This window comes from Pseudomonas sp. CBC3 (assembly GCF_037967085.1).
In the GTDB taxonomy this organism is placed as follows: Bacteria; Pseudomonadota; Gammaproteobacteria; order Pseudomonadales; family Pseudomonadaceae; genus Stutzerimonas.
On the sequence record NZ_JBANEO010000001.1, the window covers coordinates 688,292 to 1,144,983 of the forward strand.

Genomic DNA, 456,692 nt, shown 5'->3' on the forward strand with positions numbered 1-456,692 from the left:
CGTACGCGGCTATGCCTGGCCAGTGCTGGAGCGCCGTTCGGGCCTCAGCCGCGCAGCGATGGAAGCCGCCGCCACCGCCTACGCCAGCTGCCAGCGCGTGATCGTGGCCTACGGCATGGGCATCACCCAGCACCGCCATGGCGTGGAGGCGGTGCAGATGCTGGTCAACCTGCTTTTGCTGCGCGGCAATATGGGCAAGGAAGGCGCCGGCATCCTGCCGGTGCGGGGGCATTCCAACGTGCAGGGCCAGCGCACCGTGGGCATCACCGAAAAGGCGGCGAAGGTGCCCGCCGATAATCTGCGCCGGCAGTTCGGCTTCGAGTCGCCGAGCGAGGATGGCGTGAATACGGTGGAAGCCTGCGAAGGCATCCTCGACGGCAGCATCAAGGGTTTCATCGCCCTGGGCGGCAATTTCACCCGCGCGGTGCCCGATACTTCGCAGATCGAACCGGCCTGGCGCAGGCTGCGCCTGTCGGTGCAGGTGTCGACCAAGCTCAACCGCAATCACCTGATCACCGGCGAGGTGTCATACATCCTGCCGTGCCTGGGCCGTACCGAGATCGACCGCCAGGCCACCGGCGAGCAGCGCAACACCACCGAAGACAGCACCGGCTGCATTCGGGCCTGGCGCGGGGCAGCCGAGCCCGCTGGTGAGTTGCTGCTGTCCGAGCCGGCCATCGTTGCGCGGCTGGCCAAGGCCGCGCTGGTGGATAATCCAAATCTCGATTGGAACGCCTGGGTCGGTAACTACGATCTGATCCGCAATGCCATCGCCGAGAGCTATCCCGATATATTCCATGACTTCAACGTGCGCATGATGGAGCCGGGCGGCTTCCATCGGCCTCTAGGCGCCAGCCAGCGCCAGTGGGACACCGAAACCGGCAAAGCCAACTTCATCAACCCGCCGGAGCTGGCGGCAGACCCCGATACCGAAGAAGGCGGCCATGAGCGGCACGACGTGCTGCAACTGATGACGCTGCGCAGCAACGATCAGTTCAACACCACCGTCTACGGCTACAACGACCGCTTTCGCGGTATCCACGGCACGCGCGCGGTGATCATGATGAACCGCAACGACATCGCCCGCCTGGGCCTGGCCGAAGGTGATCAGATCGAGGCAGTGACCGAGGTGGACGATGGCGTGCATCGCGCGGTTGGACCATTGCGCGTAACGCCCTACGACATTCCCGAAGGCTGCTGCGCCGGCTACTACCCCGAGTGCAACGTGCTGCTGCCGGTCTGGCACCACGCCAAGCGCAGCAAGGTGCCGGCGGCGAAATCGATTCCGGTGCGTTTGCGCAAGGTCATCGCCGCGACTCGAGCTTCCAGCGTGCCCGTCGAGCCCAACCCACCGACAGGGGTTGGCGCAGCCTGACTTGAGCGAGATTCGGGCCGCCTCCCTTCGCCGCAGCCGCGCCTCTTGGTTGTCTTGATGGTGCCCGTGCTCCTGCGTGGGCACCTCTGAAGATGCTCAGCGTCACGACGCTCCCACGCTTGGAGCATGGGAGCGATCAACGACACCTCCACCGCAGCAGCGGACCGCTCCCACGATAGAAGCTTTACGATTCCTGGCCGCCGGACGGAAACATGGCCGGTTGAAAAGCGCGTTGCCCTCCCCCATATCAACCGCATTCGGGCATTCATCGCCCCGCCGCGTGGAGAATTTTCCTTGACCACCATCGTTTCAGTGCGCCGCAACGGCAAAGTCGTCATGGGCGGCGACGGCCAGGTTTCCCTGGGCAATACCGTCATGAAGGGCAACGCCAAGAAAGTCCGCCGCCTCTACCACGGCCAGGTGCTGGCCGGTTTCGCCGGTGCCACCGCCGACGCCTTCACCCTTTTCGAGCGCTTCGAGGGCCAGTTGGAAAAACACCAGGGCCATCTGGTGCGCGCCGCCGTCGAGCTGGCCAAGGACTGGCGCACCGACCGTTCCCTGAGCCGCCTGGAAGCCATGCTCGCCGTGGCCAACAAGGACGCATCCCTGATCATCACCGGCAACGGCGACGTGGTGCAGCCCGAGGACGACCTGATCGCCATGGGCTCCGGCGGCGGCTTCGCCCAGGCGGCGGCCATGGCGCTGCTGCGCAAGGGCGGCGACGAAATGTCCGCCCAGGATATTGCTGAGACCGCGCTGAACATCGCCGGCAGCATCTGCGTCTTCACCAATCAGAATCTGACTATTGAGGAATTGGATAGCGCCGTCTGAGCGCACCCGATTCCGGAGTACTGAAATATGTCCATGACGCCCCGCGAAATCGTCCACGAACTCAACCGCCACATCATCGGCCAGGACGACGCCAAGCGTGCCGTCGCCATCGCCCTGCGCAACCGCTGGCGGCGCATGCAGCTCTCCGCCGAACTGCGTCCGGAAGTCACGCCGAAGAACATCCTGATGATCGGCCCGACCGGCGTCGGCAAGACCGAGATCGCCCGTCGCCTGGCCAAGCTGGCCAACGCGCCCTTCATCAAGGTGGAAGCGACCAAATTCACCGAAGTTGGCTATGTGGGCCGCGACGTTGAGTCGATCATCCGCGATCTTGCCGATGCTGCATTGAAGATGCTGCGCGAGCAGGAAGTGCAGAAGATGCAGCACCGCGCCGAAGACGCCGCAGAGGAGCGCATCCTCGACGCCCTGCTGCCACCGGCCCGCCCCGGCTTCAACGAAGATCCGGCGCCAAGCAGCGATTCCAACACCCGCCAGCTATTCCGCAAGCGTCTGCGCGAGGGCCAGCTGGACGACAAGGAAATCGACATCGAAGTCGCCGACAGCCCGGCGGGCGTTGAGATCATGGCCCCGCCCGGCATGGAGGAAATGACCAGCCAGTTGCAGAACCTGTTCTCCAATATGGGTAAGGGCAAGAAGAAAAGCCGCAAGCTGAAGATCAAGGACGCGTTCAAGCTGGTGCGGGACGAGGAAGCGGCGCGCCTAGTCAACGAGGAAGAACTCAAGGCCCGCGCGCTGGAAGCGGTGGAGCAGAACGGCATCGTCTTCATCGACGAAATCGACAAGGTGGCCAAGCGCGGTAACACCAGCGGCGCCGATGTCTCTCGCGAAGGCGTGCAGCGCGATCTGTTGCCGCTGATCGAGGGCAGCACGGTCAACACCAAATTGGGCATGGTCAAGACCGACCACATTCTTTTCATCGCCAGCGGCGCCTTCCACCTGTCCAAGCCCAGCGATCTGGTGCCGGAGCTGCAGGGTCGCTTGCCGATCCGCGTGGAGCTCAAGGCGCTGTCCCCGGAAGACTTCGAGCGCATCCTTACCGAGCCGCACGCCTCGCTCACCGAGCAGTACCGTGAGCTGCTGAAGACCGAAGGGCTGCATATCGAATTCGCCGAGGACGGCATCAAGCGACTGGCCGAGATCGCCTGGCAGGTCAATGAGAAGACCGAGAACATCGGCGCCCGCCGCCTGCATACCCTGCTCGAACGCTTGCTGGAAGAAGTTTCCTTCAGCGCCGGCGACTTGGCCGGGCAGCAGAACGGCGAGCCGATCCGCATCGATACCGCCTACGTCAACGAGCATCTCGGCGAGCTGGCGGAAGACGAAGATCTGTCGCGGTATATCCTTTAAAAACAGCAGGGAGCTGGGAGCCAGAAGCTGGAAGAAGGGTGCGGCACGACCTGTTCAGCAGCAGACAGGCTTCCGGCTTTGGCTTTCGGCTTCAAGCTCATACGGAGTATGCCCATGCGCATCCCCACTCAGATCAAACTCCGCAAGGCTTCGAAAACCCTGGAGCTGGAATACGGCACCGACGAGCGCTACAGCCTGCCGGCCGAATTCCTACGGGTGAATTCGCCGTCCGCCGAAGTCCAAGGCCATGGCAATCCGATCCTGCAGACCGGCAAGATCAACGTTGCGCTGGAAGGTGTGGAACCTGCCGGACAGTACGCGCTGAAGCTGACTTTCAGCGACGGCCACGACAGCGGCCTTTACAGCTGGGAATACCTCGACCATCTGTCGCGCAACCAGCAGCAACTTTGGGACGAATACCTCCAGGCGCTGGCCGCAGCTGGTAAATCCCGCGACCCGGATATCTCGCCGGTCAAGCTGATGCTTTGAAAGGCTGATTGGCTGCGTTGCGCTGCAGCCAACTGCCGAAGTAACACTCGCTCGCCGGGTTTCAACCCACCCGCTTTCTCCAGCTGCGCCCCCCCACGGCAGCCACTTAGCCGTGTTCGTGGCCACCCAACCTTCCCGCCCAATGGCAGCACAACTGATGAGCCCGCCGACGCGCGCGCGGTCAAAGCTCAGGTTCGAACGTAGTCAACAGACCCGCCACATACGACTACCGGGAGCCTTCGCCATGCCTGCCCACCGTGTTACCCACCACCATCTCGACCTAGACGGTATCGACGTCTTCTACCGCGCCGCCGGGCCGCAGGACGCACCTGTGGTTCTACTGCCTCACGGTTACCCTTGCTCGTCCTACGAATTCAGGGCCTATATGCCGTTGCTTGCCGACCGCTGGCGGCTGCTCGCGCCGGATTTCCCAGGCTGCGGTTACAGCGCGACGCCGAACGACTTCGCCTACGATTTCGACGGCTACGCCGACTTCCTCGATCGCTTCACCCGCCGCCTGGGCGTAGAGCGCTTCGCACTCTATCTGCACGACTTCGGTTCGCAGATCGGTCTGCGCCTGGCCATCGCCCAGCCGCAGCGCATTGCCGCGCTGATCCTGCAGAACGGCGACATCTACGAGGACCAACTGGGCCCCAAGTACGCCGCGCTGCAAAGCTTCTTCGCCAACCCGACCCCGCAGGCGCGCGCCGGGCTGGCCGACGCCGTCAGCTTCGAAGGCTTCAAGGAAGAATTTCTCAACGAGGTGGAGCCGGAGCTAGCCAAATGCATCCCGCCGGATCTGTGGCACCTGCATTGGGCACTGATGACACCGCGTCGCAAGGAAATCACGGTGCAGGTGATCGCCGGGCTCAAGGAGAACCTAGCCTGGTTTCCCCGTTATCAGGCCTACCTGCGCGACCATCAGCCGCCCACTCTGATCGTCTGGGGTCCTCGCGACGGCTACATGCCCGAGGGGTCGGCAAAAGCCTACCTGCGCGACTTACCGAACGCCGAGCTGCACCTGTTCGAGGATGGCGGTCATTGGCTGCTGGAAACCCACCTCGATGAAGTCGCGCGCCTGTCGCGGGCGTTCCTGGAGCGGAGTCACCACTGAGCGCAGACGGTCATCGTCGGCGAGGCCGGCAAGCTGCACAGCGACCGAGCCCATCGGACAAATCTTTTGAGGCTTGCCGCTTGAAGCTCACCGCAGCCTTTTAGGTTTAGAATGCCCCGCACATTCTTCCGGTGACAGTGACATGACCGATCCCCGCAAAGAGCATGACGCAGAGCCCATCACCCACTTCGGCTACAAGAACGTGCCGGAGAGCGAGAAAGCGCACAAGGTGGCCGAGGTTTTCCATTCCGTGGCCGCCAAGTACGACCTGATGAACGACCTGATGTCCGGCGGCGTGCATCGCCTCTGGAAGCGCTTCACCATCGAGTTGTCCGGCGTACGCCCTGGCAATCGCGTGCTGGATATCGCCGGTGGTACAGGTGACTTGACCCGGCAGTTCTCGCGCCTCGTCGGCACCACCGGCGAAGTGGTACTGGCCGACATCAACGCCTCGATGCTCAAAGTCGGACGCGACAAGCTGCTGGACAAGGGCGTGGCCGGCAACGTCAAGTTCGTTCAGGCCGACGCCGAGAAGCTGCCCTTCCCGGACAACCACTTCGACGTGGTCACCATCGCTTTTGGCCTGCGCAACGTCACCCATAAGGAAGACGCCATCGCCTCGATGCTGCGGGTGCTCAAGCCCGGCGGGCGGCTGCTGGTGCTGGAGTTCTCCAAACCCACCAACCAGCTGTTCTCCAAGGCCTACGACGCCTACTCGTTCAGCCTGCTACCGATGATGGGCAAGCTGATCACCAATGACTCAGAGAGTTACCGCTACCTGGCCGAATCCATCCGCATGCACCCGGACCAGGAAACCCTGAAGGGCATGATGGCCAACGCCGGATTCGAGCGCGTGACCTATCACAACATGACCGGCGGCATCGTCGCCCTGCATCGCGGCATCAAGCCCTGATGTTGCGCGCTGCCCTGCTGGCCGCGGCCGAGCGCGGCATCAACCGCGTCCTGCGCCTGGACCCTACCGCATTGCCGCGGTTGGCCCGACTGAGCGGTCGCGTCATCGAAATCGACTGCACGACGCCCGCCTGGCGCCTGTTCGTGCTGGCCGATGGCGAAGGGCTGCGGCTGGCTGGCGACTGGGGCCGCGAGGCCGATTGCCGTCTGCGCGCGCCTGCCGCGAGCCTGCTGCGACTGGCGACCAGCCGCAACAAGACCGCGATCCTGCACGGCCCGGACGTCGAGATCGAGGGCGACAGTGCGCTGCTAATGAGCCTTGCCGAAGTGTTGCAGGATCTCGAGCTGGACTGGGAATACGAAGTCTCACGCTGGCTCGGTCCGGTCGGCGCTCAGCTTCTTGGCTCCGGCGTGCGCGGCCAGACCGCCTGGGCACGGCAAAGCGCTGAAAGTCTGCGCCAGAACCTCGCCGACTACCTCAGCGAAGAGTCCCGAACGCTGGTCGGCATGGCCGAGGCCGAAGCCCGCTTCGCTGAACTCGACCAACTCAAACTCGTCCTCGACCGACTCGAAGCCCGAGTCGAGCGGCTCAACCAATCTCTGAAACCAGACCAAGCCGAATGAAGCTGCTCGCCGCCACCCGCCGCCTGTTCCGCATCCTGCTGGTGGTGATCCGCTACCGCCTGGACGACATCATCCTCGACCTGCCGATGCCTTGGTGGCTACGCACCTCCAGCTATCTGCTGCCCTGGCGCTGGCTGCCACGGCGCCGCAGCGTGCTGTCCCGCGGCGCGCGCCTGCGCCTGGCGCTGGAAGGCCTGGGGCCGATCTTCATCAAGTTCGGCCAGATTCTCTCGACCCGCCGCGACCTGTTGCCGCTGGATATCGCCGAGGAACTGGCGATGCTGCAGGACCGCGTCCCACCCTTCGATTCGGCCGTCGCCACCGCCCTGATCGAGCGACAGCTGGGCGCATCGGTTGGCGAGATATTTGCGCGATTCGACAGCAAACCGCTGGCCTCCGCCTCGGTCGCGCAGGTCCATGCCGCCAAGCTGCGCAGCGGCGAAGAAGTGGTCGTCAAGGTGGTCCGGCCGAATCTGCGGCCGATCATCAGCCAAGACATTGCCTGGTTGTTCCTGCTGGCCAAGACTGCCGAGCGCGCGTCTACCGAGGCTCGCCGCCTGCACCTGGTGGAAGTGGTCGACGACTACGCCAAGACCATCTACGACGAACTCGACCTGCTGCGCGAAGCGGCCAATGCCAGCCAGCTCAAGCGCAACTTCCAGGGCTCACCGCTGCTTTACATACCGCAGGTCTACTGGGACCTGTGCCGCCCGCAGGTGCTGGTCATGGAGCGCATCTACGGTGTGCCGGTGACCGATATGAAGCGCCTGGCCGAACAGCGCACGGACATGAAACAGCTGGCCGAGCGCGGCGTGGAAATCTTCTTCACCCAAGTCTTTCGTGACAGCTTCTTCCACGCCGACATGCACCCCGGCAACATTTTCGTCAGCACTCATCAGCCGTGGAACCCGCAGTACATCGCGGTGGACTTCGGCATCGTCGGCAGCCTGACGCCTGAAGATCAGGATTACCTGGCACGCAACCTGATGGCTTTCTTCAAGCGCGACTACCGCAAGGTCGCGCAGCTGCACATCGATTCGGGCTGGGTGCCGGCGGAAACCAAGGTCAACGAGTTCGAAGCAGCGATCCGTACCGTCTGCGAGCCGATCTTCGAGAAGCCGCTGAAGGACATCTCCTTCGGTCAGTTGCTGGTGCGCCTGTTCCAGGTGGCGCGGCGCTTCAATATGGAGGTCCAGCCGCAGCTGGTGCTGTTGCAGAAGACCCTGCTGAACATCGAAGGGCTGGGCCGCGAGCTGTATCCCGAACTGGACCTGTGGTCCACCGGCCAGCCTTACCTCGAGCGCTGGATGCGCGAACGCATGAGTCCCATGCAGTTGCTGAAAAACGCACACGCGCAGATAGAGCAATTGCCGCACCTGGCCGGCATGACCCGCGAGCTGCTTGAGCACATGTCGCAGCCCCATGCCAACAATCCCGCACCGCCCTGGCGCGAACGTCACCACGGCTGGCCGCTGCGACTGATTGGCGCATCGCTGCTGGCTGGCGGCGCGGTACTGGCAGCCGGAGCCGAGACTTTCACAGCCGCCGCTGCTTGGCCGGCCTGGCTGATGCTGGCGGCCGGCCTGTTCATCGTCGTACGCCGATAGCCAGCGGTCGGCGAGGCTGGCAAACTTGACGCATTGCACGGAGACGCCGATGAACTGGCTGGACGAAATCAACTGGAATGCCGATGGCCTGGTCCCGGCGATTGCACAGGACTACAGGACCGGGCGCATCCTGATGATGGCCTGGATGAATCGCGAGGCCCTGACGCTGACCGCGACGGAGAACCGCGCCATCTACTGGTCACGTTCGCGTGGCAAGCTGTGGCGCAAGGGCGAGGAGTCCGGTCATGTGCAGAAACTGCATGAACTGCGCCTGGACTGCGATGCCGACGTCATCGTGCTGATGGTCGAGCAGATCGGTGGCATCGCCTGCCATACCGGACGTGAAAGCTGCTTTTATCGGGTCTTCGAGAACGGCGACTGGAAAACCGTCGAACCGGTCCTCAAGGATCCCCACGCGATCTATGCGGAGCACCGACATGAGTGACACCCTTGCCCGCCTGGCCGAGGTGCTGGAAGCCCGCAAGGGTGCGGCGGCGGACAGCTCCTATGTGGCCAGCCTCTACCACAAGGGTCTGAACAAGATTCTCGAGAAAGTCGGCGAAGAGTCGGTGGAAACCATCCTGGCCGCCAAGGATGCCGCCATCAGCGGCGACGCCAGCGAGCTGATCTATGAAACCGCTGATCTGTGGTTTCACAGTCTGGTGATGCTGGCCGCGCTGGATCAGCATCCACAGGCGGTACTGGACGAACTCGACCGGCGATTCGGTCTCTCCGGGCATGCGGAAAAAGCCGCGCGCCCACAATCCTGATAGTCAACTTCGGAGTACTGCAGCATGGGTTTTGGTGGAATCAGCATCTGGCAACTCCTGATCGTTCTGCTCATTGTGGTCATGCTCTTCGGCACCAAGCGCCTCAAGGGCCTGGGGTCGGATCTGGGTGACGCCATCAAGGGCTTCCGCAAATCGATGGGCACCGATGAGGAAAAGCCCAGCGTCGAAGAAAAGCAGAGCCACACCATCGATGCCGAGGCCCGCAAAGTCGAAGATCCGACGAAGAAGAACTAAGGCATGTTCGATATCGGCTTCACCGAACTGCTGCTGGTCGGCCTGGTAGCGCTGTTCGTCCTGGGTCCAGAGCGCCTGCCCGGCGCGGTGCGCACCGCCGGTCTTTGGATCGGCCGGGCCAAGCGCAGCTTCGCCAATATCAAGGCCGAGGTCGAACGCGAAATTGGCGCCGACGAGATTCGCCGTCAGCTGCACAACGAGCGCATTCTCGATCTCGAACGCGAGATGAAGCAGAGCATCATGCCGAGCCCACCCAGCGTCCCGGCCAAGCCCAGTCCACAATCGGCAACGCCACCGCCTGACGCCAACGCGATCGACGCACCAACGGCCGAGCCCAAACCCGCCGAAACCACCCCCGCACCACGACCGGACCGACCCGCCGAGCCATGAGCAATACCTCCATCGATGATCAGGAAATGCCGCTAGTTGCCCACCTGACGGAACTGCGCAAGCGCCTGCTTCGCTGCGTGGTGGCGATCCTGCTGCTGTTCGGCGCTTTGTTCTACTTTTCCCAGCAGATCTACTCTCTGGTTGCCGCACCGTTACGCGCCTATCTGCCGGAAGGGGCGACCATGATCGCCACCGGCGTGGCCTCGCCATTCCTCACGCCCTTCAAGCTGACGATGATGGTGGCGCTTTTCCTCTCGATGCCGGTGATCCTGCATCAGATCTGGGGGTTCATCGCCCCCGGCCTGTACAAACACGAAAAGCGCATCGCCATCCCACTGCTGATTTCCAGCATCTTCCTGTTCTACGGCGGCATGGCTTTCGCCTACTTCGTGGTGTTTCCGATCATGTTCGGCTTCTTCGCCAGCGTGACGCCCGAGGGCGTGGCGATGATGACCGACATCGGCCAGTACCTGGATTTCGTGCTGACGCTGTTCTTCGCCTTTGGCGTGGCCTTCGAGATTCCGGTGGCAACCTTCCTGCTGATCTGGGTCGGCATCGTCGACGTTGCCACCTTGCGCAAAAGCCGTCCCTACGTGATCGTCGGCTGCTTCGTCGTTGGGATGGTGCTGACGCCGCCCGACGTGTTTTCCCAAGCGCTACTTGCCATACCGATGTGGCTGCTGTTCGAGGCTGGGCTGATTTGCGGCAGCATGGTCAAGAAGCGTGAAGAGTTTCGCGGCGATGCCGAAGACGACCAACCGCACCCCAGCGACCAATCGCCTACGCCTCGTCCATGAACCTGCTGCTGCTGGAGGCGGCCGATTTCGTGGCCGCCAATCGTGTGGTCCTGCATGATCGCCGTCTCACGCATATTCGAGAGGTGCACCGTGCCGAGGCAGGTGAGCATCTGCGCGTTGGCCTGCTCGGCGGCGAAATGGGCCAGGGCCGCTTGCTGCGGCTGGATGCCAATGAGGCGGAGCTCGAGGTCGAGCTGAATCAACCGCCGCCGGCCAAACTGCCGATCACCCTGCTGCTGGCGCTGCCAAGACCGAAGATGCTCCGCCGTGTACTGCAGACCGTCGCCTGCATGGGCGTACCGCGGTTGGTGCTGCTCAACAGCTATCGCGTGGAAAAGAGTTTCTGGCAAACCCCTTTCCTTGAACCGGCCGCCATTCGCGAGCAGCTGCTGCTCGGGCTGGAGCAAGCACGCGATACCGTGCTTCCGGATGTGAGTATCGAGAAGCGCTTCAAGCCCTTCGTCGAGGATCGATTGCCACAACTGGCCGCCGGTACTCGCGGTCTGGTCGGGCATCCGGGCAACTATCCGGACTGTCCACGCGCCATCACCGAATCGGTTACGCTGGCCATCGGTCCGGAAGGCGGCTGGATACCCTATGAAATCGACAAGCTCAGCGAAGCAGGTCTGCAACCTGTTCAGCTGGGCGCGCGCATCCTGCGAGTGGAAACCGCCGTCAGTGCGCTGCTGGCGCGCCTGTTCTGACAAAGCCGGCACGTACGTCGCGTGGCGATGCAGTACCGATGAACGTAATGCACGCATCCGGAGCATGTGGGTCAGAGCTACTGAACCCCAAAAGCAGTAGCTGCCATGCGCCCTTTGACCATCGATCTTCACCGGCTGGAATACGCGCTGGATAACCGCGACGCCAGCGAACATTACCTCGATCTGGAGTCCGGCCAAATCCGCGCGGTATTTCCCGGCGAAGCCGCGCCGGGCGTGAACGAAAAATACGAAGTGCAGGAGGACCGCTTTCTGCATATCGAACCCCTCGGGCTTGCCGAGTCGATCGCGATGCGCGAAGCGTTTCTGTTCACTCAGCATGACCCCATCGCTCATGCGATGCTCAGCGACGCATTGACAGGCCGCAAGCCTTTGCGAACCTTCGATTTCAAACTGGAGGATTTCCCCGCGGTGCGCCAGGCCTGGCTGGACTATCAGGCCGTTCAGCTACGCGAATACGCCATCACCTGGCTGCACGACAACGGACTGGAGCCCTCGGGGCGCTAGCCTTTTCTCGGTACCAGCTGGTATGGCCGCTCCCTCACCAAGCTTCTTCCAAAGGAAGAGTGGCTGCTGCGATGTGGGCATGCCCTTACAGCGCTTGCCACCCGGCTTGTCTCCCTCTCCCCGCCGGGGAGAGGGTTGGGGTGAGGGGCGGAGCGAAGTGAAGCACAGAGGGCCGCCTCATCCACGAGCCAGCTTTCCGACACTCAGCTCTCCAACAGAAAGGTCACCGGCCCATCGTTTAGCAGATGGACCTGCATATCGGCCCCGAAACGCCCGCTGGCGACCGGCGAATGCTGACGCCGTGCCTGCGCTAGCAGGTAGTCGTAGAGCTCTTCGCCGAGCTGCGGCGATGCCGCGCTGGAAAAACTGGGCCGAAGACCGCTACCGGTATCCGCAGCCAGGGTGAACTGGGAGACCATCAGCAGACCGCCACCAATGTCCGTCAACGAGCGATTCATCCGGCCCTGCTCGTCGCTGAAAACGCGATAGCGCAGCAGCTTGTGCAACAGCTTGTCGGCCCGAGCATGGTCATCTTCACGTTCGACGCCGACCAGCGCCAGCAGGCCCAGGTCGATGGCGCCGACCACTTCGCCCGCCACCTCGACCCGCGCCTGCCGCACGCGCTGGATCAATGCCTTCATCAGGCTTCCTCGGGCGGCAGATCGAGCAAGCGGTGGGCGATGTCCGCGGCGGCACGCACCAGAGCATCACAGATACCCGACTCCGCTGCAGAGTGACCCGCTTCGCGAATGATCTGCAACTCGCTGTTCGGCCATGCTTCGTGCAGTTCCCAGGCGTTTTCCAGCGGGCAGATGACGTCATAGCGTCCATGCACGATGATCCCCGGAAGATGGGCAATCTTGTGCATGTCACGCAGCAGTTGATCGGGCTCGAGGAAAGCATCGTTGACGAAGTAATGGCACTCGATGCGCGCCATCGCCAGCGCCCGATGGGTGTCGGAGAAACGATCGACGACCTGGGTGTTGGGCCTCAGCGTGGCGGTACGGCCTTCCCAGCAGGACCAGGCCTTGGCGGCGTGCATCTGGGCGATCTGGTCGCTGCCCGTCAAACGCCTGTAGTAAGCCTGCATCAGATCGCCCCGCTCTTCCGGCGGGATCGGCGCAAGAAAATCCTGCCAGTAGTCCGGAAACAATCGGCTGGCGCCTTCCTGGTAGAACCAGTGGAACTCCTTCGGCCGGCAGAGGAAAATGCCGCGCAGGATCAGCGCGTGCACATGTTCGGGAAATGCCTGAGCGTAGGCCAGCGACAAGGTTGAGCCCCAGGACCCACCGAACAGCACCCATTTGTCGATGCCGAGATGTTCACGAATCCGATCCATGTCGGCGATAAGGTGTGCGGTGGTGTTGTTTTCCAGGCTCGCATGTGGAGTCGAGCGGCCACAGCCACGCTGATCGAAGGTGATGATGCGGTACAGGTTGGGATCGAAGAAACGTCGGCTCAGGGCATCACAGCCACCGCCTGGGCCGCCATGCACGAATACCACGGGCAGGCCCTCCGGTGATCCACTCTCGTCCACGTAAAGCACATGCGGTTGGTCGACCGCCAGCTCGTGCCGGGCGTAGGGTTTGATCTCCGGATACAAGGTCTGCATGGCACACTCCATGATCGGTGCGCGGGCTTAGACCCGCCTGACGTTTCCGGCATCATAACGAGGTTCGAGAGGTTCGGCATGCCCGTATGGAAATTAGCCATCGCTATCGCGGCGCTGGCCCTGCTGCTGGCCGGTTGCGGCCGCGACGATCCGCAGGCGGCGCTTGAAATGGCCGCGCAATCGCTACAGGAAAGCATCGAAAACAAGGACAACGGCGACCTGATGGCGCGGATACATCCGGAGTTTCGCGCCAACCAGAACCTCGACCGGGACTGGGTTCGGCGCACGGCCGGCCTGATGTTCCTGCGTCACACCAACGTGCGGGTGATAGCGCTGAATCCCCAGAGCTGGATCGATCCGATCTATTCGGACAAAGGCTACAGCGAAGCCCAGGTAGCACTGACCGGTGCCGAGCGTTGGCTGCCCCAACGCGTCGGGCATTACCACGTCAGACTCGAATGGTGGCGCGAGGACGGCGAGTGGCTGCTAGCGCGGCTGGACTGGGAATAACCGAGTCAGGACGACTCGCCGCGCCATATCAATTCGCCGACGTCATAACCACGCTCGCGGGCCTCGGCGAGCAGCCTGTCGCGCGTTGTCGCGTCGACTTCTTTTTCGCGCGAGAGCAGCCACAGGTAATCGCGATCCGGACTGCCCACCAGCGCCACGTCGTAGCCCTCGTCGAGGTAGAGAATCCAGTAATGCCCTTTGGTCAGTCCCGGAAACAGATTGCTGAACCAGTTATCGAAGCGCACCCAGAGCTTGTCAGTCTTGCCAGCCTGCTGGGGCACTGCCTGACCCTGGACCTGCTGCCACTCGCCTTCAGCGGTTTCGCAGCGGTTGGTCACCGCCACGCTGCCGTCATCTTGCAACCGATATTCAGCCTCGGAACGCACACAGTTGCGCTGGAAAAACATCGGCAGCCGCGCCAGCTCATACCAGGTTCCCTGATAGCGCTGCAGGTCGACCTGCCCGACCGTCTCCGGCCCTTCGACATTCCGCGAACCCGCGCATCCTGTGACTAACAACGCGCAACACAGAGCTATGAGGTAACGCATAGGTGCTCCTTATTTCAGGCCTTGGCCGGAAAACATCATCACCTTGTCGCCGGCAAACTGAATGCTGATGAAACGGTTCTTCTGCCCCCAGGTGCAGCTGGACATGCCCAGCGCTCCAGCACACTCACCGGGCTTGCCGAGTAATTCTTCAACTTCCGCGCGGGGCATGCCGGCTTTCAGCTTGGCGAAATTCTCCTGGGTGACCGGACTGCAGGCCGTCAGCAATACGACCAGAGCAAGCAACGACAAATGACGCAACGACATGACAGTTTTCCTTGATTCAGACGGTGCCTGGCCGCGCCCGGCTGATAGAGGTTAGGGAGCGAACAGCCGGGGAGGTTCCTCGCTGCCGCTAGAAACGTGAGCCGGGCTCGGCCAGAAAGGCCTGCTCGGCCTCGGTGGTTTGGCGATAGAGCGTATCGTTGCGATGGGGAAAGCGTCCGAACCGGGCAATCACATCACGATGGCGTTCCGCAAAATCGAGGAAGTCGGCGAACAGCTTTCGGTCTTCGGGCGCGACGAGCCCGTGGAGCATCTGGAATTGCGCAACGGCCTGCTCCTGTGTCTGCAGGCTTTCCGCGTGTTCGAGAACCAGATAGATGAATACCCGCTGAATCGGCGTAAGCAGTACGTCGCCGCCATGCGCCATGCCCTCGCGAACTAACTGCAGGGCTCGCTCGTCCCCGGCGAATGCACGCGGCGTCCCGCGGTAGATCATGCGGGGGAGCTGATCGAGCAGCAGCACCAGCGCGAGCCAACCGTGTGGCGATTCTGCCCAGTGGCCCAGCCCGCCGGCCAGCGCCTGCTCGGTGAGGTCGCCGAAGCGATCACGCGCCTCGGCGTCCTGTTCGGGCTTGTAGCCGAACCACAGTCCGTGCTTCTGCCGGGCGATTTCGCCAACGGTGGCGCCCTGGCCGAACCACCAGTTCAGCAAATCCAGCCAGGGCGCCTTCACCGATCAGTCCTGGTGGTAGCCGGTGGCGCGCTCGACCTCTTCCTTGGAGCCGAGGAAGACAGGGACGCGCTGGTGCAGCGAAGTCGGCTGGACATCGAGGATGCGCTGCGTGCCTGTGGTGGCGGCACCGCCGGCCTGCTCGATGATGAAGGACATTGGATTGGCTTCGTACATCAGGCGCAGCTTGCCCGCCTTGCCCGGCTCACGGGCATCACGCGGGTACATGAAGATGCCGCCGCGGGTCAGGATACGATGCACGTCGGCCACCATCGAGGCGATCCAGCGCATGTTGTAGTTCTTGCCCAGCGGGCCTTCGGCCCCGGCCAGCAACTCGCTGACGTAGCGCTGCACCGGCGGCTCCCAGTGACGCTGGTTGGACATGTTGATGGCGAATTCGGCCGTCGACTCGGGTACGCGCAGGTTCTCGTGGGACAGGACGAAGCTGCCCAGTTCGCGGTCCAGGGTAAAGCCCATGACACCGTTGCCCAGCGTCAGGATCAGCATGGTCTGCGGGCCGTAGATGGCATAGCCGGCAGCGACCTGCTTGGTGCCGGGCTGGAGGAACGCTTCTTCGCCGAGCGCATCGTTCTGCGTGAAACATTCGCCCGGGCAGCGCAGCACCGAGAAGATGGTGCCAACCGAAACGTTGACGTCAATGTTGCTGGAGCCGTCCAGCGGGTCGAAGACCAACAGGTAGGCGCCCTTGGGGTATTTGCCGGGAATCTGGTAGGCGTTGTCCATTTCTTCCGACGCCATGCCGGCCAGGTGGCCGCCCCACTCGTTGGCCTCGAGCAGGATTTCGTTAGACAGCACGTCGAGCTTCTTCTGCACTTCGCCCTGGATGTTCTCGCTGTCAGCGCTGCCGAGCACGCCGCCTAGCGCGCCCTTGGACACGGCGTGGCTGATTTCTTTGCACGCTCGGGCCACTACCTCAATTAGGAAGCGCAGGTCCGCCGGGGTGTTGTTGCTGCGGGTCTGCTCGATCAGGTAGCGACTCAGGGTTACGCGTGACATGGAATGGCTCCGGAGGATGAAAAACCCGCGCAGTTTAGCAGGCCGAGGGGAAACTAACCCTGCCTCAGACCTGCCCTGAGACCACAGAGTTCAGCGCAACGGCAAAGTGCCCGCAGACGCCGCCTCTCAGCCGCTCTGGCGCGGGTTTGGCGACCCTTCGATCGCCTTCGACCAAGCACTAGTGCTCAGAGCACCTTCCAGATCTCCTCGGCATACTCACGAATGGTCCGATCCGAGGAGAACCAGCCCGTACGCGCTGTATTGAGCACGGCGGAACGCCACCAGCTGTCGGCATCGCTCCAACGCGCTTCGACTTCCAGCTGCGCCTGCCAATAGGCCTCGAAGTCGGCGCAAACCATGAAGGTGTCGTGCCATTTCAGACCGTCGATCAGCGCTGTGTAACGACCGGGGTCGTCAGCCGAGAATGCGCCGTTGCGAATCGCCATGAGCACTTCGTTAAGGCGCGGAGAGTCGATGATGATCGCCTCGGCGTTGTACTCGTTGGCCTGCTTGCGCGCCTCGACCTCCTGCGCGGTCATGCCGAAGATGAACATGTGCTCGCGTCCGATCTGCTCAGACATTTCGACGTTCGCGCCATCGAGCGTGCCGATGGTCAGCGCGCCGTTGAGGGCGAACTTCATGTTGCTGGTGCCCGAAGCCTCCAGTCCCGCAGTGGAAATCTGCTCGGATAAGTCGGCGGCCGGAATGATGCGTTCGGCCAGGCTGACGTTGTAGTTGGGCAGGAACACCACCTTGAGCAAGCCGCGCACCGTCGGGTCATCGTTGATGGTCCGCGCGATGTCGTTGGTCAATTTGATGATCAATTTGGCCGTGTGATAACTCGCCGCCGCCTTGCCCGCGAAAATCTTCACCCGTGGTACCCAGTTGCGGCCCGGATCGGAGCGGATCGCCTGGTACAGCGCCACGGTGTGCAGCAGATTGAGCAACTGTCGCTTGTACTCGTGGATGCGCTTGACGTGCACGTCGAACAGCGCGTTCGGGTCGACGCTGATGCCCAGCCGCTCCTGGATCATGCGCGCCAGCAGCTGCTTGTTGTTCAGCCGCTGGGCGGCAAAGCGCGCGCGGAAACCCGGTTGATCGGCATAGGGCTCAAGCTGGCGCAGCACCGTTTCCGGCGCATCGAGCAATTCTTCGCCGACATGCTCGACGAGCAGCCGGGTCAATTGCGGATTGGACTGGTACAGCCAGCGGCGGAAGGTGATGCCGTTGGTCTTGTTGCTGATCCGCTCGGGGTACAGCGAATGCAGATCGGTGAACACCGTCTCGCGCATCAACCCGGTGTGCAGCGCCGACACGCCATTGATGCAGTGCGAACCGAGGAACGCGAGGTTACCCATGCGCACCCGGCGGCCATGCCCTTCTTCGATCAACGAGACCGAACGCAGCAGGTCCAGGTCATGAATACCGCGCTCGCGCAACGCATCGAGGTGCTGGGCATTGATCAGGTAGATGATTTGCATATGTCGCGGCAGCAGGCGCTCCATCAACCCCACCGGCCAGGTTTCCAGCGCCTCCGGCAGCAGGGTGTGGTTGGTATAGGACAGCGTATTGACGGTCAGCTCCCACGCCTTGCGCCAAGGGATATCGTGCACATCGACCAGCAGCCGCATCAGCTCCGCCACGGCGATGGCCGGATGGGTATCGTTGAGCTGGATGGCGGCGAATTCCGGCAGATTCATCAAGGTGCCACGCTGATCCAGATGACGCCGCAGCAGGTCCTGCAGCGAGGCCGCCACGAAGAAATATTCCTGGCGCAGACGCAGCTCCTGGCCCGCCTCGGTGCTATCGGCCGGATACAGCACGCGCGAGATGCTTTCGGCGCGGGCTTCTTCGGCGACGGCACCGATATGGTCGCCGGCATTGAAGCGCTCCAGATGGAAATCCGCCTCGGCGCGGGCGCGCCACAGGCGCAGCGTATTGACGCTTGCCCCGCGCCAGCCGACCACCGGCGTGTCGTAGGCAATCGCGCGCACGCCTTCGGCCCAGTGCCAGAAATGCTTGGGCTGCTCCTGCCCGGCGGCGTCGTGCGGCATGGCCGTAACGCTACCGCCAAAGCCGATCAGATAACCGACCTCGGGCCGTTCGAACTCCCAGGGGTTGCCGAAATTCAGCCAGGTTTCGGTCTGCTCGTGCTGCCAGCCATCGACGATGGCCTGGCGGAACAGGCCGTGATCGTAGCGAATCCCGTAACCATGGGCGGCAATGCCCAGCGTCGCCATACTCTCCATGAAGCAGGCCGCCAGCCGGCCAAGACCGCCGTTGCCCAACGCCGCATCCGGCTCGGTCAGGCGGATGTGGTCGAAATCCACATCGACATCCGCCAGGGCTTCGCGCGCAACGTCGAGCAGGCCGAGGTTGCTCAGGCTGTCGGTGAGCAAACGTCCGATGAGAAATTCCAGCGAGAGGTAATAAACCCGCTTCTTGCCCTCCCGATAACTCTCGCGCGTACGGTCCATCCATTGATCGATCATGCGATCGCGCGTAGCCAGCGCGACCGCTTCGAACCAGTCGTGATCGGACGCATGCTCCGGGTCTTTGCCGATCGAATAGGTCAGCTTGCTGATGATCGAATTGCGGAAGGCTGCGACAGCATCGGCGTCAGGAGCAGTGGGTTCTTGCGACATGGACAGACCTCATGGAGCTGGGAAGGGGTTCATGGCAGCACAGGCCACCTCGGCAAAGGGCAATGCAGACAGGTTTGCAGGTTTCAGTTGAATCTGCGCGACCGTCTGTCCGGCGTTCGACTCGTCGGATTCGCTGGAAATTCAACCCAGGGTCGTTATGATCGCGCGCCGCCATTACCGATACCGCCTCCGTGAAGACACGCCTGATCGCCTCCGCCGACCCCGACCGCCTGGAAACCTGGGCCCGCTACAGCAACGGGCTGTGTCGCGACTGCCACGCCACTTGCTGCACGCTACCGGTCGAAGTGCGCATCGACGACCTGATTCGCCTGGAAGTAGTCGATGCCTTCGAACGTGACGAGCCGCTGAAGAACGTCGCCAAGCGCCTGAGCAAAGCGGGCATCGTCGAGCACTTCAATCAGAAGCATGGCATCTTCACCCTGACCCGGCTGGCCAATGGCGACTGCCTGTATCTGGACCGCAAGACGCGCCTGTGCACCGTCTACGCCAAGCGTCCGGACACCTGCCGCAACCATCCCAGAATCGGCCCGCGCCCCGGTTACTGTGCTTACCAGCAGAAAAGCGCGGCGCGCTGAAGCAAACCGTCGAATGGCATCCTGACAGCGGCAAAAAGCGCGTGTGGAAACTGGCAATATCGTGACTCAGCGGTCATGCTTGGCGTCTGCCTGTATCTGCAAACGTTTAGGAATCCACCCGGCATGAGCCGCGATAGCCGCTATCTGGAAGCCATTCTGCATCACGACATCCCTCTGACCCGGGCGATGGGCCTGCGTGTCGATCAGTGGGAAAACCATGAGTTGCGTCTGAAGGTCCCGCTGCAAGCGAACATCAACCACAAGAGCAGCATGTTCGGCGGCAGCCTGTATTGCGCGTCGGTGCTGGCTGGCTGGGGTTGGTTGCACCTGCGCTTGCGCGAGGCCGGCATCGAAGACGGCCATATCGTCATTCACGAAGGCCAGATCGACTATCCGCTACCGGTGGTAGATGACGCGACGGCGATCTGCTCGGCGCCAGACGACGGCGCGTGGGAGCGCTTCGAGACGATCTACCGGCGTCGCGGCCGCTCACGTCTCACGCTGCACAGCCGCATTCTCGCAGCCGATGGCCGCGACGCCGTGCGCTTCACCGGCCAGTTCGTCTTGCATAAATAGCGCTGGCGCCGTTGGGCTTCGTTGCGAAGCCCAATCCGTACCCTCTCAGACGTAACGCGATTTGGGCGTCGCCATCGGCAGCGGGCCGTCGCCGATTAGGCGAAACTCGCCGCGCGCCGCATCGTAGGCGCGGATTTCACTGGTGCCGATGTTGTAGAGCCAGCCGTGAATGAACAGCTGGCCGCTGGCCAGTCGCGCCGCTACCGAAGGGTGCGTGCGCAGGTGTTCGAGCTGCGCCAGCACGTTTTCCTCGGTGAGGATGCGCAAAGTGCTGTCATCGGCACAGCCGCAATTCTCTTCTACCACGGTCCTGGCCACCTCGGCATGACGCAGCCAGCCCCTGACCGTCGGCATGCGGTCCAGCCCGGACGGGTCGAGCACCGCTTTCATTGCGCCGCAATCCGAATGTCCACAGATGATGATGTGCTTGACGCCCAGCGCCATCACGGCGAACTCGATCGCCGTCGACACGCCACCGTTCATCTGGCCGTAAGGCGGCACGATGTTGCCAACATTGCGGGTCACGAACAGATCGCCCGGCGAACTCTGGGTGATCAGCTCCGGGAGAATCCGTGAATCGGCGCAGGTGATGAACATCGCCCGCGGCGTCTGCTCGTGGGCAAGTTTGGAGAACAACTCGCGCTGCTGCGGATAGACATCCTCGCGAAAGCGCATGACGCCCGCGACCAGGTTGTCGAGCGCTTCCTGCGCCGTTTCGCTCGTCTTGTCTTCGAGGCTCATGTACGACATCTCTTTCTGTATGGGTTGAGCCCGCGCCGGCAGGTCGTGCCGAAGCGGGCGCCGAGACCCGACCGGACCGGCGCTCACGCGCCAGTTGCGGGTTTAATTATTCGCCGCGAATGTACTGTTCGAGATGCTGGATCAAACTTTCTTTCTCGGCGACGAGCTCTTTGACCACGTCGCCGATGGAAAGCATGCCGACCAGCTTGCCCGCTTCGAGTACCGGCAGGTGGCGCAAGTGCCGATCGGTCATCAGCTGCATGCATTCTTCCAGTCCTTGGTGCGGTTCGACGGTCACCAGGTTGACGCTCATGATCGTGCTTACAGGAGTCGCGAACGACGAACGCCCGTTGAGGACGCATTTGCGCGCATAGTCGCGCTCACTGACGATGCCGACCAAGCGACCATCAGCTTCGGCCACCGGCAGTGCACCGACGTTCTTTTCCGCCAGCACCTGCAGCGCCGTGAATATCGTGTCGGTCGGCGCGATGGTATGCACGCTCAAGTTCGACTTGCTGCTGACGACCTGTCCTACCGTTTTCATGGTTTCATCTCCTTCCATGCCGCCCCCAAGCCGGACGCCGTTCGTAGCATCATCCGCAGGCACGGGTGGGTAAAGCTTTTTTCCGCGCTTGAAACACACCGTTCCAAAAGACGCATGCACCGGCAAGGAAGACACCTATGCCGTGCCTGGGCGTATCCAGGCACGGCTCGGGCTCAGGCGATCTCGATCAGCAGGTCGCCGGGCGTCACGCGGTCGCCCTTGGCCACATGCACAGCCTTCACAGTACCGGCAATGGGCGCCTGAATTTCGGTTTCCATCTTCATCGCCTCGCTGATCAGCACCGGCTGGCCGGCCTTGACCACATCGCCTTCCTTGACCAGTACGTCGACCACATTGCCCGGCATGCTGGTGCTGACATCGCCCGGACCGCTGGCCTGTTTGCGCTGACCACCAGCGCCGCCGCCGACGAAGTTGTTCAATGGCTCGAACACCACTTCTTCCGGCATGCCGTCGATGGAGAGGAAGAAATGCCGCTTGCCTTCGCCCTTGACGCCGACACCCGTGATATCGACGCGATAGGTCTCGCCGTGTACGTCGATGACGAACTCGGTCGGCACGCCCTCCCCGCCTGCAGTACCCACCGCGTTGCCGTCCGGAATCGGTAGCAGTACTTCAGGCTGCAACGTGCCGGCCTCGCGTTCCTCGAGGAACTTGCGGCCGATGTCCGGGAACATGGCGTAGGTCAGCACGTCCTCTTCGGATTTCGCCAGCGCACCGATCTCCGTGCGCAGCTTGTCCAGCTCCGGCTTGATCAAATCGGCCGGACGCACCTCGACGATCTCCTCGCCGCCGATGGCCTGGCGCTGCAGCTTGGCATCGATGGTGCCCGGCGCCTTGCCGTAGCGGCCTTGCAGGTAGAGCTTCACTTCATTGGTGATGGTCTTGTAACGCTCGCCGGCCAGCACGTTGAAGAATGCTTGGGTGCCGACGATCTGCGAGGTCGGCGTGACCAGCGGCGGATAGCCGAGGTCCTTGCGCACGCGGGGGATCTCGGCGAGCACTTCGTCCATGCGGTTGAGCGCGCCCTGCTCCTTGAGCTGGTTGGCCAGGTTGGAAATCATCCCGCCGGGCACCTGATTGACCTGCACCCGGGTGTCGACCCCGGTGAATTCACTCTCGAACTGGTGGTACTTCTTGCGCACCGCATAGAAGTACAGGCCGATCTCCTGAATCAGTTCCAAATCCAGACCGGTGTCATAGGGTGTGCCACGCAGGGCAGCGACCATCGACTCGGTCCCCGGATGGCTGGTGCCCCATGCCATGGAGGATATAGCGGTGTCGATGTGATCGGCGCCGTTCTCGATAGCCTTGAGCTGGCACATGCTGGCGACGCCGGCGGTGTCGTGGGAATGGATGAACACCGGCAGGTCGATTTCTGCCTTCAACGCACGCACCAGATCGCCGGTGGCGAACGGCGTCAGCAGGCCAGCCATGTCCTTGATGGCGATCGAATCGACGCCCATGTCGCGCATTGCCCGACCCTGCTCGACGAACAGCTCGATGGTGTGTACCGGGCTGGTGGTGTAGGCGATGGTGCCCTGGGCATGCTTGCCAGTCTTTTTCACCGCACGGATGGCGGTTTCCAGGTTCCGTACGTCGTTCATCGCATCGAAGATGCGGAATACGTCGATGCCGTTATCCGCCGCCTTGGCACAGAAGGCCTCGACCACATCGTCGGCGTAGTGCCGATAGCCAAGCAGGTTCTGCCCACGCAGGAGCATCTGCAGGCGGGTATTGGGCAGCGCAGCCTTGAGCTGGCGCAGGCGCTCCCAAGGGTCTTCCTTGAGGAAACGCACGCAGGCGTCGAAGGTGGCGCCGCCCCAAACTTCGAGCGACCAATAGCCGACCCGATCGAGCTTCTCGCAGATCGGCAGCATGTCCTCGGTGCGCATGCGGGTAGCGATCAGCGACTGGTGGGCGTCGCGCAGGATGGTGTCGGTAACGGTGATTTTTTTCTGAGCAGTCATGGTTCGTTCCTCACAGTCCTGCGTGGGCAGCGATGGCGGCGGCAATGGCCAGGGCCAGTTCGCTCGGCTTGCGCTTGATCGAGTAGGTCATCAATTCCGGGTGGTTGTCGACAAAGCTGGTGTTGAACTGCCCGCTGCGAAAATCCGGATTTTCGAGAATCTTCTGGTAGTAGAAGGCGGTGGTCTTCACACCCTGCACGCGCATGTCGTCCAGCGCGCGGGAACCCCGGGCCAGCGCCTCTTCCCAGGTCAGCGCCCAGACGATCAACTTCAGGCACATCGAGTCGTAGTACGGCGGAATGGTGTAACCGGTGTAGATCGCCGTGTCGGTACGCACGCCCGGGCCGCCAGGCGCGTAGTAACGGGTGATCTTGCCGAAACAAGGCAGGAAGTTGTTGCGCGGATCCTCGGCGTTGATGCGGAACTGCAGGGCGAAGCCGCGATACTGGATGTCTTCCTGCTTGAACGAGAGCGGCAAGCCCGAAGCGATGCGGATCTGCTCGCGGACGATGTCGATGCCGGTGATCTCCTCGGTGATGGTGTGCTCCACCTGCACCCGAGTATTCATTTCCATGAAGTACACCTCGCCATCGGCGAGCAGGAACTCCACGGTGCCGGCATTCTCATAGCCCACCGCCTTGGCCGCACGCACTGCCAGATCGCCAATATAGGCGCGCTGCTCCGGAGTCAGCTGAGGGCTGGGCGCGATCTCGATGAGCTTCTGGTTACGGCGCTGGATCGAGCAGTCGCGCTCGAACAGATGCACGGTGCTGCCGAAGGAGTCGGCCAGGATCTGCGCCTCGATGTGCTTGGGCTCAACGATGCATTTCTCGAGGAACACATCGGCCGAACCGAATGCCTTGGTCGCTTCGGAGATCACCCGTGGGTAGGCCTGGGCCAGTTCCTCGCGAGAGTTGCAGCGGCGAATGCCGCGCCCGCCCCCGCCGGAAGTCGCCTTGAGCATCACCGGGTAGCCGATGCGCTCGGCCTCGGCCAGCGCTTGCTCGACATCGGCGACGTTGCCTTCGGTGCCGGGCGTGACCGGTACACCGGCCTTGATCATGCTGCGCCGGGCTTCGGTCTTGTCGCCCATGCGGCGAATGACTTCGGCGCTTGGACCGACGAACTTGATGCCGCGCTCGGCGCAGATTTCCGCCAGCTCGGCATTCTCCGAGAGAAAGCCGTAACCCGGATGCAACGCATCGCAGCCGGTCTCGACGGCCAGGTTCACCAGCTTGCGCGGGTTCAGGTAGCCGGCCAGTGGGTCGTCACCGATGAAATACGCCTCGTCGGCGCGCTTGACGTGCAGCGCATGGCGGTCAGGCTCGGCGAATACCGCCACCGAGCGCACGCCCATTTCGGCACAGGCCCGCACGATGCGGACGGCAATTTCACCGCGGTTGGCGATCAGCAGCTTCTTGATCACGCTGTCATTCCCTCGGTCGATTAGCAGGCGGCCACCTCGTGGGGCCGTGTGGCGCTTGCACTCAATGCAAGCGTTTAAACCCTACGCCCACCGGCATGATTACCGAAAATAAATAATTGTTTGACGTTGAATAAGCAATTACTTATAGCTTGCGTTTAAGCGCGCTAGATCGCGCCCTCGGCGGGGTCAGTTCTCGTGATCGAAGGTACAAAAACAAGCAAGAGCGGTGAAATATGCGAAAAACCATGATGCGCATAACACTGCGCCAGCTTCAGCTATTCCGGGCGGTGTGCGAAAGCCGTTCGTACAGCCGAGCGGCCGAGGAGATGGCCCTGACGCAGCCAGCGGTGAGTTTGCAGATCCGCCAACTCGAAGACCTGATTGGCCAGCCGCTATTCGAATACCTGGGTAAAAAGCTCCATCTCACCCCGGCGGCCGAAGCGCTGCAGCGTGCCAGCACCGACATTTTCGGCCGCCTGGACAGTCTGGACATGCAGCTCTCGGATTTGCAGGGCTCGCTACACGGGCAGCTGAACCTTGCCGTGGAATCGAGCGCCAAGTACATCACCCCGCACCTGTTCGCCGCCTTCAAGCGGCAGCATCCGGAAGTCAATCTGGAGCTGGTCGTGGTCAACCATGCGCAGGCGGTCAAGCGGTTGTCGATCAGCCGCGACGATCTGTTGATCATTTCCCAGGTCCCGACCGACATGGATCTGGAATTCCTGCCGTTTCTGAATAACCCGATCGTCGCCGTCGCGCCAGCCGATCATCCGCTGAGCCAGGCGGCCGAGCTGACCCTGCAGGACCTGACCGCCTACCCGCTGCTCGTACGCGAACCGGGATCGGGTACGCGCAAGGCAGGCGAGGACTATCTGCGCCAAAAGCGCGCGCATTTTGCCCAGACGATTCAAGTCGCCTCGCTGGATGCGCTGCGCGAAAGCGTAGTGGCTGGACTTGGTGTGGCGCTGATGCCGCGCCACGCCGTGCACCTTGAACTGACGCACGGTCTGCTACGCGAGCTGCCGGTTCAGGAACTGCCGCTGTACCGCAGCTGGTGCGTGGTGCACCCGAGGGCAAAGCGGCTCAGCCCGGTCGCCCAAGCTTTCCTCGCATTCATCCGTGAAGAACGTGCGCAGATCAGCGCATTGGCGACGCGTTTTGCCGGCGTTCCGACCCAGCCTCCAGCAACGGGCTGACCATCAGCAGATCGGGGAACTCCATCAGCTGCGCATGCAATTGGCGCTGCTCATCGTAGCTTTCAATGGCGCGACGGAAATACATGCGGCGCTCGTCCTGCAGCTTGCGGCGGGCACGGGCATCGAGGTTGACGTAGGTTTCACGGTGCTGAGACATGGGGTTCTCCCGAGAAAGGTACTGGGAGGTTCAGCATCGGAGCTATGGGTGACGCTATGAGGTCAGGTCGATGACGTTTCGAAGACGATCAATCTTCGTGCGGCTTCACCGACTTGGGTGACAGGCGCAAGCTGCGCAGGCTGCGCTTTACGCTCTTGAGGTGGTTAACCAAGCTCGGCCCGCGCGCCATGGCAACGCCCATCGCCAGCACGTCGATCACCACCAGATGAGCGATGCGCGAGGTCAGCGGCGTATAGATTTCGGTGTCTTCCTGGACATCAATGGCCAGATTGATGGTCGCCAGCTCCGCCAGCGGCGTCTGGCTCGGGCAGAGGGTGATCAGCGTGGCGCCGGACTCGCGCACCACATTGGCGGTGATCAGCAAATCCTTGGAGCGTCCCGACTGGGAAATGCAGATGGCCACGTCGGTGGGCTTCAGCGTGACCGCCGACATCGCCTGCATATGCGGATCGGAATACGCCGCCGCGCTGAGCAGCAGGCGGAAGAATTTGTGCTGGGCATCGGTCGCGACCGCACCGGACGCGCCGAATCCGTAGAACTCCACCCGTTCGGCCTTGGCCATGGCGGCCACGGCACGCTCCAGCGCGTCGGAGTCGAGGCGTTCGCGCACGTCCATCAGGGTATGCAGGGTGGTGTCGAAAATCTTCAGCGCGAAGTCGGTGACCGAATCGTTCTCGCTGATGGCGAACTGGCCGAAGCTGGCGCCAGCGGCGAGACTCTGCGCCAGTTTGAGCTTGAGATCCTGAAAGCCGAGGCAACCGATGGCGCGACAGAAGCGCACGATGGTCGGCTCGCTGACGCCCACTGCATGAGCCAGATCCGCCATGGAGCTGTGCATCACCGCAGCCGGATCGAGCAGTACATGGTCGGCCACCTTGAGCTCCGACTTGCGCAGCGAACTTCTCGATTGGGCGATGTGTTGCAGCAGGTTCACGTTCCGGACTCGCTATGATCAATACCGGGCAAGGAAGGTCAAACGCAGCGATGCGCTCGCAGCTACCTTGCCGGCTGGCTGTAGTGGGCTTGTAGTTATACTACAAGGCCTGCAGCATCGCCCACCTATTGAGTTCACCTTCTAGCTAGGAGCGACGCTGTGTCCATTTCCTGCGACATGCTGGTATTTGGCGGTACCGGCGATCTGGCGCTACACAAACTCATCCCTGCGCTTTACCACCTGCACCGTGAGCGGCGACTGCACGATGACGTGCGCATCCTTGCCATCGCTCGCCAGGAGATCGACCGCGACGCCTTCCTGTCCCTGGCCGAGCGCCACTGCCGCGCCGGAATCGCACGCACCGATTTCGAGGTCGACATCTGGCAAGCGTTCAGTCGACGCCTCGATTACTTCGCCATGGATGCCTCCCAGCGTGGCGAATTCCTCGGTCTCGCGCATCACCTCGGCCCATCCGAAGGACGCGTGCGGGTGCATTACCTGGCGACCGCGCCGAGGCTGTTCGTGCCCATCGCGTCCAATCTCGAAAGCGCCGGACTGGCCGGCGAGGACGCACGCATCGTGCTGGAGAAACCCATCGGCCACTCGCTGGATTCGGCGCTCGAGATCAACGAAGCGATCGGCGCGGTCTTCCCCGAGTCGCGGATCTACCGGATCGATCACTACCTGGGCAAGGAGACGGTGCAGAACCTCATGGCACTGCGTTTCGCCAACGCCCTGTTCGAGCCGATCTGGCGCAGCGGTCACATCGACCATGTGCAGATCACCGTGGCCGAAACCCTCGGCGTCGAGAATCGCGGCAGCTATTACGACCACGCCGGCGCCATGCGCGACATGCTGCAGAACCATCTGCTGCAGCTGCTCTGCCTGGTGGCAATGGAGGCGCCGGTGCGTTTCGACGCCAAATCGATACGCGGCGAGAAGGTCAAGATCCTGGAGGCGCTCAAACCCATCACCGGCAACGACGTGCAGGACAAGACCGTGCGCGGCCAGTACAGCGCCGGGCGCATCGGCGGCCACGATGTGCAGGCCTACTACTTCGAACAGGATGTCGATAACGACAGCGATACCGAAACCTTCGTCGCGGTAAAGGCCGAGATCAACAACTGGCGCTGGGCCGGCGTGCCCTTCTACCTGCGCACCGGCAAGCGCATGGCTCGCAAGCGCTCGGAAATCATCGTCACCTTCAAGCAGGTGCCACACATGCTGTTCACCAAAGGCGAGGTCAACCGCCTGGTGATCAGCCTGCAACCCGAAGAAAGCATCAGCCTGCAACTGATGGCCAAGGCACCCGGCAAAGGCATGCAGCTGGAGCCGGTGGAACTGGATCTGAACCTGGCCAACGCCTTCAGCAGCACGCGTCGCTGGGAGGCGTACGAGCGTCTGCTGCTGGATGTGATCGAAGGCGATTCGACGCTGTTCATGCGCCGCGATGAGGTGGAAGCGGCGTGGAACTGGGTCGATCCGATCCTGCGCGGCTGGCAGAACCATTACCGCAAACCGAGGCCATATCCGGCCGGCACCGATGGCCCGGAGCAGGCCCGTCAGCTGATCGAGCATCAAGGTCGGCAATGGTGGCGCTGAGCTGCCGAACGGTGCGATTTTCGACACACCGATGTTCATTTCAGCCATTGGGACAGAGCGGTTCGCACAAGTAATGGCAACTAACGCATCAGGCGCTCTATAACTAAGGATTAAGTTCGTATTCATCGCCGCTCAGTCGAGCGACCACAAAAAATTCATCAATGCGATGAAGTCGCCATCTCCCTGGAAACGGATCGCCGATATCCAGCAACGATATCGGCGGCTCGACCCTTAGTTCTGCCACCTCATTTCCCCTAGTTGCCAGCGCAAGCTCGGTTAATTCAACCGCCGTGAAAAGCGGCCGCGATCCGTCGCCGGATCCGCACAACCGGAATCCGCCTCAAGCCCCGCCCCATGAGGGTTTCACCGGAGCCTTCGACGGCGGCGCATGGTCTCTGAATACAGTCGTAATCCAGGCCTCTGAATCGGCCTATTTCTTCGCGGCTGGTCCCGCCAATATCCAGCAAGATATTCAACTCGGATCAAAGCGAATTCCAAGCTGTCACCGGCTAGTTCAACTTTCGCGATAAAACACGAACTTCGGAGATATCAGCGGCGATCCGCTACCCATGATCGGCGACTTGGGTTGAGATTAATTTTTTGATGTGTTTATTCTAATAAAGGATTTCAATCAGCAACCCCAAAGGTCTTGTTTTGAGTGTTCCTACCGTAACGCTCCGTCGCCCCACCGACGGCGACGGTTATCCCCTCCATGAGCTGGTAGCGCGCTGCCAACCTCTGGACACCAATTCGGTGTACTGCAACCTGCTGCAATGCTCCGATTTCGCCGATACCTCCATTGCCGCCGCCGATGCGGATGGCCGATTGGTAGGTTTCATTTCCGGTTACCGCCCGCCTTCCCGCCCGGACACATTGTTCGTCTGGCAGGTCGCGGTTGACGCGTCGATGCGCGGCCAAGGTCTGGCTCTGCGCATGCTGATGGCCCTGATCGCACGGGTCGCCAGAGAACAGGACGTGCGCTATCTGGAAACCACCATCTCGCCGGACAACGGGGCATCACAGGCGCTGTTCAAGAAGGCTTTCGCCAAGCTCGAAGTCGACTACAGCACCCGCACCTTGTTCGCTCGCGACGAACATTTCGCCGGCAAGCATGAAGACGAAGTGCTCTATCGCGCCGGCCCGTTCGCCGCACCCCATTCAGAAGAAGAATTAGAGGAAAACGCATGAAAACTTTCGAACTGCACGAATCCGGCGTTCGCAGCTACTGCCGATCCTTTCCCGTGGTTTTCAAACAGGCGCGTGGCGCCGAGCTGATCACCCGCGACGGCAAGTCTTACATCGACTTTCTCGCTGGTGCCGGCACGCTCAACTACGGCCACAACCATCCGGTGCTCAAGCAGGCGCTGCTCGACTACATCAGCGACGACGGCATCACTCATGGCCTGGACATGTACTCCGATGCCAAGGAGCGTTTCCTCGAGACCTTCAGTCGCCTGATTCTCAAGCCGCGCAACATGGACTACGTCATGCAGTTCACCGGACCGACCGGTACTAACGCGGTTGAAGCCGCGTTGAAGCTGGCGCGCAAGGTGACCGGTCGCAACAACGTCATCAGCTTCACCAATGGCTTCCACGGCTGCAGCATCGGCGCCCTGGCGGCGACCGGCAACAAGCATCACCGCGGCGCCGCTGGCGTACCGCTGACCGACGTCAGCCGCATGCCTTACGCCAACTACTTCGGCGACAAGGTCAACACCATCGCGATGATGGACAAGCTGCTCGCCGACCCGTCCAGCGGCATCGACAAGCCGGCTGCGGTGATCGTCGAGGTGGTTCAGGGCGAAGGCGGCCTGAACGCCGCGTCCGCTGAGTGGGTGCGCAAGCTGGAAAAACTCTGCCGCAAGCACGAGATGCTGCTAATCATCGATGACATCCAGGCCGGTTGCGGCCGCACCGGCAGCTTCTTCAGCTTCGAGGAAATGGGCATCAAGCCGGACATGATCACCCTCTCCAAGTCGCTGTCGGGCTTCGGCCTGCCGTTCGCCATGGTGCTACTGCGCAAGGAGCTGGACCAGTGGAACCCCGGCGAGCACAACGGCACTTTCCGCGGCAACAACCACGCCTTCGTCACCGCAGCCGCCGCCCTTGAGCATTTCTGGCAGGACGACGAGTTCGCTAAAAGTGTTCAGGCCAAGGGCAAGCGCATCGCCGATGGCATGCACAAGATCGTCCGCCGCTATGGCCCCGATTCCCTGTTCGTCAAAGGCCGCGGAATGATGATCGGCATCAGCTGCCCGGATGGCGACACCGCCGCCGCGGTCTGCCGCCACGCCTTCGAGAACGGTCTGGTGATCGAGACCAGCGGCGCTCACAGCGAAGTGGTCAAGTGCCTCTGCCCGCTGGTGATCAGCGAAGAGCAGATCGACAAGGCCATGAGCATTCTAGACAAGGCTTTTGCCGCCGTGATGTCCGACCAGGACACCAATCAAGCTGCTTCTTGAGGATTGAAAAAATGATCGTACGTACTCTTGCCGAATGCGAGCAGTCCAACCGCAAGATCGTCACCGAAACCTGGGACAGCACCCGCATGCTGCTCAAGGACGACAAGATGGGCTTCTCCTTCCACATCACCACCATCTTCGCTAACACCGAGACGCACATTCACTACCAGAACCATCTGGAATCGGTGTACTGCATCAGCGGCAACGGTGAGATCGAGACCGTTGCCGACGGCAAGATCTACAAGATCGAGGCCGGCACCTTGTACATCCTCGACAAGCACGACGAGCACCTGCTGCGCGGCGGCAGCGAGGACATGAAGATGGCCTGCGTCTTCAACCCGCCGCTTAACGGCAAGGAAGTTCATGACGACAGCGGTGTCTATCCGCTGGAGGCCGAAACCGTCGTCTAACGTAAACCGTAGTACGGGTGCATCCGCCAGCACGGCGTTTCCCGCCGGCATTGAATGGCGGCTGCACCCGCCCTACGACTGCACCGCATTGTCCACCGCAATTTACCGCGACCATAACAAGTAATCGCGGAACAAGGGAGGAAGACATGAGCACCCCGCAAGCTGACCTGTATCCCTCGCGCCAGGAGGATCAGCCCAGCTGGCAAGAACGGCTGGACCCGGTCGTCTACCGTAACGACATGACTAATGCGCCGGTCCCGGCCGAGTTGATCGAACGCTTCGAGCGTGACGGTTATCTGGTCATCCCCAATCTATTCAGTGCCGAGGAAGTCGCGTTTTTCCGCGAAGAACTCGAGCGCATGCGCCAGGATCCAGCCGTTGCCGAATCCGGCAAGACCATCAAGGAACCCGACAGCGGGGCGATCCGCTCGGTGTTCGCCATTCATAAAGACAACGCGCTGTTTGCCCGAATCGCTGCCGACGAGCGGACCGCCGGGATTGCGCGCTTCATTCTCGGCGGCGACATCTATGTGCATCAGTCGCGGATGAATTTCAAACCGGGCTTCACCGGCAAGGAGTTCTACTGGCATTCGGATTTCGAAACCTGGCACACCGAGGACGGCCTGCCGCGCATGCGCACCCTCAGCTGCTCGATCCTGCTGACCGACAACGAGCCGCATAACGGCCCGCTGATGCTGGTCCCCGGTTCGCACAAGCACTTCGTCCGCTGCGTGGGCACGACGCCGGAAAACCACTACGAAAAGTCCCTGCGCAAGCAGGAGTTCGGCGTACCGGATCACGACAGCCTCACCCGGCTGGCCGAGCAGCATGGCATCGACACCGCCACCGGCCCGGCGGGCAGTGCGCTGTTCTTCGACTGCAACACCATGCACGGTTCGAACAGCAACATCACACCCAGCGCGCGCAGCAATCTGTTCTATGTCTACAACCATGTGGATAATGCTGCCCAGGCGCCGTTCTGCGGGCTTGCACCACGCCCCGACTTCGTTGCCGAGCGTGAGGATTTCACGCCGCTGCAGATCCAGCCACAACGCTATCTCTGACCTTTATGAACCATTCCCGTCAGCACGGGGATGGTTTCCGCTTGGCCTGCAAAGCCGGCCCAGGGATGAAAATTCACCCCAAGACGGGACGTTGAATCGATGCATACCGTAGAAAAGATCGGCGGCACCTCCATGAGCCGCTTCGACGAGCTACTCGACAACATTTTTATTGGCCAGCGTGAAGGCACCCAGCTGTATCAGCGGGTCTTCGTCGTTTCGGCCTACAGCGGCATGACCAATCTGTTGCTGGAGCATAAGAAAACCGGCGAGCCGGGCGTCTACCAGCGCTTCGCCGACGCTCAGAATGAAGGCGCCTGGCTCGATGCGCTACAGAGCGTTCGCCAGCGCATGCTGGAGAAGAACGCCGAGCTGTTCCTCGGCGACTTCGAGCGCCACGCCGCCGACCAGTTCATCAACTCGCGCATCGACGATGCCCGCGAATGCATGAGCAGCCTGCAGCGTCTGTGCGCTTACGGCCACTTCCAACTCGGCGAACACCTGATGAAAGTGCGCGAAATGCTCGCCTCGCTGGGCGAAGCGCACAGCGCCTTCAACGCCGTGCTGGCACTCAAGCACCGCGGCATCAACGGGCGCATGGTCGACCTGACCGGCTGGCACTGCGACTCGCCGTTGCCCTTCGAGGAGATGGTGCGCGAGAGCTTCGAAGGCGTCGACCTGAGCCGCGAGCTGGTCATCGCCACCGGCTACACCCATTGCAGCGAAGGCCTGATGAACACCTTCGACCGCGGCTACAGCGAGATCACCTTCGCCCAGATCGCCGCCGCCACCGGCGCGCGCGAGGCGATCATCCACAAGGAATTCCACCTGTCTTCCGCCGACCCGAACCTTGTCGGCGCCGACAAGGTGGTGACCATCGGCCGCACCAACTATGACGTGGCTGACCAGCTGTCCAATCTCGGCATGGAGGCGATCCATCCGCGCGCCGCCAAGACCCTGCGCCGCGCCGGCATCGAGCTGCGCATCAAGAATGCCTTCGAGCCGCAGCACGCCGGCACGCTGATCAGCCAGGACTACAAGAGCGAGCGGCCCTGCGTCGAGATCATCGCCGGACGCAAGGACGTCTTCGGCATCGAGGTGTTCGATCAGGACATGCTCGGCGACGTGGCCTACGACATCGAGATCACCAAGCTGCTCAAGCAGCTCAAGCTCTACGTCGTCAACAAGGACTCGGACGCCAACAGCATCACCTACTACGCCTCCGGCTCGCGCAAGCTGATCAATCGCGCGGCCAACTTGATCGAGGAGCGCTATCCGGCGGCGGAAGTCACGGTGCACAACGTCGCCATCGTCTCGGCCATCGGTTCGGATCTCAAAGTCAAAGGCATCCTCGCCAAGACCGTTGCGGCGCTGGCCGGTGCCGGCATCAGCATCCAGGCGATCCACCAGTCGATTCGCCAGGTGGAGATGCAGTGCGTGGTCAACGAGGAAGATTACGACGCCGCCATCGCCGCCCTGCACCGCGCGCTGATCGAGCCGGAAAACCACGGCGACGTGATCGCTGCGGCGTAACGTCAGCCGTTGCGTGCCCGGCGAAGCAGCCTTTGCCGGGCACGTTCCATTAATGGCCCTGGTTCAGAATGAATCGACCAATCTGATCCAGGCCGACGACATGAGCGGCACCGCCCCGAACGATGGCTTCCTTCGGCATGCCGAACACCACGCAACTGGCTTCATCCTGCGCGGCAGTCAGCGCGCCGGCTTCGCGCATTTCCAGCAGCCCGCGGGCGCCGTCGTCGCCCATGCCGGTCATGATCACGCCGATGGCGTTCTTGCCCGCTTCCCGCGCCACCGAGCGAAACAGCACATCGACCGAAGGCTTGTGCCGGTTCACCGGCGGGCCGTCGAGGATGTTCACGCAGTATTGGGCTCCGCTGCGTTTGAGCTGCATGTGGCGCCCGCCCGGCGCGATCAGCACCCTGCCCGGCAGCACGCGATCACCATTGGCGGCCTCCTTCACCTCGCAACGGCAAAGGCGGTTGAGCCGTTCGGCAAAGGCGGCGGTGAACTTCTCCGGCATGTGCTGAACAATCACAATCCCGGGACAGTCCTCCAGCAGGCCCGTCAATACCGTCTGCAATGCCTGCGTGCCGCCGGTCGAGGTGCCCAGCGCGATGACGCGCTCGGTCGTCTTGGTCATCGCACGCTGGACAGGCGTGGTTGCCGGCACCTCATCCGCAACCCGAACCGTAGCCGTACCCACCCGAGCCCGGGCGGCCGCCTTGACTGCGCGGATCAGGGCGCTGGAAGACTCGTTCAGAAAATCCTTCAGCCCAACCTTGGGCTTGGTGATGATCTCCACCGCACCGGCGGCCAGCGCATCCACACTGGTTTGCGCGCCTTTGTCGGTCAGCGTGGAGCAGATCACCACCGGCGTTGGGCGTTCGCTCATGATCTTTTTCAGGAAGGTGATGCCGTCCATGCGCGGCATTTCGACGTCGAGCAGGATCACGTCGGGCCATTGCGCCTGCATCTTCTGCTGGGCAAAAAGCGGATCGGCTGCCGAGCCGATCACCTCTATCGATTGATCCTGCCCCAACACTGCCGCGGCGACCTGACGGACCACCGCCGAATCGTCGACGATAAAGACGCTGATTTTCTTACTCACAGCTGAATCCCTTATCGAGTCCGGGAGAATTAACGTACGACATTGACGTGACGGACCCAAACGTTTCCGCTGGCTATCTCGAAAATCACATTTCGATAACCCACACCGCCCAAACTTTCGGAAGTGATACGCAGCCCATGCGCTGCGATCAAACCGCGCACGGCTTCGATGTTACGACCTGCCACCGTTCGCCCGCCTTTTTTATAGTTAGGGAACATATCGCCACCGCCAAATAGCTTGACCTCGTATTGCTCGGTTCTGGTGCCCAATATGCGAGCCTCACGGAGCATCAGCTCAAGTGCTTCGTTGGCGTACTTGCCATTGAGCGCCTGCCCGACGCGCCGCTCCCGGCGTGGCAGCATGTAATGGCACATCCCGCCGAGTCGCCGTTCTCGGTGCCACAGCACGATGGACACACAGGAGCCGAGCGTTGTGCGAATGCAGAAGTTTTCATCGGCGAATTCGTATTCACCGGGATGAATGAACAGATCAATTGCCAAGGCTGCGTATCACGCCGGCTTGCGGTAGATCGAAGGCCGCACCGCCTCAAGGCCGTCTGCAATGCCATTGAGGCTTTCGGAATGACCGATGAAGAAGTGGCCGCCGGGCTTGAGCAGTCCGAGAACACGCCGCACGATCTGGGCCTTGGTCTCCTGCGAAAAGTAAATCATGACATTGCGCAGGAATATCACGTCGAACTGCTCGAGCTTCGGAAGGTTCGTGTTCAGATTGATCTGGCGAAACTCAAGACGCTCACGCAGCGGCCGGCCTACTAGAAAGGTTCCAGCCTGGCTTCCCTTGCCTTTCAGGCAGTACCGCTCCAGCGAAGAACGAGGGATACCCTCGGTACGCGCCATGCCGTAGTGACCGCTGCGCGCCTTGGCCAACACTTGTGTATTGAGATCCGAGCCCATCACGGACCAGCCATCTCCACCAAGCGTGTCGGCCAGCACCATCGCGATGCTGTATGTCTCCTCCCCACTGGAGCAGGCCGCACTCCATACACGAAAGGGCCGCCCACTGACGTGGGCTGGCAGTACCTTCTCACGTAGGTAGTCGAAATGCTTGGGCTCGCGAAAGAAATAGGTTTCGTTGGTCGTCAGCAAATCGATCGCCCATTGCCACTCTTCCGCATCCTGGCCCAGCAAGTCGTAATAGGCCCTGAAGCTCGCACAACCTCGCGCTTTCAGGCGCTTGGACAGCCTGCCGTTTACCAACGCCTTCTTCGAAGAGGCCAAGGTCACCCCAGCCTCGTTGAACATCAATTGCTGGAAGAGCCGGAATTCCGAGTCGCTGATGGAAAAAATGCCGCGCCCTGCAACAGCGGCGTCACTCACGACCGGCATCCCGATCGACCAGCTCCGACAACGTCGCCATCTCTTCGACCGCGAGCACGCGATCGACATTGAGCAAAATGACGAACCGCCCGCCGACCTTGCCCATACCGCTGATGAAATCGGCACGAATCCTGGCCCCAAAGGCTGGTGCCGGCTCGATTTCCGATTGCGGGATATCCAGCACTTCAGAAACTGCGTCGACAACTACTCCCAGCTCTTGCTTCGCACCTTCGTGCTCAATCTCGACGATAACGACGCAGGTGCGCCGATGGATATCGCTGACCCCGCGGCCGAAACGCGCGGACAGGTCGATTACCGGTACCACGCTGCCCCTCAGGTTGATAACACCTCGGACGAAGCGGGGCATCATCGGCACGGTGGTGACATTGCCGTACTCGATGATTTCACGTACCCGCTGGATACCCACTGCGAACATTTCGTCGGCGAGCAGGAAGGTCAGATACTGCTGGTTGTCGGCAGCCGCAGCACGCTGCGGCCGCTCCACGTTAGTCAACTCGCCCATAGTCCCTTCTCCTAGAAGCGCTCGAATTCGGCTTCATCAGGCTCGGCGACGAGCTTTCTCTTTGTCTGCACGCTGGCGTTTGCCTTGCCCCAGCCATTGGAGCCCTGCTTGGTCGCACCAGCCCGAACCGCCTTTGCGGGACCAGAAACTGCCTGGCTTTCCAGCTTGAAGAAGCTCATCAGATCCTGCAGCTGCTCAGCCTGCGCGCTCATCTCCTCAGCGGTCGCTGAAAGCTCTTCGGAAGAAGAGGCATTCTGCTGCGTCAGCTGATTGAGCTGCTCCATGGCATCGTTGATTTGACCGACGCCGGAGGATTGTTCCTCGGAGCCGGCAGAAATTTCCTGCACGAGGTCGGCTGCTTTCTTGATCGAGGGCACGATGGTGCCCAGCAGCTCTCCAGCCTTCTCGGCGAGTTCCACGGAAGAGCCCGCCACTTCGCCGATTTCACGAGCGGCCACCTGAGAGCGCTCTGCCAGCTTGCGCACCTCGGCGGCGACCACTGCGAAGCCCTTACCGTGCTCGCCAGCACGCGCCGCTTCGATCGCCGCGTTGAGCGCCAATAGGTTTGTCTGGTAGGCAATATCGTCGATAATCGAAATCTTGGCGGCGATGTTTCTCATGGCTGCCACGGTTTTCTCCACCGCTTCGCCGCCCTCGACGGCATCTTTCGAGGCCTTGGTGGCAATACCGTCAGTGACCTTGGCGTTTTCGGTGTTCTGCTGGATCGAGGCGGTCATCTGCTCCATCGACGCGGACGTTTCTTCGACCGAGGCAGCCTGCTCGCTGGAGGCCTGAGAAAGGCCCTGGCTGGTCGCACTCACTTCTTCAGAAGCGGAGGCCAAGCTGTCAGCGGCAGAGCGAACTTCACCGATGGTCTGCGTCAGACGATCGACCATGGTCTGCATGGCAAGCAGTAACTGGCCTGTTTCGTCCTTAGATGTCGCATCGAGTTTCACCGTCATGTCGCCCTCAGCCAACTGGCCAGCCGCCCTCACTGCCTCTCCGAGAGGCCGAGTAATGCTGCGGGTCACGACCCAGGCTGAAAAAACCGCTATCAGGAAAGCACCGGCACCCAGCGAGACCATGAGCATCCAGCTGCTTGCATAGTCCTCAGCGGCCTCGCTACCTGCCTTCTGCATTTGCTCACGCTGGAAGCCGAGCAGGGCATCAATGGCAGCGAAGTACTCCGTCTGTGCAGACCGCAGCGCGCCGCGCAATACGGCAATGGCAGCTTCCCTCATGCCCTGATCCACGTACCCGAGGAACTCGTCCTGGGCCACGATATAAGCTTCGCGCGCATGTGTGACGCCCGCGAACAATCGTTTCCCTTCGTCAGTATTGAGAGTCGCTGCGAGCTTTTCCAAGGCCTCGCTGATCTGTACGCGCTGACGCTGGACTCGCTCGCGCTCTTCAATCAATGCCTGGCCTTCGAACAGCAGAAGATTACGCGATGCGCGTGCCGACTCATTGAGATTGTTCTTTACATTGTTCGACGCCATTGTCTTGGGATAGCGATCGTCGATGAGCGTCCTGATGCTGTCGTTCAGCGAGCCGAGCGAGCCAAGGCCAACCACGATAATCATTATCAACAGCACGATCACCAAGCCGAAGCCCAGTCCCATTTTCATGCCAATTTTCAGATTCTTAAGCACGTTATTTACCCCATGACCGGACAGCACTGTCCGAAGTGACCGATTTGTACCGCTCGCCCGCGAACTGGGCCGAGCGGGTTTCCTGTTCTACTGCCCGCTGCACAAGCGCGGGTACATCGAGAATCAGCGCCACCTCACCACTGCCGAGAATGGTGGAGCCGCTAATACCGCTTAAATTGGCGAAGAGCCGCCCGAGAGGCTTGATCACGGTCTGGTATTCACCCAGCAACGCATCCACGATCAACCCCGCCTTGTGGCCGCCATAACTCACCACCACGATGTTCTCGCGGCGCCCAACTTGCCCATCAAGATCGAAGTAGTCGCGCAGGCGAATGAAGGGCAGCACTTCGCCGCGCAGGTTGATGAAGCTGCACCGGCGCGTTTCCTTGTGCTGCTCTGCCGTGAGCTCTACACACTCGACCACGCTCTTGAGCGGCACCACATAGCTCGCATCGCCCACGCCGGTGAGAAAGCCATCGATGATGGCGAGGGTCAGCGGCAGGCGGATGCGCAGCGTCGTGCCGCGACCCTCCACTGACTCGACATCCACGGTGCCCCGGAGCGCTTCGATGTTGCGCTTCACCACATCCATGCCCACGCCGCGACCGGAAAGGTTGGTAACTGCCTCGGCCGTGGAGAAACCCGGCTCGAAGATCAGCTGGAAGATCTCGCTTTCCGTGAGGCCTTCGCTGCTCTGGATAACGCCACGTTCCAGCGCCTTGGCCAGGATCTTTCCGCGGTTGAGTCCGCCACCATCGTCGCCAACCTCGATGACGATGCTGCCGGCTTCGTGGAAGGCGTTGAGCCGCACGGTGCCCTGGCTGGGCTTGCCCGATTGCAATCGACAGTCGGCCGATTCGATGCCATGGTCCATGGCATTGCGCACCAGATGCATGAGCGGATCGGCAATCTTTTCCACGACGGTCTTGTCGAGCTCGGTATCGGCACCGCTGATATGCAGTTGGATGTCTTTGCCCAGCTCCTGGGAAACGTCCCGCACCACGCGCTGGAAGCGCTGGAAGGTCTCGCCTATCGGCACCATCCGAAGCTCCAGCGAGCCGTCCCGAATCTCTTCGACCAAGCCGGCAACCACCGCCACGGCTTCCTGGGTGGCGGTATCGCCGTTGCGCTGGGCGCAGAGCCCAGCGGCCGCGCTGGCAATAACCAGCTCGCCGACCAGGTTGATCAAGGCATCCAGCTTGTCTGCTTGCACCCGAACGTATTGGCTCGCCTGAGTGCGCGTCTCGCGGGCTTGCTGTTGCTTGCCCAAGGCGGCGCCCACTACTTCGGGCAGCACGACCCCATTTTCCACGAGAACCTGGCCAATACGTGGCGCGTGCTCGGCCGTACCGTCGGGCGCTTGCTGGCATGCCAGGCCCGCTTCGAGTTCGGCGCGGGTCAACGCGCCGCTGGCCACCAGTATTTCGCCCAGCCTCGCGTCATCTTCCGGTAGCTGTTGAATAAGCGTCATGTAACGTTCAATTTCGCTGCCCGGCGGCAGAATACGGAGCTGGCAATCCTCCCGCACGAACTCGAACACCGCCTCGATCGCGGCTTTATCGGTATCGGCGCGAAGATCGATCTCAAAGCCCAGATAGCAGCTCTCAGGGTCCATTTCTTCGGCGGCCGGCAGCGCATCGGTGACCGTCGCGACACCGATAATTTCGCCGAGTGTCTCCAGATAGCGGATAAACCCCATCGGATCCATGCCGTGGCGCAGCACGTCAGGGCCGAAGCGCACGGAGATGTGCCAACTCTCATTGCCGCCGCTGCAGCCCGAAGCGAAAGCGACAGGCGCGTCATTCACGGCAGGGGCAGGCACGTCCGCTACCGCATCCTGATAATCGGCGAGGGCGAGCAGCAAGATATGGCCCGCCGCCGTCAACGCAGGGGGAACGCTGTCAGCATCGCAGTCGATGAGCGACGCGATGTGGTCCCGTGACTTGAGCAGCAGTGCCGCCAGGTCATGATCGAGGGCAATTTCGCCTTCGCGCAGTCGGTCCAGCACGTTCTCGACTACATGAGTGAATGCCACCACATGGTCGAGAGCGAAGAGCCCGGCCGAGCCCTTGATGGTGTGCACACAGCGGAACAGTGCATTGAGCTGTTCCGAGTCCTGGGCGCCCGCCTCGATTTCCAGCAGGTAGCGCTCCATTTCCTCGAGCATTTCGCGGCTTTCGGCGAGGAACGTATGGAACACCTCGTCCAGGTTCATCGTGCCGCCCCTTGATCGACTGGCATCAACAACGGGTCGCCGAAATCAGGCGCGAGGTTGAGAAGCGCCAGGGCTTCCAGCACTGGATCGCTGTGATTGACGTAGGACAGCCGGCCACCTGCGCGTGCCGCCTCACGCTTGGCGAGCAGCAGGAGCTGGACGCCGGCGGTATCCACTTCGCTCACCTGGGCAAGATCGATTTCCTGATCGGAATCGGTCGTGGCGATTGTGAGCAACCGAGGCTTGAGCTCTGCGGCATGGAACACGCAGAGTTCTCCGACGAGGCTTGAGCGTCCCTCGCCCATGACGCTGATTTCGCAGCTCATGGTCAGGGCATGATCAGTTTGGATACCGCAGCAAGCATCTGCTGCGGCTGGAACGGCTTGACCACCCAGGCCTTGGCGCCCGCAGCCTGGCCCTGGGCCTTCTTGCCCTCGGCCGATTCGGTAGTAAGCATGATGACGGGCGTGAACTTGTATTCTGGCCGCGTCTTGACCTGCTTGAGGAACGTGATGCCATCCATTACCGGCATGTTCACGTCCGAAATGATCAAATGGACCCGTTGACCGGTGAGCTTATTGAGCGCGTTTTGCCCGTCCGTGGCTTCGATGACGTCGTAACCCGCACCTTTCAAGGCGATCCCAACGACCTGCCTGATGGACGCCGAGTCATCGACGATGAGTATTGTCTTGGCCATGCCGGTTCCACCTCGTTAACAGTTATTCAAGCTTTCGCTTGGGATGCCCTAGAAAAATGTAATGCCGTCCGAATCGCCGCCGGCCGCCTTGCCACTGTGAGCGCTGTGCTCGTCCGCCATGGCGTAAGAGCTTTCGATCTCCGCAAGCAATGCCTCGACATCCACCGCTGTGGGCTCGACATCTGAATCCGCCTGGGCGCGAGCGGCATGCGTGGCACTGCCGATGTTGTCGCGCACATGGCTAAGGATTTGGCTGGTGCGGTCCTGGAACTGGAGCGCCATCAGCGCCTGGCTTACTCCGGCCTGGATTTGCGCGTTGGTTTCCTGCAGATGCTGCCCCGAACTGGCAAGGCTCTCGGCCATATGGCGGAAGTCTTCGAGGACCTTGCTGATAGCGGTCTCTGAGAGCTGAACCGATTGGTCGCGCGCTTCGGCTTCGAGGGCCGCCTCACAAGTGCTGCGGATCGCCTCGTTGATTGCGGCGATCTTCACGCCGATGTTTTTGCCCGTCTCGCCTGAGCGGCGCGACAGCTCGCGCACCTCGGTCGCCACCACTGCGAAGCCACGCCCCTGCTCGCCAGCGCGCGCCGCCTCGATCGAAGCGTTGAGGGCTAGCAGATTGGTCTGCGACGCGACAGCCGCCACATCGCCGGCCATCTTGTTGAGCTCATCGATGAAAGAACTCAGATGCTGGATCTGCTCGAGCTGCGACTGCTTCTCGGCGAGCGCGGTCTTGAGTGCCTGCACGACATTGAGCAGCCGCTCTTCACTGCGCTCGAAGAGCGCGCCCATACCGCGCTCATCCAGCGCCATGCCGGAGAAGAGCTGCGTGGCCTGGTCGAGCTCGACGCTCATTCGCGCAAACTGTCCCGAGAGTTCAACGACCGAGTCTTCCGTCTGGGTGCGGGCGTTCTCGATCTGCCGCTCCCAGACCGGAAACAGCTGCTCGGCAAAGCCCGAAAGAGTTGGGCGGTACAAGCGATCCAAGACGTCTCGAACCGCATCGGCACTGTGCTGTTGCGATTGCTCAGCAATGGCGAGCAGGCGCTGGGAACGGTGCCTTTTCCGTTCAGCCACGATTGCGATCAGCCACAAAAAGGCTGACACCGGGGCGGCAACGGCGAGCGGGGCGGCAGCAATCAGCGCGCCCGAGCCTACGCATGCACCGATGTAGGGAGATAACAGCCAGGACCCGATCTGGCTCGCTAGCGCCGGGCTCTCCGTCGCACAGCCCAGACGCGAAAGCACGTCTGTTTGGGAGTAGGAATGCGGCTTTCCCTGCGAGGGACGCCCAATGTTTTCAGTCATACGTCCTCGATTGCCGAGAGGGTAGATATACCGAGCCAAGCAGCTCGACGATATCCATAACGACTGTAAGGACGAGAACCTTAAGAAAATATTGACGCCATTCGTCTGACTCCTAAACCAGCAAAGGGCAGACGTTAACGCGCGGGGTACCGCGTTAAGCATAGCGTCGGGTCAGGATTAGCTGACTCGACTCTGTCAGTGCTATCGTTGCGCCAGCCGATTTTCAAGAGTCCCGGCAGGCCGTAGCACAGCTTCCATTTGGATGACCGTCTGCGCTGGCTGGATACTGCGCTTCGTTGCCGATAGACAAGCGTTGCCGCCCACCCCGCCGATACCAGGCGGCAAAGAACACGATGGCTAGCAGCAGCTCGGCGAAGTCGCCGCCGTAATACATCAATTGCGCGGCTGCTTCGATTTCTGCCAGGTCGTGGCCGGCATTCCGTGGAAAACCGTAGGCATACATCAGCTTGCCGAGCACGGCGTGAGCGGCCGTGGCGACGAACAGTACGGCCAGCCGCACCCGCATGTCTGGCCGATATGGCGTGGGATCAGGCCCGGCGATCGACCAGCTGAAGAGGTAACCAGCCAGCACGAAATGCACATGCAACCACAGGTGCAACAGCGGCTCGCTGAAGCTCAGCCGGTAGAGCGGTGTGAGATACAACAGATAGAGCGCGCCAATATCCAATAGCAGCGCGGCAATCGGATGAGTCAGGCAGCGCACCGGTAGGGTACTGGCAATTTCCATGATGCGCCGCGCAGCCGTCGCCGGCACGCTACGCAGCAGCAAGGTGCCCGGCGCACCGAGCATCAGCGCGATAGGCGCGAACATCCCAAGCAGCAGGTGCTGCGACATGTGCCCGCGCAGGTCGGCATGACCCCACTCGAGCATAGGCGGCGAAAGCGCGAAGACCAGCAAAGCACAGCCGAACGTGAAGCTGACCAGCCGCGAGCAACTCCAGACCTTGCGGCGCCTGCGCTGGCGATACACACCGAGGACATAGGCGAACCACAGGTTCAGCGTCAGCATCACCAGTACGAAGGCACCCGCCAGTGTCAGTAGATGGGCGTCGTGCGCCATCGGCTAGGCGCCCGGCCTGGGAGTCGGTCGGCTAGCGCCGGCGCGTCGCCAGATCACCACGCCAATCAACAATAACAAAATGCCAAAGCCATTCCAGGCCAGATCGTACGGCAAGAGATTGTCGACATACCGCACCTGATGCAGCCGCAACAGCTTGTGATCGACGATGCCATCGAACAGCTGGAAGCCGCCTGCGCCAAAGAACAAACCGGCCCAGGCATGGAGGCGCGAGACAGCTCGTTCGCGACTCAGCTTGACGAACAGATAGAACCCGGCCGCTAGCATCAGCAGCTCGGCTGCGTGTAACAGACCATCGGACAGCAGCGAGATGGCAGGCGTCGAGCGATCGAAGAAGTGGTGCCAGGCGAGGATCTGATGAAAGACGATCTCATCGACCGCTGCCATCAAGCCGATCCCGAGAAGGAACGTTGCGATCAGACTGCCCCTGGCATCGACAGGCTTGGCACTCACGATGGCCTCCGGATATGGGCGGTTTGGCTCGCATCGGAACGTGTGGCAGTCGACCCAAGCCCTGTTTATGAGTGACTGAGGTTCGGCGGCTGAGTTCGCCACGTTCTTGATCTGGCTCAGTGAAAGCACCGGGCAGATCCTTAGAATCCGCACGTTTTTATCGGTATAGAGTCACCCCACCATGCCCCGCTCGCACCCTGAACTGCTGTCGCCCGCCGGCACCCTGAAATCCATGCGCTACGCCTTGGCCTACGGCGCCGACGCGGTGTATGCCGGGCAGCCACGCTACAGCCTGCGGGTGCGCAACAACGAGTTCGACCATGCCAACCTCAAGCTCGGCATCGACGAGGCGCATGCGCTGGGCAAGCAGTTCTACGTGGTGGTCAACATCGCGCCACACAACGCCAAGCTGAAGACCTTCATCAAGGACCTGGAGCCGGTGGTGGCGATGGGCCCGGATGCGCTGATCATGTCCGATCCCGGCCTGATCATGCTGGTGCGCGAGCGCTTTCCGCAGATGACCATCCACCTCTCGGTGCAGGCCAACGCGGTGAACTGGGCCACGGTGAAGTTCTGGCACGCGCAGGGGGTAAGCCGGGTGATCCTCTCGCGCGAATTGTCGCTGGATGAAATCGGCGAGATCCGCCAGCAGGTACCGGGCATGGAGCTGGAGGTCTTCGTCCACGGCGCGCTGTGCATGGCCTATTCCGGTCGTTGCCTGCTATCGGGCTATATCAACAAGCGCGACCCCAACCAGGGCAGCTGCACCAACGCCTGCCGCTGGGAATACAAGACCCACGAAGCCAAGGAGAACGAACTCGGCGAAGTGGTGCACCAATATGAGCCGATTGCCGTGCAACGAACCGAGCCCACTCTTGGCATAGGCAAGCCCACCGATGCGCTGTTCCTGCTGGAGGATTCCAGCCGCCTCGGCGAGTTCATGGAAGTCAGCGAGGACGAGCACGGCACCTACATCATGAACTCCAAGGACCTGCGCGCCGTGCAGCACGTCGAGCGTCTGGTGCAGATGGGCGTGCATTCGCTGAAGATCGAAGGCCGCACCAAATCGCACTATTACGTGGCGCGCACCGCCCAAGTCTACCGCAAGGCCATCGACGACGCGCTGGCCGGCAAGCCGTTCGACAAGTCGCTGATGGACACCCTCGAATCCCTCGCCCACCGCGGCTACACCGAGGGCTTTCTGCGCCGTCACGTGCACCACGAATACCAGAACTACGAACGCGGCTTCTCGCTCTCCGAACGCCAGCAGTTCGTCGGCGAACTGACCGGCGAACGGCGCAACGGCCTGGTCGAAGTGAAGGTGAAGAACCGCTTCGCCGTCGGCGATAAGCTGGAACTGATGACACCACAAGGCAACCTCAACCTGCGCCTGGAAGCACTGGAGAACAAGCGCGGCGAAGCCATCGACGTCGCCCCAGGCGACGGCCACACCGTCTATCTGCCAGTGCCGGAAGATATGGATCTGCGATATGGGCTATTGATGCGTGAGTTGCAGGGTGGGACGACGAGAGGGTGAGGCAGCGAAAGTAGGAGCTTGCGCGGGTAAACCGCTACTGAACCTTGCTGGCTCCTAACGGCACCCTTCGCAACCTTTTGGTAGGCAAAAGCCGCTATCTGGCTGAGCGCCAAGTTCAGTCTGGCGAACTGGCCTCGTTGTAGGGCGCGCGGTGTCATGCGAATGAAGGCTTGGGAACGGTTTGAAGTTTCGCCAACTTCGAGGCATTGCGATTCGCATCCAAGGCGAGCCATTCGGCCATCAGGTTCGGCAAATCCTCTCTCCGCCAGAGATCACCGAAAATGTCTCGTCCGGTCAGCTTGCGATCTGCCTCGTTCAATAACCTATCCCTGGCGCGCGCCAACGCCATACGTTGCTGGTCGCTCAGTTTGTGCGCAATAGCGATACCTTCGCTGTACAGCTGCATCAATTCCGTGTCGGTCTTCTTGTAGAAGCGCCTGTCGTGACGTTTCCTAACTTCATGACGAAACTCGGCGAAGTTTCGTGGCTGCCAACTGGCCAGTTCCTCTTCGGCGCGCCGTATTAGCGCCTGGATATCCTGGATTTCAGACGGGGTGAAAAGGGCACCGTCGCGCTCCGCAACGCTTGAGTGCCACCGTAGCAGGGTAGTGAGCATGGCACGGCTGTAACCGCTGTCGCTGGAATGATTCTTCAGGAGGAGGTCTTTCAAGATGTCTCGCTCCGGCATGTCGCCCTGCAAATTTATAGCACCAGCATAGCGAGCACAGGCTTGCTCATCGATAACAGCGCAGCCAGGCTGCCAGAGCACCGCTGTCTCGCTGCCGCTGTTAAGTTTTCGTGGCAGAAAATGACGCTGTTCGCCATGGTGCTCATAAGGGTCGCCCTGCAGATTCAGCAAGCCACCCAGAAGCAGGGATATGCCCAGCGCGGGAGAACTGAATAGCGCCACGACACCGGCGGTAGCAAGCTTCCATTCGGCATCCATCCAGACGAAGGGAACGCCAGGGATCGGATCGTTGTGGTTAACCAAGCGATGATGGGTAAGAGCCGTAGCACTCTGAACGAACGTACGATCAGCAGCGCGGGGTGAGCCGAAGGTATAAAGCTGAATGTCCTTTGACCAGTTTTCCTTCAACCATACCGATAGAAGCAAGGCAATCGCTCCCCCAAGGCTATGGCCGCAGATGATTAATGTTTGGTTCGAATAAAACGATTCGAGATAGCGTTCGACGAATACCTTGGCCGCGGCGAATCCTTTATAGAACGCGCGATGCGCCTGACCGTCCCCTTCTTCGAACGGCACTTGGCGAGCGTCGAGATCTGCCATGAAGTCCCATAGTTCCTGGGTGCCGCGCACGGATATCAGCACAAACTTATCGCTATGGGTGATGAAAGCCTGGGTCTCGGTTTCGTCATAAAGAAAGTGAACGTCTTCCGGATTATTCCAACCTGCGGCGGCCTCTTCTATATACCGGCTTGGGTCGTACGGCATGACTTCCAGCCTCTTCGAATATGGAACCTCTTCGTACAGCAGGTCATATCGCGCGGTATCGAATACAAGAGCTTTCTGCAGACGAGCTAGCTGTTCACGCAGCACTTGGCCGATCGAGCCAGGATGATTATAAGGAGGCGGACTGGAAGAGTAAGAAGCTCCGAAACCTTTGGGTTTGCTAAAAGGCGCATAGGCTAGGACGCTCATGGCAGCCAGATGATAGGCGTTTATCGCACAGAAGGCTTTATCGGCAGAGAGCAGTGGGTTGTAGGCGCGCAGCGCTTTGACTTCGAGCACATGATGATTGTTCGACGGCAGGGCTACCCCCGGCTGGCTTTGCGCAACTCCTGCATTTAGTTTGAGCATAGTTGAAGGGCGCGGGTCCCATGCCGTGTCGGGTTCAGGCAGATGGGCCTTGGCTTCGGCGAAGTCGCTAACTTCCACGCGAAAGAGTTGAGCGTTTTCGTGTGCCGCGCGAGCTTCCGCAAGATAGGTTTTGCCATCGGCACGGCGAGGACCAGACGGAGACTGTTCGGCTGCGATCTGCAAAGCTGTAAGTGGAAGGGGAAAGGCCTCTCTGATGGAAAGCTCCTCATACCAAGGATCGAGGTATTGCGACGCTTTCTCGGAAAAGTCGAGGACTAGAGGACCGCAATGGGTATTTAGGACTTGCGCAAATCCCTCACTGTCCAAGGTTCCCTCAAACGTCTGGCCTTGACTGTCGTGCAGCCTGTAAGGCAGATGAGCATAGGGACGACCGTTCCCATATTCGTCTACCAGGCGAAAGCTAACCTTATGGTTTCGCAGTGGGCAGGCAAGCGCCTCCATGGCTTTTCTGTTCATCCCTAATCATTCCTTGCAATTTGGGTACACGGTGCACTCTTGGTCGTTCATTTTGAATTTGTCGAATACGGGTGGCTCTTGGCACCGCTGCCATCCCGCTTTCGGCACACAGGGCTTCCAGCCCCCGGGAGTGTTAATCCACGTGTTATTTCTCGACGGCCGCTCTTCCTGCTCAACTCGAAATGACAGCCCAACAAGCTTTCCTGGCAGCTCTTGACCGACAACGTAAGCACCAGCATTTTTGCAAGTGAGCAATTTGCTAATCTCTCCTTTTCTGGAATACGCCTTGCTGAGCTGAAACAACCAACTGCATTCAGCCGTCTTGCTCAGCCTTCCGTTTGCATCGAACCCTGACGCACCTTCAGGCAGAGCGTCGACCAGCACCAGGCCTCCATTGTCGTAGGTGCGCTGCCAGTCCTTTTCACCGTAGCGGCCGTGAATAAACAGGCCCACGCGAGCCAAGCGCATCTCGCAGAGGCCGTCGCGATAGTTAACTGGAATCCTGAAGCGATACTCATGGGCGTCGTGTTCGAAGTCGCTCTCGAAGGAACGTGTTCGGCTGGAGCCATTGCAGTCGTTGGCGACACCGTAATGAGCCTGAGCCTTGAGGGCGAAATTCGGCGGCAGCTGGCCTTGCAGTGTGAAGTTTTCGCCTGCAAACGGGACCAGGGAGCCACAAGCGGTCAGAAGACTGGTGGCCAGACCGATCGCCAGTTGTGGGATATGGCGAATCATGCGCGAGGGCACTCCAAGTTAGTGAAGAAAGCCTGGCAACGGAGGAAGTGCTGCTCAGGTGACTCGACGGGACGGGGAGTCCAGAACGAATGCGCTACCAGCACCAGATTCAGACGATACTGCAGCAAAAAGCGCTGTTGCTCCGGCGAGTGCCATTGCCAGAGCTCGGCCTGGTTGAGCTGCTCATTGAGCCAGGCGTCCAGCACGACGCGCTCCGCCAGCTTGGCGGTGAGGGTTGGATGCTGCTGCCACAACCAAAGCGTCAGGTTATGGCGCTGGATTTCCCGCACCACGGTATCCGGCTCAGGCAAGGTCAGCCAGGCTGCTTCGAATGGAGCGGGGTATTGTCCCGGTCGTGCATTATCGAAGCACTGCCAACACTCACCATCCCAGCAAAGAGCGCTGTTCAGGGGGCCGAGCAGCAACGGCTGCTGTGCCGGTGCAAGTTCGGCAAGATGGCGAGCGATAACGCGGCTGTCCTGAAATCGGTAAAGCGAGCGCTGCCCTTTCTCATCGACCTGCATGCGTTCCCGCCAGTGCTGCGCAAGGGCAGTTAGATCGATGCGGTCGGCACTTGCCAGCCAGCCCCAGTTGCGCTCAGGCGCATCAAGCATTGGCTGAATCTGCGCAACCTCGGAGGCGCTTACGGCAACCAGCCATGGACCGATATCCGCCAAATCGGCGAATTCGGTTCCGTGATAGAGATTGATGTAATCCTGCATCAGGTCGCTGACAAACAGCTCCTGAATGGGGCTGGGTTCGGCCAGGCTGTCGATGATGAGCAGCAGTTGCCGTTGTTGCGCCTGCTGTTCATCGAGCCACTGTCGCACTTGATCATTCATGTGGCCGCACCGATGCCGCAGACGCCCTCTCTGCAGGCTTCGCAGATGGGGCAGCGGCTGGCTCCGATCTGCCTTGCTTTACGGGCCACCTGTAGCTGAGTGTTGGCCAGGGCCAGTTTTGGCTTGGCGCCGGCCTGGTCCTTGTCCGCCTCGTTAGGTAGCACTGACGCCAGCACCTTCAACCCCGAACCCTTGCCCGGCGCCCCTCCCGAATTCATTTTTATGGCAGCGCCGTTCAGCGTGACACCACTGGGGTCGAGTTTGAGGAAGCTGCCGCCGCCTGAGGCGGTGAGTTCCATGCCGGCGTCGATGACGACTTTACTGCCAGCGTAGTAATGGATTTCATTGCCGGCTTCGACGAACTGGCCGCTGCCGATCCTGACGTGCTGGCTGTCGCCTACGGTGAGGTGGTCGCTGGCTCTGACTTCGGTCTTGCGATCGCCGTGAGTAGTGCGGTGTTCTTCGGCCTGGAATTCGCTGTAGGCGCTGGCCTCGACGGTATCGTGGCGTTCGTGGCCGACGCGGATCTTCTGGTCGTGCTGGATGTTCTGGTCCCAGTCGCGCTGGGCATGCACGTAGATCTGTTCGGCGCCCTTACGGTCTTCGATGCGCAGTTCGTTGTAGCCCTCGCCACCGGGTGAGCTGAGGGTTTTGAAGACGGTGCGGGTCTTGTGGGCCGGCAGTTCATAAGGCACGACATGTTCGGCGTGGTACAGGCAGCCGGTAATCAATGGCTGGTCGGGATCGCCTTCGAGGAAGGTCACCAGTACCTCCATGCCGACTCGCGGGATGGCGATGCCGCCATAGCGATCGCCAGCCCAACTGCTGGAGACGCGCAGCCAGCAACTTGCCTTGTCGTTGGCCTGGCCCTGGCGGTCCCAATGGAACTGTACTTTCACTCGGCCGTATTGGTCGCAGTGGATTTCTTCGCCGGCAGGGCCGGTGACGACGGCGGTTTGGCTGCCTAAGACTTTGGGTTTGAGGTGGTCGAGCTGGGGGCGGTAGAAGATGTCCCAAGGAGTGGCGGTGAAATGGTTGCGGTAGCCTTGTTGGAAGTCGGTGTGGCCTTTCCCCCCAAGCCGGGCGCCCCAGCGGGGAGAGGGGGCAGGACGGAGCGCATCCGAAACATCATTAATCGACTCTTCCAGCACCTGTGGCTGCTTACCCTGATGGAACACTTCGGTGAGCAGCCAGAGGTCGTTCCACTGTTGCCGGGGATGGTCGGTGAGGGCGAGAAAATGGCCGCACGCCAGGTAAGCGTCGCTGAGGCCTTCGGCCAGTTCGTAGTCTGCGCGCAGGCGCTCCAGGCTGCGTTTAGCCAAGTGCTTGCCACGGACGCGGGTGGTGAAGCGGCCGGGGTAGTCGTAGACCTCCAGCGTCGGCGCGAACTCGCTGCCGTAGCCGGTTTCCATCTGAAGCCTGGGCTGTTCGAAGTCGTAGTCGCGGAAGGTGGCATGGCTGCTTCGGGTTTCCAGGCGCACGCCGAAACGCTTGACGACTGCCCGGTCGGCGACCAGGCCGGAATCCTGCTGGTAGGCCACCGGCGCCAGCTTCGGAAACACCGTCTGATCGTCGCCGAACACCAGGACGTGGCCGGCTTCGCTGTGCTGGAAGTGGAAGCTGATGCCTTCCTCCTCGCATAGCCGCTGAATGAAATGCAGGTCGGATTCGTCGTACTGCACGCAGTAGGCGCGCTCGGGATAAGCGTGACCAAGCTGGAAGCGGTAGGCGTCGGCCTGGATGCCGTGGGCTTCCAGCACCTGGGCGATGATCTGCGGCGCGCTGAGGTGCTGGAAAATGCGCTGATCATGGCTGTGACCCAGATAGGCCAGTTGCGGACGAAGATTCAGGGTATAGCGGGTCAGACGCTTGCCGGAGTCACCCTGGCCGATGCTATGGATCACGCCGTGCACGCCCCTGCCAGCGGGGCCGAAAGCGAGATAGGCAGGGCGGTTGATCAGAGTCTCGAGATCGAGGTCAGGCCGTTCGCTGACCACTTCGATATCGAAGCGGTAGGTTTGGTTGAGCTTTTCATGGCCTTCGAAACCCAGTACCTGCAGATCGGTTTCGGCGCCGGTAATGGCGAGGGTGATATGCGCTTGATTGGCATCCAGCATGCCTTGGCCTCCATCCTTGAGTCAGGCGAAGGCCGGAGGTTGACCGACGAGGACGCCCGTTTCAATGATGGCAAGGCCGCAGCATGACTCGAATCACGTTTCGGGCGGCCCCGGCAAGGCCAGTCGCGCTCGAATCCGAATTCGCATCGTGGTGCCGGCCAGACGGCGCTCAGCTGCAGCCTGCCCTACGCCAACAACTCGGCAAACTGCCCGGCCGGCACCGGGCGGCTGATCAGGTAGCCCTGGATTTCGTCGCAGCCCTGTTCCTTGAGGAAATCCATCTGCGCCTGGGTTTCCACGCCCTCGGCGACCACTTTCAACTCCAGGCTGTGGACCATCGCGATGATGGCCCGAACGATGGCAGAGTCCTCGCCGACCTGATCCAACTCCGAGATGAACGAGCGGTCGATCTTGACGTAGTTCACCGGGAAACGCTTCAGGTAGCTGAGCGACGAATAGCCGGTACCGAAATCATCGATGGCGAGTTTCACGCCGAGCGCACGCAACTGATGGCTGATGCTGGCAGCATTGTCGATGTCGTCGAGCAGCTGGCTCTCGGTCAGCTCCAGCTCCAGCAACTCTGCCGGCAGTCCTGTTTCCACCAGCACCTGCCGCACCAGGCTGACAAAATTGCCCTGGCGCAGCTGTTTGACCGAGAGATTCACCGAAACCCGGATCGTCGCGAGCCCGTCCAGTTGCCATTGGCGGGCCTGCCGGCAAGCCTCGCGCAGGACGAACTCGCCCACCTGGACGATCAGACCGGTCTCTTCGGCCAGCGGAATGAAGTGACCCGCCGCCATCAGCCCCTGCTGCGGATGACGCCAGCGCACCAGCGCTTCGGCTGCGTCGAGGCGATCCTCCGCCACGTTCAAGCGCGGCTGATAGAAGACTTCCAGCTGCCCCTCTTCGAGTGCCTGGCGCAACTGGTTTTCAAGCTTCAGATTTTCCAGACTGGTGCTTTGCAAGCGCTCGGTGAAGAACTGCACGGTGTTACCGCCCAGGTGTTTGGCATGTTGCATCGCCATATTGGCCTGCAGCAGCAGGGACGTGGCATCGCGCGCATTGTCGGGCATCAGGCTGACACCGATGGATGCGCTGATCACCAGTTCCTGATCACCGATCAACACGGGCTTGCTGATGCGTGACAGCAGACGGCCGCCACTATGCGCAAGGTTCGACAGGCTGCCGTAGCCTTCGAGCACTACCACGAACTCGTCGCCCGACAGCCGCGCGATAGTGTCCGCATCGGAAAAGGTATGCGACAGCCGCCGAGACATTTCGCGCAGCAGCTGGTCGGCCGCTTCGTGTCCCAGGCTCTGGTTGAGGATCTTGAAACGGTCTAGGTCGATATAAAGCACCGCCAGACCGCGGCTATTGGCGTGCGTCCGCTCGCAGGCATCGTGCAGGCGGGTCTTGAGCAGGCTGCGATTGGCCAGCCCGGTTAGCTCGTCGAAGTGCGTGAGATAGCGTAGACGCTCTTCCACCTGCCGCCGAACACTGAGGTCGAATACGAACGCCACGACATTGCTGACCTTGCCCTCATTGTCGCGAACCGCATGCAACTGCGCCCATTGAGGATAAACTTCACCATTCTTGCGGGTTTCGATCAGCTCACCCTGCCAGCTTCCCTCCCGCTCCAGGCATTCTCGAATCGCCGCATACTGCTGCCGACTGTCTTCGGAACTGGCCAGCCGCGCGACGCTACGCCCGATGAGTTCCTCTCGCGCATAGCCGGACAGTGCACAACAGGCATCGTTGACCGCCAGCAGGCGGAAGTCAGCATCCATGATCGCCATGCCCTCGCCGGCCGCGTCGAATACCGTGGCCGCCAGACGCTGCTGCTCGGTCTGTCGATGAGCCTCGCTGATATCGCGACGAGTACCGATCATCCGCTGCGCACGGCCATTGGCATCACGCTTGATGACCCGCCCGCAATCTTCCATCCACAGCCAGCTGCCGTCCGCTTTCACCGCACGATAGCGCGCCGTGTATAGCTCGGTTTCACCTTTGAGGTGGGCGATGACGGCGTTTCGCACCTGCGACAGGTCATCAGGATGAACCTTGGGCCGTAGCGGGTCGGCCAGCAATAACCGGGCGCTTTGGCCAATGCCGAACACCACTTCCATACGCGAATGATGGACCTCGTCATGCTCGAGATCCCAATCCCACAACCCCAGACCGCTGGCTTCGAGCGCTAGGTTCAATCGCGCCTCGCTTTCGCTCAGCTCCGCCGTGCGTTCGGTCACACGCTGTTCGAGCCCGTCAAGCGTTTCGCGCAGCAGGCCTTCGGCGTGTCGCCGTTGCTCGACCTCGCCTGCCAGCTCGTCGTTCAGCTGAGTGGCCTCACTGTGCATGAGCTGCAGGCGCGCGATCAGCTGCTGGTTGTGATAGCGCTGGCGCAAGCTCGCAGTCAGCAGGTGATTGGTCTGCCAGGCAATCATGCAGAGCGTCAGCAGCACCACGACGGTCAACACGCCCCAGCCCAGCTGTTGTAACTGGTCGCTGCTCAACAGCACGACGGCGGAGGGCAGCAGGCTGGGTATGGTGAAGATGAAGAAGGCACGAAGCGATACGCCACTGGTCACGGCGCCGGTAACGACCACCGACCCGGTCGCGCCGTAGAGCAGGGTTTGCTGGATGAAACTGTCGTCAGGCACCAGTGCCACGATCGCATAGCACAGCGTGATCGCTGTCATACCGCTGCCCAGCAAGAATGTCCGGTGCCAATACGGTCGTTGCTGATCTTGCGCAGCGGCCCTGTCGAATGCGCTCGCTTGCTGCAACCGCCACAGCGCCAGCAACAGGGTGCAGCCCGACCACAACGTCAATTCCAGTAGCGGGGCCTTGTTCCAGAGCAGGCCGAGGAACACCGCAACGGCGACCAGCAATAGCACGAGCGATATCCGGGAACTCTGATAAAGCAACCGTGTACGCTCGGTTCGCTGCTCGACATCAGCGCAGGCGAGAACTGCCTGGTCGTCCTGGGTCAGTAACGCCGATTGGGTTGCCTGTGCAGAATCGATCATCGAGCACTCTTGTTATAGGTGTCTGAAAGGCATTGCGCGCCGCAGCTGATGGTCCGGATGATGGCATGTTGCCGGCCAAAGACAACAGTGCGTTCCGACCAACGAACGAGAACCCTTATGCATTCTTGGCGTGGCGTCAGGCACGGCAAACCCGACCCGGTGGCGCGCGAGTCAACGCGCCCGTCCGTTGCGCGAGCGAGCCGAACCGGTTTGCGGATAGAATGGCGCCCATGCATGACGATCTCTCTCTCCTCCTGAACTCCCTCAACGACGCCCAGCGCCAGGCCGTGGCCGCGCCGCTGGGTCGCCAACTGGTCCTCGCTGGCGCCGGCTCGGGCAAGACCCGCGTATTGGTGCATCGCATCGCCTGGCTGCACCAGGTCGAGCGCGCCTCGCTGCATTCGATTCTGTCGGTGACCTTCACCAACAAGGCCGCCGCCGAGATGCGCCAGCGTATCGAACAGCTGATGCAGGTCAACCCGCAGGGCATGTGGGTCGGCACCTTTCACGGGCTGGCGCACCGCCTGCTCCGCGCGCATTGGCAGGAAGCCAAGCTGGCACAGAACTTTCAGATCCTCGATTCCGACGACCAGCAGCGGCTGGTCAAGCGGGTGATCCGCGAACTGGGGCTCGACGAACAGCGCTGGCCGGCGCGCCAGGCCCAATGGTGGATAAACGGGCAGAAGGATGAAGGGCTGCGGCCGAAGCACATCCAGCCCAGCGGCGACTTATTCCTGGCAACGATGCTGAGCATCTACCAGGCGTACGAAGAGGCCTGCGCGCGCGCAGGCGTCATCGATTTTTCCGAGCTGCTGCTGCGCGCCCTGGATCTGTGGCGCGACAACCCGGGGCTGCTCGACCACTATCAGCGGCGCTTCCGCCACATTCTGGTGGACGAGTTCCAAGACACCAACGCCGTGCAGTACGCCTGGCTGCGCCTGCTGGCCAAGGGTGGCGAGAGCCTGATGGTGGTGGGCGACGACGATCAGTCCATCTACGGCTGGCGCGGCGCGCGGGTCGAAAACCTGCACCAGTTCAGCGAAGACTTCCAAGACGCCGAAACCATCCGCCTGGAGCAGAACTACCGCTCCACCGCTTGCATCCTCAAGGCCGCCAACGCTTTGATCGCCAACAACCATGGGCGGTTGGGCAAGGAGCTCTGGACCGAAGGCTGCGAAGGCGAGCCGATCAGCCTTTATGCCGCGTTCAACGAACACGACGAAGCGCGGTATGTGGTCGAGAGCATCGAAAGCGCGATCAAGAAAGAAGGCCTGGCGCGCAGCGAAATCGCCATCCTCTATCGCTCCAACGCCCAGTCGCGGGTGCTGGAAGAGGCGTTGCTGCGCGAGAAGATTCCCTACCGCATCTACGGCGGCCAACGCTTCTTCGAGCGCGCCGAGATCAAGAACGCCATGGCCTACCTGCGCCTGATCCAAACCCGCGATAACGACGCGGCGCTGGAGCGGGTGATCAACGTGCCGGCACGCGGTATCGGCGAGAAAACCGTCGAGGCGCTGCGCCAGCTGGCCCGCGCGCAAGGGTTGTCGCTGTGGGCCGCGCTGCACCAAGCGGTCGGCACCAAGGTGGTCTCGGGCCGCGCGGCCAGTGCGCTGAACGCCTTCGTCGAGCTGATCGATAGCCTCGCGCTCAAAGTCGAAGGCATGCAGCTGCACAACATGGCGCAGTTGGTCATCGAGCAATCCGGTCTGCTCGCCTATCACCGCGACGAAAAAGGCGAGAAAGCCCAGGCGCGGGTGGAAAACCTTGAGGAACTGGTGTCCGCCGCACGCGCCTTCGACAACTACAGCGAAGAGGAAGAAGACGAGCAGACACCGCTGGCCGCCTTCCTCGACCACGCTTCGCTGGAAGCCGGCGAGCAGCAGGCAGGCGATCACGAGGACAGCGTGCAGTTGATGACACTGCACAGCGCCAAGGGCCTGGAGTTTCCGCTGGTGTTCCTGGTGGGCATGGAGGAAGGGCTGTTCCCGCACAAGATGAGCCTGGAAGAACCGGGCCGTCTCGAAGAGGAACGCCGCCTCGCCTACGTCGGCATCACCCGCGCCATGCAGCAGCTGATCGTCACTTACGCCGAAACACGCCGGCTATATGGCAGCGAGACCTATAACAAGATCTCGCGCTTCATCCGCGAAGTGCCGCCCGCGCTGATCAGCGAAGTCCGCCTGAGCAATACCGTGAGTCGTAGCTTCAACAGCCGGGGCATGAGCGGCGGCTCCCTGTTCGACGGCGCCAATGTGCCGGAAACGCCATTCAATCTTGGCCAACGCGTCTCGCACTCGCTATTTGGCGAGGGCACCATCCTGAACTTCGAGGGCTCCGGCGCACAAGCTCGCGTTCAGGTGAATTTCGAAAGCGAAGGCAGCAAGTGGTTGATGCTCAGTTATGCCAAACTCCAAACGCTATGACGTGCACGTCAACCGATACTAATAAAATCGTCAAAGGAAAACCTCACTCATGAAACGCCGTCACTTGTTTGGCGCCGCCGCTGCCCTGCTTGCAACGCTCGGCCTTGCAGGCTGTAACGATGAGAAGAAAGTCGAATCCACCGCTGAGTCGCAACCGGCCACCAGCGAAGCGCCTAAAACCTACAACTGGAAGATGGTCACCGCCTGGCCGAAGAACTATCCAGGCTTGGGCACTTCAGCCGAACGGTTGGCTGAGCGCGTCAATGCCATGAGCAATGGGCGGCTGACCATCAAGGTCTATGCCGCCGGCGAGCTGGTGCCTGCCCTCGAGGTATTCGACGCGGTCTCGCGCGGCACCGCCGAAGTCGGCCACGGCGCCGCCTATTACTGGAAGGGCAAAGTGCCCACGGCGCAATTCTTCACCTCGGTTCCCTTCGGCCTCTCGACCAGCGAAATGAATGCCTGGCTGACCCGTGGCGGCGGCCAAGCGTTCTGGGACGAAGCCTACGCACCGCACGGCGTCAAGCCGTTCGTCGTGGGTAACACCGGCATGCAGATGGGCGGCTGGTTCAACAAGGAAATCAACTCGCTGCAGGATCTTCAAGGTTTGAAGATTCGCACCCCCGGCCTGGGCGGCGAAGTGCTGAGCCGGCTCGGCGCGACCACCGTCAACATGCCGGGCGGCGAAGTCTTCACAGCGCTGCAGACCGGCGCGATTGATGCCACCGACTGGGTCAGCCCCTACAACGACCTAGCTTTCGGCCTGCACAAGGCGGCGAAGTACTACTACTACCCCGGCTGGCAGGAGCCGCAGGCGGTGCTGGAGTTGCTGGTCAATCAAAAAGCGCTCGACAGCCTGCCGGACGATCTGCGCGCCATTCTCACCGAGGCCGCCGGCGCAGCAAGCCGTGACATGATCGACGACTATGTCTACAACAACGCCCTCGCGCTCGATCAGTTGAAGCAGCAGGGCACTGAGCTCAAGCGCTTCCCCGACGAGGTGCTGGCCGCCATGCGTGAGCAGTCCGATGCCGTCCTAGGCGAGCTGGCCGCACAAAGCGAGCTGAACGGCCGTATCTGGGCGTCGATGAAGGCGTTCCAGGCGCAGGTCAAACCCATGCATGAAATTTCCGAAAAAGAGCTGTACAACTGGCGATGAGCCAAAGACTCGCTGCGCTTGTCGTCTATCCAACAAGCGCAGCGAGCAAAAACCCGAAACACTCTCCAACTGGCGCGGCCCGAGCGGGCCGTGCAACATCAGCCTGTAATTTCACCCATACCAGGAATACCAAATGCAACGTGTGCTCAGCATTTTCATAGCGCTGTGTATCGGCCTGACTCTCAGTCTCGACGTGCACGCCAAGCGTTTCGGCGGCGGCAAGAGCTTTGGCTCGGCGCCCAGCCACCAGACCCGTCAGGCGCAGCCTCAACAACGCAATGACGCAGCCGCGCAGCAAGCAGGACGCCAACAGCCGGCCGCAGCCAGCGGTGCTTCACGCTGGCTCGGCCCGCTGGCCGGCCTCGCCGCTGGCGGTCTGCTCGCCTCGATGTTCATGGGCGACGGCTTCGAGGGTATTCAGTTCATGGATATCCTGATCTTCGGCCTGATCGCTTTCCTGCTGTTCCGCTTCCTGGCTGCCCGCCGTCGCCAGCAGCAGCCAGCCGTGGCAGGGCATGCACCGATGCAGCGCGAAATGCCGCAGCAACCGTCCATTTTCGGCGGCAGCAGCGCAGCTGTAGCCAAGGCACCGGTAATCAACGCGCCCGCCTGGTTCAACGAGCAGAGTTTCGTCGGTGCGGCTCGCGAGCATTTCCTGTCGCTGCAGCAGCACTGGGATGCCAACGAAATGGACAAGATCGCCGAGTTCGTCACGCCGCAGCTGCTCGAGTTCCTCAAGCGCGAACGCGCCGAGATTGGTGATGCCTACCAGTCGACCTATGTCGACGATCTGCATATCCAGCTCGACGGCGTGGACGACAATGCCGAGAAAACCACCGCCACGCTGACCTTCACCGGCGTCGCGAAAAACTCGCGCTTCGATCAGGGCGAGCCCTTCAGCGAAAGCTGGCGCATGGAGCGTGCACAGGGCGAGAACCAGCCGTGGCTGGTCGCGGGTATCCGTCAGAACGCCTGATACACCCAGGCGTAACCGAGAGCCCCGGCTTAATTGGGTTCAGTTAGATAACGAACCCCGCTGAATGCGGGGTTTCGTTTTTAAGGCGAATCGTTGTATTGCGGTTCGTCATGCCGCCGATCCCACCAACCATGAGCCTACAGCTCAGCAAAAAGGGTCAGCGAAGCGACTTAAGACCCACCCTCCGAGCGGCGCTGTTTCCTTTAACTTCATTTTGAGCCCGGCTTGCCCGGGTTTTTTTTGTTTTTTGGCGGCAAGAAGCGCGCCGCTCGGCTGAACCCTGTGAAGAATTAAGCGTCTATGCTGCTCGGAAAATACTAAAAAGAATGGAGTCCTGCGTGTCAGGCAACCTCATGACAGGGTTTTACGTCGTCAGCACGACGAGCACTCCCACCGCCGCTTTCGTACCGAGCCACCGACCGGATAATCAGCCATGAGCAGCGTTCGCCTGCCCTCGGTGGACCGTCTGTTGCGCGCGCCTGCTTGCGCGCCCCTGCAGCAGCGCTACGGCCGCGAAGCGCTGCTCGGCACGCTACGCGATCTGCTCGATGAGTTACGCGAGCCGGCCCGCCACGGTCAGCTCGCCGCGCTGGAGCTGTCAGAGGCCGTGCTTGCCGGGCGCGCCGGAGAGCGCCTCGCCAGCCAGCACCGCAGCCGCATACGTCGCGTATTCAACCTTACCGGCACGGTGCTGCACACCAACCTCGGCCGCGCGCTGCTGCCCGACGAAGCCATCGAGGCGATCACCCTCGCAGCTCGCTACCCGTTGAACCTGGAATTCGATCTGGCCAGCGGCAAGCGCGGCGACCGCGACGACCTGATCGAAGGGTTGATCCGCGAGCTGACCGGTGCCGAAGACGTCACCGTAGTCAACAACAATGCCGCCGCCGTTCTGCTGGCCCTCAACAGCCTAGGTGCACGCAAGGAAGGCATCCTTTCCCGTGGCGAGCTAATCGAAATCGGCGGCGCCTTCCGCATTCCCGACATCATGGCGCGTGCCGGGGTAAAGCTGCATGAAGTAGGCACCACCAACCGCACCCACGTGCGCGACTACGAAAACGCCATCGGCCCGCGCAGCGGCCTGCTGATGCGTGTACATACCAGCAATTACAGCGTGCAGGGCTTCACCGCCAGCGTCGCCACAGCTGAGCTGGCGTCCATCGCCCGAGCGCATGGCTTGCCGCTGCTGGAGGACCTAGGCAGTGGCAGCCTGGTCGACCTGTCGCGCTGGGGCCTACCGAAGGAGCCGACCGTGCAGGAAGCCCTGCGCGACGGCGCCGATATCGTCACCTTCAGTGGCGACAAACTGCTCGGCGGCCCCCAGGCCGGGCTGATCGTAGGCAGTCGCGAGCTGATCCAGAAGATCAAGAAAAACCCGCTCAAACGCGCCCTGCGGGTAGACAAACTGACCCTGGCTGCGCTGGAAGCGGTGCTCAATCTTTATCGCGACCCTGATCGCCTCGCCGAACGCCTGATCAGCCTGCGCCTGCTCAGCCGCCCGCAGGAGCAGATCCGTGCACAAGCCGAACGAATTGCGCCGGCAATCGCCACGGCGCTCGGTGAAAACTGGCAGGTTGCCGTCCGCGACGCGCTGGGCATGATCGGCAGCGGCGCACAGCCGGTGGCACGACTGCCAAGTGCCGCGGTTTGTATCAGCCCGCTGCAACCCAAGCGGCTGCGCGGTCGCAGCCTGCGCCAGCTGGAAGAAGCCTTACGTTACCTACCGATCCCGGTCCTTGGCCGGCTCGCCGAAGATGCCCTCTGGCTCGACCTTCGGCAACTGGACGACGAGGCGGCACTGCTGGAACAGCTGCCGCACCTGCAGCGGAAGCTGATGTCATGATCATCGGTACCGCCGGCCACATCGACCACGGCAAGACGGCTTTACTCAAGGCTCTGACCGGGCAAGAGGGCGATCGTCGTCGCGAGGAACGCCTGCGCGGCATCACCATCGACCTCGGTTACCTGTACGCCTCGCTTGGCAATTCAGAAAACCTCACCGGTTTCATCGACGTACCCGGTCACGAGCGCTTCGTGCACAACATGCTGGCCGGTGCTTGCGGCATCGACTGCGTGCTGCTGGTGGTCGCTGCCGATGACGGCGTGATGCCGCAGACACGCGAGCATCTGGCCATCATCGAACTACTGGGCATTCGCCGCGCGCTGGTGGCGCTGACCAAGATCGACCGGGTCGACCCAGCGCGCACTGACCAAGCGCGCCAGGAAGTCGAAGCGCTGCTACAGGCCGGTCCGCTGGCCGGCGCGCCGATCTTCCCGGTGTCCAGCATCAGCGGCGAAGGGATCGATGCGCTCCGTTCGGCGCTGATCGAGCAGACCGCAGAGGTACGCTCGGGTTGCGGCAACGGTTATTTCCGCCTGGCCATTGACCGCGCATTCAGCGTCGTCGGTGCCGGCGTCGTCGTCACCGGCACGGCCTTCGCGGGCCGGGTGCGCGTGGGGGACGAACTGACCCTGAGCCCAGCCGGACGAACCGTTCGGGTACGCGGACTGCATGCGCAGAACCAGGCGTCCGACGAGGCCCATGCAGGTCAGCGGGTCGCCCTGAACCTCGCCGGCGAACGCCTTGCGACAGAGCAAATCAGCCGGGGCGACTGGCTGCTGAAACCCGAGCTACAGGCCGCAACCCAGCGCATCGATATCGAATTCACCCTGTTGCCCAGCGAAGTTCGCGAACTGCGCCATTGGACGCCGGTACACATTCACCTTGGTGCGCAGGACGTCACCGGCCGGATTGCCCTGCTGGAAGGCGAATACCTGGCGCCCGGCGGCCGCGTGCATGCGCAGCTGTTGCTGAATGCGCCGGCTCATGCGGTACACGGCGATCGCGTGATACTGCGCGACCAATCCGCACAGCGAACCCTGGGCGGCGGACGGGTGCTCGATCCCTTCGCTCCGCCGCGCAATCGGCACCGCCAGGCACGCCTAGCGGTATTGCGCGCACTGGACGGCGAAACACTGGAACACATCCTGCCGGGGCTGCTGCCCAGCGCGATCAACGGTCTGGAGCCGGCGTTGCTGGAACGGCAGTTCAACCGTCCGCGACACACCTGGAAGCTGCCGGACGAAGCCCTGGAAATTACCACACGGCTTGGCCCGCGCTTGTTCGACCGCGACACCTGGGACTACCTCGGCCAAAGTCTTGTGGCGGCATTGCAGCGCTTCCACGAAGCCCAACCGGACGAGCTGGGTCCGGATCGCGACCGCCTGCGCCGCTACGCGCTGCCTCAGCTGGAGCGGCCGATATATTTAGCGTTGCTGGAACAAACGCTGGCGGCCGGAAAGATCGAAGCCAGCGGTCCCTGGCTGCACCTGCCTGGGCACCGCGTTCGGCTGAGCGACGAGGAGGAAGCGCTGAAAGCCCGGCTATGGCCGCTGCTGGAATCCGCCCGTTTCGATCCACCCTGGGTCCGCGATCTGGCCGGCGAACTGCGCATCGACGAGGACAAGGTTCGTCATCTGTTGCGCAAGCTGTCCCGCATAGGAATGCTGCAACAGGTCGTCAAAGACCTGTTCTACACCGACTCCACCATCCGCCAGCTGGCCAATCGGGTAGTGGATATGGAACGGCAACACGGCGTGATCCGCGCTGCCGCGTTCCGCGACCAGATTCAGCTCGGCCGCAAGCGCAGCATCCAGCTGCTCGAGCACTTCGACCGCATCGGCCTCACCCGGCGCTTCGGCAACGAACGCAAGGTGCGACCCGACAGCGCCTTGGCCTCGGAGGCTGAGGTCGGGTAGGCTGCAGCACGTCCAGATTCCAGCCCCGTTCGGGCACGTCTCTGGAAGGCAATCGCACCCGGTGGTGCGGCCGGGCTTCAAACCCGGTTGGGGGCGGCAGCCGTTCCCGGGTGGGTTCGACTCCCACTGCCTTCCGCCATTTCACTCTGGAAGCCGTGACCTAAGAAGCTGCTTCTTCAACATGAAGATTCTCCAACTGTCCATTGAGCTGGGTTCTCTTCTTTGGCAGTAGAACGAAAGGAACTCATCTTAGGGAAGATAAGCTTATAGGGTTGCTGCCAGACTGTATTAAGTCATCAAACTATTTTGAATCTACTAGGCTTACTCTGCGATGCAGAATGATTCTTCCCCGTTAGCAATCTGCGAGAAAAACCATACCCCAAGCCCACAACCCAAAAAAAGGTGTTCGGTCCAGCCTTCAATGAGCTTGGCTGGCTTATTATCTTCGAACTCTACTTTGGTGTAGCTTCTGCACACAGGCATTATTAACGGGACCGGAGCTATTAGCCATAAGGTAACTCCGCACCATCTGCGCTCTGCATCTAAAGTTATACTGCCGTTCTCTGGATGGTCACTATTACTCCAAGATTTCCAAGCTCCATCTGCATAGTACATATTCGGAGCTTTCGATAGTTTTGATTTTGGGATGACCGCTTGCATTCCTACGCACCCACCGATACTCATTAATAAAATAATAAAAGTTACAATCTTCATGCGACACCTAACCGATAGAAAAAGGCCGCAGCACACGCCTTCAAGAACTGAGATATTTCAAATATCAGCTATACAGGGTTGAAATTGATGTGGACCGAAGAATAGCCCGCTAGCGTAGTCTAAGACACCAACAGGAACACAATTTGACGTGTCGATCAGCCGGCAAGACGAGCGATGCGCCAGGCACAGCGGCAACGCCTCGACAGATGAGGAATGGTTTCTGCGACGTTAAGAAATGAGTTCAGTTCGCGGTGCATCCGCCATCTTCCAGACCGGAGCGAACTTCGCCGACCTCCGCTATTAACGAAGTTACTTCAGACTGAGCGTCGCAAGCGTAGCTTGTGAACATCTCGGCGAACGGTGCGGGGCAGCCCTTAGCTGCTACCTCGGCGGCAGCTTCGGCACCAATTAGCGAGCCAGACCAGTCTCGATGACGAAAGCGAACAGCCTAGCTCTATGAGTTCGACATTCACCCCCTTTGTTGAAATGTACAGGCAGCCCTCGGCTTTCTGCGTCAGAAACGTCCAGCACTTAAGATCCCTCACGCACCCCGGCCATGCATTACTGTCACCGGGACACAGCGCAAGCATCCGAACTCGCTATCAGCCTCATAGACGGAAAATCGCCATTCTCGACCTATAGTCCATGGCTGTTGGTCTAGGATTCTTTGATATGGAATGAAGGAGATCAGGCATGTTGGCTACCTTGTTACCCGCATTGCGTGAACTATCGCTACCATTGCGTCTTCAGTTGTGGGACGGCAAGGCGATTGATCTTGGCCCATCGCCCAGTGTGACGCTGGCCATCAATGATCCCGAGATGGTGGCCGAACTCACCCACCCCAGCCTCGACACCCTGGGTGCTGCCTATGTCGAAGGGCGCGTCGATCTGGAGGGCCCTCTGGAAGAAGTCATCCGTATCGGCGACGAGCTGAGCCGCGCGTTGGGTAAGGACAAAGCCGCGCCGCCGACGCGCGAATCCCACGATAAGACCACCGATGCCGAGGCCATTTCCTATCACTACGACCTGTCCAACGAGTTCTATCAGCTCTGGCTGGACCGCGACATGGTTTACTCATGCGCCTATTTCGAGACCGGCACGGAAGATCTCGACCAGGCCCAGCAGGCCAAACTGCGTCATCTGTGCCGCAAGCTGCGGCTGAAGCCCGGCGACCGCCTGCTGGACGTCGGCTGTGGCTGGGGTGGGCTGGCGCGCTTTGCCGCGCGGGAGTTCGGCGCAGAAGTGCTCGGCATCACCCTCAGTCGCGAGCAGCTCAAACTTGGGCGTGAGCGCGTCGCCGCCGAAGGACTGGAAGGCCGAGTGCAGCTGGAACTGATGGACTACCGCGACCTGCCCAAAAACGGCCAGTTCGACAAGGTGGTCAGTGTCGGCATGTTCGAGCATGTCGGCCACGCCAACCTCCCTCTGTACTGCCAGCAACTGTCGGAAGTGGTGCGCCCCGGTGGTCTGGTGATGAACCATGGCATCACCTCGCGGCACATCGATGGGCGACCGGTGGGGCATGGCGCCGGCGAGTTCATCGACCGTTACGTGTTCCCCCACGGCGAGCTGCCACATCTGGTGAAGATCGGTGCCTGCATCAGCGAATCGGGGCTGGAAATCGTCGACGTGGAGAGCCTGCGCCTGCATTACGCACGTACGCTGGATTTCTGGAGCCAGCGCCTGGAAGCGAGTCTGGCCGAGGCCCGGCAGATGATTCCCGAGCGTGCGTTGCGCATCTGGCGTGTCTATCTGGCCGGCTGTGCCTATGGTTTCCGTCGCAACTGGATCAACCTGCACCAGATCCTGGCGAGCAAACCGCTACCGGATGGCTCCCATGAGGTGCCCTGGTCGCGGGCCGATCTGTACCGATAGGCGCCAGACACTTGCCTGGCGCGTACGCGATCAATGGCTCATCAGCGTATCGGTGGTTTCAGGCTTATCGTGGGTGCCGAAGCGGTCGACGATGGTCGCGCTGGCTTCGTTCATGCCCAGCACCTCGACCTCAGCGCCCTCGCGGCGGAACTTGAGCACCACCTTGTCCAGCGCCGAGACGGCGGTGATGTCCCAGAAATGCGCATGGCTGAGGTCAATGACGACCCTGGCGAGGGCTTCCTTGCAGTCGAAGGCCGTGGTGAATTTCTCCGACGAGCTAAAGAACACCTGGCCAACCACACGATAGGTTCGCTGCCCGCCTTCGGCATCCAGCTCCGAGTCGATATGCAGGTAATGGCCGACCTTGTTGGCGAAGAACATCGCCGCCAGCAGCACGCCGGCCAGCACGCCATAGGCCAGGTTGTGGGTGAAGACCACGACCGCCACGGTGACCACCATGACGATATTGGTGGAAAGCGGGTAGCGCCGGAGGTTGCGGATCGAATCCCAGCTGAAGGTGCCGATGGAGACCATAATCATCACCGCCACCAGCGCCGCCATGGGGATCTGGCTGACCCAGTCGCTGAGGAACACCACCAACAGCAACAGCACCACGCCGGCGATCAGGGTCGACAGCCGCGTGCGGCCGCCTGATTTCACGTTGATCACCGACTGGCCGATCATCGCGCAGCCAGCCATCCCGCCGAACAGACCGGAGGCGATATTGGCAACGCCCTGGCCCTTGCATTCGCGGTTCTTGTCGCTGCCGGTGTCGGTCATCTCATCGACGATGGTCGCGGTCATCAGCGATTCCAGCAGGCCGACCACCGCCAGCGCGGCGGAGTACGGGAAGATGATCTGCAGGGTCTCGAAGGTCAGCGGCACCTCGGGCCAGAGGAAAATCGGCAGGGTGTCGGGCAACTCGCCCATGTCGCCGACGGTGCGGATATCCAGGCCGAGATAGATGGCCACGGCCGTCAGCAGGAGGATGCACACCAACGGCGACGGGATCACCCGGCCGATCTTCGGCACGTAGGGGAACAGGTAGATGATGCCCAGGCCCGCCGCCGTCATCGCGTAGACGTGCCAGGTGACGTTGGTCAGCTCCGGCAGCTGCGCCATGAAGATCAGGATCGCCAGCGCATTGACGAAGCCGGTCACCACCGAGCGCGAGACGAAGCGCATCAGCGAGCCCAGGCGCAGGTAGCCGGCGGCGATCTGTAGCACGCCGCAGAGCAGCGTCGCCGCCAGCAGATACTGCAGGCCGTGCTCGCGCACCAGGGTCACCATCAGCAGCGCCATGGCGCCGGTGGCGGCGGAAATCATCGCCGGCCGGCCGCCGACGAACGCGATCACCACCGCGATGCAGAAGGACGCATAGAGGCCGACGCGCGGGTCGACGCCGGCGATGATCGAGAAGGCGATGGCCTCGGGAATCAGTGCCAGGGCGACGACGAGGCCGGAAAGCACGTCGCCACGAATATTGCTGAACCAGTTTTGCTTGATCGAGTGGAGCATGGGCTATCCAGGGGAAAAAGCGGCAGCTGCAGACCGACGCGATGCGCCGGCTGACAGAGCCGTTCCAGTTTCGAATGTAGGGCGAACCGCGCTAATCGAAGCGCGGGGAATGCAGATTGATCGCGCCGAGCTGCTGCTCAGGCGGAGAGTCGCTGCAAGGGCGGCGAAGGATAGCGGATCACGCCGCAACCGGCGATGGCCACCTGATAGCCTGCATCGCTAGCGCCAGAAATCATCCAGATTGGCGAAGCCCCAGGTAGCCGGGTCTTCACGGCTGACGATGCGGTCTTCACCGTGGCGGCGCGACAGGTCCAGTTCCTCCGGGGCGATGGGCATCTTCGTTCTGGTTGAATAGAACAGGCGCAGCACCGGCTCCGTCAGCTTGCCGGGGTTCTGGTCGACAACCACGCCCAGCCGACCGGATTCCAGCCGGACCAACGTACCGAGCGGATAGATGCCCACCGATTTGACGAACGCGTGAAACACGCCGGTATCGAAATGCCCCTTCCACTGCGCCATTCGCGAGAGCGAACCGGCGGCATCCCAGGCCTCCTTGTAGGGGCGCCTGGAGGTGATCGCATCGTACACATCGCACACCGCGCCCATGCGCGCGAACAGGCTGATCTGTTCACCCTTCAGCCCGTGCGGGTAACCGCTGCCATCGACCTTTTCATGATGGTGCAAGCACACGTCCAGTACCGCCTCGGGCATCGTGCCGCTGTGCACAAGCATCGCGTGGCCACGCTCGGGATGAGCACGCATGATGTCGAACTCAGCATCGGTCAGCTTGCCGGGTTTATTGAGCACCTGCGGTGGCATCGCCATCTTGCCGACGTCGTGCAGCAGCCCCGCCAGGCCGGCCTCGCGAGTGAGGCTTTCATTCAGTCCAAGCTGGCGAGCAAGCGACACCATCAAGGCGCAGACGCTGACCGAGTGCATGTAGGTGTACTCGTCACGGTCCTTCAGCCTGGCCAGACCGATCAACGCCGAGGCATTACGCGCAATGGATTCACTGATTTCCTCGACCACCGGCAGGCACGCCTGCGCGTCCACGGCATTGCCCAGACGCGCCTCGTTGAACAACGAAGCCACTGCCTGCTTCGAGCGGTCGAGCACGCGAGAGGCCCGCTGCATTTCATCACGGGCGCTGCAGGTTGCGGCCCGCGCGGGTAACTCGTTGATAGGGGCCTCGACGGCGGGATGGGGTTCGGTTGTCGCCTCAGCTGCATCGGCGATATCCACACCTTGCTCGGTATCGATCCAGACAGCCGGTACCCCGCTACTGCGCAGCGCCTGCAGATCCGATGGATCGTTGAGGACGAAGCGGGTTCGCCAGAACGGATGCGAAAACCAGCTCCCGTCGATGGCCTGAATGTACATCCCGAACCGGAGCTGGTTTGTGGAGATTTTCCTGAGCACTCAATACCTCTGCAGGGGATAACCGCAGTGGCAATCATAGCCATCGACGCCGTCCGGTTATGCGCGGTTAACGGCAAAACGGACCATCGGCGGTGATTGGCAATCCGCCGCTCTGGCTTAACATAGCCGTTCTTACAAATAGAGCCGCTCATGTCCGCCCACGCCAACCGCTACCGCGTCGTCCTGATCGTGCTGCTGATCCTCGCCGGCCTGCTGCTGAGCATGTACGGGGCCGGGCGGCTCGCCGAACAGCGCGCCTGGGCCGAGCGCAGCCAGGAAGCCCGCGAGCAGCTGGAACTCTACGCCCAGACGATCCACACGCAGGTCGAGCGCTTTCGCTCGGTGCCAGCTTTACTGGCGCTGGACAGCGACATCCGCAGCCTGCTGGCCAATCCCGATGACCGGCAACTGCGCGCCCGCCTCAATCGCCGCCTGGAGCAGCAGAACCAGGCCGCCGGCTCGTCGGTGCTGTACCTGATCGACCGTCATGGCGACACCCTGGCCGCCAGCAACTGGCGCGAATGGAGCAGCTTCGTCGGCTACAACTATGGCTTTCGCCCTTACTTTCGCGATGCGCTGACCCAGGACAGCGGCCGCTATTTCGCAGTGGGCGTGACCACCGGAGTACCTGGTTATTTCCTCTCCAGCTCTGTAAAGAACGCCGCCGGCGAGGTGCTCGGCGTACTGGTGGTCAAGCTGGAACTGGAAGACATGCAGCGCGAATGGGCCGGCCAGTCCGGCATTCTGCTGATCACCGACTCGCTCGATATCGTCATCCTAAGCAATCGACCGGCCTGGCGCTTCCGCTACCTGCAACCGCTCAGCGACGAGATACGCGACCGCCTGGTCGCTGCCCGCCGCTACGCCGAACAGAATCTGCAGCCGCTGCACAGCAGACGCCTACAACGCATCGACGAAAACAGCGAGCGCCGCCAAGTCGAAGGACCGGACGGCCGCCACACCTATTTCTGGCAGCGCCTGCCGCTGCCCGAGGAAGACTGGACGCTGCACCTGCTGCAAGAGCCGCAACTGGTGGCCGCCAGCATACGCAGCTATCGCCTGGCCGCGGCGGGCGTGTGGATGACGCTGGCCTTCCTGCTGCTCTACCTGGCCCAGCGGCGCAAAACCCGTCGGGTCGAGCAGCGCAGCCGCAACGAGCTGGAACGGCTGGTCGAAGCCCGCACCCGCGAGCTGCATACCGCACAAGACGGCCTGGTGCACGCCGCGCGGATGGCCGCCCTGGGGCAGATGTCCGCCGCCCTCGCCCACGAGATCAACCAGCCGCTGACCGCCCTGCGTATGCAGCTGGCCAGCCAGCGCCTGCTGCTCGACAGCGGCCGCAGCGAGGCAGTGCGCGAAGGTCTGGGTCAGGTCGAGGGCCTGATCGAACGCATGGCGGCACTGACCAGCCACCTGAAGACCTTTGCCCGTAAGAATCCCGCCGGGCTGCCGCAGCGCGTACGTTTGGACGAGGTGCTGGAACAGGCGCTACAGCTACTCGGTCCGCGTATCCGCGGCGAAGACGTCGAAGTCGTGCGTCAGGTATCCGCCGATGCCTGGGTCAATGCCGATGCGATCCGCCTGGAGCAAGTCTTGATCAACCTGCTGAACAATGCGCTGGATGCCATGCAGGACAGCGCCGTCCGGCAGTTGCGCATCGACTGCCGCCGCGATGCGAACCATTGGCGACTGAGCGTCGCCGACAGCGGTGGCGGCATCGCCCGCGAACATCTGGATCAGGTATTCGAGCCCTTCTTCACCACCAAGCCGGTCGGCCAGGGCCTCGGGCTGGGACTGGCGGTTTCCTACGGTATCGTGCGCGATCTGGGCGGTAATCTCGACGTGAGCAACGATGCGCAGGGTGCAGTATTCGAGATTCGGCTGCCGGCAGCCGACGAGCACCTCACCGAGTAGACTGGCACCGGCAAAGGAGCGAAACATGAGCGGTCAGGTCATCTTCATCGACGACGAAGCGGCGATCCGCCAAGCGGTCCAGCAATGGCTGGAACTGTCCGGCTTCAGCGTGCGCACCTGCGCCAGCGCGCACGAGGCGCTGGGCCTGATTGACCGTGACTTTCCGGGCGTACTGATCAGCGACGTACGCATGCCGGACCTGGACGGCCTCGGCCTGCTGGAGAAGCTGGTCGCGCTGGATCCTGAACTGCCAATCATCATGGTCACCGGCCATGGCGACGTGCCGATGGCGGTGCAGGCGCTGCGCCAGGGCGCCTATGACTTCATCGAAAAGCCCTTCACCCCCGAACGCCTGCTCGACAGCGTGCGCCGCGCCCAGGACAAGCGCCGACTGGTCTGCGAAAACCGCCAGCTGCGTGAGCAGTTCACCCGCAAGGGCCGTATCGAATCGATGCTGCTGGGGGTTTCGCGCGCCGTGGACAACCTGCGCCGGCAGGTCCTGGAACTGGCCGGCACGGACGTCAACGTGCTGATTCGCGGCGACACCGGCAGCGGCAAGGAACAGGTGGCGCGCTGCCTGCACGATTTCAGCCCGCGCGCACGCCATCCATTCGTGGCGCTGAACTGCGCGGCCATCCCCGAAAGCATTTTCGAGAGCGAGCTGTTCGGCCATGAAAGCGGCGCCTTCACTGGCGCCCAGGGCAAGCGCATCGGCCGCATCGAGCATGCCCATGGCGGCACCCTGTTCCTCGACGAAATCGAAAGCATGCCGCTGGCCCAGCAGGTCAAGCTGCTGCGCGTGCTGCAGGAAAGAACCCTGGAGAGGCTGGGCTCCAACCGCAGCATCGAAGTCGATCTGCGAGTGATCAGCGCGGCCAAGCCTGACCTGCTCGAAGAAGTGCGCGGCGGACGTTTCCGCGAAGACTTGCTGTATCGCCTGAACGTTGCCGAGCTGCATATCCCGCCGCTGCGCGAGCGTCGTGAAGACATCCCGCTGCTGTTCGACCACTTCGTCAGCCAGGCCGCCCAGCGCCACGGCCGCGAGCCCCTGCCGGTCGGCCCCGCCGAACTGGCGCAGCTGCTGAGCCACGACTGGCCAGGCAACGTCCGCGAACTGATCAACGCCGCCGAACGCCACGCCCTCGGGCTGAACCCGCCGCCGCCCAACGCCCCGAGCGACAACACCGGCAGATCGCTGGCCGAGCAGATGGAAGCCTTCGAGGCGCAATGCCTGCACAACGCTCTGCAGCAATGCAAAGGCAACATCGCCGAGGTCATGGCCCAACTGCAGCTGCCCCGCCGCACCCTCAACGAGAAGATGCAGCGCCACGGTTTGAGTCGTGGTGACTATCTGCCAGCGGGCAGCAGCGATAGCTGATTCTGCTCAGGCGAACCCTCCATGCTCCGGGTGGGGGCGTTACTGCGACGCTCCGCGTCGATGGACGCAGAACGTCCAACACATCGGTCCCACATGGTGAGCATGGAAAACCATCAATGAACTGGTGGGTGGGCCGAGCGGCGTTGCGCTCCAGCCCGTAGGGTGGGCTTCAGCCCACCAGAGCTCGGCGCCGGCTGCACAGGCCAGGCGAGGCGTTTATGAAGGCGGTGCCAGAGCAAATGGTGGGCTGAAGCCCACCCTACAAGCTGAAGGGGTGAGCCGGGCGGCGTTCCCTCAATCGAGCCCGTTCAGCTTGTCCAGTCGTTGCTGCAGAAAACGCCGCTCCGGCTCCAGCTGCGCCAATGCCAGTGCGCTGCGGTAGGCGGTTCGTGCTTCGTCCAGGCGGCCGAGGCGGCGGCAGAAATCGGCACGGGCCGAATGCAGCAGGTGATAGTCGCGCAGCAGTCCGCGGGCCGATAGATCGTCGATCAGCGCCAGCCCTGCTTCCGGCCCGTCGCGCATGGCAACCGCCACAGCGCGGTTCAGCTCGATCACCGGAGACGGGCTGACTCGCAGCAATACGTCATAGAGCCCGACGATCTGCGTCCAATCGGTCAGCGCGGCACTGGGCGCCTCGGCATGCACGGCGACGATCGCCGCCTGCAAGGTGTAAGGACCAAAACGTCGCGAAACCAGGGCTCGCTGCACCAACGCCGAGCCTTCTTCTATCTGCGCCCGGTCCCACAGACTGCGGTCCTGTTCGTCGAGGCGCACCAGTTCGCCCGAGCCATCGGTACGCGCGACGCGGCGCGAGTCGTGCAGCAACATCAGCGCCAGCAGCCCCATCAGTTCCGGGTCTGGCAGCAATTCGAGCAGCAGCCGGCCCAGCCGGATCGCTTCGGCGCTGAGATCGGTGCGGGTCAGTTCGGTGCCGCTGGAGGCTGAATAGCCCTCGTTGAACACCAGATAGATCACCCGCAGCACGTTATCCAGACGTGCCGGCAGCTCCTCGCGCGAAGGCACACGGTAGGGAATCGCGGCATCGCGGATCTTCTGCTTGGCGCGCACGATGCGCTGGGCGATGGTGCTGGGCGAGGCGAGAAAGGCGCGTGCGATTTCCTCGGTCTTCAGGTCGCAGACTTCACGCAGGGTCAGCGCCACTTGCGCGTCGGCCGGCAGCGCCGGGTGGCAGCAGGTAAAGACCAGCCGCAGGCGATCGTCTTCCAGCATGTCGCGGTCCCAGTCCGGCTCTTCGGCGCTGTCCAGCTGATCGGCCAGCACATTCAGCGAGGCGTTGAAGCGTGCCCGCCGACGCAGGCCGTCGATGGCCTTGAAACGCCCGGCCGAGACCAGCCAGGCGCGCGGGTTGTCCGGCATTCCGTCGCGCGGCCACTGCTGCACCGCGGCGAAGAAGGCGTCCTGCAGCGCCTCTTCGGCCAGCTCGAAGTCGCCCAGCAGACGGATAAGGGTCGCCAGCACCCGCCGCGACTCGTTGCGGTAGAGGGTGTCGATCTCCGCCCGCGTCGGCCCACTGGTTAGGTCGGACGAGGGCGGCCTGCCCCGTTCATGCATCGATCAGCGATCGGGCAGCTGGCGCAACGGGCGAACCTCGATGCTGCCCAATTGCGCCGGCGGGATCTTCGCAGCCAGGCGCAGCGCCTCGTCCAGGTCCTGGGCTTCCAGCAGGTAGAAACCTGCCAGCTGCTCGCGGGTTTCGGCGAACGGGCCGTCGACCACGGACACCGCGCCCTCGCGCACTCGCACCGTCTTGGCGGTACGCACCGATTGCAGCGGCTCGCCAGCGATGAAGTGCCCACTCTCCTGCAGGCGCTCACCATTGGCGATGCATTGCTCGACCAACGCGGCCCACTGCTCGTCGGTCATCGAGTCGACGCGCTGTTCGTCGTAGTAGACCAGGCACAGGTATTTCATTTCAGTCTCCGGTGGTGCCCCGCCGGCTGCCGCTATGGCAGCCGCGAGACGGTTCGAGTATTGCGGTTCAGCCGACAGCTCCCGTCTGGGAGGGCTCGATCCCGAAGTCGATTTGCCCACTGGCCATGTCGAACGGCATCGAGAAGTGCTCGTGGACGACCTTCCAGTCGTTGCCCTGGCGACGCCAGCAGCGGCTGCCGCGCATCCAGCCGGTCTGCATTTCGCCTTTTTCGTTGGTACCGCCGCAATGGTTCAGGAAATGACTATAGGCCAGGTCTGCGCTGGCGTGGATGCCCAGCTCGCTGATCTCGAAAAAGCCTTCGCCCTGACAGAATTCGAAGCAGTTCTGCCAGTGCTGGCGGTACGCCTCGGCGCCCTTGAATTGCAGCGGGCCTACCGCATCGAAGGCCAGCACGTCGGTGGCGTACTGGGCCATGATGCGGTCGAGGTCCTTGGCGCAGACCGCGCGCTCCCACTCGTTGGTGAGTTCGCGGATACGGGCTTCGCCGGTCTGGTTTTCAGTTGAGTTGTTCATGCGAGTTGCCTCTTGGTTGATGGCTGACGGTCGTTGCGGCACGGGTCAGGGTGGCGCCCTTGGGTGCAGGGCGCGGACCTCGACGCAGCCCAGCCGCCCCGGGGGAATGCGCGATGCCAGCCGGATCACGTCGTTGAGGTCGCTTGCCTCGAACAGATAGAACGCCGCAGGCTGCTCACGGCTGTCGACCACCGGCCCGTCGTGCAAGCAAAGGGTGTCGCCCTGCAGACGCACAGTCGTGGTGCTGAGGACTGGCTGCAGCGCTTCGCCAATGATCAGCTGGCCGCTGCGCTGAAGCCGCTCGCGATAGTCGCGGCATTCGGCATCCATCGCCGCCTGCGCGCCAGGCGACAGGCTGGCCAAAACCTGCTCATCCAGATACACCAGGCACAGATAACGCATTGCGGCGCCCCCGAGATGGTTGCTGTTACCTGATAGTCGAGGTGGAAAGGGAAAAATCGACAGCGCCGACAAATCTTTTTCGCCTGCGGTGCTCAAAGTCAGTCCGGGACTAAACAAACTCAGCGAGACAGGAGCGAGGCATGGTCGGTCCACTGCGCGGTCTATCCCATCACTACCGTCGCCTCGGCCTCGCCGTGGCTCTTCTGGCATTCAGCACTTCGGGAGTGGCGGCACCCATGTATCAATTACTGATCGGCACCTACACCAGCGTGCGCAGCGGCGAGGGCGGTAGCGAAGGAATCTACCGCATGCAGTTCGATGCCGAGCGCGGCTATATCGAGCCTCAGCCATTGCAGGTGGTGCGCACCCACAACCCGTCCTGGCTGACGCTGGATCTAAATCGCAACCGGCTGTACGCGGCGAACGAGAACGGACCGGGACATCCGGACCCGGTAGGCCGGGTGAGCGCGTTCACCATGGCGCCGGCCAGCGGGCAACTGTCGCCGCTGGCCCAGCAGATCACCCTCGGCGATGAGCCCACGCACCTGAGCCAGAGTCGTGACGGGCGCTATCTGTTCGTCTCCAACTATGGCTCGGCGCCCAACCCCGGCGGCAGCCTGGCGGTAATTCCCACGGCAGAGGATGGCACCCTGTCGCCTGTGACCCAACTCGCCACGCACAAGGCCAGCGAGAAACATCCTCAGCGCCAGAAGTCGGCGCACGTGCACTCGGCGGTGATGTCGCCGAACGGCAAACGGTTGTTCGTCAGCGACCTAGGCGCCGACAAAATCTTTGTCTACGAATACAACCCGGCCAATGCCGAACGCCCGCTGTCGCCCGCCAAGCCGACCTTCATCGGCCTGCCCGACGGCAGCGGCCCACGTCACTTGGTATTCAGCCCGGACGGCAGCCAGGCCTACGCGACCCTGGAGCTGAGCGCGCAGGTCGCGCGTTTCGATCATGTCGACGGCAGCCTGATACAACGCCAGCTGGTCGATCTGGCCGAGAACGGCAAGGTCGACGCGCATTCGCCAGGCGCCATTCATCCCTCGCGGGATGGCCGCTTTCTCTACGTCAGCGACCGCGCCGAGGCGAACCGCATCTTGGTATATGCCATCGAGGAAACCGGCAGCCTGCGCGAAATCCAGCAGCGCGCTAGCGAGGGGCGGGAGCCACGCGAATTCGCCATCGACCCGAGCGGGCGCTTCATGCTCATCGCCAATCAGAAGAGCGATCAGCTGGTGGTGCTGCAACGCGACCCCGACAGCGGGCTGCTCGGTGACACACTGCAGATATTGCCGATGAGTCGACCATCGGATGTGAAATTCATCGACCGTACCGGCCTTTGAGCGCCGCAGCCGGATGATCAGGACAGCAGGCTGACCACCGCGAAGCGGCTGATTGTGGCCTGGGCCACCACCGTCTGGGTAACAGCGGCGTAGCTGGAGGGGCTACGCTGCATCAGATTGAACACCGAACGCGAGAAGTCCATCGCCCATTGCTTCTCGTCGGCATGCGCCTGGCGCGCCAGGAACTCGCGGATTTCCTGCTGGCGGTTGCTCAGTTGTTCGCGCAGCGCGGTGACCTTGTCGAGCCCGGCCACCACCGAGTCGAGCAGGCGCCGCAGCTCGCGGAAGGAATCGAGCTGCAGCTCCTCAGGGAAACTCAGCAGCTGCTCCTCCTGATGCTGTACGCGGACGTACTTGCCCTTGTCGAACAGCTTGCCCTCGCCCTGCACCGCCAGCTGGTCCTTGAGCTTCTGCCAATCGCCTTCACGAGCGGAGAATTTCAGCTCGCCATTCTGATCCAGCTCGGCGCGGATACCGGCCTGGCCCAGACTCCCATTGAAACGTCGCAGGATCTGCTCGTCGCTCATCTCGTCATCGAGCACCACCGCTACCGGCTCGGCCAGCTGGCGGCCGCCGCTGAACAGCAGCGTTTCGCGCCCCGACTGGCGAATCTTCTCCAGCGACTCCAACCCCTGCAGGCTGAAGCGGCTGCGTACCGGCTCGGTCAGGCGCAGCTTGAAATTGGCGTCCAGCGAGTTGGCAGAGCGCTTGCTGCGCTCCTTGAGCAGAGCGTTGACCTCTTGCACCGCCTGCTGAATGGATTCTTCGCCGTTGGGCGGCGGCGAGCTGATCTGGCGGCTGAGAGTCAGTTTGAGTTGTGACAAATGGGTCTGCAGATCGCCGAGGTAGCTGTCGGCCGACTGCATCGAGGATAGCTGCTGGTTGAGCTGTAGGCTGAAGCTGGTGCTCTTGCTTGTCGTCGGTTCCGAGTGCGACGTTTCACTCGGTGTCCCGACACGCAGCGGCGCGGGTGCATTGCGCAGCAAGGCCTCACGGCGCTCCTGCGGATTTATGACGGCGACACCCGGTAGCTGTCTACCAATCTTCATTTCACGGCTACCTCGGTCAGAGCATGCCGAAGAGCGACAGCCCGTTGATCTTCAAATAGGTCTTCTGCGTCGCCTGCAGCGACAGCTGATAGTTGTTCAGATCGATGCTGGCCGCAGCGTAGTCGAGCTGGGACAGCTCGCCTTCGATCTTCTGGTTCACCAGCGACACGTCTTCGTTACTGCTCGACAACAACGTCAGGGTGTTCTGCCGGCCGCCCAGTTCGGTAACCGCGCCGAGCAATTGACTATGAGTGGCGTCCAGGCTGGCCAGGGTCTCGCTGATCTGCGCGCTGGAATCGACTGTCGGGTCGGCGAGACTCTTCACCAGTGCATGCAATTGATTGAGCATGTCGGCATCGGCACCGAAAACTTGCGCGGCGGTAACATTTTCCTCGACCAGCACGCCGTTGGCGACAGCCGCCTGGCGGTATTGATCGTTGCCGGTCAGGCTGTAGGTCTCGGTCGCCTCATCGAAGGTGATCGCCGCACGGTCGCTCAGCGTGCCGGAAAAAAGATAGCGGCCTTCCTCGTCGCGCACATTGGCAAAGCTGAGAATGGTCTTTTCCAGGCTCCCCAGCTCGTTGGCAATGGCCGCCAGATCTTCGCTGGTATTACTGCCGTTGGCCGCCCACAACAGCATGTCGCGCACGTTGAGCATGGTGTCCGAAGCGGCCTTGAGGTTGGCCTCCTGCTTGGACAGGTTGCCCGAGACGTTTGCGATGTTGGTGCGGTACTGCGTCAGTGTGGCTTCCTCACGCTGGATACGCAGCACGCGCACCGCAGAAATCGGATCGTCCGACGGCATCAACATGCGCTCGCCGGTCGCCATCTGCTGCATCAGCTTGCCGAGCTTCTCGGAGCTGGTATTCATCGAGCCATGCATCATGGCGGTGATCTGGGCGTTGGAGATGCGCATGTATTTTTACTCGTCAGTCGAATCGGCTTGCGCCGGCTCAGAACATCGCCAGTACGGCGTTGAACAGCTCGTTGGAGGTGCTGATGACCTTCATGTTGGCCTGGTAGGCCTGCTCGTAGGCCATCAGGTTGACGGCTTCCTCGTCCAGGTTCACGGCGCTTACGCTGTCGCGCTGGGCTTGCGCCTGCTCGGCGACAGTGGTCGCGGCGCTGCGGTCCGCCTGATTCTGTCGGCTGGCGCTGGCGACGCGTCCGACCAGACCGGCGTAGGCGTCGTTGAGCGGCACGGTGTTGCCGGCGACAGTGATGCCTTGCGACTTCAAGTCGAGTAGCGCGAGCAGGTTCTTGTTGTTACCCACTTCGCCCGGTATCGAGGAAAACGCTAACTCGGTCGCCCCCAGTGGATTGACCGCGAGCATGCCGCTGGTGCTGCCAGGGTTGTGGACGAACAGCGGCTGGCCAGGATTGCCGTCGAGGTCGAAGCCGCCTGCGAGCGTGTCGTTGACCATCGTCGCCAGCGCCGACGCCATGTCGTGCAGATCCTGCTGGGCCGGACGCAACGCGCCGTATTCCATGTCATGGAGGCTGCCCAGAGAGCCGCCGAGTCCCTGCTGATCGAGTGGAAAGGTGGTCTTGGCGAAGACCAGCGACATTTCCTGCTCACCAGCGATGTTTTCGCTGATTTTCAGCTGCCCTGCCGTGATCCCGGCCACCAGCGGCTGACCATTGGCTAGAGACACATCGAGGGTGCCGTCCGAGGATTCCTGGACGCGGATGCCAGCGTATTGGCTCAGATCCTTGACCAGATTCTCGCGGTAGTCACGCAGGGTCGCGGTGTCGCGCCCGGTCGATTCCATCTCGCGAATCTGAGCATTCAGTTCGGCGAGGTTGCCGGACAGTCCGTTGATCTCGCTGACCATCGCCACGCGCTGGCCCTGGAGGGCGTTGAGCTGGGTGCCGATGTTGCTGTTCAGGCCGTTGAAACGCTGCGCCAGCTGCTTCGACTCGCCGATGATCTGCTGGCGCAGGGCGATGGATTCGGGCGTCGAGCTGGCCTCGCTGAGGGCGGCAAAGAAATTGTCCAGGCCGACGCTGACGCTGGAGCCCTCGCTGTCAATCAGGCCTTCGAGGGCGGTCAGGTACTGTTGATTGGTGCTGAAGTACTGCTTGTCGGTCGTCGCGCGCCACAGCTGCTGGTTCTGGAAGTCGTTGGACAACCGGCGAATGCTGCTGACCTGAACACCGCCGCCAATGCTGACCGAGGTCTGCCCGCCGAGCGAATGCAGCTCCGGCGTCAGACGGCTGAAACCGGGTGTGTTGACGTTGGCGATGTTCTGCCCGGTCGCCGTCAGGGCGATCTGCGTGGCGCGAACGCCGCTGTAGCCAATTTGACCAAGAATACTCACGACACAATTTCCTTCGACTCGATCCGGATCGACTGAGCGAACGCCACGGAAAGGTGGCTGCCGCCGATGACACTACGCTGCTGACTGGAAAGAGCGACCGCATCGGCCGCGGAATTAAGCGCCGGCTGCAGCGGGTGGGCGGCCGGCTGGATCTGCGCGCGCGGCTCGACCGGACTCGGTACCGCCGCACGCAGATCGTTGAGGATGTTGCGGGTGTAATTCCGAGTTTCCGCGTATGGAATCTTCTGCACCCAGGCAGTCATGCCGATCTCGCCCTTGCGCGGGTCGCCATGGCTCTTCAGCCACTCGTCCACCTTGCCAGGGCCGGCGTTGTAGGCGGCCAGCGCCAGCGCCTGATGGCCATCGTAACGGTCGAGCATCTTGCTCAGATAGGCGCTGCCCAGGCGCTTGTTGTATTCGGCATCGGTCGTCAGCCGCGCTTCGCTGAACGGCAGGCCGAGCTCGGCCGCCATATCGCGTGCAGTACCTGGCATCAGCTGCATCAGGCCGCGCGCACCCTTGGACGAGACCGCCGCGATGTTGCCGCTCGATTCATGCTTGATCACGCTGTCGACCAGCGACTTGAAGCCTGCCTTGCCGCTTTCCCAGGCACTATCAAGCGCCTCGACGCCGCGCTGCCAGGTGCCACGCAGTGCGTGCAGACCGCCCGCCTGCAGGCCGCTACCGGCGTGGCCAGCCAGGGCAGTCGGCGCGGGCGCCGTGCCGGGTGCATCGCCGCTCAACTGCTGCACCAGCATATCGGCGATCCCCGTCTGCCGCTTGCCGGCCAGTGTGTCGGCCAGCACCTCGTCGTAGAAGTCGCGCATGGTGTCCAGCTCGCGGCTGCGCATCGGGTTGCCCGCGCCGAGCACGTCGCCGGCCTTGCGCATCTGCTTGAGGATCTGCTGCAGGAACATCGCTTCGAACTGCTCGGCAACGACTTCCAGTTGCTGACGCCGCGCCGCGTTCGGGCCGTCGGCGCGCTGGCGCAGGGTATTGAGGTGCTGTGGGAGGGAAACGATGCTCATGGTCGCCTTGGAACCTGTTCAAATCTGCTGCGCGTCGGGCCTGTCCGGTCAAGGACAAGCGCTTACATCACGATCAGTTCCGCATTCAATGCGCCGGCGCGTTCCAGCGACTGCAGGATGCTCATCACGTCGTCCGGCGTGGCGCCGAGACTGTTGATGGTGTTGATGATGCTTTCCAGGCTGGCGCCTTCCGGCCACTTGAACATGGCCTTGCGGTCCTGCTCGATGGCGACATCGGACTGCGGCGTGACCACGGTTTCGCCGCCAGCAAACGCATTCGGCTGGCTGACCTGAGGGCGCTCGCTGATGGTCACCGTCAGGCTGCCGTGGGCGACAGCCGCGGCTTTCACCCGCACGCCCTGGCCGACAACCACGGTCCCGGTGCGGCTGTTGAACACCACCTTCGGCCGGGTCCGCCCCTCTTCCACTTCCAGCCGTTCGAGCATGGCCATGAAGCTCATGCGCTGGGTGCTGGTGACCGGCGCACGGATCGAAATCTTGGTGGCATTGAGGGCCGTGGCGGTGCCCTTGCCAAAGTAGGCGTCGACCGCATCGACCACGCGAGTGACGGTCTGGAAGCTCGGCTGACGTACGTTAAGCATCACGTCCGGGCGCTCGGTGAAGTCGCTGGGAATCATCCGCTCGACCGTCGCGCCGTTGGGAATCAGCCCGCTGTTGGAGGTATTGATCGCGACCTTGGAGCCGCTGGCGCCCTCGGCGTTCACGCCACCGACGATCACCGCGCCCTGGGCAAGTGCATAGATCTCGCCATCGACACCCTGCAGCGGGGTCATCAGCAACTGGCCGCCGCGCAGACTCTTGGCGTCGCCCAATGAAGAGACGGTGACATCCACGGTCTGGCCGGCGCTGTAGGACGGCGGCACGGTAGCGGTAATGGTCACCGCAGCGACGTTCTTCAGCTTCGGGTCGACATTCGGCGGCAGGTTCACGCCGAATTGCTTGATCATGTTCGTCACCGACTGGCTGGTGAACTTGACCTGGTTCTTGTCGCCGGTGCCATCGAGCCCGACCACCAGACCGTAGCCGATCAGCTGGTTGCCGCGGATGCCCTCGACATCCACCAGATCCATCAGCGGCACGGCTTGCGCGGGAAATTGCCAGCACAGCGCGACGGCGGCGAAAAACAGCTTCAGGGATCGCTTCGGGCTAGTCATATCAGGGGCTATCACTTAAAGAGGGAACAGCGGCGACGTGAAGAAACGCGTCAACCAGCCGGCCGAGTTGCTGTCGTTCAGCACGCCGCGCCCGGCATAGGAAATCTTCGCGTTGGCCACGCTTTGGGACGACACCTGGTTGTAGCGGTTGATGTCATCGACACGAACCAGCCCGGCGAGACGAATGAATTCGTCACCCTGGTTCAACCGCAGGGTCTTCTCACCCTTGATCAGCAGCGTGCCGTTGGGCAGCACGCGATGGACGGTTACGGCGATGGCGCCGCGCAGGGTGTTCTGCTGCGAACTTTTCGCCGAGCCGTCGAACTCGCGCTCGGCACCGGCCGATGTTTCAACGTCGGGATAGGTCTTGCCAAGAATCGTCGGAATGCCGATACCGACGCTCGATTCCTTGCCGAAGCTGGTGCCGGCGCTCTTGCTCGACTGAGTGGACTCGTCGAGCACCACGGTGAGAATGTCGCCGACGCGCACCGCGCGGTTGTCGCTGATCAACGAGCCTCTGTAGCCGGAACGGAACAGCCCCCCGCCAGTGGTCGGCGGCAGGCTGTAGTCCAGTTCCAGCGGTTCGAACTCGGTCGATGGCTCTTCCGGCAGCATCTCGTTGAAGCTGGCGCAGCCGCCGAGAAGGGTCAGCGCGACGAGCAGAGCGGGGGTACGCATCATCGGTCTCAGACGGTCTGGTTGAGGAACTGCTGCATGCCGCTGGCGGCATCGAGCACCTTGGCGTTGGCTTCGTAAGCGCGCTGGATGGCGATCATCGCCACCATGGCCTCGACCACCTGCACGTTGGAGCCTTCCAGCACGCCCTGCTTGAGCTGGCCGAGACCCTCTTCGCCCGGCACGCCCTCGACAGGCTCGCCGCTGGCGACGGTTTCGCGATAGAGATTGCCGCCCAGGGCTTCAAGGCCGGCCGGATTCGTGAAGTTGACCAGCGTGATCTGGCCCAGCTCAGACGGCAGCGTGTCGCCAGGCAGCACGGCGGTAACGATGCCATCGGCACCGACCGTGAAGCCCGTTGCGCCTTGCGGTACTTCGATGGCTGGCGCTAGCGGCAGTCCTTGGGCGTTAACCATCATGCCTTCGGCGTTGAGCTGGAACTGGCCGTTCTCGGTGTAGAGAAGGTCGCCGTTGGGCGCCTCGACCTGGAAGAAGCCCCGCCCGACGATCGCCAGGTCCATCGGCTGGCCGGTGGTCTGGATGCTGCCTTCGGTGAACACCTTCTGGGTACCGGCAACGCGCACGCCGCTGCCCAGCTGGATGCCGGACGGCACCGTGTTGATCTCGTCGGCCTGGGCGCCCGGCTGCTTCTCGATGCTGTAGAACAGATCCTCGAAGACCGCGCGGTCGCTCTTGAAGCCGTTGGTGTTGACGTTGGCCAGGTTGTTGGCGACGGTGGACATGGCCTTGTCCTGGGCGGCCAGGCCGGTCTTGCTGACCCAAAGTGCGGAATTCATTCGTTATCTCCCGATCAGCTGCCGCGGATCATTCGGTTGCCGGCGTCGGAAAGGTCCTCGGCGGCTTTCATCATCTTTACCTGGGTTTCGAACAGGCGATTGAGGCTCATGGTCGAGGCCAGCTCGTCGATCGCCGAGACGTTGCTCGACTCGAGGAATCCGCTGGCCAGGCGCACGTCTTCACTGGGCGCGGCGGGCTCGCCATTGCGCGTCACCAGCAGGCCAGCCTCGTTCTTCATCAGGTCTGCAGCCGCTACGTCGACCAGACGGATACGGTCGACCTCGGCCATCATCCAGTCGCCCGGCGCCATGACGGAGACGGTACCGTCATTGCCGATTTCCACGCGGTCATGTTCGGGCAGCTCGATCGGCCCGCCCTCGCCCATCACGGCGCGACCGTTGAGAGTCAGTCGACCCTCGGCATCGATCTGCATGCTGCCCTGGCGGGTATAGGCCTCGCCTTCGCCGTCTTGCAGGACGATCAGGCCGGTGCCCTTGACCGCAAAGTCCAGCTCGCGACCGGTCGCAATCATCGGGCCGGCTGCCAGACTGACGCCGTTGTTCTCGACTACCGCCATGTGCCGACTGTCGTAGCCGTAGCCTTCCACGGCCACCGCCTGGGCGCGCTCGAGGTCGGCGCGAAAGCCCGGCGTGTTGACGTTGGCGAGGTTGTTGGAGCGCACCTGCAGCGACATCATCGTGCGGCTGGCGGCGGTCATCGCCGTGTATCCCAAACGATCCATGAATCAGCCTCAGATGGCGTTGAACAGCGTCTGGGTGAGTTCCTTGTTGGTGGAAATCACCTGAGTGTTGGCTTGATAGTTGCGCTGGCCTTCCATCAAACCCACCAGCTGCTGGGTGAGGTCGACGTTGGAGCTTTCCAGCGCGCCAGACGCCAGGCTGCCGTACTGGCCGACACCCGGCGCGCCGAGCATGGCCGCGCCGGAGGCAGCGGTTTCGGTCCAGGCGGTGCCGCTGATGTTCTTCAGGCCTTCGGCATTGACGAAGCTGGCCAGCACCACCTGACCCTGCAGCATGCGCTCGCCGTTGGAGTAGCTGGCGTAGACCTTGCCGTCCTTCTCGACGCTCATGCCGGTCTGCTCGCCCGCGGCATAGCCCGTGGCGCGGTTGCTGGTGACGCTGAATTCGGAGCCGTACTGGCTGGTGCCGCTGTAGTCGAGCTGGATGTTCAGCGGATCGACGCCGCCGCCCGGCGTGGCGGTCAGCGCGACCGTACCGATCGGCGCGGTGAGCGTACCGGCACCGTCGAATGTCAGTGCCTGAGGCGCACCCGGCAGCGCCGCGCCATCGACGTAATAATGAGCGTTCCAGCCGTTATCGGCCGTCTTGGCGAAGTATTGGGTCAGGGTGTGTTCCTTGCCCTGGGAGTCGAACAGCTTGGTGGTGTAGGTGGAGTTGTAGCTGTCTGCGACCAGCGGATCGAAGGCCACGGCCGGCACTTCCTGGTTCGCATCGAGGTTGGCGACGAAGCTCAACGCATCTGTGGCCTTGGCTGGTATTCCGCCGGAGCGCAGCTGAAGATCGCCAACGGTCCCGGTCTGCAGATTACCGGTGGCATCGGCCGGATAGCCCTGCAAACGCTGGCCGAGGCTATTGGTCAGGTAGCTGTCCTTGTCGGTGCCGAACACGCCGGCGCGGGTGTAGGCCACATCGCCATTGCTGGCGCGGGTGACGAAGAAGCCGCCACCGGAAATCGCCAGATCGAGGCTGCGATTGGTGGTAGTCAGCGCGCCGCCTTGGCTGATGCTCTGAGTGGTGCCGGTAACCTCGACGCCCATCGCCTGGCTTTCGGCATAGAGGCTGCCGAAATCGGTACGCGAGGACTTGAAGCCCACGGTGCCGGAATTGGCGATGTTGTTGCCGATGGTGTTGAGTTGTTCGTTGACGGCAGACAAGCCGGTCAGGGCGATATTGAAGCTCATGGGCTGATCTCGATGCGATAGATGGAATGAAGACTGGCGAGCAACAAGGCTCAGCCGCCGAGCAGCCCGGCATCGGCCTGGGCGAATTCGAGGATGTTGTAGAAGGGCACCGAACCGACACCCTGAACCTGAAGCACCGGGCCCTCGGCGCTGACGCGCACGTTGGAGACCTGGCCGGCGACTTCCACCTGCGGGAACTCGCCGTTTTCCGACTCGATGCTGACGCTGTACCGGCCGTCACGCAGGCCGTGCTTGGCCGGATCGATCACGAAGGGCACCTTACCGGGGGACTGCGCCCCAAGCTCGATACGGGTCTGGGTGCCGTTGGAATCGGTCAGCAACAACGCGGCGCGGTTCGAGGCATGGCTCAGGTCGAACTGGCCGTTGACGGCCTGCCCGCTCAGATCCAGCGTTTCGACCGCGACGCTCACCTGCTGGCCAACCAGACCGGCGGCGGTGAGGGTCTGCAGGTTGTCGGTCAGCACCAGGTTGTTCTGCATCAGGCTGGACATGTTTTCCATGCTCTTGACCTGTGACATCGCCGAGTACTGGTTGAGGAACTCAGTGCTGTCCACCGGCTTGGTCGGGTCCTGGTTCTTGATCTGCGCGACCATCAGGCTGATGAAGTTGTTCTCCATCGTCGCGGCATCGCCGATGTTCACCGCACGCTTGACCTGATCGATCGAATTGCTCGCCAGGCTGCCGTCCAGTGCGGAATTAACCGTCGCCATCAGGATTCTCCCAACCGCAGCAGGCTCTGCTGCATGCTTTTCACGCGATTGAGCACCTCGACGCCGGTCTCGAAGCTACGGGTGGCCGACATCATGTCGGTCATCTCTTCGATCTCGTTGATGTCGGGGTAGTAGACGTAGCCTTCGCCATCGGCCAGGGGATTGCCCGGCTCGTAGCGGCGCTTGGGCTCGGCGCCGGAGGTGACCACATCGAGCACCTGCACATGGGCGCCGCCGAGGCCGACGCCACGGGTCAGCGAGTTGTTCTCGTACACCGCCGCGAACATCGGCTTGCGCGCCTGATAGACGTCGGCGGCGTTGTTGGCCGCCGAGTCGGTGTTGGCCAGGTTGCTGGCCACGGTGTTGAGGCGCACGGTCTGGGCGTTCATGGCCGAGCCGGCGATGCGGTAGATGGAATCGAATGACATGACTTCAACGTCCCTCGATGGCCTGCTTCAAACCACGAAATTTCATCGTGACGAAGGTCAGGCTGGTCTGGAAATCCATGGAGTTGCGCGAGAACTGCGCCTGTTCGGTAGACAGTTCGACTGTGTTGCCATCCTGCGAGGCCTGGCTCGGCACGCGGAACAGCAGACGCGGATCGGTGCCGGCAATGCTCACGCGCGGCGAGGTGCCGCTGTCCAGCCGCTGCATTTCCTTGCTGAAGTCGATGTCCCGCGCCTGAAAACCGGGCGTGTCTTCGTTGGCCAGGTTCGCCGCGAGAATCTCGCTGCGTTGCATGCGCAAACCCAGGGCGCGTTCGTGAACGCCCAGAGCGTCGTCAATCCGTATACTCATTTCGATACCCTTGCAGCCTGAGTAGGCTGAATCCAGCCCACCGCTTTTGCATGTGAATAGCAGAAAGCGTGCCGAAGCCGTATCTACAAGGTAATCCTTTGATTTACATAGAAAACTCTACAGAGAACAGAGCGCGCACCAAGCGTATTTTTCCGCTTGGCAAAGCGCGATCGGGCGGAAGCGGAAAAGCCCCTTCCGCCAGCTTCGTCGCCATGCTGCTGTTGTTGGCCATATCGGTCGAGGCTCGCGCTGACGCCGCGACTCAGGCCCGGCAGGCGGTGGAAAATCATCTGCGCCAGATGCTCGAACAACAGGCCGCGCGCCAGGGCTGGCACGGCATGCAGCTACGCTACGACATCAGCATGCCGGCCAGCTCGACCAACCTGCCGATGTGCTCCGAGGCGTTGCAGGTCCGCGCCACTGGCGAGGCGCCTTCAGCCATGGAACGTCAACAACTGCAGATTCGCTGCCCCGATGCGCCCGGCTGGGCACTGAACGCTACCGGCCAGGCCCACGTCTTTCTGCCCGCCGTTCACGCTGAAGGCATTATCGACCGCGGCCAGACCCTGACCGCCAACGACCTCAAGCTGCAGCGCATCAACATCGCCAAAGCCCGCCGCGGCTACTACAACCGCCTCGAAGAGGTAATCGGCCTGGCTGCCAAACGCCGCATCCGCGCCGGCCAGATCATTACTCCGGCCCTGCTGGAACAGGCCATGGCGGTCAAACGCGGCGAGCCGGTAAAGATCGTTGCCAACAATGAAGGCATCGAAGCCTCCACCTCCGGCGAAGCCCTCGCCGACGGCCAGCCCGGCGACGTCATCCGCGTGCGCAATGTACGCAGCGGGAAGGTAATCGATGCGAAGGTAATAGAAGAAGGCGTGGTGACGAGTATGTTTTAAGGGCGGTGGCCGGAAGAATTTGATCGTCTGACCGTACCCCAGTTCCCGGGGTTTCGCCGCAGGCGATTAAGCTCCAGCCGCATGCACCAGCGGCCTTCGAAGAAAGCACAGAATATTTGACGTCAGGATTTAATCCTTCGCGCAGCGCTGTCGCCCTATCTTTTCAGCAGGCAGTCAAGCCAGCTCCTAACAGCCAATCGCACGAAGGATGATCATCATGGCTCTGTCCATTCACACTAACTATTCCGCTCTGACCACCAATACCGCGCTGAACAAGTCCAACAACGCGTTGGCAACCAACCAGCAGCGTCTGGGTACCGGCCTGCGCATCAACTCCGCTGCTGACGACGCTGCTGGCCTGCAGATCGCAACCCGCCTGAACGCCCAAAGCCGCGGCATGTCGGTTGCCATACGCAATACCGGTGACGCCACTTCGATGCTGCAAACCGCCGAAGGCGCATTCAGCGAAGTCACCGATATTCTGCAGCGCATGAAGGATCTGGCCACCCAGGCGGCGAACGACACCAACGGAGCATCCGACCGTACTTCGCTGAAATCCGAGTACGATGAGCTGGCCAAAGAAGTCGACAACATTCTGACCAACACCAAGTATGCAGGCGAGTCGCTGTTTGCAGCTGGCGGTAAGTTCACCGCTGCGGTCAATTTCCAGATCGGCGCGTCCTCGGCCGAGACGCTGGCCATGGACGTCTCCGGGGCGCTGACCACGATCAATACGAACTGGGCTACGTCCAAAGCAAGCACGCTGGACACCGCCGCCAACGCCGGGACCGCCATTGACAACCTGGAAGCTTCGCTCAATGACGTGAGCGCCATGCGAGCCCAGTTTGGCGCCAACATCAACCGCCTGAACCACACCAGCAACAACTTGGCGAACATGAAGGACAACACCGACATGGCCAAGGGTCGGATCATGGACGCCGACTTCGCCATCGAGAGCGCCAACATGAGCAAGAATTCCATGCTCATGCAATCCGGTATCTCCATGCTCAAGCAAGCCGGTCAGATGCCAGGCATGGTCATGGGTCTGCTGGGCTAAGCCATCGCTTAGGGCTGCGGCGAGACTCCATGACCGGACCTCGCCGCAACCGCGCCCTCTCATTGGGCTCAACGCTATAAATTAAAGGATTTCGATCATGGCCTTGTCCATTCACACCAACTATTCCGCGCTGACCACCAACACCGCGCTGAACAAGTCCAACAACGCCCTGGCGACCAACCAACAGCGTCTGGGTACCGGCCTGCGCATTAACTCCGCCGCTGATGACGCTGCTGGCCTGCAGATCGCTACTCGCCTGAACGCCCAGAGCCGCGGTATGGCCGTAGCCATCCGCAACACAGGCGACGCCACCTCCATGCTCCAAACAGCCGAGGGCGCCTTCAGCGAGATGACCGACATCGCGCAGCGCATGAAAGATCTTGCGACTCAAGCGGCGAACGGAACCAATGGCGTATCCGACCTCAAGTCCATCCAGGCTGAATACGACGAGCTAGGAAAAGAGCTAGGCAACATCTTTAAAAATACAAAGTACGCTGGCGAAAATCTGTTTAGCGACGGTGCCGGCGTCGACGGCGACACAGGCAAATTCGGTGCCGCTGCAGTTACCTTTCAAATCGGCGCAAGCTCCAGCGAAACACTGAGTTTTGATCTTCAGACCGCACTGGGTTCAGTTGCCGGTTCGCTTAAAGCAGCATCGCTTATGTTCGCGGACAACGGCGACACAGCCGATTTCGTTGGCACTGACATTGCCACGATTACGGCTGGTACCGCCCCCGCTCCGGATACGGCAGTGAACAACGCTAACGGAACGATTACGAAGCTAGAAACCTTGCTGAACGACATTGGTTCCGTACGCGCTCAGTTCGGCGCCAACATCAACCGTCTGAACCATACCAACAACAACCTGGCCAACATGAAGGACAACACCGACATGGCCAAGGGTCGGATCATGGACGCCGACTTCGCTGTAGAAAGCGCCAACATGAGCAAGAACTCCATGCTCATGCAGTCGGGCATCTCCATGCTCAAGCAAGCCGGCCAGATGCCAGGCATGGTCATGGGCCTGCTGGGCTAAGCGGTACGCAACAGCGCTGGTCGCAACGACCGGCTTCGAAAAGCCCCGATTGTTTCGGGGCTTTTTTATTTCCGAACGTGAGAATCGTTGTCACCCGACCAGCGGCAGTTCGTCTAGCGTGACGGCTCAAACACAAGATATGCCCTGTTATGCGGCGAACTTGCCGCTTCGCACGGCACATCTGCCCCTCGCTCACGATTTCGTTTCTTTCTCGCTCCGATGCCCGTTCGGCATTTCGTGTAACAACCGGCTTGTAGTATCAAAAAAACGGCGCCAATATGCCGCCGCCCGGTTTGCCAACCCTGTCACACCGGAAACTTTCCCTTCATATCAGGCGCTCATGACTTCATCTCTGTCCCTTACGGCCACCGATGCCATCATCTGCCCGCTGTTGAAAACCGGTCGAGACGGTTGTTCGGCTCGTTTCGATCGTGCGCTCTACCAACTCGTGCTGAACCATGACGAACATGAGGAAACACTAGACCTCGGTTTCTCTGGTAGCCGCGTGCTGGAGCGTTTGCTGCACTCGCCCGGCGAGGTCGTTTCTCGCGAGGAGCTGTTGAATTACGCCTGGGAGGGGCGGGTCGTCAGTCAGGGCAGTCTGAATCAGCAGATCTACACCCTGCGCCAGGCGTTGTTCGACGGCCGTAACCAGGTCATCCAGACGTTGCCGCGGCGAGGCTACCTGTTCAACCCGCAGCATCTGATTGTCGAACAACCGGCTTCGCCAGCTAATTCCGCCACTACGTCTGTTCCTACAGCTCCCGAAGAGCCAGCTGCTGTGCTGACGCAGCTGCTAGTGGCACCTCATGAGGCAGTGATACCAGGCTCGGCCAGAACGATCCGGCGCTACCGCTCGTGGCAGACCGCCGCGCTCGCCGGTACGGGAATGATGGTCTTGCTGGGGCTGGCAACCCTTGGCTTTCGTCTGGCCAGCACATCGACGCCCTCCCTCACGCAGACATTGGCCGTCGACGATCTGGAGGTACTTTACGTCGAAAAAAACCAGCACCTGCTTGATTCGCTGATTAAGGAAACGCGCATGCTGGTCGATACCATGAGCGACATGAATGCCGAGCCGGCTCGGCTGATCGTCAATATGTCCCCTGGGTTTTATGAGATCCGTTGCCTGCAAGGCGACGGTCGGGTCAATTGGTTAAAGGTTCACAAAAGCCAGATCCAGACGATCCCCAGTGACCATCTACAAGGGTGCCTGCAATGAACAGCCAGAACGAAACCGGCGCAGTCGGCAAGCGCATGCTTCAGGTAATGGTGCCATCGGCATTGTTGCTCTGGGCTTTTGTGGCAATGGGCACGACAGGAAACATGTCCTCGAAACTCGATGGTCAGTACAGCTCCAGCGGTCAGGTATTGCTGAGCGACGGCACAAGCGTGAAAGTCAGTCAGAGCCTGGTCTTCAACAAGGGCCGCTTTTACTCGATAACCCGAAACGCACCGGCCATCGTCGAGGCTTCGGGCCGGCTGGAGACGGACCTGCTCGGGCGTGCATCGCTGGTGGTGGAAGAGGGCCAGGTTCATGGGCTCGGCCCCCAGGACCAGATGGACGACGAACTGCTGTTCAATCTCTTCTATGGCGCACACAAGGGCGCACGGATTACCCTCGAGCAGGTCGGTGCCTGCCTGTACGGCGTCGAGACCCAGCAGGTCTATTGCGCCGACGATCACCCGCATCGCGGTTGAAAGCAGTTCCGCGCTCGGCGCGTGGCGCTCCATCGCGAAACGCTCGCTTGGAGCGCTGCGCTAAATCACTGTCCACACGCTATCAGGTCGGCTGACAACTCATCGGCGGACCTTTGCACCCTAATCTCGCGCCTGGCCCCTCTACCCCTCACCCCGACCCTCTCCCAGCAGGAAGGGGCTGCCCGGAGCGTAGCTCCACGTCGCTGTTCGCTGGCAGGCGCTAGAGATGCCGCAGACAGGAGGCCCCAGGGTTTGGTCGACGGCGGTCAGCGTGCTACCGCGCCGTCTGGCCTCGTTGCCGCCAACGCTCACCGGGAAGGCAAAAGGAAGCTGTTCGGCGGGCTGGCTCGACGCCGGTCGCGGTGTTTTCATGATGGTGCAGCTTTACCCGCCCGTCAGGCCGGTTGCACGTCCGGCGTCAGGAACCCACGCCGCTATAGCTCGCGCCGCTCTCTGAGAACCGCACCCGCCCGTAACTGTCGCCGAACAGCTCCTTGTACAGCGCTTCGGCCGAGGCGGTCAGCAGCAGGATTTCGACCCGACGGTTGGCACCATTCTGCGGATCTTCAGGGCGCAACGGCATGATGTCGGCCTGTGCGGTCACTTGTAATACCGAGCGCTCGGCCAGGCCGGCATCGACCAGCGCACGGCGAGCACGCAGCGCACGATCGCCGGAAAGATTCCAATTGTTGTAGCCGTTTTTCTGCCGATACGGCGTAGCGTCGGTGTGGCCGCTGATGATCAGCTTGTTGTCCACCTTGGCCAGCACACCAGCGAGCACGCCCAGCAGCTTCTGAAAATGAGGATTCAGCGTGGCACTGCCGCGCTGGAACATGAAGCGCTGCTGGTCGTCCTTGATCAGTATGCGCAGCCCCTGCGGGACCACGTCCACTTCGAGATTGGCCAGGGCATCGACTTCGCTGGCGACTTCACGCATCAATTCGGCGAGCTTTTTCAGCTCTTCGGTCGAGCCATAGTTGCGGCTGCCGTCCTCTTCGCTTTTCGACGCGCGATTGTCCGTTTCTTCAGTCTGCGGCGGGCGCACTGGCACGCCATCGAGTTCCAGCGGCGAGGTGCTGGTGCCATCGAAAATCCCGGCGCCGCCATCGATCAGCGGGTTACTTTCCATCTCTCCATACGAGGGGTTGGTTTTTTCCATCTGCGGCTGGATGATCCAGAGCACCATGAACAGCGCCATCATCGCCAGGGTGAAGTCGGCAAAGGCCACCTTCCAGGCACCACCGTGCTCGTCGCCGTGGCCCTTCTTACTGCGGCGCTTGATGATGATCTCGTGCTCGCCGCCGCCCTTGCCCTTGTCCCGGCTTCTCATGCGGCGTCCCTTTCTTCCTCATACTGGGTGACCCAGTTTTCCAGCTGGCGGAAGGCGGGCTTGACGTCCTGCTCGATCAGCTTGCGTCCTGCGTCCACCGCCAGCAGGGTGGGCTTACCGGCAACGTGGGCAACCAGCGTGGTGCGCACGCATTCCAGCGCAGAGAGCTCGGTCTTGATGCGTTGGCTCATCGCGTTGGACAGCGGGTCCATCAGGCAATAGCAGAAGAAGATGCCGAGGAAGGTACCCACCAGGGCCGCCGCCACGTGAGCACCGATTTCCGCCACGCTGCCGCCGATGCTGCCCATGGTGATGATGATGCCCATGATCGCCGCAAGAATGCCGAAGCCGGGCATGGCCTCGCCGATCTTGTGCAGCGAGCGAGCCGGCTGCAGCAGCGCGTGCTCCATGGCCTCCAGTTCCTGCTCGAGGAATCCTTCCAATTCGTGGGCGCTGATTTTTCCCATAGCCATCAACCGGAAGTTATCGGCGATGAAGGCCATCAGGTTCTTTTCCTGCAGGATCAATGGATAGCGAACGAACAGGTCGCTCTCTTCCGGCTCCTCGATATGCGAATCGAGCACCTTGAGGCCGCCGACGTCGACCATTTCCAGCAGTTCGTAGAGCAGCATCAGCAACTGGCGCTGAAACTCCTCGCCACGACGTTTGTAGGCAAAGACATCCTTGATCTGGTGCAGCATCTCGATCAGCACCTCCTTCGGGTTGCCCACCACCAAGCTGCCCAGCGCGGCGCCGAGGATGATGACCACTTCTGCTGGCTGCCAGAGCACGCGCATGTCCCCGTTGGCCATGGCATAACCACCCAGCACACAACCGATGATGATCAAGGCACCTAATACTTTCTGCATGACTACTGACTTCTCTCGGTTAGAAAGCGACTGGCCTTGCCGATCGCCTGTTTGCTCAGCTGACAAACCCGGGCATCGCTGACTTCCAGCACCAGGGCGATTTCCTTCAGGCTCAACTCATGCTGGTAGTACAGCGTCAGCACCAGCCGCTCACGCTCGTCCAGCCGCGCCAGCGCCTGCTCTAGAACACGCTCCTTGATCAGGCGCTCCTCGAACAACTCAGTGGCGTCGGGAAAATGCTCGTGACCGCTCTGCAGCAGTTCATCAAGGCTCTCGATGGCCTCCGAAGAATCGGCCCAGAGGAAGTCCTGGTATTCCTTGTCGGCCAGGCCGGTATACGCCTTGATTTCCTCGTCGCTGGGCTCGTGGCCCAGCTGGCGCGACAGGTCGCGAATCGCGTCACGCACCTTGTGCGCCTGCTGACGGACCTGGCGCGGGCGCCAATCCTGACGGCGCAGCTCATCGAGAATCGCGCCACGGACGCGCAAAGCGGCGAACTTGCCGAACTGCTCGTCCGGCTCACCGTAGCGGCGCAGCCCTTCGAGCAGGCCCATCATGCCGATCTGCTCCATATCTTCGCGGTCGAGCACTTGGTTGGCCTGCAGCGATAGCTGCCTGACGATGCGCTTGACCAGCGGCAGATACTGCATGAGCCAGCGCTGCTCGACCGCCGGAGCGAACACCGATGGGCTGGCCGGCGTGGCGCCGTAATAGTTGATGGGGCAAGTGGCGCTCATGGCGTGGCCTTTATTGCACGATCAACTTGTTGACTAGCACGTGCTTGAACGGCACGGCTGCGTTCTTGGAGGCAAAATCGGCGAACAGGACAGTTTCAAGACGATCCTGCAGATCACTGATCTTCAGGCCACGCAGTTCTTCGAACGGCAGCGACGACAGGTAACCCACCACCGAATTACGCACCAGCGGTTCGGCCTGCTCGAACTTCGGTGGTTCTTCGGAGGCATCCGCCTGCAACGCGAGATCCAGCACGAAGTAATGCTCACGACCGTCACCACGCACGCTGACGATGACTTTCTCCACCGGGAAGAACTCGTATTCCGAGGGCTCAGCCGGCTCGTCTGCTACGACCTCCTCGGAAACGGCACCTTCCATGCCGGGCTTGAGCAGCCAATAACTGACACCGACGCCACCGGCAACGGTCAGCACGTTGATCAGCAGCATCAGAAGGACGAGACGGGGCGTCGACATAACACACTCACAAATTGGCTAATTAGGTTGAATCGGGTCAAACCGTGATCAATACATCTCGGGGCCGGCCGCTCTGCCGGCTCTGCTCCTGTTCATGCGGTCGGGCCGCCTGCGGAAGCTCCTCACCGGTCAGCGCCGTACGCTGGCGCTGTTGACCCTGCTGGCCACCACTATCGGCTCCCACCTGCACATTGACCTGAACGAAGTGCTGGCCGACCAGCTCCTGGCGCAGGCGATCGCTGGTCTGTTGCAGCAGACGAGCCACATCGGCATTCGCGGCAGACAGCTGAACGTTCAAACGTCCCGATTCATGGCTGAGCAGGATTTCCATGCTGCCAAGCTCCGGCGGATCAAGGCGGATGGTGGCGCTCTGAATCTTCTGTTGGATCTGCAGATCGACGTTCTCGCGCAAGGCGTGCAGCATCTGCTCGCCCCACTTGGATTCTGGCGCTTGCAGTTTCAGCGCGCGGTCGACGGCTTGAGGCTGTGGCACCTGTCCGCGCTCAACCGTGGCCGTCAGCGGCTCGCCCGCTTCCGCCGGCTCGGCGGCACTCAGCAGCGGCTCCAGTGCCGGCTCGGCCAGAACGTCGGCGGCGAGCTGCGGCGTTGTCGCCGCTTGCGTCAAACCGGTATTCAGCTCCGCCGCCATACGCGGTAAAGGCGCGCCTATCGCACCTGCATCGACGGGTGCGCGTTGCCAGCCATGACCGGCCAGCGCGTCGAAGGGATCGGCCTGGGCCGTCGCCTGCTGCCCCGTCAGGGACTCGGGCAACCATGCAAGCAGCGCATCGGCCTGTTCCGCTATCGATGACGTCGGCAAGGCATCGGAGAGCGGCTCTTCGGTCACGCCACCCAGGCGTGCGGAGTCGCGCGCCTGAATCTCGGTCTGTTGCTGGTCGATCATGCCCAGCAACCACTGCTCGGGCGTGAGCTCGGGTAGTGCGTCGTCGCCCTGTTCGGCCTTCGTGCCCATGGTCAACGGTTCATTCAGTTCGGCTGCCGATAAAGCGGCCTGCGGCGAAGCCGGAAACGCCTTGCCTGAGAGCACGCCTCCCGGAAGCGCTGCATTCGGCAGTGAGCCGCTTTCGCCAGCGATCAGACTCATACGCGCGCCGAAGCCAATTCCCGGCACCGCCTGGGAACCTGTACCCGACTTACCTGCGGCAATGCCACGAGCAGCAACGGGAGTACCACCGGCGTCGGCTGGCGCAGCGGAAGGGTGGGCATTTGAGATCGGCTGGATCATCGCCTGTCTCCGGCTTGGAACATGTCAATTCGCTGATAGGCCGCACGCCCTTCGGCGTACTCCAGGTGGTTCAGTAACAGCAGGCGCAGCCGTTCGCATTCGTCGGTGCAGGCTTGCAGACCTTCGCCGTGAAGCTGCTTGAGCTGGCTTTTGGCGGCGTGGGCCGGCTCGTCGAGCTCCTGACCGGCCAGTGCTTCGAGGCACTGACGGATGGCCTTATCGGCGACCGCCACGGCGCCCCAATCGCTGGCCTGTAAAGCCTGCTGCAGCTGATCGTGCAGCTCCATCAGGCGCGCGCTATCACTTACGAGCGGCACTGACACCCTCCCAGCCTTCACGCAGAATGCCGAGCAGGTTGATGACTTCATCCAGCCCTTCCAGCGACAGCGACACGCTGACATCGGAAAGACGATAGATGCAGTATTCGTAGAGTCGCGCCAGCCCCTGAACCACCTCGCCGCCACCCTCTTCGTCGAGCGCGCCGTTGAGGCCGTTGAGGATGTTCATGCACTTCTCCAGAGAAATGCCCTTCTGCTGATAACGCTTGTGCTCGATATGTCCGCGAGCGCGGGCCAACTCATCGAGTAGGCCATCCATCAGCACCAGCACCAGCTCATAAGGCGAAGCGGAGGCCGCACGGGCTTCGAGGTCTACCGAGCGGTAGCTGTCGTAACTGTCGTTTTGGAGGTAGGTGCTCATCCGAACAATCCGAAGGTCTGCTCCATGCTCTGCATGGTCTGCATCATGGAAGTGAATTGCTTGAGGTAGCGGCTGTAGTGGGTGTCGTACTGCTGCTGGAGGTTCTCGAACTGCTCGTCGATACGGCGCAGGCTCATGTCCAGCGTGTCCATACGGTTCTTCAGCATGCCGTTGGTGCTGCTGGTATAGCTGGCGACGGTCTTGTCGATGCTCTCGAGCAGGTTGTCCTTGCCGGTGAACAGCGCCTCGAAGCCTTCCGGATCGTTGGCGACGGCAGCTTCGAAGCGCTTGGCGTCGATGGTCAACTTGCCGTTGCGATCGGCGCTGATACCGAAATTGATCAGACTGGTGCCACCGAAATCGGTACGCAGCAGGCCATTGAGACGGCTTTCGATGGAACGGATGCTGGAATCGCCGGCCAGGACGCCGCGCGCCGCACTTTCGCTGCCGCTGGCGGTCAGCGAGTCGAAGCTGCCCATCAGCGTATTGAACGCATCGATGAAACTCTGAGCCTTGGCCTGGGTGCCTTCCTTGTCTTGCGCGATATCAAGGGTTAGCGGTGATTCACCGGTGGCATGCGCCTTGGTGAAGGTCATGCTGACGCCTTCAATGACGTTCTCGAAGGTATTGCTGGCATTGGTCAGCTTGATCCCCGAGGCATCCCGACCGAGATATACCTCGGCGTCCGCTGCGGTGGACAGACGAGTAGGGCTGGCAATTGCGGCTTCGACCGCCGAGTTGCCTGAGGCGCTCAGGCTGATGCTCTGTGCGGCTCCGGTTTCCTCAGTAGTCAGGACCAGATTGACCGCACCGTCGCTGCGTACCAGGGTGGCCCGAACGCCGCTGTTATCGACCGCGTCATTGATCGCGCTGGCGAGGCCGTCAAGGGTGGTGATGCCGGTCATATCGACATCGAACGAATCCACACCGCCCTGGCCGATGGTGAGCGTACCGCCGCCCGCTAAGCTGGAGTCAGTCAGGCCCTGCAATGCGATCTGATCCTTGCTGGCTAACTGCTTGACGAAAAAGTCGTAACTGCCAGCCTGCGCGGTGGTGCCAACCGTAGCGCTGGCATAACCGTCCTGGCTAAAGGTCGCTTTATTGGTCAGCATGCTCGAAGTGCTGCTATTGAGCTTGGTGATGGCCGACTTGAAGGTCGTCAACGAGCTACGCAGCGAGCTCAGCGCATCGCGCTGGGCCTTGTAGTTTGATTCGTTGCGGTTCAGCCGATCCAGCGAAGACTGAACTTCGTAGGTCGCCAACTGCGTCGACATCTGCTGTACGTAATCGGAATCTATAGCCATCACCATCCCCTCTTGATGTCTGTTGAGCAAATTGGGTGCCAAGTCGAAAAGGCCGCATTACGGGCGTTCGAGAGGCAGCCATGCAGAAAAAAGGCTTCCGCAACGCGACGTGACGAGGAAACGGGGAAACACCGCTTCCTCCTGTGGCGATGACGGAACGACGCTCTATAAAGGCGACTTGGACGCGCGGTTTATTTAGCGGGCTGAAGACCCATTTGCCATGGGACGCACCGCGCGAGGAATCGGCTCGGCACGATGGCCGGATTTGGCGGGAACGCTACGCAAGTCATTGACTAGCAGCGGACAGAAAGTCTGCGAAGCGGCTCAGTAAGCCTGCGGTGTATAGAGGCGGGCATCCTGATTGCCAGCGAGCAGTTGCTGCAGGATGTCGTGGTGCATGGCAAGAAGCTTGCCGTTGTGCTCATTAAACAGCTGGCACTGCACGGCGAGATCGCCGACCTGCTGCCAGTGTTGCTGCAACGACAAGCCGCGCTCGCCCGAGCAGCTGGACAGCAGGCGGCGCATACCAGCCCCGGTTGGGTCCAAACGGAAAGCTGCAAGCACCTTGCTGCGGCGCTGGGCGCGGGCGGCAATGGCTTCGACGCGAAGGGTGATCTGCAAATTGATGCGATCGATTTCGGGCACATCGCGTTCCAGCAGACGACCGTAGAGCTCCTGCATCAATTCGCGCAGGGCAAGGTAGTCGCCGCAGTCCTGCCGCAGATCGTCATCGACGACTGCGAGCAGTTTGTCCCGTTGAGTCACGCGTCGTTGCTGCGGTGATAGCTGAGCATGCTGCTCGCCAACTGACCGATGTCTGTGGATATCTCGCCGCGCTGCAGCGCCTGCTTGATCGCCGCAACGCGGTCCAGATCGATCTCAGGCATTGCGCGCAAGGCTTCATGCATCTGCTCGAGCGGCAGGCTCTCGGCCGGGCGGGCAGTGGGCTGCGCGGCGGGGCGGACGCTGGCCGGACGAGCAGGAGTCGTCTCGGTGGGGGTCGCAATGGCGGGCTTGAAATGCCGGCTGATTTCCATGTTCTCTTTCCAACTCGGTGGTTACTGCCTAACAAGCGACCGCTCGGACGGAAACCTTAAATAATTTTTCGCACGGCTGACAGGCGGGTCCTTTGCTGCTCACCACAAACAACGACTGGCGTAGGATCGCCCCTCACCCCAACCCTCTCCCCGCAAGCGGGGAGAGGGTGCTGGCCGTGCGGGCTGATTATCGCCGCGGCGGCCTTCTCTCTCCCTCGCCCTTCCGGGGTGAGGGGGCGGAGCCGAGCCGACTCCCGACTTCAAACAACCACTAGGCAATCCGACCCCGCCACCAGCTCTGCGCCGCCAGGCCGTCCTGAATCTTCTGCTCCTGAGCCAGCAACAGCTGCTGCCACTGCTGGATCTTGGCATCGATCACATGCTCGACGACCTTCTCGCTGCGCATGGCCTGCATTAGCTCCTGCTGGATGCGCGCCAGCGCCTGTTCGGCTACAGCCAGTTCGCGGCGCTGCAGTTCGACCATCTTGTACAACGTGGCTTTGTAACGCTGCTGATTATCACGCTGCAACGGGGTGCTCATCGGCACACTGAAGCCACACAGACGGCTCAAACCGGTAATGTTGTTGCGATAGCGCTGACAAAGGTTCTGCTGGTACTGCACCTGTCCAAGCATCTGCTTGACCCGGTTGCTGCGCAGGCTGGCCAGGCGCGAGAGCGTCTCGATCTGCTGTTTCATGGCTTCCTGATGATGCTCTGCAGGAGAGTAAGGCTGGTTTCCAGCTCCGCCGCCTCGCCCACTTCCTGGCGCAGAAAACGCTCGATGGTCGGCGCGAGCTGCACGGAGCGGTCGGTTTTGATGTCCGCTCCGGGCGTATAGCCGCCCAGCGGGATCAGCTCTTTGATCTTCTCGTAGGTGCTGTAAAGCTCTTTAAGCTGGCGCGCCGCGCCCAGGTGCGGTGGCTGGCCGACCTGACTCATGCAGCGGCTGACCGAAGCGCAGACATCGATGGCCGGGTAGTGCCCGGCATCAGCCAGGCGCCGCGAAAGCACGATGTGTCCGTCGAGAATCGCCCGTGCGCAATCGACGATCGGGTCCTGCTGGTCATCGCCTTCGGCCAACACGGTGTAGAGCGCACTGAGGCTGCCGTTGTCGTTGGCGCCATTGCCGGCGCTTTCCACCAGCTCCGGCAGCATGCCGAATACCGACGGTGGATAGCCCTTAGTCGCCGGCGGCTCGCCCAGCGCCAGGGCGATTTCGCGCTGGGCCATGGCGTAGCGGGTCAGTGAATCGACCAGCAACAACACATCGTTGCCCTGGTCGCGGAAGTAAGCGGCGATGCTGTGGCACAGCTCGGTAGCCTTGAGGCGCATCAGTGGCGACTCGTTGGCCGGCGCGACCACCACCACGGCTTTCTTCAGGCCTTCCTCGCCGAGCGAATGCAGCAGGAATTCCTGCACCTCACGACCGCGTTCACCGATCAGCCCGACCACCACCACATCGGCCTTGGTTTGCCGCGTGATCATCCCCAACAGCACGCTCTTGCCCACGCCGGAACCGGCAAACAGGCCCACACGCTGACCCTTGCCCAGGGTCAGGGTGGCATTGATCGCGCGTACGCCGACATCCAGCGGTTCGCTGACCGGCTTGCGCTTGAGCGGATTGACCGACGGCAGCTCGGCAGGCAACGGGTCGCGCCCGCTGAGCTTGCCCAGCTCGTCCAGCGGCTCGCCAAGGCCGTTGACCACCCGGCCAAGCCAGGATTCATCAATGTGCAGCTTGGCGTCATCCGGCGCTGGAAACACTCGGGAACCCGAGGTCAGACCAACCGGTTTCTTGAACGGCATCAGGTAGGTGATGTCACGGTTGAAGCCCACTACCTGCGCTTCGAGCATGCTGCCGTCGCCCTGTTCGACGAAGCAGCGCTGGCCGGTCATGCGCTGGCAACCGAGGCTTTCCAACAGCATGCCGGAGACGCGCACCAGCCGGCCGCTGACCTTGGCCAACTGCACCGTGTCCAGCGAGCGCAGGGCCTCATCGAGTCGGAAGCTCTCGCGCAGGGACATTTCAGGCTTCTGCCTTGATGTGTTCGGCCAGCGTATCCATGCACGAATCCAGACGCTGCTGGCAGCCGATGTCGGCTTCGGATTCGGCAGTAATTACGCGGCACTCGCCGAGCGCCAGCTTTTCATCTGGCACCAGACGCCAGGCCGCCGCCCGCTCGGGCGCCAGTTCCTTGATCCGGGTGCACTCTTCGGGGTTGAGCAGGATGCGCACGTCCTCCTGATCGCCGGGCATGGCCGCCAAGGCTTCCTCGGCCAGGCTCAAGAGCTGAGTCGGATGGAGAGTCAGCTCGCAACGAATCACCTGCTTGGAGACCTTCTGCACCAGTTCCAGCAACTGCTCGCGACGCGCCTGCTCGAAATCGTGGCGAAAACGCTCGACGCTTTCGATCAGCTGATCCAGCGGCCGTGCCGCCTCGTCAAAAGCCTTCCGGCCCTGGGCACGGCCTTCCTCGCGACCGATGGCCTTGCCATCCTCGATACCGCGCTCGAAGCCTTCGCGGTGGCCAGCTTCGCGGCCCTGCTCCAGCCCCTGCTCGTAGCCTTTGTCGATACCTTCCTGAAAACCATCGGCGACGGCGCGTTGCAGCGCAGCCGGGTCCCCGGCAACACTGTCGGACATCTCAGCGGCGGTGCGCACGCGCGGCGGAAAACGGAACGGCCGCCAGGAGCGGCCTTCGCCCTTGATTATCTTGATGCTCATCGGCGCTTACTCGACCGTCTGTTCGCGGAACAGCTGTACCTGCAGATCGCCGTCGGCGGACATCTCGCGGACCACCGCCATGATGTCCTTGCGCACCTGCTCGACCCGCGACAGCGGCACCGGACCTTGGCGGCGGTTGATCGACTCCATCTGTTGCGCCTGACGCTTGGGCATCGCGGCCTGAATTGCCTTGACCAGCGCGGGCTCGGCGCCCTTGAGCGCAACCACCCACTCTTCCAGCGGGATCACCTCAAGCAGGGTTTGCAGTACATCCTGGTTCTGCCGCGAGAGGATGAAGAAGTCATACATCTCGTCCTCGATCTTGGTCACTAGGTCTTCGTTATGCGCGCGCAACAGCTCGAACATCTGGTCACGGTTGCCCTTGAAGCGGTTCATGATGTCTGCCGCCTGCTTGACGCCGCGCACCTGCGAGCCCTGGTTCGAGAGCACCTGCAGGCTGCGGTCGATCAGCTGCTCGAGCTCGGCGATGACGTCGCTGTTGACCTCGTTGAGGTTGGCGATGCGATAGAGCAGCTCGTCCTGCCGCTCGGCCGGCATGCATTCGAGCACATCGGTGGCCATGCCCGGCGGCAGGAACGCGAGGAACACCGCCTGCATCTGCGCGTGCTCCTTGGCGATCAACGCGGCGAACTGCTTGGGATCGAGCCATTCCATCTTGGCCATCTTGGCGCGGATTTCCTCGCCATAGATGGAGTCCAGCAGGCTGCGCGTGATGTCGCCGCCCAGCGCCTTGCCGAGCATGCCCGACAGATAGGTGCGCGAAGCGCCCTTGATGCTGCTCTGCTCTTTGTAATCGTCGAAAAAGCGGCTGATCACGTCGGAAACCATTGGTTGCTTGACGTTGGATAACCGCGCCATCGCCTGGCTGATGCTGATGATTTCTTCGCGAGAAAAGTTGCGCAGGATGCCGGCAGAAATGTCATCGCCCATGCTCAGCATGAGGATCGCCGCCTGGTCCAGCGAACTCACCGAGCGCAGCTGCACCGGGCGCGCCTTGATTTCCTTGCTTGAGCCGGATGCCGACTCAGCTGGCTGGGTTGAGGTCTCTTTCATTGCGGCCTATCCAGTGCTTGATGACTTCCGAAACGCGTTCCGGGTCGTTCTTGGCGAGCATCTGCAAGTGCTCGATCTGTAGTTCCAGACCCGAGCCCGGCGCCGGCAGGCGGATTTCCGAGAGCGGGTTGAGTTCACCGAAAATGTGCGCCCCATCGGTCGCCGTCGGGCGCGGGCTGGTCAAGGCGGCGCGGGTCTCGGCTTCGATAGCGCTTTGCACCGGGGCAGAGGCGAGCGCGCCTTCAAGCGTTTCTGTGACGGGTTCGTCATTGCGCTTTGTCAGGCTGCGTACCGCCGGGCGTACCACGATCAGCAACAGCAACAAGGCGATCAGGCCCGCTACGCCGAGCTTGACCAGCGAATGGATCTGGGTGTTCTCCCACCAAGGCACCTGTTCATTGACGACTTCCACCGCGGCGAAGGGCAGCACGCTCAAGGTCAGCAGATCACCGCGCTCCTGCTTGAAACCAACAGCGCTGCGCACCATGGCTTCAAGCTCGGCGCGCGCCTCGTCGGACCAGCCGCCCTCGGGCGCGGCATCGGCGTTGAGCACCACCGCCACGCTCTGCTGGCGCAGGGCGAAGCCGGCGTGTTTCACATGGACCACACTCTGGTCGTAGTCCAGCTGGCGCGTGGATTCCTCACGCAGGGAGGTCGCGCCCTTGGTTTCGCCTTCGGCCGGCGCTTCCTCGCCTTCCTGGGGCGGCGCCACGGGGCGATTCGCCAACGAGCCGGGAATGCCCAGTGCCAGTTGATCCAGTGCGCTTTCGTTGCTCAGCACCTCGCGACGCAGACGCGGCGTATCGCCATAGGACTGGAACGTCTCTTCCTTCTGGCTGAAATCGATGTCCGCAGCGACGCTGATGCGGTAGTTGCCGTTGCCCAGCACCGGCGCCAGCACCTGCTCGATATTGGCTACGGCCTTCTGCTGGTAATCCTCCACCGCGCCCCAGTTCTGCGCCGGGCCGCCGCCGACATTCAGCCCGCGCGAGAGCAGCGCGCCGTACTGATCGACCACGCCGACATCTTCGGGCTTGAGGTTGGGCACGCTGCCGGCGACCAGATTGACGATCGCGCCGACCTGATCAGCGCCCAGCTTGTAGCCGGGTTCCAGCTGCAGCATCACCGATGCCTTGGCCGGTGCACGCTTGCTGACCACGAAGGAACTGTTCTCCTCCTGTGCCAGGTGAACCCGGGCATGCTGAACGCCCTTGAGCGACATCACCGTACGCGCCAGTTCGCCCTCCAGGCTGCGCTTGAGACGCACGTCCTGAACGAACTGACTGGTGCCCAGCGGCTCTTCCTTGTCGAACAGCTCGTAGCCGGCCGGCATCGCCACCTTCACGCCCTTGGCGGCGAGCAGCATACGCGCATGCGACAGCTGTTCCTCACGCACCAGAATCTGTCCGCTCTGCGGATGGATGCGGTATTGCACGGCCTCGCCATCGAGCACCTGCATCACCTCTGAAACTGGAAAGGCCTCGCCGGCGCCATGCAGCGGGCGGAACGAGCCATTGTCGCGCCACAGGTAGAACGCCACGGCCACGGCCAGCGCGGCGGCGATCACCGCCATGCCGGCGAGCGTTACCCGCGGGTCAAGTTGAAGGCCGCCGGCAGGCAGCTTGCTCTTTAATTTCTCAAGCACGTCTTAGCTCTCACGCCCGATCACAGCGGCATACGCATGACGTCGTCGAACGCCGTGGTCAATTTGTTGCGCACCTGCAGCAACGCGGAAAACGACACGCTGGCCTTCTGGCTGTCGATCATCGCGCCGACCAGATCGTCGCTCTTGCCGCTATCCACCGCAGCCGCTGCCGCGCTGGCGTGATGCTGCTGAGCATCCACCGAACGCATCGCCGCCATGAATACGTTGCCCGCGTCCGGCGCCGTCTGGCTGGCTGGCTTGATGCCCGGGCCCTCGGCGACATTCGCAAGCTGCTGCATCCGGCCCAGCATGTCCTGCTGCACCTGCATGATTGAACTCATCGCTGGCTCTCCCTTGATACGTCGGAATTAGAAATTCAGCTCGATGCCCTGCTCGCGCATGGCATTGAGGCGATAGCGCAGGGCCCGCGAGGTCATGCCGAGGCTGGCGGCGGCCTTGGACTTGTGCCCGTCGAACCTGCGGATGGTGTCGATCACGTGCTGGTACTCGGCCCACTTGCCACTGGCACGCAGGGCAGCCTTGCCCGTCTCGACGATGGGCTGCGGCGGGCGTTCGGCACGCATTTCCGCCTGCGGCTGCGCCGCCAGGCCCAGGTCCTGCGGCTGGATGAACAGGCCGTTACGCAGCACCAGCGCGCGCTGCACGGTGTTTTCCAGTTCGCGAGCATTGCCCGGCCAGTCGTGCTGCAACAGGGCGCGGCAGGCGTCGCTGGTGAACAGCTCTTCGCCGGCTTCCTGCGGTGCGTACTTGGCAACGAAACGGCGGGCCAGCGGAAGCACGTCTTCCTTACGCTCGCGCAGCGGGCTGATATGCAGCGGCAACACGTCGAGACGGAACATCAGGTCCGAGCGAAAGCGCCCTTCGGCGACCTCCAGCTGCAGGTCCCTGTTGGTCGCGGCAATGATTCGGACGTTGAGCTCGATTTCCTTGCGGCCGCCCAGGCGCTCGACACGCTGCTCTTGCAGCACGCGCAGCAGCTTGGCTTGCAGGCCCAGCGGCAGCTCGCCGATCTCGTCGAGCAGCAAGGTGCCGCCATTGGCCAGCTCGAACTTACCGGGCTGAGCTGTCACCGCGCCCGTGAAGGCGCCCTTTTCATGTCCGAACAGGATGGATTCGAGCATCTGTTCGGGAATGGCTGCGCAGTTCACTGCAATGAAGGGAGCATCGGCGTTGGCGGAGAAACGATGGATGTAACGCGCCATCAGCTCCTTGCCGGTGCCGGTTTCGCCGGTGATCAGAATTGGTGCGCGGGTCAGTGATACGCGTTGGGCCATGGCCAACAAGCGACGGCCAGCCTGAGAGCAGGTTACGAAGCTCTCTTGCGCTGCATCGGCGTATTCCTGACGGCGCAACAGGGCGCTGAGCTGGCTGTCGCTGAACGGCGACAGCAGGTAATCCACACACCCCAGCTCAAGCAATGTCGCGGCCTTCTCCTGATCCGCGTACTGCACAACCGGAATGACACTGATATTACGGCCGCGCCGCATCAGCGATTCAACCTGCGTATATAAAGCTTGCTCTTCCACACCGCCGATAAATACAAAAACCAGGGCGGTGTCTTTCAGCGCCGCATTGTCCAGATCGTTCAGGCTTGCATAGGAAAAGACCGCGCAACCTTCCTTGCGCAACCCAGCATTAAGGAAGTCACTACCCGTCTCGGCGGCATTATCGAAAATGATGACTTTCTTGCGCGCTGATGCCGGCGCCGGAGCAAATAGCTCTTCGCATGAGTAGCTCATTGCATGACTAACACTTTTCAATGTGACCACCTTGGCGCTGACGCGCCTGTCGACTCGCTCGAGCACAACGCCGGATTTCGCCGAAGAAAAAATATTTAACTTTTCCGGAACTTCCGTCGCCCTGCCTGTCCAACTCAACCAGAACGAACGACCAACAATAGCTAACTGCCCCGAAACAATGCGCGCACGTTAACAAGCCCTCCAGGAACCGCCCAATCAGTTCCGCTAAAATTAAATCAGAAGCTCGCAAGTTATCTCAAAAAAGGTCATTTGATACTTATTGATTTAATCCTTCCTCGCGCCTATGCCTAGACTGGCGGCACGCTAGAGCCGTGCCTGAATCTCGGGCGCCGCAAAATCCGCCCTGGCCAAATAATCTTCTGCTTATACCCCGTGTTGCCGGCTCGCCGGCCGCGCAAGAACCAGGACATACAGTTCACAACATGTCTGGCAATTCCAAAGTCCATCATGGCGTGCCCGCCCAAAGCCTGACTGTATTGAAACCGCAGAAGCTTGGCCGGCATCATCACAAGATTCCTCAGTTCATAAAAGAAACCACCAACAAGAATCCGCGCTTGATTGGTGACTACTTCCTGCGTAATTACCGTATTAGCCTGGAACTGAGCAAAGTCGATGTGCAGGAGCCCAATAAAAGGCCGCCAGACTGCATCTATCGATCCCCGATGGGGAAAGTCGGTTTTTCCATTGATCGCGCCCTGCTTACCGAGGCTCTAGAGTGTTATTACGGCGGAACTATCGTACCTAGCCAGGACACACCACCGATCAGCACATCCGAACAACGGATGCGTAATCGCCTGGGCCTTGACCTGACTTATATATTTGCGCGCTCGATATTGTCCGGTGAAACCTTTGGCGAACTCGAGCGGTATGAAAATGACTACGAAGAAACCAGCTGGGAGTACGTGGCGGAGTTCGAGTACATCAGTCATCTGACCAACAGCCGCTCGTCGATTTTCATTCATCTGGATACTGATCTGGTCGATGAACTGACCAGTCGACTGGCCGGCCCGCTGCCAGCTCGTTTGACCAGCAATCCGGTCGATCACATCAAGCACCTTCCGGTACGCCTGAACTGCGTGGTCGCCTCGGCGCAAATGCCGCTGTCGCAGGTGCTCGGCCTGCAGCTCAACGACATCCTCATGGTGCGTCCGCTGGATCGCTATGAGGTGCGCATCAATCAGCAGAAGCTTTTCCGGGGGACTGTCTTTGAAGAAGACGGCGCCTTGTTCCTCACTTCACTTGAAAGCGTGAAATCCCAATGACCGGTCAACTGTCCGACAACGAATTCGAGAACCTCATCAACGAGGGTGACCTCAGCCTCGACGCGGCCGAAGAGTCAGCCGTCGCCCCCACCCCGCAGCCGCAGGTACCGCGCCAGGACCTGAGTTTCTTCGGCAAGATCCCGGTCAATGTCACCTTGGAAGTGGCCTCGGCGGAAATCTCGCTGAAAGAACTGATGGAGTGCGACACCAGCAGCGTAATCGTGCTCGACAAAGTGGCCGGCGAGCCGCTGGACGTGAAGGTCAACGGTACCCTGTTCGCCAAGGCTGAAGTGGTGGTGATGAACGGCAGCTACGGCCTGCGCATCGTCGAACTGTCGGGCACCAGTCTGGATGCACTGACCCAATGAAACTGCGTCGCGGGCTGGTGCTGCTGTGCCTGGTGCTGGTCAGCCTGTTCCCGCTGGTGGCTCAGGCTGCCGGCGGTGAGATCACGTTGTTCAACCTGAACGATACCGAGAACGGTCAGGAATTCTCGGTCAAGATTCAGATTCTGATCCTCATGACCTTGCTCGGCTTCCTGCCGGCGATGCTGATGATGATGACCTGCTTCACCCGCTTCATCATTGTATTGGCGATCCTGCGCCAGGCCATCGGCCTGCAGCAGAGCCCGCCGAATCAGGTGCTGGTCGGTATCGCATTGATCGTCACGCTGCTGGTGATGCGTCCGGTCTGGCAGGAGATTCACAACACGGCCCTCGAGCCGTTCCAGAATGACGAGATCAGTCTGGAGCAGGCGCTGGACCTGTCCAAAGACAGCCTTTCGGGGTTCATGTTGGCGCAGACCAACAAGACGTCGCTGGAGACCATGGTGTCGCTGGCCGGCGAAGAAGTGCCCGAGAACCTCGAAGAGCTGGACTTCTCCCTGCTGCTGCCAGCATTCGTGCTGAGTGAGCTGAAGACGGCATTTCAGCTGGGCTTCATGATCTTCGTGCCGTTTCTGGTTATCGATCTGGTCGTGGCCAGCGTGCTGATGGCGATGGGCATGATGATGCTGTCGCCGATGATGATCTCGCTGCCGTTTAAGCTGATGATTTTTGTGTTGGTGGATGGCTGGGCGCTGTTGATGGGTACGCTGACGACCAGCGTGCAGCCGTTTTAGGTGGCGGTGATGAATGCTGCTCGCGCGCGCTTGAATCCACTCATCGGCCGATTTGGTAGGCGCGTAGGGGGACGCCTAGTCCTTGCTCGCACTCAGAGGCTGGCGGCACGTACCTCTTTGTATGACGCCGCGCTTTCCGCGGCTGGGACTACAGGTTTCGCCCTGCTGGGCGAGTCACTTTTTCCAAACGCCGAAAAAGTAACCAAAAACGCTTGCCCCTGCATCCGGGTCTCGCTTCGCTCGACTTCCCTCATTCCATCGCTGCTCCGAGGGTCGCCGCGCAAGGGCCATCCATGGCCCTTCACGGCTCTCGCGGCATCCATGCCGCTCGCCCCTCTGCGCAGCGATTCCATTCGGCCTCCTGAAAGGGGCGTTCGGAGTCGCCTGGCAGGTCGTGCAATGGAAAAGCAAGAAGCTGTGTCGAGCCAGGGTCACTTAACCAATGGCCGTGAAAAGTTCGTAGGGTGGAAAACTGCGAAGCATTTTCCACCGCAAACGGCGCCGCAATCGGTATCGAACCTTGCCCGCGAAAATCGGTGGGTAAGCTTCGCGTTACCCACCCTACATAAGGCCTCTGCAACCGCGTCATTGCACGGCCCAACGGACACCACCGAATCGCCCCTTTCAGGAGGCCGAGCGCAGGTGGCGTGGAAGGGGTTGAGCGGCATGGATGCCGCGAGAGCGGCGTTGGGCCATGGATGGCCCGTCGCCGCGGGCCCCTGGAACGCCACCGGAGCGAGGGAACCCCGGCGCAGCCGGGGCCGGATGCAGGGGCAAGCGTTTTTGCTTACTTTTTTCGCGACTGAAAAAAGTGAGTCGCCCAGCAGGGCGAAACCAATGCCTCAGCCAACCCGGCCAATGGGGACCATTCAGCGAACCCAAAGCCCATACGCTTCGCACGCCGCAACTACAAGCGGCGTGACGACCCTCACCTCCCAGGTGCTCCCATGCTGACCCCCGACACCGCCGTCAATATCATTTCCAACGCAGTCCACATCATCGTGCTGGTGGTCTGCGTGCTGGTGGTGCCGAGCCTGCTCGGCGGTCTGCTGATCAGCATTTTCCAGGCCGCCACTCAGATCAACGAACAGATGCTGAGCTTCCTCCCGCGCCTGCTGATCACCCTGGGCATGTTGGTATTCGCCGGACACTGGATTCTGAGCACGCTGAGCGACCTGTTCATCGAAACCTTCACCCAAGCCGGGCGGCTGGTTGGTTAGCCGTGGGCAACGAACCCATCATGCAGGTCGGTCAGTACCTGCAATCGTTGCTGGGCTACTGGTGGCCGTTCTGCCGGATCATGGCCGTGTTCAGCCTGGCGCCGATGTTCAGCCACAAATCGCTAAGCGTGCGCGTCCGCGTGCTGCTCGCCATCGCCCTGACGGTGGTGCTGACGGCCGCGCTCCCAGCCGCGCCGGCGCTCGACCCGCTGTCGCTCAAGGGCATTCTCACCGCGTTCGAGCAGATAGCCATGGGCCTGCTGCTGGGCCTGGCGCTGATGCTGGTGTTCACCGTGTTCACCCTGATCGGCGATATCGTCTCGACCCAGCTGGGGCTGTCCATGGCAGTGTTCAACGACCCTATGAACGGCGTGTCGTCGGCGTCGATCATCTATCAGCTGTACTTCATCCTGCTGGCGCTGCTGTTCTTCGCCATCGACGGGCATCTGGTAACCGTCACCATCATCTACCAAAGCTTCGTCTACTGGCCGATCGGCAGCGGCATCCATTTCGACGGGCTGCAAACCATCGCCTGGTCAATGAGCTGGGTGATTTCGGCAGCCTTGCTCATTGCCCTGCCGATCGTTTTCTGCATGACGATCGTGCAGTTCTGCTTCGGCCTGCTCAACCGCATTTCGCCGGCGATGAACCTGTTCTCCCTGGGCTTCCCCATGGCGATCATCGCCGGGCTGGTATTGATCTACCTGACCCTGCCGAACCTGTCGGAAGCCTATCTGCACCTGACGCGTGAGCTGCTGGATAACATCGGCGAGATCCTGCGGAGCGGTCGCGATGTCTGAGCAGAACAGCAGCCAGGACAAAACCGAAGAGGCCTCCGAGCAGAAACTCAAGAAGAGTCGCGACGACGGCCAGGTCACCCGCTCCAAGGACGTCGCTACCACGGTCTCGCTGCTGGTGACGCTGTTGGTACTCAAATTCAGCATCGGCTTCTTTTTCGATGGCATGCAGCAGGCGTTCAGCTACTCATACATCAACTTCCACGAAAGCGAGATGAGCCTCGACGATCTGCAGCTGATTCTTACCCACAACCTGCTGCTGTTCGTCAGCGTGCTGTTGCCGTTGCTGATCACACCGATTCTGGTCATCGCCTTTGGTCTGGTGCCGGGCGGTTGGGTATTCGCCTCGAAGAACTTCGCGCCCAAGTTCAGCAAGCTCAACCCGATCACGGGCCTGGGGCGGATGGTCGGCGCGCAGAACTGGACCGAGCTGCTCAAGTCGCTGCTGAAGATCACAACGCTGCTGGGCGTCGCCATCGGCCAGCTATATTACGCAGCGCCGCAGCTGATCGCCCTGCAGCGAACCGATATCGCCAACGCCATCGGCGGTGCCTTTTCGCTGACGTTCAACCTGGCCATCTCGCTGCTGTTGGTATTCGTGCTGTTCTCACTGATCGACATCCCGCTGCAGCGCTTCTTCTTTCTGAAAAAAATGCGCATGACCAAGCAGGAGCGCAAGGAAGAGCACAAGAATCAGGAAGGCCGCCCCGAAGTGAAGGCGCGTATCAAGCAGCTGCAACGCCAGCTGGCCCAGCGCCAGATCAGCCGGGTGATAAAGGATGCCGACGTGGTGATCGTCAACCCGACGCATTACGCGGTGGCCTTGAAGTACGACCCGAAGAAGGCCGAGACGCCCTTCGTTATTGCCCGTGGCGTCGATGAAACCGCGCTGTACATCCGCAAGCTGGCCCAGGCCAACGGGCTGGAGGTGGTCGAACTACCGCCGCTGGCGCGGGCGATCTACTTCAGCACCCAGGTCAACCAGCAGATCCCGGCACCGCTCTATACCGCGGTCGCCCATGTGCTGACCTACATCCTCCAGCTCAAGGCCTGGAAGCAGGGTCGGCGGGCCAAGCCCAAGCTGGCAAGCGACATCCATATTCCCGAAGAATTGTTCAACCGAGCCCGAACATGAGCCTGATTCAGAAACTGACGCCGACCTTCAGCAGCGGTCGGATTGGAATCCCGCTGATCATCCTGTCGATCCTGGCGATGATCATCCTGCCGCTGCCTCCGCAGCTGTTGGACGTGCTGTTCACCTTCAACATCGCCATGTCGATTCTGGTGTTGCTGGTCAGTGTGTCGTCGAAAAGCCCGCTGGACTTCTCGCTGTTCCCGACAGTGATTCTGATCACCACGCTCATGCGCCTGTGCCTTAACGTCGCATCGACCCGGGTGGTGCTGCTCGAAGGTCACACCGGCACCGGCGCGGCGGGCAAGGTGATCGAAGCCTTCGGCGAGGTGGTGATCGGCGGCAACTTCATCGTCGGCCTGGTGGTGTTCATCATTCTGATGATCATCAACTTTATCGTCATCACCAAGGGCGGCGAGCGGATATCGGAAGTCACCGCGCGCTTCACTCTGGACGCCCTGCCGGGCAAACAGATGGCTATCGACGCCGATCTCAACGCCGGCCTGGTGACCAACGAGGAAGCCAAGGCGCGGCGCCAGGAAGTAGCCAAGGAAGCCGACTTCTACGGTGCGATGGACGGTGCTTCGAAGTTCGTTCGCGGGGACGCCATCGCCGGCATCCTGATCCTGCTGATCAACCTCTTCGGCGGTTTCGCCATCGGTGTCTTCGTTCACGATCTGGCGGCGGGCGAGGCCTTCAAGCAGTACGCCCTGCTGACCATCGGTGACGGTCTGGTGGCGCAGATCCCGGCGCTGCTGCTGGCTACGGCGGCAGCGATCATCGTCACCCGGATCAATGAATCCAGCGACATCACTAGCCAAGTACAGCGCCAGTTGCTGGCCAATCCAGCGTCGCTGTACACCGTGGCCGGCATCCTGTTCGTCATCGGCCTGGTGCCGGGCATGCCACACCTGGCCTTCATCGGCTTCGCCGCGCTGATCGCATTCATCGGCTGGCGTGTCTCGCTGCAAGAGCCGCCAGCTGCCGGCGCCGATCTCAAGGAAATCCAGGCCATCGGCCAGGCGATGGACAAGGAAAAGGCGCAGAGCCTGGCCTGGGAAGACATTCCGCTGGTCGAGCGGCTGTCGATTTCCTTGGGCTACAAGCTGGTAGGGCTGGTCAACGAAGCCTCCGGTGCGCCCTTGCCGGCACGGGTGCGCGGCGTTCGGCAGACGCTGTCCGAGCACCTGGGCTTTCTGCTGCCGGAAGTGCAGATTCGCGACAGTCTGCGGCTCAAGGCTTCGCAATACGACATCTACATTAACGGCGAGAAGATCGATGGCGCCGAGCTGCACGCTGACCGTCTGATGGCGATTCCTTCACCGGAACTCTACGGCGAGATCGACGGCATCCTCGGCATCGACCCGGCGTACCGCATGCAGGTGGTGTGGATTCAGCCGTCCGACAAGTCGCGCGCGTTGAACCTGGGTTATCAGGTAATCGACTGCGCCAGCGTGGTCGCCACGCATCTGAACAAGGTGGTGCGTGAGCATCTGCCGGACCTGTTCAAGCACGACGATGTCGAGCACCTGATGCAGCGTCTGACCGTGCAAGCGCCCAAGCTCGCCGAAAGCCTCAAGGCCGCGCTGACCTATACCCAGCAAATGCGCGTCTACCGCCAGCTGCTGCTGGAAGAAGTGCCACTGCGTGACATCGAAACCATCGCCAGCACCTTGCTTGAATGCAGCGAAACCACCAAGGACCCGGTGCTGCTGGCAGCCGACGTGCGTTACGCGTTGCGCCGCAGCATCGTCTCGATGATCGCTGGCGATCGCCGCGAACTGGCCGTGTTCGTGCTGGAAAACGCGCTGGAAAACACCCTGCTCAACGCGCTGGCCATCGCCCAGCAGGCCGGTCAGGTGAGCCTGGACAACATTCCGGTGGAGCCGAGCCTGCTCAACCAGCTGCAGAACAGCATGCCGGTGGTGAAGGAAAAGCTGCGCAAGGATGGCCATCCGCCGATCCTCACCGTGATGCCGCAGTTGCGCCCGCTGCTGTCACGCTACGCGCGGGTGTTCAGCCCGGGCCTGCATGTGCTGTCGCAAAACGAGATTCCGGATCGGGTGGGAGTGAACATTCTCGGCACGTTAGGCTAGCAACAGGTCTGGACTATGCCTTTGCGGCATCCGTCTGGTGGCGGCACCCAGTCGCCCCGTAAGCGTTGCCGCACTGCTGCGAATATGCCTCGCCTAACCGGCTCCGCCGCGGGTTGCCAGTGCAGATCAACGCCGCCTGGGCAGCAGTTGCGCAACCATTTCGACGAAAGCTGGGCAAGGGCGATCGAGAGCAAAGCCCATCTCGAATGAATCACGCCGTGAATCCTTGCGCACCCATTGGCAGATCACAACAACATCGACCTCGCGCAGCCGCTCACCGTGATCCGGCACGTGTAGGCACATCTCATAGCAGCCACCAATGACCAGGGGTTGCCTGGCCACTAAACGCAGACCGCCGATGGAAAGGTCGCCGATGTAGCCCATGGGATCGCCGCTGAGACGATTGGTCACCTGTATACGGCTCAGATGACGGAAGGTAAGGCGGCTGTGTTGGCGCATGGCGAAACTCTGCAGTCCTTTGTTCGGCAACAGCCGGTGTCACCGCGGCCGCGGCGACGGGCGTGGTGTAAAAGGCAGCAGGCGACCAGATCGCAGGGAAAATTAAGCGCCGGGGATAATATTTTCCCCCTGGCAGTTCAGGCCCGCACCTACTCCGCGCAAGCAGCTAGCGCTCCGGCTTCTGCGGTTTACGGTGCTGCAATGCGTCGTCTTCGCTGACTTCGTCGGCCATGTTCGGCGGCACGTTGTAAGCGCCGCCGGGTACGTCACTGCGGTCGCCGCCGGCGGCTTCGCCATTGGTTTTGCCACCGGCCCGGTCGATGCGCTGGTCGTCGCGGTCGGTGATGGCGTCGAGATTTTCCTTGCCGCGTTCGGATGGGTTCATGGGGGACCTCCGTCTGGTTTCGCTGGAAAACATCTGTGTACCTGGTAGGAAGACGACGCCTCTCGGAAGTTGCATGAAGACTCACCTTGCGGGATGACCGGCCACTCGACGGGTGCGCTGAACTTATCCGGTTGGGTAAAGGCCAAAACAGCATCGGGGGACTTCCTCCTTAGCCGCTGTGTGAGCTTATGCAACTGACTCGAAGCCTACCCATGGATGCCGCTCCCGTTGCGCCCGAGATCGCAGCGCCGTCCCGAGCGCTCTATTTCGCGCTGCTCGATGCGCCGGCCAGCGAGAGCGTGCGTGCCGACGCCGCGCAGTATCTCAACGCTCAGTTGGAGACCGCGGCGGCACTGCCCTGCGATCTACCGCCGGACCCGGCAGGGCTCGGCGAATGGCTCGAAGCGCATACCGCCAAGGTTGGCTGCGAGTATCAAAGCTATCTCGATGCACGCCGCGCCGGTGCGCCGCGCCGCTATTTCTCCAGCAAGGCCCACGCGCTGCATTTTCTGCAAGGCGTGGCGCCGACCAAACTGGTCGACGGCGCCTGGCTCTATGGCCTGTTGCAGCGCTGGGACGACGCGCGCTTCACGGCGTTGATCCAGACCTATCTCGAAGAACTCGGCGAGGGGCAGCCGGAAAAGAATCATGTGGTGCTTTATCGCAAGCTGCTCGCCAGTCAGGGGTGCGACGACTGGCAGAATCTGGATGACGAGAACTTCGTCCAGGGTGCGATCCAGTTGGCGTTGGCCGAACATGCCGAGCATTTCCTGCCCGAGGTGATCGGCTTCAATCTAGGTTATGAACAGCTGCCGCTGCATCTACTGATCAGTTCGTACGAGCTCACCGAGCTGGGCATCGATCCCTACTATTTCACGCTGCATGTCACCGTCGACAACGCCGACAACGGCCATGCGAAGAAGGCCATACAGGGCCTGCTAGCGGCCTGGCCGCAGATCGGGGACAGCGAGAAGTTCTATCGTCGGGTCATTAACGGCTATCGCCTCAACGAGCTTGGCGCCAGCACGCTGTCGGTGATTGGAGGCTTCGACGCCGAGCAGGAAGTGCTGCGCGTGCTGGAGAAAAAAGCCGGTGTCGGGCAGTTCGTGCATTCGGACTACTGCCGCTTCGATGGTCGCACGGTGAACCAATGGCTGGCCGAGCCGGAACAGATTCCGCAGTTTCTCGATACCCTGCAGCGCCGCGGCTGGATCAAGCGCCACGAAGACCCGCAGCACAGCCGCTTCTGGCAGCTGATGGCCGGCGAACAGGGGCCGATGTTCGGCGTATTCAGCGCCCATGAGCAGCAGCTGATTCACGACTGGATTGCTGGCGACTGGCTGGCCGAGCAGCCATCGACCCGCGGCAAGCCGCACCCCGCTCTGGCGCAGCGCCAGAGCCAGTTCAGCGGTCGCCGACAGGCAGCCAACGAACGTCCGGCCAAGCCGGCACTGGTGCAGAACCGAAGCCAGACGGTCAGTGACTTCGATCAGGAGACGCAACTGCTAGAACAGCAATTGGCACAACTGCCCAATCGTGACGCTCGCATGCGTCACCTGTTGCCTTTGCTGTCTCCGACGCGCCACCACAGCGCCGCCGGCCTTCTGGCCACCAGGATCTTCACCGGACTCTTCAACTGAAACCGTTCAACTGAGGCGAATTCGCCAGGGAACCCCATGACGCTGGAAAATGCCCAAGACCGTGCGCTGCTGCACTTGGCTCAGGCGCTGCGCGAGCGCGGCTATCACTTCATCACCCCCACTCCGTTGACCCACGAGCGGGTCAATCAACGAATCGAAAACGCACTGGCCAAAGACCTGAGCGGCGTCTTCGGCTGGAGCCGACCGTTTCAGCATGAGCTGCTGCCTCCGGCGCTGTTCAGCCTGATGGATCAGGCCGGCGTACTGGCACCCAGCGATTCGCGCTGGCGCAGCCAGGTACGGCTGTCGAGCCTGGATGGTCAGCTATTCGTGCATTCGGCTTACCCCACCGATGCGCCGGACGCGGTGTTCTTCGGTCCGGATACCTACCGTTTCGCCAACGCCATTCAGGCGCACCTGAATAACCATCAGGGCAATATCTCTCGTGCCGTGGATATTGGCTGCGGTTCCGGGGCCGGCGCCGTGCTCACGGCACTGGCTCGACCACAGGCTGAAGTGCTGGCGGTGGACATCAATCCATCCGCGCTGCGCCTGACCCGCATCAACGCGGCGCTGGCCGGTGCTGACAACCTGCGAGCCCAGCACAGCGACTTGCTCAAGGATGTCGATGGCGAATTCGATCTGATCCTGGCTAACCCGCCCTATCTGATCGACCCCAGCGAGCGCGCCTACCGCCACGGAGGCGGGCCGCTAGGGGCCGGGCTGTCGCTGGCGATCTTCGACAGTGCGCTGGAGCGCCTCGCCCCGTGCGGCACGCTGCTGCTCTATACAGGCGTGGCGATGGTCGACAATCGGGACCCCTTCCTGAAGGAAGTCAGCCAGCGCCTCGAAGGACGCGGCCTGCAATGGCGCTACCGCGAAGTCGACCCGGACGTGTTCGGCGAAGAATTACTCGATGGCGCCTACACCGAATGCGACCGGATCGCCGCGGTGGTGCTGGAAGTGACCCGGCCGGCAAGGTGATCGACGCGACGCGTCAGTGGGAATTGTGAGTTGCATCCATCCTATGAGTCGGCCGGCGCTCCGGGCAGCGCTCGGCTCAGACTGGCAGCAGCACTAGGCACACCGACAGCGTGATCAGCGAGCCCAGGGTCGAGTACAGCACCACCCGCGATACGCGTGACGCCTCGCGACCATAGAATTCAGCGAGCATGTACGGGCCGGTACCGGTGGGTAGCGCACTCAGCAGCAACGCCGAATAGGCCCACAGCGCCGGCAGCTCAAACACCTCGAAAGCCAGATACCAAGTAATCAGCGGCTGCACCACCAGCTTCAACATCACCAGCGGCCAAACGCCGGTTGCCGTGCCGCCAGGCTGCGGCTGAGCCAGAAACAGTCCCAGCGACACCAATGCGCAGGGCGCCGCCGCCGCGCCCAGCAACTCGAGCAAGGTCGCCAGCGGCACCGGCAACACCAGCCCGCTCGCGGCCCAGACGCCACCCAGCAAAGGCGCCACCACCAGCGGGTTGCGCAGCAGCGCGCCGCTGACCTTACCCAGCGTACGAGTGAAGCCCTGTCCGGCGTGCAACCCGGTTTCCACGCAAGCCAAGGCGATGGCGAACAGCACACAGACAACGATGATCGACGCCACCATGGCCGGCTGCAGCGCTTCGTCACCGAGCACCAGCATGCACAGCGGAATCCCGACGTAGCCGGTATTGGCGTAGGACGCGCCCAGCGCATCGAGGCTGGCATCGACCAGCGGCTGCTTCTGCAACAGCCGATAAATCAGGGTGAAAGCGAATACGCCGAGGCAGCCCACCGTGAAGGCGACGATGAAGCCCGGCTGCCAAAGCTGTTCCCAGGTCGAGGTGGCGATCACGCTGAACAGCAGCGCGGGCAGCCCCAGCCAGACGACGAAGCGATTCAGTTCGGACGCTCCGTTCGGGCCCATGCGCCCCGTGCGGCGGCACAGAAAGCCAAGGAAAATCAGGGCAAAAACCGGCAGGACGACATTGACAACGGCAGACATGGTTTCTCAACGGCAGGCTTGCCGGCAGTAGATGGCGGCGCGGGGGGTGTTGGCCGGGGTAAGCCGGCGGCAAACCTTAGCAAAAAAATTAAGGTCTTCGCGGGTTTGGGTGCTTGGGGTTTGGACGTTTTGCTTCAAGCCGGTTATTGAGTTGCCTGGAGGTATGGTTTCGCCATGCTGGCGAGCCTGCGGCTCTCATAGAACGCTTTGTTTCAAGCCGGCTATCGAGTGGTTTGAAAGCGCGGTTTCGCCCTGCTGGGCGAGTCACTTTTTTTCAGACGCGAAAAAAGTAACCAAAAACGCTGTGCCCCTGCATCCGGCCCCGGCTGCGCCGGGGTTCGTTCGCCGAATCGCCGCTCCAGGGGCACGGGCTAGGCGCCCCCGCACGAAGGGCCATCCATGGCCCACCGCGCCTCTCGCGGCATCCATGCCGCTCAACCCCTTCCACGACAATTCCGCTCACCCTCTTGATGGGGCATTTCGCGTCGCCTGATGGTTCGCGCAAAGAAAACAAGAGCAAAAGAGCAAAAGAGACCGCCAGACGACTCGGATTACCGCCCCTTTCAGAAGGCCGAATGGAATCGCTGCGTAGAGGGGCGAGCGGCATGGATGCCGCGAGAGCCGTGAAGGGCCATGGATGGCCCTTGCGCGGCGACCCTCGGAGCAGCGATGGAATGAGGGAAGTCGAGCGCAGCGAACCGGGGACGCCTAGTCCGGATGCAGGGGCAAGATCTTTTAGTTCCTTTTGGCGGGGCCGGCCATCCAGGCGACTGCCAAAAGGGACTCGCCCAGCAGGGCGAAACCGCGCTACCAAACAACTCGATAACCGGCGCAAACCAAAACTCTCAAACTTCCATCAACCCCAACGTTCCCGGCGCTTTCCAACAGAAAAACGCCGCGCCCAGGGCAACCTCAATGCAACATAGTCGACGGACTATACCCATTAGGCTCAGCCCGCATGGCCGCAAACTCCGCCTCGACGCGCCCACGCATGGCATCAGGCGACTGCGAGAAGCCGCTGCGATCACTGTAATCCCACTCAATGACCTCCTCGCTTTCCGCCGCCAGCCCCTTGGCACACGACAGGTCAAGCGCAGTCACACCGGCCACGGCGCCTGCGGCAATCGCGGCATTCACCTGTTCGGTACCCTTCTCGATGCTCATGCCGAGCCCGGCCAGATCCAACACATCGCCACCGATGCGGGCATAGACCCAGGGCTTGGGATCGTCGCTCAACAACAGGCCGAGGCCGGTGACCACTTCCCGGGCTCCGCAGGCACGGACCAGCCCTTCGTTGCCGGGTACGCCCAGGAAACGCGCCAGCGTGCCTGGCATAGCCAATTGCGCAACGCCCAGGCCAATGCTGAACCAGCCAAGGCCTCGGGCCAGCGTGCGGGCCGAATGATTGGTACGGGTTACTCGATGTGGAACGCTCATGAATCAGTCCCTCCTCGGGGCGTGGAGAAGCCGCCCGCTTCCCTGCAGCAGGGAAGCGGAGCGAAGCCCTCAGGGCTTGAGAACGACCTTGATGCAGCCGTCGTGCTTGTCGCGGAAGGTCTTGTACATCTCCGGACCCTGCTCGAGGCTGACGCTGTGGGTGATGACGAAGGACGGATCGATCTGCCCTTCCTGGATGCGCTTGAGCAGATCGTCGGTCCAGCGATTGACGTGTGTCTGGCCCATGCGGAAGGTCAGCCCTTTGTTCATCGCCGCGCCGAACGGAATCTTGTCGATCAGCCCGCCGTAGACGCCCGGAATCGAGATGATCCCGGCCGGACGGCAGACGTAGATCATCTCGCGCAGTACGTGCGGGCGATCGGTCTCCAGCATTAGCGCCTGCTTGGCGCGGTCATACATGGAGTCGATGGAGCGCGCCGCGTGCGCTTCCATGCCCACCGAGTCGATGCACTTTTCCGGGCCTTTGCCGCGAGTCAGTTCCTTGAGCCGTTCGAGCACGCTCTCTTCATCGAAATTGATAGTGATGGCGCCGCCGGCGCGGGCCATGGACAGCCGCTCGGGTACGTTGTCGATGCAGATCACCTGTTCGGCGCCCATCATGATCGCGCTGCGGATGGCGAACTGGCCAACCGGTCCCGCGCCCCAAACGGCCACGGTGTCGGTGGGCTGAATGTCGCATTGCGCCGCGGCTTGCCAGCCGGTGGGCAGGATGTCACCGAGAAACAGCACCTGCTCATCGGTCATGCCGTCGGGGACGACTACCGGGCCGACATCGGCATACGGCACGCGGACGTATTCGGCCTGGCCTCCGGCGTAACCACCAGTGAGGTGGGTGTAGCCGTAAAGCCCGGCGGTGGTGTGGCCGAAGACCTTGTCGGCCACCTCCTTGTTGCGATTGGTGCGCTCGCACACGGAAAAATTGCCGCGCCGGCACTGGTGGCATTCGCCGCAGACGATGGTGAAGGGCACCACCACGCGGTCGCCAACCTTGAGCTTCTTGTTGGCCGAGCCGACCTCCATCACCTCGCCCATGAACTCGTGGCCCATGATGTCGCCGTGCTTCATGCCAGGCATGAATCCGTCGTATAGATGCAGGTCGGAGCCACAAATGGCGCAGGAACTGACCTTGATGATGGCGTCGCGCGGGTCCTCGATGGTGGGGTCGGGGACGTGGTTGTCACAGCGGATATCGTGCTTGCCGTGCCAGCGTAGGGCTCTCATGAAAAATCTCCTGGTTCGGTGTTCGAAAACGCCGCCGTGGTGGTTCTTCCTGATTGATCGCCGCTGGGGCGGCAGCTGCTCCTGACCCGACTGCCGCCATATGGCAGGGCGCGCGGCGTGCGTGCTAACAAATTTTTAGTAAGCGCCGCGCCGCCAGAGTTGCCTGAAATATCGCAATGATGGCCAAAACACCGACGGGCTGTTGTTGTGGCTGCGGCTCAACCCTTGCCGGGACGGACGCTGGCGTAGCCGTTGCGATAGCTCGAATAGTGCGGCGTCCAGCCCAGGGCGCGGGCACGCGCATTGCTGCAGCGCTTGCTGCCGGCCCGGCGCGTCATCGTCTGCTCCGCCCAGTGGGTTACCCCGAGTCGCTCGCGTAGCCAGTCGATGACTTCATGCAGCGGCGCCGGGTCGTCGTCGACGCCCAGATAGCAGTCCTGCAGATCACCTCCACGCAGATCGGTCTGTAGCAGACAGGCCAGCAGCGCGGCGGCGTCGTCGCGATGAATGCGATTGCTGTATTGCGGCGGTTCGCGATCGACACGCAAGCCCGCGCGGACCTGATTCTGCATCCACGGGCGGTCCGGGTCGTAAAGCCCGGCCATCCGCACCAGCGTAGTCGGGATGTCACTGCCAAGCGCCAGCCGCTCGGCTTCAAGCATTACCTGCCCGGTATAGCCGGTGGGCTCGGTGGCAGACGTCTCGTCGATCCATTCACCCTGATTTTGCGCATAGACGCCGGTGCTGGAGAGGAAGATCAAACGCTTGGGACGCTGGCCGCGCTGTTGCAGCCAGCCGAGCGCATTGCGCAGCCCATCGACATAGGCGGCGCGGTAGCCCGGTTCGTCGTGCTGGCTGGCCGATGCGGCGTAAACCAGATAGTCCAGCGTGCCGTTGGGCCAGCTGCGCGGAACCTGGACGGAAGCCAGATCGCCTTTGACCGGCAGGATCGGCACCGGCAGGCTCGCTGCCTGGCGGCGCAGGCCATAGACCGTCCAGCCCGCTCTGCTCAGTTGCAGCCCAAGACGAATGCCAATATCACCGCAGCCGGCGATCATTACCGAAGGACGATTTGCCATGGTCGGTTACTCCTTAACCGTTGCGGACCACCCAGTCGGCCCGCCTTGCCTGAGTGTAACGCTGCCGTGGCTTGGCCGCTGATCAGCTTGCATGGAACGGCTATTGGCCAGTTGGTTCGAACACGAGCAAAGGCTATGCTAGCCGGCACTCTGATGGAAACTCGCTATGACACTGACTGAACTGCGCTATATCGTCACGCTCGCCCAGGAATCACACTTCGGCCGCGCCGCCGAACGTTGCCATGTCAGCCAGCCCACCCTCTCGGTGGGGGTGAAGAAGCTGGAGGACGAACTCGGCGTGCTGATTTTCGAGCGGACCAAGAGCGCGGTGCGGCTGACGCCGGTGGGCGAAGGCATCGTCACCCAGGCGCAGAAGGTGCTGGAGCAGGCGCAGAGCATCCGCGAACTGGCTCAGGCGGGCAAGAACCAGCTGGCCGCCCCCCTCAAGGTCGGCGCCATCTATACCGTCGGCCCCTACATGTTTCCGCACCTGATCCCGCAGCTGCACCGCGTGGCGCCGGACATGCCGCTGTATATCGAGGAAAATTTCACTCACGTCTTGCGCGACAAACTGCGTACCGGTGAATTGGACGCCATCATCATCGCGCTGCCCTTCCAAGAAGCCGATGTACTGACACTGCCGCTCTACGACGAGCCGTTCTACGTGCTGATGCCGGCCAACCATTCATGGTCCAAGAAAGAAACCATCGACGCCGAAATGCTCAACGACAAGAGCCTGCTGCTGCTCGGCGAAGGCCATTGCTTCCGCGATCAGGTGCTCGAAGCCTGCCCGACCACCCGCAAGGGCGAGGCGCCAACCCACACCACGGTGGAATCCTCCTCACTGGAAACCATCCGTCATATGGTTGCCTCAGGGCTGGGTGTATCCATCCTGCCGCTGTCGGCGGTCGACAGCCATCACTACTCGGCCGGTGTGCTGGACATCCGTCCGCTGACGCCACCGGTGCCCTTCCGCACCGTGGCGATCGCCTGGCGCGCCAGCTTCCCGCGCCCGCGGGCCATCGAGGTGCTGGCCGACTCCATCCGCCTGTGCTCGGTCGCCAAGCCGCCTGCCGCGAACGCCTGAACCCATGAACGAGCTTGCGACCGTCCCGGTCACTGCGCTCAAGGGCGTCGGCGCGGCGCTGGCCGAAAAGCTCGCCAAGGTCGGCCTGGAAACCCTGCAGGACGTACTGTTCCACCTGCCGTTGCGCTATCAGGACCGCACCCGCGTGGTGCCCATCGGTGCGCTGCGCCCCGGTCAGGACGCGGTGATCGAAGGTGTGGTGACCGGCGCCGACATCGTCATGGGCCGTCGGCGCAGCCTGCTGGTGCGCCTACAGGACGGCAGCGGCACGCTGAGCTTGCGCTTCTATCATTTCAGTAACGCCCAGAAGGAAGCCATGAAGCGCGGCACTCAGCTGCGCTGCTATGGCGAAGCCCGCCCCGGCGCCTCGGGGCTGGAAATCTACCACCCCGAATACCGTGCTTTGACCAGCGAGCCAGCGCCGGTCGAGCAGACGCTGACGCCCATCTACCCGACCACCGAAGGCCTGACTCAGCAGCGCCTGCGCAACCTGAGCGAACAAGCGCTGGCCCGCCTCGGCCCGCACAGTCTGCCCGACTGGCTGCCCGAAGAGTTGTCACGCGACTACCGATTGGCGAAGCTCGACGAGGCCATCCGCTACCTGCATCGACCGCCGCCGGATGCCGATCTGGAAGAGCTCGCCGAGGGCCGCCACTGGGCCCAGCATCGCCTGGCCTTCGAGGAACTGCTGACCCATCAGTTGTCGCTGCAACGCCTGCGCGAAAGCGTGCGCGCCCAACAGGCACCGCAGCTGCCACCGGCACGAACCCTGCCGCAGCGCTATCTGAACAACCTCGGCTTCCAACCCACCGGCGCGCAGCAGCGCGTTGGTGCCGAGATCGCCTATGACCTGGCCCAGGACGAACCCATGCTGCGCCTGGTGCAGGGCGACGTCGGTGCCGGCAAGACGGTGGTCGCCGCGCTGGCCGCACTACAGGCGCTGGAAGCTGGCTATCAGGTGGCGCTGATGGCGCCCACCGAGATTCTTGCCGAGCAGCACTTCATTACCTTCTGCAAATGGCTCGAACCCCTGGGCATCGAGGTCGCCTGGCTGGCCGGCAAGCTCAAGGGCAAGGCCCGCGTTGCTGCATTGGAACAGATCGCCAGTGGCTGCCCGATGGTGGTCGGCACCCATGCGCTGTTCCAGGACGAAGTGCGCTTTCGCAACCTGGCGCTGGTGATCATCGACGAGCAGCACCGCTTCGGCGTGCAGCAGCGCTTGGCGCTACGGCAGAAGGGCATCGACGGCCGGCTCTGCCCGCATCAGCTGATCATGACCGCCACGCCCATCCCGCGCACCCTGGCGATGAGCGCCTACGCCGACCTGGATACCTCGATCCTTGACGAACTGCCGCCGGGCCGCACGCCCGTCAACACCCTGGTGATCGCCGACAGCCGCCGTCTGGAAGTCATCGAACGGGTGCGCGCCGCCTGCAACGAGGGCCGCCAGGCGTATTGGGTCTGCACCCTGATCGAAGAATCGGAGGAACTCACCTGTCAGGCCGCCGAAACCACCTTCGAAGACCTGTCAGCGGCGCTGGGCGGGCTCAACGTCGGGCTGATCCATGGCCGTATGAAGCCAGCGGAAAAGGCTGCGGTGATGATCGAATTCAAGGAGGGCCGGCTGCAACTGCTGGTTGCCACCACCGTGATCGAGGTCGGCGTCGACGTGCCCAACGCCAGCCTGATGATCATCGAGAACCCCGAGCGTCTGGGCCTCGCCCAGCTGCATCAGTTGCGCGGCCGGGTCGGGCGCGGCAGCGCCGCCAGCCATTGCGTGCTGCTCTACCACCCGCCACTGTCGCAGATCGGCCGCCAGCGCCTGGCGATCATGCGCGACACCAATGACGGTTTCGTCATTGCCGAACGGGACCTGGAGCTGCGCGGCCCCGGCGAAATGCTCGGCACCCGCCAGACCGGCCTGCTGCAATTCAAGGTCGCCGACCTGATGCGCGACGCCGATTTGTTACCCGCCGTGCGTGACGCCGCGCAGGCCCTGCTGGCGCGCTGGCCGCAGCACGTCAGCCCACTGCTTGAGCGCTGGTTGCGCCACGGCCAGCAATACGGGCAAGTCTGACGCTCGTCGGTAAACCCAAACCGCACTAAACCTAAGGCTATACTGCGCCGCATGGGAATAAGACGGATCACTTGCTCATGAACTCGGCTGTCGACACAACAACACAAATCTCGCTTCCGCCAATGATCATCCAGCTTCTCGACAAGCTGGCGTTGCCTTACCGCACCTGTGAGGACCGCTCCGATCTGGACCCGGCTCGGCGCGTGCAGGCCATATTGGTCGACGACGCCATCGGCGCGTTGCTGGTGCTCTACCCCCGCGATCATTTGCTCGATCTGCCGAGGCTGGTGGAGCTGACCGGGCGCCAATTGGTCGCGGTCAAACCCGAGCGGTTGACCCGCATGCTGTCCAAGCACGATCTGCAGGTATTGCCTGGCCTGCCGCCGCTGACCAGTTCGCCCTGCCTGTACGAGGAACGACTGCTGGAGCAGCCGGAGCTAATGATCGAGTCGGGACAGCCCGGGTTGCTCCTGGCGCTGTCAAGCGGCGACTTCAAGCAGCTGCTCAGCAAGGCCAGCGCAGGCCGGTTCGCCGTGCCGCTGAGCGAGATCCGCCTCAACCTCGACCGTCCCGAACAAGACAGCGCAGAAATCACCCAGGCGGTGCAAAGCTTCACAGCCCGGCGCATCCAAAAGCGTCTGGAAGAAACCATCGAAATTCCACCCTTGGCGCAAACGGCACAGAAGATCATCAAGCTGCGCGTCGATCCCGACGCCACGGTGGATGACATCACTGGCGTGGTCGAGACCGACCCGGCGCTGGCCGCACAAGTGGTCAGCTGGGCCGCCTCGCCGTACTACGCCGCGCCCGGCAAGATCCGTTCGGTGGAAGATGCCATCGTGCGGGTGCTCGGCTTCGATCTGGTAATCAATCTGGCGTTGGGTCTGGCGCTGGGCAAGACCCTGAGCCTGCCCAAGGACCAGCCGCAGCAGGCGACACCCTACTGGCAACAGGCGATTTACACCGCGGCGGTGATCGAAGGACTGAACCGCGCAATTCCCCGTGTCCAGCGTCCGGAGGCGGGTATCAGCTATCTGGCCGGGCTGCTGCACAACTTCGGCTATTTGGTGCTGGCGCATGTGTTTCCGCCGCATTTCTCGTTGATCTGCCGGCATCTGGAGGTCAATCCGCACCTGAGCCACAGCGTCATCGAAAAGCACCTTCTGGGTATCACCCGCGAGCAGATCGGCGCCTGGTTGATGCGCTACTGGGGCATGCCGGACGAGCTGTCCACCGCACTGCGCTTCCAGCACGACCCGCTCTACCAGGGCGAACATGCCGCCCATGCCAATCTAGTCTGTCTGGCGATACGCCTGTTGCGCAATCGCGGTATCGGCTCCGGCGCCTACAGCGAAATTCCGCAAGAGCTGTTCGATCGCCTCGGCCTAAGCCGCGAGAAGGCCAACGATGTGGTGAACAAGGTGCTGGACGCCGAAGTCGCCTTGCGCGCCCTGGCGATGCAACTGCAACCGCCGCATTGATTGATCGATGAAAGGCAGCGCCGCTCAAGGCGCTGCCCTGATGATGCAGCTCTAGCCGCCGGCGCGGAAACTTGCCCGCGCATCCACCAGCCCGTCGCCGACCTGGCTGATACTGACCTCCACCAGGCTCGCGCCTGCGGCCTGCAACTCGTCGAACCAGCGCAGCAGGCTGGCGTAGGAAGCGCCGGGCAAGGTCACTTGCAGGCTGCCGTCATTACCTATGTCGAAGCTCTCGATGACCAGACCGCTCTGCTGTGCACTCTGGGTCACCAGCCCCTGCAGCTGTTCGGGCGCCAGCGAGACCGGGTTGCTGCGCGACATCTGCCGCGCCAGTTCGGTGTTCTGCTCCAGGTAGGCGTGCAATTCACGCTCCTGCTGAAAATAATCTCGGGCGTCGTGCACCCGCTGTTGCGCCGGTTGCCAGAGCAGCAGGTAGAACAGCACCGCCAGCAGAAAAGAGCCGAGCAGCGTCAGCGATAGGCGTTCGCGCGGTTGCAGGCGCTGCCAGCGCAACCACATGGGCGACTCGGCCAGGCGCACCTGCATCTGTTGTTTCAGGTTCATCCCCGACCTCCTATCACCACGCGGGCACTGACGGCGTCGCCATCACGGTTGGCCGAGCCCAGCTGGACAGGCTCGCCGGTTTCACCCAGGCGCTGGCGCAACTGCTCCAACGCCGCAAAGTCGCTGGCGCGAACCTGCAGGGCCAGATCGCCGCGGGCCTGGTTGTAATCCAGCTGGCTGATCGACACTGGAACGCCCTCAGCCATGGCCAGCGCTACTTCGTTGAGCAGACGCATGAATTCGGCCGAGGTGCCGGAGCTCTGACCGATGTGTTCGTCGAACTGCGCACGCAGGTTGACGATGCGCTGATCCTCAGGAAACAGCTCGGTGTAAAGCGCTCGGCTGGCGTCGGCGTAACGATCGGCCTGGCGCTCCAGCGACCAGGCCTGCGCGAAGTTGAAGACCAGCTGCACCGCGAGCACCAGCGCGAGTACGATCAGCGCCGGCTTCCATTGCCCCAGCCCGCTGCCTGCGGTCTGCATGGCGAAGTCGCCCTGCGCCAGGTTCAGTGCGGCGGCACGGCCCGAAGCGAGGAAGCGGTATGGATCGTCCAGGTGCTGATAATCATCGAGCGGCTCGGGTGCGTCGGCAAGGTTGCCATGCGCATGACGAGGTGCCGGACATTGGGCGGCCAAATGCGGCCACTGGCTGCTTTCGAAAGCCAGCCTCGCCTCCGGCGCGCCGCCCAGCAGCGCACGCTCCCCGATGAACAGCAGCTGGGTATCGTCACGGGGCAGCAGATCGGCATCGACGTGAATGGCGACGATGGTCAGCCCCAGCGCCCGTAAATCCTCCAGCCAATCGGCCAGCAGCTGCCGACGAATCGCGATGACCCGCCGACGGCCATCTTCCAGCGCGTCGCCGTGAGTCAGGTGCAGATCGTCGACGTTCTCGGCCAGCAGCTCTTCAACCGCATAGGCCAGCGCCTGACTGATCCAGCGTGCCTTGCGCGTCGGCAGATTGACCGCGAAATAGCTGCAGGCCTCGGCCGGCAGCACCAGCGTCACCGCGACCGGCGTCTGCTCGGCGCATTGGGCGAGCGGCATCCAGCCGCCTTCGCCGTCGCCCGGCAACCAGTAGACCTGGGTATCGGTGGCGAGCCGGGCACCGCAGTCGGCGGGCAGAAACAGGCAATCCATCAGCTATCGCTCTCCATCGTTGGTTTGACGAGGCAGTCGTGGCGGCTGCCCCAGGTTGCGCTGAAGGACGCGGACATCACCGTTTTCCTCGCGCCGCAGACGGCTCACCAGGGCCATCCGCCGATCGGCCAGCCGCACTTCGCTAGTGGCCTGGAAGTATTGACTCGCCACCGCCAGACGGATGCCCTCAAGTTGGACACCGCCAAGCGCCGGTTGCGCCGTGAAACTCGCAACATCGCGAAACCCACCAGCCTGCCGCACCTGAACCAGCGCCTCGGCGGCACTCAGGCTAAGGCTGTCGGCGAGGCTCGACAGCACCATTGCGCTGGCGGTGTTGACGTTCAACGGGGTGTCTGCCGGCAGCGCGGTGACATAGGGCGCCAGCCGCTGGAAGTCTTCGTCGCGCATGTCGAGCAGCAAGCGCAACTCGGACAAGTCCTCCATACGGCTCCCGGCAGTGCGGTAGGGCGGGACGAGCAGCAGATAGGCATTGTCCTCGGCGCCCAGCTCGCCGCTGGGCTGCTGGTCGCTGTCGAGCCAGTCCACCAGCCGCTCGGCGTAGGGCTCGGTGATTTGCAGGCGCAGCAGCAGCCGGCGGAACTGTGCCAGCGCCGCCGCATTCTGCTGTTGCTCTTGCACCAGGCTGTTGAGGTTGAAACGTCCCGCCAGGTCCTCGATGCGGATCTGCACCTGGCCCTGGCCTTCGTCGAGGTCGTAAGCCGGCTGCGGCAACGCCCAGGGTTCGAGCAGGTGGTCGACGGGCGGCTGCCCGGTGCTGTTGCCGCCCTCGGTGCCATTGCCGGTGCCGGTGCCGGTGCCGGTGCCGGTGCCGACGCTAGAGGCGCGCAGATCGCGGCGCAATATCGACTGCGCGAGCGCTTCCCCACCCAGCCCGTAGTGCCAGGCCTGACGCGCCTGCGCCTGGTTGGCGGTGCCGCGGATCGACAGCTGCTGACGGGCGATCATGCCGGCGCAGACGACGGTGACGATGGCCACCACCAGCAGCACGGTGATCAGCGCGACGCCGCGCTGGGCTTTCATTGCATCTCTCCTACGCCGCCGGGCTCGGGAACGCCCTGGGAATCCGGTTGGATGAACTGTGGCGCCGACGTAGGCCCGTCCGGCAGGCGCAGCAGCCGGGTGATAGTGCCGTAGCGCAGGTGATCGAAGGACACTTCCACCGCGACCGGCAAGCGTCGCGCCTGTTCTTCCGGATTGCCGCGACCAAAATCGAACGGCGGCCATTCCTCGTGCCAGCTGTTTTCAGCGTCGAGATAACGCAGGCGCAGCTCGGTGACATCGTCCAGCACCCGTTGCACGCGCGGTTCGCTGTCCAGATCACGGTCGAGCACGGTCCAGTAGAGCCGTTCCAGGCTGTCACCACTGAGGCGCCAGCGAACCCGTTGCAGATTCGAGCGAAGCAGCCCGGTGGGATTGCGCCAGCCGCTGCGGGTCAGCTCCAGGGCCGCGCCGCCCTCCAAGCTCGACAGCTGACCGACCAGGGCATTCTGCTCGTCACCGTAGCCATCACGCACCGGCCGCGGCACGGCCTGTATCAGGTCCTGTTCGAGGCGCCACACGGCGCGGCCAAGCTGGCGCAACCGGGTTTCCTGGGCGCGCACCACCTCATCGCTGCGCAACACGGCTTCGAGCATGCGATAGGTCGCCAACCCCAGCAGCGCGAACAGCGCGATGGCGATCAACAGTTCAAGCAGAGTGAAGCCCGCCACGGCACGACGCATCACTGATCGACTCCGACGAAGCCGGTCAGGCTGGTGACGGCGCGCCTCTCTATCGAACCGGTGTTGCCGCGACGCGATTCAGCGGCCGCCACCCAGACGCGGATGCGCAACAGGCCGGGCGTTCCGCTGGTCTCCACTTCACTGAGGGTCTGCCACTGGCGGCCGCCGAATTCCAGCTGTCGATCTTCGCGACCAATGCTCGGGGCCGGTTGTTGCAGTTGCAGTTCGGTGAGGCGGTTATCGGCGATCCAGCCCGCCAGCGTCAGCGCTTCCAGCCGTCCGGCGTTGCTCACGCTGCGGCCGGCGGCGGTCAGTACCACTGCCGCGACGATGGCGAAGATCGCCAGTGCAACCAGTACTTCCAGCAGGGTGAACCCCCGCGCTCGCGGCAGGCCGTTGCTCATCGGCGCTCTTCCAGCGGTTCGGCGCGGGGCATGCGAAAGCCATCGCTGGACACGGTCCAGCCGGTACCGCCCGGTCTTTCGTCGGAGAAGGTCAGGGTGAAGGGCGAAAGCTCGCCGCTCGACAGGATCAACAACTGCGGCTGCACGCGCGGCGCGCTGCGGCGCTCACGATCCTCGTCATCGGACAGGCCGATAGGATCATCCTCACGTTTGACCGGTGCTACCAACTTCAGCGGCGAACCTTCGAGCTCGAGTTCCAGACGCATCCAACCCGGTGCCCGGTGCGCCTGGCCGTCGCCGGCATTGAGCCAGCGTGCCTCGGCCTCGTCGTAGTGCATCACCCGGTAACCGTCGCGGCTGAACAACAGCCCGTACTCACGGCTGTCGAGCACGGCCTCGTCGGCCATCAGGCCGATCAGCGTCGCCAGGCGTTGTGCTTCGTCGCGAATCTCGCGCGATGAGTTGGTACCGCCGATCGAGAGCACCGCCAGCCCCACCAGGCCACCGAGGATGACGATCACCACCAGCAACTCGATCAGCGTAAAGCCGCCCTCCCGGCGCGCCCGAGGCATGGATCAGAGGTCCCAGTTACCGATGTCCGCGTTCAGGTCGGAGCCGCCCTGCTTGCCGTCGGCGCCGTAGGAGTAAAGATCGAACTGGCCCTGAGTGCCCGGTGATAGGTACTGGTATTCGTTACCCCATGGGTCTTTCGGCACACGCTTGAGGTAGCCGTCGCGGTTCCAGTTCTTGGGTTGCGGATTGCCGCCGGGCTTTTCCACCAGCGCATCGAGGCCCTGCTGGGTGCTGGGGTAGGAATAGTTGTCCAGTTTGTACATGTCGAGGGCAGCGCCGATCGCCTTGATGTCGCCCTTGGCCACGGTCACCTTGGCCTGATCCGGGCGATTCATCACCTGCGGCACCACCAGCGCGGCGAGGATCCCGAGGATCACCACCACCACCATGATTTCGATGAGGGTAAAGCCCCTCTGCTTGCGTTCGTTCAACGTCATGCTCGTTAGCCCACCAGTTGATTAAGTGAAAGAATCGGCAGCAGGATCGCCAGGACGATCACCAATACCACGGCCCCCATGAATACCAGCATGAAGGGCTCGAAAAGTCCCACCAGCAGCGAAATCTGCGCGGCCAGGTCGTTTTCCTGATTGCGCGCGGTGCGGGCGAGCATCTGATCGAGCTCGCCGGATTTCTCGCCGCTGGCGATCATGTGCAGCATCATCGGCGGGAATTCGCCAGTGGCGTCCAACGCGCGGGTCAGGCTGCCACCTTCACGCACGCGCTGCGCCGCCTCGATGACTTTGTCGCGGATGCGCAGATTGGCGATCACCGCTGCAGCGATGCCCAGCGCATCCACCAATGGCACACCGCTGCGGGTAAGAATCGCCAAAGTCGAGGCGAAACGCGCGGTGTTAGTCGCCCGCGCCAGCCGCCCGACCAGCGGAATGCGCAGGATCACGGCATGCCAGCGACGCTTGATCTTCTCGTCGCGCAGCGCCTGCCGCATGCCGATCGCGGCCACGACGATCCCCACGAACATCAGCCAGCCCCAGCGCTGCACCGCCTCGCTCACGGCGATCAGCCCGGTGGTCAGCGCCGGTAGTTCCTGCCCGGTGTTGACGAAGACCTTGACCACATCAGGCACCACGTAACCCAGCAGCAACACCACGATGGCCAGCGAGGCCACCAGCAGGATCACCGGATACAACAGTGCCAGCTGAATCTTCTGTCTCGATTGCTGGCGTTGGTCGGTGTAGTCGGCCAGCTGATCGAGCACCAGCCCCAGATGCCCGGCATGCTCGCCGGCCGCGACCGTGGCGCGATACAGCTCGGGAAACGCCGATGGGTATTCGCGCAGCGATCCGGCCAGGCTATGCCCTTCCATCACCCGAGCGCGGACCGCCAGCAGCATCGACTTGATCTTCTGCGAAGTCGCCTGTGCCGCCGCAGCGCGCAGCGCCTCTTCGATGGGCAGTGCAGCCTGGACCAGGGTAGCGAGCTGGCGAGTCACCAAGGCCAGGTCGCGCGCCGACAATCCCCGACCGAAAGCGAAGCCCCCGCCGCCGGTATCTTCCTTGGCCTTGGCCTGCTTGACCTCCAGCGGCGACCATTGCTTCTCGCGCAACAGCTGACGCGCCTGGCGCGGGCTGTCCGCTTCGATCAGGCCCTTCTGCTCGCGACCGCGCGGGTCGAGCGCCAGGTACTCGAAGGCGGCCATCAGGCAGGATCTCCGGCAAGCCGGCTATCGGTTCCACATAAACCCGATCCGCTTGCATGCCTGCACGGCGCCTGCCGGTCAATGGCGTTCATCTCACTCCTCACGTGTCACGCGCAACACTTCTTCAATGGTGGTCACGCCTTCGCGCACCTTGCGCAGCCCGTCTTCGCGAATACTCGGGCCCAGCCGGCGAGCGTGACGAAGCATGTCCTGCTCGGCTACGCGGGTGTGGATCATGCTGCGCAGGGTGTCATCGAACATCACCAGCTCGTAGATGCCGGTCCGTCCACGGTAGCCCAGCTGCCGGCAGACGTCGCAACCCTCGGCGTGATACAGCGTAGGCGCCTCGCTCGGGTCGATACCGAACAGCGCGCATTCGGCTTCATCGGCAACATAGGCGCGTTTGCAGTCATTACACAGCACCCGCACCAGGCGCTGGGCCAGCACGCCGAGCAGCGACGAGGAAATCAGGAACGGCTCGACGCCCATGTCCACCAGTCGCGTCACCGCACCGATAGCGCTGTTGGTGTGCAGCGTGGAAAGCACCAGGTGACCGGTAAGAGAAGCCTGCACTGCCATGTCGGCGGTTTCCTGGTCGCGGATCTCGCCGACCATCACCACGTCCGGGTCCTGACGCAGGATGGCGCGCAAACCGCGGGCGAAGGTCATATCGACTTTGGTGTTGACCTGGGTCTGGCCGATGCCTTCTAGGTTGTATTCGATCGGGTCCTCGACGGTGAGGATGTTTCGCGTGCGGTCGTTGAGCGTGACCAGGCTTGCATACAGCGTGGTGGTCTTGCCCGAACCGGTCGGGCCAGTGACGAGGATGATGCCGTGGGGTTTCTGCACCGCCTGCTCCATCACCCGCCGGTCCCGGTCGCTCATGCCCAAATGGCGCAGCGTCAGCCGCCCAGCTTGCTTGTCGAGCAGACGCAGCACCACCCGCTCGCCGTTGGCCGAGGGCAAGGTCGACACGCGAATATCTACTTCGCGCCCGCCGACCCGCAAGGAAATACGGCCGTCCTGGGGGATGCGCTTCTCAGCGATGTCGAGCCGCGCCATGACCTTGATCCGCGACACCAGCAACGCCGCCAGCTCGCGCTTGGGCTGCACCACTTCGCGCAGGATGCCATCGATGCGGAAGCGGATTACCAGGCGTTTCTCGAAGGTTTCGACGTGGATATCCGAGGCGTTTTCCTTGATCGCCTCGCCGAGAATGGCGTTGATCAGACGAATGATCGGCGCATCGTCTTCCTGTTCGAGCAGGTCCTCGGTTTCCTGAATCTGGTCGGCCAGGCTGTGCAGGTCCATCTCATCGCCCAACCCCTCGACCATCAGCATCGCAGCCGAAGAGTCGTGCTGGTAGGCGGCACCGAGCGCCTGATCGAACGCCTCTGGCGTCAGCCATTGCATCGGCAACGGCCCACCGGCCACGCGCTGAGCTTCCTGCAGCGCAGTCAACGGCGCCCCCTCGCGCACGCATAAACGCAGGCCTTCAGGACGATCCAGCAGGATCACACCATGGCGCCGAGCGAAGGCGAAGGGCAGACGCGCGGGGAGCAGATTACCTTCGGCGGACGGGGGCAACATAGAAAACTTCCTGATTGGAGCTTGGGTAAAGTCGAGAATTCTGCTGAAAAAATTGCATGCTGTCCGATTCTCGATACCAACTGTGACAACACACACAGTCCGGGATTCTCGCCGAGCGGGTAGGGGAACTTCTGTTTAACCTCGCGCCGCCTAGAACGGGGCGGCCATGCCTCCTCGTCGCCAATGGAATCAGCGGAGTCAGCAGTGTCGTCCCGAGCGTTCGATAGATACCCACCGACCAACAGATGGCCCGCTCTGCGCTGGGCAGCACCGGTGGCTATCGCACTGGCAGCCATCGCCAGCTTCACCTGGCAGGCTCTCGAATTAAGGGACTGGCTGACGCAACCCGCCTTCATTCCCGCTCCTGTCGCGATTCCCGAACGCCATTCTGTTGATATGAACCCGGCAATGGATCGCCTGTTCGGTGCAAAGAGCGAGTCTGCCCGCGCCAACGAACAACGTTTACGGCTGCGCGCCAGCTTCGTGCATTCCGACCCGAGCCGTTCCAGTGCTTTGATCATTGTGGACAACGATCGCCCTCGACGCCTCCTTCAGGGAGACGAAGTAATGCCCGGGATGAGGCTGTCGGCCATCCACCATGATCACGTGCAGCTGGCGCATGCCGGCCGGCTGGAAAGCGTATGGCTGCGGCGCGTCCCGGGAGAGCAACGGCCATGAGCCTGACCAGGCGAACGACCAAGGTGCTACTGACGGGGCTGATCGCCGCCAGCTGCCTGGCATCCATCTGCGTTCCGTCGCTGGTCATTGCGGCAAATCCGGCTGCCGAAAGCAGCGAGGAGCGCTGGACGATCAATATGCGGGACACGGACATCCGTGACTTCATCGAGCAGGTTTCCAGCATCGGCGGTCAGACCTTCGTCGTCGACCCGCGGGTCAAGGGCCAGGTCACGGTGATTGCTCAAGAGCCTCTGAGCCTGGCCGAGCTTTATCAGCTATTCCTCTCGGTGATGGCTACTCACGGTTTCGCTGTACTGCCACAGGGCGCGCAGACCGCCATCGTCCCCAACGTGGAGGCCAAGGCGGAAGCCGGCAGCGGCGGCAACCTGGAGACACGCGTGCTGCAGGTGCAGCATGGCTCGGTCGGCGAACTGGCGGCGCTGATCCGCCCGCTGGTTGCCGGCTACGGACACCTCGCCGCGGTGCCTTCGGCCAATAGCCTGATCGTCAGCGACCGGCCGGCCAACATCGCCCGCATCGAAGACGTCCTGCGTCAGCTCGATAGCCGCCAGCAGCGCGATTACAGCATCTATGAGCTGCGCCATATCTGGGTGCGCGATGCCGCGCAGGTGCTTGGCGAGTCGTTGAAACACGGACAGACCGACGCCACCCAAGTGATCGCCGACCACCGCGCCAACCGGCTCATCCTGCTGGGCCCACCACAAGCCCGGGCCAGGTTGCTACAACTGGTCCAGTCCCTCGACACACCGAGCTCGCGCTCGTCCAACACGCGGGTGATCCGCCTGCGTTACGGCGATGCCAAGAACCTCGCCACCACGCTCGGCGAACTGGCCGAAAGCATGGTCGAGCCGGATGCCAGCGGCAACACCCGACCGCGCCAGGTCATGATCCGCGCCGACGAAAGCCTCAATGCCCTGGTGATCCTCGCCGAGCCGGACATGCTCGGCGCACTGGAGGATCTGGTACGCCAGCTGGACGTCCCGCGCGCCCAGGTTCTGGTGGAGGCGGCGATCATCGAGATGTCCGGAGATGTCAGTGAAGCCCTGGGCGTGCAGTGGGCCATCGACGGGCGAAACGGCGGCCTCGGCGGCGTAAACTTCAGCAATACCGGGTTATCCATCGGTACCCTGCTCGGCGCCCTCGGCTCGGAAGATCCGAGTCGGCTGGCCGGCGCGCTGCCCAACGGCGCCATCGTGGGCGTGGGCAACGACAACTTCGGCGCCTTGATCACGGCGCTGTCGGCCACCGGCAAGAGCAATCTGCTATCCACCCCGACGCTGCTGACCCTGGACAACCAGCCGGCGGAGATCCTGGTCGGCCAGAACGTACCCTTTCAGACCGGCTCCTATACCACCACCAGCGACGGCGCCAGCAACCCCTTCACCACCATCGAGCGCGAGGATATTGGCGTCTCGCTGAAGATCACCCCGCACATCAACGATGGCTCGACCCTGCGCCTGGAGATCGAGCAGGAAATTTCGACGCTGGTAAACGCCCCCACCGGCATCCAGGTGGCGGATGTGATCACCAACAAGCGCTCCATAAAGAGCACCATCCTCGCCGACGACGGCCAGGTGATCGTGCTGGGCGGTCTGATCCAGGACGACGTCACCCAGAGCATGAGCAAAGTGCCGCTGCTGGGGGACATTCCTCTGCTGGGCCGGCTGTTCCGCTCCAGTCGCGATAGCCGGGTCAAGCGCAACCTGATGGTCTTCCTGCGCCCAAGCGTCACCCGCGATGGCGCCGGGTTGAGCAGCCTCAGCCTGGGTAAATACCAGGAGATGCACGGCCTCAGCCGGAGCGAAGCCTTCAGTGGCAGTTCGCTGCCAGATGATCCACGCAGGCTCTTCGACCGAAGCGGCACGCAGCCAGAGCTGGACTTGCGCGCCCAGCCAGCACCGGATGAAGCCCCTCGGGCACTTGCGATACCACCACAACCGGCATTGCAACTGGCGCCACCCACGCCGGCAATCATCGACATCAAGCCCGCAGAAACACACCAGAGCCACACTATTCAGCTGGTCGCTGGCAGCAATTCCGAGCGGATGCGAGCGTTGATCGAACGCCATCCCGAACAGCCACTGCGGTTGCTCCAAGGCCAGAGGCAGGGCGGACCATGGTATTCGCTGACCTATGGCGATTACCCAAGCAAAGAACTTGCGCGTCAGGCACTTGACACTATTCCGCCAGAACTGCCGAAAAACGGCGCTTTCATCGTCTCACGCAGTCAAGATGGCAGCTAAGTAGCGGAAAAGTCTGAGAATTTTGCGAAGAGCGTCCGACAAAAAGTTGACGTATTGCTGAAAATGGATTTTTCCACTTCGCTTGTGTCGGCATGAAAAATCAACGTTTGTTGCTATTGGCTTTGCTTTCCCTCTCCTTGTCCGGCTGTCTCGATGAAGGTGGCGGCAGCAAGAAACCGAACCACACCGAAACGCCCCCGGCTACCAGTATTCCTGAAGAGCCGCAGCCGGACGAGACGCTGCCGGAGCCGGAGCCGGAGAAGCCGCCCGTCGTACCGCCGCTCGATCCGCAACCCCAGCCGGATGGGGAAACCACTGCGCCCGCGCCCGCCTTTCCCGAACCCAGCGGCGCGGTTCGCGACGAAATCAGTGCCGAGGGCTTCTACGACATCGACGCCAGCGGCAAGCCACGCGCCGTGCGTAACGACCTGAGCGGCAACCTGCCCGCCATGGTGCAGTTCGTCCAGAACCATTCGGTGGACCCTTCGGGCAATGCCGCGAAGAACATGCCCATGCTCACCAGCGAGCGCGAAGCCCTGCTGCTGGTCACACCCGATCCGGCCCAGGGCGAGGTACGCGGCCTGACCCTGAGCGTCACGGTCGACGGCCAGACCAAACCCGCCGTCACTCTGCGCCATCCCGACGAGCTGCCCGAAGCTGATCGCAACGCCAGCGACGCGCGTCCCGACGTGCGCTATTCACGGCGCGCCTGGTCGGCCGTGCTGCCCTGGGACTGGGTCAAGCCGGGGATGAGCCTGTCCATCAGTGACGATCGTGGCCGCAACGGCGTGCTCGCCGGCGATGCGATCGACATTGCCGCGCCGGCCGAACTGGTGATCAACAATGTGCGCCTGGGCCTGCTCACCGAGCCGCCGCGCAGCAACGGCCACTACATGCTGCTGGAGCCGGCCCGGGCCGGTACCGACTACTTCCAGACCGTGCCCGTCTCTCGCTTGATCGTGGCCAAGTACGACGAAGTGATCCTGCAAAAGGTGATGGTCGCCAGCGGCACCATCTACGACACGGCCAGCGCCGTCGAAGGCAGCGTCTATGCCGGCGACATGCGCGAGAACACCGCCAAGTCCACCTTCAGCGTGGGCATCAACCTGGCCAACTGGGGCGTCACTAGCTCCAGCATGCAGAGCCAGCAGCAGCCACAAGTTACCCAGAGCGTGGTGGTGCACCATGCGCGCGGCGTCTATCAGAACGGCCAGGTCAACCACGGGCTGAGCGGCGGCAACAGCATCCTCACGTTGATCGACTCGGTGGGTAACGAATTCAGTCATGAAATCGGCCACCATTATGGGCTGGGCCACTACCCGGGCCAGAACGTGGAACCGAAGAACCTCTGGGACCGCCATCACGCTGACAGCGGCTGGGGCTACATCGGTCATCGCCAGCGCATGCGCGCCAACCTGGACTGGGCAAAGTACAAGCCCGCCGAGGTGCCTCAGTTCCAGAAACAGTACAACTACAACTGGGATTCCATGTCCGGTGGCTGGCCCGGCAGCAGCCTGTCGCGCTACACCCACTACACGGGCTACAGCACCCACCTGAAAATCCAGCCGTCGCTCGACAAGGCCGTGCTCACCGCTGGCTCGCCCACCGGCTACCGCAAGTGGAACGCAACGACCCGGAAGATGGAGAACTTCCAGCCGAAGCAACCGACGTCCAACCAGGTCTGGTACAACGGCGTCGCCGGCAACTTCCCCAAACCTCGCCGCCAGGGCATCACTGTCTTCACGCTGCTCGGTGGCTACGACCCGGTGAACGGCGTCGGCCTGCTCTACCCACCGGCGCGCAGCAACTGGGGCAACGTCTTCGATCTGCCGCAACCCACCGCCGACGCCACGGCAGCCCAATGCTGGCTGAGCGTCGACTATGCCGGCGGACGCAACCAGCGCATCGCCCTGGCGCCCAACCGCATGCAAGGCAACGCCAATAAACTGCACGTGCAAGTGGCGGCAGATGAAAACCCGCAGCAGGCCGGCCTGCACTGCCAGGCAGCCGGCGGCACGGCGCGGGAACTGCACCGAGTCAGCTTCCCGCAGAATCTGCCCGCCATTGAACCGCCAGTGATCATCGGCCGCGAAGCGGGCTACCAGGCCCTGCGTCGCATCGAACTACCCGAACTGGAACAGGCCCTGCTCACATTGCAGAACCAGGCGGTACCGACCCTGAACGGCCAGGCCAAGGTGCTTTACGACAGCTATGCACAACACGCGGCGGAACTCTCCGCTCCGGCCCGCGCGCAGCTTGAGCGCTATCGCGACCTGCAGCAGAAGGCCCTGCGCCTGAACCGCTGGATGGACGCCTACCAGGCTCAGCTGAAGGCCGCTGATCCGGCTGCGGAGAAGGCGCTGCTCGGCTTCATCGAGCAGTTGGGCCTGCGCAGCGACCCGCTGTTGCCGCCGGCACAAGCCATGAAGGTGAACAACAACTGCCTGCGGGCCGAGAGCGTTGGTGGCGTGATCACACCAGTCATTATCGCCGCAGCCCAGTGCAAAGGTGAGGCTGCCGAGACCTGGCTGACGGACGCCAATGGCCGCATTCGCAATGCCCAGCACCCGCAGCTGTGCCTCACCGACCGCGGCGGCAGCAGTGAAGTCGGCTTGAGCGAATGCGACAGCAATGCCGATGCACAGAGCTGGAATCTCGCCGCGCTGCCGCAGGTCAAGCGCGAGTCCCGCTGCCTGGATCTGAAGAACGGCTTCCTCAGCGAAGGCCGTGGCACGCTCATCACCTACAACTGCACCAATGGTGGCAACCAGAAGTGGCAGGGCATCAGTCGCAACGACAACCTCCTGCTGCCGCTGCTGCAGAACCGCAACCTGCAGCCGCTGCTGCGGCTGGCTATCCAGCCCTGAGTGAAAAGGCCCGGTCGCCTAGCGACCGGGCCGGATAACCTCATGTCATTCTTCCCTGCCTTTTCCCGTACATCGGCAACGCTGGCGGCGCTGTTGGCCATGGTTGGGCCTGCAGCCGCCGACGCGCCCTCGCAGCTGCAGCTCCTGGGTATCTTCGCCAGTTCCGATACCGCCCGTTCCACCGCCTTGGTGAGAACTCTAGGGCAGGAGCCCATGGCCGCACGGATCGGCCAATTCCTACCAGGCGCTTTTCGGCTGCAGGCAATCGCTCATGACCGCGTTCTCTTGGCACGCGATGGCCGTACATTCCAATTGATCCTGCACGGTCGCACGCAAAGCACGACGGAATCGCTGCCTCTGCCTTCGCAGGCATCCATCGCCACGACGCCATTCGAACCTGCCTCCGCCCCTTACGCCGATGCGTGCAACGCTCTGGCGCGCTTCGATCAGGCACAACGCGAGGAACTGCAAAGCCTTGGCGTCTGCTTCAGGTAAGCGCAGCAACAGTCCGAACGCCCGGTGACGCCCAAGCACAACGGCATAGCAATGCAGTACGAAAGCACCATCGACGGGCTCAGCGGCAAGGTCTGACAATCTCGCCGGCTGAGTTTTTCAGCGCAACGCTGACAGAACTTTAATCGCAAGCCGTGCGAACACCGCCGCCTCCGCCCGGTCGAAGATGCCCGGCACCGATGACGAATACCGCGTCAATGGTGGGTCATTCATGATTCGCCCTTCCGCGCCGCCGCGCTACAACCTCATGTCAGCCGTAACGCCATGGGTGGCGCCGTCTGCAGCGGTGCCCGACGAACTGATGGTCATGCATTGACCATTACGTCAAAAGCAATCACTTATTTAAAACAGTTGTTTGATTTTCTCGGCGATAGCAGAATGCTGCGCCGCAGCAGGCCCAACCAGCAGTGCAGGGGCCCGTTAGCCGTTACGAACGCCCGACCGCCATACGCAGTGGCCGGACGAACAGACCACCAGCGGCCAATAACCGGCTCCCGAGCTGAGCTGCTGGTTACGATCAAGCAGGAGAACAAGAACAATGCACATTGGTGTTCCTCTCGAAACCAGGCCCGGTGAAACGCGCGTTGCCGCGACACCGGAAACCGTCAAGAAGCTGATCGGCCAAGGGCATCAGGTCACTGTGCAGAGCGGTGCAGGCTTACAAGCCAGCGTCCCGGACAGTGCCTACGAAGCGGCAGGCGCAACCATCGCCGATGCCGCTGCGGCGTTCGCAGCAGAGATCCTGCTGAAGGTGAACGCACCGAGCGAGACCGAACTGGCGCAGATGCAGCCCGGTACGGTTCTGGTCGGCATGCTCAATCCCTTCGACAATGAAAACATCGCACGCATGGCCGAACGCGGCATCACCGCGTTCGCCCTGGAAGCCGCGCCGCGCACCTCGCGCGCGCAGAGCCTCGACGTGCTGTCTTCGCAGGCCAACATTGCCGGTTACAAGGCGGTGCTGGTTGGCGCGCATCACTACCCGCGCTTCATGCCGATGCTGATGACCGCCGCCGGTACGGTGAAGGCCGCACGGGTGCTGATCCTCGGTGCAGGCGTCGCCGGTCTGCAGGCGATAGCTACAGCCAAGCGCCTTGGAGCCGTGATCGAGGCCTCGGACGTGCGTCCGGCGGTTAAAGAGCAGATCGAATCGCTCGGTGCCAAATTCGTCGACGTACCGTGCGAGACCGACGAGGAGCGCGAGTGCGCCGAAGGTGTCGGCGGTTACGCCCGGCCAATGCCGGCAAGCTGGATGGCACGCCAGGCGCAGGCCGTGCACGAGCGTGCCAAGCAGGCCGACATCATCATTACCACCGCGCTGATCCCAGGCCGCAAAGCGCCGACACTGCTGCAGGAAGAAACCGTGCAGCAGATGAAGCCCGGCTCGGTGGTCATCGACCTCGCCGCCTCCCAAGGCGGTAACTGTCCATTGACCGAAGCCGATCAGGTGGTGGTCAAGCACGGCGTGACCCTGGTTGGCTACACCAACTTGGCGACCCTCGTGCCGGCGGATGCCTCGGCGCTATACGCACGCAACCTGCTGGACTTCCTCAAGCTGGTGATCGATGGCGAAGCCCGATTCCAGCTCAATCTCGAAGACGACATCGTCGCCGCGTGCCTGATGTGCCGTGATGGCCAAGTCGTGCGAACCAACGGTTAAGGGAGCCCGAACGAATGGACCTGATATCTGATGGCATCTACAACCTGATCATCTTCGCGCTGGCGATCTACGTCGGCTATCACGTGGTCTGGAACGTCACCCCCGCGCTGCACACCCCGCTGATGGCGGTCACCAACGCCATCTCGGCGATCGTCATCGTCGGCGCCATGCTCGCCGCCGCCCTGACCGTTACTCCGATGGGCAAGCTGATGGGCACCCTGGCCGTGACCCTGGCCGCGGTCAACGTCTTTGGCGGCTTCCTGGTGACCCGCCGCATGCTGGAAATGTTCAAGAAGAAGGAGCGCGCTGTTGCGGGCGCCAAGGCGGAGTCCAAGCCATGAGCATGAACCTCATCACCCTGCTTTACCTCATCGCCTCGGTGAGCTTCATCCAGGCCCTCAAAGGCCTTTCCCACCCGACCACCTCACGCCGAGGCAACCTGTTCGGCATGATCGGCATGGGCATCGCAATAGTCACCACGGTGTTCCTGGTGTTCAAGCTCGGCTCACAGCTGGCCGAGAGCGCCAGCCCCTGGAGCGGCCTGGGCTTCATCGTGCTCGGTCTGTTGATCGGCGGCACCATCGGCACGCTGATGGCCAAGCGCGTCGAGATGACCAAGATGCCCGAGCTGGTCGCCTTCATGCACAGCATGATCGGCCTGGCGGCGGTGTTCATCGCCATCGCGGCGGTGCTCGAGCCGCAATCGCTGGGCATCGTTCAGGCCATTGGCTACCCGATCCCGGCCGGTAACCGCCTGGAGCTGTTCCTCGGTGCAGCCATTGGCGCCATCACCTTCTCCGGTTCGGTGATCGCCTTCGGCAAGCTGTCGGGCAAATACAAGTTCCGGCTTTTCCAGGGCGCGCCGGTGGTGTTCGCCAATCAGCACAAGATCAACCTCGCCGTTGGCGTGGCGATTCTGGTGCTGGGCCTGATCTACACCTTCAGCGGCAATTTCACCGCGTTCATGATTTTGGTGGCGCTGGCCTTCGTGATCGGCGTGCTGATCATCATCCCCATCGGCGGCGCCGACATGCCTGTGGTGGTCTCGATGCTCAACAGCTACTCGGGCTGGGCGGCCGCCGGTATCGGGTTCTCGCTGAACAACTCGATGCTGATCATTGCCGGTTCCCTGGTGGGCTCCAGCGGCGCGATTCTCTCCTACATCATGTGCAAGGCGATGAACCGCTCGTTCTTCAACGTGATCCTCGGCGGCTTCGGTGGCGACGCTGATGCTGGCCCAGCCAAGGGCAGCCAGGAACAGCGTCCGGTCAAATCGGGCTCCAGCGATGACGCCGCGTTCCTGCTGTCGAACGCCGACACCGTGATCATCGTCCCCGGCTACGGCCTGGCGGTGGCCCGCGCGCAGCATGCGCTGATGGAACTGGCCGAGAAGCTGACCCACATGGGTGTGACCGTGAAGTATGCGATCCACCCGGTCGCCGGCCGCATGCCCGGGCACATGAACGTGCTGCTGGCCGAGGCCGAAGTGCCGTACGAAATGGTCTTCGAAATGGACGACATCAACTCCGAATTCGGCCAGGCCGATGTGGTGCTGGTGCTCGGCGCCAACGACGTGGTCAACCCGGCGGCGAAAAACGATCCCAAGTCGCCCATCGCCGGCATGCCGATCCTGGAGGCGTACAAGGCCAAGACGGTCATCGTCAACAAGCGCTCCATGGCCAGCGGTTACGCCGGTCTGGATAACGAGCTGTTCTACATGGACAAGACCATGATGGTCTTCGGCGATGCCAAGAAGGTCGTCGAGGACATGGTCAAAGCTGTGGAATAACCGCACCCTGCGCCACCAGAACCCCTCTCGGCATCGCCGCGAGGGGTTTTGTTTTTCTAGACGTTAGAGACCGAAGACCTGCGCTAGATGCGCTTCGTAGCGCAGGGTGTCGGCCTCGATCGAAGGCCGCTTCATCACGTCGACGCAGAGAAAGGTTGGCAGGCCGCTCATGCCGAGGAACTCGTTAGCCTTGTGAAAAGGGAAATACACCGCATCGACGCCCTTGCCTTCGAAGAAATCGGTCGGGTCGTCGAAAGCCTGCTGCGGTGCATTCCAGGTCGCCGAGATCATGTACTGCTTGCCCTGCAACAAACCGCCGCTGCCATACTTCTGCGACGCATCGGAGCGCGTGCGACCGTCGTTGGCGTAGAGACTGCCATGCCCTTCGGTGAACACCTCGTCGAGGTACTTCTTCACGGTCCAGGGGGCGCCCATCCACCAGCCGGGCATCTGGTAGATGATCACGTCGGCCCAGAGAAACTTGGCGACTTCCTCGGCCAGGTCATAGCCGGCATCGATCTGAGTTTCCTTGACGTCGAAGCCGGCACGATCAAGAAAGCTCAACGCGGTTTCGTGAAGGGTGGCGTTGTAGCGGCCATCCGAGTGGGCGAACTGTTTTCCGCCATTGAGGAGCAATACGTTTTTCATAGACAGGTTGACCTGATCAGTTACGAATGGCGAGCAGCCTAACGATTACTAACCCGCCGAAACAGAGCCTTTTCAACAAAAACGAATTGACTGAAAATCACGAATGCTTGGTCGGCTCATGCGGTAGCGTTTGCAACCAGCCACTGCCCTTACGGAGTAAAACTCATGAGCGACACCTGTGCCTTCATCCTCCACGCCTACACGCGACCGGAAAAAGCCGACGAGTTCGAAGGGCTGTTCAGCAGCTACGTCGCCGCGAGCCGGGCCGAAGACGGCTGCATCGAATACCACATGCTGCGCGATAGCGAAGACCCGACGCTGTTCATCTTCTACGAGGTCTGGCAATCGTCCGAACATCTCCAGGCGCACAGTGCGCTGCCGCACATGCGTCGCTTCCACGAACAGCGCATGGATTTCCTGACGCGTGAGTTCGAGATACGCCCGATCGAAATGATCAGCTCGTCATCCGCTACGGGCTGAACCAGGCCAAGCAGGTCCCGTTTCGACGAACAGTTCCGCTGGAATACCAGCCATACAGTTCGCTTCCACTCGCAACTGGACCGGCACAATCCACAACGCCTGTGACTGTTACGCAACAGCGCGGCAAGCGACTCTATTTGCCCATAACCCATCCCCGCGAAACGGCGGGAAGGAGAGGCACATGGAGCGCGTACTGCCCCGCATGCTCACCCTCCGTATTAGCACGGCACCGCTTCGCCGATTGTTGCAACTGTTGCGGCTCTGGCAACAACGCGCGCGCACCCGACGCCATCTGGCAGCGCTGGACGATCACCAGCTGTCCGACGTCGGCATCAGCCACAGCGAGCGCATGGACGAGCTGAGCAAGCCGTTCTGGCGTTAACGTCACACTTCTCTGATAACACCTTGCGGCATAAGCTGAACGGCATCGCCCGGCCACGGGTCGAAGTTGCTCAGCTCTGGAGAAGTGTATGAACAAATATCTATTGTCAGTTGCCGCCGCTGCCTGCCTGGTCACCGGAACGGCCTACGCCGGCAGCGTCACCGGGACCATCGATGCGATCGGCGCCTCGCTGGTCAACACTGTCGAAGGCACCTCCGACATCACCTCGAACCTGGGCGACGACAAGCTGGTACGCGACGCGCGGGACGATGCGGCCCGTTTCGTGGCCAGCAATGGCGAGGCGCGTGGTGCTCAGCTGGAAGCCGCGCTGAAACACATCCGCAGTGAGCGGCCGGGCATCGAAGCCAGCGATCTGCAGCTGGCCAGCGCCATCCTGGCGCTCTGACGCAGAGCTTTATAGCAAGCGTGCGCTAGCCCCGGGGCTAGCGTTTCGCTAGCCTATGAGGCTGTTTTTTCGGCATCAGGATCCGCATGCGTTCGCTTTACCTTGTATTGGCCGGCTGTTGCCTTTGCGGCAGCGCGCAGGCCTTCGATAGCCTTCTTGCCAGCAGCGTCGCTTCTACCTATGTCGCCACCCAGGTGACCAGCGCCCCGTTCGACAACAAGCTAATCCTCGACTCCAGAGACGAAGCCGCTCGATTCGTCGCCAGCGATGGCGAGATCCGCGGAGCGCGGCTGGAATCGGCGCTGCGTTGGCTGCGTGAAACCCACCCGCAGCTAGCCGCAAGCGACCTTGAACTGGCCGAGGCAATCCTCGTCCAATGACCCACCCCGTTTTACGAGAACCCTTATGAACTTCAAGCTGATCGCCGTGCCGCTCGCACTGGTTCTGTTCGTCGGCGGTGCACAGGCGCAGACGCTGGTCGCCACCAGCAACATTCTCGTCAACGCGCTGGATCGCAGCATCAACTTCACCTCGGATGTGACCAGCCGCATCAGCGACATGAAAGTCGTCAGCGAAGCGCGTGACGACGCCGCCGGCTTCGTCGCCAGCGGCGGCGAGATTCGCGGTGCTCGTCTGGAAGCGGCATTCGGCGGGCTACGCAGCGCATTTCCCGAAGCTCGACAAGCCAGCGACCAGACACTGGCTGAACTCATCCTCGCGCAGTGAAATCATCTCGCGCCTGGTGGATGGCCGTTGCGCTCACCGCGTTCGCTAATGTTGCTCAGGCCGACCTGCGCCTGACACTGGATGACCGCGACCTGCACCCGGCCGAGTGGGCAGCCAGTCAGCAGTTACTGAATGAAGCCATGGCGGCATTGCCACCGCGGATGGTCGAGCACCTCGACCGGGACGTACGCGTCCGCTGGCACGATGGGCTGACGCACGACGTCTACGGAAGTGCCGGCGGCGATCTGCTGCTGCTCAACCGCCGTCTGCTGCCGGCGCTGAGCGATGGCTCCGCCGCCACGCAACGCACCAGCCGCCCGCATGGCACCGTGCGCCGCGAGCTGCTGGCCACGCTGGTTCACGAAATCACCCACCTCTACGATCGCGCCCGGCTCTGGTCGCCGGAGGGCCATCGGCAGTTGGCTTTTTGTAGCCAGCGCGCCGCCAGCCTCGGCTTGGTGGGATTGCCGGATGCCTGTCGCGGACAGACCGAACGCCGTTTCACCCTCAGCGACGACCCACGCCTGCTCGATCTGGCGGGCTGGCCCCAGCGCGTCGGCCAACGCGGCGAACGGGAAGTCAGCAATGCCCAGGCCGCCCGTAGCCCGGATCTCTACGAGCTGACCAATCCCCTTGAATTCGTCGCGGTGAATCTCGAGTACTTCCTGCTGGACCCCAGTTACGCCTGCCGCCGCCCTTCGCTGCATCGCTATTTCCGCGACCATTTCGGCTGGCAGCCAGAAGACGGGGATGAATGCGCGAGCGGCTTACCGATCCTCAACGCCGGTCACGACTTTGCGCGCACGCCGCTGATCGAACTCGATCCGGAGCGCGTCTATGAAGTCGACTATCTGTTTGCCGAAGCCAATGACGCCTGGGTCAGCCGCTGGGGCCACAGCATGCTGCGCCTGGTGATCTGCGCGCCGGGCCGTCCACGCGGGCCAGATTGCCGGCTAGATCTCGATCACCATCTAGTGCTTTCTTTCCGCGCCTTCGTCGGTGATGTGCAGCTATCCAGCTGGGATGGTCTGACCGGCGTCTACCCATCGCGCCTGTTCGTCCTGCCGCTGGGCCAGGTGATCGATGAGTACACGAAGGTCGAGCTGCGCAGCCTCGCCTCGATTCCGCTGAAGCTGGAGCGTCGCGAGATCGACATGCTGGTCGAGCGCAGCGCCGAGATGCATTGGAGTTATGACGGCGACTACTACTTCCTGTCCAACAACTGCGCGGTGGAAACCCTCAAGTTGCTGCGCAGCGGAACGGCCCGTCCCGAATTCGACGCGCTGGACAGCATCCTGCCCAGCGGATTGCTGGAGATCCTGATCAATCGTGGTCTGGCCGATGCCAGCGTGCTCGACGACCCGCGCGAGGCGCTGCGTCTGGGTTATCGCTTCGACTCCTACCGCGACCGGTATCAGGCCATGTTCGTGGTGCTGCGCGAACGGCTGGACTTGCCGCAGACCAGCGTAGAGCAATGGCTGGAGCTCAGCGCCGAGCAACGCCGCCCCTGGATCGCCCAAGCCGACCTGCGCGCTAGCGCCGCTCTGCTACTAGTCGAACAGGCGGCGCTGCGCCGACACCTGCTGCTGGCACAGGAAGAACTGAAACAGCGCTACCTGAGCGGCCGCGAACGCGGCGATGAAAGCCTGGCCAAGGCTGACGATACGCTGCAAGGCATCCTTGCCAACAGCGGCTACCTGAGCCGCCCGGCCGAGCTGCTCGATGGCAACGGCTACGGCCTGCCACAGGCCAGCGAATGGACGCGGCTGGAGCAGGAAAGCAGCCAACGCCAGGCACGGCTGCTGCAGCTCACCGAGACACTGAACGCGGAAGTCCGCTTGCTGTTGGGCAAGGAACGCCGGCTCGAGCTGGAAAACGTGGAAGCCAATCTGGCGCAGATCGGCGATCATTTACGTACCTTGCACAAGGCGGGCGGTGGGCTGGAGCTGCCTTAATGCATGCAGCTCGGGTTCCCGGAACCGCATTTTCGTCCATCGTTCCTTCCGCTATTCGCCGGATAACCCCGAACGGCACCTGAGTGAAAGAGGCGAACGCAGCCCATAGTTGGCGCATTCACATTGCTCCCCTGGCCTATTTGGGTGCGAGGCCGACCTTGAAGCCCGCAGCCTCGATACCCACGATAGCCACCTGCTCATCTTCATCCGAGGAGGCGCCGCTCACACCCACAGCGCCGATCACTTCGTCATTCGCGTCGAGAATCAGAACGCCGCCCGGCACCGGAATGAAGGTGCCATCAGACGCAGCCGCGACCGAGGCGAGGAAGGCCGGACGGAGATCGTTTCGCTCGCCTATCGTCCGGCTGGATGCGCCATTCCCGAGCGCGGCGAACGCCTTACCGCGCGCCACCGGAAGTCTCAACGGCGCGCAGCCATCCTCCCGTTCGGCGGCAATCAGATTTCCACCTCCATCCATGACAAACGCCGTCAACGGGTCCATGTCCTGCAACCTCGCCTGAGAAAATGCTGCATCCAGAATCCGCCGAGCCTGGGCTCGGGTAATTTTCACGCTGGAACGAAAAACCTTGCCTGCCATTAGTGCCTCCAAGTTTTCGATAAATACTTAATGCAGGATTTGAACGCGCCGGAACGGTGTGACGATTAATGCTTTGAATGATTTTTGCCGGACGCCAACTAGCCTGGCTGAAATCATCTTGCCTCAGATCGAATTCTTAATGCAATTCCTGTAATTTTCTGCTATTGAAATAAGTAAGCGCACCGTTGCGCAGCCTGTGTATTGGTTGGATATTATTTTTAACGTTAGGTATCGCCTCAGGCACGACGGCCACAAAAAATAGTAACGGGACGAACTTAAGTTAACGTCTAATATAATGCCAAACGAACCGCACTCTATTCGCGAGACCACTATGGAAAAAATTCAACACCGAATCCTTTACCAGGAAGCGGCTGACAGAATCCGAGAATTAATTGAGCATGGAGTACTTACCGCAGGAGAGAAAATCTCCGAAAAACAGCTTTGCGACAAGTTCGGAATCTCACGGACGCCACTTCGTGAGGCGCTGAAGGTCCTCACTTCCGAAGGATTGATAGAAATACTCCCCAATCGAGGAGCGCGGGTAAGCCGCCTCAGTTTAAGTGATGTGCAGCACACCTACGATGTAATGGGCGCATTGGAAGGCCTTGCGGGCGAAGCGGCCTGTCGCCGTATAACAGAAGATGAGTTATCGACCATTATCGAGCTCCACAGACAGATGCTTGATTATTTTAATCGCCAAGATTTGCAGGCTTACTTCCAAGCCAACCGACAAATCCATGAGCGTATTCTTGCCGCCTCAGGTAACGCTGTACTGTTAGAGATGTATAACAATCTGAGTCAACGGATCAAACGGTTTCGTTTCACTGCAGAGATGAGCCCTGAGTTTTGGCAGAAAGCAGTGAACGACCATGAAGAAATGATTAAAGCCTTGCAGGAACGCGACAGCAAAAGGCTCGGTGATATTCTTCGAGAACATTTGAATCACAAGCTTGAAGCTGAAAATCTTTCGGGTGTGGCTTAAAGCTTGTTGAAATCTCGCAGCGAGCTATTTGCTGCTGCGATGGAAGGCGCTGGGTAGGTAAAAAAAGTCTCTTTCCATTACCGTCCCTCAGCGCCTCAGGCTTCAGTTGCAGTACAACTCAATCCCGACGCCCCCTCGATTGCCGTGTCAGGCTCAGGCCAATGCCTGCTCTAGGACCTTGGCGACATGCAAGGCCGCCTTGCTTGCACCGTCATGAATCTGGTGGCGACAACTGGTCCCGTCTGCAACCACTAGATCCTCCGCTTTAGCCTGACGAATGGCCGGTAATAGCTTCATCTCGGCCATTTGCATGGACACTTCGTAATGCTCGCTTTCGTAGCCGAAGCTCCCTGCCATCCCGCAGCATGACGTTTCGATGGTTTCGACCTTCAGCTCGGGAATCCAGCGCAGCACTTGTTCCACGGGTCGCATGGCGTCGAATGCTTTTTGGTGGCAATGCCCGTGCAACAACGCCCGGGACGCACCCAGCGCCTTCAGCTTCAGGTCCAGACGACCGGCGTCATGCTCGCGAACCAAGAACTCTTCGAACAGCAGAGCGGCGTTGGCCAATGCCTTGGCTTGTTCGCCGTATCCGTAATGCAGAAACTCGTCACGCATGGTTAGCAAGCAGGAAGGCTCCAGACCAACAATGCTGACCCCGCGCTCAACGAATGGCATCAGGAAATCCAGTGTGCGCTTCGCTTCGGCTTTGGCTTTGTCTACCTGACCGGACGCCAGATAGGTTCGTCCGCAGCAAAGTGGTCGCTCGCGGGCTGCCTTGTTGAAATGGACTTTATATCCGGCTGCAACCAGCACCCGATGGGCGGCTTCGGCGTTGGCTGGTTCAAGGTAGTTATTGAACGTATCGACAAACAACAGGACTTCTTTCGTCTGTGTTGCGTTGCCTTGCGCCTCGCCCGCGTTGCTGAGGAAGCTGCGTTGAAAACTCGGCAGCGCCCGTTGCGTAGCCAACCCCAGGCTCTTCTTGACCCAGTCAGCCACTGCCGGCACGCGCTCGACTGCGCTTACCAGTCCTGAGAAGTAACTGGCGTACGGTGCGTATTGCGGCATATCGGCTACAAGGCGTTCACGAAGCGGCATCGGGTGCGTTTTCGACCAGGCCACGCGGGCTTCGATTTTCATTTTGGCCATGTCCACGCCGGTTGGACATTCCCGCTTGCAGCCCTTACAGGAAACACAAAGATCAAGCGCTTCCTTTACGTCTTCACTGGCTAACCCTTCCGGCCCTAATTGACCCGACAAAGCCAAGCGCAAGGTGTTGGCGCGGCCGCGGGTCAGATGCTGTTCATTACGTGTGGCGCGGAAGCTCGGGCACATCGTACCCGCGTCGAATTTACGGCAGTGGCCGTTGTTATTGCACATTTCCACTGCTTTGATCAGGCCTGACGTGGGATCACCACCGCTCCCAGGCTCACTTTGCTCTCCAGTGAGCGGATCACGCAATACATCCCAACCGGACCAATCGAGTGCTGGTTTAACCGGGATCGCCTGATAGTCCTTGGGAAAGCGGAAATAGTTCTGATCGTCCATACGAGGTGTATCGACGATCTTGCCCGGATTGAGCAGATTTTCCGGATCAAATATCTGCTTTATTTCCGTGAACGCGGCGTTGAGCTGCGGGCCGAACTGCCAGGCCACCCACTCGCCTCTGCAAATACCGTCGCCATGTTCGCCAGAAAAGGCGCCCTTGTATTCCCTGACCAAAGCCGATGCTTCTTCGGCAATGGCACGCATCTTCTCTCCGCCGTCACGGCGCATATCCAGTATCGGGCGTACGTGTAAGGTTCCTACGCTGGCGTGGGCATACCAAGTACCCTCAGTACCGTACTTGTGAAATACCTGAGTTAGTTTATCGGTGTATTCGGCGAGTCCATCCAACGGGACTGCACAGTCTTCGATGAAAGACACCGGCTTCCCGTCGCCTTTCATACTCATCATGATGTTCAACCCCGCCTTGCGGACATTCCAAAGTGCTGTCTGCTCAGCACCGTTGACCATGTCCACGACACTTCCCGGCAGGCCGAGATCGCCCATAAGTTCATTCAAACCGGCAAGTTTCTGATGCAACTCCTGCATGTCATCGCCAGCGAACTCGACAAGTAGAATGGCCTTGGGTGCACCGATTAACGCTTTTTCAATAACCGGGCGGAATGCTGGGTTCTCAAGCGACAGGTCGATCATGGTGCGATCGACAAGTTCGACAGCCGTAGGCTCCAGCTTGACGATATGCTGGGTCATGTCCATCGCCTGATAAAAGGTAGGGAAGTTGACCACACCCAGAACTTTCTGCTTCGGCAAAGGCGCCAATTTCAGCTTGATGCGTTGAGTTAGTGCCAAGGTCCCTTCGGACCCTATTAACAGATGTGCCAGATTGATACGGCCGTCACGGTCGTAGGGCAGCGGGTTCTGGCAGTTGAAGATATCCAGGTTATAACCGCCGACACGGCGTAATACCTTGGGGAAGTTCTCGAGGATATTTGCATCTTCGCGGCTGGCAATTTGTTGGAGTTGCTGAGCGATGCGCTGCACTCTGCCGCCGGCCGAAAGGTTCTCGATATAGTCGAAATGGCCTTGTGAGCCGTCCGCCAGTAACGCGTCGATGCTGAGAACGTTATGGACCATGTTGCCGTAGCGGATCGATCGCGACCCACAGGAGTTATTGCCGGCCATTCCTCCAATGGTGCATTGCGCAGCTGTCGATACATCAACCGGAAACCAGAGCCCATGTGGCTTCAGCCAGCGATTGAGATCATCGAGAACGAGGCCGGGCTCGACCACGACGGTCATCCTTTCTTTGTCGAACTCAACGATCTGGTTCAGCCAACGGCTAGTGTCCAGCACGATCGCTTCCCCGACCGTCTGCCCGCACTGGCTGGTTCCGCCTCCCCGCGCGAGTACCGGAATCTTCGCGTCACGCGCGATATCCAAGGCAATCTGTAGGTCCTGCTGGTGGCGCGGGATGACTACGCCAACCGGCATGACTTGGTAGATCGATGCGTCCGTCGAATAGCGCCCCCGGGAGGCCTTATCGAAAAATACATCGCCGGCAATCTCTCGCTGCAAGCGTGCTGCAAGATCAGAGACAAGGCCTACTTGCGCGCTGCGCGCTTTTAATTTTTGTTCAGTAAACGAAGTCATCACAAACTCCCGGTTTCCATCAGGGCGGCAGTGGCGAGCCTTACGCCAAAAAGCACCGTTCGCAGCTAGCGCCGCTCCCACGGCAGGAGCGACTTAAGCCGCGATGCTTATGCTGTGTCAGTTGGCGGTCCGCAGGGGATTAGCGGCAAAGTAATTCAGCGCCGCCAACACTCCACTTCCCTTCAACTCAACACCGGATAACTTCATTCCCGCCTCGCAGCCACCGAGGGCCGCGATCAGAGTCAGGTCATTGCAATCACCCAAGTGACCGATACGGAACATCTTTCCCTTGGCCTTGCCGAGCCCCATGCCTAAGGAGAGATCGAAACGCTCGTAAACCAGCCGGCGAACCGCATCGGCATCTACACCTTCTGGCATTACGACGCCGGTCAGGACCGGTGAGTGGACGGCAGGGTCCAGGCACTGCACTTCCAATCCCCAGGCTTCGACAGCGGTGCGCACTCCCGCCCCCCAGCGCTGATGACGGAGAAACACGTTATCCAGGCCTTCCCCCAGGATCATGTCCAGCGCTTCGTTCAAGCCATAAAGCAGATTGGTATTGGGTGTGTACGGCCAGTAGCCAGTTTTGTTGGCCTCGACGATTTCGTCCCAGGCCCAGAAGCTTTTTGGCAATTGGGAGGTACGGCTGGCTTGAAGCGCCTTATCTGACAGCGCGTTAAAGCTGATGCCTGGCGGCAACATCAGGCCCTTCTGCGACCCTGAAATCGTGACGTCGACACCCCAGGCGTCGTGCTGATAATCGGCACAGGCCAGCCCGGAAATGGTATCGACCATCAACAGCGCCGGGTGCCCCGCCGCATCCATGGCACGTCGTACCGCAGGAATATCGCTGGTAACGCCAGTGGAGGTCTCGTTGTGAACGACGCAAACCGCTTTGATGCTGTGTCCGGTGTCCTCCCTCAGGCGCCGTTCGATCATGTCGGCCTGCACTCCAGCGCGCCAACCCTCATACCCTGGCAACCCGAGAAACTCCGGTTCCACGCCCAAGCGACGCGCCATCTTCTCCCATAGCGTGGCGAAGTGGCCGGTCTCGAACATCAGCACTTTGTCACCGGCTGACAGCGTATTCACCAGCGCCGCTTCCCAAGCGCCTGTGCCTGAAGCGGGATAAATGACAACGGGATGCACCGTTTTGAAAATCTTCTGAATCTTGCCCAGTATCTCCAGCCCCAACGCGCCGAATTCAGGACCACGGTGGTCGATAGTCGGCAGGCTCATGGCACGCAGGATGCGATCCGGTACAGGAGAAGGGCCGGGAATTTGGAGGAAATGGCGGCCAGATGGATGAAAATCGAGCTTCAACATGGGATATCTCCGTAGCCTTTCGCTATTGGTTATTTTTGTATTTTGCGTTTTGAATTCATCGTTAAATAACAAAAATCCACGCTTACCTGATGCAACCCTCCCCCCTTAATCGGCCCACTTCCTCCTCGCTGATACCAATGCCGCGAAGGATCTCGTCTGTATGCTGGGCAAAAAGCGGTGCCGGCCGACGAATCTGCAGAGGCGTGCGGGAGAACTTTGCCGGGAAACCAATCGTTTTCATTTTGCCGATCACCGGATGATCGACCTCCTGAACCATGCCCCGGGCGAGAAAATGTTCGTCTTCCATGGCTTGGGCGAAGTTATTGATCGGGCCTGCCGGGACGCCAGCCACATCACAAAGCTCAAGCCAGTGGTCCATGTTCTGTTGGGTCAGGATGTCTTCGATAACGGCTTCGAGCACTTCAACATTGCGCCCGCGGTCACTATTCGTTGCAAAGCGCGGATCATCGATCAGCTCGGGGCGTGCTATGACATCGAGGCAAAAGCGCTCCCAGGTCCGCTGGTTGGCACAACCGAGCATAAGAAAGCCGTCTTGGGTCTTGAATGCCTGATAAGGCGCGGAGACTCGGTGTCGCCACCCTGTTGGCTCCGGTACCCTCCCCTCCGAGAAATAGGCGGCTGCCTCCCAGCTGAACCACGGCAAGCCGCATTCGGTGATGGCGATATCGATATGTTGCCCTTCTCCGGTGTTCATCTTGTGAATGTATGCCGCGAGAATGGAATAGACCGCAGTGATCCCCGCGCCTATGTCATATACCGCAATACCTGTTTTTACAGGGCGTCGACCCGGCTCGCCAGTCATCGACATGAGGCCGCTCATGCCCTGCGCAACCAGATCGAAACCACCCTTGTTGCTGTATGGGCCGGTCTGCCCATAGCCGGAAATGGAGCAGTAAATGATGCCCGGATTGAGCTTTTTGATGGTCTCGTAATCGATTTGCAGAGACTGAGTCACGCCGGGGCGGTAGTTCTCCACGATTACATCGGCCTCATTGGCCAGTCGGTAAAACACGTCCTTGGCCCGCTGATCCTTCAAGTTCAGCGAAATGCTCTTCTTGTTCCGGTTGATCTGGGAGAAACAGGTGGATTCGTCATTAACGTATGGGCCCATTTGCCGGCTGTCATCGCCGCCGTTGGCCTTCTCAACCTTGATGACTTCTGCGCCCATGTCTCCCAAAACCATGGTGCAGTATGGCCCGGCCATGATCTGGGATACATCGAGTATTTTTATATTGTTCAACGGGAGCATGGAATTCCTCACTGCCGGAAATTGATCGGAAGGCTATCGCCCGGTCCATTCAAAGGATGTCTTGTGAACGAACTTGCCGACCGCTGCCTTGAAATCCTGGCTGCCGTAACAGGCCCGCACCCAGTCGTCACTGGCATCTGCGGCCGCACGTCGATGTGCGAGCACGCGATTGATGACCTCTTTCGATGCTTGAACCGTCAGCGGAGCTCGACTGGCGAATGCCTGCGCTCGGTTGTTGACTTCCTGCCTGATAGCGTCCGCGTCGAAGATTTCGTTGACCAAACCGATCAAGGCTGCTTCGGGTGCCTCGATGAACTTCGCGGCCATGAGCACTTCCTTGGTGCGCGCGACGCCTATCAAGTCCATCAAGCGTGAAACATTGGTCACGGACAGGCAGTTGCCTAGCGTCCTGGCAATCGGAACGCCGAACTTCAATGACGGCGTGCAGTAGCGAAAATCACAGGCCAAGGCAATGGCCGCGCCACCACCGACACAGAACCCTTCGAGCATGGCAATGGTAGGTTTGCGCATGGTTTCCAGGCCGGCGATGGCGCTATCGATACGGCGCTCATATGCAACACCCTGCTCGCCATCGAAACCGGTGAACTGCTTGATATCCGTACCGGCGACAAAGGCATCGCCCCCGCGGCCATGGAATATCACCGCATTCACCGCCGGGTCAGCATCTACTTGTTGGCATATAGCTGCCAGCGATTCGTACATATGCCAGGTCATGGCATTGCGGCTTTCGGGGCGATTGAATCCGACCCAAGCCACGCCTTGATCGATATGGCATTCAACGGTGCCCTGGTTCTGATCACTCATCTCTCTCATTCCTTCGGTTCGTTGCCGCCAGGTATTGGTAGCAGAAGGCTGGAAACATCAGCGCCTATCAACTGCCATACACAAAGTTGACCAGCGACATCGCAACGGCCGGGATGTAAGTGTTCATGATCAGGATTGCGAAGAGCACGCCGAGGAACCAGAGATTGGTTCGGCTGGTTGCCCAAATATCCGACTTGGCTATCGAGCAGGAAGCGATCAGAACGCTGGCTACCGGCGGTGTTTGTTGCCCGATTGCCAAATTAAGCGTGACGATCAAACCGAAGTGAATGGGGTCGATGCCAACCGCAAGAACCAGCGGCAATACAATCGGCACAACCAGAATTATCGCAGCGGCTGAGTGCAGAAAGACCCCAAGTATCAGGAAGATCACGTTCAACAACGCCAGGATTACATACTTGTTGCTGGTCCATTCGCTGATTGAGGTGGCCAACTGCTGTGGAAGCTGCGTCTCGGTCAAATAGAGGCCAACTACGGCCGAGCTTGCAACAAGGAGCATGACCACTGCAGTTTGTATACCTGCATCAAGGCATGCCTTATAGAAAGTTTTGAAGGTGAACTCCCGGTATACGAAAGCACTGATGAAAATGGCAACAACGACCGCCAGTGCGGCACCTTCTGTCGCGGTTACAATGCCACCGAAAATCCCTCCAAGAATAATTACCGGAATCGACAACGCCCAGATGGAGCTTTTGAATGCTTCCCAGAGTTTTCCTGCCCGGAACTTTCCTTCCGATGGAAAGTTGTTCTTTTTAGCCAAGTAGTAGCACATGGCGGCTAAACCCAAGGCCCCGAGAATCCCTGGAAAAATGCCGGCAACAAACATCTTGACCACTGATTCCCCAGACATAACCGCATAAAGAATCATGGGGATCGAAGGTGGCAGGATGATCGCCAGACTGGCGGCAGAGGATGAAAGAGCCGCCGAATACTCCTTGGAGTACCCCTTCTTCTTCATCGCCGGAATCATGATGCTACCAATGGCCGAAACGCCTGCTACCGCAGAGCCGGAAATTTCCGCGAAAAAGATAGAGGCGCCAATGGTCACCATCGACAGTCCACCTTTTATGAACCCCAGCATCGCTGATGCGAGATCAATGAGGCGTCGTGAAATGCTTGAAGCATTCATGATGGCACCGGCCAGGATGAACAACGGAATCGCAATCAGCGGGAAGCTGGTCGCCCCGTCGAACATCACCATGCCTATGTTGGGAAGTGCCGAGACACCATAAGTGGCGAAGGTCGCAGCGGCGCCAATGAGACCGAGCGCTACCGCGATAGGCACATTGATCAGAATGAGCACGACAAGGCCAAGAAACATATAAAGAATCGTCATTTTTTATTCTCCTGAGCGCGCGGTTCTGCGGGCTCGATGGGGTCGTTCGGAACTCAGCTTTTCGCGAGCTCAACCTCTAGCTCTTCCAGTTCATGGTCGACGAACCCAGCGCCTTTGGCGCTCGCAATGACATCGGGCAGGCGTAATAACTCGGCAAGAATGAACATCGCTGCACCAATCGGGATAACTGATTGCGTAAGCTGCAGCGAAACGTTGGTCAGGCTGACCAGCGTTGAGCCTTCGAGAATGGTCACTACCTGCATGCCGGTATATGCGAGCAGTACGAAAAAACCGATCGTGATCGCCTCTGCGATAAGTGCAATCGGCAGCCGTACCTTGGGGGAGAAGTAATTAATGACACTTGGGCAGCCTATGTGGGCGCCCTTTGCCGCAGCCAGTGCGGCTCCGTAATAGGTCAGCCAAGCCAATCCTACGGATGCAACTTCGTCGTACCAGCTAAAGGGCGAACCGACCAGGCGTGAAACAAAGCCAATTGTAACAACCGCTGCCAGCGCGATGATATTGATTACAACGATGACTTCAAGAAGCTTGAAGTAACCTTTTTTAAAAGAGCTCATCAGCTCCTCCTGATATATCGACCCTCAATTGTTCCGTGCATGACTTGCGGGATGAGCAAGTCATGCACAACGGAGATATCACCTATCAGTCGCGGAGCTGCCTTACTTTTTCCAGCATTTCTTTGCCGCCATCAACTTCCTCGGAAAACTTCGCATAAATTGCATCCGAGCCGTCAATAAACGCTTGCTGGTCGACCTCGTTGACCTCCATGCCAGCCTCTTTCATCTTTTCGACAAGGCTGTTATCGAGCTCCTCGCCTTGCTTTAGAGCAAAGTCTTCAACTTCCATCGCTGCATCCGACAGCACTGTTCTCACCTCTTCCGGCAAACGCTTCCAGCTGGCGCCTGCCACCACAAACGCCGGGGTGTAGACATGGTTGGACAAGGAAAGAAAGCGTTGAACCTCATGGAAGCGCTGCGAGTAAATCTGGACGAGCGGGTTTTCCTGGCCATCCATCGCGCCGGTCTGCAATGCAACGAAGGCTTCGGAGAGCGCCATGGGCGCAGGATTAGCGCCGTAGCCCTTGAACATTTCAACGCGCCAGATCCCGTTCGGCGTTCTTAGCTTTAGCCCTTCGAGATCTTTGGGTACTACGATCGGACGGCTGTTATTGGTGATCTGCCGGCTGCCGTTTTCCCACACGGCAATGATATTCAGGTTCCTTTTTTCCGCCGCTGTGTACATGACATCGCGCACTACTTCGTCGCGAACCTTCTTCATGTGTTCCCGATCCTTGATCAGGTACGGCATTTCGAACAGCGAGAACTCGGGGCTGACGCTGCTCATGACCGTGGAGGGCAATGCGAGATCGAGCGTGCCTAACTTGAGCTTGTTTAGCATTTGCGAATCGCTACCGAGCTGACTGGAGCCGTAAGGCACAACCTCATACCCATCCAGTTTTTCGTTAGCGATCCGAGCGAATTCGTTAGCTGTTATCTCGAATAGGGAGCCTGGCCCGCCCACATGGCCGAATTTGATTTGGGTATCAGCAGCCTGTGCTACCGAAACGCCGAGGGCCAGTACTGATGCAAGAAGCGCTTTCTTTGAGCCTTTCATGTGGATCTCCACTAATTGTTATTTTTGTTGGTACCCAACGCCGCAAAGCCCGAATTTCTTTCCCGTTCGGTCAGTTCGTTGCTGTTCTTTTGCAGCTATCGAACGGGAGAGTGACGAGTAGAACTCCCTGCATTTGCCGGGCGCGCAGCTGACTGATCAAAATGAATTCATAATTCACTTTTGGACGTTAGTCTAAGATTCGCAGCCTAGCAAATGGCTTTTCCATTAATTTCATTTTGCTTTTTCAGCGCCTAATCAGGCGCTGCGATGGCTGGCGATCAGCGGTTCTCGCAGTGATATCTGCAGCCAACACAGGTGTTCGCCGCTAAGAAGAAGGGACGTTGAAATGTGGTTCGTCGGGTTCGTCAAAGCACAGCCGGACGAGCGCGAAGACTCGTCTGGGCCGGTGTTTTTTTCCAGGCGAAAAAAAACCTCGAACTTCGTTGGGGGAGGGGGAAGTTCGAGGTTCCAAATCCGGACCGCTAGGGCGAGGTCCAGATGATCTGCCAACACTTAACACAACAAGGAGCATCGAAGGGTTTTGACACCCTCCGAAGCCTATGACTCGCCTTTTGCGTCATGAGTTCAATGAGTCAGAAAAAATATTTCGTCTCGCTTCGTCTGCGCCCCTTCAGTGCGCCTCGTCCCAGTTGTCGCCCACGCCCGCTTCCACCAACAGCGGCACGTCCAGCTCGGCGGCCTGGCTCATCAGCGGGCAGATGGCTGCGCGCACCTGCTCGACCAGATCCTCGCGCACTTCCAGCACCAGTTCGTCGTGCACCTGCAGGATCACCCGTGCATCCAGGCCGCTGTTCTGCAGCCAGTTGTCCACACTAATCATGGCGCGCTTGATGATGTCCGCCGCGGTGCCCTGCATCGGCGCATTGATCGCGGTGCGTTCGGCGCCCTTGCGCATGGCGCCGTTCTTGGAGTTGATTTCCGGCAGGTACAGCCGGCGCCCAAACAGGGTCTCCACGTAGCCCTGCTCGGCGGCCTGGGTACGGGTGCGCTCCATGTAGGCGAGCACGCCGGGGTAGCGCGCGAAGTAGCGATCGATATAGGCCTGCGCTTCGCCGCGCGCGACGTCGATCTGCTTGGCCAGGCCGAAGGCGCTCATGCCGTAGATCAGACCGAAGTTGATTGCCTTGGCGCTGCGGCGCTGGTCGTTGCTCACCTCATCCAGCGATACGCCGAAGACCTCGGCGGCGGTGGCGCGGTGGACATCCAGATCGTTCTGGAAAGCATGCAGCAACCCTTCATCCTGGGCCAGATGGGCCATGATGCGTAGTTCGATCTGCGAGTAGTCGGCGGCCAGCAGCTTGTAGCCGGGTGCCGCGACGAAAGCCTGGCGGATGCGCCGCCCTTCAGCCGTTCTGATCGGAATATTCTGCAGATTCGGGTCCGACGAGGACAACCGGCCGGTCGCCGTTACCGCCTGGTGATAGCTGGTGTGGATACGTCCCGTGCGAGGGTTGATCTGCTGCGGCAGCTTGTCGGTGTAGGTGCCCTTGAGCTTGCTCAGGGAGCGGTGCTGCATGATCACCTTGGGCAGCGGGTAATCCTTATCGGCAAGGTCAGCCAGCACACTTTCGGCGGTCGAGGGCTGGCCTCCAGCGGTCTTCGACAATACCGGACAGCCGAGCTTTTCATAGAGGATGGCGCACAGCTGTTTGGGCGAACCGAGGTTGAACTCCTCGCCAGCGATGTCATAAGCCTCACGCTCTAGAGCGACGAGTTTTTCGCCCAGCTCGACGCTCTGCAGCCCGAGCAGATTGGCGTCGACCAGCGCACCGTTGCGCTCGATACGCGCCAGCACCGGCACCAACGGCATTTCTATCTCGTTCAGTACCTTGAGCAGCGAGGGCGTGGCTTCGAGCCTTTCCATCAGTGTCTGGTGCAGGCGCAGGGTAACGTCGGCATCTTCGGCCGCGTAGGGTCCGGCCTGTTCGATGGCGATCTGGTCGAAGGTCAGCTGCTTGGCGCCCTTGCCGGCGATGTCCTCGAAGCGGATGGTGCCGCGGCCGAGATATTTCAGCGCCAGGCTGTCCATGTCGTGACGGGTCGCGGTGGCGTCCAGCACGTAGGATTCGAGCATGGTGTCGCAGCTCATGCCGCGCATTTCGATACCGTAGTGCATCAGCACGTTCATGTCGTACTTGCCGTGCTGGCAGATCTTGCGTTTGGCCGGGTCTTCCAGCAGCGGTTTGAGGGCAGCGAGCACCGCGTCACGGTCGAGCTGCTGCGGCACCCCCATATAACTGTGACACAGCGGCACGTAGGCGGCCTTGCCGGTCTCGATGGCGAATGAAACGCCCACCAGCTGTGCCTTCTGCGCATCGATGCTGGTGGTCTCGGTATCGAAGGCGAAGCAGTCGGCAGCCTGCAGACGCGCCAGCCAGGCGTCGAATTCGGGCTGCTCGAGAACAGTGTCGTACTCGGCTTCCGCCTGGATCGAGCATTCCTCAGGCGTAACTTCGCAGTTCGCCGCCTTGGCCTCGCGCAGCAGCTCGTCGAGCCACTGTTTGAATTCCAGCTCGCGGTACAGCGCGATCAACGCCTCGCGATGCGGTTCGCCCGGCATTAGATCGGCCACCTGCACATCCAGCGGCACGTCGATCTTGATCGTCGCCAGCTCATAGGACATGAACGCCGCATCGCGGTGTTCTTCGAGCTTGGCGGCCAGCGACTTGGCACCGCGAATCGGCAAATCGCAGACTTTTTCGAGGTTCTCGTAAAGCCCCTTCAGACCGCCGGGAATGCCATTGAGCAAGCCGCAGGCGGTCTTCTCGCCAACGCCGGGCACGCCGGGGATGTTGTCCACCTTGTCGCCCATCAACGCGAGGAAATCGATGATCAGCTCAGGACCGACGCCGAATTTGGTCCTGACGCCCTCGATGTCGTAAACGCTGCCGGTCATGGTGTTGACCAGCGTCACATGCGGGCAGACCAGCTGGGCCATGTCCTTGTCGCCAGTGGAGATGATCACGTCGCGGCCCAGCGCCGCACATTGGCGCGCCAAGGTGCCGATCACGTCGTCGGCCTCGACCCCGTCCACGCACAACAGCGGCATGCCGAGCGCGCGAACGCTGGCATGCAGTGGCTCGACCTGGCCACGCAGGTCATCCGGCATCGGTGGGCGATGGGATTTGTATTCGGCGAACAACGTGTCGCGGAACGTCGGCCCCTTGGCATCGAAGACCACCGCGAAGGGGCTGTCCGGATATTGTCGGCGCAGCGACAGCAGCATGTTCAGCACACCCTTCACCGCGCCGGTGGGTTTGCCGGTCGAGGTGGTCAGCGGCGGCAGGGCATGGAAGGCGCGATAGAGGTAGGACGAACCGTCCACCAGAACCAGGGGCGTTTGACTCATGAGCGGGATCAACCTTTTCGGCGGGTCCGGGGCTAGAATGCAGGGACCACTTGACGACAAAGGGCAAGGTTATCATGCGTACGCTCAAACCTCTGATGCTGGCCGGCCTGCTGGCGCTCGTGCCGCTGACCGGTTTTGCCCAGGAGTCGGTCGAGGGTGAGCCCGATGTGACCATTCGCCAGGAGGGCGACCGGACCGTTGAGGAATACCGGGTCAATGGCTTCCTCTATGCTGTGAAGATCACGCCCAAGAACGGCAAGCCCTACTTCCTGGTGCGCGCCGATGGCGATAGCAACTTCATCCGCGCCGACCGCCCGGACATGCTGATCCCTGCCTGGGAAATCTTCAGCTGGTAACGCCGCGACGACGATAACGGAAGGCCACTCATGTCGGTATTCACCCCGCTGCAATACGAAGAACTGGAAGCCTTTCTGGCGCCCTATCAACTGGGACGTCTGCAAGAGTTCGAGGGCATCGCCGCAGGCAGCGAGAACAGCAATTTCTTCGTCAGCCTGGAACAGGGCCAGTACGTTCTGACCCTGGTTGAGCGCGGGCCGACCCAGGACCTGCCGTTCTTCATCGAGCTGCTCGAGGTACTGCACCGAGCCGGCCTGCCGGTGCCCTACGCGTTACACACCCGCGACGGCGAAGCCCTGCGCAACCTGGCAGGCAAGCCGGCGCTGCTGCAACCGCGCTTGCCGGGCCGGCACGTGGCGGCGCCCAATGCCCACCACTGCACCGAAGTGGGCCGGCTGCTGGCGCGCCTGCATCTGGCGACGCGCGAACACATCCTCGAGCGACGCAGCGACCGCGGCCTGGACTGGATGCAGGAAGAAGGCCCCAGCATTGCCATGGGATTGCCGGAGAACCAGCTACCGCTACTGCGCGAAAGCCTGACGGAAATCGCCGAGCTGAAGCCGAATATCCTCGCCTTGCCCCGCGCCAACCTGCACGCCGATCTGTTCCGCGACAATGTGCTCTTCGAGGGGGGTCACCTGACCGGCGTGATCGACTTCTATAACGCCTGCTCCGGGCCGATGCTCTACGACATCGCCATCACGGTTAACGACTGGTGCAGCCACCCCAACGGCGAGCTCGACGATGAACGCAGCCAGGCATTGCTCGCCGCCTACTCCAGCCTGCGCCGCTTCACCCCGGCCGAGGCTGAGCTATGGCAGCCGATGCTGCGCGTGGCCGGCGTGCGGTTCTGGCTCTCGCGCCTGATCGCCGCGCAGAACTTCGCCGGGCAACCCGTGCTGATCAAGGACCCTGAAGAATTCCGCCGCCTGCTCGCCGCCCGCCGACAATGCCATAGCGCATTGCCGTTTGCGCTCTAATAGCCAGGCCAAGAGGTTGAACACGGCGGAACACCGCGACCGCAAGGAATCGCCGGACCCACACGCATCGAAGATCTGGCCGAACTGAAGCAGTCATGTACCGAAGCCCGGGGTGGATCTCCGAACGTTGGATACTTGGCTGGCACATCAATTCGCAGTGAACCCAGCGCCATAGCGGGTCCTTCTACTATTGACGCCGACCAGCTCCCAAAAACAGCGGCGCACCGCTGAGCCTACTTGCCACGCGCCCTGTTTTTCCCCAAAGTCCGGCTCCGATTGATCGCGCTTCGCCGCTTGCACAATCATTCGCGCACACCATGCCCTACATCGAAAGGAATCGATGATGCTTTCCATCTATCAGCTCAAGCCACGCTTCCAGGATCTGTTGCGCCCATTGGTGCAGCGCCTCCACGCGCTCGGCATTACCGCCAACCAGGTCACCATCGCCGCCCTCGTGCTGTCGCTACTGGTCGCTGGCGTCGTCGCGCTGTGGGTGGAGCTCGCCTGGCTTTTCGCCTTGATCCCCGTCTGGATGCTCCTGCGCATGGCGCTCAATGCCATCGACGGGATGCTGGCCCGCGAATTCGGCCAGCAGTCCCGGTTGGGCGCCTATCTCAACGAGCTCTGCGATGTGGTCGCGGACAGCGCCCTCTACCTTCCTTTCGCCCTGTTGCCAGGCGTTTCGGCGATGGCCGTGGTGCTGGTCGTCCTGCTGGCGCTGTTCAGTGAGTACGCCGGCGTATTGGGTCCGATGGTGGGCGCCTCGCGCCGCTACGACGGCCCCATGGGCAAAAGCGATCGCGCCTTTGCCTTCGGCGTGCTGGCCGCTGGCGTGGCCTGCGGCTGGTTGCCCGCAAGCTGGATCAATGGCGCATTGCTGCTGATAGCCGCCCTTGCGCTGTACACGCTGATCAACCGTGTACGCCAGGGATTGAACGAAACGGCGGCCTGATTTCTCGCAAGTTGCTCATTGCGCTCAGCTCTGCGCCCCGTCAACCGTCAATGCCCCCGAGGAACCATAGATGCTCGGCTACCTGTCCGCTTTCCTTCTCACCTCCGCGGCGCGCCTGCTCACCGGCACGCGCAGTCTCTGGCTAGGCTGCGCGCCAACCCGCACCCAGCGTATCTATTTCGCCAACCACACCAGCCACGGCGACTTCGTGCTGCTCTGGGCCTCCCTGCCGCCCGACCTGCGCAAACGAACCCGACCGGTAGCCGGTGCGGATTACTGGCAGAAGGGACAGATGCGCCGCTTCATCATCAATCGCGTGTTTCACGGCGTGCTGGTCGACCGTGAGCGGCGCGACCCGTTGGTCGATCCGTTGCAGCCGATGCTCGATGCATTGGATGAAGGGCATTCGTTGATCCTGTTTCCGGAGGGCACACGCAATCTCGAAGAGGGGCTGCTGCCGTTCAAGGGCGGGCTCTACCGTCTCGGCCAGGCGCGACCCGAGGTGGAGCTGGTGCCGGTATGGATCGCCAATCTCAACCGCGTGATGCCGAAGGGCCGCTCGCTGCCCTTGCCGCTGCTGTGCACGGTCAGTTTCGGCGCGCCGCTGAGCATCGACGAGAACGAAGACAAGGACGCTTTCCTGACCCGCGCCTGCGAGGCGCTGCTGGAACTGGCGCCGGAGGAAGCCTGACATGGACAACAACACACTCATGCTGTTCGCCGGAATCGGCGCCCTGCTCGCCCTGGCCTCGCTGATCGGCTTCGTACTCAAGCGCCGCAGTGGCGACGCCGAGAACCCGGTAGTCGACAACCTCAACGCGCGCATCAACGCCTGGTGGGTGATGGTCGCGGTGATCGGCATCGCCTTCTGGCTCGGGCACACGGCGGTGGTGATCCTTTTTTATCTGGTTTCCTTCTTCGCCCTGCGCGAGTTCATGACCCTGGCACCGACCCGGCGCAGCGATTATCCGGCATTGGTCGCGGCGTTCTATTTCGTGCTGCCGGTGCAATACCTGCTGGTCGGTATCGGCTGGTACGGCCTGTTCGCGATCTTCATTCCGGTGTACATCTTCCTGCTGTTGCCGATCCTCGCCTCGCTGGGCGGCGACACCACGCGCTATCTTGAGCGTGCCTCGAAGGTGCAATGGGGCCTGATGATCGCGGTGTTCTGCGTGTCGCATGTGCCGGCGCTGCTGACGCTGGAAATCGCCGGTTTCGAAGGCCGCAACCTGTTGCTGATCGCCTGGCTGGTGATGGTGGTGCAACTCTCCGACGTGCTGCAGTACGTCTGCGGCAAGCTCGCCGGCAAGCGCAAGATCGCGCCCAACCTGTCGCCATCGAAAACCGTTGAAGGCTTCGTTGGCGGCATCGCGCTGGCAACGCTGATCGGCGCGGCGCTGTTCTGGATCACGCCTTTCACCTTCTGGCAGGCGGCGCTGATCGCACTGCTGCTGAACCTGCTGGGCTTCTTCGGCGGGCTGGTGATGTCGGCGATCAAGCGCGACCGTGGCGTGAAGGACTGGGGGCACATGATCGAAGGGCACGGCGGCATGCTCGACCGCCTCGACTCGGTATGCTTCGCCGCGCCGATTTTTTTCCACACGGTGCGTTATTGGTGGGCGTGAGCCGCAGCACCCCGCTGCCGTGACGAAACAGACTAAGGCGGCGCAGTCCAACTGCGCCGACACTGTCGAACCGTCCGGTGGCCAGACGCGCCGGATGCATACCAACCAACTCAACCGATGGCTAATCGTGCGGAACCTTTCTCGTGTCCTGGGCGTCAAGTGAACCCCGCCATGCGCGCCGCTGCGGCAGGTGTAAGATGGCCGGTCTCAGCTGGCTGACGTCGTGGCGATCTGAAAGCAGGCATTGCCACTGAAGAAGCTGGCGCGATGCTAGCCTGGACGATTGCACTGTGCGCGACCACACCGCGCTGCGCTTACCAACCTGATGCACCTGACCTGCCTGGCTCGGTGGCATTGTTTTCAGGGAACAGAACGAATGACCTCACGCTATGTAATCAATGCCTCGGTAGCCCCCAAGGGCAGCCTGGAAACACTGTCCCAGCGAGAAGTACAACAGCTCAGCGAAGCCAGTTCGGGCAGCACCTATACGCTATTCCGTCAGTGCGCCCTGGCGATCCTCAACACCGGCGCGCGCATCGACAACGCCAAGACCATCCTGGAGGCCTACGACGACTTTGAGGTCCGCATTCATCAGCAGGACCGCGGCGTCCGCCTGGAGCTGATCAACGCGCCCGCCGATGCCTTCGTCGATGGGCAGATGATCGCCAGCACGCGCGAAATGCTCTTCAGCGCACTACGTGACATCGTCTACACCGAGAGCGAACTGGGCAGCTCGCGCATCGACCTGAGCAGTTCCGCCGGCATCACCGACTACGTCTTCCACCTGCTGCGTAATGCACGCACCCTGCGCTCCGGCATCGAGCCGAACATGGTGGTGTGCTGGGGCGGGCATTCGATCAGCACCGAGGAATACCAGTACAGCAAGCGTGTCGGCCACGAGCTGGGCCTGCGCAACCTGAACATCTGCACCGGTTGCGGCCCAGGCGTGATGAAAGGCCCGATGAAGGGCGCAACCATCGCCCATGCCAAACAGCGCATCGTCAGCGGCCGCTATCTGGGCCTAACCGAGCCGGGCATCATTGCCGCCGAAGCGCCGAACCCGATCGTCAATGAACTAGTGATCCTGCCGGATATCGAGAAGCGTCTGGAGGCCTTCGTCCGTGTCGGCCACGGCATCATCATCTTCCCCGGCGGTGTCGGCACGGCGGAGGAATTCCTTTATCTGCTGGGTATTCTGCTGCATCCGGACAACCGCGACGTGCCCTTCCCGGTCATCCTCACCGGTCCGGAAAGCGCCGCGCCCTACCTGCAGCAGCTACGCGATTTCGTCGGCGCGACACTCGGCGAAGAAGCCCAGCGCCACTATCAGATCGTCATCGACGACCCGGCCGAGGTGGCCCGGCAGATGGTCGAGGGGCTGAAAGCCGTCAAGCAGTTCCGTCGCGAACGCAACGACGCCTTCCACTTCAACTGGCTGCTGAAGATCGACGAAGGTTTCCAGCATCCGTTCGACCCGACCCACGAGAACATGGCCAGCCTGCGCCTGACCCGCGACGTACCGCCCCATGAATTGGCGGCGAACCTGCGCCGGGCGTTCTCCGGCATCGTTGCCGGTAATGTGAAGGACAAGGGTATCCGCCGCATCGAAAAGTTCGGCCGTTACGAGATCCACGGCGACGCGGCGATCATGAAACCGTTGGACGAGTTGCTGCAGGCGTTCGTCCTGCAGCATCGGATGAAGCTACCCGGCGGACGCCCTTACGAGCCGTGCTATCGGGTGGTGAGCTGAAGGCGCAGCCCCGCCCCAAGGCCCGAGCCAGGGGCGAAGTGTTTTCTAACGTATAAGCGCGCTTTTGTGGGAGAGGTCCGCCTCCGCGGCGGGCCTTCCATTTCCGGCGGTGGCATTGGCGAGCTTGTCGCAACCACCGCAGGGATGACAGCGGGTTCGTATGCCCGCTACTAGCTGAACGTACGCCCGCTCATCCGCACTTCGAATTCCCGCAATTCAAACACGTAGCGCAGCCATCCATCTGCACCACCGCCTGGGTGTTGCACTTGTTGCAAAGTTGCGCGCCAGCCGGGAAGCCTTCGCCCGGCTCGACCGCCACCGCGCCCTGGCTGGCTTCGTAGGCGGCGCGTTTCTCAGCCAGGTATTTGAGCTGGGTTTCGTCCAGCGCGTGACCTTCGAGCATGCCGATGGCTATCAAATGGCGCTCCAGCACGCCGCCGATTTCGGCGACGATGGACGGCATGTAAACGCCGCCCTTCTTCAGGTAGCCGCCACGCGGGTCGAATACTGCTTTCAGCTCCTCGACCAAAAAGGTGCAGTCGCCGCCCTTGCGGAACACCGCGGACATGATCCGGGTGAGCGCGACGATCCACTGGAAATGATCCATGTTCTTCGAATTGATGAAGATCTCGAACGGCCGGCGCTGCTCGTGGGGCGTACCGGCGTTGAGCACGACATCATTAACGGTGACGTAGAGCGCGTGCTCGAACAGCGGCGACTTGATCTTGTAGGTCATGCCGACCAGCGTTTCTGGGCGTTGCAGACTTTCGTCCATCTCCACCACCTTCGCCTTGCTGGCGTTGCTGTCGGGCGTTACGGCGGGGCGTTCGAGGGTCTCATCGACAACCTTGAAGCCCTTGATGCGCTGAGTAATCTTGACGGTCATTACAGGTTCTCCATCCGGGCGGCGCGCGCCGCCCGGCTACTGGTCGGGGCTCAATACTTGCCGTAATAGCCTTCTTTGAGGGCATCGAACAGGTTGGCGGCGGAATTGACCTCGCCGTCGTATTCGACCTCTTCATTTCCTTTCAACTCGACCACGCTGCCGTCTTCGAGAACGAAGCGATAAAGGGTCTTTTCCAGGTCGGCTTCCTTGACCAGCACGCCCTGAAACGCCGCCGGGTTGAAGCGGAAGGTGGTGCAACCCTTGAGGCCTTGGCGCCAGGCGTAGCGGTAGATGTCCTTGAAGGCCTCGAACGGATAGTCGGTGGGCACGTTGGCAGTCTTGGAAATCGACGAGTCGACCCACTTCTGCGCGGCCGCCTGAATGTCGACATGCTGAGTCGGGGTGATGTCGTCGGCGGTGATGAAGTAGTCGGGCAGCTTCTCGCCCGGCACGTCGGAACCCGGCTTGGCTCGCTCGTTGATCAAAGTGCGATAGGCCAGCAACTCATAGCTGAACACCTCGATCTTTTTCTTCGCCTTGCGTCCGGCGCGGATCAGGTTGCGCGAGTAATGATGGGCGAAGCTCGGCTCAATGCCGTTGGAGGCGTTGTTGGCCAGGCTCAGGCTGATGGTGCCGGTGGGCGCGATGGAGCTGTGATGAGTGAAGCGCGCGCCCTGCTCGGCCAGCGCCTCGATCAGCTCGGGCGCATATTCGGCGATCTTCTGCATGTAACGCGAATACTTGGCGTGCAGCACGCGACCCGGCACCTGGTCGCCGGCCTTGTAACCGTGCTTCTTCATTTCCGGGCGCTTGCGCAGCATCTCGGCGGTGACTTCAAAGGTCTCGGCAAGCAGGGGCGCCGGCCCCTTCTCCTTCGACAGTTCGAGCGCCTCTTCCCAGCCGACCAGCGCCATTTCGCGCGCGACTTCTTCGGTAAATACGCAGGCTTCCGGGCTGCCGTAACGCAGTTTGAGCAGCGTCAGGGTCGAGCCGAGGCCGAGGAAGCCCATACCGTGACGGCGCTTCTGCTCGATCTCGTGACGCTGCTGCGGCAACGGCAGGCCATTGATTTCCACGACATTGTCGAGCATGCGGGTGAACAGACGCACCACTTCGCGGTATTTGTCCCAGTCGAAACGGGCATCGGCACCGAATGGATCAATCACGAAGTTGGTCAGGTTGATCGAACCCAGCAGGCAGGACCCATAGGGCGGCAATGGTTGCTCGCCACAGGGATTGGTCGCGCGGATCGCCTCGCACCACCAGTTGTTGTTCAACTGGTTGACGCGGTCGATGAGGATGAAGCCCGGCTCGGCGTAGTCGTAGGTGGAGACCATGATCATGTCCCACAGGTGCCGCGCCTTGACCCGGCCGTAGATCTTGCAGGCGACTAGGCCATCGTCGCGGACGATGTAGCCCTCGTGGCTCGGCCACTCGCGCCAGACGATCTGCTCGGGGTCGTCCAGATCCAGCTCGGCCTTTTCCTTGAGGTGCAGCGGGAAGATCAGCGGCCACTCGGCGTCGTTTTCCACCGCCTGCATGAATTCATCGGTGATCAGCAGGCTGAGGTTGAACTGGCGCAGGCGGCCGTCTTCGCGCTTGGCACGGATGAATTCGCGCACGTCCGGATGGCCGACGTCGAAAGTGCCCATCTGCGCGCCGCGACGACCACCGGCGGAGCTGACGGTGAAACACATCTTGTCGAAGATATCCATGAACGACAGCGGCCCGCTGGTATGCGCGCCAGCCCCGGAAACGAAGGAGCCGCGCGGGCGCAGGGTGCTGAATTCATAACCGATGCCGCAGCCGGCCTTGAGCGTCAGCCCGGCCTCGTGGACCTTGCCGAGGATCTGGTCCATCGAATCGTCGATGGTGCCAGAAACAGTGCAGTTGATAGTCGAGGTGGCCGGCTTGTAGTCCTGCGCGCCGGCGTTGGAAATGATCCGCCCCGCCGGGATGGCGCCGTTGCGCAGTGCCCACAGGAAGCGCTCGTACCAGTGCTCGCGCTTATCTTGCGACTCGACGTCCGCCAAGGCACGGGCGACCCGCTGCCAGGTGGCGTCGACGCTGTCGTCGACGGGCGTACCGTCCTTGTCGGTCAGGCGGTACTTCTGCGCCCAGATATCCTCGGAAGCCGCCTGCAGGGCGATTCCGGCGGCGGTTTTACTGTCTGCCGTAATCGGCCCGTCGGTCTTCGCCATGCTGCGCATCCTCATGCAAATGGGAAAAGACGCAAGCTTAAGCCAGCACGGCAGGACTTGGGATGACATTCATCAAGTTGCCGATGCCCGAGGGCTATTCCTGACCGGTGGCGCTTGGGATTACGCTAACCCGGTTAGAGCAAATTGTCTTGGCTGCCAATTACTTACAGACTTTCCAAACAGACGGCGAGCGACATCCCGAGATCTTCGATCAGACGCTCGTAGCCGCCAGCGGTGGCTTCGATGCCCTGACCCATGGCGTCCAGCTCGGCGACCTGTACCGGTAATTCACGGATCAAGCTGTCGGCCAGACGTGGACGGATCGGCGGCTCATAAAATACGCAGCTGGGGCCGGCTTGCTCCAGGCGCTGACGCATCTCGGCGACGTGACGCGCCCCCGGCTGGGCCTCGCCAGCGGCGAACACACCGGTATGCGCGAGGCCATAGGCTGCTTCGAAATAGTCGTAGGCTTCATGAAAGACGAAGAAGGGCTTTTTACCGGTATCGCTTAGCCGCTTCGTCAGGCGCTGATCGAGCGCGTCCAAACGCTGTCGGAACCCCTCGAGATTCGCCTGATAATGCGCTGCGTTGGCTGGATCGACGGCCGCCAGCTTGTCGGCCATGTTCGCGGCTATGACCAAGGCATTGGCCGGCAACAGCCAGAGGTGAGCATCGAGACTGCCGGGGCGGTGCGCATGATCATGGTGGCCGCCAGCCGCGTGAGCTTCATGTGCATCGTGATCATGATTGTCGGCTTCGTGCGCATGCTCGTCATGACCATGGTGGGACTCGGCATGCTCATCACCGAAATGACGCAACGTCAGCCCCGGCAGCGACTGCGCAGCAACGCTCGGCCCTTCGCGGCCTTTCAGCACCGGTTCCAGGAAAGCTTCCATATCCGGACCAATCCAATAAAACAGATCGGCACTGCGAATCTGCCGTACGTCGGATGGCCGCAGCGCGTAATGATGAGCAGAGGCGCCCGCCGGAAGCAGCACCTGCGGTTCGCCCACGCCGTCCTGGATAGCCGCAGCGATCAGCTGCAGAGGCTTGATGCTGGTGACAAGAGCCACCTCGGCGCGGGCCGGCGCACTGCCGAGAAAGATGAGAGTTACAAGTAAAGGCAACGAAAAAAGGCGAAACACGGGCAACACTCGGCTAGTTCGAATGGGTAACATAATAACGTCTCTCCAAAGCCTCGTCTTCGCCTATGTCTAATATCCCGCTGGCCTGCACTCCCCATGACCATGATCACTGCGTCAGTAGCGCGCTGGCCGAAGCCGATGCGCTTTGCGCGCGCGCAGGTGTGCGTCTGACGGCGCTACGCAAGCGTGTGCTGGAATTGGTCTGGCAAAGCCACAAGCCACTCGGCGCCTACGACATTCTCGGCGCGCTGACCGAGCAGGACGGCCGTCGCGCCGCACCGCCAACCGTCTACCGAGCATTGGACTTTCTGCTGGAAAACGGCCTGGTGCATCGCATCGCATCGCTCAACGCCTTCATCGGCTGTAACCACCCCGAGCATCCACATCAGGGGCAATTCCTGATTTGCCGCAACTGCCATACCGCGATCGAGCTCGAGCAATCGATAGTCAGCGAGGCCATTAACCAGGCTGCGCACAGCGTGAATTTCCGAGTCGAAGGCCAGACCGTTGAAGTAGTCGGTCTTTGCGCGACCTGCCGGAGTGCGGCATGAGCGAGGCGTTGATCCGCCTGGATGACATCCATGTCCGCTTCGCCAAGCAGCCGGTGCTCGAAGGCGCGCAGCTGCAAGTGCAGCGTGGCGAAATCGTCACGCTGATCGGCCCCAACGGCGCTGGCAAGACCACGCTGGTGCGCGCGGTATTGGGGTTGCTGAAACCGGACAGCGGCACCGTCTGGCGCAAGCCGAAGCTACGCGTCGGCTATATGCCGCAGAAGCTTCACGTCGACGCAACCCTGCCGCTGTCGGTGCTGCGATTTCTGCGTCTGGTCCCGGGCGTGGATCGCGCCGCGGCCCTCAGCGCACTGAGCGAAGTGGGCGCCGAGCACGTGATCGACAGCCCGCTGCAATCGGTTTCGGGCGGCGAAATGCAGCGGGTGCTACTGGCCCGCGCGCTGCTGCGCGAACCGGAACTGCTGGTGCTCGACGAGCCGGTGCAGGGCGTCGATGTCGCCGGGCAGGCGGAGCTCTATCGGCTCATCGGCCAGCTACGCGAGCGTTACGGCTGCGGCGTACTGATGGTCTCGCATGACCTGCATCTGGTGATGAGCGCCACCGACCAGGTGGTCTGCCTGAACCGTCACGTGTGCTGCTCCGGGCATCCGGAACAGGTCAGTGCCGACCCGGCCTTCATCGAGCTGTTCGGTCAGGACGCGCGTAGTTTGGCGATCTATCACCACCAGCACGATCACAGCCACGACCTGCATGGCAGCGTGATCACCGGTAAACCCCACGTCCACGGCCCGAACTGCAAGCACTGACATGCCTGACTTTTTACTGAACGCTCTGCTCGCCGGCCTGGCCCTGGCACTGGTCGCCGGCCCGCTCGGCTCTTTCGTGGTCTGGCGGCGCATGGCCTATTTCGGCGATACGCTGTCCCATTCAGCGCTGCTCGGCGTCGCGCTGGGACTGATGCTGGAGGTCAACCTGACCCTCGCGGTCGTCGTCTGCTGCGTGCTGCTGGCGGTGTTGCTGGTGACTCTGCAGCAGCGCCAGCCACTGGCATCCGACACCCTGCTCGGCATTCTCGCGCACAGCACCTTGTCGCTCGGGCTGGTCTCGCTGAGTTTCATGCAGGATGTGCGTATCGACCTGATGGGTTACCTGTTCGGCGACCTCCTGGCCGTCGGCCCGACCGACCTGGCCTGGATTGCCGGCGGCAGTGCACTGGTGCTGCTGGTGCTGATCCCGCTATGGCGTCCGCTGTTGGCAGTGACGGTGCATGAGGAATTGGCGAAGGTCGAAGGCCTGCCCGTCGCGGCCATCCGCTTGGCACTGATGCTGCTGATCGCCATGGTGATCGCCGTGGCGATGAAGATCGTCGGCGTGCTGTTGATCACCTCGCTGCTGATCATTCCGGCCGCCGCGGCCCAGCGACACGCCCGAACGCCCGAGCAGATGGCCTTGGGCGCGAGCTTGTTGGGCATCGTCGCGGTGTGTCTGGGGCTGGCGCTGTCCTGGTACGAAGACACGCCGGCCGGGCCGTCCATCGTGGTCAGCGCCGCCGCGCTGTTCCTGCTGAGCTTCGCCTGGCGCAAGCGCAATTGAACGGCCATGACTGATCTGAAATACCTGCGCGGCTATCCTGAGCCGCTGCTTGAGCAGGTCCGCCAGCTGATCGCTGAACAGCGTCTGGGCAACTATCTGCAGCGCCGCTATCCGGGCCGCCATGAGCACCAAAGCGACAAGGCGTTGTACGGCTACGTGCAGCGCCTGAAGCAGGATCACCTGAAAAGCGCGCCGCCGATCGACAAGGTGCTCTACGACAACCGCCTCGACCTCACCCACCGCGCCCTCGGCCTGCACACCGCGGTATCACGCGTGCAAGGCGGCAAGCTGAAGGCGAAGAAAGAAATCCGCGTCGCCGCGCTGTTTCGGGACGCGGCGCCGGAGTTCTTGCAGATGATCGTCGTCCATGAACTGGCACACCTGCGCGAAAGCGAGCATAACCGCGCCTTCTACAAGCTCTGCGATCACATGCTGCCGGGCTATGGCCAGATCGAGTTCGACCTGCGGCTGTACCTACACTGGCGCGAGCTGCAGAGCATAGGTTGCTGAGTTAAAGCACGCCTTTATGGATATCGTCTCCTTTCAGCTCCGCAATGGCGGTTGTTCGCAAGCAGGCTCGCTCCTACGGTGAGCAGCGCCTAATGTAGGAGCGAGCTTGCTCGCGAACACTTAGTCAAACCCCGATAAGCTGCCGGAGGACCACAGCTCTTAGCCCTTAGCGCCTCCATGCGCACAAAGCTTGCGACCTACATCAGGCCGGCACTGCCTTGGCCGCCGCCTCGCGTGCCCAGACGCGGTGCTGGCCGAGGGCCTGGACGAAGGCGCCGAATACCGCGTCCACGTCATCGCCTTCCAGCAGACCGGCGTCGGGCATGAGATTCAGCGACGCCAGCAACGGCCGCGCCGCGCCTATCACCACCACCGGCTTCAGGTGCTTGTAGGCTTCGAGCAGATAGTGCTTGGCCTCGCCGGACTGAGCCATGGCCGCCGCCGCGTCGGCGCCGCCGGGCACGAACACGGCGTCGAACATCACAGACGGCATACCATCCATAGCCGCGTCGATCACCAGCGCCTTGCCCTCGGCGGTTTTCACCGGCGCAGGCGTCGGGCCGATCAGTTTGGCGAAGGCACCCTCTTCGGCGAGTTTGGCCTTGAACGCATCGATGGCTGCGCCGTCCACGCCGTTGGCCACGAGGATCGCCACCTTGCGCGACTTGATGTTGCCCGGCGCATGGTTCATCAGGCTCAGCGCTGACGAACTCGGCGTCGCCGGTTCCTTCTTCGCTACGCTGGGTGCGCTCGGTGCCGGCAGACCGAGGTTGTCCGCCACGCGGCGGGCCAGTTCCAGGTCGATATTGGCAAGGATCTCGTTGACCTGCCGCTCGCGAATGAACGCCCGCTCCACCTTGCCCAGCTCGAAGGTGTAGGCGCCGATGATGTGCTCCTTCTCCGGCTCGCTCATGCTGTTCCAGAACAGCGTGGCCTGTGAGAAATGGTCACCGAACGACGCGCTGCGGTTGCGAATCTTGTGCCCTTCGACGCGCTCCGGATAACTCTCGAAGCCGCCGCCCTGCGCCGCTGGCGGAGTTTCCTTGGGCCAGCCGCCATCGATGGAGTTGGGCTCGTAGTTGGCGCGGCCTTTGTGGATGGCTTGGCGATGGAACGCATCGCGCTGGTTGTTGTGCAGCGAGCACAGCGGCCGGTTGATCGGGATCTCGTGGAAGTTCGGGCCGCCCAGGCGCAGCAGCTGAGTGTCGGTGTAGGAGAACAGCCGGCCCTGCAGCAGCGGGTCGTTGGTGAAATCGATGCCCGGCACGATGTGACCGATGTGGAAGGCCGCCTGCTCGGTCTCGGCGAAGAAGTTGTCCGGGTTGCGATTGAGCGTCATCTTGCCGAGCTTCTGCACCGGCACCAGCTCCTCGGGGATGATTTTGGTCGGGTCGAGTAGGTCGAAGTCGAAGCTGTGCTCGTCGGCTTCCTCGACCACCTGCACGCCCAGCTCCCATTCGAAGGGATCGCCGCTCTCGATGGCCTCCCACATGTCGCGGCGGTTGAAGTCCGGGTCTTTGCCGGCGATCTTCAGCGTCTCGTCCCAGACCAGCGAGAAGGCGCCGGCCACCGGCTTCCAGTGGAACTTGACGAAGCGGGAGACCCCCTCTGCATTGATCAGGCGGAAGGTGTGCACGCCAAAACCTTCCATTGCCCGGAAGCTGCGCGGCAAAGCACGATCGGACATGGTCCAGAGCACCATGTGCGCCGATTCGGGGGTCAGCGAGACGAAGTCCCAGAAGGTGTCGTGGGCCGATTGCGCCTGCGGAATCTCGTTGTGCGGTTCGGGTTTGACCGCATGCACGAAGTCCGGAAATTTGATCGCGTCCTGAATGAAGAACACCGGCATATTGTTACCGACCAAATCGAAGTTGCCCTCGTCGGTGTAGAACTTGGTGGCGAAACCACGCACATCGCGCACCGTGTCCGCGGAGCCGCGCGAACCCTGCACCGTGGAGAAACGCGCAAATACCGGGGTTTCCTTGCCTTCGGAGGCGAGGAACGAGGCCTTGGTCAGCCAACTGTGGTCGCCGTAGCTGACGAACACGCCATGGGCCGCCGAGCCGCGCGCGTGGACAATGCGCTCGGGAATGCGCTCGTGGTCGAAGTGGGTGAGCTTCTCGCGCATGATGAAATCTTCGAGCAGCGAGGGGCCACGGTCGCCAGCCCGAAGGGTGTTCTGGTTGTCAGCGATCTTCACGCCCTGATTAGTGGTCAGGGCCTGTCCGGTGGCGTCGGAGCGGACGTTTTCCAGCTGGTCGAGCTTGGCGTTGCGGTTGGCGCGGTCCGGCGTGTCGGTGCCGGCTATTTCGTTACGTGGGGCATTGATGTCGGTCATGGAGGGGCCTCGCAATGGGTTGCGCAAGCCGTGGCGGACCGTCTGCTTGACCCGGCTTTTCCACGGCGCTCGGTAAACTGACAGCCACGACGTGTACAAGGTCGGTCTTGCGCCAATTTGCTTTTCTCATGACGGTGATAGGGGACCTCAATGATCGGCGCCGACAGCCCATGCGCCCAGCGGCTGAGCCTGTGCGTCGGATGCGGTAGAATGCCGATCTTTTGCCGGCAGATGCTGCCGGTATCGCCCCATCTACAGGTTCGCCCGTGATCGAATTCCACGACGTCCACAAGACTTATCGCGTCGCCAGCCGCGACGTGATGGCGCTGCAGCCGACGAGCTTCCGTATCGAAGCCGGCGAAGTGTTCGGCCTGATCGGCCACTCCGGCGCCGGCAAAAGTACCCTGCTGCGCCTGATCAACCGACTGGAAGAACCTTCCGGCGGGCGCATTCTGGTAAACGGCGAAGACGTCACCGCACTGGAGGCCGACGGCCTGCGCCGCTTCCGCCAGCGTGTCGGGATGATCTTCCAGCACTTCAACCTGCTGATGTCCAAGACTGTGGCCGATAACGTCGCCATGCCGCTGCGCCTGGCCGGCACCTACTCGAAAGCCGATATCGAACGCCGCGTCGCTGCCCTCCTGGAGCGGGTCGGCCTGAAGGACCACGCACGTAAATACCCCGCGCAGCTGTCCGGCGGACAGAAGCAGCGCGTCGGCATCGCCCGCGCGCTAGCCACCGAGCCCGACATCCTGCTCTGCGACGAGGCCACCAGCGCTCTCGACCCGCAGACCACCGCCCAAGTGCTACAACTGTTGGCCGAGATCAACCGCGAGCTGAACCTCACCATCGTGCTGATCACCCACGAGATGGACGTGATCCGCCGCGTCTGCGATCGCGTGGCGGTGATGGATGGCGGGCTGATTGTCGAGCAGGGCCCGGTGACCGATGTTTTCCTGCATCCACAGCATGCGACTACTCAGCGTTTCGTGCTGGAAGACGAGGCGGTGGATGAGGGTGAGCAGCGCGATGACTTCGCCCACGTGCCGGGCCGCATCCTGCGCCTGACTTTTCAGGGCGAGTCGACCTACCAGCCACTGCTAGGCACCGTGGCGCGCGAGACGGGGGTCGATTTCAGCATCCTCTCGGGGCGGATCGATCGCATCAAGGACACCCCCTACGGCCAGCTGACCCTGGCGCTCACTGGCGGCGACATGCAAGCCGCCCTGTCCCGCTTCGATAGCGCCGATGTTCACGTGGAGGTGCTGCGCTGATGGATGCTCTGTTCACCAATGTGGATTGGTACGAAATCTGGCTGGCGACGCTGGACACCCTGCTGATGCTCGGCGGTTCGCTGCTGTTCACCATCCTGCTCGGCCTGCCGCTGGGCGTGCTGCTGTTTCTCAGCGGGCCGCGCCAATTGTTCGAGAACGGCCCGCTGTATGCGCTGCTGTCGTTCGTGGTCAACGTGCTGCGTTCGCTGCCGTTCATCATCCTGCTGATCGTGATGATTCCCTTCACCGTGCTGCTGACCGGCACCTCGCTGGGCGTGGCCGGCGCCATCCCGCCGTTGGTGGTGGGCGCCGCGCCGTTCTTCGCGCGGCTGGTGGAAACCGCGCTGCGCGAAGTCGACCGCGGCATCATCGAGGCGACCCAGGCCATGGGCGCGACGACGCGGCAGATCATCTTCAGCGCATTGCTGCCGGAGGCGAGGCCGGGCATCATCGCGGCTATCACCGTCACCGCCATCACCCTGGTGTCCTACACCGCGATGGCCGGTGTGGTAGGGGCCGGCGGTCTCGGCGACCTGGCGATCCGCTTCGGCTACCAGCGTTTCCAGACCGATGTGATGGTCGTCACCGTGGTCCTGCTGCTGGTACTGGTGCAGGTACTGCAGAACGTCGGCGACAAGCTGGTCACCCATTTTTCACGCAAATGAACCGCAACCAGGGCGAGCGAACCATCGCAACCCGATCATCTTCTGAAGGAACCAAACGATGAAAAAACTGCTTGCCGCCTTTGCCGCCGTCACGGCCTTCTCTGCCCAGGCTGCTGACGAATTGAACGTCGCTGCAACCGCCGTTCCGCACGCGGAAATCCTCGAATTCATCAAACCCCAGCTGGCCGAACAGGGCGTCGATCTGAAGGTGAAGGTCTTCACCGACTATGTGCAGCCGAACATTCAGGTTGCCGAAAAGCGCCTGGACGCCAACTTCTTCCAGCATCAGCCGTACCTAGATGAATTCAACAAGGGCAAGGGCACCGAGCTGGTCAGCGTCGCTGGGGTGCATATCGAGCCCTTCGGCGCCTATTCGAGCGAGCTGAAATCGCTGGACGATCTGCCGAAAGGCGCCAATGTGGTCATCCCCAACGATGCCACCAATGGCGGCCGTGCGCTGCTGCTGCTGGCCAAAGCCGGCGTGATCACCCTTGAAGAAGGCGCCGGCATCACCGCCACGCCGAAGGACATCGCCGGGAACCCGAAAAACATCAAGGTCCGTGAGCTGGAAGCCGCAACGCTGCCGCGCGTGCTGACCCAAGTCGATCTGGCGCTAATCAACACCAACTACGCGCTGGAAGCCAAACTCAACCCCACCGAAGATGCCCTGATCATCGAAGGCAGCGATTCGCCCTACGTGAACATCCTCGTCGCCCGGCCGGACAACAAGGACAGCGCCGCCATGCAGAAGCTGGCTGCCGCGCTGCATAGCGAAGAGGTCCGCAAGTTCATCGAAGAGAAGTACCAGGGCGCGGTCGTTCCCGCCTTCTGATCCTTTGCGAGCTGACAACGAACCCCGCCGCGTGCGGGGTTCGTCGTTAATTGCTGTAGGGCCTAACTTATTCGGCCACGAATTGGCAATGGCCGAACAAGTTCGGCCCTACGGAAAGGTTTCGTTTTTAGAGCGGGCCGGCTGGCCCAAAGCGCGATGCTTACTCCAGCGCCAGTACCATCGGCAATTGCTCTGCAAGCTTCTGGGTACGCATCGGCGCGCGGATGAAGCCACGCAGGCGGCCATCAGGGCCGATCAGCGCGAGATTGCCGCCGTGGTCGACGGTGTAATTCTCTTTCGAGGTATCGCCCGGAATGAAGGGCACGCCGGCGGCGTTGGCAAGCGTCTGGATGTTATCCAGCGGCCCGGTAAGGCCGATGAATCCGGCATCGAAATAATCCAGATAGGTTTTCAGCTGCTCCGGCGTATCGCGCTCGGGATCGACGCTCACCAGGATCGGCTGCATCTGTTGGCGCGTCTCCTCCGGCAGCATGCCGCGCAGCTGGCGCAGTTCGGCCAGCGTCGCCGGGCAGATATCCGGGCAAAAGGTGTAGCCAAAGAACAGCAGGTTCCACTGCCCTTCCAGTTGCTGCAGCGACACCGATTCGCCGTCCTGGTTGGTCAGCGTCAGCTCCGGCATGTCGCGCCCTTGGGGCAAGAGCACGATGCCGGCATCCAGCAGCTCGGCGGTATCGAGCTGGCGCTCGGTATTGAGCACCTTGGAAACCGTCAGGCCAATGACCAGCGCGACCAGCGCGACGAGAACGAATACGGTTTTTTGGATGCGGGTCATGAGGTTCCTTGTCGAGCGGCTCAGATATTGAGCAGCAGATAATGATCAACCAACAGTGCGATGAACAGCGCGAACAGGTACCAGATACTGAATTTGAAGGTCTTGATCGCCGCATGGGGCCGGCTGTCGCGATAGAGCACGATGGTCCAGAACAGGAATCGCGCGCCCAGCAGCGCGGCTGCCGCGAGGTACAGCGGGCCGCTCATGTGAATGGCGAAGGGCATGAAGCTCACCGCCAGCAGCACCGCCGTGTAGAGCAGGATGTGCACTTTGGTGTAGTGCTCGCCGTGGGTGACCGGCAGCATGGGCACATTGACCTTGGCGTATTCGGCCTTGCGGTGGATCGCCAGCGCCCAGAAGTGGGGCGGCGTCCAAGCGAAGATGATCAGCACCAGCAGCAGCGGCTCGGCAGTGATCTGGCCGGTCACCGCGACCCAGCCGAGCAGCGGCGGCGCAGCGCCGGCGAGCCCGCCGATGACGATGTTCTGCGGTGTGGCACGCTTGAGAAAGCCGGTGTAGATGACTGCATAACCGACCAGCGAAGCCAGCGTAAGCCAGGCCGCCAGCGCGTTGGTGAAGGTCAGCAGCAGGCCCATTCCCGCCACACTCAGCAGTAACGCGAAGAACAGCGCGGCAGCCGGTGATACCCGGCCCTCGGCCAGTGGCCGCTTGTGAGTGCGCGCCATCACTGAATCGATACGCCGATCAACCACATGATTGACCGCCGCCGCGCCCCCGGCACAGAGCGCAATCCCGAGGTTGCCGAACACCAACACGGTCCAGGGCACGCCTGCCCGCGTCGCCAGGAACATGCCCACCAGGGAGGTGATGAGCATCAGCAGCACCACCTTCGGCTTGGTCAGCTCCAGGTAATCGCGCCAGCTGGCCTGGGCGCCGCGTTCGCTGAGTAGAGTCGCCATGGGGTTCTCCTTGTGGTCAAGCGCGAGGCAGGTCGAGCCCGCCCACGGTGTTCGGACGTTCCTGAGGTGCAGGCTCGCGCGCCGCGACGGCGCCCTGACTCAGGAGACGAAGGTTGATCAGTACGGTAACCAGCAGCAACAGCGCTCCGCCGCCGTTATGGGCGACGGCGACGGCCAGGGGTAGATTGAACAGAACATTGCTGATGCCCAGCCCGACCTGCAGAGCCAGCGCGGCCAGCAGCAACCCGGCCAGACGCGGCAACCCGTTGCGCCAGAGCTGCCAGCTCAGGGCCAACAGGATGAGCGTCACTGTCAGCGCACCCAGGCGGTGAGTGACGTGGATGGCCGTACGCGCCTCGCCGAAGAGCATGCCACCCAAGTAATTCGGACCGATGTCGTGGTGGGTCAGATTGAAGGCATTGATGAAATCCATCTTCGGCCACCACTCGCCATGGCAGGTGGGGAAATCCGTGCAGGCCACCGCGGCGTAGTTGCTGCTGACCCAGCCGCCCAGCGCCACCTGAGCGATCACCGCCAGCATGCCGATCACCGCTAACGCTCTGACTCGACCCGCCACGTTCGGGATCGCCGGTTGTCGACCGGACAAGCGCAGGCTCAGCAGGAACAGCAGGCTCAAGGTGGCGAAGCCGCCCAATAGATGCGCCGTGACCACTTGCGGCCAGAGTTGCAGAGTGACGGTCCACATGCCGAACGCCGCCTGGGCGATCACGACCGCCAGCAGCAGCAACGGCAACTTGACCGGTTGACCGGGCTCGGCGCGGCGGCGCACAGCCTGCACGGCGAGCGCGAGAATCACCAATCCCAACGCACCGGCGAAGTAGCGATGGACCATCTCGTTCCAACCCTTGTGCACCTCCAGCGGTGCTTCGGGGAAGCGCAGCGCGGCCAGGCTCTGTTTGTCTTCACTCATGGGCACGGTGAGAAACCCGTAGCAGCCGGGCCAGTCCGGGCAGCCAAGGCCAGCGTGGGTCAGTCGTGTGTAGGCACCGAGCAACACCACCACCACAGCCAGCAGCGTGGCGAATACGGCAAGGCGATAACCGGGGCGTGATCTTGGCTGCATAAGGTCCTCGTTATCGAAAAGCTTGTTGGCAGGTGCCGTGCCCAATTTCAACGTAGGGCTTGGCTTGTTCCCCTCACCCCAGCCCTCTCCCTGAGGGAGAGGGGGTTGGCTCAGTGCTTCTCCCAGCTTCAGGCTTTCAGCTTCCGGCTGCTTTTCAACCTATCTGCGAAATTTTCAGCAGGTATTTCAGGTCATCGAGAATCGCTTTGCCGTCTGCTTTCGCGTCGTAGCGCAGCACCAGATTCCCGTGTGGGTCGACGATCCAGAGTTGCGGGCCGGTGGGCACGTCGGGATTGGCGCCGTACACGGTTGCGTCCAGCGAGTAGCGTTGCAGTTGCGGATATTCGCGTTGCAGGCGCTGGTCATAATCGTTGGCCAGGGGCTGCGCGCTGGCCAGTGCATGGCCGGCGCGACCGGCTTCGCGGGCCAGACCGATATTGATCTGACGCGCCAGGTAGACCAGCTGCTGGCAGTCTTCGGCGCAGCCTTGCGGTGCCGTGACCAGCAGCTCCCAGCGCGGCTCGGCGGCGACCGGCGTGCTGATCCCGAGCGCATCGCGACCCTGTCCGGTCGCGACCAGAGCGCCGTCATAGGTTCGGGTTTGCGGCACCCAGAAGCCGAAGTGGTACATCGCGCTGGCCAGCAGCATGGGGCCGATCACCACGGCCAGGATCAGCAGCAGTTGCAGCCGCCCACGGCGCCGCTGCGGCGGCGCAGAGTTGAAGGTCGGATTCATCGTGGTCACTGCTTGCTCCCCCGTGCCTGGTGCACGCCGAAGTAGATGAACAACGCCAGCAACGCTGCCGCCAGCGCAAACCATTGCACCGCGTAACCCACATGCTGCTGCGGCTTCATGAAGGTCACCGGCCAGTCGGCGCGATATGCCGTGGGCCCCGGCTCCAGTCGCAGCTCGTAGCTGACGCCCTCGCGATCGAGCAGCTGCCAGATCTCGTTGACATCGACGTGATTGATCAGCCGCGGCCAGCCTTCAGCCATGCGTTTGCTAAGGATGAACGGCTCGCCCGAAGGGGCGTAGACCCAGGCCGCCAACTTCAACGGGCGATCCGGTGTGTCGAATTTCGGTGGGATGCGGCGATCCGGCCACGGCAGCCAACCCCGGTTGACCAGCACCCATCGGCCGCTGGCCTGATCCTGAAACGGCTGCAGCAGCTCGACGCCGACCTGGCCGTCGCGGGTGCGGCTGTCCAGCAGAAAGCTGTGCTCGACATCGAAACTGCCCTGTAGATGGATGCGGCTGTAGATGGGGTCTTCGAGATTCTCTATCTGCTCCGGCGACACTGGCGCAGCCCCTTGGCGGGCCTCCTGACGCGCCAGCATGTCGCGCTTCTGCTCGCCGCGCTCCAGCTGCCAGAAACCCAGCCAGACCAGCAGCGGCAACAGGCACAGCACCACCAGCGTTGGCAGCAAACCCGGCTTGAAGCCGCTCATGCCGCGCCCCGCGACGTATTTATCCGGCTGGCTATACTCCACCCCCAACTTCCCCCAGTTCACCTATCACGGCGGACCCGCTCATGCTCAAGGCGGTGATTATTCTGTTATTAGTCGCCACGCTGGTCAGTCTGTTCAGTGGACTGTTCTTTCTGGTCAAGGACGAAGGCCGCACCTCCCGTCTGGTGACCGCTCTGTTCGTTCGCGTCTCGCTCAGCGCGTTAACTGTCGCCCTGATCGCCTGGGGCTTTTACTCCGGTCAGTTGCCGCCGGGGTTCGGTTGATGGGTTGCACCCATCCGGGACGTTTTCAAAGCACATAAACGAAGACGAACAGGCCGAGCCATACCACGTCCACGAAGTGCCAGTACCAGGCCGCCGCCTCGAAACCGAAATGTTGTTCAGGCGTGAAGTGGCCGCGAAAACTGCGCACCAGCATCACCGTCAGGATGATCGCCCCCATGGTGACGTGGGCACCGTGAAAGCCGGTAAGCATGAAGAAGGTCGCGCCGTAAATGCCCGAGCCTAGCGTCAAGCCGAGTTCGGTATAGGCGTGCACGTACTCCTCGATCTGCAAGATGAGGAAGGCCACGCCGAGCAGCACGGTCAGCCCTAGCCCAAGCTTGAGGTGTTTGCGATTGCCCTTGCGCAGTGCGTGGTGCGCCCAGGTCAGCGTAAAGCTGGAGGTGACCAGGAGAATGGTGTTGATCAGCGGTAGTCCCCAGGCGCTGATGGTGCCTTCCGGCGCCGGGTACAGTTGGGGATCGGGATTGTTCAGCAGCGGCCAGGTGTATTCGAAGTTGGGCCAGAGCATGTTGCTGACGCCCTTGTCGCCATCGCCACCGAGCCAGGGTCCGACCCAGTAGCGGATGTAGAACAGCGTGCCGAAGAATGCAGCGAAGAACATCACCTCGGAGAAGATGAACCAGGTCATGCCCCAGCGGAAAGATCGATCCATCTGTCCGCTATAAAGGCCGGCACGACCTTCGCGAACCACCGAGCCGAACCAGCCGAACATCATGTAAACGATCAGCAGCGCACCGATGAAAAAGATCAGCGGACCGTTGGAGTCGGCGCGCTCGGCCTTGAGGTCGTTGAACCAGCTGCCGAGGCCGTAGACGGTGACCAGCAGCGCAACCGTGGCAACGATGGGCCACTTGCTCTGGGCGGGGACGTAGTAGTTCTCGTGCGTGGTGGTCTGTTTGTTCATTGCAGACTCTCCTTGGCCGCCACCACAGGCGCCTGATGGATGGCGGCGACGGGGGGTTGGCGAGACGTGATGTCGAACAGGGTGTAGGCGAGCGTCAGGTGACGCACGTCTGCGGGCAGATCACGATCAACGATGAAGCGCACCGGCATCTCGATGCGCTCACCGGGCTGCAACACTTGCTGGGTAAAGCAGAAGCACTCGGTCTTGTGAAAGTACGCAGCTGCCTTGGAGGGCGACACGCTGGGCACGGCCTGGGCCGTCATCGGCTTGTCCGTGGGGTTGTAGGCGACGAAGCGCATTTCCTGGCTGGCACCGGGATTCACGCTGAGCTGATCGGCCTGGGGACCGAATTCCCATTCCATGCCTGCGGCATTGGTAGCCAGGAATTGCACGCGAATTTCCCGCGCCTCGTCCGCCGTCTGCGTTCCTTCGTAGGCGCCGGCCGTCTTGCCGTTGATGCCGAAGGCCTGGCACATGACGTCGTAGATCGGCACCAGTGCGAAGCCGAAGGCGAACATCGCCACCACGACGAACAGCAGACGGCGCACCAGGCGGGCGGTGGGCAGGGAATCGCTCATTGCATTCTCCTCGCGCAGGGCCGTTCATCGCGCAGCGCAGGGGCCTGCTCAGCCCTTTCGCAGCCGCCCTGGTGGGCTGAAGCCCACCCTACAAAAAGCTCGACACTATGCGGATGTAGGGTGAGCCGGGCGGCGCTCCGCTTCAGCCCACCATGGGAAACCCATAGGGTGGGCTTCAGCCCACCAAAACAACCATCAGCCACTACCCGAGCAGCCGCAGAGCACGCCATCGAAGCCACCCGACTTCCAGCAGCCAAGCCTCCAGCGGCTTTCACCCTAATCATGCTTGGGCCCCGTGCGGTGCTCATGCAGCTCTTCCATGCTCGGCGGCACGCTGAAGGTGTGGTAAGGCGCCGGCGACGGCACGCTCCATTCCAGCCCTTCGGCACCGTCCCAAGGCTTGGCAGCGGCGACCGGGCCACCACGAATGCACTTGATGACGATGAACAGGAACAGCAGCTGTGTGGCGCCGAACATGAAGGCGCCCACCGACGAGATCATGTTGAAGTTGGCGAACATCATGTTGTAGTCCGGGATGCGCCGCGGCATGCCGGCCAGCCCGACGAAGTGCATCGGGAAGAACGCCAGGTTCATGCCGACGAAACTCATCCAGAAGTGCAGCTTGGCCAGCGTCTCGTCGTACATGTGCCCGGTCCACTTGGGCAGCCAGTAGTAGGCCGAAGCGAAGATGCCGAAGATAGCTCCCGGCACCAGCACGTAGTGGAAATGCGCCACTACGAAGTAGGTGTCGTGGTACTGGAAGTCAGCCGGCGCGATGGCCAGCATCAATCCAGAGAAACCACCGATGCTGAAGAGAATGACGAAGGCCACGGCGAACAGCATCGGCGCCTCGAAGGTCAGCGAGCCGCGCCACATGGTCGACACCCAGTTGAACACCTTCACCCCGGTCGGCACGGCGATCAGCATGGTCGCGTACATGAAGAACAGCTCGCCGGTCAACGGAATGCCGACGGTGAACATGTGGTGCGCCCAGACGACGAACGAGAGGAAGGCGATCGCGCCGGTGGCGTAGACCATCGAGGTGTAGCCGAACAGCGGCTTGCGCGAGAACGCCGGGATGATGGAACTGACCGCGCCGAACGCCGGCAGGATCATGATGTACACCTCGGGATGGCCAAAGAACCAGAACACGTGCTGAAACAGCACGGGATCGCCGCCGCCCGCCGCGCTGAAGAAGCTGGTGCCGAAGTGGATGTCCATCAGCATCATGGTCACCACGCCGGCCAGTACCGGCATCACCGCGATCAGCAGGAAGGCGGTAATCAGCCAGGTCCAGACGAACAGCGGCATCTTCATCAGCGTCATGCCCGGCGCGCGCAGGTTGAGCACGGTGGCGACCACGTTGATCGCGCCCATGATCGAGCTGATGCCCATCAAGTGGATGGCGAAGATAAAGAAGGTCACCGATTCGGGCGCATAGGTGGTCGACAGCGGTGCATAGAAGGTCCAGCCGAAGTTCGGCCCTCCGCCCTCCATGAACAGCGTCGACACCAGCAATCCGAATGCCGCTGGCAGCAGCCAGAAGCTGAAGTTGTTCATCCGCGGCAGCGCCATGTCCGGCGCGCCGATCATCAGCGGAATCATCCAGTTGGCCAGGCCGACGAAGGCCGGCATCACTGCGCCGAACACCATGATCAGGCCGTGCATGGTGGTCATCTGGTTGAAGAATTCCGGCTGCACGATCTGCAGGCCCGGCTGGAACAGCTCGGCGCGGATGACCATGGCCATCGAGCCGCCGAGCAGGAAGGCGCAGAAGCTGAACCACAGGTACATCGAACCGATGTCCTTGTGGTTGGTGGTCAGCAGCCAGCGCGAGAGACCCTTGGCCGGGCCGTGGTGGTGGTCATGTCCGGCATGACCATGATCGTCGATCACTGCACTCATCACCGAATCCTCTTACTGGGTGGCTTCTTCGGCCTGTTTGAAGTCGAGCACGTCTTTCGGCGTGACCATTTCGCCGGTCTCGTTGCCCCAGGCGTTGCGCTCGTAGGTGATGACCGCCGCCAGGTCGACTTCCGACAGCTGCTTGCCGAAGGCCGCCATGGCGGTGCCCGGCTTGCCATTGACGACGATGTTGATATGCGCCTCGACGTCGCCGGTGGCGATGGCCGAGCCCTTGAGGGCCGGGAACATCGGCGGTATGCCTTCGCCACCGGCCTGGTGACAGGATGCGCAGGCGGTCTGGTAGACCTGCTCGCCACGAGCGGTCAGTTCCTCCAGCGTCCATTCCTTGCTGGTCAGCTCGGCGAGCTTGGCCGCTTCGGCCTTCTTCTCACCCAGCCAGGCGGCGTAGTCCTCGGCAGTCTTAACCTCGACCACGACCGGCATGAAGCCGTGATCCTTGCCGCACAGCTCGGTGCACTGGCCACGATAGATGCCGGGCTCCTCGACGCGCGTCCAGGATTCGTTGATGAAGCCGGGGATGGCGTCTTTCTTGACCGCCAGCGCCGGTACCCACCAGGAATGGATAACGTCCGCGGCGGTGATCAGGAAGCGCACCTTGGCGCCCACCGGAATTACCAGAGGTTCGTCGACCTCCAGCAGATAGTGTTCGCCCTTGGGCGCCTGATTGTTGATCTGGTCGCGCGGTGTCGTGAGGTTGCTGAAGAACTCGACGTCTTCGCCCAGATACTTGTAATGCCACTTCCACTGGTAGCCGGTGATCTGGATATCCACGTCCGACTCGGATGCGTCATAGATGTGGATGAGAGTGCGCGTCGCCGGCACGGCCATGGCGATCAGGATCAACAAGGGAATGACGGTCCAGAGAACCTCGACCTTGGTATTTTCGTGGAAGTGCGCCGATTCCAGTCGTTTGGAACGCCGATGAGCGAACATCGACCAGAACATCACCGCGAACACCAGCACGCCGATGATTACGCAGATCCAGAAGATGGTCATGTGCAAATCGAATACGGAACGACTGACGTCCGTTACGCCAGGTCGCATATTCACGTCCCAGGCCGCCTGGGCCTGACCGAATAGCGACCACAGCCCAATCCCCATCCAGACTCGTGGATGTCGCGACATTGCGGGTTCCCCTTATGGTTCTTGTTATCCCGCCGACTGGCCTGTTGTCCGGACGCAAAGGGAGCCACGCTCACTTCGACGGCCTGACTACGCCTTGATCCGGTGCCCCCCAATTCCTGGTCACCAGACTTCGCTTTGCACGCGCAGTCGGATTCAATCGGTACGCTTACGATCGGAGTATAGACAGCGTTCTCCGACTAGCAATTTCATCAGGTGCTCGGGTTAGCTTCCGCTTCGCGCGGCTGATCGTTCTTCTTCACGCCGCGGATATTCATCAGCGCCAGACACACCTGCAGCGTGATCAGCGCCCAGGCCTGGGCATGCCAACCCCAGATCACCCAAAGCAGGTTGCTCAGCAGAAAACACCGGAAGCCCACCGTGCGCCGGCTAGGTTTCAGCGAGCCGATCAACCACGCCGCCAAAACGGTGATGACCATAGCCGGCCATTGCAGCAGATCGATCCAGTCCACATCACCTCCACCTACGAAAGCGAGCGCCGTGCCGGCCGGCTCGCAGGAATATAGGGTTTGGTGCGCTCGCCGCTGGGGTTGGTTCCGTGCCAGCAGACGGTTTAGGCCTGCCGGCAACCGAGAAGCATCGCGCCGAGCAGTTCACACGAGTAAGCCTCCCGTGGCGATTTTGTAGAGGCCGCGCCCCGCGGCGAATGCAGGCTGCCGAGGCGCTTCCATAGACAGCTCAGAGCAGGCTCAATTGCTGCCCCGGCGGCGCGAAGCGGCTGCAATCGAGACCGAAATTCTGATCGCGACGGTTGTAGCCCAGGCGCTTGCAGGCCAGCTGGAACCGTTGAGCGAGTAGCTGAGCGAACTGCCCTTCTCCGCGCATGCGGCTGCCGAAGCGGCTGTCGTAGTCCTTACCGCCGCGCGACTGGCGTACCAGGCTCATCACATGCGCCGCGCGCTGCGGGAAATGCTCGGTCAACCAGGCCTCGAATAGCTCCGCCACCTCGTGGGGCAGGCGCAGCAGGACATAACCCGCCGACGCCGCACCGGCCTCGCGCGCGGCCTCGAGCATGCGCTCCAGCTCCATGTCGTTGATCATCGGAATCATCGGCGCGCACATCACGCTGACCGGAACACCCGCCTCGTGCAGAGTCCGCAAAACGCGCAGGCGCGCCGTGGGCGAGGCCGCGCGAGGCTCCATGATGCGCTTGAGTTCGTCATCCAGGGTGGTCAGGCTGACCGAGACGCTGACCAGCCGTTGCTCGGCCAAAGGCACCAGCAGATCCAGATCGCGCAGCACCAGCGAACCCTTGGTAATGATGTGCACCGGATGCTTGAAGCGCAGCAGTATTTCCAATGCCTGACGCGTCAGCCGCTGCTCGCGCTCCAGCGGCTGATAGGCGTCGGTATTGACTCCCAGCGCGATGGGTTGCGGCACGTAGCCGGGCTTGCTCAGCTCCTGCTCCAGGCGCTCGGCAAGGTTGGTCTTGGCGATCAGCCGGGTCTCGAAATCGATGCCCGGCGACAGGTCCCAATAGGCATGGCTGGGCCTTGCGAAGCAGTAAATACAGCCATGCTCACAGCCCCGATACGGATTGACCGAACGATCGAAGCCGACGTCCGGTGACTGGTTGCGAGTGATGACGGACTTTGCCGTCTCGCTGCGCACTTCGGTCGCGCGGGTCGGCGGTACTTCCTGCTCCCAGCCGTCGTCATAGGCTTCGCTAAGGGTCGGCGCGAAACGGTTGTGCGGATTTATGGCGGTACCGCGACCGCGTGTTGTGGCGACGATGGTGGACATGGGCAGCCCTCATAACTGTTCATGCATACAGTATATGAGAACGATCAACATGCATTCTCCTTCCGATGAGCGCAGGGCCGGACGATTCATGACCGTCGGTCGGAATTGCGAGTGATTCACAGCCGCGCAAAATAGATCGTCTACAACGGTAGTACTCGGCTAAGAGGCCGTTGCGGAGAGAGAGCGGCAATGGATTCCAAGAGACCTTTGCATGCCCGGGAAAACAACTTTGATTTCCTGCGCTTTTTTGCAGCGTCGTTGGTGCTGCTCGTTCACAGTTATCCGCTGTCCGGGCGCCGGCCTGACGAGCCCATCGAGCTGCTGACCGGCTATGAGAACGGCGGGGAGTTCGCCGTCGCGATCTTCTTCGTCATCAGCGGCTACCTGATCACGTCGTCCTGGATCAATAGCAGCAGTGCGAAAAGCTTCCTGATCAAGCGCGCGTTGCGGGTCTTTCCAGCCTTGATACTGGCCGTTTTGTTATCGGCGTTCGTTATCGGCCCGCTGGTGACCGAGCGCAGCATGACCAGCTATTTCTCGTCCCCCATCACCTGGACATACCTGCAGAACATCTTGCTCGTCACACGCTTCGAGCTGCCGAGCGTGTTCAGCCATAACATCTATCCGAACGTGGTGAACGGATCGCTGTGGACGCTTCCGCTCGAGGTACTGATGTACCTGGGCGTGCTGGTCATGGGTCTGGTTGGTTTGTTGAAGCCTCGGCTGATCTTTCTGCCCATCGCCGGCCTCGCCCTGGGCTACTTCTGGTTACTGGAGCGGCTCGGGATCGAGTCCTTCTTCATCACCAACGTCTTCAAGCTGGGCCTGCTGTATTACACCGGCGCTGCCATCTTTCTCTACCGCGACGCACTGCCCTGGCGCGGCTGGATTGCCGCCCTGTTCGTCGCGGCACTGGTGTTGACGTTTCATACCGCCGCCGGGCCATATGTTTATGTGATCGCGCTGCCTTATCTGGTGATCTACCTCGCCTATGCGCCGATTCCGTTGCTTTCCCGGTTCGGCAAGTACGGCGATTTCTCCTATGGCATGTACATCTACGCCTTCCCTTTCCAGCAGCTCACCGTCTATCTGCTTGGCCACGAAATCGGTGTGTTCTGGCTGACGGTCATAAGCCTGGCGCCCACCTTGTTGCTGGCGATCCTGTCCTGGCACCTGATCGAGGCGCCGGCGATGAAATTCAAGCAACGCCTAGCCCGGGCGCCAGAGCCTCGCCTGGTGCCGCCCAAGACTTTGGTTGAATAAGAAGGCGGCGGCATTGGATCGCCGCCGGATTTGGTTAAGCCCACGACACCACCGGCTTGGCTGTGTGCCGCTCGACTCGATGAGTCAACTCACTACGGTGCGGCGAGCCTGTACGCGGGAATAAACCGCAACGGCACGATCACTCAATTCGATGGCGCCACTCTCGGCCAATTCACGAGCGCGCCAGTAGAGAAACAGGTCGGTCGGGAAAAAACCATCGCAGTGGCCCATGACCTGCGCCATAGCCCGTGCCAAGGGCATCCAGTCGGTGTGGCAGGCCGCAACCAACTCACCATCGATCGCCTTGTAGCCCTCGCCGGCAAAGCGTCCGGCGGTCCAGCGACGTATCGCTGCGCTCTCCTGAACGACCGCGCGCCATTGGCTGGCGAGTTCGGCGATCCGGTCCGGCTCGACGGTGCGTGGTTGATAGAGTGCCGCGAGAGCGTCCGGCGCGTGCATGGATACCGCCATTCGCGTGCCGACGCGACTGTCGCCGGTGCCACATACGACTTCCTGAAACGGCAGCGCCGAACCTTCAAGCACCGCTGCCACGCGAGCCAGCATCAGCTGCTCGGAGGCGCTGTCGCCATGCCAGACCGACACCGGCCGTGACTGGCTGGCCAGCCCCGCCAGAAACTCGGCATCATCAGCGAGGCCCACCGCAAAATCCGGACGCGGCGTCAGGGCAACGGGCCAGACGCCTTCCCAGAACGCCACACGCTCCGCGCAAGGTAGAGAATCGATATCGGCGAGCGGCCCGACGGCAAGATCGTCGCGCAGGACCCGCACCGTCTCGCCGTTGCCTTGGCCCAAGAGCTGCCGGACGCTGTCAGCTGCAAGGTCGCCACAGGTAAGATGCCACATGCCAAACCTCTAGATGATCAGTCGGGGTTTTTCTTCAGCTTTGGATTCGGGAAGAACTGCACCGCCTGAACCTGCGGGTCGGCCGGTTTTGGCTTGGCCTGGTTGACCCGCGTGCCCAGCTCCGAGGGCACCGACTGCCCTTGGGCGTTGAGGGTATCGGCGTAGCCGCATTCGACGCATTCGCGATGCGGTACGCCATCGACGTCCCACATTTTGATGCTATCCGTCGCGCTGCATGCCGGGCACACCGCGCCGGCGATGAAGCGTTTGGTCGTCACTTTCGGCTCGTCAGTCATGCCACTTGCTCCGTCAGGCCGAGGTGGCGCAGCAGGGCGTCGGTGGATGGCTCGCGACCGCGGAAATCGACGAACAGCACCATCGGCTCCTGCGAACCACCGCGCGCCAGGATGGCATCGCGGAAGGCACGGCCGGTCTCGGGGTTGAATACGCCTTCTTCCTCAAAGCGCGAGAAGGCGTCGGACGACAGCACTTCGGCCCACTTGTAGCTGTAGTAACCAGCGGCGTAACCACCGGAGAATATGTGCGCGAAGCTGTTGGGGAAGCGGTTGCTGGCCGGCGGGCGCATCACCGAGACCTCATCGCGGATGCCTTCCAGAACCTCTAACACGCTGCGGCCATCGCCGTGGGTGGCGTGCAGCTCGAAGTCGAACAGCGAGAACTCCAGCTGGCGCACCATCATCAGCCCGGACTGGAAGTTCTTCGCTGCCAGCATCTGCTGCAACTTGTCCTGCGGCAGGCGTTCGCCGGTCTGGTAATGACCGGAGATCAGCGCCAGACCTCCCGGCTCCCAGCACCAGTTTTCCATGAACTGACTGGGTAGCTCGACCGCATCCCAAGCCACGCCGTTGATGCCAGAGGCGCCAGCGTGTTCGACCTGGGTCAGCAGATGATGCAATCCATGGCCGAATTCGTGGAACAGGGTGGTGACTTCATCGTGGGTCAGCAGCGCCGGGCGCTCGCCGACCGGCGGTGTGAAGTTGCAGACCAGGTTGGCCACCGGCGTCTGCAGCGTGCCCAGGCAGGTGCGGCGCTTGTCGCGGGCGCCGTCCATCCAGGCGCCGCCGCGCTTGTTGGCGCGGGCGTAAAGGTCGAAGAAGAAGCGACCGACGTGCTCGCCATTCTCGCGGATTTCGAACAGGCGCACATCCGGGTGCCAGCTGTCGAAATCTTCCAGCTCGTGAATCTCGATGCCGTACAGACGCTGGACAATGGCGAACAGCCCGGACAGCACCTTGTCGATCGGGAAGTATTCGCGCAGCTCTTCCTGGTTCAGGCTGTAGCGCTGCTGGCGCAGCTTCTCGCCGAAGTAGCCGACATCCCAACTCTGGAGATCCGAAACGCCATTCTCAGCAGCGAAGGCGCGCAGTTCCTGCAGGTCGCGCTCGGCGAACGGCTTGCTGCGCTTGGCCAGGTCGCGCAGGAAGCCCAGCACCTGATCGGTGCTCTCGGCCATTTTGGTGGCCAGCGACAGCTCGGCGTAGTTGCCGAAGCCCAGCAGTTTCGCCAGTTCCTGACGCAGATCGAGGAGCTGTTCCATCACCGGACCGTTGTCGAGCTGACCGGCGTTTGGACCTTGATCGGAAGCACGGGTGGAATAGGCGACATAGACCTCTTCACGCAGCGCGCGGCTGTCGGCGTAGGTCATCACCGCGTAGTAGCTGGGGAATTCCAGGCTGATCAGCCAACCATCGAGCTCCTTGGCCTTGGCGGCTTCAGCCATCTGCGCCCTGGCCGAATCGGTAATGCCGGCCAGCAGGCTCTCGTCGGTGATGTGCTTGGTCCAGGCCTGGGTGGCATCGAGCAACTGGTTGGAAAAGGTGCTGCCCAGCTCGGCCAGCTTCATCTGGATGGCGCCGAAGCGCTGCTGCTCGGCGGGCGGCAGGTCGATGCCGGACAGGCGGAAATCGCGCAGAGCGTGCTCGATGATGGTTTTTTGTGCGACCTCGAAGCCTTCAGCCTCGGCGCTCAGCGACAGTGTCTGGTAGGCGGCGAATAGATCGGCATTCTGGCCGAGTTCCGTGGCGTATGCAGACAGCTTGGGCAGACAAGCCTCGTAGGCCGCGCGCAATTCGGGGTTGTTGCGTACCGAATTCAGATGGCTGACCGGGCCCCAGGCGCGGCTGAGGCGCTCGTTCATTTCATCCAGGCCGACTACCAGCGTGGACCAGTCGAGGCTCTCTGCCGGACGGCTGAGCAGTTCCTGCAAGGCGACGCGGTTGTCGCCGAGGATGCTATCCACGGCAGGCTCGACGTGCTCGGGGCGAATCTCGGAATAGGGCGGCAGGTCGAAATCGCGAAGCAGCGGATTGGTAGCGGTCACGGCATTGGCCCTTTCAGATGGATACCCGCGGCATGTTAAAGACAAATGCCTGACTGCGCAGCTGGGGATCGGAGCGATAGCGCTTCCCTATCCCTTATGGCGCAGCGGTCTCAGGTACCTGCTCGGCTCCTCCCGCTGCGCATAGCGCTGGGCCAGCACCGCGCAGACCATCAGCTGAATCTGATGGAAGATCATCAGCGGCAGGATGATCATCCCCACCGCGCTGGTGGCGAACAGCACCTGCGCCATGGGTACACCGGTGGCCATGCTCTTCTTCGAGGCAGCGAAGAGAATGGTGATGCGGTCTTCCAGATTGAAGCCCAGCCGCTTGCCGAGAAAATGCGTGGCCCAGAGCACGATGGCCAGCAGCACGCAGCAGACCAGCGTCAGCGCAACCAGGCGTGACAACGGCACCAGTTGCCAAAGGCCCTCGACTACCGCGTCGCTGAAAGCTGTGTATACCACCAGCAGGATCGAGCTCTGGTCGACGACCTTCAACCAGTTCTTGTTGCGCGTCACCCAAGCGCCGATCCAGCGCCGCGCGATCTGCCCGGCGACGAAGGGCACCAGCAGCTGCAGCACGATCTTGCCGATGGAGTCGAGTGTCGATCCGGCTTCGCCTTCAACACCCAGCAGCAACATCACCAGGATCGGCGTGAGGAAGATGCCGAGCAGGCTGGAGGCCGCCGCGCTGCAGATCGCCGCCGGGATGTTGCCGCGCGCCAGCGAAGTGAAGGCGATGGCCGACTGCACGGTGGCGGGCAGGGCGCACAAGTAGAGTATGCCCAGATACAGCTCGGTACCGACCAGCGGCGTCAGCAGCGGCTTGAGCGCCAGGCCCAACAGCGGAAACATCACGAAGGTGCAGGCGAACACCAGCAGGTGCAGGCGCCAGTGGCCGGCACCGGCCAGGATGGCTTCGCGCGACAGCTTGGCGCCATGCATGAAGAACAGCAGGGCGATGGCCAGCGTCGTGGCCCAGCCGAAGATCACCGCGCCTTGGCCTTCGCAGGGCAGGAAGGTGGCGATGGCGATGACCGCCAGCAGGGCGAGGGTGAAGTTATCGAACAGCAGGCGCAGATGGGCCATGACGTAATTCCTTGTAGCTTGCAGGCAACAGGCCGCGACCTTATCGTGACCGGAATTTTCCGACTAACGCCAGGCAGGCACTAAATGTCGCCAATCGGACAAGAGGCTGCGCTGATCACCCGCCTCGGTGAGCTCAGGCAATTGCCACGGCCGGTCTATGGCCAGCTCGATTCGCCACCCAACCTCAAACTCGGCTATCGCCACAGCCACCCCTGGGTGCAGCTTTCCCATGCGGTGGAAGGGGTGCTCGAGGTGCGTACCGACCGAGGCCGCTTCATCGCGCCGCCGCTACGTGCGGTATGGGTGCCCGCCGGTATCACTCATCAGGTGTTCTGCGCGGCGGATACCTGCATCCGCAGCCTGTACATCGACCGCAGCGTGGCCGGCGACGCCCCGGAGCGCTGCCGCGTGTTGCAGATCAGCCCGCTGCTGCGCGAGCTGATCCAGCACTTCAGCACGCTGCCCGAAGCCTATGCTGAGGATGGCCCGGAAGGCCGTCTGGTGCAGGTGTTGCTGGATCAGCTCGGTTGCGCGCCGGAGATCGAACTGGTGCTGCCGCTGCCGGCCGAACCGCGTCTGCGCCAGCTGTGCAAACGACTGCAGAACCACCCCGACTCGCGTGAAACCCTGGCCGACTGGAGCCAAGCGCTGGGCGTCTCGGAACGCACCCTGAGCCGGCTATTCCTGCGCGAAACCGGGTTAAGTTTTCGCGCCTGGCGACAACGTTTGCGACTGCTCAGCGCGCTGCCGGCGCTGGAGCGTGGCGAGCGGGTGACCGATGTGGCGCTGGGCTGCGGCTACGAATCACTATCGGCCTTCATCGCCGCGTTTCGCGAGCAGTTCGGCGCCACGCCCGGCGAGTTCTTCCGCGATGCCAGGCGGCAGAATCCGTCCGGGCTTCAAGTCCCTTCTTGAAACCCGGTCCGCCAGGCCCGAAGCTTGAGCGCATTCGCACAGGAGCCAACCATGTCCATCCGCACCTATCAGAACCACACACCCAAGCTCGGCGAGCGCGTCTTCATCGACCCCAGCGCCGTGCTGATCGGCGACATCGAGATCGGCGCGGACAGCTCGGTATGGCCGCTGACGGTGATCCGCGGCGACATGCACCGCATCCGCATCGGCGCGCGCAGTAGCATCCAGGACGGCAGCGTGCTGCATATCACCCATGCTGGCCCGTTCAACCCGGACGGCTTCTCGCTGATCATCGGCGATGAGGTCACCGTCGGCCACAAGGTCACCCTGCACGGCTGCACCCTGGGCAGCCGCATCCTGGTGGGTATGGGTTCGATCGTCATGGACGGCGCCATAGTCGAAGACGAAGTCATCATCGGCGCCGGCAGCCTGGTGCCGCCGGGCAAGACGCTGGAAAGCGGCTTTCTCTACGTCGGCAGTCCAGTGAAACAGGCCCGCCCGCTGACCGAGAAGGAGCGCAACTTCTTCAGCTATACCGCTGGCAACTACGTGAAGCTGAAGAATCTGCATATGGCGGAGGGGGTTTGAAAGCAGCTGGAAGCAGGACGCTTTAAGCGGAAAGCATCAGCAGCCCGCTTGCTAGAATTTCTGGTCAACGAAAACACCACTGACGAGCCGCCCATGCACCACTCCACCATCCTCTTCGACCTCGACGGCACTCTCACCGACCCGCGCGAGGGCATTACCCGTTCGATTCAGCATGCGCTGGCCAAGCTCGGCATCGACGAGCCGGACCTGACCAAACTCGAACCCTTTATCGGCCCGCCGCTGCTGCAGGCGTTCATGCAGTTCTACGGCTTCGACGAGGCGCGCGCGTGGGAAGCGGTGGGGCATTACCGTGAGCGCTTTAAGGTCACCGGCCTCTACGAAAACCTTCTGTTCGATGGCGTGCTGGAAATGCTGGAGCACCTGCGCGGCCAAGGCCGTACGCTCTATGTCGCCACCTCCAAGCCCTCGGTGTTCGCGCGCGAGATCGCCCGGCATTTCGCCTTCGACCATCACTTCAAGGTGATCTATGGCAGCGAGCTGGACGGAACCCGCACCAATAAGGTCGAGCTGATCGCGCACTTGATCGCCGAGGAAAGGCTGGAAGCCGCACAGACTCTGATGATCGGCGACCGTAAGCACGACCTGATCGGCGCGCGTGAAAACGGTTTGCAGGCCGCCGCCGTGGGTTACGGCTTCGGCAGCCATGCCGAGCTGATGGCCGAGTCGCCCGCCTACTACTACGCCACGCTACCGGCGCTGCGCGCGGCGTTCAGCTAAGAGCCTGCTCACGATCTCGTGAGCTAGAGACCTGCAAGGCAAAAACAGGCGAGGAAGCGGACTGGGCTCGCACTCGAGTTTACTGGTGTAATCCGAGCCTGTTTTTAACGCAGCAGGGCCGACGCGCAGCAGATCGTGAACCGGCTCTAAGAGGCTTGGTCGCGCTCGGGGCCGAAGGTCACCGGGGGCGAGCCATCGGCGTTGATCTGCTCGACACGCAGCGGTCGGCCTTCGCCGTCGAGGCTGATGCGCCCGATACCGGCACCGTTCCACAAACGCTCACCGGATCGGCTGCGGCTCGGCAGCCAGGGTTGGACCCGCACGCGGCGGCGCTTGGTGAACCAATTCAGCGGCGAGCGCGGCGAATAGAGCCAGCGGTTGAGCCGGTCGAACAGGTCCAGCAGGCGACGGGGAAACTCGTTCTTCACCCCGCTGCTAGTGATCTGCCACAGCCGCGGCCCCTCGACACGGCCGCGGATATGCACCTCATAGGCGAAGGAATAATGCACGTCGCCGGACAGGATCACGTAGTTACCCGGCGTACGCGTATGACGAAAGATGTTAAGCATGGTCTGCGCGGCGCCGCGATGGGCCATCCAGTTTTCCGCATCGACCAGCAGCGACTGTCCCGCCCAGCTGAACACCCGCTGCACGGTCTCGATCAGCTTGACGCCGAACATCGGCGTCGGCGAGACGATGACCACCGAGCGCTGATCGAGCAGGTGCTGCTGGAGATCGGTGAGCGCTTCCCAGTCCATCAGACCCGACGGCCGACTCAGATGGAGTTCGCTACGCCAGCGCCGGGTGCGAGTGTCGAGCACCACCACCACCGGTTCGCTGGGTAGAACGTAGCCCCAATCGCCGCGTTGCAGCACCTCATCCACCATCTCATCCTGCAGCGCGCAATCGAGCCGCCCATCTTCACCGCTTGCCAATAACGCCTCGATGGCCTGCAGCGGCGCAGCGTAATCCTCGGGAACATTGCCCCAGGCTTGGCACAGCAGGTAGCCGAGCAGCGCATTGCCGAGGATGCGTCGCGAAAAGGGATGGCCGTAGGCGGTCTGTTCCCAGCGGGCGCTGAGGTTCCAGTCGTCGGTGACGTCGTGATCATCGAAGATCATCAACGACGGCAGATGCGCCAATGCGCGCGCGACCGTTGGCAAGCCCGCCTGGAAAGCCTCCATGCAGCTCGCCTCGCGAGACCAGCGTTCGGCCAGTTTCTCGTCCAGCGGCGGTGCCTGTACTTCGATCAGGCGCCAAGGTACGGGCGACCAGACCAGCAGGTACATCGCCAGCACCTCGGCCAGCGTCACCAGGTGGTTATGCGCGTTGGCGGTGGTAAAGACCGGCTTCTCGACTCCGCCAAAGAAGCGCTCACGTAACGCCTCGTTGGACTTGAACGCCGGCAGCAACTGCTCGCGTCGGTAATAGGTGGCCGGATGCGACATCAGCTCATCGCTGTCGGCTACGGTCGCGCCTTCCAGGCATTCGCCATAAAGCCCGAGCCGACGGATCAGCGCATGAATGGCGACCAGGGTCGGCCCGGCGACGTCGTCGATGTAGACCTGATCGCCGGTCATCAGTAGCGCGGCGGGCCAGCGTTCGGGTGTCTGGCGCGCCTGGGCAATCAGCTCGTCAACCCTCACCAGCCCGTCCGCCGAAGCGTGATGCGGCTTGCGGCAGGAACCGTGCAGCAAGTCATCGTAACGCGAGCGGATGACGAAGGTTGGTCGGTCGGCGCCGTCGTGAAGCAGATGCGGCGCCCATTCGGCAATCGTCTGTTCGACCCCATCGCGTAGGATCACCAGGTCGTATTCGACCAGCCGATCGACCGGTAACGGCGCATCCAGGCGCAGGTCGATCAGATGCAACCAGGCCGAAGTGCCGATACGTAGCCGACGGCAGGCCTCGCCGACCAGCGCCAGCGAGCGCGCCGGCTCGCCGTCGGGGTGCAGCGTCAGGCGCAACGAAAGCGGCTCGCTGGCAACCAGCCAGAGCACCAGGCGGTCGGCCTGCAACCTGCGCAACAGCGGCCCAGCGAGCACAGGCGGCAGGGATGAGAGGGTGTCGGATGTCGAGTTGGACATGCAGCGGCTCGATGGGCGGCGATGAAAGTCAGAGTGTAACGAATACGGCCGGTTCGCCCCGTCCTGCAGAGTCACTCATCTGTCTGCCCAATCCCGCTCGCCCGCGGCACTGCACCAGCGAATCGCCTCAGGCCCGACGTTTCGCTCGTTGTTCGATAAGGTGCTGCAGGCGATAGAGGTACGCGAAGCCCTGTTCCCAACGGCGATGCCCGGACGCTACGTTGACATGCCCGGCCCCGCTGAGAATCGCCACTTCACTGCCCCAGGCATTGCCCATCGCCCAGGCGCGTTCGGGGCTGGCTGCCACATCGTTGTCCGACCCCACCAGCAGGCTGGGAAAAGGCAGCGCCGCAACCGGCAGCGGGGCGAAATTGCGCAACGGCTCAGGGCAGCCAGGGCGTTCGACGTCTGCCGGCGCGACCAGTAGCGCACCACGCACCCGCCGTAGCGATTCGGACGAAGCCTGCAACGCCCAGTGCGCCACGGTCACGCAGCCCAGGCTGTGGGCGATCAGCACCACCGATCCCGATACAGACGCGACGCTACGATCGAGTTCACTGACCCACGCCTGGCGTTGCGGCAGCAGCCAGTCGTCCTGCTCTACGCGTCTTGAATTGGGCAACGTGCGTTGCCAATGGCTTTGCCAGTGTTCATCTGGCGAACCCTGCCAACCCGGCACGACGACGTAGTGAATGGTTTCGCTGGCCATGAGAGCACCGCTCCAAGAGTCTGCAATAGCGCAACAGACTAACCAACGCCAAGCAAAACCATAAAGAATAAGAAATTCTTTTGTTATTCCCGGATGTGCTTATTCGTAGATCGTAGAGACTTCATCTTTGTTATTTCTAAAATGCATATAAATGTTCTCAAATAATATTTTAGAGAATATCCAAGAGCCCCTTATGATCCGCCAGACCCGATTCGAGCTGTAGCGCCACCTGTGGTCACACCCGCAGAGGACAAAACAATGACAACCACGCTTCGTACACCAAAGGCCCAGGACGACGCAGTCATCCTGCATGAGATCCGCAGCGCGTTGCATGACCTTAAGTTCGGCTCGGTGGAGATCACCCTGCACAACGGCCAGGTCGTGCAGATCGAGCGCAAGGAAAAAATCCGCCTGCAGCCATCCAGCAAACAGGCCTGAACCCAACCCCACCCCGACCGGACCACCGGAGGGCGTGACATGAGCACACGACAGGTATTCCCGACCATGTACACGCCAAGCCAGCACCCGCTCCCGACGTATCGCTGTCGTTGCCGAATGCGCAGCTGACATACCCGCTTCATTACCGATACCCGTTACGTCAACGCATCCACTGGGATGCGCCAAGGAGCCTTCATGTCCATCGGAAAATCCATTCAGGCCGTTCTGGCCAGCACCCTCATCGCCGGTCAGGCGCTTGCCGCCGATTCTCTACTCAACGTGTCCTACGACCCGACCCGCGAGCTGTACGTCGATTTCAACGCCGCTTTCAACACGCATTGGCAGGCGCAAGGCCATGAGCCTCTGCGCGTCCAGCAGTCCCATGGCGGCTCGGGCAAACAGGCCCGCGCGGTGATCGACGGCCTGCGTGCCGATGTGGTGACACTGGCGCTGGCCGGCGATATCGACGAGCTGCACCGGATCGGCAAGCTCATCCCAGCCGACTGGCAGTCCCGCCTGCCGGACGCCAGCACGCCCTATACCTCGACCATCGTGTTCCTGGTGCGCAAGGGCAACCCGAAAGGCATCCAGGACTGGGACGACCTGATCAAGCCCGGCGTCGAAGTGATCACCCCCAACCCGAAAACCTCCGGCGGCGCGCGCTGGAACTTCCTCGCCGCCTGGGCCTGGGCCCAGCAGGAATACGGCAGCGAGGAGAAGGCGCAGACGTATGTCGAGCAGCTCTACAAGCAGGTGCCGGTGCTCGATACCGGGGCGCGCGGCTCGACCATCACCTTCGTCAACAACGGGATCGGCGATGTGCTGCTGGCCTGGGAGAACGAAGCCTTCCTCGCGCTCAAGGAACAAGGCGGCGACCAGCTCGAGATCGTCGCGCCGTCGCTGTCGATCCTCGCCGAGCCGCCTGTGGCAATCGTCGACAAGAACGTCGAGCGCAAGGGCACCCGTGAAGTCGCCGAGGCCTACCTGAACTACCTCTACAGCGACGAGGGCCAGCGCATCGCCGCCAAGCACTTCTACCGCCCACGCAACCAGGCGGTCGCTGCCGAGTTCGCCGAGCAGTTCCCCGCGCTGAAGCTGGTGACCATCGATGACGACTTCGGCGGTTGGAAGAGCGCGCAGCCGAAATTCTTCAACGATGGCGGCATCTTCGACCAGATCTACCAGACCGAATGAAGCTACTGCGTTTGCTCATACTTCGTTGAAGACCGGCTCGGGCCTGCTCATTTACCGCCCGTAAACTCCCCGACCCTCGCCGGTCTTCGCCTTGTCTGAGCTGCGCTCGTGACGCTTCAGCCGAAACATTGTTCGAATAGACAAGGCCGATCCATGTCCCGTCAAACCTCCCCCGTCATACCCGGCTTCGGGCTGACGCTGGGTTACACCCTTGTGTACCTCAGCCTGCTGGTGCTGATACCCCTGGGTGCCATGTTCGTCCATGCGGCGCAGCTTAGCTGGACTGAGTTCTGGACGATCATCACCGCGCCCCGCGTGCTGGCTGCGCTGAAGCTGAGCTTCAGCACCGCCTTTATCGCCGCGCTGATCAATGGCGTGATCGGCTCGCTGCTGGCCTGGGTGCTGGTGCGTTATCGCTTCCCCGGACGCAAGATCATCGAGGCGATGATCGATCTGCCCTTCGCACTGCCCACCGCCGTGGCCGGCATCGCCCTAACCGCGCTTTATGCACCGAACGGGTTGATTGGCCGGCTGGCCGCCGAGCTGGGTTTCAAGATTGCCTACACGCCCATCGGCATTACGTTGGCACTGACCTTCGTCACCCTGCCCTTCGTGGTCCGTACCCTCCAGCCGGTACTCGCCGACATTCCGCGTGAGGTCGAGGAAGCCGCCGCATGCCTCGGCGCCAAGCCGCTGCAGATCGCCCGCCATGTGCTGCTGCCGGCTCTACTGCCGGCCTGGCTGACGGGGTTTTCCCTGGCCTTTGCCCGTGGCGTCGGCGAATACGGCTCGGTGATTTTCATCGCCGGGAACATGCCGATGAAGACCGAGATCCTGCCGCTGCTGATCATGGTCAAGCTCGACCAGTACGACTACCACGGCGCCACGGCCATCGGCGTGCTGATGCTGCTGGTGTCCTTCGTTCTGCTACTGGCGATCAATCTGCTGCAACGGAGGATTGCCCATGGCTGAGATGACCACCACAACCTTGTCCGCCCCTCTGGCCGCCAAAACACGCCAGGGCAACCCGCTGGCGCGGCGCCTGCTGATCGTCACCGCCTGGCTGACCTTCGCGCTGTTTTTGCTATTGCCACTGCTGGTGGTGCTAAGCGAATCCCTGAAGCTCGGCCTGGGCACCTTCTTTGGCGCGATTTTCGAAGCCGACGCCCTCGCCGCGCTGAAACTCACCCTGCTCGCGGTCGGTATTTCAGTGCCGCTCAATCTGCTGTTCGGCGTGGCCGCGGCCTGGTGCGTGAGCAAGTACGAATTCACCGGCAAGAGCCTGCTGGTCACGCTGATCGACCTGCCTTTCTCGGTCTCGCCGGTGATTGCCGGTCTGATCTACGTGCTGCTGTTCGGCGCCCAGGGCTTCTTCGGCGAATGGCTGGCCGACCGCGACATCCAGATCATTTTCGCCCTGCCTGGCATCGTACTGGCCACGGTATTCGTCACCGTGCCCTTCGTCGCCCGCGAGCTGATACCGCTGATGCAGGAACAGGGCACGCAGGAGGAAGAAGCGGCGCGCCTGCTCGGCGCCAACGGCTGGCAGATGTTCCGGTACGTGACCCTGCCCAACATCCGCTGGGGCCTGATCTACGGCGTGGTGCTCTGCACCGCGCGGGCGATGGGCGAGTTCGGTGCGGTGTCGGTGGTGTCCGGGCACATCCGCGGCTACACCAACACCCTGCCGCTGCATGTCGAGATTCTCTACAACGAATACAACCACGTCGCCGCCTTCAGCGTGGCCAGCCTGTTGTTGCTGCTGGCGCTGCTGATCCTGCTGCTCAAGCAGTGGAGCGAGTCCCGCCTTCAACGCCTCAAAGCCAACGCCGGCGAGGAATAGCCATGTCCATCGAAGTAACCAATGTCAGCAAGCAATTCCACCAGTTCAAGGCCCTGAACGAGATCGACCTGCACATCACCAGCGGCGAACTGGTCGCCCTGCTCGGCCCGTCCGGCTGCGGCAAGACCACTCTGCTGCGGATCATCGCCGGGCTGGAAACCCCCGACAGTGGCCGCATCGTCTTTCACGGCGAGGACGTTTCCGGGCGTGACGTGCGCGATCGCAACGTCGGCTTCGTATTTCAGCATTACGCGCTGTTCCGCCACATGACGGTGTTCGACAACGTCGCCTTCGGCCTGCGCATGAAGCCGCGCCGCGAGCGCCCCAGCGAAAGCCGGATCAAGCAGAAGGTCCACGAACTGCTCGACCTGGTGCAGCTCGACTGGCTCGCCGATCGCTACCCGGACCAGCTCTCCGGTGGCCAACGCCAACGCATCGCCCTGGCCCGTGCGCTGGCGGTGGAGCCCAAGGTGCTGCTACTCGACGAGCCGTTCGGCGCGCTCGACGCCAAGGTGCGCAAGGAGCTGCGCCGCTGGCTGGCACGCCTGCACGAGGAGGTGCACTTGACCAGCGTATTCGTCACCCACGATCAGGAAGAGGCGATGGAAGTGGCCGACCGCATCGTGGTGATGAATAAAGGCGTGGTCGAGCAGATCGGTTCGCCAGCCGAGGTGTATCGGCAACCGGCCAGCGATTTCGTCTATCACTTTCTAGGCGATGCCAATCAGCTGCAGATCGGCGAGCGGCAGGTACTCTTCCGCCCGCACGAGATTCATTTGTCTCGGGACAGGGTCAACGACCACCAACCCGCGGAAGTCCGCGACATCCGGCCGCTAGGCGCCGTCACTCGCGTCACGCTCAGGGTCGTGGGGCAACCGCAGCCCATCGAAGCGGAAGTCGCCCATGATCACGCTAGCCTGACCGACCTCGCCCGAGGCGCAACGCTGTTCTTCAAGCCAGCTATCGCGGTGGCGCCGCCGCGCTGATTCCGTGCATAAAAGAATCCGCCCATAAAAAAGACGCGCCCAAGAGGCGCGCCAAGTTTCAAGCGCACGCGCTGTCTATTTGATCTGGCCTATCAGGTCACGACGGATCAACGTCTTGATCTTCACCAGATGGTCATCCTCTTGGTCCTTCGCCTTTTTAAAGCCTTTGGCGATGTTCGGATGGCCGCCTGCTTCGGCTAGCTCGATGAGCAGCTCCCAGGCGGCGTTGTCCTCCAGCTCGATGGTGAGCAGTGCGCCCATACCCTGCGCAATATTGGTGCGCGGATCGGTCAGCACCTGCATGACGCCCATGGACTTCACCGCCGCGACATCGGCGCAAGGCGTCTGCGCCGTCGGGTCAGCGCCCAGCGTCTCGATCGCCTCGGCGACCATGTTCATGTGCTCGAACTCTTCGTCACGAATGTGCTGCAACACCTGGATCAAGTCGGATTCCGCTGTGCCTAGAGCCTTCGCCTTGGCGATCATCGCGTCGTACAGACGTACCCCGCTGCGCTCGAACGCCAGCCGTTCGCCAAGCTTGTCGACCAGCAATTCCGGGCTCTTGCCCAGCGCCATGTCGAAGGTCGACTTGAGCATGCCCTTGGCCGAACCGGGCACCGGAACCGAACCGATGCGGTCAGCCTCTTCGGCGCGCTTGACGCGTTCGAGCATGATGCCTTTGGAGTCACCCGGAACGTCGGGTTTGATCTGCTCAACCGCTTCGAGCAGGCTCTTGGTGTCCTTCGGGGACATCTGCACCCCGGTGAAATTGGTACCTAATTTCGCAGCAGTTGCCATGTTCGTTCTCCTCAAGAAGCCTTACGTCCGCGCATGAGTTCACCACCCGGCGCCCATTGGTAACCGGCCGACACGATGTTCGACGCGATACCTTCTGAGTTGACCTGGGCGCGGTAATCGAGGGAGTTCTGCGGCTCTTCGCTCTTGTCCACATACTGGGTGCCGCTGGTGCGCAGGTTGACCTCAGCAGCGAGAACCTGGCGGACGAACTCGCGCTGGCTCTTGAACTCGATCATTTTCGGCAACGGGCCTCCGAGGATTTCCGCCGGATCGCGGCGCTCGATGTTCTTGAAGTGCTCGCAGGCGATGTTGAGGTGGCCCAGCTCGTAGTCGAGGAAGCGCTCCCAGATCGCCTTGATCCGCGGGTTGGTTTCCTGCTCGGCACAGCTGGCGTAGGCATAGACTTCCATCGCCTCGTGCACCAGCCACTTCTCCATGAACGACTCCTGAGGGTCGGCCAGCGAGCCGTACTGGGTCACATGCTGTTCTTCCACCGAGGCGATCTCGGCATAGAGCTGGCGCGCCAGTGGATCGGCGAATAGTGGCCCGACGTTCATGTAGTAATCATGAGTCTGGAATTCCGCCGCAGTGATCATCGCGCAATGGATCTTGGTGATCAGTGCCGCCTCTTCCTTGGCGTAGCTGTCGCGCAGGTCGTTGGTCGGATGGCGATGGTGCTCCGAGGTTTGCCGGCCAGGTACGATGTCCGTATAGCCCTGCAGGATATTGTTCGCATCCTTGCCTTCGAGGCGGTCGAGCATCGCCGCGTAGCGGTAGAGATGGTCGAAGTCCTCCAGCAGGCCAAAGCGATAGGTCTGAGCCTGATAGGGATCGGGTTCGGTCTGGGCTACGGCAGCAGTCACCTCGATGGCGACCTGCTCGTAGGCGACGGTTGTTTCCAGCGGTGAGTGGTCGGCGGAAATCAACCAGTTGATCATCGTCGCCTGGTGCTGTTCGACGCGCCGAATTTCAGCCAGCGGGCCGCGCAATTGGCCAGTAATACGCGCGATACCATGCTTGAGACGCAGCGCATCGACCTCGATTCCGTTCATCAGAATGATGCGCACCCGAGTAAAGGCATCGTCGTCGAGCTTGCTGATCGGCTTACCCGCCATTTCCTTCCAGGTGAATTTCTGCTTTTCGAGCGGCGTGCCCTTGTTATCAAGAATGCCGGATAGGTTGTCCATGAAGCCTCCGTTTTTACGGCTTGTATTTGATAGACGTACGAGCTGAATCACGGGCAGCTGGTGCCGACGTCCTAAAAAATGGACGGAGGAAAGCGGAAAACAATTCCGCAGGATCGGACGCGAAATGCGTGAAGACGACGAGTGGCGGTCGTTAAACGCTTCGAACGAGTGCGAAACCAACAACGACAAACCCGCCCCGACACGTGCTCGGACGAGCCTTTGAGTCAAGCGGCGCTGCGCTTTAGCGAAGCGCCTTCAGACGCTGCGCCCGCTCGTCGGCGGGCAGTCGACCCAGCGCTTCGACCCGCGCATAAAAGCGCACCCAATCACCGTCGACCTGCTCGAACAGCGCGGCAAATGCCGGCACCCAGCCGTCGTACAGACCGAACGGCAGCAGGCTGGCGTTGTTCAGCGGCTGGGCCATCCAACGGTCGAAACGGCGATCACCCTTCCAGGCGCCGTCGCGCAACTGGCGGTAGGCCTGGCGCAGGTGCGTGAACTCGGCCTGCTTCGCGGCTCGCATGGCCGATTCGTCCAGATTGCTGGCATACAGCGTCGCCAACCGCGCCCGGGTTTCGAGCATCAGCTCGGTGAATTCGGCGGAGCGTCTTTGAGCCGCGTCGCTGAACGGCGGCAAACCGCGACTGGCACGCCACTGGCGCAACCCCTCGCGTTCGACGAACGATGCAAAGGATTCGTTGAACGCGGTGTCGCCAGCCACGTAGAGCCGCTGGTGCGCCAGTTCGTGAAAGATCAGCCCGGCCAGACGCTCATCGTCCCAGCGCAGCATGGAACTGAGCAGCGGGTCGTCGAACCAGCCCAGCGTCGAGTAGGCCTGCACGCCGCTCACCAGCGTGTCGTAGCCCTTTGCCTTGAGCAGTGCCGCCGCGCCCCGTGCCCGCCCCGGCTGGTAGTAGCCGCGGTAGGCGACGCAACCGGCGATCGGAAAACAGTGAGTCAGCGGCGCGACGGAAAACTCCTCGGTGGCGAACAGATTCCACACCACGTAGGGCCGCTTGATGTCCGTATAGCGCCGGTAACTATCGTTGTCCGGCAAGGCCAGCGCGCTGCTGGCGAAGGCTCTGGCCTGCAGCACCAGGCTTAGTCGCTGACGCAGCTGTGGGTCGCGCTGGGGGTCGTCGATGATGGCGGCGATGGGCTCGCGCTGGCGCAGCAGATCCAGCTGACCGACCGCCAGCTGGCCGTAATAGGTGCTGCAGCCATTCAGACCAACGGCCAGCAGCAGCGGAACCCAGCGCCTGCTTCGGCTGTCGACAAGGGCGGTTTTCAGCTTCGAAATGAACAAACGCCTGCTCACATTTGAAGACCTACTCGGTCGGTGCGCTGAGCCTACAACGACATCGAAGCCCGCCCAACTATCGAAGGCAGCCAAGCCTTCGCAGCCAGACCGCGCCATCAGCGGTGGAGACTCGTCATGCGAATCCTGATCCTTGCTCTCGCGCTGTCCACACTTGGCGGTTGCGCCCTATGGATGCCCCAGCCGGACCCGAACCAGGCCTGGATCGAGCTGGCCCCGCGTGACGAAACCGAACTCAAGGCCGTTGCGGTGGACTCGAGGCCGCTGGACGATCACCGCTACTTTCAGGTGACGCCCGGCAGTCATCAGTTGGGCATGCGCTACCTCTTCGAGGTGGGGCCGGCCGATGTCGGCGGCGACAGCGAAGCACTGGAGCGTGATTGTCGCCTGACCCTGGAATACGACGGTTTCGATGCCGGCGCCCGCTATCGCCTGGTCGCCGGTGGCTACGGCTTCCGCCCCTGGGCGCGGCTGTACGACCAGCATGATCAGCTGCTGGCCAAGGCCACGGAACGCGGTTGCGGCGGTGTCGCCATCCGCTGAGCTCGCTCTGCCGGCCGTTGAAAGCTCTGCCGCTCAGGCCGTGAGAACGTAGCGAGTGAAGGTCAGGCAACGACTAGGCGTCCCCACCAAAACAGGCGAAACAGCGGACTGGGCTCGCACGTGGGTTTACGAGCTGTAGATGAGCATTTGATCGGACTCTCGCACGAGCCTGTTTTTTAACGCAGCATGGCCGAGCGCAGTAGTTGTCACACAGCCTGATCTGGCTCAGGCTCGACAGGGACCGCCACAGCAATGGGCTGACGGCGGACCGCTGGAGAATCGCCATGCGTCTGCCACTTGTCCTGTTCGTGCTTGCCGGCCTTTCCGGCTGCGCCAGCCCTCTGCCGCCACCCGATCCGAACATGGCCTGGGTCGACCTGCGCGCACAACCGAGCGACATCTTCATGTCCGACCAGCTGGACGACAAACGCACGCCCGACGGCCGCTATTTCCAGGTCAGCCCCGGCGCACATGAACTCGAAGCGCGTTATGAATTCGAAATCAGTAGCGGCGGGATGGGCATTTTCGGCGAAACCCAATACCTGCGCTGTACCATGGTCATCCGCTATGACGATTTCCAGGCCGGGCGGCGCTACCTGTTTCAGGCACGCTCGCTGGGCTTCACGCCGCAGGGCTGGCTACGCGACGAACAGCACAACGTACTGGCCCGCGCCGAAGCGGAGCACTGTTACTGAGCCCGCCCCGCCAGCAGAGAGAAGAGATATGTCCCGTATCGAACACACCCGTTTTTCCACCCTCGACCTGGCGCCGATCCGCGATGACGGCGACGCCGGTCTCGCCTTGCGCAATTCACTAGCGCTGGCCCAGCACGTCGAAAAGCTCGGCTTCGAGCGCTTCTGGGTGGCCGAACATCACAACATGGACGGTATCGCCAGCGCTGCCACATCCGTATTGATCGGCTATCTGGCGGCCGGCACCTCGCGGATTCGCCTGGGCGCCGGCGGGGTGATGCTGCCCAACCACGCGCCGCTGGTGATCGCCGAGCAGTTCGGCACGCTGGAAGCGCTTTACCCGGGGCGAATCGATCTCGGTCTGGGCCGTGCGCCCGGTGCCGACCAGTTCACCGCCCACGCCCTGCGCCGCGACCGCATGGGCAGCGCCGACGACTTTCCCGCCGATGTCGAGGAGCTGGAGCTACTGCTCGGCCCGCGTCAACGCAACCAGCGCGTGATCGCCATGCCCGGCGTTGGCAGCAAAGTGCCGATTTGGCTGCTCGGCTCCAGCCTGTTCAGTGCGCAACTGGCCGCCGCCAAAGGCCTGCCCTACGCCTTCGCCTCGCACTTCGCGCCGCGTTACGCCCATGAAGCGATTCGCCTGTACCGCGAGAATTTCCAGCCGTCCGAGGTGCTCGAAAAACCCTACGTGATGCTTGGCGTGCCGCTGATGGCCGCCGACACCGACGAGCAGGCCGAGTACCTGGCGACCACCGCCTACCAACGCATCCTGGCGCTGATCCGTGGCCAGAGCTTGGTACTGGTGCCGCCGGTGCAGAGCATGCAGGGCAAATGGCTGCCACACGAGCAGGACGCGGTGGGCAATTTCCTCGGCATGGCGCTGATCGGCGGCCCGGAAAAGATCCGCGCGCGGCTGGAGATTCTGCTGGAGCAGACCGGGGCCGACGAGCTGATCTTCACCTGCGATTTCTACGAAACCGCCGACCGTCACCGCGCGTTCGAGATCCTTGCCGGGTTGCGGTGAGGACTGAAGTGAGCCTGGTGGGCTGAAGCGGAGCGCCGCCCGGCCCACCCTACCGGCCGGCAGTGTTCCGCTCCTATGTAGGGTGGGCTTCAGCCCACCACCCAGCAGCCAACAACAACGCCGATCAGCTATCGGCGAGGCGGAAGCCGACTTTCATGGTGACCTGGAAATGGCCGATCTGGCCGTTCTCGACATGGCCGCGAATTTCGCCGACCTCGAACCATTCGACGTTGCGTAGCGTCTTGCTGGCTTCGGCGATGCCGTTCTGAATCGCTTCATCGACACTGGTGCGCGACGAACCGACGATTTCGATCTTCTTGTAGGTGTGATGATCCGACATAGATTTCCCCTTCTGATCTGAGGAGCCTCCGCTCGGTGGTGACGCATCCTGTCTGATTGAGGCCCGCACAGTGGCGCGGAAGTTCAGCGCAACGCTTCAATCACGTCGGTACGGAGGGCAGCTAGTAGGGAGGGCTTCAGCCCACCAGCGGCGCCGGCCTCGTTTGTGGGCTAAAGCCCACCCTACGGAGCCGCCTGGGCAATTGACACGATCACGAACTAGGGTGCGCTCCGCGCACCGACGATGTATCGGGCCGCCTGCGGATCCGGGGCGCGCGGCCCACCCTATTTCAGCCGGAGGTAGCGGTAGTGCTGCGGCTTGAACACCTGATTGAAATACCGCCCCAGCGAATCCGCTTCGAGCAGCGCCTGCACCACCTCGGCTGGTACCTGCTCGTAGCGATAGACCGAGCCGTTGTGAAACTCCACTTCCAGTGCCTGTTCGTCAGGGTCGTAGCCCAGCGAGCGCAGGCTGCGCGAACTCACCGCGACGCGCTTCATATAGCTGGATCAGGTTGCTGCTTGAAGCCTTCGGCCTGCATCCGCCACAGCGCGTCGAACTCGCCGCCCCGGCTGCGCAATTCATGTGGCGGGCCGTCCTCGACGATGCGTCCTTCACGCAGCACGATGATCCGGTCGAAGCTCGACAGCGTGGACAGGCGATGCGCCACTGCCACCACGGTACGGTTGTGCACCAGGTTGTTCAGCGCCGCCTGGATCTCGGCCTCGGACTGGGTATCGAGCGCCGAGGTGGCCTCATCGAGGATCAGGATCGGTGAATCCTTGAGGAAGGCGCGGGCGATGCCCAAGCGCTGACGCTGACCGCCGGAGAGCATCACGCCGCGCTCGCCGACCAGCGTGTCGTAACCCTGCGGCAGCTCGCGGATGAAGGCGTCGCAGAAGGCGTTGCGCGCGGCGGCGATCACTTCCTCGTCGGTAGCGCCTGGGCGGCCGTAGCGGATGTTTTCGCGAATGCTGCGGTTGAACAATGCGGTTTCCTGCGGCACTACGGCGATCTTCTCGCGCAGGCTGTCCTGGCTGACGCTACGAATGTCCTGACCGTCGATGAGGACGCGCCCGTCATTCACGTCATCAAGGCGCTGGATGAGGTTGATCAACGTCGACTTGCCAGCCCCCGAGGAGCCCACCACGCCGACCTTTTGCCCGGCCGGAATGTGCAGGTCCAGCTGCTCGAACACCGCGCCGCGATCGGGATAGCTGAAGCTGATGTTTTCGAAGGTGATATCGCCTTCGGCCAGCAACAGCTGAGCGTCGCTGTCTTCCAGGCCGTGCGGCTGGACGATGATGCGCAGGGTGTCGTCGATGGCGCCGATCTGCTGAGTGGCGTCCACCAGCGCCAGCGCCAGATCGCGCGAGCCATGCAGGATGCGGAAGGTTAGTGCGCTGACCAGCACCACATCACCCGCGGTTACTTCCCCGCCGATCCACAGCTTGATGGCCCAGATCAACATGCCGCCGGCCATCACCGACAAGCAGATGTCGTGCATGACCCGCGCTTTTTCCAAGTACATCCAACTGCGCCGCTGGGCGCGGGCTTCATAGCCGATCTCATGAGCCAGGCGTTCGGCCTCACGATCGCGCGCGGAAAACGCCTTGATGGTCCAGACGTTGGAGACCGCATCGACCAATTCACCGCCGACCCGTGCCGACTGTGCAGCGAACCGCTGATGCTTGGAGCGGCCACGAATGCCGAACCCGGTGATCAGCGCGGCGACGATGGCGACGAAGAGGATCAGCGCTACCGCCATGCGCACGTCGACCGTCAGCAGCACTACCACGGCGCCGATGAAATCGACGATCGGCGGGACGATTTTCCACGCCAATCCGCCATAAATCGCGCCGGCCGCCTGGCCGACCGCAGAAATTCGATTGCCCAGCGAGCCGGCGAAATGCTCAGTGAAATAGCGCATCGGGTGGCCGGTCAGGTGCTTGAACAGATCGACGCGGATGTCCACCACGCTGGCCACCACCGTGCGGCAGCCGAGCCAGCCGCCGAGGCGCCAGAACACGTTTTCGATGACGATCAGGCTGATGAACAGCCCCAACGGAAACCAGACGTTGGCAGCGCCTCGATCCGAACTGCCTTGGGCCATGGCGTCCACCAGCAATTTCATGCCGTACTGCACCGCCACCGCACAACTGGCGGCGCCGATGATCAGCGCCAGCAAGCCGCTGAAATGCCACGGTCGACCACAGATGTAATGCCAGAGAAAGGCCACCGGCCGGCTTGGAAGCGGCGCCTCCTGGAGTTTCGCTTTGGGCGGCTGGGCCGGTACGTTCATGGCAATGCTTCGGCGAGTGGCAGCGTGGCGTTGAACTGGCTAAATCTCAACTGTTGCAGGCGCAGCTCATCGGCCAGCCCTTCGTGCACGCAGCGGTTGCCGTTTTCATCGGGAAAGCCCAACAGCCCGACTGGACAATGGCGGTCGTCGGTCCAGCCTGGGTAGTCGAGCACCGGATAGAGACAGATGCCTTCTACCGGCACACCGCGCTGCATGGCCAGCCCCGCCTGCTCGCTGACGTAGCGCAGCCAGTCGCCGCGCAAGTCGCCCTCGGCACCGGTTTCGGCGATCAGCAAGGGCCGTTTGTAACGCTGCCATATTTCGCTGAGGATGCCTTTGAAGGGCCGATAGTCAGGACTGTCGCGCTCGATGGTGCGGCCATCGCCGTGATACCACTGGTTGTTGGAGTAGTAATTGACGCCCAGCACGTCGAGGTATTCCGGCGCACCGCCGAGGCCCGGCCAGATTTCACCGCATAGCATGTCCCAAGCTTCGAACTGCGATTGGCGAAAACGCTCGGCCTCACGCTGCGGCCCGGGGCGGTCGTTGGCCGCCGCTACGTGAATGGCCGGGTCGACCTGGACGAAACGTGCCCGTGGTTCGACGTCGCGGATCGCCTGCATCGCGGCGATGGTGGCGCGCACCAGCTGATGTTTGAGCTCGAAGCCGCGACCGCGCGCCATCGGATTGAAATAGGCTTCGTCGCCGCCAGCCCAGGCCCAGAAGGAGATTTCATTGAGCGGCGCGTAGAAGGGCACCGTGTCGGTTTCGTCCTTGATCAGCTGCGCCGCCGCCGCCGCGTAACGGGCGAAACGCTCAACGAACTGCGGCCGCCAGATATCGATGTCGTCCGGCCAGCCGTAGTGGCACAGATCCCAGATCACCTGGGTGCCATGACGCTGCGCGGCCTGCAGCATCGGCAGGAAGCTCGACCAGTCGTATTGACCAGGCGCGCGTTCGATCAGGTGCCAGCGCAGCCCGTCCCGCACGCTACGCAAACCGTGGCGCTGGAGTACGCCATAGTCATGCGCAGCCCAGCGGTCATGGCCGGTGGCGGCCAGCAGATCGAGACGCCGCCCATCGCTACGGCGGTGGTTCGAGCATTCGAAGCCGCCCATGAAAAAACTCTTGAACAACGTGGGCTGATGCATCGTACGCCTCGCCTCAGGGTGCTTGTTCAGCCAGCGACTGGCTGTGTTCAACGCTCTCGCCGGGTTCTGGGCCGCGCTCGGCCTCCTCGATGCGCTTGTACAGCGCCAGCGCCTGGCCCACGACCTGATCCATGTTGTAGTACTTGTAGGTGCCGAGGCGACCGACGAAGGTGACGCCTGGGGTTTCGTCGGCGAGCTTCTGGTAGCGCTTGTACAGCTCGGCATTTTCCGGCCGTGGAATCGGGTAGTAGGGATCGCCTTCAGCCGAGGGGTATTCGTAGGTGATGCTGGTCTTCGGATGAACCTGACCGGTGAGGTGCTTGTACTCGCTGATGCGCGTGTAGGGCACATCCTCGCTCGGGTAGTTGACCGTGCCGACCGCCTGGAATTGCTCCTGATCGAGCTGCTTGTGCTCGAACTTCAGCGAACGGTACGGCAGCTTGCCGAAGCGGTAGTCGAAGTATTCGTCAATCGGCCCGCAGAAGATCAGGTGGTCGTGCTGCACCTCGTCGCGGATCTCGCGGTAATCAGTGTTGATCATCACCTTGATGTTCGGGTGCGCGAGCATCTTCTCGAACATCTTGGTGTAGCCGTGCTTGGGCATCTGCTGGAAGGTGTCGGTGAAGTAGCGATCGTCGGTGTTGGTGCGTGTGGGGATGCGCGAGGTCACCGATTTGTCCAGCTGCGACGGGTCCAGCCCCCACTGCTTGCGCGTATAGCCGCGGAAGAATTTCTGATATAGCTCACGTCCGATGCCGTTGATCACCACGTCTTCACTGGTCTGGATGTCCGCCACCGGCTCGGCACGGCTAGCGAGAAAGTCAGCCGCCTCCTCTTCGGTGGTCATGTTCAGGCCGTAGAGCTTGTTCAGCGTGGTCATGTTGATCGGGATCGGCACTTCCTGGCCGTCCACCTGCGCCAGCACGCGATGCTCGTACGGCCGCCACTCGGTGAACCGCGAGAGGTAGTCGACGATGCGCTGGGCGTTGGTGTGGAAGATGTGCGGCCCGTAGCGGTGGATCAGCACGCCGGCTTCATCGTAATGGTCATAGGCGTTGCCGCCGATATGCGGTCGCCGGTCGACCACCAGCACGCGCTTGTTCAGCCCGGCAGCCAGCCGCTCGGCCAGTACACTGCCGGCGAATCCGGCGCCGACGATGAGGTAGTCGAAACCGCGCCGACGGCTGGAAGAATGATCGCTGGCGCCACCGCCTGCGTGTTCGGGATTGCTGTCTCGCAGGCTCAGATCGCGCATTGCATCTTCTCCTTCATCAGGGCCGAGGTGTGATCCCAGGACATGTCGCCGAGGATCTCATCAGCGGTTTTCAACAGGCGGTCACGGTCCTGGCTGTCGACGAGCGCTTGCTCCACCGCGGCGATGAACGCATCGGGGCTGTCGGCGATATGGACGATCTCGGTATCACCGTAGGTGCGCACCACGTCCCTGATCGGTGTGGACACCACCGGGCAACCGCCGGCCAGGTATTCGGGGGTCTTGGTCGGGCTAATGAAGCGTGTCGATTCATTCATGGCGAACGGCATGATCGCCACCTCCCAGCCGGACAGATACCGGGGCAATTCGTCGTAGGTTTTGCCGCCCAGGTAGTGAATGTTGTCGCGCTGCGGCAGCTCCGCCGGGTCGATCTTGACCACCGGCCCGATGAGCACGAACTGCCAGTCGGGACGCTTCTCGGCGACTTCGGCCACCAGTTGGATATCGAAGCGCTCGTCGATCACCCCGTAGAAGCCCAGCCGCGGGTGCGGGATTTCCGCCTGATCGTCGGGATCGGCCTGGGTCCGGCGGGCCTCGGCGAAGTGCGCCACATCGACGCTGCTGGGAAAGGCGTGAGCGTTGTCATGCAGTTCGCGCTTGGCCTCCCAGATGCTGTAACCGCCGGTGAACACCACGTCGGCACGCTGCAGCAATTCCCGCTCACGCTCCACCAGCTCGGGCGGCGCGCCGCGAAACGCGGAGAGTTCGTCCATGCAGTCATAGACGGTGAGCTTGGGCTTCAAGTGGCCGGCGTAACCGAGCGCCATCGGCGTGTAGTACCAGAGCATCAGGTCATTGACGCCGAGCTTGGCCAGGTAACCATCGAGCAGGTCGCGCTGGACGCGCAGGGCCGTCTCGCCGCCGCAACCCTGGGGAAGACGGGGAATCAGTACCTGCACACCGTTCTCTTCCGGGCGGACTTCCAGCCAGGGCTGGGCGTCTTCGGTGGGGATGGGCTCTTCGAAAAAGAGCACGTTGAAGTCCCGCGCGAACCGCGACATTAGGTGCTGCGGACGCTGATAGACGAAGCTCCAGCGAAGATGCGAGAGACACAGCAGAGTCGGAACCTGCTCATCGAAAACGACTTCGGGCGGCGTCTCCTGCTTCTCGGGGGATTTTCCAATCTCGTATTGATAAGGGCCGGCCCAGCTCATGAACACCTCTCGGATCGCGAAATCTTCAGAGTCCGTTCTGCTGCATCGCATTGGCCCGCGCTGCCTGCGCAAACACATAAATGTCGGGGCTCGCTGCCTATGACGCTCGTGGCGTACCAAGCGCAGCCCGCGGGTTATGGACGACGCCGGGCAAGTCAAGGTTCCCTTTGCCGGGTTGCGGTGCATGAGAGCGCTCGGCGATGCAATGTCGAAGGCTTCTGTCCAAGGTTCGCCTGAAGCCTCTACAACGCCTCTTTCGCGCATTCGCTCTGGCGCTGACGCTTCAGTCGAACCTGCGCCACTCACGGGACGGCATCATTCGCAGGGTGCGTTCCACGCACCATGCGGAGTTCGGGCCGGGCATGACGTTGCGCTTGAGCCTGTTGCCTGGTTTCAGCAGCGCTTGGTGCGCGGAGCGCACCCTACCGGACTGGCGCCCAGAAGAACCTGGGCAATCTTCGGGGCGGCATCATTCGTAGGGTGCGTTCCACGCACCAACCGGCGTTCGGGCCGGGCACGACGTTGCGCTTGAGCACGCTTTCTGGGTTCAGCCGTTCTTGGTGCGCGGAGCGCACTCCACGGGTCGCGGCGCCTTGTTCATCCGCGCTCTTTTCAGCCGCGCGTTATCCGGCAAAGCGGTCGGTCATCGGCTGGCGGTCGTCTCGTTGGAACTTGGCCGCAACTCTCCCGTCCTTATCACAGGACGCATGATTTACCCCGGCACCGGCGCAGCGTGCTCTTGCAGTAGCACCGCCCGGTTCGCCGAACCCAACCCTGGAGATCCATGCAGCGACCGCGCTCATACGGCCAGCCGCAGTCTCCGTGCGCGTCGAAAGAATTCTCACGCGAGGTGGAAACATGATTCTGGTAACGGGAGGAGCTGGCTACATCGGGTCCCATGCAGTGCTGGAGCTGCTCCTGGCGGGCCATGAGGTGCTGGTGCTGGACAATCTATGCAATAGCTCCAAGGTGGCGCTGGACCGGGTCGAGGCGTTGTCCGGTCGCAAGGTGCAATTCGTCAAAGGCGACGTGCGCAACCGGTCGCTGCTCAACGCGCTGTTCGCCTCCTATCCTGTGACCGCCGTGCTGCATTTCGCCGGCCTCAAGGCGGTGGGCGAAAGCGTGCGCGAACCCCTGCGCTATTACGAGACCAACGTCAGCGGCAGCATCGCGTTGTGCCAGGCGATGGCCGAAGCTGGCATCTTCAGGCTGGTATTCAGTTCGTCGGCGACCGTCTACGGCGACTCGCCGCGGATGCCGATCACCGAGAAATGCCCGACCGGCATACCGACCAACCCCTATGGCCAGTCCAAGCTGATGGCCGAAAACGTGCTCAAGGGGCTGGCCGAGTCCGACCCACGCTGGTCGATCGCCCTGTTGCGCTACTTCAATCCCATCGGCGCGCACGAATCCGGCCTGATCGGCGAAGACCCCAACGGCATTCCCAACAATCTGCTGCCCTACATGCTTCAGGTGGCGGTCGGTCGGCGCAAGCAGCTGAGCATCTACGGCGCCGACTACCCGACCCCGGACGGCACCGGCGTGCGCGACTATATCCACGTCGTCGACCTCGCCAAGGGTCATCTCAAGGCACTGGAGCGGCTGGATCTGGTTCGCGGCGTATCGGTCTGGAATCTCGGTACCGGCCGTGGCTACTCGGTGCGCCAGATGGTCACCGCATTCGAGGAAGTCATTGGTCGCCCATTGCCCCATGTCTTCAAGGCACGCCGCCCTGGCGATATTGCCCAATGCTGGTCCGCCCCAAGCAAAGCCCGCGAAGACCTTGGCTGGCAGGCGGAAAAGGATCTGCTGACGATGCTCACAGATGCCTGGCGCTGGCAGAGCCGTAATCCGCAGGGTTATGCGACGGAAGTCCCAGCCGAAAAGGTCGCAGCGACCGCCGAAACCGCATTGGCGAGTTAGACCCGTAGGGTGGGCTTCAGCCCACCAGTACACGACGACCCTACGACGGTGGGCCAAAGCCCACCCTACCTGCTACCCCGGCCAGCGGGTTCGACCAAATTTCGCTGGGCTGAAGCGGAACGCCGCCCAGCCACCCGACGGCATTACAGTGCGTATTCAGCTTTGTAGGGAGGGCTTCAGCCCACCGCAGCCTGCTACCTAGTCCTGCCAAGGCTACTTTCCACTGATTCGGTGCCGGCCTGCTCGTTGCGCAGCCATTCGGCCAACCGCTCCGCCCGCCGATTCACCCGCCGCGCCGGCACCCACAGCGCCAGCTTGGCGCGGGTCTCCACGAACCCCCAAGGCGCCAGCAAGCGCCCCTGGCGTACGTCGTCGGCAACCAATTGTTGCGGAGCGATGGCCACACCCAAGCCGGCCAGCGCCGCTTCCAATAGAAAGTAGAGGTGTTCGAAGCCCTGTCCCATCTTCAGACGGGCCGGGTCGATACCGTTGCCCTGCGCCCAGGCCGGCCACGCCTGCGGCCGGGATGTGGGGTATAGCACTGCTTCGTCGAGTAGTACCGAGACCGGCGCCTGACGCAGCTTGGCGCAATTCGGATGATGCGGACTGAGCACCGGGCCGATGCATTCGGCAGCCAGCTCGAACACCTGCATGTCCGCCGGCCACGGCGGCTCGGCGTACCACAGAGTGGCATCCAGACCAGGCTTGCGCGGGTCCAGCTCACCTTCACTGGCGGATAACTGCAGATGCAGATCCGGCAGCTCACGGTTAAGCCGATCGAGTCGGGGAATGAACCAGCGCGCCAGCAGGCTGCCGGGACAGCCGAGCACGAAAGGTGCATCGACCGTTTGCTGGCGCAATTCGGCGCAGGTGCTGCGCAGCCGCTCGAACGCCTCGCCCGCCGAGTCGCGCAGCCGCAGCCCTGCATCGGTGAGTTTTACGCCGCGGCCTTCCTTGCTGAACAGCGCGACGCCCAGGTCATCTTCGAGCAGCCGAATCTGTCGGCTGACGGCACCGTGGGTCACACTGAGCTCCGCTGCCGCTTGGCTTACGCTCTGCAGGCGAGCAGCAGCTTCGAAGGCACGCAGCGCGTTAAGAGGAGGAAGGTCTTGGCTCATCGGTGAGATTTCCTGACAGGTTGCGGCGATCTTATCGCTTTTTATCCGCGTCAGACTCGGTTAATTTCCAGCCCATCGCGCAATTGCTGGAATCGATTGCCGCCACCCATTCCCGCAGGAGATGACCATGACCTCATTCCGCAGCGGCCCTGATGCCAAGGGCCTGTTCGGCCACTTCGGCGGTCAGTACGTCGCCGAAACTCTGATGCCGCTCATTCATGAGTTGGCCGCCGAATATGAAAAAGCCAAGCAGGATCCAGAGTTCGCCAAAGAGCTGGCCTACTTCCAGCGCGACTACGTCGGCCGCCCTTCCCCGCTGTATTTCGCCGAGCGCCTGACCGAGGCCTGTGGCGGCGCGAAGATCTACTTGAAGCGTGAGGAGCTCAATCACACCGGCGCGCACAAGATCAACAACTGCATCGGCCAGATCCTGCTGGCCCGGCGCATGGGCAAGCAGCGCATCATCGCCGAGACCGGCGCCGGCATGCACGGCGTGGCCACTGCCACCGTGGCCGCGCGCTTCGGCATGCAGTGCGTGATCTACATGGGCACCACCGACATCGAGCGCCAGCAGGCCAACGTCTTCCGCATGAAGCTGCTCGGCGCCGAAGTGATCCCGGTCACCGCCGGCACCGGCACGCTGAAAGATGCCATGAACGAAGCCCTGCGCGACTGGGTGACCAACGTCCACAACACCTTCTACCTGATCGGCACCGTCGCCGGCCCGCACCCCTACCCGGCCATGGTCCGCGACTTCCAGGCGGTGATCGGCAAGGAAACCCGCGATCAACTGCAAGCTCAGGAAGGTCGCCTGCCCGACTCGCTGGTTGCCTGTATCGGCGGCGGCTCCAACGCCATGGGCCTGTTCCACCCATTCCTCGATGACCAGAGCGTAGAGATCATCGGCGTGGAAGCGGCCGGCCATGGCATTGAATCCGGCAAGCATGCCGCCAGCCTCAACGGCGGTGTGCCCGGCGTACTGCACGGCAACCGCACCTTTCTCTTGCAGGACGACGACGGCCAGATCATCGACGCCCACTCGATTTCTGCCGGCCTCGACTACCCCGGCATCGGCCCCGAGCACGCCTGGCTGCATGACATCGGCCGCGTCGAGTACACCTCGATCACCGATCAGGAGGCGCTGGATGCCTTCCACAAGTGCTGCCGTCTGGAAGGCATTATCCCCGCGCTGGAGTCCTCCCACGCGCTGGCCGAAGTCTTCAAGCGTGCGCCGAACCTGCCCAAGGATCATCTGATGGTGGTCAACCTGTCCGGTCGTGGTGACAAGGACATGCAGACCGTCATGCACCACTTTGCTGAACAGGAAGAACACATATGAGTCGCTTGCAGACGCGCTTCGCCCAGCTGCAGCAGGAAAACCGCGCCGCGCTGGTGACCTTCATCACCGCCGGCGACCCGGACTACGCCACCTCGCTGGCCATCCTCAAGGGCCTGCCGGAGGCCGGTGCCGAAGTGATCGAACTGGGCATGCCCTTCACCGATCCGATGGCCGATGGTCCGGCGATCCAGCTGGCCAATATCCGCGCCCTGGCTGCCAAGCAGGACCTGGCGAAAACCTTGCAGATGGTCCGCGAGTTCCGCAAAGGCAATCAGGAGACACCGCTGGTGCTGATGGGCTACTTCAACCCCATCCACAAGATGGGCGTCGAGCGCTTCATCGCCGAGGCAGTGGAAGCCGGTGTGGATGGACTGATCGTCGTCGACCTGCCGCCGGAACATAACGAAGACCTCTGCGACCCGGCCCAGGCCGCCGGCATCGACTTCATCCGCCTGACCACCCCGACCACCGACGACGCACGTCTGCCGGTGGTATTGAACAACAGCTCGGGCTTCGTCTACTACGTCTCGGTGGCCGGTGTGACCGGTGCCGGTTCCGCGACGCTGGAACATGTCGAAGAGGCCGTTGCGCGCCTCAAGCGCCACACCGATCTGCCCGTCGCCATCGGCTTCGGTATTCGCACGCCGGAACAGGCCGCAGCGATTGCTCGCCTGGCTGATGGCGTAGTCGTCGGCTCCGCGCTGATCGACCAGATCGCCAAGGCCGAAAGCGGCCAGCAAGCGGTCGAGGGTGTGTTGGGATTGTGTCGGGAGCTGAGTGAAGGCGTTCGAAAAGCACGCGCCTGAGCAGCTCTTGTAGGCACATTGGTGGGCTAAAGCCCACCCTACATTCCGGAACTGTCCGCGAGCTGAGAACCGTAGGGTGGGCTTCAGCCCACCTTGTCCGATAAGGTTCTGTCCGCATAATCCATGAAGGCAAGGAGGCCTCCATGTCCAACTACCGCCGCAGCCAGGTGCCAGGCGGCACGTGGTTTTTCACCGTGACCCTGGCAGACCGCCAGTCGCGACTATTGGTCGACGAAATCGAATTGCTTCGCCACGCCTATGGCCTGACCCAGCGAACCCGCCCTTTCCAAACCGTCGCTGTTTGCGTCCTGCCCGATCACCTGCACGCCATCTGGACGCTTCCTGAGGGCGACGCCGACTATGCCGGCCGCTGGAGCCTGCTTAAAAGCACCTTCTCGCGACAGTTCCCGGCAATACCGCAGAGCCACAGCCAGATGCGCAAACGAGAGAAAGGCATCTGGCAACGCCGGTATTGGGAACACCAGATCCGGGACGCGTCGGACCTGCAGCGACACGTCGATTACATCCACTACAACCCGGTCAAGCACGGTCTGGTAGAGCGCGTCGCCGATTGGCCCTATTCGAGCTTCAATCGGTACGTGGCAGAAGGGCTATTGCCAAGCGATTGGGCAGGCAGCGCCGGGGCGGACGGCCTATTCGGTGAATAGGCCGGCAAGGAACCTGGTGGGCTGAAGCCCACCCTACACATGGCATGGCACTACTCCCACGTAGGGTGGGCTTTAGCCCACCGTGAACGTCGCGGAGTTATGAACAACGCCAACCGTCGACCGTCGACCGTCGACCGTCGATGACCAATATCGACCAGCTCAATTTCGACCACGCTGGCTGAACGCGTAGGATGCTACGCACATCCCCGGTCAAACCCCTTCGAGGAGATCGCCATGCCTGATACCACCTACGTACCGCCAAAAGTCTGGACGCACGACGCACCCTCGGGCGGCACCTTCGCCAGCATCAATGCGCCGACCGCCGGCGCGCGGGAGGAACGGGCGCTGCCGGTCGGCAAGCATCCGCTGCAACTCTACTCGCTTGCCACGCCCAACGGCGTGAAGGTCACCATCATGCTCGAAGAACTGCTCGCGCTCGGCCACACCGGCGCCGAGTACGACGCCTGGCTAATCAAGATTGGTGACGGCGACCAGTTCGGCAGCGGCTTCGTCGAGATCAATCCAAACTCCAAGATTCCGGCACTGGCCGACCACAGCGTCGGGGGCGAACCGCTGCGTGTGTTCGAGTCCGGTTCGATCCTCGTCTATCTCGCGGAAAAATTCGGCGCTTTCCTGCCGACCGAACCAGTAGCGCGTACCGAAACCATGAACTGGCTGTTCTGGCAGATGGGTTCGGCGCCCTTCCTCGGTGGCGGTTTCGGGCATTTCTATGCCTACGCGCCGGAAAAGTACGAATACCCGATCAACCGCTACGCGATGGAGGTCAAGCGCCAACTCGACGTGCTGGATCGCCAACTGGCCGAAAACCGCTACATCGCGGGCGACGAATACACCATCGCCGACATGGCCATCTGGCCCTGGTACGGCGTACTGGTGCGCGGCGAGCTGTATAAGGCGGCCGAATTCCTTTCGGTGCAGGATTACAAGCACGTGCAGCGCTGGGCCGCCGAAGTGGCCGAACGCCCTGCCGTAATCCGCGGCCGTAAGGTCAATCGCACCTGGGGCGAAGAGTCGGAACAGGCGCCCGAGCGGCACAGCGCGTCAGATCTGGACTGAGCCGTCGGAGAACTCGGATCCCACATCCTAGGGGTGGACAACGGCGAAGCCTTTTCCACCCTCTCCCACGCAACGTCATAGCATCGGCCGATGCGACACCCAGCCCACAATACCGCCGCCACCCGTTTAACCCCGGCGTCGCCGATAGCCAGCGCTTAGAACAACCCTCGCAGACCCGGCCCCGCACTAACCAACCACCCGAAACCTCCGCGGCGCTTGTGCGATACCGGCCAGCCTCCCAACGGCCGATGCTTCATTTCTGAACCATGCATCCTGAACTATGCATTTCTGAACTATGGCCCTGCTGCCAGACCCAATGTTCACGGACGTTGCTCTTGATAGCTGCCGAAGCGGCCAACGTTCTGGCTGCTCGCACCTGAGCCTGTCGTCAGGCCCTTATAAGCGCAGCGCTCCGCATACCCAGTTGTTCAACACAACGCGAGGTGAATCATGAAACACACATTGGTAGCAGCGTTCGCAACGCCAACCGACGCCAGCCGCACCTACGGCGACCTGATGTCGAGGGGCATTGCTCGGGAGCAGATCCATACCGTAGGCGCCGAGAGCGCGGAAATCCATGGCTACGACACGCCCTATTCCACTGCAGGCAGCACCGTGGACCGCACGCATCACGAATCCAAGGTCGCGCATTTCTTCAAGTCGCTGTTCGGCCATGAGCCGCATGAAGACCATCGCCGCCACGCCACGGCGTATCCGGAGGCGGTGCGCCGAGGCGCCACGGTGCTCGCTGTAGATATATACGACGATGATCAACTCGTCAGGGCGCGTGATGCGCTGGAGTACAACGGCGCCATTAGCATCGATGACAACGGTGCCGGCTCCGCCTCAACGCCGGGCTATGCCGGGCCGACCAGCCCCTACGCCGGCGCGACGGGCGGCGACAGCCATCTCGACAAGCATTTCGTTGGGACCGCCCATACCACCGGCGATGCGGGTCGTTCAGGAAGCACGCATCTCGATGCGGGCGCCCTGGGCGGCAGCGCAGCAGGCACAGGCCACACTGTCGATGCTCACACAAGCTCCGGCGATACTGGCCGCTACGATGTAGGCACCGCCGCCAAACGCGCCGGGACAGGCTATCCGGAAACCACCGCCACCTCCTCCCCGACCGGTGGCGGCCTGGCCGGTGACAGTGTTGCCGCCCGCGACGCGACGCAGGGCATGGATCCCACCCAGGCGGGAACATGCAGCGACCGGATATGCGTGATCAAGCGGCAAAGCTGAGTGCTGGCTTTTGATTAACCAAGGGCCGCGCGATGCGGTCCTTTTTTGTCGATCTAGGGCTGTAGCCGCTCGAAACGTTGTGTGGCTGTCTCACATCATTGTCAAAACGATGCAGCCGAAGTTTTCAATGGGTACAGCTCACCGTCCAGGCTCGGAATAGGTTGAGCCTGATACACCGCTCAGCTGGCAAACCAACCCGTAGGAGCACAACGGCAAGCCTTCAGCCCTGGCCCGAGGGTCACCGCTCGCCCAATGCCCGCCGTAACCCAGCGCTCCCGATCGACAACGCCACACAATCTTCAGCCAGCCCCAGCGCGGCATTCATCAGCGAATTGCTCTGGTAAGGCTTGCGCAGGTTGAGCCCGATCTCTGACGCGACCAGCGCTGCCGTCGCGCCGATCAGCGCCGGTAGCCAAATCGGCTCCCGCCGAGCGCCGGCCAACGCCGCCGCGGTCACGCCGCCCGATAACGCACGAAACATCATCGAAGGCAGAATCGTCCGATCCGGCGCGAAAGGCATCTTATCGCCGAGCAATTCGGCAGCGGCCATGGGCATCAGAAATTGCTGGGCGCGGTGTGAGGCAAGCGTCCGCGCCGGCTCGTCTGCTTCATCGATGTCGTCATGAGCTGCCAGCGCTCGGCTGGCCATCGTCGGCGCCAGTGTGCTGCGCATGCCTGTCACCAAGCCGAGTGCCAAAGCACCCCAAAACAGATTGCTGGATATCGTCATCGTCAAATCTCCCAATGGTTGCTAATACCGACCGGACGCCCGCTGTGAGCGTTCGGCGCCAGGCACGGCCAGCGACGGATGACATGCCCCGCTATGACAAAGGCCAGCCCTCTCCTTCGCAAGGCCATGGCCTCGCGCAACCGACTGCCGCTCCGGTTGCCGATAAGCCGCACGTCGCCTCTCGCGAAAACGCCAACAAGCAGTCATCAACCTGCCACCTGCGCTTCCTAATTTCGGTCGCACCCCACCGCACCGAGGAACTCGCAATGCGTACGCGCATACTGGATTGGCTGTTCGCGGCAAGCCTGGTCGGCCTCGCCGGCCCGACTCTGGCTCAACCTCAAATACAGCCCGAGCACGGCTCCATCGAGCAGGATTACCGTGAAGATCGCTCGGAAGGCCTCAAGGCCCGGCAGCAGGCCAGCGAGCGACGCAGCTGGCGTGCACCGGACTGGCGGGTTGAGCCGGTGGTGTCCATCAACCTGCTCAGCATCAACGACTTCCACGGCCAGCTGTCGCCGCGCAGCGTGGCCGGGCGGACGGCAGGCGGTGCAGCCGTCCTGGCCGCCTACCTCAAGGCAGCCAGCAACGAGAACACCCTAATCGTGCACGACGGCGATCAGGTCGGTGCTTCCCCGCCCAACTCCGCCTTGCTGCGTGATGAGCCGTCGATCAGCTTCTTCAACCTGCTGGCCAACCCTCATTGCCGCCCCTTCAGCCGCCAGATGAACATGCCGCGCAGCGTGCAGCCCTTCGCTCAGCAGCGCTGCAATCTGCTCGGCACCCTCGGTAATCACGAATTCGATAACGGAAAAGCGGAACTACTGCGCCAGCTCACCGGCGGCAACCATCGCAACGGGCCGTTCCTTGAAGCCTCCTGGGAAGGCGCGCGCTTTCCCATGGTGTCGAGCAACGTGATCGATGAAAGCGCCGGCGCATCCCTGCTGCCGCCCTACTCCGTCTACTTCAGCGATGGCGTGCGCATCGGCGTGATTGGCGCCGTGTTGAAGGAAACCCCGTCGATCGTCTCGCCGAGCGGCGTGGCCGGCCTGCGCTTCATCGACGAGGCGGATGCCATCAACCAGTCCGTGGCCGAGTTGCGCCGGCATGGCGTGCGAGCCATCGTCGTCGCGCTGCACCAGGGCGGCCAGCAGACCAGCTACGACGGCCCGACCAACCCCGATGCCGACACGGTCACCGGCCCGGTGGTCGACATCATCGAGCGCCTGGATGACGAAGTGGACGTGGTCATCTCTGGGCATTCCCACGGCTTCACCAACGCCCTGGTGCCCAACGCCAGCGGCAAACCGATCCTCGTGACCCAGGCGTTCTCGGCCGGCACCGCCTACGCCGATATCGAACTGGTGGTCAGCCGCCGCAGCCGCGACATTGTCGAGAAGTCCGCCGCTGTAATCACCACCTGGGCCGACCAAGGCGCCGGCCTGTCGCCGGACCCCGAGGTCGCCGCGCTGGTGGCAGAGGCCGATGCCCGCGTCGAACCGCTGGTGGCTCGCCTGGTAGGCGTGGCTCAAGGCGACATAACCCGCACCGAAACGCCCGCGGGCGAATCGGCGCTGGGCAACCTGATCGCCGATGCCCAGCGCGTCGCCACCGATGCCCAGATCAGCTTCATGAACCCGGGCGGCATCCGCGCTGACCTGGCGGGAGGTGAAGTTTCCTGGGGCGATCTGTTCGCCATCCAGCCCTTTGCCAACGATCTGGTCTCCATGGACCTGACCGGCGCGCAGATCAAGACGCTGCTGGAACAGCAATGGATCGGCCAGAGCTACGCGCGCATCCTCAAACCATCCGGCATCCAGTACAGCTGGGCCGCCAGCCGCCCCGAAGGCAGCCGCGTGATCGAAATGCGCGACGCTACCGGCACGCCCATCAACCCCGCCGCGACCTACCGCGTCACGGTCAACTCCTTCCTAGCCGGCGGCGGCGACAACTTCACCGTGCTCACCGAAGGCACCAACCGCGTCGTCGGCCCGGTGGATCTGGATGCGCTGGTGGATTACATCGAAGGATTGCCGCAGCCGTTTGGTGGGCGTGTTGCGGGGAGGATTGAGCGAGTGGATTGATGGCGAAGAAGATGGGACGAGGCCATCCTTCTCCATGCATCAGGCACGCCGCGCAAGGGTGGGCTTCAGCCCACCGCCTACCAAAGGAGCCAGACCGGCAGGTCAAGGTCACATCGAACGGCGACCTTCATCTAGCAAACCGGGGCGCTTCTTTGGTGGGCTGAAGCCCACCCTACGGGCGTTCCGACGCGGGGTTAACGATTGCCGAGCAGACCGGAACCCTGTACCGAACCGAAAGCAAAGCTCATGAACTCCTGGACGCTCATTTCGCGCCCATTGAAGGTCACCTGGTCGTCGGCGTAGTGCAGGGAGCTGACCAGACGGTCGCCTTCCAGGCGGGACCAGCCCGCGTTGAGCGCCATGCCGCTGAACAGATCAGTAGTGGCGTCGGTTTCCTGCTTCAGCGCAACAGGGTCGACCTGACCACCCTGCTGCTGGCGCTGCGCGATCAGGCTGACCACATCACGCACCAGACCCTTGTCGATGCCGGCTTCAGCTTTGAGCGAGGCGAGCATGCTGGTGATCATCGCGTCGGGCGTAAAGGCGTCTTCGCTCGGGCCGCGCAGGTCGAGCACGACGGACAGGCGGGCGGTGCCATGAGCGGTCTCGAAGCCGAATTCATCAAGCGCCAACGTGGGCTTGTGCTGGAGCAGCTGCACGGCCTGAGCCTGCAATTTCTGCTGCTGGGCATCGGTCATATTGGCGATCGCGTCCTGCTGGTCGGAGCCGCTTTCTAACAGTTCCTTGTAGCTGTCGAGCAGGGCTTTGAGGCTGCCTTCATCGAGATTGCGCAGGCTGAAGGCAAGCGCGAGGTTGCTGAAGGTCTGACCTTGCGCTTCCACCTGGCCGACGCGGTAGGCGAGCGTCTGGTCGAGGCCACCGCTACCCTGGCTCAGCGCTTCCTCGACGGACGCGTTCTGAATAACAACGGCGGGTTCGTCGCCAGTCTGAATTTCCATACGCTTGAGGGTGACGGCGGACGGCCCCAGGGCCAAACCGTTGGCGTCCTCCTGCTTGTCGGCGCTAAGGCTGAAGCCGCGCAGGCTCATGCGCACCGGCTTGCCGGTGACGCTGTGTTGCAGGTTGATGTCGACTTCTGGCAGTTCGCCGTCCATACGCACGGCGGTGGCGTCCTTCGCCGCTTCAAAGTTGATCGTGCCGGACGAGACGCGAACCGTGCCCTCTTCATCTTGAACGTTGAATGCGGCCGAGCGCAGATCGCCGTATTGGCGGCCGTAGCCAATGGTGACGTCGCCCACCAGCGGAATTTCACCGGAAGCGGCATCGAACAGCTTCTCGGTCAGAGGCGTCCGCTCGAGCTCGAAGTGACTCTGGGCGGCGACCGGCATCAACTGGCCGCGGGCCAGGCGGGAGACGGGGAATGGGCCGTGCTCGAGGCGGTCCTGCAGCAGCACCGAGTACTGCCGGGTGCCGCCTTCGTCATCAGGGATCTCGACGTCGATCTGGTAGCGGGCGGCGCTGGACAGCAGGCCGCGGTCGAAGCTGAGCAGCTTCAGGCTGACGTCAGCTCCGCCGCCGGCACTCATCTCGTGCAGCTTGACGTTGGCCTGGTCGACGGCATCGCGGGCGGTCGATTCGACCTGCGTGCTGGTATAGAAGGTGGCAGCCCCGAAGAGGGCCAAGGGTACGGCAACGGCGAGCGCGAGCTTTTTCATGGAAGCATCCTGTGCGGCGGCTGGGCAGACGTCCTGTCAGCCGATGGTTGATGAGCGGCGGCACTCTATCAGCGAGCCTGCGCCTGCTCCAGCGCGCCATGCAACGGGATGGGAAGGAGTGAGAACGTGACGACAAACCATGGCGCCTTCACCACTGATAAAGCCCATAGGCGAGCACACCAAGACCGAACCCCATTTGCGCCAGCAACAGCGCCCGAATGGCAAAGGTGTAGCTGATGATCCAGCTTTGCCCCAGCGCATCGTGAGCAAACAGCCGGTGGCTTGCGGGAAACTCGGTCTCCATCTCTTTGAGCGCCGTGATGGTCAGTTGCAACAGCTGGCGGCTCCGCGCATCAACCAGCCAGAACACCATCGCCAGCAAGACGGTGAAGGCGCCCAACAACACCAGCAGCCCCGGCGAGAAGCCACGCTCCAACGCGGCCAACACCCCGCCATCGGCAAAGATCGCCAGCACCACGAAGAAGTTGAACCCGCGCAGGCGCTGCTCGGCATTGAGCTTGAAATGCGCCCAAACAAACTCTCGACTATCCACGCGCTTCCCCTTCACCGAGATGAGCCGTCATCGATCATTCATATGAGAGCCTCGCTGGTGACGATAAATCCCATCGACGGCGGTTTGATAGCGCAGCAAGGGCCGCCGGCCGCCGGACGAAATCATGCGCTCACCAATACCGTGATATGCCCGGCCCACCCTACGTGCTGGAAAAGCCTGAACGCCACTCACATGAGAATGTGGTCAGTGCGATAAATCCCATCGAAGCCATTCAGATAGCGGAGCGAAGCCAGCCGCCTGTCCTGGAATAGATGAGTGTCAAAAGCCCGCCCGAGCAGCTGGAGCTTGCAGCTGCGGCGCCGAGTCATACGGCTCGTAGGGTGGGCTTCAGCCCACCGTGACAGGGTGACTTCCATCGGTGGACTAGCCCGGCCAACCTACAATCGTCAGTTCATCGCCCCAGCAGAACGCGAAGATGGGCAACGGCCTGCTGCGCGGCTGGTCCAATCCCCAACTATCCAGTCAATCCACACCAACAAACCCACCCGTCTGGTGCTGCCACAGGCGCGCATAGAGGCCGCCGCGCTCGATCAGTTCAGCGTGGGTGCCGGTCTCGATCACCTGGCCGTTATCGATCACTACCAGACGATCCATACGGGCGATGGTCGACAGTCGGTGAGCGATGGCGATAACCGTCTTGCCATCCATGAGGGTATCCAGGCTCTCCTGAATCGCCGACTCGACTTCCGAATCCAGCGCCGAGGTGGCTTCATCGAGCACCAGAATTGGCGCGTCCTTGAGTAGCACTCGGGCGATGGCGATGCGCTGGCGCTGGCCACCGGACAGTTTGACCCCCCGCTCCCCAACCATCGCCTCGAAGCCAAGGCCGCCCTGGCCGTCGTCCAGCGTGGCGATGAATTCGTCCGCGCGGGCTTTGCGCGCCGCCGCCCAGAGCTGTTCATCGCTGGCGTCGGGCTTGCCGTAGCGCAGGTTGTCGCGGATCGAGCGGTGCAGCAGCGAAGTGTCCTGCGTGACCATGCCAATGTTGGCGCGCAGGCTTTCCTGATTAATGTCGGCGATGTCCTGGCTGTCGATCAGGATGCGCCCGCTTTCCAGGTCGTAAAGGCGCAGCAGCAGGTTGACTAGGGTCGACTTGCCGGCGCCTGACGGTCCAACCACGCCGATTTTCTCGCCGGGGCGTATGTCGATGCTGAGGCCGCTGATCACGCCGCCCTTCTTGCCGTAATGGAAATGCACGTCATCGAAGCGCACACCGCCCTGCTCCACCTGCAGCGGCTTGGCGTCTTCACGATCGAGCACCCGGCGCGGCTGGACGATGGTCTGCATGCCGTCCTGCACGGTGCCGACGTTCTCGAAGATGCCGTTGACCACCCACATGATCCATTCGGCCATGTTGTTGATGCGGATCACCAGGCCCAACGCCAGGGCGATCGCACCGGTGCTGATCAGCGCCTCGCTCCACAGCCACAACGCCAGCGCGCCGGTGCCGACGATCAACAGGCCGTTGATGCAGGTGATGAGGAAGTCCAGGCTGGTGATGGTGCGCGACTGCAGGCGGAATTTGTCGAGCAACTCCTGCATGGCATCACGGGCGTAGCTTTCTTCCTCGCGAGAATGAGCGAACAGCTTGAGCGTGGCGACGTTGCTGTAGCCGTCGACCACCCGACCCATGACCTTGGAGCGCGCAGCCGACGCGGCTGCCGAGCGCGCCTTGATGCGCGGCACGAAGTACCAGAGGGCGGCGCTGTAACCGATGATCCACAGCGACAACGGCACGATCAGGCGCAGATCGGCGGCGGCAAACAGGTACAGCGCGCTGCCTGCATACACCACCACATGCCATAGCGCATCGATCACCTGCATGGCTGAATCGCGTAGCGACGGGCCGGTCTGCATCACGCGCTGGGCGATGCGCCCGGCAAAATCGTTCTGGAAGAAGTTCAGGCTCTGCTTGAGCACATAACGGTGGTTCTGCCAGCGGACCAGATTGGTCAGCCCCGGGTTGATCGCCTGATGGGTGAGCAAGTTATGCAGGCCGAACACCAAGGGCCGAATGATCAGCGCCACCAGCGCCATCCACAGCAACTCGTTGCGGTGTTCGGCGAAGAAGGTCCTCGCGTCGCTTGTCGCCTGGGCCATATCGATCAACTGGCCGAGAAAGCTGAACAGCGCCACCTCGATCAACGCCGCAAAGAAGCCGATCACCAGCACGGCGATCATCAACGGCCAGACCTGCTTCAGGTAGTGCGCGTAGAAACGCAGCATGCCGGCGGGCGGCGCTACGTCAGGGCTAGGCTTGAAGACATCGATCAGGTTTTCGAAACGGCGGAACAACATGGGGCAGAGTCTGCTTTGGAGAGTGGGTGGGATTGGCGCTTGGCTTCGTTGGACGCTACCAACTCAGCGGCGTTTCCGCATCACACGCTGAGCCTGCTCCCGCCTGTCGATTAGGCTGCGTTTAGCGCCGCGTCTTTATTAAACGCCCGCCCTCGCCTGTCGTCATTCACACAAACCCTTACGAATGATGAAGAAAATAAGTCTGTCCCCGTTTCCCCAAAGTGGGCTTCGGCTTGGAGGAACTGTTAGACCCCGGACGCTCCACGGATGAGCGCCAATGAGATATCCGACGCAACCGACCTGACCAAGTCAAATGTCATGTCGATACCCTTTGCTGCAAATGTCTTCTTGGTCTTGTTCCAAACGGTGTCAGACCGGATGGAATCAAGAAACTCATGCCCCGGCCAAGTGAGCCGTCTTGCAAAGAAGTGTGTAGGCCCGCGACCAAGTGTTCGAGACATCTGCCCCTCAACAATCCCGGCCTCTATCAGCAGTTCTACGTGATACGAATACTCATACCTGCCATCCTCGGGAAAGTCCGAAAGATCGAGCATGGAATCGGTATCCGGAAGGTCCTCAAGTCGCGTGAGGATTTCGCGGATTGTGTCCCAGTTGCGCTTCATATCTACTCCGGGGCTAACGTTTGGTTAAGGGACCGGTTTTAGCCGGCCCCGAGTGAGCGAAGCGAACGACTTGAACCATTTGTTAGGCTCGGGCTGCACCGACGGGCTAACGCTTAGTGACTTTGCTAGTTAAATATTCCTCTTCCATTTCAGGAAGTTTCTGGATTACGTCTGATAGTAGATCAGCAATTGCATATGCTTTTTTGTGAAACTCGGCTAGTTCGGTCACTGTAAAAGAAACAAAGCTTTTTCTATGCTTGTTTCCCTCGGGAATGCCACCAGAGGAATTTATGCCAAAAATCTCTTGGTCATTGCTCCGTGACCAGCAGAAATGAGCGAATTTATTTCTGGTTGATCTAAGTGGTGTGATCTGATTGTTTATTGCTTGGATTTGTTTGATCTGCGCTTCATTTACCAGCTTATAACCATACCGATATCTATGTATTTCGCACGCTTCTCTGATGGCCTCTTGACGCCTTGCTCCGGACATATGATCAGTGTAGGTGCGTGCCAAGAAAACCGGGGTAACCAATAGACGAGAAAGCAATTCTCCAAGTAGAAATTCAATATTCGACCACTCAACTGTGAGCTTGCCGATAGCTCGGAGGTGCTCGTCGGTGAGCTCTGCATACTGCGATGAGTGGTTTAATGGCATCCTATCTCCTGGGCCTAACGATTAAGCTAAGGGGCGGGCTTGAGCCCGTCCCAGCGAACAAAGTGAGCGATTGAGCGCATTGTTAAAGCTTTGTTTGGCCTTGGCTAAAGCTTGGCATGCTCACGGCATAAGCCTTGAATGGCTTCAAATACGGAGCATCGGTGAGAATTGTATGAGCCCTCAAGATGCCTCCGTAAACCATCCGGAAATGCAAAGCCTTTACCTCCATATATAGTTTGTGCGCTACCTCCGCAAAGAGGGCAGTAGGCGCGGTCTGTAAAGCTGGCGTACTCATCCATTTCTTTGGCCGGCTTAGATTGTGCTAAGAGAAGAATTTTTTCAATTGCACCTCTTTCCCATTGCCGTACATCATCATGAGCCTTACATGAGACGTAGCCTTTCACGGCCTCTTGCACTGCTTCAGGCATTAACTCAAGGATCGTAGTTCTGGCCATATAAAGGTCGCTCCGCAATTTGCGGCACTCATCTTCTAACGAGGCTGATCGAGATTTCATGATTTCCCCATAAAGCTCTAACTACAATTAGACACCAGTTGATGTATAAGTAGCCGGACGGGCGTGGTGTATAACATTCTCTCTGTCACCGAGCTTACGGCTCTATTGCTAGAGATGCAGAGGCATCGGCGACCGCCAAGAACTTTATATGCCATGTTGTTCGTCTGTTTGAGTCCAGCAGTTCTGCGGTTCTGCGGTTTTATCGGGTCGCGATAAGACGGAACATTGCTCCAGCAACGGTAATCGTCGTCCAGCAGCTTTTCCAGTCGCTCGGCGAAGCGGCGCTCACTGAGGGTATCGAACTGGCACTGCGACCGAACGGGGAAAAAGCGGACCATCTGTACCTGTCCTTGGTGCGGGCGTAGTGCCCGTTGTACAGGCCGCTGGACTTAAGCCGGGGCGGGAAGTGTAATTAGATGCGCAATTCTGATGCATTCGGTCACGTTACCGGCGGTACCGAACCGGGTAAAGCATCCGATAGGCTTAATCACCACTTTATGGGGTTACCGGATTACGGCTTCGCTTAGCGAATGGCGAGGGCGGGGAACGCTGGGAAGGCGGGGCGCAAACCTTAACCTGCCTGAACCCCCAACATTTCCCGTACCTTGGCGGCGAGGGCATCGATGGCGAAGGGCTTGGTAATCACCGCCATGTCTTGGCCAAGAAAGTCGCTGGCGGTGGCGCTTTCGGCGTAGCCGGTGGCGAACAGCACTTTCAGGCCGGGGCGGTGTTGGCGGGCGATTTCTGCCAGCTGGCGGCCGTTCATGCCGGGCAGGCCGACATCGCTTACCAGCAGGTCAATGCGCTGGGCGCTTTCGATGATGGGCAGGGCTTCTGAGGCGTCGCCGGCTTCGAGGGTTTGGTAGCCCAGGTCATCGAGCACTTCGATTACGAGAGAGCGGACGACGGGTTCGTCCTCGACGACCAGGATGGTTTCGCCCATGCCTTGGGTGGCTAACACCGGCTCTGCCGGCGCGGGTGCTGTCTCGCCCTTGTAGATGGGAAGGTACAGGTAGACGCTCGTTCCGCTACCGGGCTTGGATTTGATGTGGACATAGCCTTTGGCTTGCTTGATGTAGCCGTACACCATGGACAGCCCGAGCCCGGTGCCCTGACCGATAGGTTTGGTGGTGTAGAAGGGCTCGAATGCCCGGTGTTTGACTTCCGGCGTCATGCCCGTACCGGTGTCGGTTACGGTCAAGAGGATGTAGTCGCCCTCGGCCAAGACTCGCTTTTGCGGATCAGGCTTTTTACCCATGTGAAAGCTGCTTGTCGTGAGGGTGATCTTGCCCCCGTGAGGCATGGCGTCCCGCGCGTTGATGACCAGGTTGAGCAGGGCGCTTTCAAGCTGGTTGATATCCATGCAAGCGGGCCGCAAATCGGGGGCCAGCGCCGTGACGACGGTGATGTTTTCGCCCGTGGTGCGATGCAGCAGGTCTTCGAGCGAGGCCACCATCTGGTTGACGTCAATCGGCTTGAGATCCAGTGCCTGCCGACGGGAAAAGGCCAGAAGCCGTTGCGTCAAAGCCGCAGCACGCTGGGCGGAGCTGGCCGCTGCGTTGATGTAGCGGTCGAGATCCAGCGGCTCGCCGCGGCGGTGGCGTCGCTGCATGAGGTCGAGGCTGCCGACGATGCCGGTGAGCAAGTTGTTGAAGTCATGAGCGATGCCGCCGGTAAGCTGCCCGACGGCCTCCATCTTCTGTGCCTGGTGCAGCGCCTCTTCGGTTCTGCCGCGCTCGGCCACTTCGGCGGCTACTCGCGCTTCCAAGTTCTCGTTGAGCCGCCGCAAACGGTGCTCGCTTATGCGCAGGGCCTCTTCGGCATGCCGGCGTGCACTGATATCAGTACAGGCCCCGGCCACATGCGTGGGATCGCCCACCGCATTGCGGAACACCTTGGCTTTGCACGCCAGCCATTGCTCGGGGCCTGAGCGCGCCAAACGATACTCCTCCGAGAAGTCCTGACGGTCGGCGTAATGCTCCATTGCCTGGCCTATCCGCTGCCGGTCGTCGGGGTGAACGTGCTGCAGAAAGGCCTCGACGGTATCGAGTTTCTGGCCCAGCGGGAGATTGAAAATCTGCTCCATGGCGCTATCGAAGTGAAGGATGCCGTCCGGCAGGTACCAATTGAAGGTGCCGGTCCCAGAGGCCAGCAGCGCGGCGCGAAAGCGCTCGTCGAGATAGTCCATCCGCTGCCTGGACTCTTCTCGGCTGAGGAGCCGTTCAGTCACGTCCTCGGTCTTGTGGACGATGCAGTACATTTTTCCCTTTTTGTCGAAGACCGGAAGGTTGATCGGGCTCCAGTAACGCACCTCGTAGCCTTGGCCTTCGGCCGCGGGGCTGGGAATGTCGTATTTGATGATCGCCATGCGGTCGGGCATCCCGGTTTCCAGGACGCGATCCAGCGAGGCGCGTAATGCACAGCTGCCGAACTCATCCGCCTCATCCGGATTCTTGCCGAACACGTCGAATATCGAACGGCCGACGCAATCTTCGCGGCGCTTGTTGATGGTACGCAGATGAGCGTCGCTGACCGCCAGGATGGTGAATTCCGGGTTGGCGGACAGGACCAAATGAAGCACGGGCAGGGCTTCGAATATCGCCTTGAAATCCAGTTCTTGCTTCATCAGCTTCAGCATCGACCCCGCTGAGGGCACCCTCTACTGAGACAGACGCTGTATTCGGAGGTGCGGTGCGATAAGCCGCACCTCCGCGTGGAACGGCCCGGTTTACGGGCCGAAACGGGCTGGAAGCGGCTGATTGAAGCGGCCGCGCCGACTGTCGGCTGCGGTACGCAACCGCAGCCGGACGACGGCCGGCACAGGCGAAGCTAACGGACGGACCGTCACGAACCGGGACGCAGAGGTTATGGCTCGACCTTCAGCATGATCTTGCCGATGTGCTTGCTGCTTTCCATCAGCCGATGCGCTTCGGCGGCTTCTTCGAGGGGGAAGGTGGCGTGGATGACAGGGTGGCATAGGCCCTGGTCCAGCAGCGGCCAGACCTTCTCGTGCAAAGCCTTGGCGATATCCGCCTTCTCAGCGCGGCTGCGTGGGCGCAGAGTCGAGCCGGTGAAGGTAAGGCGCTTGCGCATGATCGCCGAGGTGTCCAGTTCCATACGGCTACCCTTGAGAAAAGCGATCTGCACCAACCGGCCTTCCACAGCGAGCGATTTCAAGTTACGCGGTGTGTAGTCGCCGCCCACCATGTCGAGAATCACGTCGACACCCTTGCCATCGGTGGCTTGCGCCACGGCTTCGACAAAGTCTTCCTCGTGGTAGTTGATGACCCGATCCGCTCCGGCGCGCTGGCAAGCCTCGGCCTTTTCGCTGTTGCCGACGGTGGTGAATACGGTGGCACCGAATTGCTTGGCTAGCTGGATCGCAGTCAGGCCGATGCCGCTGGAGCCGCCATGTACCAGAAAGGTTTCGCCGGGCTGCAGACGGCCACGCTCGAACACATTGCTCCACACGGTGAAGTAGGTTTCCGGCAGCGCCGCCGCCTCAATCAGGGAAAGCCCGGCGGGCACGGGCAAGCAGTGTTCGGCCGGCGCTACGCAATATTCGGCGTAGCCACCGCCCGGCGTCAGCGCGCAGACTTTATCGCCCAGTTTCCAGCCGCTCACCTCGGCGCCGAGGGAGACGATTTCACCGGAGATTTCCAGACCGAGCAGGGGCGAGGCGTCCGGCGGAGGCGGGTAGCTGCCGGAGCGCTGAAATACGTCCGGTCGATTGATGCCGGCGTAGGCCACCCGAATCAGCACATCGTGCGGACCCGGCTCGGGGATCGATCCTTCGACCAACCGAAGGCAATCCGCATCGCCGCCCGGACGATGATCTACATGACGCATGGTTTGCACAGACATCAGTTCGTGTTCCTCCAAAAGCAAAGCAGCCGCGCTTTACGGGCGGCTCGTCGTAACACGGTAGTGCGTGCCGACCGCAGCGCCAACCCCTCGCGAGGCGAGGTATGGGGTTTGTGTTCGCTGAGGCAGCCATCGGCCCGAGCGGGTCGACGGCTGCCTTTACCGGCCGATGCTGGCGTTCGACGCGGAAAACCTCACTCCTTCGACGGCTTTGGCATCGGAATCGCGACGCTGCTTTCTACGCTGCCAGCCGTGGCATCACCTTCTTTGTAAAAGGGCTCCATCTCATCGCGCGCCTGCTTCCAGTGCTCGCCTTCCTGGCCTTCAGGTCGGCCTTTGGCTTCCCAGATTTCGTATGCCCTGTCACGAATACGTTGTTCGTCGTCGTTCATGTTGGTCACCTCTTTTTATACGGATTAAGCCGGAACGTCGTTCGCTAGCAGCGCTTGGCTGCGTAGGACGTGACCCAGCTTTTCAGCAGAGGCAGGTAGAGTGGGGATGGTTCCGGTATTCCTTTCGCAGCCGACGAATCGACTGTTCGGTTGCGGGCTATTCGGCTTAGCGCGGTTGCGGTTGGCGAAAGCAAAGGGTGCGAGACCCTCTTCCGCCTCGATGGGTATATTCCACCCTTGGCACTCGGATGGCCTCACCGATGAACAGAATCAGCACTGACCGCGACTGGCTTGCGCGAGCGACCCCGTCGACGAAGATGGAGCGCATCGAAGCCTACTTTCGTGGGCACGGCTATACGCCCCATCGGCACGATACCTACGCCATCGGACGCACGCTTTCGGGTGTACAGAGCTTCCACTACCGGCAATCGAAACGGCATAGCCTGCCGGGCGGCACGATAGTGCTGCACCCAGACGAGATCCATGATGGCGAGGCGGGCACCCAGGCCGGCTTCCATTACCGAATGCTCTACATCGAACCGTCCTTGATTCAAGAAGTGCTGGGCGGCGAGCCGTTGCCTTTCATACTAGGCGGGCTGTCGCAGGATGCTCGGCTGTTTTCGGTAACCAGTCGTTTGCTGTACAGCATGGAAAGCGCACTCGATCCGCTGGAGGAAGATGATGCGATTTACGATCTGGCGCAGGCGCTGAGGTTCGCCGCTGGCAAGCGTTGTGGCCGTAAGGCGGTCGATTACGCAGCGGCGGAACGGGCACGCACGTTCATTCATGACGCCCTTGGCCAAGCCATTACGCTGGATGATCTGGTACTGGCGAGCGGTCGCGACCGCTGGAGCCTGTCGCGAGATTTCCGCGCGCTGTACGGCACCAGCCCGTATCGCTACATCACCCAACGGCGCCTGGCAGAGGTGCGCAACCGGCTGGTGGCGGGCCGGTCGCTAACCGATGCGGCGCTGGAGAGCGGTTTTTTCGATCAAAGCCACATGACCCGTTTGTACACGCAAACCTACGGCATATCGCCTGCACGCTGGCTGAAAATGCTCAGGAGCCGGTAGCCGTTACAGGCGGGACTTGCACGATCATGCAAGACGGACGTCGGGCGCGACGCTAGCGTGGTGGCATTCACCGCAACCGAGAGCGAGCCAAGCCATGGATTCCCAAGAGACGACGCGCACTAGCTATACCGCCATCAACTTCGTCTAGAAATATGCGCTGTTCCATGAACAGTGGGCGCCGAAGGTCGTGGCCGAGATGAACGACTACCAGTTCAAGATCGTCCGGCTCGAGGGCGAGTTCGTCTGGCATACCCATGCCGATACCGATGAAACCTTCATCGTGCTGGAGGGCGAATTGGTCATTCATTTTCGTGACGGCGAAGTAACCGTGGGTGCCGGCGAGATGTATGTGGTGAAGAAAGGGATCGAGCACAAACCCAGCGCGGCGCGGGAGACGAAGCTACTGCTGATTGAGCCCAGGGGCGTTTTGAATACCGGCGATGAAACCAACGAGCGGACCGCTGTGAATGATGTTTGGATTTGATTGAAGCGACCAGCAAAGCGAAGAGAACGGATAGATAAATCCGTCCCCTTTCCCGTTGGTTCTCGGTAGAGACGCAACGCGTCCTCGGCGGCGCCATCAGCTGGCGAAAACGTTAACAAGTCGGTTTCCTTGAGATGGCGGGGTCGATGAACTCCGCCAGGCTTGTTAGGGTCTTGACCCGCCACCCGCAGATTACGAAGGGAACTCGTATGGCCAAACCCGCTGCTCGCTTATCTGACACCCACTCCTGCCCTATCCCCGGCCACGGTTCCAACCCGATAGCCGTTGGTTCGCCGGACGTCTTTTTCAACAACCTACCTGCTGCCCGAGTCGGTGACGCCAGTAGCTGTGGCGGCGCGATATCAGCAGGCGAAGCCACGATTTTGGTCAACGGCAAACCGGTTGCATTCCTCGGCAGCCCCACCACGCACGGAGGCAGTATCGTGACGGGCTCCGGCAACATTCTGGTCGGCTCGTCAGTGAGCACGGCGCCCTTCACCGCGCCAGCGCCGATGCCTAACCAGTTGGACGAGCATTTCGTGCTCAGCGATAGCGATACCGGTCTGCCTTTGGCCAACCGCCCTTACAAGCTGAAGACGGCCTCCGGCAAAGTTATCGAAGGCGTTACCGACGAGCACGGCAAGACCAAACGTGCAGCGGGCTACGCGGCCGAGGCCGTGTCCGTCGAGTTCACGCCACAAACCGAAATCTACATTGGCTGAGGGCGCAGCATGTCGAGCACGGAGCCAGTCGTCGCACAATCGAACCTGAGCCCGGCGAGTAAGCCTATGGCGACAAGGGGCTCGGCTGCTATCGCCTGGTTTTCCCGAACCTGGCGAGCGCGGTGGAGCGCTTCGGCTACTTCAACTCACGCGCGATCACCTTTTCCAAGTATGGCAGCGAAGGCCTCAACGACCTGCGCGGAGCGTTGGCGGACTTCAACCTACGGGTGGCGGCCGAGGGTGACGTAGAGGTACATGCAGATCGCATCCTGTTTCGCCCGAGAACCTTGCTGTTCTATGCCGAGGACAACTACGACTTCAACGACGATGGCTCGGTGTTCAGCCAGCCGCTGGGCTTCTGGAACTTCGATGGCATCGCTCCCAGCCTGCTGGCGGCCACGGCGCATAATGCCGGCGTCGATGCGGTCTCCAGAGGCATCATGCAACAGTCGTTGTTCGGCATGAGTGCGCAGAACCAAAGGCGCTACATAGACGAACAGAGCAAACGCTACATGCTTGTGCTGAACAGTCATTTCGCCGACTACCGGGCCAGATACAAACGAGGCGGAGACTTCCGCGTATTTTCCGATCTGCTACGCGAACCCCTACCACCCGGCACGCCCGCCATCACCCTGCCGAAACACTGACATGAACAAAGCCATTCTCGCTGTATGCAGCCTTCTCGCCGCGCTCGCCCTGCTCTTTGGCTGGAGCCTGAGCGATGCGCTGAGCGCGCCGCCGTCGGTTTCGCAAGTCAGCCCACACGGTGGCCATTTGATCGAAAGCGTACCGGTAGAGGGCCTGCTCGTCCCTGGCGGTGGCCTATCGTATCTGCGCATCGTCGACCGTGCGGACCGGTCGAAGGTGTTTCGCAGCCCGCTCTATACCACTCGCTCAGTGGATATGCGGACGAGCGAAGACAGCCAAAGCCTGGGCGTGACCTGGATCGCCTTCGACAAGCGCACCCAAGGCTTCACCCTGAGCATCCCTCAATGGCGCCCGGACTGGCGCAACATCTTCTTCAGCAATACGCCCTATGAGGTCGTGCCGAACGGCTGAGCCACAAAGAGAGCGGATGGATTGCCTCCAGGTTCGCCCAGTACGAAACCGTGATTCCCACACCATCGCGGGCGGACTCAACGCCGAGAAAGCCCGGCTGCATCGCCGCCAGTTCCAGCATCCGGCCGGCCATCGCGCCGTAACCCCGATCGCCCTCGGCCCGAAGCGATGTGAAGACGACGGCGTAGTACGGCGGTTCAGGCGTCTGGGCAATCTGGGTCATGCCGCCTCGGGGAGTGGCGTTCGTTTAGCATGGTTTCGTTAACCCTTTGGAATCGTTTCCGGACGAACATAGGGCAGCATGTGCGCCACGTAGTCCGCCTTGCCGAGATTGATGCCTTCCTTGCGCAAGATCGAATAGGCGGTCATGACGTGAAAATAGAACTGACCCAGCGTCCAGTCACGGGCATATTGGTCTGCGGTCAGATCCAAGACCATCCCGTTCGGGAGTTCATGGGCGATGGGCTCATTCCCCTCTACATCGAGCGCATCGGCGGCGAGGCCATCGAGCAACGCGACCGTCTCATCGATACGGGCATAGGCCTCAGCGAGCGATCCGGGGCTTTTGACAGCCTGACGCCCCTCGTTCAATAGCTCGTTGATAGCAGGCGGGAACGCCTCGCCCCGCAACCGACACATGGCCTCTCGCGCCTGGACACAGGCAAAGCGAACCTGAGTGGACAGCGGATACATGTCGGGCGCCAACCGCGCGGATAACAGCGCCTGCGCCTCTGCTTCCGGTAGCTGGGCCTGCGCTTTCCTCAGCCACCCGGCGAGTGTCTTGAGCATCTGCGTGTAAGTTGGGACAAGGAGTGACGTTAGCTGCATGGGTTCTTACCTTGGGATTGAAGACTGATTTATGCCGAACAAAGTGACGGGGTGTAGCTAGGCAAGCGTCGGGCAGGCGGATCGCTCTGCCCTCTTACCTTCATTCTCCCAAGAGCTGGTGTCCGGCTTCTTTCAAAGCGTCTACCGCTTTATCCAGATTCTCCGACTTGACCAATATGAAGTCCGTATCGAACGTGCTTATCGCGAAAATGCCAACGCCAGCAGCCGCGAGCGGGTCAAGGAAGGACGCCAGAATCCCTGTTTGGTCAAAGGCAAACGGCCCTTGTACTTTGATCGCACGCCAAGGCCCATCCACTCGGGTTGAACCGGTTGCGACACCCTCAGCGCAGACAATCGAGAGCTCATCGCCCGTCCGGGTGATCGAAAAGAAATCTGGTGATGCCAACACAGCACTCGGCAGGTCAGTATTTGGCTCTAACCGTGCAATCACAAAACGTTGGGGGAGCACAGAAAACGATGGGTTCATGTCATGAGACCTCGTGATTAAGCGAACGGGGTGCCTGAAGTAAGAGTGATAGGTAGCGTTGAATGAACGCCCGTTCCTCCAGCGGAGGGGCGATTAATAGATCTGTCCCCTTTTTCCGCGGTCTGCTTTTTGGGGACTCACCGCCAGCCAGAAAGATCAAGCAACCGAGGCGGGAGTAGTAGCCTTGAAATCTGACAGGATGAATATCGTTTCGCTGCTTAGAAACGCTTCTACCTCGGGTAACGTGGCCAGTCTTTCATGGATCAGCTTTACCGCTGTAGTGCTGCCGGTGACCTTCACGTCCAATACATAGGCCTGCTGATCGAATTTCAGGCGGGCTGAGTGCTTGGTTAACGTCCCGTCCGTTTTCACCAGCGCAGTTGCGGAAAGCTCATGGTCGACCAGCGCCAACGTGGTTTGGCTATCAAGCCGTTCCTTTCTACCCCTCAGCTCCTGGGCTGTCAGCCAGCCGCCTATCCATACAGCTACTATGACAACCCACACCCATCCATACGGCGGCGGTCGTCTATCAGAAAAGCCATGACGGCTACCCATCCATTCGACGATGACGCTAACAACGTCTTCCACTGCAACTCCTTCAACGCGTACATTTCGGGATGGGCTTACGTATTAATTTTCAGTGTTCTGTGAACTCGAAAATAAATCTGTCCCTTTTCCGATCTCGCTCACTCAGGAATCACAATACTGAAAGTACGGAGATCGAGATACGGCTTGTTTCCATAAATAAAATTTACGCCCTTCTCGCTTGGTATCAAAGGCGGTGCCAATACTAGAAGAACCAGTAATAAATAACCTATAAGAAAAGGCATAGACCGGGTGACGCTTATGGATTTCCTAGCTTCTTTTTCTATGAATATCTCGTAGTCACTTTTGACCTTGATTTTCTCAAGCCTGCGTAAGAGGCTCATCTTGTCCTTTTTCTTCATCTGATGCATCACCATCAGAAATATCATGCTAACAAAAGCCCAGAATTGTGGCTGAGGTGTTCCTAGTGAGGCAATAGCAAATGTAAAAGCGAAAAATCCGATATGGTCATTTAGGTATTTTTCCCATTCCCTGACCTCTCGTTGAATCTGGCGATAATCTTCTATAGGGTTTGGTGTCCTTTCTGTGATCATCTACTATTTCCTATCTCTGACAGAATCGATTGACGGAGGCAACTGTCTTATTAAATATCTATCATTTGTTTGCCACACAAAAGGGACAGATAGATTTTCCAGGCTGCAATATATAACGAATAAATAAATCTGTCGCCTTTTCAGTTTATATTAACCTTACTTGAATAGGAACAGCGGCATGACACAGAACATGTTTATGCAAGACGTACAATCTGTGATTGATGAAGCTCCAATCTTGTATAAATTCTTCAGATTTAACGAAAACGTCTTGTATGCATTGATCGATAGTTATCTATGGTTTTCAGTTGCCGATAAATTTAACGACCCGTTTGAAGGGGTGAGTTTTCCGACCTTAGAAAACCAGTTTCTTGACATTTCCAAGCACATCGATTGCCTTACCGAAGAAGAGTACCAATCGCTGAAAGCTGAGTATTGCAAATCACCTAATTCTATACGATCTATCTACCTCGATAAGTTTTTAAAAGCGTACTCAGCTGATATGGAACAATTCAGGAATTTAGGGTTCTGTTGCTTTCTATCAGGGCTAGAGAAAAATGAGCTAACGGTCGACCAAGAAATGATGATGTGGAGCCACTACTCAGACGGTCTCAGAGGATTCCGCTTTATATACGACACGTCAAAACTCATAAAGTCTATCCCTAGCGCAGATATATACCCAATTGTCTATAAAGATACGCCTCCAACGGTATCTTTAGCTTCCTATATGTACGAAACTCGTGCTGGCCCTTCATCTCCTAGATATAGCCATTCTTTTGGGCAGAACGTATTTACAACCAAACACAGATCGTGGTCTTACGAACGAGAGATACGGCTCCGAAGATCCGAATATGGCGCTTGTCCATACGATAAAAATTCCATACTCGGGGTCGATTTCGGATCGAAAATGACTTTGCCACAAATTAGGATAATTCAAGCTTTGCTTGCGCATCTGCCACGAAAACCTGAATACCGGATAGCACATATTTCTGATAGTAGCTATCGCATCATGTATTCAGCATTCGCAGAGGACTAGCATTCGTTGGGCGGGTGCAACCCCGCCTTATAAGGCTGTCACAGTTTGCTGGGGCGAGTATTTCTACTTTCAACCGCGCTACCGTACACGCTTCGAGTTGGTCAGATAATCACTGCCAGACAAAGGGCCCTTGTATATATCCTCCAGCAAGAAGTGCAATACTTCCTTTAGCTCCTTTTTATGACTGGGCAGTTTAATTTTTCCATTATTTATCACAACAGGTAAGTTAGGGAAGCTTGCGGCAGCAGTTGAAATGTCATTAACTGAATAACTATCAAGGATTCCCGAGTTCTTTATAGTGTGAGCCATTTTTCTAACTTGCGAATCTGCCTGAGATATAAAATTAGACAAATCCGCAATCTCTATAGACCCATGTTGCGCCATTTCTGTGAGATCATCATCTGTAGCTTCTCTATAAAAATCCGCCAAATCAAAGACCATACGAGCATTATGAAAGCTCTTAAACTTCGTTTTATTGTCTTCTATTATGGCCACCAACTTTGTATCGATGGTGAATATATCATCCGTTGATTTTACAAATATGTTGCCAGTTTGCATTTTTATGATAGGTAACTGGCTTAACGAAAGCGCCTGACGTGCAGAGAATTTCTGCAATAAAACCTTAGTCGTTCCGCCTGTGGTTATTCCTGTAAATAGCGCCTTTATAGGCTCATTTAAAAAGTTTGATATAACCAAACTAGGAAACGAAGTCGCATTAGCGTTGATTGCATCAATCATCATTTTAGATTCAGCGATATCGTCAAGGGTCAGGACTTCATTGCTATCAGGTTTCCAATCGCCATTGAAAGCAACTTCTACATCGACACCTCGCTCAAATAGAATACGCTGAGATTCAAAAATTTGAACGAGCTCTGTTTGGAGTGGTTGATTAACCCCAATTCGCTTGATTTGACAGCTTCCGCTATCATCCTTAATAAATGCGAAAAAATTTTGCTGTGCTGTCATTTTAATTCTCTACGTCGATGACTATGTATTCTGTTAACTGGGCTACTATTAACGGCTGGCTAGCATGCCTTAGTTCTTTCTTTGTAATAAGAACGTAAGTGACACCCTCCGGGGTTCCAACTTTGTAAAAATGCCACTTCATAACACCTAAAAGCGGATTGAAATGATAGCTGTAACCAGTGCTAGTAATGATTGCAAAGATCACCAATGTAGGCACCCACACCATCCAATTTAGCGAACTGAAGCTCGCAGTAAATAAAGGCAATAAGTACAGTAATAAAAAACCCATGTTTTCGCGATCAGCAGCCTCAACGGTTGCTACTGAAAAGTTAAATCGCTCCATATTCTTTTTTGCATATCTAAGCATCCAAACACACACCAAAACTAGCAATAGCGATGCCGCAATTGCCAATCCCGAGAATACTTTGTCTCCATCAAACCAAGCTACCCATGCATATGTAAACCCTACAGGCGCAATAGCCGTGCTGGTAAGTAGTATTTTTGCAACCGCGCTCAACACATTTTGTACCTATTGAATTGATTCCGCACTTTGCGGCATTAGCAGAGCACCGCAACGTTATCGGTGCCCTCCAGAATTCTTATGTTCCACCGCATTCCTGAGGCCATCTGCGCGCGACGGGAGGGCGAACATGCGATGAAGTTTTTTCGAGTCACGCACAACCCTCCCTCATCACCCCAAGCCCCTCCCTCACCCCACCAATCGCATCCTGCACCCGCCTCGTAAAATCCGAATGCACCTGATACGTCATCACCAATCGGTCAATCGCTCGCGTCATCGCCACATACAACAACCGCGCTTCATCCGCTTCGGCTTCGCCCTTCTTCGGCATTTCGCCTAAGCCCGGTATCAGCACCAGCCCGAACTCCAGCCCCTTGCTGGAATGCATGCTGACGATCTTGACGCTGTCTTCGCTGCCGTAGAGTTCGCCGCGGCCTTTGGAGCTGGTGCCGGATGCGTAGGCGATGCCCGCTTGGGCCAAGGCGCGTTCGGCGGCTTCGGCCTGGGCGTTGTTGCGGTAGATGATCGCCATGTCGTTGAGTACGCGGCCGTTGGCCTGTTCGTCGCGGATGCGGGTGACGAGGCAGTCCCATTCCTGCCAATGGCCTTGGCAGAGGATGAGTTCGGGGAAGGCGCCGCGGCGGCCGGCGCTTTCGGGGACGATGATGGGGACGCCGTCTTCGCCGGCGTCGCGGCCGGCGAGCAGTTCGGTGGCGAAGGCGCGGGCGACGGAGAGCACTTCCAGCGTGTTGCGGTAGTTGAGCTTGAGGATGGTGGTGCGGCCTTGCGCCTGGATGCCGACGCTGGCGAAGCTGAAGTCCAGCCCGGTCTTCTTGCCTCTGCCGCGGTAGATGGATTGGGCGTCGTCGTAGAGCACCAGCAGGGCGTTGGTGGCTGGGTCGACCATTTGCACGATGAGCTTGAACCACTCGGGTGCGAAGTCATGGCCTTCATCGATCAGCACGGCGGAGTACTGCGCGCGTGGGATCTGGCCACGGTCGACGCCTTCGATGGTCTTCTCTACCTGTTCGGCTGCGTACTTCGCCGCAGACGAGCTCCATTTGGGTTTATCGACGTTGTAGGTCGTCAGCATTTCCGAACACCAGCCATGGAAGTGCAGGACGGTGACTTTCTCACCCAACCCTTTCTCCACAAGAACCTGACGCAAGCGCCCGGCCAGAGAGCGATTGAAGCAGAGCACCAGTATCGGCTTGGGCGAAACCTTGGCCAGCTGCTCGCAGCGGTAGCCGAGGATCATGGTCTTGCCGCTGCCGGCGGCGCCGTGGATGACGCGGTGGCCTTCGCCGAGGGAGCGGGCGAGCTGTTCCTGCTGCAGGTCCATGACCTTGATGAGGCTGGGGATGGGCGCGTCGCCATCGGCAAACAGGCCAAACTGCCCCGGCAGGCTGCTGACGCGCACCTCGGGGTAGAGGTGATAGCGCACGCGGTCGATCTGCGGCAGCGTCAGGGTGCAGGGGAACACGTGTGGGAACATGTTCCACAGGCGTTGCTGGAAGGCTTCAGGGTCAGCGGTTTCGGTCATCTCGTCCTGGAAGATGACGCGCTGCGGGTCGAGCACGTCGTGGAGGTCGGTCTGTTCGAACTGTCGGCGAGTGATATTGGTCAGCACCACGCCCCAGCCCCACGGCATGATCAATTCGCCCGGCCGGGGTGAGCTTTTGCTCTGGCGTAGCAGCGGATCTTTCTTTAGCGCTAGGTCGACTTCCAGAACGAATGAGCGCGCCTGCAGCATGGGGTTCGGCTGGGTCTTCAAGCCGCTTGAGGTATGCAGGGTGACCTTGCCGTGGGTCATGCTCTGGATAGTGGCGAGCTTCCAGTCCTTGACCTCCAGCACGAGGATGCCGCGGCGTGGGTGCAGCACGACGAAGTCGGGATAGCGCGCCTTGGGCCCAACCGGGACGTTGCTCCAGCAGAGGTAGTCGTCTTCCAGCAACTTTTCCAGCCGCTCGGCAAAGCGACGCTCGCCAGCGGTATCGAACTGGCACTGAGACCGAACGGGGAAAAAGCGGGCCATCTGAACCTTCCTTGGGAGCGGACCGGTGCAGATCGTAGCGTCGCAGCGGAACCGTGAACGAGTGCGCAGTTGCTGCGCGTGATGGCACATTAACCACTGCTTACGTACGGGTAAAGCAGACGATGGATTAATCCCGACTTTTCACGCCGGCTCCTGACGCGCGGTCATTCGCGCCATTTGCACTTTCCGCCCGCCAACCCTGTCCACTCCTGCATGACTCACTTGCGGAGGTAATCGTGGAAGGCATGTTTTTCAGTAGCGCAACGACGCTGATACGCACGCTGGTAGTCGGCGTGCTGGCCTATATCAGCCTGGTGCTGTTGTTGCGCCTGTCGGGGCGGCGGACGTTGTCAAAGATGAATGCGTTCGATCTGGTGGTAACGGTGGCGCTGGGGTCGACCTTTGCGACGATTCTGCTCAATCGCAATGTGTCGCTGGCCGAGGGGGTGCTGGCCTTCGCGCTGTTGATCGGGCTGCAGTACGCGGTTACCTGGTCGAGCGTGCGGGTGGCGTGGGTGCGGCGTACGGTGACGGGTGAGCCGGCGCTGCTGTTCTATCGAGGGCGCTTTCTCGGCGACGCCTTGCGCGCGGCGCGGGTGACCCAGGACGAGGTGCGTGCCGCCGCGCGCAGTCAGGGGCTGGCCGCGCTGGATGGCATCGAGGCGGTGGTACTGGAGACCGATGGCAGTTTTAGCGTGATTACCGATGGCGCGGGCGAAAGCCGTTCCACGCTGGACGGGGTGAATGTGCCTGGGCCGAATGAAAAGGGCGTTTAAGATCGTGGCAGGGTTCCGCGGCGGCTGATCGACAGGCCTATGCCCAGGCGACCGCGCCGGTCCGGTTGCCGCAACGGGTCTGGCATTGCGACCAAATGGGGGAGAAGCGGGTCATCTTTACCTTCCATGGTGACGGGCCGGACACCCCGTCGTGGTAGCCGCTTTTGGCTTAAGCCGAGCGGCTTGTTTGTGATCCGCGTGCGCAATACAGGCGCGTGCGCGCCACGTTACCAATGCGTTTGACGGACAAAGCGTCGCTCCCGATTAATCATTACTTATTTTAGGGTTATCAGACGTATGGCTAGGCAGGATGCGAGTCCGCTTGGTGCAGGCTCGCATGGAAGTAGAGCCTACTTTTGCTCGTCTGAAGACTTGGGCATAGGAATCGCGACACTGCTTTCTACGCTGCCGGCCGTGGCATCGCCCTCCTTGTAGAAGGGCTCCATCTCGTCTCTTGCTTGCGCCCAGTGTTCGCCTTCCTGTCCTTCGGGCCGGCCTTTGGCCTCCCAGATTTCGTATGCCTTTTCACGAATGCGTTGTTCGTCGCTCATCTCGCTCACCTCGCTGTGTGAATCAAGCCGGTGTCGGCCACAACGTTGCCTTGGACGCCGACGACCCACCTGTTCAGCAGAGAGGGGTAACGTGAAGATGGTTCCGGTATTCCTTGCGCAGCCGACGAACCGACTGTTCGGTGATGTCCATGGCGAATGTTGTGCGGCTTCGCTTGATTACTGGCGCGGGCCGGTTGCAGTGGCAGGCGTCTGCTCTCGTTCGATTTCGATCTGCAGGGCATAGGCGGGGCGTTCGACGCTGCGATGGTCGCGGGTGTAGCGCCGGGCGAACTCGCCGACGCCCCATTGCAGATATTGCTCGACGTGCTTGAGCTCATGAGCCCAGAGCGCGACGTTATCGAGGGCGTCGGCCTCGTTGCGAAAGACGATGATGTCGATCAGCGTCACAGCGGTGACGTCGGGGTTCTGCAGCAAGGTATTGGCGGCGTTGAGCACAGCGTCATCGCCCACCCTGTATCGCGCCGTTTCCAACACCGCCAGATCGAAGCGCGACTCGAGCTGCGAGCGGATGTGCAGCGGAATAGGCTGGCTTTTCTGTAGCGCCAGCTGGTCGCGTGATTGGCGTATCCAACTCTCCAGCCCGGCGGCGGCCAGCCATTGCACCTGTTCGTAGAGCGCTTCGGTATCGCGCGGCGAGCCGGGTAGGCAAACGCAAACGCCCAGACAGATGGGCTGCTCGCCCGGCCGGCAAGCGGTCTGGGCGGGCGCCGCAGTAGCGCACAGGCAGGCAGCGCCGAGCAAAACTTGACGGAACAGGCGCACGGTAGGAAAGGGCACTCGAATGGCTCACGAACTGGAGGTGCGAACGGCACCGAGTGGTGCCGTTCGGCGCGTACTATAGCCGCGCGGGGCAGCGCGGCGAAGGGCCAACCTAGTCGGTCATTTCACTAAAGCACCGACGAAGCCGCACTCACCACGCGCAACGCCAGCCCTTCGTAGGGATCGAGGTTGAGGGTCACTTCACAGTTGTCGGTCAGGTCGCCCTCGACCCGCTCATGGATGATGTCCACCACCGGACCGGGCGCGATGCCGGGCAGGCAGAGGGTTTCGCTGATCGGCTCGGCGCTGAAATTCAGTGCGGTGATCTGTACGCCCTTGCCAGCCGGCAGTTCATGCACCATGACCAGCAGCCCTGGTGTCTGGACATCGGGAATCATGATCTGCTTGCTCGCGGCGATGTCATAGGCGCGACGGACGCTGAGGATGTGCTTGAGCTGACAGGCGAAGGAGCCCGGGCGCTGCAACTGTTCGACCAGGCTGCCGTAGAGCGAGCGCGCCTTGGGCAGGCCTTCAGTGGAAGTTTCGGCCTCGGGTGCGAGGTCGGCCAGGTCGTAGGCGCCGCGATGCAGCCAGCGGGTATCGCCGTCGCCCATCAGGTGTGCAACCTGCTCGGCTTCCAGCGGCAGGGCGCCGACCAAGTCCCAGCCGGAGAGGGCGAACACGCCCGGCTGCATGGCGTTGAACATCACCAACAGGATATGCAGGCGCTGGATCTGTTCGATCTCGGCCGCGCCGATGGTATTCAGGTCGCGAATGCCCAGCGCGGCGGTGATTACGCTCACGGTTGTACAGGACACGCCATTGGTGACGAACTTGAGGTTGTAGGGCGCATGTTCGCCGGTCAAGCGTTCGTACATTTCCTCGCGGATGTGCTCGCGCAGGATGCCGCCCGGCAAGGTCTGGCCGTGGTAGTGGTAATGGTCGTAGGCGTGCAACGTCCAGAAATGCACCAGCTCCAGGGTCAGCTCGTCGTGGTTCTGCATCGCGTGGATCAGCGAGGCCGGGTCGATGCCGAAGGCGTGGACCTCGCGCAGCATCAGCCGCAGGAACTCAGTGTCGCCGGTCAGCAACGCGTGGTGATAGGCGGGGCGGGTGATGAAGTCATAGGACAGGTCGGCGCCGCCGTGGGACATGCTGGCGATATCGTCGATGGTCAGGTTCAGCTCCTGGAAGCTGAAGCCGCCGGCCTTGCGGATGGTGCTCGCGATCAGCTGGTTCCCGGTGACCGACAATGGGTGGCTCTCCGACCAGGCGGTACCTTCGGCGCGGCGCTCGACGCCGAGAAAGCCGTTGGCATCCAGACGCAGCACGCGCGCGCCGGACACGTCGATGGCATGCAGGGCATCGCCGATGATCAGCTGCTGGGCGGCAAAGGTCGGGTCCAGCCAATTCAGCGACGGCTGGCCTTCCTTGAAGTAGTGCAGGTACACCCAGCGGCGGCGCTTGCCGTCTACGCCGGTGACGATGCCGGTGGCGCTCCAGTCGGTGTCCTTGATCCCCGGTTCAAAGAAGATCACCCGCTGCAATTGGCCGACGATGTAGTGCTTGTCCTTGAGCTGATCGACCACCGGCGGTGCGAGATTGACCGAGTCGCGCCCTTTGGGCACCTCAGGCAGCAAAGGCCAGTCTTCCTCGTTGATCTCAACCATGTGGTACAGGCCCGGATAGTCACCGTAGGCCATCTCGGCCAGGCGGAAATCAGCGCCCTTGCCGGTGTGCGCCGGGACGATGTCGTCGATAACGATGGCATTGTGCGCGGCGGCCATGCGGCTGAGCTGCAGCATTTCCGCCTCGGTGCCGAGGTTGGGGTCGATATCGAAGCTGATGCGGTCGAAGTTGCCGTCGATGGTCGGGGTGAAGTCACGCCCGCGCAGACCGCCGGAGCGTTTCATCGGACCGTTGTGAATGCCCTGCACGCCGAGTTCGGACAGGGCGCTCCAGAGGCGATCGTCACCCAGCGCCTGCAACACCGAACCGCCTTCAGGCGTGATGATGGCGGCGGGGTAGGCGGTGAACCATACCGAGGAAATGGCGCTGGCATCGCGTGGCCGCGCCTGCGCGTAGGGGCGCTGCCAGAGCCGGGCCTGCCCGGCATAGAGACGGGCCCGCTCGCGGGCTGTACGAAGCATGGATTGGCTTTCCAGCCATTCGATGTAGCTGCTGTCTGGTGTGCTCATAGCGACGTTCGTTTCCCGGTGCGCTGAGGGACGATGTAGTCGTTTGAGTCGGACGCACCGGCATCGTTGCATTGCGCGATGTATCGATGCGCTAAAGGGCGGACACGCGGCGTATAGGTTCGTCGTAGAAGCGAGCTTGCTCGCGAAACACCGCGCCGTGCCGCCCGGCTTGCAAGGCAATTCGCTTCTACGAGCGCCTTCTGATGCGGCGCTTCAACGCGCGCCGGCTACCGCCGCCGCCGCATCGCCAGGTTGCCCGGCCAGTTGGCGCGCGGCCTGCTTCTGCTGCTTGTAAGCCAGCGCAGCGGGCGCCACCGGTGTGACCTTGCCGGTCTCAAGCCATTTCTTCAGACGACTGGCATCGGCCATGTGGGTGTACTTGCCGAACGCATCGAGCACGACGAAGGCCACTTCGCGTTGATCCATGACGGTGCGCATTACCAAGCAGTGTCCAGCGGCGTTGGTGAAGCCGGTCTTGGTCAGCTGAATGCTCCAGTCGGGTTTGCGCACCAGCGCGTTGGTGTTGCGAAAACCGAGGGTGTAGTTGGGCTTGTGGAAAGCGACGGTCTTTTCGCCCGTGGTGCTGAATTGTTCGATCAGCGGATAGCCCTGGCTGGCCTTGAGCAGCTTGACCAGATCATTGGCGCTGGAGACGTTCTGCTCGGACAGGCCGGTGGGTTCGACATAGCGCGTATGGGTCATGCCCAGCGCCAGCGCCTTGGCGTTCATGGCCTGGATGAACGCGGCGTAACCGCCCGGATAGTGATGCGCCAGGCTCGCGGCAGCGCGATTCTCCGAGGACATCAGGGTTAACAGCAGCATCTCGCGGCGGCTGATCTCGCTGCCGATACGCACCCGCGAGAACACGCCCTGCATTTCCTGCGCATCGCGGATGGTGACGGGCAGTCGCTGATCGAGAGGCAGCTTGGCATCGAGCACGACCATTGCCGTCATCAGCTTGGTCACCGAAGCGATGGGCACCACCCAGTCGGGATTGCTCGAATAGAGCACTTCGTTGCTGTTGAGATCGATCAGCAGGGCGCTGCTGGAGGCCAGCTCCTGTTGCACGGTCGATTGTGGGGCAGCGCTGACCGCTGGAGACACGACGACGCTGCCGCAAGCAAGCAGCAGGCCGAGGATGGATTGACGAAATTTCAAAATGGACACCGATGAATTGGCATTGACGAAAGACGCGCCGAGGCCGACAGACGCGGCGCGCATTTTATAGATAAACCCGAACCGCGCCTTATATTTCTGCACGTTCAGCACCGTTACCACCAGGTTGCGGGCATACCGCTGCGCTTGCGAAACCGCGCATGTGGCGATGCTCAACGCAGCGCTGCTGAGTGTAGAAGAACATTGCGAGCCTCGCTTGGAGTCGGGTGGGCGCTTCCCTCGCTATCGGCAGCGTGGCGCAGCCAACCAATCAGCCCGACGGACGGGAACCCGCGCGGATGCTGCTGGTCCGCTACCTACCAGGACGTCGCCGGGAGGGTGCACCTTCGCCCGGCCATGGGGTCCAAACAGCACATTCAAACGGGGAGGACCGATTATGTCCCGCTTCAGCAAGCCCACCACACGCGACGAAATCGAACGTGAAATCCACAACCTCATGACCGCCCTCGACGAGCTCAAGCACGATGCGACCCGTGGTTCACGGCATCGCTTCGATTCCCTGCGTTCGCGTGCCGAGTCGCTGTGGCACGACGCAGATCTGGACGCGCACTATCGTGATCTGTCCAAGCGAGGCCGCGAAGCCAGCCGCCTGGCCAAGGATTGCGTACGCGAACATCCGCTCAGCACCCTGGCGCTGGCCGCCGGTGCAGTGGCGCTGATCGGTTATCTGGCCACACGTCGCTAGTCGTTAGAGGCATCCGCTCATGCTCAACGCCGAGACGCCGCGCCTCAAGTTCGCCCTGTACGGGGCGCATTCCAGCCTGGGCAACGCCTTGTTGTGCGAGCTGCTGAGCCGACAGCATGAAGCCGTGGCGCTGGTCAACGACCTCAACTCGATGACCGCTCGTCCCGGACTGCGGACCAAGCCCGGCGACCTGTTCGATGCTGCCAGCGTGGCGCGCAGTGTCGCCGGCATGCATGGGGTGATTTGCTTGTTCGACAGCCCCTCGGTTCCCACCGCTCCAGGCGCCGCCGTCGTGGGGCAGCCGCAGGATCTGTATCAGGCGGTGGAGACGTTGCTGTCAGGGCTACGTGAGGTGGGCGTCGAACGCCTGCTGCTGGTGGCCGACTTTACCGCCCATGCCGATGAGCCAGAAGTCACGGCCGCCTTGCAAATACTCGCCGCCGAGCATTCGCTGAAATGGACCCTGGTGGATGCCGACAGCGCGGGTGAGGATTTGTCGATCGAAGACTTCACCAATCTCGAAGGGATGGACGCCGAAGACCGTCGCGTGCGGCTACGACGCATCGCTGCAGGCATGGTCGACGAGCTGGAAAACCCGCAGCATGTGCGTCAGGAAATCCGCTTTCGTATCTAACCGGCCAGTTGGCGACGCAGCTCAGCCAGCACCGGCGCCGACTCCGGGCGCACACCACGCCATAGCTCGAAGGCCGCCGCAGCCTGTTCGACCAGCATGCCCAACCCATCGCGAGTGACCGCGCCGCGTGCTGCGGCCCATTCACAAAAGGGTGTGGGTTTGGCGCCGTACATCATGTCGTAGCAGAAGGTTTCACCAGGCCCGATCAGCTCATCGGCCAGCGGCGGCAGTTCGCCACCGAGACTGGCCGAGGTGCCATTGATGATCGCATCGAAGCGGCCTTCCAACTGCTCGAAGGCGCTCGCGCTAATCGGCCCCAACTCGGCGAACTCCGTGACCAGCCGCTCGGCCTTCGCCAGGGTGCGATTGGCGATCACCAGTGCGCCGGGACGCTGAGCCAGCAGCGATTCGAGCACGCCACGCACCGCGCCGCCAGCGCCCAGCAGCAGGATGCGTTTGTTTTGCAGAGCGATGCCAGCGTTATCCAGCAGATCGCGCACCAGACCGATGCCGTCGGTGTTGTCGCCCAGCAGCCGGCCATCGTCGAGTTTCAGCAACGTATTCACCGCACCAGCGCGACGTGCGCGTTCGGTCAGTTGATCGGCCTGTCGATAAGCGTCTTCTTTGAAGGGTACGGTGACGTTGGCGCCCCGGCCATCGGTGAAGAACTGACGGGCATAGCCAGCGAAATTGTCCAACGGCGCCAGCAGGGGCTCGTAGCTGAGCGACTGGCCCGTCTGCTCGGCGAACAGGCGATGAATCTGCGGCGACTTGCTGTGGCCGATGGGGTTGCCGAATACGCCATAGCGGTCCATGAATAAGCTCCAAACTGCGAGTGACAAGCTCAAGAAAATCAGGCGTCGGCGAGCCAGTCGCGGTCCTGTAGAAAGTATTCGGTCAACCGCGCTTCCGGCGTGCCGGGCTCGGGGTGCTTGTCGTAGCCCCAGGCGACCTGCGGCGGCAGCGACATAAGGATCGATTCGGTGCGCCCGCCCGATTGCAGGCCGAACAGCGTACCGCGGTCATAGACCAGGTTGTATTCCACGTAGCGGCCGCGCCGCAGCAACTGGAATTCGCGCTCGCGCTCACTAAAGGGCGTGGCCTTGCGCTTGCGCACGATGGGCAGGTAGGCGTCCAGGTAGGCATCGCCGACGGCGCGCATGAAGGCAAAGCTGGTGTCGAAATCCCACTGGTTGAGGTCGTCGAAGAACAGCCCGCCGACACCGCGCGGTTCGTTGCGATGTTTGATGTGGAAGTAGCGGTCGCACCACTCCTTGTAGCGCGGATAGACATCGGCGCCAAAGGGCGCGCAGGCATCACGGGCGACCCGGTGCCAGTGCATGCAGTCTTCCTCGAAGCCGTAGTAGGGCGTCAGATCGAAGCCACCGCCGAACCACCAAACAGGTTCTTCGCCGTCCTTCTCGGCGATGAAGAAGCGCACGTTGGCGTGGGAGGTCGGTACGTAGGGGTTGTTCGGGTGAATCACCAGCGACACGCCCAGTGCCTCGAAGCCACGCCCGGCCAACTCGGGGCGATGCGCGCTGGCCGAAGGCGGCAGACCGCTGCCGTGCACGTGGGAGAAATTCACCCCACCTTTTTCGACCAGTGCGCCGCTCTCGATCACTCGCGTCCGTCCACCGCCGCCGGCCGGGCGGGTCCAGGCGTCCTCGACGAAGCGCGCGCCGCCGTCTTCGGCTTCCAGCGCGGTGCAGATACGATCCTGCAGATCGAGCAGGTAGGCTTTGACGGCTTCGGTTCGGTCGTTCACGAGATCACCTTGGCAAGAGGAGGGCAGTGCGATGAGGCGAGCAAGCATACCATCCGCCCGGTTGACGAAAGCCCGCCGGAGGGGTTGGATAGCCTCCTTTATGCCCGCCAGGAGACTTTCATGTCGCAGCGTATCCAGTTCAGCCAGCACGGTGGTCCCGAGGTTCTCGAACAGGTCAAGGTCGAGGTTCCCGTCCCCGCCGCCGGTGAGGTTCGCGTGCGCAACCACGCTATCGGCCTGAATTTCATCGACACCTATTTCCGCAGCGGCCTGTACGCGCCGCCGAGCCTGCCCTCGGGGCTGGGAACCGAAGGTGCAGGGGTGATCGAGGCGGTGGGCGAGGGCGTCGATCAATGGCAGGTTGGTGATCGCGTCGCCTACGCCTCCGGTCCTTTGGGTGCCTACGGCGAGCATCACGTTCTGCCGGCGCGGCATCTGGTGAACTTACCGGAAGCAATCAGCTTCGAGCAGGCGGCCGCGGTAATGCTCAAGGGCCTGACCACGCAATATCTGCTGCGTCAGGTGCATCCGCTGCAGGCAGGCGAAACCATTCTGTTCCACGCGGCGGCCGGTGGCGTCGGCTCGATTGCCTGTCAGTGGGCGAACGCATTGGGCGCACGGCTGATCGGCGTGGTCGGTTCGGCGGAAAAGGCCGAACGCGCCAAGGCGCTAGGCGCCTGGGCCACCATCGACCGCACCCGCGAGGACGTGGTGCAGCGAGTCATGGAGCTGACCGATGGCCAGAAATGTCCGGTGGTCTACGACTCGGTGGGCAAGAGCAGCTGGGAAGTTTCGCTCGATTGCGTCGCGCCGCGCGGGCTGCTGGTCAGCTTCGGCAATGCCTCGGGCGCGGTGACTGGCGTCAACCTCGGCGTGCTGGCGCAGAAGGGCTCGCTGTTCGTTACCCGACCGATCCTGGCCGGCTACGCGGACACGGCGCCACGGTTGCAGGCAATGGCGGCCGAGCTGTTCGAAATGATCGCCAGCGGCAAGATCAAGGTGGAGATCGGCCAGCGCTTTGCGCTCAGTGAAGCGGCCGAAGCGCAGCGGCTGCTGGCCGAGGGACCCACCACGGGGTCGACGATTCTGTTGCCGTAGCCGTAGTCTGCAGGGCCGAATTCATTCGGCTGCGGATGGAAGGCCGAACAAGTTCGGCCCTACGGCTCTGCCGAATCCTCTAACCTAACTCGCCCGTATGACTTCTCCGCTACGTACATCCCGGATGGTGCTGGGATTGCGTCGCCCGCCCAGGCGGCCACCGAGCACTGCGTCGAGCTGGCGCGGAAAATACTGCTCGACGCGCAAGCGTGTACGGGCCGATGGGCGGCCTGCGGGATTTGCCGAGGTGGACACCAGCGGACCCGTCAGCTCGCAAAGCCGCGCGACCAGTGGATGATCGCTAACGCGCAAGGCCACGCTGTCATGTTTGCCGGTAATCCACTCGGGTAGGCGCTGCTGGTGCGGGATCAGCCAGGTATTGGGTCCCGGCCAACTGCCCGCCAGGCGATCCAGCCAGCGCTCGGGCAGGTCTTCCAATAGAAAATTGAACTGCTCGATGCGGTCAGCCACCAGAATCAAACCCTTCTCCACCGGACGATCCTTCAGCGCCAGCAACCGGTGCACCGCATCGCTATTCCAGGGATCGCAACCCAGCCCCCAAACGGCTTCGGTCGGATAGGCGATGACACCGCCGTTTCTGACCGCCCGAGCCGCCTGCTGCACACGCCAGTTACCGACCATCACCACCTCCGCTGCTTGATCCGCGCAGTGTACCCAAGCGCATGTGGCGAAACAGCTGCACTCAGCCGACTCGCGCGATCCAGAAACCGTTTTCGCAGGCGACCAGCCCTTCGATTTCTAGCTCGGTCAGTTCCGCCAGAACCTGTGCCAACGGTTGCACGACCGCACCGGCCAGGGTCTCGCTGGTCATCGGCGCGGCGTGTAGCTGATCGAGCAGGGGATGAGCCGGTCGATCGGGTTGCGACCGGCTGTTAGGGACCGTCTGCTGCCAGCCCCGGAGTGCCTGAAGGATGTCGTCGACGCTTTCCACCAACGCCGCGCCCTGGCGGATCAGCTGATGGCAGCCGCGGGCGCCTGGATGGTGAATCGAGCCGGGGATGGCATAGACCTCGCGCCCCTGCTCGGCCGCGAGCCGGGCGGTTATCAGCGAGCCGCTGGAGGGGCTGGCCTCGACCACCAAGACACCCAGGGACAGTCCACTGATGATTCGATTGCGACGCGGAAAATTGGAGGCATGGGGGGCACAGTCCAGAGGCAATTCGGAAATCAGTGCGCCGCCCGCTTCGACGATGCGCGCGGCTAGACCGATGTGGCGGCGCGGATAGAGATGCTGCAGGCCGGTACCCAGCACCGCCACGGTCTTGCCGCCGACATCCAGCGCGCCCTGGTGCGCCGCGCCATCGATGCCGAGCGCCATGCCGCTGGTGATCACGAACCCGCCGTTCGCCAGGCTTCGGGCAAACGCCGTGGCATTATCCAGCCCGGGACGCGAAGCGCGGCGGCTGCCGACCATCGCCAGTTGCGGGCGCTCCAGCAGACCTGGGTCGCCGTCGACGAACAACAGCGGCGGTGCGTCCGGCAGTTCTGCCAGCAGCGCAGGGTAGGCGGGATCGTCCCACATCAGCAGCTGATGGCCTGGCTGCTCAAGCCAATTCAGGGCCGCAGCGGCTCGCTCGCGTATCGCCGGGCTGCGCCTGGGTTCGGCACAGCTGGCCGGCAAGCCCAGGGCACGCCAGGCGGTTGCCGGTGCACTGAGCGCGGAAGAGGCGTCGGGAAAAGCGCTGAGCAGTTTTTGCAGGCGCCGTGGGCCGAGCTCCGGGAGCAGATGCAGGCGTAGGCGGGCTTCGAGTTCGGCAGGGGAAATCGCAGGCACGTAAACATTCCTTGTCTTGGCGCACCGCATCCATACGGTGTCGATCAGCAGAAAAAAGCCCCGCATCGGCGGGGCTCGGGAATCTCAGGGATTACGGACCTTATCCATCACCGACAGCGAGCGGGTCGCTTGCAGCACCAGACCGTAGCTGAGCTTGTCGTAAGTGCGGAAGACCATCAGCAGGCCCGAGCGCTCATCCGGAATCTTGACGTTTTCGCCGGTGACCCGGTCGCGTACGGTTTCGCCGGTCTTGTATACCGCCAGTACGTTGCCGATGCTCAGCCCGTCACGCGCGCCCTTGTTCAGGGTGACCACATCGAACTGACCGATCTGCGTCACGCCGCGCGGCACGTCGAGAATCACGCCGTTGACTTCTTCTTCCGGCTCGCTCGGCATGAAGGTCGAGTTCACTGCGCGCTCTTCGCTGGGGAACATGCGGTCGCCGATGCGTGCCTCCTGGGTGACACGCGTGAGCATCATGGTCGCGATGTCACCTTCCATGTCGATACGTTCGGCGGTGCCGACGTCGTCGGCATTGATGCCAAGGAACTCACCGGTGTCAGGATCCGCATAGGTCTTGCCCTGACGGAAGATGCCGTAGATGGCGATATCGTCCTGGAACTCGCCACGCCCGTAGACGCGGTCGCCGGAACCGCTGATGACGCGTTCGGCGTTGCCGGCGACGATATAGGGCGCGGCTTCGAATTCGGCAGCGCTATCGACGATGCGGTTGCTCAACAGAAAACTGTTGATGGCTTCCAGCGGGATGGTGCTGATGGCTTCAGCCATGGGTGTCGTGCGTACGGTGGGGGAGAGCTTGATGGTCCCACGCGATGCGCCGCGGTTGAGCATGATGCGGGGCTGGCCGTCGATGTAAACCAGGCTCAGGCTGTCGCCGGGATAGATCAGATGCGGATTTTCCACCTGGGGATTGGCATGCCAGAGTTCCGGCCATTTCCAGGGTTCGCTGAGGAAGCGACCGGAAATATCCCAGAGGGTGTCGCCTTTCACTACGGTGTACTGCTCCGGATGATTATCCTTGAGCTGCACAGCGGCCTGCGCCATGCCGCCAACCGCCACCAGCAGCAGGGCGAGTAGTGATTTCCTCATGTGGTGAATCCCTTTATGATGTGCCTTCACGTAAAGCGCCCTAGCGCCGCAGAAACCCTTGTGGAAAGCGGCGTTAAGCCGTTTACAAGCTGCCCGGCATCTTAGCAGCGGCTTTTCACTTTATTCCATAAGTGCATCACAAACGCATATGGCAATCCTGAACATCCTTGAGTTTCCCGATCCACGCCTGCGCACCATCGCCAAACCGGTGGACGTGGTCGACGACGGCATTCGTCAGCTAATCGACGACATGTTCGAGACCATGTACGACGCGCCGGGCATTGGCCTGGCAGCGACGCAGGTCAACGTGCACAAGCGCGTGGTGGTCATGGACCTGTCCGAGGACAAGTCCGAGCCGCGGGTTTTCATCAACCCTGAGTTCGAGTTTCTCACCGACGAGATGGAGCAATACCAGGAAGGTTGCCTGTCCGTGCCGGGTTTCTACGAGAACGTCGACCGCCCGCAGAAGGTCAAGGTCAAGGCGCTGGACCGCGACGGCCAACCCTACGAACTGATCGCTGAAGGCCTGCTCGCAGTGTGCATCCAGCACGAGTGCGATCACCTCAACGGCAAGTTGTTCGTCGACTATCTATCCAATCTCAAGCGCGACCGGATCAAGAAGAAGCTGGAAAAGATCCACCGTCAGCAGGCTTGATTCCCGACACCAAAGGCTTGCAGCAGCAAGCCTTTTTTATTGACGAGTGTTTTAGATGCGCATCGTTTTTGCCGGAACGCCGGAATTCGCCGCCCAGCACCTGCAGGCTCTGCTCGACGCCAATAGGCAAGTGGTGGCGGTTTACACCCAGCCGGATCGGCCTGCAGGTCGCGGGCAGAAGCTGATGCCCAGCCCGGTCAAGCAGCTCGCGCTGCAGCACGGCATTGCCGTATATCAGCCGCAAACTCTGCGCGACCCGGCAGCTCAGGCGGAACTGGCGGGATTGCAGGCCGATCTGATGGTGGTGGTCGCCTACGGCTTGATCCTGCCGCAGGCGGTGCTGGATATGCCGCGCCTGGGTTGTATCAACAGCCATGCTTCGTTGCTGCCACGCTGGCGCGGTGCGGCGCCGATTCAGCGCGCCGTCGAGGCCGGCGATGCCGAATCCGGGGTCACGGTGATGCAGATGGAAGCCGGTCTGGATACCGGACCGATGCTGCTCAAGGTCAGCACACCGATCACAGCTGACGACACCGGCGGCAGCCTTCATGACCGCCTTGCCGAGCTCGGCTCGCGAGCAGTGGTCGAAGCGGTCACGGCGCTGGAAGCCGGTTCGCTGAAAGGCGAAGTGCAGGACGACCGCCTGGCGACTTATGCGCACAAGCTGAACAAGGATGAAGCGCGCCTCGACTGGAGCCGCCCGGCCGACGAGCTGGAACGTCTGATCCGCGCCTTCCATCCCTGGCCGATCTGTCACAGCAGCCTGGACGAAGCCGCCGTGAAGATTCACGCCGCACGTCTGGGGGACGGGCAGGGCGAGCCGGGTCAGATCATCGGTGCCGGCAAGGACGGTCTGCAGATCGCGTGCGGTGCAGACTCGTTGTTGATTACGCGCCTGCAACTACCAGGCGGCAAGCCGCTTGGTTTCAGCGATCTGTACAACAGCCGGCGTGAGCAATTCGCGCCGGGCAAGGTGTTCGAATAATGTCGATGAACCCGCGCCTCGCCGCGGCCCGTGCGCTCGGTGTGGTACTGGCCGGCAAAGCCTCGCTGAACAGCAGCCTGCCCGATGTGTTGAGCAAGGTCGACGCCCGCGACCGCGGCCTGACCCAGGAGCTGGCGTTCGGCGCTGCACGGTGGCAACCGCGTCTGGCCGGCCTTGCCGAACGCCTGCTGCAGAAGCCATTCAAGGCCGCCGATCGAGACGTCGAAGCGCTATTGCTGATCGGCCTGTATCAGCTGTTCTACACCCGCATACCGCCGCACGCCGCCATCGGCGAAACCGTCGGCTGCGCGGATAAGTTGAAAAAGCCATGGGCCAAGGGCCTGCTCAACGCCGTGCTGCGCAATGCCCAACGCGAAGGTGAAGCGCTGTTCGCCGAACTGGAGCGTGATCCGGTGATCCGTTTCGCCCATCCGCGCTGGCTGCAGAAATCGCTGAAGGCATACTGGCCGGAACACTGGGAGGCGATCTGCACCGCGAACAACATTCATCCGCCGATGATGCTGCGGGTCAACCGCCGTCAGACCGGGCGCGATGACTATCTCGCCGAGCTGCAGACGGCCGGTATCGAAGCCTTCCCCTGCAGCCACAGCGAGGACGGTATCCGCCTGGCCGAGGCCTGCGACGTCAATCTGTTGCCGGGCTTTGCCGAAGGGCGCGTCAGCGTGCAGGACGAAGCGGCGCAGCTGGCAGCCGGCCTGCTCGATCTGGCGCCCGACCAGCGCGTGCTGGACGCCTGCTGCGCGCCGGGTGGCAAGACCTGCCATATTCTCGAACGCGAGCCCAAGCTGGCGGAAGTCGTCGCGCTGGACCTGGAGCCCAAGCGGCTGCAGCGGGTGCAGGAAAATCTCGACCGCCTGCAACTGCAGGCACAGCTGGTTGCCGCCGATGCGCGTGCGACGGATCAATGGTGGGATGGCCGACCCTTTCAACGGATTCTGCTCGACGCGCCCTGTTCGGCGACCGGCGTGATTCGCCGTCATCCAGACATCAAGCTGGCCCGCCAGGCCGATGACATCGCGCCGCTGGCCGCGCTGCAGGGTGAAATGCTCGATGCGCTCTGGCCAACGTTGGCGGTCGGCGGCGTGCTGCTGTATGCCACCTGCTCGGTATTGCCGACCGAGAATCGCGAGGTGATCGAGGCGTTCCTGGCACGCATGCCTGGCGCGCGCCAGCTGGATCTGCCGAAAGGTTTCGGTGTCGAGCAGTCTCATGGCCGTCAGCTGCTGCCGCAGGAGAACGGCCATGACGGCTTCTATTACGCCAAACTGATGAAGATCGCGGCCCAACCCACGGCCAGCGTGTCTCAATGAGACAGGCCGGGGACATCGGTGGGCTGAAGCCCACCCTACGGCTTTGTGCCGGGCGGCGCTCCGCTTCAACCCACCGACAGGCAATCGACAAGTTTGGCCAATAATGGGCGTTGAAAGCTGCCCTTCAGGAGCGATTTCGTGAAAATCATCATTCTCGGTGCGGGGCAAGTGGGCGGTACGCTGGCCGAAAACCTCGCCAGTGAAGCCAACGATATCACCGTGGTCGACACCGATCCTGATCGCCTGCGCGATCTCGGTGATCGCCTGGACATTCGCACCGTGGTCGGCCGAGGTTCGTTTCCGACCGTGCTGCGGCAGGCCGGTGCGGACGACGCCGACATGCTGGTGGCGGTGACCAACAGCGATGAAACCAACATGGTTGCCTGTCAGGTTGCCTACACGCTGTTCCATACGCCGACGAAGATCGCCCGAGTACGTGAGTCCGTATACCTCACCCGCTCCAATCTGTTCAGCAACGAGGCGATACCGGTCGACGTGCTGATCAGCCCCGAGCAGGTGGTCACCAACTACATCAAGCGCCTGATCGAGCATCCCGGTTCGCTGCAGGTGATCGACTTTGCCGGTGGCAAAGCCCAGCTGGTCGCGGTGCGCGCCTACTATGGCGGGCCGCTGGTGGGCCAAGAGCTGCGCCAGATTCGCAAGCACATGCCCAACGTCGACACACGGGTAGCGGCGATCTTCCGTCGCAACCAGGCGATCCTGCCGACGGGCGATACGGTCATCGAGGCCGACGACGAGGTCTTCTTCATTGCAGCGCGTGCTCATATCCGCGCGGTGATGAGCGAAATGCGCCGACTCGACGATTCCTACCGCCGCATCGTCATCGCTGGCGGTGGACACATCGGCGAGCGCCTCGCCGAGGCAATCGAAAGCCGTTATCAGGTGAAAATCATCGAGATGAATCCGGCGCGCTGCCGCTACCTCTCGGACACCCTCGACAGCACCATCATCCTCCAGGGCAGCGCCTCGGACCGCGATCTACTGGTGGAGGAGAACATAAACGACGCCGATGTGTTCCTGGCGCTAACCAACGACGACGAGGCCAACATCATGTCGTCGCTACTGGCCAAGCGCCTGGGCGCGCGCAAGGTGATGTGCATCATCAACAACCCGGCTTACGTGGATCTGGTGCAGGGTGGCGAGATCGACATCGCCATCAGCCCCCAGCTGGCCACCATCGGCACGCTGCTGACGCACGTACGCCGCGGCGATATCGTCAGTGCCCACTCGCTGCGCCGGGGCGCGGCGGAGGCGATCGAAGTGATAGCCCATGGCGACTCGCGTTCGAGCAAGGTCGTCGGTCGCGCCATCGGCAAGATTACATTGCCGCCGGGCTCCACCATCGGAGCGGTGATTCGCGCCGAGCAGGTGCTGATCGCCCATGACGACACCGTCATCGAGTCGGGCGACCACGTGATTCTGTTCCTCGCCGACAAGAAGCACATTCGCGACGTGGAGCGGCTGTTCCAGGCGGGCCTCACCTTTTTCTGATCTGGCAGATTGCTGCCACCTTTTCACCGACGCCGGGCGAGCCTGGCGCCGCAGAAGCGACTGGATTCAAGCCAGACGGTATCTCTTTGCTTTTTTGACGCTGATTCGTGACGAATCGGCTCAAATAGCCTCTACATTTCCGTTAACTGCTCAGCTTTTGTATCCTCCAGTCAGGGATACGAAGCCAGTAAGCCCCATGACGGCGCTTCGTTAACCTGCGGTTATGGCAATAACAACAACCGAGGCAACCGCATTCAACACAGGTTTGACCACGTTCGCCCCTGGCGGCGGCCTCCTAAAGCTAATGATCCGCCTTGCGGATTTCAAAGGAACACAGGAGAGACACCCCATGAGGAATTTCAGCATCTCACCCATTGCCCGGCTACTGGTCGGTTGTACTGCGCTAGCGAGTGTGACCATCAGCAGCCTGGTCCAGGCCGATACCCTGGATGACATCAAGGACAGCAGTAGCGTCCGCATTGGCTACGCCAACGAAACCCCCTTCGCCTACACCGCCACCGACGGAAGCGTCACCGGCGAGTCCCCCGAGATCGTCGAAAAGATTTTCCAGCAGATGGGCATCGAGACCATCAACCCCGTCCTCACCGAATGGGGCTCGCTGATTCCCGGCCTGCGCGCCAGCCGCTTCGACCTCATCGCCGCCGGCATGTACATCACGCCGGAGCGCTGCAAGCAGGTGCTGTTCACCGATCCGCACTACCAGTTGCCCGATACCCTGCTGGTGAAAACCGGCAACCCGAAGAATCTGCGCAGCTACGCCGATATCGCCAACGACCCCGAGGCCAAGCTGGCCATCATGTCCGGCACGGTCAACCTCGCCTACGCACGCGAAGCTGGTATCAAGGATTCTCAGATCGTCCAGGTGCCCGACACCACTTCGCAACTGCAGGCCGTACGCACCGGCCGCGCCGACGCCGCCATCGGCACCCAACTGACCATGAAGGGTCTGGCCGAGAAGGCTGGCGATCAGGTCGAAGCCACCACTGACTTCAAGGACGACCCGGCCCACACCGGCTACGGTGCCCTGGCATTCCGCCCCCAAGACAAGGCGCTGCGGGATGCGGTCAATGCCGAGCTGAAGAAGTGGCTGGGCAGTGACGAGCACCTGAAAACCGTCGAGCCGTTCGGCTTCGATCGGTCGAACATCACCGACAAGACTGCCGAAGAGCTCTGTAGCGCTTGAATGGATTCGGCGCGGCCGCTAATGCCGCGCCGGACTTCCCTCGGTGAACAGTCCTTCGCTAGTGCTTCTGCCTCTGGTCGGTCGCCGCGCGTCATCGCGGTGCGCCGATTCACGCATGCCTGCTTCCCGCCGCCGGACGCAAGACGCCACGCGGCGGCCGGACCGCAGCCCGCTCACGCAGCCAGCCTTACCGGGTGCCATGCGATCCCAGCTCCAACATCCCCGGAGCCAACCGGAAATCCAAGATGAATGAATTACTTCCCCTTCTGCTGCAAGGCGCCTGGGTGACCGTACAGGTCACCTTCTGGGGCGCCTTGCTGGCCATTGCCGCAGCGCTGACTGGCGCACTGGGCCGGCTCTCGCCAATCGCACCGCTACGATGGCTGGCGATCACCTACATTGAGGTGTTTCGCGGCAGCTCGTTGCTGGTTCAGCTGTTCTGGCTTTATTTTGTGTTGCCGATGCCGCCGTTCAATCTGTCCATGAGCGCCTTCAGCGTCGCGGTCGTCGGCCTCGGTCTGAACATTGGCGCCTATGGCGCGGAAGTGCTGCGCGGCGCCATACGTTCGGTGCACGAAGGGCAGTACGAGGCATGCCAGGCGCTGAACATGACTGCCTGGCAGCGCTTGCGCCGAGTGATCCTGCCGCAGGCCTTGCTGGCGGCGATCCCGCCGGGCACCAACTTGTTGATCGAGCTGCTGAAGAACACCTCGCTGGTTTCGTTGATCACCCTGTCGGATCTGGCATTTCGTGCGCGCCAGCTGGATCAGGCCACGCTGATGACGCTGGAAATCTTCGGCCTGGCACTGGTCATGTATTTCGTTCTTGCGCAGATCATCAACTTCTCCATGCGCATGCTCGAACGGCGCCTGGCGCGCGGACGCGTGCGGGGAGGGCTGTCATGAATTTCTTCGATTGGGCATTCGCCCTGGAGATTCTTCCCAGGCTGCTCGATGCCTCGCTGAAGACCATCGGCATCACCCTGGCCGGCTTTTCCATTGCTATCGTCCTGGGCCTGTTTCTCGCCGTGGGCCGACGCAGCCGGCAGCGCTGGCTGTCATGGCCGATAACCGGGCTGATCGAATTCATCCGCAGCACGCCGCTGCTGATTCAGGTGTATTTCCTGTTCTTCGTGTTGCCCAACTACGGTCTCAATCTCTCGGCGCTACAGGCCGGCATCATCGGCATCGCGCTGCACTACGCCTGCTACACCGCCGAGGTCTACCGTGCCGGGCTCGATGCTGTGCCGCGTGCGCAATGGGAAGCGGTGACGGCATTGAACATGAAGCCGCTCAATGCCTACCGCACGATCATCCTGCCGCAGGCCCTGCGGCCCATTCTGCCGGCGCTGGGCAATTACCTGATCTCGATGCTCAAGGACACGCCGGTGCTGTCCGCAATTACCGTGGTGGAAATCATGCAACGGGCCAAGAACATCGGCTCGGAGCATTTCCGCTATCTGGAACCGATCACCATGGTCGGTCTGTTTTTCCTCATTCTCAGTCTCGGCCTCGCCTGGTTCGTGCGCCGTCTGGAAAACCGTATGGAGCTCGCCCGATGAACGCAGTGATGCCAACTACCGAAAACTCGAACCCGATCGCTGCGGCCAACGAGCCGGAAATCATGGTGCAGTTTCGCGACGTGTCCAAGCGTTACGGTGACCTGACCGTGCTCAACCATCTCGATCTGGATGTGCGCAACGGCGAAAAGGTCGCCATCATCGGCCCCAGCGGGTCCGGCAAATCCACGCTGCTACGCGCCCTGATGACGCTGGAGGACATCGACGAGGGCGTGATCATGGTCGATGACGAGCCGCTGACGCATATGCCCGGCACCAACGGCGAACTGGTCCGAGCCAACGCCCGGCACTTGCGCCGAGTGCGTGGCAAGGTCGGCATGGTGTTCCAGAGCTTCAATCTGTTTCCGCACATGAGCACCCGGCAGAACGTGATGGAAGCGCCGGTGCAGGTGCTGGGCCTGTCAAAAAAGGAAGCGCGCGAACGCGCCGAGGAATTGCTGGCCATGGTTGGGCTGGAAGACAAGCTCGAGCATTACCCGTCGCAGCTGTCCGGCGGCCAGCAACAGCGCGTGGCCATTGCCCGAGCGCTGGCGATGCGGCCCAAGGTGATGCTGTTCGATGAGGTGACTTCGGCGCTGGACCCCGAGCTGTGCGGCGAAGTGCTCAACGTCATCCGCCGACTGGGCGACGCGCATAGCCTGACCATGCTGATGGTCACTCACCAGATGGGCTTCGCCCGGGAGTTCGCCGACCGCGTATGCTTCTTCAACGAAGGCCGGATCCACGAGCAGGGCACGCCGGAAGAGCTGTTCGGCAATCCGCAGAAAACGCGCACTCAGGAGTTTCTCAGCGCGGTCACTCAGGCAAGCTAGACGCCGTGGCAGGGCCGGTTCGATCTGCGATGATCGCCGGCCCTGTCGCGTGTGATCTCACAAGGGGAGCGCAGATGCTCGAATCACTGGAAAAGATGCTGGCCAAAGGCATGGACAATCCCATGCTGCGCTTCGGCCTCGGCAAGGGTTATCTGGATGCCGGCGACCCGGCGCAGGCTGCGACGCACCTACAGCGCTGCGTCGAACAGGATCCCAACTATTCCGCGGCCTGGAAACTATTGGGCAAAGCGTTGCAGGCCAGCGGTGACCGCGACGGCGCGCGTCGGGCCTGGGAGCAGGGCGTGGTCGCGTCGCAAGCACACGGCGACAAACAGGCGGAAAAGGAGATGGGCGTGTTTCTGCGCAAGCTGAACAAGCAGGCCGACAGCTAGCGTCCTGAATCGGCAGCAAGCTGTGCAGTTCCGGCGACGCCTTTAGCTCCGCCAATCCAATCGGCAGGTTCGGCTTCAGCTGTCCTGCACGAAGCGCAAGCCGACGCCTTCGGCATCGACACGCATCACTTCCATCTGCAGCACAGGCGCCGGAATCGGCAGATCCTGTACCTGTCCGCTGACGATCATGCCGGGCCGAAGCTCGGTCAGCTGAGGGTGTTTGACGTATACGCCGCCATCGGACAGATCGCGCGTGTGGGCGAGCACCTCGCCAAAGGACTCATGGGTGATGCGTATCCGGCACTTCATAGGCGCGCGTGGATGCTGTCGCTGGTTGGCCATCTGACGTTCCTGTTGTCTTCGTTAGCTTTCAGTACCAGCGACGCTCGCCGGTAGGGCGCTTCTTGAAGCGCTTCATGGTCCACATGTACTGGCTCGGCCAGGTGCGCACATAGCGCCCGATGACGTCGCTCATGGCCGCGACCGCGACTTCGACATTCTCGTCGTACATAGCCGGCGGTGCCGCTTCGATGATCACCTTGTAGCCCGAACCGTCCTCCAGACGCAACGCATGGAGGAACACGCCGATGGCCTTGCCTCCGGTGAGCATGCCGGGTACGAATTTGCTGGTCAGCGCCTGCGTCCCGAGGAAGGGGACGAACACGCCGGAACCTTCGCTGGGCTCCGGATCCGCAGGAATACCCACAGCGCCGCCGCGGCGCACTTCCTTGATCACGCTGATGATGCCTTCGCGGGTCGAAGGCGCGACCTTGTTGCCCAGCTGCACACGCTGGCGTTGCAGGAGATCATCGACGGCCTTGAGCTTCGGTGGGCGGTAAAAAATGATCGGCTTGCACTGCGCGCAGTAGAAGTGATTGAGCACTTCCCAGTTGCCCAGATGGCTGGTGATGCCGACGACGCCCTTGCCGGACGCCAAGGCCTGTTCCAGTACTTCGAGCCCTTCGACCTGCCTGACCAGCTGCAACGTCTTGTCCGCCGGCCAGATCCAGGCGCAGGCGCTTTCGGTAAAGGCTTTGCCGATCTGCTGCAGGCTTCGTCCCAACAGCGCTTCCTGTTCGGCGGCAGACAGTTCAGGGAAACATTTGGCCAGATTGATCCGGGCGACCTCGCGGGAACGGTTGGGCAACTTCCACATCAACCAGCCGATGGCTCCGCCCACTCCTTGCACCGCGCGCCAGGGCAGCAGGGCGAACAGGCGCAGGAAACCGACCACCAGCGCACCTTTGAACTTGTCCAAGGATCTCTCCCGAAAAATCAAAGCCGCTAGTGTAACTGCTTCCAGTGTTCGGCTACTCGTACTAGGCGCTGACCGAGGTGTAGGCGAGTATCGGGTAGCGCTCGCAATCGCTGGTGTGGTCCATAACCATGCCGCAGGCCTGCATATAGGCGTAGCAGATGGTCGGGCCGACGAAACTGAAGCCGGCCTTCTTCAGCGCGCGGCTCATGGCCTCGGCTTCAGGAGTTACCGCCGGAACCTCGCTGCGCGACCGGAAATGGTTGACCTTAGGTTGGCCGCCGACGAACGACCATAGCCAGCCAACCGGATCTTCCAGTTCCAGCCAGCGCTGGGCATTGCGCCTTGCAGCTTCGAGCTTGCGTCGGTTGCGGATGATGCCCGCGTCGAGCATACGTTCGTCGATTTCGGCGTCGCTCATCTGCGCCAGCCGCTGCGGATCGAAACCGAACAGCACCTGGCGATACCGCTCACGTTTGCGCAAGACGGTAATCCACGACAGCCCGGCCTGAAAGGCTTCGAGGATCAGGAATTCGAACAGAACCTGGGGATCACGGTTCGGCACACCCCATTCGCTGTCGTGATAGTCGATGTACAGCGGGTCATCGGTGCACCAGGCGCAACGCGGCATTTTTTCCACTCCTCGAAAGCGGCATGAGCAGAGTGCGGATGTCACCGCAGGCATCCAACCCAAAGGCAAGCGCCACCACGGGTTTGAGCCGTTATCGGGTATACTCCGGGGCTTTCTGTCGAAGCCAGCACAGGTGAAATTTTGACCCAGCCTACGCCTGCCGTGCGCACCTTCCAAGACCTGATCCTCGCCCTGCAAAGTTACTGGGCGGAGCAGGGTTGCGTCGTCCTGCAACCCTATGACATGGAAATGGGCGCCGGTACTTTCCACACCGCCACTTTCCTGCGCGCAGTCGGTCCCGAGACCTGGAATGCGGCCTACGTCCAGCCTTCACGCCGCCCGGCCGACGGCCGTTATGGCGAGAACCCCAACCGCCTGCAGCACTACTACCAGTTTCAGGTAGTGCTGAAGCCCAACCCGGACAACATTCAGGACCTGTACCTAGAGTCGCTGCGCCGCATAGGCGTGGATACCTCGGTGCATGACGTGCGCTTCGTCGAGGACAACTGGGAGTCGCCGACACTGGGCGCTTGGGGGCTAGGTTGGGAAGTCTGGCTGAACGGCATGGAAGTCACCCAGTTCACCTACTTCCAGCAGGTCGGTGGCATCGAATGCTACCCGGTGACCGGCGAGATCACCTACGGCTTGGAGCGCCTGGCCATGTACCTGCAGGGCGTCGATTCGGTCTACGACCTGATCTGGACCGACGGCCCGTTCGGCACCGTCACCTATGGCGATGTGTTCCATCAGAACGAGGTGGAGCAATCGACCTACAACTTCGAGCACGCCAATGTCGACAAGCTGTTCGAGCTGTTCGATTTCTACGAGTCGGAAGCCAACCGGCTGATCGAGCTGGAACTGCCATTGCCGACCTACGAAATGGTGCTCAAAGCCTCGCATACCTTCAACCTGCTGGATGCCCGTCGCGCCATCTCAGTGACGGCGCGTCAGCAGTACATCCTTCGTGTCCGTGCGCTGGCTCGTGCGGTGGCGCAGAGCTACCTGCAGGCCCGCGCCAAACTCGGCTTCCCCATGGCGGCCCCCGACCTGCGAGATGAAGTACTGGCCAAGCTGGAGGCAGCAGAATGAGCGCACTGGATTTCTTGGTCGAACTTGGCACCGAAGAGCTGCCGCCCAAGGCGTTGGGCAAGTTGTCTGATGCCTTCCGCACTGGTATCGAGAAAGGCTTGAAAGAAGCCGGCCTCAAGCATGGTCGGGTACAGGCGTTCGCCGCGCCGCGACGTCTTGCGGTGCTGATCGAGCAGCTCGATACCGAGCAGCCCGATCGCAGCATCAACCTCGATGGTCCGCCCCTGCAGGCCGCCTTCGACGCCGAGGGCGAGCCGACCCAGGCTGCGCTGGGCTTTGCCCGCAAGTGTGGCGTCGATCTGTCAGAGATCGACCGCAGCGGCCCGAAACTCCGTTACAGCCGCTCGATCCCCGGCCAGCCGACCGCCGAGCTGTTACCTGGCATCGTCGAAACCTCGCTGAACGAGCTGCCGATTCCCAAGCGCATGCGCTGGGCCGCGCGCAAGGAAGAATTTGTTCGTCCTACTCAGTGGCTGGTGATGCTGCTGGGTGATCAGGTCATCGATTGCACCATTCTCGCGCAGCGCGCTGGACGCGAATCGCGCGGCCACCGTTTCCACAATCCGGCGCCGGTGCGTATCGCCAAGCCGACCAGCTACCTCGAAGACCTGCGCGCAGCCCATGTGATCGCCGACTTCGCCGCGCGCCGCGAGCTGATCGCCAAGCGCGTCGAGCAGCTGGCAAGCGAGCAGAGCGGCACCGCCATCGTGCCGCCGGCCCTGCTCGATGAGGTCGCCGCACTGGTCGAATGGCCGGTTCCGCTGGTGTGTTCCTTCGAGGAACGCTTCTTGGAAGTCCCTCAGGAAGCACTGATCACTACCATGCAGGACAATCAGAAGTACTTCTGCCTGCTGGATACCAACGGCAAGCTGCTGCCGCGTTTCATCACCGTGGCCAACATCGAATCGAAAGACCCGGCGCAGATCGTCGCCGGTAACGAGAAGGTGGTGCGCCCGCGCCTGACCGACGCCGAATTCTTCTTCAAGCAGGACAAGAAGCAGAAGCTGGAAAGTTTCAACGAACGGCTGAAGAACGTGATCTTCCAGGCGCAGCTGGGCACCGTTTACGACAAGGCCGTGCGGGTATCGCAGCTCGCCGCTTTCATCGCCGAGCGCACCGACGGCAATCCGCAATGGGCCGCCCGTGCCGGCCTGTTGAGCAATTGCGATCTGGCTACCGAAATGGTCGGCGAGTTCCCGGAAATGCAGGGCATTGCCGGTTACTACTACGCGCTCAACGATGGCGAGCCGCAGGACGTGGCGCTGGCGTTGAACGAACAGTACATGCCGCGAGGTGCCGGCGCCGAGCTGCCAAGTACCCGTACGGGTGCGATTCTGGCGGTGGCGGACAAGCTGGACACGCTGGTCGGAATCTTCGGCATTGGCATGCTGCCCACCGGCAGCAAGGACCCCTACGCGCTGCGTCGTGCGGCGCTGGGCATCCTGCGCATCCTCATCGAGAAGCAACTGGATCTCGATCTGGTGGAGGCGATGAATTTCGCCATTGGTCAGTTCGGCAGCCAGGTGAAAGCGGCCGGCTTGGCCGATCAGGTACTGGAGTTCATCTTCGATCGCCTGCGTGCTCGTTATGAAGATGAGGGAATCGAAGTCGCTTCCTATCTGTCGGTACGTGCCGTGCAGCCGGGCTCTGCGCTGGATTTCGATCAGCGTGTACAGGCGGTGCAGGCGTTCCGCACGTTACCGGAAGCAGAAGCGCTGGCAGCGGCCAACAAGCGTGTCTCGAACCTACTGAGCAAGTTCGAAGCGAAGCTGCCGGAAACCGTCGAGCCCCGCTGGTTCGACAATGCCACCGAGTTCTCGCTGTATTCGGCGCTGCAACAGGCCGAACAGGCCGTGCAACCGCTCGCTGCGGCACGCCAGTATCGCGAGGCGCTCGAGCGCCTGGCGCATCTGCGCGGCCCGGTGGATGCCTTCTTCGAGGCGGTACTGGTCAATGCCGAAGACGCTTCGGTACGCGCCAACCGCTATGCCTTGCTCGCCCGGTTGAGAGGACTGTTCCTTGGCGTCGCCGATATTTCCGCACTTGGCTAAGCCGGTGAAACTGATAGTGCTCGACCGCGACGGCGTCATCAACGAGGACTCCGATGCCTATGTGAAGACCCTGGATGAATGGATTCCGATTCCAGGCTCTCTCCAGGCCATCGCCAGCCTGTGCAAGGCGGGCTGGACGGTGGCGGTTGCCACCAACCAGTCCGGTCTGGCGCGAGGCATGTTCGATGCCTCGATGCTCGACGATATGCACTTCAAGATGCAGCAGCTGGTGATGGAGCAGGGCGGACGCATCGACCTGATCATGCATTGCCCGCATGGTCCGGACGATGGCTGTGACTGCCGTAAGCCCCTGCCGGGGCTGTTCCAAAAAATTGCCGAGCATTTCCATTTGTCCGATCTCAAAGGTGTACCGGTGGTCGGTGACAGCCATCGTGATCTGCATGCAGGCATGCTCTTGGGCGGTGCGCCTTACCTGGTCAGGACTGGCAAGGGCATGCGTACTCTGAAAGGCGCACTGCCGCCTGGAACTCAGGTATTCGATGATCTCGCGGCGGTTGCCGAACATCTGCTGAGGGCATCGTGATGAACCTTCTGTTTGCTGCTCGGATTGCGCTGTTCTATTTCCTTCTGGCCTTCACCGCTTTTGCCTGGTGCCTGGTCTGCCTGGTCTGCGCGCCGTTCATGGCATTCCGCATGCGCTATCGCTTCGTGGTACAGAACTGGTGCCGCTGCGCCGTATGGCTGGGTAAGACGCTGGTCGGCCTGCGCTACGAGGTGCACGGTGCGGAGAACGTCCCGTCGCGCCCCTGCGTGATTCTGGCCAAGCACCAGAGCACCTGGGAAACCTTTTTCCTGTCGGCATACTTCGAGCCCCTGACCCAGGTGCTCAAGCGTGAGTTGCTGCGTGTGCCGTTCTTTGGCTGGGCGATCATGCTGCTCAAACCCATCGCTATCGATCGCGACAATCCCAAGGCGGCATTGCGTCAGGTGGCCAAGCAAGGTCATGAGCGTCTGGAGCAAGGCGCCTGGGTGCTGATTTTCCCGGAAGGCACGCGCGTACCGGTTGGCGAGCAGGGTAAGTTCTCCCGCAGCGGGGCGGCGCTTGCCGTCAACGCTGGGCTGCCGGTCCTGCCGATCGCACATAACGCCGGCATGTTCTGGCCCAAGACTGGTTGGGGCAAGATTCCCGGTACCATTCAGGTGGTCATTGGCCCAGCCATGCATGCCGAAAGCGAAGGCCCTCGCGCTGTCGCTGAACTCAATCAGCGCGCTGAAGACTGGATCAATGCGCAGGTCAGACGACTCGAAGGCGGTGCCTGAAAGGCGGAATGGAGCAGGGCAGAGTCCAATGAAAAGGGGGAGCAGACCGAAATCTGCTCCCCCTTTTTCGTGCCCGTCAGGCTCAGTCTTCGACGGAGCTGCGGATCAGGTGGTCGAACGCACTCAGCGAAGCCTTGGCGCCTTCGCCGACGGCGATGACGATCTGCTTGTACGGCACCGTGGTGACGTCGCCCGCCGCGAAAATGCCCGGCAGCGAGGTCTCACCCCGCGCATCGACGATGATCTCGCCGCGCGAAGTCAGTTCGACGGTGCCCTTCAGCCAATCGGAGTTCGGCAGCAGGCCGATCTGCACGAAGATGCCTTCCAGTTCCAGGTTGTGGAACTCGCTGGAGTTGCGGTCCTTGTAGGTCAGTCCGGTGACCTTCTGGCCGTCGCCGATGACCTCACTGGTCAGCGCGCTGGTGATCACGGTGACGTTGGGCAGGCTGTGCAGCTTCTTCTGCAGCACGGCGTCGGCACGCAATTGGCTGTCGAACTCGATCAGCGTGACGTGAGCGACGATGCCGGCCAGGTCGATGGCCGCTTCGACACCAGAGTTGCCGCCGCCGATCACCGCTACGCGCTTGCCCTTGAACAGCGGGCCGTCGCAGTGCGGGCAGTAGGCGACGCCACGGCCACGGTATTGCTGCTCGCCCGGCACGTTCATTTCACGCCAGCGGGCACCGGTGGCGAGGATCAGCGTCTTGGCCCTGAGCGAGCCGCCGTTTTCCAGCTTGATTTCGTGCAGGCCGCCTTCGCCGCTAGCCGGTATCAGAGCCGCAGCGCGCTGCAGGTTCATGATGTCGACGTCGTATTCGCGTACGTGGTTTTCCAGCGCACGGGCCAGCTTCGGGCCTTCGGTCTCGTTGACCGAGATGAAGTTTTCGATGGCCATGGTGTCCAGTACCTGACCGCCGAAACGCTCGGCCGCCACGCCGGTACGGATACCTTTGCGCGCGGCGTAAATGGCCGCGGCCGCTCCGGCCGGACCACCGCCGACGACGAGCACGTCGAAGGCGTCCTTGGCGCTGAGCTTCTCGGCATCACGCGCCGAGGCGCCGGTGTCGAGCTTGGCGAGGATTTCTTCTTCGCCCATGCGGCCTTGTCCGAACAGTTCACCGTTGAGGTAGATGCTCGGTACGGACATGATCTGCCGGGCTTCGACTTCGTCTTGGAACAGCGCGCCGTCGATGGCGACGTGGCGGATGTTCGGGTTGAGCACGGCCATCAGGTTCAGCGCCTGGACCACGTCGGGGCAGTTCTGGCAGGACAGCGAGAAGTAGGTCTCGAAGCTGTAGTCGCCTTCGATGTTCTTGATCTGCTCGATGACTTCCGGTGCGGTCTTCGACGGATGGCCGCCGACCTGCAGCAGGGCGAGCACCAGAGAGGTGAACTCGTGGCCCATCGGGATGCCGGCGAAACGCAGGCTGATGTTGCCACCGATGCGGTTGAGTGCGAACGACGGACGACGAGCATCATCACCATCGGTGCGCAGGGTGATCTGGTCGCTCAGGCTGGCGATGTCTTGCAGCAGGGCGAGCATTTCCTGGGATTTCTCACCGTCATCGAGGGACGCGACGATCTCGAACGGCTGAATGACCTTTTCCAGATAGGCTTTCAACTGGGTTTTGAGATTGGTATCCAGCATATGATTACCTCTTAGTAGTTTCGAAAGTCGATGATTCAAAAGCTTCAATGAGAGAGAGCTTATAGAGCGCAAGGGAATTTCGAAAATTGATTAAAACAAGCAGGACGATGGGTTAAGGCTATCGAATGAGCGAAAATTTTTATGTTCCACGTGAAACAAAAAACCCGGCAAAGCCGGGTTTTGTAGTACGAGACGAGACGGAGCGGTGTCGGTGGGCAACAAACCTGTCATCCATGACTATTGAAAATCAATGACTTACAAGAGGAATGAGCATACTTATTGACATGCTTGCGCAGCATAAAGTGGCATTTTTCGCCGGGATGACCGTAATAAATGTCATTTTCCGCATAGCTTGCTGATCAAACCCACAAGCCGGGGGAAGGCTGCCTTTCAACAAGGATTGGCAACCTGTCAATGCTGCCCAGACTAGGGGAGAAGTCAGGCTGATGGAAGCCCAAATTCATCTCTGGTCGTTGGTAAACCCCCCTTACCAGTGTACCCAGACTGCCCTCTGGTGGAGGGCTACGAACGGTTGATCTGGTTGAAGAGCTCCCGCGCGGCCTCCCTGGCTCTCGCATCATCTAAAGCGCTTAGCGATTCAAGCTGAACGCCCTCGTCCCCATCGACGTATAGGGGGCCACCTTGGTCATCATCGTATTCCTGGCCTGAATACAGACCGCCATCGTGGTATGCCCGCAGCGTACTTTCGCGCAAGTCAGTTCCCAGACGCTCAGCAAGGTACACCCAGACCCAGCTCTGGAATAAGTTGCCCCGGTCATCTTCATCGATCAGATCACGCATCGCATCGACGTCACCATGCAGAGCTGCCTGATGATTCCAATGACTTGCGGAATCAACATCGCCGGTTCCCTCAGCCAACCAGGCCAAAGAGCTCATCGCCTTCACATGGCCTAAACCTGCGGCCTCCTTGTACCAATGCTCAGCTTGCCCATGGTCGCCTCGATGCTCAGCACCTTGTGCCTTCTCAAGGGCAATATCTAACCTGGCATCAGCCCATCCCAAACGTGCAGCCTCATTCAGATGAAGTGCTTCTCGCTCGGCATTAAGCAGTTGAGTCTTATAGGCAATCGCCCATTCGAGCTGTACCCCATCAAGATCACGGCCTTGCTCCATCAGCGAGTACCAATAGGACGAGCCCTCCTCCTCTCTGAGGTCGTCACCTCTATATATAAGTGCCAAAGCGTAGTGAGCTGCCGCGCTACCTCTCGACGCGGCGCCGTTCAGGCCACCAACCAAAAGTGCGATTTTTGCGGGGTCGAGTGATGGTGACGGATTGCCTGCTGACTCAGAGTCCAAGGCTTCATCCTCGCCCTCATCAACCTCATACCATTCTTCTGAAGATGCCCAATGATTCTGTTGCAGGGCATCTATAACGGACTCAACAGAGGTAACCCCCAGACGCTGATCAGCAATCATGCTTAGCAAGGCCACACCAGCCGAGTCAGCAACCGCTTCATAACCCAACTCGGCTAATCGACGGTGAAGTGTTGCTAAGGAGGAAGCTACAAGCTCTTGCGGGCGCTCCATTACGGCCATGATATGCGCCGCATCCAACGAAGCGCGGGTATTGAACCCGAAGCTCGCTGCAAATAGCTCATAGACATGCGAGTGGCGAAATGATCGCTGAGTAGCAGACTCAAGCTGTTGCTTGGTGGCGTAGACGAGTTCTTTGATAGCCATGAAACCAAACCTCATCGCCTGACGTACGGAGCGAACGGCACACGTTTAAGCCCCGAACATCCAGGCTTGGAAGGGTTTCTCAGCTAGAGAGATATGAATCGAAGGAATGCGAAGCCTTTTTTAACTCGTGTGCAAGTTGGGCGGGCGCCTGCGACAGATTCTAGCTAGCAATCTGTCGCAAAGTCGAGCATGTCGCCACTGTCAGATTGTCCTGAAGAGTCCACGCACAAGCCACAAGCGAATATCGTCCAGATTTATAAGAAATTATGGCTCAGCAATAATTGAGTATTTTTTGAGCTATCGCCGTCATCCGGAGTGCAGGAATTTCATTGCTGAGCAGCATGCTGGCCTACCAACACCCCAGTAAGCCCATTAGCAAAAAATAGTTCGTTGGATAGCCCGCCAAGCAGCGAACAGAGACCTTTACTCAGGAGGCTATCAAGCTTCCGGACAGCGAGAGATCAGGGGCGGCAAGGGACTTCCCTTACGCCCTAGTTGAAATCACCTGGTAAGAGCAATCGCAGCCTGCCACTGAATGGCCCGGGTTTCTGAAGGCCGGCCCACCTCAGACGTTAATTCCCATTTAGGACTGAACAGCCCGACGCAAAAAAACCCGCCGAAGCGGGTTCGTAGGAGCATGGTGGATCAGGTGAGATCTACCACCGGAGCACTCGGGCCATATCCCTTAACCGCCGCGATACCACCATCACGTGCTTGAGCAGAGGTATACATTTCACTCTTGCCAATGACCTGCCCATTACCTGCATGCAGAGTGAAGTAGTACTGGACGTTTAAGGATGTCAGCCTTTTGTAATTGGCATCGTGTGGGGAGTTGATCCTCGCCGACTGGATACCATTCTGGCAGTTCGCCTTAGTTGTATAGCCTTCGCTAGCAAGGATCTTCTCTCCATTAGGCGCCTTCAAACGGAAGTAGTACTGACGATCCGCTCCCAGGAAAATCTCGTATTTCGCGCTCATAAGCTGCTCCTATTTCTCTTTCCGCACGCCTTTGAACGGCGTCTCGTCCGATGTTTTCACGTCCATGAACTGGAGTACCGTAGTGATTCGCCCGTCGTCATCGAAGCTATTGAACGCCTGCATACCCGTGCGAAGAGAGCAGAGTGCCTTGGTTTTGAGAGTTCTGGCGTCTCGAACCAGCTTCATAAATAGTCCCCGTTAACTGGCTGTTCTAGCTGCCAATCCATCATCAAATCGCAGCTATGGCTGCGCTACGTTTTTATAGCCAACATCAATGAAGGTACGGGTGTACGTCAATCTGGAAAATGGTCACACTTCCCATCAGAGTGGCTGCTGATGCCCAGCTGGCGCCCTCACTGCAACGGAATATGTGCCCTCTACCGGGCCAACATGACTAGGACTGTTCCAAGCCCCAACGGGCACATCACATGAATAAGTTAAATAGCTCTCGGCAAGCACCTCACTCGCCGATCGATAGCTATTAACCACGTTAAGGCCACCAATGAGCCCCGCCACGATTCAAGACCAAAGCCAAATCAAGTGGATTTCTGACTTCATCTGGAACATCGCTGACGACCGACTACGCGACGTCTACGTGCGCGGCAAGTACCGCGATGTGATCCTGCCCTTCACAGTGCTGCGACGGCTCGATGCCGTGCTAGAAACTACCAAGAATGCTGTGCTGGAGCGCAAGAAGCTCCTTGATGCCCACAATGTGGCAGAGCAGGACGGCGCACTACGTGATGCAGCCAAGCAGGCGTTTTACAACGTCTCTGAATTCACCCTGGCCAAGCTGAAGGCCAGCGCGGCAGGGCAGCGCCTGCGCGACGACTTCACCGATTATCTTGACGGCTTCTCGCCTAATGTTCAGGAGATTCTTGCAAAGTTCAACTTCCGCAATCAGATCCAGAAGCTCGTCGACTCTCACGTGCTCGGCTACCTGATCGAGGATTTCCTCGACCCCGAGATCAACCTCTCGCCACTACCTGTCAAAGATACTGATGGCAGCATAAAGCTCCCGGCGCTGGACAATCACGGCATGGGTACTGTGTTCGAAGAGCTGATTCGTCGCTTCAACGAAGACAACAACCTAGAAGCCGGTGAACACTACACGCCACGCGACGTTGTAAAGCTCATGGCTAAGTTATTGTTCCTGCCAGTCGCAGACTTTATCGAATCCAGCACCTACTCCCTTTACGACGGCAGCTGCGGCACGGGCGGCATGCTGACCGTTGCTGAGGAAGCATTGCACGAGCTAGCAGAGGAACACGGTAAGGAGGTGTCCATCCACCTGTTCGGCCAGGAGATCAGTGACGAAACCTACGCTATCTGCAAGGCTGACTTGCTCTTGAAGGGCGAAGGAGCCGAGGCCGAGAACATCGTAGGCGGTGCAGACAAATCGACCCTGTCCTCCGACCATTTCCGTTCGCGCGAATTCGATTTCATGATCTCCAACCCGCCCTATGGCAAGAGTTGGAAGACCGATCTGGAGCGCATGGGTGGCAAGAAGGAATTCAACGACCCGCGCTTTATCGTCAGCCACGCGGGCGAGTCTGAGTTCAAGCTCATCACCCGTTCCAGCGACGGGCAGCTCATGTTCCTGGTAAACAAGCTGCAAAAGATGAAGCACAACACGCCGCTGGGCAGTCGCATCGCGCTGGTGCATAACGGCTCGGCGCTGTTTACCGGTGACGCAGGCCAAGGTGAGAGCAACATCCGCCGCTGGGTGCTGGAGAACGACTGGCTAGAATCGATCATCGCCCTGCCACTCAACATCTTCTACAACACCGGCATCGCCACCTACATCTGGGTGCTAGCTAACAAGAAGTCCGAAGAGCGCCGTGGCAAGGTGCAGTTGATCGACGCATCGCAATGGTTTCAGCCGCTGCGCCGCAACCTCGGCAAGAAGAACTGCGAATTGAGTGATTCCGACATTGCCTGCATCCTCGACCTATACCTTGGCGAGGCACAGCAAACCGTCCAGTCCAAATGGTTCGATACCCAGGACTTTGGCTATTGGAAGATCACCGTCGAGCGCCCGCTGCGCCTGAAAAGCCAGCTTTCCGACGAGCGCATCCAGCCCCTTCGTTTTGCCTCCGGCGACGAGGTACTGCGCGCCGAGATCTACGCCACCCACGGCGAGGCGCTCTATACCGAGTTCACCAACCGCAAATCCGCCATCGAGGCATGGCTGAAAGGCGAGGACGAGAACGAAGACGACGACAGCGAAGACAGCGAAGACAGCGACAGCGGCGATGACAGTGAGGCTCCCGCCGCCCGCAAAGCCGTGCCTGCCAAACGCCGCAAGAAGCTGCTCGACGCAGCGACGTGGCAGCGCGACAAGGCGCTGATGGAAGTGGCACAACGCGCGCAAAAGGCACTGGGTAGCGCCGTGTTCGACGATCACAATGAGTTTCGCACCCGCTTCGATGCTGCGCTCAAGACACAGGGCGACAAACTTGGTGCACCGGAGAAAAAGGCCATCTACAAGGCAGTAAGCTGGCGAGATGAAACAGCTCCGCCCGTTATTGCCAAACGCACAAAACTCAAAGCCTCTGACCCCTTTGTGGGGGATAACGATGGTCGTTATCTGTTGGAGGATCACAACCACCGCGAAGTTGTGGAATATGAATCAGACACCGATCTGCGCGACACCGAGCAGGTTCCGTTGAAAGAGCCAGGCGGTATCGATGCCTTCTTTGCCCGCGAAGTGCTACCGCATGCACCAGATGCTTGGATTGCCAGGGACAAAACCCAGATCGGCTACGAGATTTCGTTTGCCCGCTATTTCTATAAGCCCGCGCCACTGCGCACGCTGGCAGAAATCCGTGCCGACATCCTCGCGCTGGAGCAGCAAAGCGAAGGCTTACTGCACAAGATCGTGGGGCGCGCTTAATGACGCTGGCAAACGCGTACCCGGCCTATCGCGCATCCGGATTGCCTTGGGTTCCTCGGCTGCCGGAGGGTTGGCAGGTGCTGCGCAATGGCCGCCTTTTCGGCCATCGCGTCGAAACAGGATTTCCCGACCTACCCATTCTGGAAGTATCGCTTCGCACAGGTGTGCGTGTGCGAGACATGGAAAACCTGAAGCGCAAGCAGGTGATGAGCCAGAAGGAGAAGTACAAACGCGCAGCCAGGGGCGACATTGCCTACAACATGATGCGGATGTGGCAAGGCGCGGTAGGCCCCGCTCCAGTCGATGGGCTGGTAAGCCCGGCCTATGTCGTGGTGAAGCCCTACGCTGAGGCAAACAGCAGCTACTACAGCTATCTCTTCCGCACAGCTGCTTACATGCAGGAGATCAACAAGTACTCGCGCGGGATAGTGGCCGACCGCAACAGGCTGTATTGGGAATCCTTCAAGCAGATGCCCTCCCTCGTACCCCCGCGCACCGAACAAGACCAGATCGTCGCCTACTTACGCGTGCAGGACGCGCACATCGCACGACTGATCAAGGCCAAGCGAGATCTGATCAAGCTGCTCACCGAGCAGAAGTTCTGCATCATTGATGACGCCGTCACACGCGGCATCGATACTTCAGTCGCCCTCAGACCATCGGGTGTCGAACGGATAGGGGACGTACCTGCGCACTGGGAGGTGCTTCAGCTGCGACGAGTATCCCGTTGTCTCGACGGTGCTCGCATTCCGCTAAATGCCACCGAAAGAGGGCTTCGTCAGGGCACGTATCCGTATTGGGGGGCAAACAAGGTAATCGACCATTTAGATGGGTGGTTATTTGATGAGCCCCTTGTCCTTCTCGGGGAGGATGGTGCGCCCTTTTTCGACAAGACCAAGGAAGTGGCTTTCCCTGTCTCCGGCAAAATCTGGGTCAACAACCACGCGCACGTTCTCCGTCCGAGCAGTTGTATTACGCCAAGGTACCTAGCACACACACTTAACTGCGTGGATTACACGGGATTTATCGACGGATCAACGCGCGACAAGCTGACACAGCAGTCAATGAAGAGCATCCGAATTCCACTCCCGCAAGTGAGTGAGCAAATTGAGATTTGCAAGCACATTGAATCTGCTTGTGCGCCACTTAACGTCGCCATTGAAAGGACTGAGCGGGAAATTGTCCTCATCCGCGAATACCGCGACCGCCTGATTGCCGATGTGGTCACCGGCCAAGTGGACGTGCGTAGTTGGCAGCCCGGCCCGGACGACGTGGTGGACGACGAGGTGCTGGCAGCGCTGGGTGATGACCAAGAGGATGTGACCGAAGAGGAGGATGGCGATGGCGAAGACTGACACCAGCGAGCGCTGGTTCGAGGCGCGCGTGGTGCGTGGCCTGACCGGCGTGCCGCAGCCCGAGTACAGCCATGAGTTGGCTCCTACAGACTTCGCCGCCACCCACAACGGCTACGAGCAGGGCAAACCCACCGACTACAACCGTGACGTAGCGCTGGACGTGACGCAGTTGCTCGCCTTCTTGCAAGCCACACAGCCCAAGGCGGTGGAGACGCTGGAACTGGCTGCGGAGGGCATCAAGCGCACCCAGTTCCTACACCGCCTGCAAGGGGAGATCACTAAGCGTGGAGTAGTTGATGTCCTGCGCAAGGGCGTGAGCCACGGGCCGGTACACGTCGATCTCTACAAGCTGCTGCCCACGCCGGGCAATGCCGCCGCAGCGGATGCCTTCGGCAAGAACATCTTCAGCGTCACTCGGCAGGTGCGCTACAGCAACGATTCCGGCAACGAACTGGACTTGGTGATCTTCATCAACGGCCTGCCGGTGCTGACCTTCGAGTTGAAAAACTCGCTGACCAAGCAGACCCTGGCCGACGCCATCATCCAGTACCAAACCACCCGCAGCCCACAGGAGCTGCTGTTTCAGTTGGGGCGTTGCGTGGGGCACATCGCAGTCGATGACGCGGAGGTCGCGTTCTGCACCGAGCTGAAGGGCAAAGCCTCGTGGTTCCTGCCGTTCAACCAGGGCTGGAACAGCGGCGCAGGCAACCCGCCCAACCCGGATGGTATGAAGACCGATTACCTATGGAATCAGGTGCTGACCCGCGAGTCGCTGGCCAACATCATCGAGAGTTACGCGCAGGTGGTGGAGGAGGAAGAAGCAGACGTCAGCGGTAAGAAACGCAAGAAGCGCAAGCAGATCTTCCCGCGCTTCCATCAGTTGCGCACGGTGCGTGCCCTGCTGCGCCGCGCCCATACGGATGGGGTCGGCAAGCGCTATCTGATCCAGCATTCGGCAGGCAGCGGCAAGAGCAACACCATCGCCTGGCTGGCGCACCAGTTGGTGGAGTTGCGCCGCAAAGACGACCCGATGAAGGCGCAGTTTGACTCCATCATCGTTATCACCGACCGGCGCGCGCTGGACACGCAGATCGCCCGCACCATTAAGGGTTACGACCACGTGGCGGCGATCTTCGGCCACTCCGACAACGCACAGGAACTGCGCGAGTACCTGCGCCGGGGCAAGAAGATCATCGTCACCACGGTGCAGAAATTCCCGTTCATCCTCGATGAGCTGGGCGACCTCTCCGGCAAGCGCTTCGCGCTGTTGATCGACGAGGCGCATTCCAGCCAGGGAGGTAAAACCACGGCGCGGATGCACGAAGCCCTTGGCGGCAAGGTCGCCGAGGAGGAGTTCGAGGAGGACAGCACGCAGGATGCGGTCAACTCGGAGATAGAGAAGCGCATCGCATCGCGGAAGTTGCTGGCCAACTCCAGCTACTTCGCGTTCACTGCCACGCCCAAGAACAAGACGCTGGAGTTATTCGGCGAGAAAACTCTCGTTGGTGACAAGGTGGAATTCCGCTCGCCCGAAGAACTGACCTACACAACCAAGCAGGCCATCCAGGAGAAGTTCATCCTGGACGTGGTGGAGAACTACACCAGCTACGATAGCTTCTACCAAGTCGCCAAGACCGTCGAAGGCGATCCCGAATTCGACAAGGCGAAGGCGCTTAAGAAGATTCGTCATTACGTCGAATCGCACGACAAGGCCATCCGCTGCAAGGCCGAGATCATGGTCGATCACTTCATTGATCAGGTAGCGGGCAAGCACAAAATTGGCGGCAAGGCGCGGGCCATGATTGTGTGCAACGGCATCGCACGTGCCATCGACTATTACCGCGAGGTGTCCGACTACCTCACCCAGATCAAGAGCCCCTACAAGGCCATCGTGGCGTACTCAGGTGACTTCGAGATCGGCGGCGAGAAGAAGACCGAGGCTGACCTCAACGGTTTCCCGAGCAAGGACATCCCGGTCAATCTCAAACAAGACCCGTATCGCTTCCTGATTGTCGCAAACAAGTTCGTCACTGGCTTTGATGAGCCCCTACTGCATACGATGTACGTGGACAAGCGATTGGCCGGCGTGCTGGCAGTGCAGACCCTGTCGCGCCTCAACAGAGCCCATCCGCAAAAGCATGACACCTTCGTGCTCGACTTCGCGGACAACGCTGAGGCAGTAAAGGCGGCATTCCAGGATTACTACCGTGCCACGATTCAGACGGGGGAAACCGATGCCAACAAGCTGCACGACCTGAAAGCCGAGCTCGACGGGCAGCAGGTGTATAGCTGGCAACAGGTTGAGGACTTGGTCGCGCTTTACCTTGGCGGCGCAGATCGCGACAAACTCGATCCAATTCTTGACGCTTGCGTGGAGGAGTACCAGGAGAACCTAGACGAAGACGGGCAGGTGAAATTCAAGGGTAAAGCCAAGGCTTTTGTGCGTAGTTACGGCTTCCTTGCCGCAATCCTGAGCTACGGCCATCCGTCGTGGGAGAAGCTGTCGATCTTCCTAAACTTTCTCATTCCGAAGTTGCCCGCCCCCAAGGAGGAGGATCTCTCCAAAGGCGTACTGGAATCGGTCGACATGGACAGCTATCGCGTAGAAGCCCAAGCGGCTCTCAAGATGGCGATGGACGATACCGATGCATCGTTTGATCCTGTTCCACCGAGCGGTGGTGGCGGCAACGGTGAGCCCGAAATCGACAGGCTGTCGAACATCATCAAGACCTTCAACGATTTGTTCGGCAACATCGAGTGGAAGGACGAGGACAAAATCCGCAAGGTCATCGCCGAAGAGATTCCCGCGCGCGTGGCCAAGGACAAGGCCTACAGGAACGCACAGGCGAACTCCGACAAGCAAAACGCCAGGTTGGAACACGATAAAGCGCTCAACCGCGTGGTTCTGGAGCTGCTGTCCGACCACACAGAGCTGTTCAAGCAGTTCAGTGACAATCAAAACTTCAAACGCTGGCTGACTGACATGGTGTTCGATGCTACCTATCAACCCAGAGATGCTGTAGAAGCACGCCGTGGTGGGATGACAAGGGAACGCTCCCGTAAAGTCATACAGGAGAAGTTCGGTTTTGCAGGTATCTGGTCGCGAGGGGTTGACGCTCTTTTTGATCATTTAGAGCGAGGCCGAAACAAATTAGGACTTTCTGATTTGGTTGAAATAGAAGAATTAAGTGGTCTGTCCGTCAGCAACATCTTGTTCCCTATATTGAACGTACTGTCCACTAACGACGTGGGTATTCTGCGTCGCGAGTTCCTTAATGATGCCCGTCTGCCGATGGATTTCGACGCGGTAAGTCATCTTGCTAAAGCCCACCAGGAAGAAAGTGATTGGGCAGAGCGTCTGTCAATCCGATGGACACTCCAGGAGGATTTTAAGGGAAATATGCATGAGTGATACCCTACAAACACTGTTCAGTTGGTTTCCAATTATGCGGATGCTGTTCCAATCTGAATCTGAGCAGGAGTTTGACGATTTTCTGGATCGTCACATTGAGGAGTGCGTACAGCGCATGGAAGCAGAAGCACATCACTTGTCGGAAGACTGTGAAGAGAAATTGTCTGCTTTTTTGGCTGCCGCTTTGAGCATGCCGGGGCTTTCTGTAGAGCGAGAGAGTTATAGCAATGGTCACGTCGACCTGACGATTAGATCAGAGAGTATTAAGCGTCCACAGCGACGCCTGGCTGAAGCAAAGATATATGCAGGGCCCGCATACCATGCACAAGCTATAGAGCAACTGGTTTCCCGCTACTCCACTGGGCGACAAAGCCGTGGGTATGTTCTCGAATACGTCCAGAAGCCAGGTATCTCCGACATCGTTGCTAAACTGCGCGCCAAAGCTAATCTCGACTTTCCCGTGCATCAGCAAGGTGCGACAGGCGATCACCAGATGAAATGGGCCTATATCAGCGACCATCGACATACAAGCCAAGAGCTAATTCGAGTTGTTCACATTAATGTGAATCTTCACCGATGATTTAGAGCCAGGGTGGAAACGAATGTGGCTGGAAGGCCGCTTTTTTCTGGGCCCTGATTGGCCTTCCTAGAGGTGCCAGAAAAGATCACTGCATCGCTGGAGTTTGGGGCGTGGGGCGCTGACTCCGTACTAGCATCCATCGAGGTGAGGCAGGCTATAGGATGAAGATGCCTACTGATTGGAGCGATCCCAAAAGCACTTCGCTTTCTTCATCTCCAAAAGATTCACATAGCTCAACCTATCTAAAGAAAACCCCAGAAGGCATGGCCTTCTGGGGTTTTCTTTTTCTTCTAGCCACTAACTTTGGCCGATACGCTTAACTCTGGCCGAAAAGACAAATAACTTTGCCCACCTACAGCAGGGTGGCAGCATGCGGTTCGTTTTAAAGAACCCGCAAGCGTGTCGCATCGCACTGCCCATCAGTAATGAATGCTGATGGGCGATGCCCTTTTGATTGACATAATTGCAGAGCCCCAGCCGTCCCGTCGAATCTCCCAGAATTCGTCCACGCCAAAACGAGATTTTCCGCCTCTTCCTTGTAGCTTCAGTACACAGCACACTATGCGGGGCTGTGTGGCTATGCCTAAAAGCCTGATCTAAAAAGAAAAACCCCGGCGCTAGGCCGGGGTAGTGACAGAAAGTGTCATGACAATAACTTGCACAAACATGACAATTTATCTGCCCGTCGACAAGCGGATCAAAAATCCAAGTTGGAAACCGCCAACGCATTCGATTCGATGAAGTCTCGACGCGGCTCCACTGCATCCCCCATCAAGGTATTGAAGATCTGATCAGCCGCTATGGCATCTTCGATCGTGACCTTGAGCATCCGCCGAACCGCTGGATCCATGGTGGTCTCCCACAGCTGATCCGGATTCATCTCTCCCAGCCCCTTGTATCGCTGGACGCTGTGCCGACGTGTGCCTTCGGTCATCAGCCATCCCAGCGCTTCCTTGAAGGTGCTGACCTGCTTTCTACGTTCACCGCGCTTAACGTAGGCACCCTCTTCTAGGAGGCTGTTGAGCTTGTCGCCCAGTGCAGTGACCGTCTTGTAATCGTTACTACCGAAGAAGTCCCGGTTGAACGTGATATAACTGGCCAGCCCATGGGAAACGATCTCCACTTCCGGCAGCCACAGGTTGCGCTCTTTATCTTCTCGCAGGCTCGCCTTGTAGGTCAGTCCAGACTGCTCGACGCCTTTCAATAACGAGGCATACGATTCCATCCAGGCTTGCATCGCAGCCTGGTCGCCCAGTTGTTCGATCGATACGCGGGGCAAATAAATGAAGTGCTCAGTCAATTCCTGAGGATAGAGTCGGGACAACCGTTGCAACGTCTTCATCACAGTGCGGTAGTCGTTCACTAGGCGTTCAAGCGCCTCACCCGAAAGGCCGGGTGCATCTTCATTGACGTGCAGGCTTGCATCTTCGAGCGCCGATTGGGTGAGGTACTCATCCATCGCCTCGTCGTCTTTGATGTACTGCTCCTGCTTGCCGCGTTTGACTTTGTAAAGCGGCGGTTGAGCGATGTACACATAGCCACGCTCGATCAGCTCGGGCAGCTGACGGAAGAAGAAGGTGAGCAGCAGCGTACGAATGTGCGAACCGTCAACGTCGGCATCGGTCATGATGATGATGTTGTGATAGCGCAGCTTGTCGATGTTGTACTCTTCGCGACCGATACCGCACCCAAGGGCAGTGATCAGCGTGCCGACTTCCTGCGATGAAATCATCTTGTCGAATCGGGCTTTCTCAACGTTCAGGATCTTGCCTTTGAGTGGCAGAATGGCCTGGGTCCGGCGGTTGCGTCCTTGCTTGGCTGAACCGCCTGCGGAGTCACCTTCCACTATGTATAGTTCGGAAAGGGCAGGGTCCTTTTCCTGGCAGTCGGCGAGTTTGCCGGGTAGGCCGGCAATATCGAGAGCTCCCTTGCGCCGGGTCATTTCGCGGGCTTTTCGCGCCGCCTCACGAGCTCGTGCAGCATCGATCATCTTGCCAACGACCGCTTTCGCTTCATTGGGGTGCTCAAGCAGGAAATCCGCAAAATGCTTGCCCATCTCCTGCTCTACGGCTGTTTTGACTTCGGACGAGACAAGCTTGTCCTTAGTCTGCGAGCTGAACTTTGGATCCGGAACCTTCACCGAAATGATTGCAGTCAAACCTTCACGGGCGTCGTCACCGGTGGTCGCCACCTTGTGCTTTTTCGCCAGACCTTCCTGCTCGATGTAATTGTTAAGGTTGCGCGTCAATGCCGATCTGAAACCGGCCAGATGCGTACCGCCATCGCGCTGAGGAATGTTGTTAGTGAAGCAGAGCAGATTCTCGTTGAAGCTGTCGTTCCACTGCAGCGCTACCTCGACACCAACCCCATCGTCACGCTGGACGTTGAAGTGAAACACCTCGTTGACCGGCGTCTTGTTGGTGTTGAGGTAGGCGACGAATGCACTCAAACCGCCCTCGTACTTGAACAGCTCTTCCTTGGCGTTGCGCTCGTCGCGCAGCACGATACCCACACCGGAGTTGAGGAACGAGAGCTCGCGTAACCGCTTTGCCAGGATATCCCAGCTGAAGTGGATGTTCTGAAAGGTTTCCGATGATGGTTTGAAATGGATCTGGGTGCCTGAATCCTCGGTTTCACCAACGGCTGCCAGCGGTGCCTGTGGCACACCATGGCAGTAAATCTGTTCCCAGACTTTGCCTTCCCGACGGATTGTCAGCACAAGCTCTTCGGACAGGGCGTTCACCACCGACACACCGACACCGTGGAGGCCACCGGAAACCTTGTAAGAGTTGTCATCGAACTTACCGCCGGCGTGGAGCACGGTCATGATGACTTCGGCTGCCGACACGCCTTCTTCGTGAATATCCACCGGAATACCACGGCCGTTGTCGCGAACGGTAATGGACTCGTCGACATGGATGGTGATCGATATGTCGCTGCAGTGTCCGGCTAGCGCCTCGTCGATCGAGTTATCGACTACTTCGAAGACCATATGATGCAGGCCGGTGCCATCGTCCGTGTCGCCAATGTACATGCCGGGACGTTTGCGTACGGCATCGAGGCCCTTGAGAACCTTGATGCTGGACGAATCGTACGTGTGATTTTCGCTCATGCCTTCACTCCCGAGGGGCCGTAGACTGGGTTATCGCACCATGTTCCACGTGAAACAATGAGACTGGGGTATCGTCACGCCAGCCTTCTCGCAATACATTCGAATCGACGCAGGTGATGAATACCTGGCAATTCAGTTGTTCAAGCAGCCGGCATAGTGCCAGCCGATGTTGGCCATCCAGCTCGGACGGCAGGTCATCAACCAGATAAATACACTGGCCTCGCTTGGCCTCGCTCACCAAGTGCCCCTGGGCAATCCGTAGGGCACAAACAACCAGCTTCTGCTGGCCTCGCGAGAGAATCTCCGCCGCGTTGTGACCTGCTATCCGCAAGCGGAGATCGGCTCGCTGCGGCCCCGCTTGGGTGTGCCCCATCATCCGGTCGCGATCGATCGACGCCGCTAGCACCTCGGCCAAAGAACGTTCTTTGTCCCAACCGCGGTAATAACTCAATTGAAAGCCTTCGAGCTCAAGAAGAGACACCAGCGTTTGCTCGAATACTGGCTTCAACGCCTGGATATAAGCTCGCCTGTACGCGTCTAATTCGTCGCTCGCCACGCTCAGTTCTTGGCTCCAGGCGGCCTGCGAAGCGGCGTCCAGTGTACCATGCCGCAGCCAGGAGTTTCGTTGCCGCAGCGCCTGCTGGAGACGCTGCCAGGCCCTGAGAAAACGTGGTTCCACGTGGAACACGCCCCAATCAAGAAACTGTCGGCGGAGCTTGGGGGCGCCTTCCAGAAGCCGGAAACTGTCTGGATTGATCAGCTGCAGCGGCAGGGTTTCGGCAAGCTCAGCCGCACTACGCGCGCTCTGGCCGTTGATGCGAATTCGAAATTCACCAGAGCGTTCTCTGGCGATACCCAGCGCATTGGACTGGCCCTCACCCAGCTCAACCTGGCCAAACACCGTACAACTGACGTGCTCGTGGCTAATCACCGGGTTCAGCCGCGTGCTGCGAAACGAACGGGCCATTCCAAGCAAATGAATGGCCTCAAGAAAGCTGGTCTTCCCGCTGCCGTTGTCGCCGTGAAGGATGTTGATCCGAGGGGAGGGGATGAGCGTCACCGGCTGCAGGTTGCGAACGCCGGTGACAGATATACGGCTGAGGGACATTCAGAATCGAGCGTTACAGACGCATTGGCATTACGACATAGGCTGAATCGTCGTTGTCGTATTCCTGAACCAGCGCACTGCTGTTGGCATCAGAAAGAATCAGACGAACCTGATCAGTGGTCATGACGCCCAGCACGTCGAGCAGATAGCTGACGTTGAAACCGATCTCCAACGATCCGCCGGTGTAGTCGACCGCAACTTCTTCTTCCGCCTCTTCCTGTTCCGGGTTGTTAGCCTGGATCTTCAACAGCCCACTTTCGAGCTGCAGGCGGATACCTCGATATTTCTCGTTGGAGAGAATGGCCGTGCGGCTGAATGCCTCGCGCAACGTCTGGCGCTCGCCGACGACCAGCTTGTCACCGCCACGGGGCAGCACGCGCTCATAGTCGGGAAACTTCCCATCCACCAATTTGGAAGTGAAGGTGAACTCATTGGTCGTTGCACGGATGTGGTGCTGACCAAGCACGATGCTGACGTCGCCGTCCTGATCGGACAGCAAACGCGCTAGTTCGAGAATCCCTTTGCGCGGCACGATGACTTGGTGACGATCCGGTTGCTCAATACCGGCCTGCATGGAACACATCGCTAACCGATGCCCATCGGTCGCGACCGCACGCAGCATTCCGCTGGAAACCTCGATCAGCATACCGTTCAGGTAGTAGCGCACGTCCTGCTGTGCCATGGCAAAGCTGCTGCGCTCGATCAGGCGACGCATCTTGCCCTGGTTAACGCTGAAACTAAGCGAGCCTGGCCCTTCCTCTACGGTAGGGAAATCGTTGGCCGGCAGGGTCGACAGGGAAAAACGGCTACGCCCCGACTTGATCACGACTTTCTGATCATCCAGACGTATATCGATCAGCGCATCGGGCTGCAGGCTCTTGCAGATATCCATCAGCTTGCGCGCCGGTACCGTTATCTCACCGGGCTCTGCAGCATCCTCTAACACCACGCGGCCGACCAGTTCGACTTCGAGATCGGTACCGGTCAGGGATAACTGATGATCCTGAACCACCAGCAACACGTTGGACAAAACGGGCAAGGTCTGGCGTCGCTCGACGACGCCGGCCACCAACTGCAGAGGTTTCAACAGGGCTTCGCGCTGAATAGTGAAATGCATGGTCTGGTCCCTTGCCTATTAATTGGCCGCAGTTCAGGTTGTCAAAGTACGCAGCAGATTTTTGTAATCTTCGCGAATATCAGCATCCAATTCACGAAGTTCAGCAATTTTACGACAGGCATGAAGCACGGTCGTGTGATCGCGCCCACCAAACGCATCGCCGATTTCCGGCAGGCTGTGGTTGGTGAGCTCTTTGGACAAAGCCATCGCGACCTGACGCGGTCTCGCCACTGAGCGAGAACGTCGCTTCGACAGCAGATCGGAGATTTTTATCTTGTAGTACTCAGCGACAGTGCGCTGAATATTATCCACACTGACCAGCTTGTCCTGTAGAGCAAGCAAGTCCTTCAAGGACTCTCGAATGAGCTCGATGGTGATATCGCGGCCCATGAAATGAGCGTGAGCGATGACGCGCTTCAGTGCGCCTTCCAGCTCACGCACATTCGAGCGGATCCGCTGCGCAATGAAGAACGCAGCATCATGTGGCAGATCCACATTGGCCTGGTCAGCCTTCTTCATCAGGATCGCCACCCGCGTCTCGAGCTCCGGCGGCTCGACAGCAACCGTCAGGCCCCAGCCGAAACGGGACTTGAGTCTTTCTTCAAGTCCGTCGATTTCCTTCGGATAGCGGTCACTGGTGAGAATCACCTGTTGCCCACCCTCCAGTAACGCATTGAAGGTATGAAAGAACTCTTCCTGGGAGCGCTCTTTCTTGGCGAAGAACTGAATGTCGTCGATCAGCAGCGCGTCCACCGAGCGATAGAAGCGTTTGAATTCATTGATGGCATTGAGCTGCAGCGCCTTGACCATGTCGGCGACGAAACGCTCCGAATGAAGATAGACAACCTTGGCGTTGGGATTTTTCTTCAACAGGTGGTTGCCCACCGCATGCATCAAGTGAGTTTTACCGAGGCCCACCCCACCATAGAGAAACAGCGGGTTGTAGCCATGCTTGGGATTGTCGGCAACTTGCCATGCAGCAGCGCGGGCCAGCTGGTTGGACTTACCCTCGACGAAATTTTCGAAGGTAAAGGTCCGGTTGAGATAACTGGTGTGCTTGAGTCCACCTTCGACCTGGACGTTACGCTCCGCACGCGCAGGTGCAGCTACTGGTGGCGGAGCAGATAGAGGTGCAACAGTAGCGGGTTCCGAAGGTGCCGCTTGCGAGGGAACGGCAGAAACGGTGGCCTGCAGCTGAGCGCGGGCCATCGATGCAGAAGGGAGCGCGGCGGCAGCTGTACGTTTGCTCCCTATCAATAGAGACAACGAAGGTGCCGGACCGGTAGCGCGTTCCGATAGCAACTCAAGCAAACGGGAAAGATACTTTTCGTTGACCCAATCAAGAACGAATCGATTAGGTGCGTATACGCGCAGTTCGTCCCCCTCGGCCTCGACTTGAAGCGGACGGATCCACGTGTTGAATTGCTGGGCCGGCAGCTCATCTCTCAAGAGGTCAACGCACTGCTGCCAAAGTTCCACCGACACGGAATCTCCTAGACGCTGTCGAGCTTCAAACGGCAACCATTGTAGCCATGGCCAGCCCTGTTATCCACAGTCAGCATCTCTATTGAGGCGAAGTCAGGCATAAAAATAGCCGGTAACATTCTCAGTACAGGGCCTAAGAGCTGTTGATAACCCTCCGTTAGGGTTCCGGATAAGCCTGTGCAAAGCTCGGTGAAGAAATGGACTGTTGATAACATGCAAAAATATCCACAGGAAATTAAATACGTTCCCACCGGGAACGCACCGTTTACGAAGAGAGTTTAGGAACGCCTGATACGGCGGCTGTGCTGGGCTGTAGAGGGTTATCCACAGAAACCGTATGCACCATTTATAGGCTCTGTAGTAAAAAAAGCTTTAATTTCTTTTTATCTATATTTATTTGTCTTCGACGGCGCTGGTTGGAAATTGACCTCGCAGCGCGGCTTCTCTACAATCGCCGGTCTCTTAAAAGGGGGCCATTCCGGCCCGCAACGGATCACCAGGTAAACGCATCATGAAACGCACTTTCCAACCCAGCACCCTCAAGCGCGCTCGCACACACGGTTTCCGTGCTCGTATGGCCACCAAGAACGGCCGTGCCGTCCTGTCGCGCCGTCGCGCCAAAGGTCGTAAGCGCCTGGCAGTCTGAACACGTCGGAACAGGTAGTGAGTCGAGACTTCGCTCGGGAAAAGCGATTGCTGACCCCGCGTCAGTTCAAAACAGTCTTCGACTCCCCTTCCGGCAAGTTACCGGGCAGGAACGTCCTGCTCCTGGTGCGCGAAAACGAACTGCCACACCCCCGAATCGGGCTGGTGATCGGCAAGAAGAGCGTCAAGCTCGCGGTTGAACGCAATCGCATCAAGCGGCAACTGCGTGAGACCTTTCGTCTCCACCAGATGGAACTGACGGGGTGGGACATCGTGGTTATCGCTCGCAAGGGATTGGCTGATCTGGATAATCCCGAACTGGCACGGCAATTCGCCAAACTCTGGAGGCGGTTGTCCCGCACACCCTCCCAGACCGCCGGCAGTCCGGAACAGAGCAAGTCCGCTCATGCGTAAACTGGCCTTGATTCCGATTCGGATCTACCGGTACGCCATCAGCCCCATGATGGCGAGCCATTGTCGTTTCTACCCAAGTTGCTCCTGCTACGCACAAGAGGCCATCGAGAATCATGGCCTGCTGCGCGGTGGCTGGCTGAGCCTGTGCAGGCTTGGCCGTTGCCATCCATGGAATCCGGGCGGCTATGATCCCGTGCCTTCCAACAACACCTCCAATTCATCTTCGATGACCGAGTAACCATGGATATCAAACGCTCGATCCTGCTTGTCGCATTGGCAGTCGTTGCCTACCTGATGGTTCTTCAGTGGAATCAGGACTATGGTCAGGCTGCTCTGCCTGCTGAGACAAATCAGGAACAATCTTCGGCCACTCAGCTACCCGAGACGCCAACCACCGTTACTGCTGAAGGTTCGCAGGGTGACATTCCTGCTGTGGCTGGCGAGCAGTCGGCCAGCGCGCTTCCTGAGACTCAGGCCAGTTCTCAGCTCATCCGTGTGCGTACCGATGTCCTCGATGTCGCGATCGATCCACGTGGCGGTGACATCGTCGACCTGCGCTTGCCAGAGTTTCCTCGCCGCCAGGATCGACCGGACGTTCCTTTCCAGCTTTTCGAGCGTAGCGCCGAGCGGACGTACGAAGCTCAGAGCGGGCTGATTGGCGATGGTCCAGACAAAGCCAGCGGCCGCCCGCTGTATAGCAGCGAGCAACAGAACTATCAGCTCGCCGAAGGGCAGGATCAGCTCGTCGTCGACCTGAAGTACAGCGAAGATGGCGTCAACTACACCAAGCGTTTCACCTTCGATCGTGGCGATTACGATCTGGGCGTGCGTTACCTGATCGACAACCAGAGCCAGAAGGCCTGGACTGGTTACATGTTTGGTCAGCTCAAGCGCGACGACAGTGGCGATCCCTCTTCGAGCACGGCAACCGGCACGGCAACCTATCTAGGCGCGGCACTGTGGACCAAGGACGAGCCCTATACCAAAGTGTCTATGGGCGACATGGACGACCAGAACCTGAAGAGAACCGTCGACGGCGGCTGGATCGCCTGGTTGCAGCACTATTTCGTGACCGCCTGGATTCCTGCGCCCGATCAGACCAACCAGGTACAGACGCGCAAGGATAGCCAAGGCAACTACATCATCGGTTTCACCGGTCCCGCAATTGCGGTGGCTCCCGGTAGCCAGGGTGAAGCAGCCGCGACTCTCTATGCCGGTCCCAAGAGTCAGGACAAGCTCGAGGAACTTTCCCCCGGCCTGCGTTTGACCGTCGACTACGGCATCCTCTGGTTCATCGCCCAACCGATCTTCTGGCTGCTGGAAAACATTCACGCGCTGCTGGGTAACTGGGGCTGGTCGATTATCGTACTGACCATCGTCATCAAGCTCGCGTTCTTCCCGCTGTCGGCCGCCAGCTATAGGTCGATGGCGCGCATGCGTGCGGTGTCGCCGAAGATGCAGGCACTCAAGGAACAGTTCGGCGATGACCGCCAGAAGATGTCCCAGGCGATGATGGAGCTGTACAAAAAAGAGAAGATCAATCCGCTGGGCGGCTGTCTGCCGATCCTGGTGCAGATGCCGGTTTTCCTTGCGCTCTATTGGGTTCTGCTGGAAAGCGTCGAGATGCGCCAGGCGCCCTGGATGTTCTGGATCACCGACCTGTCGATCAAGGATCCTTTCTTCATCCTGCCGATCATCATGGGCGTGACCATGTTCATCCAGCAGCAGCTGAACCCCACACCGCCGGATCCGATGCAAGCCAAGGTGATGAAACTGTTGCCTGTCATCTTCACCTTCTTCTTCCTGTGGTTCCCGGCAGGTCTGGTGCTGTACTGGGTCGTCAACAACGTCTTGTCGATCGCGCAGCAGTGGTACATTACCCGCAAGATAGAGAGACAGGCCGCAGCCTGATCTACTGAACCAACAGAACGCCCCTTGATTGGGGCGTTTTGCTTTGGATCCGCTGGAGAGACGCATGAATCACGAACGTGAAACCATTGCCGCAGTCGCCACCGCACCGGGAAGAGGGGGAATCGGAGTCGTGCGTGTTTCCGGGCCACGGGCGAAAGCGGTGGCCATCACCCTCAGTGGCCGGGAACCGACTGCCCGCCATGCGCATTACGGTCCGTTCCATGCCGACGACGGGGAGGTCATCGATGAAGGTCTGATGCTGTTTTTTCCAGGTCCTAATTCCTTTACCGGCGAAGACGTACTGGAGCTGCAGGGGCACGGTGGCCCGGTGGTGATGGACATGCTATTGCGCCGCTGCGTGGAGTTGGGCGCGCGTCTGGCTCGCCCCGGCGAGTTCAGCGAGCGGGCTTTCCTCAACGACAAGCTGGACCTGGCGCAAGCCGAGGCGATCGCCGATCTGATCGAAGCAAGCTCCGCCCAGGCCGCCCGCAACGCTGTGCGCTCGTTGCAGGGCGAGTTTTCCCGGCGGGTGCATCAACTGACGGAAAAACTCATCCAGCTGCGGATATACGTGGAGGCGGCGATCGATTTCCCGGAAGAGGAAATCGATTTCCTGGCCGACGGCCGGGTGCTGGCCTTGCTACAAGGTGTCAGAGAGGAGCTGAGCAAGGTCATCCGTGAAGCCGGTCAGGGCGCGCTGCTGCGTGAGGGTATGAACGTCGTGATCGCCGGTCGTCCCAATGCTGGAAAGTCCAGCCTGCTCAATGCACTGGCCGGTCGGGAAGCGGCGATCGTCACCGATATCGCAGGCACCACGCGCGACGTGCTTCGCGAGCACATTCATATCGACGGTATGCCGTTGCACATCATCGATACCGCCGGCTTGCGAGATACCGATGATCAAGTGGAGCGCATCGGAGTGGAACGCGCCATCAAGGCCATCGAAGACGCCGACCGGATACTCCTGGTGATGGATGCCAGCGCAGCATCCGGCGACGCTGGCGAGTCAGGTTGGCCTGAGGTTCTCACCATCAGGCCGGACCGCACCAAAACCACCCTCATCCGCAACAAGGCTGACCTGACCGGCGAAGGCGCCACGCTTGCGATCGATCCTGACGGCTACACCACCCTGAGCCTCTCGGCGAGATCAGGTGACGGCCTTGAAATGCTGCGTGATCATCTAAAGGACTGCATGGGCTATGACCAGACCGCCGAGAGTGGTTTCAGTGCCCGTCGCAGACACCTGGATTCGCTGCGACAGGCTGCGGAGCATCTGAAGCATGGCCATGCCCAGCTCACGCTCGCTGGAGCGGGGGAGCTGCTGGCCGAAGACCTGCGGCAAGCCCAGCAGGCGCTTGGCGAGATCACTGGAGCCTTCAGCTCGGACGATCTGCTGGGCCGCATATTTTCTAGCTTCTGTATTGGTAAGTAGCCCTAAGCCTCGCTCGACGGGTCTTAGGCTTCGCCAACTCTCGTGCGCTTGAACGCCGCCGTCCTTGGCTCTGGCTGCCTGCGGGAACCCCATCATTAATAATCGCCAATGCTCTTCAACCCTACCCACCGATTCCATTGGCTCCCCAAAGCCGCGCCAAGCTCGCCAAAACCCTATGGCTAAGCTCTGTGGAAAAGTATGCCTAAGATCGGTCCATAACCAGTTGAAGAACAAGCATTCAGATAGCCCTGTGCATAACTTGTCCTTTCATACACAGCCTATGAACTGTTAGCGCACGGGTAGAGCCCAGCATCAACACAACCTTTTAAAGCGCTAGAATCCTTTAATCACGGGGCTTCGGTTAATCTATCCACAGAAATTTCGTTCTTATTTATAAACATAAAAATAAGCTTTAAATACTTTTCTCTATTTTTCTATGATGCGTCTGTTTGACATTGTCATGCCTGGAGCTGCAGCTGGTCATTTTTTGTTCAAAGGACTTCTTTCGAACCCCCCCAGCCCCTATACTTGCGCGTTTCCCAGAACTCATCTGAACAGGCACGAGGTGCGTGGTGGATTTCCCTTCCCGTTTTGACGTCATCGTTATCGGCGGTGGCCATGCCGGTACCGAAGCTGCTTTGGCAGCCGCTCGAATCGGCGTGAAGACATTGCTGCTCACTCATAACGTCGAGACGCTAGGGCAGATGAGCTGCAATCCGGCCATTGGCGGCATCGGCAAAAGTCATCTGGTCAAGGAAATCGACGCGTTAGGCGGCGCCATGGCGACCGCCACCGACAAGAGCGGGATACAGTTCCGCGTGCTCAACAGCCGCAAGGGTCCGGCGGTTCGCGCTACGCGTGCGCAGGCCGACCGTGTGCTCTACAAGGCTGCGGTGCGGGAGACGCTAGAGAATCAGGCGAACCTGTGGATATTTCAGCAGGCTGCTGACGATTTGATCGTCGAGGCGGATCAAGTCAAAGGTGTGATTACGCAAATGGGCCTGCGTTTCTTCGCCGAGTCGGTTGTTCTGACGACCGGGACCTTTCTTGGCGGACTTATCCACATTGGTTTGCAGAATTACTCCGGTGGGCGCGCTGGCGATCCGCCATCCATCGCTCTGGCTGCACGTCTGCGCGAATTGCCGCTTCGCGTTGGTCGTCTGAAAACCGGAACGCCGCCTCGTATCGACGGCCGCAGCGTCGATTTCTCGGTGATGACCGAACAGCCGGGCGATAGCCCCATTCCGCCGATGTCATTCCTCGGGCATGCGGCGCAGCATCCCGAGCAGGTCAGTTGCTGGATTACTCACACCAACGCCAAAACTCATGAAATCATCGCGGCCAATCTCGACCGCTCGCCGATGTACTCCGGAGTCATCGAGGGCGTCGGGCCGCGCTACTGTCCGTCGATCGAGGACAAGATTCATCGCTTCGCCGACAAGGACAGCCACCAGGTTTTCATCGAGCCCGAAGGCCTGACTACCCATGAGCTCTACCCCAACGGTATTTCCACTTCGCTGCCATTCGATGTTCAGTTGCAGATCGTGCAGAGCATTCGCGGGATGGAGCAGGCGCACATCGTTCGACCTGGCTATGCCATTGAATACGATTACTTCGATCCTCGCGATCTGAAGTACAGCCTGGAAACCAAGGTCATCGGCGGCCTTTTCTTTGCCGGTCAGATCAATGGCACCACGGGTTACGAAGAAGCCGGCGCACAAGGTTTGCTGGCCGGTACCAATGCGGCCTTGCGCGCGCAAGGCAAAGACAGCTGGTGTCCGCGTCGCGACGAAGCCTACCTGGGCGTCCTGGTCGACGATCTGATCACCCTGGGAACCCAGGAGCCGTATCGCATGTTCACATCTCGCGCCGAGTATCGGTTGATACTGCGCGAGGACAACGCCGACCTTAGATTGACGGAAAAAGGCCGGGATTTAGGACTGGTGGATGATGTTCGCTGGGCGGCGTTCGAGCGCAAGCGCGAAAGTATCGTTCAGGAAGAGCAGCGTCTGAAAGGCACCTGGGTGCGTCCTGCCACTCCGCAGGGCGATGCCATCGCCGAGCGTTTCGGCACACCGCTGACCCACGAGTACAGCCTGCTCAATCTGCTTGCGCGGCCGGAGATCGATTACCGCAGCCTGATTCAGCTCACCGGCGCTGGGGTCGAGGATCCGCAGGTCGCCGAGCAAGTCGAGATCAAGACCAAGTACGCCGGATACATTGATCGCCAGCAGGAGGAGATAGTCCGCCTGCGCGCCAGCGAAAGCGTGGTGCTACCGGCGGACCTGGATTACGCGACCATCAGCGGCTTGTCGAAGGAGATCCAGCATAAGCTTTCCCAGGCGCGCCCCGAGACGCTAGGCCAGGCTTCGCGGATACCCGGCGTCACGCCGGCCGCCGTATCGCTCCTGATGATCCATTTGAAAAAACGCAACGCCGGTCAGAAGCTGGAGCAAAGTGCTTGATGGACGCCGAATACGCCCGCTACGCCGAAGAACTCAAGCAGGGTGCGGCCTTGCTGGGTGTCGATCTGAACGAAACCCAGCAAGAGCAGCTGCTCGGCTATTTGCGGCTGCTTAACAAGTGGAACAAGGCCTACAACCTGACCGCCGTGCGCGATCCGGCGGAAATGGTTTCGCGGCATCTGCTCGATAGCCTCAGCGTCGCGCCGCATGTAGAGCAGGGCGGCTCGCGCTGGCTCGATGTGGGTAGCGGCGGCGGTATGCCTGGCATACCGCTGGCCATTCTGTTTCCCGAGCGCAGCTTCACACTGCTCGACTCGAACGGCAAAAAGACCCGCTTTCTGATGCAGGTCAAGCTTGAGCTGAAACTCGCAAATCTCGAAGTTGCCCACAGCCGCGTCGAAGAGTTCAGGCCGGAGCAGCCTTTTGCTGGTATCACGTCCCGGGCTTTCAGCTCGCTGCGTGACTTTGCCGACTGGACGCGCCACCTGGGTGATATCGACACACGTTGGCTAGCCATGAAAGGCGTCCAGCCGGATGATGAGCTACAGGCGATGCCTGATGATTTTCACCTGGAGCGCTGCTTGGTTCTCAAGGTTCCCGGTTGCCAAGGGCAACGCCATCTGTTGATACTGCGCCGCATTTCATGACTCGGACAGACACTGACCATGGCTAAAGTATTTGCCATCGCCAACCAGAAGGGCGGTGTCGCCAAGACCACCACCTGCATCAATCTCGCCGCTTCGCTGGTTGCGACACGCCGTCGCGTCTTGCTTATCGATCTTGATCCACAGGGCAACGCTACCACTGGAAGTGGTGTGGATAAGTTGAGTCTGGACTATTCGATCTATGACGTTCTCATCGGCGAATGCAACTTGATCGATGCGATGCAGTTTTCCGAGCACGGTGGGTATCAGTTATTGCCGGCCAACCGTGATCTGACGGCCGCGGAAGTCGCCTTGCTCAACCTGCCGGCCAAGGAAAACCGCCTGCGCGAGGCGCTTGCGCCGGTACGCGAGAACTACGATTACATCCTCATCGATTGTCCGCCTTCCTTGTCGATGCTGACCATCAACGCCCTGACAGCGGCGGACGGCGTGATCATTCCGATGCAGTGCGAATATTACGCCCTCGAAGGTCTGACCGACCTGGTCAATTCCATTCAGCGCATCGGTCAGGCGTTGAATCCTTCGCTGAAAATCGAGGGCCTGTTGCGCACCATGTACGATCCGCGTAGCAGCCTGACCAACGATGTCACCGAACAGCTCAAGGCGCATTTCGGAGAGAAGCTCTACGACACCGTCATCCCGCGCAATGTGAGACTGGCCGAAGCGCCCAGTCATGGCATGCCGGCTTTGGTCTATGACAAGCAATCCAAGGGCGCCTTGGCCTATCTGGCACTGGCGGGCGAACTGTCGCGTCGTCAGCGTCGAGCCGCCCGCAGCGTAACCGCATAAGGAATTTTCATGGCGACCAAAAAACGAGGCCTAGGACGCGGACTGGATGCCCTGCTCGGCGGCGCCAATGTGACAACGGCGCAGCAACAGACCGCTCAGGTCGACGAGCGCGAGCTGCAACAGTTGCCTCTCGACGTCATTCAACGGGGCAAGTATCAGCCGCGTCGCGATATTGACCCGGTGACCCTCGATGAATTGGCGAATTCGATACGTAGCCAAGGCTTGATGCAGCCGATCGTCGTTCGCTCGATCGGTTCGGGCCGCTACGAGATCATTGCAGGCGAGCGGCGCTGGCGTGCCAGCCAACAGGCGGGGCTCGAGAAAATTCCGGCATTGGTACGCGAAGTCTCGGACGAAGCGGCCATTGCCATGGCTCTGATCGAAAACATCCAGCGCGAAGATCTCAATCCGATCGAAGAAGCTGTGGCATTGCAACGGCTGCAACAGGAATTTCAGTTAACCCAGCAGCAAGTCGCTGACGCGGTGGGCAAGTCTCGGGTGACCATCAGTAACCTGTTGCGTCTGATCTCCTTGCCTGAAGAAATCAAGACGCTTCTGTCTCATGGCGATCTAGAAATGGGGCATGCGCGGGCATTGCTGGGGTTACCCGTTGAACAGCAGGTCGAAGGCGCGCGTCATGTTGTCGCACGCGGGCTGACGGTACGCCAGACCGAGGCGCTAGTCCGGCAATGGCTCAATGGCAGCAAGGGCACGAAAGCCGAGCCGAAGAGCGATCCTGACATTGTTCGCCTAGAACAGCGACTAGCCGAGCGCTTAGGTTCTCCGGTGCAAATCAAGCATGGCGAAAAGGGCAAGGGACAGCTGGTGATCCGCTACAATTCGCTGGATGAGTTGCAAGGTGTGCTGGCGCACATTCGTTGATACAAAATATATGTAGTGCCGATCGGAAATAACTACCGGAAGGTTGAACGCCGTTGGGGCTGCTCCTATACTCGCGGCGCTTTTTTGACTGCTGTCATTTCAGATGGCGTAGGTATTTGGCGGTGGGTTGTAGGTGAATATACGTAACAGAACACCTCTCCATCGGATGCCTGTAGTACGTGTGCTGGTGGTACAGGCGCTCGTTGCGTCGGTCACCGGCATTTTTTGTGGTGTTTTTTTTGGTATGGTCGCGGGCTATTCAGGCCTGCTGGGCGGTTTGATAGCTCTATTGGGCAATACATATTTTGCGTTCAAGGCGTTTCGTTATTTCGGCGCGCGTTCGGCAAAGGCCATCGTTCAGTCATTGTGGGCTGGCGAGATGGGTAAACAGATTCTGGCAGCAGCGCTATTCGCGCTGGTGTTTGTGGGAGTGAAACCGCTGGAACCGGTAGCGTTGTTTGCCGGGTATCTGATGGTTCTTGGCGCTGGAGCGAGCGCCCTCCTGCTGATGAAAAATAATCCGAAGCATTGAACACTGAGGCGTTTATGGCGAGTACCCCGGCGGAATACATCCAGCATCACCTACAGAATCTGACTTACGGAAAATTGCCGGAAGGTTACGTTCGCGCAGACGGCTCGGTGGTCGACCAGGCTACCTGGACCATCGCCCAAACGGGCACTGAAGCCCGCGACATGGGCTTCATGGCCGTCCATCTCGATACGCTCGGGTGGTCGTTGTTCATGGGCCTGATCTTCGTCCTGATTTTCCGCATGGCCGCCAAGGGCGCAACCGCTGGCATTCCGGGGCGCCTGCAGAACTTCGTGGAGATGTGCGTCGAGTTCGTCGAAGGCGTGGTGAAGGATACTTTCCACGGTCGCAACGCGCTTATTGCGCCACTGGCTTTGACCATTTTCGTCTGGGTGTTCCTGATGAATAGCCTGAAGTGGATTCCGGTGGATTACATCCCGGGTCTGGCCACGCTGCTTGGCCTGCCCTACTTCAAGATCGTCCCGACTGCCGACCCGAACGGCACCTTCGGCCTGTCGTTGGGTGTATTCATCCTGATTCTGTTCTACAGCTTCAAGGTCAAGGGCGTCGGTGGTTTCACCAAGGAGCTGGCCTTCACCCCGTTCAACCACTGGTCTTTGGTTCCGTTCAACCTGTTTCTCGAAATCCTCGGTCTGCTGACCAAGCCGCTGAGCCTGGCTCTGCGTCTGTTCGGCAACATGTATGCCGGTGAGGTGGTATTCATCCTCATTGCGCTGCTGCCGTTCTACGTGCAGTGGACCCTGAATGTACCCTGGGCGATTTTCCACATCCTGGTAATCCCGCTGCAGGCGTTCATCTTCATGGTTCTGACCGTGGTGTACCTGAGCTCTGCACATGAAGATCATGGGCATGCCGAGCTCACGCCATAACAGCTGAATCGTTCGAAACGTTTTTGCTTTACCCGAAAAACCTTAACCCCCTTAGCTTCAGGAGCTTTACATGGAACTCGTCTACATCGCCGCCTCTATCATGATCGGTCTGGGTGCCCTGGGCACTGGCATCGGCTTCGCCCTGCTGGGTGGCAAGCTGCTGGAATCCACTGCTCGTCAACCCGAGCTGGCTCCTCAGCTGCAAACCAAGACCTTCCTGATGGCCGGTCTGCTCGACGCCGTACCGATGATCGGTGTTGGTATCGCGATGTACCTCATCTTCGTTGTCGCTGGCTAATACATTCCGGTTCCTGATGGGGTTCGCTCGCCGAGCCCCGTTGCCGTGGAATTGACAACCGCGTCGAACGAGATAGCACGAGGTATATCGCTGTGAACATTAACTTGACGCTGTTCGGTCAAACGTTCGCTTTCGCTATTTTCGTCTGGTTCTGCATGAAGTTCGTATGGCCGCCTATCACCAAGGCCATGCAGGAACGCCAGAAGAAAATTGCCGAAGGGCTGGACGCCGCAGGCCGTGCGCAGCAAGACCTAAAATTGGCTCAGGAAAAGGTTTCCAACACCCTCCGCGAGACCAAGGGGCAAGCTGCCCAGATTCTTGAGCAGGCCAACAAGCAGGCCAATGCCATCGTTGAGGAAGCCAAGCAACAGGCGCGCACCGAAGGTGAGCGACTGGTAGCCGGCGCCCGCGCCGAAATCGAGCAGGAAGTGAATCGTGCCAAGGAGCAACTGCGCAATCAGGTAGCGGTATTGGCCGTGATGGGTGCGGAGAAGATCCTGGAGTCCCAGGTGGACGCCAAGGCGCACAACGATCTGGTCGAAAAACTGGCCTCCCAACTCTAAGCGAGGCAAGCGATGATCAATACCCAGACGCTTGCTCGGCCATACGCAAAGGCCGCGTTCGAGTTCGCCAGCGCGGCTGGCCGGATCGAGGCGTGGTCGGGCATGTTGAGCCTGGCTGCGGTCGCCGTTGAAGTTCCCGACGTTGCCGAACTGCTGAAGAATCCTCGTCTGACCAGTGAAAACAAGGTCAAGACGCTGGTTCAGCTGCTCGGTAGCGACGTCGATGAAGCCTTCCGTAACTTCGTCTCCACGCTTGGCGACAATGATCGCCTGGACGTGTTGCCGACCATCCGGGAGCTGTTCGAGGAACTCAAGGCTGAGGCCGAAAAGACACTCGACGTTGAAGTGCAGACAGCTTTCGAGCTGACCCCTGCGCAACTCCAAACCTTGGCTGCCGCCTTGTCGAAGCGGCTAGATCGTACCGTCAACCCCCAGCAGGTCGTGAACCCTGCGCTGATCGGCGGCGTTGTCATCCGCGCCGGCGATGTGGTTGTCGATGGTTCGGTCCGCGGCAAACTGAGCCAGTTGGCCGAATCGTTGAAATCCTGATTTGAGGGTCGTGGCATGCAGCAACTGAATCCTTCCGAGATTAGTGAAATCATAAAGCAGCGCATCGGTAGTTCCGACGTGTCTGCCCAAGCGCGTAACGAAGGCACCGTCGTCAGCGTTTCTGACGGTATCGTGCGCATTTACGGCCTTGCCGACGTGATGTATGGGGAAATGATCGAGTTCCCTGGCGGCGTCTTCGGTATGGCCCTGAACCTGGAGCAGGACTCCGTCGGCGCCGTGGTATTGGGTGCCTACCAGAGCCTGACCGAAGGCATGAGCGCCAAGTGCACCGGTCGCGTACTGGAAGTTCCGGTAGGTCCGGAGCTGCTGGGTCGCGTAGTCGATGCACTGGGCAACCCGGTTGACGGCAAGGGCCCGGTCAACGCGCAGGCAACTGACGCGGTTGAAAAGGTCGCCCCTGGCGTGATCTGGCGTAAGTCGGTCGACCAGCCGGTACAGACCGGTTACAAGTCGGTCGATGCAATGATCCCGGTTGGTCGCGGTCAGCGCGAGCTGATCATTGGTGACCGTCAGATCGGCAAAACCGCTCTGGCTATCGACGCGATCATCAACCAGCGCAACAGCGGCATCAAGTGCGTCTACGTCGCGATTGGTCAGAAGCAGTCGACCATCGCCAACGTGGTACGCAAGCTCGAGCAGCACGGCGCGCTGGCCAACACCATTATCGTTGCCGCTTCGGCTTCCGAGTCGGCTGCACTGCAGTTCCTGGCTCCGTACGCCGGTTGCACCATGGGCGAGTATTTCCGCGATCGCGGTGAAGACGCGCTGATCGTGTATGACGATCTGTCCAAGCAGGCTGTGGCCTACCGCCAGATTTCCCTGCTGCTGCGTCGTCCACCAGGACGTGAAGCCTACCCGGGCGACGTGTTCTATCTCCACAGCCGTCTGCTGGAGCGTGCATCGCGCGTTTCCGAAGAGTACGTCGAGAAGTTCACCAACGGCGCCGTGACAGGCAAGACCGGTTCCCTGACCGCTCTGCCGATCATCGAAACTCAGGCCGGTGACGTATCCGCGTTCGTTCCAACCAACGTGATTTCGATCACCGACGGTCAGATCTTCCTCGAGTCGTCGATGTTCAACGCAGGTATCCGCCCGGCCGTCAACGCCGGTATCTCGGTATCCCGCGTCGGTGGCGCCGCTCAGACCAAGATCATCAAGAAGCTGTCCGGTGGTATCCGTACCGCCCTGGCTCAGTACCGTGAGCTGGCCGCATTCGCCCAGTTCGCTTCTGACCTGGACGAAGCGACCCGCAAGCAGCTCGAGCATGGTCAGCGTGTCACCGAGCTGATGAAGCAGAAGCAGTACGCGCCGATGTCCATTGCTGACATGGCGGTGTCCCTGTATGCAGCCGAGCGTGGCTATCTGCAGGATATCGAAGTAGCCAAGGTCGGTGCCTTCGAGCAGGCGTTGATTGCCTATTTCCACCATGAGCACGTCGCTCTGCTGGACAAGATCAACGTGAAGGGCGACTTCAACGACGAAATCGACGCGGGCATCAAGGCCGGTATCGAGTCGTTCAAGGCCACCCAATCCTGGTAAGCCGCAGCGGGAGCCGCGAGGCTCCCGCTTGCTAACCCGATAGGTGTCAAATGGCAGGCGCAAAAGAGATTCGCAGCAAGATTGCGAGCATCAAAAGCACGCAGAAGATCACCAGCGCCATGGAAAAGGTGGCGGTCAGCAAGATGCGCAAGGCACAGATGCGCATGGCTGCCAGCCGTCCCTATGCGGAGCGGATCCAGCAGGTAATCGGTCATTTGGCCAATACCAACCCGGAATACCGTCATCCGTTCATGGTTGAGCGTCCGGTCAAGCGTGTCGGTTATATCGTCGTCTCTTCCGATCGTGGCCTGTGCGGTGGCTTGAACACCAACCTGTTCAAGGCGCTGATCAAGAACATGAAGGAATGGCACGACAGTAAAGTCGAAGCCGACCTGTGCGTGATCGGTAACAAGGGCGCAAGCTTCTTCCGCAGCTTTGGCGGCAACGTGGTCGCGGCAGTCAGCGGGCTTGGCGAAGAGCCGTCGATCAACGATCTGATCGGCAGCGTCAAGGTCATGCTGGATGCTTTCGATCAGGGCCGTCTGGACCGTCTCTACCTGGTGTCGAACAAGTTCATCAACACCATGACGCAAAAGCCGACCGTAGCACAGCTGCTACCGTTGGCCGCGAGTGACGATCAGACCGCGCCGAAAGGCAAATGGGATTACCTGTACGAACCCGACGCCCGCCTGTTGCTGGATGCGTTGCTGGTTCGCTATATCGAGTCCCAGGTCTACCAGGCCGTGGTCGAGAATGGTGCTGCCGAACAGGCCGCCCGGATGATCGCCATGAAGAACGCAACCGATAACGCCGGTGATTTGATCAGCGATCTGCAACTGGTCTACAACAAGGCCCGTCAGGCTGCGATCACGCAGGAAATTTCGGAAATCGTCGGCGGCGCTGCCGCGGTTTAAGAACGGTTCAAATATTCAGAGGAACCAAACATGAGTAGCGGACGTATCGTTCAAATCATCGGCGCCGTTATCGACGTGGAATTCCCGCGCGATGTGGTACCGAGTATCTATGACGCGCTGAAAGTGACTGGCGCTGAAACCACCCTGGAAGTCCAGCAGCAGCTGGGCGACGGCATTGTCCGTACGATCGCCATGGGTTCGACCGAAGGCCTCAAGCGTGGTCTGGACGTCAGCAACACCGGCGCTGCCATCTCCGTACCGGTGGGTACTGCCACCCTGGGCCGGATCATGGACGTACTGGGTAACCCCATCGACGAAGCCGGTCCCATCGGTGAAGAAGAGCGCTGGGGTATCCACCGCGCGGCGCCGAGCTATTCCGAGCAGGCTGGCGGTAACGAGCTGCTGGAAACCGGCATCAAGGTTATCGACCTGGTTTGCCCATTCGCTAAGGGCGGTAAAGTCGGTCTGTTCGGCGGTGCCGGTGTTGGCAAGACCGTAAACATGATGGAGCTGATCCGTAACATCGCCATGGAGCACAGCGGTTATTCCGTGTTCGCCGGTGTCGGTGAGCGTACTCGTGAAGGTAACGACTTCTATCACGAGATGAAGGACTCCAACGTTCTGGACAAGGTTGCGCTGGTCTACGGCCAGATGAACGAGCCCCCAGGAAACCGTCTGCGCGTAGCACTGACTGGCCTGACCATGGCCGAGAAGTTCCGTGACGAAGGCAAGGACGTTCTGCTGTTCGTCGACAACATCTACCGCTACACCCTGGCCGGTACCGAAGTATCTGCACTGCTGGGCCGTATGCCGTCCGCGGTGGGTTACCAGCCGACTCTGGCCGAGGAAATGGGCGTTCTGCAGGAGCGCATCACCTCCACCAAGAGTGGTTCGATCACCTCCGTTCAGGCTGTTTACGTTCCTGCGGACGACTTGACCGACCCGTCGCCTGCGACCACCTTCGCCCACCTCGACGCCACCGTGGTTCTGTCGCGTGACATCGCTTCCCTGGGTATCTACCCGGCGGTCGATCCGCTCGATTCCACCTCGCGTCAGCTGGACGCCAACGTGATCGGCCAGGAGCACTACGACACCGCTCGCGGCGTTCAGTACGTGCTGCAGCGCTACAAGGAACTGAAGGACATCATCGCGATCCTGGGCATGGACGAACTGTCCGAAGCCGACAAGCAGCTGGTATCCCGTGCTCGTAAGATCCAGCGCTTCCTGTCCCAGCCGTTCTTCGTGGCCGAGGTCTTCACCGGTTCGCCTGGCAAGTACGTCTCGCTGAAAGAAACCATCCGTGGCTTCGCCGGCATCCTGAACGGTGATTACGATCATCTGCCGGAGCAGGCGTTCTACATGGTTGGCGGCATCGACGAAGCCATCGAGAAGGCCAAGAAACTGTAACTGGCGCGCCCGCTCGCGGGCGCCAATAAGCTAGACCGGCGGCACCCGTCGCGGGTCGAGCTGATTACCGAGGCATAAGTATGGCTATGACAGTCCACTGTGACATCGTCAGTGCGGAAGAAGAGCTGTTCTCGGGGCTGGTAGAGATGGTCGTCGCTCATGGTCACTTGGGTGATCTGGGCATTCTGCCGGGCCACGCTCCACTGTTGACCGATCTCAAGCCCGGTCCGGTGCGAGTGATCAAGCAGGGTGGCACCGAAGAGATCTTCTACATTTCCGGCGGCTTCATCGAAGTTCAGCCGAACATGGTGAAGGTGCTGGCTGATACCGCTACGCGCGCCAAGGATCTGGACGAAGCGGCGGCGCAGGCTGCCGTGACGGCCGCCGAGAAGGCCCTGCACGAGAAGGGTGCTGAGTTCGATTACGGCTCGGCTGCTGCTCGTCTGGCTGAAGCTGCCGCGCAGCTGCGGACCATCGAGGCGATGCGCAAGAAGTACGGTCGCGGTTGATCCGCTGACTGCTTCATCGTGCGCGAGTAAAAGGGTAGCCTTGGCTACCCTTTTTCTTTTTCGTTTTTCGTAAAAACTTCTTTTGCGTCGGCCCCAGGGTCACGATTCAGGATCTGCCATGTCACTCGATATCGTCATTCTCGCTGCCGGTCAGGGCACGCGCATGCGCTCCGCTCTACCCAAGGTACTTCACCCGGTTGCCGGTCAGTCCATGCTGGGTCATGTGATCGAGACCGCCCGAGGGCTCGAGCCCAAAGCCATCCACGTGGTGATCGGTCACGGCGCCGAGCAGGTGCGTGCGCGCCTGGCCGCGGACGATCTGAATTTCGTGGTCCAGGCCGAGCAGTTGGGAACAGGACACGCGGTTGCCCAGGCACTTCCGGCGCTCACGGCAGAGCGGGTGCTGATCCTTTATGGTGACGTGCCGCTGATCGAGGCGGCGACGCTCGAACGACTCCTGCACAAGGTCGGCCCGCAGCAGCTTGCGTTGCTGACGGTGAAGCTGACCGACCCGACCGGTTATGGCCGGATCGTGCGCGACGGTCAGGGCGTGGTCCAGGCGATTGTCGAACACAAGGACGCGTCGCCCGAACAAAAGCTGATAGCCGAAGGCAACACCGGCATTCTGGCGGTTCCGGGTGAGCGACTGGGCGACTGGCTGGGACGGCTCTCCAACAGCAATGCACAAGACGAATACTATCTGACCGATGTGATCGCCATGGCCGTCGCCGATGGGCTGACGGTCGCTACCGAGCAGCCGCAGGATGCGATGGAAGTACAGGGCGCCAACGATCGCATTCAATTGGCTGAGCTCGAGCGGCACTATCAGCAGCGTGCGGCGCGCCGTCTGATGGCTCAGGGAGTCACGCTACGCGACCCGGCACGCTTCGATCTGCGTGGCGAAGTGAGTGTCGGCCGCGATGTCTTGATCGACGTGAACGTAATCCTCGAAGGCCGAGTGGTGATTGAGGATGGCGTGGAGATCGGACCCAATTGCGTTATCCGCGACAGCACGCTGCGCCGCTGTGCGGTGGTCAAAGCTAACAGCCATCTGGAAGGTGCCGAGCTGGGCGAGGGCGCCGACTGCGGGCCATTCGCGCGCCTGCGTCCCGGAGCGGTGCTGGGGGCCAAAGCGCACGTCGGCAATTTCGTCGAAGTAAAGAATTCGCGCATGGGCGAAGGCGCCAAGGCTGGCCACCTGGCCTATCTCGGTGACGCCGAAATCGGCGCACGGACCAACATCGGCGCCGGCACCATCACTTGCAATTACGACGGTGCCAACAAATACCGCACGGTGCTGGGCGAGGACGTGTTCATCGGCTCCAACAGCTCGCTGGTTGCCCCGGTCAACCTCGGTGATGGCGCTACCACGGGCGCCGGTTCCGTGATCACGGCCGATGTGCCGGCAGGTACTCTGGCACTCGGGCGGGCTCGGCAGGCGTTGGTCAAGGGCTGGCAACGCCCGCAGAAAACGCGCAAATAACACTGATGATGCGCAGCTAGGGCTCGCTGCGCTTCGGTGTTCTTACAGGCGGTACTCAAGGGATGGGATGTCTGGTCGATCCTTAAGGGCATAACGTCACGAGGAAGCGATGATGCCCGCCCTTACCCGCCTGTCCATCCAGTGGAAGCTCACTCTGCTGGCTGGCCTATGTCTGTTGCTCATCGTCGGCCTGTTGGTCGGCGCTTCGCTCTATCAATCGCGTCAGGCCACCGTTCTGGTCAGCGCATCTAGCGGTGCCATGCTAGAGGAGTCCGCACGCAACAATCTGCAAGCGCGTGGCTTGGCGCAGGCTCTGCGCATCGAGCGACAGTTCAACGATGCCTATCAGTACGGCCAGGGTATCGTCCGTCAGGTGCTGTCCCTGCGCGAGCAGGCCATCGAGCGTATGGCCAACGCCTTCGAGCTTCGTGAGGATTTGCACCATCAGATCAAGACGGCGCTGGAAGCCAATCCCGACCTGATCGGCCTTTACGTGGTGTTCGAGGCCGACGCGCTGGACGACAGGGATGGCATGTTCATAGACAACGCCGAAATGGGCGGCAACGACACCGGACGATTTTCGCTGTACTGGTCGCAGCGCAAGCCTGGCCAACTCAGTGCTGAGACCATGAGCGAAGAGGAACTCGCCGATACCTCATCCAGCATCACGGGCGCACCCTACAACGCCTGGTACAGTTGCCCGCGCGACAGCGCCCGGGTCTGTGTACTCGAGCCTTATTTCGACGAGGTGGAAGGGAAACCGCTGCTGATGACCAGCGTCGCCTTCCCCCTGATAGAAGACGGCAAGGTCATCGGCGTCGTCGGTGTTGATATCAGCTTGGCTTCGCTGCAGCAGCTCAGTCAGGAGGCGCAACAGGTTCTTTATCAGGGCGAAGGTCATCTGAGCGTGATCAGTCCTGCCGGATTTCTGGCCGGCCATAGTCGCGACGCCGGTCTGCTCGGCAAACCGTTGAGCGCCGCGTTCGGTGCCGAGAGCGAGGCGATCGGCCGCGTGGTCGATGCCGGCAAGCCGGTGCTGCTCGGCGATGGCGACATGCTGCGGGTGTTGCAACCCGTACAGCCAGTGCCGGAACTCGAACCCTGGGCGATTCTGCTGGAGGTGCCACGTCAGGTGCTGCTTGCTCCGGCAGCGCGTCTGGAGCAGACGCTGCAGGCTCAGAGCCAGGAGAACAGCATGATCGCCCTAGCTATCGGTCTCGGTGCGGTGTTATTGGGCCTGGCGCTGATGTGGCTGACCGCGCGGGGCGTGACCCGTCCTATCGAAGGCGTGGCGGCGATGCTCAAGGACATCGCCAGTGGCGAGGGCGATCTCACCCGACGACTGGAATACACCCGAGAGGATGAATTGGGCGAGCTGGCCGGATGGTTCAATCGTTTTCTCGACAAGCTGCAGCCAACCATCGCCGATGTGCAGCGCTCGGTTCAGGACGCGCGCAGCAGCGCCGACCAGTCTGCAGCGATCGCCATGCAGACCAGCGCCGGCATGCAGCAACAGTTCCGCGAAGTCGAGCAGGTAGCGACCGCATCGCATGAAATGAGCGCCACGGCGCAGGATGTCGCGCGCAACGCTGCGCAGGCAGCGGAGGCCGCACGGGCAGCCGATCAGGCAACGCACGAAGGGCTGGGTGTCATCGATCACACCACGCGTAGCATCGACGGCCTCGCCGGTGAACTGAACCATGCCATGGGACAGGTCGAAACACTGGCCGCTAGCAGCGAACAGATCGGCTCGGTGCTCGAAGTGATTCGCTCGATCGCCGAGCAGACCAACTTGCTGGCGCTCAATGCCGCTATCGAGGCGGCGCGGGCAGGCGAGGCCGGGCGTGGTTTCGCCGTGGTGGCCGATGAAGTTCGCAACCTCGCTCGACGCACCCAGGAATCCATCGAAGAAATCCGTCAGGTCATCGAACGTCTGCAGAGCGGAACTCGCGACGTGGTCACAGCGATGCAAGGCAGCCATGCTCAGGCGCAGGGCAGCGTCGATCAGGTAGGCAATGCCGTCGCTGCGCTGCGCAAGATCGGCGACGCGGTGGCGGTGATTTCCGACATGAACCTGCAGATTGCCAGCGCAGCCGAGCAGCAAAGTGCGGTAGCCGAAGAAATAAACCGCAACGTGGCTGGTATCCGCGACGTTACCGAATCGCTGTCTGGCCAGGCGGACGAATCGGCCCGCGTCAGCCAGGCGCTGAATCAGCTGGCCAATCATCAGCAAAGTCTGATGAGTTACTTCCGGGTTTGATGACTGGGAGTTGACGGCGCTGCTAGTTTAGGTTTTGATTCGCGCGTTTTTCTTTCGAATCGAAACTTAAGCATGTCGAAGCGCAACACTCCTCAACGACGCCACGCCATCCTTGCCATGCTCAACGAGCAGGGCGAGGTGAGCGTCGATGAGCTGTCCAGACGTTTCGAGACCTCCGAAGTGACTATCCGCAAGGACCTTGCGGCGCTGGAAAAGAACGGCCTGCTGTTGCGCCGCTACGGTGGCGCGGTGCCCTTGCCGCAGGAACTCATCGGCAGTTCACAGCCGGTTTCGCCGTGGAAGCAAGCCATCGCCCGAGGCGCCGTCGGCTGTATCCGCGAACACGCGCGCATCATTATCGATAGCGGCACCACCACCGCCGCGATGATTCCTGAACTGGGCAACAAGCATGGCCTGCTGGTGATGACCAACTCGCTGAGCGTGGTCAATGCCCTGCGTGAACTGGAACACGAACCGACCCTTCTGATGACGGGTGGCACCTGGGACCCGCATTCCGAGTCCTTTCAGGGGCAGGTGGCGGAACAGGTGCTGCGTTCCTACGATTTCGATCAGCTGTTCATCGGTGCCGACGGCATCGATCTGCAGCGCGGCACCACGACTTTTAACGAATTACTTGGCCTCTCGCGTGTCATGGCTGAAGTGGCGCGCGAAGTCATCGTGCTGGCCGAATCCGACAAGATCGGACGGCGCATCCCCAATCTGGAGTTGCCCTGGGGCGACATCCACACCCTCATAACGGACGACCGCCTCACTGCCGAGGCGCGTTCAAGTATTCAGGCTCGCGGCATCAAGCTGATCTGCGCAGCCATCGGAACCCATCAGGAGACCTGACCATGTGTGGCATCGTTGGCGCCGTCGCTGAACGCAACATCACTGCAATTTTGCTCGAAGGCCTCAAGCGTCTCGAGTACCGAGGCTATGACAGCGCCGGTGTGGCCGTGCTGGATGCAAGCGGCCAACTGCATCGCCTGCGCCGTTCCGGCAAGGTCGCCGAGCTGGAGCAGGCGCAACAGCACGAACAGCTCAGCGGTCGTCTGGGTATTGCTCACACGCGCTGGGCCACTCATGGCGCACCATGCGAGCGCAACGCGCATCCGCACTTTTCCGGCGAAGACCTGGCGGTGGTGCACAACGGCATCATCGAAAACCACGAAGCCCTGCGTCAGCAATTGAAAGCCCGGGGTTACGTCTTCGTTTCCGACACCGATACCGAAGTCATTGTGCATCTGCTGCACCACAAGCTCGATGAATACGGTGATCTCACCGTGGCGCTCAAGGCGGCGGTCAAGGAGTTGCATGGCGCCTATGGTTTGGCCGTAGTCAGTGCCAAACAACCTGATCGGCTGCTCGCCGCCCGTAGCGGCAGTCCGCTGGTGATCGGACTAGGCCTGGGGGAAAACTTCCTTGCCTCTGACCAGCTGGCCCTGCGTCAGGTCACCGATCGTTTCATGTATCTGGAAGAAGGCGATATCGCTGAGATCCGCCGCGACAGCGTGCAGATATGGGATGTCGCCGGCCAAGCGGTGGAACGCGAAAGCGTGCAATACCATGAAGGCGCGGAAGCGGCGGACAAGGGCGAATATCGCCACTTCATGCTCAAGGAAATCCACGAGCAGCCCAAGGTCGTGCAGCGCACGCTCGAAGGCCGCCTGGGCGACCACCAAGTGCTGGTGCAGGCGTTCGGTCCGCAGGCGGCCGAGCTGTTCGCCAAGGTGCGCAACGTGCAGATCGTTGCCTGCGGCACCAGCTACCACGCCGGTATGGTCGCGCGTTACTGGCTCGAGGAGCTGGCCGGCATTCCCTGCCAGGTCGAGGTTGCCAGCGAGTTCCGTTACCGCAAGGTGGTGGTGCAGCCTGACACGCTGTTCGTCACCATCTCCCAGTCCGGCGAAACCGCCGATTCGCTCGCGGCGCTGCGAAACGCCAAGGCGCGCACGGACGAGGAGGGGCGTTACCTCGCCAGTCTGGCGATCTGCAACGTGGGCATCAGCTCGCTGGTGCGCGAATCCGATCTGACCCTGCTGACCCAGGCCGGTCCGGAAATTGGCGTGGCTTCGACCAAGGCTTTCACGACCCAGCTGGTTGGCCTGTTGCTACTGACCCTGTCGCTGGGGCAGGTGCGTGGCACGCTTGCGCCGGCGCTTGAAGCCGAGCTGATCGACGAGCTGCGCCGCCTGCCGACGCGTCTGGGCGAAGCGCTGGCGATGGATACCACGGTGGAGAAGATATCCGAGCATTTCGCCGAAAAGCACCACACGCTGTTCCTCGGTCGTGGCGCGCAGTATCCGGTGGCGATGGAGGGCGCGCTCAAACTCAAGGAGATTTCCTATATCCACGCCGAGGCTTACCCGGCGGGCGAGCTCAAACATGGGCCATTGGCACTGGTCGACGCCGACATGCCGGTGGTGACCGTGGCACCGAACAACGAGCTGCTGGAAAAGCTCAAATCGAACCTGCAGGAAGTGCGCGCGCGCGGTGGCGAGCTGATCGTCTTCGCCGACCGTGAAGCCGGCATCGAGAATGGCGAGGGCACCTTCATCGTCAGCATGCCGCATATCCATGACGTGCTGGCGCCGATCCTCTATACGTTGCCATTGCAGCTGCTGTCGTACTACGTCGCGGTGCTGCGCGGCACCGACGTCGACCAGCCGCGCAATCTGGCTAAATCCGTGACCGTGGAATAAGCGGGCGTCACCTCAGCGAAAAAAAAAACGGTGGCGGCGAAGAATTATCACCTGAGGCCAAGGACATAAGTCACTTGGGCTTGACCGATGGATTTGGCCGGAAGCCAAGGGAGCTGGCCAAATCTTCGCTGACGAAGCCCGGGAGCGTCTATCTACGGCTGCTGCCTCTGTCCAGTCACGAAACATGTCGACTCCGGACAGGGGAGTGCTTCGCCATGAGTGCAACCACCCAATCGATGAACACACGCAGCTTGGCACTGAGGTGCCGGTTCGGTGGGAAGGCGATATACAGTGGCATGGAGTCGAGTCGCCAGTGCTCGAACAGCGGTACCAGTTCACCGCGCGCGACGTGCTCGGCTGACATGTAATGCGGCAGCCAGAGCACGCCGAGGCCGGCCAAGCCAGCGGCGAGGTACGCGTTGCCGTCATCGACCGATAACGCATAGCGGCCGAGCAAGCTGATGCTCTCACCCTCGCAGCGCATGGCGTACGGAGCGGCCTTGCCGGCACGTGCCCAGACGAACCCTACAATGCGGTGATGCGAGTCTTCCAGCTCCCGCGGATGCTGCGGCGTGCCAGCGCGTTCCAGGTAGCCCGGCGCGGCGTACACGCCGAGTTGCAGTTCGCCGACGCGCCGGGCCACCAGCGATTGGTCGGTGAGTTCGCCGCCGCGCACGACGCAATCCACGTTCTCGCCGATCAGGTCCACCGTGCGATCACTTACGCCCAGGTCCAGCTGAATGTCGGGGTATCGCGCATAGAACGCTGGCAGTGCGGGTATCAGAATCAGCCGGGCGAAGGGACTGGGCACATCCACCCGCAGCCTGCCGCGCGGCGATGCCGAGGCGCCGGACAGGCTTGTCTCGGCGTCGTCCAGATCGGCCAGCAGGCGCAGCACATGCTCGTAATAGACGGCACCGTCTGCGGTGACCCCAACCTTGCGTGTGGTGCGGTTGAGCAGCCGCACGCGCAACCTTGCCTCCAGCTGCTGCACCAGTTGCGTAACGCTGGTTCTGCTCGTGCCGAGGGTCTCGGCAGCCTTGGTGAAACTACCGGTTTCCACTACGCGGGCGAACGCCTGCATCGCATCGAAGCGGTCCATCTTGGCTCCACCGTTCCAGGAATTGTTTGGATTCTACAAACAATGATGACCGGACTTGCCTGTTTATCCCACGCGACGGCGCGCCTAGATTCATGTCTCCCTGAATGACGGGGCGGTTTGACCCCAATTGGAGAATTCCATGACACAGCGCGACGTTGTTTTTCCACCCGCACGCCAGGCGCTCTACGAGCGAAACCGCTACTCGCCGGCAATCCGCTCTAACGGACTGCTGTTCGTTTCCGGGCAAGTCGGCAGTCGCGAGGACGGTTCGCCCGAGCCTGAGTTGGAAGCCCAGGTCAGGCTCGCGTTCGAGAATTTGAATGCCATCCTCAAGGCAGCGGGCTGCACGTTCGATGACGTGATTGACGTGACCTTGTTCATCGTTGATCCCGAAGCGCAATTCGACACGATCTGGAACGTCGTGCCGGACTATTGGGGCAGCGCGCCCCACCCGACCCTGACAGCCGTCGGCGTGACCTGGCTCTACGGCTTTCAATTCGAAATCAAGGTCATCGCCAGACTGCCGGAAGCCGCGGGTAGCTGATGTCTATTTCGCGTAAGTCGTGTGCGACGGTGCTTGCGGCGCCGCATCCTCGAAACGATCGACCTGGCGCAGGCTCCTGAAGCCGAGCAGCCAACCGCCCGTTACTGTCAGGGTGCAGGCGCAGCCCAGCAGCGCCGCCGGCACCGCGCCGAACCAGGCGGCGCTGGTTCCAGCGCGGAATTCGCCGAGCTCGTTGGATGAGCCGATGAACAGCATGTTCACTGCGTTGACCCGACCGCGCATGGCGTCCGGTGTGGAGAACTGGATCAGCGAGGAGCGGATGTACATGCTCACCATGTCCGCACCGCCGGCCACCATCAGCGCGGCGAAGGACAGCCAGAACAGGCTCGACAGCGCAAATACCAAATTGGCCAGGCCGAACAGCGCTACCGCCGCGAACATCACCAGCCCGACATGTCGATTGAACGGCCGCACGCTGAGATACAGTCCCACCGTCACCTCACCGACGGCCATGGCGCTGCGCAGCAGACCGAGGCCGGTTGGACCGACTTCCAGCACTTCCTGGGCATAGATCGGCAACAGCGCCACCACGCCACCCAGCAGCACGGCAAACAGATCGAGAGAAATGGTACCGAGAATGATTGGCCGCGAGCGGATGAAGCCGATGCCGGCGGTGAAGCGTGCCCATGCGGTGGTTTCAAGCGCCTGGCGCTGTTCGGCATAGCGCACCGGGACGAAGCCCAGCAGCAGCGTGCCGGCGAGAAAACCGATCAGGCACAGGCCATAAGTCAGGCCGCCGCCCCCGAGCGCATAGAGACCACCGCCGAGCACTGGGCCTGCGATGGTAGCGCTGCGCATGATCATGCTGTTGGCGGCGATGGCCGCGGCCAGACGCTCGCGCGGAACGATCTGCGGCAGCAGGCTGGACAACGCCGGCCCAGTGAAGGCACGCGCGCAGCCGTAGAACACCAGCACGCCGTAGTAATAACTCACCGCCGCATCGGTCAGCGACAACCACAGCAGCGCGGCGGCGCACAGCGCTTCCACCAGCCAGCTCAGTGCCAGGATCAGCTTGCGGTCGAAGCGGTCGATCAGATCCCCCGCCGGTAGCAACAGAAGCAGCATCGGGACGAACTGGGCCAGGCCGACATAGGCCAGCGACAGTGGATCGCGCGTGAGGTCGTAGACCTGCCAGGCCACGACTACAGCCTGAATCTGCATGGCGAAAACCGCCAGCAAACGTGCAGCGAGAAAGGGGACGAAACCGGGAAGGCGGTAAACGGAAATGGACGTCGCGGTCACGGCAGGGTCCTGTCGCAGAGTCGTTCGTGAAGCGGCTCCGGGGGCAGGCCGCAGCGTCAAGGCAGCCGGGCAATCTACTGGAAAGCACGGCAGCCGCGCAAACGGCGTCCAGATGCAGCGATCCAGACACGTGCCTAACCGCTATGACCGGCCAGGAGCCGTTGCGGGCTGGCCGACTGCATCCGAAATGGGCGGATCGAAACAGCGCGGGGCTGGCTCGCGTGCGTTCGGGCTTGTATAAACTCGCCTTCAAGCGCGTATTTCACGAATGGGGGGCGCATGGAAGAGGTAATCGAACAGCTGCGAGAACTCAACGAGCCGGTACCGGTGCCGTTGGAACTGCCAGACGATGACCGTCTGGTCGAGGTCGAAGAAGAGCTGCTGATCAACTTGCCGTTCGGCCTGCGCGAATTTCTGCTGACGGTCAGCGATGTCGTTTATGGCCGGCTCGAGCCGGTGACCGCCGATCCACAATCGCATACCTACCTGCCGGAAGTGGCGGCGAACGCCTGGGATGCGGGCGTGGCGCGGGATTTATTGCCGATCTGTCAGGACGGGCCTGACTACTACGTGGTCGATCTGGAAGGCGAAGTCATGCTGTTCGATGGTGACGCGCATGAACTCACCGATGAAAGCTGGGAAACCGTGTGGCACTGGGTGCGCGACGTTTGGTTGGAAAGTTGAGCCGCTTGGTTCTACAGGAGATGCCAAGGTCATGGTGACGCTCGGCAACCTGTGCGTTTTCCTCCTGCTGATGACAGCAGCCGCCTGGCTCTGGCATTCCCATGGCATACGCGAGCGCGCGCTGGCATCGGTGCGCCGTCATTGCGAAAAGATGGATGTCGATCTGCTCGATGGCAATGTCGCGTTTCGCCGCCTTGGATTTGTGCGCGACGCGCGCGGGCAACGCCGCTTTGCGCGCGTCTACGGCTTCGAATTCACCGTGACGGGCGAGCAGCGCCATCAGGGCAGTATCGTCATGTTCGGTCCGCGACCGGGGCCGATCGAGATGGAAGCGCATCCCTTCAAGACCCTGCCGGATTCGGGGCGGATCATCCAGATGGACGATTGGCGTCGCGGTGACTGATTTTGTCGGTTAAAGGCGGCAGGCGGCCATTGCTGCTTTCAGTAGCGCTTCGTCTCCGGGTGCATTGAAAATCAATTCGAGCCGCGAATCCTTTCGCCATTCGCTGGGCTTGAATATCAGCGCCTCGCCCGCCAAGGCATTGGCCGAACGCCAGCCCTCGGGGCTATGAAGCACAAGCTTCGCCCGGCGCCAATCCAGGCTACCGAGCCACCGTTCGATGCGCTGCAGATCGAAACGCTGACTTGAATGCCAACGCCAACCGATGCTCCAGCCGTCTGCGCTTGCTTGGCTTTGGCAGACCGGCTGTTGCGGATTTAGCCAGACACTGCCGGCTGGTTGCACGGAGGCGGGCAGGGGTGATGGAGTCTCGGCTTGTGCGTCGGCTCGCTGGTCGATACCCGGTAGCGCCGTGATCGGCAATTCGCCCTGGGTCGTCCAGCGCAATGGCAATGAGGGCAGCCTCGCCATGATGCGCTGGCGATCTGCCTGATCCAGCGCCTCGCTTTTATTCAGCACCAATAGGCCACTGCGCTGAAGCGCTTGCTGCACGCTGGGTGGCAAGGGCTCGTCACGCGCAAGGGAGGCGGCATCGAGCACCGTCAGGCAGGGCTGCAGCGCCAGGACACCCTGCCATGGCGGCGCGCCGAGTTGCGTGAGCAGTTCAGCAGGATGGCCCAGCCCGGAAGGTTCGATAAGCAGCCGATCCGGTTTGGCCTTGCGTAACAAGCGGCTCAGACCGACCTGGAAGGGCACGCCGTTGACGCAGCACAGGCAGCCGCCGGCGACTTCCGCGAGACTGATGCCCGCTTCGTTGGTGCTCAGCAGTGCTGCGTCGAGGCCGATCTGGCCGAACTCGTTAATCAACACCGCCCAGCGCTCGTTTGCCGGCTTCTGCGATAGCAGCGAACGGATCAAGCTGGTTTTGCCGGCGCCGAGCGGGCCGCTGATTACATGAGTCGGTATTTGAGTCAGCATGGCGCCATGGTGCGCATTTGGCGGATGGATTGGAAGCGGCCGTGCAGCCTGCATGCTAGAGTCGCCGCGGTCAGATGAGGGGGTAATCGATGCGTTTATTGTGTTGTCTGCTGCTATCGCTGAGTGTCGCCGGCCAGGCCTGGGCCGATGGCTGCGTCATTCACAGCCAGGACGAGCGCATCGAGGTGAAGGTCTGCCAGCAGAACCGCAACATTCCGGCTGAATTGTTCCGCTCGGGATTCTGCCAGCCCGAACTCAAGGGGCAGAAGGTCGAGGTCAGCTTTGTGGAGCAGTGTCCCGGCGGCGCCTTCGGAGTCTGCCGCAACGCCCAGGTGTCCAACATGCCCTATCGACAGGACATTCACTATTACGGCATCGCCAGCGATGCGCGCTTCCTTCAGCCGGCCTGCGAGCAGACCAGTGACGGCGAGTGGGTGATTCCATGAGTGCTCATGGGCGTTCCACGTGAAACGTCGCTTTCCTCCTGTAACAGGGTTCGTCTCGAGCCTGGCCACGCCGAACCACATACTGCCGTAGCTTGCGAAGTTGAGAAGCGTTAGCATTACGATCTCGACGGCAAAGGGCAGCAGCCATGGCAACCCAGGGGATGGTCCGGCAACAGTTGGTACATCGACTCTATGTCGATCATCAGGGCTGGCTGAATGGTTGGTTACGCCGTCAGCTCGGCTGCAGCCAGAAGGCAGCGGACCTGGCGCAAGATACTTTCGTGCGTGTCTTGACCAAAGATCACGGCCTCGAAGCGATTCGTGAACCGCGCGCCTTCCTGCATACCGTCGCCAGAGGCCTATTGATCAATCACTGGCGCCGCAAGCAAATCGAGCAGGCCTATCTGGACGCGCTCGCCTTGCAGCCCGAGGCATTCGCGCCGTCACCCGAGTCCCACGCGTTGGTCGTCGAAACCCTTTTGCAGGTCGATGCGATGCTGGCGCGGCTTCCAGAGAAAGTTCGCCGTGCCTTCCTTCTTTCCCAGCTGCAGGGCATGACGTACGGGGCGATAGCCGCCGAGCTTGGCGTATCCGAACGCATGATCAAGAAATACATGGCGCAGGCCATGCTGCACTGCCTGACTCTGCTCGACGACGCGCCATGAGCCTCGATTATCAGGTACTGCAAGCCGCAGCCCAGTGGTTCGCGGTACTGCAATCCGGTGCGATCAGCGAGTCTGATCGCCAGGCCTGGCGCGCTTGGGTCGCCTTACCCGAGCACGCCAAGGCCTGGCAGCGGGTGGAACAGATCAGCGGACGGTTGGAGCCGTTGACGGGCGACCCGTTCGGCTCCGCAGCGACGGTTCTGCTGCAGCGTCGCGAGCCGACTCGGCGGCACGCACTCAAGACCCTTTCGATTCTATGCGGCGGCGCCCTGCTGACGTTCGCCGGCGGTGCGCTGCCATGGCGTAGCTGGGCGGCGGACCATCGTACGGCGGTGGGGGAGGTGCGCGACTGGCGTCTGGATGATGGCTCACGGCTGTGGCTGAACACCGATAGCGCGTTGGCTGTCGCGTTCACCGATCAGGCTCGGCAGCTGTCGCTGCATCGTGGCGAGGCGTTGCTGCAAGCGTCTGACGAACGACGCCCGCTGCTGTTGCGCACGTCCGAAGGCGATCTTCAGCCACGCGGCGCTGCGAGGTTTTCGGTACTGCAGCGCGATGGCAGTACTCAGCTCAGTGTGTTCGAGGGCACCATCGATATCCGGCCCGCCGGGCGCGATGGCGTTCATACCGTCCTGCAAGGCCAGCAAGTGGCGTTCGATACTCTGCAAATCAGGCTTGGTCGGCCGGTTCAGCCGGGCCGTCAGGCATGGAGTAGCGGCGTCCTGTTGGCCGATGATCTGCGTCTGGACGAGTTCGTGACCGAGCTGGCGCGCTATCGCCAGGGCTATCTCGGTTGTGATCCACGCATCGCCGGCCTGCGCGTGGTCGGCGCCTATCCGCTGGCTGATACGGAGCGGATTCTGGAGGCTCTGGCCAGTACATTGCCGTTGCGCATCAACCGGCGTTTGCCTTGGTGGGTCAGCCTCGAGCCGTCGACCGCCTGAAACGCAAATGTAAAAATTTCTCATCCGCAGTTCCCTTTTGCAGGGCGTCGTTGGGCATAACCGCATCGATCCCTATTTTTGCTCTCGCAAAAGGATGACCCATGCGCTCCATCGCTCCGCTTCGTCGTTCCAGCCTCTCCCGCGCCGTTCGCGCTGCCCTGTTCTGCCTGCCGCTGACAACGCTCGTCGCCTCGCCGACGGCGCTGGCACAGGCGGCCAGTCAGCAGGAGTTGCGCGGTTACGATATCCCAGCCGGTCCGCTGTCCAGCACGCTGAGCCGCTTTGCCGGCGAGGCTGGCGTGATGCTGTCGGTAGATGGTCGTCTCACCGAGGGGCGCGATTCGGCTGGCCTGCAGGGGCAGTATGGCGTCGCGGAGGGCTTCGATGTCTTGCTGCAGGGCAGCGGCCTGCAGGCGGTGCGCGATGAGCGCGGCACTTACTCGCTGGCGTCGTCGCCGACTCGCGATCAGACGAGCGCCGTCGAGCTGAAGCCCATGGTGGTCGAAGGCTTCGCCCTGGGTAACGCGCTGGGCGAGATGGAAGGCTACAACGCCACCCACAGCAGCGTGGCGACCAAGACCAGCATGCCGCTGCTGGAAACGTCGCAGACGGTCTCGGTGGTCACGCGTCAGCAGATGGACGATCAGGGCTCGCTGACCGTGGCCCAGGCGTTGCGTTATACCCCCGGTGTAATGAGCACGCCTTATGGCGCCACCAGCCGCTACGATTATGTGGCCATGCGCGGGTTCAACGATGGCTCGGTGGACAACCTGTATCTGGACGGCCTCAAGATCATGGGTGACAGCGGCACCTACAGCACCATGCAGATCGATCCTTACTTTCTCGAGCGCATCGACGTGCTGAAGGGCCCATCATCGGTTCTGTATGGCCGCAGCCTGCCTGGCGGCCTGGTCGCAATGACTTCCAAGCAGCCGACGGAAGAGGTTTATCGGCAGGTCCAGGCGACGCTTGGCAGTAACGATCAGAAAGGCATCGGCGTCGATTTAGGCGGGCCGCTGGACGAAGAAGGAACGCTCTCCTATCGGCTGGTCGGCCTGGCGGACAAAGGTGATACCCAGTACGACCATGTGAAGTCGGAGCGCTATGCCATCGCTCCATCGCTGCGCATCGCCTTTTCCGAAGACACCGCGCTGACCCTGCAGGCCTATCTGCAGCACGACCCGGAAAGTGGTTATCACGGCGGCCTGCCTGCTGAAGGCACTCTATATCGTCGTAATGGACGCTATCTCTCCGACGATTTCTTCGAGGGTGAGCCCGGGCACGAGAAGTTCGAGCGCACTCAGCAAATGCTCGGCTATCAGTTCGAGCATCGTTTCGACGATGTCTGGTCGATGCGTCAGAACTTCCGCTATCTGGATTCGAAAGTCGAGTCCGAACAGGTCTACAGCCTGGGCTGGGTGGGCGATTCGTCAGAACTGCTGCGTGGCTATACGGGCGCGGAGGAGCACCTGCACTCGTGGATCATCGACAACATGCTGCAGGCCGAATTCGACACGGGCGCCGCCCGGCATACCTTGATCACCGGTGTCGATTATCAGCGTGGAAAGGCCAAAGTGGACTATTACGGCGGCACCGTCGGCAATCTCGATGCGTTCGATCCGGTCTATGGCACGCCTGTTGTGGTTGGCGGCCCGTTCGGCCAGACCCGCCGGCTGGAGCAGACGGGTCTGTACATGCAGGACCTGATCGAGCTGGACCGTTGGCGTGTTTCCCTGGGCTTGCGCCAGGACTGGGTAGAAACCGAAGTGGTGTCAGACGGGGCGAGTGCGCCCTCGGGAAAGGACTCGGACCAGCTGACGACCCGCGCTGGCGTGCTTTATCTGTTCGATAACGGCGTGGCGCCTTATATCAGCTACTCGGAGTCGTTCAACCCAAACTCAACCAGTGACGCCAATGGTGACCCGCTTGACGCGACCGAAGGCACTCAATGGGAACTGGGCATCAAGTACCAGCCGGTGGGTACCGACGATCTGTATACCGCTTCGCTGTTTCACATCGAGCAGGAAAACCTCGCTTCCAAGCTCCCCAACGAAGATTTCTACAGGCCTATCGGGGCCGTACGCTCGCAGGGCCTGGAACTCGAAGCGCGCCTACAACTTACGGAAAGCCTGCGTCTGCTGGGCAGCTACACTTTCACCGACATCGAATATTCCAAATCCGTGTTCAGCGCTGTGGACGCGACTCTGGATAACAAAGGCAATACCCCAACACAGTCGGTACGCCACATGGCGTCCATCTGGGCGGACTACCGTTTCGTCGGCGATAGCCTGGAAGGGCTGAGCACCGGCGCTGGCATTCGTTATGTCGGCAAAGGCTGGGCTGATGCCGAAAATACGCAGCGCATACCGTCCTACACATTATTCGATGCCTCCGTCGGCTATGACCTCGCCAGGGTCGGGCTGGATGGCATGGATGTTCGGCTAAATGCCAACAACCTCACCGACAAAAGATACGTAGCGGGCTGTGGCAGCAGCCTGAACTATTGCTATCTGGGTGAGGAGCGCAACGTCACGGCGACGGTCAGCTACGAATTCTGATTTACAGGTACACACTCGCCGCCAGCCTTTCAGGCGGCGGCTTTTGCGTTCTCCAAGTGGTTATAACTGATGCGTTACATCTTCGTTCTACTGCACCGCTATATTGGCCTGGCCACGGCACTGTTCCTGTTTCTTGCGGGCATCACCGGCGCGGTGCTGGCCTTTCACCACGAGCTGGACGAGTGGCTGAACCCCGAGTTCTACCACACCACCAGCGAAGGCCCGGTGCTGGCGCCGGGGTCGCTGGTCGAGCGCGTTCAGCAGGCCAACCCGCGGATGCAGGTCTGGTACATGGAATTCCCCGACGAGCCGGGGCATGCCGCCTTGATGGCGCTGGTGCCGCGCAATGATCCGGCTACCGGCAAGCCCTATGACGAAGAACCGGTGGTGCAGTACCTCGATGCGGTGACCGGAGAGCAGGTGGGCACACGTTACTGGGGCGAATGCTGCTTCTCGCGGGAGAACTTCGTGCCCTTCATGCTGGAGTTCCACTACAACCTGTCGCTGCCGGGCAACTGGGGGCTGTGGCTGATGGGCATCGTGGCGATCGCCTGGACGCTCGATTGCTTCGTCTCGCTGCTGCTGACCTTCCCGCGTGGGCGGCCGTTCTTCAGCAAGTGGTGGACGTCATGGAAGATCAAACGTCAGCGCATGAATCATGACGTGCACCGTGCCGGCGGGTTGTGGCTGTGGCTGCTGCTCACGCCAGTGGCGGTGAGCAGCGTGGCCATGAACCTACCCGAGCAGGTGTTCAAGCCGGTGGTGTCGCTGTTCTCATCCGTCGAGCCGAGCGTCTACGAGGCGCGTGGCAGACTGCCAAATGATGAGCTGGGCACCACCGCCTATGATTTCCATCAGGCCTATGACTACGCGATGCAGCATGCGGCCGAGCTGGGCCTGAGCGAACCCATCGGCGAGCTGTACTACAGCTTCGAATACAACTTCTACGGCGCGGGCTTCGGCGATCACGACAGCAACCAGGGCAACGCCTGGCTGTTCTTCCATGGCACTGATGGGACGCAGTTGCTGGGGCAGGAAATACCGGGGCAGGGCACGTTGGGTGAGCAGTTCCACATGTTGCAGCCGGCGATTCATGGCGGGCGCATCCTCGGAATGCCGGGGCGGATTCTGATTGCGGTGCTGGGCGTGGCGATTGCGGTGCTGTCAGTGACTGGTGTGGTGATCTGGTGGCGCAAGCTGCGCGCGAGGAGGGCGGCGACGCTCAGGCGCGAGGCAGAACTGGCGGTTTGATGGATCGCCCACACTGCTCGTGGGGTCGGTTGTCGAGCGGACCTGCCGTCAGGCTGATGTCTGATCGAGCCACGCTCCCGCGTGGGCACGCCTGGTGGCTTGCGTCTCGATCACAGCACCGGTTGGAGGCTCCCACGCAGGAGCGTGGGAACCACCAGGGTCACGGTGCAGTGAGTCGCCTCTCACCGGCGCACCGAGGTTGGGCGCGGGTTATGTTTTGCCGGTGTGCGGAGCGGACCCTACAGCGGAATCTCGAGCGGACTTGCGGTACTCAAGAGGAACTGCTCACCGGCACGCTGCAACTCCAGAGCTCCAGCGCGGGCTGCTCCGACGTGGGCGGGCCGAGCCATTCGCTTAGCGCGTGGCAACGCTGGTCGAAACACAGCTGGTAATCGCCGGCTTCAGGGGTTCGCCCCACACGCAGCGGTTGCAGAGGCGGCAGCTGGCGCTGGTAGTGCCAGCTGCCGTCGCGCAACTGGGCGTCATCCGGAACTTCCATGCCGGCGCCGGTGCCCTTGATCCGCGCTTCGCCGAGCAGCAGCCCGTCCGGCGTCACGCGGTAGTCTTCTTCCCAGCGGATCTTCTCAATCGTGTGATTCCACGCCAGGGTGAAGGCGGGTGTGGGCACCTGCGCCCACACCACGCCCGCCAACCCCAGGCAGAGCCCGATCACGCCACCGCCGGCTCGGCACGACGAGCGCGCCATATGTGCTGGGCGACTAGGGCGATGCCCAGTACGAAGCCGATTTCATCGCTGATCGGCAGCGCCAGGATCAGCGCGACGCCAGCGGCGAAGGCCCACAGGCGTTCCCAGATCGGCATGCGCAGGCTCAGGTGGCCGGTAACCGCCATGCCCCACAGGCACACCGCAAAGACCGTCTTGACCACCATGTAGATCGTGGTCAGCCAGCTGTCGCCCTGCATCATCAGCGCCGGGTCGTAGACGGCCATGAACGGCACCACGAAGCCGGCGGCGGCGATGCGGATCGCCCAGAGACTGATCTTGAAGCCGTTCTCCCGCGCGATCGGCGCCGCGGCGAAGCAGGCCAGCGCCACCGGTGGCGTCAGGTCGGCCATCAGCCCGAAGTAGAAGACGAACATGTGCGAGACGATCAGCGGCACGCCCAGCTGCTCCAGCGCCGGCGCGGCGATGGCGCTGGTGATGATGTAGTTGGGAATGGTCGGGATGCCCATACCCAGCACCAGACAGGTGATCATGGTCAGCACCAGCGAGAGGAACAGGTTGTTCTCACCGATGGCCAGAATGTAGCCAGCGAAGGTACTGGCGATGCCGGTCAGCGAGACGATGCCGATGATCACCCCCACCAGCACACAGGCGATACCCACCGGGATCGCATGGCGCGCGCCTTCCACCAGCGCGAACAGACAGGTGCGCAGGGTGTCGCGGCCACCTTTGATGAACCAGCAGACCACCACCAGCGCCGCGATGACACCAAAGATCACCCCGATGCCGAGTTGGAAGAAGCCGGCGCAGAGCACGCCCAGTGCGATCCAGAAGGCGCCGCGCAGCCAGAAGCTGCTGGCCTTGAGGATGATCGCCGAGCCGAGGATGACGATGGCCGTCAGTGCCAGACCGACAGTGCCGGAGAACATCGGGGTACGCCCCGAAAACAGCAGGTAGACCAGCACCGCGAGCGGGATCAGCAGATACCAGCGTTCCTTGACCGAGCCCCAGGCGCTCGGGCACTGATCCTTCGGCAAACCCTTGAGGCCCTTGCTGCGCGCTTCCAGGTGCACGATCCAGAACACTGCGAAGAAATACAGCATCGCCGGAATCAGCGCCGCCTTGGCCACCTCGACGTACGGCACGTTGATGGTCTCGGCCATGATGAAAGCCACGGCACCCATTACCGGCGGCATGATCTGCCCACCCATGCTGGCCGTGGCTTCCACCGCGCCGGCAAAGGCCGGTCGGTAGCCGAAGCGTTTCATCAGCGGAATGGTGAACTGCCCGGTGGTGACCACGTTGGCCACGCCGGAGCCGGTGATGGTGCCCATCAGCGCCGATGACACTACCGATACCTTGGCCGGGCCGCCGGTCTTGTGGCCGAACATGCCCATGGCGAAATCGGTGAACAGCTTGATCATCCCGGCCTGCTCGAGAAAGGAGCCGAACAGGATGAAGAGGAAGATATAGGTCGCCGAGACATACGTTGGCGTGCCGTAGAAGCCCTCGGTACCGAACGACAGCTGGTTGATGATCTGATCGAAACCATAGCCACGGTGGGCGAAGTCGCCCGGCAGGTACTCGCCGAACAGACCGTAGGCCAGGAAGATCGCGCAGATGGTCGGCAGCGCAATACCCATCACCCGGCGGCCTGCTTCGAACACCAACACGGTGAGGATGATGCCGATGTACATGTCGGTAGTGGTCAGGTCACCCGAGCGTTGAACCAGGTCGCCCTCGAAATACCACTGATAGAAAGCCGTCGCCATGCCGGCCAGGCCGAGCAGCCAGGCCAGCGGCTGCCAGGGGCGGCCATTGCCTTTTGCCGGGTAGCAGAGAAACACCATCAGCAGCAGGAAACCGACGTGGCCCGCGCGCAACACCTGGCTGGACACCGGATGGAAGGCGGCGGTGATGATCTGATAGGTGGAAAACAGCAGCGCGACGTAGAACAACGTCTTCGGCCATTCGCTGGGACTGCTGTGCAGCCCTTGGGTCTCGCTCATGGGATGGCTCTCTCGAAAAGATTGAAGCGTCGCGCCAGTGCGGAGCATGGGCGTTCTTCGTGATGGCCCGGGATGCGGACCATCAGGCTATGCGGTCTTGAAGGCAAACCGGGCGGGTACCAGACCCGCCCGGTCCGGCTGTCACTTGAGGACGCCGGCTTCCTTGTAGTAGCGCTCGGCGCCCGGATGCAGCGGGATCGGCAGCCCTTCGGTCGCGGTTTCCAGCTTGATGTCCTTGGCCGCGGAGTGGGCGCTGGACAGGTGATCAAGGTTCTCGAAGATCAGCTTGGTCATCTGGTAGGCGACGTCGTCGGAGACCTTCTCGTGGCTGACCAGGATATTGGTGATGGCGGCAGTGGGGATGTCCGCGTCCTGACCGTCATAGGTGCCGGCCGGAATCATCTTCGACTGGTAGGCGGCGCTGCCAATCTTGGCAACCACGTCCTCGGGAACCGCGACGAAGGTGATCGGGACCATGGCAGCCAGATCGCGAATCGCCGCCATGCCTAGGCCGGATGATTGCAGGGTGGCATCCAGCTGACGGTTCTTGATCAGCTCGACCGACTCGGCGTAGGGCATGAATTCCACACGGCCCATGTCCTCGTAGGTCAGACCGGCGGCCTTGAAGATGGCACGGGCGTTGAGCTCGGTACCGGATTTCGGCGCGCCGACGGAGATGCGCTTGCCCTTCAGGTCTTCCAGGGTCTGGATCCCGGACTCCTTGCTGGCCACGATGTGGATGTAGTTCGGGTAGGTAGCGGCGATGGCGCGCAGACGCTTGAGCGGTGCCTTGAAGCCGGCATCCTCGACGCCGTTCCAGGCATCGTCCACGGAATCACCGAGGGCGAAAGCCAGCTCGCCGCGGCCGGCCTGCAACAGGTTGAGGTTCTCTACCGATGCTTTGGTGGCCTGAACGGAGGTCTTAGCGCCGTCGATCTTGTTGTACTGCTGGGACAGGGCTACGCCGATCGGGTAGTAAACGCCGCTGGTGCCGCCGGTGAGGATGTTGATGAAGGTCGGCGCAGCGACGGCTGCGGTGCTGGCAGTGAAGGCTGCAGCGGCAGCAAGCAGGCCAAAGCGTTTGGTCAGTCTCATGATGTAACTCCGTTTCGTTGTTATTGGTTTTCGCAACCCTTGACGATAGACGATCGGCCGCAGCTTCAAAGGCTGCAAGGACAAGAAGGGCGGTTACGGCGGCGGGTAAGCTTTACTAGGAAAAGCGGGCGCGCTGTGCGGCTTTCTTGTCTTGGTAAATCGCATCGGGCTAGACAGGAGCAAGCACGAGCCGTGCCATACCTCTTCAGGGCTCTGCCACGTTGAGTTAACGCATCTATTTGGCAGGCATTGGCAATAAACCGCTCACCGCTCCCAGGCAGTAGGCGGAAACTTGCCGATGCCAGGGCGAGCCACGGTTTCTTTACGGATAAATCTCGAACCTAGCGTCATCGCCGTCGTCGCATCATGAAGAACTGCTGAAACGAGGCGCCAATGGCACGCGAAATTAGCGCAAAGGATCTGGGTATCGAAATCGAGAAAGGCGAAGGCGAGTTGTTCAAATGGTTCATCGCCAGCTTCCTGTTCGGCAAGCGCATTCAGCAGGACATCGCCGCCGAGGCCTACCGGGTGATCGTCGACAAACACAAGCGCGACACGCCGAGAAAACTCTGCAACTGCAGCCGGCAGCAATTGATAAGCATGCTCGGCGAAGGGCGCTATGTGCGTTACGACGAATCGACCGCCGAACGCCTGCTCAAGCTGTGTGAAAAGCTCAACAGCGAGTACGGCGGCAAGCTTGGCAACATCCGTGAGCAGAGCGAAAGCCGTACGGCACTGGAAAAACGCCTGGCCGAGTTCGAGGGTATCGGGCCGAAGACGGTGGAAATCTTTATGCGCGAGGCGGCGAAGGTCTGGTACTGAGCGATCTTCTTGCACCGCATCCTGCAAAAGCGCCTTGCCAGGCACACCCAGCATCTTGACCGGCCGAGCTTGCGCCGCGCGCCGATCCGGCTAAAGTGGGCGCCAGCCTCCTATCGAATTCCAACCATGCGCGCCGTGCTTTTTGCGTTCAGCCTGTTCTTACCGCTACTGGCTTCTGCCGGCCCTGCGCCTTATTACCAGTGGCAGAGCAAGGTCGACGGTACCGTCATCTGTCGTCAGACGCCGCCGGGCCATGGCTGGGAATTACTCAACGGTCGGCCATTTCGTGATCTCAACTGCACCCAACCGGCCAGCCGCGTTGAGCGTCCTGACGCTGTGCCGGGCTTTCGCCCCCAGCCGGGGCGGTGATAGGCACTAAGCGCATTCAGCTGTATCCGTTGTAAAAGCGCTCCTACGCACCAACTATTCCTTCGAAGCCCCCCATAACCATGGTCGATCTATCCGCCTACTTCGGCCTGTTCATCGCGGCCTTCGCTGCCGCCACGCTTGTACCCGCGCAGTCGGAAGCCGTGCTGGTTGGGTTGCTGCTGGGTAGCGATCTCTCACCAGCGATACTGTTGACAGTGGCTACGTTCGGCAACGTGCTGGGATCGGTAGCCAATTGGCTGCTCGGTCGCTACATCGAGCGGCTGCGCCACAGGCGCTGGTTTCCGGTTAGCCAACGTCAGCTGGAAAAGGCTCAGCGCAGCTATCACCGTTACGGACGATGGTCGCTGCTGCTGAGTTGGGTGCCGATCATTGGCGATCCACTGACCGTCGTCGCTGGAACATTGCGCGAACCGCTCTGGAGTTTTTTGCTGCTGGTAACTCTGGCCAAGGGCGGGCGCTACCTGTTACTCGCTGGGATCACGCTCGGCTGGCTGTAACGCCCGGTTCTGCGGCATCGTTAACTTAAGCGTAACGAAGCGCCTCTGCGCTTGATTGATGACCTTCCGGTCACCTCCCTACTGTGCGCTCCACAAAGCGGAAACCTGTGGAGTCAGCATGACAACAACAATATCCCCACCGCCGCAGTGGTCGCGTCGTCGCGCTGAAAAAGCCCGGCGTCTCGACCAGGTGCGCAGCCTCGCCGATGGTGTGGTCCTGCCCAGCGACAAAATCGTCGCGGCGCTCGAAGCGCTGATCGCACCGGGCGACCGGGTGGTGCTGGAGGGCAACAACCAGAAGCAAGCGGACTTCCTCTCGCGCTCGCTGGCGCAGGTCGATCCCAGCAAACTGCATGACCTGCACATGATCATGCCCAGCGTCAGCCGCGCCGAGCACCTGGACCTGTTCGAGCGGCAGATCGCGCGCAAGCTCGACTTCTCCTTCGCCGGCCCGCAGAGCCTGCGCATCAGCCAGCTGCTCGAAGATGGCCTGCTGGAAGTCGGCGCCATCCACACCTACATCGAGCTCTATTCGCGCCTGCTGGTAGACCTGATCCCCAACGTCGCGCTGGTGGCCGGCTTCCAGGCCGATCGCCACGGCAACATCTACACCGGCCCGAGCACCGAGGACACCCCGGCGTTGGTCGAGCCCACGGCCTTCTCCGACGGCATCGTCATCTTCCAGGTCAACGAGATCGTCGATGAGCTGCCGCGCGTGGACATCCCGGCGAGCTGGGTGGATTTCGTGGTGGTCGCCGACAAGCCGTTCTATATCGAGCCGCTGTTCACCCGCGACCCGCGCCATATCAAGCCGGTGCACGTGCTGATGGCGATGATGGCGATCCGCGGCATCTACGAGAAACACAACGTCCAGTCGCTCAACCACGGCATCGGCTTCAACACCGCCGCCATTGAGCTGATCCTGCCGACCTACGGCGAATCGCTGGGGCTGAAAGGCAAGATCTGCCGCAACTGGACGCTCAACCCGCACCCCACGCTGATCCCGGCGATCGAGACCGGTTGGGTCGAGAGCGTGCACTGCTTCGGCACCGAGCTGGGCATGGAGAATTACATCGCCCAGCGCCCGGACGTGTTCTTCACCGGCCGCGACGGCTCCATGCGTTCGAACCGCATGATGTGCCAGCTGGCCGGGCAGTACGCCGTGGACCTGTTTATCGGCGCCACGCTGCAAGTCGATGGCGACGGCCATTCCTCTACTGTCACCCGCGATCGCCTGGCCGGCTTTGGCGGCGCGCCGAACATGGGCCACGACCCGCGTGGCCGTCGCCATCCGACGCCCGCCTGGCTGGACATGGCCACCCCCGGCGGCGAAGCCCCAGTGACCATGCTCGAGCGCGGCAAGAAGCTCGTCGTGCAGATGGTCGAAACGTTCCAGGAAGGCGGCAAACCCACCTTCGTCGAGCAGCTCGATGCGGTGGAAGTGGCGAAGAAGAGCGGCATGCCGCTGGCGCCGATCATGATCTACGGCGACGACGTCACCCATTTGCTCACCGAGGAAGGCATCGCCTACCTATACAAGGCGCGCTCGCTGGAAGAGCGCCAGGCGATGATCGCCGCAGTGGCGGGCGTCACCAGCATCGGTCTGCGGCACAACCCGAAAGACACCGAGCGCATGCGCCGTGAAGGGCTGATCGCGCTGCCGGAAGACCTCGGCATTCGCCGTAACGACGCAACGCGCGAGCTGCTGGCGGCAAAGAGCATTGCCGAACTGGTCGACTGGTCCGGCGGCCTCTACAACCCGCCTGCCAAGTTCAGGAGCTGGTGATGAGTGCACTCATTGCAAGACAGGCGCAGCCGACACCGGCCGAGCGCCTGGCGGACCTGGCGGTGCAGGCGCTGATCGACGAGGCCGATCTGTCGCCTAAGCCGGGGCTGGTCGACCGTCGCGGTAGCGGCGCCCACAGCGACTTGCACCTGGGGCTGATGCACGCTTCGGCGCAATCGCTGTGGCCAGCGTTTGCCGCCATGGCCGATGCCGCACGAGCCGAGGGCCGGGTTAGCCAGCCGCTGCGCGAAGCACTTGGTCAACTGGGACGTGAAGGCGAAGCGGAAATGCTCCGCGTGACCGGCGGCGTAAACACCCATCGCGGCGCGATCTGGGCGCTGGGGCTGCTTAGCGCCGCCGCCATGCTGGAAAGCGGCGCGTCCGCCGAGTGTGTCGCCACGACCGCCGCCGCCCTTGCCCGGCTCGAAGACCCCGTCGCGCCGCATAACACGGAGAGTCATGGGGCGCGGGTCTGCCGTCGCTACGGCGTACTCGGCGCGCGGGAACAGGCGCAACACGGCTTTCCCGCCGTGATCGAGCACGGCTTGCCGCAGCTCCTCGCCAGTCGTCGCGATGGGGCCGGCGAGCAGAACGCCCAGCTTGATGCACTGCTGGCGATCATGAGCGACCTCACCGACACCTGCGTGCTGCATCGCGCCGGGCCGAAAGGGCTGACTCGCATGCAGGCCGGTGCGCGCGCCGTGCTCGCTGCCGGCGGTGCCGCCAGCCTCGCCGGGCGCCGTCAGCTGCGCGAACTGGACCGCGACATGCTCGCGCTCAACGCCTCGCCGGGCGGCGCCGCCGACCTCTTGGCCGCCACTCTTTTCCTCGACCGCCTGGCGCCTGCCGCGCTGGCGCCGACTGGGAGCAACTGAACATGGAAACCCTGTCTTTCGAATTCGCTGCCGGGCAACCCGCCCGCGGCAAGGCCTTGGTCGGCGTGGTCGGCTCGGGCGATCTGGAAGTGCTGCTCGAACCCGGCCAGACCGGCAAGCTGGCGATCCAGGTGGTCACCTCGGTCAACGGCGCCGAGCAGCGCTGGCAGCAACTGTTCGAGCGGATGTTCCGCGAGCAGAACCTGCCGGCACTGAACATTGATATTCACGATTTTGGGGCCACACCCGGCGTAGTCCGTCTGCGTCTGGAGCAGGGGTTGGAGGAGGTCGGCCATGACTGATTCGTCTGCTGACAATGTGACCCGTTTACTCAAGTCGCGCAGCTTCGTCGAGCTCGGCGCCCGCCAGCGTGCCCGTGCACTGCTGGATGAAGGCAGCTTTCGCGAACTGCTCGACCCGTTCGACCGCGTCACTTCGCCCTGGCTGCCGAAGCAGGGCATCGTCACCCAGGCTGATGACGGCGTGGTGGTCGCCAAGGGCACCATCGACGGTCAACCGGCGGTGATCGCCGCCATTGAAGGCGCGTTCCAGGGCGGCAGCATGGGCGAAGTCGGCGGCGCGAAAATCGCCGGCGCTCTTGAGTTGGCTGTCGAAGACAACCGCAAAGGCATCCCCACCCGCGCCGTACTGCTGCTGGAAACAGGCGGGGTGCGCCTGCAGGAAGCCAATTTGGGCCTGGCGGCGATCGCCGAGATTCAGGCCGCCATCGTCGAGCTGCGCGAACACCAGCCAGTGATCGGCGTGGTGGCCGGCTCGGTCGGCTGCTTCGGTGGCATGTCCATCGCTGCCGGTTTGTGCAGCTATCTCGTGGTGACCCGTGAAGCGCGGGTCGGCCTCAACGGTCCGCAGGTGATCGAGCAGGAAGCCGGGCTCGACGAATACGACTCGCGCGACCGCCCCTTCATCTGGAGCCTGACCGGCGGCGAGCAGCGGTTCGCCTCGGGTCTGGTTGACGCCTATGTCCCGGACGACACCGACGCCATCCGCGCGCAGATCCATACGCTGTTCGCCCAAGGCAAACCGGCCCAGCCGCGTAGCCGTCGTCATGCATGGTTCCTCCAGCGTCTGGCCGACGCCGACACCCGCACGCAGCTCGACGCTGCCGCCGTGCGTGCCCTCTACGAAGGAGATGCCCAATGAGCCGTGGACTGAACTGGTTGCAAGCCCTGGCCGGTGGCCAGGCCCAGGCGGGCTACCCGGCCTCGGTGAAGGTAGTCGATGGCGAGCTGGCCGGCCGCGCAGCGCGCTACATCGCCGTGATGCCGGATGCCGAAAACCCCTTCCCACGTGCCCGCAACGGCGAGGTCGGCCTGCTCGAAGGTTGGGCGCTGGGTCAGGCGGTCGACGAGGTCATCGAAGCCGATCGCGACAAAGCCGACAAGCGCGTGCTGGTTGCGGTGGTCGACGTGCCGAGCCAGGCCTACGGCCGCCGCGAAGAAGCCTTGGGCATTCATCAGGCGCTGGCCGGCGCGGTGGACGGCTATGCCCGTGCGCGCCTGGCCGGACATCCGGTGGTCTCGCTGCTGGTCGGCAAGGCCATGTCCGGTGCCTTTCTAGCCCATGGCTACCAGGCCCAGCGGATCATCGCCCTGCGCGATCCCGGTGTGATGGTGCACGCCATGGGCAAGGCCGCTGCTGCGCGCATCACCCTGCGCAGCGTCGAGGAACTGGAAGCCCTCGCCGAATCGGTGCCGCCGATGGCCTACGACATCGATAACTACGCGACCCTCGGTCTGCTCTGGGAAACCCTCTCGGTGGCGAACATTGAGCAGCCGGGCGGTGACGATTTGCAGAAGGTTCGAGAGTGCCTGTTGAAGGCCGTCGCGGACATCGGCAGCAGCACCGACCTGCGTGGCCGCCTCGGCGCGCCGAATCGCGAGGCTTCGTCACGGGTGCGCGAGCTGCTGCGCGCGCAGTGGTAACGCCAAGGTAAGGGCGGGCGCGACCCGCCTGCTCCCACCCTCGATAACAACAATCACGAGGAGGCTAGAGATGCACAGCACACCACGCCCCCACGACCTGCTCTGGGGCATGCGACCCGAGCAGCTGCCTGCCGACGCCCCGGCTTGGGCACTGGCCGTGCTGGCTGCTGGCCAGCCGGTTGTGGTGCGCCGTGCCCGCGTAGCGCCGGGGCTGGTGGCGGTTGGTCTGCGTGGGGCCACGCGGGCGCAGCGTCTAGCGACCGTGATGCCGTTCGAGGCGATCCGTCATTGCCTGGCGCCCGAACAGCTGGTCGAGCGCCGCGCGCGCGAAGAGCTTCCGGTATTCCGCGCCCTGGCAAGCCTGCGACCCTTGCTCGACGGCCTGGGCCACGTCTGGGGCGTCACCGGCTCGGCAGGCTTCCAGCTCGCCACCGGCTTGCACGTTGCTCACCCGGACAGCGATCTCGATCTGCTGCTGCGGGCCGAACGGCCGTTGCCACGCAGCGAGGCGCGTTCGCTGCTGCAGCTGCTGGCGGGCCATGATTGCCGCATCGATCTACAACTGGAAACGCCGCTCGGTGGCGTGGCACTGCGTGAGTGGGCCGGCAGCGCCGCACGAGTGCTGGCCAAGACCGAGCATGGACCGCGCCTGGTTGACGATCCCTGGGCAGAGGAGGTCGCCGCATGAGCAACCTTTTCGCCTTTCCCGGCCAGGGCGCGCAGAAGCCCGGCATGCTCCATCGCCTGCCTTCCGCGCCGGAAGTTGCCGCTACCCTCGCAGAGGCCAGCGCAGTGCTCGGCGAAGATGCGCTGATGCTGGATTCGGCCGAAGCGCTGCGTTCGACCCGCGCTGTTCAGCTCTGCCTGCTGATCGCCGGCGTCGCCGGTGCGCGTCTGCTGATGCGCGACGGTCAGCGACCCGATTACGTTGCCGGACTGTCCATCGGGGCCTATGCCGCGGCGGTTGTCGCCGAGTCGCTCGACTACACCGACGCCCTGCGCCTGGTGGCACTGCGCGGTGAGCTGATGCAGGAAGCCTACCCCGAAGGCTACGGCATGACAGCGATCCTCGGCCTCCAGCTCTGCACGGTAGAGAGCCTGCTGGCAGAAGCTACGGAGCCCGCCTACCTGGCGAACATCAACGCCGACAACCAGATCGTCATCGCCGGCAGCGACGCCGCCATGGAGGCGGTTGCCGCTCAGGCCAAGGCTCTCGGCGCCTCATGCGCGCGTCGCCTGGCGATGAGCGTGCCCTCGCACTGCGCCCTGCTGGACGCGCCGGCGCAGCACCTGGCCGAAGCGTTTGCCAAGGTCAACCTGCGCGCTCCGCGGTTGCGTTATCTCAGCGGTTCGTCGGCGCGCCCGGTGTTCGATGCCGAGCGCCTGCGCGATGACCTCGCCTTCAACATGTGCCGCGTCGTCGATTGGCACGGCACCCTGCGTACTGCCTACGAGCGCGGTGTGCGGCTGCATATCGAACTGCCGCCCGGCTCCGTGCTCACCGGGCTGGCGCGACGGGTTTTCGAACAGGGTACGCTGATCGCTTTCGACGGCGCTCGGTTGGACACACTGGACGCCTTGCTGCGTCAGGAGGGCAGCCAGAGCCGATAGATCGCGTGCTTCATGAGGGTGAGGGAGCCTTGCTCGCCTACTGATCGACGGATAACAACAACTACCTCGACAACACGCGCCAGGCCTTCGGCAGGCTGAGCGCAATCCAAAAGGACAATAACAATGATTATTTTCGGTGTGGCCTTCCTGGCCTTGTGTACCCTGACCGGTATCTTCATCGGCGAGCTGCTCGGCAAAGTGATCGGCGTGCCGGCCAACGTCGGCGGCGTTGGTATCGCCATGGTTCTGCTGATCCTGATCGGCAGCTATCTGAAAAAACGCGGCCTGTTCAATCCGGAATCGGAGCAGGGCATCAAGTTCTGGAGCGCCGTCTACATCCCGATCGTGGTCGCCATGGCCGCGCAACAGAACGTCTACGGCGCGCTCTCCGGCGGCCCAATGGCCATTCTCGCCGGTGTTGCCGCGGTGGCGGTGGCCTTTGCGCTGGTGCCGGTGCTGGACCGGATCGGCAGAAAAAAGCCTGAAGCCGAGCCGGTCGCCTCAGTCAAGCCCGCCACCAGTAGCGTCCGGGGGTAACGGCCATGTACGAATCCCTCATGAAAGTGATCTCCGGCTACGGCATGATCAGCGGCTTCGCCATCATCGGCGCCACCATGTGGCTGTCCTACTGGCTCTCGGACAAGCTCACCAAGGGCCGCCTGCATGGCTCGGCAGTGGCCATTCTCATCGGCCTGTTGTTGTCCTACATCGGCGGCGTGGTTACCGGCGGGCAGAAGGGGCTGGTGGATATCGCAATGTTCTCCGGCATCGGCCTTCTGGGCGGCGCGATGCTGCGTGACTTCGCCATCGTCGCCACGGGGTTCGGCGTCAGCGTCGAGGAGCTCAAGCGCGCTGGTTTTGTTGGCGTACTGGCGTTGTTCATCGGAGTATTCTCTTCGTTCGTGGCGGGGGTCGGAGTGGCCGTGGCCTTCGGCTACACCGATGCAGTCAGCCTGACTACCATCGGCACTGGCGCGGTGACCTACATCGTCGGTCCGGTCACCGGTGCGGCGATCGGCGCCAGCTCTGAAGTGATGGCCCTTTCCATCGCGGCAGGCCTGGTCAAGGCCATCCTGGTGATGGTGGCGACGCCTTTCATCGCGCCGCTGATCGGCCTGAACAACCCTCGCTCGGCAGTGATATTTGGCGGCCTGATCGGTACCTCTAGCGGCGTTGCTGGCGGCCTTGCGGCAACCGACCCGAAACTGGTGCCTTATGGCTGTCTAACCGCAGCGTTCTATACCGCGCTGGGCTGCCTGCTCGGGCCTTCGCTACTGTTCTTCGTCATGCGAGGCCTGCTCGGCTGAACCGGGAAGCCGCCGCGTGGTTCAGCTGGGGTTCTTCAAACTGTACATGCGGCATTCGGCGAGGAGCGCGAGCAGGTTCGGGTCGCGCTCCTTGGCCTTCAGAAACACCACGCCGATGTGCTGCTGTAGGTGATAGCGCGCCTGCAACGGCACCAGCTTGACCCGGGATTCATAGACCATCCCCACCCGGCCCGGCAGCAGCGCATAACCCACTCCCGAATTGACCATGCTCAGCAAGGTGAAAATGTCGTTCACCTGCATCGCCACCTTCGGCTCGAACCCTGCCTGCTGGAACACCCGGTTGCCGTCCTGATGGGTAGCGAAGCCCTGGGTGAGGGTGATGAATGTCGCGTCGCGCAAGTCGCTCAGATCCACCTCCGGTTGCTGAGCGAAGGGTGAATCGGCCGGTGCGGCGAGAAAGATGTCATCAGCGAACAATGGCAACTGCGCACAGTCCGGATCGTTGCTAACGCTCTCGTTCAGCGATACCAGAATGGCATCCAGCTCCATGTTCTTCAGCTTGTAGAACAGATCAATATTGGAGCCTAGGATCAGGTCGATGTTGAGTTCGCTGCGGCGCAGTTTCAGGCCCATGATCAGATGCGGCACGGTTTTCACCGTCAGCGAGTAGAGCGCGCCAAGCTTGAAACGCTCAGCCGAGAAGCCTGCGGCCTCCCGTGTCTGGCGCACCGTCTCCAGCACGTCCTGCACCAGCTTCTGGGCCTTTTCTTCGAGTACGTAGGCGCTTTCCAGCGGAATCAGGTTGCGCCCTTCATGCTTGAACAGCGGACAGCGTAAGGCGCTTTCCAGCGAGTGGATGGCGCGATGCACGCTGACATTGCTGGTATTGAGCTCAGCCGCCGCCTTGCTCAGGTTTCCGCTGCGCATGAATGCCAGAAACACTTCCAGCTTCTTCAGCGTGAGTTCTTCGTCGATCTGCATGGCGGGTGCTCAGGCAATGGCAGTCGATTATGCCTAACGCAGCCCAACTTCGGGCTTGCAGCAGGAGTCGGTTGCCTCCTGCTGTGCTGATCGCAACGTACGAGCTGCCAAGTCGTAGACGATGATCTGAAGTGCACATCGCATGGAACTACAAACTCAGTCATGCAACTTGCAAGGCTTTTGGAAATTATCATGCATATAACTTATTGATTTTTAAGATAAAAATGAATATTCAAATAGTGGCATGCTTGATGCTGTAGTCGCCTATTGCCACTTCAGGCATCCCACCATAACTCGAACGACTGGCTGTGCGGACGCTCAGCTTAGGAACTAAAAATGGATGACAGGCTGAACGTTAAGACTCAGATATGGGCCGATGGGTACTCATTCATGGAAGTCACCGAGACGCTGCTAACAGCGTTGGGAATTCGCACCGAAAACAGCCCGGAATCGGAGCTAGGCCGGCCTGAACCTACCCTCGGGGTCGAGGATCTCGAGGCGTCGTTGCAGTTCTACCGCGACGGCCTCGGCTTCGCGAGCGAAGGCATCATCGGTGAGGCCTTCGAGCACGGTGCGGTAGTGTTCATCCATCTGCAACCCGGCCTGCGCCTGGCGCTCTGGCCGCGTAGCAGCATCGCTCATGACTCGGGGCTGGAGCTCGGTCCGGCCAGTTCGACAGAGATGACGTTGGGCCACAACGTGGCGTCGAAAGCCGACGTCGATGCCGTCATGGCGATAGCCGAGACGGCCGGAGCCGTCATCGTCAAGCCGCAGCACGAGACGTTCTGGGGCGGTTATTCAGGCTATTTCAAGGACCCGGACGGGCACCTCTGGGAAATCGTATGGAACCCGCAACTCCTGGACTGAAGCATTACCGGTGAACGCCAGCCCTGGTTGCCTCAGAGTAGATGCCTGGATATGTGCCTGGATATCTCAACGACCGAAGCCTTGCCGGTGAATTCGAACCTAACCTTGCCCAACGATGAAAAGTAGATTTCCAGCTCCGAATCCAGATCGAAGGTTCCGGACGTTTCCACCGAATAGGCGACGATGTTCTTGTAGGGCAGGGAGGTAAAGTCCTTTTTGCTACCGGTGAGGCCTTGCACGTTTACCGCGATGATTCGCTTGGTCGTGAACACCACGCCGTCGCGCATCGATTTGTACGCGTCGACCACTTGCTCGCCGTCCAGCAGAAGGGAGCTGACCCGCTCCGCATACTCGTCGTTCTGCTTCAGCTTGAAAAAGCCTTTGTTATTGAAGTCGATCATCCGCATTCCCCGGTTCTATTTTCTGGCTACACGCTGAGCAAGATAACCGCCATACCGTCCCGCCGCTGTTTAGTTTTACCCTGTGCGGCGTCACTTGCTACATGAGGCCTTCGCCCTGGCGAGTGGCGTGTGCAGAAGTGTCCGCCAAAATTGCAATAGCAGGACGCGAAACGAAAAAGGCCCCAGATTTTCATCTAGGGCCTTCTTTAATATGGCGCACCAGGCGGGATTCGAACCCACGACCCCTGCCTTCGGAGGGCAGTACTCTATCCAGCTGAGCTACTGGTGCGTTGCGGGGCGCAATCATACGCATGTCGCCCGCAGCCGTCCATGGCGGCTCGGCGGCTGGCGCCATGGTTGGGACGAGGCTGCCATGGCGTGCTGGGTCATCAGGCTGATCTATCAGGCGTTAGTTTTTTTGAACATGGTGTTGCTGCGCACAGCTACACACCACTAGGATTCGTTCGAGATATCAAACGGCGTGCGTCTCGGCAGGAACCATGAGGTTGCCTTTCGCTCTGACAGAGGTCAGGCGGTGCCCGCTGCGGATCGCCCCTTTCGGCCAACGGCCTTGGTCCATTTCCCGGCAGCATCTGCCGGCTCGAAGGAGACTGCCATGCAACTCAAAGATACCGCTCTGTTCCGTCAGCAGGCTTATATAGATGGCAGCTGGCAGGACGCCGACAGCGGCGAGACGATCAAGGTAAACAACCCGGCCAGCGGCGAAATCCTCGGTACGGTGCCGAAGATGGGGGCCGCCGAAACACGCCGTGCCATCGAAGCGGCCGAGCGCGCGCTGCCGGCCTGGCGTGATCTGACCGCCAAGGAGCGCTCGCAGAAGCTGCGGCGCTGGTTCGAGCTGATGATGGAGAATCAGGACGATCTAGGCCGGCTGATGACGCTGGAGCAGGGCAAGCCGCTGGCCGAGTCCAAGGGCGAGATCGCCTATGCCGCATCCTTTATCGAGTGGTTCGCCGAAGAGGCCAAGCGCATCTATGGCGACACCATTCCTGGGCATCAAAAAGACAAGCGCATCATCGTCATCAAGCAGCCGATTGGCGTCACAGCTGCCATCACGCCGTGGAATTTCCCGGCGGCGATGATCACCCGCAAGGCCGGCCCGGCTCTCGCGGCGGGTTGCACCATGGTGGTCAAGCCCGCCAGCCAGACGCCGTTCTCTGCGTTGGCGTTGGCCGAGTTGGCTGAGCGTGCCGGCATTCCCAAAGGCGTATTCAGTGTCATCACCGGTTCGGCCGGCGATATCGGCGACGAGCTGACCGCCAACCCGACCGTGCGCAAGATTACCTTTACTGGCTCCACTGAAGTCGGCGCCAAGCTGATGGCTCAGTGCGCACCGGGCATCAAGAAGGTCTCGCTGGAACTGGGCGGCAACGCACCGTTCCTGGTGTTCGACGATGCTGATCTCGATGAGGCGGTGAAGGGCGCAATGCAGTCCAAATACCGTAACGCCGGGCAGACCTGCGTCTGCGTCAACCGCATCTATGTGCAGAACGGTGTGTACGACGAGTTCGCCAAGAAATTCCAGGCCGCGGTGGAGAAACTGAAAGTCGGCAATGGGCTAGAAGAGGGCACCGACATCGGCCCGCTGATTGACGACCGCGCGGCGGCTAAGGTCAGGGAGCACATAGAGGATGCCGTCGCCAATGGCGCCAAGGTGCTCACCGGCGGCAAGGCGCATCAGATGGGCGGTAGCTATTTCGAACCGACATTAATGGTCAATGTGCCGCACGGCGCCAAGGTGGCCAAAGAGGAAACCTTCGGGCCGCTGGCGCCGCTGTTCCGCTTCGAGGATGAGGCTGAGGGCATCGCCCTGGCCAACGACACCGAGTTCGGCTTGGCCGCGTACTTTTACGCCCGTGACCTGGGCCGCGTGTTCCGCGTGGCTGAGGCCATCGAGTCGGGGATGATCGGCATCAACACCGGAATGATCTCCACCGAGGTGGCGCCGTTCGGCGGCGTGAAGTCGTCCGGATTGGGGCGCGAAGGCTCGAAGTACGGCATCGAGGATTATCTGGAGATCAAGTACCTCTGCCTGGGGCTGTAAAACTAGCGGTATCACGAGGAGCCAGTTCCCGTTCGGGACTGGCTCCTTTTTGTTTATGGCGGCTTATCCCGCTGGTCAATATCTTGAGCTGGCGGCACCCAGTGGCGGTTTTGTCTGCTGTCATCAGCAGGTCGCGTTGACGCGTGAGTCTCGCTGGCGCATCGATTAGGTGCGAAAACAGGCGAAAAGACGACGTCCGGTGCGCTAGGCAGTTATGGCGGTTGCCAGCTGAAGCGATTGTCACCAGTCTCTCGACATGCAGAAATGAGTCTATTATTCTGCTGTGCGAAACAAGATTCCGTGAAATAACAAATCCAATTCATCATTTCACAAGCGGAGGCCTGCCATGACGGATGTCGTACGGCTCGAACTTCAGGGCGAGATTGCTCTGATCACGGTCAACAACCCCCCGGTCAACGCGCTCAGCCATGTCGTGCGCCAAGGGCTGCTGCAGGCGTTTCAAAGCGCCGAAGCGGACGCGCAGGTTCGCGCCGTCGTGCTGGTCTGCGAAGGCAACACCTTTATCGCCGGCGCCGATATCAAGGAATTCGGCAAGCCGCCGCAGGCGCCGAGCCTGCCGGAGGTGATCGAGGTTATCGAAAGCAGCAGCAAGCCCAGCGTTGCGGTTATTCATGGCACCGCCCTGGGTGGCGGGTTGGAAGTCGCATTGGGCTGTCATTACCGCATCGCACGCCGCGACGCCAAGGTTGGGTTGCCGGAAGTGAAGCTGGGGCTGCTGCCCGGCGCTGGCGGTACGCAGCGACTGCCGCGTCTGGCCGGGGTCGCCAAGGCGCTGGACATGATCGTCAGCGGCACGCCGATTGGCGCCGCTGAGGCGGTGGAGCACCACATCGTCGATGAGGTATTCGAAGGCGACCTGAGAGGCGCCGGTCTGGCCTATGCTCGTCGCATGGTCGAAGAAGGCCGCGCCCCGCGCCGCAGCGGTGAACAGACGCGCGGTCTGGAAAACGCCGACAACGAGGCGCTGATCCGCGCCAAGCACGCCGAAGTGGCCAAGCGCATGCCGGGGCTGTTCTCGCCGCTGCGTTGCATCGCGGCAGTCGAGGCTGCGACGAAGCTGCCGCTGGCCGAAGGCCTCAAGCGCGAGCGTGAGTTATTTGCCGAATGCCTGAACTCGCCGCAACGCGGCGCGCTGATCCATTCTTTCTTTTCCGAGCGTCAGGCAAGCAAGATCAACGATCTGCCATCCGATGTGAAACCGCGGTCGATCAATACCGCCGCGGTGATCGGCGGCGGCACCATGGGTGTCGGTATTGCCCTGTGCTTCGCCAACGCCGGTGTGCCGGTGAAGCTGCTGGAGATCAATGAAGAAGCGCTGCAGCGCGGCCTGCAGCGGGCTCGTGATACCTACGCGGCCAGCGTCAAGCGCGGCAGCCTGACCGAGGACGCGATGGAAAAGCGCCTGAAGCTGGTCGAAGGCGTCACCGAGTACGCGGCGCTTGCAGATGTCGACGTGGTGGTCGAAGCCGTGTTCGAGGAAATGGGCGTCAAGCAGCAGGTCTTCGAACAGCTGGACGCGGTGTGCAAGCCCGGTGCGATCCTTGCGTCCAATACCTCATCGCTGGACCTGAACGCCATCGCTGCCTTCACCAAGCGGCCGGAAGACGTGGTCGGTCTGCACTTCTTCAGCCCGGCCAACGTCATGCGCTTGCTGGAAGTGGTGCGCGGCGAGAAGACCAGCCACGAGGTGCTCGCCACTGCCATGGCCATCGGCAAGAAGCTGAAGAAAGTCTCGGTGGTGGTCGGCGTCTGCGATGGCTTCGTCGGCAATCGCATGGTCTTTCAGTACGGCCGTGAGGCGGAGTTCCTGCTGGAAGAGGGCGCCACGCCGCAGCAGGTCGATGGTGCGCTGCGTAACTTCGGCATGGCCATGGGACCGTTCGCCATGCGCGACCTGTCCGGTCTCGACATCGGTCAGGCGATCCGCAAGCGCCAGCGCGCGACGCTGCCGGCGCATCTGGATTTCCCGACAGTGTCCGACAAGCTCTGCGCTGCCGGCATGCTCGGGCAGAAGACCGGCGCCGGCTACTACCGCTATGAACCGGGCAACCGCACGCCGCTGGAGAATCCCGAGTTGGCGCCTATGCTCGAAGCAGCCTCGCGGGAAAAGGGCATCAAGCGCAAGACGCTGGACGAGCAATACATCATCGAGCGGACCATTTATGCGCTGGTCAACGAGGGCGCGAAGATTCTCAAGGAGGGCGTCGCCCAGCGTTCCAGCGACATCGACATCATTTACCTGAACGGATACGGATTCCCAGCCTTCCGTGGTGGCCCGATGTACTACGCCGACAGTGTCGGCCTGGACAAGGTACTGGCGCGGGTCAAGGAGCTGCACGCACGTTGCGGCGACTGGTGGAAGCCAGCGCCGCTGCTGGAAAAACTGGCCGCTGAAGGCCGTACCTTCACCGAATGGCAGGCCGGGCAATGAGCGTCGCCCGCCTGCACTCTGCCGATCGGACATCGAGGATCCATCCATGAACGTCAACTACACGGCCGAAGAGCTCGCCTTTCGCGATGAAGTGCGCGCCTTCCTGACAAACGAGCTGCCCGCGGACATCGCCGCCAAGGTCAAGCTCGGCAAGCACATGTCCAAAGAAGACCACCAGCGCTGGCAGCAGATTCTGGTCAAGCGCGGCTGGTACGCGCCGGGCTGGCCGGTGGAGCTGGGCGGGACCACCTGGGGCCCGGTCGAGAAGCACATTTTCGACGAGGAATGCGCCGCCTTCGGTGCCCCACGTAGCGTGCCTTTCGGCGTCAACATGGTCGCCCCGGTGATCATCAAGTTCGGCACCCAGCAGCAGAAGGATCACTACCTGCCGCGCATCCTCGATGGCACCGACTGGTGGTGTCAGGGCTATTCCGAGCCGGGTGCCGGTTCCGATCTGGCGAGCCTGAAGACCCGCGCCGTGCGTGACGGTGACCACTATGTCGTCAACGGCCAGAAGACCTGGACCACCCTCGGCCAGCACGCCGATTGGATCTTTTGCCTGGTGCGTACCGATCCGGAAGCCCAACAGCAGCGCGGCATCAGCTTCCTGTTGATCGACATGAGCACGCCGGGCATCAGCGTGCGGCCAATCATCACCCTGGACGGCGATCACGAAGTTAACGAAGTCTTCTTCGACAACGTCCGCGTGCCGGTGGAAAACCTCGTCGGCGAGGAAAACCAGGGTTGGACCTGCGCCAAGTACCTTTTGACCCACGAGCGCACGGGCCTGGCCGGCATCGGCGCGTCGAAGGCGGCGCTGGCGCATCTCAAGCGCATCGCCATGAAGGAAGTCTGCGACGGCAAACCAATGCTCGAAGACCCGCTGTTCCGCGCACAGGTCGCCGAGGTCGAGATGCAGCTGATGGCGATCGAAATGAGCACCCTGCGCATCCTCGCGGCGGCGAAGGAGGGCGGCGTGCCTGGCGCGGAGTCCTCGATCCTCAAGGTCAAGGGCACCGAAATCCGCCAGGCCATCACCAGCCTGTTGCGCAAGGTGATCGGCCCCTACGCGCTGCCGTTCCTCGACGAGGAGCTGCAGCTCGATTACGAGGGCGAGCTGTTGCACGCCGACTACAGCGCTTCGCTGGCCGGTGATTACTTCAACATGCGCAAGCTGTCGATCTTCGGCGGCTCCAACGAAATCCAGAAGAACATCGTCTCGAAGATGATTCTCGAGCTGTAAGGGGGCACCGCAATGGACTTCAAACTGACTGAAGAGCAGCAAATGCTGCAAGACACCGCGGCGCGCCTGGTGCGCGACGCCTATCCGTTCGAGCAGCGCGAGAAATTCAGCGAGTCGGAACTGGGCTTTTCCGCCGAGTTCTGGTCGCAGCTGGGTGAGCTGGGCTTGACTGCCGTGCCGTTTGCCGAAGAGATCGGCGGCTTTGGTGGCAGCGGCGTGGAAACCATGCTGGTGATGACCGAACTGGGCCGCGGCCTGACGCTGGAGCCCTACTTGCAATCGGTGATCTTCGGCGGCGGGCTGCTCAACCAATTGGGCAGCGACGCGCAGAAAGCCGATCTGCTGCCGCAGGTCGCGGCCGGCTCGCTGCAACTGGCGGTGGCACTCGATGAGCCGCAGAGCCACTACAACCTCAACGACGTGCAGACCAAGGCCGAGGCGGTAGACGGCGGTTACCGCCTAAGCGGCCGCAAGGCGGTGGTGATCGGCGGACACAGCGCCGGGCAGATCATCGTCTCTGCGCGAACCGCAGGCGACAGCCGTGATGAGGCGGGCATCAGCCTCTTCTTGATCGACCCGAACGCTCAGGGCGTCAGCCGTCGAGTCTACCCGACCATTGATGGGCGCAAGGGCTGCGAGCTGTTTCTCGACAACGCGCAGGTCGGTGCTGACGCCGTGCTGGGTGAGATCGGCAACGCGCTCCCGGCGCTGCGCTACCAACAGGGCCGCGCCATCGCCGCACAGTGCGCCGACGCGCTGGGCAGCATGGACGAAGCCTGCAAGCTGACCCTGGACTACCTGAAGACGCGCAAGCAGTTCGGCGTACCGATCGGCAAATTCCAGGTGCTGCAGCACCGCATGGTCGACATGCAGACCGAGTTGGAACAGGCCACCAGCATGGCGATTCTTGCCGCAACCTTCGCTGATGGTGAAGACAATGACGACCGACGTCGCATCATCGCCGCCGCCAAATACATCTGCGCCCGCGCCGCACGCAAGGTCGCCGAAGAAGCGATCCAGCTGCACGGCGGCATCGGCATGACCTGGGAATACAACCTCGCCCATTACGCCAAGCGCCTAGTGATGATCTCCCACCAGTTCGGTGACGATGACCATCATCTGAAGGCGTACGCGAAGTTGATGCAGGTGGCGTAGGCCGCTAGTTGCAGTACACGCGACCGGGCCATTGGCCCGGTTTTGCTTTCCAGCAACTTGTATGACATTGAGTGGCGCCACCAATGGCTTACGGGCGGTGGGCTAAAGCCCACCCTACGATGTGGTTCTGCGCCCGAGCATGTAGGGCGGGTGCAACCCGCCGCCCGCCGGGCATGCCGGCGAGTTGCATCGGCGATATGACGCGGGCCGGCACAAGTTCAGACGCGAGCGGGGCTTTCGTAGGGTGGGCTTTAGCCCACCAATGGCTCGCTGGCGATGGGCTAAAGCCCACCCTACGGTATGGTTCTGCGCCTGAATGTAGGGCGGATGTAAATCGCCGCCTGGATCAGGTGTGGCTCGTACTCTGCGGCTTCCACTCCTGCAGCCGGTCCAGGCTGCCGCGGTAGTGCTTGAGGCCTAGGCCTAGCAGGATCATGGCGCCGACCAGGGCGATGCCGGTGACGATCAGCAGCGAGTAGCGCAGGGCGTTGTCGTCGCCGAAGACGAAGTCGGTACCCAGCGCCACCGCGGTCGGGCCGATGCCGAGGCCGACCATGGTGATGACGAACAAGTACACCGCCGAGGCTTGGCCGCGCATGGAGTTGGGCATGATTTCCTGGATCGCTGCCGGGCCGACGCCAAAGGGCATCGCAATGGTGAAGACGTGCAGGGCGATCAGGGCCAGCGCCAGTTCGCCGCTGCCGGCGAGGTAGGCGAAGTTAAGCGGCAGGGTTAGCGCGGCGGAGATGATGCCCACCCGTAGCGGCGCGTCGCGGTAACCGCGGCGGTGCAGCAGATCGGACAGCCGCCCGCCGGCGATGATGCCCAGCGAGCCGGCCACCGCCACCACGGAGCCGTAAAGCACGCCGACGTCGCTGGCCGACCAGCCGTAGGTGCGAATGAAGAAGGTCGGTATCCACGCCGAACTGCCATAGGCCGCGAAGGCCAGGCAGGCGAAGCCGAAGTTGTGGCAGAGCACGGTGCGACGGTTCTGTTTGATGTAGCCGGCCACTTCGCTCAGCGGCACCTCGACCCCGGCGCCGACACCTTTGCGCGACGGTTCGCGGATCAGCAACAGTACGGCGGTGAACAGCACTCCGGCCGCACCGAGCACGAGGAAGATCAACTGCCACGGGCGGACCATGCCGATGATCGGCAGCAGCACATCGCCCTGCGCCGAGGCGAACTTGACCACCAATCCGCCGAGCAGAAAGGCCAGCCCCGAGCCGATGTAGATGCCCATCGAGTAGACGCTCATCGCCGTGCCGCGCAGCTTGGGCGGGAAGCTGTCTGCGATCAACGAGTAAGCCGAGGGTGACAACGCGGCCTCGCCGACGCCCACGCCGATGCGGAACACCAGAAATTGCCAGAACGTCCGGGCGGTGCCGCACAGCGCGGTCATCAGGCTCCAGATCAGCACGCCAACGGCGATGATGCCGCGCCGGCTCTTGCGATCGGCCAGGCGCCCGATGGGCACACCGCAGATGGTGTAGAACACCGCGAAGGAGAAGCCCATCAGCAGGCTCATATGGGTGTCGGTGATGTCGAGATCGCGACGGATCGGCTCGACCAGCAGGTTAAGGATCTGCCGGTCGACGAAGGACAGGACGTAGGCGAGCATCAGGATCGCGACCGTTACCCAGGCGCGGGTGCTCGAGGGGTAGCCATTATTGTTGTTGTCCATGGCAGGCTCCGAATTGATGGATGGCTGTAATCAGCGCACCTCAAATGTCGTCGGAGTTCAGCCGTCCGGCAAGTTCAATAAGCCCTATATATGTTTCGAAATATGGTCGTGTCGTTCCGCAGTGCAAAACATACGGTTTGCTGCGTTAGGCCACCGTCCGGCTTTCCTCAGGTGCTAGCTCTGGCAACAACCAGCGTAACCACAGGGTTGGTGCGAAGGATTTGCGGGAAAAGCCGAAATGGCCGATGCGATCCACGCCGATCTCGCTTGGAGCGATCCGTCGCAGGCTTTTCGGTGCGGAGGTATAGAAGCTGTGCAACGACTCGGTGTTGCGTGCCGACATCATTTCGTCGTCGGTGAACGACAGCGAAGTCAGCGGTGTTCGTACGGCGTCGAAGGCGTGGCGCACGGGATCGCCCTCGACGCCGACCAGATATTCAGGATGTAGGCACCAGCGGCGCCACTGACGGATCACCCCGGCGGGCAGGTCGCCGACCGCGCCAATGCGGCCACCGGGAAAATACCCGGCCAGCGCGGTGAGCACCGGCGCCAGGCCATGCCAGAGTAACCAGGCCTTGCGACGAATCTGTGGGCTATTCTCCCGCCAGTAACCGCTACCGGCGGCGATGGTGACGATGCGGGTGAGCCGCTCATGGCCCTTCACCAGGGGCAGGATTTGCGCGCCGACGCTATGGCCGATCCAGTACAGCGGCAGATCGCCGGCCGCTTCGGCGACTTCTGCCAGTACCGCGCTGGCGTCATGGCGGGCCCAGTCGAGAACGTCCACGTCGAGCTGGCGCAGTGGAACCCGGCGGGACAGGCCCATGCCGAGGTAGTCGAAGGTGACCGCCAGAAAGCCTTGCTCGGCGAGCCAGCCGGCGAAATCGGCGTAAAAGCGCTGCTCGACGGCCATTGCCGGAGCGACCAGCACGGCGCCGCGTGGCGTGCCGGCTGGGCGGTACCAGTAGCTGGAAATCAGATGGCCGTTGCCGTTGTCGATGGTGCGCGCCTCAGTCTGTATCGTCGCCATGTTTATTCTCCGGTCTTTTTGTATGGCCTGGATCGGTGCAGTATACGAACGGCAGAAAGTAATTCTAGAAAAATATTCTAGCTGGAGTCCGGATGGCCCGTAGTAGCCGCAAACAGGAAATCCTTCAGGCCGCGCTGGCCTGCTTTACCGACCATGGCGTTGAAGCCACCACCATCGAGATGATCCGCGATCGCTCCGGCGCCAGCATCGGCAGCCTCTATCATCATTTCGGCAATCGCGAGCGGATCATCGCCGCGCTTTATCTTGAAGGCATCGGTGAGTACGCCGCGCTGTTGGAAGCAGGGCTGATCGAAACGCTGGATGCCGAAGCCTGCATCAAGCTGTTCGTCACCTGCTATATCGACTGGGTGGTGGCGAATCCGAACTGGGCGCGTTTCGTCCTGCACAACCGTGGGCGGGTCGAGGCGGGCGAGATGGGCGAGCGGTTGCGCGAGGTCAACCAGGCTCATGGCGAGCGGGTCGGTGCGATCCTGCGCCGCCACCGTGAAAGCGGCGCCTTTCGCCGAATGCCGGGCGACTGCTTTCTAGCGGTGGTGATCGGGCCCTGTCACGACATGGCGCGCAATTGGCTGGCCGGGCGTTCGCGCACCGCCCTGGCCGATTGTCGCGAGCTGCTCGCCGAGATTGCCTGGGCGAGCGTCAAGGCCTAGCGCGTCGGTGCGGGTCAGACGCCTAGGCTTTCGATATCGCGAGCCAGCATTTCCAGCTGGTGCGCCAGCGAACCCCTGAGGGTTTCTTCGCTGAGTTGGAATGACGGGGCACCGCAAGTCAGCGCCATGACGCTGCCGTCGGCCAGATGCAGTGGCACGCCAGCGGCTTTAACGTTGCGGTCCCAGTCGCCCAGAGACAGGCAGAACCCATGCTGGCGGTATTCCTCGAAGGACACTTCCAGCGACTGCTTCATCGTTGGCCAGTCTTCCCCATACTTGGTTTCCAGCGCCGCCATCAGGTGCTCACGCTCCTTTTCTGGCGTGGCGGCGAGAAAGGCCCGGCCCGCCGCGGTGGTGGCCAGCGGCAGGCGCACGCCGGCGTCCATGCGCAGCGTCGAAACCTCGGCAGGACGGCAGTTTTCGATGTAGATCATCGACAGCCGGTCGCGGCAGGTCAGGCCTACGGAAGTGTTGGTGCGACGGGAGAACTCGTCCATGTACGGCTTGGCCAGCTGACGCACACGCAGATTGGACACATAGGCATAGCCCAGGGCCAGCACGCCGGAATCGAGCTGATACTTCTCCAGTTGCTGCGAGTAGCTGAGGTAGCCGAGCTTGGTCAGGGTGTAGGTCATGCGCGACACCGTGGGCTTGGGTAGTCCGGTGATGCGTGCGATGTCCTGGTTGCCCATCACCACCGAGCCGTGGGTGAAGGCGCGCAGTACGTCCAGCCCGCGAGACAGGGCCTCGACGAATTTGCGGTCCTTGGGATTCTCGATGTCTTCAGCGTCGCTCATGGTGATGTCGGTCTGTCTGTTGGTGGCAGCGGGCGCGAACGATAGCAGATCGCCCAGATGGCTGGCAGTGCGCTCAGTCCGCCTTGCTGTAGATGGCGTTGTTTCATAGTAGTCGAATAAAACGAGATTGTGTTCTGCACAGTAAAACAATGGTTCGCTGTTTTGCTTGCTTAAAGTTATTGTCATGAGGCTTTGTGCGAGAAGGCGCGTAGCGTGCTGTAACTCCATCTACTAAGCGGGTACCGAATAACAGGCGACGAACGGTGCATCGCTGCAAGTCGTGAGATGCCAGCCCGCGAGCGCTTGAAGGCTGTGTGAGCCGGTACGGAAAAATCACTCCGCGCTTGTTGCTCGGGGGGCTTTCTGATATAAAGCAGCGCTCTTTTCTAGGGGCCCGGTTTCTTCGCTTGCCGCGTAGCCGGTAAGACCCCAATGAAACGTGGCGCTGAGCGCCAAAAGACAAGTGAATTCAAGCGGCCAACCCATGCCGGGTTGGGCATGTGGTTTTAGAGGGCTGAGGCATGTCGAGAGTCTGTCAAGTTACCGGTAAGGGTCCGGTAACCGGGAACAACATTTCCCACGCGAACAACAAAACCCGTCGTCGTTTTCTGCCGAACCTGCAGCATCATCGCTTCTGGGTCGAGTCCGAGAACCGCTTCGTACGTCTGCGCCTGACTGCCAAAGGCATGCGCGTTATCGACAAGCGCGGCATCGACGCCGTTCTGGCTGAACTCCGCGCTCGCGGCGAAAAGGTTTAAGGAGAACTATCATGCGTGACCTGATCCGTTTGGTGTCCAGCGCCGGTACCGGCCACTTCTACACCACCGACAAGAACAAGCGCACCACCCCCGACAAGCTCGAAATCAAGAAATTCGATCCTGTCGTGCGCAAGCACGTGATGTACAAGGAAGCCAAGATCAAGTAATTGATCGGCCCTTGAAGGAAAAACCCGCCACTCGGCGGGTTTTTTCGTTTTGGCGTGTTGCTTTGTTCAGGCTGCCAGGAAGCCAAAAAGCTTCGCCCCGAGGGCGGGCCTCCCACAAAGGCACAAGCACTCACCGTATCGTTTTGTGAGAGGTGCGCCCTCGCGGCGAACGGGCGCAAATGTGCCGGCGAAGCAGCGCTTTTGCACTGAGGCCGACCCGCCTACAAACCCAGCATGACGTGTCGGGCCATTTGTTTCGGCGTCTGTCAGGCAGCCTTGCGGATCGCATCGGCAAGGCGTTCGATCATCGCGTCGATGTGTTCGCGCTCGACGATCAGCGCCGGTGACAGAGCGATGGTGTCGCCACTGGCGCGGGCCAGCAGACCATCCTCGAAGCACTGACGGAACACCTCGTAGCCGCGCTTGCCAACGCCATCGGCATGGGTGGCGAACTGAATACCGCCAACCAGCCCCGCAGTACGGATGTCGGTCACGTTCGGCAGCTCCTGCAGGCTGAACAGCGCATCCTGCCAGTAGCGCTCCATCTCAATGGCTTTCTGGAACAGATTTTCCCGCTGATAAATCTCCAGAGTCGCCAGGGCCGCGGCGCAGGCCACCGGGTGGCCCGAATAGGTGTAGCCGTGGAAGAACTCGATGACGCTTTCCGGGCCCTGCATGAAAGCATCGTGAATCTGTTCGGAAACCAGCACCGCGCCCATTGGAATCGCACCATTGGTCAGGCCCTTGGCGCAGGTAATGATGTCCGGCGTGACGCCCCAGCGCTGGGCGGCGAAGGCCTCGCCGATGCGGCCGAAACCGGTAATCACCTCGTCGAAAATCAGCAGGATGCCGTGCCTGGCGGTGATCTCGCGCAAGCGCTGCAGATAGCCCACCGGCGGCAATATCACGCCCGCCGAGCCAGACATCGGTTCGACGATCACGGCGGCAATGTTTTCCGCGCCATGCAGCGTGACCAGCCGCTCCAGCTCATCGGCTTTCTCGGCGCCATGTTGCGGCAGACCACGGCTGAATGCGTTGCGCTGCAGATCCAGCGTATGCGGCAGATGATCGACGCCCGGTAGTAGCGAATTGCCGAACGCCTTGCGGTTGTTGCCCATGCCGCCGACCGAGATGCCGCCAAAACCGACGCCGTGATAGGCCAACTCACGACCGATCAACCGGGTGCGGCTGCCCTGGCCGATAGCCCGTTGATAGGCCAGGGCGACTTTCAGTGCGGTGTCGGCCGACTCGGACCCAGAGTTGGTAAAGAACACCCGGTTCAGGCCCGTCGGGCTGATTTGTGTCAGCCGTTCGGCCAACTCGAAGGGCAGCGGATGACCCATCTGAAAGGTCGGCGCGAAATCCATCTGGGCGATCTGCCGGCTCACCGCCTCGGTGATTTCCCGGCGCCCATGACCGGCATTGCAGCACCAAAGCCCAGCCGTTCCATCGATCACCTGCCGACCGTCGCTGTCGGTGTAGTACATGCCTTCGGCGCGCTCCAGCAGGCGCGGGCTGCCCTTGAACTGGCGATTGGCGGTGAAAGGCATCCAGAAATGTTCGGCAGAGGTGGTGGGGTGCAGATCGTTAGCCATGACTAGCTCCGGAAGGGCAGGTTTGACGACTATGCTGTAACGCGACGTCATTGCAGACGCACAGCGGCATCGGCGAGTCTATGTTTAATAAATCGAACAAAACAAGGCAAAAGCCGCGCCTGCGTAAAAAATATTGATAGGGCTGGCGCCGCTGGTTTAGGGTGCCTTTCTGATTATTCGACTGTTACCGAGGACGCCCCATGACCACCCTGACACTCGCCGATTGGCAACAGCGTGCCCGCGACCTGCGCATCGAAGGCCGGGCCTTCATTCAGGGCGAATACACCGCATCCAGTGCTGCCGCCAGTTTTGATTGCATCAGCCCGGTCGATGGTCGCGTGCTGGCGCAAGTGGCGAGCTGCGACGAAGCCGATGCCGACCGCGCCGTGCTCAGCGCGCGGATGGCCTTCGAATCGGGTGTCTGGTCGCGCCTGGCACCGGCCAAGCGCAAGGCGGTGATGATCCGCTTCGCCGACCTGCTCGAAGCCAACGCCGAAGAGCTGGCGTTGCTGGAAACCCTGGATATGGGCAAGCCGATCAGCGATGCGCTGGGCGTGGATATTCCGGGCGCGGCGCGCGCGCTGCGCTGGAGCGGCGAGGCGATCGACAAGATTTACGATGAGGTGGCGGCGACTCCGCACGACCAGCTAGGGCTGGTCACCCGCGAGCCGGTCGGTGTGGTGGCGGCCATCGTGCCGTGGAACTTCCCGTTGATGATGGCCTGCTGGAAGCTCGGCCCGGCGCTGGCCACCGGCAATTCGGTGGTGCTCAAGCCCTCCGAGAAATCGCCGCTCAGTGCGATCCGCATGGCGCAATTGGCGATCGAGGCGGGCATTCCGGCCGGCGTGCTCAACGTGCTGCCGGGCTACGGCCACACCGTGGGCAAGGCGCTGGCGCTGCACATGGATGTCGATACGCTGGTATTCACCGGTTCTACGCGAGTTGCCAAGCAATTGATGATCTACGCGGGCGAATCGAACATGAAGCGCGTCTGGCTGGAGGCCGGCGGCAAGAGCCCGAACATCGTGTTCGCCGACGCGCCGGACCTGGCGGCGGCGGCGCGTTCGGCAGCGAGCGCCATCGCCTTCAACCAGGGCGAGGTATGCACCGCAGGCTCGCGGCTGCTGGTGGAAAGTTCGGTGAAGGAGCGCTTCCTGCCGATGGTGGTCGAGGCGCTCAAGGGTTGGAAGCCGGGCAACCCGCTGGATCCGGCGACCAATGTCGGCGCGCTGGTCGATACCCAGCAGCTCGATACCGTGCTCGGCTATATCGAAGCCGGCCGCAACGATGGCGCCCAGGTGCTAATCGGCGGTCAGCGGACCCTGGAAGACACCGGTGGGCTGTATGTCGAGCCGACCATCTTCGATGGCGTGAGCAACGCGATGAAGATCGCTCAGGAGGAAATCTTCGGCCCGGTGCTGTCGGTGATCACCTTCGATACGGCGGCCGAAGCCGTCGCCATTGCCAACGACACCCCGTATGGCCTCGCCGCGGCGGTGTGGACGGCGGATCTGTCCAAGGCGCATTTGACGGCTAAGGCACTACGGGCTGGCAGCGTCTGGGTCAACCAGTACGACGGCGGCGACATGACCGCGCCGTTCGGTGGCTTCAAGCAGTCCGGAAATGGCCGCGACAAGTCGCTGCATGCCTTCGATAAGTACACCGAGCTGAAGGCGACGTGGATAAAACTTTAATGGAGCAGCTGGTAGCTTGAAGCGGGAAGCCAGATGCCTCAGCAGGATGGATGTCGCTTCCTCCACATCCATTCTGCTGCCGCGGACCGGTGAACCGTTACCGCACATGGAGCTGAGCAGTAGCCTTCAGGCTATGTAGGCAAACCTTGGACGTTGTTCAGCCCCGCGCCAGTCTATTCGCTTCCAGCTGACTACTGCCCCCAGCGCCCGCTGCGGCGCATTGCGCCCCACTGATGTTTGCGTCGTGAAAACCACTGCCACAGCCCGCGGCAACGCCAGAGTGTGTTCAACTGGCGATAACCGAAGTTTTCCAGCACGGCCATGATGAACAGCCGCAGCATATCGCGGCGACGTTCGTAGACGCGGAACGACATGGTTTCCAGCAGCAGGCCATTGACTGACAGCAGAATGCCCATGCCGATGGCTACCAGCAGGAAAGCAGCCAACGCCGGGTAGGACACCACCCCGAGTACGAACCCGCTGATCATGAAACCGTAGCCGACCACCTCGATCAGCGGTCCCAGCCATTCGAACAGTGCCATGAACGGCCAGGCCAGCCATCCCGGTGCACCCCCGCGCCGGCTGAAAGCGAGGCGCGCGTGACGGCCAAGACTCTCTGCCAACCCGCGCTGCCAGCGGCTGCGCTGGCGGCCAAGGGTGCCGATATCTTCTGGGCACTCAGTCCAGCAGATCGGGTCGGGCAGATAGCGGATGCGGTAGGGAATGCGCCGCTCGCGATGGTAACGATGCAGCCGCACCACCAGCTCCATGTCCTCGCCGACCGTGTCGGTGCGATAGCCGCCAACCGCCATGACCCGCTCGCGGTCGAACAGGCCGAAGGCTCCTGAGATGATCAGTACCGCGTTCATCGGCGACCAGCCGAGGCGACCAAAGAGGAAGGCACGCAGGTATTCGACGATCTGAAAGCGCGCCAGCCAGTTGCTTGGCAGTCCAGCGCGGATCAGGAAGCCGCCGCGTACCTGCGAGCCGTTGGCAATGCGCACGGTGCCGCCCGCGGCGATGGTGCGCTCGTCTTCGAGAAAGGGCTGAACCACCCGCAGCAGGCTGTCGCGCTGGAGAATCGAGTCGGCATCTACGCCACAGAACAACCCGTACCGCGCGGCATTGATGCCCGCATTCAGCGCGTCGGCCTTGCCGCCGTTGGCTTTGTCGATTACCCGTAAATTGGCGTAGCGCCGCGAGCGATAGATGGCCTGCACCGGCTGATGGGTCACGGCCTGGCGAAGCGGCTCGGGATGCGGCACCAGTTCGAACTCGTCGATCAGCACGGCCAGGGTGTTGTCCTTCGAACCATCGTTGATGACCACGACTTCGAATTCTGGGTACTGCAGCTGCAGCATCGACCGCACCGAGGTACGGATCGTCGCTTCCTCGTTGAATGCTGGCATCAGTATCGAGACCGGCGGCTCGACGCCGAGATAAGGCGCGATCTCCCCGGTTTCGGCGCGCTGACGGATGTAGCTCATCAGGCTGACCATCGATAGCAGGTTAAGCAGCAGGTACATGCCGTTGAGCAGCAGGAAATAGAGGATGAAGCCCAATTGCAACCACCACAGCCAGTCGATGCTCATCGGCGCACCTCGGCGATAGCACGGCGCAGTGCGTCCTGTCCGTAGCGATCTTCCACCTGCGCGAGCAGCGCTTGGAGCCGTTCGGGCGTGTTGCGTGGCAGCGTTACCAGACAGTCCGCTGCGGTTTGACGGACCCACCAGCTGTGATCGCCAAGCAGGGGCAGGAACAGCTCGCTGTCGTCATCGCGCGCCTGCTTGTGCAGCGCTTGCAGTGCCCCCAGCCGAACATCGGCGTGGCTGTGCCTGAGCGCGCGTAGCAGCAGGGGACGGTCACGCGGATCGCCCAGTTCGCAAAGGCAGCGCAACGCGATCTGCAGCTGCTCCGGCGCGGAGTCCTCTTCGAGTCGTGCCCGTGCCCAGGGCGCCGCATGGCGGGGATCGCCATGGACCAGCAGCGGGATCAGCCGCTCGCGGCGCGGATCTTCGGAGCCCGACAGCGTGATCAGCAGCGGCGTGGTGACGGCCTGTTCGCCGGCTTGCTGGCAAAGGTTGGCCAGACGTGGCAGCGCCCAGTCGGGACGTGCCGCGGCGGCGGGCAGGATCAGATGCATCGCGCGGGCGGCGTCCATGGCGATCAGCGTCTGCGCCGCGGCCAGCGAGACGATCATGTTGCGACTCATGAGTAATGGCTGCACCGCCTCCCAGTGGGCCGGGTCGGCCAGATGGCGCAGGCAGGTCAGGCCGATCAGTTTGCGCTGCACGCGCCCGCGTAGCAGCGCCAGCGCCCTACGGTCCATGTTCAGCGCGACCAGCGCACGATTCATCCGCTCCCGCGCCGCGCCGCGCCGCGCAATTGAAGCTGGGTGCGATTCCATTGCAGCAAAAACCACAGCTGGCGACCGCGTGGCAGCACAGGTAAAGGCTCGGGCAGCGTATCGCCGAGGCTGCAAAGGGCGAAGAAAGGGCGCCATTGGTCGTTGAACTGCTGCCGTCGCGCTGAGCGCCGGCGGGCCACCTCGCCCAGCAGCAGGACCTGCAGCATCACCAGCAAGGTGAGCCCGGCCAAGCCTAGCGCACAGTAAAGCGCCAATTGCAGCATGGCATCTTCCGGCCAGACCGCCCGCCACGCCTGGCGCGGCGATTCGCAGAGCCAGGTCGGGCAGTTCGCCGCCAACTCAAAAAGCATGCCGCAGGCCGAGTTGCAGCCAGCGGCGCGTGTAGTAGTCGCCCTGACGGTGGTGGCCGAGCTCCCAGGACAGCGCCCAGTGGCGGTCCAGCCAATGGCGGCCTTGCAGGCTGATGGCACGCACATCGCTGGTAATCAGCTGCTGCTCCTCGACAGCTTCTTCCTCGCCGACCGTCAGGCGAAGGCCGGCATAGCTGAGCCCAGCGTAGTAGTAATCCAATGCCAGATCGTGACCGATCGGCGTTCCTGCGTTGGCCACGTCGGTGACGTTCAGCGTGTAACCGGCGCGCCAGGAGTTCCAGTAACGCTCGGCGCTCAGGGCCAGACGATCGACTCGGGTCGTTTCGTACTCGGTACGCCGAACGCTGGCGGCACCGAGAAAGCCGGCTGGTAGGCGCCGTTGCAGACGGGCATCGGCGTGCCACTCAGGCAGGAAGTAAGGCGATGGCTGATAGCCAATCTCCGATTGCAGCGTCCAGTTTTCGTCCAGCGGGATTACTGCGCCGGCTTCGGCGCCTTGGTCCCATTCGCCGAAACGTTGCTCGCGCAGTAGCGCGCCGTACCAGCCGAGGCCTTCCGGTTGCGTCGAGGCGTAATCCAGACGCTGGCTGCGCCAGTTGTCGAAGCCGCTGTCTAGCCAGTCCTGGCGGGCCGACAATTCGAGTTCGTGGCGTCGCTGGGTCGGCGCAGTAGCAGCTGGCGCGGTGGCGGTAACCGGTGAGGTCAACGCGGCACGTGCCTGCTGCATCACCTGTTGGACCTCGACGTAATCCGGCGCTGTCTCCGCTGCCCGCTCCAGCGAGATCAATGCCCTCTGCGGCCGTCCGGCCCAAAGCAGCGCCTGGCCCTGACCGAGCAGGTAGTCGGCATTGTCTGGGTCGCGTTGCAGCAGCCTTTCATACAGCGGCAGTGCCTGCTCGGGCGCGCCCTGCCAGGCGAGCACGCGTGCCAGCAGAAATTGCGCTTCGCTGTCGTCGGGCTGGTGTGCCAGATGAGCTTGTAGGGTCGCCTCGGCAGCATCGAACTGCTGCGCCTCGACCTGGCGCTGGGCAGTGGAGAGATCGGCGATCGCCAGCGATGGCAGCAGGGAAACGGTTACCAAAAGAGCCAGTCGTTTCATCGCGGCCTCCTTAACAGGCGGCGGATACGCGCCAGCAGCTCCTCCGGCTGGAAGGGCTTGGTCACGTAATCATCGGCGCCCAGCTCCAGCGCCCGAACGATGTCCACTTCGCGGGCCTTGGCGGTAAGCATCAGCACTGGCACGCGGTCCCAGCCAGGTTGCGCCCGCAGCCGTTCGATCAGTTCGAGACCGTCGTGGTAGGGCAGCATGATATCCATCAGGGTCAGGTCGGGTGGCGCCGAGGCAGTGATCTTTTCGATGGCCTGGCGACCATCTGCGGCATGTTCGACGGTGAATCCGTGCCGCTCGAGCATGAAACGGATGAGGAAGGCGATATCCTCCTCGTCCTCCACCATCAGAATGCGCTGGGTGCCGGAATCACTCATGCGTTGACCTCGTCAGAATCGGAAGTATGGCCAGGTGGCCAGTGTTGGAGCATGTGCTGGATCAGGTTGGCCAACTCGTGGCCGTCGTGGCGCGATTTGATCAGCTGGCGCATGGCCAGGCGACTGTCATGCACAGGCGAGTCCAGCGCGGAAAAGATGATGACCGGCGGGGGTGGGACGGTTTTGGCCAGCTGATCGAAGAGCTCGCTGCCGTTACCGTCGGGCAACATCAGGTCGATGATCGCCAGGTCGTAGCGTTGCGCGGCGATTCGCTCGCGGGCTTCGGCCAGGGTGGCCGCGCCCTGCAGATCAATGTCCAGCGGCGCGATCTGCCGTGCCAGCAATATGCGCAGATCCTCGTCGTCCTCGACGTGCAGAATCCGCGGGCGAGCGTCGCTGGTATCCAGGCAGGCGCGAACCACCTCCATCACCCGCGATGGGTCGATCGGCTTGTGCAGCCAGTCGATCACGCCCACTGCGCCGCCGCGCAGCGCGCCGTCGTCATTGTCGCGCCGCTGGGGTTGCAGGCTGACGATGAGCACCGGCAGGTGGCGATAGGCGCTCTGGCTGCGCAAGTTGTGCAGAAAGGCAATGCTGTTCTCATCGCTCAGCGCGGGGCTCAAGGTCAGCGCCTGGATGCTGTAAACGGCCAGCAGGTCGCGAGCCTGGACTGCTGTCTCGGCGATCAGGGTCGAGTAGCCATGGTGTTGCAGCGCATTGGCCAGCTGTTCGGCAGCGGGCGCATCGGGTTCGAGTACCAGAATGCGAGTCGCGGAACGCTGCGCACTGGTGGCTGATATTGGCTGGAGTGGCGCAGGCGGGCTCGCGGGCTGTTGCGGCGGCAACGGTAATCGCAGCCAGAACCGCGTGCCCTGGCCCTCTTGCGAGTCGAAGCCGATCTGTCCCTGCATCTGCTGTACCAGCGAACGGGTGATCGCCAGCCCCAGCCCGGTGCCGCCGCGCTGGCGCGTATCGGACGAATCGGCCTGGGCGAAACGTTCGAATATGCGTGAGCGGAAGCTTTCCGGGATGCCCTGTCCCTGATCCTGGATACCGATCTCCAGGTCACTGCCGTCGCGATGCAGATCGACGCTGACCACGCCGCCGTGAGGCGAATGTTTGATCGCGTTGGACAGCAGATTGGCCATCACCTGGGCGAATCTGTCCGGGTCGACGGTCGCCTCGATCGGCCCGGTGTCGTCCGGGGCCACGAGCGCCAGGCCGACGCCATAGTCATCGCCGTATGGCTTGAGATCCAGCAGGGTCTGTTCTAACAGCGCGCGTACATCGCAGCGGCTGTAGTGGAACGACAGATGCCCAGCTTCGAGCTTTTCGATGTCGAGAATGTCGTTGATCAGGCGTACCAGACGCTCGCTGTTCTTGTGCGCGATATCCAGCAAAGGCCGCGCGCCCTCACCGATCTCACCGGCCACGCCGCCGACCAGCATGCCCAGCGCGCCGCGAATGGCGGTCAGCGGCGTGCGCAATTCATGGCTGACGGTAGAGATGAACTCGCCCTTCATCTGTTCCACGCGTCTGCGCAGCGAAATATCGACCGCAACGGTAACGATATGGCAGGCGCCATTGGTCATCGTCATGGGCCGCTTGACCACTTGCAGCCAGCGCTCGTGGCCGTGCACATCGGTGATGTTCACTTCGGTGATACGCAACTCGCCGCCGCCGCTCAACAGTTCGGTTTCGCCTTGCAATAGCGGCAACAACAGCTGTGCGCCGGTAATCTCGTCGGCTCGATGCTGCTCGATGGCTTCGGGTGAATAATCGAGCAGAGCGGAAAACGCGCGGTTGCAGAGCACGAAGCGGCCAGTCTCGTCGCGTACGAAAATCAGGTTTTCATTGGTATCGGCGACCCGTCGCATGTAGGTCTTTTGATCTTCGAGGGTATCCCGGCTGCGCTGCAGTTCGGTGATGTCGCGGGCGATGGCCAAGTGGTCGCCGAGCCCGGTAGGCGCCAGCCGTACCTCGAATATCCGTTGCCGTTCGAGCTCGCACCAGGTTGTATAGCGCAGCTTCGGAGCGTCGTCCGCCTGCGGCAGCAACCCTGCCAGCAATGGCTCGATTGCCCCAGGCGATGGGCCGCGCCTGTCGTTCGGCTGGGACAGGGCAGATACCCGATGCGCGTCATCAACGGCGTAGAGGTTGTCCGGAATCGCTTGCAACAGCGCGCCCAGGCGCGCCTCGCCGGCTTGCGCCTTGACCGTCAGCGCCTGGCGCAGCCGTAGATTGCGCCGGACCGACCACATGGCGGCGAGAAACAGGATGACCACCAGCAAACTGCCGATCAGCGCGAATTGCCGGTTGTGCTCGACGGTCTCGGCCACGGCGCGGTTGCCCGCGGCGAGGTGACGGCGCTCGTGTTGTTCCACCGCGGTGAGCAATACTCGGAGCTGATCCATGACCTCTTTGCCCCCGGCTTGCGCGAGGTAGGCGGCTGCGGTTTGCAAGCCGGTATCACGGCGCGTCTGGATATTGTCGGCGGCGATCAGCAGGCGCTCGGCTATTTTTTCGTCGAGCCGGTCGAACCATGGCGGGGCGGGGTATGTGGAATCGCGGGTGAGCATCTGTAGCCTGCGGCGATGCTGCTCCAGCTGCATCAGGCCGCGCTCGTAGGGCTCGAGGTAGGTGCGCTCGCCGGTTAGAACGAAGCCGCGAACGCCGGTCTCGATATCCTGCAGCGACGACAGTATCGCCTGGGTAGCCGTGATGACTTCCAGGCTGTGGTTGACCGACTGGTTGGCTTCCAGCAGTGCTTCCTGACTGCGCTTGCCTTGCCAGCCGAGCGCGACGAGCAGAACGAAAGCGACCAGGAAAGCGAGTGAATGCCAGCTTGTCGCGGGCTTTGCAGGCAAAGCGGAGCTCCTTTCGCCGGTAACGGTTGTCGGTGTCGCGGCGAGTGGGTTCGCAGCATTCGGCGTGAAGATACCCAACCGCCAGCTTCAGGCAGTTTTAGTTAGAGTCGATCGCCATGCAGCGGTTCGCGTGCCCCGGCGCAGCGATCACTTCGGCTGGGCGATTTCGATCCGGTTGCGGCCCTTGTGCTTGGCAGCATAGAGCGCTTGGTCGGCGTGCTCCAACAAGGTGCTGGGGCTGGCATGGCCATCGGTGGCGCTGATGCCGGCGCTGAGGGTGACGTTGAATGTCTGCTCGCCCGCGTGGAAGCGCAGCTCCGCGAAGCGCTGGCGGATCTCGTCGAAAATCTGCCGTGCCTGCTCAGCGGTACAGTTGGGCAGTACCGCTACGAACTCCTCGCCGCCGTAGCGGCCCAGGCTGTCGATGCGGCGCAACCGTTGGTGCATCAGATTGGCCAGCGAGCGGATCACGTTGTCACCGGCGGCATGGCCGTACTGGTCGTTGACCTGCTTGAAGTGGTCGAGGTCGAGCATCACCACGCTGGCCGGATTGCCGCTGCGCAGCGAGCGCTCCACTTCCAGGGCGACATGCTCCTTGATGTCGGCGTGCTTGAGCAGTCCGGTCAGGCTGTCGCGTGAAAGCGCCGTGCTCAGCGATCGGGCGCGCTGGGCATGGGAGAACACGGCGGCGATCAGCGCGTTGTCGCTGATGGGTTTGGTGATGAAATCGTCGCCGGCCTTGAGCAAGGCCGCCATTTGCCGATTGACGTCGGTTTCGGCCGACAGATAGATGATGGTCACCCGTAGCCAATCGTCGTTCAGGCGGATGATCTGCGCCAGCTCCGGGCCGGAGAGCTCTGGCATGTTGACGTCGAGCAAGAGGATTTCAGGGTTGAACGTGCGCATGACCTCGAACAGCTCGCCAGGATCGGTCAGGGTCTGCACCAGCATTTGCGAGTTACGCAGTACGAGGCTGTAACGAGCGGCCAGATCGACGTCGTCGTCGATGATAAGCACGCGATAGGGCTCGTTCAGCTGTAGATTGAGGCAATTTTCGAGGCGATTCTCCAGCCGTGTGACATCCACTGGGCGCGTGAAGTAGCCCTTTGCGCCCGCCCGTACGGCGGCCAACTGACTGGCGAAATCCTCGCGATGATCGATCACCAGTAGCGGCAGCGGCGACTCCAGGGTCTGCTGCAGTGCGCTCACCTGCTCGAGTTCGCCATCGTGCCGGCTGATGATGAGGGCGTTCGGCAGCTGTCCGTTCATGGCCGTTCGCAACAAGGCGATTTCCTGAAACAGCAGCACCTCGTAGCCAAAGTTGCCGAGGGTTTGGCACATCTCCTGGCCCGCCGCGGGATCGCTTTCAAGCAGGTAGATGCGATGAGCGGCAGGCGGTTCGTGCGCTTCGGGCTGATCGAACGGGGTGCTGGCCGAGTCGCTGAGCGGTGCATCGGTGGCCAGCTGGCGAACTGCCTGGGCGAACTCGACAAGCAGCTGCGGATCGGGGTTGGCGGCTTGCAGCCAGCCGTCCGCGCTCTGCTCCAGCAACCGTGACCGCTGCCCCAGCGCGGTGAAACCGAAGGTGCCCGCGGTGCCGGCAAGGCGATGCAAGCGTTCATGGAGGTCGAGCATCCGCTGCCGGCGTTGCTCCGGCTCGTCAGCCTGCGACAGCTGCTCGACGAGGTGCTCGAGTTCCGCCAGCTCGTCGCTCAGGCGTTCGGCGAATTTCTCATTCAGCGCCTGCAATTGGCTTTGCAGCGCTTCGCGGGCGCTGTCACTCATGTTCGGCATTCCATACGTCTTTTAATTGTGCGGACAGTTGCAGGGGATCGAAGGGCTTTCTCAGCAGCTTGCGCACGCCGAGTTGGCGCAGCTCGGCAGGGCTGGCGGGCTCTTCCTGCTGCCCGGTCAGCAACACGACCGGTGTGTGCTGCAGATCGAGCAATGACGAGAGCTGGCGCAGCAGCTCCAGGCCGCCCATCTGCGGCAGCATCACATCGAGCAGAATCATGTCTGGCGCGAACCGCTGGGCGCGCGCCAGCGCCTCCTGCCCGGACGCGCAGCTGAGCACCTCGAAGCCGCCGAGCTTCTCCAGGGCGATGCGGGTCACCACCTGAATGGATGGCACATCCTCGACGTGAAGAATCCGCTGCAATGGCCTCACAGCCGAGTCTCCTGCGGCGGATAGCAAGGCAACTCGAACCAGAAGCAGGCGCCTGCGCCGGGTATCGAGTCGAAACCGATCTGTCCGTGCATATGCTCGATCAGCTCCTTGCTGATGGCCAGGCCAAGGCCGGTGCCGCCTTGCTGGCGCGTGTCCGACGAATCCGCCTGAGCGAACTTGCTGAATATGCGCTCGCGGAAGGTATCGGCGATCCCCGGCCCCTTGTCGCGCACGCTGACACGCACCTTGGCGTCATCGACCGTTTCGGCCCATAGCTCGATGGTTTCGCCGGGCGGAGAATACTTGGCGGCGTTGGACAGCAGGTTGCTCAATACCTGCTCCAGACGCATCGTGTCGACCTCGATCGACACGGCCGGGCAGCTCCCCAACTCGATACTGACAGTGTAGCTCTCGGCGTAGCCCTGGTTGCTGCGCAGCGCCTGCTCCAGCAACGGCTGCAAGGGTTGCCGCTGCATTTCGAAACGCATCTTGCCGGCATAGAGCTTGTCGATATCCAGCAGGTCGTCGATCAGCGCACTCAGGCGCTTGCTGTTCTGGTGAGCGATGTCCAACAGCTCCTGCAGATGCGCGGGCACCTCGCCGACGATCTCGCCACAGATCAGCCCCAGCGAGGCGGTAATGGAGGTCAGCGGCGTGCGCAGCTCGTGGCTGACGGTCGAGACGAAGTCGCGCTGCAGAATCTCGACCTGCTTGCGCTCGGTGATGTCGTGCAGCACCACTACCGCGCCATTCTGCTGGCCGTCGGATGCGAACATCGGATCGGCATTGGCCAGCACGTGCCGGGCCGTGCCGTGCACTACGATCGTCATCTCCTGGTTGCGGATGCGTTCGCCACGCAGCGCACGCAGCAGCGGGACCTGGTCATAGGGCATCGGCGTCACGCCGTCCGCCTGAAAGAGGCGGTAATACTCCGGCCACTGTTCCGGTGAGAGCTGCGCTGCGTCCAGGCCATGCCAGAGCCGCGCGGTATTGTTGAACAGCGTCAGGTTGCCTTCGGCATCGCAGGCCACCACGGCTTCGGACAGCGCTTCGAGCAGGCGTCGGTTCATTTCCTGCTGTTTGTCCAGTTCGGTCTGCTCGGCCTTGCGTTCGGTGATATCGGTCACCAGACCGTGCCAGAGCACAGAACCATCCGCCTGGCGCATCGGCGTGGCGCGCGCCTCGACCCAGATGACACCTTTGCGCGGGTGGTCGATGCGGTGCTCGAAATGCCAGGGCGTCAGGGTAGCGGCGGCATGTCGTATGCTCGCCAGCACGCGCGCGCGATCATCCAGATGAACCCGGGAATAGATCGGCGCGATGCTCGGTGCCATTTCGGCGGCACTCAATCCGTAGATGTCCTCGAGCCCTTCGCTGAGATAGGGAAACGAGCTGCTGCCGTCGGGGCGCCAGCAGAACTGGAACAGCAGGCCCGGTACCTGCGCGGCGATCTGCTGCAGACGTAGCTGCAGGTTCTCCTGATGGGCCAGGTCATAGGCGCTGACGATATAACCGTGCAGCTGTTCGTGTTCGTCATGGATCGCCGAGACGTTCAGCAGCACCGGCACGCTGTTGCCGTTTCGGTGCAACAGACGCCACTCACGCATTTCACGCCGCCCTTCGATCAGCGGCGCGATGAGCACGGCAAATCCCGGCTCGACGGTCTCACCCAGCTCGTTGCTAAGAATGGCGGCGCGTCGGACCAGGGCATCCAGCGGGAACAGTGCCGTGGTCAGTGAACGGTCGATCAGCATCCGCTCGGAATACCCGAACAGGCGCTCGGCGGTCGGGTTGACGCCCGAAATTCGGCCGTCAGCGGTGGTCAGCACCATCGCACTGGCGGCGCTGTTGAGCAGGGCCTGGTGCAGCGCTGCCTGCTCGGCGTAGCGGTGTCCCTGCAGACGCTCTTCGAACAAGCGCATGATCTGCCGACTCAGGCGCATCAATGCGTCGCGCTGGCCTTCGCTCAGGCGGCGCGGTTGCCGGTCGATCACGCACAGGGTGCCGAGGTTGTAGCCATCCGGCGTGGTCAGCGGCGCGCCGGCATAGAAGCGGATGTGCGGCTCGCCGGTCACCAGCGGGTTGTGGCGAAAGCGCTGGTCCCGTTGTGCGTCATGGACTTCGAAAAGGCCGTCACCCTCGATGGTGTGGGTGCAGAAGGAAATGCCGCGAGGGGTTTCGCTGACGTCCAGACCGAGGCGGCTCTTGAACCACTGACGATGGTCGTCGACCAGCGAGATCAGCGCGATCGGTGTGTCGCAAATATACGAGGCCAGTTGGGTGAAATCGTCGAAGGCGGATTCATCTGGCGTGTCGAGAATCTCGTAACGCAACAGCGCGGCGAGTCGAGACAGCTCGCGCGGTGGCGAGGGTGCCGGCATCGCTTTCGGTGGCTCCATCTGGCTGACCTGTCTCACTTGTTTGAGGGCTGGACGCCGTCGACTCATGCGCGACCGGAATCCCAGATTGCGCGAATCTGGCTGGCCAAGCGCATCGGATCGAAGGGTTTGATAATCACGTCGCGCGCGCCGAGCTTGCGCAAATGTTCTATTTCCCCCGGCTGGACCTTGGCGGTCATGAAGGCGACCGGTACCTGAGTCAGGTCGATCCGCTCGCTGAGCCGGGTCAGGGTTTCGGCGCCGCCCATACCGGGCATCATCACATCGAGCAGAATGAAGTGGGGATCGAACTCTTCGACCTCCTCCAGCGCCTGCAGGCCGGACGAGCAAGACCGTACCTGATAGCCGCCGATGGCTTCCAGTGCGACTTTCGTCACCGCCTGTATGGAAGGATCGTCCTCGACGTGGAGTATCCGTTTCAGCTCGGTCATGCGGTGCCTCCGTCGGCCAGTGCGCCTTGCGAACGATCAGGCGAGCAGTGTGCCAGCTTGCCCGCCGACTGACGCGGCACAATGAAAAAATAGCCTGTCATCACCAGCATCTGCTGACGTTTCGTCACGGTCGCGAACGAAACGTCAGCAGACTAATCCTGAACAGGCAGTTCGAACCAGAAGCAGGCACCCTGGCCCAGTTCGGAATCGAAACCGATGCGTCCGTGCATGTGCTCGATCAGCTCCTTGCTGATCGCCAGGCCAAGGCCGGTACCGCCTTTCTGGCGGGTGTCGGAGGAATCGGCTTGGGAAAACTTCTGGAAAATCCGCTGCCGAAACGTCTGCGGAATACCTGGGCCAACGTCACGGACGCTCACGCGGACCTGATCGCCCCGACGGCTGCTACTCAAGACTACGACTTCGCCAGTCGGCGAGAATTTCGCTGCGTTGGAGAGCAAGTTCGCCAGCACCTGCTGCAGGCGATGCTCATCCACCGACACCCGCACATCCACCTGCTCGCCCAATTCCAGACGCACCCGGTGTTGTTCAGCGTAGCCCTGATTCGAGCGAAGCGAATCTTCGAGCAACGGCGCCAGAGGCTGGGTCTGCAGCTGGAAATTCATCTGGCCGGCGATCAACTTCTCCATGTCCAGCAAGTCATCGATCAGCAGGCCGAGGCGTTGGCTGTTCTGTTGCGCGATGCCGAGCAACTGCCCGATCGCTGGCGGGACCTCGCCGACGGCACCGCCGTTAATCAGCCCCAGGGCGCCGGAAATCGACGTCAGTGGCGTGCGCAGCTCGTGGCTGACGATGGAGACGAACTCGCTCTTCATCTGCTCGATACGCTTGCGCTCGGTGATATCGCGCACCAGGCCGATGAACTTGCGTTCGCCTCGATGGCTGATTTCCGAGACACGCAATTCGATGGTGAACCGCTCGCCATTGCGGCGTACCCCCTGCAATTCGCGGTTCTGCTCCAGGCTGCGGCCTTCGCCGCGGCGCTCGTAGTCCTCGAGATAGCCATCGTGAGCGGCGCGGTGCGGCTCGGGCATCAGCATCGACAGGTTGCGCCCGAGCACTTGCTCTTCGCTATAGCCGAAGGTGCGTTCGGCGGCGTGGTTGAAGGTTTCGATCAGGCCGCGCTGGTTGATGATGATGATCGCGTCGACGACATTGGCGATCAGCAGACGCACGTAGCGTTCACGCTCGTTGGCCTCGCGCTCGGCAAGGGCACGGGCACTGACATCCGAGATAAAGCCGTCGTACCACAGCAGGCGCCCGTCGGCGTCGCGCAGCGCGCGGCTGTTTTCCTGCACCCAGAGCGTTTCGCCGCGCGCATTGATCAGCCGGTAGGTGCGTTCGAAATGATCCGCTTCGCTGCCCTGCAGGCCGGCACGATCTTCGGGGTGGATCAGGCTGCTGAACCGGCGTGTGCCGGGGGCAAGGAAATCGCTGGCCGGGTAACCCGTCAGCCGCTCTATACCGTCGCTGAGATAACGAATCGTACGATTAGCGTCGCCGTCACGCCGGTAGACCACACCCGGCAGATTGCTGACCATGCTGCGGAAGCGGCTCTCGCTTTCACTGAGCGCGATCGCGGTATTCATGACGGGCGTGATATCGGCGATGAAGCCATGCCAGAGCACCGAACCGTCACGCAGGCGCTCGGCGGTCGCCCTGACTTCGACCCAGATCAGCCCTTTTTCGCGGTGGTTGATCCGGTAGCGCGTGGAGCCGCCGCCCAGGTTGGCCGCCGAGCGTTCTATCGCGGCGCGCAATGCGGGACGATCAGGGTCATACACCACGGCGAAGGCATGGCGCGCGTCTTCGATCAGCTGCTCGGGTTCTATTCCGTAGAGCTCGCGCGACCCCTCGCTGGCATAGAGCATGCTGTAGGCGCCTTCCGGCGAGCGCTTCAGTTGGTAGACCATGCCGGGCAGCAGGCTGGCAATTTTCTGGCCGCGCTCGAGCAGGCGCTTGCGGTTGCGCTCTTGCTGCGTCGAGCGAATCCGATGGATGCGCTGAACGATGCCGCGGCGGTGGAGCATGAAGGCCAGTATCAACAGCAGCACTTCGGTCGTCAGCCAGGCCAGTCCCCATTTGATCAGAATGCGGCGTTCGGCCTGCTGCTGCTCCCGCAGCGCCAGGGTGATGTCTCGCCAGACCAGCGCAACGGCGAAAGGCAGACGCCCTGGATTGTGTTCCGCCCGGACGTCGTGCAGCGGCACCTGATTGAGCACGAAACTGCGACCGCCGGACTCCAGCAGGCGCAGCGCTTGTCCGGACCCTGGCACCGGCAGCGAACGCTGTTGCGCCCACTGCAGGATCTGCGGCGCCGAATGGGTGTCGAGCAGCCAGCCGGGAAGGCCTTGCAGCTGAATCCCGACTGGAGGCGTCCAGAACACATTCTTGAGCTCGTCACGGTTCACCAGCAGGCCCAGGCCGGCGTTCAGCTGGTGACCCAGTTCGGTCAGGTTAGGAAGGATGCCGAATCCCACCTCCAAGGCACCGATCACTTCGCTTTCAGGGCTGCTGCTGGCGCGGATCGGCACGATGGCCCGGTTGCCCGCGCTACGCCGCCCGATATCCAACCCGGAAACGATCCGGTGGTGGGTCAACGCCTGGTAGAGCATAGGGCGGCGGTCGGCGACCGCATCACCGAACGCGTCGGGATCCTGCATGCGCAGCAGCGCCATGCCTGTTTTGCCCAGATACAGTTGTAGCTGGAGCGCGCCGTGGGTTTGCATGGCCGTCCAGGTCGGGGTGAGCGAGCTGAGCAGCTGCTCGCGGATCCGGGCCAGTCGAGGGCCGTCCCACTGAGCCCCGGCCTTCACGGCACGGTCAGCCTGGCGAACCAGCCGAAGCGTCTCCGGACTGGCGCTCAAGGCACTGGCGATCAACCGGGCCTGCTCTTCCAGTCCCTGCTGAGCGCTGCGCAACGCCAGCGCCTGGAGTTCGCCCTGCTGAGCCGTCTGCAGCGTCCAGACGGCATCGCGCGCCTGATGATCATTGATGGCAAGGCCACCGAACAGCAACGCGAGAAGCAGGCTGCCGAGGCCGAATATCCAACGCGGGTCGGTGGGGTGGGGGATGGTTTTCATGACGATTCTGAGCACCGTACTGCGTGGGCGTGCTGCGACGCGCTACCTGTCCTGCACTGCAAGCAGTGCCAGGTAGGGTGGCGAAACAATAGTGGCCTTATGCTACATCTGTTGCCTGGTAGATGGGATCGTCCGGAGTATCGGCCGCGTGGGCTTTTTCTGTCAGATGCCGAAACGAAAAATAAACGTCGGACGACAGGCGGACGCTTATCCAGTTAGGCAGAGTAGATAATGCAAACAGATTCGCAGCTGCGGATCTGAACTTTTACACCGCGAGGCTTCAACACTATGTGGTACACCGGTTTTCTCGACCTCTCGGCTTGGCAGGTGGTTGCGGCCGCGTTGCTTCTGACTCACGTGACTATCGTTGCCGTCACGGTCTACCTGCACCGTTATTCGGCACACCGCTCGCTCGAGCTGAACGCAGGCCTCAAGCACTTTTTCCGTTTCTGGCTGTGGCTGACCACGGCGATGAATACTCGCGAGTGGACCGCCATTCACCGCAAGCACCACGCCAAATGCGAAACCCCCGACGATCCCCACAGCCCGGTACAGAAGGGCCTGGGCACGGTGCTGCGGCGCGGTGCCGAGCTGTATATGGAAGAGGCGAAGAACGAGGAAACCCTGCGCATCTACGGCAAGAATTGCCCGGACGACTGGATCGAGCGCAACCTTTATTCACGCTTCCCCAACCTGGGCATCGTGCTGATGCTCGCCGTCGATCTGGCGCTGTTCGGTGTTATCGGTCTGACCGTCTGGGCGGTGCAGATGATCTGGATTCCGCTCTGGGCCGCCGGGGTGGTCAACGGGCTAGGGCATGCCGTGGGCTATCGCAACTTTGAATGCCGCGACGCGGCGACCAACCTCGTGCCCTGGGGCATCCTCATCGGGGGCGAGGAACTGCATAACAATCACCATACCTACCCGAACTCGGCCAAGCTGTCGGTGCGCAGGTGGGAGTTCGACATGGGCTGGGCCTGGATCAAGCTATTCAGCCTGTTCGGGTTGGCGAAGGTCAACCGCACCGCGCCCATCGCACACCGCGTCACGCCCAAGCATCAGCTGGACATGGACAGCGCCATGGCGATTCTCAACAACCGTTTCCAGATCATGGCGCAGTATCGAAAGCTGGTGATCAAACCGCTGGTGCGCCTTGAACTGCAACGCGCCGATGCATCGGTGCGCCATCAGTTCCGCCGTGCCAAGCGGCTGCTATCCCGCGAACCGAGCCTGCTGCAGCATGAGCAACAGGCGCGCATCGAGGTGATCCTCGAGCAGAGCCAGTCGCTGCGGGTGATCTACGAACAGCGCCTGGCGCTGCAACAGATCTGGACCCGCACCAGCGCCAATGGTCACGAAATGCTCGCTGCGATCAAGCAGTGGGTGCAGGACGCCGAAGCCAGCGGCATCCAGTCGCTGCGTGAGTTCGCCGAGCATCTGCGAACCTATTCGCTCAGGCCTGCGGTCGCCCACGGATGACCATTGATCGGCGCAATTAGCGGTAATTGCGCCAACTGGAACTTTGCTCTACCGGCGTTCTCTCAACAGCATTCTGGTGCTTTAGCGACAGCTGCTCAGCGGGCCCCCGCCGGTACCTGGCGCTCGTTTGGGAACGCAGGTATGACTCTGGTGAAGCAGCGAAGTGAAAAAGGGGTTGGCATCCTTCCCCCGACCGAAGGGCAGACGCTTTTGGCGTTGATGCATGCCCGGGCCGAAGTCGAGCGCTTGAGCGAGCGCGAACAGCTATTCAGTACGTTGATGAGCGCAGTCAATGCGGTGCTCTGGGCGTACGACTCGCAGGCCCAGCGGATGGTCTATGTCAGCCCGGCCTACGAGCAGATCTTCGGGCGCTCGGCTGCGCTGTTGCTGGCAGACTTCGGCGAGTGGCGCAACAGCGTCTACCCGGACGATCTGGAATATGCACAGCAGAGCCTGACCGACGTGCTCGAAAAGGGCGCCATCGAAGAGCGCGAGTACCGCATCATTCGTGGTGACGGTCAGTTGCGCTGGCTGAGCGACAAATGCTTCATCGCGCGTAACGTCGACAGCGCGCATGGGCCTATCATCGTTGGGATCGCCGAAGACATCACCGATAAGAAGCAGCTCGAAGGCGAACTGCAGCGCCTGGCCACCGTCGACGTCCTGACCCAGAGCAGCAACCGCCGCTACTTCTTCGAGTGCGCCAAGCGTGAGTTCGACCTGGCCCGGCAATACGCCACCCCGCTGGCGTTTCAGCTGTTGGACATCGACGACTTCAAGCGGATCAACGATACCCATGGCCATCAGATGGGCGATCAGGTGCTGCAGCGCGTCGCCGAGTGCGGCACGTCCGTGCTGCGGCGCGGTGATCTATTCGGTCGCATTGGCGGCGAAGAGTTCGCCTTACTGCTGCCGGGCTGCAAGCCGGACCTCGCCGAGCAGATCGCCGAGCGTCTGCAGCGGGAGGTGCAGCGGCTGGTGTTCACTACCACCGACGGCCAGCGCTTCGGAGTCACCATCAGCCTCGGCGTGACCTGCCTCAGAGCCGGCGATCCAGATCTCGGTGCGCTGTTCGCTCGTGCCGATGCGGCCATGTACACCGCCAAACGTCTGGGCAAGAACCAGGTGATCATGGCCTGAGTCGATGGCGCGGTCGCCGCCATCGGACCGGTCACCTATCAGCCATCAACGGGTGAATTGCTGCGCCAGTTCCTCCATCTGCTGTTTGAATTCGTCACACTTGGCCTGCCGTTCGGATGCCGGGATGCTGCCCCATTTCGCTTTGCCCTGTTTGACACCGGCATCGAAGTCCCTGTCGAAGCTGGCGGCATCCATGCCGTTGCGCGCCAGGTGATCTTTCTGCTGCTGTTTATGCTCGACCAGTTGTTCGTCCGTATAGCCGCCACAGACCTCTGCCGTGACCTGCATCGTGCCGCCCAGTTTCGCCAGCTGTGCGTTCATGTTCGCCATCATTGGATTAGTCGGCTGCTGAGCCAGGCTCGGAAGACTGATCAGCATGGCGGCGCTGATGAGGGACAGGTATCGCAACTCGGTTGGTAAGGACATGCTCGTTCCTGATTGTTGTTTTGCTGCTCGAAAATCTGCGGTTCGGCCAGGGTTGACCTCGGGGGCGTTGGGTTGCCCATCACATCATTTGTCCGGCTGAGCGGCACTCCGTGTTCATTGGACTTCGTGCAGAGCGATCGCGGCCCGTATGGTCTGGTCGTTGGTGATGCCCAACATGACTTGCGCCACATGCCAAGAAGACCTCAACTCTAGACCAGATCGTTTGGCTTTCAAGCTAGCGATGGCAGACGGCGAAAAGCGCGTCAGGGCGCTTTGCGGTAGACGTCATCGAAGCGAACGTTGAGGCCGCCGCAGCGGCTGTTGTCGGTCACTACGAGGTTCGCTGCGACGTACTGCAGGGTGACGCGGCAGGCATATTCTTCCGCACCCTCGGCGATTCTCAGCAGATCACCGGAGGGTTGTGCTTGACCTTCGAAGGCGCCGACGTGGACAACCGGCTCGCCATAACTATTCACGCCGCCCTGCCAGATCGCCTCGCCTACGAGCGCAAGCGACCCGCTGGCCGAGGCTCGAGAAATGACAATGCTGTTGCCGCCGGCGGTGGGCAGCCAGCGGCCGATCCAGTCCTGCGCTGCGGGAGGCGTCGAAGCAGTGTCGATTTCAAGATTACGTGCTGGCAGCCAGCCTACGCGTTTTTCGCCGAAGTACCATACGCAGGCCCAGCCATCGGAATGTTTGCCGACCAAGAGTTTGTCGCCGTCCACGAGATAGGCCTTGCGTATGCAGGATTCATCTGCGGGGCAGCCAAGGGCGTCATCCCTGAAATGCACTCGTGAGTCAGTACCGGCAACCACCTCTGCAGGTTGTACCTGACCGGCGAACGCCGGAAAGAAGCCATTGCGGCAGGAATAGGCTTCGATAGCCTGCACAGTTGGCGCTAGCAGCAGGCACAGCAGAAAGGCTTTGTATTGCACGGCCTGCAAGCTCCTTCAGGCGCTGCCCGTGTCGGCGGCACGGACAGCTCGGGTGCGTTACACCGGCGTTTGGCTCGATGCCGCCGGTTGCTGCTGGGTAATGCAGTGGATGTTGCCGCCGCCGAGCAGGATCTCGCGGCCCGGCACCATCACCACCTGATGATTGGGGAAGATCCGGCTGAGGATGGCTTCTGCTTCGGCGTCCATCGGGTCGTCGAAAGACGGGGCGATGATGCCGCCATTGACGATCAGGAAGTTGACGTAGCTGCCAGCCAGGCGAATCGACGGATCGCGCGGCTGACTGCCGATCAGCGGCACCACACCGGCGCATTCCTGCTCGGTGGCATGCAGCGGGCCAGGGATCGGCATCTTGTGCACCACGAGCTTGCGGTCCCAGGCATCATGAGCCTGCTCCAGCACGCGCATGGCTGCCTGGCAGCGCTCGTAGTTGGGGTCGTCGCGATCATCGGTCCAGGCCAGCAGTACTTCACCTGGGCGAACGAAGCAGCAGAAATTGTCCACGTGACCGTCGGTTTCGTCGTTGTACAACCCGTGCGGCAGCCAGATGACCTTGTCGATCGCCAGGTAATCGGCCAGGACCGCTTCGATTTGCTCACGGGACAGGTGCGGGTTGCGATTGCGGTTGAGCAGGCACTCCTCGGTGGTGATCAGGGTACCTTCGCCGTCGACGTGAATCGAACCGCCTTCCAGTACGAAACCCTCGGTGCGGTAGCGGTCGCAGCGCTCGATTTCGAGAATCTTACGCGCCACTTCGTCGTCGCGCTGCCAGTTGTCGTACAGCCCGCCCTCGAGGCCGCCCCAGGCGTTGAACGTCCAGTCGACGCCACGCAGTCCGCCCTTGCCGTTGACCAAAAAGGTCGGCCCCGTATCGCGGACCCAGGCGTCATCGCTGCTGATTTCCACCAGCCGAATGCGCGGGTCATCGAGTTGCTCTCGTGCGGCCATGTATTGCTCGGCGGTGGCGCAGACGGTGACCGGCTCGAAGCGTGCTATGGCCTTTGCCACAGCGGTGAAAGCCGCCTGCGCCGGCGTGCCCTGGTCGCGCCAGTTATCCGGACGCTGCGGCCAGACCATCCAGGTCTGGTTGTGCGGCGCCCATTCGGCGGGCATATGGAAGTCGTCGGCGCGAGGCGTGGTGGTCAGGGTTGTCATCGATCTTTTCCGTAGAGAGCGCGGCCTGTAGGAGCGGGCCTGCTTGCGAATGCGGCCTTGCAGGCGCGTTCGCGAGCAAACTCGTTCCTACGATGGGTCAATTGTTCGGTCAGGACTCCAGCGAGCCGTCCAGGGTCTTGATCGGGCTGTATAGGTTTGGCCGACGGTCGCGGAATACGCCCCAGGCGCTGCGGATGTGCTCCAGCTGGTCCAGGTCGAACTCGTGCACCAGCACGCCTTCGGTGGTCTTGTCCATTTCCTCGACCTTGGCACCGAACTGGTCGGCAATGAACGAGGAGCCGTAGAAGGTGATGTCGTAGCCGTCCTGCTCTTCGGTGCCGACGCGGTTGCTGGCGATCAGCGGCATCAGGTTGGCGCCGGCGTGGCCCTGCTGGACGCGCTGCCAATGGTCGCGCGAGGTGATGTTCGGGTCATGCGGCTCGCTGCCGATGGCGGTGGGGTAGAACAGCAGCTCGGCGCCCATCAGTGCCATGCTGCGCGCGGTTTCGGGGAACCACTGATCCCAGCAAATGGCCACGCCGATCTTGGCGTAGCGGGTGTTCCAGACCTTGAAACCAGTGTCGCCGGGGTTGAAGTAGTACTTCTCGTGATAGCCAGGACCGTCGGGGATGTGGCTCTTGCGGTAGACGCCCAGCACCTTGCCATCGGCGTCGATGATGGCGATGGAGTTGAAGCGTGCGCGGCCGGCGACTTCGAAAAAGCTGATCGGCAGCACCACCTGCAGCTCGGCGGCGATCTTCTGGAAATGCTGGATCGCCGGGTTTTCTTCCACGCTGGTAGCCAGCTGCAGATATTCGGGATTGGGTTTCTGGCAGAAGTAAGGGGTTTCGAACAGCTCCTGGATCAGGATCACCTGCGCGCCCTTGGCGGCGGCTTCACGAACCAGCTTCTCGGCGTTGGTGATGTTCGCCTGGCGATCCCAGGAACAGGCCATTTGGGTGGCGGCAACGGTAACGGTACGGGACATGGCGGCCTCGCGGAATTGGGGCGTTTAGAAATGGAGTGGATTTTAGGCGTGAAGTTTGGAAAAGACGATAAAGGCGCTGGAGGCAGAACGAAAACCGTGGCGCTAACGCTTCAGTGAGGCTGTAGGTGGGCCGGACCGCCGTAGGGTGGGCTTCAGCCCACCGCCGACACCTCGGTGGGGCCGACTTGGTGGGCTGAAGCGGAGCGCCGCCCGGCCCACCCTACGATTACTTCTCTGCCCGCCAGCGCTTTGATCGGCTTCCAGCTTTTAGACCGTATGCAGGTACCAGTTGTATTCGAGATCGGAGATCGAATGCTCGAATTCGGCCAGTTCGCTTTCTTTGCAGGCCACGAAGATGTCGATGTACTCCGGGCTGATGTAGCGGGCCATGATTTCGTTGTCATCCAGCTCGCGCAGGGCGTCGCGCAGGTTGGAGGGCAGGCTCGGTTCGACCTGCTCGTAGGAGTTGCCTTCGATCGGCTGGTCGGGTGCGATCTTGTTGGTCAGGCCGTGATGAACGCCGGCGAGAACGCTGGCCAACAGTAGGTAAGGGTTGGCATCCGCCCCGGCGACGCGATGCTCGATGCGTACTGAATCCGCGCTGTCGGTCGGCACGCGTAGCGCTACGGTGCGGTTGTCCAGGCCCCAGCACGGCGCATTCGGTACGTAGAACTGAGCGCCAAAGCGGCGGTAGGAGTTGACGTTGGGGCAGAGGAAGGCCATCGACGCCGCCATGGTCTGCTGGATACCGCCGATGGCATGACGCAGGGTTTCGCTCTCCAGCGGATTGTCGGTGGCGAAGATATTGTTGCCATTCTTGTCGAGCAACGAGATGTGCACGTGCAGTCCGTTCCCAGCCTGGCCCGGGTAGGGCTTAGCCATGAAGGTGGTGTCCATCTCATGGTCATAGGCGATGTTCTTGATCAGCCGCTTGAGCAGCACGGCGTAATCGCAGGCCTTGATCGGGTCGGCGACGTGATGGAGGTTGACTTCGAACTGCGCCGGAGCGCTTTCCTTAACGATAGCGTCGGCAGGAATGCCCTGTTCCTTCGCACCCTCGAGAATGTCCTGCAGGCAGTCGACGTATTCGTCCAGATCGTCGATCAGGTAGACCTGGGTCGACTGCGGGCGCTTGCCGGAAATCGGCGAGCGCGGCGGCTGCGGACGGCCATTCACGTTCTCCTGATCGATCAGATAGAACTCCAGCTCGAAGGCCGCACAAATGGTCAGGCCCAGCTCGTCGAACTTGCTGACGACCTGGCGCAGCACTTCGCGTGGGTCGGCGAAAAAAGGCGAGCCGTCGCGCTCGTGCATGGTCATCAGCAGCTGCGCGGTGGGGCGCTTCTGCCAGGGCTCGTTGCTCAGGGTGTTGGGAATGGGGAAGCAGGTCCGGTCCGAGTCGCCGATGTCCATCCCGAGCCCGGTGCTTTCCACGGTGATGCCATTGATGTCGAGCGCGAATAGCGAGGCGGGGAGGTTGATGCCTTTTTCATACACCTTATGCAGGCTGGCGCGTTCGATGCGCTTGCCTCGCACGACACCGTTCATGTCTGCGATTAGCAGGTCGACGTACTGGACCTCCGGGTGTTCTTTCAGAAACGCGTTCGCTTCATTGAGCTGAACGGCACGCGGCGGCGGAAGCATGATGAAAACACCTTAATTGTTAAAAATTTCAATCATCAAACAACATGTCTTGGAGTCAATCGGAAAGCCAAGTCGCTGTCAATAGCGCCTCAAAACGCCCCATGAATGCCCTTTAAGGGCGATTTTGGGGCACTGCCGGAAAAATTTTCACGGCGCTGCGTTTGCTTTCGGAAGGACGCCGGGTCGGCTATTGTCTATAAAAATGAACAAGACTACTCTCCGATGAGCACCCTTCTGAAAGACGAGTATCACATGCCTCGCGTGCCATTGATCGGCGTTTCCGCCTGTACCAGGCAGATCGGCCACCACAGCTTCCATATTGCCGGTGACAAATACCTGCGTGCCGCAGCGGTCGCCGGCTTGCCTCTGGTCATCCCGGCGCTGGGTGACCTCATCGATCCGACAGCTCTACTCGATAGCGTAGACGGCCTGCTCTTCACCGGCTCGCCATCGAATGTCGAGCCTCATCATTATGGCGGGTCGGCCAGTGCCGAAGGCACGCCACACGATCCTCCCCGTGACCAGCTGACCCTGCCCCTGATCCGCGCTGCGGTAGATGCCGGCATTCCGGTGTTCGGCGTCTGTCGCGGTTTTCAGGAAATGAACGTGGCGTTCGGCGGCAGTCTGCATCAGAAGGTGCACGAGGCCGGCCCCTATGCCGATCATCGCGAGCGCGCCGAAGACCCGATCGACATCCAGTACGGGCTCAGTCATCCACTGCACGTGCAACCCGGTGGCTTGCTGGAGCGTCTCGGGTTGCCGCTGCATCTGGAAGTCAATTCGGTGCACGGCCAGGGTGTCGAGCGCCTTGGCGAGGGGCTGCGCATCGAGGCATTGGCGCCGGATGGGCTGATCGAGGCGTTTTCCGTCGAGGCGGCGCAGACCTTCGCGCTCGGTGTCCAATGGCATCCTGAATGGAAGGTGCATGAGCACCCTTATTACCTGGCGTTGTTCCAGGGCTTTGCCCGCGCTTGCCAGGAACGCGCGGGACGGCGCTGAGCGCAGGCCGGTCCGGCGCTCGTTTCATCAACTCTGAGGTCATCATGACTAGCACGCTCGACCAGCTCACCGGCTGGCTCAAAGAACGCAAGATTACAGAAGTGGAATGCCTGATCAGCGACCTGACCGGCATCGCCCGCGGCAAGATTTCACCGACCAACAAGTTCCTCGACGAGCGCGGCATGCGCCTGCCCGAAAGCGTGCTGTTGCAGACCGTCACTGGCGACTACGTCGAAGACGACATTTACTACGAGCTGCTCGATCCGGCGGACATCGACATGTTCTGCCGCCCCGATCCCGACGCGGTGTTCCTGGTGCCCTGGGCTATCGAGCCGACCGCGCAGGTGATCCATGATACGTACGACAAGATGGGCAACCCCATCGAGATCTCGCCGCGCAACATTCTCAAGCGCGTGCTAAAGATGTACGCCGATCGTGGCTGGCAGCCCATCGTTGCGCCGGAGATGGAGTTCTACCTGACCAAGCGTTGCGAAGACCCGGACCTTCCGTTCCAGCCACCCATCGGCCGTTCTGGGCGTCAGGAGACCGGCCGCCAATCGTTCTCCATCGACGCGGCCAACGAATTCGATCCGCTGTTCGAAGATATGTACGACTGGTGCGAGGCCCAGGGGCTGGACCTGGACACGCTGATCCACGAGGAAGGCACCGCGCAGATGGAAATCAACTTCCGTCACGGCGAGGCGCTGCACCTGGCCGACCAGATACTGGTGTTCAAGCGCACCATGCGCGAGGCGGCGCTCAAGCACAACGTCGCTGCCACCTTCATGGCCAAGCCGATGACCGGCGAGCCGGGCAGCGCCATGCACCTGCATCAGAGTGTGGTGGACATCGAAACCGGGCGTAACGTGTTTTCCAACGCCGATGGCTCCATGAGCCAGCTGTTCCTGCACCACGTCGGCGGCCTACAGAAATACATTCCCGAGCTGCTGCCGATGTTCGCGCCCAACGTCAATTCGTTCCGCCGGTTCCTGCCCGATACCTCGGCGCCGGTGAACGTCGAATGGGGCGAGGAAAACCGCACAGTAGGCCTGCGTGTGCCGGATTCCGACCCGCAGAACCGCCGCGTCGAGAATCGTCTGCCGGGAGCCGATGCCAATCCGTATCTGGCCATTGCCGCCAGCCTGTTGTGCGGCTACATCGGCATGGTCGAAGGGCTGAACCCGAGTCCGCCAGTCAAGGGCCGCGGCTACGAGCGCCGCAACCTGCGCCTGCCGCTGACCCTGGAAGCCGCGCTGGAACGCATGGAGAACTGCCGCGAGCTGGTTAAATACCTGAGCCCGAAATTCATCACCGGCTACGTCGCGGTCAAGCGCGCCGAGCAGGAGAACTATCACCGGGTGATCAGCTCGTGGGAGCGGGAATTTTTGATGTTGTCGGTTTAAAGAAGCTGGAAGCCACGCCATAGCAGCACCCTCTCCCCTTGTGGGAAGAGGGTGGGGGTGAGGGGTGTTTTGCAACGGCAAGCACCATAAAACCATTTGAAACGAGGTGCCCGATGAGCGATTCGCAAACCCTGCAGTGGCAAGCCCTGAGCCGCGACCACCATCTGCCGCCGTTCACCGACTTCAAGGCGCTCAACGCCAAGGGCACGCGCATCATTACCCGTGGCGAGGGGGTTTATCTCTGGGATAGCGAAGGCCACAAGATCCTCGATGCCATGGCCGGGCTCTGGTGCGTCAACCTGGGTTATGGCCGTGAGGAACTGGTCGAGGCCGCGACCCGGCAGATGCGCGAGCTGCCGTACTACAACCTGTTCTTCCAGACCGCTCACCCGCCGGCCTTAGCCTTGGCCAAGGCGATCGCCGAGATCGCTCCCGAGGGCATGAATCACGTGTTCTTCACCGGCTCGGGCTCCGAGGCCAACGACACCGTGCTGCGCATGGTGCGCCATTACTGGGCGATCAAGGGGCAGCCGCAGAAGAAGGTCGTGATCGGGCGCTGGAACGGCTATCACGGCTCGACCATCGCTGGCGCCAGCCTCGGTGGCATGAAGGCCATGCACGAGCAGAGCGACGGTCCGATCCCAGGTATCGAACACATCGACCAGCCGTACTGGTTCGGTGAGGGCGGTGATCTCGATCCGGAAGAGTTCGGTGTGCGTGTCGCGCAGCAGCTTGAGGACAAAATCCGTGAAGTGGGCGAAGACAAGGTCGCCGCCTTCATCGCCGAGCCGATCCAGGGCGCTGGCGGTGTGATCATCCCGCCGGACAGCTACTGGCCGAAGATCCGCGAAATCCTCGACCGCTACGACGTCCTGCTCATCGCCGATGAAGTCATTTGCGGCTTCGGCCGCACTGGCGAATGGTTCGGCAGCGATCATTACGGCAATGCGCCGGACCTGATGCCCATCGCCAAGGGCCTAACCTCCGGTTACCTGCCCATGGGCGGCGTAGTCGTGCGCGACGAAGTGGTGCACACGCTCAACGAGGGCGGCGAGTTCTACCACGGCTTCACCTACTCGGGGCACCCGGTGGCCGCCGCCGTGGCGCTGGAAAACATCCGCATCATGCGCGAAGAGAAAATCGTCGAACGGGTCCAGGCGAAGACGGCACCCTATTTGCAGTCTCGCTGGCGTGAGCTGGTCGAGCACCCGCTGGTCGGCGAGGCGCGTGGCGTCGGCATGCTCGGTGCGCTGGAGCTGGTGAAGAACAAGAAAACCCGCGAGCGTTTCGCCGATCCGGGCGTGGGCATGCTCTGTCGCGAGCATTGCTTCCGCAACGGTCTGGTGATGCGCGCGGTAGGCGACACCATGATCATTTCGCCGCCGCTGGTGATAAACGAAGAGCAGATCGACGAGCTGATCGGCAAAGTTCGGCAGTGCCTGGACGCAACCGCCAAAGACGCGTTGGGCTGACTCTTGGGCGCGCGGGCGACGGTCTTGTCTGAGCGCTGTGAACTAACGTTCGGGCTGTTGAAAAACAGCCCTCGACCTTGCCAGACTGCGCGCGTGCTCAGGCCTGACTTACCGAGGGGTGTGTCGATGCCGGCACAGCCATTAGCTGTCCAGGTGCAATGAGGGTGGCCTCAGCGTGACCTGTCCTTAGCCGATACATGACAACAACAGGAGCTGCACGGATGAAACCCTTTGCCAAGACCCTACTCGCGATGACGCTGGCTGGTGCCGTCGCTGGCGCTGCGCAGGCCGAAGACAAGGTACTGCACGTTTTCAACTGGTCCGACTACATCGCCGAAGACACGCTGGAGAACTTCACCAAGGAAACCGGCATCAAGGTCGTTTACGACGTTTTCGACAGCAACGAGGTGCTGGAAGCCAAGCTGCTGGCTGGCAGCTCCGGCTATGACGTAGTGGTGCCTTCCAACCCCTTCCTGGCCAAGCAGATCAAGGCTGGCGTGTTCCAGAAGCTCGACAAGTCCAAGCTGCCGAACTGGGACAACCTCGACAAGGACCTGCTCAAGGCCCTGCAGCCTAGCGATCCGGGCAACCTCTATTCGGTCCCGTACATGTGGGGCACCATCGGCATCGGCTATAACGCCGAGAAGGTCAAGGCCGTGCTTGGCGAAGACGCCCCGGTGGATTCCTGGGATCTGGTCTTCAAGCCCGAGAACATGGAAAAGCTGAAAGCCTGCGGCGTCTCCTTCCTCGATTCGCCGACCGAAATCCTCCCGGCGGCGCTGCACTATCTCGGCCACGCGCCGGACAGCAGCAAGGCTGATGAGTTGAAAAAGGCCGAGGAACTGTTCATGCAGATCCGCCCGAACGTGGCCTATTTCCATTCCTCCAAATACATTTCCGATCTCGCCAACGGCAACGTCTGCGTCGCCATCGGCTATTCCGGTGACATCTACCAGGCCAAGGCGCGTGCCGAGGAAGCTGGCAACAAGGTCAAGGTCAGCTACAACATTCCCAAGGAAGGCGCGGGTACCTTCTTCGACATGCTGGCCATTCCGGCCGATGCGAAGAATGTCGAAAGCGCGCATGTATTCCTCAACTACCTGATGAAGCCGGAGGTGATGGCGTCGATCACCGACTACGTCCAGTTCCCCAACGGCAACGCAGCGGCGACTCCATTGGTGGATGAGGCGATCCGTACCGATCCGGGCATCTATCCGAGCCAGGCGGTGCTGCAGAAGCTCTACACCTTCCCCGACCTGGACCCGAAGACCCAGCGGACCATGACCCGCAGCTGGACCAAGATCAAATCCGGCCGTTGATGGGTCGTTGATGTTGGGGTGCTCAGGCTGGATCGCGCGAGCGGCCTGGGTGCTGTGCCGGTGCTTTATTGGGGGATGTCATGCACACAACCGCAGTTTTCTGCCCGGCACGCCTCATGCGTTGTTCTTATCCTGAGGCAGTCACGCACGCCAGTTGCGTTCTGCCAGTTGATTTTTAGAGGTTTTTCCAATAAACAGCCCGCCTTTCGCCCGCTGTGGCAGGCGCGGTCTGTAACAAGAGGACAATCCCATGCACTCGACACTGAAGTCGCTCATCATCGCCGCTGCCGTTGGCGGCGCCGCCTCTGCGCAGGCCGCCACCGTCCACATCTACAACTGGTCGGATTACATCGGTGAGACGACGCTGGAAGCGTTCGAGAAGGAGACCGGCATCAAGCCCGTCTACGATGTCTTCGATTCCAACGAAACCCTCGAGGGCAAACTACTCGCCGGCCGCACCGGCTATGACGTGGTAGTGCCTTCCAACCATTTCCTAGGCAAGCAGATTCGCGCCGGCGCGTTCCGCGAACTGGACAAGAGCAAACTGCCGAACTGGGAAAACCTCGACCCGGGCCTGCTCAAGCAATTGCAGAAGAACGATCCCGGCAACGTCTACGCGGCGCCTTATCTCTGGGGCACCAATGGCATTGGCTACAACGTCGAGAAGGTCACCGCCGCGCTGGGGATCGAGAAGGTGGATTCATGGGCCGTATTGTTCGAGCCGGAAAACGCCAAGAAACTGGCCGGTTGTGGCATTGCCTTCCTCGATTCGGCCGACGAGATGATTCCGGCGATGCTCAACTATCTCGGGCTGGACCCCAACAGCGAGGATCCGGATGACTACGCCAAGGCCGAAGCCAAGCTGCTGGAAGTGCGCCCGTACGTGCGGTATTTCCACTCCTCCAAGTACATTTCCGACCTGGCCAATGGCAATATCTGCATCGCCGCCGGCTTCTCCGGTGATGTCTTCCAGGCCGCGGCCCGCGCCGACGAGGCGGGCAAGGGCGTCGACATCGCCTATTCGATTCCCAAGGAAGGCGGCAACCTCTGGTTCGACATGCTGGCTATTCCTGCCGATGCGCAAAACGTCGACGAAGCCCACGCATTCATCAACTACTTGTTGAAACCGGAGGTCATCGCGCAGGTCAGCGATTATGTGGGTTATGCCAACCCCAACGTGAACGCGGGCGAGTTGATGGATCAGGAAGTGCGCAACGATCCCTCGGTCTATCCGTCTCAAGAAGTGCTGGACCGGCTGTATGTCTCCGCCGAACTGCCACAGAAGATACTGCGTCTGAAAACGCGTAGCTGGACCAAGGTGAAGTCCGGCCAGTAACAGGTCGGTAATGGCCACGGGCGCGGCGGCTCGGTATTGCCGCGCTCACTCGAATCGATACCACCCGGCGCTGTCCGGGCCCTTTTCTTTCAATCGGGAGTTCGCGCATGGCCGTTGCCTCCAGCGCCTACAAAAAGGCCCTCACCGGAGAGAGCCAGAACAAGCAGGTGCTGCTGAAGATCGACCGCGTCACCAAGAAATTCGACGAAACGGTGGCGGTCGATGATGTCTCGTTGAGCATTCACCAGGGCGAAATCTTCGCGCTGCTCGGTGGTTCGGGCTCGGGAAAATCGACCTTGCTGCGCATGCTGGCGGGCTTCGAGCGGCCTACCGAAGGGCGGATCTTCCTCGACGGTCAGGACATCACCGATATGCCGCCCTATGAGCGGCCCATCAATATGATGTTCCAGTCCTACGCGCTGTTTCCGCACATGACGGTGGCGCAGAACATCGCCTTCGGCCTCAAGCAGGATGGTCTGGCCAAGGCCGAGGTCGAGGAGCGCGTCAACGAGATGCTCGCACTGGTGCAGATGACCCAGTATGCCAAGCGCAAGCCGCACCAGCTGTCCGGCGGCCAGCGTCAGCGGGTGGCGCTGGCGCGTTCGCTGGCCAAACGCCCCAAGCTGCTGCTGCTCGACGAGCCCATGGGCGCGCTGGACAAGAAGCTGCGCTCGCGGATGCAGCTGGAACTGGTGCAGATCATCGAGCGCGTCGGTGTGACCTGCGTGATGGTGACCCATGACCAGGAAGAGGCCATGACCATGGCCGAGCGCATCGCCATCATGCATCTGGGCTGGATCGCTCAGGTCGGCAGTCCGATGGATATTTACGAGACACCGGCGAGCCGGCTGGTCTGCGAGTTCATCGGCAACGTCAACCTGTTCGACGGTGAGCTGATCGAAGACGTCGAGGACCATGCCGTCATTGCCTGCCCCGGGCTCGAAAACCCGATTTACGTGGGTCACGGCATCAGCACCCGGGCTCAGGACAAACAGATTACCTACGCGCTGCGCCCCGAAAAAATGCTGATCGGCACCGAGCTACCGGAACTGCAACGGCCCGGCTACAACTGGGCGAAAGGGATCGTGCATGACATTGCCTATCTCGGCGGGCACTCGGTGTACTACATCAAGCTGCCGTCGGGGCATCTGGTTCAGGCGTTCCTCGCCAACTCCGAGCGCCACGTGAAGTGGCCGTCCTGGGAAGAGGATATTTACGTGTACTGGTGGGATGACAGCGGCGTGGTGCTACAGGCATGAGCCGCTCACGCTTGAATACCGGCCGCCGACTGGTCATCGGCGTACCCTTCCTGTGGCTGTTCCTGTTTTTCTTGTTGCCGTTCGCCATTGTGCTGAAGATCAGCTTCTCCGAGGCGGACGTTGCAATTCCGCCTTACACGGAGGTTTTCGCCTACGCCGAGCAGCAGCTGCAGATAGTGATCAACCTCGGCAACTACATCTTCCTCAGTGAAGACAGTCTCTACTGGGCCGCTTACGCCGGCTCGCTGAAAATCGCTTTTTTCAGCACCCTGCTGTGCCTGCTAATCGGCTATCCCATGGCCTATGCCATTGCTCGGGCGCGCAAGGATCTGCAAACCGTGCTGCTGCTGCTGATCATGATGCCGACCTGGACGGCTATCCTGATCCGCGTCTACGCCTGGATGGGCATTCTCAGCAGCAACGGTATCCTCAATGGCCTGCTGATGGGGCTGGGGCTGATCGACGAACCCTTGCGCATCCTCAATACCGATGTCGCCGTCTATATCGGCGTGGTTTATTCCTACCTGCCGTTCATGATCCTGCCGCTCTACGCCAATCTGGTGAAGCATGACCTCAGCCTGCTCGAGGCCGCCTCGGACCTCGGCGCTCGCAACCTCACCAGCTTCTGGAAGATCACCGTGCCGCTGTCGAAGAACGGCATCATTGCCGGCTGCATGCTGGTGTTCATTCCGGTGGTGGGTGAGTTCGTTATTCCCGAACTGCTCGGCGGTCCCGAGACGCTGATGATCGGTAAGGTGCTCTGGCAGGAATTCTTCAACAACCGCGACTGGCCGGTGGCTTCCGCTCTGGCGGTGGTGATGCTGGCGATCCTGCTGGTGCCGATCATTCTGTTCAACAGAAATCAAGCCAAGGAACTGGAGGGCAAGCTATGAAACGCTGGAGCTTTTCCAACCTGATCCTGGTGCTCGGACTGCTGTTCATCTACCTGCCGATGGTCATCCTGGTCATCTATTCGTTCAACGACTCGCGCCTGGTGACGGTGTGGGGCGGCTGGTCGGTGAAGTGGTACGTCGGTCTGCTGGACAACAGCCAGCTGATGGGTGCGGTGATGCGCTCGCTGGAGATCGCGCTGTACACCGCCATCGCCGCGGTGGCGCTCGGCACTATGGCGGCCTTCGTGCTGACGCGCATCCCGGTGTTCCGCGGCCGTACGCTGTTCGGCGGCTTGGTAACGGCGCCGCTGGTGATGCCTGAAGTGATCACCGGCCTGTCGCTATTGCTGCTGTTCGTCGCCATGGCGCAGCTGGTGGGCTGGCCGGCGCAACGGGGCATCGTGACAATCTGGATTGCGCACACCACGTTCTGCTCGGCGTATGTCGCGGTGGTGGTGATGGCGCGTCTGCGTGAGCTCGACCAGTCCATCGAGGAAGCGGCGATGGATCTCGGCGCGCGGCCCTGGAAGGTGTTTTTCCTGATCACCATGCCGATGATCGCGCCATCGCTGGCGGCTGGCGGCATGCTCTCGTTCGCCCTGTCGCTGGACGACCTGGTGCTCGCCAGCTTCGTCTCCGGACCCGGCTCGACCACGCTGCCGATGGAAATCTTCTCCGCCGTGCGTCTGGGCGTGAAGCCGGAAATCAACGCGGTAGCCAGTCTGATCCTGTTGGTGGTGTCGTTCGCGACCTTCATCGCCTGGTACGTCAGCCGTCGTACCGAGAAGCGCCGCGTTCGCTCCATGCGTCAGGCCATGGATGAAACCAGTACACAAAACTGGCGTCCGGCGGCCACCAACACGGTGGCGGCGCCGCCATCGGCGCATAGCTGACGCAGAGGATATCCGGCGCGCTCGGACGATAGCCTGGCGCGCCGGGCTGGTTCAGGTGGGGTGCGCTCAGCGCAATGCCGGCGCCTGACCCATTGCGGCCGTGACCGGCCAGCGAGTATCACCGGGTTCAAAAGCGTCATCGGCTCGTAGCACGGTGTTTCTCGGCATCGAGGCGGGATGCTCGACGGCGATGGGCACCGCCGGAAGCTCGGTCTGATTCGTGCCGCTTACCTCGAATTGCCGGCAAAGGCCGAGCAGATGCGCGGCCAGCCGCTCCAGGCGTTGACTGTCCGCCGACACTCCGGCCGCATCGCCGGTGGATTGCGCGGCAATGCCACGAATCTGCTCGACGAGCCGGCTCAGTTCGTTTGCGCTGGCTAGTTGCTCGCGGGTTGAAACGCCGATGTCCTGCACGGCTTCCATGGATCGATCGATCTCTCGCAACAGCTGGGCAATCTGCTCGGTGTGGCCGACACAGCGCTCGACGCCTTCCTTGCTTTGGGTCATGGCCCGAACCGCGTTGGCCGAACGCTCCCGCAGCTGGCCGGTCATGCTCTGGATTTCTTCCGTGGCCTGCTGGGTGCGATGGGCAAGCTGGCGTACCTCATCGGCGACGACGGCGAAACCACAGCCATGGGCGCCGGCCCGGGCGGCTTCGATGGCGGCGTTGAGCGCCAGTAAATTGGTCTGCGCCGCGACGGCATGGATGACATCGAGCACCCGGCTGATTTGCTGTGTATCCGCCGCCAGAGCGTGTACGGCGTCGCTGCAGAGGCCGATTTCAGTGGCCAGCTCACCGATCCCGGCCTGTGCGGAGCCGACTGCGGTAATGCCGGCCGCAACGTCGCTGTCGGCCTTCCGCGCGCTTTGCGCAGCCCGTTCGGTCTCCTCGGACACCTGCGTTACCGCAGCACTGAGCTGCCCGACGGTATGGCCTATCTGGTCGGTACTGTCCCGCAAGGCTTCGGCGCCCAGGTTCAGGCGGCGGGTGGTTTGCGCCAGATGGCCGCTGGTGTCGTGCAACTCAGTGCCCGCATCGACGACGCGGCTGACCAGCCCGTCAAGTTCGCCGAGAAGCTGATTGAAACGCTGCGCCGAATCATCGGTTGCCTCGCTGCGGTAACTGAGGTCGATCGGGCGACCTTCGCGCAGCAGGTGTGCCGAGGTCTGCTGCAGGTGCTCGCCGATTGCCGCGTCACGAGCGCCATGACGGGCCAGCACCACCAGAATCATGCTTTCGACCACCACATAACCTGCATGCACCAGAACCACCGGCCAGCCGGCATCCGCGTGAACCAGACGTATGGTTTCGCCGCTCTGCTGTAACAGGAAAAAGCCGACGTGATGCAGGGCAATCGCCAAGGCTGCAACCACAATCGGCAGCCAGTCGCGGTAATACACCAGGATCGCCAGCAGAACGAAAATGCCGAAGTGCATTTCGATCATGCCGTGACTCTGCTGGATGTGCAGCGCGGAAAGCACCATGAAACCGGCGCCGATCAGGCAACGATAAGCGCGAGTGCCGCCGATCAGCGTTCGGAGCACGCTCATGGTGAGGGCCGTGCCACCGGCTACGATCAGGGAGAGGGCGAGCGTATCCTTCCAGAAGGACAGGCCAATGGCATAGACCGCCATCGTCCAGAGTACGCCGAGCATGATGCGGTCGGCTTGCAGATGGAATTTGTTGGCCATAGTAGCGGTCCGTGTTGTTATGTCCAATGGCCATCAGTTTTATCCAGTTCCCTGCAAATGTCCACGAATAGACGGCTTATCCTTACTCATTCAGCGGTTATGTCTTTCCCAATCACAGAAGCAGGCCACCGCCAGGGAGTGCGTCGCGCGCACTTCGCGGCCAGCCAGCACGGCCTCGAGAATGGGTTCGACGAAGCTGTTGTCCGAGCTGCATACGGCGCCTTCGCTGTAGGGACCGATGTAGGCAAGCCGGCCTTGGGTGTCCCAGATGGCCACCGCCGGGCTGGCAGGCAGCTGGCCGGCACCCGCGAGATTATCGAGCGGTTTCAGCGCCGCCAGTTGCTGCGGCAGGCGTCCGGTGCTGCCCGGTTTCTGTACCGCATAGAACTCGGCTCCGGCGCCGGCAAAGCGCTTCAGCAGTTCCTCCAGATGCTGCTGGTTACCGACGTTGCACGGACAACCCGGATCCCAGAAATGCACGAAGCGCACCGGGCCGGGGCCCTGCAACTCGGCTGGCAGCTGCAGCGCATCGCCAGAGAACAGCTCGGCGCGCTCGCCTTCGAAGGTGCGCAGATAGCGCGCTTCGAACCACCAGAAGGCCGCCAGCATGGCGCCGCCCCAGAGCAGGGCGATGAGTGCTGCGATCAGATATTTGTGGCGTACGGACATGGCGGCGCTCTTCTGTGGGGGCGCCAGCTTGCCACGTCGCGCCGCAGAGCTGAATATCGCCGTTAATTCGAGCCAGAAAACCCGACATGTCTTCGCGAATCGATCCCGACGCGCTGCGCGCGCAGCTGCGTCCTATCAGCCACGGCGCCGAGTTGACCGCCGATGCCCATTTCTACCAGACCTACTACGGCCTGGATCTGCCTCATCACCGCAACGTCCAGCGCCGCCTTGGCTGCTTTCCGGTTCATGGTTACGAGGTGGCCGTACAGGCCTGGTGCCCCGAGCAGCCGGTGGCGACACTGCTGATCCTGCACGGCTATTACGACCACATGGGACTCTACCGGCATGTGGTGGATTGGGGGCTGCGGATGGGCTTCGCGGTACTGGCCTGCGACCTGCCGGGGCATGGGCTGTCCAGCGGACCGCGCGCCAGCATCAACGAGTTCAACGAATACCAGGCGGTGCTGCAGGGCCTGCTGCATGAAGCCGCCGAGCTGGAGCTGCCGCAGCCCTGGCATTTGCTGGGGCAGAGCACCGGGGCTGCGATCGTGCTGGATTATCTGCTCGGCGAGCCGGAGCACATGGGCCGCGGCATTCTGCTGGCACCGCTGGTGCGACCGCGTGCCTGGGGTTGGTCCCGCTTCAGTTACGAGGTGGTGCGCCGCTTCGTCAAACAGATCCCCCGGCGCTTTAGCGAAAACTCGGGCGATCCGGTATTTCTGAAGTTCATTCAGTCGAGCGATCCGCTGCAGCCGACTATCTTGCCGACCGCCTGGGTCGGCGCGCTGTCGCGCTGGATTCCGCGCATCGAGGGTGCGTCGCCGAGCCCCCATAGCCCGATCATCGTCCAGGGCGAGGCGGACATGACCGTCGATTGGCAGCACAACTTGCCAATTCTGGAAGGTAAATTCACCGCCCCTGAGATTTTGCGTCTACCTGGCGCGCGTCATCATCTGGTCAATGAGCGCGAAGCACTGCGCCGCGAATATTTCGACTTTCTCAGTGAACGGTTGAAGTAGTCGCCTGTGCCTGAACGTCGGCGCTGGTGGTATCAGCCGCCAGGCCGGCACGTAGCGCCTGGAGCGCGGCCTGATAGTAAGCCTGGCCCGCTTGCGACTGAGCGAATTCGACGAATTGCTCGAGCTCGGCGTCCTCGAGGTCGCGATAGATGTACAGCAAGGTATTGTCCAGATCACTCTCGACCTGCTGCTGCAAGCGCTCGCGCTGGCTGTCCAGCAAGCCCTGTGCCTGCCCCCCGCCGAGCAGGCCGGGAATCATCTGGCTGAGGCTGTCGGCTGCGACACCGGCCAACGCCAGGCTGACTTCGGCGCCCGCTTCGGCCGCCGGCAAGGCCTGGGCCAGATGGCGGATCAGCAGCTGCCGATTGCTGCCGGCCTCCATGCGCGGCAGGCCATTCTCATAGCGGGTGAGCTGCTCGCGACGACCCGCCAGGGTTTCCGCCGAAACAACCTTGCGGCCCAGCGGTGACTGGAAAAAATCCAGCGCTGGCTGCGGGTCGGACAGATTCTGCCGTAGCGCCTGCTTGGCACGCTGGTCGATGGCGTCGACGGCGAAACGCCGGTTGCTGTTGGTCACCAGCGCCTGGTAAACCGCCGGCGGCAGACTGTTCTTGTAGCGTTGCTGCGCGGCTGTCAGCGCGTCGGAAAAGTTGGCGCGTTGTTCGGTCCAGCCCGCCGCCTCGTAAAGTTCATCGTAGCTATCGGCCCAAACGTTCAGACTGAAGGCAAGCAATACACAAGCAATAAGGGCGCGCATGGAAGCTCCTTTGTGGCGGCGGTTTATTTTCGGCGTCGCAACCCGGGCTTGTCGAGCAGCGAAAGCGCTGCTGCTAGACTCATCCGCTGTTTCACTCCGGCCTGCCGAAGGCCGTAGGGAAACGCCATCAGCCCATTGGAGTCACGTCCTTGCCGTTCTCTACCATCATCGACGACCTCGCCACGCGCGGCTGGTCGTTGCAGAGTGCTTTCCTTTCCAGTGATGTGACCCGCCAGCTGGCCGATGAGTGCCGCAGACGATACGCCGAAGGTGCGCTGGCACCGGCCGGGGTTGGCCGCGGTGAAGATCAGGCGGTGCGCGAAGGCATTCGCGGCGACCATATCCACTGGCTGGAAGAAGGGCAGGCGGCAGTCTGCGATGCCTACCTGACGCTGATGGACGAGTTGCGACAGACGCTCAACCGCGAGCTGTTTCTCGGCCTGGAAGAGTTCGAGTGCCACTTCGCGCTATATCCGCCTGGCGCCTTCTATCAGACGCATCTGGACCGCTTCCGCGATGACGACAGCCGTTGCGTCAGCGCCGTGCTCTATCTGAATCCGGATTGGCGAGCGGCCGATGGCGGTGAGCTGCGCATGTACCTGGCCGATGGTTCGAGCCTGGATATCCCACCACTGGCCGGCAATCTGGTGGTTTTTCTATCGGGGAGTTTCCCGCATGAAGTGCTGGTCACGCAGGCCGACCGGCTGTCGCTGACCGGCTGGTTCCGTCGTCGCCCGGCGGACGTGTTGGCGCTCTGAAGCGCGCACAAAAAAGCCCGGCACAAGGCCGGGCTGGATGCGTCTGGAGCGGTTACATTCCCAACAAGTTCGGCAGACCGAGCGAGATGGACGGCACGTAGGTGATGAGGATCAAGAAAGCCAGCATCATCGCGAGCCATGGCATGACTGCACGGATTACCTGAGTCACCGGCATGCCGGTCACGGCCGAGGCGACGAACAGGTTCAGCCCCACTGGCGGCGTGATCAGACCGATCTCCATGTTCACCACCATGATGATGCCCAGGTGGATCGGGTCGATGCCCAGCTGCACGGCGATCGGGAACAGGATCGGCGCCAGGATCAGGATGATCGCAGACGGCTCCATGAAGGCACCGGCAACCAGCAGCACGATGTTTACCACCAGCAGGAACATCCAAGGCTGCAGACCTGCCTCGAGCACCATGGCGGTGATCTGTTGCGGGATCTGCTCGGTGGTCAGCACGTGGGCGAACAGCATCGCATTGGCGATGATGAACATCAGCATGATGGTGAGCTTGCCCGACTCCAGCAGCACTTTCGGGCAATCGCGGATAGTGATGTCCTTGTAGACGAACAGCGCGATGAAGGCGGAATACACCGCAGCCACCGCAGCCGCTTCGGTCGGTGTGAACATACCGGAGTAAATGCCGCCGAGGATAATCACCATCAGCAGCAGGCCCCAGAGCGCCTTGCGTGCCGACGACAGCCACTCGCGGAAGGTCGCGCGCGGCATTGCCGGAAGGTTCTTCTTCACCGCGATGATGTAGATCGCGGCCATCAGTGCGACGCCAAGCAGAATGCCCGGGACCACACCAGCCATGAACAGCTTGCCTACCGAGGTTTCGGTCGCGGCGGCGTAGACCACCATGACGATCGACGGCGGGATCAGGATGCCCAGCGTACCGGCGTTACAGACGATGCCAGCGCCGAACGCCTGCGGGTAGCCAGAGCGGACCATGCCGGCGATGGCGATGGAACCCACGGCCGCTACGGTCGCAGGCGACGAACCCGAGAGCGCGGCGAACAGCATGCATGCCATTACCGCACCGATGGCCAGACCACCACGGATGTGACCGACAGTGGCGTTAGCGAAATCGATCAGGCGACGCGCCACGCCACCGGTGGTCATGAAGGCGCCGGCCAGCAGGAAGAACGGAATGGCCAGCAGCGTGTAGTGCTCGGAGGTCTCGAACAGCTTGATCGCCAGTGAGGTAACCGAGTCCGGGCTGAACAGCAGGATGGTCAGCGAGCCGGCCAGGCCGAGAGAAATGGCCACCGGCACGCCGATGAACATCAGCGCGAACAGCGCCACGAAGAGGAACAGGATAGTCATTATTTCGGCTCCTCTTCACCGAGCTTAAGCGCCTCGGCGGCCTCATCGGCGAGTCCCAGCCCGGTTTGTTCGTTACGCAGGATGCGCACGAAGATTTCAACGAAACGGATGAACACCATGGCAAAACCAATGGGCACGATCATGCCGATATGCCACTGCTTGACGCCGATATGGCCAAGGTCTTCGGCGCCGATGTTGGCGACGAACAACGCCTGGATCCATTCGAAACTGGCCACCGTCATCAGGCCGGCGTAACCCAGGCAGAACAGGCAGGCGACGATGCTGATGTAGCGCTGTACCGGGCGCGACGCGAGCTTGACCAGCGCATCGACACCGATATGGCCAGCTGTGCGTACGCCGTAGGCGAGGCCGGTAAAGATCAGCCAGGCGAACAGCGCCTTGGTCAACGCGGTGCTCCACGTCATCGACTGGGCCAGTCCGATGACGAAATCGCCGATGGCGAAGAAGAAGTCTTCAGCCGCTGGAAAGCTGTCCGCGAGGCTGTAGAAAATGGTGTAGAGGTTGTTCAGGACCACATAAACAAAGGTCACCAGCGTCATGGCGGCCAACAGGAAGGCGATGAAGGCCTCCTCGAAGTGGTCCCAGACGCGCCGGAGGGCGTTCATGGATGACATCTCCCGATGGAATGCATTTTGTTTTGACGGGCGTACAGAACGTTCGCCATGAGCCGGTGTGGTGACCGGTTTATAGAGCAATGAAAAACGCTTGTTTTCGTCCAGACCTCAGGCTCGGGATCGCCTTGCCTCGATGACTGCCTGGTCGGGTTCTTTTTTCACTGATCTATCGGTGTTGTAGCTGTCGCAACGGAGAGGGCGAGTTGTGCCCGCCCTCTCTTCAGGCTTACTGAGCGTTGGACGCTTCGGCGGCCTTGATCAGGTCAGCACCGATTTCGTTCTCGAACTTCTTCCAGACCGGCTTCATGGCTTCGCGCCACTTAGCACGCTCTTCCGGAGTCAGCACCAGAATCTCGGTAGTACCGGCAGCCAGAATGTCCTGCTTGGCTTTCTGGTTCAGCGCGTCGGCTTGCTTGTTCACCTCTACGGTCACCTCGGCCAGGATACTTTCCAGCTCGCCGCGAACATCGTCGGGCAGGCCGTTCCAGAACTTGGTGTTGGTGATCAGCATGTAGTCGAGCAGACCGTGGTCGGACTCGGTGATGTGCTTCTGCACTTCATGCATTTTCTGCGAGTAGATGTTCGAGTAGGGGTTCTCGGCACCGTTGACCACGCCAGTCTGCAGACCCTGATAAACCTCGGCGAAGCTCATCTTGCGCGGGTTGGCGCGCAGGGCTTTGAATTGCTCGTCGAGTACGGCGGAAGCCTGAACGCGGAACTTCATACCACGGGCGTCTTTCGGTTCGCGCAGTTCCTTGTTGGCCGACAGCTGCTTCATGCCGTTGTGCCAGTAGCCCAGACCGGTGATGTTCTTGTCTTCCATGGAGCGCAGCAGGCCCTGGCCGGCTTCGCTCTGCTGGAAGCGGTCTACCGCCTGGATGTCGTCGAACAGGAACGGCAGGTCGAATACCTGGACGCCCTTGGAGTAATGCTCGAACTTGGCCAGCGACGGTGCGATCAGCTGCACGTCGCCCAGCAGCAGGGCTTCCATTTCCTTGCCATCACCGAACAGCGAGGAGTTCGGGTAGACCTGAACTTCGACCTTGCCGGGCAGACGCTCCTCTACCAGCTTCTTGAACAGGTTGGCGCCCTGGCCTTTCGGCGTGTTGTCGGCGACCACGTGGGAGAATTTGATCGTGATCGGATCAGCGGCCTGGGCCAGACCTGCGATACCCAGTGACAGAGCGCAGGCAAGCGCCGTGGCAGTCAGCTTGAACATTGTTGTGTTTCCTCTTGTTGTGGATTGAGCCGCCGCGTTGGCGAGGCAACTCGGTGAAGTCAGCAAGACCAGTCTAGGCGTCATTGAAAAAATCGCTGCGCGCTAGGCTCGCTTGCCGGCTCATGGATTAGCGAGAGCAAGTGCTGTGCCAGAAGCACGCACCTGTCTCGCGGTGCGAGAGTTTACTGGTGTAGTGGCGAAATGCTGACGAATATTTCTCAGGCCGACATGTCTATCTCGTAGCTTTTGAGGATTCGGGACGGGTTCGGCGGCGCGGGTTATCTAGCCCAGGCAACTGTTGCAGCGGCGTGGCAACCCAGTCTTGGATACGTCCGTTGTGAACTGGCGCACAGCACGCTGGCGGAAATCCGCCAGCTATTCGCCGTCGTCCGGCGAGGTTCCGCCAGTATCACTGAAGACCAGTCCATGCTTGCGCAGCTTGTCGTGCAGCGTCTTGCGCGGCAGACCGAGGGCCTCGGCGACGCTGCGCAACGAGCCGTGCGGTCGCGCCAGCTCGGCGGCGATCAGCGCGCGTTCGAAGGCATCGACCTGCTCGTTGAGCGCATTGCCCGTCGCGTCAGCCGTGCCGTCGGCAAGCCGGGCTCGATCATCGAGGCCCAGTTCCAACCCCAGGGCGAAGCGCTCGGCGGTGTTTTGCAGCTCGCGGACGTTGCCCGGCCATGGATGTCTGAGCAACTGCGCGCGCTGCTCCGGGCGCAGTTCGCGGATCGGCAGCCCGTGGCGGTTCGCGGCGGTCTCCGCAAAATGCTGGAACAGGAACAGCAGGTCCTCGCTGCGCTCGCGCAACGGCGGGATGCGCAGCGGCGCGACGTTCAGCCGGTAATAGAGGTCGGCGCGGAAACGGCCCTGATCGGACGCCTGGCGAAGGTCTTCCTTGGTCGCGGCGATGACACGGATGTCGAGTGGGATCATCTGATTGCCACCCAGTCGCTCGACGACCCGCTCCTGCAGCATGCGCAGCAGTTTGACCTGCACGTCCAGGCTCATGCTTTCGATTTCGTCGAGGAACAGGGTGCCGCCATTGGCGAATTCGAATTTGCCGATGCGGCGCTTCTGCGCGCCGGTGAAAGCGCCCGCCTCGTGACCGAAGAGTTCGCTTTCGACCACCGACTCGGCCAGTGCGCCGGCGTTGATTGCGACGAAAGGACCACCGCGGCGACTGGACAAGTCGTGTAGCGCGCGTGCCACCACCTCCTTGCCAGCACCGGTTTCGCCAAGGATCAGTACGTCGGCCTGGGTGCCGGCGAGCGCACCGATCTGTTCTCGCAGGCGCTGCATGGCCGGCGATTGACCGAGCAGACGCATCGAAAGCTGCTGCCGGTCGGCCAGTGCCAGACGCAGGCTGCGGTTGTCGAGTACCAGCTGACGCAGGGCCAGGGCGCGACGCACGCTGTCGAGCAGCGCCTCGCTGGGGAAGGGTTTCTCGAGAAAATCGTAGGCACCGGCACGCATCGCCTGCACGGCCAGCTGAACGTCGCCATGGCCGGTGATCAGCAGAACCGGCAGCTCGCTGTCGAGAGCATGTAACTGCTGCTGAAGTTCGAGGCCATCGAGACCGGGCATGCGGATGTCGGTAACCACCACGCCGGGCCAGTTAACCGGCAGCAGGGTCGACAGGCCGCGCGCATCGCCCAGGCTGAGGACCTTGAGCCCGGCGAGGTCGAGCGTTTGGCTCAGCGCCTTGCGCAGATGGGGATCGTCATCGACCAGGACTACCTGAAACTGCGGGTCGATCTGGCTGGTCATGCTAGTCCTCGCTGGGGAAGGCGATGCCAGGATCGGCGGATCGCAGATAGAGACTGAGCTGGGCGCCGCCTTCGGGATGGTTGGCCATCTTCAGCTCGCCGTCCAGGGCGCGCGTCAGGGTATCGCAGATGGCCAAACCGAGCCCCAGGCCCTGGGCGCTTGTCTTGGTGGTGAAAAAGGGTTCTCGGGCGCGCTCCAGCGCCGCGGCGGTAAACCCCGGACCGTTGTCCCGCAGGGTCAGCAGCACGCCATCATCCGTGCGTTCGGCGCGCAGCCAGATGCGCCGCACCGGGGGTCGCTCGTTGAGCGCGTCGAGGGCGTTGGCCAGCAGATTGGACAGAATCTGCCGCAGCCGTGTCTCGCCCGCCTGAACCCAGAGGGTTGCGTCGGGCATGTCGCGGATCAGTTCGACGCCCATCGCCTGGCGACGTTTGGCCAGTAGTGCCAGGGCATCGTCCAGTGCCGGTTGCAGGGCAACCCGTTCCGGCGCATGGCGGTCGCGCCGGGCGAAGGCACGCAGGTGAGCGATGATCGAGGCCATCCGCGCGGTGAGCTCGCTGATCAGCCTGAGATTGTCGCGAGCCTCCTCGTTGCGCTGATGATCGAGCAGCACACCGGCGTTGTCGGCATAGCTGCGGATGGCGCCCAGCGGCTGGTTGAGTTCATGGCTGATGCTGGCCGACATGGTGCCCAGCGCCGACAGTTTGCCGGCCTGCAGCAGCTCGTCCTGAGCACGGACCAGTTCCTGCTGGGCCTGCTCGCGTTCGAGCACTTCCTGCTTGAGCCGGCTGTTGAGCGCTTCCAGATCCCGCGTCCGCTCCTGCACGCGCTGTTCGAGCTGCTGCCGGGCCTTGGCATCCAGGGCGATGCGTTCCAGCAAGTGGCGCCGCCGCTGCATCCACAGGCCGAGCAGCAGTAGCAGCGCGGCGAGGGTTGCGCCACCGATGGCGACCACGGTGCGCACCGGGCGCTCAACCAGGTTGATGGGTGCCAGGATGCGGACCGTCCAGCCGGTTTCCTTCAGCTCGCGGCTCTGGATCAGCCAGCGTTCGATGTCCAGCGTCAGGTTCTGTGGCGTGATCGTGGGGTAGGGCTGGTCGAAGGCGATCTGCTCGCGCTCTTCGGCATCCAGGGCGCGGCTGGCGCGAAACCGCCAGTCAGGCCGAGAGGTAAGGATGACCACGCCGAAATTGTCGGTGACCAGCAATTGCTCGGGCGTATTGCCCCAGAGCGTTTCGGTGTGGTCCAGATCGACCTTGACCACCAGCACACCAATAATTCCCTCGCTGTCGCGCACCGGCGCCCCGAAATAGTAGCCGCGCTTGCCGGAGGTGTTGCCCAGGCCGTAGAAGCGCCCAAGGTGGCCGTCCATGGCCTGGCGGAAATACGGACGGAAGGCGAAGTTGCGGCCGATGAAGCTGTCTTCGGCATTCCAATTCGAGGTCGCCAGGGTCTGGCCGTTGGTGTCCATCAGGTAGATGACGTCGGCGCCGGTCTGCTGGCGCAGCCGGTTCAGCAGACGATTGGCCCGGTCGATCAGGGCCGGGCTCTGGCCGTCGCGCAGCAGGCTGCGCAGGTCCGGCAGGTCGCCCAGAATGCGCGGCAGGACTTCGTAGCGGCGCAGGGTACCGAGCAGGTTGGCGACGTAGAGATCCAGCGTCTGGCGGTTCTGCTCGATCAGCTCGTTGCGGTAGTAGCGCTCGGTCAGCTGCTGCAATGGCCAGAGCAATGGCGCGAGCAGCAGCGCTAGCAACGCCAGGTTGCGCCAGCGTGGGCGGCGAGTAGAAAGGGATGGGGTCATGCGTACGTGCCTGTTGTCCGGGCGACATTATGCACGTTCAGACCTTGCGCGTTAGGGACGTGCCCGTTTGGGACATGCGCGTCAGGGACTCGAACAGCACCGCAGGTGCCGTCGCTTGGTTTCGATCCGGAATCAGACGTTCTGCGCAGCGACGGCGTCTTGTCCGGTCTGCGCGTTGCGCGGGCTGTTCAGGCACTGATGCAAGGCGTCCTCCCAGTCTGGCAATTCGATGTTCCAGTCGCGCTGCAAGCGTGAGCAGTTGAGGCGCGAATTGAGCGGGCGCTGAGCGGCGGTGGGGTAGTCGCTGGACAGGATGGGTTCGAGGCTGGCGCGCAGGCGGCCCTGCTGGCTCAGGTGTTCGGCGATGCTGCAGGCGAAGCCGTACCAGGAAGTCTCGCCGTTGGCGGTCAGGTGATAGAGCCCGCTGGGGCCGCCGCTGCCGTTGCGCCATTTGCGCACCAGCTCGGCGGTGACCGTGGCGAGGGTACCGGCCCAGGTCGGCGCACCGATTTCATCGTCGACGACCGACAGCGAATCGCGCTCCTGCAGCAGGCGCTGCATGGTCAGTAAGAAGTTGTGACCGTGCGGTGAGTAGACCCAGCTGGTGCGCAGAATCAGGTGCTTGCCGCCGACCGCCTGAACCGCCTGTTCACCGGCCAGCTTGCTCTCGCCGTACACGCTCAGAGGGGCCGGCTGATCCTCCTCCCGATACGGCTCGGATTTGCGACCGTCGAAGACGTAATCGGTGGAGTAGTGAATCAGCGGCACGCCAAGAGCGGCCGCTTCCTCGGCTAGTATGCCGGGGCCGACGGCGTTCACCGCGAAGGCCTGATCGCGATCAGCCTGCGCCGAGTCTACGGCGGTATAGGCAGCCGCGTTGATGATCAGGTCGGGACGCAGCAGGCGAACCTGCCGGCGAATCTCCGCCGGTTTGGCCAGGTCCAGTACGTTGTGGCCCAGGGCGAGTACCTTTCCCTCACCGGCGAGCGCCAGTTGCAGCTCCCGAGACAGTTGCCCCCTGCTACCGGTGATGAGAATTTTCATGCGAACAGCTCCGCCTCGCTGAGTACCTTGCCGTCAATATCCTTCTGTGACAGCTGAGGCGGCTCGCTGAATGGCCAGTCGATGCCGATCTGCGGATCGTTCCAGAGCAACGAGCGCTCATGGGCCGGCGCGTAGTAGTCGGTGGTCTTGTAGAGGAATTCGGCGCTCTCGCTGAGCACCACGAAGCCGTGCGCGAAGCCCTCCGGAATCCACAGCTGACGCTGATTCTGTGCGCTCAGGTGGGTACCGACCCAGCGGCCGAAACTGGGCGAACTGCGCCGCAGGTCCACCGCCACGTCGAACACTTCGCCGGCCACGACCCGCACCAGCTTCCCCTGGGGCTGCTGGATTTGATAGTGCAGGCCACGCAGCACGCCGCGCTGGGACTTGGAATGGTTGTCCTGGACGAAGGTGCGCTTGAGTCCCGTCGCGGCTTCGAATGCCGCGGCGTTGAAGCTCTCGTAGAAGAAGCCGCGTTCGTCACCGAAGACCTTGGGCTCGATGATCAGCACGTCGGGAATGTCGGTTTCGATGATCTTCATGCGGTTTCACCCGCCAGCTTGAACAGGTATTGGCCATAGCCGGTCTTGCCCAGCGCATCGGCGCGCTGCAGCAGCTGCTCGCGGTCGATCCACTTGTGCTGGTAGGCAATCTCTTCCAGGCAGGCGACCTTCAGGCCCTGGCGGTGCTCAATGGTCTGCACGTACTGCGAGGCTTCCAGCAGGCTGTCGTGGGTGCCGGTGTCGAGCCAGGCGAAGCCGCGACCGAAGCGCTCGACATTCAGGTCGCCGCGCTTGAGGTAGGCGTTGTTGACGTCGGTGATTTCCAGCTCGCCGCGTGGCGACGGCTTGATCGATTTGGCGATCTCGATCACGTCGTTGTCGTAGAAGTACAGGCCGGTCACCGCGTAGCTCGACTTCGGTTTCGCCGGCTTCTCTTCGATTGACAGGGCTTTGCCGTTCTCGTCGAAATCGATCACGCCGAAGCGCTCGGGGTCCTTGACCCAGTAGCCGAACACCGTGGCGCCTTTCTGCTGCGCCGAGGCGCGCTGTAGCTTCTCGGTGAAGTGCTGACCATGGAAGATGTTGTCGCCGAGGATCAGGCACACCGAGTCGTCGCCGATGAATTCTTCACCGATCAGGAAGGCCTGGGCCAGACCGTCCGGCGAGGGTTGTTCGGCGTAGCTGAAATTGACGCCGAACTGGCTGCCATCGCCCAGCAAATTCTTGTACTGCGGCAGATCCTGCGGCGTGGAAATCAGCAGGATGTCGCGGATCCCGGCCAGCATCAGCACCGAGATCGGGTAGTAGGCCATCGGCTTGTCGTAGATCGGCAGTAGCTGCTTGGATACGCCCAGGGTGATGGGGTGCAGACGGGTGCCGGAGCCTCCGGCGAGGATGATTCCTTTCATGCGTTCTCCAGCGCGCCAAGGCGCTCACGTTGATAGCTGCCGTCCTGAACGCGACGGCACCATTCCAGATTGTTCAGGTACCACTCGACCGTCTTGCGCAGACCTGTCTCGAAGGTTTCACGCGGGACCCAACCCAGCTCGCGCTCAATCTTGCTGGCGTCGATGGCGTAGCGCAGATCGTGGCCGGGACGGTCCTTGACGAAGGTGATCAGGTCCTCATAACGCGCCAAACCTTCCGGCTTCTGCGGCGCCAGTTCTTCGAGCAGGGCGCAGATGCCACGCACCACGTCGATGTTCTTCTGCTCGTTGTGACCGCCGATGTTATAGGTCTCGCCGACCTGGCCTTCGCTGACCACCTTGAACAGCGCGCGGGCGTGATCTTCCACGAACAGCCAGTCACGCACCTGGGCGCCATCGCCGTAGACCGGCAGCGATTTGCCATCCAGCGCGTTGAGGATTACCAGCGGGATCAGCTTCTCGGGGAAATGGTACGGCCCGTAATTGTTCGAGCAATTGGTGATCAGCACCGGCAGGCCGTAGGTGCGCTGCCAGGCGCGGACCAGGTGATCGGACGAGGCCTTGCTGGCCGAATAGGGCGAGCTGGGCGCGTAGGGCGTGGTTTCGGTGAACAGGTCGTCGACGCCGTGCAGGTCGCCGTACACCTCATCGGTTGAAATGTGATGGAAGCGGAAGGCCTGGCGGCGGCCTTCGGGCAGCGTCTGCCAGTAGGCCCGGGCGGCTTCCAGCAGTTGATAGGTACCGACGATGTTGGTCTGGATGAATTCGGCCGGGCCGTCGATGGAGCGATCGACGTGGGATTCGGCGGCCAGATGCATGATGGCGTCTGGCTGGAATTCCAGCAGCGCTTCGGCCACGCGCTCGCGATCGGCGATGTCGGCTTGCAGGAATTGATAACGATCGCTGCCCTGCACCTCTGCCAGCGACTCCAGGTTGCCGGCATAGGTCAGCTTGTCCAGGTTGAGGACGCTGTGCGGGGTGTCGTGGATGAGGTGACGGATCAGTGCAGAGCCGATGAATCCGGCTCCGCCGGTTACGAGAATGCGCATGATGATTGGCTTCCTTGGCGCGCTACAGAGCAACAGGCTCTTGGCATGTCGGCAGGATAGACCCGCTGAAAATACAAAAATTCCCAGCCACGGTCTGGAGATGTGAGGCGGTGGTGTAAGTCTGAGGCCGGCGTCTTCGGCAGGCAACGATGTCGGCACGTTACGCGGCGGAGCGACCAAGATGGCGACTAGGGGTGCGTATATTGCGCTAGGGCTCGCCTGGCTCGTTCAACGCGCGTGGCGATGCAAAGGAAGGTCGGAGACATTAGTGGCAAAGAGCACGCCCGGCTTCGGGCGTGCCGTTCGCCGAGACGGCCCGAAGACGGAGTCTGACGCCGTTCGGGCTCGCTCATAAGAGGAGCGTCTCAGAGAATGAAGCGACCGACCTTGTCGTTCAGCTCGCTGGCATGCCCTTGCAGCAGGTGCGCCTGCCGTTCGCCTTCCACCGAGTTGGTGGCCAGGGTGTCGCCCAGCGACTTGATGGTCACCACGTTGCGGGTGATCTCCTCGGTGACGGCGGACTGCTCCTCGGCTGCGGCGGCGATCTGCATGGACATATCGGAAATCTGCTGCGCCGCCTGGGTGATTTCCTCCAGCGCGGCGGACGCCTGCTGAGCGTCGTTCACGCTGCGTTCGGCCAGCGCGCGGCTGCTGTCCATCTTGTCCACAGCGCTCTGGGTGATGCGCTGGAAGGTGGCGATGGTCGCCTGGATTTCCTGCGTCGAGGCATGCGTGCGCTGCGACAGCACCCGCACCTCGTCGGCCACCACGGCGAATCCACGGCCCTGTTCGCCGGCGCGCGCGGCTTCGATCGCGGCGTTTAGCGCCAGCAGGTTGGTCTGCTCGGCGATGCCCTGAATGCTGGCCAGCACGCCGGAGATCGACTGCGAGTGCTGGCTCAGCTCGGCAATCACACCGGTAGCCTGCGCGACCTCATCGGCCAGGCCAGTGATCGAGCGCTGGGTATTGCGCACCAATTCCAGCCCCTGCTGGCTGTTATACGTCGATTGCTGCGCCGACTGCGCGGTGCGCTCGGCATTGCCGGCGATTTCCTGGGTGGCCGAGGCCATCTCGGTCACCGCTGTGGCAACCAGCGCCAGCTCCTGCTGCAAGCGCCCAAGTTCGGCGACCGACAGGCTGCTGCGCTGCAGCACGTCACCGGACTCGCTACCAATGTCTTCAGCGTGACGGCGAATGTGACCGACCAGCGTATGCAGGCTGCCGACGAACTGGTTGAAATGCCGAGCAAGGCTGCCCAACTCGTCGTTGCTCGCTTCGGGGATGCGCTGGGTCAGATCGCCGTTGCCGTCGGCGATTACCTGCAGGCCCGCGGAGACCACGCCGAGCGGCCGCAGCAGCCAGCTGCACAGCAGGCCGATGGCGGTCAGCGAGATAATCAGTATCACGCCGAAGGCGGCGAGGCCCGTCCACAGCTGGCGATACAGCGGCGCCGCTAGCACGGCGTCGTCCAACACCATGACCAGCACCTGATCGGCATGGCCGATCGGCGCGGCGTACAGACGCTTGCCGTCGCCATCGAGCAGGTGCCGCGTGCCACTGTGGGCAACCAGGCCGGCGAGCGTCGCCTGATCCAGCGCCGGATAGAGGGCCGTGACCTTCTTATCCAGGTAAGCGCTGTCCGGGTGGCCAAGCACGGTGCCCTGCTTGTCGATGAAGAACGCCAGACCCTCGCCGGGGAGTTCGATCTGCTTCAACTGATCGAGAATCTCGCCCATGCCGACGTCGGCACCCAGGACACCGAGCGCCTGCCCGTTGTGCTGCAGGGTACGCCCCAGCGAAAGCACGAACTGGCCGGTCGCCGCCGCCACGCTGGGTGTGGAAATGTAGACCTCGCTCGGCGTCAGCAGCGCTTGCTGATACCACTTCCAGCGGCGCGGATCGTTGTTGTCCGCCGGCAGGCTGACCTGGTCGGCGTTGATCTGGCTGCCGTCGGCACGAGCGAAGAACACGTTCTCGAATCCGCCGGCGACCTTCGCCTGCACCAGCGCACCCTGCAGACCCGACGTTTCGTCGACCGGTACGGACAGCAGCGCCGCTTCCTTGCTCTGCAGCCAGTAGCGCACGCTGGCGCTGAAGGTCTTGCTGGCGATTGCGACTTGCTCGGCGATATGGCTCTCCAGACTCTTGCGGCTCTCGATGAAGTTCAGCGACAACTGGCTGGTGCCGGCGAGCAGCACTGCGGCGCAGGCGGAGAGCACGATTTTCTTTCGCAGTGACAGCGACATGGAACACCTTCAAAAGCTGATACGGCCCCGATTGAAAAGAGGCACTGACCGGCTGTTATCGTCGGGCCGCGCGCGAGCTGTAGCTGGTGCGATGAATGGTAGGGACGGGCGGGTCATGCTCGGGGCACAAACCGCCGTTACAAGCAGGGTAGCGGAGGCGCCTCAGCCTTGCGGCAGCTGCCGTGCGTGGGAAAGGGTCCATTCGAGCACCTCGCGGCTCAGCGTGTCGCTGGCCTGGCCGAACGCCTCGACCACGCTTTCCAGGCTGGGGTCGGCGCTGGGCTGGCGGACTTCGAAGCGTCGACTGGATAGAGTGTGCTGATCGTGCAGGTTCACCAGGCGCGCATCGAGACGGATCACTATCTGCGGCTCGCCGTCGATGTATTCGGTTTGAAAAGCGCGCAGATCGCTGTGCAGGCCAAGATCGGCGTAGAGGTTCACTTCTTCATTGCTCACCGAAGGCATGCGCCCGTCGCGCTGGAAGGCTTCGATCAGGCGATCGCGCAGCAGCATCGGCGCCGCATCGCTCCAGCGAGCACCCCGATAGGCGCTGATCTGGTTGCCTTGCGGCACCACGGCGATCCTTGAGCTGGAAAGGATGCGGCTGGCCTGCGGAGTATTGATGCGCAGCGCGTGCTGCAGCTCCGGCTCGCGGGGCTGTTGAGAAGTCGTCGCGGTTGGCAGCAGGAAGATCCGCAGGATTTCGGACTCAGGCAGGATCGAACACGCCGCGAGCGCCATGATCAGTCCGGACAGGGCGAGGCGGAGCGAGGTTTGGCGAAGGCTCATGGGGTGAACTCCTGCAGTTTGTCGCGGCCGAGCAGGAAGCCACTCGGGTTGTCTTCCAGGCGCTGGGTCACCCGGCGCAACGCACCGAGCGTGCTGCGCAGCTCGTTGATCGCCGGGCCGAGGTCGTTGAAACCCTGCATGCCATTGTTCAACGCACCCTGGTTTTCTTCGAGCAGCGTATCCAGGCGGGAGGTGGTGCGATCCAGCGCGCTCATCGACCGCTCGGCACTGTCCAGCACGCTGCGGCCCTGATCGTCGAGCAGGCCGTTGGCGTTGCGCGCCAGGCTCGACAGTTCGCCCATGACGGTATTGGCTTGCTGGCTCAGTTGATTGAATTGCTGCAGCGTCTGGGCCAGGTCACCGCGCTGTTCGGACAGCACGCTGGTCGCCTGTTCCAGGTGCTCCAGCGTGCGGCTGAGACGGTCGGTATTTTCTTCGGAAAAGATCTTGTTGGCGCTGAGCAGCAGATTGTTGATGTTGCTCATCAGGTCTTCGCCGTTTTCCAGCAGCGCGCTGAGTGGCGACGGGTCGGCGATGATCAGTGGCGGCTCAGCCCGGCTGCCTTCAAGGCGCGGGCTGTCCGGCTTGCCGCCGTGCAACTGGATGATCATGCTGCCGGTGATGTTGGCCAGTGCCAGCCGCGCCTGAGTGTCGGTCTTGATCGGTGTGCCGCCGTAGACGCGAATGCGCGCGCGGACTTTGCGCGGGTCTTCGGGGTCGAGCCACAGGTCGGTGACATCGCCGACCTTGATGCCGCTGTATTCCACCGAGCTACCGCTGGACAGCCCACTGACCGCCTGGCTGAAGCCGATATCGTAATAGCTATATTCGCGGTCCATGCTGGACTTGCCCAGCCACAGCGCGAAGAGCAGCGCGCAGCCGACCGCGACCACGGTGAATAATCCGATCAGAACATGATGGGCACGGGTTTCCATTTAGGGCGTCTCCAACTTTTGCGCGGCATCCTGCGCGGCGCGGCCACGTGGGCCGTGGAAATAATCGCGAATCCAGTCGTCGTCGGTGGCAGCAACCGCTTCCAAGGTATCGACCGCCAGCACCCGCTTCTGCGCCAGCACCGCGACGCGGTCGCAGATGGTGTAGAGCGTATCCAGATCGTGGGTGACCAGAAACACGCTGAAACCCAGCGCATCGCGCAGGGTCAGGATCAACTGGTCGAAGGCCGCTGCGCCGATGGGATCGAGGCCGGCGGTGGGCTCGTCGAGAAACAGTACTTCCGGATCGAGCGCCAGGGCGCGGGCCAGTGCGGCGCGCTTGACCATGCCGCCGGACAGCTCGTCGGGATACTTGCAGGCGGCGTCGGGCGGCAGCCCGGCCAGCGCCAGCTTCTGCCGCGCCAGATGCTCGGCATCGGCGCGCTTGAGCCCGGCGTGTTCGATCAGCGGCAGCGCGACGTTTTCCTGCAGGTTAAGCGAGGTGAACAGGGCGCCGCGCTGAAACAGCACGCCGAAGCGCCGCTCGATCTCCGAGCGGCGCTCCGTCGAGAGCTTCAGCAGGTTCTCGCCGAACACCTTGACGCTGCCGGCGTTGGGCTGGCGCAGGCCGACGATGCTGCGCAGCAGCACCGACTTGCCGGTGCCGGAGCCGCCGACCACACCGAGAATTTCGCCGCGACGGATATCCAGGTCGAGATTGACGTGCACCGCCTGGCTGCCGAAGCGGTTGACCAGGCCCCGGACCTGGATGACGGGTTCTTCCGATCTCACCAGCCCATCTCCATGAAGAACAGCGCGGCGATGGCGTCGAGCAGGATCACCATGAAGATCGACTGCACCACGCTGGAGGTGGTGTGTTCGCCCACCGACTGCGCGCTACCGCTGGCCTTGAAGCCTTCCAGGCAGCCGATCACCGCGATCAGGAAGGCGAATACAGGTGCCTTGCCCAGGCCGACCAGAAAGTGGTTGATGGAAATGTCTCGCTGCAGAATGGTGAAGAACATCGCCGGCGAGATATCCAGCGCCAGCGAACAGACCACCAGCCCGCCGACGATGCCGCTGAGCATGCCGATGAAGGTCAGAATCGGCAGGGTGATCAGCATTGCAAGGACCCGCGGCAGCACTAGCAGCTCGACGGGACTTAGGCCGATGGCGCGGATGGCGTCGATTTCCTCGTTTGCCTTCATCGCGCCGATCTGCGCGGCGAAGGCGCTGGCGGTGCGCCCGGCGAGCAGGATCGCGGCGAGCAGCACGCCGAATTCGCGCAGGAAGGAAAAGGCCACCAGATTGACCGTGTAGATGGTCGCGCCGAAATCGGCCAATACCGTGGCGCCGAGGAAAGCCACCACCGCGCCGACCAGAAAGGTCAGCAGGGCGACGATGGGAATGGCGTCCAGCCCGGTCTGCTCGATATGCGCGACCAGCGAGGTGATGCGCCAGCGCCGCGGGTTGAGGATGACGGTGAACAGCGTCTGCAGCGTCAGGCCGACGAAACCGAGCAGGGTGCGTTGCTGGTTCCAGACGCCGGCTACGCTGCGCCCGATATGCGCCAGCACGTCGGCCAGCCCGTTAGTCTCTGGTTCCTGTTTGGCTTGCGGTTGATCCAGCGCGGCGGCGACGGTCTGCAACAGCGCCTGGCGTTCCGGCGGCAGTCGCGGCGCCCATTCCGGCAGGCTGGCGATGCGTGTCGGGCCGAGCAATTCGACCAACAGCCCGGCGCCGGCGGTGTCTAGCTCGCCGATGGCGTCGAGCTCGATGCAATCGGCGTCACTGCCCTGACGGCGTGCCTGTTCGACTTCACGCCGCAGCGCCGCGTAATGCTGCAGCGTCCAATCGCCTCCGATCACCAGCGTGTCGCTGTTCGGGTGACGCTGCAAACTGCCGGGCGTAGACGTCGGTTGAGTCAATATTCTTATCCGTATGCGATGGCGTCGGAGCGAGTGCCCGGGCGCCGCGGCTTTTGACGATCCTAACAGTTGGGACTCTGCCAGCGCGGTTCGGTTTAATTTGGCGGCACAGCCGAATGAATGGGCGGTGCACACGACCGCCGAGCAATTTGTTGCAGGCGGACGCGAACTATCGACCGCAATCAGCCTCCATAGCGTGCGAGCCGGATTGCCATACCCGGTACGCATCGCGTCACGTGACTTATGCGTTGGTCGTGACGCCTTCCTTCTGCCCGTTCGGGTCCTGCTCACCTTTACCCCGACCACTGCGAGAGTTTTCGTTTGTCTATCAATTGCTTGCGTGCGTTGCCATTCATCGTGGTCCTGGGCGTCATCTTGTTCAGCGGGCTGCGGCCCGAGCCGGTGCCACAGGTGTTCAACCAACAGGACAAGCTGCACCATATGCTGGGCTTCGCGGCACTGACCTTCACCCTGCGCCTGGCCTTCCCGCAATGGCGGGTGGTCTGGACCATTCTGGCCAGCCTTGGCGCGGCCTTGCTTATCGAGGTCGGTCAGAGCTTTCTACCCAATCGCCAGGCATCGCCGGGCGACATGCTGGCCAATGCGGCGGGCGTGCTGCTGGGCTGGGGTTGCTCGCATCTGGCGTATCTCTGGTATCTGCGGCGTATCGGCGTCACCACCGACCCCGAAGCGCCCGAGGCAGCGGAGCGTGTCGAGACTGCCGCGCGGCCCTGAGCCAACTTTTCCGTTTGGTCGTGGGTCACACGCAATAGACTTTCGACGAGCCGGACCATGTGGCCCCAGCCGACCAACGACAACCCGCCTATGCGGCCCTGGCGACGCGGCTTCGCTCTGTTGCCCGTGGCGCTGTTGATCGCCTGTGACGGTCAGCAGTCGACCCTGAACCCCGCCGGCACCGGTGCCGAACGCATCGCCGAACTCTTCTGGTGGATGTGCGGCGGCGGCCTGCTGATCTGGGCGCTAGTGATGGGCATCGCCTACTACGCCACCCGGGCGCACCCCGAGGCACATGGCATTCGCAGCGCGCGCTGGCTGATCCTGGGTGGCGGGATCGTGTTTCCCGTCGTGGTGCTCACTGTGCTGCTGATCTACGGGCTGATGCTGATGCAGCCGCTACGCTCGACCGCCGATGTCGACCTGCAGGTGGACGTCTCGGGCGAGCAGTGGTGGTGGCGGGTGCACTACCAAACCGAGGCCGGCGACAAGGTGGAACTGGCCAACGAAATTCGTCTGCCGGTCGGCCAGCGGGTGGCCTTCAGCCTGACCAGCCCGGACGTGATTCACTCGTTCTGGATTCCCTCGCTCGGCGGCAAGGTCGACATGATTCCCGGCCGCACCACCCAATTGGTGCTCGAACCGACGCGCACCGGCACCTTTCGCGGTGCTTGCGCTGAATACTGCGGCACCGCTCACGCGCTGATGAGTTTCCCCGTCGTGGTGATGGAGCCGGCGGCGTTTGACGCTTGGCTCGCCGGGCAGGCCGAGCCCGCGCAGGCACCGCAAACCGCTTTGCAGCGCCAAGGTCAGCAGGCCTTTCTCGCCAACGGCTGCGGCGCCTGTCACCGCGTGCGTGGCACCGAGGCCGACGGCGCGCTCGGCCCCGATCTGACCCACGTCGGCAGTCGCCTAAGCCTCGGTGCCGGGACCTTGCCGGCAGATGTCGACGCCTTCCAGCGCTGGATCGGCCACACCGGCAAGATCAAGCCGGACGTGCGCATGCCCGCCTTCGGCATGCTGCCTGAAGAGCAGCTGAACGCCATGGCGCATTACCTGAGCGGATTGAAATGAGCGAGCCGATGGACGCGCACGACCAAGCCCGTGCCAAGGCGCAGGCCGAACGCCTGGCCGCCGCCTGGAAGACGCCCACCGGCTGGCGCTACTGGTCAGCGGTAAACAACACCGAGGTCGGACTCTGGTACACCGGCGTGTCCTTTCTGTTCTTCCTCTTTGCCGGCGTGCTGGCGATGCTGATTCGCGCCCAGCTGGCAGTGCCGGACAACGATCTACTGTCCGCCGAAACCTACAACCAGGTCTTCACCCTGCACGGCTCGGTAATGATGTTCCTGTTCGGCGTGCCGATCTTCGAGGCGTTTTCGATCCTCATCCTGCCGCAGATGCTCGGCGCGCGGGACCTGCCGTTTCCGCGACTGTCGGCTTACGGTTTCTGGTGTTTCATCATTGGCGGCGTGTTCGTCTGCGGCTCGATCTTCTTTGGCGTCGCGCCCCAGGGCGGCTGGTTCATGTATCCGCCGCTGACCACCAGCTATCAGGAAGGACTCGGCGCGGATATCTGGCTACTCGGGTTGTCATTCATCGAGGTGGCGTCGATCGCGGCGGCCGTAGAACTGATCGTCGGCGTGCTGAAGACGCGCCCGCCCGGCATGCGCATCAACCTGATCCCGCTGTATTGCTGGTACATCCTGGTGGTGGCGGGAATGATCCTGTTCGCCTTCCCGCCGCTAATCGCTGGTGACCTACTGTTCGAACTGGAGCGCGCCTTCGACTGGCCATTCTTCGACCACACCCGCGGCGGCGATCCGCTGCTGTGGCAGCACCTGTTCTGGATCTTCGGCCATCCGGAGGTCTACATCATCTTCCTGCCCGCCGTGGCGCTGGTGGCGACCATCGTACCCACCGCCTCGCAGCGGCCCATCGTTGGCTACAGCTTTATCGTGCTGGCAGCGGTGGGCACCGGCTTCATCAGCTTCGGGCTGTGGGTGCACCACATGTTCACCACCGGCATGCCGGGCATCTCGCTGGCTTTTTTCTCGGCAGCGTCCGAGGCGGTGGCGATCCCGACCGGCGTGCAGATCTTCTGCTTTCTCGCCACGGCGCTGGCCGGGCGCTTCGTCAAATCGGTGCCCATGCTGTTCGTCGCCGGCGCGTTGGCGATCTTCGTGCTCGGCGGCCTGACCGGCGTAATGGTGGCGCTGGCGCCGTTCGACTTCCAGGCACACGACACCTACTTCATCGTCGCGCACCTGCACTATGTGCTGATCGGCGGGATGCTGTTCCCGGTGATTGCCGGGCTGTACTACTTCTTCCCGCTGGCTATGAGCAAAACGCTCTCGGACAAGCTTGGGCGGATCGCCTTTTGGCTGATGTTCATCGGCTTCAACATCGGCTTCCTGCCGATGCACTTCACCGGCCTGCTGGGCATGCCGCGACGGGTCTACACCTACGCCCCAGACATGGGCTTCGACGTGCTCAACATGGTCTCCACGGTTGGCGCCTTCATCCTCGCCGCTGGCGTCGCGGTGCTGGTCTGGGACGTGCTGCGGCCCAAGGGTAAGCAGCCCTACAGCCAGCGCAACCCGTGGAATGCCGGCACCCTCGAATGGCTGGCGGAAATGCCGGGCAAGTCCTGGGGCGTGCGCTCGATTCCGATTATCAAGGGCCGTTATCCGCTGTGGGACCAGCCGAACCTGATGCGCGACGTCGATGCCGGGCGCTTCTATCTGCCCGATGCTGAGGAAGGCAAGCGCGAGACGCTGATCAGCAGCATCATCGACGCCGAGCCGATCCAGTGCCTGCGGGTGCCGGGCCCGACCTTCCTCGCCTTCTGGGCGGCGGTGTTCACCGGCGGGCTGTTCATCTTCGCGACCTACAGCTGGTATGTCGCGGCGCTGACCAGCGGCTTCCTTGCGCTGGTGACCATCCTTGTCTGGTTGTGGACCGGCACCGCGGTGATTCCAGAAAAACCGCGCAAGGACATCGGCCTCGGCGTGTCGGTGCCGCTCTACGCCTCGGGCGCCAGGTCGGTGGGCTGGTGGGCCATGTTCATCACCATGATTGGCGACATGAGCGCCTTCGCCAGCCTGGTATTCGGCTACTTTTTCTTCTGGACGGTGCACGAAAATTTCCCGCCGGCGGACGCGGCCGGTCCCGGCGTGGTCTGGCCGATGGTCGCGCTGGGGCTGGTGCTCGCATCCTGGGGCCTGACCCTGCTGGCGCGCCGCTGCAACGGGCGCGATCAGGCGGCGGGGTTCTATCTGGCGCTGGGGCTGGCCGCCTTGCTGACTCTCGCCGGTGCTGGCGCGCTGTTCGCCGGGCCGCATTTCAGTGGGCTCGATCCGACCACAAACGTCTATCCGGCGACCGTCTGGGTGCTGGTGCTCTGGAGCCTGTTGCACCTTGGCGTCGGCCTGATCATGCAGCTCTACGGTCTGGCACGCCGCGCTGCTGGACGGATGACCGCCGAACACGACATCGATATCCACAATGTCGCGCTGTACTGGCATTTCATGGCCATCACCGTTGGCGTGACCGTTGCGGTCATCGCCGGATTTCCGGAGGTTGCATGAACGAGCAAGCCGAAGCCCGACCGGAAGAAACATCCGAAGCGCCGCTCGACGAGCGCAGCACGCTCTGGCTGCTGACCTTCGGGCCGACCATCTGGGCCGTGCACTTTTTACTGTGTTATGTCGTCGCCGCAGTCTGGTGCGCCAAGGTCGCGGGGCGTACCGGGCCGTTGGGTGACCTGCGCCTGATTATCGGTGGGCTGACGCTTTTGGCCCTCATCGGCATTGGCCTGACCGGCTGGCGCGGTTGGCGCATGCACACCTTCGGTCACGCCACGGCGCCCCATGATTTCGATACGCCCGCCGACCGCCATCGCTTCCTTGGCTTTTCGACGCTGCTGCTCAGTGGCCTGAGTTTCGTTGCGACGATATTCGTGGCCCTGAGCGCGGTCTTCATCAGGAGCTGCGAATGATTTGGCGCCCGTTGGCCTTGATGCTCGGCCTGGCCACGCTGGCGGCGGTCTGGCTCGGTCCGCTGCCGGCGATGGCGGATCGGATGTTCGTCGGACACATGCTCATGCACGTAATGGTGGTGGCCGTCGCGGCGCCGTTGCTGGCGATCGGACTTGCCGGGGGCCGACTGGATATTTCCAGCCGCCTACCCGCGCTGTTCTCGCCGATTCTGGCCTCGGTGATCGAGCTGTTCGTAGTCTGGGCCTGGCACATGCCGGCGCTGCACCACGCGGCACGCACATCGCAGGCCGCGCAGGTGCTGGAGCAAGGCAGCTATCTATTCGTCGGATTGCTGGTGTGGCTCGCGGCCTTCGGCGGCGCCCGGCATCACCGCGCGCTGGCCGGCATCGCCGGGTTGTTGCTGACCTCGATGCACATGACGTTGCTCGGCGTGTTGTTGACGATGTCCAGCCGACCGCTGTTCGAGCACAGCGGGCTGTCGAGTTTGACGCCGCTCGAAGACCAGCAAATCGGCGGCGTGATCATGCTGGTCTTCGGCGGCACCTCCTATTTGATCGGCGGGCTGTATCTGCTCTTCGGGCTGCTACAGGACAAGCGCGATGCCGTTTCGGTCAGCTAGGCAAATCATGCAGCGAGCTTCAGCGCCCTTGCGGCGCTGGCTGTGCTGGCTAACGGGTGGGTCCTGGAAACGCGTGTTGGCTGCGGTGGCGCTGATGGCGGCGCTCGCGGGTGTGGGCGGTTTCGTGCTGGTTTCGCTGGGGCTGGTGTCGATCAGCGCCAGTTCCGGCCACTGGAAAGCGACCGGCTGGTTGCTGCACTATGCCATGCGTCGCGCGGTAAGCACCCAGTCGATAGGCATCAAGGTGCCACCGCTGGACGATCGGGCGCTGGTGCTAAAGGGCGCCGGGCATTACGAAACCGGTTGCGCTATTTGCCATGGCGCACCGGGGCGCGAGCGTTTACCGATCGTGCGCGGGATGACGCCCGAACCGCCATTGCTGGCGCCACGAATCAAACAATGGGAGCCGCAGGAGCTGTTTTGGATCGTCAAACACGGCATCAAGTACACCGCCATGCCGGCCTGGCCGACCGCCAACCGGGATGATGAAATCTGGGCGATGGTGGCGTTTCTCCAAGCATTGCCAGAGATGTCCGAGCAGCGCTATCGCGAGCTCGCGCTGGGTGATGATTGGGGATCAGCGAATAGCGATCGCCTCGGGCCTGCGGAGGGGATGCTTGAGACGGTATTGGCCAACTGCAGCCGCTGCCACGGCGCGGATGGTGGCGGACGCGGAAAAGGCGCCGTCCCGCGACTGGCCGGACAGAGCGAAGCCTATCTGCTCGGCACGCTGCAGGCTTACGCCCGTGGCACGCGCCACAGCGGCATCATGCAGCCGGTCGCGGCCGGGCTCGAACCGCCGGTGCTGAAGGCGCTTGCCAAGCACTATGCCGCGCTGCCGATGGTTGCCCTCGCAGACGACTCCACCGCGGCGCCTAAAACCCTTGCACACGGAAAGGTGTTGGCCGAACGCGGTACGCCGGAGCGCGGCGTACCGTCCTGCGTTCATTGCCATGGACCGAAACGTTCGCCGCGCAATCCGATGTATCCAGACATCGCCGGGCAGCACGCCCGCTATCTGAAGCAGCAGCTGGACCTATTCACCGCCGGCACCCGCGGCGGTAGCGAATACGTGCACATCATGCACAGTGCCGCGCAGCGCCTCACGCCTGAGCAGATACAGGCACTGGCGGATTACTATGCGTCGCTGCCGCCGACGGACATGGCGACATTGACTGCCGAGCCGGCCGCCACACTACAACCGCAGAGGTAATCGATGTTCGATAAGGTCGTGGAAATCGTTTCGGCGTTCGGTTACGTGGGCGTGTTCGCGCTCATGTTGCTGGAGAATATCTTCCCGCCGATTCCGTCCGAACTGATCATGCCTCTGGCGGGCTTCGTGGCGGCGCGCGGCGAACTGAACTTCGCCGGTGTGATCGTTGCCGGCACTGCCGGCTCGGTGGTGGGCGCGCTGCCCTGGTATTACGCCGGCGCCAAGCTAGGCCAGGAACGCGTGAAGCGCCTCGCCAAGCGTTGGGGGCACTGGCTTACGCTGTCGCCTGAGGACGTCGACGCGGCGAGCCGCTGGTTTGATCGACATGGCAAAAGCGCGGTGTTCTTCGGCCGTCTAGTGCCGGCGGTGCGCACCCTCATTTCGGTGCCGGCCGGGATCGTCGGCATGCCGATGGCGCTGTTTCTGCTCTATTCAACGCTGGGTTCATTGATCTGGACCGCGCTGTTGGCACTGGCCGGCTTCGTGCTCGAATCGCAGTACGAGAAGGTCGCCGACTACATCGACCCGGTCTCCACCGGCGTGGTGGTGGCGTTCGTCCTGTTTTACCTGTACCGACTGATCCGCCAGCGCTCTGCCCGGCGTGGCTGAGCGGGACGAGCGGAAGCGAATGCCACCCGGCCCAACCAAAAGCCTCAACCCGTAGGGTGGGCTTCAGCCCACCGCTTTTCGCACAAACAGGTTCCAATTCCGCCAAGGCTTTTGCGGCTGGCTTCGTTACTGGTGGGCTAAAGCCCACCCTACAAGGGTGAAGCGGAGTGCCGCCTCAGCCCACCGCCTATTCAGCTGCAGTTCGACGCTTCGTCAGGCCTGCCGCGCTCAGGCGGCGCCAGCGGTTTCGCGGTCGGCCCGGCGACTGCGCTGGCACTGATCGATAACCGTGAAAACCTCCTGCCACATCTGCTCGGACTGCTGCTTGAGCTGATCGGTGCGGGCCTGAATCAGCGCTTTTATCCGCTCGGCATCGTCGGTCACCAGCTCGATCTTGCGTTCGATTTCCGCCTCGTCGGTCGTTACTTCGACCAGGCCTTCGGGGAAGCCATAGTCCTCGAATAGCATCTGGTACTTGTGGCTCCAGCCCGTCGCTAGCGCTGGCACGCCCTGGGACAGAGCGCTGACCAAGCCATGAAAGCGGCTACCGAGGGTGCCGCTGCAGGCACCGAGGATGCCCTTGATTTCCAGCGCACCGCTTTCCTGAACGATCGGGATGCCGCCGACGGCCGCTGACAGCTGTTCGGCCAGCCGCTGGTCATCCTTGCCTTCGTGGACCAGCACGAAGGGCTTGGCGTTCTTTTTCAACAGATAGCGGGTGCAGGTGATCAAAAACGGCAGGTACGCCTCGCGCGTCTTCTGATCGGTCTTGTCGAGCATCCGGCAGTTGGGAACGATGCAGAAACGGTTCTGCTCGACATCGAAGTCTTGGGGCAGCACGCCGCTCACTAGATTGGTGAAGTCCGGCGATTGCTTGATCTTGGCCTGCTCGCCGACCAGTCGGGTCAGATGTTCGTAGGAGACGCGTTCGCGTGGGAAGATCAGGTCGACGTTTTCCACCACGGACTTCATCGCCGCCTGGTTCTTCTCCGATTCGAACGGACCCAACGCCTGCGGCAGCAGGACCACGCGGGTGCCGTTCTTCTTCCAGCGCCGGGTCGACTGCGCCAGTTCCGCGCAAGGGCTTTCGCCCCATTGATCGCTGTAGGCAAAGCCGGCGGCATCGATGACCACGTCGACTTCCTTGTCCAGCACCACGCCGTACATCTCGCGCAGCGGACGCGGCGCGAAGTTGGCCAGCGTGCCCCACTGGATGCCGTAGCGCCACAGCCACGCCTTGGGATAGAAGCCCAGCTGGACCAGCTTGCGGAACGGCTGCTCGGCCTTCTTCGGCGTGGGCGCCATGACGAAGGTAGCGTCTGGGTACCGGGTCTTCAGCTTATGCAGCGTCGCGTGCAACATCAGCTCTGCGCCTTTATTGACGAAGCCTGCCTTTCGGATCTCGATAATCATCGCTTACCTCAGTTGTATACGATCAAATCTTGCTCGGTCTTCTTGTCCGAATAGGGGATCCCTCCAGTTGGATCGGCATAGCCCACCGCCAGCAGCATCACCGTGCGCTCGTGGTAGGCCAGGCCCAGTTTTTTCGCCAGTTGGCGTTCCTTTTCTTCCACATCCGGCCAGTTGATCGAGCAACTGGACAGACCCAGGCTTTCCAGCGCCAGCATCAGCTGCATTGCCGCCAGCGAGCCGTCGATATAGATGACGTGGCGGTCGCGCGCTTCCGGATAGCAGCCCAGATCGCCCACCACTGCGATCACGCAGGGCAGGTTGTCGTGAAAGCCCGCGGTGCCGCCGGCGCACTGGGCGACTTCCGCGGCCTTGGTCCGGTCGTTGCTGACGTAGAAGCGAAATGGCTGACGGTTGCAGGCCGAAGGCGCGAGCGCCGCGGCTCTGACCGCTTGCTCGATCAGCTCATTGGCGACCGGCTTGTCCTGATACCAACGCACCGAGCGGCGGCGGCGGAACAGCACCATCAGTTCGTCATAACTGACCGGGCACGCCGGCAGCTGGCTATGCGGGTAGGGCACGCAACGGCTGGATTGATCGGGGCGTTGCGCGTTGGCAAAGGCCTGTTTAGCCGAGTCGATGCGCGGCGTGCTGCCGACTGCGGAGAAGTAATCGCCCAGCACGTCGTTGGCCCAGCGCTGCTGGCCGTTGACCATCCCCGCCTGAGTCGCATCTGCGAAGCAGCGTACCGTCGGGCCGATGTAGTCCTCGGCGAAGGTGGAGCGGCGGGGGCGCATGATCAGACCCTTCTCCAGGCGATGCACGTTGCGCCGCAGAAAGGCATCGTTCTCGCCTTTGCTGCGCATCAGCCGGGCGAACCGTAGGCGACCCAGCAGCACCGCTCGGTGCTCGCGATCGAACTCGCGGCTGATCAGGCAGTAATAAACAGAGGACAGGAAGCCATTGGCGGAAAACAGCCGGACCAGCGTCAGGCGGGCATTGTCCCGGGTGGCCTTGAGCGCGGCCTTGATCGGGTCGGGCAGGGCCTTGGCAAGTGATTTCAAGCTCATCGACTGGCTCCTACGGCACTGAATGCATAACGGAATGGACTGAACATGGATTTGGTCATCATGTAGAACACCGGCCGGGTCTTCTTGTGCACCAGCAGCGCGGCGTAGGAGGCGACGGCATAGGAAATCAGCGTCGCCATGGCAGCACCTTCACCACCGTAATGGGGAATCAGCACCAGATTCAGGCCGATATTGGCCAGCGCTCCAAGGCTCTGGGTGATCAGCGAAAACATCAGCGCGCCCTCGATCAGGATCCAGCGGCTGAACGCCGCGCGCATGAAAATGAACACGCCGCCCCAGATATGGATGGTGAGAATCGATGCGGAGTTTTGGTATTCGGCGCCGAACAGCAGTGCGATCAGCGGCCCGGCGATGAGCGACACCAGCACCGCAACGGCGATGGCAAGAATGAACAGCACATCCAACAATTGCTGGAAACGCAGGTTGAAACGCGCCGCATCGGCCGCATGCAGCTTGATCAACTTGGGAAAGAAGGAAGCAACGATGGCCGTCGGCAGGAAATACCAGGCTTCGGAGAGCTGCGCGGCGACCGCATAAACGCCGACCTCTTCGGCGCCGACCATCCACTTGAGCATCACCTGATCGATCTTCATGTAGATCACCGCGAAGATCGAGCCGAGGTAAATGATCCAGCCCTGGCTGAGCAGCTCCTTCGCCTTGGCGAAACTGGCTTTCCAGCTCATCAGCGAGACGGTCGTCGTGCCCTTATAGAGCATCGCCAGAATCACCGCCGCAAGCACGAACTGCGCGGTATGGGCAAACGCGAAGGCCACCACGCCGGCACCGCCAAGGGCCAGCAACAGCTTGAGACCGGCCGACAGCAAAATCGCAGTGGATTTGGCGATCGCCGGGTACTTGGCCTGCACCTGCGACTGGAACCAGTACTCGACCACATCGAAGGTCTGAAAGAAGATCGCCGTCGAGACGATCAACAGCATCCAGAATTCGGTGCCGCCGATTTCTTCAAACAGCAGCGAGTAGATGAGGATCAGCGTGAAGCCAATGGTCATCCCCGCCAGCTTCAGCACGAAGGTTGTGCCGAGTGTTTCCGGTATTTTATCCGGCTGCTGGACCACCTCGCGCACCACCAGCCCGGCGAGGCCCATGTGCCCGGCGGAGGCGAAGATGGCCGTCATCGAAATCGCGTAGGAGAGGATGCCGAACTGCTCCGGTCCTAGATACCGCGCCAGCAGTATCGCCGTGAGAAAACCTACGCCGATGTGTAAAAGCCGCTCCGCCATCATCCAGGAGGCGTTGAAGAGGTAAAGCTTGAGCTTGTTGAAAAGGGTATGGATCGCTGTCATCGAATGGCCTAACTCCTCAAGGCTGCTGGCTCCGTGGTGGCAGTCATATGCCCGGTTTGTTGCGCTGGAGTGCGGCGACGCTCAGCTGACCGCAGTAACCCCCTCATGTTCCGATGATCCGCGGAACGGAAATGTATCGAGACCGTTACCAATGTTCGGCGCTGTTGCTGCCTGGCCAATGGCTATGCCGACCGAACCCTGTATTCGCGGCATGTGCGGGCTAAAGCGCCTGGCGGGGCGTGCGGGCTTGGAAAAACAGGAATCCGCCGACCTGCGGAGCGCGCCCCGATCAGCGGTATCGTCACGAAGATGGGCTTTGGCCGATCGTGCCGCTTAATCCTGGTGGCCTTTTCATTTCAAAAGTTGAACTTTTGCCATCACACCCGCTCTTAACCCTGCGCCGCTTGTTAGCCGCTCCATAACCCGTTTCGACGCGTCATGGATCGCCTAGCACGGCGCACGGCCCGCCACGTTCGGGCCGTCGGCAAAGCTGCCGCGAAGGATCTCGCAAGCGCCTGGATGGGCGTAGGGAATTGCCGCTCGGAGCGGCTCAAAGGAACAGGACTCAGCGCCAAACAGAAAAGCCCCGCATCTCACGATGCGGGGCTTTTTTGTATGTGTTGCCCCCAGTAGCTTCAGCCAGCAAACCTAGTAACACTGCCGCTATGCGTTCCGGCGAGCTTCGTACCTGCTTCCTCTTTCAATCCCATCCTCATGCCCGTCTTCGAAAGCCAGAACCGGCATACAGGGGCAGGCGCACCTGGTCACACTAGGGCCAACCCGGCGTAACCTGGACTAGCGCGATCTAAGCCTTACGCCGAAAAGACCGCCACGCGCGCGGTCACACCGTCTTCAGAAGCCTACTGTCGATGAGTGAATGCGAGTGGCTCGCCGGATTGTATGAACATGACGACGGTTTTCGGACCCGAGTCGTCATGCAGCGTCACGGTTTTGCCGTGGCGAATACAAAGATTTTGGTTACCCGCTTGTGCTGTGCATATCCCAATTGAGGGCGGCGCTCTATCCCGTTTAGTGCCGATAGCCAACCGCTGGAATCAGGCTTTACGTCTTTCCGTACGTTACCCCCAGGATCTGGCCGATTCCTTGCTGGATGCCACGCTGCTGGGCAGCCGCGGCCTACGCCTCTGCCTGCTGCGTTACGGCCAGGACGATTACAACTGCCTGCACCAGGACGTCTATGCGGAACACTTCTTTTCTCTGCAGGCCATGGTTCTGCTGTCTCGGCCGGGCGTTGATTTCACCGGTGGTGAGTTCGTATTGACCGAGCAACGTCCCAGGATGCAGTCGCGCGTAGAAGTCGTCCCCCTCGAACAAGGAGACGCTGTGGTGTTTGCCGTTCAACATCGCCCGGTTCCCGGGAAACGGGGCTTTTATCGGGTCAGCATGCGTCACGGGGTCAGTCGGGTCCGCTCTGGAAACCGCTACGCGACAGGGATCATCTTTCACGATGCGCCGTGACAATCGCTACACGGCGGCGCGGGGATGCCGGGCCTGACAGGCCGGGCAATTGCGATGCACAAGCACGCCCTGGTTGGCGAGGGCCTACAAAAAAGCCAGGCGCTGCCTGGCTTCTTCATACGCGAACAGGGCGCATGAACTGCGCATCAAGCGGTTAGCGAGCCAGCGCTGCAGCACTTGCCCGGGCGCTGTGCAGCTTCTTGTAGCTTTCAATCAAGCGCAGGTGCCTGTCGAGGCCTTCCAGTTTCATGCTGGTCGGCGTCAAGCCGAAGAAGCGAACGTTGCCGTTCACCGAGCCGATTGCAGCGTCCATCCGCTCGTTACCAAACATTCTGCGGAAGTTGACTTCGTAATCGGCCAGTTCAAGTTCGTCGTCCAGTTGTATTTCAAGTACTACATTCACGGCCTGATAGAACAAATCGCGTTCGACGGTGTTGTCGTTGAACTGCAGGAAGGTTTCCACAAGCTCTTTCGCTTCATCATTTTGCTGCAGGGCAAGATAGATCAGCAGCTTCAGCTCAAGGATCGTTAGCTGGCCCCAAGCTGTGTTGTCGTCAAACTCAATACCGATCAAGGTGGTGATATCGGCGTAGTCATCCAGTTCGCTTTCGACCAATCGCTCGACCAGTGCACGCAATTCGTCATTGCCCAGGCGATGTAGATTCAGGATGTCTTCGCGAAAGAACAACGCCTTGTTGGTGTTATCCCAGATCAAATCGTCGACCGGGTAAATCTCTGAGTAATCCGGCACCAGAATTCGGCACGCAGTAGCGCCAAGCTGGTCATATACCGCCATGTACACTTCCTTGCCCATGGTTTCGAGAATGCCGAACAAGGTGGCGGCTTCCTCGGTGTTGGCGTTTTCTTTTTCACTGGAGCCGCCCTGGCTCGAAAAGTCCCACTCAACGAACTCGAAATCTGCCTTGGCACTGAAGAAGCGCCACGAAACGACTCCGCTGGAATCGATGAAGTGCTCAACGAAGTTGTTCGGTTCCGTTAACGCGTAGCCTTCGAAAGTCGGCTGGGGCAGATCGTTCAGCCCTTCAAAACTGCGGCCTTGCAGCAACTCCGTCAGGCTGCGCTCGAGTGCTACTTCCAAACTGGGGTGCGCGCCGAACGAGGCAAACACACCGCCGGTGCGCGGGTTCATCAAGGTGACGCACATCACCGGAAATTCCCCGCCCAGCGACGCATCTTTCACCAGTACAGGAAAGCCCTGTTCTTCCAAGCCCTGGATACCCGCCAAGATGCCGGGATATTTCGCCAGCACCTCTTGAGGCACATCGGGTAGGGCAAGTTCGCCTTCAAGGATTTGGCGCTTCACCGCGCGCTCGAAGATTTCCGACAGGCATTGCACCTGTGCTTCGGCCAGCGTGTTGCCGGCGCTCATGCCGTTGCTGAGGTACAGGTTCTCAATGAGGTTGGACGGGAAATACACCACCTCGCCATCTGACTGACGTACGAAGGGCAGCGAGCAGATGCCACGCGCTTCGTTGCCGGAGTTGGTATCGATCAGATGCGACCCACGCAGTTCGCCATCGGGGTTGTAGAAGTTGAGGCAGTACTCGTCGAGGACCTCTGCGGGCAGCGCATCGTTGCGGCCAGGCTTGAACCAGCGTTCATCGGGGTAATGTACGAAGGGCGCGTCGGCGATCTCTTCGCCCCAGAACTGATCGTTGTAGAAGAAGTTGCAATTGAGCCGCTCGATGAATTCGCCCAATGCCGAGGCCAGGGCCGCTTCTTTCGTAGCACCCTTGCCATTGGTGAAGCACATCGGCGACTGCGCGTCACGGATATGCAGCGACCACACGTTGGGGACGATATTGCGCCAGGAGGCAATTTCAATCTTCATGCCGAGGCCCGCCAGAATGGCCGACATGTTGGCGATGGTCTGTTCTAGCGGGAGGTCCTTGCCAGCGATATAGGTGCTGGCATTGGAGTCCGTATCGAGCATCAGCAGTGCCTGAGCATCGGCATCGAGGTTTTCGACTTCTTCGATGACGAACTCAGGCCCGGTTTGCACCACCTTTTTAACGGTGCAGCGGTCTATGGAGCGCAGGATGCCCTGGCGGTCCTTGTCGGAGATATCCGCCGGCAGCTCGACTTGAATCTTGAAAATCTGGTTATAGCGATTTTCTGGGTCAACAATATTGTTTTGTGAAAGGCGGATGTTGTCTGTGGGGATATCGCGCGTCTGGCAGTACAACTTCACAAAGTAGGCTGCGCACAGTGCTGACGAGGCTAGAAAGTAATCGAACGGTCCCGGTGCCGAGCCATCGCCTTTGTAGCGGATCGGTTGATCAGCCACCACCGTGAAGTCATCGAACTTGGCTTCAAGTCGAAGGTTGTCGAGAAAATTAACCTTGATTTCCATGCGGGACTCCCTCAGGGGTTCTGCCAACAAATCTCGACGATGCGGAGGCTCGTCTGGAGTCTGGAGCGGACCTGTGGTTTCGGCTGCGGTAGCGAAGAGGCGCGGGGGATGATTTCCGCTTAGCCGTTTATCGACGCCGTTTTGCGTACGACAGAAAAAACAAAGGCCTGCATTGCTGCAAGCCTTTGTTTTGTATGGTGCCGGCACCAAGAGTCGAACTCGGGACCTACTGATTACAAGTCAGTTGCTCTACCAGCTGAGCTATACCGGCTAAAAGATGGGCGCCATTATAGCGATTGCTTAGCGCGAGTAAACAGTTTATTGGCGCTTGTTTGCATCTCCTATTTCAAGTGGTTGCGCTTGGTACGTCGAGCTCTGCAAGCAGCATCAGATTGCGCGGCGTGATTTCGGAAGGGCAGAAGGTGCCGAGCCGTACCTCATAGCCGTTTTCAGAGAGCAATAGAGCGCGGTCGAGCAACAGCCAGAGCTCCAGCGGTCGGCGGAACAGGCCACGCAGCAGTTCCAGGTTGCGAACTTCAGCAAGGCGCTGCCAGCCGCGGCGTTCGAGCGCGCTCCAGTCCAGGGTGGGTGGTTCGGGGAGTGCTTTCAGGGCTGCCAGGTCCCGGCAGTAGAGGTCGAAGCCTTTCTTCAACCAGCTGGTCGGCAGTGACGGTGTTGGCAGGTAGCTGTCCTCGCCGCGCAGCTCACGTTGGAGCAGGTCGAAGCCCAGGCGCCAGGCCATGGAATGGTCGCGCTGACGGCGTTCGCGGGCGCCGGCGGTCACCGTTTCGCTGAGTGGGAGGCCGAGATCGTCGCGCGACAAGGCGAGCGCCGACCGTGCGGCTAGTTGTGACAGCGGCTGATAGTGGTCGGTCTGGATGCGGTTGTAACAGCAGGGTGCGATTGCCAGCTGACGGCAATGCTGCGTGATGCTCAGGGCGATCAAGCGCACGTGGAGATCGCCGCACGCATGCAGCGCCACAGGGGTTACAGTCGGGCTGAGCCATGCAGCGGCTTCCTCGCTCATCACGTCTTGTTGGAGATGTTTCGCGTCGATACCCAGTCGTTGGCTGAGCAGGTTACCCGCTGCGACCAGAGCTGGGTCCCATTCCAGACAGGTCAACATGTTGCCAGTACTGGTAAGCCGCCGCCCGAGGTGGCCTTTGCCTGCGCACCAGTCGAGCCAGTGTCGAGGCGCTTCGGCGAACGCCAATGCTGAGCCGAACGCTTGGATCTGCAGCCATTTTCGCCCGGGTACGTCAACCGATTGTCGTGAGTCGATTGGGTGATGTGGTGAATGAGGCAGTTCGTCCACGTGGCTCAGCGCAACGGCTTGCGCGGCCAGTTGCGGAAACGGGGCGGGCGCCGGCAGGTCGGCGGGGTGGTTATGCGCCGCTTCGGCTGCTTCCAGCGAACGGCCACGTAGCCAGCGCGCTAGCTCGGGATGATCTGTTTCCCACGCGAGGTGGTGCTGAGTGAACGGCCGCGGTTGCCACAAAGGCTGATGCCGCAGTAAGAACGCGTCGAGCTGCTCGAAGCGTTCGGCAAGTTGCGGGTAGCTGGCGGAATGGGGGGGCATGGGCGATTGGCGATGGCGGCTTTGCGCCTATGATCGCGCCTAAACCCTCTGCCGAAAAGCGAGACGCCCGTCGAAACGGGCGTCTGCGTGCTGCTATTTGCCGTAAATCTGCTCGGGCAGCCAGGTGACCAATCCGGGGAACTGATAGGCGATCACCAGTAGCAGAAGCTGGATCAGGATGAAGGGCACCACGCCTTTGTAGATGGTACTGGTGGGCACGGATTTCGGTGTCACGCCACGTAGGTAGAACAGGGCGAAGCCGAACGGCGGCGTGAGGAACGAGGTCTGCAGGTTCAGGGCGATCATCACGCCGAGCCACACTGGATCCAGACCCATGGCCAGCAGCACCGGGCCGACGATGGGCACTACCACGAAGGTGATCTCGATGAAGTCCAAGATGAAGCCCAGCAGGAATATCACCACCATGACCAGGAAGAATGCGCCGAGCACGCCGCCTGGCAGCTGTGCGAACACATCTTCGATCAGTGCTTCGCCGCCGAAGCCGCGGAACACCAGCGAGAACAGCGAAGCGCCGATCAGGATCAGAAACACCATCGCGGTGATTTCGGTGGTGCCGTAGGCGACATCGCGAAGCTGGCCGAAATTCAATTTGCCCTTGTAGAAGGCCAGAATCATCGCGCCCAGCGCGCCGAGAGCCGCGGCCTCGGTGGGCGTTGCGTAGCCCGCGAGGATCGAGCCGAGCACCGCGCTGATCAGCAGCAGCGGAGGCACCAACGCATTGATCAGCTTGCCCCACTCGATCGGGCCGAGTTCTTCCTGCGGCAGGGCCGGCAGCTTCTTCGGCTGCAGCACGGCAACGGCGATGATGTAGAGGATATACAGGCCGACCAGCAGCAGGCCGGGAAGCAACGCGCCAATGAACAGATCGCCGACCGAGACGGTCTTCGGCGAGAAAATGCCCATCTTTAGCTGCGCCTGCTGATAGGCGCTGGACATCACGTCACCCAGCAGTACCAGCACGATAGACGGTGGAATGATCTGACCCAGGGTTCCGGTGGCGGCGAGTGTGCCAGTGGAGATGGCCGGGTCGTAGCCGCGGCGCAACATGGTCGGCAGCGCCAGCAGGCCCATGGTCACAACCGTAGCGCCGACGATGCCGGTGCTGGCGGCAAGCAGCGCGCCCACCACGCAGACGGAGATTGCCAAGCCGCCACGCAGAGTGCCGAACAGCCGCGACATGGACTCGAGCAGGTCTTCGGCCACTCGGCTTTTTTCCAGCATCACGCCCATGAACACGAAGAGTGGCACGGCAAGCATGGTCTGGTTGTTCATGATGCCGAACAGGCGGTTCGGCAAAGCGCTCAGGTAGCCGGCATCGAAAGTGCCGGTGAGGATGCCAATGCCGGCAAATAGAAGCGAGACGCCACCCAGGGTGAAGGCCACTGGGTAGCCGGCCATCAATGCCACGCAAATGCTGACGAACAGCAGTATCGCCATCAACTCAGCCATGCTTCACCTCCGGCTCCGGCAGGCGTCCGGCAACGATGTAGGCAGCCTTGATGATTTCCGATATGCCTTGCAGGGCCAGGCTGACAACCAGAACCAGGATGATGCTCTTCTGTAGGAAAACGAGTTTCAGGCCGCCCGTTTCGCTGGAAGCTTCCAGCGTCGCCCAGGAATTGCCGACGTAATCCCAGCTGGCCCAGCCGAGAAACAGGCAGACGGGCAGAAGAAATAGAAGGGTGCCAAGTACTTCGACCAAGGCCTGGTAGCGGGGGCTGAATCGCTGATAGAAGATATCTACGCGAACATGGCCGTTGCGTTGCAGGACCCAGGCGGCGGCGCCCATGAAGACCAGCGCGTGGGCATAGAGAACGGCTTCTTGCAAGGCGGTTGCGCCAATACCGAAGCCATAGCGCAGCACCACTACCAAGGCTGTGCCGAGGACCAGAAACAGGGTCAGCCAGGCGCAGGCCTGACCGAAGCGGGCGTTCGCAGCGTCGATAAAGTGCGCGACACCGAGCAAGGGAGGGGCATGTTTCGACATGGCAGATCCTTTATTGTTATGGCCCAGACGGCCGGCGATTCTAGGCGTCGCCGCGACAAGGCCGCAACCAGCAGTACTACGTACGTAGTCGCTATACGTAGTCGCGGCGCTTGAGCGAAAGATAGCCATATGATAGCTAGAACCACCTGAGTACGGCATTCCGATATTCAGCATTACAACAACAAGGAGTTACCCATGAAACGTCGTCAAATTCTGGCCGCCGCGGGCGTTGGCCTGGCTGCTACAGCGCTGGCCGGCTGCAATAAAGAAGCCGAGACCGCTGCCCCATCCGAAGGCAGTGCAAGCGAAGGCACTGCAAGCACCGAGAAATTCAACTGGAAGATGGTCACCTCCTGGCCGAAGAACTTCCCGGGCGTGGGCGTCGGTGCTGAGAACTTCGCCAAGCTGGTCAATGAAATGAGCAGTGGGCGCCTGACGGTCAAGGTTTATGCCGCTGGTGAGCTGGTGCCCGCGCTGGAAGTATTCGATGCCGTCTCTCGCGGTACCGCCGAAATGGGACATGGCGCCCCCTACTACTGGAAAGGCAAGGTCCCGGCGGCGCAGTTCTTCTGCGCACTGCCGTTCGGGCCGAACGCCCAGGAAATGAACGCCTGGCTGCATTACGGCGGCGGCATGAAACTTTGGGAAGAGGTTTACAAGCCGTACGGCGTTCTGCCGATGGCTTGCGGCGCGACCGGCGTGCAGACTGCTGGCTGGTTCAACAAGGAAATCAATTCGGTCCAGGATTTCGAGGGCCTGAAGATGCGTACCCCGGGCCTAGGCGGCGAAGTGCTGACCAAGATGGGCGGCACCGTGGTCAACATGCCTGCCGGGGAGATTTTCACCGCGCTGCAGACCGGCGCCATCGACGCCACCGAGTGGATCGGCCCGTACAACGACCTGGCCCTGGGCCTGCACAAGGCATCGAAGTACTACTACACGCCGGGCTGGCAGGAGCCGAACGTGACCTTCGAGCTGGACGTCAACCTCAAGGCCTGGGAAACCCTGCCGGACGACCTCAAAGCCATCGTTCGGGCTGCGGCCCGTGCGGTCAACGGCGACATGCTCGACGACTACAACGCGAAGAACATGGAAGCGCTCGAACAACTGCGCGAGCAGGGCGTCGAAGTTCGCCGTCTGCCGGATGACGTACTGGCGCGTCTGAAGGAAGTGGCCGCCGAAGTGGTCGATGCCTCCGCCGCTGCCGACCCGGTTGCCGCCAAGGTCTGGGAACAGCAAAGCGCCTATCTCAAGCGCCTGTACGAATATGCCGAGCTGAACGAGAAGGACATCTACAACATTCGTGGCTGATGGCCGCAAGCCGTCCGAAACGAGAACGCCGCCCGATGGGCGGCGTTCTCGTTTCAACCTGCCGAATCAGCTTTCCAGTGTCGCGCTCAGGCTGATCTGCGCGTTGAGAACCTTGGATACCGGGCAGCCTTCCTTCGCCTGATTGGCGATCTGCTGAAACTGGCTTTCATTGGCGCCGGGGACTTTGGCTTTCAGCGTCAGGGCGATGGCCGTGATCGAGAAGCCTTCGCCATCCTTGTCCAGCGTGACTTCGGCGGTGGTATCGATGCGCTCGGCGGTGAGGCCGGCCTGGCCAAGCATCATCGACAACGCCATCGAGAAACAGCCGGCATGAGCCGCGCCGATCAGCTCCTCGGGATTGGTGCCGGGTGCGTCTTCGAAACGGGTGTTGAAGCCGTAGGGATTGTCCTTCAGTGCGCCGCTCTGGGTGCTAATGGCGCCTTTGCCGCTTTTCAGGTCACCTTGCCAGACGGCGGATGCAGTTTTTTTCATGGGTTCCTCCGGATGCCTAGAGTTGAACGAATGGCGATGTCGGTCGCGGTGCCGTGTCAGGCAATGCGTCCGGGCGTTCGGCTAGCCTGCTTGCTACTGCTGTTCGGCTGCGAGAATGGCGCTCGCCAGCTGCATATCACTGGCCTGCAGTTCGGGTTGCTCGCTGCGCATCTTCAGCAGCATCGCTTCCAGATAAGGGCCGCGGATGGCGCCATCGCTGGCAACGAAGCTACCGGCGTCTTCACGTGCGGCGGCGACCAGCTTGTCGTCGCGGAAGGTCATGTAGGTAGAGGCAGTGGTCGCGCCCGAAGAGAGAATCTGTCGGACGAAATCGCCGTCGGCCATTGCCGCGCCAAAGGGGACACAGCTCAAGGTGATTGCCGCCAGTATTGATTTGCGCATGATGGGTGCCTCCGCTTGATCCTCCTCTAGAGAGTGCACCGCGCTTGGCAGAGTTCCTTGCAGAGATTCTTGCGGTTCATCCGCTGCGCTCGATCAGTTGGCGGACCTTGGCCCCAAGCATCTCGATACTGAAAGGCTTGGCCAGCATGTCCATGCCGGGAGCGAGAAACTCTCCACGCACCTCGGCGTTCGGGGCATAACCGGTGATAAACAGCACACGCAGATCCGGTCGATACTGGCGCGCAATCTCGGCCAGTTGCCGGCCGTTGATGCCCGGCAGACCGAAATCGCTGACCAACAGGTCGATGCGCTGATCGCTCTGCAAATGGGGCAGCGCGGTATTGCCATCGACCGCTTCGAGCACCCGATAGCCCAGCTCCTGCAGTACCTCGACCACCAGCATGCGTACCGCGGCTTCGTCTTCCACCACCAGTATGGTTTCGTTGGTCTGCGCGCCCTGTACCGCCGCTGGCGCGCCGGTGTGTTCTGCCTGCGGCTCGGCCTGCGTTCGATTGCGCGGGAGGAACAGTGTGATCAGGGTGCCGTGACCGGGCGTACTGTCGATGCGCACATGGCCGCCGGTCTGCTTGACGAAGCCATACACCATGGACAGCCCGAGGCCGGTGCCCTGGCCGATGGGCTTGGTGGTGAAGAACGGATCGAACGCCTTGGCGACCACCTCAGCGGGCATACCGGAGCCATTGTCGGCGACGCTCAGGGTCACGTAGTCACCTGGCTCGGGACTGTCGGGCTGAGTGTCCCTGATCTGTACGCAGCCGGTCTGGATGGTCAGCCGGCCGCCGTCGCTCATGGCATCACGGGCGTTGATCACAAGATTGAGCAGGGCGTTTTCCAGCTGGTGCGCATCGGTATAGGCCAGCCAGGGTTCCGGCTGCAGGTGCGTCTCGAACTCGATGTGTTCGGCCATGGTGCGGCGCAGCATGTCCTCCATCGACAGCACCAGCTGGTTGACGTCCACCGGTTGCGGATCCAGCGATTGGCGACGGGCGAAGGCCAGTAGGCGGTGTGTCAGCGCCGCTGCGCGGTTGGCCGAGCTGGTCGCGGCGTCGACATAGCGACCCAGATCGTTCACCCGACCGCTGGCAATCCGCCGTTGGATCAGGTCGAGCCCGCCCAGCACGCCGGTCAGCATGTTGTTGAAGTCGTGCGCCAGGCCCCCGGTGAGCTGGCCGATGGCCTCCATCTTCTGTGCATGGCGCAGGGTTTCCTCGGCGCGCTCGCGTTCGCCCATCTCCAGGTGCAGCAGATGGTTGATCTCCGCCAGTTCGCGGGTGCGCTCGGCAACGCGCCGTTCGAGATTGTCGTTCAGCTCGCGCAGCGCCTCTTCGGCCGCGACCTGCGCGTTGACGTCGGTGTTGGTGCCGAACCAGTGCGTGACCTGGCCGAAATCATCGCGAATGGGCACGGCGCGCGCGAGGAACCAACGGTACTGGCCATCCTTGCCTCGCAGCGGAAAGGTTTCCTCCCAGGTCGAGCCGATCGCCACGGCGCGTTTCATCGAGGCGCTGACACGAACGTGGTGATCGGGGTGATGTACCGAGCGCCAGCCCAGGGCACGCATGGCTTCCATGGTGGTGCCGGTGTAGTCGTACCAGCGCTTGTTGTACCAGTAGATGCGCCCGGTCGGATCGGCCATCCAGGCGAACTGGCTCATGTTGTCGGCCAGCGTACGGAACTGTTCTTCGCTGGCGCGCAGCGCGCGTTCGGCGCGCATCCGCTCGTCCGTGGTCCAGGCTCGGTCGGCCACTTCGCGTATGAACGAGATGTCTTCCTCGGCCCATTGGCGCGGGTGCTCCTGCAACAGGATCAAGGCGGCACTCAGGCGCCCTTGCTCCTGTAGCGGCACGCAGACCAGACTCTGGATACGCCGCAGCCGCAGGCTCGAAGCCTGCGCGGCGGTACGGGTGTCGTGCAGGGTGTCATTGACGACCACCAGCTCGTCGTTCTGCAGGTCGTAGATGAAGTCGCCATAGTCGGTGAAGCACATGCGCTCGCTGTAGTCGCCCAGCGCACCGTCGCTCCAGTAGCGCTCGACGGTGGCGTAGTGGCCGCCGGGGTCTACGGAAAGAAACGCTGCGCGGGTCACGTTCAGTGTCATGCCCAGTGCGCGCACGGCCGCCGTAATGATGGTGGTGCTGTCGGGCTGTCCGCGCAGCAGATCACCCAGCTCCATGAGCACCGTCTGGCGCTGCTCGGTGCTCTTGCGCTCCTGTATCTGCTCTTCGAGCAGGGCATTCATGCGCAGCAGTTTCAATGCCGCGTTGCGCTCGGCGGTAATTTCCCGGGCGGTACCGAGCAGGCGAATCCTGCCGTCGGCGTCGAGCAGGCGGCGCCCACGATTGGTCAGCCAGCGGAACTGGTCGCTCGCCTCGTCGTAGACCCGGTAATCGAGATTCAGCTCACCACCGCCGATGCCTTCGAGGGCGCTGCGAAAGGCGTCGAGCAGGGCGGTCCGGTCGTCGGCATGGACACGTGCGAGAAATTCGCTCACGCTCAATTCGGGCGCATCGGGAGCGACGCCGGCGAGTGCTTTGAGCTGCGCATCCCAGTGCAGCGTGTTGCGCTGATAGCCATATTCCCAGACGCCGATCGAGGCGATCTCGTTGGCCAGGCTGACCCGCTGTTCGGCCTCGAGCAGGGCGCGGCGTGCCCGTGCACGCTCGGTCGCGGCACGAAGGCGCTCGGCCATCTCGCGTACGAATGAGATGTCCGCCTGACTCCACTGCCGCGCTTGTTTATCAGCCAGCAACATGAACGCGCAATCCGGCGCCTGCGCCAGCAGCGGTGCCAATAGCAGGCTGCTATAGCCGAGACGCTCGTGCAGGGCGCCGCAGTTATCGCGGCAGTCGGCCTCGTCCAGCAAGTCTTCGAAAGGCACAATCATCCCTTGCGCCAGCCGCAGGCGCAGGGTCCGGGCGCAGCCGCCAATCGGATATCGGATCAATCGTCCCGCATCGTTGACCGATGGCCATTGCTGCACGATCACCAAGTGATCGTGCTCATCGAGATGACCATAGGCCAGGCACTCGATACCGATCAGTTGAACCAGGCGTTCGGGCATCACCTCGCTCAGGTCGATGCGGTCACCCGCGTCGTGCAGGCGGTCGCTGAGCTCCAGCAGATAGGTCTGCTGCGCGTCGCCGCGGGCCCGCTCGCTGATGTCGGTAAAGGTGCATATCGCACCCTGCAATAGTTCGTCGCGGTACAGCGGCGCGACCCGATACTCGACCGGCAGGCTTTTGCCGTCCTGGCGGAAGAACAGCTCGTATTCGACATGTGCCGGTTCGCCGGTCTTGGCGGTGCGCTGGATCGGGCAATCTTCCACCGTATACGGCGAGCCGTCCGGGTGGCTGTGGTGAATCACGTGATGCAGCTGGCGACCCAGTACCTGCTCTTTGCTGTCGAAGCCGAGCAGCTTGACGAACGCCTCGTTGCAGAGGGTAACGAGGCCATGGGAATCGATGGAATAGAAGCCTTCACTGGCCGAGTCCAGCAGGCTGCGGGTGAACGCCTCGCTTTCCAGCCGTTCGATCTCGGCGCGGCGGCGTTCATGGATGTCCTGCGCCACCAATACCCAATGCAGCAGGCGACCGTCATGCCCGTAAACCGGCGCGCCGCAGCCTTGGAACCAGCGTGGCTCGCCGGCGGCGTTGAGCAGTGGCACTTCGAAACTGCCGGATTTGCCGCTTTTCAATGCCCCATGCCATTGCTGCATCACCGCGTCCCGGTGGTCCGGTGCGACGGCGGCCAGCCAGCCCATGCCAGCGGACTCGCTTTCCGTCAGCCCGGTGAGTTCGCACCAGTAGCGATTGCAGAAGATCAACGAACCGCTGGCATCGCATTGCCAGATCACTTGGGGGCTGAGATCGACCAGTGCGCGGTAGCGCTCCTCGACCTCGCGAATCGATGCTTTTTCATGCAGCCGTTCGGTCAGGTCGCGCAGAATCTTGACGAAGCCCTGCAGCTGCCCCTGCTCGGTCCTGAGCTGCATCAACACGCCGGCCGCCCAGAAGTGACTGCCATCCTTGCGGCGGTGCCAGCGCTCGTCGTTTGCCGAGCCGTCCTGCACGGCCCGTTGCATCTCGCTCTCCGGCACACCGTCGGCAACATCCTCATCGGTGAATATCCGGGCGATAGCGCTGCCGATGATCTCCTGCCGCTGCCAGCCGAGAATCTGCTCGGCGCCTCGGTTCCAGCTGATGATGGTGCCCTGGGAGTCGGTGCTGAGGATCGCGTAATCCAGCGCGCTGTCGATGATCTGCCGGTTGTGCTCCTCGTGCTCGCAGCTGCGGCGCAACTCGAGCAATGCCATGACCTGCCGGGCCAATGCCTGCAGATGGCCGAGCTGGCGCTGCGACAAGGTCTGCGCCTGGTCGCCGATCACGCACAGTGCGCCGAGCAACAGGCCTTCCGGGGTCTTTAGCGGCGCGGCTGCATAGAAGGCGGATGCCTCGACCGGGCTTTCGATCACCTGCGTTTCCGCGCCGCTCATGCTGCAGGCATCAAGCGCCTGGGCAAGCGTTCGGCTGTCATCGTCAAGGTTGAGCGAGGCCTTGATCCAGAGGCGTCCCTGGTCGAGAAATATGAGGGCGGCGCTGTTGCACGTGCACAGCTCGGCCGCGAGCGTCACCAGATCATCGAACGCCGTTTCCGGTGGCGTATCGAGAATGCGGTATTGGGCCAGCGCTGTCGTTCGGTCAGCTTCGACCCGGCTGTCGACTTTATTTTCAACGTTCAAAATTTCTGCTCGGCTATCCATGGCGGCAAGACATCCCCAGCATAAGGCGTCCGAGCACCTGCATGTGGCGAGGCGTTACTGATTGTTTGCAGATATTGTCGCTGCGAAAGAGCCTTTTGTCGCAAGTAGACCTCGGTCTGCGGGCACTCTGCCAGAGCCGCCGGTCCGGTCTGGCGAATGCCTGGTTAGGGAGGTTTGATACGCGCGGCCTCATCAATCTTTCAGCAGCTTCTGGTCAGCCATCCGCAGCGAGGCGATCAGGTCTGGGTCGCGTTGATAGATGTCCGGGCGATAGTGTGGTTGTCCGGTGCTGTCCGCTTCGGCTGTCCAGTACGCCAGCAGCACTGGGGTGGGCTCGGCCAGGCGAAACTCGTGCGTCTTGCCCGTCTCCAGCAACCGGGCGAAGCGTTCGCGTTCGCCATCGACCAACAGCAGGTCGACCAGCTGCATGACCGACTCGACCCTGACGCAGCCGGAGCTGAACGCGCGCTGGGAACGGTCGAACAGGCCCTGGCTCGGCGTGTCGTGCAGATAAATCGCAAATGGATTGTCGAAGCGCACGACCAGACGTCCGAGCGGGTTGTCCGGTCCTGCGGCCTGGCGCAGCAGAATGCGGCCGGGATCGTTCCACTCGACCTGCTCAGGGTCCAGCGGGTTGCCCTCGTAGTCGAAAACTTGCAGATCCTGCTCGGCCAGATAGCCGAGGTCCTCACGGATCTTGGGCAGTTTGTCTTCGCTCAGGATGGTGGGTGGCACGGTCCAGGTCGGATTGAGGGTCAGCCGGGTGACGGTCGATTTGATCTCCGGTGTCTGCCGCGTCGCGCGGCCAACCTGGCTGCGTGTCTCCCATTGCGCGCGCCCGTCACGGAAATAGACGACGCGCCCGCCAGCGATATCGACCAACAGCGAGCGCGCCTCGATGTCGCGGGATAGCCAGCGGAATCGCTCCAGATTGATCTTCAGCTGGTCCAGTCGCTCACTCGGGGTGACGTTCAGCGCGGCCAGGGTGTCGACGCCCAATATGCCGTCGTCCTGCAAGCCGTGGCGGGCCTGGAAGGCTTTCAGCGCCTGCTCGACGGTTCGGTCGTAGCGGTTCTGGACGCTTTCCACCGCGATGGTGTCGGGAAGATAGCCGCCGGCGGCCAGACGTTGGCGCAGCAAGGGAACCCGGGCATCCGACATACCGGGACGCAAAGTCTCTCCGGCAGGGATCGGCAGTTGGCGTTGCGCGGGCTCGGCTCGCAGGCGGGCATGAGCCTTGCGCAGGTTGTGGTACTGCTCGAACGTCGGGCGCGCCTGATCGAAGGCCTGGCCGATGTTCATCAGGCCGGCATCGGCGATGTCCAACAACCGGTCATCCGCCCGCTGCGGGGCCACGGCGTCGGTGCTGCGCCAGACCGGCTCCAGACGATCCTGCGGCAGCCGCCCGTGGGACAGATGCCGCAGTGCCAGCAGGTAGGCGTGCGTCGCGAGAATGTCGCCACACTCGCGATGCAGCGGTTCGGCCGTCGCCGTATACAGGCTTCGGCGAATGGCTGCGGGATGGTAAGCAGCAGGATTCAGACCGTCGTCGACCAGCGCATCGAGTTGCGCTAGCAGCGTGTCGATCTGCTCATAGGATGTCCACAAGGCTTCGAACTGCTGTCGACTATAGAGCTCGGTCAGCTGCCGAGAAGCCGTCTGGTCGATGTCGGCAAGGGGACTGGCGCAGGCGCTGGCGAGATTTTCCAGGGCGCTCTGGATAGGTTTGACTGGATTGCTGGCAGGCTGCGCGAACGCCAATGCGGGTGCGAGGCAGAAGATGCCAACCAGACGAACTGCATGTTTTTTATACAATGCTTCACTCCCGGCAAACCCACCGACTGCTAGACTTTGCCGCTAATCCGGCTGCGGCTTTGGGAAAACCAGACCCATCCGGACCACCACAAAATGCTCTGTCAGACGAAGTGGGAGTTTTTTCGCTCCCGTCTGACCTGTTTCGCTGCCGCCTGCTCGGTGCTGCAGCGCGTATGGACGCTAGCCAAGAGGGAAATGCGGCTTTGGCGTCGGTGAGGTAATTCAATACATGATGGTTTCGTTCCGACGCCTCTGCCTCGTGGCAGGTCTGCTCCTGTCAGCTCCGCTCCTGGCGGCCAGTCCTTCCTACCAGCCGGTTGTGGATGACTTGTCACTGATAGCGCCTACGTTAAACCTCAAAGTGCTCACGCATGCCGTAGCGGCCATGCAATGCGCTGTGAATAACGGCGCCAGCCCCGCGAAGCGGCTGGCGGTGATCGATTTTTCGCTGCCGTCGTCGGAACGCCGGCTCTGGATATTCGACCTGCAGCAGCGGCGGTTGTTGCTTGAAGATTTCGTCGCCCACGGAATGAAGTCTGGCGAAAACCTCGCCACGCGCTTCTCCAACGTGCTTGGCAGCCATCAGTCGAGCATCGGCCTGTTCCGCACCGCCGAGAGCTACAGCGGCAAGCATGGCTATTCACTGCGTATGGATGGGCTCGAACCCGGCGTGAACGACCTGGCCCGCGAACGAGCGATCGTCATCCACCCGGCTGATTACGTGAACCCGGCCTGGATCGCCACTCAAGGCCGCATCGGCCGCAGCCAGGGCTGCCCGGCGGTGCGCCCGGAAGTGGCGCGCATGGTGGTCGATAGCCTCAAGGGCGGGCAGTTCATGTTTTCCTGGTATCCGGATCAGGATTGGCTGCAGACCTCGGCCTATCTCAATTGCGAGCCTTCGCGCGTTGCGGGGATATTGGCGGCGCGGCAGGGGTGACTCAGCGGCAAGGCTCGTAGGGTCGAACTTGTTCGACTTTCGCAAACTCGGCCGAATGAATTCGGCCCTACGGCGACAGCGCGCCGCGAACGAAGCGTCAGCAGTTCGCCTGCGGCTCTATTTCTGCTCACTCTGCGGTGTTACCCGCAACACCTCTTCCAACGTAGTCAGCCCCGCTGCGATCTTCTGCGCGCCGGACAGGCGCAGGCTGTGCATGCCGTCCTTGAACGCCTGGCGACGCAAGGCGATGAGGTCGGTGTCGGCGGTGATCAGCGGCTTGATCGTATCGTTGAGCAGCATGATTTCGTACACGCCTGCGCGGCCGCGATAGCCCGTATCCCGACACTCAATGCAGCCCACGGCTTGCTGTGCATGGCTCGGCAGCGGGGCGTTCCAGGGCTTGGTCAGGGCCTGCCAGTCATCGGCATCCAGTTGAACCGGCGTCTTGCAGTGCGGGCAGAGTGTGCGCACCAAGCGCTGGGCCATCACGCCAAGCAAGGTGGCGCGCAGCAAATAATGCGGCACGCCCAGTTCCAGCAGGCGAGTGATGGCGCTGGGGGCGTCATTGGTGTGCAGCGTCGAGAGCACCAAGTGGCCGGTCAGCGCCGCCTGGATCGCCATTTCTGCCGTTTCCAGATCGCGAATCTCGCCGACCATGATGATGTCAGGGTCCTGGCGCATCAGCGCGCGCACGCCGCTGGCGAAGGACAGTTCGATGTTGTGCTGCACCTGCATCTGGTTGAAGGCGCCCTCGATCATTTCGATCGGGTCCTCGATGGTGCAGACGTTCACCTCCGGCGTGGCCAGCTGCTTGAGCGTAGTGTAGAGCGTGGTGGTCTTGCCCGAGCCGGTGGGGCCGGTGACCAGGATGATGCCGTTGGGCTGGCCGGTCATGCTCTGCCAGCGGCGCAGGTCCTCGGCGGAAAAGCCCAGCTGGTCGAAGCCCTTGAGCAACACTTCGGGATCGAAGATACGCATCACCATCTTCTCGCCGAAGGCGGTGGGCAGGGTCGAGAGGCGCAGTTCCACCTCACCGCCATCCGGCGTCTTGGTCTTGACCCGGCCATCCTGCGGCTTGCGCTTCTCGGCGACGTTCATCCGACCCAGTGACTTCAGCCGGCTGACCACCGCCATGGTTACCTGCGGCGGGAACTGGTAGACGTTGTGCAGCACGCCGTCGATGCGAAAGCGCACCGTGCCCTGCTCGCGCCGCGGCTCGATGTGGATGTCGCTGGCGCGTTGGTCGAAGGCGTACTGGAACAGCCAGTCGACGATGTTGACGATGTGCGAATCGTTGGCGTCGGGCTCCTGATCGCTGGCGCCGAGGTTGAGCAGCTGCTCGAAGTTACCGGTGCCGCTGATCTTCTGGTCCGTGGCGGTGGCGCCGCTGACCGACTTGGCCAGTCGGTAGAACTCTACGGTGAAGCGCTGCAGCTCCACCGGATTGGCCACCACCCGCTTGATCGGCCGCTTGAGCACGTGGGTGAGGTTGGCTTCCCAGCTCTTCACGAAGGGCTGGGCGCTGGCGATGGTCACCGCCGAGCTGTCCACCGCCACGGCGAGGATCTTGTGGCGCTGGGCGAAGGCGTAGGACATCAGTGGCGTGATGGCCGCGACATTGATTTTCAGCGGGTCGATGCGCAGATAGGGCTGCCCGGCTTGTTCGGCGAGCCAGAGGGTCAGGGTTTCCAGATCAAGCTTCTTACCGGGTCGCGCCAGATCGTCGAGTTGCTGCTCGGCGAGAAACTCCAGCGGATGTTGCTGACTGGCCGCCGTGCTGCGGCGCAGCGTCATGCACTGCTCGGCAGTGTCCTGTTGCAAGCGGCCTTGAGCCACCAGATCGCGCAACAGGTCATCGAGGCTGAGAATGCGATCAGGCTTGGCCGCAAAGCTGGACATGTGGACTCCTTAGGACAAGGCGGCCAAGAACGTCGACCGCCAGCGCCAAGAATGCCGCAAATGTCCGACCGGCAACAGAAATCGGTCGAGAACCTGAGAAGTGAATGCCAACTAACGAAGGATTACCGGCGCGGTATCGACCGGCAGGCCCGGCTGGGTGCCGGCACGGGCCGCTCCGTTCAGCGACACGCCGTCGCCAAGCTGCTGCTGCAGCTGGCGCGCCACATCGGAGCCAAGCGAGAGCGACACGTCACGGATTACGCGGCCGCGGTTGGGGGTGAGTCGTCCGTCGGCGGCGCTGACTAGCTTGGTGTCCTGGCCTTCGCCCAATGCCGAGAACGCTGAGATGATTTCCAGAGTGCGGGTATCGATCAGGCTGAACTCGGCGACCAGCGTCAGGCTGAAGACCTTCGAGTAGTTGTCGCTGTGCTGCAAGGCGTTGAAGTCTTGGCGGAAATCCAGGTCGGAAAGGGTCCCAAACAGCACGTAGTCCGCGCCCTTGAAGTCACCGTTGCGAATGCGCCCGATGATGTCGTGCAGGCCTTCGTTGTCCTTGCTGTAGGGCTTGCCCTGGATCAGCTGGAATCGGCCAGACTTGAGGATCTCGCCCTTGATGTCGCCGGTGAACTTCTTCAGCTCGCCGCGCTCGAGGTAGCTGTAAGTCGCCTCGATTTCACGGTAGCTGCTGCTTGCCGAGGCAGAGAAACCGTTCACTTGCGCCTGGTCCGAAGCGCTGATCAGGTGGATGTATTCGCGTACACGCTCTTCGTAGGCGAGGTCGGTCACCGCGACCTTAGGCGCGGCTTGGCTGGCGAAGGCTAGGCCGCAGAGCAGCAGGGAAGCTAGCAGGCGCATCTTAACGCTCCGTTGTCTTGCGAATTTCCTTCTCGTCCATCCACTCAGCCAGACCGCTCTCAACGTCGATGAGCTGGAGGCTGAACTTGTAGAAGACGTCCTTGTAGTCGCTGCTGCGCTTGACGATAGAGCTGATGCTGCCTTCGAGGCGGTACTGCGCGGCGACCATGTTGCCAGTCTTGGCGATGGTGGATTGCTTGTACAGGCCGCTCTGGTTCTGCAGCTTGAGCTGCTCGACCTGGCTGTCCAGATCGACATTGTCGCTGGCGAAGCGGGCCGTGCCGGTCTTCATCAGCTGGGTCTTGATCGAGGTGGTGATCTCGCGGGTATCAATGTACTCGCTGGTCTTGTTCTTCACGTCGTAGACCTGGATCACCGGCCGCCCCTGCAGAATGCCGGATTGCGCCAGCGAACGGGTCATCGACTCAGCGATAGTCTGCAGATCGGACGAGCCGAACTCGTTGGTGATCAGCTCGACGGCCTTGCTGTCGCCATAGCTGATGTTGCCGCCGCCAAGTACTGGCGACGAGGTGGAGGCACAGCCGCTGGCCAGAGCAGCGAAGGTGATAATGGCGAACGTGCGAACGAAAAGCATGGTGAAGCCCTAGCGGAAAAGGTTGACGGAGTTTTCGGGGGTCTGGACTTCCAGTCGGAAGTCGGTAGCCTGCGGCACGGGTGCGATGGCCGGCAGGTAACTGGTCTGCGTTCCGTACAGCGTCAGGCTCTTCCAGCTTTCCTCGGCGGCAACCGGGAAGCCGTCATTGTCGAGCCAGGCGAAGCGGTAGTACATCGGCTTGTTACGGGCGCTGCTGTTCTTGAACTCGACCTTGACGGTGAGAAAGCCGTTCTCCCGGGCGACGCGCATAGCGCCGACTTCGATGTGCTCCATGCTGCCGAGCGAGACGACTTTGCTGGCGGCGCTACCGGGTGCCGGCGGCGGTGGCGTGGCGCAACCGCCGGCCAGCAGGCTCAGACCGAGTACGAGAGGAATCAAGCGGGACATCGGGACCTCCTGGTCACTGGGCCTGGGCGATACGGGTAAGGGGGGCGGGAAGCTCTACGGCGGAGCCTGCGGCGAATACCTGGCCGCCAATCACGCGCAGCGGGATGACCTGATAGGGCTGGTCGATCCGCACCTTGGCGATGGTGCCGTTGGGCAGCGACAGACTGTGTTCGCCACGCCTGATACGGGCTCGCGCCACCAAGGTCTGGTCGGGCAGGGTGCGCCAGGTGCGCTCGTCGGCGCCTTCAGTGATGGCCGACATCAGGCCGACCGCCAGCCCTGCCAGCGGACTTACGTTATCGTTCAGCTGCTTTTGCATCACGCTGCGGCTGATCGCCCGGACGCTGGTGCGCAAGATGATACCCGGCATGTCGTCACGCAGCGCGCGACGCGACATGGCGTCAATGCTGTTGAGCTGCGCAAGGGTCAGCTCTTGGTCGTCGAGCCGCACCGTCTGCGCCGTCGGCTGCGATTCGCTCTTGATTACCGGGAAGGAAAAGGGCGTCACAATAATGCCGGTCGAGGTGGGGATCGGCAGCGGGATGCGCACCGAGTCGCGGGCCGGAGCCAGCCCGTTCTGCACTACTATCAGCACTTCGCTTTCGTCGGTGGTTGGTGCCGGTGCATCCAGGCGGACGAGCGCATCCTCGAGCAATTCTTCGCCCGGCCGCAACTCGATGGCCTTGCGGTAGCCTGGCGCGGCAAGACCTTTTTCTCCAAGCGCTTCGTAGACGAAGCCGGAGAGGTAGTGGCTGAAGGCGCTCTGATAGCTGTTCTTCAGGCTCAGCACTTCCGGCGCGTCGAGCACTTCCACCGGATAGCCCTGCAAATCCTTGAACTGGGCGGTGATGCCTTTTTCCTGGGCTTCCTGCTCACGCTTGAGATACTCGCGATCGCGCAGTTGGCTGATGAAAGCCTCGCGCTCATGAGTCCTTTTGATATCCATGCGCGCCTGCTCGAAGTCGTTGCGCGCCAGGCGGTTGAGTGCCAGCTGCGTGGTGAGCATGACCTTTTCGTAGTCGTAGCCTTCGTAGCGGCGAACCTTGTCGTTGACCAGCAGACTGCCGAATTCGGTGAGGTATTTCTCGGTATCGAGCTTGATCGACTCTTCCCAGGCGGTGATCACCTGATCGGCTTCGCTCCAGGCCGCTTGGCTGCCTTCAAGATCGCCCTTGGCGCGCAGCAGCTCGCCCTTTTCGAAGTAATACAGCAGGTCCTTCTGCTCACGGCTGTTGTGCTTCTCCAGGAGCATTAGTGCGGCGTCGGGGTCGCCCGCGAGAATGTGCTGGTTTACGGCGGTGAGTTCGGTTTCGTAGCTGCGGAATGTTTCGCAGCCGCTCAGAAGTAGGCCCAGCCCCACCGAAAGGGCGGCTTTGGCGAGTCGAGTCATCGGAATGATTCATCCTTGGTAATTGAGAGCTGGCCTCGTTCCGCTGAGCCCGGCGATTCAAAGCTGCGCAGGGATCAACGGAAGCGCAATATCCAACCCGATGATATTAATATGATATTACATAGGTGGCCAACTGATATGTTGGCCTAGCGACTGCTGGATTCACCGTTGAAGATTTTCCGCAGCCGCAGCCGCAGCCGCAGCCGCAGCCGATTAGTGGCGCGATAGCTGTTTCCAGGCCTTGAGCGTCCACACAGTACGCGCCTGTTCGACGCGGGCATCGAGCAGTTCGTCGCTCAGCGGCTGTTGTGCCAATTCGTAGAGCTTGGCCAGTTCGCCATAGAGACGGTCGGTTTCCGGTACTTCCAACGTCGTGCGTGCCAGGCGCAGCCAAACCAGCAGCCGCTCCATGCGCGGGCGTTGTTCGGCGAGGTCTTCAGGCTGCTGCTGATAGCGCAACAGCTGCAATGCCTCGGCTTCTTCACCCAACAGGCGTGGTAACCAATTGCCCAGCCCGGCCGCACCTTGGCGATTGCCACGGTTGTTGCGCTCAGCGGTCCAGCCACGTTGCAGCAGCCATAGCGAGGCCTTCAGCGAGAACAGGCCCCAGCGTGGCTGATCGAGTTCGGCAGCGAATTCGTCCGGCACTGCCTGGCGGATCGATTCGTCGTCCTGCCCGGCTTCGAGGCGTGGACGCCAGTCTTGGATCAGCGCATCGAGCCGTTCGCGCAGCTCGCGGCTACTGGCGCGCGGCGCGGCCTGGCCGAGGCTGCCGAGCAGGGCGCGCAAGTCGACCAGTTGCTGCAGCCATTGGCTGAGCAGTTTCCAATGACCGTTGAAGCGGTACTGCTCGGCCAGGCGCTGGCTATTGCCCAGCAGATGCCAGGCCAGCGCGGCAAAGGCATCGTCCAGCGGCATGAGTGTATCGAGTGTCGGCGCCGGCAGATTCAGCGCATAGCTGTCGGCGTCATGCAGGCGATAGCCACGCTCGGCCTTGCTGATGTCGCAGGGCATCAGCGGCAGGTCGGCCGCCAGTTCGGTGGCCAGCTCCAGCAGCGCTTCGGGCTCGCCCTGGCGCAGTTCCAGTTCCAGCTCGCAGATGTCCTCGCTCTGCTTGCCGACCACGACCTTGCCCAGGTCCAGCGCCGCTTCGATCACGACTTTGGCCTTGCCACGGCCCCAGGCAATTTCGGCCTTCTCGCGGACGAAGTCGGTGGTGAAGATCGGCTTGAGGGTTTTCTTGTCCAGCTCGGCGAGGGCCGACGGCCAGCAGTCGTCGGTGAGTTTCTTCGGGTCCAGCTTGGCTTTGTCGAGGTACCAGTCCCACTCGTTGCGCTCGGACAGACCGGCCACGCTCTGGCCACGGCTCTTGAGCGTCTGGATGAACTGCTCGCCATCGCGCCGCAGACGTAACGCAACTTTCGCCTGAGCAAGTTCGCGCTCGGGCGTGTCGTAATACTGATTGAACAGTTCGTGGCGTTGCCAGCCGCTCTTGTTGCGCTTTTTCAGCAGCGGGTGGTCGCGTAGTGCCACGAGGGTTTCGCGACTGGCGCGCAGTTTGATTTCGGTTTCTTTCTGCATGATGCCCAGGTGATGCCTATGTTTGAGTGTGACTGATATCACGCGGTGGCGGTGTTTCAAGCTCATCCGTATACTTGCCGCCTTCTGAAGCCGGGGTATTCCCTATGCCAATCAATCCATTCGTCAGCCTGTTCGGACGCTCGCCCATCGGCCCGATGCAGCAGCACATGGCCAAGTCCCACGAATGTGCCGCCAACCTGGTACCCCTGTTTCAGGCGATCACGGCAGAAGACTGGGAGCGGGTCGAGCAGATCCAGCAAGAGATGGCGCGCCTGGAAAACGAGGCCGATAAGCTCAAGAAGAGCGTTCGCCAGCATCTGCCCAAGAGCCTGTTTCTGCCGGTACCGCGCTCCGATCTGCTGGAGCTGCTGAGTGTACAGGACAAGATCGCCAACCGCGCCAAGGACATCGCCGGCCTGATGCTGGGCCGCTGCATGACCGTCCCCGTGGCGCTGCAGCCGCTGATGCTGGCCTTCGTCCAGCGCAGCGTCGATGCCAGCTGCCAGGCGCTGAAGGCACTCAAAGAACTGGATTCGCTGCTTGAGACCGGCTTCAGCGGCCGTGAGGCCACGCTGGTCGAGAAGATGGTCGAGGAAGTTGAGGAAATCGAGCGTGAAACCGACCGTATGCAGATCACGGTTCGCCGTGAGCTGTTCAAGCTGGAAAAGGAATTGCCACCAGTAGACGTCATGTTCCTCTACAAAATCATCGAATGGATCGGTGACGTGGCCGACCGTGCCGAGCGCGTCGGTAACCGTCTGGAACAATTGCTGGCGCGTTGAGCGCCAGTTTCCTTTCTGGGTTCAACAGGTAACTTTCTATGTCTCTTATCTCGGATTACGGCTTCGTACTCCTGGTGCTCGCCTGCGCGTTCGGTTTTTTCATGGCCTGGGGCGTTGGCGCCAATGACGTGGCCAACGCCATGGGTACCTCGGTGGGCTCGCGCGCACTGACCATCAAGCAGGCGATTTTGATCGCCATGGTCTTCGAGTTCTGCGGGGCCTACCTGGCCGGTGGCGAGGTGACCGAAACCATCAAGAACGGCATTGTCGACGCCGAGATGATCCCGCCGGAACTGATGGTCTTGGGAATGATGTCGGCACTGCTTGCCGCCGGCACCTGGCTGTTGGTGGCGTCGATGAAGGGCTGGCCGGTTTCCACTACCCACTCGATCGTCGGTGCGGTGATCGGTTTCGCGGCGGTGGGTGTCTCGATGGATGCGGTGCACTGGGAGGGCGTCGGTCCGATCGTTGCCAGCTGGGTCGTCTCGCCTGTGCTGTCCGGCACCATCGCCTTCGGTGTGTTCATGAGTGTGCAGCGCCTGATCATCGACACCGAGAATCCCTTCCAGAACGCCAAGCGTTTCGTGCCGATGTACATGTTCCTCACCGGTTTCATGGTGGCGCTGATGACCCTGTCCAAGGGGCTCAAACACATCGGTCTGGACCTCAGCAGCGGCCAGAGTTTTCTTCTCGCCGTTGGCGTCGGCGTGCTGGTGATGCTGATCGGTATCGCGCTGCTGACACGCATCAAGGTCGACGTCGAAGCGGACAAAACCTTCCACTTTTCCAGCGTGGAAAAGGTCTTCGCCGTTCTGATGATCTTCACCGCCTGCTCCATGGCGTTCGCCCATGGCTCCAACGATGTGGCCAACGCAGTCGGCCCGCTGGCTGCGGTGGTCGGTGTGCTGCAGTCCGATGGCGCGGCTGCGGTCGCTGCCAAGTCGGCCGTGCCGGGCTGGGTGCTGCTGCTGGGCGCGGTAGGTATCGTTATCGGTCTCGCCACCTACGGTTACAAGGTGATCGCCACCATTGGCAAGCAGATCACCGAGCTCACTCCAAGCCGCGGTTTCGCTGCGGAACTGGCGACTGCCACCACAGTGGTTGGCGCGTCGGCGATTGGCTTGCCGGTTTCCACTACGCATACGCTGGTTGGGGCGGTGCTCGGCGTGGGCATCGCGCGCGGTATCGGCGCGCTGAACCTGGGCGTGGTCGGCAAGATATTTATGTCCTGGCTGGTTACCCTGCCGGTCGGTGCTGGCCTGGCGATCGTGTTCTTCCTGATTCTTCGCGCCATTTTCACCTGATCTACCGCGCGACAGGCTGCGACACCTCATACGCCCCGTCGATCTGACGGGGCGTATTCGTTCATGGGTCCCGTCTTGATGCGTTTCATGTTTCACTGGCTGCTCTGTTCCGATCTCGATACGGAGGTAGCCGGTGCCCGTTCCCTCACTCAAGGATCAATTTGCCGCGCTGGTCGCCGCGCCTTCGGTGAGCTGCACACAGGCGCATTGGGACCAGACCAACCGGCCGGTGATCGACCTGCTCGCCGGCTGGCTGGGTGATCTTGGTTTCTCCTGTGAAACGCAGGAAATAGCCCCCGGCAAGTTCAATCTGCTGGCCAGTCATGGCAGCGGTCCCGGCGGACTGGTGCTGGCCGGACACAGCGACACCGTGCCTTTCGATGCCGAGCTATGGACGTCTGATCCGCTGCGCCTGCGCGAAGCCGGCAACCGTTGGTACGGCCTGGGCAGCTGCGATATGAAAGGCTTCTTCGCGCTGATCATCGAAGCGGTGCTGCCGCTGTTGGACCAGCCGTTCAGGCAGCCGCTGCTGATCCTCGCCACTTGCGACGAGGAAAGCTCCATGTCCGGCGCCCGGGCGTTGGTCGATGCCGGCCGGTCGCTGGGGCGTGCCGCGGTGATCGGCGAGCCCACCGGGTTGCGGCCCGTGCGCCTGCACAAGGGCATCATGATGGAAGGCATCGAAATTCACGGGCAGAGCGGGCATTCCTCCAACCCCGCCTACGGCCATAGCGCGCTGGATGCCATGCACGGCGTGATGGGCGAGCTGATGACGCTGCGCCGTGAGTGGCAGGGCGAATACGACAATCCGCTGTTCGACGTGCCGCAGCCGACGCTCAACCTCGGCTGCATTCATGGCGGCGATAACCCCAACCGCATCTGTGGCCATTGCGCACTGGAGTTCGATCTGCGGCCGTTGCCCGGTATGGACCCCGAGCAGCTGCGCGCAGCCATTCGCCAGCGTTTACAGCCGCTGGCCGACCAGCACCAGGTGACGATCGAGCTGGCGCCGCTGTTTCCCAGCGTGCCGCCCTTCGAGCAGCCGGCGGGCGGCGAGCTGGTCAAGCTTGCCGAACGGCTGACCGGCCATGTCGCCGAGGCGGTGGCGTTCGCTACCGAAGCGCCTTATCTTCAGCAGCTTGGCTGCGAGACACTGGTACTAGGCCCCGGCGACATCGCCTGCGCCCACCAGCCGGACGAATACCTGGATCTCGACAGAATCGAACCCACCGTGAGGCTGCTGCGCGCCATGATCGATCACTATTGCCTGCAGCCGGCCAGCCGAGGTTAGGAGCAGATTTCGGATCGAATCTGCTCCCGCGCCCGCTCTCCCGACCCGGCTACCGGACTTTTAAGCTGTCACTTGAAGGCTTCTGCAACATGCACGACTACGTCACCTGGCTTCGCGACTCCTCGCCCTACATCAACTCGCACCGTGAGCGCACCTTCGTGGTCATGCTGCCGGGCGATGGGCTGGAACACTCCAATTTCGGCAACATCGTCCACGACCTGGTGCTGTTGCACAGCCTCGGCGTGCGGCTGGTGCTGGTGTTCGGCTCGCGTCCGCAGATCGAGGCGCGACTGGCCGCACGCGGCATAGGGCCGCGCGTTCATCGCGGCTTACGCGTTACCGATTCCGCTGCGCTGGAGTGTGCAATCGATGCCGTCGGGCACATGCGCATCGCCCTCGAAGCGCGGCTGTCGATGGACATGGCGGCCTCGCCCATGCAGGGCGCGCGGCTGCGCGTGGCGAGCGGTAACTTCGTCACCGCGCGGCCCATCGGCGTGGTCGAGGGGGTCGATTATCAGCACACCGGAGAAGTACGACGCATCGACCGCAAGGGCATCGGCCGGCTGCTGGACGAGCGCACCATAGTGCTGCTTTCGCCGTTGGGTTATTCGCCCACCGGGGAAATCTTCAACCTCGCCTGCGAAGACGTCGCCACCCGCGCGGCCATCGATCTGCAGGCCGACAAACTGGTGCTCTACGGGGCCGAACGCGGTTTGTTGGACGAGGATGGCCAACTGGTTCGCGAGCTGCGCCCGCCGCAGATTCCCGCTCATGTCGAGCGGCTGAGCAGCGATTACCAAGCCGAGCTGCTGGACGCCGCTGCGCAGGCCTGCCGTGGCGGCGTCCGGCGCAGCCACCTAGTCAGCTATGTCGATGACGGCGCGCTGCTCAACGAGCTGTTCACTCGCGACGGCGGCGGCACCCTGGTGGCGCAGGAGCAGTTCGAGCAATTGCGCGAAGCGACCATCGAGGACGTGGGCGGCCTGATCGACCTGATCACCCCGCTGGAAGAGCAGGGCATCCTGGTACGCCGTTCACGCGAGGTGCTGGAGCGAGAAGTGGAACAGTTCAGCATCGTCGAGCGCGACGGGCTGATCATCGCCTGTGCCGCGCTCTATCCCATCCCCGATTCGGACTGGGGCGAACTGGCCTGCCTGGCGGTCAACCCCGAGTATCGCCATGGCGGTCGCGGCGATGAATTGCTCGAACGTATCGAAGCGCGGGCGCGCAAGCTGGGTCTGAAAACTCTGTTCGTACTCACTACTCGCACCGCCCACTGGTTCCGCGAACGCGGTTTTGAACCCAGTGGCGTCGAACGCCTGCCAGCGGCGCGGGCGTCGCTGTACAACTTCCAGCGGCAGTCGAAGGTGTTCGAGAAGAAGCTGTAAAAAACGATAAAGGCGCTTGAGTCTGGAAGACTGGACGAAAAGGCAGCAGTGTTGATGGCGGGGCTTGTAGGCAGTTTGTAGGGTGGGCCGGGCGGCGCTCCGCTTCAGCCCACCAGAACGGGACCGGCGGTAACGCCAGGCGAGTGGTTGATACGGGGCGTGAAAGCGGTGGGCTAAAGCCCACCCTACGAGTCTGCCGCTCAGATGCCGATGGACAACAGGCTTGCCTGATAGGCCGCGACGAACTGGTCGAAATCCGATTCCTGTTGGGCTTCCAGCTCGGCCTGTCCATTGTGAGATTGCTGCGCGGCGGTTTCGAATCCGGCCTGCTCGGCAGCGCTCAGGGGTTGGCTGCGGAAATGCTCGGCATGCCGCCGGCTCTGGCGCAGGGCGAATTGGCTAAAGCTCTCGCCGCTGCGTTTCAACTCGTCGAGTACCCGCGCCGATGGCGTGAGGCTGCTGTCAGCGACCTTCGCCTGTTGCGCGGCGAGCGCCCGCGCATGTTGGTCGCCGCCCTGGGCCTGGTCCAGCAGCGCGGCGACCTGACCGATTTCACCCAGCAGTTCCTGCGCCCAGGCTTGCAGGCTGACCTGCTCGCCGCCGCGACGCAGTTCGAGGCCCGGCTTGCGTCCTTCGGTGACTACCTTGAGGAAGTTGCCGCTGCTGGCGCCGCACTCGCCCGCGACCAAGCAGGGGCTGTCTTCCAGCGTGCAGAACAGCAGGAAGGCGTCGAGGAAGCGCGCTTCCTCGAGATCGATGCCCAGGGGCAGGAAGGGGTTGATGTCCAGGCAACGCACTTCGATGTACTGGATGCCGCGGGCGCGCAGCGCCTGCAGCGGCCGCTCGCCGCTTTCGGTGACGCGCTTGGGGCGGATGTTGGAGTAGTACTCGTTTTCGATCTGCAGCACGTTGGTGTTGAGCTGCAGCCAGTTGCCCTGGGCGTCCTTGGTGCCCATCTCGGCGTAGGCCGGGTAGGGGGTCGAGACCGCCCTATGCAGGCTGTCGGTGTAGCTCGGCAGGTCGTCGTAGCAGGGCGTCAGTCCGGCCTGGGCGTTGCTCTGGTAGCCCAGGTCGCTCATCCGCAGGCTGGTGGCCCAGGGCAAGTAGAGGGTGTTTTCGTCGAGCTGTTCGAGCTGGTGCGGGCGGCCGCGCATAAAGCTCGCATCCAGCGCTGGGGAGGCGCCGAACAGGTACATCAGCAGCCAGCTGTAGCGGCGGAAGTTGCGGATCAGCGCGATATAGCGCGAGGACTGGTAATCCTGGCGACTGCGGGTGTCGCCATCCTCGGCCTGCAGCAGCGACCACAGCCCCTCGGGCAGCGAAAAGTTGTAATGGATGCCGGCGATGCACTGCATGGTCTTGCCGTAGCGCAGCGCCAGCCCCTGGCGGTAGACGTGCTTGAGCCGGCCGACATTGGAGCTGCCGTAT

At 61.6% G+C, this 456,692-nt stretch carries 421 protein-coding genes, 3 tRNA genes and 5 pseudogenes (2 of these 429 running past the window's edge); 205 read left to right on the plus strand and 224 right to left on the minus strand.

Annotation, left to right across the window (positions count from 1 at the left end; genetic code table 11):
• The 15 genes from V6943_RS03060 to V6943_RS03130 all read left to right on the plus strand — a co-directional run.
• A protein-coding gene (locus V6943_RS03060; RefSeq protein ID WP_340552575.1) for an FdhF/YdeP family oxidoreductase crosses the window boundary here: on the plus strand, positions 1–1,375 show its 3' portion. The gene continues 989 nt to the left of window position 1, outside the view; 1,375 of the gene's 2,364 nt are visible here — the last part of the coding sequence; its start codon lies beyond the left edge, outside the window; the stop codon is at positions 1,373–1,375.
• Between the two features lie 294 nt (positions 1,376–1,669).
• Positions 1,670–2,206: an ATP-dependent protease subunit HslV gene (hslV, locus tag V6943_RS03065; protein WP_181085700.1), complete on the plus strand. Its 537-nt coding sequence runs from the start codon at positions 1,670–1,672 to the stop codon at positions 2,204–2,206.
• A 27-nt stretch (positions 2,207–2,233) separates the two neighbouring features.
• Positions 2,234–3,574: an ATP-dependent protease ATPase subunit HslU gene (gene hslU, locus V6943_RS03070; protein WP_340552576.1), complete on the plus strand. Its 1,341-nt coding sequence runs from the start codon at positions 2,234–2,236 to the stop codon at positions 3,572–3,574.
• 114 nt (positions 3,575–3,688) lie between these two features.
• Complete coding sequence (locus tag V6943_RS03075) at positions 3,689–4,063, plus strand: gamma-butyrobetaine hydroxylase-like domain-containing protein (RefSeq protein ID WP_131649426.1); 375 nt, start codon at positions 3,689–3,691, stop codon at positions 4,061–4,063.
• Between the two features lie 244 nt (positions 4,064–4,307).
• The gene (locus V6943_RS03080; protein WP_340552577.1) at positions 4,308–5,177 is read left to right on the plus strand and encodes an alpha/beta fold hydrolase; all 870 of its coding nucleotides are present in this window, start codon (positions 4,308–4,310) and stop codon (positions 5,175–5,177) included.
• 142 nt (positions 5,178–5,319) lie between these two features.
• Complete coding sequence (gene ubiE / locus V6943_RS03085) at positions 5,320–6,090, plus strand: bifunctional demethylmenaquinone methyltransferase/2-methoxy-6-polyprenyl-1,4-benzoquinol methylase UbiE (protein ID WP_181099418.1); 771 nt, start codon at positions 5,320–5,322, stop codon at positions 6,088–6,090.
• Positions 6,090–6,713, plus strand: a complete 624-nt coding sequence (locus tag V6943_RS03090; RefSeq protein WP_340552578.1) for a ubiquinone biosynthesis accessory factor UbiJ — start codon at positions 6,090–6,092, stop codon at positions 6,711–6,713. Before ubiE ends, V6943_RS03090 begins: the two co-directional genes overlap by 1 nt.
• Complete coding sequence (gene ubiB / locus V6943_RS03095; protein WP_340552579.1) at positions 6,710–8,320, plus strand: ubiquinone biosynthesis regulatory protein kinase UbiB; 1,611 nt, start codon at positions 6,710–6,712, stop codon at positions 8,318–8,320. Before V6943_RS03090 ends, ubiB begins: the two co-directional genes overlap by 4 nt.
• Before the next feature lie 49 nt (positions 8,321–8,369).
• A complete protein-coding gene (gene hisI, locus V6943_RS03100) occupies positions 8,370–8,765 on the plus strand; it encodes a phosphoribosyl-AMP cyclohydrolase (protein ID WP_340552580.1) in 396 nt (131 codons plus the stop codon).
• On the plus strand, positions 8,758–9,090 hold the full coding sequence (locus V6943_RS03105) for a phosphoribosyl-ATP diphosphatase (protein ID WP_131649420.1): 333 nt from the start codon (positions 8,758–8,760) through the stop codon (positions 9,088–9,090). The genes hisI and V6943_RS03105 overlap by 8 nt, the downstream gene beginning before the upstream one ends.
• 24 nt (positions 9,091–9,114) lie before the next feature.
• Positions 9,115–9,345: a twin-arginine translocase TatA/TatE family subunit gene (gene tatA, locus V6943_RS03110; RefSeq protein ID WP_131649419.1), complete on the plus strand. Its 231-nt coding sequence runs from the start codon at positions 9,115–9,117 to the stop codon at positions 9,343–9,345.
• A 3-nt stretch (positions 9,346–9,348) separates the two neighbouring features.
• Positions 9,349–9,735, plus strand: a complete 387-nt coding sequence (gene tatB, locus V6943_RS03115) for a Sec-independent protein translocase protein TatB (RefSeq protein ID WP_340552581.1) — start codon at positions 9,349–9,351, stop codon at positions 9,733–9,735.
• The gene (gene tatC, locus V6943_RS03120) at positions 9,732–10,532 is read left to right on the plus strand and encodes a twin-arginine translocase subunit TatC (protein WP_181099409.1); all 801 of its coding nucleotides are present in this window, start codon (positions 9,732–9,734) and stop codon (positions 10,530–10,532) included. Before tatB ends, tatC begins: the two co-directional genes overlap by 4 nt.
• Positions 10,529–11,236: a 16S rRNA (uracil(1498)-N(3))-methyltransferase gene (locus tag V6943_RS03125; protein ID WP_131649416.1), complete on the plus strand. Its 708-nt coding sequence runs from the start codon at positions 10,529–10,531 to the stop codon at positions 11,234–11,236. Before tatC ends, V6943_RS03125 begins: the two co-directional genes overlap by 4 nt.
• Before the next feature lie 105 nt (positions 11,237–11,341).
• Positions 11,342–11,761: a UPF0158 family protein gene (locus V6943_RS03130; RefSeq protein ID WP_340552582.1), complete on the plus strand. Its 420-nt coding sequence runs from the start codon at positions 11,342–11,344 to the stop codon at positions 11,759–11,761.
• A 203-nt stretch (positions 11,762–11,964) separates the two neighbouring features.
• On the opposite strand, the gene dtd is transcribed toward V6943_RS03130, so the two are convergent.
• Both dtd and pip read right to left on the minus strand, forming a co-directional pair.
• Positions 11,965–12,402, minus strand: a complete 438-nt coding sequence (dtd, locus tag V6943_RS03135; protein ID WP_340552583.1) for a D-aminoacyl-tRNA deacylase — start codon at positions 12,400–12,402, stop codon at positions 11,965–11,967.
• On the minus strand, positions 12,402–13,373 hold the full coding sequence (gene pip, locus V6943_RS03140; protein WP_131649413.1) for a prolyl aminopeptidase: 972 nt from the start codon (positions 13,371–13,373) through the stop codon (positions 12,402–12,404). Before pip ends, dtd begins: the two co-directional genes overlap by 1 nt.
• A gap of 78 nt (positions 13,374–13,451) precedes the next feature.
• Here pip and V6943_RS03145 point away from each other — a divergent pair, with 78 nt between their 5' ends.
• Positions 13,452–13,883, plus strand: coding sequence for a hypothetical protein (locus V6943_RS03145; RefSeq protein ID WP_131649412.1), 432 nt, complete (start codon positions 13,452–13,454; stop codon positions 13,881–13,883).
• 5 nt (positions 13,884–13,888) lie between these two features.
• Here the strand turns inward: V6943_RS03145 and V6943_RS03150 are convergent, their stop codons facing one another.
• From V6943_RS03150 to V6943_RS03170, 5 genes are all read right to left on the minus strand, one after another.
• Positions 13,889–14,431 (minus strand): lipocalin family protein, encoded by a 543-nt coding sequence (locus tag V6943_RS03150; RefSeq protein ID WP_197444860.1) that lies wholly within the window; start codon positions 14,429–14,431, stop codon positions 13,889–13,891.
• Positions 14,432–14,440: 9 nt separating this feature from the next.
• A complete protein-coding gene (locus tag V6943_RS03155; protein ID WP_131649410.1) occupies positions 14,441–14,695 on the minus strand; it encodes a hypothetical protein in 255 nt (84 codons plus the stop codon).
• Positions 14,696–14,783: 88 nt separating this feature from the next.
• Positions 14,784–15,386 carry a DUF924 family protein gene (locus V6943_RS03160; protein ID WP_340552584.1) on the minus strand — a complete coding sequence of 201 codons (603 nt, stop codon included), beginning with the start codon at positions 15,384–15,386 and terminating at the stop codon, positions 14,784–14,786.
• A gap of 3 nt (positions 15,387–15,389) precedes the next feature.
• Positions 15,390–16,400, minus strand: a complete 1,011-nt coding sequence (locus V6943_RS03165; protein ID WP_131649408.1) for a class 1 fructose-bisphosphatase — start codon at positions 16,398–16,400, stop codon at positions 15,390–15,392.
• A gap of 185 nt (positions 16,401–16,585) precedes the next feature.
• Positions 16,586–19,045, minus strand: a complete 2,460-nt coding sequence (locus V6943_RS03170) for a glycogen/starch/alpha-glucan phosphorylase (protein WP_340552585.1) — start codon at positions 19,043–19,045, stop codon at positions 16,586–16,588.
• A gap of 191 nt (positions 19,046–19,236) precedes the next feature.
• On the opposite strand from V6943_RS03170, the gene V6943_RS03175 reads away from it, so the two are divergent.
• Positions 19,237–19,641 carry a YkgJ family cysteine cluster protein gene (locus tag V6943_RS03175; protein WP_340552586.1) on the plus strand — a complete coding sequence of 135 codons (405 nt, stop codon included), beginning with the start codon at positions 19,237–19,239 and terminating at the stop codon, positions 19,639–19,641.
• A 123-nt stretch (positions 19,642–19,764) separates the two neighbouring features.
• Entirely contained in the window at positions 19,765–20,217 is a 453-nt protein-coding gene (locus tag V6943_RS03180; RefSeq protein ID WP_131649405.1) for a thioesterase domain-containing protein, read from the plus strand.
• A gap of 45 nt (positions 20,218–20,262) precedes the next feature.
• On the opposite strand, the gene V6943_RS03185 is transcribed toward V6943_RS03180, so the two are convergent.
• The 4 genes from V6943_RS03185 to V6943_RS03200 all read right to left on the minus strand — a co-directional run bounded on the left by V6943_RS03185 (position 20,263) and on the right by V6943_RS03200 (position 24,916).
• Positions 20,263–20,958, minus strand: a complete 696-nt coding sequence (locus V6943_RS03185; protein ID WP_131649404.1) for a carbonic anhydrase — start codon at positions 20,956–20,958, stop codon at positions 20,263–20,265.
• A gap of 106 nt (positions 20,959–21,064) precedes the next feature.
• Positions 21,065–21,502: a CBS domain-containing protein gene (locus V6943_RS03190; protein ID WP_340552587.1), complete on the minus strand. Its 438-nt coding sequence runs from the start codon at positions 21,500–21,502 to the stop codon at positions 21,065–21,067.
• A 173-nt stretch (positions 21,503–21,675) separates the two neighbouring features.
• Positions 21,676–23,490: a sodium-extruding oxaloacetate decarboxylase subunit alpha gene (gene oadA, locus V6943_RS03195; protein ID WP_131649402.1), complete on the minus strand. Its 1,815-nt coding sequence runs from the start codon at positions 23,488–23,490 to the stop codon at positions 21,676–21,678.
• Positions 23,491–23,500: 10 nt separating this feature from the next.
• Positions 23,501–24,916: an acetyl-CoA carboxylase biotin carboxylase subunit gene (locus V6943_RS03200; RefSeq protein ID WP_131649401.1), complete on the minus strand. Its 1,416-nt coding sequence runs from the start codon at positions 24,914–24,916 to the stop codon at positions 23,501–23,503.
• A gap of 248 nt (positions 24,917–25,164) precedes the next feature.
• Here V6943_RS03200 and V6943_RS03205 point away from each other — a divergent pair, with 248 nt between their 5' ends.
• Positions 25,165–26,112 (plus strand): LysR family transcriptional regulator, encoded by a 948-nt coding sequence (locus V6943_RS03205; RefSeq protein ID WP_340553018.1) that lies wholly within the window; start codon positions 25,165–25,167, stop codon positions 26,110–26,112.
• On the opposite strand, the gene V6943_RS03210 is transcribed toward V6943_RS03205, so the two are convergent.
• Both V6943_RS03210 and hexR read right to left on the minus strand, forming a co-directional pair.
• Positions 26,054–26,269 carry a PA3496 family putative envelope integrity protein gene (locus V6943_RS03210; RefSeq protein ID WP_340552588.1) on the minus strand — a complete coding sequence of 72 codons (216 nt, stop codon included), beginning with the start codon at positions 26,267–26,269 and terminating at the stop codon, positions 26,054–26,056. The genes V6943_RS03205 and V6943_RS03210 overlap by 59 nt on opposite strands.
• 88 nt (positions 26,270–26,357) lie before the next feature.
• Complete coding sequence (hexR, locus tag V6943_RS03215; protein WP_131649398.1) at positions 26,358–27,224, minus strand: transcriptional regulator HexR; 867 nt, start codon at positions 27,222–27,224, stop codon at positions 26,358–26,360.
• A 177-nt stretch (positions 27,225–27,401) separates the two neighbouring features.
• On the opposite strand from hexR, the gene zwf reads away from it, so the two are divergent.
• The 6 genes from zwf to V6943_RS03245 all read left to right on the plus strand — a co-directional run bounded on the left by zwf (position 27,402) and on the right by V6943_RS03245 (position 34,292).
• Positions 27,402–28,826, plus strand: coding sequence for a glucose-6-phosphate dehydrogenase (zwf, locus tag V6943_RS03220; RefSeq protein ID WP_371924057.1), 1,425 nt, complete (start codon positions 27,402–27,404; stop codon positions 28,824–28,826).
• A 654-nt stretch (positions 28,827–29,480) separates the two neighbouring features.
• Positions 29,481–30,014, plus strand: coding sequence for a diaminobutyrate acetyltransferase (gene ectA / locus V6943_RS03225; RefSeq protein WP_340552589.1), 534 nt, complete (start codon positions 29,481–29,483; stop codon positions 30,012–30,014).
• Entirely contained in the window at positions 30,011–31,288 is a 1,278-nt protein-coding gene (gene ectB, locus V6943_RS03230; protein ID WP_340552590.1) for a diaminobutyrate--2-oxoglutarate transaminase, read from the plus strand. The genes ectA and ectB overlap by 4 nt, the downstream gene beginning before the upstream one ends.
• Positions 31,289–31,299: 11 nt before the next feature.
• Complete coding sequence (locus V6943_RS03235) at positions 31,300–31,698, plus strand: ectoine synthase (protein ID WP_181099384.1); 399 nt, start codon at positions 31,300–31,302, stop codon at positions 31,696–31,698.
• 146 nt (positions 31,699–31,844) lie between these two features.
• A complete protein-coding gene (thpD, locus tag V6943_RS03240) occupies positions 31,845–32,762 on the plus strand; it encodes an ectoine hydroxylase (RefSeq protein WP_340552591.1) in 918 nt (305 codons plus the stop codon).
• Positions 32,763–32,861: 99 nt separating this feature from the next.
• Positions 32,862–34,292 carry an aspartate kinase gene (locus V6943_RS03245; RefSeq protein ID WP_131649392.1) on the plus strand — a complete coding sequence of 477 codons (1,431 nt, stop codon included), beginning with the start codon at positions 32,862–32,864 and terminating at the stop codon, positions 34,290–34,292.
• A gap of 49 nt (positions 34,293–34,341) precedes the next feature.
• Here V6943_RS03245 and V6943_RS03250 read toward each other — a convergent pair whose 3' ends face one another.
• The 11 genes from V6943_RS03250 to V6943_RS03300 all read right to left on the minus strand — a co-directional run bounded on the left by V6943_RS03250 (position 34,342) and on the right by V6943_RS03300 (position 44,672).
• Positions 34,342–35,388: a protein-glutamate methylesterase/protein-glutamine glutaminase gene (locus V6943_RS03250; protein WP_340552592.1), complete on the minus strand. Its 1,047-nt coding sequence runs from the start codon at positions 35,386–35,388 to the stop codon at positions 34,342–34,344.
• A gap of 29 nt (positions 35,389–35,417) precedes the next feature.
• Positions 35,418–35,888, minus strand: a complete 471-nt coding sequence (locus V6943_RS03255) for a chemotaxis protein CheD (protein WP_131649390.1) — start codon at positions 35,886–35,888, stop codon at positions 35,418–35,420.
• Between the two features lie 9 nt (positions 35,889–35,897).
• Positions 35,898–36,725, minus strand: a complete 828-nt coding sequence (locus V6943_RS03260; protein ID WP_340552593.1) for a CheR family methyltransferase — start codon at positions 36,723–36,725, stop codon at positions 35,898–35,900.
• On the minus strand, positions 36,718–37,248 hold the full coding sequence (locus V6943_RS03265; protein WP_131649388.1) for a chemotaxis protein CheW: 531 nt from the start codon (positions 37,246–37,248) through the stop codon (positions 36,718–36,720). Before V6943_RS03265 ends, V6943_RS03260 begins: the two co-directional genes overlap by 8 nt.
• Positions 37,249–37,259: 11 nt before the next feature.
• Entirely contained in the window at positions 37,260–38,927 is a 1,668-nt protein-coding gene (locus V6943_RS03270; RefSeq protein ID WP_340552594.1) for a methyl-accepting chemotaxis protein, read from the minus strand.
• Positions 38,902–41,115 (minus strand): chemotaxis protein CheA, encoded by a 2,214-nt coding sequence (locus tag V6943_RS03275; protein WP_340552595.1) that lies wholly within the window; start codon positions 41,113–41,115, stop codon positions 38,902–38,904. Before V6943_RS03275 ends, V6943_RS03270 begins: the two co-directional genes overlap by 26 nt.
• On the minus strand, positions 41,112–41,441 hold the full coding sequence (locus V6943_RS03280) for an STAS domain-containing protein (RefSeq protein ID WP_256681160.1): 330 nt from the start codon (positions 41,439–41,441) through the stop codon (positions 41,112–41,114). The genes V6943_RS03275 and V6943_RS03280 overlap by 4 nt, the downstream gene beginning before the upstream one ends.
• Before the next feature lie 2 nt (positions 41,442–41,443).
• Positions 41,444–41,812 carry a response regulator gene (locus V6943_RS03285; RefSeq protein ID WP_131649386.1) on the minus strand — a complete coding sequence of 123 codons (369 nt, stop codon included), beginning with the start codon at positions 41,810–41,812 and terminating at the stop codon, positions 41,444–41,446.
• A gap of 48 nt (positions 41,813–41,860) precedes the next feature.
• Positions 41,861–43,282 carry a methyl-accepting chemotaxis protein gene (locus tag V6943_RS03290; protein ID WP_445324106.1) on the minus strand — a complete coding sequence of 474 codons (1,422 nt, stop codon included), beginning with the start codon at positions 43,280–43,282 and terminating at the stop codon, positions 41,861–41,863.
• Between the two features lie 61 nt (positions 43,283–43,343).
• Positions 43,344–44,201, minus strand: a complete 858-nt coding sequence (locus V6943_RS03295) for a cytochrome c oxidase assembly protein (RefSeq protein ID WP_340552597.1) — start codon at positions 44,199–44,201, stop codon at positions 43,344–43,346.
• A gap of 3 nt (positions 44,202–44,204) precedes the next feature.
• Complete coding sequence (locus V6943_RS03300) at positions 44,205–44,672, minus strand: DUF2243 domain-containing protein (RefSeq protein WP_340552598.1); 468 nt, start codon at positions 44,670–44,672, stop codon at positions 44,205–44,207.
• Positions 44,673–44,853: 181 nt separating this feature from the next.
• On the opposite strand from V6943_RS03300, the pseudogene trhP reads away from it, so the two are divergent.
• A pseudogene (gene trhP, locus V6943_RS03305) lies at positions 44,854–46,267 on the plus strand (prephenate-dependent tRNA uridine(34) hydroxylase TrhP).
• Between the two features lie 96 nt (positions 46,268–46,363).
• On the opposite strand, the gene V6943_RS03310 reads toward trhP, so the two are convergent.
• From V6943_RS03310 to V6943_RS03330, 5 genes are all read right to left on the minus strand, one after another.
• Positions 46,364–48,505, minus strand: coding sequence for a lipase family protein (locus tag V6943_RS03310; protein WP_340552599.1), 2,142 nt, complete (start codon positions 48,503–48,505; stop codon positions 46,364–46,366).
• A gap of 6 nt (positions 48,506–48,511) precedes the next feature.
• Positions 48,512–49,240 carry a hypothetical protein gene (locus V6943_RS03315; RefSeq protein WP_340552600.1) on the minus strand — a complete coding sequence of 243 codons (729 nt, stop codon included), beginning with the start codon at positions 49,238–49,240 and terminating at the stop codon, positions 48,512–48,514.
• Positions 49,237–50,082, minus strand: a complete 846-nt coding sequence (locus tag V6943_RS03320) for a DUF4123 domain-containing protein (protein ID WP_340552601.1) — start codon at positions 50,080–50,082, stop codon at positions 49,237–49,239. The genes V6943_RS03315 and V6943_RS03320 overlap by 4 nt, the downstream gene beginning before the upstream one ends.
• Positions 50,079–52,199 carry a type VI secretion system Vgr family protein gene (locus V6943_RS03325; protein WP_340552602.1) on the minus strand — a complete coding sequence of 707 codons (2,121 nt, stop codon included), beginning with the start codon at positions 52,197–52,199 and terminating at the stop codon, positions 50,079–50,081. Before V6943_RS03325 ends, V6943_RS03320 begins: the two co-directional genes overlap by 4 nt.
• Before the next feature lie 185 nt (positions 52,200–52,384).
• Positions 52,385–55,225, minus strand: a complete 2,841-nt coding sequence (locus V6943_RS03330) for a putative bifunctional diguanylate cyclase/phosphodiesterase (protein ID WP_340552603.1) — start codon at positions 55,223–55,225, stop codon at positions 52,385–52,387.
• Positions 55,226–55,455: 230 nt separating this feature from the next.
• Between V6943_RS03330 and uvrD the strand changes: the two genes are divergently transcribed.
• From uvrD to V6943_RS03360, 6 genes are all read left to right on the plus strand, one after another.
• Positions 55,456–57,648 (plus strand): DNA helicase II, encoded by a 2,193-nt coding sequence (gene uvrD, locus V6943_RS03335; RefSeq protein WP_131649378.1) that lies wholly within the window; start codon positions 55,456–55,458, stop codon positions 57,646–57,648.
• 49 nt (positions 57,649–57,697) lie between these two features.
• Positions 57,698–58,807 carry a TRAP transporter substrate-binding protein gene (locus tag V6943_RS03340; protein ID WP_131649377.1) on the plus strand — a complete coding sequence of 370 codons (1,110 nt, stop codon included), beginning with the start codon at positions 57,698–57,700 and terminating at the stop codon, positions 58,805–58,807.
• Positions 58,808–58,940: 133 nt separating this feature from the next.
• The gene (locus tag V6943_RS03345) at positions 58,941–59,783 is read left to right on the plus strand and encodes a Tim44 domain-containing protein (protein WP_340552604.1); all 843 of its coding nucleotides are present in this window, start codon (positions 58,941–58,943) and stop codon (positions 59,781–59,783) included.
• A gap of 433 nt (positions 59,784–60,216) precedes the next feature.
• A complete protein-coding gene (gene selA, locus V6943_RS03350) occupies positions 60,217–61,626 on the plus strand; it encodes an L-seryl-tRNA(Sec) selenium transferase (RefSeq protein WP_340552605.1) in 1,410 nt (469 codons plus the stop codon).
• Positions 61,623–63,542, plus strand: a complete 1,920-nt coding sequence (gene selB, locus V6943_RS03355) for a selenocysteine-specific translation elongation factor (protein WP_131649374.1) — start codon at positions 61,623–61,625, stop codon at positions 63,540–63,542. Before selA ends, selB begins: the two co-directional genes overlap by 4 nt.
• Positions 63,543–63,585: 43 nt before the next feature.
• Positions 63,586–63,681, plus strand: a tRNA-Sec gene (locus tag V6943_RS03360).
• A 182-nt stretch (positions 63,682–63,863) separates the two neighbouring features.
• On the opposite strand, the gene V6943_RS03365 is transcribed toward V6943_RS03360, so the two are convergent.
• Positions 63,864–64,256, minus strand: coding sequence for a hypothetical protein (locus V6943_RS03365; RefSeq protein WP_340552606.1), 393 nt, complete (start codon positions 64,254–64,256; stop codon positions 63,864–63,866).
• A 693-nt stretch (positions 64,257–64,949) separates the two neighbouring features.
• On the opposite strand from V6943_RS03365, the gene cfaB reads away from it, so the two are divergent.
• Entirely contained in the window at positions 64,950–66,131 is a 1,182-nt protein-coding gene (gene cfaB, locus V6943_RS03370) for a C17 cyclopropane fatty acid synthase CfaB (protein WP_340552607.1), read from the plus strand.
• Positions 66,132–66,161: 30 nt separating this feature from the next.
• Here the strand turns inward: cfaB and V6943_RS03375 are convergent, their stop codons facing one another.
• A complete protein-coding gene (locus tag V6943_RS03375) occupies positions 66,162–67,649 on the minus strand; it encodes a SulP family inorganic anion transporter (RefSeq protein WP_340552608.1) in 1,488 nt (495 codons plus the stop codon).
• Between the two features lie 219 nt (positions 67,650–67,868).
• The gene (locus V6943_RS03380; protein ID WP_340552609.1) at positions 67,869–69,068 is read right to left on the minus strand and encodes an HD-GYP domain-containing protein; all 1,200 of its coding nucleotides are present in this window, start codon (positions 69,066–69,068) and stop codon (positions 67,869–67,871) included.
• A 150-nt stretch (positions 69,069–69,218) separates the two neighbouring features.
• On the opposite strand from V6943_RS03380, the gene V6943_RS03385 reads away from it, so the two are divergent.
• Together V6943_RS03385 and V6943_RS03390 are read left to right on the plus strand one after the other, a co-directional pair.
• Complete coding sequence (locus V6943_RS03385; RefSeq protein ID WP_131649370.1) at positions 69,219–70,982, plus strand: sensor histidine kinase; 1,764 nt, start codon at positions 69,219–69,221, stop codon at positions 70,980–70,982.
• Between the two features lie 25 nt (positions 70,983–71,007).
• Positions 71,008–72,360: a sigma-54-dependent transcriptional regulator gene (locus V6943_RS03390; protein WP_340552610.1), complete on the plus strand. Its 1,353-nt coding sequence runs from the start codon at positions 71,008–71,010 to the stop codon at positions 72,358–72,360.
• A 294-nt stretch (positions 72,361–72,654) separates the two neighbouring features.
• Here the strand turns inward: V6943_RS03390 and V6943_RS03395 are convergent, their stop codons facing one another.
• From V6943_RS03395 to V6943_RS03410, 4 genes are all read right to left on the minus strand, one after another.
• A complete protein-coding gene (locus tag V6943_RS03395) occupies positions 72,655–73,932 on the minus strand; it encodes an RNA polymerase sigma factor (protein ID WP_340552611.1) in 1,278 nt (425 codons plus the stop codon).
• A gap of 3 nt (positions 73,933–73,935) precedes the next feature.
• Positions 73,936–74,292 (minus strand): YciI family protein, encoded by a 357-nt coding sequence (locus V6943_RS03400; RefSeq protein ID WP_131649367.1) that lies wholly within the window; start codon positions 74,290–74,292, stop codon positions 73,936–73,938.
• Positions 74,293–74,359: 67 nt separating this feature from the next.
• The gene (locus V6943_RS03405) at positions 74,360–74,827 is read right to left on the minus strand and encodes a YybH family protein (RefSeq protein WP_131649366.1); all 468 of its coding nucleotides are present in this window, start codon (positions 74,825–74,827) and stop codon (positions 74,360–74,362) included.
• Positions 74,828–74,872: 45 nt separating this feature from the next.
• Positions 74,873–75,229 (minus strand): YciI family protein, encoded by a 357-nt coding sequence (locus V6943_RS03410; RefSeq protein WP_131649365.1) that lies wholly within the window; start codon positions 75,227–75,229, stop codon positions 74,873–74,875.
• Between the two features lie 140 nt (positions 75,230–75,369).
• Between V6943_RS03410 and V6943_RS03415 the strand changes: the two genes are divergently transcribed.
• The gene (locus V6943_RS03415; RefSeq protein WP_340552612.1) at positions 75,370–76,578 is read left to right on the plus strand and encodes a lactonase family protein; all 1,209 of its coding nucleotides are present in this window, start codon (positions 75,370–75,372) and stop codon (positions 76,576–76,578) included.
• A 17-nt stretch (positions 76,579–76,595) separates the two neighbouring features.
• Here V6943_RS03415 and V6943_RS03420 read toward each other — a convergent pair whose 3' ends face one another.
• From V6943_RS03420 to flgB, 12 genes are all read right to left on the minus strand, one after another.
• Positions 76,596–77,627, minus strand: coding sequence for a hypothetical protein (locus tag V6943_RS03420; RefSeq protein WP_340552613.1), 1,032 nt, complete (start codon positions 77,625–77,627; stop codon positions 76,596–76,598).
• A gap of 16 nt (positions 77,628–77,643) precedes the next feature.
• Positions 77,644–78,543: a flagellar hook-associated protein FlgL gene (gene flgL / locus V6943_RS03425; protein WP_340552614.1), complete on the minus strand. Its 900-nt coding sequence runs from the start codon at positions 78,541–78,543 to the stop codon at positions 77,644–77,646.
• Between the two features lie 37 nt (positions 78,544–78,580).
• Positions 78,581–79,948 (minus strand): flagellar hook-associated protein FlgK, encoded by a 1,368-nt coding sequence (flgK, locus tag V6943_RS03430; protein WP_340552615.1) that lies wholly within the window; start codon positions 79,946–79,948, stop codon positions 78,581–78,583.
• Complete coding sequence (locus tag V6943_RS03435) at positions 79,945–80,976, minus strand: lytic transglycosylase domain-containing protein (protein WP_340552616.1); 1,032 nt, start codon at positions 80,974–80,976, stop codon at positions 79,945–79,947. Before V6943_RS03435 ends, flgK begins: the two co-directional genes overlap by 4 nt.
• Before the next feature lie 62 nt (positions 80,977–81,038).
• On the minus strand, positions 81,039–82,151 hold the full coding sequence (locus V6943_RS03440; RefSeq protein WP_131649359.1) for a flagellar basal body P-ring protein FlgI: 1,113 nt from the start codon (positions 82,149–82,151) through the stop codon (positions 81,039–81,041).
• Positions 82,152–82,166: 15 nt separating this feature from the next.
• Complete coding sequence (gene flgH / locus V6943_RS03445) at positions 82,167–82,829, minus strand: flagellar basal body L-ring protein FlgH (protein WP_371924049.1); 663 nt, start codon at positions 82,827–82,829, stop codon at positions 82,167–82,169.
• Between the two features lie 8 nt (positions 82,830–82,837).
• Positions 82,838–83,623, minus strand: a complete 786-nt coding sequence (gene flgG / locus V6943_RS03450) for a flagellar basal-body rod protein FlgG (RefSeq protein WP_181099333.1) — start codon at positions 83,621–83,623, stop codon at positions 82,838–82,840.
• Positions 83,624–83,637: 14 nt separating this feature from the next.
• Positions 83,638–84,366, minus strand: a complete 729-nt coding sequence (gene flgF, locus V6943_RS03455) for a flagellar basal-body rod protein FlgF (RefSeq protein ID WP_131649356.1) — start codon at positions 84,364–84,366, stop codon at positions 83,638–83,640.
• 9 nt (positions 84,367–84,375) lie between these two features.
• Positions 84,376–85,566, minus strand: coding sequence for a flagellar hook protein FlgE (gene flgE, locus V6943_RS03460; protein ID WP_340552617.1), 1,191 nt, complete (start codon positions 85,564–85,566; stop codon positions 84,376–84,378).
• Between the two features lie 50 nt (positions 85,567–85,616).
• The gene (locus tag V6943_RS03465) at positions 85,617–86,297 is read right to left on the minus strand and encodes a flagellar hook capping FlgD N-terminal domain-containing protein (protein WP_340552618.1); all 681 of its coding nucleotides are present in this window, start codon (positions 86,295–86,297) and stop codon (positions 85,617–85,619) included.
• On the minus strand, positions 86,297–86,725 hold the full coding sequence (flgC, locus tag V6943_RS03470) for a flagellar basal body rod protein FlgC (protein WP_019340573.1): 429 nt from the start codon (positions 86,723–86,725) through the stop codon (positions 86,297–86,299). The genes V6943_RS03465 and flgC overlap by 1 nt, the downstream gene beginning before the upstream one ends.
• A 4-nt stretch (positions 86,726–86,729) precedes the next feature.
• Positions 86,730–87,095 (minus strand): flagellar basal body rod protein FlgB, encoded by a 366-nt coding sequence (flgB, locus tag V6943_RS03475; protein WP_181099330.1) that lies wholly within the window; start codon positions 87,093–87,095, stop codon positions 86,730–86,732.
• A gap of 212 nt (positions 87,096–87,307) precedes the next feature.
• On the opposite strand from flgB, the gene flgA reads away from it, so the two are divergent.
• From flgA to V6943_RS03500, 5 genes are all read left to right on the plus strand, one after another.
• Entirely contained in the window at positions 87,308–87,997 is a 690-nt protein-coding gene (flgA, locus tag V6943_RS03480) for a flagellar basal body P-ring formation chaperone FlgA (RefSeq protein WP_340552619.1), read from the plus strand.
• Between the two features lie 217 nt (positions 87,998–88,214).
• Positions 88,215–89,054: a lateral flagellin LafA gene (gene lafA, locus V6943_RS03485; RefSeq protein ID WP_131649351.1), complete on the plus strand. Its 840-nt coding sequence runs from the start codon at positions 88,215–88,217 to the stop codon at positions 89,052–89,054.
• 97 nt (positions 89,055–89,151) lie between these two features.
• Positions 89,152–90,090 carry a lateral flagellin LafA gene (gene lafA / locus V6943_RS03490; protein ID WP_131649350.1) on the plus strand — a complete coding sequence of 313 codons (939 nt, stop codon included), beginning with the start codon at positions 89,152–89,154 and terminating at the stop codon, positions 90,088–90,090.
• A gap of 340 nt (positions 90,091–90,430) precedes the next feature.
• Positions 90,431–91,312, plus strand: a complete 882-nt coding sequence (locus tag V6943_RS03495; protein WP_131649349.1) for a transcriptional regulator — start codon at positions 90,431–90,433, stop codon at positions 91,310–91,312.
• On the plus strand, positions 91,309–91,791 hold the full coding sequence (locus tag V6943_RS03500) for a hypothetical protein (RefSeq protein WP_340552620.1): 483 nt from the start codon (positions 91,309–91,311) through the stop codon (positions 91,789–91,791). The genes V6943_RS03495 and V6943_RS03500 overlap by 4 nt, the downstream gene beginning before the upstream one ends.
• Positions 91,792–92,209: 418 nt before the next feature.
• Here the strand turns inward: V6943_RS03500 and V6943_RS03505 are convergent, their stop codons facing one another.
• The 17 genes from V6943_RS03505 to V6943_RS03585 form a co-directional block, all read right to left on the minus strand.
• A complete protein-coding gene (locus V6943_RS03505; RefSeq protein ID WP_340552621.1) occupies positions 92,210–93,121 on the minus strand; it encodes an OmpA family protein in 912 nt (303 codons plus the stop codon).
• Positions 93,118–93,990 (minus strand): flagellar motor stator protein MotA, encoded by an 873-nt coding sequence (gene motA, locus V6943_RS03510; protein WP_131649346.1) that lies wholly within the window; start codon positions 93,988–93,990, stop codon positions 93,118–93,120. The genes V6943_RS03505 and motA overlap by 4 nt, the downstream gene beginning before the upstream one ends.
• Positions 93,991–93,992: 2 nt before the next feature.
• Positions 93,993–94,727: a FliA/WhiG family RNA polymerase sigma factor gene (locus V6943_RS03515; protein WP_131649345.1), complete on the minus strand. Its 735-nt coding sequence runs from the start codon at positions 94,725–94,727 to the stop codon at positions 93,993–93,995.
• A gap of 10 nt (positions 94,728–94,737) precedes the next feature.
• Positions 94,738–95,199, minus strand: a complete 462-nt coding sequence (locus tag V6943_RS03520; protein ID WP_131649344.1) for a flagellar basal body-associated FliL family protein — start codon at positions 95,197–95,199, stop codon at positions 94,738–94,740.
• A 37-nt stretch (positions 95,200–95,236) separates the two neighbouring features.
• Positions 95,237–96,445, minus strand: a complete 1,209-nt coding sequence (locus V6943_RS03525; protein ID WP_131649343.1) for a flagellar hook-length control protein FliK — start codon at positions 96,443–96,445, stop codon at positions 95,237–95,239.
• A complete protein-coding gene (locus V6943_RS03530; protein WP_340552622.1) occupies positions 96,442–96,762 on the minus strand; it encodes a hypothetical protein in 321 nt (106 codons plus the stop codon). Before V6943_RS03530 ends, V6943_RS03525 begins: the two co-directional genes overlap by 4 nt.
• Positions 96,746–97,144: a flagellar export chaperone FliS gene (fliS, locus tag V6943_RS03535; protein ID WP_131649341.1), complete on the minus strand. Its 399-nt coding sequence runs from the start codon at positions 97,142–97,144 to the stop codon at positions 96,746–96,748. Before fliS ends, V6943_RS03530 begins: the two co-directional genes overlap by 17 nt.
• The gene (gene fliD, locus V6943_RS03540) at positions 97,141–98,448 is read right to left on the minus strand and encodes a flagellar filament capping protein FliD (protein WP_197444832.1); all 1,308 of its coding nucleotides are present in this window, start codon (positions 98,446–98,448) and stop codon (positions 97,141–97,143) included. The genes fliS and fliD overlap by 4 nt, the downstream gene beginning before the upstream one ends.
• Before the next feature lie 324 nt (positions 98,449–98,772).
• Entirely contained in the window at positions 98,773–99,213 is a 441-nt protein-coding gene (locus V6943_RS03545; protein WP_340552623.1) for a flagellar protein FlgN, read from the minus strand.
• Positions 99,210–99,485: a flagellar biosynthesis anti-sigma factor FlgM gene (gene flgM, locus V6943_RS03550; protein WP_340552624.1), complete on the minus strand. Its 276-nt coding sequence runs from the start codon at positions 99,483–99,485 to the stop codon at positions 99,210–99,212. The genes V6943_RS03545 and flgM overlap by 4 nt, the downstream gene beginning before the upstream one ends.
• Positions 99,486–99,756: 271 nt before the next feature.
• A complete protein-coding gene (locus tag V6943_RS03555) occupies positions 99,757–100,182 on the minus strand; it encodes a flagellar FliJ family protein (RefSeq protein WP_131649337.1) in 426 nt (141 codons plus the stop codon).
• Positions 100,179–101,510, minus strand: a complete 1,332-nt coding sequence (gene fliI, locus V6943_RS03560) for a flagellar protein export ATPase FliI (protein WP_181099318.1) — start codon at positions 101,508–101,510, stop codon at positions 100,179–100,181. Before fliI ends, V6943_RS03555 begins: the two co-directional genes overlap by 4 nt.
• A 1-nt stretch (position 101,511) precedes the next feature.
• Positions 101,512–102,210, minus strand: a complete 699-nt coding sequence (fliH, locus tag V6943_RS03565) for a flagellar assembly protein FliH (protein WP_131649335.1) — start codon at positions 102,208–102,210, stop codon at positions 101,512–101,514.
• A gap of 6 nt (positions 102,211–102,216) precedes the next feature.
• Positions 102,217–103,284: a FliG C-terminal domain-containing protein gene (locus tag V6943_RS03570; protein WP_181099316.1), complete on the minus strand. Its 1,068-nt coding sequence runs from the start codon at positions 103,282–103,284 to the stop codon at positions 102,217–102,219.
• The gene (gene fliF / locus V6943_RS03575) at positions 103,256–104,929 is read right to left on the minus strand and encodes a flagellar basal-body MS-ring/collar protein FliF (protein ID WP_340552625.1); all 1,674 of its coding nucleotides are present in this window, start codon (positions 104,927–104,929) and stop codon (positions 103,256–103,258) included. The genes V6943_RS03570 and fliF overlap by 29 nt, the downstream gene beginning before the upstream one ends.
• A gap of 20 nt (positions 104,930–104,949) precedes the next feature.
• On the minus strand, positions 104,950–105,270 hold the full coding sequence (locus V6943_RS03580; protein WP_131649332.1) for a flagellar hook-basal body complex protein FliE: 321 nt from the start codon (positions 105,268–105,270) through the stop codon (positions 104,950–104,952).
• Between the two features lie 27 nt (positions 105,271–105,297).
• Complete coding sequence (locus tag V6943_RS03585; RefSeq protein ID WP_340552626.1) at positions 105,298–106,689, minus strand: sigma-54 dependent transcriptional regulator; 1,392 nt, start codon at positions 106,687–106,689, stop codon at positions 105,298–105,300.
• Between the two features lie 443 nt (positions 106,690–107,132).
• Between V6943_RS03585 and V6943_RS03590 the strand changes: the two genes are divergently transcribed.
• The 7 genes from V6943_RS03590 to V6943_RS03620 all read left to right on the plus strand — a co-directional run bounded on the left by V6943_RS03590 (position 107,133) and on the right by V6943_RS03620 (position 114,337).
• Positions 107,133–107,972, plus strand: a complete 840-nt coding sequence (locus V6943_RS03590) for a FliM/FliN family flagellar motor C-terminal domain-containing protein (protein ID WP_340553019.1) — start codon at positions 107,133–107,135, stop codon at positions 107,970–107,972.
• Positions 107,969–108,340: a flagellar motor switch protein FliN gene (gene fliN / locus V6943_RS03595; protein WP_131649330.1), complete on the plus strand. Its 372-nt coding sequence runs from the start codon at positions 107,969–107,971 to the stop codon at positions 108,338–108,340. Before V6943_RS03590 ends, fliN begins: the two co-directional genes overlap by 4 nt.
• Complete coding sequence (fliP, locus tag V6943_RS03600) at positions 108,337–109,092, plus strand: flagellar type III secretion system pore protein FliP (RefSeq protein WP_340552627.1); 756 nt, start codon at positions 108,337–108,339, stop codon at positions 109,090–109,092. Before fliN ends, fliP begins: the two co-directional genes overlap by 4 nt.
• Positions 109,093–110,039: 947 nt before the next feature.
• Entirely contained in the window at positions 110,040–110,312 is a 273-nt protein-coding gene (locus tag V6943_RS03605) for a flagellar biosynthetic protein FliQ (protein WP_131649328.1), read from the plus strand.
• A gap of 20 nt (positions 110,313–110,332) precedes the next feature.
• A complete protein-coding gene (fliR, locus tag V6943_RS03610; protein ID WP_340553020.1) occupies positions 110,333–111,112 on the plus strand; it encodes a flagellar biosynthetic protein FliR in 780 nt (259 codons plus the stop codon).
• Complete coding sequence (gene flhB / locus V6943_RS03615) at positions 111,105–112,244, plus strand: flagellar biosynthesis protein FlhB (RefSeq protein WP_181099312.1); 1,140 nt, start codon at positions 111,105–111,107, stop codon at positions 112,242–112,244. The genes fliR and flhB overlap by 8 nt, the downstream gene beginning before the upstream one ends.
• Positions 112,241–114,337, plus strand: coding sequence for a flagellar biosynthesis protein FlhA (locus V6943_RS03620; protein WP_340552628.1), 2,097 nt, complete (start codon positions 112,241–112,243; stop codon positions 114,335–114,337). The genes flhB and V6943_RS03620 overlap by 4 nt, the downstream gene beginning before the upstream one ends.
• A 126-nt stretch (positions 114,338–114,463) precedes the next feature.
• Here V6943_RS03620 and V6943_RS03625 read toward each other — a convergent pair whose 3' ends face one another.
• Positions 114,464–114,796, minus strand: coding sequence for a PilZ domain-containing protein (locus V6943_RS03625; RefSeq protein ID WP_131649325.1), 333 nt, complete (start codon positions 114,794–114,796; stop codon positions 114,464–114,466).
• 166 nt (positions 114,797–114,962) lie between these two features.
• Positions 114,963–115,181, minus strand: coding sequence for a hypothetical protein (locus tag V6943_RS03630; protein WP_181099308.1), 219 nt, complete (start codon positions 115,179–115,181; stop codon positions 114,963–114,965).
• A gap of 188 nt (positions 115,182–115,369) precedes the next feature.
• Here V6943_RS03630 and V6943_RS03635 point away from each other — a divergent pair, with 188 nt between their 5' ends.
• The gene (locus tag V6943_RS03635) at positions 115,370–116,821 is read left to right on the plus strand and encodes an iron-containing redox enzyme family protein (RefSeq protein ID WP_340552629.1); all 1,452 of its coding nucleotides are present in this window, start codon (positions 115,370–115,372) and stop codon (positions 116,819–116,821) included.
• Positions 116,822–116,857: 36 nt separating this feature from the next.
• Positions 116,858–117,805: a methyltransferase gene (locus V6943_RS03640; protein WP_181099304.1), complete on the plus strand. Its 948-nt coding sequence runs from the start codon at positions 116,858–116,860 to the stop codon at positions 117,803–117,805.
• A gap of 76 nt (positions 117,806–117,881) precedes the next feature.
• Here V6943_RS03640 and V6943_RS03645 read toward each other — a convergent pair whose 3' ends face one another.
• The 4 genes from V6943_RS03645 to V6943_RS03660 all read right to left on the minus strand — a co-directional run bounded on the left by V6943_RS03645 (position 117,882) and on the right by V6943_RS03660 (position 122,572).
• On the minus strand, positions 117,882–118,814 hold the full coding sequence (locus tag V6943_RS03645) for an AEC family transporter (RefSeq protein WP_131649321.1): 933 nt from the start codon (positions 118,812–118,814) through the stop codon (positions 117,882–117,884).
• A 912-nt stretch (positions 118,815–119,726) separates the two neighbouring features.
• Positions 119,727–120,251 (minus strand): transcriptional regulator, encoded by a 525-nt coding sequence (locus V6943_RS03650; RefSeq protein ID WP_340552630.1) that lies wholly within the window; start codon positions 120,249–120,251, stop codon positions 119,727–119,729.
• Between the two features lie 69 nt (positions 120,252–120,320).
• Positions 120,321–121,493 carry a zinc-dependent alcohol dehydrogenase gene (locus V6943_RS03655; RefSeq protein WP_340552631.1) on the minus strand — a complete coding sequence of 391 codons (1,173 nt, stop codon included), beginning with the start codon at positions 121,491–121,493 and terminating at the stop codon, positions 120,321–120,323.
• A gap of 218 nt (positions 121,494–121,711) precedes the next feature.
• Entirely contained in the window at positions 121,712–122,572 is an 861-nt protein-coding gene (locus V6943_RS03660; protein ID WP_131649315.1) for an NAD(P)H-binding protein, read from the minus strand.
• A gap of 166 nt (positions 122,573–122,738) precedes the next feature.
• Here V6943_RS03660 and V6943_RS03665 point away from each other — a divergent pair, with 166 nt between their 5' ends.
• The 3 genes from V6943_RS03665 to V6943_RS03675 all read left to right on the plus strand — a co-directional run bounded on the left by V6943_RS03665 (position 122,739) and on the right by V6943_RS03675 (position 127,217).
• Positions 122,739–123,659, plus strand: coding sequence for a hydrogen peroxide-inducible genes activator (locus V6943_RS03665; protein WP_131649314.1), 921 nt, complete (start codon positions 122,739–122,741; stop codon positions 123,657–123,659).
• 4 nt (positions 123,660–123,663) lie between these two features.
• Positions 123,664–125,736 (plus strand): ATP-dependent DNA helicase RecG, encoded by a 2,073-nt coding sequence (gene recG / locus V6943_RS03670; RefSeq protein ID WP_340552632.1) that lies wholly within the window; start codon positions 123,664–123,666, stop codon positions 125,734–125,736.
• A 77-nt stretch (positions 125,737–125,813) separates the two neighbouring features.
• Entirely contained in the window at positions 125,814–127,217 is a 1,404-nt protein-coding gene (locus V6943_RS03675) for an aminoacyl-tRNA deacylase and HDOD domain-containing protein (RefSeq protein ID WP_181099299.1), read from the plus strand.
• A gap of 51 nt (positions 127,218–127,268) precedes the next feature.
• On the opposite strand, the gene V6943_RS03680 is transcribed toward V6943_RS03675, so the two are convergent.
• From V6943_RS03680 to gspE, 9 genes are all read right to left on the minus strand, one after another.
• Positions 127,269–127,781 carry a type II secretion system protein M gene (locus tag V6943_RS03680; protein WP_340552633.1) on the minus strand — a complete coding sequence of 171 codons (513 nt, stop codon included), beginning with the start codon at positions 127,779–127,781 and terminating at the stop codon, positions 127,269–127,271.
• A complete protein-coding gene (gene gspL, locus V6943_RS03685) occupies positions 127,778–128,920 on the minus strand; it encodes a type II secretion system protein GspL (protein WP_340552634.1) in 1,143 nt (380 codons plus the stop codon). The genes V6943_RS03680 and gspL overlap by 4 nt, the downstream gene beginning before the upstream one ends.
• A gap of 3 nt (positions 128,921–128,923) precedes the next feature.
• A complete protein-coding gene (gene gspK, locus V6943_RS03690) occupies positions 128,924–129,961 on the minus strand; it encodes a type II secretion system minor pseudopilin GspK (RefSeq protein ID WP_340552635.1) in 1,038 nt (345 codons plus the stop codon).
• A complete protein-coding gene (gene gspJ / locus V6943_RS03695; protein WP_340553021.1) occupies positions 129,958–130,662 on the minus strand; it encodes a type II secretion system minor pseudopilin GspJ in 705 nt (234 codons plus the stop codon). The genes gspK and gspJ overlap by 4 nt, the downstream gene beginning before the upstream one ends.
• Positions 130,662–131,066, minus strand: a complete 405-nt coding sequence (gspI, locus tag V6943_RS03700) for a type II secretion system minor pseudopilin GspI (RefSeq protein WP_340552636.1) — start codon at positions 131,064–131,066, stop codon at positions 130,662–130,664. Before gspI ends, gspJ begins: the two co-directional genes overlap by 1 nt.
• On the minus strand, positions 131,063–131,638 hold the full coding sequence (gspH, locus tag V6943_RS03705) for a type II secretion system minor pseudopilin GspH (RefSeq protein ID WP_340552637.1): 576 nt from the start codon (positions 131,636–131,638) through the stop codon (positions 131,063–131,065). The genes gspI and gspH overlap by 4 nt, the downstream gene beginning before the upstream one ends.
• Positions 131,639–131,641: 3 nt before the next feature.
• Positions 131,642–132,076: a type II secretion system major pseudopilin GspG gene (gene gspG, locus V6943_RS03710; RefSeq protein WP_222910293.1), complete on the minus strand. Its 435-nt coding sequence runs from the start codon at positions 132,074–132,076 to the stop codon at positions 131,642–131,644.
• Between the two features lie 5 nt (positions 132,077–132,081).
• Positions 132,082–133,296, minus strand: coding sequence for a GspF family T2SS innner membrane protein variant XcpS (xcpS, locus tag V6943_RS03715; protein ID WP_197444821.1), 1,215 nt, complete (start codon positions 133,294–133,296; stop codon positions 132,082–132,084).
• 93 nt (positions 133,297–133,389) lie between these two features.
• Positions 133,390–134,886: a type II secretion system ATPase GspE gene (gene gspE, locus V6943_RS03720; protein ID WP_181099294.1), complete on the minus strand. Its 1,497-nt coding sequence runs from the start codon at positions 134,884–134,886 to the stop codon at positions 133,390–133,392.
• 273 nt (positions 134,887–135,159) lie between these two features.
• On the opposite strand from gspE, the gene V6943_RS03725 reads away from it, so the two are divergent.
• The 7 genes from V6943_RS03725 (at position 135,160) to V6943_RS03755 (ending at position 144,657) form a co-directional block, all read left to right on the plus strand.
• Entirely contained in the window at positions 135,160–135,564 is a 405-nt protein-coding gene (locus V6943_RS03725; protein WP_165914213.1) for a type II secretion system protein N, read from the plus strand.
• Complete coding sequence (gene gspD, locus V6943_RS03730) at positions 135,561–137,828, plus strand: type II secretion system secretin GspD (protein WP_340552638.1); 2,268 nt, start codon at positions 135,561–135,563, stop codon at positions 137,826–137,828. The genes V6943_RS03725 and gspD overlap by 4 nt, the downstream gene beginning before the upstream one ends.
• 92 nt (positions 137,829–137,920) lie before the next feature.
• Positions 137,921–140,695 carry a M66 family metalloprotease gene (locus tag V6943_RS03735; RefSeq protein WP_340552639.1) on the plus strand — a complete coding sequence of 925 codons (2,775 nt, stop codon included), beginning with the start codon at positions 137,921–137,923 and terminating at the stop codon, positions 140,693–140,695.
• Between the two features lie 42 nt (positions 140,696–140,737).
• Positions 140,738–141,190, plus strand: coding sequence for a type II secretion system protein N (locus tag V6943_RS03740; RefSeq protein ID WP_340552640.1), 453 nt, complete (start codon positions 140,738–140,740; stop codon positions 141,188–141,190).
• A 556-nt stretch (positions 141,191–141,746) separates the two neighbouring features.
• On the plus strand, positions 141,747–142,868 hold the full coding sequence (locus tag V6943_RS03745) for a Re/Si-specific NAD(P)(+) transhydrogenase subunit alpha (protein ID WP_340552641.1): 1,122 nt from the start codon (positions 141,747–141,749) through the stop codon (positions 142,866–142,868).
• A gap of 14 nt (positions 142,869–142,882) precedes the next feature.
• On the plus strand, positions 142,883–143,209 hold the full coding sequence (locus tag V6943_RS03750) for an NAD(P) transhydrogenase subunit alpha (RefSeq protein ID WP_340552642.1): 327 nt from the start codon (positions 142,883–142,885) through the stop codon (positions 143,207–143,209).
• Complete coding sequence (locus V6943_RS03755) at positions 143,206–144,657, plus strand: NAD(P)(+) transhydrogenase (Re/Si-specific) subunit beta (RefSeq protein WP_340552643.1); 1,452 nt, start codon at positions 143,206–143,208, stop codon at positions 144,655–144,657. Before V6943_RS03750 ends, V6943_RS03755 begins: the two co-directional genes overlap by 4 nt.
• Positions 144,658–144,720: 63 nt before the next feature.
• Here V6943_RS03755 and V6943_RS03760 read toward each other — a convergent pair whose 3' ends face one another.
• On the minus strand, positions 144,721–145,305 hold the full coding sequence (locus V6943_RS03760) for an NAD(P)H-dependent oxidoreductase (RefSeq protein ID WP_131649296.1): 585 nt from the start codon (positions 145,303–145,305) through the stop codon (positions 144,721–144,723).
• Positions 145,306–145,470: 165 nt separating this feature from the next.
• Here V6943_RS03760 and V6943_RS03765 point away from each other — a divergent pair, with 165 nt between their 5' ends.
• From V6943_RS03765 to V6943_RS03790, 6 genes are all read left to right on the plus strand, one after another.
• The gene (locus V6943_RS03765) at positions 145,471–145,785 is read left to right on the plus strand and encodes a putative quinol monooxygenase (RefSeq protein ID WP_131649295.1); all 315 of its coding nucleotides are present in this window, start codon (positions 145,471–145,473) and stop codon (positions 145,783–145,785) included.
• 181 nt (positions 145,786–145,966) lie between these two features.
• A complete protein-coding gene (locus tag V6943_RS03770) occupies positions 145,967–146,167 on the plus strand; it encodes a DUF1127 domain-containing protein (RefSeq protein ID WP_131649294.1) in 201 nt (66 codons plus the stop codon).
• Positions 146,168–146,255: 88 nt separating this feature from the next.
• Positions 146,256–146,573: a DUF2388 domain-containing protein gene (locus tag V6943_RS03775; RefSeq protein ID WP_131649293.1), complete on the plus strand. Its 318-nt coding sequence runs from the start codon at positions 146,256–146,258 to the stop codon at positions 146,571–146,573.
• A gap of 86 nt (positions 146,574–146,659) precedes the next feature.
• On the plus strand, positions 146,660–146,953 hold the full coding sequence (locus V6943_RS03780; protein ID WP_131649292.1) for a DUF2388 domain-containing protein: 294 nt from the start codon (positions 146,660–146,662) through the stop codon (positions 146,951–146,953).
• A 25-nt stretch (positions 146,954–146,978) separates the two neighbouring features.
• Positions 146,979–147,299 (plus strand): DUF2388 domain-containing protein, encoded by a 321-nt coding sequence (locus tag V6943_RS03785; protein ID WP_131649291.1) that lies wholly within the window; start codon positions 146,979–146,981, stop codon positions 147,297–147,299.
• Positions 147,300–147,319: 20 nt separating this feature from the next.
• Complete coding sequence (locus V6943_RS03790; protein WP_131649290.1) at positions 147,320–149,254, plus strand: DUF7844 domain-containing protein; 1,935 nt, start codon at positions 147,320–147,322, stop codon at positions 149,252–149,254.
• A gap of 136 nt (positions 149,255–149,390) precedes the next feature.
• Here the strand turns inward: V6943_RS03790 and V6943_RS03795 are convergent, their stop codons facing one another.
• Complete coding sequence (locus tag V6943_RS03795) at positions 149,391–149,852, minus strand: GlcG/HbpS family heme-binding protein (RefSeq protein WP_131649289.1); 462 nt, start codon at positions 149,850–149,852, stop codon at positions 149,391–149,393.
• Positions 149,853–150,183: 331 nt separating this feature from the next.
• On the opposite strand from V6943_RS03795, the gene V6943_RS03800 reads away from it, so the two are divergent.
• Positions 150,184–150,834: a GntR family transcriptional regulator gene (locus tag V6943_RS03800; protein WP_131649287.1), complete on the plus strand. Its 651-nt coding sequence runs from the start codon at positions 150,184–150,186 to the stop codon at positions 150,832–150,834.
• A gap of 153 nt (positions 150,835–150,987) precedes the next feature.
• Here V6943_RS03800 and V6943_RS03805 read toward each other — a convergent pair whose 3' ends face one another.
• The 8 genes from V6943_RS03805 to polA all read right to left on the minus strand — a co-directional run bounded on the left by V6943_RS03805 (position 150,988) and on the right by polA (position 163,773).
• Positions 150,988–153,993, minus strand: coding sequence for an FAD-binding and (Fe-S)-binding domain-containing protein (locus V6943_RS03805; protein WP_131649285.1), 3,006 nt, complete (start codon positions 153,991–153,993; stop codon positions 150,988–150,990).
• Positions 153,994–154,110: 117 nt separating this feature from the next.
• Positions 154,111–155,391 (minus strand): pyridoxal-phosphate-dependent aminotransferase family protein, encoded by a 1,281-nt coding sequence (locus V6943_RS03810; protein ID WP_340552644.1) that lies wholly within the window; start codon positions 155,389–155,391, stop codon positions 154,111–154,113.
• Positions 155,392–155,401: 10 nt separating this feature from the next.
• Complete coding sequence (locus V6943_RS03815; RefSeq protein ID WP_131649283.1) at positions 155,402–156,589, minus strand: CaiB/BaiF CoA transferase family protein; 1,188 nt, start codon at positions 156,587–156,589, stop codon at positions 155,402–155,404.
• Between the two features lie 33 nt (positions 156,590–156,622).
• Positions 156,623–157,414 carry an enoyl-CoA hydratase/isomerase family protein gene (locus V6943_RS03820; protein WP_131649281.1) on the minus strand — a complete coding sequence of 264 codons (792 nt, stop codon included), beginning with the start codon at positions 157,412–157,414 and terminating at the stop codon, positions 156,623–156,625.
• 67 nt (positions 157,415–157,481) lie between these two features.
• A complete protein-coding gene (locus V6943_RS03825) occupies positions 157,482–158,768 on the minus strand; it encodes a TRAP transporter large permease (protein ID WP_181099290.1) in 1,287 nt (428 codons plus the stop codon).
• Between the two features lie 53 nt (positions 158,769–158,821).
• Positions 158,822–159,346 (minus strand): TRAP transporter small permease, encoded by a 525-nt coding sequence (locus V6943_RS03830; protein WP_131649279.1) that lies wholly within the window; start codon positions 159,344–159,346, stop codon positions 158,822–158,824.
• Positions 159,347–159,431: 85 nt separating this feature from the next.
• Entirely contained in the window at positions 159,432–160,403 is a 972-nt protein-coding gene (locus V6943_RS03835; protein ID WP_131649277.1) for a TRAP transporter substrate-binding protein, read from the minus strand.
• A 631-nt stretch (positions 160,404–161,034) separates the two neighbouring features.
• Positions 161,035–163,773, minus strand: coding sequence for a DNA polymerase I (gene polA / locus V6943_RS03840; RefSeq protein WP_340552645.1), 2,739 nt, complete (start codon positions 163,771–163,773; stop codon positions 161,035–161,037).
• 74 nt (positions 163,774–163,847) lie between these two features.
• On the opposite strand from polA, the gene V6943_RS03845 reads away from it, so the two are divergent.
• The 6 genes from V6943_RS03845 to ppnN all read left to right on the plus strand — a co-directional run bounded on the left by V6943_RS03845 (position 163,848) and on the right by ppnN (position 169,437).
• Positions 163,848–164,129, plus strand: coding sequence for a DUF2782 domain-containing protein (locus tag V6943_RS03845; protein ID WP_181099288.1), 282 nt, complete (start codon positions 163,848–163,850; stop codon positions 164,127–164,129).
• Positions 164,130–164,159: 30 nt separating this feature from the next.
• The gene (locus tag V6943_RS03850) at positions 164,160–165,110 is read left to right on the plus strand and encodes a homoserine kinase (RefSeq protein WP_340552646.1); all 951 of its coding nucleotides are present in this window, start codon (positions 164,160–164,162) and stop codon (positions 165,108–165,110) included.
• 343 nt (positions 165,111–165,453) lie between these two features.
• Positions 165,454–166,062 (plus strand): CDP-alcohol phosphatidyltransferase family protein, encoded by a 609-nt coding sequence (locus V6943_RS03855; RefSeq protein ID WP_340552647.1) that lies wholly within the window; start codon positions 165,454–165,456, stop codon positions 166,060–166,062.
• Between the two features lie 70 nt (positions 166,063–166,132).
• The gene (locus V6943_RS03860) at positions 166,133–166,753 is read left to right on the plus strand and encodes a lysophospholipid acyltransferase family protein (RefSeq protein ID WP_340552648.1); all 621 of its coding nucleotides are present in this window, start codon (positions 166,133–166,135) and stop codon (positions 166,751–166,753) included.
• A 1-nt stretch (position 166,754) separates the two neighbouring features.
• Positions 166,755–167,687: a phosphatidate cytidylyltransferase gene (locus V6943_RS03865; protein WP_181099282.1), complete on the plus strand. Its 933-nt coding sequence runs from the start codon at positions 166,755–166,757 to the stop codon at positions 167,685–167,687.
• A gap of 376 nt (positions 167,688–168,063) precedes the next feature.
• Positions 168,064–169,437 (plus strand): nucleotide 5'-monophosphate nucleosidase PpnN, encoded by a 1,374-nt coding sequence (gene ppnN / locus V6943_RS03870; RefSeq protein ID WP_131649265.1) that lies wholly within the window; start codon positions 168,064–168,066, stop codon positions 169,435–169,437.
• 190 nt (positions 169,438–169,627) lie between these two features.
• On the opposite strand, the gene V6943_RS03875 is transcribed toward ppnN, so the two are convergent.
• From V6943_RS03875 to V6943_RS03885, 3 genes are all read right to left on the minus strand, one after another.
• Positions 169,628–170,323, minus strand: a complete 696-nt coding sequence (locus V6943_RS03875; protein WP_131649263.1) for a TSCPD domain-containing protein — start codon at positions 170,321–170,323, stop codon at positions 169,628–169,630.
• Between the two features lie 50 nt (positions 170,324–170,373).
• Entirely contained in the window at positions 170,374–172,524 is a 2,151-nt protein-coding gene (locus tag V6943_RS03880; RefSeq protein ID WP_340552649.1) for an adenosylcobalamin-dependent ribonucleoside-diphosphate reductase, read from the minus strand.
• A 164-nt stretch (positions 172,525–172,688) separates the two neighbouring features.
• Complete coding sequence (locus tag V6943_RS03885; RefSeq protein ID WP_445324107.1) at positions 172,689–173,702, minus strand: zinc ABC transporter substrate-binding protein; 1,014 nt, start codon at positions 173,700–173,702, stop codon at positions 172,689–172,691.
• Between the two features lie 32 nt (positions 173,703–173,734).
• Here V6943_RS03885 and zur point away from each other — a divergent pair, with 32 nt between their 5' ends.
• From zur to V6943_RS03905, 4 genes are read left to right on the plus strand one after another with little or no spacing between them, the layout of a single operon-like run.
• Positions 173,735–174,220, plus strand: a complete 486-nt coding sequence (gene zur / locus V6943_RS03890; RefSeq protein WP_181099275.1) for a zinc uptake transcriptional repressor Zur — start codon at positions 173,735–173,737, stop codon at positions 174,218–174,220.
• Complete coding sequence (znuC, locus tag V6943_RS03895) at positions 174,217–174,987, plus strand: zinc ABC transporter ATP-binding protein ZnuC (RefSeq protein ID WP_340552651.1); 771 nt, start codon at positions 174,217–174,219, stop codon at positions 174,985–174,987. The genes zur and znuC overlap by 4 nt, the downstream gene beginning before the upstream one ends.
• Position 174,988: 1 nt before the next feature.
• A complete protein-coding gene (znuB, locus tag V6943_RS03900) occupies positions 174,989–175,774 on the plus strand; it encodes a zinc ABC transporter permease subunit ZnuB (RefSeq protein WP_131649254.1) in 786 nt (261 codons plus the stop codon).
• A 6-nt stretch (positions 175,775–175,780) separates the two neighbouring features.
• Positions 175,781–176,284, plus strand: a complete 504-nt coding sequence (locus tag V6943_RS03905) for a M48 family metallopeptidase (RefSeq protein ID WP_340552652.1) — start codon at positions 175,781–175,783, stop codon at positions 176,282–176,284.
• Positions 176,285–176,486: 202 nt separating this feature from the next.
• Here the strand turns inward: V6943_RS03905 and katE are convergent, their stop codons facing one another.
• Positions 176,487–178,622 (minus strand): catalase HPII, encoded by a 2,136-nt coding sequence (gene katE, locus V6943_RS03910; protein WP_340552653.1) that lies wholly within the window; start codon positions 178,620–178,622, stop codon positions 176,487–176,489.
• Between the two features lie 266 nt (positions 178,623–178,888).
• On the opposite strand from katE, the gene V6943_RS03915 reads away from it, so the two are divergent.
• Genes V6943_RS03915 through V6943_RS03925 form a run of 3 tightly spaced genes read left to right on the plus strand, consistent with a single transcriptional unit; the run spans position 178,889 to position 181,393 of the window.
• Complete coding sequence (locus tag V6943_RS03915; protein WP_131649249.1) at positions 178,889–179,896, plus strand: methionine ABC transporter ATP-binding protein; 1,008 nt, start codon at positions 178,889–178,891, stop codon at positions 179,894–179,896.
• Positions 179,896–180,561, plus strand: a complete 666-nt coding sequence (locus V6943_RS03920) for a methionine ABC transporter permease (RefSeq protein ID WP_340552654.1) — start codon at positions 179,896–179,898, stop codon at positions 180,559–180,561. The genes V6943_RS03915 and V6943_RS03920 overlap by 1 nt, the downstream gene beginning before the upstream one ends.
• 58 nt (positions 180,562–180,619) lie before the next feature.
• On the plus strand, positions 180,620–181,393 hold the full coding sequence (locus V6943_RS03925; protein WP_131649245.1) for a MetQ/NlpA family ABC transporter substrate-binding protein: 774 nt from the start codon (positions 180,620–180,622) through the stop codon (positions 181,391–181,393).
• Positions 181,394–181,553: 160 nt separating this feature from the next.
• Here the strand turns inward: V6943_RS03925 and V6943_RS03930 are convergent, their stop codons facing one another.
• From V6943_RS03930 to V6943_RS03950, 5 genes are all read right to left on the minus strand, one after another.
• On the minus strand, positions 181,554–182,186 hold the full coding sequence (locus V6943_RS03930; RefSeq protein ID WP_340552655.1) for an SCO family protein: 633 nt from the start codon (positions 182,184–182,186) through the stop codon (positions 181,554–181,556).
• Positions 182,187–182,206: 20 nt separating this feature from the next.
• Positions 182,207–183,106, minus strand: coding sequence for a heme o synthase (gene cyoE, locus V6943_RS03935; RefSeq protein WP_340552656.1), 900 nt, complete (start codon positions 183,104–183,106; stop codon positions 182,207–182,209).
• A gap of 16 nt (positions 183,107–183,122) precedes the next feature.
• Positions 183,123–184,190, minus strand: a complete 1,068-nt coding sequence (locus V6943_RS03940) for a COX15/CtaA family protein (RefSeq protein ID WP_340552657.1) — start codon at positions 184,188–184,190, stop codon at positions 183,123–183,125.
• Between the two features lie 154 nt (positions 184,191–184,344).
• Positions 184,345–184,926: a hypothetical protein gene (locus V6943_RS03945; RefSeq protein ID WP_340553022.1), complete on the minus strand. Its 582-nt coding sequence runs from the start codon at positions 184,924–184,926 to the stop codon at positions 184,345–184,347.
• 5 nt (positions 184,927–184,931) lie between these two features.
• Complete coding sequence (locus tag V6943_RS03950; protein ID WP_340553023.1) at positions 184,932–185,639, minus strand: SURF1 family protein; 708 nt, start codon at positions 185,637–185,639, stop codon at positions 184,932–184,934.
• An 83-nt stretch (positions 185,640–185,722) separates the two neighbouring features.
• Here V6943_RS03950 and V6943_RS03955 point away from each other — a divergent pair, with 83 nt between their 5' ends.
• Complete coding sequence (locus tag V6943_RS03955; RefSeq protein WP_340552658.1) at positions 185,723–185,923, plus strand: twin transmembrane helix small protein; 201 nt, start codon at positions 185,723–185,725, stop codon at positions 185,921–185,923.
• Between the two features lie 25 nt (positions 185,924–185,948).
• Here the strand turns inward: V6943_RS03955 and V6943_RS03960 are convergent, their stop codons facing one another.
• The 6 genes from V6943_RS03960 to V6943_RS03985 form a co-directional block, all read right to left on the minus strand.
• Positions 185,949–186,848, minus strand: a complete 900-nt coding sequence (locus V6943_RS03960; protein WP_131649238.1) for a cytochrome c oxidase subunit 3 — start codon at positions 186,846–186,848, stop codon at positions 185,949–185,951.
• A complete protein-coding gene (locus V6943_RS03965; protein WP_340552659.1) occupies positions 186,845–187,426 on the minus strand; it encodes a cytochrome c oxidase assembly protein in 582 nt (193 codons plus the stop codon). The genes V6943_RS03960 and V6943_RS03965 overlap by 4 nt, the downstream gene beginning before the upstream one ends.
• A gap of 276 nt (positions 187,427–187,702) precedes the next feature.
• Positions 187,703–189,331, minus strand: a complete 1,629-nt coding sequence (gene ctaD / locus V6943_RS03970) for a cytochrome c oxidase subunit I (RefSeq protein WP_340552660.1) — start codon at positions 189,329–189,331, stop codon at positions 187,703–187,705.
• A 12-nt stretch (positions 189,332–189,343) separates the two neighbouring features.
• Entirely contained in the window at positions 189,344–190,477 is a 1,134-nt protein-coding gene (gene coxB, locus V6943_RS03975) for a cytochrome c oxidase subunit II (RefSeq protein ID WP_340552661.1), read from the minus strand.
• 209 nt (positions 190,478–190,686) lie between these two features.
• Positions 190,687–190,947, minus strand: coding sequence for a hypothetical protein (locus tag V6943_RS03980; RefSeq protein ID WP_340552662.1), 261 nt, complete (start codon positions 190,945–190,947; stop codon positions 190,687–190,689).
• A gap of 226 nt (positions 190,948–191,173) precedes the next feature.
• Entirely contained in the window at positions 191,174–192,238 is a 1,065-nt protein-coding gene (locus V6943_RS03985; RefSeq protein ID WP_340552663.1) for a PA0069 family radical SAM protein, read from the minus strand.
• Positions 192,239–192,427: 189 nt separating this feature from the next.
• Here V6943_RS03985 and V6943_RS03990 point away from each other — a divergent pair, with 189 nt between their 5' ends.
• Positions 192,428–193,501 (plus strand): acyltransferase family protein, encoded by a 1,074-nt coding sequence (locus tag V6943_RS03990; RefSeq protein ID WP_340552664.1) that lies wholly within the window; start codon positions 192,428–192,430, stop codon positions 193,499–193,501.
• Between the two features lie 84 nt (positions 193,502–193,585).
• Here the strand turns inward: V6943_RS03990 and V6943_RS03995 are convergent, their stop codons facing one another.
• From V6943_RS03995 to V6943_RS04010, 4 genes are all read right to left on the minus strand, one after another.
• A complete protein-coding gene (locus tag V6943_RS03995; protein ID WP_340552665.1) occupies positions 193,586–194,365 on the minus strand; it encodes a DUF1835 domain-containing protein in 780 nt (259 codons plus the stop codon).
• Between the two features lie 17 nt (positions 194,366–194,382).
• Positions 194,383–194,661 (minus strand): YheV family putative zinc ribbon protein, encoded by a 279-nt coding sequence (locus V6943_RS04000; RefSeq protein ID WP_340552666.1) that lies wholly within the window; start codon positions 194,659–194,661, stop codon positions 194,383–194,385.
• The gene (gene prlC, locus V6943_RS04005) at positions 194,658–196,706 is read right to left on the minus strand and encodes an oligopeptidase A (RefSeq protein ID WP_340552667.1); all 2,049 of its coding nucleotides are present in this window, start codon (positions 196,704–196,706) and stop codon (positions 194,658–194,660) included. The genes V6943_RS04000 and prlC overlap by 4 nt, the downstream gene beginning before the upstream one ends.
• Positions 196,707–196,793: 87 nt before the next feature.
• Positions 196,794–197,795, minus strand: a complete 1,002-nt coding sequence (locus V6943_RS04010; RefSeq protein ID WP_340552668.1) for a bile acid:sodium symporter family protein — start codon at positions 197,793–197,795, stop codon at positions 196,794–196,796.
• 84 nt (positions 197,796–197,879) lie between these two features.
• On the opposite strand from V6943_RS04010, the gene V6943_RS04015 reads away from it, so the two are divergent.
• From V6943_RS04015 to V6943_RS04025, 3 genes are all read left to right on the plus strand, one after another.
• A complete protein-coding gene (locus V6943_RS04015) occupies positions 197,880–198,710 on the plus strand; it encodes an AraC family transcriptional regulator (RefSeq protein WP_340552669.1) in 831 nt (276 codons plus the stop codon).
• Positions 198,711–198,761: 51 nt separating this feature from the next.
• Positions 198,762–199,298, plus strand: a complete 537-nt coding sequence (locus V6943_RS04020; protein ID WP_340552670.1) for a gamma carbonic anhydrase family protein — start codon at positions 198,762–198,764, stop codon at positions 199,296–199,298.
• A gap of 93 nt (positions 199,299–199,391) precedes the next feature.
• Entirely contained in the window at positions 199,392–200,036 is a 645-nt protein-coding gene (locus V6943_RS04025; RefSeq protein ID WP_131650005.1) for an HAD family hydrolase, read from the plus strand.
• Positions 200,037–200,182: 146 nt separating this feature from the next.
• On the opposite strand, the gene V6943_RS04030 is transcribed toward V6943_RS04025, so the two are convergent.
• On the minus strand, positions 200,183–202,123 hold the full coding sequence (locus tag V6943_RS04030) for an alkaline phosphatase family protein (RefSeq protein WP_340552671.1): 1,941 nt from the start codon (positions 202,121–202,123) through the stop codon (positions 200,183–200,185).
• 127 nt (positions 202,124–202,250) lie between these two features.
• Positions 202,251–202,832: an alpha/beta hydrolase gene (locus V6943_RS04035; protein WP_131649225.1), complete on the minus strand. Its 582-nt coding sequence runs from the start codon at positions 202,830–202,832 to the stop codon at positions 202,251–202,253.
• Positions 202,833–203,090: 258 nt separating this feature from the next.
• Between V6943_RS04035 and oscA the strand changes: the two genes are divergently transcribed.
• The 5 genes from oscA to V6943_RS04060 all read left to right on the plus strand — a co-directional run bounded on the left by oscA (position 203,091) and on the right by V6943_RS04060 (position 207,293).
• Positions 203,091–203,270 (plus strand): sulfur starvation response protein OscA, encoded by a 180-nt coding sequence (gene oscA / locus V6943_RS04040; RefSeq protein WP_131649224.1) that lies wholly within the window; start codon positions 203,091–203,093, stop codon positions 203,268–203,270.
• A gap of 195 nt (positions 203,271–203,465) precedes the next feature.
• Entirely contained in the window at positions 203,466–204,464 is a 999-nt protein-coding gene (locus V6943_RS04045; RefSeq protein ID WP_197444812.1) for a sulfate ABC transporter substrate-binding protein, read from the plus strand.
• A gap of 153 nt (positions 204,465–204,617) precedes the next feature.
• A complete protein-coding gene (cysT, locus tag V6943_RS04050; protein ID WP_197444811.1) occupies positions 204,618–205,436 on the plus strand; it encodes a sulfate ABC transporter permease subunit CysT in 819 nt (272 codons plus the stop codon).
• 1 nt (position 205,437) lies between these two features.
• Positions 205,438–206,307 (plus strand): sulfate ABC transporter permease subunit CysW, encoded by an 870-nt coding sequence (cysW, locus tag V6943_RS04055; RefSeq protein WP_340553024.1) that lies wholly within the window; start codon positions 205,438–205,440, stop codon positions 206,305–206,307.
• A gap of 2 nt (positions 206,308–206,309) precedes the next feature.
• Entirely contained in the window at positions 206,310–207,293 is a 984-nt protein-coding gene (locus V6943_RS04060) for a sulfate/molybdate ABC transporter ATP-binding protein (protein ID WP_340552672.1), read from the plus strand.
• Positions 207,294–207,368: 75 nt separating this feature from the next.
• Here the strand turns inward: V6943_RS04060 and V6943_RS04065 are convergent, their stop codons facing one another.
• The 3 genes from V6943_RS04065 to V6943_RS04075 form a co-directional block, all read right to left on the minus strand.
• Positions 207,369–208,091: a ferritin-like domain-containing protein gene (locus tag V6943_RS04065; RefSeq protein ID WP_197444810.1), complete on the minus strand. Its 723-nt coding sequence runs from the start codon at positions 208,089–208,091 to the stop codon at positions 207,369–207,371.
• Positions 208,092–208,102: 11 nt separating this feature from the next.
• Positions 208,103–209,278, minus strand: a complete 1,176-nt coding sequence (locus tag V6943_RS04070; RefSeq protein ID WP_340552673.1) for a hypothetical protein — start codon at positions 209,276–209,278, stop codon at positions 208,103–208,105.
• 241 nt (positions 209,279–209,519) lie between these two features.
• The gene (locus V6943_RS04075; RefSeq protein ID WP_340553025.1) at positions 209,520–210,578 is read right to left on the minus strand and encodes an aminopeptidase; all 1,059 of its coding nucleotides are present in this window, start codon (positions 210,576–210,578) and stop codon (positions 209,520–209,522) included.
• A gap of 135 nt (positions 210,579–210,713) precedes the next feature.
• Between V6943_RS04075 and V6943_RS04080 the strand changes: the two genes are divergently transcribed.
• The 3 genes from V6943_RS04080 (at position 210,714) to V6943_RS04090 (ending at position 212,858) form a co-directional block, all read left to right on the plus strand.
• Positions 210,714–211,139, plus strand: coding sequence for a PA0061/PA0062 family lipoprotein (locus tag V6943_RS04080; protein WP_131649217.1), 426 nt, complete (start codon positions 210,714–210,716; stop codon positions 211,137–211,139).
• 284 nt (positions 211,140–211,423) lie between these two features.
• Complete coding sequence (locus tag V6943_RS04085) at positions 211,424–211,834, plus strand: PA0061/PA0062 family lipoprotein (protein WP_340552674.1); 411 nt, start codon at positions 211,424–211,426, stop codon at positions 211,832–211,834.
• Positions 211,835–211,862: 28 nt separating this feature from the next.
• Complete coding sequence (locus V6943_RS04090) at positions 211,863–212,858, plus strand: LLM class flavin-dependent oxidoreductase (protein WP_340552675.1); 996 nt, start codon at positions 211,863–211,865, stop codon at positions 212,856–212,858.
• Between the two features lie 124 nt (positions 212,859–212,982).
• Here V6943_RS04090 and V6943_RS04095 read toward each other — a convergent pair whose 3' ends face one another.
• From V6943_RS04095 to V6943_RS04120, 6 genes are all read right to left on the minus strand, one after another.
• Entirely contained in the window at positions 212,983–213,198 is a 216-nt protein-coding gene (locus V6943_RS04095; RefSeq protein ID WP_340552676.1) for a dodecin, read from the minus strand.
• Positions 213,199–213,482: 284 nt separating this feature from the next.
• Positions 213,483–213,698, minus strand: coding sequence for a KTSC domain-containing protein (locus V6943_RS04100; RefSeq protein WP_340552677.1), 216 nt, complete (start codon positions 213,696–213,698; stop codon positions 213,483–213,485).
• Entirely contained in the window at positions 213,695–215,500 is a 1,806-nt protein-coding gene (locus tag V6943_RS04105; protein WP_340552678.1) for an ABC transporter ATP-binding protein, read from the minus strand. The genes V6943_RS04100 and V6943_RS04105 overlap by 4 nt, the downstream gene beginning before the upstream one ends.
• A complete protein-coding gene (locus V6943_RS04110) occupies positions 215,497–216,651 on the minus strand; it encodes a beta-glucosidase (RefSeq protein WP_340552679.1) in 1,155 nt (384 codons plus the stop codon). Before V6943_RS04110 ends, V6943_RS04105 begins: the two co-directional genes overlap by 4 nt.
• Before the next feature lie 13 nt (positions 216,652–216,664).
• Entirely contained in the window at positions 216,665–217,906 is a 1,242-nt protein-coding gene (glf, locus tag V6943_RS04115) for a UDP-galactopyranose mutase (protein ID WP_340552680.1), read from the minus strand.
• Positions 217,894–219,078, minus strand: coding sequence for a glycosyltransferase family 1 protein (locus tag V6943_RS04120; protein ID WP_340552681.1), 1,185 nt, complete (start codon positions 219,076–219,078; stop codon positions 217,894–217,896). Before V6943_RS04120 ends, glf begins: the two co-directional genes overlap by 13 nt.
• An 858-nt stretch (positions 219,079–219,936) precedes the next feature.
• Here V6943_RS04120 and galE point away from each other — a divergent pair.
• Complete coding sequence (gene galE, locus V6943_RS04125) at positions 219,937–221,001, plus strand: UDP-glucose 4-epimerase GalE (RefSeq protein WP_340552682.1); 1,065 nt, start codon at positions 219,937–219,939, stop codon at positions 220,999–221,001.
• A 194-nt stretch (positions 221,002–221,195) separates the two neighbouring features.
• Here the strand turns inward: galE and V6943_RS04130 are convergent, their stop codons facing one another.
• Positions 221,196–222,119 carry a LysR family transcriptional regulator gene (locus V6943_RS04130; RefSeq protein ID WP_340552683.1) on the minus strand — a complete coding sequence of 308 codons (924 nt, stop codon included), beginning with the start codon at positions 222,117–222,119 and terminating at the stop codon, positions 221,196–221,198.
• 127 nt (positions 222,120–222,246) lie between these two features.
• Here V6943_RS04130 and trpB point away from each other — a divergent pair, with 127 nt between their 5' ends.
• From trpB to V6943_RS04155, 5 genes are all read left to right on the plus strand, one after another.
• The gene (gene trpB / locus V6943_RS04135; RefSeq protein WP_340552684.1) at positions 222,247–223,458 is read left to right on the plus strand and encodes a tryptophan synthase subunit beta; all 1,212 of its coding nucleotides are present in this window, start codon (positions 222,247–222,249) and stop codon (positions 223,456–223,458) included.
• Positions 223,455–224,264, plus strand: coding sequence for a tryptophan synthase subunit alpha (trpA, locus tag V6943_RS04140; RefSeq protein WP_340552685.1), 810 nt, complete (start codon positions 223,455–223,457; stop codon positions 224,262–224,264). The genes trpB and trpA overlap by 4 nt, the downstream gene beginning before the upstream one ends.
• A gap of 143 nt (positions 224,265–224,407) precedes the next feature.
• Positions 224,408–224,932 (plus strand): REP-associated tyrosine transposase, encoded by a 525-nt coding sequence (locus tag V6943_RS04145; RefSeq protein ID WP_340552686.1) that lies wholly within the window; start codon positions 224,408–224,410, stop codon positions 224,930–224,932.
• A 234-nt stretch (positions 224,933–225,166) separates the two neighbouring features.
• A complete protein-coding gene (gene yghU / locus V6943_RS04150) occupies positions 225,167–226,009 on the plus strand; it encodes a glutathione-dependent disulfide-bond oxidoreductase (RefSeq protein ID WP_340552687.1) in 843 nt (280 codons plus the stop codon).
• Positions 226,010–226,459: 450 nt separating this feature from the next.
• Positions 226,460–227,254, plus strand: coding sequence for a hypothetical protein (locus tag V6943_RS04155; protein WP_340552688.1), 795 nt, complete (start codon positions 226,460–226,462; stop codon positions 227,252–227,254).
• A gap of 238 nt (positions 227,255–227,492) precedes the next feature.
• Here V6943_RS04155 and V6943_RS04160 read toward each other — a convergent pair whose 3' ends face one another.
• Positions 227,493–227,984: a DUF4126 domain-containing protein gene (locus tag V6943_RS04160; RefSeq protein ID WP_340552689.1), complete on the minus strand. Its 492-nt coding sequence runs from the start codon at positions 227,982–227,984 to the stop codon at positions 227,493–227,495.
• Positions 227,985–228,250: 266 nt separating this feature from the next.
• On the opposite strand from V6943_RS04160, the gene V6943_RS04165 reads away from it, so the two are divergent.
• A complete protein-coding gene (locus tag V6943_RS04165; RefSeq protein ID WP_340552690.1) occupies positions 228,251–230,068 on the plus strand; it encodes a bifunctional metallophosphatase/5'-nucleotidase in 1,818 nt (605 codons plus the stop codon).
• Between the two features lie 194 nt (positions 230,069–230,262).
• On the opposite strand, the gene V6943_RS04170 is transcribed toward V6943_RS04165, so the two are convergent.
• From V6943_RS04170 to V6943_RS04205, 8 genes are all read right to left on the minus strand, one after another.
• The gene (locus tag V6943_RS04170; protein ID WP_340552691.1) at positions 230,263–231,744 is read right to left on the minus strand and encodes a YdgA family protein; all 1,482 of its coding nucleotides are present in this window, start codon (positions 231,742–231,744) and stop codon (positions 230,263–230,265) included.
• Positions 231,745–231,892: 148 nt separating this feature from the next.
• Positions 231,893–232,297, minus strand: a complete 405-nt coding sequence (locus V6943_RS04175) for a hypothetical protein (RefSeq protein WP_131649199.1) — start codon at positions 232,295–232,297, stop codon at positions 231,893–231,895.
• Between the two features lie 483 nt (positions 232,298–232,780).
• Positions 232,781–234,616, minus strand: a complete 1,836-nt coding sequence (locus V6943_RS04180) for an ABC transporter ATP-binding protein (protein WP_340552692.1) — start codon at positions 234,614–234,616, stop codon at positions 232,781–232,783.
• Positions 234,617–234,861: 245 nt separating this feature from the next.
• Positions 234,862–235,239 (minus strand): DUF2513 domain-containing protein, encoded by a 378-nt coding sequence (locus tag V6943_RS04185; RefSeq protein ID WP_181099207.1) that lies wholly within the window; start codon positions 235,237–235,239, stop codon positions 234,862–234,864.
• 106 nt (positions 235,240–235,345) lie between these two features.
• Positions 235,346–235,894, minus strand: a complete 549-nt coding sequence (locus tag V6943_RS04190; protein WP_340552693.1) for a hypothetical protein — start codon at positions 235,892–235,894, stop codon at positions 235,346–235,348.
• Between the two features lie 1,086 nt (positions 235,895–236,980).
• Positions 236,981–239,035: a hybrid sensor histidine kinase/response regulator gene (locus V6943_RS04195; RefSeq protein ID WP_340552694.1), complete on the minus strand. Its 2,055-nt coding sequence runs from the start codon at positions 239,033–239,035 to the stop codon at positions 236,981–236,983.
• A gap of 239 nt (positions 239,036–239,274) precedes the next feature.
• Positions 239,275–240,273 carry an NAD(P)H-quinone oxidoreductase gene (locus tag V6943_RS04200; RefSeq protein WP_340552695.1) on the minus strand — a complete coding sequence of 333 codons (999 nt, stop codon included), beginning with the start codon at positions 240,271–240,273 and terminating at the stop codon, positions 239,275–239,277.
• Between the two features lie 194 nt (positions 240,274–240,467).
• Complete coding sequence (locus V6943_RS04205; RefSeq protein WP_131649191.1) at positions 240,468–240,665, minus strand: DUF2934 domain-containing protein; 198 nt, start codon at positions 240,663–240,665, stop codon at positions 240,468–240,470.
• A gap of 260 nt (positions 240,666–240,925) precedes the next feature.
• On the opposite strand from V6943_RS04205, the gene V6943_RS04210 reads away from it, so the two are divergent.
• The 5 genes from V6943_RS04210 (at position 240,926) to V6943_RS04230 (ending at position 244,003) form a co-directional block, all read left to right on the plus strand.
• A complete protein-coding gene (locus V6943_RS04210) occupies positions 240,926–241,738 on the plus strand; it encodes an AraC family transcriptional regulator (protein ID WP_340552696.1) in 813 nt (270 codons plus the stop codon).
• Positions 241,739–241,895: 157 nt separating this feature from the next.
• Positions 241,896–242,222 carry a cupin domain-containing protein gene (locus tag V6943_RS04215; protein WP_340553026.1) on the plus strand — a complete coding sequence of 109 codons (327 nt, stop codon included), beginning with the start codon at positions 241,896–241,898 and terminating at the stop codon, positions 242,220–242,222.
• 209 nt (positions 242,223–242,431) lie between these two features.
• The gene (locus tag V6943_RS04220) at positions 242,432–242,944 is read left to right on the plus strand and encodes a PAAR domain-containing protein (protein WP_340552697.1); all 513 of its coding nucleotides are present in this window, start codon (positions 242,432–242,434) and stop codon (positions 242,942–242,944) included.
• A gap of 110 nt (positions 242,945–243,054) precedes the next feature.
• A complete protein-coding gene (locus V6943_RS04225) occupies positions 243,055–243,591 on the plus strand; it encodes a DUF6402 family protein (protein ID WP_445324122.1) in 537 nt (178 codons plus the stop codon).
• A 1-nt stretch (position 243,592) separates the two neighbouring features.
• The gene (locus V6943_RS04230) at positions 243,593–244,003 is read left to right on the plus strand and encodes a hypothetical protein (RefSeq protein ID WP_340552699.1); all 411 of its coding nucleotides are present in this window, start codon (positions 243,593–243,595) and stop codon (positions 244,001–244,003) included.
• 19 nt (positions 244,004–244,022) lie between these two features.
• On the opposite strand, the pseudogene V6943_RS04235 reads toward V6943_RS04230, so the two are convergent.
• The 5 genes and pseudogenes from V6943_RS04235 to V6943_RS04255 form a co-directional block, all read right to left on the minus strand.
• Positions 244,023–244,226, minus strand: a pseudogene (locus V6943_RS04235) (antibiotic biosynthesis monooxygenase family protein); the annotation flags it as partial.
• A 38-nt stretch (positions 244,227–244,264) separates the two neighbouring features.
• The gene (locus V6943_RS04240) at positions 244,265–244,831 is read right to left on the minus strand and encodes a DUF1993 domain-containing protein (protein ID WP_340552701.1); all 567 of its coding nucleotides are present in this window, start codon (positions 244,829–244,831) and stop codon (positions 244,265–244,267) included.
• Positions 244,832–244,931: 100 nt separating this feature from the next.
• On the minus strand, positions 244,932–245,318 hold the full coding sequence (locus tag V6943_RS04245) for an ACT domain-containing protein (protein WP_340552702.1): 387 nt from the start codon (positions 245,316–245,318) through the stop codon (positions 244,932–244,934).
• Positions 245,319–245,474: 156 nt separating this feature from the next.
• On the minus strand, positions 245,475–245,906 hold the full coding sequence (locus V6943_RS04250) for a hypothetical protein (RefSeq protein WP_340552703.1): 432 nt from the start codon (positions 245,904–245,906) through the stop codon (positions 245,475–245,477).
• Positions 245,907–246,004: 98 nt separating this feature from the next.
• Positions 246,005–246,457: a hypothetical protein gene (locus V6943_RS04255; protein WP_340552704.1), complete on the minus strand. Its 453-nt coding sequence runs from the start codon at positions 246,455–246,457 to the stop codon at positions 246,005–246,007.
• Positions 246,458–246,635: 178 nt separating this feature from the next.
• On the opposite strand from V6943_RS04255, the gene V6943_RS04260 reads away from it, so the two are divergent.
• The gene (locus V6943_RS04260) at positions 246,636–247,490 is read left to right on the plus strand and encodes a DUF2971 domain-containing protein (RefSeq protein WP_340552705.1); all 855 of its coding nucleotides are present in this window, start codon (positions 246,636–246,638) and stop codon (positions 247,488–247,490) included.
• A gap of 78 nt (positions 247,491–247,568) precedes the next feature.
• Here the strand turns inward: V6943_RS04260 and V6943_RS04265 are convergent, their stop codons facing one another.
• The 3 genes from V6943_RS04265 to V6943_RS04275 all read right to left on the minus strand — a co-directional run bounded on the left by V6943_RS04265 (position 247,569) and on the right by V6943_RS04275 (position 251,011).
• Positions 247,569–248,456 (minus strand): Kiwa anti-phage protein KwaB-like domain-containing protein, encoded by an 888-nt coding sequence (locus V6943_RS04265; RefSeq protein ID WP_340552706.1) that lies wholly within the window; start codon positions 248,454–248,456, stop codon positions 247,569–247,571.
• Position 248,457: 1 nt separating this feature from the next.
• The gene (locus V6943_RS04270; protein ID WP_340552707.1) at positions 248,458–248,976 is read right to left on the minus strand and encodes a hypothetical protein; all 519 of its coding nucleotides are present in this window, start codon (positions 248,974–248,976) and stop codon (positions 248,458–248,460) included.
• Positions 248,977–249,127: 151 nt separating this feature from the next.
• Positions 249,128–251,011 carry a 3'-5' exonuclease gene (locus tag V6943_RS04275; RefSeq protein ID WP_340552708.1) on the minus strand — a complete coding sequence of 628 codons (1,884 nt, stop codon included), beginning with the start codon at positions 251,009–251,011 and terminating at the stop codon, positions 249,128–249,130.
• A gap of 236 nt (positions 251,012–251,247) precedes the next feature.
• Between V6943_RS04275 and V6943_RS04280 the strand changes: the two genes are divergently transcribed.
• Positions 251,248–251,787, plus strand: coding sequence for a DUF421 domain-containing protein (locus tag V6943_RS04280; protein WP_340552709.1), 540 nt, complete (start codon positions 251,248–251,250; stop codon positions 251,785–251,787).
• A gap of 350 nt (positions 251,788–252,137) precedes the next feature.
• Here V6943_RS04280 and V6943_RS04285 read toward each other — a convergent pair whose 3' ends face one another.
• The 4 genes from V6943_RS04285 to pbpG all read right to left on the minus strand — a co-directional run bounded on the left by V6943_RS04285 (position 252,138) and on the right by pbpG (position 256,474).
• Positions 252,138–252,338 (minus strand): DUF2934 domain-containing protein, encoded by a 201-nt coding sequence (locus V6943_RS04285; protein WP_256049469.1) that lies wholly within the window; start codon positions 252,336–252,338, stop codon positions 252,138–252,140.
• A 177-nt stretch (positions 252,339–252,515) separates the two neighbouring features.
• Entirely contained in the window at positions 252,516–253,136 is a 621-nt protein-coding gene (locus tag V6943_RS04290; protein WP_445324108.1) for an eCIS core domain-containing protein, read from the minus strand.
• 110 nt (positions 253,137–253,246) lie between these two features.
• Entirely contained in the window at positions 253,247–255,316 is a 2,070-nt protein-coding gene (treS, locus tag V6943_RS04295) for a maltose alpha-D-glucosyltransferase (RefSeq protein ID WP_131649178.1), read from the minus strand.
• A gap of 213 nt (positions 255,317–255,529) precedes the next feature.
• Complete coding sequence (gene pbpG / locus V6943_RS04300; protein WP_340553028.1) at positions 255,530–256,474, minus strand: D-alanyl-D-alanine endopeptidase; 945 nt, start codon at positions 256,472–256,474, stop codon at positions 255,530–255,532.
• Positions 256,475–256,868: 394 nt separating this feature from the next.
• On the opposite strand from pbpG, the gene V6943_RS04305 reads away from it, so the two are divergent.
• Positions 256,869–257,177: a DUF883 family protein gene (locus tag V6943_RS04305; protein ID WP_131649176.1), complete on the plus strand. Its 309-nt coding sequence runs from the start codon at positions 256,869–256,871 to the stop codon at positions 257,175–257,177.
• A gap of 19 nt (positions 257,178–257,196) precedes the next feature.
• Complete coding sequence (locus V6943_RS04310; protein WP_340552710.1) at positions 257,197–257,811, plus strand: NAD(P)-dependent oxidoreductase; 615 nt, start codon at positions 257,197–257,199, stop codon at positions 257,809–257,811.
• Here the strand turns inward: V6943_RS04310 and aroE are convergent.
• A complete protein-coding gene (gene aroE / locus V6943_RS04315; RefSeq protein WP_340552711.1) occupies positions 257,808–258,626 on the minus strand; it encodes a shikimate dehydrogenase in 819 nt (272 codons plus the stop codon). The two genes, V6943_RS04310 and aroE, sit on opposite strands and share 4 nt — an antisense overlap.
• Positions 258,627–258,664: 38 nt before the next feature.
• A complete protein-coding gene (gene hemF / locus V6943_RS04320; RefSeq protein WP_340552712.1) occupies positions 258,665–259,579 on the minus strand; it encodes an oxygen-dependent coproporphyrinogen oxidase in 915 nt (304 codons plus the stop codon).
• A gap of 120 nt (positions 259,580–259,699) precedes the next feature.
• Between hemF and V6943_RS04325 the strand changes: the two genes are divergently transcribed.
• Positions 259,700–260,677: a quinone oxidoreductase family protein gene (locus tag V6943_RS04325; RefSeq protein ID WP_340552713.1), complete on the plus strand. Its 978-nt coding sequence runs from the start codon at positions 259,700–259,702 to the stop codon at positions 260,675–260,677.
• A gap of 84 nt (positions 260,678–260,761) precedes the next feature.
• Here V6943_RS04325 and V6943_RS04330 read toward each other — a convergent pair whose 3' ends face one another.
• The 3 genes from V6943_RS04330 to V6943_RS04340 form a co-directional block, all read right to left on the minus strand.
• Complete coding sequence (locus V6943_RS04330) at positions 260,762–261,319, minus strand: L-threonylcarbamoyladenylate synthase (RefSeq protein WP_131649171.1); 558 nt, start codon at positions 261,317–261,319, stop codon at positions 260,762–260,764.
• A 61-nt stretch (positions 261,320–261,380) separates the two neighbouring features.
• Entirely contained in the window at positions 261,381–262,472 is a 1,092-nt protein-coding gene (gene dprA, locus V6943_RS04335; RefSeq protein ID WP_340552714.1) for a DNA-processing protein DprA, read from the minus strand.
• Between the two features lie 84 nt (positions 262,473–262,556).
• Entirely contained in the window at positions 262,557–263,582 is a 1,026-nt protein-coding gene (locus V6943_RS04340; RefSeq protein WP_131649169.1) for a LysM peptidoglycan-binding domain-containing protein, read from the minus strand.
• A gap of 148 nt (positions 263,583–263,730) precedes the next feature.
• On the opposite strand from V6943_RS04340, the gene def reads away from it, so the two are divergent.
• From def to V6943_RS04385, 9 genes are all read left to right on the plus strand, one after another.
• Positions 263,731–264,237 (plus strand): peptide deformylase, encoded by a 507-nt coding sequence (def, locus tag V6943_RS04345; RefSeq protein WP_168426000.1) that lies wholly within the window; start codon positions 263,731–263,733, stop codon positions 264,235–264,237.
• A 55-nt stretch (positions 264,238–264,292) separates the two neighbouring features.
• Positions 264,293–265,222 (plus strand): methionyl-tRNA formyltransferase, encoded by a 930-nt coding sequence (gene fmt, locus V6943_RS04350; RefSeq protein WP_340552715.1) that lies wholly within the window; start codon positions 264,293–264,295, stop codon positions 265,220–265,222.
• Positions 265,223–265,227: 5 nt separating this feature from the next.
• Positions 265,228–266,553, plus strand: coding sequence for a 16S rRNA (cytosine(967)-C(5))-methyltransferase RsmB (gene rsmB / locus V6943_RS04355; protein ID WP_340553029.1), 1,326 nt, complete (start codon positions 265,228–265,230; stop codon positions 266,551–266,553).
• 138 nt (positions 266,554–266,691) lie between these two features.
• Positions 266,692–268,065 (plus strand): Trk system potassium transporter TrkA, encoded by a 1,374-nt coding sequence (gene trkA, locus V6943_RS04360; protein WP_131649166.1) that lies wholly within the window; start codon positions 266,692–266,694, stop codon positions 268,063–268,065.
• Positions 268,066–268,414: 349 nt separating this feature from the next.
• Positions 268,415–269,269, plus strand: coding sequence for an ectoine/hydroxyectoine ABC transporter substrate-binding protein EhuB (ehuB, locus tag V6943_RS04365; RefSeq protein WP_340552716.1), 855 nt, complete (start codon positions 268,415–268,417; stop codon positions 269,267–269,269).
• A 245-nt stretch (positions 269,270–269,514) separates the two neighbouring features.
• Positions 269,515–270,174: an ectoine/hydroxyectoine ABC transporter permease subunit EhuC gene (gene ehuC, locus V6943_RS04370; RefSeq protein WP_340552717.1), complete on the plus strand. Its 660-nt coding sequence runs from the start codon at positions 269,515–269,517 to the stop codon at positions 270,172–270,174.
• Positions 270,171–270,830: an ectoine/hydroxyectoine ABC transporter permease subunit EhuD gene (gene ehuD / locus V6943_RS04375; protein ID WP_340552718.1), complete on the plus strand. Its 660-nt coding sequence runs from the start codon at positions 270,171–270,173 to the stop codon at positions 270,828–270,830. The genes ehuC and ehuD overlap by 4 nt, the downstream gene beginning before the upstream one ends.
• A complete protein-coding gene (gene ehuA, locus V6943_RS04380) occupies positions 270,827–271,660 on the plus strand; it encodes an ectoine/hydroxyectoine ABC transporter ATP-binding protein EhuA (protein WP_340552719.1) in 834 nt (277 codons plus the stop codon). The genes ehuD and ehuA overlap by 4 nt, the downstream gene beginning before the upstream one ends.
• 74 nt (positions 271,661–271,734) lie before the next feature.
• The gene (locus V6943_RS04385) at positions 271,735–272,052 is read left to right on the plus strand and encodes a tetratricopeptide repeat protein (RefSeq protein WP_340552720.1); all 318 of its coding nucleotides are present in this window, start codon (positions 271,735–271,737) and stop codon (positions 272,050–272,052) included.
• 75 nt (positions 272,053–272,127) lie between these two features.
• Here the strand turns inward: V6943_RS04385 and V6943_RS04390 are convergent, their stop codons facing one another.
• From V6943_RS04390 to V6943_RS04400, 3 genes are all read right to left on the minus strand, one after another.
• Complete coding sequence (locus V6943_RS04390) at positions 272,128–272,394, minus strand: PilZ domain-containing protein (protein WP_256056345.1); 267 nt, start codon at positions 272,392–272,394, stop codon at positions 272,128–272,130.
• 28 nt (positions 272,395–272,422) lie between these two features.
• Positions 272,423–273,310, minus strand: a complete 888-nt coding sequence (locus V6943_RS04395; RefSeq protein ID WP_340552721.1) for a lysophospholipid acyltransferase — start codon at positions 273,308–273,310, stop codon at positions 272,423–272,425.
• Positions 273,311–273,371: 61 nt separating this feature from the next.
• Positions 273,372–273,938: a DNA-3-methyladenine glycosylase I gene (locus V6943_RS04400; RefSeq protein ID WP_340552722.1), complete on the minus strand. Its 567-nt coding sequence runs from the start codon at positions 273,936–273,938 to the stop codon at positions 273,372–273,374.
• A gap of 141 nt (positions 273,939–274,079) precedes the next feature.
• Between V6943_RS04400 and glyQ the strand changes: the two genes are divergently transcribed.
• Genes glyQ through V6943_RS04420 form a run of 4 tightly spaced genes read left to right on the plus strand, consistent with a single transcriptional unit; the run spans position 274,080 to position 278,359 of the window.
• The gene (glyQ, locus tag V6943_RS04405) at positions 274,080–275,027 is read left to right on the plus strand and encodes a glycine--tRNA ligase subunit alpha (RefSeq protein ID WP_131649157.1); all 948 of its coding nucleotides are present in this window, start codon (positions 274,080–274,082) and stop codon (positions 275,025–275,027) included.
• Positions 275,024–277,078: a glycine--tRNA ligase subunit beta gene (gene glyS / locus V6943_RS04410; RefSeq protein ID WP_340552723.1), complete on the plus strand. Its 2,055-nt coding sequence runs from the start codon at positions 275,024–275,026 to the stop codon at positions 277,076–277,078. The genes glyQ and glyS overlap by 4 nt, the downstream gene beginning before the upstream one ends.
• 4 nt (positions 277,079–277,082) lie before the next feature.
• Positions 277,083–277,622 (plus strand): D-glycero-beta-D-manno-heptose 1,7-bisphosphate 7-phosphatase, encoded by a 540-nt coding sequence (gene gmhB, locus V6943_RS04415; protein ID WP_131649155.1) that lies wholly within the window; start codon positions 277,083–277,085, stop codon positions 277,620–277,622.
• Positions 277,622–278,359 carry a lysophospholipid acyltransferase family protein gene (locus V6943_RS04420; protein WP_131649154.1) on the plus strand — a complete coding sequence of 246 codons (738 nt, stop codon included), beginning with the start codon at positions 277,622–277,624 and terminating at the stop codon, positions 278,357–278,359. The genes gmhB and V6943_RS04420 overlap by 1 nt, the downstream gene beginning before the upstream one ends.
• An 82-nt stretch (positions 278,360–278,441) precedes the next feature.
• Here the strand turns inward: V6943_RS04420 and ahpF are convergent, their stop codons facing one another.
• From ahpF to V6943_RS04440, 4 genes are all read right to left on the minus strand, one after another.
• Entirely contained in the window at positions 278,442–280,007 is a 1,566-nt protein-coding gene (ahpF, locus tag V6943_RS04425) for an alkyl hydroperoxide reductase subunit F (protein ID WP_340552724.1), read from the minus strand.
• Between the two features lie 522 nt (positions 280,008–280,529).
• Positions 280,530–281,708, minus strand: a complete 1,179-nt coding sequence (locus tag V6943_RS04430) for a hypothetical protein (RefSeq protein WP_340552725.1) — start codon at positions 281,706–281,708, stop codon at positions 280,530–280,532.
• Between the two features lie 645 nt (positions 281,709–282,353).
• Complete coding sequence (locus tag V6943_RS04435) at positions 282,354–282,686, minus strand: YegP family protein (RefSeq protein WP_340552726.1); 333 nt, start codon at positions 282,684–282,686, stop codon at positions 282,354–282,356.
• Positions 282,687–282,695: 9 nt separating this feature from the next.
• Positions 282,696–282,872, minus strand: a complete 177-nt coding sequence (locus tag V6943_RS04440; protein ID WP_340552727.1) for a hypothetical protein — start codon at positions 282,870–282,872, stop codon at positions 282,696–282,698.
• A gap of 316 nt (positions 282,873–283,188) precedes the next feature.
• Between V6943_RS04440 and V6943_RS04445 the strand changes: the two genes are divergently transcribed.
• The 4 genes from V6943_RS04445 (at position 283,189) to V6943_RS04460 (ending at position 290,929) form a co-directional block, all read left to right on the plus strand.
• Complete coding sequence (locus V6943_RS04445) at positions 283,189–285,582, plus strand: type I restriction-modification system subunit M (protein WP_340552728.1); 2,394 nt, start codon at positions 283,189–283,191, stop codon at positions 285,580–285,582.
• A gap of 77 nt (positions 285,583–285,659) precedes the next feature.
• A complete protein-coding gene (locus tag V6943_RS04450) occupies positions 285,660–286,937 on the plus strand; it encodes a restriction endonuclease subunit S (RefSeq protein ID WP_445324123.1) in 1,278 nt (425 codons plus the stop codon).
• Positions 286,924–290,349, plus strand: coding sequence for a type I restriction endonuclease subunit R (locus tag V6943_RS04455; protein WP_340552730.1), 3,426 nt, complete (start codon positions 286,924–286,926; stop codon positions 290,347–290,349). The genes V6943_RS04450 and V6943_RS04455 overlap by 14 nt, the downstream gene beginning before the upstream one ends.
• Positions 290,342–290,929, plus strand: a complete 588-nt coding sequence (locus V6943_RS04460; protein ID WP_340552731.1) for a hypothetical protein — start codon at positions 290,342–290,344, stop codon at positions 290,927–290,929. The genes V6943_RS04455 and V6943_RS04460 overlap by 8 nt, the downstream gene beginning before the upstream one ends.
• Before the next feature lie 697 nt (positions 290,930–291,626).
• On the opposite strand, the gene gyrB is transcribed toward V6943_RS04460, so the two are convergent.
• Genes gyrB through dnaA form a run of 4 tightly spaced genes read right to left on the minus strand, consistent with a single transcriptional unit; the run spans position 291,627 to position 297,751 of the window.
• Positions 291,627–294,041 (minus strand): DNA topoisomerase (ATP-hydrolyzing) subunit B, encoded by a 2,415-nt coding sequence (gene gyrB / locus V6943_RS04465; RefSeq protein ID WP_131649152.1) that lies wholly within the window; start codon positions 294,039–294,041, stop codon positions 291,627–291,629.
• 4 nt (positions 294,042–294,045) lie between these two features.
• Positions 294,046–295,149, minus strand: a complete 1,104-nt coding sequence (gene recF / locus V6943_RS04470) for a DNA replication/repair protein RecF (protein WP_340552732.1) — start codon at positions 295,147–295,149, stop codon at positions 294,046–294,048.
• Between the two features lie 13 nt (positions 295,150–295,162).
• Positions 295,163–296,266: a DNA polymerase III subunit beta gene (gene dnaN / locus V6943_RS04475; RefSeq protein ID WP_131649150.1), complete on the minus strand. Its 1,104-nt coding sequence runs from the start codon at positions 296,264–296,266 to the stop codon at positions 295,163–295,165.
• A gap of 33 nt (positions 296,267–296,299) precedes the next feature.
• Positions 296,300–297,751, minus strand: coding sequence for a chromosomal replication initiator protein DnaA (gene dnaA / locus V6943_RS04480; RefSeq protein ID WP_340552733.1), 1,452 nt, complete (start codon positions 297,749–297,751; stop codon positions 296,300–296,302).
• Positions 297,752–298,262: 511 nt separating this feature from the next.
• On the opposite strand from dnaA, the gene rpmH reads away from it, so the two are divergent.
• The 23 genes and pseudogenes from rpmH (at position 298,263) to glmS (ending at position 320,621) form a co-directional block, all read left to right on the plus strand.
• Complete coding sequence (gene rpmH, locus V6943_RS04485) at positions 298,263–298,397, plus strand: 50S ribosomal protein L34 (protein ID WP_019340723.1); 135 nt, start codon at positions 298,263–298,265, stop codon at positions 298,395–298,397.
• Positions 298,398–298,414: 17 nt separating this feature from the next.
• Entirely contained in the window at positions 298,415–298,810 is a 396-nt protein-coding gene (rnpA, locus tag V6943_RS04490) for a ribonuclease P protein component (RefSeq protein ID WP_131649148.1), read from the plus strand.
• A complete protein-coding gene (gene yidD, locus V6943_RS04495) occupies positions 298,803–299,048 on the plus strand; it encodes a membrane protein insertion efficiency factor YidD (RefSeq protein WP_131649147.1) in 246 nt (81 codons plus the stop codon). The genes rnpA and yidD overlap by 8 nt, the downstream gene beginning before the upstream one ends.
• Before the next feature lie 2 nt (positions 299,049–299,050).
• On the plus strand, positions 299,051–300,721 hold the full coding sequence (gene yidC / locus V6943_RS04500) for a membrane protein insertase YidC (RefSeq protein WP_131649146.1): 1,671 nt from the start codon (positions 299,051–299,053) through the stop codon (positions 300,719–300,721).
• 64 nt (positions 300,722–300,785) lie between these two features.
• On the plus strand, positions 300,786–302,153 hold the full coding sequence (gene mnmE, locus V6943_RS04505; RefSeq protein ID WP_340552734.1) for a tRNA uridine-5-carboxymethylaminomethyl(34) synthesis GTPase MnmE: 1,368 nt from the start codon (positions 300,786–300,788) through the stop codon (positions 302,151–302,153).
• Positions 302,154–302,725: 572 nt separating this feature from the next.
• Positions 302,726–304,618, plus strand: a complete 1,893-nt coding sequence (mnmG, locus tag V6943_RS04510; protein WP_340552735.1) for a tRNA uridine-5-carboxymethylaminomethyl(34) synthesis enzyme MnmG — start codon at positions 302,726–302,728, stop codon at positions 304,616–304,618.
• Complete coding sequence (gene rsmG / locus V6943_RS04515) at positions 304,618–305,265, plus strand: 16S rRNA (guanine(527)-N(7))-methyltransferase RsmG (RefSeq protein ID WP_340553030.1); 648 nt, start codon at positions 304,618–304,620, stop codon at positions 305,263–305,265. The genes mnmG and rsmG overlap by 1 nt, the downstream gene beginning before the upstream one ends.
• A gap of 18 nt (positions 305,266–305,283) precedes the next feature.
• Entirely contained in the window at positions 305,284–306,072 is a 789-nt protein-coding gene (locus tag V6943_RS04520) for a ParA family protein (RefSeq protein ID WP_181105459.1), read from the plus strand.
• A 9-nt stretch (positions 306,073–306,081) separates the two neighbouring features.
• Positions 306,082–306,954 (plus strand): ParB/RepB/Spo0J family partition protein, encoded by an 873-nt coding sequence (locus tag V6943_RS04525; RefSeq protein ID WP_181105458.1) that lies wholly within the window; start codon positions 306,082–306,084, stop codon positions 306,952–306,954.
• 133 nt (positions 306,955–307,087) lie between these two features.
• Positions 307,088–307,486 carry a F0F1 ATP synthase subunit I gene (locus V6943_RS04530; protein WP_231752265.1) on the plus strand — a complete coding sequence of 133 codons (399 nt, stop codon included), beginning with the start codon at positions 307,088–307,090 and terminating at the stop codon, positions 307,484–307,486.
• 14 nt (positions 307,487–307,500) lie between these two features.
• A complete protein-coding gene (gene atpB, locus V6943_RS04535; protein WP_131649140.1) occupies positions 307,501–308,373 on the plus strand; it encodes a F0F1 ATP synthase subunit A in 873 nt (290 codons plus the stop codon).
• Between the two features lie 70 nt (positions 308,374–308,443).
• Complete coding sequence (gene atpE / locus V6943_RS04540) at positions 308,444–308,671, plus strand: F0F1 ATP synthase subunit C (protein ID WP_003290909.1); 228 nt, start codon at positions 308,444–308,446, stop codon at positions 308,669–308,671.
• A 92-nt stretch (positions 308,672–308,763) separates the two neighbouring features.
• The gene (locus tag V6943_RS04545; RefSeq protein WP_131649139.1) at positions 308,764–309,234 is read left to right on the plus strand and encodes a F0F1 ATP synthase subunit B; all 471 of its coding nucleotides are present in this window, start codon (positions 308,764–308,766) and stop codon (positions 309,232–309,234) included.
• Positions 309,235–309,246: 12 nt separating this feature from the next.
• Entirely contained in the window at positions 309,247–309,783 is a 537-nt protein-coding gene (locus V6943_RS04550) for a F0F1 ATP synthase subunit delta (RefSeq protein WP_181105457.1), read from the plus strand.
• 15 nt (positions 309,784–309,798) lie between these two features.
• The gene (atpA, locus tag V6943_RS04555; RefSeq protein ID WP_102826748.1) at positions 309,799–311,343 is read left to right on the plus strand and encodes a F0F1 ATP synthase subunit alpha; all 1,545 of its coding nucleotides are present in this window, start codon (positions 309,799–309,801) and stop codon (positions 311,341–311,343) included.
• Between the two features lie 50 nt (positions 311,344–311,393).
• Positions 311,394–312,257 (plus strand): F0F1 ATP synthase subunit gamma, encoded by an 864-nt coding sequence (gene atpG / locus V6943_RS04560; RefSeq protein ID WP_340552736.1) that lies wholly within the window; start codon positions 311,394–311,396, stop codon positions 312,255–312,257.
• 30 nt (positions 312,258–312,287) lie between these two features.
• Positions 312,288–313,664 (plus strand): F0F1 ATP synthase subunit beta, encoded by a 1,377-nt coding sequence (gene atpD, locus V6943_RS04565; RefSeq protein ID WP_131649135.1) that lies wholly within the window; start codon positions 312,288–312,290, stop codon positions 313,662–313,664.
• An 80-nt stretch (positions 313,665–313,744) separates the two neighbouring features.
• Positions 313,745–314,173 (plus strand): F0F1 ATP synthase subunit epsilon, encoded by a 429-nt coding sequence (locus tag V6943_RS04570; protein WP_131649134.1) that lies wholly within the window; start codon positions 313,745–313,747, stop codon positions 314,171–314,173.
• A gap of 118 nt (positions 314,174–314,291) precedes the next feature.
• Positions 314,292–315,656 (plus strand): bifunctional UDP-N-acetylglucosamine diphosphorylase/glucosamine-1-phosphate N-acetyltransferase GlmU, encoded by a 1,365-nt coding sequence (gene glmU, locus V6943_RS04575; protein WP_131649133.1) that lies wholly within the window; start codon positions 314,292–314,294, stop codon positions 315,654–315,656.
• A 406-nt stretch (positions 315,657–316,062) separates the two neighbouring features.
• Positions 316,063–317,010, plus strand: a pseudogene (locus V6943_RS20350) (PDC sensor domain-containing protein); the annotation flags it as partial.
• A 390-nt stretch (positions 317,011–317,400) separates the two neighbouring features.
• A pseudogene (locus V6943_RS20355) lies at positions 317,401–317,916 on the plus strand (methyl-accepting chemotaxis protein); the annotation flags it as partial.
• 72 nt (positions 317,917–317,988) lie between these two features.
• Positions 317,989–318,768 (plus strand): DeoR/GlpR family DNA-binding transcription regulator, encoded by a 780-nt coding sequence (locus V6943_RS04585; protein WP_131649131.1) that lies wholly within the window; start codon positions 317,989–317,991, stop codon positions 318,766–318,768.
• A 2-nt stretch (positions 318,769–318,770) separates the two neighbouring features.
• Positions 318,771–320,621 (plus strand): glutamine--fructose-6-phosphate transaminase (isomerizing), encoded by a 1,851-nt coding sequence (gene glmS / locus V6943_RS04590; protein ID WP_131649130.1) that lies wholly within the window; start codon positions 318,771–318,773, stop codon positions 320,619–320,621.
• Between the two features lie 175 nt (positions 320,622–320,796).
• Here glmS and V6943_RS04595 read toward each other — a convergent pair whose 3' ends face one another.
• The gene (locus V6943_RS04595; protein ID WP_340552737.1) at positions 320,797–321,723 is read right to left on the minus strand and encodes a LysR family transcriptional regulator; all 927 of its coding nucleotides are present in this window, start codon (positions 321,721–321,723) and stop codon (positions 320,797–320,799) included.
• Positions 321,724–321,862: 139 nt separating this feature from the next.
• On the opposite strand from V6943_RS04595, the gene V6943_RS04600 reads away from it, so the two are divergent.
• The gene (locus tag V6943_RS04600; RefSeq protein ID WP_340552738.1) at positions 321,863–322,267 is read left to right on the plus strand and encodes a RidA family protein; all 405 of its coding nucleotides are present in this window, start codon (positions 321,863–321,865) and stop codon (positions 322,265–322,267) included.
• A 3-nt stretch (positions 322,268–322,270) separates the two neighbouring features.
• Here the strand turns inward: V6943_RS04600 and V6943_RS04605 are convergent, their stop codons facing one another.
• Positions 322,271–323,530 carry an MFS transporter gene (locus tag V6943_RS04605; RefSeq protein ID WP_197446118.1) on the minus strand — a complete coding sequence of 420 codons (1,260 nt, stop codon included), beginning with the start codon at positions 323,528–323,530 and terminating at the stop codon, positions 322,271–322,273.
• 279 nt (positions 323,531–323,809) lie between these two features.
• Here V6943_RS04605 and V6943_RS04610 point away from each other — a divergent pair, with 279 nt between their 5' ends.
• Positions 323,810–324,214: an SMI1/KNR4 family protein gene (locus tag V6943_RS04610; RefSeq protein WP_181103363.1), complete on the plus strand. Its 405-nt coding sequence runs from the start codon at positions 323,810–323,812 to the stop codon at positions 324,212–324,214.
• 31 nt (positions 324,215–324,245) lie between these two features.
• Complete coding sequence (locus V6943_RS04615; RefSeq protein WP_340552739.1) at positions 324,246–324,617, plus strand: DUF3301 domain-containing protein; 372 nt, start codon at positions 324,246–324,248, stop codon at positions 324,615–324,617.
• 9 nt (positions 324,618–324,626) lie between these two features.
• Here V6943_RS04615 and V6943_RS04620 read toward each other — a convergent pair whose 3' ends face one another.
• Positions 324,627–325,592: a CobW family GTP-binding protein gene (locus V6943_RS04620; RefSeq protein WP_340552740.1), complete on the minus strand. Its 966-nt coding sequence runs from the start codon at positions 325,590–325,592 to the stop codon at positions 324,627–324,629.
• An 89-nt stretch (positions 325,593–325,681) separates the two neighbouring features.
• On the opposite strand from V6943_RS04620, the gene V6943_RS04625 reads away from it, so the two are divergent.
• The 5 genes from V6943_RS04625 to V6943_RS04645 all read left to right on the plus strand — a co-directional run bounded on the left by V6943_RS04625 (position 325,682) and on the right by V6943_RS04645 (position 331,456).
• The gene (locus V6943_RS04625; protein WP_181103357.1) at positions 325,682–326,038 is read left to right on the plus strand and encodes an NADH:ubiquinone oxidoreductase; all 357 of its coding nucleotides are present in this window, start codon (positions 325,682–325,684) and stop codon (positions 326,036–326,038) included.
• Between the two features lie 146 nt (positions 326,039–326,184).
• Entirely contained in the window at positions 326,185–326,703 is a 519-nt protein-coding gene (locus tag V6943_RS04630; protein WP_340552741.1) for a sigma-70 family RNA polymerase sigma factor, read from the plus strand.
• Entirely contained in the window at positions 326,700–327,647 is a 948-nt protein-coding gene (locus V6943_RS04635; RefSeq protein ID WP_340552742.1) for a FecR domain-containing protein, read from the plus strand. Before V6943_RS04630 ends, V6943_RS04635 begins: the two co-directional genes overlap by 4 nt.
• A 101-nt stretch (positions 327,648–327,748) precedes the next feature.
• Entirely contained in the window at positions 327,749–330,205 is a 2,457-nt protein-coding gene (locus V6943_RS04640) for a TonB-dependent siderophore receptor (protein WP_340552743.1), read from the plus strand.
• Positions 330,206–330,274: 69 nt separating this feature from the next.
• Positions 330,275–331,456, plus strand: coding sequence for a PepSY-associated TM helix domain-containing protein (locus V6943_RS04645; RefSeq protein ID WP_181103350.1), 1,182 nt, complete (start codon positions 330,275–330,277; stop codon positions 331,454–331,456).
• 271 nt (positions 331,457–331,727) lie between these two features.
• Here V6943_RS04645 and V6943_RS04650 read toward each other — a convergent pair whose 3' ends face one another.
• From V6943_RS04650 to V6943_RS04660, 3 genes are all read right to left on the minus strand, one after another.
• Positions 331,728–332,129 (minus strand): DUF1850 domain-containing protein, encoded by a 402-nt coding sequence (locus tag V6943_RS04650; protein WP_340552744.1) that lies wholly within the window; start codon positions 332,127–332,129, stop codon positions 331,728–331,730.
• Complete coding sequence (locus V6943_RS04655) at positions 332,126–334,150, minus strand: TRAP transporter fused permease subunit (protein ID WP_181103346.1); 2,025 nt, start codon at positions 334,148–334,150, stop codon at positions 332,126–332,128. Before V6943_RS04655 ends, V6943_RS04650 begins: the two co-directional genes overlap by 4 nt.
• Before the next feature lie 141 nt (positions 334,151–334,291).
• On the minus strand, positions 334,292–335,245 hold the full coding sequence (locus tag V6943_RS04660; protein ID WP_256048969.1) for a TAXI family TRAP transporter solute-binding subunit: 954 nt from the start codon (positions 335,243–335,245) through the stop codon (positions 334,292–334,294).
• A 393-nt stretch (positions 335,246–335,638) separates the two neighbouring features.
• On the opposite strand from V6943_RS04660, the gene V6943_RS04665 reads away from it, so the two are divergent.
• From V6943_RS04665 to madM, 12 genes are all read left to right on the plus strand, one after another.
• Entirely contained in the window at positions 335,639–336,067 is a 429-nt protein-coding gene (locus V6943_RS04665) for a DNA methylase (RefSeq protein WP_340552745.1), read from the plus strand.
• A 126-nt stretch (positions 336,068–336,193) separates the two neighbouring features.
• The gene (locus V6943_RS04670) at positions 336,194–336,436 is read left to right on the plus strand and encodes a hypothetical protein (protein ID WP_340552746.1); all 243 of its coding nucleotides are present in this window, start codon (positions 336,194–336,196) and stop codon (positions 336,434–336,436) included.
• Positions 336,437–336,516: 80 nt separating this feature from the next.
• Complete coding sequence (locus V6943_RS04675; protein WP_340552747.1) at positions 336,517–336,954, plus strand: YqaA family protein; 438 nt, start codon at positions 336,517–336,519, stop codon at positions 336,952–336,954.
• A 118-nt stretch (positions 336,955–337,072) separates the two neighbouring features.
• On the plus strand, positions 337,073–338,740 hold the full coding sequence (gene mdcA, locus V6943_RS04680) for a malonate decarboxylase subunit alpha (protein WP_340552748.1): 1,668 nt from the start codon (positions 337,073–337,075) through the stop codon (positions 338,738–338,740).
• Positions 338,740–339,615, plus strand: a complete 876-nt coding sequence (locus V6943_RS04685) for a triphosphoribosyl-dephospho-CoA synthase (protein WP_340552749.1) — start codon at positions 338,740–338,742, stop codon at positions 339,613–339,615. The genes mdcA and V6943_RS04685 overlap by 1 nt, the downstream gene beginning before the upstream one ends.
• Before the next feature lie 2 nt (positions 339,616–339,617).
• Positions 339,618–339,917 carry a malonate decarboxylase subunit delta gene (locus tag V6943_RS04690; RefSeq protein ID WP_181103332.1) on the plus strand — a complete coding sequence of 100 codons (300 nt, stop codon included), beginning with the start codon at positions 339,618–339,620 and terminating at the stop codon, positions 339,915–339,917.
• Entirely contained in the window at positions 339,910–340,776 is an 867-nt protein-coding gene (locus V6943_RS04695; protein ID WP_340552750.1) for a biotin-independent malonate decarboxylase subunit beta, read from the plus strand. The genes V6943_RS04690 and V6943_RS04695 overlap by 8 nt, the downstream gene beginning before the upstream one ends.
• Positions 340,773–341,558, plus strand: coding sequence for a biotin-independent malonate decarboxylase subunit gamma (gene mdcE, locus V6943_RS04700; protein ID WP_340552751.1), 786 nt, complete (start codon positions 340,773–340,775; stop codon positions 341,556–341,558). The genes V6943_RS04695 and mdcE overlap by 4 nt, the downstream gene beginning before the upstream one ends.
• A 70-nt stretch (positions 341,559–341,628) precedes the next feature.
• Positions 341,629–342,246, plus strand: coding sequence for a malonate decarboxylase holo-ACP synthase (locus V6943_RS04705; protein ID WP_340552752.1), 618 nt, complete (start codon positions 341,629–341,631; stop codon positions 342,244–342,246).
• Entirely contained in the window at positions 342,243–343,169 is a 927-nt protein-coding gene (gene mdcH / locus V6943_RS04710; RefSeq protein ID WP_131649103.1) for a malonate decarboxylase subunit epsilon, read from the plus strand. The genes V6943_RS04705 and mdcH overlap by 4 nt, the downstream gene beginning before the upstream one ends.
• A 123-nt stretch (positions 343,170–343,292) precedes the next feature.
• On the plus strand, positions 343,293–343,706 hold the full coding sequence (gene madL, locus V6943_RS04715) for a malonate transporter subunit MadL (RefSeq protein ID WP_340552753.1): 414 nt from the start codon (positions 343,293–343,295) through the stop codon (positions 343,704–343,706).
• A 5-nt stretch (positions 343,707–343,711) separates the two neighbouring features.
• Positions 343,712–344,476 carry a malonate transporter subunit MadM gene (madM, locus tag V6943_RS04720; RefSeq protein WP_131649101.1) on the plus strand — a complete coding sequence of 255 codons (765 nt, stop codon included), beginning with the start codon at positions 343,712–343,714 and terminating at the stop codon, positions 344,474–344,476.
• 21 nt (positions 344,477–344,497) lie between these two features.
• On the opposite strand, the gene V6943_RS04725 is transcribed toward madM, so the two are convergent.
• Positions 344,498–345,418 (minus strand): LysR family transcriptional regulator, encoded by a 921-nt coding sequence (locus V6943_RS04725; RefSeq protein WP_197446097.1) that lies wholly within the window; start codon positions 345,416–345,418, stop codon positions 344,498–344,500.
• Positions 345,419–345,754: 336 nt separating this feature from the next.
• Between V6943_RS04725 and V6943_RS04730 the strand changes: the two genes are divergently transcribed.
• Positions 345,755–346,285: a VOC family protein gene (locus V6943_RS04730; RefSeq protein ID WP_340552754.1), complete on the plus strand. Its 531-nt coding sequence runs from the start codon at positions 345,755–345,757 to the stop codon at positions 346,283–346,285.
• Positions 346,286–346,317: 32 nt separating this feature from the next.
• Here the strand turns inward: V6943_RS04730 and V6943_RS04735 are convergent, their stop codons facing one another.
• The gene (locus tag V6943_RS04735) at positions 346,318–346,686 is read right to left on the minus strand and encodes a PH domain-containing protein (RefSeq protein WP_131649098.1); all 369 of its coding nucleotides are present in this window, start codon (positions 346,684–346,686) and stop codon (positions 346,318–346,320) included.
• A 212-nt stretch (positions 346,687–346,898) separates the two neighbouring features.
• Positions 346,899–346,975 (minus strand) — tRNA-Arg (locus V6943_RS04740).
• A 327-nt stretch (positions 346,976–347,302) separates the two neighbouring features.
• Here V6943_RS04740 and gabD point away from each other — a divergent pair.
• The 4 genes from gabD to V6943_RS04760 all read left to right on the plus strand — a co-directional run bounded on the left by gabD (position 347,303) and on the right by V6943_RS04760 (position 353,601).
• A complete protein-coding gene (gabD, locus tag V6943_RS04745) occupies positions 347,303–348,751 on the plus strand; it encodes an NADP-dependent succinate-semialdehyde dehydrogenase (RefSeq protein WP_197445367.1) in 1,449 nt (482 codons plus the stop codon).
• Between the two features lie 346 nt (positions 348,752–349,097).
• Positions 349,098–351,203, plus strand: coding sequence for a 3-hydroxyacyl-CoA dehydrogenase NAD-binding domain-containing protein (locus V6943_RS04750; RefSeq protein WP_340552755.1), 2,106 nt, complete (start codon positions 349,098–349,100; stop codon positions 351,201–351,203).
• Between the two features lie 46 nt (positions 351,204–351,249).
• Positions 351,250–352,446 carry an acyl-CoA dehydrogenase family protein gene (locus tag V6943_RS04755; protein WP_340552756.1) on the plus strand — a complete coding sequence of 399 codons (1,197 nt, stop codon included), beginning with the start codon at positions 351,250–351,252 and terminating at the stop codon, positions 352,444–352,446.
• A gap of 12 nt (positions 352,447–352,458) precedes the next feature.
• Positions 352,459–353,601, plus strand: a complete 1,143-nt coding sequence (locus tag V6943_RS04760; protein ID WP_340552757.1) for an acyl-CoA dehydrogenase family protein — start codon at positions 352,459–352,461, stop codon at positions 353,599–353,601.
• 346 nt (positions 353,602–353,947) lie between these two features.
• Here V6943_RS04760 and V6943_RS04765 read toward each other — a convergent pair whose 3' ends face one another.
• Complete coding sequence (locus V6943_RS04765) at positions 353,948–355,285, minus strand: spinster family MFS transporter (RefSeq protein WP_340552758.1); 1,338 nt, start codon at positions 355,283–355,285, stop codon at positions 353,948–353,950.
• A gap of 145 nt (positions 355,286–355,430) precedes the next feature.
• Positions 355,431–356,315 carry an alpha/beta hydrolase family protein gene (locus V6943_RS04770; RefSeq protein ID WP_340552759.1) on the minus strand — a complete coding sequence of 295 codons (885 nt, stop codon included), beginning with the start codon at positions 356,313–356,315 and terminating at the stop codon, positions 355,431–355,433.
• A 92-nt stretch (positions 356,316–356,407) separates the two neighbouring features.
• Between V6943_RS04770 and V6943_RS04775 the strand changes: the two genes are divergently transcribed.
• Positions 356,408–356,986: a TetR/AcrR family transcriptional regulator gene (locus tag V6943_RS04775; protein ID WP_340552760.1), complete on the plus strand. Its 579-nt coding sequence runs from the start codon at positions 356,408–356,410 to the stop codon at positions 356,984–356,986.
• Positions 356,987–357,000: 14 nt separating this feature from the next.
• Here V6943_RS04775 and V6943_RS04780 read toward each other — a convergent pair whose 3' ends face one another.
• Complete coding sequence (locus tag V6943_RS04780; RefSeq protein WP_131649090.1) at positions 357,001–357,783, minus strand: IclR family transcriptional regulator; 783 nt, start codon at positions 357,781–357,783, stop codon at positions 357,001–357,003.
• 521 nt (positions 357,784–358,304) lie between these two features.
• Here V6943_RS04780 and rpmB point away from each other — a divergent pair.
• Together rpmB and rpmG are read left to right on the plus strand one after the other, a co-directional pair.
• Positions 358,305–358,541, plus strand: a complete 237-nt coding sequence (gene rpmB / locus V6943_RS04785) for a 50S ribosomal protein L28 (protein ID WP_019339373.1) — start codon at positions 358,305–358,307, stop codon at positions 358,539–358,541.
• Positions 358,542–358,552: 11 nt separating this feature from the next.
• The gene (gene rpmG / locus V6943_RS04790; protein ID WP_025243687.1) at positions 358,553–358,708 is read left to right on the plus strand and encodes a 50S ribosomal protein L33; all 156 of its coding nucleotides are present in this window, start codon (positions 358,553–358,555) and stop codon (positions 358,706–358,708) included.
• Positions 358,709–358,974: 266 nt separating this feature from the next.
• On the opposite strand, the gene V6943_RS04795 is transcribed toward rpmG, so the two are convergent.
• The gene (locus V6943_RS04795) at positions 358,975–360,303 is read right to left on the minus strand and encodes an aspartate aminotransferase family protein (RefSeq protein ID WP_340552761.1); all 1,329 of its coding nucleotides are present in this window, start codon (positions 360,301–360,303) and stop codon (positions 358,975–358,977) included.
• Positions 360,304–360,503: 200 nt separating this feature from the next.
• Here V6943_RS04795 and V6943_RS04800 point away from each other — a divergent pair, with 200 nt between their 5' ends.
• The gene (locus V6943_RS04800) at positions 360,504–361,997 is read left to right on the plus strand and encodes an aldehyde dehydrogenase (protein ID WP_197445360.1); all 1,494 of its coding nucleotides are present in this window, start codon (positions 360,504–360,506) and stop codon (positions 361,995–361,997) included.
• A gap of 191 nt (positions 361,998–362,188) precedes the next feature.
• Here the strand turns inward: V6943_RS04800 and V6943_RS04805 are convergent, their stop codons facing one another.
• The 11 genes from V6943_RS04805 to V6943_RS04855 form a co-directional block, all read right to left on the minus strand.
• The gene (locus tag V6943_RS04805) at positions 362,189–363,589 is read right to left on the minus strand and encodes a glycosyltransferase family 2 protein (RefSeq protein WP_340552762.1); all 1,401 of its coding nucleotides are present in this window, start codon (positions 363,587–363,589) and stop codon (positions 362,189–362,191) included.
• Positions 363,586–364,353, minus strand: coding sequence for a HEAT repeat domain-containing protein (locus tag V6943_RS04810; RefSeq protein WP_340552763.1), 768 nt, complete (start codon positions 364,351–364,353; stop codon positions 363,586–363,588). Before V6943_RS04810 ends, V6943_RS04805 begins: the two co-directional genes overlap by 4 nt.
• Positions 364,350–364,715, minus strand: a complete 366-nt coding sequence (locus V6943_RS04815; RefSeq protein WP_340552764.1) for a hypothetical protein — start codon at positions 364,713–364,715, stop codon at positions 364,350–364,352. The genes V6943_RS04810 and V6943_RS04815 overlap by 4 nt, the downstream gene beginning before the upstream one ends.
• On the minus strand, positions 364,705–365,835 hold the full coding sequence (locus V6943_RS04820) for a YaiO family outer membrane beta-barrel protein (protein ID WP_340552765.1): 1,131 nt from the start codon (positions 365,833–365,835) through the stop codon (positions 364,705–364,707). Before V6943_RS04820 ends, V6943_RS04815 begins: the two co-directional genes overlap by 11 nt.
• On the minus strand, positions 365,832–366,221 hold the full coding sequence (locus V6943_RS04825; protein ID WP_131649083.1) for a response regulator transcription factor: 390 nt from the start codon (positions 366,219–366,221) through the stop codon (positions 365,832–365,834). The genes V6943_RS04820 and V6943_RS04825 overlap by 4 nt, the downstream gene beginning before the upstream one ends.
• A complete protein-coding gene (locus V6943_RS04830) occupies positions 366,218–369,088 on the minus strand; it encodes a CHASE3 domain-containing protein (protein WP_340552766.1) in 2,871 nt (956 codons plus the stop codon). Before V6943_RS04830 ends, V6943_RS04825 begins: the two co-directional genes overlap by 4 nt.
• Before the next feature lie 147 nt (positions 369,089–369,235).
• On the minus strand, positions 369,236–370,873 hold the full coding sequence (locus tag V6943_RS04835; protein WP_340552767.1) for a diguanylate cyclase: 1,638 nt from the start codon (positions 370,871–370,873) through the stop codon (positions 369,236–369,238).
• Positions 370,866–371,255, minus strand: coding sequence for a response regulator (locus tag V6943_RS04840; RefSeq protein ID WP_131649080.1), 390 nt, complete (start codon positions 371,253–371,255; stop codon positions 370,866–370,868). The genes V6943_RS04835 and V6943_RS04840 overlap by 8 nt, the downstream gene beginning before the upstream one ends.
• Positions 371,252–373,654 (minus strand): PAS domain S-box protein, encoded by a 2,403-nt coding sequence (locus V6943_RS04845; protein WP_181103281.1) that lies wholly within the window; start codon positions 373,652–373,654, stop codon positions 371,252–371,254. Before V6943_RS04845 ends, V6943_RS04840 begins: the two co-directional genes overlap by 4 nt.
• A gap of 44 nt (positions 373,655–373,698) precedes the next feature.
• A complete protein-coding gene (locus V6943_RS04850; RefSeq protein WP_131649078.1) occupies positions 373,699–374,085 on the minus strand; it encodes a response regulator in 387 nt (128 codons plus the stop codon).
• Positions 374,086–374,237: 152 nt separating this feature from the next.
• Complete coding sequence (locus V6943_RS04855) at positions 374,238–377,186, minus strand: PAS domain S-box protein (RefSeq protein ID WP_340552768.1); 2,949 nt, start codon at positions 377,184–377,186, stop codon at positions 374,238–374,240.
• A gap of 288 nt (positions 377,187–377,474) precedes the next feature.
• On the opposite strand from V6943_RS04855, the gene desA reads away from it, so the two are divergent.
• Together desA and V6943_RS04865 are read left to right on the plus strand one after the other, a co-directional pair.
• Positions 377,475–378,665: a delta-9 fatty acid desaturase DesA gene (gene desA / locus V6943_RS04860; protein ID WP_131649076.1), complete on the plus strand. Its 1,191-nt coding sequence runs from the start codon at positions 377,475–377,477 to the stop codon at positions 378,663–378,665.
• Positions 378,666–378,806: 141 nt separating this feature from the next.
• The gene (locus tag V6943_RS04865) at positions 378,807–379,805 is read left to right on the plus strand and encodes a GGDEF domain-containing protein (RefSeq protein ID WP_131649075.1); all 999 of its coding nucleotides are present in this window, start codon (positions 378,807–378,809) and stop codon (positions 379,803–379,805) included.
• A 45-nt stretch (positions 379,806–379,850) separates the two neighbouring features.
• Here the strand turns inward: V6943_RS04865 and V6943_RS04870 are convergent, their stop codons facing one another.
• From V6943_RS04870 to V6943_RS04890, 5 genes are all read right to left on the minus strand, one after another.
• Positions 379,851–380,231, minus strand: coding sequence for a hypothetical protein (locus V6943_RS04870; RefSeq protein ID WP_131649074.1), 381 nt, complete (start codon positions 380,229–380,231; stop codon positions 379,851–379,853).
• A 263-nt stretch (positions 380,232–380,494) separates the two neighbouring features.
• On the minus strand, positions 380,495–381,166 hold the full coding sequence (locus V6943_RS04875; RefSeq protein ID WP_340552769.1) for a hypothetical protein: 672 nt from the start codon (positions 381,164–381,166) through the stop codon (positions 380,495–380,497).
• 57 nt (positions 381,167–381,223) lie between these two features.
• A complete protein-coding gene (aguA, locus tag V6943_RS04880; protein ID WP_340552770.1) occupies positions 381,224–382,339 on the minus strand; it encodes an agmatine deiminase in 1,116 nt (371 codons plus the stop codon).
• Between the two features lie 109 nt (positions 382,340–382,448).
• Positions 382,449–383,327 (minus strand): N-carbamoylputrescine amidase, encoded by an 879-nt coding sequence (gene aguB, locus V6943_RS04885; RefSeq protein ID WP_131649071.1) that lies wholly within the window; start codon positions 383,325–383,327, stop codon positions 382,449–382,451.
• Positions 383,328–383,594: 267 nt separating this feature from the next.
• Complete coding sequence (locus V6943_RS04890; RefSeq protein WP_131649070.1) at positions 383,595–384,971, minus strand: glutamine synthetase family protein; 1,377 nt, start codon at positions 384,969–384,971, stop codon at positions 383,595–383,597.
• 252 nt (positions 384,972–385,223) lie between these two features.
• Between V6943_RS04890 and V6943_RS04895 the strand changes: the two genes are divergently transcribed.
• The 8 genes from V6943_RS04895 to V6943_RS04930 all read left to right on the plus strand — a co-directional run bounded on the left by V6943_RS04895 (position 385,224) and on the right by V6943_RS04930 (position 394,545).
• The gene (locus V6943_RS04895; RefSeq protein WP_131649999.1) at positions 385,224–385,970 is read left to right on the plus strand and encodes a gamma-glutamyl-gamma-aminobutyrate hydrolase family protein; all 747 of its coding nucleotides are present in this window, start codon (positions 385,224–385,226) and stop codon (positions 385,968–385,970) included.
• Between the two features lie 44 nt (positions 385,971–386,014).
• Positions 386,015–387,373: a glutamine synthetase family protein gene (locus V6943_RS04900; protein WP_131649069.1), complete on the plus strand. Its 1,359-nt coding sequence runs from the start codon at positions 386,015–386,017 to the stop codon at positions 387,371–387,373.
• A 113-nt stretch (positions 387,374–387,486) separates the two neighbouring features.
• Entirely contained in the window at positions 387,487–388,845 is a 1,359-nt protein-coding gene (locus tag V6943_RS04905; RefSeq protein WP_340552771.1) for an aspartate aminotransferase family protein, read from the plus strand.
• 221 nt (positions 388,846–389,066) lie between these two features.
• Positions 389,067–390,164: a polyamine ABC transporter substrate-binding protein gene (locus V6943_RS04910; RefSeq protein ID WP_131649067.1), complete on the plus strand. Its 1,098-nt coding sequence runs from the start codon at positions 389,067–389,069 to the stop codon at positions 390,162–390,164.
• Positions 390,165–390,414: 250 nt separating this feature from the next.
• On the plus strand, positions 390,415–391,500 hold the full coding sequence (locus V6943_RS04915) for a polyamine ABC transporter substrate-binding protein (protein WP_131649066.1): 1,086 nt from the start codon (positions 390,415–390,417) through the stop codon (positions 391,498–391,500).
• A gap of 107 nt (positions 391,501–391,607) precedes the next feature.
• Positions 391,608–392,759 (plus strand): polyamine ABC transporter ATP-binding protein, encoded by a 1,152-nt coding sequence (gene potA, locus V6943_RS04920; protein WP_131649065.1) that lies wholly within the window; start codon positions 391,608–391,610, stop codon positions 392,757–392,759.
• A gap of 11 nt (positions 392,760–392,770) precedes the next feature.
• Complete coding sequence (locus V6943_RS04925) at positions 392,771–393,652, plus strand: ABC transporter permease subunit (RefSeq protein WP_177493039.1); 882 nt, start codon at positions 392,771–392,773, stop codon at positions 393,650–393,652.
• Positions 393,649–394,545: an ABC transporter permease subunit gene (locus tag V6943_RS04930; RefSeq protein WP_131649063.1), complete on the plus strand. Its 897-nt coding sequence runs from the start codon at positions 393,649–393,651 to the stop codon at positions 394,543–394,545. The genes V6943_RS04925 and V6943_RS04930 overlap by 4 nt, the downstream gene beginning before the upstream one ends.
• A gap of 66 nt (positions 394,546–394,611) precedes the next feature.
• On the opposite strand, the gene V6943_RS04935 is transcribed toward V6943_RS04930, so the two are convergent.
• Positions 394,612–396,237, minus strand: a complete 1,626-nt coding sequence (locus tag V6943_RS04935) for a methyl-accepting chemotaxis protein (RefSeq protein ID WP_340552772.1) — start codon at positions 396,235–396,237, stop codon at positions 394,612–394,614.
• Positions 396,238–396,327: 90 nt separating this feature from the next.
• Positions 396,328–396,906: a DUF6436 domain-containing protein gene (locus V6943_RS04940; RefSeq protein WP_340552773.1), complete on the minus strand. Its 579-nt coding sequence runs from the start codon at positions 396,904–396,906 to the stop codon at positions 396,328–396,330.
• A gap of 86 nt (positions 396,907–396,992) precedes the next feature.
• Here V6943_RS04940 and V6943_RS04945 point away from each other — a divergent pair, with 86 nt between their 5' ends.
• Positions 396,993–397,925, plus strand: a complete 933-nt coding sequence (locus V6943_RS04945) for an alpha/beta hydrolase (RefSeq protein ID WP_340552774.1) — start codon at positions 396,993–396,995, stop codon at positions 397,923–397,925.
• Here V6943_RS04945 and V6943_RS04950 read toward each other — a convergent pair.
• Complete coding sequence (locus V6943_RS04950; RefSeq protein WP_340552775.1) at positions 397,906–398,682, minus strand: DUF2059 domain-containing protein; 777 nt, start codon at positions 398,680–398,682, stop codon at positions 397,906–397,908. The two genes, V6943_RS04945 and V6943_RS04950, sit on opposite strands and share 20 nt — an antisense overlap.
• A gap of 149 nt (positions 398,683–398,831) precedes the next feature.
• Here V6943_RS04950 and V6943_RS04955 point away from each other — a divergent pair, with 149 nt between their 5' ends.
• Positions 398,832–399,440, plus strand: a complete 609-nt coding sequence (locus V6943_RS04955) for a 2OG-Fe(II) oxygenase (protein ID WP_131649058.1) — start codon at positions 398,832–398,834, stop codon at positions 399,438–399,440.
• A 52-nt stretch (positions 399,441–399,492) separates the two neighbouring features.
• Here V6943_RS04955 and dctM read toward each other — a convergent pair whose 3' ends face one another.
• The 15 genes and pseudogenes from dctM to V6943_RS05025 form a co-directional block, all read right to left on the minus strand.
• Positions 399,493–400,773, minus strand: coding sequence for a C4-dicarboxylate TRAP transporter large permease protein DctM (dctM, locus tag V6943_RS04960; RefSeq protein ID WP_131649057.1), 1,281 nt, complete (start codon positions 400,771–400,773; stop codon positions 399,493–399,495).
• Entirely contained in the window at positions 400,773–401,399 is a 627-nt protein-coding gene (locus V6943_RS04965; RefSeq protein WP_131649056.1) for a TRAP transporter small permease, read from the minus strand. The genes dctM and V6943_RS04965 overlap by 1 nt, the downstream gene beginning before the upstream one ends.
• Positions 401,400–401,634: 235 nt before the next feature.
• Complete coding sequence (gene dctP, locus V6943_RS04970) at positions 401,635–402,627, minus strand: C4-dicarboxylate TRAP substrate-binding protein DctP (RefSeq protein ID WP_131649055.1); 993 nt, start codon at positions 402,625–402,627, stop codon at positions 401,635–401,637.
• A 375-nt stretch (positions 402,628–403,002) separates the two neighbouring features.
• Entirely contained in the window at positions 403,003–404,394 is a 1,392-nt protein-coding gene (locus V6943_RS04975) for a sigma-54-dependent transcriptional regulator (protein WP_131649054.1), read from the minus strand.
• Position 404,395: 1 nt separating this feature from the next.
• Positions 404,396–406,195 (minus strand): sensor histidine kinase, encoded by a 1,800-nt coding sequence (locus tag V6943_RS04980; protein WP_340552776.1) that lies wholly within the window; start codon positions 406,193–406,195, stop codon positions 404,396–404,398.
• A gap of 132 nt (positions 406,196–406,327) precedes the next feature.
• Complete coding sequence (gene rfbD, locus V6943_RS04985; RefSeq protein WP_340552777.1) at positions 406,328–407,239, minus strand: dTDP-4-dehydrorhamnose reductase; 912 nt, start codon at positions 407,237–407,239, stop codon at positions 406,328–406,330.
• A complete protein-coding gene (gene rfbC, locus V6943_RS04990; RefSeq protein ID WP_131649051.1) occupies positions 407,236–407,781 on the minus strand; it encodes a dTDP-4-dehydrorhamnose 3,5-epimerase in 546 nt (181 codons plus the stop codon). The genes rfbD and rfbC overlap by 4 nt, the downstream gene beginning before the upstream one ends.
• Entirely contained in the window at positions 407,778–408,650 is an 873-nt protein-coding gene (rfbA, locus tag V6943_RS04995; RefSeq protein WP_131649050.1) for a glucose-1-phosphate thymidylyltransferase RfbA, read from the minus strand. Before rfbA ends, rfbC begins: the two co-directional genes overlap by 4 nt.
• Positions 408,647–409,717, minus strand: coding sequence for a dTDP-glucose 4,6-dehydratase (gene rfbB, locus V6943_RS05000; protein WP_181103256.1), 1,071 nt, complete (start codon positions 409,715–409,717; stop codon positions 408,647–408,649). Before rfbB ends, rfbA begins: the two co-directional genes overlap by 4 nt.
• A 365-nt stretch (positions 409,718–410,082) precedes the next feature.
• Complete coding sequence (locus V6943_RS20360) at positions 410,083–410,787, minus strand: methyl-accepting chemotaxis protein (RefSeq protein WP_374105196.1); 705 nt, start codon at positions 410,785–410,787, stop codon at positions 410,083–410,085.
• Between the two features lie 153 nt (positions 410,788–410,940).
• Positions 410,941–411,963 (minus strand): annotated as a pseudogene (locus V6943_RS20365) (HAMP domain-containing protein); the annotation flags it as partial.
• Between the two features lie 162 nt (positions 411,964–412,125).
• Entirely contained in the window at positions 412,126–412,752 is a 627-nt protein-coding gene (locus tag V6943_RS05010) for an ABC-type transport auxiliary lipoprotein family protein (RefSeq protein WP_340552779.1), read from the minus strand.
• Complete coding sequence (locus V6943_RS05015) at positions 412,749–413,687, minus strand: MlaD family protein (RefSeq protein WP_197445348.1); 939 nt, start codon at positions 413,685–413,687, stop codon at positions 412,749–412,751. The genes V6943_RS05010 and V6943_RS05015 overlap by 4 nt, the downstream gene beginning before the upstream one ends.
• Positions 413,688–414,476 (minus strand): ABC transporter ATP-binding protein, encoded by a 789-nt coding sequence (locus tag V6943_RS05020; RefSeq protein WP_197445347.1) that lies wholly within the window; start codon positions 414,474–414,476, stop codon positions 413,688–413,690.
• Positions 414,473–415,615, minus strand: a complete 1,143-nt coding sequence (locus tag V6943_RS05025; RefSeq protein WP_445324124.1) for an MlaE family ABC transporter permease — start codon at positions 415,613–415,615, stop codon at positions 414,473–414,475. The genes V6943_RS05020 and V6943_RS05025 overlap by 4 nt, the downstream gene beginning before the upstream one ends.
• Before the next feature lie 324 nt (positions 415,616–415,939).
• Between V6943_RS05025 and V6943_RS05030 the strand changes: the two genes are divergently transcribed.
• From V6943_RS05030 to V6943_RS05060, 7 genes are read left to right on the plus strand one after another with little or no spacing between them, the layout of a single operon-like run.
• Entirely contained in the window at positions 415,940–416,347 is a 408-nt protein-coding gene (locus V6943_RS05030) for a VanZ family protein (protein WP_340553032.1), read from the plus strand.
• Between the two features lie 57 nt (positions 416,348–416,404).
• Positions 416,405–417,421, plus strand: a complete 1,017-nt coding sequence (gene coxB, locus V6943_RS05035; protein ID WP_340552780.1) for a cytochrome c oxidase subunit II — start codon at positions 416,405–416,407, stop codon at positions 417,419–417,421.
• A gap of 8 nt (positions 417,422–417,429) precedes the next feature.
• Positions 417,430–419,937: a cytochrome c oxidase subunit I gene (gene ctaD, locus V6943_RS05040; RefSeq protein WP_340552781.1), complete on the plus strand. Its 2,508-nt coding sequence runs from the start codon at positions 417,430–417,432 to the stop codon at positions 419,935–419,937.
• Positions 419,934–420,347, plus strand: coding sequence for a hypothetical protein (locus V6943_RS05045; RefSeq protein WP_181103233.1), 414 nt, complete (start codon positions 419,934–419,936; stop codon positions 420,345–420,347). The genes ctaD (V6943_RS05040) and V6943_RS05045 overlap by 4 nt, the downstream gene beginning before the upstream one ends.
• Positions 420,344–420,967 (plus strand): cytochrome c oxidase assembly protein, encoded by a 624-nt coding sequence (locus V6943_RS05050; protein WP_340552782.1) that lies wholly within the window; start codon positions 420,344–420,346, stop codon positions 420,965–420,967. The genes V6943_RS05045 and V6943_RS05050 overlap by 4 nt, the downstream gene beginning before the upstream one ends.
• 7 nt (positions 420,968–420,974) lie before the next feature.
• Positions 420,975–422,180, plus strand: coding sequence for a c-type cytochrome (locus V6943_RS05055; protein ID WP_340552783.1), 1,206 nt, complete (start codon positions 420,975–420,977; stop codon positions 422,178–422,180).
• A gap of 3 nt (positions 422,181–422,183) precedes the next feature.
• Positions 422,184–422,789 (plus strand): DedA family protein, encoded by a 606-nt coding sequence (locus V6943_RS05060; protein ID WP_197445341.1) that lies wholly within the window; start codon positions 422,184–422,186, stop codon positions 422,787–422,789.
• A gap of 228 nt (positions 422,790–423,017) precedes the next feature.
• On the opposite strand, the gene V6943_RS05065 is transcribed toward V6943_RS05060, so the two are convergent.
• Genes V6943_RS05065 through V6943_RS05075 form a run of 3 tightly spaced genes read right to left on the minus strand, consistent with a single transcriptional unit; the run spans position 423,018 to position 426,594 of the window.
• Positions 423,018–424,202, minus strand: a complete 1,185-nt coding sequence (locus V6943_RS05065) for a polysaccharide pyruvyl transferase family protein (RefSeq protein ID WP_340552784.1) — start codon at positions 424,200–424,202, stop codon at positions 423,018–423,020.
• A gap of 8 nt (positions 424,203–424,210) precedes the next feature.
• Positions 424,211–425,269 (minus strand): nitroreductase family protein, encoded by a 1,059-nt coding sequence (locus tag V6943_RS05070; RefSeq protein ID WP_181103224.1) that lies wholly within the window; start codon positions 425,267–425,269, stop codon positions 424,211–424,213.
• Positions 425,266–426,594, minus strand: a complete 1,329-nt coding sequence (locus tag V6943_RS05075; RefSeq protein WP_340552785.1) for a flippase — start codon at positions 426,592–426,594, stop codon at positions 425,266–425,268. The genes V6943_RS05070 and V6943_RS05075 overlap by 4 nt, the downstream gene beginning before the upstream one ends.
• A gap of 906 nt (positions 426,595–427,500) precedes the next feature.
• Between V6943_RS05075 and V6943_RS05080 the strand changes: the two genes are divergently transcribed.
• Complete coding sequence (locus V6943_RS05080) at positions 427,501–428,073, plus strand: 2OG-Fe(II) oxygenase (RefSeq protein ID WP_340552786.1); 573 nt, start codon at positions 427,501–427,503, stop codon at positions 428,071–428,073.
• Between the two features lie 154 nt (positions 428,074–428,227).
• Here V6943_RS05080 and V6943_RS05085 read toward each other — a convergent pair whose 3' ends face one another.
• The 5 genes from V6943_RS05085 to V6943_RS05105 all read right to left on the minus strand — a co-directional run bounded on the left by V6943_RS05085 (position 428,228) and on the right by V6943_RS05105 (position 434,034).
• Entirely contained in the window at positions 428,228–430,447 is a 2,220-nt protein-coding gene (locus V6943_RS05085) for an OsmC domain/YcaO domain-containing protein (protein ID WP_340553033.1), read from the minus strand.
• 195 nt (positions 430,448–430,642) lie between these two features.
• A tRNA-Thr gene (locus tag V6943_RS05090) sits at positions 430,643–430,718 on the minus strand.
• A 75-nt stretch (positions 430,719–430,793) separates the two neighbouring features.
• Positions 430,794–432,026 carry a methyltransferase gene (locus tag V6943_RS05095; protein ID WP_340552787.1) on the minus strand — a complete coding sequence of 411 codons (1,233 nt, stop codon included), beginning with the start codon at positions 432,024–432,026 and terminating at the stop codon, positions 430,794–430,796.
• Positions 432,027–432,119: 93 nt separating this feature from the next.
• Entirely contained in the window at positions 432,120–433,496 is a 1,377-nt protein-coding gene (locus tag V6943_RS05100) for a TRAP transporter large permease (protein ID WP_131649033.1), read from the minus strand.
• Positions 433,489–434,034: a TRAP transporter small permease subunit gene (locus V6943_RS05105; RefSeq protein WP_131649032.1), complete on the minus strand. Its 546-nt coding sequence runs from the start codon at positions 434,032–434,034 to the stop codon at positions 433,489–433,491. Before V6943_RS05105 ends, V6943_RS05100 begins: the two co-directional genes overlap by 8 nt.
• A 195-nt stretch (positions 434,035–434,229) precedes the next feature.
• On the opposite strand from V6943_RS05105, the gene V6943_RS05110 reads away from it, so the two are divergent.
• Positions 434,230–435,345, plus strand: a complete 1,116-nt coding sequence (locus V6943_RS05110) for a TRAP transporter substrate-binding protein (RefSeq protein ID WP_131649031.1) — start codon at positions 434,230–434,232, stop codon at positions 435,343–435,345.
• Between the two features lie 66 nt (positions 435,346–435,411).
• Here the strand turns inward: V6943_RS05110 and V6943_RS05115 are convergent, their stop codons facing one another.
• From V6943_RS05115 to V6943_RS05130, 4 genes are all read right to left on the minus strand, one after another.
• Positions 435,412–435,837, minus strand: a complete 426-nt coding sequence (locus V6943_RS05115) for an OsmC family protein (RefSeq protein WP_131649030.1) — start codon at positions 435,835–435,837, stop codon at positions 435,412–435,414.
• Between the two features lie 93 nt (positions 435,838–435,930).
• Positions 435,931–436,239 carry a DUF2388 domain-containing protein gene (locus V6943_RS05120; protein WP_131649029.1) on the minus strand — a complete coding sequence of 103 codons (309 nt, stop codon included), beginning with the start codon at positions 436,237–436,239 and terminating at the stop codon, positions 435,931–435,933.
• A gap of 76 nt (positions 436,240–436,315) precedes the next feature.
• Positions 436,316–440,998 carry a PAS domain S-box protein gene (locus V6943_RS05125; protein WP_340552788.1) on the minus strand — a complete coding sequence of 1,561 codons (4,683 nt, stop codon included), beginning with the start codon at positions 440,996–440,998 and terminating at the stop codon, positions 436,316–436,318.
• A 213-nt stretch (positions 440,999–441,211) separates the two neighbouring features.
• Entirely contained in the window at positions 441,212–442,834 is a 1,623-nt protein-coding gene (locus V6943_RS05130; RefSeq protein WP_340552789.1) for a L,D-transpeptidase family protein, read from the minus strand.
• Between the two features lie 229 nt (positions 442,835–443,063).
• On the opposite strand from V6943_RS05130, the gene V6943_RS05135 reads away from it, so the two are divergent.
• The gene (locus V6943_RS05135; RefSeq protein WP_131649026.1) at positions 443,064–443,771 is read left to right on the plus strand and encodes a murein L,D-transpeptidase catalytic domain family protein; all 708 of its coding nucleotides are present in this window, start codon (positions 443,064–443,066) and stop codon (positions 443,769–443,771) included.
• A 117-nt stretch (positions 443,772–443,888) separates the two neighbouring features.
• Here V6943_RS05135 and V6943_RS05140 read toward each other — a convergent pair whose 3' ends face one another.
• The 6 genes from V6943_RS05140 to V6943_RS05165 all read right to left on the minus strand — a co-directional run bounded on the left by V6943_RS05140 (position 443,889) and on the right by V6943_RS05165 (position 450,499).
• Positions 443,889–445,670 carry a GspE/PulE family protein gene (locus tag V6943_RS05140; RefSeq protein WP_340552790.1) on the minus strand — a complete coding sequence of 594 codons (1,782 nt, stop codon included), beginning with the start codon at positions 445,668–445,670 and terminating at the stop codon, positions 443,889–443,891.
• Positions 445,671–445,781: 111 nt separating this feature from the next.
• Positions 445,782–446,525 carry a penicillin-binding protein activator LpoB gene (locus tag V6943_RS05145; RefSeq protein WP_340552791.1) on the minus strand — a complete coding sequence of 248 codons (744 nt, stop codon included), beginning with the start codon at positions 446,523–446,525 and terminating at the stop codon, positions 445,782–445,784.
• Between the two features lies 1 nt (position 446,526).
• Positions 446,527–447,120: a penicillin-binding protein activator LpoB gene (gene lpoB, locus V6943_RS05150; protein WP_340552792.1), complete on the minus strand. Its 594-nt coding sequence runs from the start codon at positions 447,118–447,120 to the stop codon at positions 446,527–446,529.
• Positions 447,121–447,129: 9 nt separating this feature from the next.
• Positions 447,130–447,528 (minus strand): YcfL family protein, encoded by a 399-nt coding sequence (locus V6943_RS05155; RefSeq protein WP_340552793.1) that lies wholly within the window; start codon positions 447,526–447,528, stop codon positions 447,130–447,132.
• A 13-nt stretch (positions 447,529–447,541) separates the two neighbouring features.
• Positions 447,542–448,918, minus strand: a complete 1,377-nt coding sequence (locus tag V6943_RS05160) for a COG3014 family protein (protein WP_340552794.1) — start codon at positions 448,916–448,918, stop codon at positions 447,542–447,544.
• A gap of 213 nt (positions 448,919–449,131) precedes the next feature.
• Positions 449,132–450,499, minus strand: a complete 1,368-nt coding sequence (locus tag V6943_RS05165; RefSeq protein ID WP_340552795.1) for a CYTH domain-containing protein — start codon at positions 450,497–450,499, stop codon at positions 449,132–449,134.
• Positions 450,500–450,603: 104 nt separating this feature from the next.
• On the opposite strand from V6943_RS05165, the gene V6943_RS05170 reads away from it, so the two are divergent.
• From V6943_RS05170 to argA, 4 genes are all read left to right on the plus strand, one after another.
• A complete protein-coding gene (locus tag V6943_RS05170) occupies positions 450,604–451,281 on the plus strand; it encodes a TIGR00153 family protein (RefSeq protein WP_131649023.1) in 678 nt (225 codons plus the stop codon).
• A 38-nt stretch (positions 451,282–451,319) separates the two neighbouring features.
• The gene (locus V6943_RS05175; protein WP_131649022.1) at positions 451,320–452,585 is read left to right on the plus strand and encodes an inorganic phosphate transporter; all 1,266 of its coding nucleotides are present in this window, start codon (positions 451,320–451,322) and stop codon (positions 452,583–452,585) included.
• A gap of 133 nt (positions 452,586–452,718) precedes the next feature.
• Positions 452,719–453,876: an acetylornithine deacetylase gene (argE, locus tag V6943_RS05180; RefSeq protein ID WP_340552796.1), complete on the plus strand. Its 1,158-nt coding sequence runs from the start codon at positions 452,719–452,721 to the stop codon at positions 453,874–453,876.
• 89 nt (positions 453,877–453,965) lie between these two features.
• Entirely contained in the window at positions 453,966–455,264 is a 1,299-nt protein-coding gene (argA, locus tag V6943_RS05185) for an amino-acid N-acetyltransferase (protein WP_340552797.1), read from the plus strand.
• Positions 455,265–455,464: 200 nt separating this feature from the next.
• Here the strand turns inward: argA and gshA are convergent, their stop codons facing one another.
• On the minus strand, positions 455,465–456,692 hold the 3' portion of the coding sequence (gene gshA / locus V6943_RS05190; protein WP_340552798.1) for a glutamate--cysteine ligase. 359 nt of this gene lie beyond the right edge of the window; 1,228 of the gene's 1,587 nt are visible here — the last part of the coding sequence; its start codon lies beyond the right edge, outside the window — the gene reads right to left on this strand; the stop codon is at positions 455,465–455,467.

Excerpts from the sequence above, each read along its gene's own strand:
- hslU (WP_340552576.1), top strand. The coding sequence starts at position 2,234 with ATGTCCATGACGCCCCGCGAAATCGTCCACGAACTCAACCGCCACATC.
- V6943_RS03075 (WP_131649426.1), top strand. The coding sequence starts at position 3,689 with ATGCGCATCCCCACTCAGATCAAACTCCGCAAGGCTTCGAAAACCCTG.
- V6943_RS03080 (WP_340552577.1), top strand. The coding sequence starts at position 4,308 with ATGCCTGCCCACCGTGTTACCCACCACCATCTCGACCTAGACGGTATC.
- ubiE (WP_181099418.1), top strand. The coding sequence starts at position 5,320 with ATGACCGATCCCCGCAAAGAGCATGACGCAGAGCCCATCACCCACTTC.
- V6943_RS03090 (WP_340552578.1), top strand. The coding sequence starts at position 6,090 with ATGTTGCGCGCTGCCCTGCTGGCCGCGGCCGAGCGCGGCATCAACCGC.
- ubiB (WP_340552579.1), top strand. The coding sequence starts at position 6,710 with ATGAAGCTGCTCGCCGCCACCCGCCGCCTGTTCCGCATCCTGCTGGTG.
- hisI (WP_340552580.1), top strand. The coding sequence starts at position 8,370 with ATGAACTGGCTGGACGAAATCAACTGGAATGCCGATGGCCTGGTCCCG.
- V6943_RS03105 (WP_131649420.1), top strand. The coding sequence starts at position 8,758 with ATGAGTGACACCCTTGCCCGCCTGGCCGAGGTGCTGGAAGCCCGCAAG.
- tatA (WP_131649419.1), top strand. The coding sequence starts at position 9,115 with ATGGGTTTTGGTGGAATCAGCATCTGGCAACTCCTGATCGTTCTGCTC.
- tatB (WP_340552581.1), top strand. The coding sequence starts at position 9,349 with ATGTTCGATATCGGCTTCACCGAACTGCTGCTGGTCGGCCTGGTAGCG.
- tatC (WP_181099409.1), top strand. The coding sequence starts at position 9,732 with ATGAGCAATACCTCCATCGATGATCAGGAAATGCCGCTAGTTGCCCAC.
- V6943_RS03125 (WP_131649416.1), top strand. The coding sequence starts at position 10,529 with ATGAACCTGCTGCTGCTGGAGGCGGCCGATTTCGTGGCCGCCAATCGT.
- V6943_RS03130 (WP_340552582.1), top strand. The coding sequence starts at position 11,342 with ATGCGCCCTTTGACCATCGATCTTCACCGGCTGGAATACGCGCTGGAT.
- dtd (WP_340552583.1), bottom strand. The coding sequence starts at position 12,402 with ATGAAGGCATTGATCCAGCGCGTGCGGCAGGCGCGGGTCGAGGTGGCG.
- pip (WP_131649413.1), bottom strand. The coding sequence starts at position 13,373 with ATGCAGACCTTGTATCCGGAGATCAAACCCTACGCCCGGCACGAGCTG.
- V6943_RS03145 (WP_131649412.1), top strand. The coding sequence starts at position 13,452 with ATGCCCGTATGGAAATTAGCCATCGCTATCGCGGCGCTGGCCCTGCTG.
- V6943_RS03150 (WP_197444860.1), bottom strand. The coding sequence starts at position 14,431 with ATGCGTTACCTCATAGCTCTGTGTTGCGCGTTGTTAGTCACAGGATGC.
- V6943_RS03155 (WP_131649410.1), bottom strand. The coding sequence starts at position 14,695 with ATGTCGTTGCGTCATTTGTCGTTGCTTGCTCTGGTCGTATTGCTGACG.
- V6943_RS03165 (WP_131649408.1), bottom strand. The coding sequence starts at position 16,400 with ATGTCACGCGTAACCCTGAGTCGCTACCTGATCGAGCAGACCCGCAGC.
- V6943_RS03170 (WP_340552585.1), bottom strand. The coding sequence starts at position 19,045 with ATGTCGCAAGAACCCACTGCTCCTGACGCCGATGCTGTCGCAGCCTTC.
- V6943_RS03180 (WP_131649405.1), top strand. The coding sequence starts at position 19,765 with ATGAGCCGCGATAGCCGCTATCTGGAAGCCATTCTGCATCACGACATC.
- V6943_RS03185 (WP_131649404.1), bottom strand. The coding sequence starts at position 20,958 with ATGAGCCTCGAAGACAAGACGAGCGAAACGGCGCAGGAAGCGCTCGAC.
- V6943_RS03190 (WP_340552587.1), bottom strand. The coding sequence starts at position 21,502 with ATGAAAACGGTAGGACAGGTCGTCAGCAGCAAGTCGAACTTGAGCGTG.
- oadA (WP_131649402.1), bottom strand. The coding sequence starts at position 23,490 with ATGACTGCTCAGAAAAAAATCACCGTTACCGACACCATCCTGCGCGAC.
- V6943_RS03205 (WP_340553018.1), top strand. The coding sequence starts at position 25,165 with ATGCGCATAACACTGCGCCAGCTTCAGCTATTCCGGGCGGTGTGCGAA.
- V6943_RS03210 (WP_340552588.1), bottom strand. The coding sequence starts at position 26,269 with ATGTCTCAGCACCGTGAAACCTACGTCAACCTCGATGCCCGTGCCCGC.
- zwf (WP_371924057.1), top strand. The coding sequence starts at position 27,402 with ATGCTGGTATTTGGCGGTACCGGCGATCTGGCGCTACACAAACTCATC.
- ectB (WP_340552590.1), top strand. The coding sequence starts at position 30,011 with ATGAAAACTTTCGAACTGCACGAATCCGGCGTTCGCAGCTACTGCCGA.
- V6943_RS03235 (WP_181099384.1), top strand. The coding sequence starts at position 31,300 with ATGATCGTACGTACTCTTGCCGAATGCGAGCAGTCCAACCGCAAGATC.
- thpD (WP_340552591.1), top strand. The coding sequence starts at position 31,845 with ATGAGCACCCCGCAAGCTGACCTGTATCCCTCGCGCCAGGAGGATCAG.
- V6943_RS03245 (WP_131649392.1), top strand. The coding sequence starts at position 32,862 with ATGCATACCGTAGAAAAGATCGGCGGCACCTCCATGAGCCGCTTCGAC.
- V6943_RS03265 (WP_131649388.1), bottom strand. The coding sequence starts at position 37,248 with ATGGGCGAGTTGACTAACGTGGAGCGGCCGCAGCGTGCTGCGGCTGCC.
- V6943_RS03275 (WP_340552595.1), bottom strand. The coding sequence starts at position 41,115 with ATGAACCTGGACGAGGTGTTCCATACGTTCCTCGCCGAAAGCCGCGAA.
- V6943_RS03280 (WP_256681160.1), bottom strand. The coding sequence starts at position 41,441 with ATGAGCTGCGAAATCAGCGTCATGGGCGAGGGACGCTCAAGCCTCGTC.
- V6943_RS03285 (WP_131649386.1), bottom strand. The coding sequence starts at position 41,812 with ATGGCCAAGACAATACTCATCGTCGATGACTCGGCGTCCATCAGGCAG.
- V6943_RS03290 (WP_445324106.1), bottom strand. The coding sequence starts at position 43,282 with ATGCTTAACGCGGTACCCCGCGCGTTAACGTCTGCCCTTTGCTGGTTT.
- V6943_RS03295 (WP_340552597.1), bottom strand. The coding sequence starts at position 44,201 with ATGGCGCACGACGCCCATCTACTGACACTGGCGGGTGCCTTCGTACTG.
- V6943_RS03310 (WP_340552599.1), bottom strand. The coding sequence starts at position 48,505 with ATGAACAGAAAAGCCATGGAGGCGCTTGCCTGCCCACTGCGAAACCAT.
- V6943_RS03315 (WP_340552600.1), bottom strand. The coding sequence starts at position 49,240 with ATGATTCGCCATATCCCACAACTGGCGATCGGTCTGGCCACCAGTCTT.
- V6943_RS03320 (WP_340552601.1), bottom strand. The coding sequence starts at position 50,082 with ATGAATGATCAAGTGCGACAGTGGCTCGATGAACAGCAGGCGCAACAA.
- V6943_RS03325 (WP_340552602.1), bottom strand. The coding sequence starts at position 52,199 with ATGCTGGATGCCAATCAAGCGCATATCACCCTCGCCATTACCGGCGCC.
- V6943_RS03330 (WP_340552603.1), bottom strand. The coding sequence starts at position 55,225 with ATGATCGATTCTGCACAGGCAACCCAATCGGCGTTACTGACCCAGGAC.
- uvrD (WP_131649378.1), top strand. The coding sequence starts at position 55,456 with ATGCATGACGATCTCTCTCTCCTCCTGAACTCCCTCAACGACGCCCAG.
- V6943_RS03340 (WP_131649377.1), top strand. The coding sequence starts at position 57,698 with ATGAAACGCCGTCACTTGTTTGGCGCCGCCGCTGCCCTGCTTGCAACG.
- V6943_RS03345 (WP_340552604.1), top strand. The coding sequence starts at position 58,941 with ATGCAACGTGTGCTCAGCATTTTCATAGCGCTGTGTATCGGCCTGACT.
- selA (WP_340552605.1), top strand. The coding sequence starts at position 60,217 with ATGAGCAGCGTTCGCCTGCCCTCGGTGGACCGTCTGTTGCGCGCGCCT.
- selB (WP_131649374.1), top strand. The coding sequence starts at position 61,623 with ATGATCATCGGTACCGCCGGCCACATCGACCACGGCAAGACGGCTTTA.
- V6943_RS03365 (WP_340552606.1), bottom strand. The coding sequence starts at position 64,256 with ATGAAGATTGTAACTTTTATTATTTTATTAATGAGTATCGGTGGGTGC.
- cfaB (WP_340552607.1), top strand. The coding sequence starts at position 64,950 with ATGTTGGCTACCTTGTTACCCGCATTGCGTGAACTATCGCTACCATTG.
- V6943_RS03375 (WP_340552608.1), bottom strand. The coding sequence starts at position 67,649 with ATGCTCCACTCGATCAAGCAAAACTGGTTCAGCAATATTCGTGGCGAC.
- V6943_RS03385 (WP_131649370.1), top strand. The coding sequence starts at position 69,219 with ATGTCCGCCCACGCCAACCGCTACCGCGTCGTCCTGATCGTGCTGCTG.
- V6943_RS03390 (WP_340552610.1), top strand. The coding sequence starts at position 71,008 with ATGAGCGGTCAGGTCATCTTCATCGACGACGAAGCGGCGATCCGCCAA.
- V6943_RS03395 (WP_340552611.1), bottom strand. The coding sequence starts at position 73,932 with ATGCATGAACGGGGCAGGCCGCCCTCGTCCGACCTAACCAGTGGGCCG.
- V6943_RS03400 (WP_131649367.1), bottom strand. The coding sequence starts at position 74,292 with ATGAAATACCTGTGCCTGGTCTACTACGACGAACAGCGCGTCGACTCG.
- V6943_RS03405 (WP_131649366.1), bottom strand. The coding sequence starts at position 74,827 with ATGAACAACTCAACTGAAAACCAGACCGGCGAAGCCCGTATCCGCGAA.
- V6943_RS03410 (WP_131649365.1), bottom strand. The coding sequence starts at position 75,229 with ATGCGTTATCTGTGCCTGGTGTATCTGGATGAGCAGGTTTTGGCCAGC.
- V6943_RS03415 (WP_340552612.1), top strand. The coding sequence starts at position 75,370 with ATGGTCGGTCCACTGCGCGGTCTATCCCATCACTACCGTCGCCTCGGC.
- V6943_RS03420 (WP_340552613.1), bottom strand. The coding sequence starts at position 77,627 with ATGAAGATTGGTAGACAGCTACCGGGTGTCGCCGTCATAAATCCGCAG.
- flgL (WP_340552614.1), bottom strand. The coding sequence starts at position 78,543 with ATGCGCATCTCCAACGCCCAGATCACCGCCATGATGCATGGCTCGATG.
- V6943_RS03435 (WP_340552616.1), bottom strand. The coding sequence starts at position 80,976 with ATGAGCATCGTTTCCCTCCCACAGCACCTCAATACCCTGCGCCAGCGC.
- V6943_RS03440 (WP_131649359.1), bottom strand. The coding sequence starts at position 82,151 with ATGACTAGCCCGAAGCGATCCCTGAAGCTGTTTTTCGCCGCCGTCGCG.
- flgH (WP_371924049.1), bottom strand. The coding sequence starts at position 82,829 with ATGCGTACCCCCGCTCTGCTCGTCGCGCTGACCCTTCTCGGCGGCTGC.
- flgG (WP_181099333.1), bottom strand. The coding sequence starts at position 83,623 with ATGAATTCCGCACTTTGGGTCAGCAAGACCGGCCTGGCCGCCCAGGAC.
- flgF (WP_131649356.1), bottom strand. The coding sequence starts at position 84,366 with ATGGATCGTTTGGGATACACGGCGATGACCGCCGCCAGCCGCACGATG.
- flgE (WP_340552617.1), bottom strand. The coding sequence starts at position 85,566 with ATGAGCTTCAATATCGCCCTGACCGGCTTGTCTGCCGTCAACGAACAA.
- V6943_RS03465 (WP_340552618.1), bottom strand. The coding sequence starts at position 86,297 with ATGGCGACGGTTAATTCCGCACTGGACGGCAGCCTGGCGAGCAATTCG.
- flgC (WP_019340573.1), bottom strand. The coding sequence starts at position 86,725 with ATGTCATTCGATTCCATCTACCGCATCGCCGGCTCGGCCATGAACGCC.
- flgB (WP_181099330.1), bottom strand. The coding sequence starts at position 87,095 with ATGAGTATACGGATTGACGACGCTCTGGGCGTTCACGAACGCGCCCTG.
- flgA (WP_340552619.1), top strand. The coding sequence starts at position 87,308 with ATGCTGCTGTTGTTGGCCATATCGGTCGAGGCTCGCGCTGACGCCGCG.
- lafA (WP_131649351.1), top strand. The coding sequence starts at position 88,215 with ATGGCTCTGTCCATTCACACTAACTATTCCGCTCTGACCACCAATACC.
- lafA (WP_131649350.1), top strand. The coding sequence starts at position 89,152 with ATGGCCTTGTCCATTCACACCAACTATTCCGCGCTGACCACCAACACC.
- V6943_RS03495 (WP_131649349.1), top strand. The coding sequence starts at position 90,431 with ATGACTTCATCTCTGTCCCTTACGGCCACCGATGCCATCATCTGCCCG.
- V6943_RS03500 (WP_340552620.1), top strand. The coding sequence starts at position 91,309 with ATGAACAGCCAGAACGAAACCGGCGCAGTCGGCAAGCGCATGCTTCAG.
- V6943_RS03505 (WP_340552621.1), bottom strand. The coding sequence starts at position 93,121 with ATGAGAAGCCGGGACAAGGGCAAGGGCGGCGGCGAGCACGAGATCATC.
- motA (WP_131649346.1), bottom strand. The coding sequence starts at position 93,990 with ATGCAGAAAGTATTAGGTGCCTTGATCATCATCGGTTGTGTGCTGGGT.
- V6943_RS03515 (WP_131649345.1), bottom strand. The coding sequence starts at position 94,727 with ATGAGCGCCACTTGCCCCATCAACTATTACGGCGCCACGCCGGCCAGC.
- V6943_RS03520 (WP_131649344.1), bottom strand. The coding sequence starts at position 95,199 with ATGTCGACGCCCCGTCTCGTCCTTCTGATGCTGCTGATCAACGTGCTG.
- V6943_RS03525 (WP_131649343.1), bottom strand. The coding sequence starts at position 96,445 with ATGATCCAGCCGATCTCAAATGCCCACCCTTCCGCTGCGCCAGCCGAC.
- fliS (WP_131649341.1), bottom strand. The coding sequence starts at position 97,144 with ATGAGCACCTACCTCCAAAACGACAGTTACGACAGCTACCGCTCGGTA.
- fliD (WP_197444832.1), bottom strand. The coding sequence starts at position 98,448 with ATGGCTATAGATTCCGATTACGTACAGCAGATGTCGACGCAGTTGGCG.
- flgM (WP_340552624.1), bottom strand. The coding sequence starts at position 99,485 with ATGGAAATCAGCCGGCATTTCAAGCCCGCCATTGCGACCCCCACCGAG.
- V6943_RS03555 (WP_131649337.1), bottom strand. The coding sequence starts at position 100,182 with ATGAAACAGCAGATCGAGACGCTCTCGCGCCTGGCCAGCCTGCGCAGC.
- fliI (WP_181099318.1), bottom strand. The coding sequence starts at position 101,510 with ATGTCCCTGCGCGAGAGCTTCCGACTCGATGAGGCCCTGCGCTCGCTG.
- fliH (WP_131649335.1), bottom strand. The coding sequence starts at position 102,210 with ATGAGCATCAAGATAATCAAGGGCGAAGGCCGCTCCTGGCGGCCGTTC.
- V6943_RS03570 (WP_181099316.1), bottom strand. The coding sequence starts at position 103,284 with ATGAAAGAGACCTCAACCCAGCCAGCTGAGTCGGCATCCGGCTCAAGC.
- V6943_RS03580 (WP_131649332.1), bottom strand. The coding sequence starts at position 105,270 with ATGAGTTCAATCATGCAGGTGCAGCAGGACATGCTGGGCCGGATGCAG.
- V6943_RS03585 (WP_340552626.1), bottom strand. The coding sequence starts at position 106,689 with ATGAGCTACTCATGCGAAGAGCTATTTGCTCCGGCGCCGGCATCAGCG.
- V6943_RS03590 (WP_340553019.1), top strand. The coding sequence starts at position 107,133 with ATGTCTGGCAATTCCAAAGTCCATCATGGCGTGCCCGCCCAAAGCCTG.
- fliN (WP_131649330.1), top strand. The coding sequence starts at position 107,969 with ATGACCGGTCAACTGTCCGACAACGAATTCGAGAACCTCATCAACGAG.
- fliP (WP_340552627.1), top strand. The coding sequence starts at position 108,337 with ATGAAACTGCGTCGCGGGCTGGTGCTGCTGTGCCTGGTGCTGGTCAGC.
- V6943_RS03605 (WP_131649328.1), top strand. The coding sequence starts at position 110,040 with ATGCTGACCCCCGACACCGCCGTCAATATCATTTCCAACGCAGTCCAC.
- fliR (WP_340553020.1), top strand. The coding sequence starts at position 110,333 with ATGCAGGTCGGTCAGTACCTGCAATCGTTGCTGGGCTACTGGTGGCCG.
- flhB (WP_181099312.1), top strand. The coding sequence starts at position 111,105 with ATGTCTGAGCAGAACAGCAGCCAGGACAAAACCGAAGAGGCCTCCGAG.
- V6943_RS03620 (WP_340552628.1), top strand. The coding sequence starts at position 112,241 with ATGAGCCTGATTCAGAAACTGACGCCGACCTTCAGCAGCGGTCGGATT.
- V6943_RS03625 (WP_131649325.1), bottom strand. The coding sequence starts at position 114,796 with ATGCGCCAACACAGCCGCCTTACCTTCCGTCATCTGAGCCGTATACAG.
- V6943_RS03630 (WP_181099308.1), bottom strand. The coding sequence starts at position 115,181 with ATGAACCCATCCGAACGCGGCAAGGAAAATCTCGACGCCATCACCGAC.
- V6943_RS03635 (WP_340552629.1), top strand. The coding sequence starts at position 115,370 with ATGCAACTGACTCGAAGCCTACCCATGGATGCCGCTCCCGTTGCGCCC.
- V6943_RS03640 (WP_181099304.1), top strand. The coding sequence starts at position 116,858 with ATGACGCTGGAAAATGCCCAAGACCGTGCGCTGCTGCACTTGGCTCAG.
- V6943_RS03645 (WP_131649321.1), bottom strand. The coding sequence starts at position 118,814 with ATGTCTGCCGTTGTCAATGTCGTCCTGCCGGTTTTTGCCCTGATTTTC.
- V6943_RS03650 (WP_340552630.1), bottom strand. The coding sequence starts at position 120,251 with ATGAGCGTTCCACATCGAGTAACCCGTACCAATCATTCGGCCCGCACG.
- V6943_RS03655 (WP_340552631.1), bottom strand. The coding sequence starts at position 121,493 with ATGAGAGCCCTACGCTGGCACGGCAAGCACGATATCCGCTGTGACAAC.
- V6943_RS03660 (WP_131649315.1), bottom strand. The coding sequence starts at position 122,572 with ATGGCAAATCGTCCTTCGGTAATGATCGCCGGCTGCGGTGATATTGGC.
- V6943_RS03665 (WP_131649314.1), top strand. The coding sequence starts at position 122,739 with ATGACACTGACTGAACTGCGCTATATCGTCACGCTCGCCCAGGAATCA.
- recG (WP_340552632.1), top strand. The coding sequence starts at position 123,664 with ATGAACGAGCTTGCGACCGTCCCGGTCACTGCGCTCAAGGGCGTCGGC.
- V6943_RS03675 (WP_181099299.1), top strand. The coding sequence starts at position 125,814 with ATGAACTCGGCTGTCGACACAACAACACAAATCTCGCTTCCGCCAATG.
- V6943_RS03680 (WP_340552633.1), bottom strand. The coding sequence starts at position 127,781 with ATGAACCTGAAACAACAGATGCAGGTGCGCCTGGCCGAGTCGCCCATG.
- gspL (WP_340552634.1), bottom strand. The coding sequence starts at position 128,920 with ATGGATTGCCTGTTTCTGCCCGCCGACTGCGGTGCCCGGCTCGCCACC.
- gspK (WP_340552635.1), bottom strand. The coding sequence starts at position 129,961 with ATGAAAGCCCAGCGCGGCGTCGCGCTGATCACCGTGCTGCTGGTGGTG.
- gspJ (WP_340553021.1), bottom strand. The coding sequence starts at position 130,662 with ATGCGTCGTGCCGTGGCGGGCTTCACTCTGCTTGAACTGTTGATCGCC.
- gspI (WP_340552636.1), bottom strand. The coding sequence starts at position 131,066 with ATGAGCAACGGCCTGCCGCGAGCGCGGGGGTTCACCCTGCTGGAAGTA.
- gspH (WP_340552637.1), bottom strand. The coding sequence starts at position 131,638 with ATGCCTCGGGCGCGCCGGGAGGGCGGCTTTACGCTGATCGAGTTGCTG.
- gspG (WP_222910293.1), bottom strand. The coding sequence starts at position 132,076 with ATGACGTTGAACGAACGCAAGCAGAGGGGCTTTACCCTCATCGAAATC.
- xcpS (WP_197444821.1), bottom strand. The coding sequence starts at position 133,296 with ATGGCCGCCTTCGAGTACCTGGCGCTCGACCCGCGCGGTCGCGAGCAG.
- gspE (WP_181099294.1), bottom strand. The coding sequence starts at position 134,886 with ATGTTGCCCCCGTCCGCCGAAGGTAATCTGCTCCCCGCGCGTCTGCCC.
- gspD (WP_340552638.1), top strand. The coding sequence starts at position 135,561 with ATGAGCCTGACCAGGCGAACGACCAAGGTGCTACTGACGGGGCTGATC.
- V6943_RS03735 (WP_340552639.1), top strand. The coding sequence starts at position 137,921 with ATGAAAAATCAACGTTTGTTGCTATTGGCTTTGCTTTCCCTCTCCTTG.
- V6943_RS03740 (WP_340552640.1), top strand. The coding sequence starts at position 140,738 with ATGTCATTCTTCCCTGCCTTTTCCCGTACATCGGCAACGCTGGCGGCG.
- V6943_RS03745 (WP_340552641.1), top strand. The coding sequence starts at position 141,747 with ATGCACATTGGTGTTCCTCTCGAAACCAGGCCCGGTGAAACGCGCGTT.
- V6943_RS03750 (WP_340552642.1), top strand. The coding sequence starts at position 142,883 with ATGGACCTGATATCTGATGGCATCTACAACCTGATCATCTTCGCGCTG.
- V6943_RS03755 (WP_340552643.1), top strand. The coding sequence starts at position 143,206 with ATGAGCATGAACCTCATCACCCTGCTTTACCTCATCGCCTCGGTGAGC.
- V6943_RS03760 (WP_131649296.1), bottom strand. The coding sequence starts at position 145,305 with ATGAAAAACGTATTGCTCCTCAATGGCGGAAAACAGTTCGCCCACTCG.
- V6943_RS03765 (WP_131649295.1), top strand. The coding sequence starts at position 145,471 with ATGAGCGACACCTGTGCCTTCATCCTCCACGCCTACACGCGACCGGAA.
- V6943_RS03770 (WP_131649294.1), top strand. The coding sequence starts at position 145,967 with ATGGAGCGCGTACTGCCCCGCATGCTCACCCTCCGTATTAGCACGGCA.
- V6943_RS03775 (WP_131649293.1), top strand. The coding sequence starts at position 146,256 with ATGAACAAATATCTATTGTCAGTTGCCGCCGCTGCCTGCCTGGTCACC.
- V6943_RS03780 (WP_131649292.1), top strand. The coding sequence starts at position 146,660 with ATGCGTTCGCTTTACCTTGTATTGGCCGGCTGTTGCCTTTGCGGCAGC.
- V6943_RS03785 (WP_131649291.1), top strand. The coding sequence starts at position 146,979 with ATGAACTTCAAGCTGATCGCCGTGCCGCTCGCACTGGTTCTGTTCGTC.
- V6943_RS03790 (WP_131649290.1), top strand. The coding sequence starts at position 147,320 with ATGGCCGTTGCGCTCACCGCGTTCGCTAATGTTGCTCAGGCCGACCTG.
- V6943_RS03795 (WP_131649289.1), bottom strand. The coding sequence starts at position 149,852 with ATGGCAGGCAAGGTTTTTCGTTCCAGCGTGAAAATTACCCGAGCCCAG.
- V6943_RS03800 (WP_131649287.1), top strand. The coding sequence starts at position 150,184 with ATGGAAAAAATTCAACACCGAATCCTTTACCAGGAAGCGGCTGACAGA.
- V6943_RS03805 (WP_131649285.1), bottom strand. The coding sequence starts at position 153,993 with ATGACTTCGTTTACTGAACAAAAATTAAAAGCGCGCAGCGCGCAAGTA.
- V6943_RS03815 (WP_131649283.1), bottom strand. The coding sequence starts at position 156,589 with ATGCTCCCGTTGAACAATATAAAAATACTCGATGTATCCCAGATCATG.
- V6943_RS03820 (WP_131649281.1), bottom strand. The coding sequence starts at position 157,414 with ATGAGTGATCAGAACCAGGGCACCGTTGAATGCCATATCGATCAAGGC.
- V6943_RS03825 (WP_181099290.1), bottom strand. The coding sequence starts at position 158,768 with ATGACGATTCTTTATATGTTTCTTGGCCTTGTCGTGCTCATTCTGATC.
- V6943_RS03830 (WP_131649279.1), bottom strand. The coding sequence starts at position 159,346 with ATGAGCTCTTTTAAAAAAGGTTACTTCAAGCTTCTTGAAGTCATCGTT.
- V6943_RS03835 (WP_131649277.1), bottom strand. The coding sequence starts at position 160,403 with ATGAAAGGCTCAAAGAAAGCGCTTCTTGCATCAGTACTGGCCCTCGGC.
- polA (WP_340552645.1), bottom strand. The coding sequence starts at position 163,773 with ATGAGTCAAACGCCCCTGGTTCTGGTGGACGGTTCGTCCTACCTCTAT.
- V6943_RS03845 (WP_181099288.1), top strand. The coding sequence starts at position 163,848 with ATGCGTACGCTCAAACCTCTGATGCTGGCCGGCCTGCTGGCGCTCGTG.
- V6943_RS03850 (WP_340552646.1), top strand. The coding sequence starts at position 164,160 with ATGTCGGTATTCACCCCGCTGCAATACGAAGAACTGGAAGCCTTTCTG.
- V6943_RS03855 (WP_340552647.1), top strand. The coding sequence starts at position 165,454 with ATGCTTTCCATCTATCAGCTCAAGCCACGCTTCCAGGATCTGTTGCGC.
- V6943_RS03860 (WP_340552648.1), top strand. The coding sequence starts at position 166,133 with ATGCTCGGCTACCTGTCCGCTTTCCTTCTCACCTCCGCGGCGCGCCTG.
- V6943_RS03865 (WP_181099282.1), top strand. The coding sequence starts at position 166,755 with ATGGACAACAACACACTCATGCTGTTCGCCGGAATCGGCGCCCTGCTC.
- ppnN (WP_131649265.1), top strand. The coding sequence starts at position 168,064 with ATGACCTCACGCTATGTAATCAATGCCTCGGTAGCCCCCAAGGGCAGC.
- V6943_RS03875 (WP_131649263.1), bottom strand. The coding sequence starts at position 170,323 with ATGACCGTCAAGATTACTCAGCGCATCAAGGGCTTCAAGGTTGTCGAT.
- V6943_RS03880 (WP_340552649.1), bottom strand. The coding sequence starts at position 172,524 with ATGGCGAAGACCGACGGGCCGATTACGGCAGACAGTAAAACCGCCGCC.
- V6943_RS03885 (WP_445324107.1), bottom strand. The coding sequence starts at position 173,702 with ATGTTACCCATTCGAACTAGCCGAGTGTTGCCCGTGTTTCGCCTTTTT.
- zur (WP_181099275.1), top strand. The coding sequence starts at position 173,735 with ATGTCTAATATCCCGCTGGCCTGCACTCCCCATGACCATGATCACTGC.
- znuC (WP_340552651.1), top strand. The coding sequence starts at position 174,217 with ATGAGCGAGGCGTTGATCCGCCTGGATGACATCCATGTCCGCTTCGCC.
- znuB (WP_131649254.1), top strand. The coding sequence starts at position 174,989 with ATGCCTGACTTTTTACTGAACGCTCTGCTCGCCGGCCTGGCCCTGGCA.
- V6943_RS03905 (WP_340552652.1), top strand. The coding sequence starts at position 175,781 with ATGACTGATCTGAAATACCTGCGCGGCTATCCTGAGCCGCTGCTTGAG.
- katE (WP_340552653.1), bottom strand. The coding sequence starts at position 178,622 with ATGACCGACATCAATGCCCCACGTAACGAAATAGCCGGCACCGACACG.
- V6943_RS03920 (WP_340552654.1), top strand. The coding sequence starts at position 179,896 with ATGGATGCTCTGTTCACCAATGTGGATTGGTACGAAATCTGGCTGGCG.
- V6943_RS03925 (WP_131649245.1), top strand. The coding sequence starts at position 180,620 with ATGAAAAAACTGCTTGCCGCCTTTGCCGCCGTCACGGCCTTCTCTGCC.
- V6943_RS03930 (WP_340552655.1), bottom strand. The coding sequence starts at position 182,186 with ATGACCCGCATCCAAAAAACCGTATTCGTTCTCGTCGCGCTGGTCGCG.
- cyoE (WP_340552656.1), bottom strand. The coding sequence starts at position 183,106 with ATGGCGACTCTACTCAGCGAACGCGGCGCCCAGGCCAGCTGGCGCGAT.
- V6943_RS03940 (WP_340552657.1), bottom strand. The coding sequence starts at position 184,190 with ATGCAGCCAAGATCACGCCCCGGTTATCGCCTTGCCGTATTCGCCACG.
- V6943_RS03945 (WP_340553022.1), bottom strand. The coding sequence starts at position 184,926 with ATGAATCCGACCTTCAACTCTGCGCCGCCGCAGCGGCGCCGTGGGCGG.
- V6943_RS03950 (WP_340553023.1), bottom strand. The coding sequence starts at position 185,639 with ATGAGCGGCTTCAAGCCGGGTTTGCTGCCAACGCTGGTGGTGCTGTGC.
- V6943_RS03955 (WP_340552658.1), top strand. The coding sequence starts at position 185,723 with ATGCTCAAGGCGGTGATTATTCTGTTATTAGTCGCCACGCTGGTCAGT.
- V6943_RS03960 (WP_131649238.1), bottom strand. The coding sequence starts at position 186,848 with ATGAACAAACAGACCACCACGCACGAGAACTACTACGTCCCCGCCCAG.
- V6943_RS03965 (WP_340552659.1), bottom strand. The coding sequence starts at position 187,426 with ATGAGCGATTCCCTGCCCACCGCCCGCCTGGTGCGCCGTCTGCTGTTC.
- ctaD (WP_340552660.1), bottom strand. The coding sequence starts at position 189,331 with ATGAGTGCAGTGATCGACGATCATGGTCATGCCGGACATGACCACCAC.
- coxB (WP_340552661.1), bottom strand. The coding sequence starts at position 190,477 with ATGTCGCGACATCCACGAGTCTGGATGGGGATTGGGCTGTGGTCGCTA.
- V6943_RS03985 (WP_340552663.1), bottom strand. The coding sequence starts at position 192,238 with ATGTCCACCATCGTCGCCACAACACGCGGTCGCGGTACCGCCATAAAT.
- V6943_RS03990 (WP_340552664.1), top strand. The coding sequence starts at position 192,428 with ATGGATTCCAAGAGACCTTTGCATGCCCGGGAAAACAACTTTGATTTC.
- V6943_RS03995 (WP_340552665.1), bottom strand. The coding sequence starts at position 194,365 with ATGTGGCATCTTACCTGTGGCGACCTTGCAGCTGACAGCGTCCGGCAG.
- V6943_RS04000 (WP_340552666.1), bottom strand. The coding sequence starts at position 194,661 with ATGACTGACGAGCCGAAAGTGACGACCAAACGCTTCATCGCCGGCGCG.
- V6943_RS04010 (WP_340552668.1), bottom strand. The coding sequence starts at position 197,795 with ATGGCCCATCTGCGCCTGCTGTTCGATAACTTCACCCTCGCCCTGCTG.
- V6943_RS04015 (WP_340552669.1), top strand. The coding sequence starts at position 197,880 with ATGTCGCCAATCGGACAAGAGGCTGCGCTGATCACCCGCCTCGGTGAG.
- V6943_RS04020 (WP_340552670.1), top strand. The coding sequence starts at position 198,762 with ATGTCCATCCGCACCTATCAGAACCACACACCCAAGCTCGGCGAGCGC.
- V6943_RS04025 (WP_131650005.1), top strand. The coding sequence starts at position 199,392 with ATGCACCACTCCACCATCCTCTTCGACCTCGACGGCACTCTCACCGAC.
- V6943_RS04030 (WP_340552671.1), bottom strand. The coding sequence starts at position 202,123 with ATGTCCAACTCGACATCCGACACCCTCTCATCCCTGCCGCCTGTGCTC.
- V6943_RS04035 (WP_131649225.1), bottom strand. The coding sequence starts at position 202,832 with ATGGCCAGCGAAACCATTCACTACGTCGTCGTGCCGGGTTGGCAGGGT.
- oscA (WP_131649224.1), top strand. The coding sequence starts at position 203,091 with ATGACAACCACGCTTCGTACACCAAAGGCCCAGGACGACGCAGTCATC.
- V6943_RS04045 (WP_197444812.1), top strand. The coding sequence starts at position 203,466 with ATGTCCATCGGAAAATCCATTCAGGCCGTTCTGGCCAGCACCCTCATC.
- cysT (WP_197444811.1), top strand. The coding sequence starts at position 204,618 with ATGTCCCGTCAAACCTCCCCCGTCATACCCGGCTTCGGGCTGACGCTG.
- cysW (WP_340553024.1), top strand. The coding sequence starts at position 205,438 with ATGACCACCACAACCTTGTCCGCCCCTCTGGCCGCCAAAACACGCCAG.
- V6943_RS04060 (WP_340552672.1), top strand. The coding sequence starts at position 206,310 with ATGTCCATCGAAGTAACCAATGTCAGCAAGCAATTCCACCAGTTCAAG.
- V6943_RS04065 (WP_197444810.1), bottom strand. The coding sequence starts at position 208,091 with ATGGCAACTGCTGCGAAATTAGGTACCAATTTCACCGGGGTGCAGATG.
- V6943_RS04070 (WP_340552673.1), bottom strand. The coding sequence starts at position 209,278 with ATGGACAACCTATCCGGCATTCTTGATAACAAGGGCACGCCGCTCGAA.
- V6943_RS04080 (WP_131649217.1), top strand. The coding sequence starts at position 210,714 with ATGCGAATCCTGATCCTTGCTCTCGCGCTGTCCACACTTGGCGGTTGC.
- V6943_RS04085 (WP_340552674.1), top strand. The coding sequence starts at position 211,424 with ATGCGTCTGCCACTTGTCCTGTTCGTGCTTGCCGGCCTTTCCGGCTGC.
- V6943_RS04090 (WP_340552675.1), top strand. The coding sequence starts at position 211,863 with ATGTCCCGTATCGAACACACCCGTTTTTCCACCCTCGACCTGGCGCCG.
- V6943_RS04095 (WP_340552676.1), bottom strand. The coding sequence starts at position 213,198 with ATGTCGGATCATCACACCTACAAGAAGATCGAAATCGTCGGTTCGTCG.
- V6943_RS04100 (WP_340552677.1), bottom strand. The coding sequence starts at position 213,698 with ATGAAGCGCGTCGCGGTGAGTTCGCGCAGCCTGCGCTCGCTGGGCTAC.
- V6943_RS04105 (WP_340552678.1), bottom strand. The coding sequence starts at position 215,500 with ATGAACGTACCGGCCCAGCCGCCCAAAGCGAAACTCCAGGAGGCGCCG.
- V6943_RS04110 (WP_340552679.1), bottom strand. The coding sequence starts at position 216,651 with ATGCATCAGCCCACGTTGTTCAAGAGTTTTTTCATGGGCGGCTTCGAA.
- glf (WP_340552680.1), bottom strand. The coding sequence starts at position 217,906 with ATGCGCGATCTGAGCCTGCGAGACAGCAATCCCGAACACGCAGGCGGT.
- V6943_RS04120 (WP_340552681.1), bottom strand. The coding sequence starts at position 219,078 with ATGAGCTGGGCCGGCCCTTATCAATACGAGATTGGAAAATCCCCCGAG.
- galE (WP_340552682.1), top strand. The coding sequence starts at position 219,937 with ATGATTCTGGTAACGGGAGGAGCTGGCTACATCGGGTCCCATGCAGTG.
- V6943_RS04130 (WP_340552683.1), bottom strand. The coding sequence starts at position 222,119 with ATGAGCCAAGACCTTCCTCCTCTTAACGCGCTGCGTGCCTTCGAAGCT.
- trpB (WP_340552684.1), top strand. The coding sequence starts at position 222,247 with ATGACCTCATTCCGCAGCGGCCCTGATGCCAAGGGCCTGTTCGGCCAC.
- trpA (WP_340552685.1), top strand. The coding sequence starts at position 223,455 with ATGAGTCGCTTGCAGACGCGCTTCGCCCAGCTGCAGCAGGAAAACCGC.
- V6943_RS04145 (WP_340552686.1), top strand. The coding sequence starts at position 224,408 with ATGTCCAACTACCGCCGCAGCCAGGTGCCAGGCGGCACGTGGTTTTTC.
- yghU (WP_340552687.1), top strand. The coding sequence starts at position 225,167 with ATGCCTGATACCACCTACGTACCGCCAAAAGTCTGGACGCACGACGCA.
- V6943_RS04155 (WP_340552688.1), top strand. The coding sequence starts at position 226,460 with ATGAAACACACATTGGTAGCAGCGTTCGCAACGCCAACCGACGCCAGC.
- V6943_RS04160 (WP_340552689.1), bottom strand. The coding sequence starts at position 227,984 with ATGACGATATCCAGCAATCTGTTTTGGGGTGCTTTGGCACTCGGCTTG.
- V6943_RS04165 (WP_340552690.1), top strand. The coding sequence starts at position 228,251 with ATGCGTACGCGCATACTGGATTGGCTGTTCGCGGCAAGCCTGGTCGGC.
- V6943_RS04170 (WP_340552691.1), bottom strand. The coding sequence starts at position 231,744 with ATGAAAAAGCTCGCGCTCGCCGTTGCCGTACCCTTGGCCCTCTTCGGG.
- V6943_RS04180 (WP_340552692.1), bottom strand. The coding sequence starts at position 234,616 with ATGTTGTTCCGCCGTTTCGAAAACCTGATCGATGTCTTCAAGCCTAGC.
- V6943_RS04185 (WP_181099207.1), bottom strand. The coding sequence starts at position 235,239 with ATGAAGCGCAACTGGGACACAATCCGCGAAATCCTCACGCGACTTGAG.
- V6943_RS04190 (WP_340552693.1), bottom strand. The coding sequence starts at position 235,894 with ATGCCATTAAACCACTCATCGCAGTATGCAGAGCTCACCGACGAGCAC.
- V6943_RS04195 (WP_340552694.1), bottom strand. The coding sequence starts at position 239,035 with ATGAAGCAAGAACTGGATTTCAAGGCGATATTCGAAGCCCTGCCCGTG.
- V6943_RS04200 (WP_340552695.1), bottom strand. The coding sequence starts at position 240,273 with ATGTCTGTGCAAACCATGCGTCATGTAGATCATCGTCCGGGCGGCGAT.
- V6943_RS04205 (WP_131649191.1), bottom strand. The coding sequence starts at position 240,665 with ATGAACGACGACGAACAACGTATTCGTGACAGGGCATACGAAATCTGG.
- V6943_RS04210 (WP_340552696.1), top strand. The coding sequence starts at position 240,926 with ATGAACAGAATCAGCACTGACCGCGACTGGCTTGCGCGAGCGACCCCG.
- V6943_RS04220 (WP_340552697.1), top strand. The coding sequence starts at position 242,432 with ATGGCCAAACCCGCTGCTCGCTTATCTGACACCCACTCCTGCCCTATC.
- V6943_RS04230 (WP_340552699.1), top strand. The coding sequence starts at position 243,593 with ATGAACAAAGCCATTCTCGCTGTATGCAGCCTTCTCGCCGCGCTCGCC.
- V6943_RS04240 (WP_340552701.1), bottom strand. The coding sequence starts at position 244,831 with ATGCAGCTAACGTCACTCCTTGTCCCAACTTACACGCAGATGCTCAAG.
- V6943_RS04245 (WP_340552702.1), bottom strand. The coding sequence starts at position 245,318 with ATGAACCCATCGTTTTCTGTGCTCCCCCAACGTTTTGTGATTGCACGG.
- V6943_RS04255 (WP_340552704.1), bottom strand. The coding sequence starts at position 246,457 with ATGATCACAGAAAGGACACCAAACCCTATAGAAGATTATCGCCAGATT.
- V6943_RS04260 (WP_340552705.1), top strand. The coding sequence starts at position 246,636 with ATGACACAGAACATGTTTATGCAAGACGTACAATCTGTGATTGATGAA.
- V6943_RS04265 (WP_340552706.1), bottom strand. The coding sequence starts at position 248,456 with ATGACAGCACAGCAAAATTTTTTCGCATTTATTAAGGATGATAGCGGA.
- V6943_RS04275 (WP_340552708.1), bottom strand. The coding sequence starts at position 251,011 with ATGGCCCGCTTTTTCCCCGTTCGGTCTCAGTGCCAGTTCGATACCGCT.
- V6943_RS04285 (WP_256049469.1), bottom strand. The coding sequence starts at position 252,338 with ATGAGCGACGAACAACGCATTCGTGAAAAGGCATACGAAATCTGGGAG.
- treS (WP_131649178.1), bottom strand. The coding sequence starts at position 255,316 with ATGAGCACACCAGACAGCAGCTACATCGAATGGCTGGAAAGCCAATCC.
- V6943_RS04305 (WP_131649176.1), top strand. The coding sequence starts at position 256,869 with ATGTCCCGCTTCAGCAAGCCCACCACACGCGACGAAATCGAACGTGAA.
- V6943_RS04310 (WP_340552710.1), top strand. The coding sequence starts at position 257,197 with ATGCTCAACGCCGAGACGCCGCGCCTCAAGTTCGCCCTGTACGGGGCG.
- aroE (WP_340552711.1), bottom strand. The coding sequence starts at position 258,626 with ATGGACCGCTATGGCGTATTCGGCAACCCCATCGGCCACAGCAAGTCG.
- V6943_RS04325 (WP_340552713.1), top strand. The coding sequence starts at position 259,700 with ATGTCGCAGCGTATCCAGTTCAGCCAGCACGGTGGTCCCGAGGTTCTC.
- V6943_RS04330 (WP_131649171.1), bottom strand. The coding sequence starts at position 261,319 with ATGGTCGGTAACTGGCGTGTGCAGCAGGCGGCTCGGGCGGTCAGAAAC.
- V6943_RS04340 (WP_131649169.1), bottom strand. The coding sequence starts at position 263,582 with ATGAGGAAATCACTACTCGCCCTGCTGCTGGTGGCGGTTGGCGGCATG.
- def (WP_168426000.1), top strand. The coding sequence starts at position 263,731 with ATGGCAATCCTGAACATCCTTGAGTTTCCCGATCCACGCCTGCGCACC.
- fmt (WP_340552715.1), top strand. The coding sequence starts at position 264,293 with ATGCGCATCGTTTTTGCCGGAACGCCGGAATTCGCCGCCCAGCACCTG.
- rsmB (WP_340553029.1), top strand. The coding sequence starts at position 265,228 with ATGAACCCGCGCCTCGCCGCGGCCCGTGCGCTCGGTGTGGTACTGGCC.
- ehuB (WP_340552716.1), top strand. The coding sequence starts at position 268,415 with ATGAGGAATTTCAGCATCTCACCCATTGCCCGGCTACTGGTCGGTTGT.
- ehuC (WP_340552717.1), top strand. The coding sequence starts at position 269,515 with ATGAATGAATTACTTCCCCTTCTGCTGCAAGGCGCCTGGGTGACCGTA.
- ehuD (WP_340552718.1), top strand. The coding sequence starts at position 270,171 with ATGAATTTCTTCGATTGGGCATTCGCCCTGGAGATTCTTCCCAGGCTG.
- ehuA (WP_340552719.1), top strand. The coding sequence starts at position 270,827 with ATGAACGCAGTGATGCCAACTACCGAAAACTCGAACCCGATCGCTGCG.
- V6943_RS04385 (WP_340552720.1), top strand. The coding sequence starts at position 271,735 with ATGCTCGAATCACTGGAAAAGATGCTGGCCAAAGGCATGGACAATCCC.
- V6943_RS04390 (WP_256056345.1), bottom strand. The coding sequence starts at position 272,394 with ATGGCCAACCAGCGACAGCATCCACGCGCGCCTATGAAGTGCCGGATA.
- V6943_RS04400 (WP_340552722.1), bottom strand. The coding sequence starts at position 273,938 with ATGCCGCGTTGCGCCTGGTGCACCGATGACCCGCTGTACATCGACTAT.
- glyS (WP_340552723.1), top strand. The coding sequence starts at position 275,024 with ATGAGCGCACTGGATTTCTTGGTCGAACTTGGCACCGAAGAGCTGCCG.
- V6943_RS04420 (WP_131649154.1), top strand. The coding sequence starts at position 277,622 with ATGAACCTTCTGTTTGCTGCTCGGATTGCGCTGTTCTATTTCCTTCTG.
- ahpF (WP_340552724.1), bottom strand. The coding sequence starts at position 280,007 with ATGCTGGATACCAATCTCAAAACCCAGTTGAAAGCCTATCTGGAAAAG.
- V6943_RS04430 (WP_340552725.1), bottom strand. The coding sequence starts at position 281,708 with ATGGCTATCAAAGAACTCGTCTACGCCACCAAGCAACAGCTTGAGTCT.
- V6943_RS04435 (WP_340552726.1), bottom strand. The coding sequence starts at position 282,686 with ATGAGCGCGAAATACGAGATTTTCCTGGGAGCGGATCGTCAGTACTAC.
- V6943_RS04440 (WP_340552727.1), bottom strand. The coding sequence starts at position 282,872 with ATGAAGCTGGTTCGAGACGCCAGAACTCTCAAAACCAAGGCACTCTGC.
- V6943_RS04445 (WP_340552728.1), top strand. The coding sequence starts at position 283,189 with ATGAGCCCCGCCACGATTCAAGACCAAAGCCAAATCAAGTGGATTTCT.
- V6943_RS04455 (WP_340552730.1), top strand. The coding sequence starts at position 286,924 with ATGGCGAAGACTGACACCAGCGAGCGCTGGTTCGAGGCGCGCGTGGTG.
- V6943_RS04460 (WP_340552731.1), top strand. The coding sequence starts at position 290,342 with ATGAGTGATACCCTACAAACACTGTTCAGTTGGTTTCCAATTATGCGG.
- gyrB (WP_131649152.1), bottom strand. The coding sequence starts at position 294,041 with ATGAGCGAAAATCACACGTACGATTCGTCCAGCATCAAGGTTCTCAAG.
- recF (WP_340552732.1), bottom strand. The coding sequence starts at position 295,149 with ATGTCCCTCAGCCGTATATCTGTCACCGGCGTTCGCAACCTGCAGCCG.
- dnaN (WP_131649150.1), bottom strand. The coding sequence starts at position 296,266 with ATGCATTTCACTATTCAGCGCGAAGCCCTGTTGAAACCTCTGCAGTTG.
- rpmH (WP_019340723.1), top strand. The coding sequence starts at position 298,263 with ATGAAACGCACTTTCCAACCCAGCACCCTCAAGCGCGCTCGCACACAC.
- yidD (WP_131649147.1), top strand. The coding sequence starts at position 298,803 with ATGCGTAAACTGGCCTTGATTCCGATTCGGATCTACCGGTACGCCATC.
- yidC (WP_131649146.1), top strand. The coding sequence starts at position 299,051 with ATGGATATCAAACGCTCGATCCTGCTTGTCGCATTGGCAGTCGTTGCC.
- mnmE (WP_340552734.1), top strand. The coding sequence starts at position 300,786 with ATGAATCACGAACGTGAAACCATTGCCGCAGTCGCCACCGCACCGGGA.
- rsmG (WP_340553030.1), top strand. The coding sequence starts at position 304,618 with ATGGACGCCGAATACGCCCGCTACGCCGAAGAACTCAAGCAGGGTGCG.
- V6943_RS04520 (WP_181105459.1), top strand. The coding sequence starts at position 305,284 with ATGGCTAAAGTATTTGCCATCGCCAACCAGAAGGGCGGTGTCGCCAAG.
- V6943_RS04525 (WP_181105458.1), top strand. The coding sequence starts at position 306,082 with ATGGCGACCAAAAAACGAGGCCTAGGACGCGGACTGGATGCCCTGCTC.
- atpB (WP_131649140.1), top strand. The coding sequence starts at position 307,501 with ATGGCGAGTACCCCGGCGGAATACATCCAGCATCACCTACAGAATCTG.
- atpE (WP_003290909.1), top strand. The coding sequence starts at position 308,444 with ATGGAACTCGTCTACATCGCCGCCTCTATCATGATCGGTCTGGGTGCC.
- V6943_RS04550 (WP_181105457.1), top strand. The coding sequence starts at position 309,247 with ATGATCAATACCCAGACGCTTGCTCGGCCATACGCAAAGGCCGCGTTC.
- atpA (WP_102826748.1), top strand. The coding sequence starts at position 309,799 with ATGCAGCAACTGAATCCTTCCGAGATTAGTGAAATCATAAAGCAGCGC.
- atpG (WP_340552736.1), top strand. The coding sequence starts at position 311,394 with ATGGCAGGCGCAAAAGAGATTCGCAGCAAGATTGCGAGCATCAAAAGC.
- atpD (WP_131649135.1), top strand. The coding sequence starts at position 312,288 with ATGAGTAGCGGACGTATCGTTCAAATCATCGGCGCCGTTATCGACGTG.
- V6943_RS04570 (WP_131649134.1), top strand. The coding sequence starts at position 313,745 with ATGGCTATGACAGTCCACTGTGACATCGTCAGTGCGGAAGAAGAGCTG.
- glmU (WP_131649133.1), top strand. The coding sequence starts at position 314,292 with ATGTCACTCGATATCGTCATTCTCGCTGCCGGTCAGGGCACGCGCATG.
- V6943_RS04585 (WP_131649131.1), top strand. The coding sequence starts at position 317,989 with ATGTCGAAGCGCAACACTCCTCAACGACGCCACGCCATCCTTGCCATG.
- glmS (WP_131649130.1), top strand. The coding sequence starts at position 318,771 with ATGTGTGGCATCGTTGGCGCCGTCGCTGAACGCAACATCACTGCAATT.
- V6943_RS04595 (WP_340552737.1), bottom strand. The coding sequence starts at position 321,723 with ATGGACCGCTTCGATGCGATGCAGGCGTTCGCCCGCGTAGTGGAAACC.
- V6943_RS04600 (WP_340552738.1), top strand. The coding sequence starts at position 321,863 with ATGACACAGCGCGACGTTGTTTTTCCACCCGCACGCCAGGCGCTCTAC.
- V6943_RS04610 (WP_181103363.1), top strand. The coding sequence starts at position 323,810 with ATGGAAGAGGTAATCGAACAGCTGCGAGAACTCAACGAGCCGGTACCG.
- V6943_RS04615 (WP_340552739.1), top strand. The coding sequence starts at position 324,246 with ATGGTGACGCTCGGCAACCTGTGCGTTTTCCTCCTGCTGATGACAGCA.
- V6943_RS04620 (WP_340552740.1), bottom strand. The coding sequence starts at position 325,592 with ATGCTGACTCAAATACCGACTCATGTAATCAGCGGCCCGCTCGGCGCC.
- V6943_RS04625 (WP_181103357.1), top strand. The coding sequence starts at position 325,682 with ATGCGTTTATTGTGTTGTCTGCTGCTATCGCTGAGTGTCGCCGGCCAG.
- V6943_RS04630 (WP_340552741.1), top strand. The coding sequence starts at position 326,185 with ATGGCAACCCAGGGGATGGTCCGGCAACAGTTGGTACATCGACTCTAT.
- V6943_RS04635 (WP_340552742.1), top strand. The coding sequence starts at position 326,700 with ATGAGCCTCGATTATCAGGTACTGCAAGCCGCAGCCCAGTGGTTCGCG.
- V6943_RS04640 (WP_340552743.1), top strand. The coding sequence starts at position 327,749 with ATGCGCTCCATCGCTCCGCTTCGTCGTTCCAGCCTCTCCCGCGCCGTT.
- V6943_RS04645 (WP_181103350.1), top strand. The coding sequence starts at position 330,275 with ATGCGTTACATCTTCGTTCTACTGCACCGCTATATTGGCCTGGCCACG.
- V6943_RS04655 (WP_181103346.1), bottom strand. The coding sequence starts at position 334,150 with ATGAGCGAGACCCAAGGGCTGCACAGCAGTCCCAGCGAATGGCCGAAG.
- V6943_RS04660 (WP_256048969.1), bottom strand. The coding sequence starts at position 335,245 with ATGAGACTGACCAAACGCTTTGGCCTGCTTGCTGCCGCTGCAGCCTTC.
- V6943_RS04665 (WP_340552745.1), top strand. The coding sequence starts at position 335,639 with ATGGCACGCGAAATTAGCGCAAAGGATCTGGGTATCGAAATCGAGAAA.
- V6943_RS04670 (WP_340552746.1), top strand. The coding sequence starts at position 336,194 with ATGCGCGCCGTGCTTTTTGCGTTCAGCCTGTTCTTACCGCTACTGGCT.
- V6943_RS04675 (WP_340552747.1), top strand. The coding sequence starts at position 336,517 with ATGGTCGATCTATCCGCCTACTTCGGCCTGTTCATCGCGGCCTTCGCT.
- mdcA (WP_340552748.1), top strand. The coding sequence starts at position 337,073 with ATGACAACAACAATATCCCCACCGCCGCAGTGGTCGCGTCGTCGCGCT.
- V6943_RS04685 (WP_340552749.1), top strand. The coding sequence starts at position 338,740 with ATGAGTGCACTCATTGCAAGACAGGCGCAGCCGACACCGGCCGAGCGC.
- V6943_RS04690 (WP_181103332.1), top strand. The coding sequence starts at position 339,618 with ATGGAAACCCTGTCTTTCGAATTCGCTGCCGGGCAACCCGCCCGCGGC.
- V6943_RS04695 (WP_340552750.1), top strand. The coding sequence starts at position 339,910 with ATGACTGATTCGTCTGCTGACAATGTGACCCGTTTACTCAAGTCGCGC.
- mdcE (WP_340552751.1), top strand. The coding sequence starts at position 340,773 with ATGAGCCGTGGACTGAACTGGTTGCAAGCCCTGGCCGGTGGCCAGGCC.
- V6943_RS04705 (WP_340552752.1), top strand. The coding sequence starts at position 341,629 with ATGCACAGCACACCACGCCCCCACGACCTGCTCTGGGGCATGCGACCC.
- mdcH (WP_131649103.1), top strand. The coding sequence starts at position 342,243 with ATGAGCAACCTTTTCGCCTTTCCCGGCCAGGGCGCGCAGAAGCCCGGC.
- madL (WP_340552753.1), top strand. The coding sequence starts at position 343,293 with ATGATTATTTTCGGTGTGGCCTTCCTGGCCTTGTGTACCCTGACCGGT.
- madM (WP_131649101.1), top strand. The coding sequence starts at position 343,712 with ATGTACGAATCCCTCATGAAAGTGATCTCCGGCTACGGCATGATCAGC.
- V6943_RS04725 (WP_197446097.1), bottom strand. The coding sequence starts at position 345,418 with ATGCAGATCGACGAAGAACTCACGCTGAAGAAGCTGGAAGTGTTTCTG.
- V6943_RS04730 (WP_340552754.1), top strand. The coding sequence starts at position 345,755 with ATGGATGACAGGCTGAACGTTAAGACTCAGATATGGGCCGATGGGTAC.
- V6943_RS04735 (WP_131649098.1), bottom strand. The coding sequence starts at position 346,686 with ATGATCGACTTCAATAACAAAGGCTTTTTCAAGCTGAAGCAGAACGAC.
- gabD (WP_197445367.1), top strand. The coding sequence starts at position 347,303 with ATGCAACTCAAAGATACCGCTCTGTTCCGTCAGCAGGCTTATATAGAT.
- V6943_RS04750 (WP_340552755.1), top strand. The coding sequence starts at position 349,098 with ATGACGGATGTCGTACGGCTCGAACTTCAGGGCGAGATTGCTCTGATC.
- V6943_RS04755 (WP_340552756.1), top strand. The coding sequence starts at position 351,250 with ATGAACGTCAACTACACGGCCGAAGAGCTCGCCTTTCGCGATGAAGTG.
- V6943_RS04760 (WP_340552757.1), top strand. The coding sequence starts at position 352,459 with ATGGACTTCAAACTGACTGAAGAGCAGCAAATGCTGCAAGACACCGCG.
- V6943_RS04765 (WP_340552758.1), bottom strand. The coding sequence starts at position 355,285 with ATGGACAACAACAATAATGGCTACCCCTCGAGCACCCGCGCCTGGGTA.
- V6943_RS04770 (WP_340552759.1), bottom strand. The coding sequence starts at position 356,315 with ATGGCGACGATACAGACTGAGGCGCGCACCATCGACAACGGCAACGGC.
- V6943_RS04775 (WP_340552760.1), top strand. The coding sequence starts at position 356,408 with ATGGCCCGTAGTAGCCGCAAACAGGAAATCCTTCAGGCCGCGCTGGCC.
- V6943_RS04780 (WP_131649090.1), bottom strand. The coding sequence starts at position 357,783 with ATGAGCGACGCTGAAGACATCGAGAATCCCAAGGACCGCAAATTCGTC.
- rpmB (WP_019339373.1), top strand. The coding sequence starts at position 358,305 with ATGTCGAGAGTCTGTCAAGTTACCGGTAAGGGTCCGGTAACCGGGAAC.
- rpmG (WP_025243687.1), top strand. The coding sequence starts at position 358,553 with ATGCGTGACCTGATCCGTTTGGTGTCCAGCGCCGGTACCGGCCACTTC.
- V6943_RS04795 (WP_340552761.1), bottom strand. The coding sequence starts at position 360,303 with ATGGCTAACGATCTGCACCCCACCACCTCTGCCGAACATTTCTGGATG.
- V6943_RS04800 (WP_197445360.1), top strand. The coding sequence starts at position 360,504 with ATGACCACCCTGACACTCGCCGATTGGCAACAGCGTGCCCGCGACCTG.
- V6943_RS04805 (WP_340552762.1), bottom strand. The coding sequence starts at position 363,589 with ATGAGCATCGACTGGCTGTGGTGGTTGCAATTGGGCTTCATCCTCTAT.
- V6943_RS04810 (WP_340552763.1), bottom strand. The coding sequence starts at position 364,353 with ATGAATCGTGCGCTGGTCGCGCTGAACATGGACCGTAGGGCGCTGGCG.
- V6943_RS04815 (WP_340552764.1), bottom strand. The coding sequence starts at position 364,715 with ATGCTTTTTGAGTTGGCGGCGAACTGCCCGACCTGGCTCTGCGAATCG.
- V6943_RS04820 (WP_340552765.1), bottom strand. The coding sequence starts at position 365,835 with ATGAAACGACTGGCTCTTTTGGTAACCGTTTCCCTGCTGCCATCGCTG.
- V6943_RS04825 (WP_131649083.1), bottom strand. The coding sequence starts at position 366,221 with ATGAGTGATTCCGGCACCCAGCGCATTCTGATGGTGGAGGACGAGGAG.
- V6943_RS04835 (WP_340552767.1), bottom strand. The coding sequence starts at position 370,873 with ATGAGTGACAGCGCCCGCGAAGCGCTGCAAAGCCAATTGCAGGCGCTG.
- V6943_RS04845 (WP_181103281.1), bottom strand. The coding sequence starts at position 373,654 with ATGGAGCCACCGAAAGCGATGCCGGCACCCTCGCCACCGCGCGAGCTG.
- V6943_RS04850 (WP_131649078.1), bottom strand. The coding sequence starts at position 374,085 with ATGACCGAGCTGAAACGGATACTCCACGTCGAGGACGATCCTTCCATA.
- V6943_RS04855 (WP_340552768.1), bottom strand. The coding sequence starts at position 377,186 with ATGAAAACCATCCCCCACCCCACCGACCCGCGTTGGATATTCGGCCTC.
- desA (WP_131649076.1), top strand. The coding sequence starts at position 377,475 with ATGTGGTACACCGGTTTTCTCGACCTCTCGGCTTGGCAGGTGGTTGCG.
- V6943_RS04865 (WP_131649075.1), top strand. The coding sequence starts at position 378,807 with ATGACTCTGGTGAAGCAGCGAAGTGAAAAAGGGGTTGGCATCCTTCCC.
- V6943_RS04870 (WP_131649074.1), bottom strand. The coding sequence starts at position 380,231 with ATGTCCTTACCAACCGAGTTGCGATACCTGTCCCTCATCAGCGCCGCC.
- aguA (WP_340552770.1), bottom strand. The coding sequence starts at position 382,339 with ATGACAACCCTGACCACCACGCCTCGCGCCGACGACTTCCATATGCCC.
- aguB (WP_131649071.1), bottom strand. The coding sequence starts at position 383,327 with ATGTCCCGTACCGTTACCGTTGCCGCCACCCAAATGGCCTGTTCCTGG.
- V6943_RS04890 (WP_131649070.1), bottom strand. The coding sequence starts at position 384,971 with ATGCTTCCGCCGCCGCGTGCCGTTCAGCTCAATGAAGCGAACGCGTTT.
- V6943_RS04895 (WP_131649999.1), top strand. The coding sequence starts at position 385,224 with ATGCCTCGCGTGCCATTGATCGGCGTTTCCGCCTGTACCAGGCAGATC.
- V6943_RS04900 (WP_131649069.1), top strand. The coding sequence starts at position 386,015 with ATGACTAGCACGCTCGACCAGCTCACCGGCTGGCTCAAAGAACGCAAG.
- V6943_RS04905 (WP_340552771.1), top strand. The coding sequence starts at position 387,487 with ATGAGCGATTCGCAAACCCTGCAGTGGCAAGCCCTGAGCCGCGACCAC.
- V6943_RS04910 (WP_131649067.1), top strand. The coding sequence starts at position 389,067 with ATGAAACCCTTTGCCAAGACCCTACTCGCGATGACGCTGGCTGGTGCC.
- V6943_RS04915 (WP_131649066.1), top strand. The coding sequence starts at position 390,415 with ATGCACTCGACACTGAAGTCGCTCATCATCGCCGCTGCCGTTGGCGGC.
- potA (WP_131649065.1), top strand. The coding sequence starts at position 391,608 with ATGGCCGTTGCCTCCAGCGCCTACAAAAAGGCCCTCACCGGAGAGAGC.
- V6943_RS04930 (WP_131649063.1), top strand. The coding sequence starts at position 393,649 with ATGAAACGCTGGAGCTTTTCCAACCTGATCCTGGTGCTCGGACTGCTG.
- V6943_RS04935 (WP_340552772.1), bottom strand. The coding sequence starts at position 396,237 with ATGGCCAACAAATTCCATCTGCAAGCCGACCGCATCATGCTCGGCGTA.
- V6943_RS04940 (WP_340552773.1), bottom strand. The coding sequence starts at position 396,906 with ATGTCCGTACGCCACAAATATCTGATCGCAGCACTCATCGCCCTGCTC.
- V6943_RS04945 (WP_340552774.1), top strand. The coding sequence starts at position 396,993 with ATGTCTTCGCGAATCGATCCCGACGCGCTGCGCGCGCAGCTGCGTCCT.
- V6943_RS04950 (WP_340552775.1), bottom strand. The coding sequence starts at position 398,682 with ATGCGCGCCCTTATTGCTTGTGTATTGCTTGCCTTCAGTCTGAACGTT.
- dctM (WP_131649057.1), bottom strand. The coding sequence starts at position 400,773 with ATGACTATCCTGTTCCTCTTCGTGGCGCTGTTCGCGCTGATGTTCATC.
- V6943_RS04965 (WP_131649056.1), bottom strand. The coding sequence starts at position 401,399 with ATGAACGCCCTCCGGCGCGTCTGGGACCACTTCGAGGAGGCCTTCATC.
- dctP (WP_131649055.1), bottom strand. The coding sequence starts at position 402,627 with ATGTTCAAGCTGACTGCCACGGCGCTTGCCTGCGCTCTGTCACTGGGT.
- V6943_RS04975 (WP_131649054.1), bottom strand. The coding sequence starts at position 404,394 with ATGACCAGCCAGATCGACCCGCAGTTTCAGGTAGTCCTGGTCGATGAC.
- V6943_RS04980 (WP_340552776.1), bottom strand. The coding sequence starts at position 406,195 with ATGACCCCATCCCTTTCTACTCGCCGCCCACGCTGGCGCAACCTGGCG.
- rfbD (WP_340552777.1), bottom strand. The coding sequence starts at position 407,239 with ATGAAAATTCTCATCACCGGTAGCAGGGGGCAACTGTCTCGGGAGCTG.
- rfbC (WP_131649051.1), bottom strand. The coding sequence starts at position 407,781 with ATGAAGATCATCGAAACCGACATTCCCGACGTGCTGATCATCGAGCCC.
- rfbA (WP_131649050.1), bottom strand. The coding sequence starts at position 408,650 with ATGAAAGGAATCATCCTCGCCGGAGGCTCCGGCACCCGTCTGCACCCC.
- rfbB (WP_181103256.1), bottom strand. The coding sequence starts at position 409,717 with ATGCGCATTCTCGTAACCGGCGGAGCCGGATTCATCGGCTCTGCACTG.
- V6943_RS20360 (WP_374105196.1), bottom strand. The coding sequence starts at position 410,787 with ATGGCCTCGGCCACCCAGGAAATCGCCGGCAATGCCGAGCGCACCGCG.
- V6943_RS05010 (WP_340552779.1), bottom strand. The coding sequence starts at position 412,752 with ATGAGCCTTCGCCAAACCTCGCTCCGCCTCGCCCTGTCCGGACTGATC.
- V6943_RS05015 (WP_197445348.1), bottom strand. The coding sequence starts at position 413,687 with ATGGAAACCCGTGCCCATCATGTTCTGATCGGATTATTCACCGTGGTC.
- coxB (WP_340552780.1), top strand. The coding sequence starts at position 416,405 with ATGTGGCCCCAGCCGACCAACGACAACCCGCCTATGCGGCCCTGGCGA.
- ctaD (WP_340552781.1), top strand. The coding sequence starts at position 417,430 with ATGGACGCGCACGACCAAGCCCGTGCCAAGGCGCAGGCCGAACGCCTG.
- V6943_RS05045 (WP_181103233.1), top strand. The coding sequence starts at position 419,934 with ATGAACGAGCAAGCCGAAGCCCGACCGGAAGAAACATCCGAAGCGCCG.
- V6943_RS05050 (WP_340552782.1), top strand. The coding sequence starts at position 420,344 with ATGATTTGGCGCCCGTTGGCCTTGATGCTCGGCCTGGCCACGCTGGCG.
- V6943_RS05055 (WP_340552783.1), top strand. The coding sequence starts at position 420,975 with ATGCAGCGAGCTTCAGCGCCCTTGCGGCGCTGGCTGTGCTGGCTAACG.
- V6943_RS05060 (WP_197445341.1), top strand. The coding sequence starts at position 422,184 with ATGTTCGATAAGGTCGTGGAAATCGTTTCGGCGTTCGGTTACGTGGGC.
- V6943_RS05065 (WP_340552784.1), bottom strand. The coding sequence starts at position 424,202 with ATGATTATCGAGATCCGAAAGGCAGGCTTCGTCAATAAAGGCGCAGAG.
- V6943_RS05070 (WP_181103224.1), bottom strand. The coding sequence starts at position 425,269 with ATGAGCTTGAAATCACTTGCCAAGGCCCTGCCCGACCCGATCAAGGCC.
- V6943_RS05075 (WP_340552785.1), bottom strand. The coding sequence starts at position 426,594 with ATGACAGCGATCCATACCCTTTTCAACAAGCTCAAGCTTTACCTCTTC.
- V6943_RS05080 (WP_340552786.1), top strand. The coding sequence starts at position 427,501 with ATGACGACGGTTTTCGGACCCGAGTCGTCATGCAGCGTCACGGTTTTG.
- V6943_RS05085 (WP_340553033.1), bottom strand. The coding sequence starts at position 430,447 with ATGGAAATCAAGGTTAATTTTCTCGACAACCTTCGACTTGAAGCCAAG.
- V6943_RS05095 (WP_340552787.1), bottom strand. The coding sequence starts at position 432,026 with ATGCCCCCCCATTCCGCCAGCTACCCGCAACTTGCCGAACGCTTCGAG.
- V6943_RS05100 (WP_131649033.1), bottom strand. The coding sequence starts at position 433,496 with ATGGCTGAGTTGATGGCGATACTGCTGTTCGTCAGCATTTGCGTGGCA.
- V6943_RS05105 (WP_131649032.1), bottom strand. The coding sequence starts at position 434,034 with ATGTCGAAACATGCCCCTCCCTTGCTCGGTGTCGCGCACTTTATCGAC.
- V6943_RS05110 (WP_131649031.1), top strand. The coding sequence starts at position 434,230 with ATGAAACGTCGTCAAATTCTGGCCGCCGCGGGCGTTGGCCTGGCTGCT.
- V6943_RS05115 (WP_131649030.1), bottom strand. The coding sequence starts at position 435,837 with ATGAAAAAAACTGCATCCGCCGTCTGGCAAGGTGACCTGAAAAGCGGC.
- V6943_RS05120 (WP_131649029.1), bottom strand. The coding sequence starts at position 436,239 with ATGCGCAAATCAATACTGGCGGCAATCACCTTGAGCTGTGTCCCCTTT.
- V6943_RS05135 (WP_131649026.1), top strand. The coding sequence starts at position 443,064 with ATGATGGTTTCGTTCCGACGCCTCTGCCTCGTGGCAGGTCTGCTCCTG.
- V6943_RS05140 (WP_340552790.1), bottom strand. The coding sequence starts at position 445,670 with ATGTCCAGCTTTGCGGCCAAGCCTGATCGCATTCTCAGCCTCGATGAC.
- V6943_RS05145 (WP_340552791.1), bottom strand. The coding sequence starts at position 446,525 with ATGCGCCTGCTAGCTTCCCTGCTGCTCTGCGGCCTAGCCTTCGCCAGC.
- lpoB (WP_340552792.1), bottom strand. The coding sequence starts at position 447,120 with ATGCTTTTCGTTCGCACGTTCGCCATTATCACCTTCGCTGCTCTGGCC.
- V6943_RS05155 (WP_340552793.1), bottom strand. The coding sequence starts at position 447,528 with ATGTCCCGCTTGATTCCTCTCGTACTCGGTCTGAGCCTGCTGGCCGGC.
- V6943_RS05160 (WP_340552794.1), bottom strand. The coding sequence starts at position 448,918 with ATGACTCGACTCGCCAAAGCCGCCCTTTCGGTGGGGCTGGGCCTACTT.
- V6943_RS05165 (WP_340552795.1), bottom strand. The coding sequence starts at position 450,499 with ATGCAGAAAGAAACCGAAATCAAACTGCGCGCCAGTCGCGAAACCCTC.
- V6943_RS05170 (WP_131649023.1), top strand. The coding sequence starts at position 450,604 with ATGCCAATCAATCCATTCGTCAGCCTGTTCGGACGCTCGCCCATCGGC.
- V6943_RS05175 (WP_131649022.1), top strand. The coding sequence starts at position 451,320 with ATGTCTCTTATCTCGGATTACGGCTTCGTACTCCTGGTGCTCGCCTGC.
- argA (WP_340552797.1), top strand. The coding sequence starts at position 453,966 with ATGCACGACTACGTCACCTGGCTTCGCGACTCCTCGCCCTACATCAAC.